The sequence below is a fragment of the Micromonospora chokoriensis genome, assembly GCF_900091505.1.
GTDB classification, from domain to species: Bacteria; Actinomycetota; Actinomycetes; order Mycobacteriales; family Micromonosporaceae; genus Micromonospora; species Micromonospora chokoriensis.
Map to the genome: position 1 here is coordinate 3,691,012 of NZ_LT607409.1, position 461,373 is coordinate 4,152,384.

Annotated in this window: 370 protein-coding genes, 4 pseudogenes and 1 riboswitch (2 of these 375 cut by a window edge); of the genes and pseudogenes, 220 read left to right on the plus strand and 154 right to left on the minus strand. The window is 71.1% G+C overall.

Annotated features, from left to right (window positions below; genetic code table 11):
* A protein-coding gene (locus tag GA0070612_RS17320; RefSeq protein ID WP_088988839.1) for an FtsK/SpoIIIE domain-containing protein crosses the window boundary here: on the plus strand, positions 1-2,103 show its 3' end. Its footprint begins 2,274 nt before the window's first position; the window shows 2,103 of its 4,377 coding nt (coding positions 2,275-4,377); the start codon falls outside the window, past its left edge; its stop codon occupies positions 2,101-2,103.
* Positions 2,104-2,236: 133 nt separating this feature from the next.
* Here GA0070612_RS17320 and GA0070612_RS17325 read toward each other — a convergent pair whose 3' ends face one another.
* Positions 2,237-2,899, minus strand: coding sequence for a hypothetical protein (locus GA0070612_RS17325; RefSeq protein ID WP_088988840.1), 663 nt, complete (start codon positions 2,897-2,899; stop codon positions 2,237-2,239).
* Positions 2,896-3,195, minus strand: a complete 300-nt coding sequence (locus GA0070612_RS17330; RefSeq protein ID WP_088988841.1) for a hypothetical protein — start codon at positions 3,193-3,195, stop codon at positions 2,896-2,898. The genes GA0070612_RS17325 and GA0070612_RS17330 overlap by 4 nt, the downstream gene beginning before the upstream one ends.
* A gap of 201 nt (positions 3,196-3,396) precedes the next feature.
* Between GA0070612_RS17330 and GA0070612_RS17335 the strand changes: the two genes are divergently transcribed.
* The 6 genes from GA0070612_RS17335 (at position 3,397) to GA0070612_RS17360 (ending at position 9,122) form a co-directional block, all read left to right on the plus strand.
* Entirely contained in the window at positions 3,397-5,256 is a 1,860-nt protein-coding gene (locus tag GA0070612_RS17335; RefSeq protein WP_088988842.1) for a hypothetical protein, read from the plus strand.
* Positions 5,256-5,786 (plus strand): type VII secretion system-associated protein, encoded by a 531-nt coding sequence (locus GA0070612_RS17340; RefSeq protein WP_088988843.1) that lies wholly within the window; start codon positions 5,256-5,258, stop codon positions 5,784-5,786. Before GA0070612_RS17335 ends, GA0070612_RS17340 begins: the two co-directional genes overlap by 1 nt.
* A gap of 1 nt (position 5,787) precedes the next feature.
* Positions 5,788-7,101 (plus strand): hypothetical protein, encoded by a 1,314-nt coding sequence (locus tag GA0070612_RS17345; protein ID WP_088988844.1) that lies wholly within the window; start codon positions 5,788-5,790, stop codon positions 7,099-7,101.
* A 37-nt stretch (positions 7,102-7,138) separates the two neighbouring features.
* On the plus strand, positions 7,139-7,738 hold the full coding sequence (locus GA0070612_RS17350; protein ID WP_088988845.1) for a hypothetical protein: 600 nt from the start codon (positions 7,139-7,141) through the stop codon (positions 7,736-7,738).
* A gap of 162 nt (positions 7,739-7,900) precedes the next feature.
* Positions 7,901-8,374, plus strand: coding sequence for a sigma-70 family RNA polymerase sigma factor (locus GA0070612_RS17355; RefSeq protein ID WP_231924651.1), 474 nt, complete (start codon positions 7,901-7,903; stop codon positions 8,372-8,374).
* A gap of 22 nt (positions 8,375-8,396) precedes the next feature.
* Positions 8,397-9,122: an anti-sigma factor family protein gene (locus tag GA0070612_RS17360; protein WP_088988847.1), complete on the plus strand. Its 726-nt coding sequence runs from the start codon at positions 8,397-8,399 to the stop codon at positions 9,120-9,122.
* 289 nt (positions 9,123-9,411) lie between these two features.
* On the opposite strand, the gene GA0070612_RS17365 is transcribed toward GA0070612_RS17360, so the two are convergent.
* Complete coding sequence (locus tag GA0070612_RS17365; RefSeq protein ID WP_231924218.1) at positions 9,412-10,311, minus strand: hypothetical protein; 900 nt, start codon at positions 10,309-10,311, stop codon at positions 9,412-9,414.
* Positions 10,312-10,733: 422 nt separating this feature from the next.
* On the opposite strand from GA0070612_RS17365, the gene GA0070612_RS17370 reads away from it, so the two are divergent.
* Positions 10,734-12,311 carry an aspartate aminotransferase family protein gene (locus tag GA0070612_RS17370; protein ID WP_088988849.1) on the plus strand — a complete coding sequence of 526 codons (1,578 nt, stop codon included), beginning with the start codon at positions 10,734-10,736 and terminating at the stop codon, positions 12,309-12,311.
* A 126-nt stretch (positions 12,312-12,437) separates the two neighbouring features.
* Positions 12,438-12,758 carry a winged helix-turn-helix transcriptional regulator gene (locus GA0070612_RS17375; protein WP_088988850.1) on the plus strand — a complete coding sequence of 107 codons (321 nt, stop codon included), beginning with the start codon at positions 12,438-12,440 and terminating at the stop codon, positions 12,756-12,758.
* Positions 12,759-12,978: 220 nt separating this feature from the next.
* Here GA0070612_RS17375 and GA0070612_RS17380 read toward each other — a convergent pair.
* Positions 12,979-19,458, minus strand: a pseudogene (locus GA0070612_RS17380) (thioester reductase domain-containing protein); the annotation flags it as partial.
* A gap of 271 nt (positions 19,459-19,729) precedes the next feature.
* On the opposite strand from GA0070612_RS17380, the gene GA0070612_RS17385 reads away from it, so the two are divergent.
* Positions 19,730-20,128 carry a YybH family protein gene (locus GA0070612_RS17385; protein ID WP_088988852.1) on the plus strand — a complete coding sequence of 133 codons (399 nt, stop codon included), beginning with the start codon at positions 19,730-19,732 and terminating at the stop codon, positions 20,126-20,128.
* A gap of 61 nt (positions 20,129-20,189) precedes the next feature.
* Here the strand turns inward: GA0070612_RS17385 and GA0070612_RS17390 are convergent, their stop codons facing one another.
* The 6 genes from GA0070612_RS17390 to GA0070612_RS17415 all read right to left on the minus strand — a co-directional run bounded on the left by GA0070612_RS17390 (position 20,190) and on the right by GA0070612_RS17415 (position 29,654).
* Positions 20,190-20,615 (minus strand): YybH family protein, encoded by a 426-nt coding sequence (locus tag GA0070612_RS17390; protein ID WP_088988853.1) that lies wholly within the window; start codon positions 20,613-20,615, stop codon positions 20,190-20,192.
* Positions 20,612-21,877: a cytochrome P450 family protein gene (locus GA0070612_RS17395; protein WP_231924219.1), complete on the minus strand. Its 1,266-nt coding sequence runs from the start codon at positions 21,875-21,877 to the stop codon at positions 20,612-20,614. The genes GA0070612_RS17390 and GA0070612_RS17395 overlap by 4 nt, the downstream gene beginning before the upstream one ends.
* A complete protein-coding gene (locus GA0070612_RS17400) occupies positions 21,874-23,436 on the minus strand; it encodes an aspartate aminotransferase family protein (RefSeq protein WP_231924220.1) in 1,563 nt (520 codons plus the stop codon). Before GA0070612_RS17400 ends, GA0070612_RS17395 begins: the two co-directional genes overlap by 4 nt.
* A 189-nt stretch (positions 23,437-23,625) precedes the next feature.
* A complete protein-coding gene (locus GA0070612_RS17405; RefSeq protein ID WP_088988854.1) occupies positions 23,626-25,011 on the minus strand; it encodes a flavin monoamine oxidase family protein in 1,386 nt (461 codons plus the stop codon).
* A gap of 114 nt (positions 25,012-25,125) precedes the next feature.
* A complete protein-coding gene (locus GA0070612_RS17410; protein WP_088988855.1) occupies positions 25,126-26,304 on the minus strand; it encodes an acyl-CoA dehydrogenase family protein in 1,179 nt (392 codons plus the stop codon).
* Between the two features lie 65 nt (positions 26,305-26,369).
* Positions 26,370-29,654 (minus strand): BTAD domain-containing putative transcriptional regulator, encoded by a 3,285-nt coding sequence (locus GA0070612_RS17415; RefSeq protein ID WP_088988856.1) that lies wholly within the window; start codon positions 29,652-29,654, stop codon positions 26,370-26,372.
* 169 nt (positions 29,655-29,823) lie between these two features.
* On the opposite strand from GA0070612_RS17415, the gene GA0070612_RS17420 reads away from it, so the two are divergent.
* The 12 genes and pseudogenes from GA0070612_RS17420 to GA0070612_RS17470 all read left to right on the plus strand — a co-directional run bounded on the left by GA0070612_RS17420 (position 29,824) and on the right by GA0070612_RS17470 (position 65,537).
* Positions 29,824-31,464, plus strand: coding sequence for an MFS transporter (locus GA0070612_RS17420; protein ID WP_088988857.1), 1,641 nt, complete (start codon positions 29,824-29,826; stop codon positions 31,462-31,464).
* Complete coding sequence (locus tag GA0070612_RS17425) at positions 31,461-31,925, plus strand: winged helix-turn-helix transcriptional regulator (RefSeq protein ID WP_088988858.1); 465 nt, start codon at positions 31,461-31,463, stop codon at positions 31,923-31,925. The genes GA0070612_RS17420 and GA0070612_RS17425 overlap by 4 nt, the downstream gene beginning before the upstream one ends.
* Positions 31,926-32,139: 214 nt before the next feature.
* The gene (locus GA0070612_RS17430) at positions 32,140-32,901 is read left to right on the plus strand and encodes an SDR family oxidoreductase (protein WP_088988859.1); all 762 of its coding nucleotides are present in this window, start codon (positions 32,140-32,142) and stop codon (positions 32,899-32,901) included.
* 88 nt (positions 32,902-32,989) lie between these two features.
* Complete coding sequence (locus GA0070612_RS17435; protein ID WP_088991569.1) at positions 32,990-34,561, plus strand: GMC family oxidoreductase; 1,572 nt, start codon at positions 32,990-32,992, stop codon at positions 34,559-34,561.
* 748 nt (positions 34,562-35,309) lie between these two features.
* A complete protein-coding gene (locus GA0070612_RS17440) occupies positions 35,310-37,649 on the plus strand; it encodes a BTAD domain-containing putative transcriptional regulator (RefSeq protein ID WP_167393642.1) in 2,340 nt (779 codons plus the stop codon).
* A gap of 602 nt (positions 37,650-38,251) precedes the next feature.
* Positions 38,252-38,728, plus strand: coding sequence for a flavin reductase family protein (locus tag GA0070612_RS17445; protein ID WP_197699165.1), 477 nt, complete (start codon positions 38,252-38,254; stop codon positions 38,726-38,728).
* 181 nt (positions 38,729-38,909) lie between these two features.
* Positions 38,910-52,700, plus strand: coding sequence for a type I polyketide synthase (locus tag GA0070612_RS17450; protein WP_088988862.1), 13,791 nt, complete (start codon positions 38,910-38,912; stop codon positions 52,698-52,700).
* An 80-nt stretch (positions 52,701-52,780) separates the two neighbouring features.
* A pseudogene (locus tag GA0070612_RS32125) lies at positions 52,781-61,051 on the plus strand (SDR family NAD(P)-dependent oxidoreductase); the annotation flags it as partial.
* Positions 61,052-61,696: 645 nt separating this feature from the next.
* Positions 61,697-62,092, plus strand: a pseudogene (locus GA0070612_RS33125) (phosphopantetheine-binding protein); the annotation flags it as partial.
* A gap of 163 nt (positions 62,093-62,255) precedes the next feature.
* Positions 62,256-63,020 carry a thioesterase II family protein gene (locus GA0070612_RS17460; RefSeq protein ID WP_088988864.1) on the plus strand — a complete coding sequence of 255 codons (765 nt, stop codon included), beginning with the start codon at positions 62,256-62,258 and terminating at the stop codon, positions 63,018-63,020.
* Positions 63,021-63,186: 166 nt separating this feature from the next.
* Entirely contained in the window at positions 63,187-64,377 is a 1,191-nt protein-coding gene (locus tag GA0070612_RS17465; protein WP_088988865.1) for a cellulose binding domain-containing protein, read from the plus strand.
* Between the two features lie 74 nt (positions 64,378-64,451).
* Positions 64,452-65,537: a glycoside hydrolase family 53 protein gene (locus GA0070612_RS17470; RefSeq protein ID WP_088991570.1), complete on the plus strand. Its 1,086-nt coding sequence runs from the start codon at positions 64,452-64,454 to the stop codon at positions 65,535-65,537.
* A gap of 67 nt (positions 65,538-65,604) precedes the next feature.
* Here the strand turns inward: GA0070612_RS17470 and GA0070612_RS17475 are convergent, their stop codons facing one another.
* Positions 65,605-66,906, minus strand: a complete 1,302-nt coding sequence (locus GA0070612_RS17475) for a ricin-type beta-trefoil lectin domain protein (RefSeq protein ID WP_088988866.1) — start codon at positions 66,904-66,906, stop codon at positions 65,605-65,607.
* A 71-nt stretch (positions 66,907-66,977) separates the two neighbouring features.
* Complete coding sequence (locus GA0070612_RS17480) at positions 66,978-68,336, minus strand: ricin-type beta-trefoil lectin domain protein (protein WP_088988867.1); 1,359 nt, start codon at positions 68,334-68,336, stop codon at positions 66,978-66,980.
* Positions 68,337-68,870: 534 nt separating this feature from the next.
* On the opposite strand from GA0070612_RS17480, the gene GA0070612_RS17485 reads away from it, so the two are divergent.
* From GA0070612_RS17485 to GA0070612_RS17505, 5 genes are all read left to right on the plus strand, one after another.
* Positions 68,871-70,331 (plus strand): family 43 glycosylhydrolase, encoded by a 1,461-nt coding sequence (locus tag GA0070612_RS17485; protein ID WP_157742525.1) that lies wholly within the window; start codon positions 68,871-68,873, stop codon positions 70,329-70,331.
* A gap of 36 nt (positions 70,332-70,367) precedes the next feature.
* Positions 70,368-71,807 (plus strand): glycoside hydrolase family 43 protein, encoded by a 1,440-nt coding sequence (locus tag GA0070612_RS17490; RefSeq protein ID WP_088988869.1) that lies wholly within the window; start codon positions 70,368-70,370, stop codon positions 71,805-71,807.
* A gap of 29 nt (positions 71,808-71,836) precedes the next feature.
* Entirely contained in the window at positions 71,837-73,336 is a 1,500-nt protein-coding gene (locus GA0070612_RS17495; protein ID WP_088988870.1) for an RICIN domain-containing protein, read from the plus strand.
* Between the two features lie 159 nt (positions 73,337-73,495).
* Positions 73,496-74,206, plus strand: coding sequence for a ThuA domain-containing protein (locus GA0070612_RS17500; protein WP_088988871.1), 711 nt, complete (start codon positions 73,496-73,498; stop codon positions 74,204-74,206).
* The gene (locus tag GA0070612_RS17505) at positions 74,176-75,294 is read left to right on the plus strand and encodes a Gfo/Idh/MocA family protein (RefSeq protein WP_088988872.1); all 1,119 of its coding nucleotides are present in this window, start codon (positions 74,176-74,178) and stop codon (positions 75,292-75,294) included. Before GA0070612_RS17500 ends, GA0070612_RS17505 begins: the two co-directional genes overlap by 31 nt.
* Before the next feature lie 12 nt (positions 75,295-75,306).
* On the opposite strand, the gene GA0070612_RS17510 is transcribed toward GA0070612_RS17505, so the two are convergent.
* From GA0070612_RS17510 to GA0070612_RS17540, 7 genes are all read right to left on the minus strand, one after another.
* Entirely contained in the window at positions 75,307-75,903 is a 597-nt protein-coding gene (locus GA0070612_RS17510) for a DM13 domain-containing protein (RefSeq protein WP_088991571.1), read from the minus strand.
* Positions 75,904-75,982: 79 nt separating this feature from the next.
* On the minus strand, positions 75,983-76,828 hold the full coding sequence (locus GA0070612_RS17515) for an S-methyl-5'-thioadenosine phosphorylase (RefSeq protein ID WP_088988873.1): 846 nt from the start codon (positions 76,826-76,828) through the stop codon (positions 75,983-75,985).
* Positions 76,821-77,279 carry a hypothetical protein gene (locus GA0070612_RS17520; RefSeq protein WP_088988874.1) on the minus strand — a complete coding sequence of 153 codons (459 nt, stop codon included), beginning with the start codon at positions 77,277-77,279 and terminating at the stop codon, positions 76,821-76,823. Before GA0070612_RS17520 ends, GA0070612_RS17515 begins: the two co-directional genes overlap by 8 nt.
* A complete protein-coding gene (locus GA0070612_RS17525; protein ID WP_088988875.1) occupies positions 77,276-78,409 on the minus strand; it encodes a molybdopterin-dependent oxidoreductase in 1,134 nt (377 codons plus the stop codon). Before GA0070612_RS17525 ends, GA0070612_RS17520 begins: the two co-directional genes overlap by 4 nt.
* Positions 78,406-79,101 carry a methyltransferase domain-containing protein gene (locus GA0070612_RS17530; RefSeq protein ID WP_231924222.1) on the minus strand — a complete coding sequence of 232 codons (696 nt, stop codon included), beginning with the start codon at positions 79,099-79,101 and terminating at the stop codon, positions 78,406-78,408. Before GA0070612_RS17530 ends, GA0070612_RS17525 begins: the two co-directional genes overlap by 4 nt.
* A complete protein-coding gene (locus GA0070612_RS17535; protein WP_088988876.1) occupies positions 79,098-79,778 on the minus strand; it encodes a TIGR04282 family arsenosugar biosynthesis glycosyltransferase in 681 nt (226 codons plus the stop codon). The genes GA0070612_RS17530 and GA0070612_RS17535 overlap by 4 nt, the downstream gene beginning before the upstream one ends.
* On the minus strand, positions 79,775-80,452 hold the full coding sequence (locus tag GA0070612_RS17540) for a glycosyltransferase family 2 protein (RefSeq protein WP_088988877.1): 678 nt from the start codon (positions 80,450-80,452) through the stop codon (positions 79,775-79,777). Before GA0070612_RS17540 ends, GA0070612_RS17535 begins: the two co-directional genes overlap by 4 nt.
* A gap of 156 nt (positions 80,453-80,608) precedes the next feature.
* On the opposite strand from GA0070612_RS17540, the gene GA0070612_RS17545 reads away from it, so the two are divergent.
* On the plus strand, positions 80,609-81,964 hold the full coding sequence (locus tag GA0070612_RS17545) for a hypothetical protein (protein ID WP_231924223.1): 1,356 nt from the start codon (positions 80,609-80,611) through the stop codon (positions 81,962-81,964).
* On the opposite strand, the gene GA0070612_RS17550 is transcribed toward GA0070612_RS17545, so the two are convergent.
* Positions 81,936-83,015: an NAD-dependent epimerase/dehydratase family protein gene (locus GA0070612_RS17550; protein ID WP_088988879.1), complete on the minus strand. Its 1,080-nt coding sequence runs from the start codon at positions 83,013-83,015 to the stop codon at positions 81,936-81,938. The two genes, GA0070612_RS17545 and GA0070612_RS17550, sit on opposite strands and share 29 nt — an antisense overlap.
* Before the next feature lie 135 nt (positions 83,016-83,150).
* Here GA0070612_RS17550 and GA0070612_RS17555 point away from each other — a divergent pair, with 135 nt between their 5' ends.
* The 9 genes from GA0070612_RS17555 (at position 83,151) to GA0070612_RS32130 (ending at position 99,484) form a co-directional block, all read left to right on the plus strand.
* The gene (locus GA0070612_RS17555; RefSeq protein WP_197699166.1) at positions 83,151-83,852 is read left to right on the plus strand and encodes a response regulator transcription factor; all 702 of its coding nucleotides are present in this window, start codon (positions 83,151-83,153) and stop codon (positions 83,850-83,852) included.
* Positions 83,845-84,861, plus strand: coding sequence for a sensor histidine kinase (locus GA0070612_RS17560; protein ID WP_088988881.1), 1,017 nt, complete (start codon positions 83,845-83,847; stop codon positions 84,859-84,861). Before GA0070612_RS17555 ends, GA0070612_RS17560 begins: the two co-directional genes overlap by 8 nt.
* Before the next feature lie 577 nt (positions 84,862-85,438).
* Entirely contained in the window at positions 85,439-88,324 is a 2,886-nt protein-coding gene (locus GA0070612_RS32820) for a helix-turn-helix transcriptional regulator (protein WP_088988882.1), read from the plus strand.
* A gap of 151 nt (positions 88,325-88,475) precedes the next feature.
* Entirely contained in the window at positions 88,476-89,492 is a 1,017-nt protein-coding gene (locus tag GA0070612_RS17570; RefSeq protein WP_157742526.1) for a hypothetical protein, read from the plus strand.
* A 153-nt stretch (positions 89,493-89,645) separates the two neighbouring features.
* Complete coding sequence (locus GA0070612_RS17575; protein ID WP_167393643.1) at positions 89,646-91,922, plus strand: TOMM precursor leader peptide-binding protein; 2,277 nt, start codon at positions 89,646-89,648, stop codon at positions 91,920-91,922.
* A 52-nt stretch (positions 91,923-91,974) separates the two neighbouring features.
* Complete coding sequence (locus GA0070612_RS17580) at positions 91,975-93,438, plus strand: SagB/ThcOx family dehydrogenase (RefSeq protein ID WP_088988885.1); 1,464 nt, start codon at positions 91,975-91,977, stop codon at positions 93,436-93,438.
* Positions 93,435-94,244: an HlyD family efflux transporter periplasmic adaptor subunit gene (locus GA0070612_RS17585; RefSeq protein ID WP_088988886.1), complete on the plus strand. Its 810-nt coding sequence runs from the start codon at positions 93,435-93,437 to the stop codon at positions 94,242-94,244. The genes GA0070612_RS17580 and GA0070612_RS17585 overlap by 4 nt, the downstream gene beginning before the upstream one ends.
* An 83-nt stretch (positions 94,245-94,327) precedes the next feature.
* Positions 94,328-96,427, plus strand: a complete 2,100-nt coding sequence (locus GA0070612_RS17590) for an NHLP family bacteriocin export ABC transporter peptidase/permease/ATPase subunit (protein ID WP_197699167.1) — start codon at positions 94,328-94,330, stop codon at positions 96,425-96,427.
* A gap of 24 nt (positions 96,428-96,451) precedes the next feature.
* Positions 96,452-99,484, plus strand: coding sequence for an ATP-binding cassette domain-containing protein (locus tag GA0070612_RS32130; RefSeq protein ID WP_197699168.1), 3,033 nt, complete (start codon positions 96,452-96,454; stop codon positions 99,482-99,484).
* A gap of 9 nt (positions 99,485-99,493) precedes the next feature.
* Here the strand turns inward: GA0070612_RS32130 and GA0070612_RS17600 are convergent, their stop codons facing one another.
* The gene (locus tag GA0070612_RS17600; RefSeq protein ID WP_088988888.1) at positions 99,494-100,273 is read right to left on the minus strand and encodes a MerR family transcriptional regulator; all 780 of its coding nucleotides are present in this window, start codon (positions 100,271-100,273) and stop codon (positions 99,494-99,496) included.
* A 329-nt stretch (positions 100,274-100,602) separates the two neighbouring features.
* On the opposite strand from GA0070612_RS17600, the gene GA0070612_RS17605 reads away from it, so the two are divergent.
* The 5 genes from GA0070612_RS17605 to GA0070612_RS17625 all read left to right on the plus strand — a co-directional run bounded on the left by GA0070612_RS17605 (position 100,603) and on the right by GA0070612_RS17625 (position 106,208).
* Positions 100,603-100,965, plus strand: coding sequence for a hypothetical protein (locus tag GA0070612_RS17605; RefSeq protein ID WP_088988889.1), 363 nt, complete (start codon positions 100,603-100,605; stop codon positions 100,963-100,965).
* Positions 100,966-101,112: 147 nt separating this feature from the next.
* Positions 101,113-101,487: a class IIb bacteriocin, lactobin A/cerein 7B family gene (locus GA0070612_RS17610; protein WP_088988890.1), complete on the plus strand. Its 375-nt coding sequence runs from the start codon at positions 101,113-101,115 to the stop codon at positions 101,485-101,487.
* Between the two features lie 27 nt (positions 101,488-101,514).
* Positions 101,515-102,681: a YcaO-like family protein gene (locus tag GA0070612_RS17615; RefSeq protein WP_088988891.1), complete on the plus strand. Its 1,167-nt coding sequence runs from the start codon at positions 101,515-101,517 to the stop codon at positions 102,679-102,681.
* Positions 102,674-104,071: a TfuA-like protein gene (locus GA0070612_RS17620; protein WP_088988892.1), complete on the plus strand. Its 1,398-nt coding sequence runs from the start codon at positions 102,674-102,676 to the stop codon at positions 104,069-104,071. Before GA0070612_RS17615 ends, GA0070612_RS17620 begins: the two co-directional genes overlap by 8 nt.
* 10 nt (positions 104,072-104,081) lie before the next feature.
* A complete protein-coding gene (locus GA0070612_RS17625; RefSeq protein WP_088988893.1) occupies positions 104,082-106,208 on the plus strand; it encodes a B12-binding domain-containing radical SAM protein in 2,127 nt (708 codons plus the stop codon).
* 207 nt (positions 106,209-106,415) lie between these two features.
* Here GA0070612_RS17625 and GA0070612_RS17630 read toward each other — a convergent pair whose 3' ends face one another.
* The gene (locus tag GA0070612_RS17630) at positions 106,416-107,327 is read right to left on the minus strand and encodes a GNAT family N-acetyltransferase (RefSeq protein ID WP_231924224.1); all 912 of its coding nucleotides are present in this window, start codon (positions 107,325-107,327) and stop codon (positions 106,416-106,418) included.
* A 142-nt stretch (positions 107,328-107,469) separates the two neighbouring features.
* On the opposite strand from GA0070612_RS17630, the gene GA0070612_RS17635 reads away from it, so the two are divergent.
* Both GA0070612_RS17635 and GA0070612_RS17640 read left to right on the plus strand, forming a co-directional pair.
* On the plus strand, positions 107,470-108,231 hold the full coding sequence (locus tag GA0070612_RS17635) for a cyclase family protein (protein WP_088988895.1): 762 nt from the start codon (positions 107,470-107,472) through the stop codon (positions 108,229-108,231).
* A 13-nt stretch (positions 108,232-108,244) separates the two neighbouring features.
* Positions 108,245-109,870 carry a thiamine pyrophosphate-binding protein gene (locus GA0070612_RS17640; RefSeq protein ID WP_088988896.1) on the plus strand — a complete coding sequence of 542 codons (1,626 nt, stop codon included), beginning with the start codon at positions 108,245-108,247 and terminating at the stop codon, positions 109,868-109,870.
* 142 nt (positions 109,871-110,012) lie between these two features.
* Here the strand turns inward: GA0070612_RS17640 and GA0070612_RS17645 are convergent, their stop codons facing one another.
* The 3 genes from GA0070612_RS17645 to GA0070612_RS17655 all read right to left on the minus strand — a co-directional run bounded on the left by GA0070612_RS17645 (position 110,013) and on the right by GA0070612_RS17655 (position 112,750).
* Complete coding sequence (locus GA0070612_RS17645) at positions 110,013-110,816, minus strand: SGNH/GDSL hydrolase family protein (RefSeq protein ID WP_088988897.1); 804 nt, start codon at positions 110,814-110,816, stop codon at positions 110,013-110,015.
* A 110-nt stretch (positions 110,817-110,926) separates the two neighbouring features.
* On the minus strand, positions 110,927-112,159 hold the full coding sequence (locus GA0070612_RS17650; protein ID WP_088988898.1) for an MFS transporter: 1,233 nt from the start codon (positions 112,157-112,159) through the stop codon (positions 110,927-110,929).
* Positions 112,160-112,204: 45 nt separating this feature from the next.
* Positions 112,205-112,750 (minus strand): hypothetical protein, encoded by a 546-nt coding sequence (locus GA0070612_RS17655; protein ID WP_088988899.1) that lies wholly within the window; start codon positions 112,748-112,750, stop codon positions 112,205-112,207.
* Between the two features lie 139 nt (positions 112,751-112,889).
* Here GA0070612_RS17655 and GA0070612_RS17660 point away from each other — a divergent pair, with 139 nt between their 5' ends.
* Entirely contained in the window at positions 112,890-114,080 is a 1,191-nt protein-coding gene (locus tag GA0070612_RS17660) for an RNA polymerase sigma factor (RefSeq protein WP_088991574.1), read from the plus strand.
* Positions 114,081-114,331: 251 nt separating this feature from the next.
* On the opposite strand, the gene GA0070612_RS17665 is transcribed toward GA0070612_RS17660, so the two are convergent.
* Positions 114,332-114,589: a discoidin domain-containing protein gene (locus GA0070612_RS17665; RefSeq protein ID WP_231924225.1), complete on the minus strand. Its 258-nt coding sequence runs from the start codon at positions 114,587-114,589 to the stop codon at positions 114,332-114,334.
* Positions 114,590-114,684: 95 nt separating this feature from the next.
* Between GA0070612_RS17665 and GA0070612_RS17670 the strand changes: the two genes are divergently transcribed.
* The 11 genes from GA0070612_RS17670 to GA0070612_RS17720 all read left to right on the plus strand — a co-directional run bounded on the left by GA0070612_RS17670 (position 114,685) and on the right by GA0070612_RS17720 (position 125,905).
* Positions 114,685-115,689 carry an ABC transporter substrate-binding protein gene (locus tag GA0070612_RS17670; protein WP_088991575.1) on the plus strand — a complete coding sequence of 335 codons (1,005 nt, stop codon included), beginning with the start codon at positions 114,685-114,687 and terminating at the stop codon, positions 115,687-115,689.
* Positions 115,686-116,474, plus strand: coding sequence for a class I SAM-dependent methyltransferase (locus GA0070612_RS17675; RefSeq protein ID WP_088988901.1), 789 nt, complete (start codon positions 115,686-115,688; stop codon positions 116,472-116,474). Before GA0070612_RS17670 ends, GA0070612_RS17675 begins: the two co-directional genes overlap by 4 nt.
* Positions 116,475-116,554: 80 nt before the next feature.
* Positions 116,555-117,574, plus strand: coding sequence for a FecCD family ABC transporter permease (locus GA0070612_RS17680; protein WP_231924226.1), 1,020 nt, complete (start codon positions 116,555-116,557; stop codon positions 117,572-117,574).
* A gap of 26 nt (positions 117,575-117,600) precedes the next feature.
* The gene (locus GA0070612_RS17685; RefSeq protein WP_231924227.1) at positions 117,601-118,449 is read left to right on the plus strand and encodes an ABC transporter ATP-binding protein; all 849 of its coding nucleotides are present in this window, start codon (positions 117,601-117,603) and stop codon (positions 118,447-118,449) included.
* 53 nt (positions 118,450-118,502) lie between these two features.
* Positions 118,503-119,144, plus strand: a complete 642-nt coding sequence (locus GA0070612_RS17690; RefSeq protein ID WP_088988904.1) for a GNAT family N-acetyltransferase — start codon at positions 118,503-118,505, stop codon at positions 119,142-119,144.
* A 130-nt stretch (positions 119,145-119,274) separates the two neighbouring features.
* Positions 119,275-119,421, plus strand: a complete 147-nt coding sequence (locus GA0070612_RS31895; RefSeq protein WP_167393644.1) for a hypothetical protein — start codon at positions 119,275-119,277, stop codon at positions 119,419-119,421.
* 124 nt (positions 119,422-119,545) lie between these two features.
* Entirely contained in the window at positions 119,546-121,585 is a 2,040-nt protein-coding gene (locus GA0070612_RS17695; protein WP_231924228.1) for a hypothetical protein, read from the plus strand.
* A gap of 353 nt (positions 121,586-121,938) precedes the next feature.
* The gene (locus GA0070612_RS17705) at positions 121,939-122,994 is read left to right on the plus strand and encodes an NBR1-Ig-like domain-containing protein (protein ID WP_167393645.1); all 1,056 of its coding nucleotides are present in this window, start codon (positions 121,939-121,941) and stop codon (positions 122,992-122,994) included.
* A 198-nt stretch (positions 122,995-123,192) separates the two neighbouring features.
* Positions 123,193-124,056, plus strand: coding sequence for a peptidoglycan-binding domain-containing protein (locus GA0070612_RS17710; RefSeq protein WP_088988907.1), 864 nt, complete (start codon positions 123,193-123,195; stop codon positions 124,054-124,056).
* A 34-nt stretch (positions 124,057-124,090) separates the two neighbouring features.
* Positions 124,091-124,975 (plus strand): peptidase inhibitor family I36 protein, encoded by an 885-nt coding sequence (locus tag GA0070612_RS17715; protein WP_088988908.1) that lies wholly within the window; start codon positions 124,091-124,093, stop codon positions 124,973-124,975.
* A 6-nt stretch (positions 124,976-124,981) separates the two neighbouring features.
* Complete coding sequence (locus GA0070612_RS17720) at positions 124,982-125,905, plus strand: SpoIID/LytB domain-containing protein (RefSeq protein WP_197699169.1); 924 nt, start codon at positions 124,982-124,984, stop codon at positions 125,903-125,905.
* 61 nt (positions 125,906-125,966) lie between these two features.
* Here GA0070612_RS17720 and GA0070612_RS17725 read toward each other — a convergent pair whose 3' ends face one another.
* The 4 genes from GA0070612_RS17725 to GA0070612_RS17740 all read right to left on the minus strand — a co-directional run bounded on the left by GA0070612_RS17725 (position 125,967) and on the right by GA0070612_RS17740 (position 131,599).
* Positions 125,967-127,622: an RICIN domain-containing protein gene (locus GA0070612_RS17725; RefSeq protein ID WP_088988909.1), complete on the minus strand. Its 1,656-nt coding sequence runs from the start codon at positions 127,620-127,622 to the stop codon at positions 125,967-125,969.
* 29 nt (positions 127,623-127,651) lie between these two features.
* Positions 127,652-129,070, minus strand: a complete 1,419-nt coding sequence (locus GA0070612_RS17730) for a family 43 glycosylhydrolase (protein ID WP_231924229.1) — start codon at positions 129,068-129,070, stop codon at positions 127,652-127,654.
* A 505-nt stretch (positions 129,071-129,575) separates the two neighbouring features.
* Complete coding sequence (locus GA0070612_RS17735; RefSeq protein WP_197699170.1) at positions 129,576-130,361, minus strand: AfsR/SARP family transcriptional regulator; 786 nt, start codon at positions 130,359-130,361, stop codon at positions 129,576-129,578.
* 716 nt (positions 130,362-131,077) lie between these two features.
* A complete protein-coding gene (locus GA0070612_RS17740; protein WP_269458261.1) occupies positions 131,078-131,599 on the minus strand; it encodes a flavin reductase family protein in 522 nt (173 codons plus the stop codon).
* 185 nt (positions 131,600-131,784) lie between these two features.
* On the opposite strand from GA0070612_RS17740, the gene GA0070612_RS17750 reads away from it, so the two are divergent.
* The 20 genes from GA0070612_RS17750 to GA0070612_RS17845 all read left to right on the plus strand — a co-directional run bounded on the left by GA0070612_RS17750 (position 131,785) and on the right by GA0070612_RS17845 (position 150,452).
* Entirely contained in the window at positions 131,785-133,494 is a 1,710-nt protein-coding gene (locus GA0070612_RS17750) for an acetyl-CoA carboxylase carboxyltransferase subunit alpha (protein WP_088988913.1), read from the plus strand.
* Complete coding sequence (locus GA0070612_RS17755) at positions 133,491-134,843, plus strand: acetyl-CoA carboxylase biotin carboxylase subunit (protein ID WP_088988914.1); 1,353 nt, start codon at positions 133,491-133,493, stop codon at positions 134,841-134,843. Before GA0070612_RS17750 ends, GA0070612_RS17755 begins: the two co-directional genes overlap by 4 nt.
* Positions 134,844-134,951: 108 nt before the next feature.
* A complete protein-coding gene (locus GA0070612_RS17760) occupies positions 134,952-135,734 on the plus strand; it encodes an SDR family NAD(P)-dependent oxidoreductase (RefSeq protein WP_088988915.1) in 783 nt (260 codons plus the stop codon).
* Positions 135,735-135,743: 9 nt separating this feature from the next.
* On the plus strand, positions 135,744-136,235 hold the full coding sequence (locus GA0070612_RS17765) for an acetyl-CoA carboxylase biotin carboxyl carrier protein (protein WP_231924230.1): 492 nt from the start codon (positions 135,744-135,746) through the stop codon (positions 136,233-136,235).
* A gap of 27 nt (positions 136,236-136,262) precedes the next feature.
* Positions 136,263-136,697, plus strand: coding sequence for an SgcJ/EcaC family oxidoreductase (locus GA0070612_RS17770; RefSeq protein WP_088988916.1), 435 nt, complete (start codon positions 136,263-136,265; stop codon positions 136,695-136,697).
* Position 136,698: 1 nt separating this feature from the next.
* Positions 136,699-137,625 (plus strand): 3-hydroxyacyl-CoA dehydrogenase NAD-binding domain-containing protein, encoded by a 927-nt coding sequence (locus GA0070612_RS17775; protein WP_088988917.1) that lies wholly within the window; start codon positions 136,699-136,701, stop codon positions 137,623-137,625.
* 24 nt (positions 137,626-137,649) lie between these two features.
* Positions 137,650-138,636 carry a quinone oxidoreductase family protein gene (locus GA0070612_RS17780; protein ID WP_197699171.1) on the plus strand — a complete coding sequence of 329 codons (987 nt, stop codon included), beginning with the start codon at positions 137,650-137,652 and terminating at the stop codon, positions 138,634-138,636.
* Between the two features lie 73 nt (positions 138,637-138,709).
* Positions 138,710-139,378: a hypothetical protein gene (locus tag GA0070612_RS17785; RefSeq protein ID WP_088988919.1), complete on the plus strand. Its 669-nt coding sequence runs from the start codon at positions 138,710-138,712 to the stop codon at positions 139,376-139,378.
* A gap of 87 nt (positions 139,379-139,465) precedes the next feature.
* Positions 139,466-140,383 carry an NADP-dependent oxidoreductase gene (locus GA0070612_RS17790; protein ID WP_088988920.1) on the plus strand — a complete coding sequence of 306 codons (918 nt, stop codon included), beginning with the start codon at positions 139,466-139,468 and terminating at the stop codon, positions 140,381-140,383.
* 21 nt (positions 140,384-140,404) lie between these two features.
* Positions 140,405-141,994: an MFS transporter gene (locus GA0070612_RS17795; protein ID WP_231924231.1), complete on the plus strand. Its 1,590-nt coding sequence runs from the start codon at positions 140,405-140,407 to the stop codon at positions 141,992-141,994.
* 9 nt (positions 141,995-142,003) lie between these two features.
* Positions 142,004-142,402, plus strand: coding sequence for a PPOX class F420-dependent oxidoreductase (locus GA0070612_RS17800; protein WP_088988921.1), 399 nt, complete (start codon positions 142,004-142,006; stop codon positions 142,400-142,402).
* Between the two features lie 91 nt (positions 142,403-142,493).
* The gene (locus GA0070612_RS17805) at positions 142,494-143,312 is read left to right on the plus strand and encodes a DUF6081 family protein (RefSeq protein WP_088988922.1); all 819 of its coding nucleotides are present in this window, start codon (positions 142,494-142,496) and stop codon (positions 143,310-143,312) included.
* Between the two features lie 43 nt (positions 143,313-143,355).
* Positions 143,356-144,249, plus strand: coding sequence for an NmrA/HSCARG family protein (locus tag GA0070612_RS17810; RefSeq protein WP_088988923.1), 894 nt, complete (start codon positions 143,356-143,358; stop codon positions 144,247-144,249).
* A gap of 75 nt (positions 144,250-144,324) precedes the next feature.
* Positions 144,325-145,440, plus strand: coding sequence for an acyl-CoA dehydrogenase family protein (locus GA0070612_RS17815; RefSeq protein WP_088988924.1), 1,116 nt, complete (start codon positions 144,325-144,327; stop codon positions 145,438-145,440).
* A gap of 26 nt (positions 145,441-145,466) precedes the next feature.
* Positions 145,467-145,826: an antibiotic biosynthesis monooxygenase gene (locus tag GA0070612_RS32535; RefSeq protein WP_088988925.1), complete on the plus strand. Its 360-nt coding sequence runs from the start codon at positions 145,467-145,469 to the stop codon at positions 145,824-145,826.
* Entirely contained in the window at positions 145,823-147,088 is a 1,266-nt protein-coding gene (locus tag GA0070612_RS17825) for a beta-ketoacyl-[acyl-carrier-protein] synthase family protein (RefSeq protein WP_088988926.1), read from the plus strand. Before GA0070612_RS32535 ends, GA0070612_RS17825 begins: the two co-directional genes overlap by 4 nt.
* Positions 147,085-148,314, plus strand: coding sequence for a ketosynthase chain-length factor (locus GA0070612_RS17830; RefSeq protein WP_088988927.1), 1,230 nt, complete (start codon positions 147,085-147,087; stop codon positions 148,312-148,314). The genes GA0070612_RS17825 and GA0070612_RS17830 overlap by 4 nt, the downstream gene beginning before the upstream one ends.
* A gap of 15 nt (positions 148,315-148,329) precedes the next feature.
* Positions 148,330-148,587, plus strand: coding sequence for an acyl carrier protein (locus GA0070612_RS17835; protein WP_088988928.1), 258 nt, complete (start codon positions 148,330-148,332; stop codon positions 148,585-148,587).
* Positions 148,588-148,590: 3 nt separating this feature from the next.
* Positions 148,591-149,523 carry an aromatase/cyclase gene (locus GA0070612_RS17840; RefSeq protein WP_088988929.1) on the plus strand — a complete coding sequence of 311 codons (933 nt, stop codon included), beginning with the start codon at positions 148,591-148,593 and terminating at the stop codon, positions 149,521-149,523.
* Entirely contained in the window at positions 149,520-150,452 is a 933-nt protein-coding gene (locus tag GA0070612_RS17845) for an MBL fold metallo-hydrolase (RefSeq protein ID WP_088988930.1), read from the plus strand. Before GA0070612_RS17840 ends, GA0070612_RS17845 begins: the two co-directional genes overlap by 4 nt.
* 42 nt (positions 150,453-150,494) lie before the next feature.
* Here the strand turns inward: GA0070612_RS17845 and GA0070612_RS17850 are convergent, their stop codons facing one another.
* Entirely contained in the window at positions 150,495-151,208 is a 714-nt protein-coding gene (locus tag GA0070612_RS17850) for a TetR/AcrR family transcriptional regulator (RefSeq protein WP_088988931.1), read from the minus strand.
* 109 nt (positions 151,209-151,317) lie between these two features.
* Here GA0070612_RS17850 and GA0070612_RS17855 point away from each other — a divergent pair, with 109 nt between their 5' ends.
* From GA0070612_RS17855 to GA0070612_RS17865, 3 genes are all read left to right on the plus strand, one after another.
* A complete protein-coding gene (locus GA0070612_RS17855) occupies positions 151,318-152,805 on the plus strand; it encodes an MFS transporter (protein WP_088988932.1) in 1,488 nt (495 codons plus the stop codon).
* A 71-nt stretch (positions 152,806-152,876) separates the two neighbouring features.
* On the plus strand, positions 152,877-153,749 hold the full coding sequence (locus GA0070612_RS17860) for an NmrA/HSCARG family protein (RefSeq protein WP_088988933.1): 873 nt from the start codon (positions 152,877-152,879) through the stop codon (positions 153,747-153,749).
* Between the two features lie 127 nt (positions 153,750-153,876).
* Positions 153,877-154,269, plus strand: coding sequence for a nuclear transport factor 2 family protein (locus GA0070612_RS17865; protein WP_088991581.1), 393 nt, complete (start codon positions 153,877-153,879; stop codon positions 154,267-154,269).
* Between the two features lie 25 nt (positions 154,270-154,294).
* Here GA0070612_RS17865 and GA0070612_RS17870 read toward each other — a convergent pair whose 3' ends face one another.
* The 6 genes from GA0070612_RS17870 to GA0070612_RS17900 form a co-directional block, all read right to left on the minus strand.
* A complete protein-coding gene (locus GA0070612_RS17870; protein WP_088988934.1) occupies positions 154,295-155,533 on the minus strand; it encodes an MFS transporter in 1,239 nt (412 codons plus the stop codon).
* A gap of 100 nt (positions 155,534-155,633) precedes the next feature.
* A complete protein-coding gene (locus tag GA0070612_RS17875; protein ID WP_088988935.1) occupies positions 155,634-156,380 on the minus strand; it encodes a phosphotransferase family protein in 747 nt (248 codons plus the stop codon).
* A 126-nt stretch (positions 156,381-156,506) separates the two neighbouring features.
* Complete coding sequence (locus GA0070612_RS17880) at positions 156,507-156,791, minus strand: hypothetical protein (RefSeq protein WP_088988936.1); 285 nt, start codon at positions 156,789-156,791, stop codon at positions 156,507-156,509.
* A 12-nt stretch (positions 156,792-156,803) separates the two neighbouring features.
* A complete protein-coding gene (locus GA0070612_RS31505) occupies positions 156,804-157,736 on the minus strand; it encodes a hypothetical protein (RefSeq protein ID WP_157742527.1) in 933 nt (310 codons plus the stop codon).
* Between the two features lie 225 nt (positions 157,737-157,961).
* A complete protein-coding gene (locus GA0070612_RS17895) occupies positions 157,962-158,975 on the minus strand; it encodes a hypothetical protein (RefSeq protein WP_197699173.1) in 1,014 nt (337 codons plus the stop codon).
* Between the two features lie 84 nt (positions 158,976-159,059).
* Complete coding sequence (locus tag GA0070612_RS17900) at positions 159,060-159,869, minus strand: IclR family transcriptional regulator (protein ID WP_157742528.1); 810 nt, start codon at positions 159,867-159,869, stop codon at positions 159,060-159,062.
* 218 nt (positions 159,870-160,087) lie between these two features.
* On the opposite strand from GA0070612_RS17900, the gene GA0070612_RS17905 reads away from it, so the two are divergent.
* From GA0070612_RS17905 to GA0070612_RS17935, 7 genes are all read left to right on the plus strand, one after another.
* A complete protein-coding gene (locus tag GA0070612_RS17905; protein ID WP_157742529.1) occupies positions 160,088-161,281 on the plus strand; it encodes an ABC transporter substrate-binding protein in 1,194 nt (397 codons plus the stop codon).
* 76 nt (positions 161,282-161,357) lie between these two features.
* Positions 161,358-162,311: a carbohydrate ABC transporter permease gene (locus GA0070612_RS17910; RefSeq protein ID WP_088988942.1), complete on the plus strand. Its 954-nt coding sequence runs from the start codon at positions 161,358-161,360 to the stop codon at positions 162,309-162,311.
* The gene (locus GA0070612_RS17915) at positions 162,308-163,138 is read left to right on the plus strand and encodes a carbohydrate ABC transporter permease (protein ID WP_088988943.1); all 831 of its coding nucleotides are present in this window, start codon (positions 162,308-162,310) and stop codon (positions 163,136-163,138) included. The genes GA0070612_RS17910 and GA0070612_RS17915 overlap by 4 nt, the downstream gene beginning before the upstream one ends.
* An 8-nt stretch (positions 163,139-163,146) precedes the next feature.
* Complete coding sequence (locus GA0070612_RS17920; RefSeq protein ID WP_088988944.1) at positions 163,147-164,328, plus strand: mandelate racemase/muconate lactonizing enzyme family protein; 1,182 nt, start codon at positions 163,147-163,149, stop codon at positions 164,326-164,328.
* Entirely contained in the window at positions 164,325-165,536 is a 1,212-nt protein-coding gene (locus tag GA0070612_RS17925) for a fumarylacetoacetate hydrolase family protein (RefSeq protein WP_088988945.1), read from the plus strand. The genes GA0070612_RS17920 and GA0070612_RS17925 overlap by 4 nt, the downstream gene beginning before the upstream one ends.
* Positions 165,533-167,050, plus strand: coding sequence for an aldehyde dehydrogenase (NADP(+)) (locus GA0070612_RS17930; RefSeq protein ID WP_088988946.1), 1,518 nt, complete (start codon positions 165,533-165,535; stop codon positions 167,048-167,050). The genes GA0070612_RS17925 and GA0070612_RS17930 overlap by 4 nt, the downstream gene beginning before the upstream one ends.
* A gap of 315 nt (positions 167,051-167,365) precedes the next feature.
* The gene (locus tag GA0070612_RS17935; RefSeq protein WP_167393646.1) at positions 167,366-168,940 is read left to right on the plus strand and encodes an alpha/beta hydrolase-fold protein; all 1,575 of its coding nucleotides are present in this window, start codon (positions 167,366-167,368) and stop codon (positions 168,938-168,940) included.
* Between the two features lie 98 nt (positions 168,941-169,038).
* Here the strand turns inward: GA0070612_RS17935 and arfA are convergent, their stop codons facing one another.
* Positions 169,039-170,547, minus strand: coding sequence for an arabinosylfuranosidase ArfA (gene arfA / locus GA0070612_RS17940; protein ID WP_088988948.1), 1,509 nt, complete (start codon positions 170,545-170,547; stop codon positions 169,039-169,041).
* 694 nt (positions 170,548-171,241) lie between these two features.
* Between arfA and GA0070612_RS17945 the strand changes: the two genes are divergently transcribed.
* From GA0070612_RS17945 to GA0070612_RS17970, 6 genes are all read left to right on the plus strand, one after another.
* The gene (locus GA0070612_RS17945) at positions 171,242-172,186 is read left to right on the plus strand and encodes a LacI family DNA-binding transcriptional regulator (protein ID WP_231924232.1); all 945 of its coding nucleotides are present in this window, start codon (positions 171,242-171,244) and stop codon (positions 172,184-172,186) included.
* 183 nt (positions 172,187-172,369) lie between these two features.
* Complete coding sequence (locus tag GA0070612_RS17950) at positions 172,370-174,547, plus strand: alpha/beta hydrolase (RefSeq protein WP_088988950.1); 2,178 nt, start codon at positions 172,370-172,372, stop codon at positions 174,545-174,547.
* 101 nt (positions 174,548-174,648) lie between these two features.
* On the plus strand, positions 174,649-175,989 hold the full coding sequence (locus GA0070612_RS17955; protein ID WP_088988951.1) for an ABC transporter substrate-binding protein: 1,341 nt from the start codon (positions 174,649-174,651) through the stop codon (positions 175,987-175,989).
* Positions 175,990-176,066: 77 nt separating this feature from the next.
* The gene (locus GA0070612_RS17960) at positions 176,067-177,008 is read left to right on the plus strand and encodes a carbohydrate ABC transporter permease (RefSeq protein WP_088991582.1); all 942 of its coding nucleotides are present in this window, start codon (positions 176,067-176,069) and stop codon (positions 177,006-177,008) included.
* The gene (locus tag GA0070612_RS17965) at positions 177,009-177,893 is read left to right on the plus strand and encodes a carbohydrate ABC transporter permease (protein WP_088988952.1); all 885 of its coding nucleotides are present in this window, start codon (positions 177,009-177,011) and stop codon (positions 177,891-177,893) included.
* A gap of 89 nt (positions 177,894-177,982) precedes the next feature.
* Entirely contained in the window at positions 177,983-179,710 is a 1,728-nt protein-coding gene (locus tag GA0070612_RS17970) for an IlvD/Edd family dehydratase (RefSeq protein WP_088988953.1), read from the plus strand.
* 132 nt (positions 179,711-179,842) lie between these two features.
* Here GA0070612_RS17970 and GA0070612_RS17975 read toward each other — a convergent pair whose 3' ends face one another.
* Both GA0070612_RS17975 and GA0070612_RS17980 read right to left on the minus strand, forming a co-directional pair.
* Positions 179,843-180,622, minus strand: coding sequence for an ABC transporter permease (locus GA0070612_RS17975; RefSeq protein ID WP_088988954.1), 780 nt, complete (start codon positions 180,620-180,622; stop codon positions 179,843-179,845).
* Complete coding sequence (locus GA0070612_RS17980; RefSeq protein ID WP_088988955.1) at positions 180,619-181,635, minus strand: ABC transporter substrate-binding protein; 1,017 nt, start codon at positions 181,633-181,635, stop codon at positions 180,619-180,621. Before GA0070612_RS17980 ends, GA0070612_RS17975 begins: the two co-directional genes overlap by 4 nt.
* A gap of 292 nt (positions 181,636-181,927) precedes the next feature.
* Between GA0070612_RS17980 and GA0070612_RS17985 the strand changes: the two genes are divergently transcribed.
* The 3 genes from GA0070612_RS17985 to GA0070612_RS17995 are packed head-to-tail and all read left to right on the plus strand — an operon-like array spanning position 181,928 to position 184,232.
* On the plus strand, positions 181,928-182,863 hold the full coding sequence (locus GA0070612_RS17985) for a DUF6282 family protein (protein WP_088988956.1): 936 nt from the start codon (positions 181,928-181,930) through the stop codon (positions 182,861-182,863).
* On the plus strand, positions 182,860-183,576 hold the full coding sequence (locus GA0070612_RS17990) for a PIG-L deacetylase family protein (protein ID WP_088988957.1): 717 nt from the start codon (positions 182,860-182,862) through the stop codon (positions 183,574-183,576). Before GA0070612_RS17985 ends, GA0070612_RS17990 begins: the two co-directional genes overlap by 4 nt.
* Complete coding sequence (locus GA0070612_RS17995) at positions 183,573-184,232, plus strand: RraA family protein (RefSeq protein ID WP_197699174.1); 660 nt, start codon at positions 183,573-183,575, stop codon at positions 184,230-184,232. Before GA0070612_RS17990 ends, GA0070612_RS17995 begins: the two co-directional genes overlap by 4 nt.
* Positions 184,233-184,269: 37 nt before the next feature.
* Here GA0070612_RS17995 and GA0070612_RS18000 read toward each other — a convergent pair whose 3' ends face one another.
* Positions 184,270-185,724 (minus strand): alkaline phosphatase PhoX, encoded by a 1,455-nt coding sequence (locus tag GA0070612_RS18000; protein WP_088988958.1) that lies wholly within the window; start codon positions 185,722-185,724, stop codon positions 184,270-184,272.
* 208 nt (positions 185,725-185,932) lie between these two features.
* Between GA0070612_RS18000 and GA0070612_RS18005 the strand changes: the two genes are divergently transcribed.
* Both GA0070612_RS18005 and GA0070612_RS18010 read left to right on the plus strand, forming a co-directional pair.
* The gene (locus tag GA0070612_RS18005) at positions 185,933-186,661 is read left to right on the plus strand and encodes an alpha/beta fold hydrolase (protein WP_088988959.1); all 729 of its coding nucleotides are present in this window, start codon (positions 185,933-185,935) and stop codon (positions 186,659-186,661) included.
* 96 nt (positions 186,662-186,757) lie between these two features.
* Complete coding sequence (locus tag GA0070612_RS18010) at positions 186,758-187,192, plus strand: hypothetical protein (RefSeq protein WP_088988960.1); 435 nt, start codon at positions 186,758-186,760, stop codon at positions 187,190-187,192.
* 63 nt (positions 187,193-187,255) lie between these two features.
* On the opposite strand, the gene GA0070612_RS18015 is transcribed toward GA0070612_RS18010, so the two are convergent.
* From GA0070612_RS18015 to GA0070612_RS18025, 3 genes are all read right to left on the minus strand, one after another.
* Entirely contained in the window at positions 187,256-188,959 is a 1,704-nt protein-coding gene (locus GA0070612_RS18015) for a cellulose binding domain-containing protein (protein WP_088988961.1), read from the minus strand.
* A 399-nt stretch (positions 188,960-189,358) separates the two neighbouring features.
* Entirely contained in the window at positions 189,359-189,811 is a 453-nt protein-coding gene (locus GA0070612_RS33065; RefSeq protein WP_088988962.1) for a DivIVA domain-containing protein, read from the minus strand.
* A 150-nt stretch (positions 189,812-189,961) separates the two neighbouring features.
* A complete protein-coding gene (locus GA0070612_RS18025) occupies positions 189,962-190,315 on the minus strand; it encodes a MarR family winged helix-turn-helix transcriptional regulator (protein WP_231924233.1) in 354 nt (117 codons plus the stop codon).
* 134 nt (positions 190,316-190,449) lie between these two features.
* Here GA0070612_RS18025 and GA0070612_RS18030 point away from each other — a divergent pair, with 134 nt between their 5' ends.
* Positions 190,450-192,720 (plus strand): LLM class flavin-dependent oxidoreductase, encoded by a 2,271-nt coding sequence (locus GA0070612_RS18030; RefSeq protein WP_088988964.1) that lies wholly within the window; start codon positions 190,450-190,452, stop codon positions 192,718-192,720.
* On the opposite strand, the gene GA0070612_RS18035 is transcribed toward GA0070612_RS18030, so the two are convergent.
* On the minus strand, positions 192,717-193,136 hold the full coding sequence (locus tag GA0070612_RS18035) for a DNA alkylation repair protein (RefSeq protein ID WP_231924234.1): 420 nt from the start codon (positions 193,134-193,136) through the stop codon (positions 192,717-192,719). The genes GA0070612_RS18030 and GA0070612_RS18035 overlap by 4 nt on opposite strands.
* Positions 193,137-193,280: 144 nt before the next feature.
* On the opposite strand from GA0070612_RS18035, the gene GA0070612_RS18040 reads away from it, so the two are divergent.
* On the plus strand, positions 193,281-193,979 hold the full coding sequence (locus GA0070612_RS18040) for a GAF and ANTAR domain-containing protein (protein ID WP_197699175.1): 699 nt from the start codon (positions 193,281-193,283) through the stop codon (positions 193,977-193,979).
* A 69-nt stretch (positions 193,980-194,048) separates the two neighbouring features.
* On the opposite strand, the gene GA0070612_RS18045 is transcribed toward GA0070612_RS18040, so the two are convergent.
* Genes GA0070612_RS18045 through GA0070612_RS18055 form a run of 4 tightly spaced genes read right to left on the minus strand, consistent with a single transcriptional unit; the run spans position 194,049 to position 196,188 of the window.
* Positions 194,049-194,630, minus strand: coding sequence for a hemerythrin domain-containing protein (locus tag GA0070612_RS18045; protein ID WP_088988966.1), 582 nt, complete (start codon positions 194,628-194,630; stop codon positions 194,049-194,051).
* Positions 194,623-195,252, minus strand: a complete 630-nt coding sequence (locus tag GA0070612_RS32540) for a hypothetical protein (RefSeq protein WP_231924235.1) — start codon at positions 195,250-195,252, stop codon at positions 194,623-194,625. The genes GA0070612_RS18045 and GA0070612_RS32540 overlap by 8 nt, the downstream gene beginning before the upstream one ends.
* Positions 195,249-195,836: a hypothetical protein gene (locus GA0070612_RS32545; protein ID WP_231924236.1), complete on the minus strand. Its 588-nt coding sequence runs from the start codon at positions 195,834-195,836 to the stop codon at positions 195,249-195,251. The genes GA0070612_RS32540 and GA0070612_RS32545 overlap by 4 nt, the downstream gene beginning before the upstream one ends.
* Positions 195,775-196,188: an STAS domain-containing protein gene (locus tag GA0070612_RS18055; protein WP_157742530.1), complete on the minus strand. Its 414-nt coding sequence runs from the start codon at positions 196,186-196,188 to the stop codon at positions 195,775-195,777. Before GA0070612_RS18055 ends, GA0070612_RS32545 begins: the two co-directional genes overlap by 62 nt.
* Before the next feature lie 248 nt (positions 196,189-196,436).
* Between GA0070612_RS18055 and GA0070612_RS18060 the strand changes: the two genes are divergently transcribed.
* A complete protein-coding gene (locus GA0070612_RS18060) occupies positions 196,437-196,991 on the plus strand; it encodes a hypothetical protein (protein WP_088988968.1) in 555 nt (184 codons plus the stop codon).
* Positions 196,992-197,059: 68 nt separating this feature from the next.
* On the opposite strand, the gene GA0070612_RS18065 is transcribed toward GA0070612_RS18060, so the two are convergent.
* A complete protein-coding gene (locus GA0070612_RS18065) occupies positions 197,060-197,905 on the minus strand; it encodes an SDR family oxidoreductase (RefSeq protein ID WP_088988969.1) in 846 nt (281 codons plus the stop codon).
* Between the two features lie 101 nt (positions 197,906-198,006).
* On the opposite strand from GA0070612_RS18065, the gene GA0070612_RS18070 reads away from it, so the two are divergent.
* From GA0070612_RS18070 to GA0070612_RS18080, 3 genes are all read left to right on the plus strand, one after another.
* Positions 198,007-198,474: a MarR family winged helix-turn-helix transcriptional regulator gene (locus GA0070612_RS18070; RefSeq protein ID WP_088988970.1), complete on the plus strand. Its 468-nt coding sequence runs from the start codon at positions 198,007-198,009 to the stop codon at positions 198,472-198,474.
* A gap of 114 nt (positions 198,475-198,588) precedes the next feature.
* Entirely contained in the window at positions 198,589-199,806 is a 1,218-nt protein-coding gene (locus GA0070612_RS18075; protein ID WP_088988971.1) for an MFS transporter, read from the plus strand.
* Entirely contained in the window at positions 199,803-200,420 is a 618-nt protein-coding gene (locus GA0070612_RS18080) for a VOC family protein (RefSeq protein WP_088988972.1), read from the plus strand. Before GA0070612_RS18075 ends, GA0070612_RS18080 begins: the two co-directional genes overlap by 4 nt.
* 23 nt (positions 200,421-200,443) lie before the next feature.
* Here GA0070612_RS18080 and GA0070612_RS18085 read toward each other — a convergent pair whose 3' ends face one another.
* The gene (locus tag GA0070612_RS18085) at positions 200,444-201,052 is read right to left on the minus strand and encodes a TetR/AcrR family transcriptional regulator (protein WP_231924237.1); all 609 of its coding nucleotides are present in this window, start codon (positions 201,050-201,052) and stop codon (positions 200,444-200,446) included.
* 91 nt (positions 201,053-201,143) lie between these two features.
* Here GA0070612_RS18085 and GA0070612_RS18090 point away from each other — a divergent pair, with 91 nt between their 5' ends.
* Complete coding sequence (locus tag GA0070612_RS18090; RefSeq protein WP_088988973.1) at positions 201,144-202,154, plus strand: aldo/keto reductase; 1,011 nt, start codon at positions 201,144-201,146, stop codon at positions 202,152-202,154.
* 57 nt (positions 202,155-202,211) lie between these two features.
* On the opposite strand, the gene GA0070612_RS18095 is transcribed toward GA0070612_RS18090, so the two are convergent.
* Positions 202,212-203,789, minus strand: a complete 1,578-nt coding sequence (locus tag GA0070612_RS18095) for a helix-turn-helix transcriptional regulator (RefSeq protein ID WP_088988974.1) — start codon at positions 203,787-203,789, stop codon at positions 202,212-202,214.
* Between the two features lie 199 nt (positions 203,790-203,988).
* Here GA0070612_RS18095 and GA0070612_RS18100 point away from each other — a divergent pair, with 199 nt between their 5' ends.
* The gene (locus GA0070612_RS18100; RefSeq protein ID WP_088988975.1) at positions 203,989-204,249 is read left to right on the plus strand and encodes a hypothetical protein; all 261 of its coding nucleotides are present in this window, start codon (positions 203,989-203,991) and stop codon (positions 204,247-204,249) included.
* A gap of 13 nt (positions 204,250-204,262) precedes the next feature.
* Positions 204,263-205,396, plus strand: coding sequence for an oxalate decarboxylase family bicupin (locus GA0070612_RS18105; protein WP_088988976.1), 1,134 nt, complete (start codon positions 204,263-204,265; stop codon positions 205,394-205,396).
* 114 nt (positions 205,397-205,510) lie between these two features.
* On the opposite strand, the gene GA0070612_RS18110 is transcribed toward GA0070612_RS18105, so the two are convergent.
* From GA0070612_RS18110 to GA0070612_RS18130, 5 genes are all read right to left on the minus strand, one after another.
* A complete protein-coding gene (locus GA0070612_RS18110) occupies positions 205,511-206,983 on the minus strand; it encodes a PepSY-associated TM helix domain-containing protein (protein ID WP_088988977.1) in 1,473 nt (490 codons plus the stop codon).
* Between the two features lie 156 nt (positions 206,984-207,139).
* Entirely contained in the window at positions 207,140-207,673 is a 534-nt protein-coding gene (locus tag GA0070612_RS18115; RefSeq protein WP_088988978.1) for a copper resistance CopC family protein, read from the minus strand.
* Positions 207,670-208,878 (minus strand): Dyp-type peroxidase, encoded by a 1,209-nt coding sequence (locus GA0070612_RS18120; RefSeq protein ID WP_408630504.1) that lies wholly within the window; start codon positions 208,876-208,878, stop codon positions 207,670-207,672. The genes GA0070612_RS18115 and GA0070612_RS18120 overlap by 4 nt, the downstream gene beginning before the upstream one ends.
* Before the next feature lie 23 nt (positions 208,879-208,901).
* On the minus strand, positions 208,902-209,504 hold the full coding sequence (locus GA0070612_RS18125; RefSeq protein WP_088988980.1) for a copper chaperone PCu(A)C: 603 nt from the start codon (positions 209,502-209,504) through the stop codon (positions 208,902-208,904).
* Between the two features lie 65 nt (positions 209,505-209,569).
* On the minus strand, positions 209,570-211,702 hold the full coding sequence (locus GA0070612_RS18130) for a copper resistance CopC family protein (protein ID WP_088988981.1): 2,133 nt from the start codon (positions 211,700-211,702) through the stop codon (positions 209,570-209,572).
* Positions 211,703-211,831: 129 nt separating this feature from the next.
* Positions 211,832-212,045, plus strand: a riboswitch (cobalamin riboswitch).
* 185 nt (positions 212,046-212,230) lie between these two features.
* Here GA0070612_RS18130 and GA0070612_RS18135 point away from each other — a divergent pair.
* From GA0070612_RS18135 to GA0070612_RS18150, 4 genes are all read left to right on the plus strand, one after another.
* Positions 212,231-212,677: an acyl-CoA thioesterase gene (locus GA0070612_RS18135; RefSeq protein ID WP_393247801.1), complete on the plus strand. Its 447-nt coding sequence runs from the start codon at positions 212,231-212,233 to the stop codon at positions 212,675-212,677.
* Between the two features lie 363 nt (positions 212,678-213,040).
* Positions 213,041-213,649 carry a superoxide dismutase gene (locus GA0070612_RS18140; protein WP_231924238.1) on the plus strand — a complete coding sequence of 203 codons (609 nt, stop codon included), beginning with the start codon at positions 213,041-213,043 and terminating at the stop codon, positions 213,647-213,649.
* Positions 213,650-213,654: 5 nt separating this feature from the next.
* Positions 213,655-213,915 (plus strand): superoxide dismutase, encoded by a 261-nt coding sequence (locus GA0070612_RS18145; RefSeq protein WP_088988984.1) that lies wholly within the window; start codon positions 213,655-213,657, stop codon positions 213,913-213,915.
* Positions 213,916-214,091: 176 nt separating this feature from the next.
* Positions 214,092-215,078, plus strand: coding sequence for a zinc-dependent alcohol dehydrogenase family protein (locus GA0070612_RS18150; RefSeq protein WP_088988985.1), 987 nt, complete (start codon positions 214,092-214,094; stop codon positions 215,076-215,078).
* A 22-nt stretch (positions 215,079-215,100) separates the two neighbouring features.
* Here the strand turns inward: GA0070612_RS18150 and GA0070612_RS18155 are convergent, their stop codons facing one another.
* Entirely contained in the window at positions 215,101-215,619 is a 519-nt protein-coding gene (locus GA0070612_RS18155; RefSeq protein ID WP_088988986.1) for a hypothetical protein, read from the minus strand.
* A 181-nt stretch (positions 215,620-215,800) separates the two neighbouring features.
* Between GA0070612_RS18155 and GA0070612_RS18160 the strand changes: the two genes are divergently transcribed.
* Entirely contained in the window at positions 215,801-216,061 is a 261-nt protein-coding gene (locus GA0070612_RS18160) for a hypothetical protein (protein WP_157742531.1), read from the plus strand.
* A gap of 250 nt (positions 216,062-216,311) precedes the next feature.
* Here GA0070612_RS18160 and GA0070612_RS31510 read toward each other — a convergent pair whose 3' ends face one another.
* The 7 genes from GA0070612_RS31510 to GA0070612_RS18190 all read right to left on the minus strand — a co-directional run bounded on the left by GA0070612_RS31510 (position 216,312) and on the right by GA0070612_RS18190 (position 223,341).
* Positions 216,312-216,503 carry a hypothetical protein gene (locus GA0070612_RS31510; RefSeq protein ID WP_157742532.1) on the minus strand — a complete coding sequence of 64 codons (192 nt, stop codon included), beginning with the start codon at positions 216,501-216,503 and terminating at the stop codon, positions 216,312-216,314.
* 144 nt (positions 216,504-216,647) lie between these two features.
* The gene (locus GA0070612_RS18165; RefSeq protein WP_231924239.1) at positions 216,648-217,328 is read right to left on the minus strand and encodes an ABC transporter ATP-binding protein; all 681 of its coding nucleotides are present in this window, start codon (positions 217,326-217,328) and stop codon (positions 216,648-216,650) included.
* Positions 217,325-218,329, minus strand: a complete 1,005-nt coding sequence (locus tag GA0070612_RS18170) for an ABC transporter ATP-binding protein (protein WP_197699176.1) — start codon at positions 218,327-218,329, stop codon at positions 217,325-217,327. The genes GA0070612_RS18165 and GA0070612_RS18170 overlap by 4 nt, the downstream gene beginning before the upstream one ends.
* A complete protein-coding gene (locus GA0070612_RS18175; protein ID WP_088988988.1) occupies positions 218,326-219,210 on the minus strand; it encodes an ABC transporter permease in 885 nt (294 codons plus the stop codon). Before GA0070612_RS18175 ends, GA0070612_RS18170 begins: the two co-directional genes overlap by 4 nt.
* Positions 219,203-220,222, minus strand: coding sequence for an ABC transporter permease (locus GA0070612_RS18180; RefSeq protein WP_231924240.1), 1,020 nt, complete (start codon positions 220,220-220,222; stop codon positions 219,203-219,205). Before GA0070612_RS18180 ends, GA0070612_RS18175 begins: the two co-directional genes overlap by 8 nt.
* Positions 220,192-221,790 carry an ABC transporter substrate-binding protein gene (locus GA0070612_RS32550; protein ID WP_231924241.1) on the minus strand — a complete coding sequence of 533 codons (1,599 nt, stop codon included), beginning with the start codon at positions 221,788-221,790 and terminating at the stop codon, positions 220,192-220,194. The genes GA0070612_RS18180 and GA0070612_RS32550 overlap by 31 nt, the downstream gene beginning before the upstream one ends.
* A gap of 87 nt (positions 221,791-221,877) precedes the next feature.
* Positions 221,878-223,341: an aminopeptidase P family protein gene (locus GA0070612_RS18190; RefSeq protein WP_231924242.1), complete on the minus strand. Its 1,464-nt coding sequence runs from the start codon at positions 223,339-223,341 to the stop codon at positions 221,878-221,880.
* 214 nt (positions 223,342-223,555) lie between these two features.
* On the opposite strand from GA0070612_RS18190, the gene lspA reads away from it, so the two are divergent.
* The gene (gene lspA / locus GA0070612_RS18195; protein WP_088988989.1) at positions 223,556-224,062 is read left to right on the plus strand and encodes a signal peptidase II; all 507 of its coding nucleotides are present in this window, start codon (positions 223,556-223,558) and stop codon (positions 224,060-224,062) included.
* A gap of 2 nt (positions 224,063-224,064) precedes the next feature.
* On the opposite strand, the gene GA0070612_RS18200 is transcribed toward lspA, so the two are convergent.
* The 4 genes from GA0070612_RS18200 to GA0070612_RS18215 are packed head-to-tail and all read right to left on the minus strand — an operon-like array spanning position 224,065 to position 227,553.
* Positions 224,065-224,655 carry a LutC/YkgG family protein gene (locus tag GA0070612_RS18200; RefSeq protein ID WP_231924243.1) on the minus strand — a complete coding sequence of 197 codons (591 nt, stop codon included), beginning with the start codon at positions 224,653-224,655 and terminating at the stop codon, positions 224,065-224,067.
* The gene (locus GA0070612_RS18205) at positions 224,652-226,097 is read right to left on the minus strand and encodes a LutB/LldF family L-lactate oxidation iron-sulfur protein (RefSeq protein ID WP_088988990.1); all 1,446 of its coding nucleotides are present in this window, start codon (positions 226,095-226,097) and stop codon (positions 224,652-224,654) included. The genes GA0070612_RS18200 and GA0070612_RS18205 overlap by 4 nt, the downstream gene beginning before the upstream one ends.
* Positions 226,094-226,804, minus strand: coding sequence for a (Fe-S)-binding protein (locus tag GA0070612_RS18210; protein ID WP_088988991.1), 711 nt, complete (start codon positions 226,802-226,804; stop codon positions 226,094-226,096). The genes GA0070612_RS18205 and GA0070612_RS18210 overlap by 4 nt, the downstream gene beginning before the upstream one ends.
* A 29-nt stretch (positions 226,805-226,833) precedes the next feature.
* Positions 226,834-227,553 (minus strand): GntR family transcriptional regulator, encoded by a 720-nt coding sequence (locus GA0070612_RS18215; RefSeq protein WP_088988992.1) that lies wholly within the window; start codon positions 227,551-227,553, stop codon positions 226,834-226,836.
* 102 nt (positions 227,554-227,655) lie between these two features.
* On the opposite strand from GA0070612_RS18215, the gene GA0070612_RS18220 reads away from it, so the two are divergent.
* The 4 genes from GA0070612_RS18220 to GA0070612_RS18235 all read left to right on the plus strand — a co-directional run bounded on the left by GA0070612_RS18220 (position 227,656) and on the right by GA0070612_RS18235 (position 230,585).
* Positions 227,656-228,495: a fumarylacetoacetate hydrolase family protein gene (locus GA0070612_RS18220; RefSeq protein WP_088988993.1), complete on the plus strand. Its 840-nt coding sequence runs from the start codon at positions 227,656-227,658 to the stop codon at positions 228,493-228,495.
* Positions 228,496-228,512: 17 nt separating this feature from the next.
* Positions 228,513-229,286 carry an SDR family NAD(P)-dependent oxidoreductase gene (locus GA0070612_RS18225; RefSeq protein WP_088988994.1) on the plus strand — a complete coding sequence of 258 codons (774 nt, stop codon included), beginning with the start codon at positions 228,513-228,515 and terminating at the stop codon, positions 229,284-229,286.
* A gap of 12 nt (positions 229,287-229,298) precedes the next feature.
* Positions 229,299-230,126 carry a hypothetical protein gene (locus GA0070612_RS18230; RefSeq protein WP_088988995.1) on the plus strand — a complete coding sequence of 276 codons (828 nt, stop codon included), beginning with the start codon at positions 229,299-229,301 and terminating at the stop codon, positions 230,124-230,126.
* A gap of 267 nt (positions 230,127-230,393) precedes the next feature.
* Positions 230,394-230,585, plus strand: coding sequence for a hypothetical protein (locus tag GA0070612_RS18235; protein ID WP_088988996.1), 192 nt, complete (start codon positions 230,394-230,396; stop codon positions 230,583-230,585).
* A 243-nt stretch (positions 230,586-230,828) separates the two neighbouring features.
* Here GA0070612_RS18235 and GA0070612_RS18240 read toward each other — a convergent pair whose 3' ends face one another.
* Together GA0070612_RS18240 and GA0070612_RS18245 are read right to left on the minus strand one after the other, a co-directional pair.
* Entirely contained in the window at positions 230,829-233,000 is a 2,172-nt protein-coding gene (locus GA0070612_RS18240) for a trypsin-like serine protease (RefSeq protein ID WP_088988997.1), read from the minus strand.
* Between the two features lie 827 nt (positions 233,001-233,827).
* Entirely contained in the window at positions 233,828-234,595 is a 768-nt protein-coding gene (locus GA0070612_RS18245; RefSeq protein ID WP_088988998.1) for a FadR/GntR family transcriptional regulator, read from the minus strand.
* 145 nt (positions 234,596-234,740) lie between these two features.
* On the opposite strand from GA0070612_RS18245, the gene manD reads away from it, so the two are divergent.
* The 5 genes from manD (at position 234,741) to GA0070612_RS18270 (ending at position 240,892) form a co-directional block, all read left to right on the plus strand.
* Positions 234,741-235,970 carry a D-mannonate dehydratase ManD gene (manD, locus tag GA0070612_RS18250; RefSeq protein WP_088988999.1) on the plus strand — a complete coding sequence of 410 codons (1,230 nt, stop codon included), beginning with the start codon at positions 234,741-234,743 and terminating at the stop codon, positions 235,968-235,970.
* Complete coding sequence (locus GA0070612_RS18255) at positions 235,960-236,502, plus strand: gluconokinase (RefSeq protein WP_088989000.1); 543 nt, start codon at positions 235,960-235,962, stop codon at positions 236,500-236,502. Before manD ends, GA0070612_RS18255 begins: the two co-directional genes overlap by 11 nt.
* 142 nt (positions 236,503-236,644) lie before the next feature.
* The gene (locus GA0070612_RS18260; RefSeq protein WP_088989001.1) at positions 236,645-238,351 is read left to right on the plus strand and encodes an ABC transporter transmembrane domain-containing protein; all 1,707 of its coding nucleotides are present in this window, start codon (positions 236,645-236,647) and stop codon (positions 238,349-238,351) included.
* Positions 238,348-240,246, plus strand: a complete 1,899-nt coding sequence (locus GA0070612_RS18265; RefSeq protein WP_088989002.1) for an ABC transporter ATP-binding protein — start codon at positions 238,348-238,350, stop codon at positions 240,244-240,246. The genes GA0070612_RS18260 and GA0070612_RS18265 overlap by 4 nt, the downstream gene beginning before the upstream one ends.
* 67 nt (positions 240,247-240,313) lie before the next feature.
* The gene (locus GA0070612_RS18270) at positions 240,314-240,892 is read left to right on the plus strand and encodes a sigma-70 family RNA polymerase sigma factor (protein ID WP_231924244.1); all 579 of its coding nucleotides are present in this window, start codon (positions 240,314-240,316) and stop codon (positions 240,890-240,892) included.
* A gap of 99 nt (positions 240,893-240,991) precedes the next feature.
* Here GA0070612_RS18270 and GA0070612_RS18275 read toward each other — a convergent pair whose 3' ends face one another.
* Complete coding sequence (locus tag GA0070612_RS18275; protein ID WP_088989004.1) at positions 240,992-246,472, minus strand: ATP-binding protein; 5,481 nt, start codon at positions 246,470-246,472, stop codon at positions 240,992-240,994.
* Positions 246,473-246,779: 307 nt separating this feature from the next.
* Between GA0070612_RS18275 and GA0070612_RS18280 the strand changes: the two genes are divergently transcribed.
* Together GA0070612_RS18280 and GA0070612_RS18285 are read left to right on the plus strand one after the other, a co-directional pair.
* A complete protein-coding gene (locus tag GA0070612_RS18280; RefSeq protein ID WP_088989005.1) occupies positions 246,780-247,877 on the plus strand; it encodes a winged helix DNA-binding domain-containing protein in 1,098 nt (365 codons plus the stop codon).
* 104 nt (positions 247,878-247,981) lie between these two features.
* Entirely contained in the window at positions 247,982-249,373 is a 1,392-nt protein-coding gene (locus GA0070612_RS18285) for a right-handed parallel beta-helix repeat-containing protein (protein WP_157742533.1), read from the plus strand.
* Here GA0070612_RS18285 and GA0070612_RS18290 read toward each other — a convergent pair.
* Positions 249,366-252,515, minus strand: coding sequence for a GH92 family glycosyl hydrolase (locus tag GA0070612_RS18290; protein ID WP_231924245.1), 3,150 nt, complete (start codon positions 252,513-252,515; stop codon positions 249,366-249,368). The genes GA0070612_RS18285 and GA0070612_RS18290 overlap by 8 nt on opposite strands.
* Positions 252,516-252,709: 194 nt before the next feature.
* Complete coding sequence (locus GA0070612_RS32555) at positions 252,710-252,994, minus strand: hypothetical protein (RefSeq protein WP_231924246.1); 285 nt, start codon at positions 252,992-252,994, stop codon at positions 252,710-252,712.
* Between the two features lie 10 nt (positions 252,995-253,004).
* Here GA0070612_RS32555 and GA0070612_RS18295 point away from each other — a divergent pair, with 10 nt between their 5' ends.
* Positions 253,005-253,562, plus strand: a complete 558-nt coding sequence (locus GA0070612_RS18295) for a cellulose binding domain-containing protein (protein WP_231924247.1) — start codon at positions 253,005-253,007, stop codon at positions 253,560-253,562.
* A gap of 54 nt (positions 253,563-253,616) precedes the next feature.
* Here the strand turns inward: GA0070612_RS18295 and GA0070612_RS18300 are convergent, their stop codons facing one another.
* The 4 genes from GA0070612_RS18300 to GA0070612_RS18315 form a co-directional block, all read right to left on the minus strand.
* Positions 253,617-254,414: an SAM-dependent methyltransferase gene (locus GA0070612_RS18300; RefSeq protein WP_088989009.1), complete on the minus strand. Its 798-nt coding sequence runs from the start codon at positions 254,412-254,414 to the stop codon at positions 253,617-253,619.
* Between the two features lie 93 nt (positions 254,415-254,507).
* Positions 254,508-255,152 carry a response regulator transcription factor gene (locus GA0070612_RS18305; RefSeq protein ID WP_231924657.1) on the minus strand — a complete coding sequence of 215 codons (645 nt, stop codon included), beginning with the start codon at positions 255,150-255,152 and terminating at the stop codon, positions 254,508-254,510.
* An 8-nt stretch (positions 255,153-255,160) separates the two neighbouring features.
* Positions 255,161-256,456, minus strand: a complete 1,296-nt coding sequence (locus GA0070612_RS18310; protein ID WP_088989011.1) for a sensor histidine kinase — start codon at positions 256,454-256,456, stop codon at positions 255,161-255,163.
* Between the two features lie 41 nt (positions 256,457-256,497).
* Positions 256,498-258,465 (minus strand): serine hydrolase domain-containing protein, encoded by a 1,968-nt coding sequence (locus GA0070612_RS18315; RefSeq protein ID WP_167393647.1) that lies wholly within the window; start codon positions 258,463-258,465, stop codon positions 256,498-256,500.
* Between the two features lie 295 nt (positions 258,466-258,760).
* Between GA0070612_RS18315 and GA0070612_RS18320 the strand changes: the two genes are divergently transcribed.
* Complete coding sequence (locus GA0070612_RS18320; RefSeq protein WP_157742535.1) at positions 258,761-259,465, plus strand: hypothetical protein; 705 nt, start codon at positions 258,761-258,763, stop codon at positions 259,463-259,465.
* Here the strand turns inward: GA0070612_RS18320 and GA0070612_RS18325 are convergent.
* Positions 259,462-260,817, minus strand: coding sequence for a serine/threonine-protein kinase (locus tag GA0070612_RS18325; protein ID WP_088989014.1), 1,356 nt, complete (start codon positions 260,815-260,817; stop codon positions 259,462-259,464). The genes GA0070612_RS18320 and GA0070612_RS18325 overlap by 4 nt on opposite strands.
* A 38-nt stretch (positions 260,818-260,855) precedes the next feature.
* Here GA0070612_RS18325 and GA0070612_RS18330 point away from each other — a divergent pair, with 38 nt between their 5' ends.
* Positions 260,856-261,422 carry an RNA polymerase sigma factor gene (locus GA0070612_RS18330; RefSeq protein WP_197699181.1) on the plus strand — a complete coding sequence of 189 codons (567 nt, stop codon included), beginning with the start codon at positions 260,856-260,858 and terminating at the stop codon, positions 261,420-261,422.
* 41 nt (positions 261,423-261,463) lie between these two features.
* Here GA0070612_RS18330 and GA0070612_RS18335 read toward each other — a convergent pair whose 3' ends face one another.
* The 5 genes from GA0070612_RS18335 to GA0070612_RS18355 form a co-directional block, all read right to left on the minus strand.
* Positions 261,464-262,231: a hypothetical protein gene (locus GA0070612_RS18335; protein ID WP_088989015.1), complete on the minus strand. Its 768-nt coding sequence runs from the start codon at positions 262,229-262,231 to the stop codon at positions 261,464-261,466.
* 90 nt (positions 262,232-262,321) lie between these two features.
* Positions 262,322-264,457 carry an RNA polymerase recycling motor ATPase HelR gene (helR, locus tag GA0070612_RS18340; protein WP_231924248.1) on the minus strand — a complete coding sequence of 712 codons (2,136 nt, stop codon included), beginning with the start codon at positions 264,455-264,457 and terminating at the stop codon, positions 262,322-262,324.
* Between the two features lie 189 nt (positions 264,458-264,646).
* Positions 264,647-265,027: a YccF domain-containing protein gene (locus GA0070612_RS18345; RefSeq protein ID WP_197699183.1), complete on the minus strand. Its 381-nt coding sequence runs from the start codon at positions 265,025-265,027 to the stop codon at positions 264,647-264,649.
* A gap of 55 nt (positions 265,028-265,082) precedes the next feature.
* Positions 265,083-265,673 (minus strand): STAS domain-containing protein, encoded by a 591-nt coding sequence (locus GA0070612_RS18350; protein WP_088989018.1) that lies wholly within the window; start codon positions 265,671-265,673, stop codon positions 265,083-265,085.
* 13 nt (positions 265,674-265,686) lie between these two features.
* Entirely contained in the window at positions 265,687-266,043 is a 357-nt protein-coding gene (locus GA0070612_RS18355; RefSeq protein WP_088989019.1) for an STAS domain-containing protein, read from the minus strand.
* Positions 266,044-266,193: 150 nt separating this feature from the next.
* Between GA0070612_RS18355 and GA0070612_RS18360 the strand changes: the two genes are divergently transcribed.
* From GA0070612_RS18360 to GA0070612_RS18395, 8 genes are all read left to right on the plus strand, one after another.
* Positions 266,194-266,883, plus strand: coding sequence for a response regulator transcription factor (locus GA0070612_RS18360; RefSeq protein WP_088989020.1), 690 nt, complete (start codon positions 266,194-266,196; stop codon positions 266,881-266,883).
* A complete protein-coding gene (locus tag GA0070612_RS18365) occupies positions 266,880-268,235 on the plus strand; it encodes a sensor histidine kinase (protein ID WP_088989021.1) in 1,356 nt (451 codons plus the stop codon). Before GA0070612_RS18360 ends, GA0070612_RS18365 begins: the two co-directional genes overlap by 4 nt.
* Positions 268,232-268,795, plus strand: coding sequence for a GerMN domain-containing protein (locus tag GA0070612_RS18370; protein ID WP_088989022.1), 564 nt, complete (start codon positions 268,232-268,234; stop codon positions 268,793-268,795). The genes GA0070612_RS18365 and GA0070612_RS18370 overlap by 4 nt, the downstream gene beginning before the upstream one ends.
* 117 nt (positions 268,796-268,912) lie before the next feature.
* Complete coding sequence (locus tag GA0070612_RS18375) at positions 268,913-269,233, plus strand: type VII secretion target (RefSeq protein WP_088989023.1); 321 nt, start codon at positions 268,913-268,915, stop codon at positions 269,231-269,233.
* Positions 269,234-269,243: 10 nt separating this feature from the next.
* Positions 269,244-269,945 (plus strand): WXG100 family type VII secretion target, encoded by a 702-nt coding sequence (locus tag GA0070612_RS18380; RefSeq protein WP_088989024.1) that lies wholly within the window; start codon positions 269,244-269,246, stop codon positions 269,943-269,945.
* A 7-nt stretch (positions 269,946-269,952) separates the two neighbouring features.
* Positions 269,953-270,717 (plus strand): EndoU domain-containing protein, encoded by a 765-nt coding sequence (locus GA0070612_RS18385; RefSeq protein ID WP_088989025.1) that lies wholly within the window; start codon positions 269,953-269,955, stop codon positions 270,715-270,717.
* 5 nt (positions 270,718-270,722) lie between these two features.
* Positions 270,723-271,316, plus strand: a complete 594-nt coding sequence (locus GA0070612_RS18390) for a hypothetical protein (protein WP_088991593.1) — start codon at positions 270,723-270,725, stop codon at positions 271,314-271,316.
* Positions 271,317-271,340: 24 nt separating this feature from the next.
* Complete coding sequence (locus tag GA0070612_RS18395) at positions 271,341-271,754, plus strand: hypothetical protein (protein WP_157742536.1); 414 nt, start codon at positions 271,341-271,343, stop codon at positions 271,752-271,754.
* A gap of 54 nt (positions 271,755-271,808) precedes the next feature.
* Here GA0070612_RS18395 and GA0070612_RS18400 read toward each other — a convergent pair whose 3' ends face one another.
* The 7 genes from GA0070612_RS18400 to GA0070612_RS18430 form a co-directional block, all read right to left on the minus strand.
* The gene (locus GA0070612_RS18400) at positions 271,809-273,725 is read right to left on the minus strand and encodes a glycerophosphodiester phosphodiesterase (protein WP_088989027.1); all 1,917 of its coding nucleotides are present in this window, start codon (positions 273,723-273,725) and stop codon (positions 271,809-271,811) included.
* A 103-nt stretch (positions 273,726-273,828) separates the two neighbouring features.
* Positions 273,829-274,569 carry a cellulose binding domain-containing protein gene (locus tag GA0070612_RS18405; protein WP_157742537.1) on the minus strand — a complete coding sequence of 247 codons (741 nt, stop codon included), beginning with the start codon at positions 274,567-274,569 and terminating at the stop codon, positions 273,829-273,831.
* Positions 274,570-274,641: 72 nt separating this feature from the next.
* Complete coding sequence (locus tag GA0070612_RS18410; protein ID WP_269458262.1) at positions 274,642-275,022, minus strand: DUF742 domain-containing protein; 381 nt, start codon at positions 275,020-275,022, stop codon at positions 274,642-274,644.
* Positions 275,000-275,449: a roadblock/LC7 domain-containing protein gene (locus tag GA0070612_RS18415; RefSeq protein WP_088989030.1), complete on the minus strand. Its 450-nt coding sequence runs from the start codon at positions 275,447-275,449 to the stop codon at positions 275,000-275,002. The genes GA0070612_RS18410 and GA0070612_RS18415 overlap by 23 nt, the downstream gene beginning before the upstream one ends.
* Positions 275,446-277,386 (minus strand): sensor histidine kinase, encoded by a 1,941-nt coding sequence (locus GA0070612_RS18420; RefSeq protein ID WP_157742538.1) that lies wholly within the window; start codon positions 277,384-277,386, stop codon positions 275,446-275,448. Before GA0070612_RS18420 ends, GA0070612_RS18415 begins: the two co-directional genes overlap by 4 nt.
* A 12-nt stretch (positions 277,387-277,398) precedes the next feature.
* The gene (locus GA0070612_RS18425) at positions 277,399-279,954 is read right to left on the minus strand and encodes a helix-turn-helix transcriptional regulator (RefSeq protein WP_197699184.1); all 2,556 of its coding nucleotides are present in this window, start codon (positions 279,952-279,954) and stop codon (positions 277,399-277,401) included.
* A gap of 5 nt (positions 279,955-279,959) precedes the next feature.
* The gene (locus tag GA0070612_RS18430) at positions 279,960-281,225 is read right to left on the minus strand and encodes an Hsp70 family protein (protein WP_088989032.1); all 1,266 of its coding nucleotides are present in this window, start codon (positions 281,223-281,225) and stop codon (positions 279,960-279,962) included.
* 296 nt (positions 281,226-281,521) lie between these two features.
* On the opposite strand from GA0070612_RS18430, the gene GA0070612_RS18435 reads away from it, so the two are divergent.
* From GA0070612_RS18435 to GA0070612_RS18445, 3 genes are all read left to right on the plus strand, one after another.
* Complete coding sequence (locus tag GA0070612_RS18435) at positions 281,522-282,409, plus strand: IniB N-terminal domain-containing protein (RefSeq protein WP_088989033.1); 888 nt, start codon at positions 281,522-281,524, stop codon at positions 282,407-282,409.
* Between the two features lie 115 nt (positions 282,410-282,524).
* Positions 282,525-284,372 (plus strand): dynamin family protein, encoded by a 1,848-nt coding sequence (locus tag GA0070612_RS18440; protein ID WP_088989034.1) that lies wholly within the window; start codon positions 282,525-282,527, stop codon positions 284,370-284,372.
* Positions 284,369-285,829, plus strand: coding sequence for a P-loop NTPase family protein (locus tag GA0070612_RS18445; protein ID WP_088989035.1), 1,461 nt, complete (start codon positions 284,369-284,371; stop codon positions 285,827-285,829). The genes GA0070612_RS18440 and GA0070612_RS18445 overlap by 4 nt, the downstream gene beginning before the upstream one ends.
* A gap of 47 nt (positions 285,830-285,876) precedes the next feature.
* On the opposite strand, the gene GA0070612_RS18450 is transcribed toward GA0070612_RS18445, so the two are convergent.
* The gene (locus GA0070612_RS18450; protein WP_088991595.1) at positions 285,877-286,167 is read right to left on the minus strand and encodes a DUF1540 domain-containing protein; all 291 of its coding nucleotides are present in this window, start codon (positions 286,165-286,167) and stop codon (positions 285,877-285,879) included.
* 411 nt (positions 286,168-286,578) lie between these two features.
* Between GA0070612_RS18450 and GA0070612_RS18455 the strand changes: the two genes are divergently transcribed.
* A complete protein-coding gene (locus GA0070612_RS18455; RefSeq protein ID WP_088989036.1) occupies positions 286,579-290,526 on the plus strand; it encodes a ThuA domain-containing protein in 3,948 nt (1,315 codons plus the stop codon).
* 54 nt (positions 290,527-290,580) lie between these two features.
* On the opposite strand, the gene GA0070612_RS18460 is transcribed toward GA0070612_RS18455, so the two are convergent.
* Both GA0070612_RS18460 and GA0070612_RS18465 read right to left on the minus strand, forming a co-directional pair.
* Entirely contained in the window at positions 290,581-291,000 is a 420-nt protein-coding gene (locus GA0070612_RS18460) for a hypothetical protein (protein ID WP_088989037.1), read from the minus strand.
* A 52-nt stretch (positions 291,001-291,052) separates the two neighbouring features.
* Positions 291,053-291,535, minus strand: a complete 483-nt coding sequence (locus GA0070612_RS18465; protein ID WP_088989038.1) for a septum formation initiator — start codon at positions 291,533-291,535, stop codon at positions 291,053-291,055.
* Between the two features lie 102 nt (positions 291,536-291,637).
* Here GA0070612_RS18465 and GA0070612_RS18470 point away from each other — a divergent pair, with 102 nt between their 5' ends.
* The 5 genes from GA0070612_RS18470 to GA0070612_RS18490 all read left to right on the plus strand — a co-directional run bounded on the left by GA0070612_RS18470 (position 291,638) and on the right by GA0070612_RS18490 (position 295,476).
* Positions 291,638-292,333, plus strand: a complete 696-nt coding sequence (locus tag GA0070612_RS18470; RefSeq protein ID WP_088989039.1) for a response regulator transcription factor — start codon at positions 291,638-291,640, stop codon at positions 292,331-292,333.
* Positions 292,330-293,679 (plus strand): sensor histidine kinase, encoded by a 1,350-nt coding sequence (locus tag GA0070612_RS18475; protein ID WP_088989040.1) that lies wholly within the window; start codon positions 292,330-292,332, stop codon positions 293,677-293,679. Before GA0070612_RS18470 ends, GA0070612_RS18475 begins: the two co-directional genes overlap by 4 nt.
* Before the next feature lie 28 nt (positions 293,680-293,707).
* Complete coding sequence (locus GA0070612_RS18480; RefSeq protein ID WP_088989041.1) at positions 293,708-294,262, plus strand: DUF5872 domain-containing protein; 555 nt, start codon at positions 293,708-293,710, stop codon at positions 294,260-294,262.
* Between the two features lie 77 nt (positions 294,263-294,339).
* Positions 294,340-294,819 (plus strand): GNAT family N-acetyltransferase, encoded by a 480-nt coding sequence (locus GA0070612_RS18485; protein ID WP_088989042.1) that lies wholly within the window; start codon positions 294,340-294,342, stop codon positions 294,817-294,819.
* A gap of 108 nt (positions 294,820-294,927) precedes the next feature.
* Positions 294,928-295,476, plus strand: coding sequence for a PepSY domain-containing protein (locus GA0070612_RS18490; RefSeq protein WP_088991596.1), 549 nt, complete (start codon positions 294,928-294,930; stop codon positions 295,474-295,476).
* A gap of 168 nt (positions 295,477-295,644) precedes the next feature.
* Here GA0070612_RS18490 and GA0070612_RS18495 read toward each other — a convergent pair whose 3' ends face one another.
* The 6 genes from GA0070612_RS18495 to GA0070612_RS18520 all read right to left on the minus strand — a co-directional run bounded on the left by GA0070612_RS18495 (position 295,645) and on the right by GA0070612_RS18520 (position 302,054).
* Positions 295,645-297,537 (minus strand): ABC transporter ATP-binding protein, encoded by a 1,893-nt coding sequence (locus GA0070612_RS18495; RefSeq protein ID WP_088989043.1) that lies wholly within the window; start codon positions 297,535-297,537, stop codon positions 295,645-295,647.
* A gap of 51 nt (positions 297,538-297,588) precedes the next feature.
* Complete coding sequence (locus tag GA0070612_RS18500) at positions 297,589-298,005, minus strand: hypothetical protein (protein WP_157742539.1); 417 nt, start codon at positions 298,003-298,005, stop codon at positions 297,589-297,591.
* A 384-nt stretch (positions 298,006-298,389) separates the two neighbouring features.
* Entirely contained in the window at positions 298,390-299,640 is a 1,251-nt protein-coding gene (locus GA0070612_RS18505) for an HNH endonuclease signature motif containing protein (protein WP_088989045.1), read from the minus strand.
* Positions 299,641-299,919: 279 nt separating this feature from the next.
* Complete coding sequence (trxA, locus tag GA0070612_RS18510) at positions 299,920-300,267, minus strand: thioredoxin (protein ID WP_088989046.1); 348 nt, start codon at positions 300,265-300,267, stop codon at positions 299,920-299,922.
* Positions 300,237-300,629, minus strand: a complete 393-nt coding sequence (locus GA0070612_RS18515; protein ID WP_088989047.1) for a MerR family transcriptional regulator — start codon at positions 300,627-300,629, stop codon at positions 300,237-300,239. Before GA0070612_RS18515 ends, trxA begins: the two co-directional genes overlap by 31 nt.
* A 219-nt stretch (positions 300,630-300,848) precedes the next feature.
* Complete coding sequence (locus GA0070612_RS18520) at positions 300,849-302,054, minus strand: chitosanase (RefSeq protein ID WP_197699185.1); 1,206 nt, start codon at positions 302,052-302,054, stop codon at positions 300,849-300,851.
* 280 nt (positions 302,055-302,334) lie between these two features.
* Here GA0070612_RS18520 and GA0070612_RS18525 point away from each other — a divergent pair, with 280 nt between their 5' ends.
* A complete protein-coding gene (locus GA0070612_RS18525) occupies positions 302,335-302,958 on the plus strand; it encodes a hypothetical protein (RefSeq protein ID WP_088989048.1) in 624 nt (207 codons plus the stop codon).
* A 42-nt stretch (positions 302,959-303,000) separates the two neighbouring features.
* Here the strand turns inward: GA0070612_RS18525 and GA0070612_RS18530 are convergent, their stop codons facing one another.
* On the minus strand, positions 303,001-304,626 hold the full coding sequence (locus GA0070612_RS18530; protein ID WP_088989049.1) for a glycoside hydrolase family 43 protein: 1,626 nt from the start codon (positions 304,624-304,626) through the stop codon (positions 303,001-303,003).
* Between the two features lie 256 nt (positions 304,627-304,882).
* On the opposite strand from GA0070612_RS18530, the gene GA0070612_RS18535 reads away from it, so the two are divergent.
* From GA0070612_RS18535 to GA0070612_RS18550, 4 genes are all read left to right on the plus strand, one after another.
* Entirely contained in the window at positions 304,883-306,178 is a 1,296-nt protein-coding gene (locus GA0070612_RS18535) for an extracellular solute-binding protein (RefSeq protein ID WP_088989050.1), read from the plus strand.
* A gap of 52 nt (positions 306,179-306,230) precedes the next feature.
* Positions 306,231-307,229, plus strand: a complete 999-nt coding sequence (locus tag GA0070612_RS18540) for a carbohydrate ABC transporter permease (protein ID WP_088989051.1) — start codon at positions 306,231-306,233, stop codon at positions 307,227-307,229.
* Positions 307,226-308,062 carry a carbohydrate ABC transporter permease gene (locus tag GA0070612_RS18545; protein WP_088989052.1) on the plus strand — a complete coding sequence of 279 codons (837 nt, stop codon included), beginning with the start codon at positions 307,226-307,228 and terminating at the stop codon, positions 308,060-308,062. Before GA0070612_RS18540 ends, GA0070612_RS18545 begins: the two co-directional genes overlap by 4 nt.
* Positions 308,063-308,150: 88 nt before the next feature.
* On the plus strand, positions 308,151-309,131 hold the full coding sequence (locus GA0070612_RS18550; protein WP_408630573.1) for a LacI family DNA-binding transcriptional regulator: 981 nt from the start codon (positions 308,151-308,153) through the stop codon (positions 309,129-309,131).
* 136 nt (positions 309,132-309,267) lie between these two features.
* Here GA0070612_RS18550 and GA0070612_RS18555 read toward each other — a convergent pair whose 3' ends face one another.
* A complete protein-coding gene (locus GA0070612_RS18555; RefSeq protein ID WP_088989054.1) occupies positions 309,268-310,602 on the minus strand; it encodes an extracellular catalytic domain type 1 short-chain-length polyhydroxyalkanoate depolymerase in 1,335 nt (444 codons plus the stop codon).
* Positions 310,603-311,078: 476 nt separating this feature from the next.
* On the opposite strand from GA0070612_RS18555, the gene GA0070612_RS18565 reads away from it, so the two are divergent.
* On the plus strand, positions 311,079-311,879 hold the full coding sequence (locus GA0070612_RS18565) for an SAM-dependent methyltransferase (protein ID WP_088989056.1): 801 nt from the start codon (positions 311,079-311,081) through the stop codon (positions 311,877-311,879).
* A gap of 437 nt (positions 311,880-312,316) precedes the next feature.
* A pseudogene (locus GA0070612_RS18570) lies at positions 312,317-312,562 on the plus strand (helix-turn-helix domain-containing protein); the annotation flags it as partial.
* Here the strand turns inward: GA0070612_RS18570 and GA0070612_RS32560 are convergent.
* Entirely contained in the window at positions 312,504-313,118 is a 615-nt protein-coding gene (locus GA0070612_RS32560; protein ID WP_331716415.1) for a M14 family zinc carboxypeptidase, read from the minus strand. The pseudogene GA0070612_RS18570 and the gene GA0070612_RS32560 sit on opposite strands and share 59 nt — an antisense overlap.
* Positions 313,119-313,625: 507 nt before the next feature.
* Here GA0070612_RS32560 and GA0070612_RS18580 point away from each other — a divergent pair.
* On the plus strand, positions 313,626-313,997 hold the full coding sequence (locus GA0070612_RS18580; protein ID WP_157742540.1) for an effector-associated constant component EACC1: 372 nt from the start codon (positions 313,626-313,628) through the stop codon (positions 313,995-313,997).
* A gap of 68 nt (positions 313,998-314,065) precedes the next feature.
* Here the strand turns inward: GA0070612_RS18580 and GA0070612_RS18585 are convergent, their stop codons facing one another.
* On the minus strand, positions 314,066-315,391 hold the full coding sequence (locus GA0070612_RS18585; protein WP_088989058.1) for a glycoside hydrolase family 18 protein: 1,326 nt from the start codon (positions 315,389-315,391) through the stop codon (positions 314,066-314,068).
* Between the two features lie 145 nt (positions 315,392-315,536).
* Here GA0070612_RS18585 and GA0070612_RS18590 point away from each other — a divergent pair, with 145 nt between their 5' ends.
* A complete protein-coding gene (locus GA0070612_RS18590; protein WP_088989059.1) occupies positions 315,537-316,421 on the plus strand; it encodes a bile acid:sodium symporter family protein in 885 nt (294 codons plus the stop codon).
* A gap of 48 nt (positions 316,422-316,469) precedes the next feature.
* Here GA0070612_RS18590 and GA0070612_RS18595 read toward each other — a convergent pair whose 3' ends face one another.
* From GA0070612_RS18595 to GA0070612_RS18610, 4 genes are all read right to left on the minus strand, one after another.
* Positions 316,470-316,889 carry a PPOX class F420-dependent oxidoreductase gene (locus tag GA0070612_RS18595; RefSeq protein ID WP_088989060.1) on the minus strand — a complete coding sequence of 140 codons (420 nt, stop codon included), beginning with the start codon at positions 316,887-316,889 and terminating at the stop codon, positions 316,470-316,472.
* Between the two features lie 88 nt (positions 316,890-316,977).
* Positions 316,978-317,433 (minus strand): pyridoxamine 5'-phosphate oxidase family protein, encoded by a 456-nt coding sequence (locus tag GA0070612_RS18600; protein WP_088989061.1) that lies wholly within the window; start codon positions 317,431-317,433, stop codon positions 316,978-316,980.
* Between the two features lie 11 nt (positions 317,434-317,444).
* Positions 317,445-318,071 carry a VOC family protein gene (locus tag GA0070612_RS18605; protein ID WP_088991598.1) on the minus strand — a complete coding sequence of 209 codons (627 nt, stop codon included), beginning with the start codon at positions 318,069-318,071 and terminating at the stop codon, positions 317,445-317,447.
* Positions 318,072-318,168: 97 nt separating this feature from the next.
* Positions 318,169-318,579: a VOC family protein gene (locus tag GA0070612_RS18610; RefSeq protein WP_088991599.1), complete on the minus strand. Its 411-nt coding sequence runs from the start codon at positions 318,577-318,579 to the stop codon at positions 318,169-318,171.
* 68 nt (positions 318,580-318,647) lie between these two features.
* Between GA0070612_RS18610 and GA0070612_RS18615 the strand changes: the two genes are divergently transcribed.
* Complete coding sequence (locus GA0070612_RS18615) at positions 318,648-319,532, plus strand: NAD-dependent epimerase/dehydratase family protein (protein WP_088989062.1); 885 nt, start codon at positions 318,648-318,650, stop codon at positions 319,530-319,532.
* A gap of 6 nt (positions 319,533-319,538) precedes the next feature.
* Here the strand turns inward: GA0070612_RS18615 and GA0070612_RS18620 are convergent, their stop codons facing one another.
* Positions 319,539-320,642, minus strand: a complete 1,104-nt coding sequence (locus GA0070612_RS18620) for a glycoside hydrolase family protein (protein ID WP_231924249.1) — start codon at positions 320,640-320,642, stop codon at positions 319,539-319,541.
* Between the two features lie 328 nt (positions 320,643-320,970).
* On the opposite strand from GA0070612_RS18620, the gene GA0070612_RS18625 reads away from it, so the two are divergent.
* The 3 genes from GA0070612_RS18625 to GA0070612_RS18635 all read left to right on the plus strand — a co-directional run bounded on the left by GA0070612_RS18625 (position 320,971) and on the right by GA0070612_RS18635 (position 324,261).
* Positions 320,971-322,167 (plus strand): low temperature requirement protein A, encoded by a 1,197-nt coding sequence (locus GA0070612_RS18625; RefSeq protein ID WP_088989064.1) that lies wholly within the window; start codon positions 320,971-320,973, stop codon positions 322,165-322,167.
* A 156-nt stretch (positions 322,168-322,323) separates the two neighbouring features.
* Positions 322,324-323,220, plus strand: a complete 897-nt coding sequence (locus GA0070612_RS18630; protein WP_088989065.1) for an acetyltransferase — start codon at positions 322,324-322,326, stop codon at positions 323,218-323,220.
* 75 nt (positions 323,221-323,295) lie between these two features.
* Complete coding sequence (locus GA0070612_RS18635; RefSeq protein ID WP_088989066.1) at positions 323,296-324,261, plus strand: alpha/beta hydrolase; 966 nt, start codon at positions 323,296-323,298, stop codon at positions 324,259-324,261.
* A gap of 52 nt (positions 324,262-324,313) precedes the next feature.
* Here GA0070612_RS18635 and GA0070612_RS18640 read toward each other — a convergent pair whose 3' ends face one another.
* Complete coding sequence (locus tag GA0070612_RS18640) at positions 324,314-325,417, minus strand: aldo/keto reductase (protein ID WP_088989067.1); 1,104 nt, start codon at positions 325,415-325,417, stop codon at positions 324,314-324,316.
* Positions 325,418-325,558: 141 nt separating this feature from the next.
* Between GA0070612_RS18640 and GA0070612_RS18645 the strand changes: the two genes are divergently transcribed.
* The 17 genes from GA0070612_RS18645 (at position 325,559) to GA0070612_RS18725 (ending at position 344,847) form a co-directional block, all read left to right on the plus strand.
* Entirely contained in the window at positions 325,559-326,161 is a 603-nt protein-coding gene (locus GA0070612_RS18645) for a TetR/AcrR family transcriptional regulator (protein WP_088989068.1), read from the plus strand.
* Positions 326,158-326,457 carry a hypothetical protein gene (locus GA0070612_RS18650; protein ID WP_157742541.1) on the plus strand — a complete coding sequence of 100 codons (300 nt, stop codon included), beginning with the start codon at positions 326,158-326,160 and terminating at the stop codon, positions 326,455-326,457. Before GA0070612_RS18645 ends, GA0070612_RS18650 begins: the two co-directional genes overlap by 4 nt.
* A gap of 215 nt (positions 326,458-326,672) precedes the next feature.
* The gene (locus GA0070612_RS18655; protein ID WP_088989070.1) at positions 326,673-328,370 is read left to right on the plus strand and encodes an ABC-F family ATP-binding cassette domain-containing protein; all 1,698 of its coding nucleotides are present in this window, start codon (positions 326,673-326,675) and stop codon (positions 328,368-328,370) included.
* A 203-nt stretch (positions 328,371-328,573) separates the two neighbouring features.
* Positions 328,574-329,674, plus strand: a complete 1,101-nt coding sequence (locus tag GA0070612_RS18660) for a LacI family DNA-binding transcriptional regulator (RefSeq protein ID WP_231924250.1) — start codon at positions 328,574-328,576, stop codon at positions 329,672-329,674.
* The gene (locus tag GA0070612_RS18665; RefSeq protein WP_088989071.1) at positions 329,671-330,606 is read left to right on the plus strand and encodes a carbohydrate ABC transporter permease; all 936 of its coding nucleotides are present in this window, start codon (positions 329,671-329,673) and stop codon (positions 330,604-330,606) included. The genes GA0070612_RS18660 and GA0070612_RS18665 overlap by 4 nt, the downstream gene beginning before the upstream one ends.
* Position 330,607: 1 nt before the next feature.
* Positions 330,608-331,447, plus strand: coding sequence for a carbohydrate ABC transporter permease (locus GA0070612_RS18670; protein ID WP_088989072.1), 840 nt, complete (start codon positions 330,608-330,610; stop codon positions 331,445-331,447).
* Between the two features lie 36 nt (positions 331,448-331,483).
* Positions 331,484-332,773, plus strand: a complete 1,290-nt coding sequence (locus GA0070612_RS18675; protein ID WP_088989073.1) for an ABC transporter substrate-binding protein — start codon at positions 331,484-331,486, stop codon at positions 332,771-332,773.
* Between the two features lie 4 nt (positions 332,774-332,777).
* Positions 332,778-333,926, plus strand: a complete 1,149-nt coding sequence (locus GA0070612_RS18680) for an ADP-ribosylglycohydrolase family protein (protein ID WP_088989074.1) — start codon at positions 332,778-332,780, stop codon at positions 333,924-333,926.
* A complete protein-coding gene (locus GA0070612_RS18685) occupies positions 333,923-335,287 on the plus strand; it encodes an ADP-ribosylglycohydrolase family protein (protein ID WP_088989075.1) in 1,365 nt (454 codons plus the stop codon). Before GA0070612_RS18680 ends, GA0070612_RS18685 begins: the two co-directional genes overlap by 4 nt.
* Positions 335,284-336,222, plus strand: coding sequence for a ribokinase (locus GA0070612_RS18690; RefSeq protein WP_088989076.1), 939 nt, complete (start codon positions 335,284-335,286; stop codon positions 336,220-336,222). The genes GA0070612_RS18685 and GA0070612_RS18690 overlap by 4 nt, the downstream gene beginning before the upstream one ends.
* Complete coding sequence (locus GA0070612_RS32565; protein ID WP_088989077.1) at positions 336,219-338,177, plus strand: SUMF1/EgtB/PvdO family nonheme iron enzyme; 1,959 nt, start codon at positions 336,219-336,221, stop codon at positions 338,175-338,177. The genes GA0070612_RS18690 and GA0070612_RS32565 overlap by 4 nt, the downstream gene beginning before the upstream one ends.
* Positions 338,174-339,361 carry a CaiB/BaiF CoA transferase family protein gene (locus GA0070612_RS18700; RefSeq protein WP_088989078.1) on the plus strand — a complete coding sequence of 396 codons (1,188 nt, stop codon included), beginning with the start codon at positions 338,174-338,176 and terminating at the stop codon, positions 339,359-339,361. Before GA0070612_RS32565 ends, GA0070612_RS18700 begins: the two co-directional genes overlap by 4 nt.
* Positions 339,361-340,182 carry an HpcH/HpaI aldolase/citrate lyase family protein gene (locus GA0070612_RS18705; RefSeq protein ID WP_088989079.1) on the plus strand — a complete coding sequence of 274 codons (822 nt, stop codon included), beginning with the start codon at positions 339,361-339,363 and terminating at the stop codon, positions 340,180-340,182. The genes GA0070612_RS18700 and GA0070612_RS18705 overlap by 1 nt, the downstream gene beginning before the upstream one ends.
* A gap of 157 nt (positions 340,183-340,339) precedes the next feature.
* Entirely contained in the window at positions 340,340-342,556 is a 2,217-nt protein-coding gene (locus tag GA0070612_RS18710) for a tetratricopeptide repeat protein (protein ID WP_088989080.1), read from the plus strand.
* Positions 342,546-343,406, plus strand: a complete 861-nt coding sequence (locus GA0070612_RS18715; protein ID WP_157742542.1) for a glycosyltransferase family 2 protein — start codon at positions 342,546-342,548, stop codon at positions 343,404-343,406. The genes GA0070612_RS18710 and GA0070612_RS18715 overlap by 11 nt, the downstream gene beginning before the upstream one ends.
* The gene (locus GA0070612_RS18720; RefSeq protein ID WP_088989082.1) at positions 343,403-344,194 is read left to right on the plus strand and encodes an alpha/beta fold hydrolase; all 792 of its coding nucleotides are present in this window, start codon (positions 343,403-343,405) and stop codon (positions 344,192-344,194) included. The genes GA0070612_RS18715 and GA0070612_RS18720 overlap by 4 nt, the downstream gene beginning before the upstream one ends.
* On the plus strand, positions 344,191-344,847 hold the full coding sequence (locus tag GA0070612_RS18725; protein WP_088989083.1) for a DapH/DapD/GlmU-related protein: 657 nt from the start codon (positions 344,191-344,193) through the stop codon (positions 344,845-344,847). Before GA0070612_RS18720 ends, GA0070612_RS18725 begins: the two co-directional genes overlap by 4 nt.
* Positions 344,848-344,887: 40 nt before the next feature.
* On the opposite strand, the gene GA0070612_RS18730 is transcribed toward GA0070612_RS18725, so the two are convergent.
* The 5 genes from GA0070612_RS18730 to GA0070612_RS18750 form a co-directional block, all read right to left on the minus strand.
* Positions 344,888-345,511 carry a DUF305 domain-containing protein gene (locus tag GA0070612_RS18730; RefSeq protein WP_088989084.1) on the minus strand — a complete coding sequence of 208 codons (624 nt, stop codon included), beginning with the start codon at positions 345,509-345,511 and terminating at the stop codon, positions 344,888-344,890.
* 69 nt (positions 345,512-345,580) lie between these two features.
* Complete coding sequence (locus GA0070612_RS18735; protein WP_088989085.1) at positions 345,581-346,555, minus strand: DUF1996 domain-containing protein; 975 nt, start codon at positions 346,553-346,555, stop codon at positions 345,581-345,583.
* A gap of 248 nt (positions 346,556-346,803) precedes the next feature.
* Positions 346,804-347,460, minus strand: coding sequence for a C39 family peptidase (locus tag GA0070612_RS18740; protein ID WP_088989086.1), 657 nt, complete (start codon positions 347,458-347,460; stop codon positions 346,804-346,806).
* A 796-nt stretch (positions 347,461-348,256) separates the two neighbouring features.
* Positions 348,257-350,128: a Xaa-Pro dipeptidyl-peptidase gene (locus tag GA0070612_RS18745; RefSeq protein WP_088989087.1), complete on the minus strand. Its 1,872-nt coding sequence runs from the start codon at positions 350,126-350,128 to the stop codon at positions 348,257-348,259.
* A gap of 126 nt (positions 350,129-350,254) precedes the next feature.
* Entirely contained in the window at positions 350,255-350,791 is a 537-nt protein-coding gene (locus GA0070612_RS18750) for a helix-turn-helix domain-containing protein (RefSeq protein ID WP_088989088.1), read from the minus strand.
* A gap of 283 nt (positions 350,792-351,074) precedes the next feature.
* On the opposite strand from GA0070612_RS18750, the gene GA0070612_RS18755 reads away from it, so the two are divergent.
* The 11 genes from GA0070612_RS18755 (at position 351,075) to GA0070612_RS18805 (ending at position 364,692) form a co-directional block, all read left to right on the plus strand.
* Positions 351,075-352,679: an ABC transporter substrate-binding protein gene (locus GA0070612_RS18755; protein WP_088989089.1), complete on the plus strand. Its 1,605-nt coding sequence runs from the start codon at positions 351,075-351,077 to the stop codon at positions 352,677-352,679.
* A gap of 10 nt (positions 352,680-352,689) precedes the next feature.
* Entirely contained in the window at positions 352,690-353,775 is a 1,086-nt protein-coding gene (locus GA0070612_RS18760) for an ABC transporter permease (protein WP_197699187.1), read from the plus strand.
* A complete protein-coding gene (locus tag GA0070612_RS18765) occupies positions 353,772-354,671 on the plus strand; it encodes an ABC transporter permease (protein WP_088989090.1) in 900 nt (299 codons plus the stop codon). The genes GA0070612_RS18760 and GA0070612_RS18765 overlap by 4 nt, the downstream gene beginning before the upstream one ends.
* Before the next feature lies 1 nt (position 354,672).
* Entirely contained in the window at positions 354,673-355,650 is a 978-nt protein-coding gene (locus GA0070612_RS18770) for an ABC transporter ATP-binding protein (RefSeq protein WP_088989091.1), read from the plus strand.
* Positions 355,647-356,624 (plus strand): ABC transporter ATP-binding protein, encoded by a 978-nt coding sequence (locus tag GA0070612_RS18775; protein ID WP_088989092.1) that lies wholly within the window; start codon positions 355,647-355,649, stop codon positions 356,622-356,624. The genes GA0070612_RS18770 and GA0070612_RS18775 overlap by 4 nt, the downstream gene beginning before the upstream one ends.
* Positions 356,625-356,633: 9 nt before the next feature.
* Positions 356,634-357,893 (plus strand): amidohydrolase family protein, encoded by a 1,260-nt coding sequence (locus GA0070612_RS18780; protein ID WP_088989093.1) that lies wholly within the window; start codon positions 356,634-356,636, stop codon positions 357,891-357,893.
* A complete protein-coding gene (locus GA0070612_RS18785) occupies positions 357,890-359,533 on the plus strand; it encodes a DUF885 domain-containing protein (RefSeq protein ID WP_088989094.1) in 1,644 nt (547 codons plus the stop codon). Before GA0070612_RS18780 ends, GA0070612_RS18785 begins: the two co-directional genes overlap by 4 nt.
* 34 nt (positions 359,534-359,567) lie before the next feature.
* Positions 359,568-359,942 carry a nuclear transport factor 2 family protein gene (locus tag GA0070612_RS18790; protein WP_088989095.1) on the plus strand — a complete coding sequence of 125 codons (375 nt, stop codon included), beginning with the start codon at positions 359,568-359,570 and terminating at the stop codon, positions 359,940-359,942.
* A complete protein-coding gene (locus tag GA0070612_RS18795; RefSeq protein ID WP_088989096.1) occupies positions 359,939-360,265 on the plus strand; it encodes a TIGR04076 family protein in 327 nt (108 codons plus the stop codon). Before GA0070612_RS18790 ends, GA0070612_RS18795 begins: the two co-directional genes overlap by 4 nt.
* On the plus strand, positions 360,262-361,254 hold the full coding sequence (locus GA0070612_RS18800; protein WP_088989097.1) for an LLM class flavin-dependent oxidoreductase: 993 nt from the start codon (positions 360,262-360,264) through the stop codon (positions 361,252-361,254). The genes GA0070612_RS18795 and GA0070612_RS18800 overlap by 4 nt, the downstream gene beginning before the upstream one ends.
* 102 nt (positions 361,255-361,356) lie before the next feature.
* Positions 361,357-364,692: a S8 family peptidase gene (locus GA0070612_RS18805; RefSeq protein ID WP_231924251.1), complete on the plus strand. Its 3,336-nt coding sequence runs from the start codon at positions 361,357-361,359 to the stop codon at positions 364,690-364,692.
* Positions 364,693-364,740: 48 nt separating this feature from the next.
* Here GA0070612_RS18805 and GA0070612_RS18810 read toward each other — a convergent pair whose 3' ends face one another.
* From GA0070612_RS18810 to GA0070612_RS18825, 4 genes are all read right to left on the minus strand, one after another.
* On the minus strand, positions 364,741-365,235 hold the full coding sequence (locus GA0070612_RS18810) for a DUF2231 domain-containing protein (RefSeq protein WP_088989099.1): 495 nt from the start codon (positions 365,233-365,235) through the stop codon (positions 364,741-364,743).
* A gap of 239 nt (positions 365,236-365,474) precedes the next feature.
* Entirely contained in the window at positions 365,475-366,500 is a 1,026-nt protein-coding gene (locus tag GA0070612_RS18815) for an SEC-C domain-containing protein (RefSeq protein ID WP_231924252.1), read from the minus strand.
* A gap of 88 nt (positions 366,501-366,588) precedes the next feature.
* Positions 366,589-366,822 (minus strand): Rossmann-fold NAD(P)-binding domain-containing protein, encoded by a 234-nt coding sequence (locus tag GA0070612_RS18820; protein WP_197699188.1) that lies wholly within the window; start codon positions 366,820-366,822, stop codon positions 366,589-366,591.
* 307 nt (positions 366,823-367,129) lie between these two features.
* Complete coding sequence (locus GA0070612_RS18825; RefSeq protein WP_088989101.1) at positions 367,130-367,717, minus strand: helix-turn-helix domain-containing protein; 588 nt, start codon at positions 367,715-367,717, stop codon at positions 367,130-367,132.
* A 115-nt stretch (positions 367,718-367,832) separates the two neighbouring features.
* Here GA0070612_RS18825 and GA0070612_RS18830 point away from each other — a divergent pair, with 115 nt between their 5' ends.
* Positions 367,833-369,419: an MFS transporter gene (locus GA0070612_RS18830; protein WP_088989102.1), complete on the plus strand. Its 1,587-nt coding sequence runs from the start codon at positions 367,833-367,835 to the stop codon at positions 369,417-369,419.
* A gap of 1,294 nt (positions 369,420-370,713) precedes the next feature.
* On the opposite strand, the gene GA0070612_RS18835 is transcribed toward GA0070612_RS18830, so the two are convergent.
* The 6 genes from GA0070612_RS18835 to GA0070612_RS18860 form a co-directional block, all read right to left on the minus strand.
* Positions 370,714-371,550, minus strand: a complete 837-nt coding sequence (locus GA0070612_RS18835; protein ID WP_088989103.1) for an aldo/keto reductase — start codon at positions 371,548-371,550, stop codon at positions 370,714-370,716.
* Positions 371,547-373,349 carry a glycoside hydrolase family 15 protein gene (locus tag GA0070612_RS18840; protein ID WP_197699189.1) on the minus strand — a complete coding sequence of 601 codons (1,803 nt, stop codon included), beginning with the start codon at positions 373,347-373,349 and terminating at the stop codon, positions 371,547-371,549. Before GA0070612_RS18840 ends, GA0070612_RS18835 begins: the two co-directional genes overlap by 4 nt.
* 3 nt (positions 373,350-373,352) lie before the next feature.
* The gene (locus GA0070612_RS18845; RefSeq protein ID WP_088989104.1) at positions 373,353-373,829 is read right to left on the minus strand and encodes a hypothetical protein; all 477 of its coding nucleotides are present in this window, start codon (positions 373,827-373,829) and stop codon (positions 373,353-373,355) included.
* Positions 373,830-373,978: 149 nt separating this feature from the next.
* Positions 373,979-374,413: a hypothetical protein gene (locus tag GA0070612_RS18850; protein ID WP_088989105.1), complete on the minus strand. Its 435-nt coding sequence runs from the start codon at positions 374,411-374,413 to the stop codon at positions 373,979-373,981.
* On the minus strand, positions 374,410-376,860 hold the full coding sequence (locus GA0070612_RS18855; RefSeq protein WP_088989106.1) for an AAA family ATPase: 2,451 nt from the start codon (positions 376,858-376,860) through the stop codon (positions 374,410-374,412). Before GA0070612_RS18855 ends, GA0070612_RS18850 begins: the two co-directional genes overlap by 4 nt.
* A 405-nt stretch (positions 376,861-377,265) precedes the next feature.
* Entirely contained in the window at positions 377,266-377,829 is a 564-nt protein-coding gene (locus GA0070612_RS18860) for a DUF4352 domain-containing protein (RefSeq protein ID WP_088989107.1), read from the minus strand.
* Between the two features lie 102 nt (positions 377,830-377,931).
* On the opposite strand from GA0070612_RS18860, the gene GA0070612_RS18865 reads away from it, so the two are divergent.
* The 7 genes from GA0070612_RS18865 to GA0070612_RS18890 all read left to right on the plus strand — a co-directional run bounded on the left by GA0070612_RS18865 (position 377,932) and on the right by GA0070612_RS18890 (position 390,589).
* Positions 377,932-379,836: an N-6 DNA methylase gene (locus GA0070612_RS18865; protein WP_088989108.1), complete on the plus strand. Its 1,905-nt coding sequence runs from the start codon at positions 377,932-377,934 to the stop codon at positions 379,834-379,836.
* A gap of 303 nt (positions 379,837-380,139) precedes the next feature.
* Entirely contained in the window at positions 380,140-382,098 is a 1,959-nt protein-coding gene (locus GA0070612_RS18870; protein WP_231924253.1) for a type I restriction-modification system subunit M, read from the plus strand.
* A 90-nt stretch (positions 382,099-382,188) separates the two neighbouring features.
* Positions 382,189-382,719 (plus strand): restriction endonuclease subunit S, encoded by a 531-nt coding sequence (locus tag GA0070612_RS31520; protein WP_157742543.1) that lies wholly within the window; start codon positions 382,189-382,191, stop codon positions 382,717-382,719.
* 63 nt (positions 382,720-382,782) lie between these two features.
* The gene (locus GA0070612_RS18875; RefSeq protein ID WP_231924663.1) at positions 382,783-384,933 is read left to right on the plus strand and encodes a GmrSD restriction endonuclease domain-containing protein; all 2,151 of its coding nucleotides are present in this window, start codon (positions 382,783-382,785) and stop codon (positions 384,931-384,933) included.
* Between the two features lie 171 nt (positions 384,934-385,104).
* Entirely contained in the window at positions 385,105-388,062 is a 2,958-nt protein-coding gene (locus tag GA0070612_RS18880; protein WP_088989111.1) for a type I restriction endonuclease subunit R, read from the plus strand.
* A gap of 102 nt (positions 388,063-388,164) precedes the next feature.
* Complete coding sequence (locus GA0070612_RS18885) at positions 388,165-389,754, plus strand: serine/threonine-protein kinase (RefSeq protein ID WP_088991603.1); 1,590 nt, start codon at positions 388,165-388,167, stop codon at positions 389,752-389,754.
* A gap of 52 nt (positions 389,755-389,806) precedes the next feature.
* Entirely contained in the window at positions 389,807-390,589 is a 783-nt protein-coding gene (locus GA0070612_RS18890) for a DUF4145 domain-containing protein (RefSeq protein WP_157742544.1), read from the plus strand.
* A 95-nt stretch (positions 390,590-390,684) separates the two neighbouring features.
* Here GA0070612_RS18890 and GA0070612_RS18895 read toward each other — a convergent pair whose 3' ends face one another.
* Both GA0070612_RS18895 and GA0070612_RS18900 read right to left on the minus strand, forming a co-directional pair.
* Positions 390,685-390,888, minus strand: a complete 204-nt coding sequence (locus GA0070612_RS18895) for a DUF397 domain-containing protein (RefSeq protein ID WP_088989113.1) — start codon at positions 390,886-390,888, stop codon at positions 390,685-390,687.
* Positions 390,881-391,768, minus strand: a complete 888-nt coding sequence (locus tag GA0070612_RS18900) for a helix-turn-helix domain-containing protein (RefSeq protein WP_088991604.1) — start codon at positions 391,766-391,768, stop codon at positions 390,881-390,883. Before GA0070612_RS18900 ends, GA0070612_RS18895 begins: the two co-directional genes overlap by 8 nt.
* 230 nt (positions 391,769-391,998) lie before the next feature.
* On the opposite strand from GA0070612_RS18900, the gene GA0070612_RS18905 reads away from it, so the two are divergent.
* Positions 391,999-392,301, plus strand: coding sequence for a DivIVA domain-containing protein (locus tag GA0070612_RS18905; protein WP_088989114.1), 303 nt, complete (start codon positions 391,999-392,001; stop codon positions 392,299-392,301).
* Positions 392,298-392,549, plus strand: a complete 252-nt coding sequence (locus GA0070612_RS18910; RefSeq protein ID WP_088989115.1) for a hypothetical protein — start codon at positions 392,298-392,300, stop codon at positions 392,547-392,549. The genes GA0070612_RS18905 and GA0070612_RS18910 overlap by 4 nt, the downstream gene beginning before the upstream one ends.
* Before the next feature lie 27 nt (positions 392,550-392,576).
* On the opposite strand, the gene GA0070612_RS18915 is transcribed toward GA0070612_RS18910, so the two are convergent.
* From GA0070612_RS18915 to GA0070612_RS18925, 3 genes are all read right to left on the minus strand, one after another.
* Positions 392,577-394,775 (minus strand): ATP-binding protein, encoded by a 2,199-nt coding sequence (locus tag GA0070612_RS18915; RefSeq protein ID WP_197699190.1) that lies wholly within the window; start codon positions 394,773-394,775, stop codon positions 392,577-392,579.
* Positions 394,776-394,965: 190 nt separating this feature from the next.
* Complete coding sequence (locus tag GA0070612_RS18920) at positions 394,966-395,577, minus strand: DUF6879 family protein (RefSeq protein WP_088989116.1); 612 nt, start codon at positions 395,575-395,577, stop codon at positions 394,966-394,968.
* Complete coding sequence (locus GA0070612_RS18925; protein WP_088989117.1) at positions 395,570-395,842, minus strand: hypothetical protein; 273 nt, start codon at positions 395,840-395,842, stop codon at positions 395,570-395,572. Before GA0070612_RS18925 ends, GA0070612_RS18920 begins: the two co-directional genes overlap by 8 nt.
* A 72-nt stretch (positions 395,843-395,914) precedes the next feature.
* Here GA0070612_RS18925 and GA0070612_RS18930 point away from each other — a divergent pair, with 72 nt between their 5' ends.
* Positions 395,915-396,355 carry a hypothetical protein gene (locus GA0070612_RS18930; protein ID WP_088989118.1) on the plus strand — a complete coding sequence of 147 codons (441 nt, stop codon included), beginning with the start codon at positions 395,915-395,917 and terminating at the stop codon, positions 396,353-396,355.
* A gap of 136 nt (positions 396,356-396,491) precedes the next feature.
* Here the strand turns inward: GA0070612_RS18930 and GA0070612_RS18935 are convergent, their stop codons facing one another.
* The gene (locus tag GA0070612_RS18935; RefSeq protein WP_088989119.1) at positions 396,492-399,587 is read right to left on the minus strand and encodes a class I SAM-dependent methyltransferase; all 3,096 of its coding nucleotides are present in this window, start codon (positions 399,585-399,587) and stop codon (positions 396,492-396,494) included.
* Positions 399,588-399,965: 378 nt separating this feature from the next.
* On the opposite strand from GA0070612_RS18935, the gene GA0070612_RS18940 reads away from it, so the two are divergent.
* From GA0070612_RS18940 to GA0070612_RS18950, 3 genes are all read left to right on the plus strand, one after another.
* Positions 399,966-405,854, plus strand: coding sequence for a DUF4011 domain-containing protein (locus GA0070612_RS18940; protein WP_088989120.1), 5,889 nt, complete (start codon positions 399,966-399,968; stop codon positions 405,852-405,854).
* A 128-nt stretch (positions 405,855-405,982) separates the two neighbouring features.
* Positions 405,983-406,495 (plus strand): RNA polymerase sigma factor, encoded by a 513-nt coding sequence (locus tag GA0070612_RS18945; RefSeq protein WP_088989121.1) that lies wholly within the window; start codon positions 405,983-405,985, stop codon positions 406,493-406,495.
* Complete coding sequence (locus GA0070612_RS18950; protein ID WP_088989122.1) at positions 406,482-407,249, plus strand: hypothetical protein; 768 nt, start codon at positions 406,482-406,484, stop codon at positions 407,247-407,249. Before GA0070612_RS18945 ends, GA0070612_RS18950 begins: the two co-directional genes overlap by 14 nt.
* Before the next feature lie 74 nt (positions 407,250-407,323).
* Here the strand turns inward: GA0070612_RS18950 and GA0070612_RS18955 are convergent, their stop codons facing one another.
* Entirely contained in the window at positions 407,324-408,559 is a 1,236-nt protein-coding gene (locus GA0070612_RS18955; protein WP_157742545.1) for a chymotrypsin family serine protease, read from the minus strand.
* Between the two features lie 197 nt (positions 408,560-408,756).
* On the opposite strand from GA0070612_RS18955, the gene GA0070612_RS18960 reads away from it, so the two are divergent.
* Entirely contained in the window at positions 408,757-409,992 is a 1,236-nt protein-coding gene (locus tag GA0070612_RS18960) for a low temperature requirement protein A (protein ID WP_088989124.1), read from the plus strand.
* A gap of 9 nt (positions 409,993-410,001) precedes the next feature.
* Here the strand turns inward: GA0070612_RS18960 and GA0070612_RS18965 are convergent, their stop codons facing one another.
* A complete protein-coding gene (locus GA0070612_RS18965) occupies positions 410,002-410,610 on the minus strand; it encodes a TetR/AcrR family transcriptional regulator (protein WP_088989125.1) in 609 nt (202 codons plus the stop codon).
* 64 nt (positions 410,611-410,674) lie between these two features.
* Between GA0070612_RS18965 and GA0070612_RS18970 the strand changes: the two genes are divergently transcribed.
* Positions 410,675-411,634, plus strand: a complete 960-nt coding sequence (locus GA0070612_RS18970) for a TAXI family TRAP transporter solute-binding subunit (RefSeq protein ID WP_197699191.1) — start codon at positions 410,675-410,677, stop codon at positions 411,632-411,634.
* Between the two features lie 21 nt (positions 411,635-411,655).
* Here the strand turns inward: GA0070612_RS18970 and GA0070612_RS18975 are convergent, their stop codons facing one another.
* Positions 411,656-413,107: a sensor histidine kinase gene (locus tag GA0070612_RS18975; RefSeq protein WP_088989126.1), complete on the minus strand. Its 1,452-nt coding sequence runs from the start codon at positions 413,105-413,107 to the stop codon at positions 411,656-411,658.
* Between the two features lie 6 nt (positions 413,108-413,113).
* Positions 413,114-413,797 (minus strand): response regulator transcription factor, encoded by a 684-nt coding sequence (locus tag GA0070612_RS18980; RefSeq protein ID WP_088989127.1) that lies wholly within the window; start codon positions 413,795-413,797, stop codon positions 413,114-413,116.
* 147 nt (positions 413,798-413,944) lie between these two features.
* On the opposite strand from GA0070612_RS18980, the gene GA0070612_RS18985 reads away from it, so the two are divergent.
* The 6 genes from GA0070612_RS18985 to GA0070612_RS19010 all read left to right on the plus strand — a co-directional run bounded on the left by GA0070612_RS18985 (position 413,945) and on the right by GA0070612_RS19010 (position 425,700).
* Positions 413,945-414,967: a tripartite tricarboxylate transporter substrate-binding protein gene (locus GA0070612_RS18985; protein ID WP_197699192.1), complete on the plus strand. Its 1,023-nt coding sequence runs from the start codon at positions 413,945-413,947 to the stop codon at positions 414,965-414,967.
* 1 nt (position 414,968) lies between these two features.
* The gene (locus tag GA0070612_RS18990) at positions 414,969-415,430 is read left to right on the plus strand and encodes a tripartite tricarboxylate transporter TctB family protein (RefSeq protein WP_088989129.1); all 462 of its coding nucleotides are present in this window, start codon (positions 414,969-414,971) and stop codon (positions 415,428-415,430) included.
* 20 nt (positions 415,431-415,450) lie between these two features.
* Positions 415,451-416,956: a tripartite tricarboxylate transporter permease gene (locus GA0070612_RS18995; protein WP_088989130.1), complete on the plus strand. Its 1,506-nt coding sequence runs from the start codon at positions 415,451-415,453 to the stop codon at positions 416,954-416,956.
* Between the two features lie 81 nt (positions 416,957-417,037).
* On the plus strand, positions 417,038-418,972 hold the full coding sequence (nhaA, locus tag GA0070612_RS19000) for a Na+/H+ antiporter NhaA (protein ID WP_408630505.1): 1,935 nt from the start codon (positions 417,038-417,040) through the stop codon (positions 418,970-418,972).
* A gap of 811 nt (positions 418,973-419,783) precedes the next feature.
* A complete protein-coding gene (locus tag GA0070612_RS19005; RefSeq protein ID WP_088989131.1) occupies positions 419,784-423,830 on the plus strand; it encodes a discoidin domain-containing protein in 4,047 nt (1,348 codons plus the stop codon).
* 79 nt (positions 423,831-423,909) lie between these two features.
* A complete protein-coding gene (locus GA0070612_RS19010; RefSeq protein WP_088989132.1) occupies positions 423,910-425,700 on the plus strand; it encodes a gamma-glutamyltransferase family protein in 1,791 nt (596 codons plus the stop codon).
* Between the two features lie 9 nt (positions 425,701-425,709).
* Here GA0070612_RS19010 and GA0070612_RS19015 read toward each other — a convergent pair whose 3' ends face one another.
* The 5 genes from GA0070612_RS19015 to GA0070612_RS19035 form a co-directional block, all read right to left on the minus strand.
* Positions 425,710-426,336, minus strand: a complete 627-nt coding sequence (locus GA0070612_RS19015) for a response regulator transcription factor (RefSeq protein ID WP_088989133.1) — start codon at positions 426,334-426,336, stop codon at positions 425,710-425,712.
* Positions 426,333-427,616: a sensor histidine kinase gene (locus GA0070612_RS19020; protein ID WP_088991608.1), complete on the minus strand. Its 1,284-nt coding sequence runs from the start codon at positions 427,614-427,616 to the stop codon at positions 426,333-426,335. Before GA0070612_RS19020 ends, GA0070612_RS19015 begins: the two co-directional genes overlap by 4 nt.
* Before the next feature lie 5 nt (positions 427,617-427,621).
* Entirely contained in the window at positions 427,622-428,074 is a 453-nt protein-coding gene (locus GA0070612_RS19025) for an ABA4-like family protein (protein WP_088989134.1), read from the minus strand.
* Entirely contained in the window at positions 428,071-428,997 is a 927-nt protein-coding gene (locus GA0070612_RS19030; protein ID WP_088989135.1) for a hypothetical protein, read from the minus strand. Before GA0070612_RS19030 ends, GA0070612_RS19025 begins: the two co-directional genes overlap by 4 nt.
* Positions 428,998-429,100: 103 nt before the next feature.
* Positions 429,101-429,496, minus strand: coding sequence for a hypothetical protein (locus GA0070612_RS19035; protein ID WP_157742546.1), 396 nt, complete (start codon positions 429,494-429,496; stop codon positions 429,101-429,103).
* 180 nt (positions 429,497-429,676) lie between these two features.
* On the opposite strand from GA0070612_RS19035, the gene GA0070612_RS19040 reads away from it, so the two are divergent.
* A complete protein-coding gene (locus GA0070612_RS19040) occupies positions 429,677-430,426 on the plus strand; it encodes a VOC family protein (RefSeq protein WP_088991609.1) in 750 nt (249 codons plus the stop codon).
* A gap of 174 nt (positions 430,427-430,600) precedes the next feature.
* Here the strand turns inward: GA0070612_RS19040 and GA0070612_RS19045 are convergent, their stop codons facing one another.
* The gene (locus GA0070612_RS19045) at positions 430,601-430,903 is read right to left on the minus strand and encodes a helix-turn-helix domain-containing protein (RefSeq protein ID WP_088989137.1); all 303 of its coding nucleotides are present in this window, start codon (positions 430,901-430,903) and stop codon (positions 430,601-430,603) included.
* Between the two features lie 62 nt (positions 430,904-430,965).
* Here GA0070612_RS19045 and map point away from each other — a divergent pair, with 62 nt between their 5' ends.
* The 5 genes from map (at position 430,966) to GA0070612_RS19070 (ending at position 436,617) form a co-directional block, all read left to right on the plus strand.
* Positions 430,966-431,739 (plus strand): type I methionyl aminopeptidase, encoded by a 774-nt coding sequence (map, locus tag GA0070612_RS19050; RefSeq protein WP_088989138.1) that lies wholly within the window; start codon positions 430,966-430,968, stop codon positions 431,737-431,739.
* A 406-nt stretch (positions 431,740-432,145) separates the two neighbouring features.
* Positions 432,146-432,964: a CDP-alcohol phosphatidyltransferase family protein gene (locus tag GA0070612_RS19055; protein ID WP_088991610.1), complete on the plus strand. Its 819-nt coding sequence runs from the start codon at positions 432,146-432,148 to the stop codon at positions 432,962-432,964.
* Positions 432,965-433,062: 98 nt separating this feature from the next.
* Positions 433,063-434,721 carry a sulfatase-like hydrolase/transferase gene (locus GA0070612_RS19060; protein WP_157742547.1) on the plus strand — a complete coding sequence of 553 codons (1,659 nt, stop codon included), beginning with the start codon at positions 433,063-433,065 and terminating at the stop codon, positions 434,719-434,721.
* 31 nt (positions 434,722-434,752) lie between these two features.
* Positions 434,753-435,547, plus strand: coding sequence for an FkbM family methyltransferase (locus GA0070612_RS19065; RefSeq protein ID WP_088989140.1), 795 nt, complete (start codon positions 434,753-434,755; stop codon positions 435,545-435,547).
* Between the two features lie 104 nt (positions 435,548-435,651).
* Entirely contained in the window at positions 435,652-436,617 is a 966-nt protein-coding gene (locus GA0070612_RS19070; RefSeq protein ID WP_231924254.1) for a LysR family transcriptional regulator, read from the plus strand.
* Here GA0070612_RS19070 and GA0070612_RS19075 read toward each other — a convergent pair.
* The 8 genes from GA0070612_RS19075 to GA0070612_RS19110 are packed head-to-tail and all read right to left on the minus strand — an operon-like array spanning position 436,542 to position 444,713.
* Positions 436,542-437,780 carry a vWA domain-containing protein gene (locus GA0070612_RS19075; RefSeq protein ID WP_088989141.1) on the minus strand — a complete coding sequence of 413 codons (1,239 nt, stop codon included), beginning with the start codon at positions 437,778-437,780 and terminating at the stop codon, positions 436,542-436,544. The two genes, GA0070612_RS19070 and GA0070612_RS19075, sit on opposite strands and share 76 nt — an antisense overlap.
* A complete protein-coding gene (locus GA0070612_RS19080) occupies positions 437,777-438,583 on the minus strand; it encodes an SRPBCC family protein (protein WP_088989142.1) in 807 nt (268 codons plus the stop codon). Before GA0070612_RS19080 ends, GA0070612_RS19075 begins: the two co-directional genes overlap by 4 nt.
* Positions 438,580-439,449 (minus strand): AAA family ATPase, encoded by an 870-nt coding sequence (locus tag GA0070612_RS19085; RefSeq protein ID WP_088989143.1) that lies wholly within the window; start codon positions 439,447-439,449, stop codon positions 438,580-438,582. Before GA0070612_RS19085 ends, GA0070612_RS19080 begins: the two co-directional genes overlap by 4 nt.
* Positions 439,446-440,021, minus strand: a complete 576-nt coding sequence (locus tag GA0070612_RS19090) for a nucleotidyltransferase family protein (RefSeq protein WP_088989144.1) — start codon at positions 440,019-440,021, stop codon at positions 439,446-439,448. Before GA0070612_RS19090 ends, GA0070612_RS19085 begins: the two co-directional genes overlap by 4 nt.
* 3 nt (positions 440,022-440,024) lie before the next feature.
* Positions 440,025-440,891, minus strand: coding sequence for an XdhC family protein (locus GA0070612_RS19095; RefSeq protein ID WP_088989145.1), 867 nt, complete (start codon positions 440,889-440,891; stop codon positions 440,025-440,027).
* Positions 440,892-440,902: 11 nt separating this feature from the next.
* Positions 440,903-443,293 (minus strand): aerobic carbon-monoxide dehydrogenase large subunit, encoded by a 2,391-nt coding sequence (locus GA0070612_RS19100; protein ID WP_088989146.1) that lies wholly within the window; start codon positions 443,291-443,293, stop codon positions 440,903-440,905.
* Positions 443,290-443,838 (minus strand): (2Fe-2S)-binding protein, encoded by a 549-nt coding sequence (locus tag GA0070612_RS19105; RefSeq protein WP_088989147.1) that lies wholly within the window; start codon positions 443,836-443,838, stop codon positions 443,290-443,292. The genes GA0070612_RS19100 and GA0070612_RS19105 overlap by 4 nt, the downstream gene beginning before the upstream one ends.
* Positions 443,839-443,840: 2 nt before the next feature.
* Complete coding sequence (locus GA0070612_RS19110; protein ID WP_088989148.1) at positions 443,841-444,713, minus strand: FAD binding domain-containing protein; 873 nt, start codon at positions 444,711-444,713, stop codon at positions 443,841-443,843.
* A 118-nt stretch (positions 444,714-444,831) separates the two neighbouring features.
* Here GA0070612_RS19110 and GA0070612_RS19115 point away from each other — a divergent pair, with 118 nt between their 5' ends.
* Entirely contained in the window at positions 444,832-445,905 is a 1,074-nt protein-coding gene (locus GA0070612_RS19115) for an XdhC family protein (protein ID WP_088989149.1), read from the plus strand.
* Positions 445,906-446,088: 183 nt separating this feature from the next.
* Here GA0070612_RS19115 and GA0070612_RS19120 read toward each other — a convergent pair whose 3' ends face one another.
* Entirely contained in the window at positions 446,089-446,487 is a 399-nt protein-coding gene (locus GA0070612_RS19120) for an NUDIX hydrolase (RefSeq protein WP_088989150.1), read from the minus strand.
* Positions 446,488-446,564: 77 nt separating this feature from the next.
* On the opposite strand from GA0070612_RS19120, the gene GA0070612_RS19125 reads away from it, so the two are divergent.
* Complete coding sequence (locus tag GA0070612_RS19125; RefSeq protein WP_088989151.1) at positions 446,565-446,984, plus strand: ASCH domain-containing protein; 420 nt, start codon at positions 446,565-446,567, stop codon at positions 446,982-446,984.
* Positions 446,985-447,323: 339 nt separating this feature from the next.
* Here the strand turns inward: GA0070612_RS19125 and GA0070612_RS19130 are convergent, their stop codons facing one another.
* Positions 447,324-448,310, minus strand: a complete 987-nt coding sequence (locus tag GA0070612_RS19130) for an alpha/beta hydrolase (RefSeq protein WP_088989152.1) — start codon at positions 448,308-448,310, stop codon at positions 447,324-447,326.
* A 74-nt stretch (positions 448,311-448,384) separates the two neighbouring features.
* Between GA0070612_RS19130 and GA0070612_RS19135 the strand changes: the two genes are divergently transcribed.
* From GA0070612_RS19135 to nrfD, 5 genes are all read left to right on the plus strand, one after another.
* The gene (locus GA0070612_RS19135) at positions 448,385-448,945 is read left to right on the plus strand and encodes a TetR/AcrR family transcriptional regulator (protein WP_088989153.1); all 561 of its coding nucleotides are present in this window, start codon (positions 448,385-448,387) and stop codon (positions 448,943-448,945) included.
* A 312-nt stretch (positions 448,946-449,257) separates the two neighbouring features.
* Complete coding sequence (locus tag GA0070612_RS19145; protein WP_088989154.1) at positions 449,258-450,055, plus strand: PrsW family intramembrane metalloprotease; 798 nt, start codon at positions 449,258-449,260, stop codon at positions 450,053-450,055.
* 143 nt (positions 450,056-450,198) lie between these two features.
* Entirely contained in the window at positions 450,199-453,474 is a 3,276-nt protein-coding gene (gene fdh / locus GA0070612_RS19155; protein ID WP_269458263.1) for a formate dehydrogenase, read from the plus strand.
* Positions 453,475-453,478: 4 nt separating this feature from the next.
* A complete protein-coding gene (locus GA0070612_RS19160) occupies positions 453,479-454,522 on the plus strand; it encodes a 4Fe-4S dicluster domain-containing protein (RefSeq protein WP_088989157.1) in 1,044 nt (347 codons plus the stop codon).
* A complete protein-coding gene (nrfD, locus tag GA0070612_RS19165) occupies positions 454,519-455,484 on the plus strand; it encodes an NrfD/PsrC family molybdoenzyme membrane anchor subunit (protein WP_088989158.1) in 966 nt (321 codons plus the stop codon). The genes GA0070612_RS19160 and nrfD overlap by 4 nt, the downstream gene beginning before the upstream one ends.
* A gap of 77 nt (positions 455,485-455,561) precedes the next feature.
* Here nrfD and GA0070612_RS19170 read toward each other — a convergent pair whose 3' ends face one another.
* From GA0070612_RS19170 to GA0070612_RS19180, 3 genes are all read right to left on the minus strand, one after another.
* The gene (locus GA0070612_RS19170; RefSeq protein WP_088989159.1) at positions 455,562-457,121 is read right to left on the minus strand and encodes an OFA family MFS transporter; all 1,560 of its coding nucleotides are present in this window, start codon (positions 457,119-457,121) and stop codon (positions 455,562-455,564) included.
* A gap of 268 nt (positions 457,122-457,389) precedes the next feature.
* Positions 457,390-457,896, minus strand: coding sequence for a VOC family protein (locus GA0070612_RS19175; protein WP_088989160.1), 507 nt, complete (start codon positions 457,894-457,896; stop codon positions 457,390-457,392).
* A 90-nt stretch (positions 457,897-457,986) separates the two neighbouring features.
* Entirely contained in the window at positions 457,987-458,556 is a 570-nt protein-coding gene (locus GA0070612_RS19180; RefSeq protein ID WP_088989161.1) for a winged helix-turn-helix domain-containing protein, read from the minus strand.
* Between the two features lie 237 nt (positions 458,557-458,793).
* On the opposite strand from GA0070612_RS19180, the gene GA0070612_RS19185 reads away from it, so the two are divergent.
* Positions 458,794-461,373: the 5' portion of a S8 family serine peptidase gene (locus GA0070612_RS19185; protein ID WP_231924255.1), read on the plus strand. The gene runs 1,803 nt beyond the window's last position; 2,580 of the gene's 4,383 nt are visible here — the first part of the coding sequence; its start codon is at positions 458,794-458,796; the stop codon falls past the right edge of the window.

The window sequence follows — 461,373 nt, forward strand, 5'->3', positions numbered from 1 at the left end:
GACCTGCCGGACTTCGTGACCGGTCTGGTGAACATCGCGCAGCGGGGACGGTCGCTCGGCATCCACCTGGTGCTGGCCACCCAACGTCCGGGCGGAGTGGTGTCACCCGAGATCCGGGCGAACACCAACCTGCGGATCGCCCTGCGGGTGACCGACACCAGCGAGAGCCAGGACGTGCTGAACGCCCCGGACGCCGCCTCGATCCTGAAGTCGACGCCGGGCCGGGCCTTCGTACGCCTCGCCCAGTCGTCGCTGGTGCCGTTCCAGGCCGGGCGGGTCGGTGGGTTCCGTCCGGGCGCCCGCACGGAGGCCCGGCAGGCGCCCTGGCTCGCGCCGGTCTCCTGGAAGGACCTGGGTCGGCCCAGGCCCAGCCGTCCGGGTGTGAAGGCCGCGCCATCGGCCGAACTCACCGACCTCGCCGTGTTGGTGGAGGCCGTCCGGGGCGCCAGTGAGCAGCTCGCCATCGAGCCGCCGCACAGCCCGTGGCTGCCGGCGCTGCCGGACACGCTGACCGTCGACGCTCTTCCCGCGCCGCGCGGCAGCGGCTACCACCTGCCCCCGGTGGCGTACGGCCTGGTTGACCTGCCGGCCGAGCAGGAGCAGGCGCCGCTGGAGCTGGACCTGGGGACGCTGGGGCACCTGCACGTCATCGGCTCGTCGCGCAGCGGCCGTTCGCAGGCGTTGCGGACGATCGCCGGCACCGTGGCCGGCGCGCACTCGACCGCCGACGTCCATCTCTACGGCGTGGACTGCGGCAACGGCGCCCTGCTCGCCCTCACCGAGCTGCCGCACTGCGGCGCCGTGGTGCAGCGGACCGAGGCCGAACGGCTCGGTCGCCTGTTCGCCCGCCTCGTCGCGGAGCTGGGGCGTCGCCAGCAGCTGCTCGCCTCCACCGGTTCGGCCGGGATGGTGGAGTACCGGGCCGGGGCGGCCGAGTCCGACCGTCCGCCGCACATCCTGGTGCTGCTCGACCGGTTCGAGGTCTTCGACAAGACGTTCGCCGACTACGACAACGGCAGTGTCATGGCGGCCCTGCTGACCCTGTTGCGCGAAGGCGCCGGGGCCGGAATCCACGTGGTGATGGCCGGTGACCGGAGTATGTTCACCACCCGGATCTCGTCGACGACCGACGACAAACTGGTGCTCCGGCTGACCGAACGCAGCGACTACAGCATGGTCGGCATCAATTACCGGCAGCTGCCGGACGAGATCGGCACGGGCCGGGCGATCCGGGCGGTCGACGGCGCGGAGGCCCAGATCGCCCTGCTCACGCGGGACAGCTCCGGGCAGGGTCAGGCCCGTGCGCTCGCCGTGATCGCCGAGGCGGCGCGACTGCGGGATGCCGCGGTCGGCACCGCCGGACGCCCGTTCCGGATCGACGTGCTGCCGGACGAGCTGACCCTGGCGCAGGCGAGCGCCCTGGCGCGGCCGACCGGTCCGCTGTGGACGATGCTCGGAGTCGGCGGGGACGAGCTCTCGGCCATCGGCCCGGACCTGGAGACCAACCCCTCGTTCATCCTGGCGGGACCGCCCCGATCCGGGCGGAGCACCGCCCTGCTGACGATGGTCGCCGGTCTGCTGGCGAAGGGGACACCCGTGGTGATCGCGGCACCCCGCCGATCACCGCTGCGGGAGTTGGCCGGGGTGCCCGGGGTGCTCGACCTGGTGACGAGCGAGAACTTCACCTCCGCCGGGCTCGCGGCTGCCCTCGCCGGGCGAACCGGGCCCGCCGTGGTCGTCCTGGACGACGCCGAGCAGCTGCTCAAGTGCGACGCCGGCAGCGACCTCGGTGAGATCGCCCGGGTCGGGGCGGAGAGGGGCCTCGGGCTGATCATGGGTGGTTCGATCGACGGTCTCTCCGGTGGCTTCGGCGGCTGGCACGTCGACGCCCGCCGCAACCGGCAGGGCGCGCTGCTCAGCCCGCAGGGCCTCGGCGACGGTGAGCTGATCGGCGTGAAGCTGTCCCGCAGCCAGCTCGGCGGCGGTCGGCCGGGCCGGGTGCACGCCCACTTCGGCGACGGCAAGCTGCACCTGGTGCAGGTGCCCCGCACCGAACCGGCCGGGCTGCGGGAGCTGCTGGCCGGGACCGGCGACGCCCGGTAGGCACGACCGCGACGACGGAGTCCGGCTCCCATTCGGGGCCGGACTCGACAATGCCCAGACCCCACCGGGTACGCAACGACGTTGGGGGGACACCCCCCAACGGTGTCCCCCCAACGCAGGTCGGCAGTTACCCCTAGCTGCCGACCTCCCCCGGGGAGGCCGCCGGCGGCGTGAGCGCGGAAGCCTCCCCCTTATACGAGAAGGTCAATGTCGCGGTGATCGTGGCGAAGAGCTCGAAGATCTCCTCCGCCTCCGCGAGATTCGGGCTCGAACCGGTGACCACCAGCACGTTCGTCGCCCCCGGCAGCGGTACGACCGTGTGCATCACGGCGCAGCGCATGGTGACGCCGTCCTGGCTGACGTTCTGGATGCCGTGCACCCGGCCGACGGTGCCGATCGCGGGGATCTGTGCGGTGCTCACCCGACGCCAGGTGCCGTCGGCGTGGGCGGGCTGCGCCACCGCGGTCAACGCCCCGATGATGTCGCCCGTCGCGGGCGGGGTGACCACGGAGACCAGCACCGTGGCGATGAGCGCGCCGTCCTCGTACACCTGGAACGTGCCGGCGGCGTGCACCGCGCCGGCGTTGCGGGCCTGCCGCACCGACCGGCGCAGCTGCTCGGCGTACTGTCCCGCCTGCTCCTCGGTGAACCCACCGTCGCGGGCCCGGGTCCACACGTCGTCGGCGACGCGGTTCTCGCTCGCCTCGTCGGCGACCGAGAAGTCGACCCAGTCGTGCGGCGTACGCAGCTCGAATCCGGTCGGGACAGCTACCGCCGTGCCTCCTGCGCTGGTCAACTCGTTGCTCCGTCCGACTCGAGTGAGGCTGCCGTCTGGTCGTCGGTCTCCCGGAACGCGTCGGCCACCGCCTTCGCGGCGTCGCGGACCCCTTCGAGGTCCTTGGCCACGACGTACCGGCCGTCGCCCCAGCGCTTCTCGAACTCGCGGGCGGCCCCTTCCAACTCGCGCTGCCCCAGCGTGTCGACGACCGGACCCATCGACCTGATCGGTGAGCTGTCCATCAGCTCCTTGGTGCGCTGCAACAGGTCGTGCACCCGCATCAGCTCCGTGCCGGGTACGTCGATCACGCTCATCGCGCCACCCCGGCGTCGAGCCTGCTCCGCTTGCCCATCCCCGCTCTCCTCCCCGGTCCGGTCAATGACTCCGCGCCGTACACGGACGGCCGGTCGGATCGGTTCAGTCCGGCTGAACCGTTTCCACGATCGCTACGTGTGCGAGTCGGCTCACGGCATTGGCCGGAGCGGGGAGCGGTCGGTGCGATGGGGAGGTTGGTCATGACGCGTCCGGGAGACGCCGAGTGGTCGGTGTTGCAGGTGGACTCCGACCCGGTACCCGGTGATCCGGAGTCCTTCGACGAGATCACGCGGGCCTACCAGGAGCTGTCCGCCACCACGCGGGAGGCGCACGACCTGCTCGCCTCCGGTGGCCAGGTCCAGCTTGGTCAGGGCAAGGCGATGGAGGCGTTCCGTGACCTGATCGGCAAGTTGCCCGGGCGACTGGATCGGATGGCGAACTCCTACGCCGCGGCGGCCGACGCGTACGTGCGGTACCTGCCGTCGCTGGAGGAGGCGCAGGCGATGTCGCTGCGGGCCCTCGACCAGGCCCGGCAGGCGTCCGGCGACCAGGCCGCCGCGCAGGCGGCCGTCGCCTCGGCGCAGGCGGCGATCACCGCGTTGGGCGGCGATCCGGCGGCGGACCAGGCCGCCAAGGACAAGGCCAGTGACGACGACGCCGCCGCACAGAACCGCGCGGCCGACGCCCAGCAGGCGCTCGACCAGGCGAAGGCGCTGCTGGGCCAGGCGACGGCGCTACGTGACCAGGCTGCCCGGACGGCGGCGCAGACGTTGCGGGGGTTGGCGAAGGACGCGCCGCAGCGCTCGCTCTGGGAGAAGATCGTCGAGGCGTTCCAGGCGTTCATCGACTTCCTCCGCAGCACCGTCATCCAGTGGATCACCCTGATCCTGGACGCGCTGTCGGTGATCGCCTCGTTCATCTTCCCGCCGCTGGGTCAGGCGATCGGCTTCCTCTCCGGTGCGATCGACCTCGCGGCGGCGGCGCTCACCGGTGATCCCGCCGCGATCGGGTTGGCCGCCGGGGGTCTGCTGCTCGGTCTGGTGCCGGGCGGGCGGCTCGTCAGTCGCATCGTCAAGATCGCCGGCAGCGCTGGCAACAAGCTGCCGGGCAGCGTCTCGGAGGGGATCAGGAACAGCATCAAGGGCCTCGGCGGCACGCCGGGAAGCACCCGGAGCGTGGGCAAGGCCGCCACGCCGGGGGCGGGGATCGACACCGCCGTCACCAGTGTCGGCCTCGGCAAGACCATCAAGGGCGTGTTCACGTCGATCGGCAACAAGATCGATGACATGCGCTTCGCACGCGACCTCAGGATCTCCAACGAGAGGCGCGCCGCCGACCCCAGCCTCCTGGCCGGGATGACCGACAAGGGCCGCCTGAAGACGTTCCGTGCCGAGGACGTCCAGTCCGTGCCCCTGCGCGACAGCGAGGGCAAGCAGATCGGCGTCATCTTCCCCAGCAGGTCGACCGACGTCGAGAACTTCACCGACTGGGGAGCGCAGAAGGCCAACCTCGCCACCGGTAAGAACCTGGGCGGCTCGATGGACATCGGGGGTGCGAAGGCCATCCGACAGTTGCCCGGCAGTGAGCCCACCCTCGCCGGCAACCAGTTCCTGCCGGCTCCATGGAGCAATCTGAGGAGCGACCCGATGTTCATCTTCGCCCACGGCAGCCCGGACAGCGCCGCCGTGACCCTGTCCAGCGGCAAGGTGGTGAGCGTCCCCGGGGCCAGCATGGCCAAGATCCTCAGCAACGATCCGAACTTCAAGGCGCTCGCCGAGGCCAACCCGAAGGCCGCGATCGCCATGATCTCCTGCAACTTCGCCAACAGCAAGGGCGAAGCCGGCCAGCAGTTCGCTGACGTCATGCGCGACCTCGGCAACCGGCGGCAGATCTTCGCGGCGAACAACACCGTGCACGCGGCCCGGGGCGTTGACGAAGTCGGCCTGCTCACCAATCCCGGCGAGACCATCGCGACCCTGGCCGTGGAGAGCACTGACGACCCGAAGGACGGCAAGGGCGAATTCCGAAAGATCACTCCGACGCCGAGGGGAAGGGCCTGATGAACGAGCACGACGAGACCGACGTGCAGCGCAACTGGATGCTGCTGCTGGACAGCGACGACGAGGAGCCGACCGAGGCTCCGCCGGTGGAGACCATCGTCGGCGGTTGGCTGGTCGAGGACGACGGCACCATCGGACGGTTCGAGGCGAACCCGCTGTACCAGCCTCGTACCGCCGACTCACCCACCAGCGCCGTGGACGCGGCGGCGAAGCTGGTCGCCACCGACCGGGCCGACGTCGGCCTGGTGCTGCGGACGCTGCGGGACAGCCTGGTCATGGTCGCGCTCGATGAGGCGGGCGACGTGGCCGTGACGTCCGCCCCGGACGGGGTGGCCTGCGTGGTGGTCGCCTCCGGCGCCCTCGACCAGGCGCGCGTCGACGCGCCACAGTGGCGGCAGGTCGGTCTGACCGAGCTGCTGGGGCTGCTCCCGGACGGGCTCGACGTGCTGGTCAACCCGGGCGGGCCACGGGCCATGCGCCTGCAGGCGAGCGCCCTGCGCGACTCGGTCGACGCCGACGGAGCCGAGTGAGATGTCCTCGACCAGGGCGTACGCCGGACTGGTCCTGGCGGTGCTGACCGCGTTCCTGCTGGCGACCCCGACCGGCGCGGACGCCGTCGAACCGTCGGTGCCGTACTGGGTGGTACCCGGGCAGCCGGGCGCGGAGAGCGAACTGACGCTGCCCGGGGTCGCCGACCGGGTGCTCGGCGACAGTCGGCGCTGGCCGGAGATCTTCGAGCTGAACCAGGGGCGTATCCAGCCGGACGGCGGAACGCTGACGGATCCGGCGCAGTCGATCCGCGCCGGCTGGGTCTTCGTCCTCCCCGAAGGCGCGACCTCCGGTGAGATCCGCGTCGGTCCACCGCCGTCGGCCACCTCGGACCTGGGCCGGCAACCGGAGGCTCCGCCGGTCGACCAACCGGAGCAAACCCCGGCAGCGGCGCCCCCGGCTCCTCCGGGCGGCGGCGGAACCGTCGGCCTCCGACCGGTAGCGGTGACGCTGCTGGGCATCGGCGCGGTGGTGCTGGCGGTCGTCGTACCGGTGCTGGTCCGGCTGGTCCGACGCCGCCGCGCGGCCGAACCGCCGCGACCCGCGCCGGGCTCACGCCAGGCGTTGGACCGCGCCCTGCGGCAGATCGCCGCACCGGCGTCCCACCCCCCGGTGTACGCGGCGATGGTCGGTGCGGACCGGGTGTCGCTCCGGCTGGCGCCGGCCCTGCCGGACCCGCCGCCCCCGTGGCGGGCACGGCAGCAGGGCGCGATCTGGGAGGCGCCGAGTTGGGACCTCGACCAGCAGGTGACCACCGACGGCGGCGGGCTGCCGATGCTCGCCACCGTCGGCACCGTCGGCGGTGAACTGACAGTCGTCAACCTGGGGCGAGCGCCCGGAATCGTCGCGCTCACCGGCGAGCCGGCAGCCGCGCACCGCCTGGCGGGCGCGTTCCTCGACGAGATCAGCCGCTACGCCGCGACGTCGGTGGCGATCAGTGTCGTCGGCCCACCACCTCCGCCCTGGCCGGTCCCGGAACGGGTTCGGGTCGTCGTCGATCTGCGTTCCGTCCTGCCGTTGCCCGGCGACGACGCCTTGGATGCCCATGGGTCCTCGGCGCTGCGCGACCACCTGGTGGTGGTGACCGCCCCGCTCCGACCCGAGGAGTGGGAACGTCTCGGCGCGGTGGCGGCGGCCTCCGACGGCACAGCGGCCGTGGTGGTCGTCGGCGACGCGCCGAACACCGTCTGGCGGTTCGACATCGACGCCGACGGGACCCTCGACGTCGGGGTGCTCGGCCTGCACCTCGACCGTCCCACCCCGCGCGGTCGGCTCATCCCGGTCCTCGGCCGCTGATCCTCCTGCCCGAACCTCGCAAACGATTGGTGTGCCGATGAAAGCGCCCGTTCCGCACCGACTGCTCGGCGCACTGACGCTGGCCGGAGCGCTGCTCGTCACCGGGTGCACCACAGTGGTGCGCGACCCCGTCGCGCTGCCCGCCCCCGACGCCCCCGCCGACACGCGAACGGGTGCCCCGCAGCGGCCGGGCGCCGCCGACCCGCAGAACGCCCTGGGGCAGCGCAGCCCGGACGGGGGCTACTGGCCCGCGTCGGTCCAGCTTGGAGAACACCCGGAACTCGGCCCGGTGGTGCTCGACGGGCAGGGCTTCACGCTCTATCGGTTCGACCAGGACAGCGCCGCACCCCCGCGGTCGAACTGCACGGAACAGTGTCTGACCGCGTGGCTGCCGGTCCTGGTGAACGAGAAGGTCTCGTTCAAGGACCTTGATCCCGCCCGACTTGGCGCGGTGCCCCGCTCCGACGGAACCCGCCAGGTGACAGTGGGTGGGCGGCCGGTCTACCGCTTCGTGGACGACCGGGTGCCCGGCCAGGCCGCCGGACAGGGGGCCGACGGGCTCTGGTTCGTGGTCGCTCCGGACGGAGACAAAGCCGCTGCTCCGGTCGGCCAAAAGCCCGAAAGTTCACCCAGGTGAGCCTACAAACACATTCGTTCCGCATTGCCGGTATTCGGCAGTGCCGCAGGCATCCTGGGTACCCGGATGCACCGGTGACGACCGCCGGGCCGGGGTCAACGGAGGACGGTACTCATGGCGGGTTTGCGGCCCGATCGTCGGCAGAACGTAGCGGACGAGGCCCTGATCCGATCCCTGTACGAGGAACACGGCCGCGCGATGCTCGCGTACGCGACGCAACTGACCCGCGACCGGGCCATCGCCGAGGACATCGTCCAGGAGGCCCTGGTACGCGCCTGGCGTCACCCGGACAGCCTGGTCAACGGCAAGGGATCGGTGCGGGGGTGGCTGCTCACCGTGGTACGTAACCTCATCACCGACACGGTGCGCGCCCGCATGGCGCGACCGCCCGAGGTGCCGGAGAGCCCGACGGACGTCGCCGTCGAGCGGGACCACGCCGACCAGGTGGTCAACTCGATGGTGGTGGTGGACGCCCTCAACCGCCTTTCGCAGGAGCACCGCGAGGTCCTTGAGCAGGTCTACCTACTCGGGAGTACAGTCGCGGAAGCCGCGAAAGCGCTGGGTATCCCGCCGGGAACGGTCAAGTCACGCTCCTACTACGCACTCCGGGCGCTACGCGACATCGCGGCGCACTGAACCGAGTGGAACGGTCTGCCTCATGAAATCGGACAGCTCGGTGCCGGCCGGTGAGCACGTGGACATCGGCGGCTATCTGATGGGCGAGCTCGACCAGGAGCAGCTTCGACGGGTGGAGGAGCACCTGGCGAGTTGTGCGGAGTGCCGCACCGAGGTCGAGTCACTCCAGGAGTGGAAGCACGCGCTCGAGGCCGTACCCGAGGCGATGATGCTCGACGGCCCACCGGAGGGCGGCGACCTGCTGTTGCAGCGCACCCTGCGCCAGGTCCGCAGCGAATCGTCCGGGCACCGCCAACGCCGTCGGGTGATCCTGAGCGCCGCCGCGGTGGTGGCTCTCACCGCCGCCGCCTCCGGCGGCGTCCTGCTGGGTCGCGCCACTGACGACGCACCCGACACACGCGCCCTGCCGATCCCGTCGAGCACGGTGACCGCCGCCGACCCCGCTACCCGCAACGCCAGCACGACCGACCCGGGCACCGGTGCCCGGCTCACCGTCGCGGTGACCCCGGCACCCGGCTGGGTGCGGGTCACCGCGGCGGTGTCCGGGATCCCCCGGGGGGAGCGCTGCCGTCTGCTGGTCGTCGGCACGGACGGCACCGCCGTTCTGAGTGGCAGTTGGCTGGTGTCCGAGGGCGGGGCGGCCGACGGCACCACACTGGACGGCAGCGCCCTGATCGACCCCGCTCAGATCGGCGAGGTCCGCGTGGAGAACACCGACGGCAAGGTGTACGTCACCGCGAAGCTGTAGACGAGGGGGTCCCAGCTGGGGCTGAGGGCGCTGCGGGTGGTGGGCGGTGACAGTCGGTCATCGCCATGGGGGCGGACGCTCAACAGCGGTGGCCAGCCGAGCGGCCGGCGGGCGTCCTCCGTGCCCCCGCAGCATGAGGCCGTCCTCGGCCAGGACGTCGCCGCACCGACGGTGAAGCCTCCGTCGACGCGTGGGGAACGTCGTGCCGATCCGCGCAGGACCATACGACAACGGGTGCGCCGGTCCGGCAGAAGCCGGACCGGCGCACCCGTCGGTCGGGGTCGGACGGTCAGCTGAAGCGGACCGAGACGACGGCGTTGTCGAAACCGATCGTCGCGAGGTCGGCCACGTCACCGTTGATGACCTGCACCCGGCCGGTGCAGTTCGGGCCCGCCCAGATCTTCAAGGAGCCGGGGGCCGCGACCGAGGAGGGGGCACCCGGGCGGGGCAGGTTCTGACATCCGCTGCCGGACACGCCCTGCGAGGCGCCGTTGTCACTGAAGTTGGCCTCGTCGAAGAAGACGGCACTGGTGGCGGGCGGAGCGGTCGCGTCACCGGCGTCCGGGTTGTCGTCCTGTCCGCCCTGCGGCGCGCCGGCCTTGCCGCCGGTCGGGGTCACACCGAACCACGTACCCCCGACGCCCTGGCCCAGGGTGTCGCCCCGCTTGGTGTCCTTGGCGAACCGGTACACCGGCCAGCCGCCGATGGTGACCTGGAGGGTGCCGTCGGCGCGCTTGACCGTGCCGACCGCCGACTTCCTGACCCCCGCGATGAAGACCTTGCCGCGCGGCGCGACGGTGACCGCCGGCCAGGTCTGCGCGCACTCGCCGTTGCAGGTCGAGGTAGGCGGATTGTTGCTGTCCTTGTCGAAGCGGTAGAGCGTCAACCCCGCGCCGTTCACCACCACGGGATCGAGGTCATCGGCCTTGCTCGCGGTCAACTGGACCCACCGCTGCGACGACTGACGGGCCGCCGCCGACGCGACGCCGCCGTTCGGCACCGCCCAGTCTCCGGTGTTGGGCTCCGACCTGTTCGACTTCGCGGTGCCCGAGAGCAGCGCGACGTCGCCGCCCGCCGCGCCGTCGGTGGGCGCGGTGGCCTCCCCACCGGCCGGGGCGGACGCCCTCGCCGGCGCCGGTGTCTCCGCTGTCGAACCGCACGCGGTCAACGCCATCGCGCCGGCAGTCATCAGTGCAACGAAGGGCACTACGTACTTGCGCATCATCTCGGGCCTCCCAGGTCCTATCCCGGCCCCCGCACGTCCGGCGGCCGTTCGGCATCCACACGGGTCCGCCCCGGAATCGGTTCAGCCGACGTCGGTCCCCCCGCCGGGGCGAGGTTCCCGGTGATCCGGAATGAACAGCGAGTGAGCAGGAGGTCGTTAGGGTGCAGACGCGCCGATCGACCTGTGGCCGGGTCGGCGCGATGAGAGGACGCGACCAGGTCCGACGGCAGGAGGCCGGCGCACGGGCTCCGCGTCCCGACCTGCCGCGCCGAGGCCACGGACGCCGACGGGCGGCAGGTGGGCGGTAACCCACCGTCCATCGCCCGCCGCTCGTGGCGCGCCTGCCCGAGGCGAACCCGATGCCCACGCTCGTGAAGGAGAGAAGGATGGGATCCGTAGCCGAACCGGAACTCGCTGAGGCACACATGCGTCAGCTGCTGGGCAGTCTCGGTCTGGACGTCAACTACGTCCGCGGGCAGGCCAACACCTTGTACTTCCTCGACAACGGCCAGGAGCACGCCGTGGTCGACTTCGTCGGCGGGTACGGCTCACTCATCTTCGGGCACAACCACCCGAAGCTCGTGGCGTACGCCAAGCAGCTACTCGACGCACAGGTACCCATCCACGCGCAGTTCTCCTACCACCCGTACGCCAACGAGCTGGCCACCGCCCTGAACCGGGTGCACCGCCGGGAGTTCGGCACCGCCGAGGACTACCGGGCGATCTTCGCCAACAGCGGGGCCGAGGCGGTGGAGACGGCGCTCAAACACGCCGAGATGGACCGCTCGATCCGGCTGGCGGCGCTCGGCGAGCAGATCCACAGTCACGTCGAGGAGGCTCGCGCGGCCGTCGCTGCCGGCGCCGCGGTGGTCGCCGACCAGGCGTACGACACGGTCGGGGTCACCGACCGGTCGGCGGACAGCTACGAACGCCTCGTCGAGGCGGTCCACCGGCACAACGAGCCGAAGTTCGCCCGGTCGCCGCTGTTCCTGACACTGGAGGGATCGTTCCACGGCAAGCTCGCCGGCAGCCTCCAGCTCACCCACAACTCGGCGTACCGCCTGCCCTTCCGGGCGTTGGCCGCGCAGGCCCGGTTCCTGCCCTTCGACCAGCCCGCCGCGATCGACAAGGCCCTGGACGAGGAGCGGACGTTCGTGTTCGACGTCGTGGTGCGCGACGGGGTGGTCGACGTCGTCGAGCGGGAACTACCCGTCATCGGGGGCTTCTTCGTCGAGCCCATCCAGGGCGAGGGGGGCATCCACGAGGTCGGCGTGGACATGGCGAGGGCGATCAGGGCCGCCGCCGACGCGGGTGGTTTCCCGGTCATCCTCGACGAGATCCAGAGTGGCGTCGGCCGGTCGGGAGCCTTCTTCGCCGGATCGCACATCGGGCTGACGGGCGACTACTACGTGCTGGCCAAGAGCCTCGGTGGTGGCCTGTCCAAACTGTCCGTGCTGCTGGTCCGGGACAGCCGTTACCAGCCGGACTTCGAGCTGCTGCACAGCTCCACGTTCGCCAAGGACGCGTTCTCGTGCCACATCGCCCGCGAGGTGGTGCAGATGCTGGAGGCCGACGACGGCGCGGCGTACCGGCGTGTGGTCGAACGCGGCGACCAGCTGCGGGCGATGCTCGAACGCATCCACTCCGCGTTCCCCGACGTGGTCAAGGACTGTCGTGGACGGGGCCTGATGCTGGGCCTCGAGTTCCAGGATCAGTCCACCTGCGACGACGAGATCATCGCGTCGAGCGCACGGGACGGTCTGATCGGCTACGTGCTGGCCGGATACCTGCTGCGGGAGCATCGCGTGCGCGTCTTTCCGACCGCGAGCGCGTCGCACACGTTGCGATTCGAGCCCTCCGTCGAGCTCACCGACGACGAGATCAGCCAGCTCGAGAGCGGGCTGGAGGCCGCCTGCCAGCTGTTGCACGAGCGCGCCGGGGCCAGGTTGGTCGGCGCGGCGTGAGACAGCGTGGGGTTTCCCGGGAACCGGATGGCTGAGGCGGTCCTTCGCGGGTCGATAGCGCCCGCAGGGATACGGACGCTGCCGGTGAGGCGGTTGGTGACTGCCGTCGAGTAAGGAGCTCTAGCAGTGAACACGAGGCGTTATGACTGTGGTGTAGACGCCGCGCTTGACGTCATCAACGGCAAATGGAAGACGCTGATCATCAGCGTGCTCGCCGAGGAGAGCCGCCGGTTCGGGGAGCTGAAGCGCCTCGTGCCCGGTATCAGCGACAAGGTGCTCACGCAGCACCTGCGTGATCTGGAAGCCAGATTCATCGTGCGCCGGGAGGTCCTGCACGACAGCCGGGTCAAGGTCAAGTACTCCCTGACGTCGGTCGGGACGTCGCTCAACGACGCGTTGGGCCCACTGTGCGAGTGGGGCGAACGGCTGGCCGACACCGACCAGTAGCGCGTAGTGCCCCGCCGACCGTGACCGCGCTGGTCCCCGCGGTCACGGTCGGCGGCTTGCCGCCGGAAGGGCCGCGCACACCGCCCGGTGCCCCGGCCCGGAGGTGGGGACGCGGTGGCGCCGAACGGGCGACCACCTCGGCATCGTCGCCGAGGTGATCGCCCGTTCGGCCGTTGTGGTGGCCCTGACCCTTCCCGGCCGGGCCGGGCGTGGACCCTGCTCAGGATCGTCGGGCGTCACCGGGCTCGTCCGCAGCCGCCCCGGGCGGCGGCGGGAAGTACCCGGTCTGCAGGAAGAAGTCCACGTACCTGTCGAAGAGTTCGTCGGTGACCGGCGGGCAGGTGATGCCACTGCCGGTCAGCATCCGGCTGGTCACCGTCGTGTCGATCGGCGGATAGAAGCTGTCGCTGTCGGCCGTCATCAACTGGAACGCGTCCAGCAGCGCCAGCATGGCGTTGTCCCGGTCGCGCTGCACCACGGCCAGCCAGTCGGCCGGGTCCCGAGGCTCCAGCCGGTAGCCGCGGGAGCGCAGCAGCTCCACGCACCGGGCCAGGCTGATCGACGACTCGTTGTAGAGGTGGTGGATGGCGCCCACACCGCTGTCGAGCGTGGCGAGGCGGCTGATGGCGGCGCTGACGTGGTCGACCGGGGTGAGGTGGAACTCGCCGGTGATCCGGCTCGGCACCGCGCCGGCCTGGATGAGCCCCTTGAGGCTGAGCCAGACGAAGTCACGGGTCTGACAGGCGCCCTGGAACCGGTCGCCGGCGACGAGGTCCACCCGGTACACGGTGACGGGCAGCCCGCGTTCGCCGGCGGCGGCGACCAGTTGCTCGGCCACCCACTTGCTCTGCAGATAGCCGCTGGGCAGCTCTGCCACCGGTCCGGTGGGGTCGTCGACCCGCAGCGGGCGACCGTCGGGCGCGGGGTGGGCGAACACGCCCGTGGTCGAGACGTAGTGCACCGGTACGGTGCGGTGCCGGGCGGCCAGCCGCAGAATCTCCACGGTGCCGTCCACGTTGGCCGCCCGCAGCGTCGAGTACGGGTGCAACCAGTTCACCGCCGCACCGGCGTGGTGGACGACGTCCACCCGGCGGGCCAGGTCGTCGAAGACGTCCGGGGCCAAGCCGAGCATGGGTAGGGCGAGGTCGCCCACCACGATCCGGACCCGACCCAGGTCGACCTCGTCCTGTAACCGGTACCACTCGAGGTTGGACCGCAGCCGCTTCACCGCGGCGTCGGCGTCGTCCGCGCGGACCAGGCAGTGCACCGTGGCGCGGGTGGTACGCAGCAGGTCGCGCAGCAGGAACGCGCCGACGAACCCGGTCGCCCCGGTGAGCAGGACCTCAGCCGGATCGGCGGCGACGGACACCACCTCGTCGGCGGGGCGGATGTCGTCGGGCAGAACGACCTCGACGGCGAAGTCCACCGCCGGCGCGGCCTGGACCCCGCTCTCGGCCAGGACCGCGAGCAGGTGATCGGTGAGCGCCGCGGGCGTGGGATGGTCGAACACGACGGTGGCGGGCAGCCGACCGCCGCTGAGCAGGTTGAGCCGGTTGCGCAGCTCCACCGAGGTGAGCGAGTCGAATCCCAGCTCGGGGAAGGCGCGTTCGGGATCGATGCCGCTCGGGTCGCCGAGGTTGAGCACGGCGGCCACCTCGGCCCGCAGCAGGTCCAGGGTGACCTCCCGGCGCCGGGCGGGCTCCAGGCCGGCGAGCTGGTCGGCGAGCGGCCTCCCGGCGTTCTCGTCGTTGCCCGCACGCCGCCGGTGCGACGTGCCGGCCAGCGTGGCCAGCAGCAGGGGTGCCTGGTCGGCGCGGGCGCGCAGGGCGGCCAGGTCGAGGGGGGTGGCCACGAGCGTGGGCCGCCCCGAGCCGAGGGCCAGGTCGAGGATCTCCGGACCGTCCGCCGAGGAGACCGGGCGGAAACCGGCCCGGGCGATCCGGGCGAGGTCGGCCTCGTCGAGCTGGCCGGTCATGCCGCTGGTCTGCGCCCACAGGCCCCAGGCGACCGAGGTGGCGGGAAGCCCCAGGGCCGCCCGTCGCAGCGCGAGGCCGTCGAGGAACGCGTTGGCGGCGGCGTAGTTGGCCTGCCCCGCGCCACCGATGACCCCGGCGAGCGAGGAGAACAACACGAACGCCCGCAGGTCCCGGTCACGGGTCAGTTCGTGCAGGTGCCAGGCGGCGTCGGCCTTGGGTCGCAGCACCGCCGCGATGCGTTGCGGCGTCATCGCCGCCAGAACCCCGTCGTCGAGGACGCCGGCGGCGTGTACCACCCCCCGCAGGGTGGGGATGTCCCGCAGGAGCGCCGCGAGTTCCGCCCGGTCGGCGACGTCGCAGCCGACCACCCGCGCCTCGGTGCCGGCCAGGGCCAGCTCGGCGACCAGGTCGGCGGCGCCCTCCGCCGCCATACCCCGGCGGCTGGTCAGGACGAGGCGCGGCACCCGGTGCGCGGTGGCGAGGTGCCGGGCGACCAGGGCGCCGAGCGAGCCGGTGCCGCCGGTGATGAGAACGGTGCCGTCCGTCGGCCACGGCGACGCGTCGGCGGTGGACGGGCCGGGATCGACGGGCCGCAGTCGTGGCACCGAGACCCGGCCGTCGCGCACGGCGGCCTGGGCCTCACCCGAGGCGACGACCCCTGCCACCGCGGCCCAGGACGCCGCGGTGCCGTCGACGTCGACCAGGACGAGACGCCCGGGCGACTCGGACTGCGCCGAGCGGACCAGACCCCAGACGGCCGCGGCCGCCGGGTCGGGCGCGGCGTCGGCGCCGACGGTGACGCCGCCACGGGTCACCACCACCAGTCGGCTGCCACTGAGCCGGTCGTCGGTCAACCACTGTTGGACGGTCTCGAGCACCCGGCACAGGCCGCCGAAGACCGCGCCCAGCATGTCCCCGTCCGCGGGGCTGACGCCCCACAGCGCCGCCGACGAGGCACCGGCGGCGGCCACCGACGCCACGTCGGGGTGGACCGGCAGGCCGGCGAGGGCATCCGGAAGGCTGCCGGTCCCGCCCAGGACGGACAGGTCGGCGAGGTGGACGTCCGGCACCTGGACCGGCGACCAGCCGACCTCGAAGAGGGCGTCCTGGCGGCGGTGGCGGACCCGGTCCAGTACGGCGGCGGGCAGGAGCCCGGTGGTGATCTGCCCGATGTCGGCGACCGGCCCGCCGCCCCGGTCGGTGAGCCGCGCCGAGAACGTGTCCGGGCCGGTCCTGGTGCAGACCACCCGGACCGCAGTGGCCCCGGTGGCATACGTCCGGATCCCACGCCAGTGCACGGCCACCCGAGCGCCGTCCCCCTCGGGTGCGGCGGCGACCAGCGTGGTGAGGTGCGCCACCGCGTCGAGCAGGACGGGGTGCAGCCCGTACCCGGACGCCTCCCGTTCCCAGCGCTCGGGCAGCCGGACCTCGGCGTGCACGGTGTCCCCGTCGGTCCAGGCCGCCGTCACCGCCCGCAGGGCCGGTGGGTACGCCAGTCCCTGCTGGGCGAGGGCGTCGTACCCGTCGGTGAGGTCGACCGGCACCGACCCGGTGGGGGGCCACGACGCGCGCTCCGCCTCCACGGGCAACGCCGGAGCGGCGCTCATGGTGCCGTGCGCGTACTCGGTCCAGGCGGTGTGGGCGGCGTCCGGGCGGGCGTGTGCCCGCAGCTCCCGACGACCGGCCGGATCCGGGGCGTCGACGACCACCTGGAGCTGCACCGCGCCGGTGAGGGGCAGGGGCGCCGCGGTGGTGAGGCGGTCCAGCACCGCGCAGCCGACCCGGTCCGCGGCGTGTGTAGCGAGTTCGACCAGGAGCGCGGCCGGAACGGTGCGGATGCCGTGCGTGGTGAGCTGGGCCAACCACGGGTGGGTGGCGGGGGAGACCCGGCCGGTGAAGAGGGTGGTGTCATCGCCGGCCACCGTGATCGCCGCGCCCAGCAGGGGGTGGCGGGACGGTTCGAGGCCGAGCCCGCCCGCGTCGACAGTGCCGCCACCGTCGAGCCAGTGCCGGTTGCCGGCGAACGGGTAGGTGGGCAGGTCCACCCCGCGCGCACCGGAACCGGCCAGCAGGCCCGCCCAGTCGACGGCGACGCCCTGCACGTACAGCTCGGCGGCGGAGGTCAGGAAACGGCTGAAACCGCCGTCGTCCCGGCGCAGTGTGCCGGTCACCACCCCGATGCCACCGATCCGCTGCTCCAGCACGGCCTGGATGCTCGTGGTGAGCACCGGGTGTGGGCTGATCTCGATGAACGTCCGTCGGCCCTGACCGGTCAGGGCCGTCACGACCTCCTCGAAGCGCACCACCTGCCGCAGGTTGCGGTACCAGTAGTCCGCGTCCAGGGTGGTCGGGTCGACCACGGTCCCGGTCACCGTCGAGTGCAGTGGCACGTCACCCGCGCGGGGCGTGACGTCGCGGAGGGCCGCCGACAACTCCTCCCGCACCGCCTCGACGTGCGGCGAGTGCGACGCGTAGTCGACGGGGACGCGGCGAGCCCGCACCTTGGCGTCGACCAGCTCGGCCTGGAACTCGTCCAGAGCCTCCGGGTCACCGGAGACGACAACCGACGTCGGCCCGTTGACCGCCGCCACCGACAACCGCCCCTGCCACGGGGCGAGCCGGGCCGTGACCTCGGCGGCGCCGAGTGCCACCGACATCATGCCGCCCTGTCCGGCGAGCGCCACGATGGCCCGGCTGCGCAGGGCGACCACCCGGGCCGCGTCGTCGAGGGAGAGCGCACCGGCGACGTACGCGGCGGCGATCTCCCCCTGCGAGTGGCCGACGACGGCCGCCGGGCGGACCCCCACCGACTGCCACACCCGCGCGAGGGACACCATCACCGCGAACAACACCGGTTGCACGACGTCGACGCGGTCGAGCCCGGGAGCGCCGTCCGCACCGCGCAGCACGTCGAGCAGGGACCAGTCGACGTGCGGCGCGAGGGCGGCGGCGCACTCGTCGATCCGCTCGGCGAACCCCGGATGGGTGTCCAGCAGGTCGACGGCCATGCCCACCCACTGGGAGCCCTGCCCGGGGAAGACGAAGACGACGTCGTTCGAGGGCTCGCCGGCGCGTCCCGTCACCACCTGCGCGTCGGCGGCCCCCTCGGAGAGCGCCTTCAGGCCACGGAGCAGAGCGTCCCGGTCGGTGCCGACGACGGCAGCCCGGTGCGGCAGGCCGGCCCGGGTGGCCAGGGAGTACGCCGTGTCGGTGGCGTCCAGTTCCGGGGTCGCCTCGAGGTGGGTGAGCAGTCGGTCGGCCAGCCGACGCAGCCCCTGCGGGTCGTGCGCGGACAGCGGCCACACCAGCGCGGCGGGGGCCACCGGCGTCGAGGTGCCCGGGTCGGTCTCCTCCGGGGCCTGCTCCAGGATCGCGTGCGCGTTCGTGCCGCTCACCCCGAACGACGAGACCGCCGCCCGGCGGGGCCGCTCGACGGCCGGCCAGGCGCGGGTGGTGGTGAGCAGTTCGACGGCCCCGGCGGACCAGTCGACCAGGGGGTTCGGGCGGTCGACGTGCAGGGTCTTCGGCAGCGTGGCGTGTCGCAGCGCCTGCACCATCTTGATGACACCGCCGACCCCGGCCGCGGCGACCGTGTGGCCGATGTTCGACTTCAGCGACCCGAGCCACAACGGCCGGTCGGCCGGTCGGCCCTGCCCGTACGTGGCCAGCAGGGCGTGCGCCTCGATCGGGTCACCCAGCCGGGTGCCGGTGCCGTGGGCCTCGACGGCGTCCACGTCGGAGGTGCCGAGGTGGGCCTCGGCGAGGGCCTGCCGGATCACCCGTTCCTGGGAGGGGCCGTTGGGTGCGGTGAGACCGTTGGACGCGCCGTCCTGGTTCACCGCCACGCTGCGCACCACGGCGAGAATCCGCCGTCCGTTCCGGCGGGCGTCGGAGAGCCGTTCCAGCAGCAACAGCCCCACCCCCTCCGACCAGCCGGTGCCGTCGGCGGACTCGGCGAAGGAGCGGCACCGGCCGTCGGCGGCGAGCCCGCGCTGGCGGGAGAAGTCGACGAAGCCACCCGGGTGCCCGTTGACGGTGCTGCCGCCGGCCAGCGCCAACGTCGACTCACCCGCCCGCAGCGACCGCACGGCCAGGTGCAGGGCGACCAACGACGACGAACACGCGGTGTCGAGGGTGATCGCCGGCCCCTCCAGCCCGTAGAAGTACGAGATCCGCCCGGAGGCGACGCTGTTGAGTCGCCCGGTGGTCAGGTAACCCTCCAACTCCTCCGGGCCGTCGAGGTCGAGGTAGGTCTGGCCCGCCGCGCCGACGAACACCCCGGTACGGCTGCCCTTCAGGCCAGTGGGGTCGATTCCGGCCCGTTCGAACAGTTCCCAGGAGGTCTCCAACAGCACCCGCTGCTGCGGGTCCATCGCGACGGCCTCGCGCGGTGAGATCCCGAAGAACGCCGCGTCGAAGCGGGTCGCGCCGTCGAGGAAACCGCCCTCGCGGGTGTACGACCGTCCCGGCTTGCCGGGTTCGGGGTCGTAGAGGGCATCGACGTCCCAGCCGCGATCGGTGGGCCACGGGGTGATGCCGTCTCGGCCCTCGGTGACCATTTCCCACAGATCCTCCGGCGAGCTGACGCCCCCCGGATACCGGCAGGCCATCCCGATGACCGCTATCGGTTCGGTGCGGTCCGCCTCAAGGTCGGCGAGCCGCTGACGGGTCTTCTGCAGGTCGGCCGTCGTCCATTTGAGGTAGTCCATGAGTTTCTGTTCGGTGGACATGGGATCGCGGTTCTCCTCGGTCTGCGGGCCGGCGTGGGGGTCGACCTCCGGCTCGCCGCCGGGTCAGGTCGGTCGGTTGTGTCTCCGGCACGGGTCGACGCGCATCAATGGTCGGTCGCGGCTGTCCAGCGTCGGGTCACGGGTCGGTAATCGAAACTCGCGCGGCAACCGATCGCGTCCGCGTTACTCACAAGTGAGTTGGTGGTGGAGCCGTCGGGGATAGCGTCCAGACGACCGACCCGCCGTGAGAAAGCGAGGCAGTTCGATGACGGCCATTTCCGGTGAATCCCTGTTGACCGACGACGCCAACAAACACGTCGAGCATTACGCCCAGGCGTTCAATTCCGGCGACCCGGAACTGCTCGACCGGATGTACACCGAGGACGCGGTCGCCGTCTGGGGACCGAACGAGCCGTTGACCGGGCAGGCCCGGCGGGAGTACGTGGCGGAGTTCCTCACCCGTCGCCCGGTGATGACCGCGAAGACCCGGCACGCGTACGTCACCGGCGACACCGCGCTGATGGTGGTGGACTGGAGCATCGACATGACCGGCGACGACGGCGAGCCCGAGCACCACGAGGGAGTCGGTCTGGACGTCCTGCGCCGCGGCGCGGACGGACTGTGGCGCCACGCGATCGACGACCCGTACGGCGACGTGTCCTGACCTGCGATACACCGATGGCCCCGCCGGTCGCACCGGCGGGGCCATCGTGGTGGGTGCCGGGTCAGCCGGGCATGCCGTCGGGCAGGGTGTCGGCGACGGGTCGGTCGATGGCCATCAGCCAGTTGCCGTCCGGTTGACGCCGCAGGACGTCGGTGCACGTGCCACGGACCGTGACCGGCTCACCGGACTCGTCGGTGTACCGCAGCTCGTAGTCGACGATGACCAGGGAGGTGTCGCCGGCCACGTAGTTGCGCAACACCCGGGCCTTCAGGTGCGGCCGGTTCGCGAGGATCTCGATGATCGCCGCCCGCCGCTGCTCACCCGTCAGCGGGCCACCGGACAGGTTGGAGATGGCGTCGTCGAGGTAGAGCCGGTCGAACGCGGCGCCGTCGCCGGAGTTGAAGGCCTGGATGAACGCCTCGTTCTGCTGCTCGACGTCGTCGGTGAGGACCAGTTGGTACACGTCGACGGGTTCGGTGGTGGTCATGCGGCACCTTCTCTCAGCAGGACGGGCAGCTCGCGGTGCCCGTTGGAGATGAACGACTCCAGCGGCAGCACGTGCGCCGCCGGCGTGGCCAGGGTGAGGTCGGGGAACCTGTCGAAGAGGGCGGGCAGGGCGATCGACGCCTCCAGCCGGGCCAGCGGCGCACCGAGGCAGTGGTGCACCCCGTAGCCGAAGGCGACGTGGTCACGACGGGTGTCCCGGGTGGCGTCGAAGGCGTCCGCGTCCGGCCCGTGTACCTCCGGGTCACGGCCGGCCGCGCCGAACGAGACCACGATCGGCTCACCGCGCCGGATGGTGACCGTGGGCAGCGCGATGTCCTCGACGGCGTACCGCATCGGCAGGTTGGCGAAGGGCGCCTCCAACCGTAGCGTCTCCTCGATCACGTCGGCCCAGGTCGCCGAGCCACCGCGGACGAGCGCCAACTGATCGGGCCGGGTGAGCAGGATGAAGATGGCGTGGTCCAGCAGGTTGACCGTGGTCTCGTGCCCGGCGGTGAACATCAGCAGGATCGTGTCGACCAGTTCGCGGTGGCTGAGACCGGGCCCGCCGTCGTCGTCGTGCACCGAGATCAGGGCGGTGGTGAGGTCGTCCGCGGGACTGGCCCGACGGTGCTCGACCAACTCGTCCAGGGCCGCGTACATGGCGTGCTCGTAGCTCTTGGCCTCCTCGGCGGTGGCGGCGGTGTTGAGCATGCCGCTGACCGCCACCAGCAGCCGGTCCCGCAGGTGGTCGGGCATTCCGAGCAGGTCGGAGATGACCCGCACCGGCAGCGGGTGGGCGAACTGCGCGCGCAGGTCGACGGGTCCGTCGTGTGGGTCTGCGTCGATCTGGTCGAGCAGGTCGGCGACGACGGACTCGATGCGGGGCTGCAGGGCGAGCGTCCGACGGGCGGTGAACGCGCGGGCGACCAGCCGCCGCAGCCGGGTGTGCTCGGCCCCGTACGCGGTGATCATGTTGCGGTCCGAGACCCACATGGCCAGCGGCCACGTGCGGGCCAGCTCACCCTCGCCGTTCTCCCAGGCCGGCCAGTGGCGGTAGGTGTCGCGCGACACCCGTGGGTCGGTGAGCAACTGCCGGGTCAGCTCATAACCGGTCACCCACCACGCCTGCACCCCGCCCGGCAACACCACGCGGGCGATGGGACCACGGGCCCGCAGCCGCTCGGCCTCGCCGTGGATGTCCGGGCCGGACGGGTCGATGGCGTACGGCTCGAGGTCGGCGGTCGGTTCCATCGCGGCCGTCACGACGTACCCATCAGGCGCTCGCCGTCGGCGGCGCGCAGCAGCGCGCAGATGTCGCGCAGGCCGCTGTCGATCTGGTCGATCTCGGCGTCGGAGAGGAAGATCGACGGCTCGAACCGGAACGTGTTCATCGCGCTGGCGGTCTGGAACAGGCGCAGCCGGTGGGTGCGCAGGGCGTACCCGGCGACGGCGAAGCCGAAGAAGCCCTCCTGCGCGGTCTGGGCGATCTGCGCGGAGGGCGACGAGGACTGGTCGCGGAACTCGAACCCCAGCATCAGGCCCTCGCCGCGCACGTCCAGCACCACGTCGTCGAAATCGCCGCGCACCTTCTCCAACCGGGACTTCAGCGCCGCGCCGCGCTCGGCAGCCATCCGGTACGCGGCGCCACCGTCAGCCTCCAGCAGCTCCACCACCTTCAGGGCGACGTGGCAGGAGAACGCGTCCTTGGCGAACGTCGACGAGTGCGCCAGCTCGAAGTCGCGCTGGTAACGCTCGCCGCGGACGAGCATCACCGACGACTTGGCGATGCCCCCGCCGAGGCTCTTGGCCAGCAGGTAGTAGTCCCCGCGCAGCCCGATCCGGGAGCTGGCCAGGAACGCCCCGGAGCGGCCCATCCCGCTCTGGATCTCGTCCATGATCAGCGGGGCGCCCGTCTCCTCGCACACCCGGGAGATCTCCGCGCCGAACTCCGCCGGCAACACCCGGATGCCCGCCTCACCCTGGATCGGCTCGACGAAGAAGCCACCGAACACCGGCAGCGCACGCTCGACGCCGGTGACGGCGTCGCCGTCGACGGTGAGGACGGTCAGGCTGCGGCTCTCCTGCTCGACGATCGCCCGGAGCCCTGCGACGTCACCGACCGCGACGAACCGGCAGCGCGCCGCCAGGCGAGTGAACGGGGTGCGGTAGCCCTCGTTGTGGGTCAACTGGATGCTGCCCACGAGCTTGCCGTGGAATCCGCCCTCCAGCGCGAGGAACACCGGCGCCCGGCCGGTCAGGTCGGCGGTGCGGGTGGTCACCGCGTCCGCGACGGCGTCGAAGCCCGCCGTCGCCGGCAGACCCAGGGCGGCGAACACCTCGGGGGCCACCGTCGCGCCCCGCCCGACGGCCGCGCGGGCGGCGGCGACCCCGGCCTCCACCTCGCTGACCAGCTCCGCCAGCCGGGCACCCCGCTCCATCTCGGCGTGCTTGATGGAGATCTCCACCGACTCCGCGCCGCTGTTGCCGAAGATCGCCCAGTACGGCTCGGAGGACCCCGTCTCCCGGGCGATGATCCGGTTCAGCACCGCGGCGAGGTCGTTGGCGTAGGAGTGCCGGGAGAACTGAGCGTGCACCGGCACCTGTGAATCCAGCAGCTCCTTCGCGCGCGCCACCACCTCCGGGTGGTGGTGGCCCAGGATCAGCGACCCGAAACCGCATGCCAGGTCCAGGACCGGCACCTCGTTGCCCGCCGCGTCCTGGTAGAACAGCGTGTTGCCGGACGCGCGGAGGTACTCCACGTCCAGCCCGACCGTCCCGAGCACCTCCCGCAGGTAGGGCTCCGCCAACTCCAGTTCTGCCACCGACGAACCCACCATGACCTCCATCACGAGCCGACAACCGGAAACAGCACCTAGCCTCGCAACCACCGGTAACCGGACGCCCATCAGCGCGTTGCGCGCCCCGGCGGGAGGCGGAGCCGGTCGTTACCGGCCGCAGATCACGCCGGTGGGCGGCCCGGAACCCCGGACCGCCCACCGTTCGTGATCGACTCAGCGGCGCATCTCGAGCACCTGACGCGCGGCGCGCAGCCCGGACTCGATCGCCCCGTCGACGAATCCGTTCCATGCTGTCGCGGTGTCACCGCTGGCGAACGCGATCCGCCCGTACGGCTGCTGGATCGCCGGTAGCTGTGCCAGCAGTTGCTTCGGGCGGCGCAGCGCCCACGCCCCGCGGGAGTACCGGTCGCGGCCCCAGTCCTGCGACCGCAGGTCCCACACCTCGATGCCGGGGACCATCTGGCGCAACACCGCCTGGATCTGGGCGCGGTTGGTGAAGTCCAGGGAACGGTCCTCGCTGAACCCGATGATGAGCTGGTGGCCGTCACCGAGATCGGTGTGCGTGAACAACGAGGAGATGGGGAAGCCCTCCGCGGCCTGCGCCGAGACACGCCCCCGGTCGGTGCGGGCGTGCACCCAGAACTTCACGCTGTCGGGCACCCCCACACCCTGCAGGCTGGCATCGGTGTGCACCTTCGGCAGACCCGGGCTGAACTGGATCGTGCGCCACACGTTGACGGGCACCGCCACGACGACGGCCGGTGCCGTCAAGGTTCCCCGCGAGGTGGTGACGTAGACGCAGCGACCGCTGACCGTCACCCCCCGCACCGGTGTGTTCAGCATCAGCTCACCGTCGGTGTCGTCGAGCATCGCCTGTAGCAGGCCGCCCATCCCGACGGCGGGACTGAAGCCCAGGAGGCCGTACCAGCCGTCGATGTTCCCACCGCCGAGACGCCACCACTGGGCCAACGCGGTCAGCCCGCCCAGCGCGCTCGAACCGCCGGAGTAGGACGCGGTGGTTCCGTTGATCCAGTTCTCGTCCGCCGGGGCCAGCGCGAGCTGGTCCAGGCGGTCCCGCAACGACAGGTGATCCACGCCCCGGATCAGGTCGGCGCGGTAGAGCGGATCGGTCGGCCGCTCCAGGTAACTCTCCGAGCCGGCGAAGAGGCGACCCAGCAACTCGGACTGCCGGGTGTACACCTCGGCCGGATCGACCTCGGCGAGCCCGTTGCCGGACGGGAATATGACGGTCTCGGCAGCCGGATCGGTCACCGTGGAGATGCCGTAGCGGGCGAGTTCACTGTGGAAGAGCTGCTGCCGGTCGGAGATCCACTGGCAGCCCAGTTCGATGCGTCGGCCCAGGAAGGTGTCGGTCCAGGTGCGTCCGCCGATCCGGTCGCGGGCCTCGACCAGCAACGGTCGCAGGCCGTTCGCGGACAGCTCCCGGGCGGCGGTGACTCCGGCGAAGCCCGCGCCGATGACGATGACGTCGGCTTCGGCGTTTCGGGGACGGGCCCCCGCCGCGGCGGCCGGGTGAAGCGCGGCCGACGTGGCCAGGGCGCTCAGACCGGTCGCCTTGAGCAGGGACCTGCGGTCCATTGTCATAGTGCTCCTTTTTATGGGTAGAGGGGAAAACGCACGGCACACGACAACGGCTGCGGAGTCCCACCCCCCGGGGGTGGGACTCCGCAGCAGCGTGTGACCGGACGCGACTCAGAGCAACGGGGTGTCCGGGTCCAGACCGAGCAGGACCCGCCCGTGCACCTCGAGATTCGTCGACAACAGCAGCAGGCCGTGCAGGGACAGACCCTGGATGTCACGGTGGAACCGCTGGATGGGAACGTCGCGTTGGATGGCGGTGGCGCCGCTGGCGGAGTAGAGGATCTCCACCGCCTCCTTGGCCAGTTGGATGGCGTAGGCGCTCTGCCCCCGAACGGTGGCCTTCTCCTCGTCCGTGGGCTGCTCGCCGGCGTCGGCGCGGGTCTGCAACTGCCGCAGCCAGCCGGCCTGCAACCCCTCGGCCGCGGAGATCTTGTTGGCCGCGGTGGCGACCTGGATCTGGGTCAACGGATGCTGTGACTGGTCGGTCCAGGACGTGTAGGTGATACCCCGCCCCTTGACCCGCTGCAGGAACAGCTCCAGCGCCCCCTTCGCGATCCCGATGCAGGTGGCCACCGCGGCGGCGGTGACGTAGGTGAACAGGCCGTAGCGGCGGCCCGGCGTCTCCGGCGCGGTACGCCCCGCCGTGGTGTTGAGCACGGCGTCCTCGTAGGAGACGACCCGGTGGGCGGGCACGAACACCCCCTTCGCCGTGGAGGTGCAGCTGCCGGTGCCGGCGGCGGCGGAGGTGTACCAGTCGTCGACGACGGTGAACTCCGCCATCGGCACGATGGCGACCACCTCGTCGCTGGTGCCGTCGGGCAGCTCCCGGATGGCCGAGGCGATGTTCCAGTCGGCGCCGCGGCACCCGGAGTTGAACCGCCAGCTTCCGTTGAGCACGTAGCCGCCGTCGGTGGCGGTGACCGTGCCGGTCGGGGTGAAACCGCCGGAGATCTTCACCGATCCGGAGGCGAAGACCTCGGACTGGGCCTCGTCCGGGTAGAGGGTTGCCAACCAGGCGCTGGACACCCACACCATCGACACCCAGCCGGTGGACGGGCAGCCCCGACCGATCTCGGTCAGCACCGCCACCTGGTCGGCCAACGAGACGTCCAGGCCGCCGAAGCGGCGGGGCACGGCGAGCCGGAACACGCCGGCCTTGTCGAGCAGCTCGACGTTCTCGTCCGGAATCCAGCGCCGGTCCTCCGTCTCCCGGCCGTTGTCCCGAAGCCTCGGCACGATGTCGCGTACGGCATCCATCACCGCGCTGAGCTCGGTGTCCGTCGTCGCCATTCCGCCTCCCCTACGCTGTCGGCGCCGTCGGCCGACGCGCCGAGCCGAACGTACCGATGGGGATGTCAGTGGCTGGGAATCGCACGGTAAGCCGGCGGTAACGCCGGCTGGTCCGTGACCAGTGCCATCGCCTCCTCGGGGCTCAGCCGGCGGCCGCGAGCCAGTGCGGTGGCACGCTCCTCGACGGTGAGCGCGGCGCTGATGGCGATGTCGATCCGGTCGACGTCGCCGCTCTCGGCCGGTGGCAGCGGCACGCCCGTCGACTCGCGGGCCGCGCTGGCCGCACCGAGCAACGTCGCCGCCGGCTCATATCGGCCGGCGAGGGCCTCGGCGCCGGCGAGGCCCTCCAGCGCCAGGGCCAGGGCCCGCGGATCACCGACGTGCTGGGCTGCGGCGAACCCGGCCAGGTGCAGCTCCCGCGCGGCCTCGGCGTCACCGCGCTGCTCGGCGACGAAGCCCAGCTCGGCAAGGATGAGGGTGTTGCCCGGCTCGAAGTCGACCTGCCGGTTCCACTCCAGCACCGTACGCAGTTGCTCCTCGGCGAGGTCGAGCTTGCCGGCCCGACGGGCACCCAGCGCAAGACCGATACGGGCGTATATCTCACCGGGCTTGAAGCTCTGGTCGGTGGACAGCCGCAACGCCCGCTCGTGCAGCTCCTCCGCCCGGTCGAGCGCCCCGGTCAACAGCGAGATGCGCCCCAGGCCGGACAGCCGGTCCGAGGCCTCCGTCCAGAGTCCGAGATCCTCGGCGATGGCCAGGCCGTCGCGGTGCAAGCGGGCCGCCCGGTCGTAGTCGCCGGTGATCTCGGCCAGCGCCGCCAGCGGATACACGGTCTGGAGCTGCCCCCACCGGTCGCCGAGCTCGGCGAAGAGTTCGGCGCTGCGGGCGCCGTCGCGACGCAGGGCAGCGAGGTCACCGCGGGCCAGCGCCTGCTTGACGCGTTCGCTGAGGGTGGCGGCCACCCCCCACCGGTCCCCGGTGGACCGGAACCCGGCGAGGGCCTGGTTGACCAGCTCCTCGCTGGTGACCAGGTCACCGGTGACGTAGAGGGCGAGACCGAGGAACCAGCGGGCGCGGGCGAGGCCGTGCGGGTCGTCGACGCCGTCGTAGGCGCGCAGGGCCGCGAGGCTGTGCCCGGCCCGATCGGCCACGTCGCCCGCGAGCAGGGTGATGCCGGCGTTCCAGGTGAGGGCGCGGGCCCGGTCGGCGGCGGGGGCGCTACCCCCGAGACTCAACGCGCCGGCCAGGACGCGGCCGGCCTCCTGTAGCCGGCCGCGCAGGAACCAGTACCAGGCCATCCCGTTGGCCAGCCGCAACGCCCGGTCGGCGGCGCCGTCGTGGACCGCCCGGTCGAACGCCCGGCGGATGTTCGTGCTCTCCAGGTCCAGTCGCTCCAGCCACTGTCGCTGGTCGCGCCCCCGCAACTGGCCGTCGGCCTGCTCGACGAGGTCGATGTAGTACAGCTGGTAGCGCTCGTGGACGCGGTCGTCCTCGTCGGCCTGGCGGAGCCGCTCGGCGCAGTACGCCGCCACCGACTCCAACAGCCGGTAGCGCACCCCGTCGGGGTTGTCGACGACGACCACCAGGGACCGGTCCACCAACCTGGCCAGCAGGTCGAGCACGTCCTCCCGGGGCACCGCGGCACCGGCGCAGACACGCTCGACAGCGGCGAGGGTGCCACTGTCGGCGAAGACCGCGAGGCGGCGCAGCAACGCCCGCTCGGCACCGGTCAGCAGCCCCCAACTCCAATCGATCATGGAGCGGAGGGTCTGTTGCCGCGGCGGAGCACCCCGGTGCCCGGTGGCGAGCAGCCGGAAGCGGTCGTCCAGGCGTGTGACGAGCTCGTGCACGCCGAGGGCGCGTACCCGGGTCGCCGCCAGCTCCAGGGCCAACGGGATGCCGTCGAGCCGCTTGCAGAGGACGGCGACGGCGCGCGCGTTCGCGGCGGTCAGGGTGAAGCCCGGTGCCGCCGCGGCCGCCCGGATGACGAACAGTTCGACGGCGCTGGACCGGCGAAGGGACTCGGTGTCCAGCCCGGCGGTCAGGTCCGGCAGCTCCAGCGGAGGCACCTTCCACACCACCTCGCCGAGCAGACCGATCGGCTCCTGACTGGTGGCCAGGACCCGCAGCCGCGGCACGGTGCGCAGCAACTGTTCGACGAGCCGGGCGACGTCGTCGACGATGTGTTCGCAGTTGTCGAGCACCAGCAGGATGTCGCGCGCGTGCAGCGCGCCGGTGAGCCGGGCCCCGACCTCGACGGGGCGGCCGGCCGGGACGAACCCGCCGGCCGCGTCCTCCCGGATGCTCAGCGCGGCCATCACGGCGCCGGCGAGAGCCGCCGTGCCGTCGGACTGCTCGGAGCGGCCCAGGGCAGCCAGCTCGACCAGCCAGGCCCCGTCGGCGAACCGGGTGGTGAGACGTGTGGCGATCTCCACGGCGAGTCGGGTCTTGCCCACGCCCCCCGAACCGACCAGGGTGACCAGTCGGTTGGCCCCCAGCAGCGCGGTGACCTCCTCGACCGCCGACTCCCGACCGACCAGCTCGGTGATGGCGGCGGGCAGGTTGGTACGCGCCCGCCCGGTCACCGCCTCGGTGTCGACCTGCAGGCTGTCGTCCTGGCGCAGGATCGCCTGGTGCAGACCGGCCAGCGTGGGCCCGGGGTCCACGCCGAGCTCGTCGTGCAGACGCAGGCGCAGATCGCTGGCGCTGGCCAGGGCCTCGCTCTGCCGGCCGGCGAGGTAGAGGGCCCGCATGTGCACCGCCCGCAGCCGTTCCCGCAGGGGATGCCGGGTGACGAGGTCACCCAGTTCCGCCGCGAGCGGGGTGTGCTCGCCCTGCATGAGTCGGGCCTCGGCGCTCTCCTCGATGGCGGCCAGTCGCAGCTCCTCGAGCCGGCCCACATCGGCCCGGGCGAACGGGGCGTCGGCGAAGTCGGCCACCGCCGGCCCGCGCCACAGGTCCAGCGCCTCGGTGAACAACGACAGACGGTCCGCCAGCTCCTCGGTGCTCCGGGCGCGCGCGGTCAGGGCGGTGAAGACACCGATGTCGACGGCCTGCGGGTCGACGTCGAGCCGGTAACCGGCGGGCTCGAACACGACCAGGGCGCGGGCGCCGGGCTCGGCGACGTCCAGGGCCCGACGAAGCCGGGACACCTTGGCCTGTAGGGCTCCGGTGGGATCGTTGGGCGGTCGGGCCTCCCACAGATCCTCCACGAGACGGTCGACCGACACCGGCCGCCCCTCGTGCAGCAGCAGGTTCACGAGCAGGGCACGCACCTTGACGCCCGGGATGGTGACCGGCTGATGGTCCTCCGTCCACACCCTCAGCGGACCGAGAACCTCGAATCGCATGATGGCAAAGATAACGCGTTGCAACGAGGTCAGTCGACACTGGTGACGGCGGAGCGGTCAGTGGACGGTCAGCGGATGGGCACCAGGCGGACAGCGGACCGGGCGACGATGGCTGCTGGTGCCCGGTCACCTCGGGCGCGACCGCACCCCACCGGAAGGGATGGGACAGATGGAGACGAGCTCACTGGCCGAATCGAGCCGGCGCGCCGGACCGCGGGAATGGATCGGTCTGGCCGTGCTCGCCCTGCCCACGATCCTGTTGTCCCTCGACGCCACGGTGCTGTATCTGGCCACCCCGCACCTGGGGGCGGACCTTCGCCCGGACGGCAACCAACTGCTCTGGATCGTCGACATCTACGGCTTCATGATCGCCGGTTTCCTTCTGACCATGGGTTCGCTGGGGGACCGCATGGGGCGGCGTCGGCTGCTCATGATCGGCGCCGCCGCGTTCGCGGCGGCCTCCGTCCTGGCGGCGTACGCGCCCACCCCGGAGGTGCTGATCGCCGCCCGGGCGCTGCTGGGCATCGCCGGGGCGACGTTGATGCCGTCCACCTTGGCGCTGATCAGCAACATGTTCCACCAGCCGCAACAGCGTGGCATGGCCATCGGGCTCTGGGTGGCCTGCTTCTCCGTCGGCATCGCGATCGGTCCGATCGCCGGTGGCCTGCTGTTGGAGTCGTTCTGGTGGGGGTCGGTGTTCCTGCTCGGCGTGCCGGTGATGGTGCTGCTGCTGGTGACCGCGCCGGCCCTGCTGCCCGAGTACCGCGACCCGCAGGCGGGCCGGTTGGACCTGGTGAGCGTCCTGCTGTCACTGGGTGCCGTCCTGCCGTTCGTGTACGCCGTCAAGGAGTTCGCCAAGGACGGCTTCGGCCTGCTTCCCCTCATCGCGCTGGCGATCGGGGTCGTCCTCGGCATCGTCTTCGCGCAGCGCCAGAACCGCCTGGCCGACCCGCTGCTGGACCTGCGCCTGTTCCGGGAGCGGTCCTTCAACGCGGCGCTGGCCATCCTGCTGCTCGGCCTCGGCATCATGGGCGGGGTCTACCTCTTCGTCACCCAGTACCTCCAGCTCATCGAGGGCCTGTCGCCGATGGTCGCCGGCCTGTGGCTGCTGCCCGCGGCGCTGGCCCTGATCGTGGCCTCGTCGGTGACCCCGCTGATCGCGCGGCGGGTCTCGCCCGGCTATGTGGTCGCCGGGGCGCTGGCGCTGTCCGGGCTCGGCTACCTGATGATCAGCCAGGTGGGCACCTCCTCCGGTCTGCCACTGCTCGTCGCCGGGTTCGTCCTGGTGTACGTGGGCACCAGCCCGACGATGGTGCTCGGCACCGACCTCGTCGTCGGCGCCGCCCCACCGGAGAAGGCCGGCTCGGCGGCGGCCATGTCGGAGAGCGCCATGGAGTTCGGCATCGCGTTCGGCGTGGCGGTGCTCGGCGTGGTCGGCACCACCGTCTATCGGAACGAGATGACCGGGCCCGCGCCCGCCGAGGTGCCGCCGGCGGCGTACGACGCGGCACGGGAGAGCGTGGTGGCGGCGCAGGGTGAGGCGGCCACGTTGGCGGAGGGCGCCGCCACGGCGTTGCTGCAACCGGCCCGGGAAGCCTTCGTGGCCGGCATGAACCTGGTCGGCTGGCTCAGCTTCGCCGCAGTCGCCGTGCTGGCGGTGATCGCGGTGGTGATGCTGCGGCATGTCCCACCGACCGGGGCGGACGGTGCCACGGCGGACGCCGCCGACGGGCCCACCGGTGCGACGGCGGCCGAGGCCGCCGGCACAGCCGTGGACCGGTCGCACGACGAGGGGCTGGCTCCGGCATGACCGAGCAGCCCTATCCCGCCGAGCTGACCGCGGCGCTCAACGTGATCGGTGGCAAGTGGAAGGTGCCGATCCTCTGCGAGCTGCGGCGCTCCAGCCGCCGCTTCGGTGAGCTGCGGCGTCTCATCCCCGGGGTCAGCGAGAAGGTCCTCATCCAGCAACTCCGCGAGATGGAGGCGGACGGGGTCGTCAGCCGGGAGATCTTCGACGAGGTGCCGCCACGGGTGGAGTACTCACTCACCGGGTACGGATCGAGCCTGAGCGAGGCTCTGCGTCCCCTCGCCGTGTGGGGAGCGGCGCACCAGCGCCGGGTGGCCTGGGCCCTGGAGGCGTCCGGGGTGGAGGCCCGGCAGCCCCGCCGGCACCGTCTCCCGGTGCCACCGGCGGTGCGGCGTACCCGCAAGGTGCGCCGGCCGGGCGCGGACCATCTCGGCTCGGCCGGCCTCGTGCCACGGATCGCCTGACCGGCTCCCGGCCGGCTGCGGGCTCCCGTCCCGGGCAGGGCGGAACCACCGGTAGGGGTACCAACCCAGGGGTAAGTGCGCACCTCGAAGTCAGTACTTGATCACTTTTGTCCCCCCACGGGATACTTCAGGGGGATGCCCGCACGACGTCTCGGACTCGTTTCCGGACCGGCAGTACATCGTCAGTGGTGCTCGGAAAGTTAGGAATGAACTCGTGAACAAATACGCAGGCAAGAAGGCCGTCATCACCGGCGGAACCATCGGCATGGGCCTCGCCATCGCCCGCGCGCTGCGCGACGGGGGCGCCGAGGTCCTGCTGACCGGTCGCAACGAGAAGAACCTCGCCGAGGCTCGGGCCGATCTCGGTGACGGCGTGCACGTGGTGCAGTCGGACACCTCCGTCCTCGCCGACATCACGGCGCTCGCCGAGACCGTCAGCGAGAAGCTCGGCGAGATCGACTACCTCTTCGTCAACGCCGGGATCTCCGAGCTGGCCCCGTTCGACCACGTGACCGAGGAGTCCTACGACCGGCAGTTCGCGGTGAACGCCAAGGGGGCGTTCTTCACCGTGCAGCGGCTGGCGCCGGTCATCCGCCAGGGCGGGGCCGTGGTGTTCACCACCTCGATCGCCAACGTGATGGGCACCCCGAGCATGACTGTCTACTCGGCGACCAAGGCCGCCCTACGGTCGATGTCGCAGGGCTTCGCCGCCGAACTGCTTCCCAAGGGCATCCGGGTCAACGCCATCAGCCCCGGCTTCGTCAAGACCCCCACCATGGGGTCGGCGGGCCTGTCGCCCGAGGAGTTGGCGGCCTTCGAGAAGGAGGGCAACGAGCTGACCCCGATGGGCCGCATCGGCACCCCGGAGGAGGTGGCCACCGCCGCGCTGTTCCTCGCCGCCGACGCCACCTTCACCACCGGTGTGGAACTCGCCGTCGACGGTGGACTCGCCCAGGGAATCACCGCCGAGCACTGACCGCTCGCCCCGCAATCCTGGCCCCAGCGCTCCCTCCCCCCGGGAGCGCTGGGGCCATCCCACCCCTGACGGCCGTATGGGAGCGACGATGGACGGACAGACCTTCGACTACGTCATCGTGGGTGCCGGGTCGGCCGGTTGCGTTCTCGCGGCCCGGCTCTCCGCCGACCCGTCGGTGCGGGTGGCCCTGGTGGAGGCGGGGCCGGCCGACACCGATCCGGAGATCCGGATCCCGATGTCCGCACTGCGGCTCCTCGGCTCGGACCACGACTGGGGATACAACACCGTCGGCCAGCCGCACCTCGGTGGTCGGCACATCTACTGGCCACGGGGCAAGACCCTCGGCGGCTCGTCGTCGGTCAACTTCCAGATGTGGGTCCCCGGGCACCGCGCCGACTACGACGGCTGGGCCGGGGCGACCGACCAGCGGTGGAGCTGGGAGGGTGTCCAGCCGTACTTCCGCCGGGCCGAGCGGTGGGGCGGCGCGCCCCAGCACGGGTCGACCTACGGCACCGACGGCCCGCTGTGGATCTCGCCACCGCGCGACCCGGACCCGACCACCACGCGGTTCCTGGCGGCCTGTGAGGAACTGGGCCTGCGGGAGCTGCCCGACGGCCTCGGCGGTCCCGACCACACCGGTTACGCGGTGACGCCACTCAACCAGCACGACGGTGCCCGGTGGAGCGCGGCCGACGGCTACCTGCGACCCGCGGAGGACCGGCCGAACCTCACCATCCTGACCGGACGGCTGGTGCATCGGGTCTGCTTCGCCGACGGGCGGGCGGTCGGCATCGAGTACGCCGGTGGACGCCTGCTCGCGCGGCGCGCGGTGGTCCTCAGCGCCGGCGCGATCGGCTCACCGCAGATCCTGATGCTGTCCGGCATCGGTCCGGCCGCGGATCTGCGCGAGCTGGGCATCACGCCGTACGTCGACAGTGCCGGTGTGGGAGCCAACCTGCACGACCACGTGGCCGTCGACGTGAGCCACCACGCAGCCGGGCCGGTGCGCCTGCTCGACGCGTACGCGGAGGAGAGCCTGCGCGCCTACCACGAGCGACGGTTGGGCCCGCTGACCTCCAACATGGCCGAGGCGGTGGCCTTCTTCGGCAGCCACGACGGATGTCCCGCTCCGGACCTGGAACTCATCTGGGTGCCGATGGCCTTCACCGACGACGGTGACGAGGCCGCCGGGCTGACGCTCTCGGTGGTCCTGCTGCAGCCGCAGAGCCGAGGGCGGGTCACCCTGGCCGACGCGGACCCCACGAGCCCGCCGCAGATCGACCCGGCCTACCTCTCCGCCGAGCCGGACGTGACCACGCTGGTCGCCGGCGTGCGCTTCGCCGACCGGGTGTTCGGCACCGCCGCGCTGCGGGGCCTGGTCTCCGGTCCGATGGGGCCGTGGCAGGGCGAGCTGAGCGACGAGGTGCTGACGGCGACGGTACGCGAGCGCGCGGCCACCATGTTCCATCCCGTCGGCACCTGCCGAATGGGTCGGTCCGATGATCCCACCGCGGTGGTCGGCCCCGACCTGAAGGTGCACGGCGTGGAGAGTCTGTACGTGGCCGACGGCTCGGTCATTCCGCAGATCCCCCGGGGTCACACGCACGCGACCGCCGTCATGATCGGAGAGCGCGCCGCGGACCTGCTCCGGCGGGCATGACCGACCGCGCGGGCTGACTCCTGCCCGCAGGGGCCGCGGCGGCACACCCCGGCCGCCCGGCCCTGCCGTCGCGTGCGCGTGCCCGCCGGTGACGGTAACGGCGGTCCGGCCCGCCCGTCACACGTCTCGCCGGCCCGGTGTCGGGCGCGAGGTCAGGTCCGGGTGCTGCGGTGGCCGGCGACGGTTCGGGCGCTGCCGAACGCCTCGCTCAGGACGACGATGACCCGGACGGCGATGACCCGGCGGGCCATGCCGGTGCCTCTTCCGTGCCCGACCCCGCCCTCCATCTGGCGTGGGGACCGGCGGTCGGCCGTCGGCCGCCACCTGCACTCTCACCTCCGGGTAATCACTTACCGTCATGTAAGTAGTTGATTGTGTCGTGATCGTGAGGCAGGCTTGCGTTGTACTGATCGAGGGAGGTTGATAGCCCGGTTTGTTGCGACGATCCGCCGGCGGCTGGAAAAGTGCGACAGCTGCCAGCAAATGCCCTCAAGGCGGCGCGCTGCGACAGACGGAGCGCCGTATTCGGGCAACAGTCGGCCGACTGGAGTCTGCTGAGCCGGACGACCTCCTGAGAATATCGGGCCGATCGCCTGACTCCCCGATTCTCGCCCGGCGTTCGTGGCCGGAGCGGTGCGACTCCTGAAGCCAGGGTGTGCGATATGAACGTCAGTTCAATGTGCCCGACCGTAACGGTTGGCGTCATCCAAGTCGGGGGGCGACAATGCATTTCCGAATGCTGGGTCCAATGGAGGTTTTCCGGGATGGCCAGTCCGTCGGGCTGGGCGGCATAAAGCAGCGCGCCACGCTGGGTTTCCTCTTACTCCAACCCAACCGGGTCGTCCCCACGAGTCAGTTGTTGAAGGCATTGTGGGCATGGGAGGAAGCTCCCGCCTCCGCTCGGAAGATCCTCCAGAACGCGGTGTGGGGGCTGCGCGGCATCCTCTGCCCCGACGGCACCGGCGGGGAGCAGGCGGCGCTGCTCACCCAGGCACCCGGTTACATGCTCCGCGTCGATGCCGAACGAATCGATGTGCACCGCTTCCACAGGCTGTCGAGCCAGGGGCGAGGCGAGTTGTCGGCCGGCCGGCCGGAGGCGGCGGCCGAGCTGCTCCGCGAGGCGCTGGCGCTGTGGCGGGGGCCGGCACTGGCCGATCTCGTCGAGGGCGGCATCGTCTGGTCGGAGGTCGTCGCCCTGCAGAACGCGCGCCTGGTAGCCCTCGAGGAGTTCTTCGAGGCGGAGCTGGCCTGCGGACGGCACCATGCCGTGCTGGGCGAGCTGGAGACGGCGGTCGCCGGGGAGCCCCTACGGGAACGGTTCTGTAGCCAGCTCATGCTGGCCCTCTACCGGTGCGGCCGACAGGCCGACGCGCTGAACCTCTACGCCCGGACCCGGACGGCGCTGGTGGACGGCCTCGGCCTGGAGCCGGGGCACAACCTCCGTGCCCTGCAACACGCCATCCTCACGCACGACCCGATGCTGACCGTGGTGGGATCACCCGGCGAGACCCTGGTCGTCGCGGCCGCCGTGGACCAGTCGCCGCCGCCGGCGTCGCCGCCGCCGGGCGACGTGCAGGGCGACTCCGGGTCGGTGGACCCGACGGGGGAGCAGGGCACCGGCCCGATCCTGATGGCCCAGTCGCGCAAACGCCAGTCCCGGGGACGGGTGGGGCGGGGTCCGGTGAGCGTGGTCATGGCGCGGATCCGACTGTCGGGCGAGCCGGAGACGGGCGAGCAGGCGCGGTTGGACGAGGCCCTGGAACGGGTCACGACAATCGTCCGCGAGGTGGTGGGCTCTTTCGGCGGGGTGGTCGCGGCCTCGTTGGGATCCGTCTCGCTCGTACTGTTCGACGGCTCGGACGTCAGGCGCCGCACCGCCGACGACGCCGTCTCGGCCGCGATGACGATCCACGAGCGGCTCGCCGCCGGTGTGGAACAGGGGGTCGGCGCCGTGGCCAGCCATCTGGCGGTGGTCAGCGGCGAGGCACTGGTCCGGTATCCGGCGTCAGCCGGTGCCGCCCCCACTGTCAACGGCGCCCTGGTCGACGAGTGCCACAAGCTGTTGTCCCACGTGCCGGACGGCAGCATCCACGTCTGCCCCGAGACGCACAGGCTGACCGAGGACGTGGTCGCCTACAGCGCTGTCGACGGGGTTTGCGCAGGCTGGCGTGTCGAGGGCGTTCACCAGGAGCACATCGGCTACCACACCGCGCCGATCGTCGACCGGGAGTGGGAGCTCGACCTTCTGCGTGGCCTGTTGGAACGGGTACGGCACCGCTCGGTGCCCCACCTGGCGACGGTGCTGGGCGAGCCGGGTTCCGGCAAGAGCCGGTTCGTCATGGAGTTCGAGTGCCGCATGGCGGTCTCACCGCAGAGCGTGTTGTTCCTGTCCGGCGCGGCTCCCGGCACGGCCGACCGGACAGACGCCACCGACCGTCTGTTGGCGCAGGTCATCGCTGCCCAGTGCGAGATCCTGACCGACGACGACCCGGTCGTCGCGGAGGCGAAGCTCGTCGACCTGACCGAACGTCTGGTGGGACCGCAGCACGTCGACTCCGTACGGTCCGGGCTCGCGCCGTTGCTGCGACCCGGGCGCACTGCCGAGACGAACCGCCGTGGCGCCCTGGACAGTTGGCGACGCCTGCTGCGGGCCAGCGCCGCGCAGCGGCCGATGGTGATGGTCCTGGACGGGGTGCACCGGGTCGACGACGACCTGTTGGACTTCATCGAGGATCTGCCCCGGTGGGCCTCGTCGGTGCCCTTGCTGGTGGTGGCGACGGCCCGGCCGGCGCTGCTGGAACGACGGCCGTCCTGGGGTGGTGGGCAACGCCACGCGGCGACGATCACCCTCGATCCGCTGTCGGAGCGGGCAATCAACCGGCTGCTGGACGTGCTCGCGGTGGGCACCAAGGGTCATGGCCAGCCGGCCGGCCGGTTCAGCGCCCTGCTGGGCGCCCGTCCCGCCGAACGGCGAGCGCACCCCCCGTCGATGGGCGGGCTCGCCGTCCGGTCCCTCGACCGTGACGGCGGCACCGAGAGCGCCTGGACCGTCGAGCCGCAGCGGTGGCACCGGGTCAGAGCGTCGTAGCGGCGCCCCGGACGACCTCGACCGCCTTTGCCGGGCGGGTTGCGGCGCGGTGGCTCTACGCGCCGCGACGGCGAACCGGTCCCATCCGGAGGGCGCCGACGCATCCGTCGGGAATGGTCATCGTCCCTGGAATGCTATTTCGCCTGACCGGCAGACGACGAGCCGGTTACCACCGTTTGAAGAAACCGTGTCGCCGTCGAGCCGGTAGTCCGGCTTTCGGGTCGTCGTTCACCAATCACGCGGCGGGTCGGGAAAAGCGCGGGTAATCGTCCACTAACTGATCATGCTTCGCCGTTGTTCCCCCTTGGTTACGTCGGAATGGGGGAGCGGGAGCCACTGTGGACTAACGTCGAAGTGGCCAGGGTGATTCGTCGATTCCGGCGCAGATTCGTCGGGCGTTGCAGGTGCGCCTACTCACCGAAGCCGGGCCGAAGAGCCGAAGCGTCACGTGTTGCCCGCGCGCGCCCTTGCCGCGGTGCACCACCGCACGGCGAGACATGAGTGGACGAGAGGACGCGATGTCTTTTTCCGGGAAATCAGCTGATGTCCTTGCCGGGCAGGATTCGTCGCCGCCGGAGCTGCCAGGCGCCACCGCCACCTCGATGCGCGACGTGATGGCCCAGTTCGCCACCGGAGTGGTCCTGCTCAGTGTGGGCGGTGAGCACGTGCACGGGATGACCGCCAACGCCTTCACCTCGGTCTCGTTGCGACCGCCGCAGGTCCTGTGCTGCGTCTCCCACACCGCGGTGATGCACGCCGCCATCACGGCCGCGGGTCTGTTCGGGGTCTCGGTGCTGGGTGCGGATCAGGCCGATCTGGCCCGCTACTTCGCCGACAAGAGCAGGCCGCTGGGTGCGGCGCAGTTCGAAGGGGTGAGCTGGCGTGCCGGTGAGCACAGCGGCGCGCCACTGCTGGCCGGCGCGTTGGCCTGGCTCGAGTGCGAGATCGTCCAGTCCTACGACGGCGGCGATCACTCGATCATCGTCGGCTCCGTGCTGGCTGCCGGCCGTGGCCCGGACCATCCCGGACTGCTGTTCTTCGACGGCGGGTTCCAGCCCGCCCCCCGGCGCGCGGGTTAGCACCCGGCGGGTGCCGCGGCCCGACGTGCCGGCCCCGCCCTGCAGCGAACGCGGAGACCTCCGGGCCCACCGCCCACCCACCTGCTCATCGACCAGCCGTTTCCGCACCCGTCCGGCCCCGGACGGCCGCCGGGCCGGAACCGATGACCCGAGGACACAGCCAGAAAGGCGATCGAACGCGATGACGAGTGAGTACGGTGCCACGCCCCCCGGGGTACCCAACGGTTCCGACGGGGCGATCGCGGTCGTCGGGATGTCCTGCCGGCTGCCGAAGGCACCACACCTCGAGGCGTTCTGGGACCTCCTCCACCACGGCGTCGACGCCGTGGCACCGATGCCCGCGCACCGTTGGGAAACCGCCTCCGACGCGACCCCCGACGCTCTCTTCGGCCCCACCTCGGGCGCCCGCCACGGCGGCTGCCTCGACGAGGTCGACACCTTCGACGCGGCGTTCTTCGGCATCTCGCCCCGCGAAGCCGTCACCATGGACCCACAGCAGCGCCTCGTGCTCGAGTTGACGTGGGAGGCACTGGAGGACGCCGGCATCGCCCCGGAACTGCTGCGCGGCACCCCCACCTCCGTCTTCGTGGGCAGTCTGCGCGACGACTACGCCACCCTTCTCTACCAGCGCGGCGACCGGGCCATCACCCAGCACACCGCCGTCGGCCTGCACCGGGGCATCATCGCCAACCGGGTGTCGTACGCCCTCGGCCTGCAGGGCGCCAGTCTGACCGTCGACACTGCGCAGTCGTCCTCGCTGGTGGCGGTGCACCTGGCCGGCGAGGCCCTGCGGTCGGGGCAGTCCACGGCTGCCATCGTCGCCGGGGTCAACCTCAACCTCCTCGCCGAGGGCGCCCTCAGCGCCGAGCGCTTCGGTGGACTGTCCCCGTCGGGCCGATGCTTCACCTTCGACGCCCGGGCCGACGGCTACGTCCGGGGTGAGGGCGGCGCCGTCGTCGTGCTGAAACCCCTTCAGCGGGCGATCGCCGACAACGACCGGATCCACGCGGTGATCCTGGGCAGCGCGGTCAACAACGACGGCACCACCGCCGGCCTCACCCAACCCAGTCAGCAGGCCCAGGAGCAGGTCCTGCGGCAGGCGTACCGGCGGGCCGGTGTCGACCCGGCGGACGTGCAGTACGTCGAGCTGCACGGAACGGGAACCCCGGTGGGCGATCCCGTCGAGGCCGCCGCGCTCGGTGCCGTCATCGGTTCCGCCCGCTCTGCCGGGCCACTGCCGGTCGGCTCGGTGAAGACCAACATCGGTCACCTCGAAGGGGCGGCCGGCCTGGTCGGCCTGGTGAAGGTCCTGTTGGCCATCGGGCGGCGTCAGCTTCCCCCCAGCCTCAACTTCGCCACCCCCAACCCGCGCATCCCGCTCGACCGGCTGAACCTCAGCGTGCAACGGGAGTTGACCGCCTGGCCGCAGCCGGACCGGCCGCTGCTCGCCGGGGTCAGCTCCTTCGGGATGGGCGGCACCAACTGCCACGTCGTACTCGCCGAGAGCCCGGTCACCGGCCACCGGCGGCACGCGCCGCAGTCGACGGCCCAACGGGCGGGCGCGCACAAGGTGGTGCCCTGGGTGCTCACCGCCCGGAACCCCGCCGCCCTGCGGGAGCAGGCACGCCGTCTGTCCGCCCGGCTCCGCACCGATCCGCTGCCCACCCCCGCCGACGTCGGGTGGTCGCTGCTGCACCGGTCGTCGTTCACCAACCGGGCGGTGGTGACCGGCCGCGACCGGTCCAGCCTGCTCACCGCCCTCGACGCCCTCGCCGACGGCCGCCCCGCCACCGGTTCGGTCACCGGCGCGGTCACCCTGCCGTCCGGCCGCAGCGCCTTCCTGTTCACCGGCCAGGGAGCCCAGCGGGCCGGCATGGGGCGGGAACTGCACCGGACGTACCCGGTCTTCGCCGAGGCCCTCGACGACGTGTGCCGGTTGGCCGATCCGCTGCTCGACCGGAGCCTGCGCCAGGTGCTCTTCGCCGACCCGGGCTCCACCGACGCGGCGCTGCTCGACCGCACCGACTACACCCAGATCGCCACCTTCGCGATCGAGGTCGCGCTGGTCCGGCTCCTCGACTCCTGGGGGGTACGGCCCGACGTGGTGGCCGGCCACTCGATCGGTGAGATCGCCGCGGCGTACGTGGCGGGCGTCTTCAGCCTCCCCGACGCCGTCCGGCTGGTGGTCGCTCGGGGAGCGTTGATGGCGGCCCTGCCGGCGGGCGGAGCGATGGCCGCCGTCCAGGCGACGGAACGCGACGTCGCGGGCCTGCTGGAGTCGGGCGGGGACACCGTCGCGCTGGCGGCGGTCAACTCCCCGACGTCGGTGGTGATCTCGGGTGCCGAGACCGGGGTCGACGCCGTGGTGGCCGCCTGCGAGTCGAAGGGCTGGAAGGTCCGTCGCCTGACCGTCTCGCACGCCTTCCACTCACCGTTGATGGAGCCGATGCTCGACCGGTTCGCCGAGGTGGTGGCAGGCCTGCGGCGCAACCCACCGACGCTGCCGATCGTCTCCAGCGTCACCGGCGCCCTGGTCGACGACGACCGCTGGACGTCAGCCGACTACTGGGTCGAGCAGGTACGCCGGCCGGTGCGGTTCGCCGACGCGGTGCGCACGCTCAGCGCGCAGGAGGTGTCCGGTTACGTCGAGGTGGGCCCGGCCGGGGTGCTGACGGGCCTGGTGCGGGAGACCCTGGCGGACCCGACGGCGGTAGCGGCGGCAGCCACGCTGCGCGCGGGCCGGCCGGAGGCCGAGTCGGTGCTGTCGGCGGTGGCATCGGTATTCGTCAGAGGTGTGCCCGTCGACTGGACCGCCCTGTACGCCGGCAGCGGTGCCCGGCACGTCGACCTGCCCACGTACCCCTTCCAGCGGGAGCGCTACTGGCTCCCGGACGCCACGCCCGCCCAGGCCCCGGCCACCAGCACCAACCCGGATCCCGCCCGCCAGCCGGCGGACGTCACCGGGAACGCGCAGGCGCCGAGCGGCAGCGTGCCCGCCGGCGGGGAGCTGGCCGCGCGCCTGACCGCACGGCCCGGGACGGACCGAGCCCACCTGGTCGCGGAGTTGGTCACCGAACACGTCGCCGCCGTCCTGGAGTACCCGCCGGACCGGCCGGTGGAGGTCGGCCTCCCGTTCCGGGAACTCGGCTTCGACTCCCTGATGCTCGTGGAGTTGCGCGAGCGGCTCAGTGCCGCCACCGGCCTGGTGCTGCCCAGCGGGCTGCTGTTCGACCATCCGACGCCGTCGGCTCTCGCCGCCCACCTGCACCGGCGGCTCGACGGCGGCGCGACGGCCGACCTCGTGGCCACCCCGCAGCCGGTCGGACCCGCCGACGAGCCGGTCGCCATCATCGGCATGGCCTGCCGGTATCCGGGCGGGGTCACCGACCCCGAGGACCTGTGGCGGCTGGTCGCCGAGGGCGTCGACGCCGTCACCCGGTTCCCCACCGACCGGGGCTGGCCGGAGGACCTGTACGACAGCGACCCGGCCCGCTCCGGGCACAGCTACGTACGCCACGGCGGTTTCCTGCACGACGCGGGCCGGTTCGACGCCGGCTTCTTCGGCATCTCGCCGCGTGAGGCACTGGGCATGGACCCACAGCAACGGCTGCTCTTGGAGACCGCCTGGGAGGCGGTGGAGCGGGCCGGGCTGCGGCCCGGCTCCCTGGCCGGCACCCGCACCGGCATCTTCGTCGGTGCCACCGGGCTGGACTACGGCCCCCGGATGCACGACGCGTCCGAGGCCGTCGAGGGTCACCTGCTCACCGGCGGGGCACCCAGCGTCATGTCCGGCCGGATCGCCTACCAGCTGGGCCTGATCGGCCCGGCCGTCACTGTGGACACCGCCTGCTCGTCGTCGTTGGTGGCCCTGCACCTGGCCGCCCGGTCCCTGCGCCAGGGCGAGACCACGTTGGCCATCGCCGGCGGGGTGACGGTGATGGCCACCCCCGGGATGTTCCTGGAGTTCTCCCGGCAGCGAGGGCTGGCTCCGGACGGTCGGTGCAAGCCCTTCGCCGCCACCGCCGACGGGACCGGCTGGTCCGAGGGGGTGGGCCTGCTGGTGCTGGAACGGCTGTCCGACGCCCGGCGTAACGGTCATCGGGTCCTGGCGGTGCTGCGCGGCTCCGCGACCAACCAGGACGGCGCCTCCAACGGGCTCACCGCACCCAACGGCCTGTCCCAACAACGGGTGATCCGACAGGCGCTGGCCGACGCCCGGATCGCGCCCTCCGACGTGGACGTGGTCGAGGCCCACGGCACCGGCACCACGCTGGGGGACCCGATCGAGGCCGAGGCGATCATCGCCACCTACGGACGTGACCGGGCGGACGCCGGGCCGGTCCTGCTCGGGTCGCTCAAGTCCAACATCGGCCACGCCCAGGCCGCCGCCGGCGTCGGCGGCGTCATCAAGATGGTGCAGGCGATGCGGTACGGGTTGGTGCCCCGGACCCTGCACGCCGAGCAGCCGTCACCCCGCGTGGACTGGTCGGCGGGAACCGTGTCGCTGGTCACCGAGCCGGTGCCGTGGCCCTCGCGGGAGGGGCCCCGCCGTGCCGCGGTCTCCTCCTTCGGCATCAGCGGCACCAACGCCCACGTCATCCTCGAACAGGCAGCCGAGGAACGGGTGGACGGCGCGGCCGAGCCGACCGACGTCGCCGCCGACCCGTCGCCCGACGTGCCGCCGCCCGCACCGGTTCCCTGGGTGCTCTCCGCCCGGGACGAGCAGGCGCTGCGGGCCCAGGCCGGTCGGCTGCTGGACCTGCTTGCCGACCGACCCGACCTGCGCCCGGCAGAGGTGGGCCGCTCGCTGGCCACCACCCGGGACCGGTTCGACCGTCGCGCCGTCGTCCTGGGTAGGCGGGGCACCGACCTCCGGGCCGGGCTGGAGGCGGTGGCCCACGGCACCGCGACCCCGCACGTCGTGTACGGCGACGCCGGCCGGGTCGGCCGTACCGCGGTGCTCTTCACCGGTCAGGGGGCACAACGTCCGGGCATGGGGCGGGAGTTGGCGGAGGCCTTCCCGGCGTTCGCCGCCGCCCTGGACGACGTCGTGGCCGCGCTCGACCCGCACCTGGACCGTCCGCTGCGTGATCTGCTGTTCGCCCCCGACGGCTCGGCGGAGGCAGCCCTGCTCGACGAGACCCGCTACACCCAGCCGGCGCTGTTCGCCGTCGAGGTGGCGCTGTTCCGGTTGGCCGAACGGTACGGGCTGACGCCGGACCTGGTGGCCGGGCACTCGGTCGGTGAGCTGTCCGCGGTGCACGTGGCCGGCGCGCTCGCCCTGCCCGACGCCGCCGCGTTGGTCGCCGCCCGGGGCCGTCTGATGCAGGCGGCACCCGCGGGCGGCGCGATGATCGCGATCCAGGCCACCGAGCGCGAGGTCGTCGACTCGCTGGACGGCTTCGGCGACCGCGTCGCCCTCGCCGCTGTCAACGGTCCCTCGTCGGTGGTCGTCTCCGGCGACGAGGACGCCGTCGAGCAGGTCGCCGCCGGTTGGCGGGACCGGGGACGGCGGATCCGCCGCCTGTCGGTCAGCCACGCCTTCCACTCCGCGCACATGGACCCGGTGTTGGAGGAGTTCCGGCAGGTCGCCGCAGGGCTGACCGTCCGACTGCCGCAGGTGCCGGTGGTGTCGACCCGCACCGGCGCGCCGGTCAGCGGCGAGGTCCTCGCCTCCGCTGACCACTGGGTTCGCCAGCTTCGGGGCACCGTACGGTTCCACGACGCGGTGCTGGCGCTGCGCGAGCAGGGCAGCACGGTCCTGATCGAGGTCGGTCCCGACACGGTTCTCACCGCCATGGCCCGCGACACGCTCGGCGACGACCCGGCGACGGTGATCGGCCTGCTGCGGGCCGGCCGGCCGGAGGCGGACACCTTCGTCACCGGGCTGGCGCAGGCCCACGCCTGCGGCGCCGCCGTCGACGTCGCCGCGTTCCTCCCCGACGCCCCGGTGGTGGACCTGCCCACCTACCCGTTCCAGCGCGAGCACTACTGGCTGGTGCCGCAGACCCGTGCGGACGCGCGCGGCCTCGGCCTCGACTCGGCCAGCCATCCGCTGCTCAGCACCGCCGTCGAGCTGGCCGACCGTGACGAGACGGTGCTCACCAGCCTGCTGTCCCCGCACACCCACCCGTGGCTCGCCGACCACGCCATCGACGGCGAGGTACTGCTCCCGGCAACGGCGATGCTCGAACTCGCGCTCGCCGCCGGAGACCGGGCCGGCTGCCCGCGGGTCGAGGAGTTGACCCTGGAGACGCCGCTGGTCCTGCCGGCCGACATGGCCGTTCGCCTCCAGATCCGCGTCGGCGCCGCCGACGCCGACGGCACCCGCCCGTTCGCCGTGCACTCCCGTCCCGACAGCGGCGACCAACCGCAGCCCTGGACCCGGCACGCCTCCGGGGCCCTGACGGCGGTGGCCGACCCGCCCGGGCAGGCACCGGTAGCACCGCAGTGGCCACCGGCCGGCGCCGAACCCGTCCCGCTCACCGACGTCTACCCCAGACTGGCCGCGTCGGGCTACGACTACGGGCCGGTGTTCCGCTGCCTCACCGCCGCCTGGCGCCTCGACGGTGACCTCCTGGTGCACGTCCGCCTGCCCGAGGAGCACCACGAGGCCGCCGGTCACTTCGGCCTCCATCCCGCCCTGCTGGACGCCGTGCTGCACCCGCTGGTGCTCGACCTGGTGGGGGACGCCGGTGACGACGAGATCCGGCTGCCCTTCGCCTGGTCCGCCGCCGAGGTGCACGCGGTGGGAGCCACCGAACTCCGGGCCAGGCTCGCCCCGGTCGGCACCGACGCGGTCTCGCTCACCCTGGCCGACGGCACCGGGACGCCGGTGGCCACCGTGGGATCCCTGTCGCTGCGTCCGGTGCGACGCGGCAGCACCGTACGCCCGGGAGGCGGGCGCAACGACCTGTTCACCGTCGACTGGCCACAGATCACCACACCGACTCCACCCGACCTGCGGTGGGTCGAGGTCACCGACGGCGAGCTGAGCGAGGCCGACGGAGCCGACGTCGCCGTGGTGCGCGCGTACACCGGCGTCGGCGACGTCCCCGCGGACGTGCACGCAGCCACCCGGCGGGCCCTGGACCTGGTCCAACGCTGGCTGGCGCAGGACCGGGGCGGCTGCCGCCTGGTGGTCGCCACCTGCGGTGCGGTGGCCGCCGACCCCACCGAGGGGGTACGCGACCTGGCCCACGCCGCGCTCTGGGGTCTGCTGCGGGTGGTGCAGTCCGAGCACCCCGACCGGTTGGTGCTCGTCGACCTGCCGGACGGAGCCGACGTCGACCTGCTGCCGGCCGTCGTCGCCAGCGGCGAGGCGCAGCTGGCGGTACGTGACGGACGCCTGCGCGTGCCCCGGCTGGCCCGCCGCGAACCGACGGCCGTCGACACGCGGAGCACTCTCGACCCCGACGGCACCGTGCTGGTCACCGGTGGCACCGGCGGCCTCGGCGCGCTGCTGGCCCGACACCTGGTGGCCCGCCACGGGGTACGACACGTGCTGCTCACCAGCCGGCGCGGCCCGGACAGCCCGGGTGTCGACGCCGTGGTGTCCGATCTCGAGGGGCGGGGCGCCCGGGTCACAGTGGCCGCGGCGGACACCGCGGACCGTGCCGGGTTGGCCGGCGTGCTGGCCCAGATCCCCGCCGAGCATCCGCTGACGGCCGTGGTGCACACCGCCGGGGTGCTCGACGACGCCACCGTCGAGGCACTGACCCCGGAGCAGCTCGGCAGGGTGCTGCGGCCGAAGGTCGACGGCGCGTGGCACCTGCACGAGCTGACCCGCGACCTGCCGCTCACCGCGTTCGTGCTGTTCTCGTCGATCTCCGGGATCCTCGGCACGGCGGGTCAGGGCAACTACGCCGCGGCGAACACCTTCCTGGACGCGCTGGCCGCGCACCGCCGCGCCGCGGGGCTGCCGGGCACGTCGCTGGCCTGGGGACTGTGGGACGGCAGCCATGGCATGGGTGCCACCCTGCCCGCAGCCGACCTGGCCCGCTGGGCGCGCGGTGGCGTCGTACCCCTGACCCCCGAGCACGGCCTGGCTCTGTTCGACACCGCTCTGGCCGACGCCACGCCGCTGCTGGTGCCGGCGGCGGTCGACCTGGCCCGACTGCGCGACGACGAATCGCCGCCGCCACCGATGCGCGGACTCGTCCGCCGCCGTGCCCGCCGCACGAGCCAGGCCGGCGCCTCGGGCGCGACAACGGACTGGGCCCGACAGATCACCGCGCTCCCCGCCGACCAACGACGTCAGGCCGTGCTCGACCTGGTGCGCACCCTGACGGCGACGGTGCTCGGTCACGCTTCGCCCACCGGCGTCGAGACCGACCGGGCCTTCCGCGACGCCGGCCTGGACTCGTTGGGGGCCGTGGAGTTGCGCAACCGCCTCAACGGGGCGACCGGCCTGCGACTGCCCGCCACCGCGGTGTTCGACCACTCGTCCCCGACGGCCATGACCGCCTACCTGCTCAGCCAGGTCGAGGGCACCGACGAGACCCGGCAACGACCCACCCGACGCACCGTCGCCGTCGACGAGCCGATCGCGATTGTGGGGATGGCGTGTCGGTTCCCGGGTGGGGTGTCGTCGCCGGAGGAGTTGTGGGAGTTGGTGGCGGGTGGTGTGGATGCGGTGAGTGGCTTTCCGACGAATCGGGGGTGGGATCTGGAGGGGTTGTACGACCCGGATCCGGAGCGGGTGGGGACGTCGTACACGCGGGAGGGCGGTTTCCTGCACGACGCCGACCAGTTCGACAGGCAGTTCTTCGGAATGTCACCGCGAGAGGCCACGGCCACCGACCCGCAGCAACGGCTACTGCTGGAGACCGCCTGGGAGACCTTCGAGAGCGCCGGGATCGACCCGGCGACCCTCCGCGGCAGCAACACCGGGGTCTTCGTGGGCGCGATGTACGACGACTACGCCGCACGACTGCCCCAGGTGCCCGACGAGTACGAAGGATTCCTGCTGGCCGGCAACACCTCCAGCGTCCTCTCCGGTCGGCTGGCCTACACCTACGGTCTGGAGGGGCCGGCGGTGACCGTGGACACCGCCTGCTCGTCGTCGTTGGTGGCGCTGCACCTGGCCGCGGGCGCCCTGCGCCGGGGCGAGAGCGACCTGGTGCTGGCCGGCGGGGTGACGGTCATGGCGGGACCCAGCACCTTCGTCGAGTTCTCCCGGCAACGGGGTCTGTCCGCTGATGGTCGGTGTCGGTCGTTCGCGGCCTCGGCGGGTGGGACTGGTTGGTCCGAGGGTGTGGGTCTGTTGCTGGTGCAGCGCCTGTCGGATGCGGTGCGCCAGGGGCGTCGGGTGTTGGCGGTGGTGCGAGGTTCGGCGGTCAACCAGGACGGTGCGTCCAACGGTCTCACCGCGCCCAGTGGACCGTCCCAGGAGCGGGTCATCCGCAGGGCTCTGGCAGAGGCGGGGATCGATCCCGCTGACGTCGACGCGGTGGAGGCGCATGGGACGGGGACTCGGTTGGGTGATCCGATTGAGGCGCAGGCGTTGTTGGCGACGTATGGGGTGGGTCGGTCGGTTGATCGTCCGTTGTGGTTGGGGTCGTTGAAGTCGAATATTGGTCATGCTCAGGCTGCTGCGGGTGTGGGTGGTGTGATCAAGATGGTGATGGCGTTGCGGCACGGATTGTTGCCGCGGACGTTGCATGTGGATGTGCCGACTCCGCATGTGGATTGGTCGTCGGGGGCGGTGCGGTTGTTGACGGAGGCTCAGCCGTGGTTGGAGACGGGTAGGCCTCGTCGGGTGGGGGTGTCGTCGTTTGGGATTAGTGGGACTAATGCGCATGTGATTGTGGAGCAGGCTCCGGTGGTGGGGTCTGTTTCGGGTGGTGGTGTGGGTTCGGGGTTTGTTTTTGGTTCGGGTGTGGTGGTGCCGTGGGTGGTGTCGGGTCGGTCGGTGGGGGGTTTGCGGGGGCAGGCGCGTCGGTTGGGTGAGTTTGTGGGGGCGCGGTCGGGGTTGGGTGTGGTGGAGGTGGCGTCGGCGCTGGTGGGGCGTGCGTCGTTGGAGGATCGGGCGGTGGTGTTGGGTTCGGGTCGGGAGGAGTTGTTGGCGGGGTTGGCGGCGTTGGCTCGGGGTGAGTCGTCGTCGTCGGTGGTGACTGCTGCTGGCGGCGGCGGTGGCGGTGGTGGTGGTGGTGGGTGTGCGTTGTTGTTTACGGGGCAGGGTAGTCAGCGGTTGGGTATGGGGCGGGAGTTGTACGAGCGGGTTCCGGTTTTCGCTCGGGCGTTGGATGAGGTTGTCAGGTTTTTGGATCCGTTGTTGGGTCGGTCGTTGGTGGGGATTGTGTTTTCGCCGGTGGGGTCGGCTGATTCGGTTTTGTTGGATCAGACGGGTTTTACACAGGCGGCGCTTTTTGCGGTTGAGGTGGCGTTGTGGCGGGTGTTTGAGAGTTGTGGTGTGGTGCCGGATGTGGTGTTGGGGCATTCGATTGGTGAGGTGACGGCGGCGTTTGTGGCGGGGGTGTGGGATCTGCCGGATGCGTGTCGGTTGGTGGCGGCGCGGGGTCGGTTGATGCAGGGGGCGCGTGAGGGTGGGGCGATGGTGGCGGTGCAGGCGGGGGAGCGGGAGGCGTTGGAGTCGTTGTCGGGTTGTGGTGGTCGGGTGGGTGTGGCGGCGGTGAACGGGCCGGGTTCGGTGGTGTTCTCCGGTGATGCGGATGTGGTGGAGCGGGTGGCGCGGGGGTGGCGGGAGCGGGGTCGTAAGGTTCGGCGGTTGTCGGTGAGTCATGCGTTCCACTCGGCGCATATGGACGAGATGCTGGATGAGTTCCGGGGTGTGTTGTCGGGGTTGACGTTTCGTGAGCCGCGGATCCCGGTGGTGTCGAATGTCAGTGGTGTCGCGGCGACGCGGGAGCAGTTGTGCTCCCCGGAGTACTGGGTGCGCCACGTGCGGGAGACCGTCCGCTTCCACGACGGGGTGCGCTACCTCGAAACCCAGGGCGTGACCGACTACCTGGAGATCGGCCCCGACGGAGTGCTGACCGCCCTGGCCCAGGAGTGCCTGACCACGGAAGCCGGGATGCTCACCTCCGCGTTGCGCACCGGGCATTCCGAGGTCACCACGGTGCTCACCGCGCTGGCCCGCCTGCACGTGCGCGGCGTTTCGGTCGACTGGACGGCCGTGCTGCCCGCCGGTCAGCCCGTCGAGCTGCCCAGCTACGCGTTCCAGCGGGACCGGTACTGGTTGGACGGACCGGCGGTCATCGGTGACGCGACGGGCCTGGGTCTGAGCGCCACCGCACACCCACTGCTCGCGGCGAAGGTGCGCCCGGCCGACCGGGACGAGTACCTCTTCTCCGGCCGGCTGTCCCGGCAGACCCACCCCTGGTTGCTCGACCACGTCGTCGCGGGCGCGGTGCTGGCACCGGGCACCCTGCTGCTCGAACTGGTCACCGCCGCAGGTCGGCAGATCAACTCCCCCGAGGTGGTCGAGCTGACCCTCGCCGCGCCGCTGCTGCTGCCCGAACGGGGCGGCGTGGCGGTTCAGGTCGTCGTCGGCGCGGCCGACGACTCGGACCACCGAACCGTGGAGGTGCTCTCCCGGCCGCAGGACAGCGCCGACGAAGCCGGTGCCTGGACCCGGCACGCGTCGGGTGTGGTGGGGGTGGTGGGTTCGGTGTCGGGTGTGGGGTGGGAGCAGTGGCCTCCGGTGGGTGCGGTGGAGGTGGATGTGGTGGGTGTGTATGAGCGGTTGGTGGGGGTGGGTTACGGGTATGGGCCGGCGTTTCGGGGGTTGCGTCGGTTGTGGCGGGTTGCGGGTGGGTGGTGTGCGGAGGTGGTGTTGCCGGAGGGGTTGCGGTCGTCGGCGCGGTCGTTCGGGGTGCATCCGGCGTTGTTGGATGCGGGGTTGCATGCGTTGTTGCCGGGTGTGGGGGAGGTGGTGGGGCGGTCGTGGTTGCCGTTTTCGTGGTCGGGGGTGTGGGTTGGTCGGTCGGGTGCGTCGTCGTTGAGGGTGCGGTTGGGGGTGGGTTCTGGTGATGGTGATTCGTTGTCGGTGTCGTTGTCGGTGGCGGATGAGTGGGATGTTCCGGTCGCGCAGGTCGACAACCTGCTCCTGCGACCACTGAATCGTGAGGCCCTGCTGACGGCCGGTGCCGCGGCACTCGACGGACTCTTCGCCGTCGAGTGGTCGGAGCTGCCTGCCGACGCCAGCACCGACGACATCGCCGCCTGGCCCGTCCTCGGCGAGGCGCCGTGGCCGGCAACCGCCCCCGCGTACCCGGATGTGGCCGCCCTGCTGCGGGGCATGGACGCCGGCGCGGCGGCCCCGGCCCAGGTCGTGGCGATGGCGGCCGTCGGCGACGACGGGCCGCTACCGGTACGGGCCCGGCGGGTCACCTCGCAGGTGCTCGACCACCTGCGGGCCTGGCTGGCCGACGAGCGGCTGAGCGGGTCGCGGCTGGTCGTGCTGACCCGGGGCGCGGTGGGTGCCGACCCGACGGACCTGGCCGGCGCCGGCGTCTGGGGCCTGGTGCGCTCGGCGCAGACCGAGCAGCCGGACCGCTTCGTCCTCGCCGACATCGACGACGATCCCCGCTCCGCCGCGGTGCTACCCGCCGCGCTCGCCACCGGCGAACCGCAACTGCTGGTACGCGCCGGTGCGGTGTCCGTGCCCCGCCTGAACCGGGCGGCGACGACCGCAACCGGTTCGTCCACCCCGGACTGGGGCGCGGGCACCGTCCTGATCACCGGTGCCACCGGTGCCCTGGGCGGCGTCCTGGCCCGCCACCTGGTCACCGAGCACGGGGTGTCGCGGCTGCTGCTGCTGAGCCGACGCGGCCCGGACGCCCCGGGCGCCGACGACCTCCGCGACGAACTCGTCGGGTTGGGGGCGGCCGTCGACATCGTGGCCTGCGACGTGGCCGACCGGGACGCCCTCGCCGCGGTCCTGGACGCGATCCCCGACGAGCAGCCCCTGTCGGCCGTGGTGCACACCGCCGGCCTCCTGGACGACGGTCTGGTCCCGAACCTGACGCCGCAGCGCCTCGACGCCGTGCTCCGTCCCAAGGTGGACGCGGCCTGGCACCTGCACGAGCTGACCCGGCGGTGGGACCTCTCGGCGTTCGTCGTCTACTCCTCGGTGGCCGGGTTGCTGGGGACGGCGGGCCAGGCCAACTACGCGGCAGGCAACACGTTCCTCGACGCCCTGATCCAGCACAGACGTGCCGAAGGGCTGCCGGGCACCTCGCTCGCGTGGGGTCTGTGGGAGCAGGCCAGCGGGCTCACCGACCACCTGGCCGACGTGGACCTGAAGCGAATGGCACGCTTCGGCCTGCTGCCGTTGTCGTCACCGGACGCGATGGCCCTCTTCGACGCCGCCCAGGCGGCGGCCGAGCCGACCCTGGCGGTGACGCGGCTGGATCTGGCCGGCCTACGGGCCCGGGGCGAGCAGCCGCCGCCACTGCTCCGTGCACTGGTGCAGATTCCCCGGCGGGCGGACGATCCGGCGGCGGACAGCGCGTCACTGGCGCGTCGGCTGGCCGCCGCACCGGCCGACCGGGACCGCATCCTGGCCGATCTGGTCCGCAGCAGCGTTGCGGCGGTGCTGGGGCATGCCGACCTCGGCGACGTGGAGGTGGAACGGACCTTCCAGGAGTTGGGTTTCGACTCACTGACCGCGGTGGAGTTGCGCAACCAGCTCAACAGGGCCACCGGGCTGCGGCTGCCCACCACCCTCGTCTTCGATCATCCGACCCCGGCGGCGCTGACCGCCCTGCTGCGCGAACAGCTCGCTGTCGACGAGCCGACCGAGGTTCCGGTCCTCGGCGATCTCGACCGGCTGGAGACGATGATCCGCTCCGGGGCGTGGGACGCGGCCACCCGGAGCGAGATCGACGGTCGCCTCCGTCGCCTGCTGGACCTCCACCACCAGCAGGCCCGCGCGTCGGCTGTGGAGGCGGACCTCGACTCCGCCAGCGACGAGGAGCTCTTCGCCCTCGTCGACAAGCTCGACTGAACCACCCGGGTCTCTTCGCGGCTGCGGCCGACATCGCCTGACCCATCTACACATTTCGTCATCCTGGGGAGCGGAAAACAATGGCAGACGGTGACAAGCTTCGCGAATACCTCAAGCGCGCCATCGCCGACGCGCACGACGCGCGCCGACGGCTGCGCGAGGTCGAGGAGAAGGAGCAGGAGCCCGTCGCGATTGTGGGGATGGCGTGTCGGTTCCCGGGTGGGGTGTCGTCGCCGGAGGAGTTGTGGGAGTTGGTGGCGGGTGGTGTGGATGCGGTGAGTGGTTTTCCGACGAATCGGGGGTGGGATCTGGAGGGGTTGTACGACCCGGATCCGGAGCGGGTGGGGACGTCGTACACGCGGGAGGGTGGCTTCCTGCATGATGCTGATGGTTTCGATGCGGAGTTCTTCGGGATGTCGCCGCGGGAGGCGTTGGCGACGGATCCGCAGCAGCGGTTGCTGTTGGAGACCGCGTGGGAGGCGCTGGAGGCCGCCGGGCTGGACGCCGCCACGCTGCGGGGCAGCCGCACCGGTGTCTTCACCGGCGTGATGTACAACGACTACGGATCACGCCCCCACCTGCCCGCCGAGGACTTCGAGGGTTACCTGTTCAGCGGCAGCGCCGGCAGTGTCGCCTCCGGGCGGGTCGCGTACACCCTGGGTCTGGAGGGGCCGGCGGTGACCGTGGACACCGCCTGTTCCTCGTCGCTCGTAGCGCTGCACCTGGCCGCGAACGCCCTGCGCCGGGGCGAGTGTGATCTCGCCCTGGCCGGTGGCGCCACAGTGATGGCCACCCCCATGGCGTTCCTGGAATTCTCCCGGCAGCGGGGCCTGGCCACCGATGGCCGGTGTCGGTCGTTCGCCGGGTCGGCGGCCGGGACGGGGTGGTCCGAGGGTGTGGGTCTGGTGCTGGTGCAGCGCCTGTCGGATGCGGTGCGCCAGGGACGTCGGGTGTTGGCGGTGGTGCGGGGCTCCGCGGTCAACCAGGACGGTGCGTCCAACGGTCTCACCGCGCCGAACGGGCCGTCGCAGCAGCGGGTCATCCGTCAGGCGTTGGCGGCGGCCGGACTGGAGCCGTCGAGTGTGGACGCGGTGGAGGCACACGGGACGGGGACCCGGTTGGGTGATCCGATCGAGGCGCAGGCGTTGTTGGCGACGTACGGGCAGGGTCGGTCGGTTGATCGTCCGCTGTGGTTGGGGTCGTTGAAGTCGAACATCGGGCATGCGCAGGCCGCCGCGGGTGTGGGCGGCGTGATCAAGACGGTGATGGCGATACGGCACGGCGTGTTGCCGCAGACGTTGCACGTCGACGAGCCGACACCACACGTCGACTGGTCCTCCGGGACGGTGCGGTTGTTGACGCAGGCCCAGCCGTGGTCCGACACGGACGGGCCCCGTCGGGCGGCGGTGTCCGCGTTCGGCATCAGCGGAACCAACGCCCACGTGATCCTCGAACAGGCACCCGAAGCCGAGCCGTCCCACCACGGCACCGAGTCGCACCACGACGACGCCGCGCCCGTACTGCCCTGGCTGGTGACCGGACACGACGAGACCGCCCTGCGGGCCCAGGCCGCCAGGCTGCACGACTTTCTCACCCGACGGGCCGACGTCGACCCGGCCGACGTCGCCCGGTCGCTGGCGACCGCCCGCGCGAAGCTGCCGTACCGCGCCGTCGTCGTCGGTGCGACCACCGACGAGCTGCTGGCCGGCCTGACCACACTGGCTACCGGGGACGGCCCGGACCCGGCCGTGCTCCGCGCCACCGTCACCCGCCCCGGCCGAACCGCCTTCCTGTTCACCGGGCAGGGCGCGCAGCGCATCGGCATGGGCCGGGAGCTGCACCTGTCGTACCCCGCCTTCGCCAGTGCGTTCGACGAGGTCTGCGCGCATCTCGACGCCGGTCTCGACCGGCCGCTACGAGAGATCGTCTTCGCCGACCCGGACACCGCCGACGCCGCGCTGCTGGACCAGACCGTCTACACCCAGGCCGCCCTGTTCGCGGTGGAGGTGGCGCTGTACCGCCTGGTCACCTCGTGGGGACTGCGGGCCGACCTGCTCACCGGCCACTCGGTCGGGGAGATCGCGGCAGCCCACGTGGCCGGCGTGCTGTCGTTGCCCGACGCGGCGACCCTGGTGACCGCCCGCGGACGACTGATGCAGGCGCTGCCCCCCACCGGCGTGATGATGGCGGCGCAGGCCACCGAGGCCGAGGTGCTCCCGCTGTTGGCCGAACACGCCGACGAGGTGGGCCTCGCCGCTGTCAACGGGCCCACCTCGGTGGTCATCTCCGGCACCGACGCCGCCGTGTCGGCGGTGGCGGACGCGCTGGCGGGGCGCGGTCACCGAATCCGCCGACTGGCGGTCAGCCACGCCTTCCACTCGCCGCTGATGGAACCGATGTTGGCGCGGTTCGCCGAGGTCGTCCGGGAGCTGAGCTTCGCCCCGGCCCAGCTGCCGATCGTCTCCACGGTCTCCGGTGCCCTCGAACCGGCCGAGGTGTGGGCCGACCCCGACTACTGGGTCAAGCAGGTACGCCGCCCCGTACGGTTCGCCGACGCCGTCCGGGTGCTCGCCGAGGACGGCGTCACGACCTTCCTCGAACTCGGACCCGACGCTGTCCTGACCGGCCTGGTCAACCAGGTGCTCGCCGAACGCGACGGGGACTTCGCCGCGGTCGCGGCGCTGCGCGCGGGCCGACCGGAGGCACGCACGCTCATGACCGGGGTCGGGACACTGGTCGCCCACGGCAGCGCCGTCGACTGGTCGACGCTGACCCCCGGTGCCCGACCGGTCGAGCTGCCCACGTACGCCTTCCAGCGGAGCCGGTACTGGTTGTCGCCCTCGGCCCGGCCCGCCGATGTCGAGTCGGCCGGACTGATGACGACCCGGCACCCCCTGCTCGGCGCGTCCGTCGAACTGGCCGCCGACGGCACGTTCGTCTACACCGGCCGGCTCTCCCGTACCGCGCCGGAGTGGCTGGCCGATCACCTGATCCTCGGGGCCACACTGCTGCCGGCCACCGCACTGGTGGAGATGGTGGCGCACGCCGGCACGCGGCTCGGCTGCGAGACCGTCGAGGAGCTGACGGTGTCGACCCCGATCGTCCTCCCCGAGCAGGGCAGTCTCACCGTGCAGCTCGTCGTCGCCACCCCCGACGACGCCGGCCGGCGCTCCTTCGACGTCTTCGCCCGCGCCAGCGACACCGATCCGTGGACCCGGCACGCGTCGGGTGTGGTGGGGGTGGTGGGTTCGGTGTCGGGTGTGGGGTGGGAGCAGTGGCCTCCGGTGGGTGCGGTGGAGGTGGATGTGGTGGGTGTGTATGAGCGGTTGGTGGGGGTGGGTTACGGGTATGGGCCGGCGTTTCGGGGGTTGCGTCGGTTGTGGCGGGTTGCGGGTGGGTGGTGTGCGGAGGTGGTGTTGCCGGAGGGGTTGCGGTCGTCGGCGCGGTCGTTCGGGGTGCATCCGGCGTTGTTGGATGCGGGGTTGCATGCGTTGTTGCCGGGTGTGGGGGAGGTGGTGGGGCGGTCGTGGTTGCCGTTTTCGTGGTCGGGGGTGTGGGTTGGTCGGTCGGGTGCGTCGTCGTTGAGGGTGCGGTTGGGGGTGGGTTCTGGTGATGGTGATTCGTTGTCGGTGTCGTTGTCGGTGGCGGATGAGTGGGATGTTCCGGTCGCGCAGGTCGACAACCTGCTCCTGCGACCACTCGCCGCGGACCTGCTGCGGCAGGCCGCCCCAGCCGGTGACGGCCTCGCCGAGCTGCGCTGGACCGACCTCCCGGTCGACGGCACCGAGCCGACGGACTGGGTGGTCCTGCCGTCGGCGTCGGCCCCGATCGAGGCCGTGGAGGCCCTGCTCGCCGGGGCACCCGCACCCGCGGCGGTGGTCGTCCCGCTCGACCGCGCCGACGACGCGATGGCCGACGTACCCACCGCCGTCCGGGAGACACTCACCGACGCCCTGCACCTGCTGAGGCACTGGCTCTCCGACGACCGGTTGTCCGACACTCGCCTCGTGCTGGCGACCCGACGCGCGATCGGCGTACCCACCGAGGACGTCCTGGACCTGGTCCACGCCGGCGTGTGGGGCCTGGTGCGGACGGCCCAGACCGAGCACCCCGAACGGTTCGTGCTGGTCGACGTGGACGAGTGGCCGGTCCCCCTGGCGGCGGTCGCCGCCGCGGTGACCGCGGGCGAGACCCAGGTGGCGGTACGGGCCGGTCGCGTGTCCGTACCCCGCCTGGCCAGGCCCGCGGCGATCGACGAGCCCGGGGCCGACCGGTGGGACGAGCAGGGCACGGTGTTGGTCACCGGTGGCACGGGTGCCCTGGGTGCGGCGCTCGCCCGACACCTGGTGACCGCTCACGGCGTGACCCGGCTCCTGCTGACCAGTCGGCGGGGCTCGGCCGCGCCCGGCGCGGCGGAGCTGCGGGCGGAGCTGGTCGGGCTCGGAGCCGAGGTCGACCTGGTGGCCTGCGACGTATCGGACCGGGACGCGCTGGCCGGCGTGCTGGCCCAGATCCCCGCCGAGCATCCGCTGACGGCCGTGGTGCACACCGCCGGGGTGCTCGACGACGCCACCGTCGAGGCACTGACCCCGGAGCAACTCGGCAGGGTGCTGCGGCCGAAGGTCGACGCCGCCTGGCACCTGCACGAGCTGACCCGCGACATGACGCTGTCGGCGTTCGTCGTCTACTCGTCGATCGCCGGGCTGCTCGGCGCCGCAGGCCAGGCCAACTACGCGGGCGCCAACGCCTTCCTGGACGCCCTGACGCACCACCGTCGGGCCGGCGGCCTACCGGCCGTGTCGCTGGCGTGGGGGCTGTGGGAACAGGCGACCGGCATCAGCGGACATCTCGACGAGACCGACCTGAAGCGGGTCGCCCGGTACGGCCTGCTGCCGCTGGCGACCCCCGACGCCCTGCGGCTCTTCGACGCCGCACTGGACACGGATGCGGCGCTGCTCGCCGTGACCCGGTGGGACCTGCCGGCCCTGCGCGCCCGGGAGGAGGCCCTGCCGCCCCTGGTGCGGGGACTGCTTCCGCCGAGGCAACAGACGGTGGCGGACGTGGGGGTCCCGCTGGCCCGACGGCTGGCCGGACTGTCGCCTGCCGAGCGCGACCAGCTGCTGCGTGAGCTGGTGTTCGGCCGGGTCGCCGCGGTCCTCGGGCACACCGGAGCCGATCGCATCGCGCCGGACCGGTCGTTCCAGGAACTCGGCTTCGACTCGCTGACCGCGGTGGAGTTGCGCAACCAGCTCAACAAGGCCACCGGGCTGCGGCTGCCCAGCACCCTCGTCTTCGACCACCCCACCCCGGCCGACCTGGTCGGTCACCTGGCGGCCGAACTGGCCGTCGACGGCGGTGAGCCCCGTCCCGCGCCCACACCGGTCGTTCCCGCCGTCGCCGTCGACGAGCCGATCGCGATTGTGGGGATGGCGTGTCGGTTCCCGGGTGGGGTGTCGTCGCCGGAGGAGTTGTGGGAGTTGGTGGCGGGTGGTGTGGATGCGGTGAGTGGTTTTCCGACGAATCGGGGGTGGGATCTGGAGGGGTTGTACGACCCGGATCCGGAGCGGGTGGGGACGTCGTACACGCGGGAGGGTGGCTTCCTGCATGATGCTGATGGTTTCGATGCGGAGTTCTTCGGGATGTCGCCGCGGGAGGCGTTGGCGACGGATCCGCAGCAGCGGTTGCTGTTGGAGACCGCGTGGGAGGCGTTCGAGGACGCCGGGCTGGACCCGACAGCGCTGCGGGGCAGTCGCACCGGTGTGTACGCCGGCGTCATGTACCACGACTACGGCAGCGGGCTCGCCCGGATCCCCGCCGAGTTGGAGGGCTACCTGGCCAGCGGCACGGCCGGCAGTGTCGCGTCCGGGCGGGTCGCGTACACCCTCGGTCTGGAGGGCCCGGCGGTGACCGTGGACACCGCCTGTTCCTCGTCGTTGGTGGCCCTGCACCTGGCGGTCAACGCCCTGCGGCAGGGCGAGTGTGACCTCGCCCTGGCGGGCGGGGCCACGGTGATGGCCACCCCGCAGACGTTCGTCGAGTTCTCTCGGCAGCGGGGTTTGGCCGCTGATGGTCGGTGTCGGTCGTTCGCTGCCTCGGCGGGTGGGACGGGTTGGTCCGAGGGTGTGGGTCTGTTGTTGGTGCAGCGTCTGTCGGATGCGGTGCGTCAGGGGCGTCGGGTGTTGGCGGTGGTGCGGGGTTCGGCGGTGAATCAGGACGGTGCGTCGAACGGTCTCACCGCGCCGAACGGGCCCTCGCAGCAGCGGGTGATCCGTCAGGCGTTGGCGGCGGCTGGTGTGGACGCGTCGAGTGTGGACGCGGTGGAGGCGCATGGGACGGGGACTCGGTTGGGTGATCCGATTGAGGCGCAGGCGTTGTTGGCGACGTATGGGGTGGGTCGGTCGGTTGATCGTCCGTTGTGGTTGGGGTCGTTGAAGTCGAATATTGGTCATGCTCAGGCTGCTGCGGGTGTGGGTGGTGTGATCAAGATGGTGATGGCGTTGCGGCACGGAATGTTGCCGCGGACGTTGCATGTGGATGTGCCGACTCCGCATGTGGATTGGTCGTCGGGGGCGGTGCGGTTGTTGACGGAGGCTCAGCCGTGGTTGGAGACGGGTAGGCCTCGTCGGGTGGGGGTGTCGTCGTTTGGGATTAGTGGGACTAATGCGCATGTGATTGTGGAGCAGGCTCCGGTGGTGGGGTCTGTTTCGGGTGGTGGTGTGGGTTCGGGGTTTGTTTTTGGTTCGGGTGTGGTGGTGCCGTGGGTGGTGTCGGGTCGGTCGGTGGGGGGTTTGCGGGGGCAGGCGCGTCGGTTGGGTGAGTTTGTGGGGGCGCGGTCGGGGTTGGGTGTGGTGGAGGTGGCGTCGTCGCTGGTGGGGCGTGCGTCGTTGGAGGATCGGGCGGTGGTGTTGGGGTCGGGTCGGGAGGAGTTGTTGGCGGGGTTGGCGGCGTTGGCGCGGGGTGAGTCGTCGTCGTCGGTGGTGACTGCTGCTGGTGGTGGCGGTGGTGGTGGTTGTGCGTTTTTGTTTACGGGGCAGGGTAGTCAGCGGTTGGGTATGGGGCGTGAGTTGTACGAGCGGGTTCCGGTTTTCGCTCGGGCGTTGGATGAGGTTGTTGGGTTTTTGGATCCGTTGTTGGGTCGGTCGTTAGTGGGGATTGTGTTTTCGCCGGTGGGGTCGGCTGATTCGGTGTTGTTGGATCAGACTGGTTTTACGCAGGCGGCGCTTTTTGCGGTTGAGGTGGCGTTGTGTCGGGTGTTTGAGAGTTGTGGTGTGGTGCCGGATGTGGTGTTGGGGCATTCGATTGGTGAGGTGACGGCGGCGTTTGTGGCGGGGGTGTGGGATCTGCCGGATGCGTGTCGGTTGGTGGCGGCGCGGGGTCGGTTGATGCAGGGTGCGCGTGAGGGTGGCGCGATGGTGGCGGTGCAGGCGGGGGAGCGGGAGGCGCTGGAGTCGTTGGCGGGGTGTTCGGGTCGGGTGGTGGTGGCGGCGGTGAACGGGCCGGGTTCGGTGGTGTTCTCCGGTGACGCGGACGTGGTGGAGCAGGTGGCGCGGGGGTGGCGGGAGCGGGGTCGTAAGGTCCGGCGGTTGCCGGTCAGTCACGCGTTTCACTCGGCGCATATGGACGAGATTCTGGATGAGTTCCGGGGTGTGGTGGCTGGGTTGACGTTCCACGAGCCGCGGATCCCGGTGGTGTCGAATGTCAGTGGTGTGGCGGCGACGCGGGAGCAGTTGTGCTCGCCGGAGTACTGGGTGCGTCATGTTCGTGAGACCGTCCGGTTCCACGACGGCGTGCGCTACCTCGAAACCCAGGGCGTGACCCGCTTCCTGGAGATCGGCCCCGACGGCGTGCTCAGCGCACTGGTGGGGGAGAGCCTCGAAGCGGATCCGCAGGTGGTGGTGCCGGCGCTGCGGTCGGGCCGCGCCGAGGTGCCGACGGTGCTGGCGGCGCTGGCCGCGCTGTACGTCCACGGCGAGTCCGTGCGGTGGGCGCCGCTGCTCTCCGGCGGGCCACAGGTGCCGCTGCCGACGTACGCGTTCCAGCGGGACCGGTACTGGCTGGACTCCAGCCGAGCGACTGTCCCCGCCGGCGCCGGGCATCCCCTGCTGGGCCCGCTGGTGCCGGTGGCCGGAGGCGACGAGGTGCTGTTCACCACCAGCCTGGTCGCGCGGTCGGCGGCCTGGCTGACCCCCGGCCCGCTCGCCGGCACGGCGGTGGTGCCGGCAGCCGCGCTGGTCGACGCGGTGCTCCGAGCGGGGCACGAGGTCGGCTGTCCGGTACTGCGGGACCTCACCCTCACCGCCCCCCTGGTCGTCGGCGAGGACACCCCGATGCTCGTCCAGGTCCGCCTCGGCGGCGCCGACGAGAACGGCACCCGCGAGGTGCACCTGCACGCCCGGCCGGACCGGCGCGGCGGCGCCTGGGCGCACTACGCGCAGGGGCGGCTGGTCGCCGACGACGCCGAACCGGCGGTCGCGTCCCCACCGTCCGGTCGCCCCGTGACTCTCGACCTGCCGGAACAGTTCCGCCAGGAGGCGGGGGACTTCGGGCTGCACCCGTTGCTGTGGGACACGGCCCTGCTGGACCAGGTGCCTCCGTCACCGGACACCGTCCGGGTGCCGGCCGTCTGGCGCGGGGTCCGCCTGCACGCGACGGGTGCCGTGAGCGTCGAGGCGCGGATGGACCTCCTCGACCGGGACACCGCCGCACTGGTGGTGTCCGACGGCACGGGGCGGCCGGTCGTGACCGTGGAGTCGATCGACTTCCACGCGGTGCCGACGGACCGCTTCGCCCAGCCGGACGTGGCGACCGTCGACGTGTCCCCGGACGCGCCCGTCCGGACGGCTACCAGTGCCGTGGTCCGCGACAGCGAACCGCCGTTGGCGGAACGCCTCGCCGACCTGTCCGGCGACGAGCGGCGCCAGGCGGTGCTGGACCTGGTGCGAAGCGGGGTGGGCGTCGTGCTCGGCCACCCGACGAACACCACCTTCGACGCCGATCGGTCCTTCCAGGAGCTGGGCTTCGACTCGATGACGGCGGTGGAGTTGCGGCACCGGCTGAGCGCGATGACCGGCGTCCGGTTGCCCACGACAGTGGTCTTCGACCACCCGACGCTCGCCGCCCTCACCGACCACCTGCTGTCCCGGTTGACCCCGACGGCGGCGCCGGAGTCACCGATGGCCGAGCTCGACCGGCTGGAGGCGGCCCTCGCCGCGCTCGGCTCCGACGACCGGGAACGCGCGGCGGTCGCCACCCGCCTGCGCGACATCGCCTCCCGCTGGTCGGACGGCCCCACGGTGACCGGCGACGCGGAACTCGGCAGCCGGATCGAGTCCGCCTCGGCGGCCGAGATCTTCGACCTGATCGACAACGAACTGGGGCGGATGACGCACTGACCGGCGTGGCGCCACCGACGGCAGGCGTACCGACCGGTGCGGGTCCGGACCACCCGGACCGGCACCGGTCGGTCCGGCAGGGCCTCGCCGCCGTGACACCATCGCCCGCCGTCCGGGCCCGGCCGGCGGCGGCTGCGTCCCTTCCCCGAGAGGAGTCCCGTCCATGACCTCATCCCCCGCCGACCCGGCGCGCTGGCTGCGCCGATTCCATCCCGCCGCCGAGGACGCGGTACGGCTGGTCTGCCTGCCGCACGCGGGTGGGTCGGCAAGCTTCTTCTTCCCGATGTCCCGGGCGCTGGCCCCGCACGTGCAGGTGCTCGCCGTGCAGTACCCGGGACGGCAGGACCGGCGGCGCGAGGAGCACGTCGCCGATCTGCACCAGCTGGCCGACCAGGTGTTCGGGGCGCTGGCCGCCGCTCCACAGCAGCCGACCGCGTTGTTCGGCCACAGCCTGGGTGCCGTCGTCGCCTACGAGGTCGCGCTGCGGATGCGCGACGCCGGCCTGCCCGATCCGGTGCGCCTCTTCGCCTCCGCCCGGCGGGCCCCGTCGCGCTACCGGGACGAACGGGTCCATCGACTCGGTGACGCCGAGATCATCGACGAGCTGCGCCGGCTCAGCGGCACCCATGCGGCCACCCTGGCCGATCCGGAGCTGATTCAGTTGATCCTGCCCGCCGTCCGCAGTGACTACCAGGCCATCGAGACGTACCGTCATCGGCCGGACGCGGTGCTGGACTGCCCGGTGACCGTCCTCACCGGGGCGGACGACCCGGTGGTGTCGGCCGCCGAAGCCGACGACTGGCGGCGGCACACCACCGGCGAGGTGGAGGTGCGGACCTTCACCGGCGGGCACTTCTTCCTGGTCGACCACGCGCCGGCGGTCATCGAGCTGTTGACCTGGTCGCTGACCACCAGGGTGGCGGGCTGAGCCGCCCCGCCCCGGGCCGGGTGACCGGCCGGCGTGCGCCGCCGCACCGCCGGCCGGCAGCCGGACGCGGAAGAAGACGGCACGCGGCTGTTCGCCGCCGCACCGGCAGCCGACCACGTGGTGAGATACGTTGGCGATCATCGATCTCTGGCGACATCGTCGTCGTATGACTGGCGTGCCCTCGTCCTCGCCGCTTCGCCGCCTCCGGCCGGGTCTGCCGGCCGCCGTCGCGCTGTCGACGGCGGTTCTCGCTGCCGCCCTGGGCATGGTGACGAACGCCGACGCCAGCACCGGGACGCCGGCCGCGTACCCGGCGGTCGCCCCGGGACCCGGTCGGGCCGCGCTGTCCGCCGCGGAGCCGACAGCGACCGGGCCGTCGACACCGACCACGGCCCCCGGCACGCCGGGCACCTCGCCCCTCCCGCCGAGTACGCCCACGAATCTGACCGCCAGCGAGGTCAAGGCCGGGTCGATCACCCTCACCTGGACCGCCGCCGCGCCCGGCTGCTGCGCCATCACCGGGTACGACATCACGTACTACCAGGTGTTCAACGACGTCTACTACAGCGCCAGCGTCGGAGCCGTCACCACCACCACGATCACCACGTACATTCAGCCGGGCCGGCAGTACTCGTTCCAGGTGGCCGCCCGGGACAGCGTCGGACACCGCTCCCGCTCGACGGATCCGCTGATGGTGGTCACTCCGGTGACGGACGCCGGCCCGGACACCACCCCGCCGAGCGCCCCACGGACTCTGACCGTCGGCGAGGTGACGGCCTCGACCGGCGCGCTGTCCTGGTCGCCGTCGACCGACAACGTCGGCGTCCTCGGATACAACGTCTACCGGTTCGACGGCTGGTACTCCTCGACCCTGATCGCCACCGTGCCGGGCACGACGTACACGGCGTCGCTGCCCCAGTCGGTGCCGCTGCGGAACCTGTACTACGTGCGGGCCCGCGACGCGGCGGGCAACGTGTCCATCGCGTCCAACACCGTCGAGCTGCCCACGACGTCGACCCCGCCGACCCCTCCGCCCTCGACGTGTCGGGTGACCTACCGCAACCAGTCCGAGTGGCGGGGTGGTTTCGTGGCCACGGTGACCGTCGAGAACGTGGGGACGGCGCCGGTCGACGGCTGGATCGTCAGCTTCACCTTCCCCGGAGACCAGCAGGTCACCTCGCACTGGAACGCCACGGTCGCTCAGACCGGTGCCACCGTGACCGCCCGTGACGCCGGCTGGAACCGGGTTCTCGCGCCGAACGGCTCGGCGAGCTTCGGCGTCCAGGGGCGGTGGAGCGCCAGCGACGCGCCACCCACCGCCTTCTCGCTGAACGGCGCTCCCTGCGACGTGGGCTGAGCGTCGCCCGTCGCGCTCCGGAAGGAGTCTTTGTGAGCATCCACTCGCCCACCCACCGTCGCCGCACCACGGCCCTGCTCGGGGGTGCCCTGGCCGGCATCCTCGCCGTCTTCGGCACACCCGCACCCGTCTCCGCCGCGAACACGCTCAGCATGCGTGGTGCCGACGTGTCCTCGTTGCAGCGCAGCCTGGACCTGGGTGCCAGATACTACGACGCCGGCGGCGTCGCCCGCGACCCACTGGACATCCTGAGGTCCGTCGGCGTCAACTACGTCCGGCTGCGCGTCTGGAACAACCCGGCCAGCGGCTACAACAACAAGAGCAGGGTGTTGGCCCAGGCGAGGGTGGCCAGGGCGAAGGGCCTGAAGGTGCTCATCGACTTCCACTACTCCGACACCTGGGCCGACCCCGGCAAGCAGTACAAGCCGGCGGCCTGGGTCGGCCACAGCCTGAGCCAGTTGCGTGCCGACGTGTACGCGTTCACCTACGACGTCTGCGCGAGCCTCCGGGGGCAGGGCACACCGCCGGACAGCGTGCAGATCGGCAACGAGATCAATGTGGGCATGCTCTGGAACGAGGGGAAGGTCGTCAACAACGACTTCGCCCCGCTGGCCGGCCTGCTGAAGCAGGGTTACCAGGCGACCAAGGACTGCGGCAGCGGCATCCCGGTGATGATCCACACCGCGAACGCCGACAGCAACGCCAACGCCCGTTGGTTCTACGACGGCATCCGTTCGCAGGGCGTGCAGTGGGACATCACGGCGCTGTCGTACTACTGCGTGTGGCACGGCACCCTGGCGAACCTCTACAACAACATCGTGGACCTACGCGGCCGCTACGGTAAGCCGGTGGTGATCGCGGAGACCGCGTACCCCTTCACCCGCGACAACGCCGACAGCGAGCCGAACGCCATCGGCGACGCGACCTGTGACGGCATCAGCGCGACCTGGTCCGGGCAGGCCCAGGAGTTCGACTGGGTGCAGAACACCGCCCGCAACGCGGGCGCGATCGGTGTCTTCTACTGGGAACCGACCTGGTACGCCGTCCGCGGCAACGGATGGGACCCGGCCGACATCAACGGCACCGGAAACCAGTGGGACAACATGGCCGTCTTCGACTGGTCCGGACGGGTGAACCCGAACGTGCGCTGGACGCCCTGACCCGACAAAGACGCGCCGCCCGGGACAGGACCCGGACGGCGCGTCTCCTGGCTCGGCGCGGGCCGGCCTAGGTGCGCGTGCTCCACTGCTGGTTGGCCCCGCCGTGGCAGGCCCAGAGGTGCAGCTGCGTGCCGTTGGCGGTGCCCGAGCCGACGGCGTCGAGGCACAGCCCGGACTGGGCTCCGGTGATGGTGCCGTTGGCGTTCAGGTTCCACTGCTGGTTGGCCTGGCCGTTGCAGTCCCAGATGATGACAGCGGTGCCGTTGCTGCTGCCACCTCCACTGGCGTCCAGGCACTTGTTGCCGTACACGGTCAGGGCGCGGTTGGTGGTGTGGGTGAAGCGCTGGTTGGTGCCGCCGTGACAGTCCCAGAGCTGGGGGCGGGCGCCGTTGGCCGTGCTGGAGTTGGGGATGTCGACGCATCGGCCGGACTGGCTACCCGCGATCAGCACGTTCTGCCGGCCGGGTGGCGGTGGCGTCGTCGTCGGCGGGGGAGTGGTGGGTGGCACGGTGGACCCGAACTGGCTGAAGAACCGCCACACCTCCTGCTTGACCCAGCTCCGCGCGCCGCTCTCGCAGCCGGCGCACCCGTCCACCGGGCCTTGCTGGTGGCCTCCGTCGAACGCGGCCCAGAGGACCGGATATCCGGGCTGGCACGAGTAGGCGGTGGTGATGTGGGTCCGGCTGCCCGCCGCCGGTTCGGGCGGGTTCTGCGCCGCACAACCGTTGTTGCGGACGAACCTGTCGCGCAGCGAACGCCCGCTGGGGATGTTGTCGTTGATGCCGTGGATCCCCAGGTATGCGACCGGCTGGGTGCCCCCGCTGCATCCGCTGATCGGCCCGGGGGCGGCGATGGCCGCGACCGCGCGGAACACCGTGGGCCGCGAGCAGGCCAACGAGTAGCTCATCGCCCCGCCGTAGCTGAACCCGACCGAGAACCGTTGCGTCGTGTCCACGCAGAGGGCGTTCTCGATCGTACGGATCATGTCGTCGGTGAAGGTCACGTCCTCACCGTTGGAGTTGCCCCAGCCGTTGTTGAGGCCCTGCGGGGCGACGAAGATGGTGGTGTTGTTGGACTGCGAGAGCATGCCGTAGTAGGCCCACGCGGCTCCGTCGGTGCCGCCCGACGCAACCTGGGTGGCGGTGCCGCCCAACCAGTGGAAGCCGAAGGCCAGCCGGTGGGCGTAGGTGTTGTTGTAGCTGTCGGGCAGCCGAAGGATGAAGCTGCGGCTCTTGCCGCCGCTCTGGATGGTGTGGGTGCCGCTGTTCAGTCCGGGTGCCTTGCCGCAGCCGGCAGTGGGGGCCGCGGCCGCCGAGGTGACGGTCGTGAGGACGTACGCCCCGACGGCGAACAGGACCAGGACCGCCATGGCCGCCCCGATCCAGGGGGTGGACAGTCTGCGAAGTCGCACGGTTGGGTCTCCTTCTGCCGTCGCCGAACTCAACTCCGGCTCCATCGTTGGCCGGCCGCGCCGTTGCAGTCCCGGATCTGGACCCGGGTGCCGTTGGCGGTGCCGTTGTTGACCACGTCCAGGCACCGGCCCGAACCGACTCCGGTGATCGAGCCGTCGGAGTTGAGCCGCCACTTCTGGTTGGACTGGCCGTTGCAGTCCCAGATGATCACCGAGCTGCCGTTCGCGGTGGCGGCGCCGTTCACGTCGAGACACTTGCCGCCGAAGACGCGCAGCTCCTGGGCCGAGGTCGACGTCCAGGTCTGGTTGCTCTGCCCGTGGCAGTCCCAGATGATCGCCGCCGAGCCGTTGGACTGCGATGCGCCGTTGACGTCCAGGCACCGTCCGGAGGACGCGTTGCGCAGCGGTGACGTGCTGCCCGGCGGCGGGGTGGTCGGCGGCGGCGTGGTCGGTGGGGTGGTCGGGTCGGTGCTGCCGAACTGGGTGAAGAACCGCCACACCTCGCCCTTGGTCCAGGTCCTGGCGCCGCTGTCACCGCCGCCGTCCACCGGGCCGGGCGTGTGCCCGCCGTCGAAGGCGGCCCACACCACCGGGTAGCCGGACCGGCAGCCGGAGTAGGTGGTGGTGATGTGCGTCAGGCTGCCGGCCCTCGGCTCGGGCGGGTTCTGGGCGGTGCAGCCGTTGTTGCGGACGAACCTGTCCCGCAGGGACCGTCCGGCGGAGATGTTGAGCACCGAGTCCCCGATGCCGTGGATGCCCATGTACGCGATCGGCTGGCTGCCGTCGCTGCAACCGCTGAGCTGCCCGCCGGCGTAGACCGCGACGGCGCGGAAGACACCCGCCCGGGAGCAGGCCAGCGAATAGCTCATGCCTCCGCCGTAGCTGAAGCCGAGCGCGAAGCGCTGCGTCGTGTCGACACAGAGGTCGGCCTCGATCAGGCTGATCATGTTGTCGACGAAGGTGACGTCCTGGCCGCCGGGGTTGGCCCAGCCGTTCCCGTTGCCCTGGGGGGCGACGAAGATGGTGCTGTTGTTCGCCTGCTGCCGCAGCCCGTAGTAGGACCAGGCCGCCCCGTCCGACCCACCGCCGTCGACGTCGCCGGCGGTGCCGCCGTTCCAGTGAAAACCGAAGATCAACCGGTACGGGTGGTTGCGGTCGTAGTTGTCCGGGATCCGCAGGATGAAACTGCGGTTCTGGCCGTTGCTCTGGATGGACCGTTGGCCGCTGGTCAACGTCGGGGCCTTACCGCAGCCGGCGGTCGCCGCGGCCGGCACGACGTCCGCGGCCGACGCCGTGGTGCTCAGGCCACCGGTCAGTGCCGCCGAGCCGGCGGCCACGACGACAGCCGCCGTCGCCAGCGAAGCGAGGATGGGTCTACGTCTTGTCATGAGGGGGCTCCTGCCACTCGGCACGAATTGATGCAGGTAGAAGAGGCCGTGGTGACCACACGCGTGGCTGCCGGCTGCACCCGCCGACCACCTGGCCGCACGCGGAACCTCGGGGGAGGCGCGATGTGCCACGACGCCCGGCCGGCTCATCGGCACACGATCCCGCCGGTGCCCTCGCGACCCGTGCGGGGGGCCACCGGTCGTCGAATCGATTCGACCCGACGCTAGATCAAGCAGTGAAGTATGTCAATGTTGTGTCCGGCGGGTTGCGGACCCGGTGCCCAGGGGTGGGTGGGCAGGGCTCGTCCAGGCGACAGGGTTGCGGACGTCTGGTTCCTTGACACTCATCGATGCTATCGCTAACACTGTCCGCAACGCGACGTTAACGAGTAGAAAATATCTCCACAGTCACCTGCGGCTAACATGCCCCGCCCGAAAATCTGCGCCCCTGGCGGCCCGGAAAGCCCACGCGCCACATGGGTTGATCTTGTTAACGCTAACATAGATGATCGTTCAGAACGGGGGATCTGGATCGTGTTCGCATGGCGAAGCCCGGCGTCGGCGGTCACCGGCGGGTCCTCGGACCGGATCAACGGCGTTGTGGGCCTCCGGATCCTCGTGCTCTCCGCCGTGGCCGCTGCCGCCTTCGTGGTGGCGGCCGGCGAACCGGCCCACGCGGCCACGCTGCCCACCGGCACCCGCTCACTGGAGGCGGTCAACCAGGCCGGACGGTACGTGCGGCACATGGACTATCTGGGCCGGCTCGACCCGGTGACCTCCAGCAGCGCCGACCAGGTCAAGCTGGATGCCACCTTCACCGTGGTCAACGGTCTGTCGTCACCGCACTGCTACTCGTTCCAGACCAGGTCCGGCCTGTTCCTCCGGCACCGCGACTACCGACTCCGGGTCGACCCCAACACCGGTGACGCGACGTTCCGGGCCGACGCGACCTTCTGCGCGGTGGACGGGTCGGTCGCCGGATCGGTGGCGCTCACCTCGTACAACTATCCGGACCGGCGAATCCGGCACCGCGACTTCGCCCTCTGGCTCGACGCCTACCAGGACACCGCCGCGTTCCGGGCGGACAGCTCGTTCCGCCTCGCCGCGCCGTGGGCGCCCAGGACGACCAGGGGGCCGGTGATCCCGGGCCTCTTCGCCGACCCACACCTCGCGGTGATCAATGGCCGCTACTACCTGTACCCGACCACCGACGGGTACGCGAGCTGGGCCGGCACCTACTACAAGGCGTTCTCCTCCGCCGACCTGGTCAACTGGACCGACCACGGTGTGGTCCTCGACCACGGCCCGGACGTCACCTGGGCGGACAACTCGGCCTGGGCACCGGCGGTCGCCAGTGCCAACGGCCGCTACTACCTCTACTTCAGCGGGGGCGCGGCCAGCGGCAACACCGCCAAACACCTCGGCGTGGCCGTCGCCGACAGTCCGGTCGGGCCGTTCCGCGACGCGCTCGGGAGGCCGCTGGTCCGCAGCGACCAGTTCGCCGGTGGGCAGGCGATCGACCCGATGGTCTTCACCGACGACGACGGGCGGTCCTACCTCTACTGGGGTCAGGGCGTCGCACGGGCGGTACGCCTCAACGCCGACATGGTCTCCTTCGACCCGGCCCAGGCGAGGGTCGTCACCCCGTCCGGCTACAACGAGGCCCCGTTCGTGTTCAAACGCAACGGCCTCTACTACTTCATGTGGTCGGAGAACGACACACGCAGCGAGGACTACCGCGTCGCGTACGCCACCGGCCCATCTGCTCTCGGGCCGTGGACCAGTCGGGGCGTGGTGCTGCGGAAGCGGCTCGACGCCGGCATCAAGGGCACCGGCCACCACTCGGTGGTCCGGGCACCCGACACCGACACCTGGCACATCGCCTACCACCGGTTCGCGGTGCCCGCCGGAAACGGCACCAACCGCGAGACCGCCGTCGACCGGATGGAGTTCAACGCCGACGGCACCATCCGCCCCGTCGTACCGACCCTCTAGCCGACCCGTACGCCCCTGCGCGAAGGAGACAGACCCATGTCGAGAGCCCTCTCCCGGCTCTGTGCGGTAGCGGTCGCCGCGTGCCTGCTGTTCACCACCTGGTCGGCGGCGACACCGAAGCCCGCGGCCGCGCTCGACCCGACCGTCGGATACCTGATGGCGCACTTCACCGGTGAGTCGTCGACCGACCAGCAGATCTACCTCGCGCACAGCACCGACGGCCTCCGCTGGAACGACCTCAACAACGGCGGTCTCGTCCTGCGTTCCACGGTCGGCACCCGCGGCGTCCGCGACCCCGCCCTGGTCCGCTCGCCCGCCGGGGACCGGTACTGGATCATCGCCACGGACCTGTGCATCGGCTGCGGCCAGGACTGGTCGACAGCCATCAACAACGGCAGTCGCAACCTCGTCGTGTGGGAGTCCACCGATCTGGTCAACTGGTCGGCGCCGTGGCTGCTGAACGTCGCCGGCGCGATCCCGGACGGCCGCAACGCCTGGGCGCCGGAGGCGATCTGGAACCCGGCAACCGGCGACTACGTCCTCTACTGGGCGACGAACGTCCCCCTCAACGGTGCCACCAAGCACCGCATCTACGCCGCGCGCACGTCGAACTTCCGCAGCATCACCACGCCCCAGACGTACATCAACCGGCCGGGCAGCCAGGAACTCATCGACACCCAGATCGTCGAGGTGCCGGCCGGCGTCGGCGCGTACCGCTACGTGCGGGCGTCCCGGGACGGTCAGATCACCGTCGAGGGCAGCAACTCCATCCTCGGCACCTGGACCACCCTCGGCAACCTGTCCGGCATCGGGTTGACCGGCGCGCAGGTCGAGGGCCCGATGTGGATGCCGTTCAACGGTCGCAACGAGTGGGTGCTCTACCTGGACCAGTACGCCAGCGGGCGTGGCTACCTGCCCGTGCTGACCACCAACCCGTCGAGCCCGGGCGCCTACCGGCTGCCGGCCTCCGGCTCGTACAGCATGGGTGGCACCAAGAAGCGGCACGGCTCGATCCTCAACCTGACCGCGGCCGAGCAGACGCGGGTGCTCAACCGCTGGCCCAACACCGCTGTCAACCGGATCCAGTCGTACAACTTCCAGGACCGGTACGTGCGGCACGCCGACTACGACGCCCGCATCGACCCGAACGTCAGCCCGGCCCAGGACGGGCAGTGGCGGCTCGTGCCCGGCCTGGCCGGCTCCGGAACGGTCTCCATCCAGTCGGTCAACTACCCGGGTCACTACCTGCGTCACTACGGGTTCGACTTCCGGCTGGAGGCCAACGACGGCTCCACCACCTTCGCCGCCGACGCCACCTTCCGCCAGGTGGCCGGGCTGGCCAACTCGTCGTGGACGTCGTTCCAGTCCTACAGCCACCCGGACCGCTACATCCGGCACTACAGCTACCTGCTCCGGCTCGATCCGGTGAGCGACGCCCAGAGCCGCGCCGACGCGACGTTCCGGGTGACCAGCTGAGCCCGACCTCCACCCCGATTGGACATCTCATGACCCGAAGCACGTCGTGGAGTACGCGGTCCCTGCGCCGGCCGCTGATCGCCCTGGTGGCCGCGCTGACAGCGATGGCCGGCGTCGTCGTCGTCACGTCGTCGCCGGCGACCGCCGCCACCAACCAGTTCCGAGGCATGAACTGGGCGGTGCTGGGTGACAACTTCAGCACCGGCCCGCTCGTCGTGCAGGGTCTGAGCTCGTCGGACAGCAACGCGACGGTGCGGGCCAAGGCCAACGCCCTCTACGACGACATGGCCGCCACCATGGGAGTCAACACCGTCCGGCTGCCCATCAACACCCACACCGTGGGGACGGCCTGGTGGGAGGCCTACCGGGGTGCCATCGACGCGGCCACCGCGCGGGGCTTCAAGGTGATCCTGGCGTACTGGGAGGACGGCGCCGCCTCCGGCGGCAGGATCACCAACCTCGCCGCCTGGAACGCGATGTGGTCCACAGTGACCAACACGTACGGCGGGAACGCCAACGTCTACTTCGAGCCGATGAACGAGCCGCACGGCTACAGCTCGGCGGAGTGGCGCACCGTGGCCGCGAACTGGCTCACCTACCACTACTCCGCGGTGCCCGGTCGGGTGCTCATCGGCGGCACCGGCTTCAGCCAGGACCTGCGGGACATCTGCAACGACAGCCGCTTCAACTCCACGCTGCTCTCGTTCCACCACTACGCCTTCTTCTACGGCGCGATGACCTACGACGCCTTCCGCAGCCACATCCAGACCCGGCTCGGCAACTGCGCCTCCCGGGCGGTCGCGACCGAGTTCGGCGCGCCCATGAACGACGGCCGCAACTACGCCGACGCGAACAGCACCGACAACTTCGTCCGCCACATCCGGGCCATGGCCCAGGTCATGCGCGACAACCAGATGGGCGGCACCTACTGGCCCGCCCTCGGCGGAAAGCCGGGCACCATCGGGTACGACTGGTACTCGATGTTCTCCCTCAGCGGCAGCGGCACCAGCCTCGACCTGACCATCCGCAACCCCACCGGCGCCGACCGGATCCGGTACGCGTGGGGCGACACCGTCGGCAACGACCCCACGACGCCTCCACCGGCGACGGGGACGTTCTACCGGATCACCGTGCGGCACAGCGGCAAGGCCATGGACGTCCAGCAACCGAACACCGACAACGGCGCGCGCGTCGGCCAGTACACGTACGCCGGCAACGCGTGGCAGCAGTGGCAGTTCCAGGACGCCGGCAGCGGCTGGTGGCGTATCGTCAGCCGGCACAGCGGCAGGTGCCTCGACGTGACGAGCGCGTCGACCGCCGACGGTGCCGACCTCATCCAGTACACCTGCGGTACCGGCACCAACCAGCAGTTCCAGATGGTCACCAACGGCGGCTACTTCCAGCTGCGCGCCCGACACAGCGGCAAGTGCGTGGACGTTCCGGCCGCGTCGACAGCCGACGGCGTGATCCTCAAGCAGTACCCGTGCAACACCGGTGCCAACCAGCAGTGGTCACGGACGGCCGTCTGACCGACCGCGATTTCCTCCACGTTCGCGGAGTCGACCGATGTCGACATCATCGACGACCGAGTACGGTTTCGGTGCCCGACACGTACGGGCGTCGACGGCACGTCTCCGGGGCGCGGGAACCGCCGGCCCGGTGGCGACGGACCGGAGGAGGGAACGAGGGTGGCGCAGCGCAGAGCATTGGTGGTTCGGGGCGGGTGGGAGGGACACCAGCCGGTCAAGGCGACGGAGTTGTTCATCCCCTTCCTCGAGGACAACGGCTATGCCGTACGGGTCGAGGAGTCGACGGAGGTCTACGCCGACGCCGCCGAGATGGCCGCCACCGACCTCGTCGTGCAGTGCATGACGATGTCGCAGATCACCGCGGCCGAGGTGGCGGGCCTGAGCGCTGCGGTCATCGCCGGCACGGGCTTCACCGGCTGGCACGGCGGCATCGTGGACTCGTTCCGCGCGTCGTCGGACTACCTGCACCTGGTGGGCGGTCAGTTCGCGACCCACCCGGGTAAGGAGCCGTGCGGGCGGCACGGTGAGCCGGAGGACAACTTCCTGCCGCACACCGTGCACGTCACGGACCTCGGCCGGGAGCACCCGATCACCACCGGGGTCGGGGACTTCGACCTGGTCACCGAGCAGTACTGGGTGCTGCACGACGACCTGATCGACGTACTGGCAGTGACCACCCACCCGACCCAGGAGTGGCACCCGTGGCACCGGCCGGTCACCTCGCCGGCGATCTGGACCCGACAGTGGGGTGCCGGGCGTGTCGTCGTGACGACCCCCGGGCACAGCCTCGACGTGCTGGAGCACCCGAGCGTTCGTACCGTGATCGAGAGGGGGATGGTGTGGGCGACTCGCACCGCGTCGGCGTCATAGGTCTCGGGGTCATCTCCCGCGCGTACCTGGACACCCTCGCGAACCACCCCGCGGTGAGCATCGTCGCGCTGGCCGACCTCGACGCCGCCCGGTCGGCCGAGGCCGCAGCCAAGATCCCCGGCGCGGAGGCGGTGAGCCCCGAGAGTCTGCTCGCCCGCCCGGACGTGCAGACGGTCCTCAACCTCACGATTCCCGCGGCCCACGCCGACATCTCGCTCGCCGCGATCGACGCGGGCAAGAACGTGTACGTGGAGAAGCCGCTCGCGGTGAGGCTCGCGGACGGTCGCTCGATCGTCGAACGGGCCGGGTCGGCCGGCGTCCTCGTCGGGTGCGCGCCGGACACCGTCCTGGGCACCGGTACGCAGACGGCACGGGCGGCGATCGACGGCGGCCTCATCGGGCGACCGATGTCCGCCTCGGCAGTCATGGTCACGGCGGGGCACGAGCGCTGGCACCCCCACCCCGACTTCTACTACGTCCCGGGCGGCGGCCCGTTGCTGGACATGGGGCCGTACTACATCTCGGCGCTCATCCACCTGCTCGGGCCGGTCCGCGCGGTGACCGGAGCCGCCAGCCGGCTGCGCGCCGAGCGTGTCATCGGTTCGGGTCCGCGTGCCGGCCAGCGGATCCCGGTCGAGGTGGACACCCATGTGACAGGCGTGCTCGAACACGTCGACGGGGCTCTCTCCACCATCACCACGAGCTTCGACGGCGTCACCACGACGGCCGCGCCGATCGAGGTCCACGGGGAGACCGGCACACTCGCGGTGCCCGACCCGAACTACTTCGACGGGGAGGTGCGACTCTTCGCGCTCGGCGGCAGCGAGTGGCGCGTCCTCGAACCGCAGGCCGGTTACGCCGACAGCTCGCGGGGCATCGGCCTGATCGACCTGGTCGGCGCCGACGGTCAGCGTCCGCCGCGCGCCGGTGGTGACCTCGCGCTGCACGTGCTCGAAACGATGACGACCCTGCTCCGTTCGGCGGCCGAGGGCCGGCGGATCGAGCTGACGACGACGGCGGAGCGGCCCGCGCCGGTCCCGCTCACCCCGGCCGAGGAGTGGCAGGCCCGGCACGCGTACGGACACTGACCGGGGCTCCGGTCAGGTGGTGGTGAGATCGGCCGCGCCGAAGGAGACCGAGAACCGCTTGCACCAGATGGAGACGCTGCGGAAGTCGGCCGGATCGGCCGACGCCGGCAGGTCGTACACCTGGTTGCCCTTGTTGCCCTTGAGCCGTGCCAGCTCGACCCACTTCCCGTCGTCGAACACCCTCCAGCCGGCCGTGCCGCGGATGACCGGCTGGTCGGTCAGCCACACCCTCAGGTCCGGACCGTTCGACGTGTCCAGGTCGCGGATGACGAGCTGGTGACGCCCGTTGGTGAGCCTGCGGATCTCGGCGCTGCCGGTGGTCTCGTGCTCGTGGGTGACGAAGTCGCCGGCGGCCAGGACCTGCTCCGCCGCCGGTGCGGTCGCCGAGGCCACCGGGCTCGCGGCCACCGGGCTCGCGGTGACCGACGGCGCAGTGGACGCGGGGGCGGAGGTGACCGGTGTCGGCCCGGCGGGGGGCAGCGCGTCGTCGACGTACGTGTCGGTGAACAGCTTCCACGGCTGGAACCAGTAGAGGGCCACGAGGGCCACGACGACAGCGGCGGCGACAGCGGCCCGCGCCAGCGGCGACCGGAGGATCCATTTTCCCACCAGCCGAGCGTACGGTTGCGACCGCCGTCGCACCGGTCGCGAACCCTTTCGGAACCCTTACGGCGCGGACCGGCGGGCGTCAGGGCAGCGTGAGGCCGCTCTCCGTGTCGGCCAGAGCATCTGCGCAGACGCAGCCTCCCTGGTCCGGCGGCAACGCCGTCACCGCGTCGGCGAGCAGGACGCGCAGGCGATCGAGGTTCTGGGCGAAGACGGTGAACACCTCCTGCTGGGTCACGCCGTGACCGATCTCGACACCCGAGTCGTGGTCGGTCACCAGTGACAGCGCGGTATAGCAGACCGCCAGTTCGCGTGCCAGCACCGCTTCGGGGTGGCCGGTCATGCCGACGGTCGACCAACCCGCCCGGGCGTACCACTGTGATTCGGCGCGGGTGGAGAACCGCGGCCCTTCGATGACGACCATGGTCCCGCCGTCGACCGGACGCCAGCCGTTGGTCCGGGCGGCGTCGAGGACCGTGGCCCGTCCGACCGGACAGTAGGGATCGGCGAACGGCACATGGACGACCCGGGGGACCCGCCCGTCCGGGCGCAGCCTCCCGTCGTAGTAGGTCTGCTCGCGACCGTTGGTCCGGTCGACCAGTTGGTCCGGCACGACGAGGGTGCCGGGGCCCAGCTCCGGTTGCAGGCCGCCCACGGCGCCCGGAGCGAGCACCTGGCGGACGCCGACCGTCCGCAGCGCCCACAGGTTGGCCCGGTAGTTGATGCGGTGCGGGGGGAGGGTGTGCCGACGCCCGTGCCGGGGCAGGAACGCCACCGTCCGCCCGGCGACGTGCCCGATGGAGAGTGCGTCGCTCGGCGGTCCGTACGGGGTGTCGATCCGGACCTCGGTGACGTCGTCGAGGAACTCGTAGAGACCCGACCCGCCGATGACCCCGACCGGCGGACGGTTGGATCGTCCTTCAGACATGGGGAGGTGTCCTCTCTGTGGGGTCCGCGGGTTGGTCGGTTCGCCGGGCCGGGTCGCGGTGACCGACGATGGCGTCGACGACCAGCACGATCGCGACGACAGCCCAGAGGACGGCCAGCCCGGTGGCCAGCCCGAGTGGGTAGTCACGGTCCGGCAGGCCCGGATTCGGCGGCGCCGAGGGCGGTCGCCACAGCAGTGGCACCGCGATCAGCAGCAACGTTGCGCTCCCCATCAGACCTGCGGTGATCCAGGCCAACCGCAGTCGGTTCGCCACCAGTCGGCCCAGCCCGAGCCCGACCAGTCCGACCAGCGGCGCCACCAGGAGGTCGTGCAGCACCGGACCGCCGATCAGCCACGGCACTGTGGTGTCGAGTTGAGGACGGAGCAGCCAACCGCCGTACGCCGCCGCCGCGACGCCGAGCACGAGCAGGAGCAGTCGGACGGCCCTCACCGCAGCACCTCCAGCCGGGCCAGCCACTTGGTCTGGAGGACGCCCGGTCGGCTCGGAGCGATGAGGCGGCAGGGGTAACCGTGGTCGGGGGACAGTTCCTCGCCGTTGATCCTGAGCGCGAGCAGGGTGAGCGGGTCACCGACGTGGGTCGCCGGAAGCGTGCTGACGGCGTACAGGCCGTCGGTCTCCAGCGAGGAGATCCGCACCGCCCGGTCGGTCGGCGCGCCGGCCAGCCGGAGCAGGTCGACGACGGGTACGCCCGTCCAGTCGGCGGAGGCGCTCCAGCCCTCGACGCAGGCGATCGGCAGATGCGCCGTGCGCTGGGGGAGGGCGGCCAGTTCGGCAAGGGAGAAGACCGCCCTGCCACCCGTCCAGACGATCTCCAGCCGCCAGTCCGGTGGAACGGTGATGTGCGCTGCTGCCGCCGTCCGGTTGATCGGGATGCCCTGCGGCCCGGTCGCGGAGCGCCACGCCAGCGGGGAGACCCGACGCAACCACGGCACGGTGACCCCGGCGGTGGCCAGCACCGCCACACCGGCGACGCCCGCCGAGGTACGCAGGAACAAGCGCCGTCCGGACGAGTCCGGGTCGTCTGGTCGCAGCGGCGTGCCCAGCGCCGCGCGGGCGATCGGGAGCTTCACCGCGATGTGCAGCAGCAGCCCGCCCACCAGCAGCCAGGCGACCGCGTGGTGGGCCGCCGGGAAGAAGAATCCCCACGGGTACGACTGGGCGACGTTGAACAGGCCGGTGACCAGTTCGAAGAACGCGGCGCAGACCAGGACCAGGACGGAGATCCGTTCGAGGGCGTGCGCGGACAGCCGGATCGGCTGGCGCACCGGCGGACGGACGAACAGCCGGGGGTAGACGCTCCACAGCTTGCCCAGTAGCAGCGGGATCGCGGCGATTCCGGAGAGCACGTGGGTGCCCTGGGTGATCCGGTAGAGGTTGACCGGTCGACTCGGCCAGGTGAACCAGCCTGGCGGGTGCTGGACGTAGTGGCTGAGGACACCGGTGACGAAGCACAACCCGAACGCCACCCCGAGCCAGAGACCGAGCCGGGCGGCGACCAGCGGCGAGTGCGACGGGGCGGTGAAGTCCTCGGGGACGGGGATGCGCGCTCGGCGGGTCATGCGGCCGCCAACTCGGCGAACCAGCGTGGCCCGAGTCGGATCGTGTCCACGACCCGCAGGCCGGCAGCGGCTGCGGCACCCGCCACCGCCTCCGCTCCGACGCGCGCCCAGCGGAACGTCGGCCCCGGTCGTGCCCCTTCGTCGGAGGTTCGGGACAGGACGTACGCCTGCCCCTGCCACAGCCCGGCGCCCGGGGGCTCGACCTCGACCACGAGCGTTCCGTCCGCCGCGATCAGCGTGCCGCACCGGCGCAGCAGCCGGACCGGGTCGCCGCCGATGCCGATGTTGCCGTCCACGAGCAGGGCGTGCGCCCACCGGCCCTCGCCGGGAAGTGGTTCGAAGACGTCGCGGCGCAGGGCGACCACACCTCGGCCCTGGGTCAGTCGTACCGCCTCCGCCGAGATGTCCACGCCCAGCGCGACGAGCCCTTGCTGGACGAGTGCCCTGGTCAGCCGACCGGGACCGCAACCGAGGTCGATCGTGGGGCCGGAGCAGCGCGCGGCGATGGACGTGATGGCCGGTTCGGGCGGGCCGTGCCAGCGCCGCACCGGCAACGGGTCCCGCCGCCCGTCGGTGTGCACGAGCCAGTGGTCGGCGTCGGCCGGCGGTGCGCAGGTGTCCTGGTCGGCGGACCGGCTGTCGCGCCCGCCCCACAGGAGATCGAAGCCGTCGAGGGCGATCGTCGAGGTCACCGGAGGCGTCCGCTCGACAGGTGGCCGCCCACCGACTCGACGGCGTCCGCGAACCGGGTGCCGGGCAGGTCGACGGCGACTGCCAGCGCGGCCGGCCAGTCGTCGACGTCCCGTTGCACGGGAAGGATCGCCGGGTCGGTGCCGTGGTCGCGGAGCGCGGCGAGAGTACGTCGACCGGTGTCGTCGGTCGACATGGGCACGTCGCGCAACACCCTCGCGCCCGCCGGGTCGCGTAGCCCGAGCGCCCACCAGCCGCCGTCGAGCGCCGGCCCGAACACCGCCTCGTGGTCGGCGAGCCGTGCCAGCGCGGTGGCGAGCAGGGCCGGGCGGATCTGCGGCGTGTCCATGCCGATCTGCAACACCGGGCGGCCGGGGAAGGTCGCGGCGGTGTCGGAGTGCGCGTTCGCGAGGCGGTCGGCGAGGGTGTCGCCGCGCTGTGCAAGGAGGTGCCAACCCGCCAGCGCGGCGGTCAGTTCCGCGCCGTACTCGGCGTCGGCGAACCGGCCGGTGTGGGCCAGCACGGGAATGGTCGACGGCGTGGCGCGCACCGCCGCGAGGGTGTCCAACAACGCCGCCGCCGCGATCCGGGCGGCCTGGGTGGGACTCGCCGGCGGGCAGAGCCGCGTCTTGGCCTGCCCCGGGACCGGTGCCTTGGCGACCACGAGCAGGACGTTCACCGGCCACCACCGGCGTCGGCGCGCAACACTCCGGCGAAGTCCCGGGCCGCCCGCACCGTGCCCCGGACCGACCCGGAGACCTTCGACCTGGTGCCGGCGGCTCGGGGCGCGTAGGCGACGTCCAGCTCGACGATCCGCCAGCCCGCCTGGGCCGCGCGGAGCAGCAGTTCCAACGGGTAGCCGAACGCGCGGTCGTCGACACCGAGCCCCAACAGCGCCGCCCGGCGGGCCACCCGGATCGGGCTGATGTCGTACACCGGTACGCCGCGGCGCCGCAGCAGTGCGGCGACCAGGGCGTTTCCCGTTCGGGCATGCCACGGCCAGGCGTCCGCCGAGACCGGCCGACGCCGGCCGACGGCGAGATCCGCCCGGCCGTCGAGCACCGTCGCGACCAGTCCGGGCAACTCGGCCGGGTCGAACGAGCCGTCCGCGTCGAGGACGCAGACCAGCTCGGCGTCCGCAGCCAGGAGGCCGGTGTGTACGGCCGCGCCGTAGCCGCGTCGTGGCTCGTGGACGACCAGAGCCCCGTGGTCGGCGGCGATCCTCGGCGAGCCGTCCGTGGACCCGTTGTCGACCACGACGGCGCGGTAGCCGGGCGGCAGCCCGCTCAGTACGGCAGGCAGTGCGGCCGCCTCGTCCAGACACGGCAGCACCACGTCGATCGTTGTGCGCATACCGGCGACGCTAGGCCCGCGACGGACCGTCCGGATCGTCGTGCCGCCTTACGAATCGCTTACGCGGCAACGGATCTTACAAGTCCCTGACGTCCCGCCGTTCGACTGTCGAAACCCTGGTCACTGGTCGTATCGTCGGCCGTCACCATGACCACGATGACCCGGCCGGGACGATCCCGGTACGCCGATCTGATCGTCCTCGGTGTCGAGGTGGCGGTGCTCGCGGCCGCCGTCGGCATCGGCGCGCTGCTCAACCACCGGGGCGTGCGGCTCTACGCCGACGCCGCCCCGCTCTATGCCACCTGGAAGCCCCACCTGGGCTTCGGCACCCCCGTCGCGCTCCTCGTCGGGGCGCTGTTCGCCTGGCGCGGTACGCGCTGGGGAGCCGACACACGCTGGCCGCGGCTGCTGGTCGTCGGCTATCTCGCCTCGGTGCTCTGGACGCTGTCCCTGGCGCTGGTGGACGGCTGGTCGGCCGGGTTGACCGAGCGGCTCACCGTGCAGGCCGAGTACCTGCACGAGGTGCCCCGGGTGGCGGACGTCGGCACGATGCTGTCCGGCTTCGCCGACCGCATCCTCGACTTCCAACCGAACTCGTGGTCGACCCACACCGCCGCTCATCCGCCGGGTGCGCTGCTGTTCTTCGTCGGGTTGGACCGGATCGGCCTGGGCGGCGGGGCCGCCGCCGGGCTCGCCTGTGTGCTGCTCGGGGCCACGGTGTCGGTGTCGGTCCCGGTGACGTTGCGGGCACTCGGCGCGGAGGACGCGGCTCGGGCGGTATGGCCGTTCCTGGTCCTCTTTCCGGGGGCGGTATGGGTGGGCGTGTCCGCGGACGGGATCTTCGCCGCGGTGGTCGCGGGCGGGCTGGCGTTGTTGGCGGTGGGCGGCCGGCCCGGGGCCGTACTCGGCGGGCTGCTGCTCGGGTTCGCGCTCTACCTGTCGTACGGCTTCGTGCTGGTCGGGCTGCTCGCGCTGACCGTGGTGCTGCTCCGGGCGCGGGACCGTCTCGTCGTCCTCGTGATCGCGGCGACGGCGGGCGCGGCAGTCGTCGTCGCGTTCACGGTGTCCGGTTTCTGGTGGCCGGACGGCTACCACCTGGTGACCCGTCGGTACTACCAGGGCTGGGCGGCGGATCGCCCGTACGGCTACTGGGTCTGGGCCAACCTGGCCGCCCTGCTGCTCTCGGCCGGCCCGGTGGTCGGTCCGGCGTTGCGGCGGGCGGTGGCCGCCGTGTCGCTGCGGCAACCACCAGCGCCGTCGGCGACGGTCGTCCGCCAGCGGATCACCGACGCCGGACCCACTGTGTGGTTGCCCGTCGCGGCGGCGGTGGCCGTGCTCGCGGCGGATCTCTCCGGGCTCAGCAAGGCCGAGGTGGAGCGGATCTGGCTGCCGTTCGCCGCTTGGCTGCTCGTCGCGACCGCCCACCTGCCCACCGGACACCGACGGTGGTGGCTGGCGGGACAGGCAGCCACGGCCCTCGCCGTCAACCACCTACTGTGGACGGTGTCCTGACCGCTGCCGGATCCCTCATCACCGCTGTGGTGAAGTCGGCGATGCCGGCGGTGAAGCCGATTCGGGCGGTGAATCCGAGCAGGCGGGTGGCGCGGGCCGGATCGGCCACGACGTGCCGTACGTCCGCCGCCCGCCCGCCCCCGACAGTGACGGGCGATGGTCCGTCCATCGCCACCGCCAGCTCGTGGGCCAACTCGCCGACGGTGTGCGGCTCACCGGAGCAGACATTGATCGGGGTCAGGGGATCCGGTGCCGGTGTCGTCAGGGCCAGCAGGTTGGCGGCGGCGATGTCCGTCACGTGCACGAAGTCGCGCCGTTGCCGTCCGTCCTCCAGGACCCGGGGCGGCCGCCCGACGGCCAGGGCCGACCGGAAGATCGACGCCACCCCGGCGTACGGGGTGTCGCGGGGCATCCGCGGTCCGTAGACGTTGTGGTAACGCAGCGCCCAGACCGACCCGCCGGTCTGCCGGGCCCAGGCACCGGCGAGATGCTCCTGAGCCACCTTCGTGGCGGCGTACGTGCTGTGCGGCTCCAACGGCGCGTCCTCCGGCACGAGGCCGGGGGAGAGCGTCCGGTCGCAGCGAGGGCAGGTCGGCTCGTACCGGCCCTCGGCCAGATCGGCGGTCCGACGGCCGGAGGGCCGGACGACTCCGTGTGTCGGGCAGTGGTAGCGGCCCTCGCCGTAGACGACCATCGAGCTGGCCAGCACGAGGCGTCGTACCCCGGTGGTGTGCATCGCCGCGAGGAGGGTGGCCGTGCCGAGGTCGTTGTACGCGGTGTACCGGGGAGCGTCGGCCGGGTCGATGCCGTGGCCGACCATGGCTGCCTGATGGCAGACCGCGTCCACCCCGGCCAGGAGCCGGGCCAGCAGGTCAGCGTCACGGACGTCGCCCACCACGAGGTGGTGCCGATCGGTCCAGGGCGGCGCCGTCGCGCCGTGCGCCTCCGGCAGGAGCGCGTCGAGAGCCACCACCTCGTGCCCGTGTTCGGTGAGCAGGTCGGCGATGTGTGAGCCGATGAATCCGGCCGCACCGGTGACGAGGATCCGCATTCCGGTCACGGTATGACCTGGCGTACCCCCGCGTGCGTGTGTGGGCCCCGGTCGTAAGAACCTCGCAAGGTTTGCGCGGTGGGAGCGCACCTCGGTGCGTGGCTACGCTGGCCGGATGGACCTGCGGGGGAAGAGGTGACGGGGACACAGCGGGTGCTGGTGGTCGACGACGATCAGACCGTGAGTGACGTCATCCGTCGTTACCTGGAGAACGACGGCTTCCAGGTGAGCCTGGCGGCCGACGGCGCGGAGGCGCTGGAGGCGGTGGAGCGGGAGAAGCCGCACCTGGTCGTCCTGGACCTGATGCTGCCCCGGATCAGCGGTCTCCAGGTGTGCCGGCAGCTGCGGGTACGGCCGGACGGCGTACCGATCGTCATGCTGACGGCGCGCGGGGACGAGGCCGACCGGATCCTCGGATTGCAGCTCGGCGCGGACGACTACCTGACCAAGCCCTTCTCCCCCCGGGAACTGGTGCTGCGGGTCCGTTCGGTGCTCCGTCGCGCCGCCGGCGGGCCGGCACCCGAGCGGCCGGAGGCGCTGACCGACGGTGGCCTGGTGGTGCACACCACCTCCCGAACCGCCCACCTCGCCGGCCGCGAGTTGGCGCTGACGCTGCGCGAATTCGACCTGCTCGTCCACCTCATGCGGCACCCGTCCAGGGTGTTCGGCAGAGCCGAACTCTTGGAGCAGGTCTGGGGATGGAACTTCGGGGACCACTCGACGGTGACTGTGCACGTTCGCAGGCTGCGCGAGAAGATCGAGGCCGACCCGGCCGATCCGCGGCGGATCGTGACCATCTGGGGCGTCGGCTACCGCTACGAGCCGACCCATGCGTGACCTGCTGCTGATCTTCGCGATCGCCCTCGGCGCGGCGCTGGGCATCGGACTCGCCGGCGCGATGCTGCTCCGTGCGCTTCGGCGCAGGTCGATCACCGTGCATCTCAGCGTTCTGCTCACCACCACGGTGGTCGCCGTCGCGGTCGGGGTGATGGCGGTCGCGGAGGCCATGTTCCTCTCTCCACACGACCTTGAGGTCGTCCTGATCACCGTCGCGGCGGCGGCGGTGGTCAGCCTCGCCGTCGGCGGGCACTTCGGCCGCCGGCTGGCACGCGCCGCGATCTGGCGCGACCAGGCCCGCGAGCGGGAACGACAACTGGAGAAGGGTCGGCGTGACCTGGTCGCCTGGGTCTCCCACGACCTGCGTACGCCGCTCGCCGGGCTCCGGGCCATGGCCGAGGCGCTGGAGGACCGGGTGGTCCGTGACCCGGAGACGGTCGACGACTACCACCGACGGATCCGGCTGGAGACCGACCGGATGACCCGTCTCGTCGACGACCTGTTCGAGCTGTCCCGGATCAACGCGGGCGCGCTGCGGTTGTCGTTGACGGCGGTGCCGCTCGGTGAGGTGGTGTCGGACGCGCTGGCCACCACGTTTCCGTTGGCCGACGCTCGCCGGATCACGCTCGTCGCCAGCGAGTCGGGGTGGCCGACCGTCGCCGCGAGCGAGCCGGAGCTGGCGCGGGTCGTCGCCAACCTGCTGCTCAACGCGGTCCGCTACACGCCGGAGGACGGCACGGTACGCATCGAAGCCGGCCGCGAGGAGGACCACGCCTGGCTGTCGATCACCGACACCTGCGGCGGCATTCCCCCGGCCGACCTTCCGCGGGTGTTTGACATCGCGTTCCGCGGTGAGCCGGCCCGCACCCCCGGCCCCGGCGACGGCGGGGCGTCCGGAGGGCTCGGCCTGGCCATCGTCCACGGTCTGGTGGAGGCGCACGGAGGTCGGGTCGAGGTGCGCAACACCTCGGACGGCTGCCAGTTCATGGTCCGGCTGGCCACGGTCTGACGGAACGGTGCGCCAGGATCGTCGTACGACCCGGCCGACAGCTTTCCCGGGATGACGTCGCGGTCGTTTCCCTGCGCGCTTTCCGGTCTTTGTCTCCCGGTTGCCGGTCGGGTTGTCGTGGTGCCGTGAAGGTCAGCCGAAGGCGGGCAGAAGGCGGCCTGGTTCGAGTCATTCGGTGGTTGACAAGAGTCTTGCGGGCAGGTCTTTGTAAATGACTGCGACCTCCCGGTCGAGGTCCGGTGTGGATCCGACGCCATCGCGTGCTTTGCATAGGCGTCCATGATTCTGTTGGTATTCGGATGGGTGTAGGCCGGGCGGGAGCGTGTCTGACCTGCGCGGGATTCCTATTTCGACCTCGACTTCGTCGGGTGTGTCCCGGCCGGGTGGGTGAGGGGTGATTTACTGGGTTTCAGGGATATTGTTCGGTCCATTTCTACGGGTTCTGCGGCACGCTCGAAAAGAACCTGCGCCGTGGTGTCGGATGATGGAATGGACGCAGGTATCTTCGACATTCGATGGCTTTCCGGTATAGTGACCATTCCCCTTTGAGTGTGCCGGAAAGCGTCTGATCTGCGTGATGACATCTGGGCTGGAAAATGCGTCAACAGGCCTGCGCTTCGTCGGCCGGCGACCACAGTTGGCGCGTATCGAGAGGGCCCAGGACGGTGCCCTGAGCCGGGGCCGCCAGATGGTGTGCGAGGTGGTCGGGGAGCCCGGCATCGGCAAGACCCGGTTCGTCCACGAGGCGCTGGAACGGTGCGTTCCCGTCTTCCCCCGAGCGGTCGGCACCTGCGCGCCGGACGAGCGAGGCGTTCCCTTCCACGTGTTCCGGCACGCCTTCACGGAGGGGCAGCCACTGCGCCGAGGGCTCCGTCTCGGGCGGTTCGCCGGGGAGACCTGGATGGAGTCCGCCGCGGCGGAGCCACCGGGTCCGGTGCGGCCGTCGGACGCCCGACGGTTTCGTACCTACCAACTGGCCCGTCGGTTGATCGGCCTGGCGGCCCGGGACGGTCTGGCGCTGGTCCTGGACGACCTGCACTGGGCGGACGCCTCCTCCGCCGGCCTGATCGCCCACCTCCTGCGCTATCCGGTGCCCGCCCCCCTCCTGCTCGTGCTCGTCTACCGCCCACGGCAGATGGCGACCCCGATGCCGTTCGGCCCGCCGGATCCCCGGGAACAGGCCGATGCGGCGCCGGCGGCACACGACCGGATCGAGTTGGACCCGCTCAGCCTCGCCGAGGTCGCGACGCTGCACCCGCACGTCGACCAGGCGGAACTGCGGGTCCGGTACGACATCACCGGCGGCAACCCCGGTTACCTGGCGGCGCTGCCCGGCGGCCCCGCATCGGACGGCGTCGACCCGATCCGGGAGGCGCAGGGCGCCTGGTTGTCCGACGCCGTGCTGGCCGTGCTGCGCCGCGAATGGGCGGACCTGCCGCCCGTCGAGCTGACCTGCCTGCGGGCCGGGTCGGTCGTCGACGCCCCCTTCGCCGCCGACCTGCTCGCCGCGATCGCGCAGGTGCCCACGGCACGGGCGGTCGAGGCCGGCTGGCGGTTGGCCCGGCTCGACCTGCTTCGCCCGGTGCCCGGCACCGGACGGTTCGCCTTCCGGCACCCGGTGCTGCGGATGGCTGTCGCGCAGGACACCGATCCGGCGTGGCGGTCGGAGGCCTGCGCGCGGGCGCTCACCGCGCTGGTCGAGCTGGGCGCGCCACCAACGGACCAGGCCCGTTACGCGGAGCGCCTGCTCGCCCTGCCGAACGGCCGCTGGGCCGAACGCTGCGTCGACGTGCTCTGCCAGGCGGCCCAGGAGATCCGCCGCGAGACACCCGAGCTGGCCATCCGCTGGCTGCGGCTGGCGCTGCGGGCGCTACGGCCCACGGCCGACTCGACGCAGCGCCGCCGGGACGTGGCGCTCGCGCTCGCGCAGATCACCGGGGAGGCGGGCAACCTGCTCGAGAGCAGGGCGCTGCTCCAGGAGATCGTGCCGCTGTTCCCCGCCGACCCGCAGGGACGACGGGCGCGGGCGGTCGCCCTCTGGGCGCGCGTGGAACGGCTGCTCGGCAACTACCCGGAGGCGGCGGCGATCAGCCGACGCGAGCTGGCCGCCCTGCCGGTCGGTGCCACACCCGGCGTCGGCTACCGACTCGCCACCGAGATCGACGTCGCCGGCATCCTGGCCGGCCGCCGTCGGGCCGCCGGTCCGCCCGACGCGCTCACCGGTGATCCCGGCGGGGGATCCGCCGTCGACCGAGCAGGCCTGCTGGCCGTACGCGGCCTGGCCGCCGTCCACGACGGTGCGCTCGACGACGCCCGGAGTCTGCTCGACGCGGGCGCCCGGATCGTCGACGCGCTGCCGGACCGGGACGTACGCGACCACCCCGACTGCCTCACCGCCCTCGGCCTGACCGAGTTGTACCTCGAACGGCAGGCCGACGCGGCGCGGCACCTCGACCGTGGGCTGACCCTCGTCCGCGCCTCGCACCGGGACGACGGGCTGTGCCAGTTGCTGCTCGGTCGCAGCCAGGTCGCCTACCACGGCGGTCACCTGCCCACGGCCATCGGCCTGGCCACCGAGGCGGGGATCGTCGCCCGGCGCATCGGCAGCCACCACCTGCTGAGCTTCGCCCTGGCGTTCGAGGCGGAGGCGACGGCCTGGCGTGGTGGCCCTCGCGACGACGACCGGGCGGTGGCGCTGGCCCGCAGCGCCGTCGGAATCGCCACCGACCTCGCCACCTGGTGCGGTCGTACCGCCGTGTTGGCGTTGGCGACCGCGGCACTGCTGTCCGGTGATCCCGCGACCTGCACCGAGCTGGTGCTCTCGGCCGGCGGCGACAGCCGGCTGAGCCGCCTGCAGACCACTCTCCGGCCGATGTGGTTCGAGCTGCTCAGCGCCGCCGCGCTCGCCGCCGGCGAGGTGACCGAGGCCGAGCGGCAGGCACGGCGGGCGATGGCCGAGGCCGACCAGATCGGTCTCGCCGGGCAGCGCGGCTTCGCCGAGTCGGCGTACGGCGAGGTGCTGCTCGCCCGTGGTGAGGTCCCGGCGGCGATGCTGCACCTGGAGGCCGCGGCCGACCTGTTCCGCGCCGGCGGGATGGCACTGCGGCGCAGTCTCGCGCTGGCTTCCCTGGCCCGTGCCGCCGAAGCCGAGGACCAGGCCGGCCGGGCGGCGCGGGCCCGCCGTCGGGCGCTGGAACTGGCCGGGTGGTGTGGCACCGAACGGGTCGGCCTCCGACTGGCCCGCCCGGTCGGTCCGGCCGAGGTGGCCGCCCTGACCGACCGGGAATGGCACATCGCCCGCCTGGCGGCGACCGGGGCCACCAGCCGCCTGATCGGGCGGCAGCTGAACATCAGCCCCCGCACCGTGGAGGCGCACCTGACCCGGATCTACCGCAAGGCGGGCGTCGCCTCCCGGTCGGGTCTGGTCGCCTGGGTCGCCCGGCTCGATGACACCGATCGGTGAACGTCAACCGGGCTCGATGACGTCGTTCGGTGCAACGGCGACGGGCCCGGCAACACGAGGCCGCGCCGCCCCCGGCATGGCCCGAGAGTCGCTCACATACTCGACTGCATCGGGCGCGATTCCCGTCGACCGGTGGTGGATGGAGGACGAGATGCTGGGCAGAAGATCCGTCAGGAGCCCGCGTACCCCCGCCGCGCCGGTGCCGCTCGCCGCCGCCGTGGTGGCGCTGCTCGTGCTGGCCGGCTGTGGTGGCGAGCCGGTGGACGCGGCCACCCCGTCGACCGACGGTTCGGCCACGTTCGGTCGCGAGCGGGCCGCGCTGGTGCTCACCGCCTTCGACCAGGCCGACTCGGCCGCCTCGGTGGCCGGTGACGTCGAGGCGCTGCGGACCCAGGAGGTCTCGCCCTCGCTGGACCTCAGCATCGCCGCGGTCCGCCGGGCCGCCTACAACCAGCGTCCGCAACCGGCGTTCCAGCACATCAACCCGGCGTTCGCCGTGCCGCCCGGCGACCCGGCCTGCTTCCTGGCCACGGCCACCCTCAAGTTGAGCGGCTCGGAACTGGCCCCCACCGACGTCAGCCAGTTCGTGCTCGGCGACGACGGCCAGTGGAAGCTCAGCCACAACGTCCAGGTCACCCAGCCCTCGCTGGTGGTCGCCCGGAGCATCGACGGCCGGCCCGCCACGCAGGGCGGCACGGCCCTGGACGAGACCAGCCGTCGGGCCCTCGCCGCCGAGGTCTTCGCCCGCAGCATCGGCTCCACGACGGGCAACCGTTCCCTCGTCGCGTCGAGTCCGCTGCTCGACGGCCAGTTCGCCGGCGGGTGGGAGGTCTACGGGCAGCAGCTCGCCGGTGTCGGAGCAGCGGTGCAGCGGACGATGGACCGGGCCGAATGGTCCGACTGCGCGGTAGCCGTACCGTCCGGCACGCTGGTCTTCCTGACGATCCACGCCACCGACACGCTGCGCCCGGCGCCCGGCGGCCCGGCCACCGTCACGATGGTGCCGCAGAGCCCGGATCTGATCGCCACCGGTCATCGCACGGCGGTCAGCGGCACGTCGATCCGGGTGACCCGGGTGGAGACCTTCCTGCTGCTCGTACCGGCACAGGCCACCGGCACCTCGGTGCTGGGTCTCAACGACACCGCGCTGACCGTCACCGCCGGCTGACCTCTCCGCCGACCGTTGCGGTCGCCGCCGACGGCAGAAACCGGTGGCATCACTCGGACCGGGCACCAGTGGACCGCGACGATGGCAGCAGCCGTGATCGCCGGCAGCGGGTCGGCGGGTGCCACGGTCCGGCCACCAGGCTCGGGAGGAACCATGTGGCGTCCGCGCTTCCGATCGGACTACGCGCAGGTGCGACTGCCCGACGGCCCACTGGTGGTGCTGGGGGAGACCCGCAGCCTGATCATCGACGACCCGGTCGCCGCGGAGCTGGCCGACCAGCTCGACGGCGTCGCGCCGTTGGCCGACGTGGTGAACCGGCTGGCCACCCGGTATCCGGTCACCGCCGTCGCCGCCGCCCTCGCCCGGCTACGCGATCACGGCCTGCTGGTGTCCGGTCCGGCGGGCACCGCACCGCCGGAGGCCGCCGGATGGGACGCCCGGGGTGTCCCGCCCGAAGCGGGGCACCGGTGGATGGCCGAGGGTTCGGTCACCATCGTGGACCTTGGGGCGCCCCGGGCGGCGGAGACCGCCGACGCGCTGCGCTCCCTCGGGCTCGCCGTCACTGTGGTCGGACCGGACGGCACCGACGACGTGCCGGTCACCGCCCAGGTGCTGGTGCTGCCGTCGTCGATGCTCGACCCCCGACTGGCGCTGGTCAACGACCGCCATCTGGCCGCCGGTCGGGCGTGGACCCTGGCTCGACCCCACGGCAACGTCGTCCTCCTCGGCCCGCACCTGGTGCCGGGTCGCACCGGCTGCTGGGCCTGCCTGCGGCAGCGGTGGCAGGAGAACGAGCAGGTGAACGCCTTCCTGAACGGGCAGGACCTGAGCGAACCCCTGCCACAGCCGGGCCGGGCGGTCCTGCCCGGGCTGGCCACAGCGGCCGCCGGGCTGCTCGCCACCGAACTCGCCGTGCTCGCCGTCCGGGGCTCGTCCCCCCGCCTCACCGGCCGGATGGTCGCCCTGGACACCCGGGACCTGAGCATGGAGAGCCACCAGCTCGTACGCCAGCCGCAGTGCCCCGCCTGCGGCGACCCGGACCTCGTCGGCAAGGCCGAGCCACGGATCGACCTGCCGCCGAGCGGCGCCCAGCCCAGCCGGGGCGACGACTCCCGCACCCGGGAACCGGCGGAGGTGTACGCCGCTCTGGCCCACCACGTCAGCCGGTACCTGGGCGTGGTGAGCCGACTGACCCCGTTGGAGGCGACCGACAACGGCGTCACCCACACCTACTCGGCCGGGCACAACTTCGCGCAGCCCCGCCAGCTCGCCGGGCTGCGGCGCAACCTGCGCGGGCAGAGTGGCGGCAAGGGCCGCACCGACCTCCAGGCGCGGATGAGCGCGATCGGCGAGGCGGTGGAGCGCTACTGCGGGGTGTGGCGCGGCGACCGCCCGGTGCACCGGGCGACGTACCGCCAGCTCGGTCCGGACCGAGCCGTGCACCTGCGGGAGCTGCTGCTGTTCTCGGAGCGCCAGTACGCCGAACGGGACCGGCTCAACGCCGGCCTCGGCCACCTGCACCGCGTACCCCGCGAGCTCGGTGACGAGGTGGAGCTGGACTGGACCACGGGCTGGTCGCTGACCCGGCGCACACCACGCGAGCTGCCCGCCGCGTACTGCTGGTACGGGCATCCGGAGCTGACCGGGCTCGGGGTGTGCTCGGCCGACTCCAACGGCTGCGCCGCCGGCGGCACCCTGTCCGAGGCGATCCTGCAGGGCTTCTGCGAGCTCGTGGAGCGGGACAGCGTCGCCCTGTGGTGGTACCACCGCTCGCGGATGCCCGGGGTGGACCTCGCCTCGTTCGCCGACCCGTGGATGACCGCCTGCGTCGACCACCACGCCACCGTCCTGGGCCGTGAGCTGTGGGCCCTCGACCTGACCGCCGACCTCGGCGTGCCCACGTTCGCCGCGGTGTCCCGGCGATCCGACGGCGGGCCGGAGGACGTCCTGGTCGGCTTCGGCGCGCACCTGGACGCCCGCGTCGCGCTGAACCGGGCGCTCACCGAGGTCAACCAGTTCCTGCCCGCCGTTCCCGGGCCCACCTCCGATCGCAACAGGTACGGCGTCGACGATCCGGACACCGCACTGTGGTTCGGCACCGTACGGGTGGCCGATCACCAGTGGCTCTCCCCGGACCCCACCAGAGCGCCCCGCACCGCCGCCGACCACCCGCGGTTGACCACCGGCGACGTCGGAGACGACGTGCGGGCCTGCGTACGCCGGGCGGAGCGGGCCGGCCTGGAGGTGATCGTCGTGGACCAGTCCCGTCCGGACGTCGATCTGGCGGTGGTGAAGGTCGTGGTGCCGGGTCTGCGGCACTTCTGGCGTCGGCTCGGTCCCGGTCGGCTGTGGGACGTGCCGGCCCACCTCGGCCGGGGCCCGCTGGCCGCCGACGAGACGACGGCCAACCCGCTGAACGTCTTCTTCTAGCGAGGGGTGCGCAGATGACCACCGTGGTGGGACCGGCCGGTCGGCGGTCGTCGTGAGCGGCGCCGTCGGCGGTCCGCCGATCCAGGAGGCGTACCGGCTGCGCCGCGACGCGCACCTGCGCCTCGACGAGGACGGCTCGCTGACCCTGCGGCAGACCCGCTTCCAGCTGACCCTGGAGCGACCGGGCATGGGCCGGCGGGCACTGCTGCTGCAACTCGCCACCGACTGGGTCAGCGACGTCGAGGTCGGCCGTCTGATCAGCGGCCTGGAGGGGGAGAGCCGGGTGCTGGCCGCCCAGCTGCTGCTGCGCCGGTTGCTCGCCCACTCCTGGCTGGAGCGCCGCCTCCAGGTCGACGACCGTGCGTTGCTCGACCTGGTGCCCACCGGACTGGGTCGGGGCAGCCTGCCGGAGAGCCGCCCGCACACACCCGGGGCGCGTCACCGGCTCTCCCGCTTCGCCACCCTCTCCCACGAACAGGGCCGGCTGGTGGCCGCCTCGCCGCTGAGCACCTTCGCCGTCGGCTGCGCCGACGTCGCCCTCGGCGCGGTGCTGGTCGCCGCCGTGCCCGGCGTCGGACCCGACACGGTGGCCCGCACGCTCGGTGTCCGACCGGCGGCCGCCGGCCGGGTGCTCGACGAGTTGGTCACCGCCCGGATCCTGGTCACCGATGCGGAGTTCGAGGCGGAGTGCGACGACGCGCCACTGGCCTACTGGTCACCTGAGGAGCTGCGGCTGCACCACCGCTCCCGGGCCGGCCGGCACGCGCTGCCGGTCGGGGGCACCTACCGGATGCGGGAACGCTTCGCCCCCCAACCGCTGCGCCGCCCGTACGACGGCGGTCGCGCGATCGACCTGCCGCTGCCGGACCTGGCGACGATCGCCAAGGTGGAACCCGCCTTCAGTCAGATCGTCGCGGAACGGCGCAGCGTGCGCGAACACGACGACTCCGCGCCGCTGCCGCTGGAGCGGCTGGCGGAGTTCCTGTACCGGTCTCAGCACACCAGTGCCGCCGGCGAGGCCGGCGGGCAGGAGGTCGGTCATCGGCCCTACCCGGGCGGCGGCGGCGTCTACGAGCTGGAGATCTACCCGCTGGTCGCCCGATGCGTCGGGCTCGATCCCGGGCTCTACCACTACGACGCGGTCGGGCACCGGCTGGAACCGGTCGCCGCCTGGGGGGCGGCCGCCGACCGGTTGCTCGCGTACGCCCGGGCGGCCGGCGCCATGCCCCGGCCGCCGCAGACGGTCCTGGTGGTCACCGCCCGGGTCCAGCGGCTGATGTGGAAGTACGAAGGGATGAGCTACGCCATGATTCTCAAGGACGCGGGGGTGCTGACCCAGCAGATGTACCTCGTCGCCACCGCCATGGAGTTGGCGCCGTGCGCTCTCGGCGCCGGGGACTCCCAGGCCTTCGCCGAGTTGTCCGGGCTCGATCCGCTGGTCGAGCCGAGCGTCGCCGACTTTCTGCTCGGCTCGCGCCGTGCCGCCGGCCCACCCGCGACGGGGGGCCGGTCATGAAGTTCCGGCGACAGGCGCTGCGTCAGCTGGAGGCCCCCGAGCAGTTGGACCGGGCGGTCCGGCTGACCACCGTGCCGCACTGGCTGGCCACCGCCGCGCTGGTCATCGTGGTGGTCGCCGCGGGCGTCTGGTCGGTACGCACCGTGGTGCCCCGCACCGTCGAGGCCGCCGGGGTGCTGATCCACTCCAACGGGATCTCCGCCCTCGACGCGATCGACAGCGGTCAGGTCACCAAGGTCTGGGCGTCCCCACACCAGCGGGTGGCCAAGGGCACTCCCCTCTACAGCCTGCGCACCATGGACGGCAAGGTGGTGGTGGAGAACGCGCCGGGTGACGCGTACGTCGTGGCCTGGCTGGTGTCGGAGGGGGAGATCGTCACCCCGGGCACGCACCTGGCGGATCTGGAGCGGCTCGACACCGCCGGGGACGCGTTGCAGGCGGTCGTGTACGCGCCGGCCGTCGCCGCCCCGCTGCTGCAACCCGGGGTACCCGTCGAAGTGGCCGCCGCGGCGGCACCGCGCAACGTGTTCGGCACCCTGGCCGGTCAGGTGGCCACCGTCGGCGCGTTCCCGGAGACCGAGGCGTCGCTGCGTGCCTTCCTGGGCACCGGGCCGGACGTGCGGCGGTTGCTGGCGCACGGCAGCGTGATCCGGGTGACCGTCGCCCTGGAGCCCGACCCGGCCGCGCCGGGCGGTCTGCGGTGGACGAAGACGCCGCCGCCGTTCCAGCTCAACTCGGCGAGCGAGGTCACCGCCTGGTTCACAGTGGACGAGGAGCACCCGATCGACTGGTTGCTGCGGCGATGAGCGCGCCGTCGACAGCGGTTCCGAACGCACCGGAGCTGCCCAGGATCCGGCGTCGGCGGGTCCGCACGCCCACCCTGATCCAGATGGAGGCGGTGGAGTGCGGCGCCGCCGCGCTCGGAATCCTGCTCGCCCACCATGGCCGGCACGTGCCGCTGGAGGAGTTGCGCCGGGTGTGCGGCGTGAGCCGGGACGGCTCGACCGCCGCCACGGTGCTCAAGGGCGCCCGCCGGTACGGGATGGTGGCCAAGGGTTTCCAGATGGACCTGGCCGGCCTGGCCACTGTGGCGTTGCCGGCGGTGCTGTTCTGGCGGTTCGAGCACTTCGTGGTGCTGGAAGGGCTCGGCCGCAACAAGGTCTTCATCAACGACCCGGCGACCGGCCCCCGGGCGGTGAGTTGGGAGGAGTTCGACGGGGCCTTCACCGGCATCGTGCTCACCATGGAACCCGGCCCGGAGTTCCGCCCGGGCGGCACCCGTTACCGGATGGTCCGAACGTTGGCGCAGCGGTGGCGCGGCCCGGGTTCGGCGATCGCGCAGATGCTGCTGCTCGGGTTGCTGATCGCCGTGGTCGGTCTGACCATCCCGGTGATGGCCCAGGTCTTCGTCGACCGGGTGCTGTTGCAGGAGGACCAGGCCGCGTTCGCCGGCCTGGTGGCGGCGGTGGCGGTGGCCACCGTGCTGACCTTCCTGGCCAGCCTGCTCCAGCAACGCCTGACCGTACGCGCGGAGACAGCGCTCGCCCTCGCCAGCGCCGCCCGGTTCTTCCGACATCTGCTGCGGCTGCCGCCGTCGTTCTTCGACCAGCGCCAGGCTGCCGACCTGGGTCAGCGCGTCCGCGGCAACGACGTGGTCGCCGAGGTGCTCACCCGTCGCGCGGCCACCACGGTGGTGGACACCGGCCTGGTGCTGGCGTACGGGGCGTTGCTCTGCCAGTACGACGTCCTCCTCGGGTTGTGCGCGGTGGTCCTCGCCGGGTTGAACGTCAGCGTGCTGCGCTACGTCGCCTCGACCAGGTCGATCGCCGTCGCCGGTCTCCAGGCGGATCGCAGCAAGCTGGTGACCACCGTGTACACCACGGTCCAGCTGATCGAGACGGTGAAGGCGGGGGGCGAGGAGGAACGGGCGGTGGCCCGGTTCGCGGCGCGGCAGGCCACCGTCGCCTCCCGGCAGCAGCGGCTGGGGGTGCCCACCGCTGTGCTCTCCGTCCTGCCCGCGTTCCTCGCCTCGGGGACCACCGCGGTGCTGCTCGGACTGGGCAGCCGACAGGTCGTGGCGGAGTCGATGACGGTCGGCGTGCTGGTCGCCATGCAGAGCCTGGCCGTCGCGATGAACCGGCCGTTGGGCAACCTCACCGCCCTGGGTTCCCGGTTGCAGGACATGAGCGCCGACCTCAACCGGCTGCGTGACGTGGAGCGTTACCCACTGCCGCCGGCCGAGGAGCAACCCGCCCGACCGCTGACGCCGATGGAGGGGCATCTGCGCATCGAGAACGTCACCTTCGGCTACAACCCGCTGGGCCGTCCCCTGCTGGAGGACTTCAGCCTGGACCTGCCGCCGGGGGCCCGGGTGGCGCTCGTCGGGCGGTCGGGCAGCGGCAAGTCGACGGTGGGCCGGCTGGTCGCCGGGCTCTACCGCCCGTGGACCGGTCGGGTCACTGTGGACGGTGTCGACCGCCCGGGCACCGACGACGGTCTCTGGGCGGCCACTGTCGCCATGGTGGACCAGGACCAGCGGCTGTTCGAGGGGACGGTCCGGGACAACGTCACCATGTGGGACCTCACCGTGGCCGACGAGGACGTCGTCACCGCGCTGACCGACGCGTGTTTCTACGACGAGGTCGCGGCCCGCCCGGGCGGTCTGTCCAGTCCGGTACGGGAGAACGCCCGCAACTTCTCCGGTGGCCAACGGCAGCGTCTGGAGATCGCCCGTGCGCTCGTCCGCAACCCGCGGGTGCTGGTGCTCGACGAGGCCACCAGCGCGCTGGACGCCGAGACCGAACGCCGGATCGACATGCATCTGCGCCGGCGGGGAGCGACCTGCCTCATCGTTGCCCACCGCCTGTCCACGGTCCGCGACTGCGACCTGATCGTCGTGCTGGACGGCGGTCGGGAGGTGGAGCGCGGCACCCACGAGCAACTGGTCGCCCGGGACGGCGCGTACGCGCGACTGGTCCGGGACCAGTGACCACGACGATCCGAGGAGATGCTGATGAGCGGCGCGGTGGAGGAGGACCCGGGCGGCGGCCTGATCGGCTACTGCGCCGACGGCGTACGCCAGGTCTGCCGCCTGGACGGCCCGGTGGCCGGCTGGTTGGTGACCGGCGGCGAGGCCGACCTGTTCGCGGTGCGCCGGGCCGGGATGAGCCCGTCGCGCCGCCACCATGTGGCCCGGCTGCCGGCGGGTGGCCTGGTGCCGACGTCCACCGCGCTCGGCGCGTGGCAGTTGATCCTGGTGCCGTTGCCCGGCGCGGAGTTGCGGGGGTTGCCCCAGCAGAACCTGGCCCTGCTGGAGCGGCACGCCCGTCTCGACCGGCCGGCGGACGAGGGACCGTCACTGCGGGCGCGGACCGCCGTGACGGAGATGGTCGCGGCGGTGGACCTGGTGTTGGTCACCGTCGCCGACGCGCTCCGTCGCGGGCAGGCGCCCCGGGAGGCGTCCACACTGAGCGGGCGCGAGATCGTCTCGCTGGCGCAGGGGAGCGCGCTCACCTGCACCGGGGGCGCCTGGTGGCTGCGGAGTGCCGGCGGCCAGCTGCGACGCAACGACGGCGGTCCGGTGGAGATGTCCGGGGAGCACGAGCTGCTGCTGATCGCCGAGCGGGACTGGGTGGTGGCCGAGTCGGCGTGCGCGGTGGAGAGCCACGGTAGCGGGGACCTGCTGGTCGCCGGCCAGCTCCGCTCGGCGGTCGACCAGCACATTGCCCGGCTCCTGCGCGTGGTGGAGAGCCGGATCGAGGAGGCCGACGCCGCCCTGCTGAGTGGGGTGCGGCGTCGCCGGCAGGTCGACGCCGCCGTCCTCGCCGCGGCGGCCCGCCGCTCGATCGGGGTGATCGGCGCGGGCGCAGCGGTTCCGGTGCCGGACACCGAGGCCGGTTTCGACAGGTACGGGCGGGCCGCCTCGGTGGTCCGGGTGGTCACCGAGGGCATGGGCAGCCCGGTCAACGAGCCGGCCGACCGCAGTGGCGCGGCGTTGGGCGACCGGGCCGCTGTGCACGCGGTGTCCCGAGCGTCCAGCCTGTTCCTGCGTGAGGTGCGACTACCGGAGCGGTGGTGGCGTCGGGACCTCGGGCCGCTGGTGGGTTGGCGGGTCGGCACCGACCCGGAGCAGGCCGTCGCGGTGCCGTTGGTGTTCCGGCGACGCCGCTACCACCAGGTCGACCCGGACACCCGCGCGCGCAGTCCGATCAGCGCGGCCGTCGCGGCGACGTTCGCCGTCGAGGCGACCCAGGTGCAGGCCCCACTGCCGCCGACCGCCCGGATGCGTCACCTGCTGCGGGCCGGGCTCGTCGGCGCGGGCCGCGACGTGCGTGGCCTGCTGTTCGCCGCCGCCTGCGTCGCGCTGCTCGGCCTGGGGGTGCCGCTGGCCACCGGCGAGGTGCTCGGTCAACTGGCCCGGCAGGGTGAGGTGGACGGCCTGGTCGGTTTCGTCGCCCTGATGCTCAGCGCCGCGGTGGTCGCCGGGCTGGTCGGTGTGGTGCAGAACCTCCGGCTGCTGCGGTTGGACGGCCGGTTGCAGTCCGGCGCGCAGCTGGCGATCTGGGACCGGCTCCTGCGCCTGCCGGCCCGGTTCTTCACCGGTCGCAGCAGCGGCGAGATCGCCAATTCGATGTTGGGAATCTCGTTCGTCGGTGAGGCGCTGAGCGCCTTGCTGCCACAGCTCGTCTCGGCGGCGGCGACCGTCGCGGTGACCCTCGGCATGCTCCTCGTGGTCGAACCCGTGCTCGGGCTGTGGGGGGCGGGGATCGTCGCCGTCACACTGCTGACCTTCGGCGGGTTCGCCGTGTTGATCGTCCTCCAGCAACGGTCCGCGCTGCCGGCGGAGCACCGGGCGGCGGCGATGACCAACCAGTTGCTCGGCGGCATTGTCAAGATCAAGGTGGCGGCTGCCGAAGCCCGGGCCCACGCCCGCTGGTCGGAGGTGGCCGCGACCGCCCGGGCGGCGCTGCAACGGGTCCGGCAGAGCCAGGCGGGTCTGGTCGCCTTCGCGACCGTGCTGCCGATCGCCGGACAACTGGTCCTCTTCGCCGTGCTGATGGGGCCGCTGGCCGGCCGGATCGCCCCCGCCGACTTCTTCATCCTCAACGTCGGCTTCGCGATGCTGCTCGGCGCGCTGCTGGTGCTGGTGTCGGCCGGGGTCGAGGTGATCGCCGCAGTGCCCCGGCTGCGCAGCCTGAACGACATCCTGCGCGCCGACCCCGAGGCACGGCCGGACAGGGTGGACCCGGGCGAGCTGCGCGGCGAGGTCGCGCTGCACCGGGTCACCTTCGCCTACCAGCCGGACGAGCCGCCGGTGCTCGTCGACATCGACCTGCACGTCCGCCCTGGTGAGTTCGTCGCCATCGTCGGGCCGAGCGGCTGCGGGAAGTCCACCCTGCTGCGGCTGCTGCTCGGCTTCGAGCGCCAGCAGCAGGGCGCGGTGCTCTACGACGGGCAGGACCTCTCCGAACTCGACGTGCACGCGGTCCGCCGACAGTGCGGGGTGGTCCTGCAGGACGGCCAACTCTTCGCCGGCTCGATCCGGGACAACATCTGCGGGGCCGGGAGTTTCCCCCTGGACCAGGTCTGGGAGGCGGCGCGCATGGCCGGCCTCGCCGACGATCTGGAGGCCCTCCCGATGGGGATGAGCACGATGGTGCCCTTCGGTGGTGGGACGCTCTCCGTCGGGCAGCGCCAGCGGGTGCTGATCGCCCGTGCGCTGGCTCCCCGGCCCCGGATCATCTTCCTCGACGAGGCGACCAGCGCCCTGGACAACCGCACCCAGGAGGTGGTGACCCAAAGCACCGCCACCCTGGCCGCGACCCGGGTGGTCATCGCCCACCGGCTGTCCACGGTCCGTGCCGCGGACACCATCGTGGTCCTCGACGAGGGGCGGATCGTCCAGCGGGGCAGCTACGACGAGCTGATGGACCAACCCGAGGGGCTGTTCCACCGGTTGGCGCGGCGACAGCTGTTGAGCGAGCCGGATCGGGCCGAGACCGTGGTGCGGGACCGGCAGCCGGACGGGCAGCCCGCGACGAGCTGACCGGCCGGGTCAGCCGTTGTCGATGACAGTGCCGTCCTCCAGGCACACGTCCGTGTCGAGGTGGTTCTCCAGCAGCTCCGCCACGTGCGTCTCGGCCTGGTTCTCCGCAGCGAGCCGGAACGCCTCGGTGAGCACGTTGACCACACCCTGGGTCAGTAACAGGGTCTCCCGGTCGAGGTCGGCCCAGGACGTCCCGGTGCCGCTGCGCACCAGCTCCGGCGCGAGGGCCAGCAGTCGAGCGGTGACGGCGGCGACCAGCTCGTCGGCGACCGGCCGGAGGCTGTCCAGCACCTCACTGAGGGTCTGCAGCGCCGGCACCGTACCCACCCGTACCCGGTGCAGGTCCAGCGCGGCGCGCAACGGTCGTGGTCGGACGGTGCGGACGCTGCCGTCGGTGGTCCGGCCGATCACACCGTGCCGGGTCAGCGCGTGGGCCAGCGCGGGACGGTCGGCGGTGAGCCGTTGCAGCATCGCGGTCAGACCGTCGGGCGCGTCGTCACTGGCCCGCACCCCGAGCATCGCCTCGATGGAGACCAGGTTGAAGCCCTGCCGTTGCAGGGCGAGGATCGCGTCCAGCCGGCGGACGTGGGAGTCGTCGTAGAAGGCGGCCCGGCCGTGCCGCACCGGCGGGGGCAGCAGCCGCCGGGCCTGGTGGGCGCGGATGTTGCGCGGCGACATCCCGACCTTGCGGGCGAGTTCCTCCACGCTGTACCCGGCCGGGCCGCCGGGCGTCGTCGTCACCTCGTTGATGGTCACGGTGGCCTCCGGCAGCACTCGGTGGCGGAACATGGCACCCCGTCGGAGCGCTGTCAGGACGGGCGATCCGTTGATCGCAGCCTAGGTGCGTACTCCGGGCCGTAACAGGCGAGGAATTACTACTTGTTCACAGTGATGACAGTCTCTAGAATCGCAATCCGTCGCACGCCGCTGATTCCCAATTACCCGGCTTTCGCCGCAGGGTGACCTATTCGCGGCCACATTCGATGAAATCCCCGCTCGCGGCGCAGCCCGGATCTGCCGGTGGCCCACGATGAAGCGAAACCGACGGCCCGGAAGTCCCGCGCCGCCGGGCGCCGGGGCGTCGCCGCCCGCGGCCGATCATCGAAGGGAGCAGGGGCGTGACACCTGTCGATCGTGCGGTCTTCGTGGCCGCGTACAGCCGGTTGGTCGCCGAGGTCTGGGCCGACCCGGTCAAGGAGCAGGCCCTCGACCGCGACCCTCGCGGGTTCCTCGCCGGCTACGGACTTGAGCTGCCCGAGGACGTGCAGGTCCGGGTGGTTCGGGACGTCGCCGACGCCGATCCCGACCTGGAGGTCCAGGTCGAGTCGTGGGAGTCGGCGGCCACCACCGGCACGTTTGTGCTCTTCGTGCCGTCGCTGCTGCCGGTGGCCCAGGCGGAGCTGGCGGAGGACGAGCTGGACAGCGTCGTCGCCGGCCTGGACTCCAGTTGCGCCTGCTGCTGCCCGTGCTGCTGCACCTGACACCGATGTCTGCCGCCCGGCGGCCCAAACGGCAGATTCTGATGGCAGTAACACGAAATGCTTGATTGCCGAACCTCGATCTTCTTAGCGTTCTCCACACAGAAATGACCGCTCGCCCCGCAGCGTTCCCCAGGAGAGGACCAAACGATGAGCAACGACGGACAGGAATACGGCGCGAGGTTCGTGACCAAGTATTCGGAGCTGGTGACCGCGGTGTGGCGCAGCGACGAGGAACTGCAACGCCTGCTCGCCGACCCGACCGGCTACGCCACGGCCGCCGGCCTGCCGGTCGAGCCCGGCTCCCGGGTCGAGGTCGACCGCGCCCAGCCCGCCACGCTCTACACCAAGGACCAGATCGTCTCCGACTGGGCGGGCACGCCCGGCGTGCACGTGCTGCACGTGCCCGAGGTGCCGCTGGTCGACCTCAACGAGCTGACCGAGGCCGAGTTGGAGACGGTCGCCGGCGGTGTCGCCCCGATCGCCGACAACAACGTCAACATCATCGCGGTCCTCATCCTCTGAGTTCCCCCACCACCGCCGGGAGCCTCGATGACTGACACGACCGAAACCATCGCGTTCCGATCCGGCACCTACCGGACGGCCAGCGTGGAGCAGACCTGGGAACGGGTCGGTGGGATGCTCGACCGATTCCGGATCACCCGGGTCGCCGACATCACCCGACTCGACGAGATCGGCCTACCGGTGCACGTCGCCTACCGGCCGGTCGGAGCCACCATGGCGGTGAGCGTCGGCACCGGCGCCACCGCGACGCAGTCCCGGGTCAGCGCGGTGATGGAGAGCATCGAGTCCTGGCATGCCGAGAACCTCCGGCCGGGGACCGTCGTGCGGTCCCCGGCCGCGGCGCTCGACCTGCCGTACGACGTGCGGTGGCTGCACCTGGCCGAGCGGTCGCCGGTGACCCCCGCCGTCGTGCTCGACTGGGTGGCCGGCCGTGGCCTGGTGACCGGCGCGCCCTGCCTGGTGCCACGCGCCACCATCGAACTCGACTTCACCATCCGACGGGGCTGGGACCGCGCGCTGTTCACCCCCAGCAGCAACGGCCTGGCCACCGGGAACACCTTCGCCGAGGCGAGCCTGCACGCCCTGCTGGAGGTCATCGAGCGGGACTGCATCGCCCCGTACTGCACCTCGTCGTTGGCCGAGCGCACCTACGCCGACCCGGGCACCGCCACCAACGCGATGACCCGCACCGTGCACGACGCGCTGGTGCAGGCGGGCTGCTGGGTGGAGGTCTGCGACATCACCAACGCGATCGGGGTGCCCTGCTACGCCGCGTCGATCTGGTCGGAGGACCTGCCGGTCACCTTCGGTGGCTTCGGCTGCCACGTGGACCCGCAGATCGCCGTCGGCCGGGCCATGTCGGAGGCCGCCCAGTCCCGGCTGGTCATGGTCTCCGGAGCCCGTGACGACATCGACGCCACCGCGTACCACGACGTGGGTGCCCCGCCGGTGCCGCCCCCGACCGTCGACCGCCCCGTGCAGCCGGTCCGCCGGGACCTCCCGCCCGCCGGCGACGTGACCGAGGTGCTGCGCGAGCTGGCATCCCGCGTCCAGCGGATCACCGGCGTCGAGCCGTTCAGCGTCGACCTGACGCACGACGACATCGGCATCGCGGTGAGCAAGGTGTTCGCCCCCGGCCTGCGGATGTTCGACGAGCGGGCCCTGAGTACCCGACCGGGAGTGCCCCGTGACTGACGTCGTCTTCATCGGTCCGAGCCTGCCGATCGACGAGGTCGGCCGGTTGCTGCCCGACGCGGTGGTGCTGCCGCCCGTCGCGCACGGCGACCTGCTCCGCCTGGACGTCGTCGCCGGCGACCGGGTGCTCGTCATCGACGGGTTCTTCCTGCAACACCCGCCGGTCCGCCACCGCGAGATCCTCGACCTGCTCGACAGTGGGGTGACAGTGGCCGGTGCCGCCAGCATGGGCGCGCTGCGCGCCGCCGAGCTCTGGCCGTTCGGCATGCGGGGCGTGGGCCAGGTGTTCCAGCTCTACCGCGACGGCGTCGTGACCGGCGACGACGAGGTGGCGGTGGTGCACGGGCCCGCCGAGGAAGGTCACCACACGCTCAGCGAGCCGCTGGTGAACATCCGGGTCCAACTACGCCGCGCCGTCGCCGCCAGAGTGCTCGACGACGCCGAGGCCGCACTGCTGCTGGACGCCGCCCGGGAGCTGCCCTTCCGGCGGCGGTCGTACCGCGCGATGGAGCGCTCCGCGCCACCTGAACTCGCGGCCCTGGTGGACCGCTTCGTGACCTGGCACCGGCAGGACCCCTGGGATGCCAAGGGCGCCGACGCACGGCTGCTGCTGTCCATGGCGGCGGACGACGCCCCTGAGCTGTGCCCCGCGCACGCCGGTGACCAACCGATCGACAACCTGCACACCCGCTTCCTCGACAGTTGGCGCGCCCGGTTCGCCGGGCAGTCGACCGGTGGGCACTGGGTCAGCGACCGTGAGGCCGCCGCGGTGCTGATGCTGCTGCACCCCGAGGAGCCGGCCTGGCACCGACGGGAGGTGCTGGCCGGGCTGGCCGGTGTCGACATCACCGACCCGACCGCCGAGGAACGGGCCTACGAGGTGGCCCGTGAGCGAGGACTGGCGACGGTGCTGCCGAGCGGGCACGACTGGCTGACCGACTCCGAACGCGACCTCGACGATCGCGAGGCGGTGCTGCGGGTGTTGGTGCGGGCGTTCGGCACCACGCCGCACCGGAGCCTGGCGCTGTGGATGGTCGCGGCGCCGCTGCGTACCCCCGCGCTGCTCGCCGCCGCGCGCCAGGTCGCCGCCACCGCCGCGTCGCTGAACGAGACGGTCGTCCCGCGGACGACCGGGAACCGTCGCCCGGGCGACCGGCTGCACTTCCGGACGGAGGTCGTCGACGCGTGCTTCGCCGCGCTGTGGGGCTGCGACACCGACGGGCTGGAAGCGGCGGCATGGGACCGGGGCTTCGTCGACCTGATGGCGTTCAGGTTTGCCGCCGAACCACTGGTGGCGTACGTCAAGGCGTTCGGCGCCCCACGGCTGCCGGAGGTGGCGCAGCCCGCGCCGGAGGACACCCTGGCCGCTTCAGCGGCCCGGGTCGGCTGAGGAGGAGTCGATGAGCGGCACCGTCAAGGCGGCACTGATCTACCCCCCACTGACCGATCCCACGTCGGGGTACCACTCCCTGAACTACCTCGACTCGTACGCCCGCGCGCAGGGGCACCGACCGGCGGAGATCATCGACGCCAACATCGAGGCGTTCCACCACTCGTACACCCCGGCGGCGTACGAGTGGTTGCAGCGGGAGTTGTCCCGGCTCTCCGTCGACGACCTCAGCGGCCCGGACGCGCTGATGGCCAGGGCGAACCTGCTCAACCTGCCCGAGCCCGACCCGGACCGGCTGCGCAGGTCGATCGGGGTGTTGCAGGACCCGACACTGTTCTACGACTACCGGCACTACCAGGACGCCGTCGAGGGCGTGATCTCCTGGATGGACACGCTCGGCGCGGTGGGGTTCCCCGGGCAGTTCCACGCCGGCTTCCGACTGCACCCACCGCCGATGATCTCGATCGGTTCGGTGGCGGCGCTGACCGACGAGGCGCTGCTCGGCCGGCTCAACCGACCCTTCCAGCCGTACTACGAGGACGTGCTGATCCCGCGCCTCACCGCCGGCGGTAACCAGGTGATCGGGATCAGCGCCACCTACCAGTGGCAACTGCCGTTCGCGCTCTGGATCGCCCGACTCGTCCGGCGGGCCTGCCCGGACGTCTTCCTCATCGCCGGCGGTACGGAGATCTCCGACGTGTGGAAGTGCGCCAGCAAGCCGGAGTACGTCTTCCAGGTGCTGGCCGACTTCGACGCGATAGTGGTCGGTGAGGGGGAGAGCGCGTACACGGAGATCCTGGACGCGGTCGCGACCGGCACCCTGCCGGCCGGGCACCCCAACGTCCGCCTGCACCCCAAGTACGGCCGGCAGCGTCAGCTGCCCCTGCGCTACGAACGCCTGGCGCAGGTGCCGGTCCCGGACTTCTCCGGCCTGCCCTGGGATCTCTACCTCAGCCCGGAGAAGTTCGTCTACTACTCGCCGACCCGAGGCTGCTACTGGAACAAGTGCACGTTCTGCGACTACGGCCTGAACACCGACGGACCCACCAGCCCGTGGCGGCAGGACACCGTGGACACGATGATCGCGGACGTCACCGAGCTGTCGAAGTTCGCCAAGTTCATCTACTTCTCGGTGGACGTGCTCGCTCCCGCGACCATCCTGCGTTTCGCCGAACGGGCCGTCGAGCAGGGGCTCGACTTCCGCTGGGGCGCCGAGATCCGGCTGGAGAAGTACTGGTCGGATGAGCGGTGCGAACTGTTGCGGCGCAGCGGCTGCGTGGCCATCTCGGTCGGCTTCGAGTCCGGCAACCAGCGCATCCTCGACCTGATCGACAAGGGCACCAAACCGGAGCAGGTACGCCGCACCATGACCGCGATGACCAAGGCCAACATCGGCGTACAGATGATGGGCTTCACCGGCTTTCCGACCGAGACCCGCGAGGAGGCGCTGGACAGCATCACGTTCCTGCGCGAGAACCCGGACCTGTGGACCCTCGGCGGGCTCGGCGACTTCATGCTGACCCCGGGCGCCATCGTCGCCAAGGAGCCGGACCGGTTCGGCATCACCAACGTGCGACCGGTGGAGGGCTCGGACATCGTCCGGATGCTGAAGTACGACGAGCCGGTGACCGAGGCGGCGCAGGAGGAGGTCGCGCAGGCCAAGGCCGGTCTCAACCCCGGGCACTTCCACCGTCCGTGGCTGGGCAGCACCGACACCCCGCACACGTTCTTCTACCACGACCGCTACGGCACCGCGGTACGCGGCGTGCTCGCCCACGACCGGGTCCGGCACGACACCGACGACCAGACCCAGTTCCTCGCCAACGGCACCTTCGTGGACCGCGACGACGAGCAGGTCTGGGAGGCGTACCGGCGGATCCGGTCCGACGACCAGGACGGCGTCCCGGGCGACCTGCCGGCGGACCGGCACCTGTTCCGGCGGGCCGACGGCCAGGTGTACGCGCTCAACCGCAGCAGCCGACTGTTCCTCGACCTCTTCACCGCGCCGCTCACCCTCGCCGACGCGCAACGTCGGCTCTGGATCGTCGAACCGACGGTCGCCGACCGGGTGTGGCGGACCTTCATCGGGCAGCGGCTGATCCGCCGCCACCAACTGCCGAGCGAGGCGACGCGGTGACCCGACCGCCGAAGATGTGGCACGCTTCTTGCAGAGCACGAAGGCGGCTGGTCCTCCGCTGTGCGGCGTGATCAAGTGATGAAAAGTAGGTCAGAAATGGCTCTGCGAACTATTTTTCATCACTTGATCATGTAAGTCCGTCGGTGCTCGGCTCAGGCGTGCAACCACGGCACGTCGCCGTGGGCGTGCTGCATGGCGACCGCGGTGTCAGCGGACGATGACGAGGTTGGCCATGTCGACGACCGGTCGGTAGCCGAGGGCAGCGTAGATCTTGTTCGAGGTCGGGTTGGCCTGGTCGGTGAACAGGCAGACCCGTGCGCCCTCCGCCTGGATCTGCCGGGAAACCTCGGCTACCGCGTTGCTGGCCCAACCACGGCCGCGCTGGCTCGGCGGCGTGTACACCGGGCCGACGCGTGCCACACCGAACGACGGTGGGTTGGCACCGGTGAGATGCACCGGCTGCCCGGTCTCGTCGACCCAGAACCACAGCCGTCCGGCTCGAAGGCGGCGCAGCAGCTCGTCGCGCTCAGGCGCGTCGTGCGTACTGGTGCCGCGCTGTCGACCCGCCTGTTCGTCGGCGTCGCCCGTGAACGCGGTGTACCACCGCGCGACCAGTTCCAGGTCGTCCTCGGTCGCGACCACCAGGCGGCCGGGCACCGGTGGCGGGCAGGTCAGCTCGCCGAGCTCGTGCAGCCGCATGTGCTGCGCGACCTGGGCTCGACCCCCGAGGAGTCGGGTCAGTTCGGTGGCGAACAGGTCGACGGTGGGCAGGGCCCCGTTGACAGCGAGCACCTCCTCGTCGCGCTCGTGCAACGCGTGGGCCAGCGCGACGGCCGCCTCGTCGGGCATGGGCAGCAGGTACGGCGGATAGGGGGCATAGGGCGTCGTACGCATTCCGGCGCCGACCACGGCGCCGGAGTCGTCGACGACCGCCAGCCACCAGTCGCGGTCCGACTGCGGAATCCCCGCGCTACGCTGCGACAACAGCCGGTGCGTGTGGGTGGTGACGATGGTGCAGCCGACCGGATCGGCACGTAGGTAATCGTCCGCTACCGCCAGGAACTCTCCAGGGTCGGTGAAGAACCGCAGCCGCAGGCCGGCCATCCGGGTAGCGCTCATCCGCGTACGTTAGCGACAGCGGTGCCACATCAACGCGGAATTTCGCGTGACCCAGGACCTGCCGATCCGACGCAGTCAGGAGCCGCCGACACACTGCGTTCGGAGGTCCATCGTGGAGTTAAGTGCGGTGTACCGTCGCCGCATGACGGTGCTGCAGGAGTTTGTCGCCGCTCTATCCAGCGGCCGGATTCAGGTTGTCGACCTCACCGCTCCACTCTCGGACCAGACCCCGATCCTGGGTCTGCCCGAGCAGTTCGGCCAGACCTGGCCGTTTCAGCTCAGCGAGATCAGCCGGTACGACGACAGTGGTCCGGCCTGGTACTGGAACAACTTCTCGACCGGTGAGCACACCGGCACCCACTTCGACGCCCCGGTGCACTGGGTCACCGGTCAACAGGGCGCGGACGTGTCGCAGGTGCCGGTGAGCCAGCTGATCGCCCCGGCTGTGGTGATCGACCACGCGGCCGACGCCGCCGCCGATCCTGACTTCCTGCTGGAGGTCGAGCACGTCAAGGCGTGGGAGGCGGAACACGGTGCCCTGCCCACCGGTGGCTGGTTGCTGTACCGCACCGGCTGGGACGCGTACGGCGACGACCCGCAGCGGTACGCGAACGGCGGTCGTACCCCGGGCATCTCTGTGGAGTGCGCGCGCTGGCTGGCCGAGGAGTCGCCGATCCAGGGCGTCGGGGTGGAGACGGTCGGGACCGACGCGGGCGCCGCGCACTCGTTCGACCCGCCGTTCCCGTGCCACTCGTTCCTGCTCGGCCAGGACAAGTACGGCCTGACCCAACTCCGTAACCTGGCGCAGTTGCCGGCGACCGGCGCGGTGGTGATCGCGGGACCACTGCCGATCGTCTCCGGGTCCGGCAGCCCGTGCCGGGTCCTCGCCCTCGTCGAACGGTAGGAGCGGGCCACCGATGCGGGTAGCCGAGGTGGTCGGGCGGGTTCTCTACGAACACGGCGCTCGGTGTGTCTTCGGGGTGGTCGGCAGCGGCAACTTCCACGTCACGAACGCGCTGGTGGCGGCCGGCGCCCGGTTCGTCGCAGCGGCTCACGAGGGTGGCGCGGCGAGCATGGCGGACGGGTACGCCCGCACCTCCGGGACGGTGGGCCTGCTCTCCGTGCACCAGGGCCCGGGTGTCACCAACGCGATGACCGGCCTCACCGAGGCCGCGAAGAGCCGTACCCCGATGGTGGTCCTGGCCCCGGAGGCGACCGCGCCCCGGTCGAACTTCTTCATCGACCTGCCGGGGCTCGCCGCCGCGGTCGGGGCCGAGTTCCATCGGGTACGCGCGGCGCACGCGGCGGAGGACGCGAGCGCGGCGTACCGGGCCGCCGCCCGGGGTGCGACAGTGGTGCTGGGCCTCCCGTTGGAGGTGCAGGGAGCGGCTGTCGAGCCGTGGTCCGGTCCACTCCCTGTGGCCGCGTCGGCCCCGGCCGTCGAGCCGCAGGTGGAGCCGTTGCTGGCCGCCCTGCGAGCCGCCCGCCGGCCGGTCTTCATCGCGGGTCGGGGTGCTCGGACCGCCCGGGAACCGCTGACCCGGCTCGCCGACGCCTGTGGCGCGCTGCTCGCGGTGTCGGCCGCGGCGAAGGGCCTGTTCGCCGGAAGCCCGTGGTATCTCGACGTGGCCGGCGGCTTCGCCACCCCGCTCGCCGCCGAACTGATCGGCACGGCGGACCTGGTCGTCGCGTGGGGCAGCACGCTGAACATGTGGACCACCCGGCACGGCGAACTGATCCCACCCACCGCGGTCGTCGTCCAGGTGGACCACGACCCGGCCGCGTTCGGGGTGAACCGCCCGGTCGACCTGAGCGTGGCCGGTGAGGTGACGGCCGTCGCCGAGGCGGTCCTCGGCCGGCTGGACGCCGACACCACGGGCATCGGCGGCTGGCGTACGCCGGCGTTGGCCCAGCGGATTCGCGACCACGGCCGGTGGCGGGCCGTGCCGTACCGGGACGAGAGTGACGAGTCGACGATCGACCCGAGGACGCTCTCGGTCGCCCTGGACGACCTGCTGCCGGCCGACCGGACGGTGGTGGTCGACTCCGGCAACTTCATGGGCTACCCGTCGATGTGGCTCGACGTCCCGGACGTGGCCGGGTTCTGCTTCACCCAGGCGTTCCAGTCGGTCGGGCTCGGCCTGGCCAGCGCGCTCGGCGCGGCGGTTGCCCGGCCGGACCGGCTCACCGTCGCCGCGGTCGGCGACGGCGGTTTCGTCATGTCCGCCACCGAGCTGGTGACCGCCGTCCGGTTGGCGTCACCGCTGCTCGTGGTGATCTACGACGACGCGGCGTACGGCGCCGAGGTGCACCACTTCGGCCCGGACGGTCACCCGTTGGCGACGGTCACCTTCCCCGACACCGACCTGGCCGCCGTCGCCCGTGGTTACGGCTGCGACGGGGTGACCGTCCGGACCGTCGACGACCTCGGGCCGGTGAGCGAGTGGCTCGCCGGTTCCCGTACCCGACCGCTGGTGGTCGACGCCAAGGTCCGCGCCGCGCGGGGGTCGTGGTGGCTGGAGGAGGCGTTCCGCGGCCACTGAGCCGTCACGTGCCTCAGTAGGGCTGTTCGAGCTGGTGATGTCGACCGGTCTCCAGGTGCGAGATGTCGCCCTCGGAGTCGAGGGCGGCGACGAGCTGTGGGGGTACGCGCGGCGTCGAGCCCCGCGTACCCCTGGTGTCGGCTCAGCCGGCGACGGAGCGGAAGACCGGGTAGTAGCCGCTGGTCTGACCGGCCGCGGTCGGGTGGTAGGAGACACCGATGTTCGTGATGTTGAGGGCGTGCAGCCACTTCTCGCCGTAGCTGCACAGTTGGTGTCCGACGAACTGCGAGCGGACGTCGGCGAAGGTGAAGCCGGCGGCCTGGGCAGAGTTCTTGATGATGTCGTCCACCAGGTTGATGCCCTCGTTGATCTTCGCGCGCGAGGTGGCGCTGAGCCCGAGGCACGTCGTGCCCAGTTGGTAGAAGACCGGATAGCCGACGACCACCACCCGGGCCGAGGGCGCGCGGGTGCGGATTCCGTTGTAGACGGTGGCCAGCAGGTTGCCGAGGTCGGCGCGGGCCTTGTTCTCGGCGGCCTGGACGGCGTTGACACACTCGGTGGTTCCGTACAGCACGCAGGTGGTCATGATGGTGGCGAACCCGACGTCGTTGCCGCCGACCGAGACGCTGACCAGGGTGGTGGTGGCACTGAGCGCGCTGAGTTGGGTGTTGACGACGCTCGTGGTGGTGGCGCCGGAGCAGGCGACCGAGCGGTACGACGCGGGTCGCACGTTGGCGTTGTACAGCGCCGGGTAGGCGTTGGTGCTGCGTTGACACGACCCGCTTTCGGCGGTGTAGCTGCCGGCGCCCACCCCTGAGGAGTAGGAGTCGCCGAGGGCGACGTAGTGGTCGGCGGGAGCGGCCTGGGCGGGCGCTGCCAGGGTGAGGGTGGTGCCCAGGGCCGTGGCCAGGCTCAGGGCGAGGGTTACCAGACGGGATTTCCGCACGTCGCGCTCCGATGGGGGTAGGAGGTTCGGTGTGGAATAGACAACACTAGATATTGCTGGTGAATAACCCCTAGTCAGGCCCCCTCACCCGCAGTGGCGCGTGGCGAGACTCAGTCGGAGCGCCGAGCCGTGTGCCCGACTGTCGCGGGGCTGGTGCCCAGATCGACCCCGGTCGGCGCTGGCGAGGCGTGGCCCCGCCGCGCGTCGACGGCGAGCAGGGCGAGAGCGGTCAGCGTCAACAGCCCGCCGACGAATGCCAGTGGGCGCGCCCCCGAGGTCGACAGGAGAGCACCGCCGAGCAGTGAACCACCGCAGATGCCGGCGTTGAACGCGGTACTGACACCGGCCGAGGCGATGTCGGTGCTACCCGGCGCGAGGTGCAGCATCCGGTTCTGCACGCCGGAGCCGAACGCCGCGTAGCCGAGACCGATTCCGGCGAGGAGAACCACCACGCCGGGTCGGAGCCCGCCGAGCGCGTACAGACCGAACAGCGAGGCGGTGCCGATGCTCAGCGGCGTCAGCATGGAGACGATCGGCCAGCGGTCCAGGGTCCGCGCCGCCGCCAGGGTGCCGACGACGCCGGCGGCGCCGGAGACGAACAGCAGCGGTGCCAGCATCGCGTCGCCGAAGCGGCTCACGTCCAGCAGGAACGGTGTGACGTACGTCTGCAGGGTCATGAAGCCGCCGATGCCGAGCGCCGTCGCGATCAACAACCGGAGGAAGCGTCGGCCGTCCGGTGCCGTGCCCCGGGCAGCGCCGCCGGCGGCCGGGGGATAGGAGGGAAGGAGGACGACCACCGCCGCGGCGGTGACCAGACCCACCCCGGCCAGCACCGCGAACGCCACCCGCCACCCGGCCTGCTGCCCGAGCCAGGTGCCCAGGGGCACGCCGAGCACCGGGGCGAGCGTCGCCCCGGCGGCGAACAGCGCCACCACCCGGCCGCGCACCGCGACGGGGAACGGCCCGGTCACCGTCGCCGTGGCGACGGACCAGAACAGCGCCTGGGCGAGGGCGGTCACGAGACGGGAGCCGGCGAGCACGTCGTAGGTCGGGGCGAGCGCGGCGGTGGCGTTGCCGGCGGCGAACAGGAGCATCGTGACACCGAGCAGGTGACGCCGGGGGATCCGCTGGGTCAGCCGGGCCAGCGGTACGGAGGCCAGCACGACCACGATGGCGTACCCGCTGACCAGCAGACCCACCTGGGACCGGGAGCGGTCGAGGTCGGGAGCGATGTGCGTCAGCAGGCCGACGGGCAGCAGCTCGGTGGTGATGAACGCGAACGCGCCGAGCGAGAGTGCGACGAGCACGGCTCTGGCCCGGCGCGGTGACACCTCCGGCGTCATGGGCACCCCGTTCCTGGTCACCGTCGTCGCGGGTCCACCCCGCCCTCAGCCGGTCGGGGAAGGATCGTCCGCCCGTCGGCGGAGTTCACGCAACACACCGTGCCGGCGCAGAGCCCACACGAGACGCCGGACGCTGCGGTGCCGCACGAACAACACCGCCGCCCGGTGGATCACGCCGACGCGGTTGTCCTCCATCTGGTCGTCGACAGCCTGCCAGATCAGCTGGCGCGCCCGCGCGCTGTCCAGCACCGCCCGCAGCTCACGCCGTACCGCCGGATCCTCGGCGGCCGAGGCGATGGCGGCAGCCTGACCCGGTCGGGCCGCGAGGGGTTCCGTCATCGCCCCGACGAGCGGCCGGCGCACGTCGTCCTCTTCGAGCAGCAGCAGCACCGCCTCCCGGATCTCGGTCGTGTCGAGACCGGACCGCAGCAGGCCCAACAGGCTGCGCTCGACCTCGCGGTCGTGATCCGGATCGGACAGTGCGGCGAGCAGCACCGCCACCTCGTCGAGGTCGACGAGGTGGCGCACGCCGTCGCGGAATTCCGGCAAGCCCCAGGCGATCCGCAGAGCCGTGACGAGATTGCGGTTCATGACCCATCGGCTACCCCCGCGTGGCGACCGGCGAAACCCGACGGGCCGTCCGCCCTCACGCCGCACACCGTCTGACCTCTGCGAGAGGATCAGCACTCTGCCTACTGGCTGCGAACCCGACGAGGAGGTGGGCGACGACATGGATCTGGAAGACATCTACCGCGCCGAGTACGGGCGCTGCGTCGCCACAGTGGTCCGCGTCCTGGGTGACATCGACCTCGCCGAGGAGGCGGTCCAGGACGCCTTCGCCATCGCGCTTGAGAAGTGGCAGGTCACACCGCCGAACCCGGGCGCCTGGATCGTGACGACAGCCCGCAACCGGGCGATCGACCGGTTGCGTCGGGAATCGACCCGCGAGGCCCGACACGCCCAGGCGCTGCTCCTGAGCCAACACGACGAGCCGCACGAGGTGGGGCCGGTGAAGGACGATCAGCTGCGGCTCATCTTCACCTGCTGCCACCCGGCGCTCGCCCCCGACGCGCGTACCGCTCTCACGCTCCGCCTGCTCGGCGGTCTCGACGTACCGGAGATTGCCCGGGCGTACCTGGTCCAGGAGACGACCGTCGCCCAGCGGATCGTGCGTGCCAAGCGGAAGATCCGCGACGCCGCCATCCCCTACCGGGTGCCGGCCGCACACGAGTTGCCGGACCGGTTGCCGCCCGTGCTCACGGTGCTCTATCTGATGTTCAACGAGGGCTACACGTCCACCGCCGGGCCGTTGATCAAGACCGATTTGTGCGCCGAGGCGATCCGACTCGCCCGCGAACTGGCCGCGCTGATGCCCGACCAGCCGGAGGTGGTGGGTCTGCTCGCCCTGCTGCTGCTGACCGAGGCACGCCGTGCGGCGCGGCTCAGCCCCACCGGCGACCTGGTGCTGTTGGCTGACCAGGACCGGTCACTGTGGGACCGGGGACTCGTCGCCGAGGGCCACGACCTGGTCCGCCGATGCCTGCGGCTCGACCGACCCGGGCCGTACCAGATCCAGGCCGCGATCAACGCTGTGCACACCGACGGCGCCGCCACCGACTGGCGGCAGGTCCTGGCACTGTACGACCAGCTTCTCGCGCTCACGCCGACCCCGGTCGTCGCGCTCAACCGGGCGGTCGCCGTCGCCGAGGTGTACGGGCCGACGGTGGCCCTGGCCGCGCTGGAGGAGGTGCACCTCCCGGGCTACCACCGGCTGCCCGCCACCCGCGCTGAGTTGCTGACCCGGCTCGGCCGCGACGCCGACGCCCGTGTCGCCTACGACGAGGCCCTGGCGCTGGTCACCAACGAGATCGAATGCGCCCACCTGCGGACGCGCCGCGCCGCGCTCGCACCCACAGGCTGACGTGCACCCTCGCAATCCGCGACAGGGCGCCGCGCCTCAGGCCCTAGGCGGCCACCGTGTTCCGTGAGCCAGGGCCTGTGTTCCACGTGTCGCCCCGCCGATGAGGTCCGGGCGGCAGCCGGTGCGGCCGGGGAACGCCGGCCGCACCGGCTGCCCGGTGGTGGTCCGCCGTCACGGAGGGGACGGTTCGACGGCGGACCGGAGGGGGGAACGGTGCCTCGGCGGGCGAGGCTGGGGACGGGAGCGCCGACTCAGCTGCCGTGGACCTCCAACTCCCACAGCGAGTAGCCGTACGCGGGCAGGGCCCGTTGGGTGCCGTGGACGCGCAGGTAGCGACCGGTGGCCGAAATGGCGATGTCGTCCACACCACCGTCGCCGGTGGTCGTGGTGTGGACCGTCGACCAGGTGGCGTTGTCCGGGGAGACCTGGATCTGGTACGTCCGTGCGTACGCCGCCTCCCAGGTCAGCCGGACCCGGTCCAGGGTGCGAGACGCGCCGAGGTCGTCCACCCGCCGGACCTCGATCTTGCGGCCGCGGGACTACCGGCGATCACCACCCACACCCGCCTGTACGCCGTCGAGACGCCGTTGGTATGTTCCCGCTCATGAAAACCGTTTTCGTTAAGGCGGGGCTGTGTCTGGTGCTGGCCAGCGCGGGATGCGCCGACGCTGGAACCGCCACACCGGCCGCGCAGAGCCACCTGGCCGCCCCGATCCACCTGACCAACTGCGGGCTACCCGTCAGCGTCACCGCGCCACCCCAGCGGGCGATCGCGCTGGAACAGAACGCCACCGAGATCATGCTCAGCCTCGGTCTCGCCGACCGGATGATCGGCACCAGCTACCAGACCGACCCGGTGCTTCCCGACCTGCGCCAGGCGTACGAGAAGGTGCCGGTGCTGGCGAAGCTCTATCCGTCGCGCGAGGCGGTCCGCGCGGCGAACCCGGATTTCGTCTACTCGACCTACACCTCCGCGTACGCCCCGGACGCCGCAGGTCCACGTGCCGACCTGGCCACCCTCGGTGTACCGGCGTACCTCTCCGAGTTCGCGTGCGAGAAACCGGCGGACGCGACCCAGACGGTCACCTTCGACGGGATCTTCGAGGAGATCCGCGACATCGCCAGCGTCTTCGGAGTTCCGGAGCGGGCCGAGAAGGTGATCCACGACCAGCAGAGTCGTCTGGACGAGGCCCGCGGCGCGGCGCCGACGGCCGCGCCGGGCGCCGGCCCGTCACTTCTCTGGTACTACTCCGGCACGAACACCCCGTACGTGGCCGGGCACGGCGGAGTTCCGGACGCGATCAGTTCGCTGCTGGGTGTCCGCAACGCGTTCACCGATGCCAGCCAGAAGTGGCCCGCCGGCAACTGGGAGGAGATCGCCAAACGAAATCCGGACGTGATCGTGCTGGCGGACCTGACCAGGGGCGGCGACGGCGACAGCGCCCAATCGAAGATCGATTTCCTGCGCCGCAACCCGGTGACGTCGAAGCTGGACGCGGTGGTCGCCGGACGTTTCGTCACGGTGCCCGGCTCGTCGATGGATCCGTCGGTCCGCAGCGTCCAGGCGGCGCAGCTGGTCGGCGCCAGCCTGCACGGGACGGCCCGATGACCCCGCCGACCGGCACCGACGTCGTCGCGCTGGACCAGTCGGCCGCCCGGCGTCTACTCGACCTCTGGAACGCGCAGCAGTCCGCCTATGTGGCCCACCGCGACCTGCGGTTCGATGCGATGGCCGACGTGGTGCGACTGCACTGCCCGGAGGATCTCACCATCCTGGATCTGGCCTGTGGTCCCGGTGCGATCAGCGACCGGATGCTGGCCGAGTTTCCACTGGCCACCTCCGTCGCGGTCGACTACGACCCGATCCTTCTGCAGGTGGCGCGGCATGCCGTGGGCCGGTACGCCGGGCGGGCCGAGGTCCACGACGTCGACCTGGTGGTCGACGGCTGGGAGGAGGCGCTGACCGGACGGCAGGTCGACGCCGTGCTCACCTCGACGGCACTGCACTGGCTCGCGCCGGAGCAACTGCTGCGCGTCTACACCACAGTGGCGCGGCTACTGCCCGCCGGTGGCGTGCTGCTCAACGCCGACCACCTCCGCTACGACGAATCGGCGCCCGCCCTGCGCGACATCGCCCACCGGCATGACGCGCAGGTGCAGCGGGAGACTTTCGCCGCCGGAGCGCTCACCTACTCCGCGTGGTACGCCGAGGCGGCCCGACATCCGGAACTGGCCGGGCTGACCGCCGAGCGGGATCGGCGGTTCGCCGACCGGCCGCCGCAGGCCCCGGCCTCACTGGAATTCCACCTCGCGGCCCTCCGCACGGCAGGCTTCGCCGAGGTCGGCACAGTCTGGCAGTACCTCGACGACTACGTGGTGTTCGCCCGTCGATGACGCCACGAGCCGCACGATCCGCCGTCTCGGCGAGCAACTCGCCCGCGTCGAGGCGACGGGACTCGTCACCCCCCGCCAGCGTGCCCAAACTCGGTCGGTACGTTCTGCCGCTGGCCTTTCTCCTGCTGCTGGTCACCATCGCGGCGGCGGTCAGCGTGGGCTCGGCCGATCTGCCCGTGGACAGCGTCCTGCGGGCGGTGGCCAGCCATGTGGGCCTGCCGGTCCAGCCCTTACCGGCGTTGCCGGACAGCATCGTGTGGGACCTCCGGCTGCCCCGGGTGCTGCTGGCCGCACTGGTCGGCGCCGGTCTGGCGGTGTGCGGCGCGGTGCTACAGGCGCTCACGCGTAATCCGCTGGCCGACCCTTTCCTGCTCGGTGTGTCGTCCGGCGCCTCAACCGGCGCGGTGGCGGTGCTGGTCCTCGGCATCCGGATCGGCGCCGGCCCGCTCGATCTGACCACCGGCGCGTTCGTCGGCAGCATGGCCGCGTTCGGCGCGGTCCTGCTGCTGGCCGGTCGGCGGGCCGGCGAGCCAACCCGGATCGTTCTCGCCGGGGTGGCCGTCTCGCAGCTCTTCAGCGCGGTGACCAGCTTGATCGTGATCTCGGACGCGCACACCCAGGACACTCGTAGCGTCACGTTCTGGCTGCTCGGGTCGCTGACGGCGGCGTCCTGGCAGGCGGTGGCGCTGAGCGCCGTGGTTGTCGGGCTCGGCGTGCTGGTCTGCTGGACCAGTGCGCCGGCGCTGGACGCGTTCGCGTTCGGCACCGATACCGCTCGTTCGCTCGGCTTTTCTCCCGGGCGTACCCGGCTGTTGCTGTTCAGCGTCACAGCCCTGATGGCGGCCGCGCTGGTCGCCGCGAGCGGTGCCATCGGCTTCGTCGGGCTGACCGTGCCGCACGCCGTCCGGTTCCTGCTCGGCACCCGGCATCGCACGTTGCTGCCCACCTGCGCGGTGATCGGCGCGATCTTCCTGATCTGGGCGGACACTGTGGCGAGGACGGTCTTCTCGCCACAGGAACTGCCGGTGGGCGTGCTCACCGCGCTGCTCGGGGTGCCAGTGTTCGCGCTGGTCATGCGACGTCGGACGGGCACACCATGATCGGGTCGGACGCTGCCGGCCGAAGCGTGGACAGCGATGGCCGGGCAGCCGGCGGTGCCGGAGAGGCCCGGCCAGGCGGTGACCAGTACCGGGCTGGAGCCTCGCCGGCGCGGCTGCACGCGGACGGGGTCGGGTGGGGTGTCGCCGGCGCACGCATCCTGGCCGGGGTGGCGCTCACCGCCGAGCCGGGCGTCACGGTCGGGCTGCTCGGGCCGAACGGCTCCGGCAAGTCGAGCCTGCTGCGGCTACTGGCCGGACTGGCCCGACCGGAGTCCGGGAGGGTGCTGCTCGACGATGTTGCGGTAGGGGCGATACCCCGACGTGCCCTCGCTCGGCGGATCGCGGTGGTCACCCAACAGGTCGCCACCGATGTGGAGATGTCCGCACTGGAGGTGGTTCTGCTGGGCCGGATCCCGTACCGGCCGCGCATTGCCGGGGTCGGCGCCGCAGACCTTGACCTGGCACGGCGCGCTCTCGCCGAGGCCGGTCTGGCCGGCTTCGAGCAGCGGCGCTGGTCCAGCCTGTCCGGCGGCGAGCGGCAGCGGGTGGACCTGGCCCGTGCCCTGGTGCAGGAACCGGATCTGCTGCTGCTCGACGAGCCGACGAACCATCTGGACATCCGGCACCAACTGGAGCTGCTGCGGTTCCTCGCCGAGTCGACCAGCACCGTCGTGGTGACCCTGCACGATCTCAATCTGGCCGCCCGGTACTGCGACCGGTTGGTGCTTTTGTGCGAGGGCCGGGTGGTCGCGGCGGGTACGCCCGTCGAGGTTCTCACCTCAAGCCGGATCGAGCAGGTCTATCGGGTACGAACGGACGTCGTCATCGCCCCTGACGGGCGGCCCCGAGTCTGGTACCGCAGGCCCTCGCCGTAGCGGCGGAGCGCGCCCCTCGGCGACGGCGCGGCGGGACGGGGGAGGATACGACAATGGAGCGTACGTTGGCGGACATCCTGGAGGCGGCGACACACGGGGACTTCCCGCCGTCGGACGGCGGGACCACAGTGGTCGCGCAACCGAGCCGCCGCGACGCCGGGGTCATCGCCTTCACCGGCCACTCGGTGGTGTTCACCGACGAGGACCCCCAATGGGTACGCCGTACGGTGGCCGCTGTCGAGTGCGACCCGTTGGCGGCCACGATGAATCCGCGCTTCCTGGGTGCTCTGCTCGACCGCACCCGGCGGTCCATGGACACCATCGACCTGCTGACCGTGGCGAGCTGCCTCAACGGGGCTCCGCCACTGCAGCTGACCGAGCTGACCGAGGCTGATCATCCGCGCGAGGTCAGGGCCCGTCGGCGTCGTGACGACGTGCGCGTCTGGGCCGCCGAGGGTGGGGTGATCGTTCTCGGCCGAGGGGTGGCCGGCCGCTGGGAGGTGGCGATCGAGGTCGACGACGAGCATCGCCACCGGGGCCTGGGGAGAGCGCTGGCGACAGCGGCCCGGCATCTGGTGCCGGACGGTCGACCGGTCTGGTCCCAGCAGGCCGTCGGCAACGCGCGCAGTGTGCGCGCCTTCCAGGCGGCCGGGTTCCGGCCGGTGGGTTCCGAAGCTCTGCTCCTCGCGGCGTAGGCACAGGGCACGCGTCGCGGACCACACTGTCGACGAACTCGTGCTCGGCCGGGACGTTTCCGCGATCACGCCCGGGGGCATCTCGGCGGGAGATTCACTCGCCAGTCACCCCTTGAACGAGGAGACCAATATGTCCGCCCAGGCGTTCCTGTACATCGTCGCCGTCATCCTGATCGTGCTCGCGGCCCTGCCACTGCCCACCCGGGGTGTCTCGCTCGCGCTGCTCGGCGCCGCCTGCGCCCTGCTCGCGTACGCCTGGCCGGTGATCACCGCCTGACCGGGGTCTGCCGTCCTCCTTCGACGCGGGACCGACGGATCGATGCTTGCCGAGCTTCTTTCACAAGCGTAGGAAGAACACCACCGTCGGTCCTTCATCGATCCGCCGTCCTGCGTCGAAGGAGATGCGTGTGACCACTTCCCGAGGGCTCCGTCTCGCCGTGTCCGTGCTGGTGACCGCGGGCGCCGTCCTGCTCGGCACGGCGGCCCCCGCGGCGCCGCCGACGACTGCCGGACCAACGGGACGTCCGTCCTGCGACCCGATCGACCCGACCGCCTGCCTGCTGCCGTTCCCGAACGACTACTTCACCGTGCCCGACCGGACCAGCCCCACCGGCAAGCGGGTGCGGATCGCCGCCTCCGCCATGCCGGCCAACGTGCAGGGGACCCCGATCGACCCGACGGAGTGGAACCGGCAGGACGGGTTCAGCCCCGGCTCACCCATCCTGGTGCGGGTTCCCGGCCTCGACGCGGCGGCGACCGGGATCGCGCCGGTCACCGACATCGGCCGCTCGCTGGCACCGGACGCGCCGATCGTCCTGCTCGACGCGCGGACCGGGAAGCGCACGCCGTACTGGGCCGAGCTGGACGCGCACGCGGTCGACCAGCCCGACCGGCAGGTGCTGATCATCCGGCCGGCGGTGGCGCTGACCGAGGGCACCCGCTACGTCGTCGGCCTGCGTGGCATGCGCGACGGCACCGGGGCGACGATCCCGGCGCCGGCGTCGTTCAGGTCGTACGTGACAGGTGTCGGCCTCGGCCATCGGGACAGTCGCGCCCCGCAGATGAGACGGATCGTCACCGACCTGACCAGGGCCGGCGTCACGCGGCACAGCCTCTACCTGGCCTGGGACTTCACCGTCGCCAGCCGGCAGGGCCTGACCGGGCGGATGCTGGCGATGCGGGACGGCGCGTTCGCCGCCCTCGGTCGGGCCGCGCCGTCGTTCACCGTCACCCAGGTGACCGACTACGCCCCGGAGCAGGAGCCGCTGATCGCCCGTCAGGTGACCGGCACCATCGGCGTACCGTCGTATCTGACCGGCGACGGCGGTCCCGGCTCCGGGCTGCACTACGGACCAGCCGGCGGCCCCGGGACGCCGCAGACGCCGAACGCCCTGCCCACTCCGTCCGGCGCGACACTGGCCGCCGACTTCGTCTGTACCATCCCGCGCAGCGCCACCGCCGCGAAGCCGGCTCACCTGTCGCTCTACGGCCACGGCCTGCTCGGCAGGCCGACCGAGGTCAACGCCGGCAACGTCAGGACGATGGCGAAGACCCACAACTTCACCTTCTGCGCCACCAGCTGGATCGGCATGGCCGCCGCCGACGTCCCCTACGTGGCCGGCGCCTTCACCGACCTCAGCGCCTTCCCCGCGGTGGCGGACCGGTTGCAGCAGAGCTTCCTGAACTTCCTCTTCCTGGGCCGCACGATGATCCACCCGGGCGGTCTCGCCGCCCATCCGGCCTTCCGCGACGCCACCGCTCGACCGCTGATCAACCTGGCGGGAGGGCTGCACTACGACGGCAACAGCCAGGGCGGCATCAACGGCGGGGCACTCACCGCCATCGCGCAGGACTGGACCCGTTCCGTGCTCGGCGTACCGGCGATGAACTACTCCACACTCCTGCAACGCAGCGTGGACTTCGCCCCGTTCCAGACCGTGCTGGACGGCTACTACCCGGACCGGGCCGACCAGCAGCTGATTCTCGCGCTGCTGCAGATGTTGTGGGACCGGTCCGAGGCCAATGGGTACGCGCAGCACATGACCGACCGGCCGCTGCCGCGTACCCCGGCACACCAGATGCTGATGCACGTGGCCTTCGGCGACCAGCAGGTGTCGCCCGCCGCGGCCGAGGTCCAGGCGCGCACCATCGGTGCCCGCCTGCACACTCCGGCTGTCGCCGACGGCTGGTCCTCGGACGTGCGCCCGTACTGGGGGATCGCGCCGATCCGCAGGTACCCGTACACCGGCTCGGCGATGGTGGTCTGGAACAGCGGCGCGGCGCAGGCGCCGCCGCCGACCAACCTCGCACCGGCCGGGCCGGAGTACGGCGACGACTCGCACGAGTTCCCGCGCGCCCAGGCCGGAGCCCAGAAACAGAAGGCGATCTTTCTGCTCACCGGCAAGGTGGTGGACGTCTGCGCGGGTGGGCCCTGCCCGTGAGGCGGTGACCGGGCGCGGCCCGGCGGGGGGACCGCCGGGCCGCGCGCGGCGGTCTGACCGCCCACGGTGACGTACGCGGTCTCGCCGATCTGCACCGAGTTCACGCAGCGCGGGTTGGTCTCGGCGTGGGCCGGTCCGGCGATCGCCAGCGTCGCGGGCACCGCCAGCCCGGCCGCCGCGAGGATGCGCACGCCACGTCGGGAGAGACTCTTCCTCGGTGACCTCCTTCGATGCACCGGGACCGTGCGGCCCGGTGTCGTCGACGCACCACATTGATCGCTGCCGTCGCCCGTTCGGTAGCCTCTGACACGCTCTGACAACGCCTGACGACGCCGTCTGACATGGGGGAGTGGATGAAGGACCAGCGCGCCGCAACGGATGGAGTTCCGGACCGATCGGCCGCCGGTGGGTTCGCCGAACAGTTGCGGGCACTGCGATCCGCGGCCGGTGACCCGTCCTTCCGCAAGATGGCCGGTCGGTCGGGCCGGATCTCGCACACGACGTTGCACGAGGCCGCCGCCGGGACCAGGTTCCCCTCCTGGGAGACCACCCGGGAGTTCGTCCGAGCCTGCGAGGCGGACGAGGCCCAGTGGCGACGGCGGTGGGAGGAGGCGCAGCGGCCGGCCTCGGCCGACGGCACCCCGGACGCCGACCCCGCGTCGGACGTCGCCGCGGCCGGGTCCGACGTCGCCGAGTCGGCGGACGCCGACACCGAGCCCGCCGCGACCGGCGCCGAGACCGCCGGCGACCCGGAACCGTCGACGAGGCACGCGCGGTCGGTGCCGGGTGACGCCCTGTCCTCGGCGGAGTATCGGAGCGACCTACGGGTCGCCGGGTACCCACCGGTCGAGGAGGACGCCGCAGCGCCCCGGAGCCGTTCGCCGTGGCTGGCCGCCGCAGCGGTGGTGATGGTGGTGGCGATCGTCGCCGTGCTGGGCGTGACCCTGCGGGACCTGTCGTCGCCGGACGACGGGGACACGCCCGCGGCACCGGCGTCGTCCGCCTCGCCGCCGTCACCGTCACCGTCGTCGTCGGCGTTCTCGGACTCGTTGATCGCCGGCGACTCGAGCACGTTCGTCGCGGACGTCACCATCCCCGACGGTACGCGGGTGAAGGTGAACAGCCAGTTCGTGAAGGTGTGGGCCCTCGCGAACGTGGGGAAGGTCGTGTGGCACAACCGTTATCTGGCGCGGACGAACCCGACCGCCGACGCGGACGGTTGCCAGGTGCCGGATCGGGTGGCGATCGGCGACACGCCGCCCGGCGAGCAGGTGATGATCAGCGTTCCGGTCACCGCGCCGAGCAGTCCCGGGAAGTGCTGGGTGAGTTGGAAGATGGTCGACGAGAACGGGCAGGAGTTCTTCCCCACCCGCCGACCGGTGTACTTCATGGTCACCGTCGTCGCCTGAGCGTGCCCGCGAGCGGCGTCAGGGTGCGACCGCCTCGCTGTCAGTTCCGGGCGCCCGCAAGCTGACAACACCGCATTCATCCAGGTCGGCGGCGGCCTGACGAATCTGACAGGACGACGGGGTACCGAACAGCAGGCGCCTCCTCGCATGGTGATGTCCGTTCCCAACGCGACTCACCCCCTACGAGGAGGATCGACAGTGCGCCGTCCCTGGTTGTCCGTCGGGCTCGCCGCGCTCTGTGTGGCAGCGAGCGTCCCGGTCCACGCATCGGCCGCGACACCCGACGCCACCGCCCAGCGCTCCGTCACCACCGCGGCGCTGCCGGTGGTGAACATGGAGGTCACCGTCCTGGCCGCCCAGATCGACCCGCGCCGTCCCGACAACACGCTCACCCCGGGCGCGAAGAGTTCCGTGCTCGCCGTCGAGCAGGCGCTCCAGGCCCGCAACCTGCTCGACGCGCAGTGGGTCGACGGCTACTTCGGCACCGTCACCATCTCGGCGTACGCGGCCTACCAGCGCTCGCTCGGATACACCGGCCTCGCCGCGAACGGGCTGCCCGGCACGACGTCGCTGACCAAGCTCGGGCAGAACCGGTACACCGTCGGCAACCCGATCGGCCCGGGCGCCAAGGTGCAGCGCGACGGGCAGGTCGTCAACGCCCGTACGCAAGCGATGCTGGCCGAGGCCCAACGTCTGCTCGGGTTCGCCCTGGTGCTCGAACAGGGCTCGTACAACCCGGGGGGTGACCCGACCTCGGCCGGCACCCATGACGGTGGTGGCGTGGTGGACACCGCGGTCACCGGCATGACCGCCGCCCGGCGCACCGCGGTGGCCCGAGCCCTCCGCCAGGTCGGCTTCGCCGCCTGGGTGCGTAACCCGAGCCAGGGTGACTGGCCGTGGCACATCCACGCCACGGCGATCAACGACACGGACCTGTCCAGCCAGGCGCAGCACCAGGTCGGGGACTACTACCTCGGCCTGAACGGCCTGGCCAACCAGGGCCCGGACGACGGCCCACGGATCCCGATCAGGACCTGGGAGCAGTACCAGCGCGGGCAGTGACCCGCAAACCCCCAACCGTTCTCGAAAGGACACCATGAACATCCGTAAGAGCCTCGCCGCCGCCGGCATCGCGCTGGCCGCGAGCACCTCGATCCTCAGCGGCGCATCGCCCGCCTCAGCGGCGGCCCGGGACGGGGTCTGCGACAGCGGCGAGTTCTGCTACTACTACAACAGCGGCAACGCCGGATCGATCTCGGACTTCACCGGATCGCTCGACGACTACGGCACCGAGCAGCCCTCGTGCTACGACTTCAAGGGCGCCGGCGCCGGCAAGGGCCTGTGCATCAAGAACGAGGCCGCCTCGGTCTGGAACCGCAGTACCAAGACCGTGCGCGTCTACTACAACAGCGGATACGCCGGTTCCTACCAGGACTTCGCGGCCGGCGCGAAGGGAAACCTCAACGCGACGCTGAAGAACAACAACGCCTCGCACCAGTTCTCGCCGTCGGCGCGCACGAACCTGTCGTACGCCCTGTACCAGGCCAGCGGCGGCACTGTCACGTGCGCCTTCGACGGGTACACCACGACGCCCGGCCGGCACGAGGGCATCGACATCGCCCGCAGCGTGGGCTCGGACGTGCGCGCCCTGGTTTCCGGAACGGTCACCTACGTCGCCCGGGGCACCACCGGCAGCGGCGGCCTGTCCACGATCTCCGTCTACAACTCCTCGCTCAACAAGACGGTGATCTACCTGCACACCGCGCCGAGGTCCGGGGTGGGCGTGGGCGACGCCATCAGCAAGGGCCAGATCATCGCCGACGAGTCGTGGCACGGGGTGTCCTCCAGTTCGGGCGCGCACACCCACGTCGAGGTCCGGGCCGGCCGGCAGACCCACGCGGCCGTCAGCGTCGGCGACCCCACCCTGGACAACGCCGACCCGACCGCGTTCTGGAACTCCCAGGGCTACAACGAGAAGTAGGACACCGTGAATATCCGCAAGGGCCTCGCCGCCGTCGGCGCCGTCCTCGCCATGTCCACCGCCCTCCTGAGTGTCGCCTCGCCGGCAGCGGCAGCCACCCGGGACGGCACCTGCGACAGCGGCGAGTTCTGCTACTACTACAACAGCAACCAGGCCGGTTCGGTCTCCGACTTCACCGACTCCCTGGACGACTACGGCACGACCCAACCGACCTGCTACGACTTCAAGGGCACGGGCAACGGCAAGGGCCTGTGCGTCAAGAACAACGCCGCGTCGGTGTGGAACCGGACCGGTAAGACCGTGCGGGTCTACTTCAACAGCAACTTCGCCGGTTCCTACCAGGACTTCGCGGCCGGGGCGATGGCGAACCTCAACGCCACGTTGAAGAACAACAACGCCTCGCACGAACTGCGCAGCGGAGCGACGGGGTGCAGCACCGACGGCACCAACAGCAAGCTGCCGAGCACCATCCTGGTCTACCGGGTCGGGCTCGGACGCGTCGACCGGGTCGACTTCAAGACGTACGTCAAGAACGTCCTCCCGAACGAGTGGATCACGAGCTGGCCGAACGCCTCGCTGGACGCCGGTGCCGTGGCCGTCAAGAGCTACGCCTGGTACTGGGCGTTGCACTCGACCCGCAAGACCCCCGGCGGGCAGTGCTACGACGTGCGTGACGACACCGGGGACCAGGTCTACCGGCCGTCGTCGGCGCAGGCCTCGACGTCCTCCGCGGTGGACCGCACCTGGTCGACCCGGCTGACCCGCAGCGGCAACATCCTGCGGGCGCACTACTGCGCGACGACGACCGCCTGTGGTGGCTGGGTCGACGGGGACTGGCTGTCCCAGTACGGCTCCCGTGACCTCGCCAACGAGGGCAGGACCTACCAGGCGATCCTGCGCTACTACTACCGCGACGTCGCCGTGTCCTGAGGGCGCCCGTCGACCGCGCCGCCCGCCGCAGAGCCGCGGCGGGCGGCGCGGTCGGTGGCCGTCAACACCAGGTCAGCGTCGAGTTGATCCGCGTGACGTTGCTGATGGTGTTGTTGGCCCCACCGCACGGGCTCTGGGTGATGTTGGTGCCGCTGACGGTCAGGTTCTGGAACCGGATGCCGGAGGAGATCGGGAACTCCGTCCGCGCCGCGATCCGCACCTCGCCGCCGCCCGTCACCGTTCCGGAAACCCCGGCGATGACGACGTTGTAGCAGTTCTCCACCAGGATCGAGTTGTTCCCCGTGTTCGAGATGGTCACCCGGTCGATGACCGCGCCACCGGACTCGGACACGCAGAAGATCCCCCGGCCACCACCGGACGCGATCACGGTCCCGACCCGGATGTTGGTCGGGTACGAGTTGCCCACCCGGCCGTTGCGGTTGGCCATCCGGAACGCCGCGTACCCGGTGCCCGCCCCGGCGTTCTGCGCGTCGACGGTGCCCACCGTGGCGTTGATCGTGTCGTTGAGCAGCAGACCGGAGTCGCGGGTGTTGCGGGCCGTCACCGTGCCGATGGTCAGGCCGTCCACGCCGTACGTCTCCACCCCGTGAGTGCCGGTCCCCGACACGTACACGGTGTCGATGCGGACGTTGCGCACCTTGACCGCCCGGTCCCCACCGTGGTTGTCGATGCGGATGCCCAGGCCGGAGGAGAGCCGCATGTCGATCTGCCCCAGCGTCAGGTTGTTCACGTTGCGCATGAAGATCCCGTACAGCGGCGACCCGGTCAGCGTGAGGTTCTGCACCTCGACGTCGGTGGTGCCGCGCGAGTACACCGGCGCCTGGTCGCCCGACCCCGACCCGGTCACGTTGATCGTGCCGCACACCGCCAGCGTCGTGTACGACGGCAGTGACAACCGCGAACCCGCGCTCACCGACCCGGAGCCGCGCACCACCACGCGCTGCTTGGACGTCCGACCCGGCGACAGCGAGGTGACCGCCGCCTGCATCGCCGACAGCATGTCCCCGCCCGTGTAGACGGTCGAGGAGCCGTTGCGGGCCGTCCAGGTGCCTCCGCTCAGCACGGCCTCGGCGTTCGTCGACCCGCTGCCGCAGCCGGTGCTCGGTGGGGTGCTGCCGCCGCCCACCGCTACCAGCTGCCACTGCTGGTTCGGGCCGTTGAGGTCCGTGTACTGACTGACCCGGCCGCCGTCGGCGGTGGACCGCTCCCAGACCTCGAGTGCCTTGGCGGAGTGGCGGTTGATGAGTCGGACGTAGCCGCTGTCCGAGTCGAGGACCTGGAACTGCTGGTTGGCGCCGTTGACATCCGGCCACTGGCGGTATTCGGCGCCGTCGGCCGTGTTCCACTCCCACAGGTCGACGACCTTGCCACTGTGCCGGGCCTTCAGGCGGTAGTAGCCACTCCCGGAGGACACGAACTGGAACTGTTGCCACGCGCCGTCGTTGCGGGACCACTGCTGGATCACCGCGCCGTCCGCCGTCGAGGTGTCCCGGACATCGAGGACCTTGCCGCTGTGCCGGTTGACCAGGACGTAGGAGGCGTTGGTGTCGATGGTCGCCGCGGCGGCCGGCGGTGCGCCGACCAGTACGGCACCGGCCGCGCCGACCAGCGTGGCGATCACGGCCAGCACCAGACCGGTACGCCCCGCGCGGCGGACCGGCTCGGCGCTGGACGGCCTTCTGATGGTGAACGGCATGGGTCCTCCTGTCTGGTGGTGGGCGGCGGCTATTCGCTGTGGAAGGTGGCGGAGCCGCGCTCGGCCGTCGAACTGACCGCCTCGATGTAGAGCAGCCCGTCGCGGTGGCGCACGTACCGCCCGGGGAAGTTCTGCGATTCCAGGGAGAGCCCGGCGCTGTCGGCCAGGCCGGCCCGGCGCTGGAAGCTGGCGTCGTTGCCGAAGAGGGCCGACCCGTCGTTCTTCTCGACGTACAGCGCATAGCCGCGGTGCCGCAGGAAGTAGCCGGGGAAGTTGGTCGACTCCAGCGACACCGATCCGCCGCCGGCGAGGCCGTTGACGATACGGAACTGGGAGTCGGCCAGGTTGGTCACGTTCGGCTCGATCCGGGCCCGGTAGTCGTAGTGCCGTATGTAGCTGCCACTCAGGTCATGTGCCCGCAGCCGGACCGGGGTGGCCCCGTCGGGCACCGGAATGCCGAAGTTCGGCGTGCCGTCGGCGTTCCAGTACAGCTTCTGGAGCCTGGTCCGCCGGTTCGGGTCGTTGAGCGGATCGCCGCTGATGTCGCGGTAGTTGCGGTCGTGGTAGACGAGGATGTCGCTCTGCCCGTCCTCGGAGACGGTGAAGGAGTTGTGGCCGGGGCCGTACTGGCCGGTGGCCGCGTTGCTGGCGAACACCGGTGTGGGGCTCTTGCTCCAGGAGGCGGCGTCGAGCAGGTTCGCGGTGGCGGAGGCGGTCAGCATTCCGAGGCAGTAGTTGGCGTCGGTGGCGCTGGCCGAGTAGGTCAGGAAGACGCGACCGTTGCGCTGGATCACCGCCGGTCCCTCCGCGACGCGGTAGCCGCGGGTCTCCCAGTCGTACGTGGGCACCACCAGGCGGGTCACCGTGCCCGTGATCTGCCAGGGGTTGGCGCCCATGCGGGCGAGGTAGACGTTGGAGTTGTTGGGCATGCTCGGTTCCTGCTGCGCCCAGGTCAGATAACGCACCCCGTTGACGACGAAGGTCGAGGCGTCGAGGCTGAAGGTGTCCCAGGGCGTCGTGATCCGGCCGCGTTCGGTCCACGAACCGTTGAGTGGGTTCGCGTTGGCGTTCTCCAGCACGTACATCCGGATCCGCCACACGTCATCGGTCCGGCCGGCGGCGAAGTAGACGTACCACCGGTTGTTGATGAAGTGGATCTCCGGTGCCCAGATGTGGGCGCCCATCTCGCCGCTGGTGTGTCGGTTCCAGATCGTCGTCTCCGCCGCCGTCGCCAGCCCTTGCAGGGTGGTCGCGCGTCGCAGCACGATCCGGTCGTACTGCGGCACGGTCGCGGTCATGTAGTAGTAGCCGTCGGTGTGCCGGACGATGTGCGGATCGGCTCGCTGGTTGACCAGGGGGTTGGTGTAGTTCACGGCTGGTGCGGCCTGCACCGGGCCGGCCGCCGGCAGCCCGGCCGACACGGCGAGCACCACCAACGCGGCTGCCACTGCCGACCGTAGACGTCGGGGGCGGCCGGGCCGCGCGGAACGCCCTGCTGGGCAGATGACCGGACCGGTGCGGGGGAGTGGCAGCGACATCTGTCCTCCGTGCGGTTGGTGAGCGTCCAGACGACGCCACCCAGGGACGGTCGACCGACGGCATCCCGCCAGGGGAGAAGCGTGAGCGGGCAGGGAGAACATGACGATGGCGTTACGTCGAGGTGGCGAACTCATGTTCGCGTTAACATCGATGCCTGTCAAGGTCTGACGGCCTGGCGGCGCCCCTTTGACGATCATGCTCGTCCGGCTGCGGAGCCGGTGCTCGGCGCGTCGGCCCCACAGCCGGACGCGGACGGGTGGACCTCATGGTCGACGAACAGCGGACCCGCCGGCGTCCCCGCCACGGCAGCATCGTCGCGGGGATCGTCGGCGGGTCGTCCGGCCGTGGTGTACGCGGGGCGGTTCGATCACGACGCCGGGCATGATCGCCGGCCGGTGCGCCCGGACGGGCGCGTCACCGAGGGCCGGCGCCCAGCTCCACCAGCCTGTCCTCCAGCCCGTACGCGATCCGCAGTTCGCGGAAGGTGTCGGCCGTGTTCGGCCCGCGCTGCCCGACCGGCTCCAGCATGATCCGGTGCAACCGTTGGATCTCGGCGGTCGGCTCGACGCCCAGCTCGTCGCGGACCACCCGACGGAGCCGCTGGTAGACCTCCAGAGCCTCGGCGCGTCGACCGCAGCGGTGCAGCGCCACCATGAGCTGACCGTAGAACCATTCGTTGAGTGGGCGGGCGATCACCAGCGACTGCAGCTCGGGAACCAGCTCGCGGTGGCGTCCCAACCGTGCCTGCGCCTCGATGCGCAGCTCGATCGCCCTGGTCCGCAACTCCTCGAGGTTCGCCGCGTGTGCCGCCAGGACCGCGCCCTGGTGCACGCTCGCGAACGCCGGGCCCCGGAACAGGGCCAGGGCGGCGTGCAGCCGGTCGCTGGCCTCGTCCCACCGTTCGGCCTGGAAGCTGTCCGAGCCTTGGCGCAGCAGCCGTTGGAACTGGCTGGCGTCCGTCTCGTCGACGCTGGCGTCGAGGAGATAGCCGGGTGGTCGGGTGAGCAGGACGTTGCGGTCCGGCACGGTGAGTTCGTTCTGCGCGAACATCCGGCGCGCGTGGTAGACGTACGTCTGGAGGGTGGTCAGGGCGCTCTTCGGCGGGCGATCCCCCCACAACTCCTCCACCAGCGTGTCGACGCTCACGACCTCGCCGGCCCGGGCGACGAGAAGGGCGAGGACCTGACTGATCTTGGACACTCCGAGCAGTATGCTCTTGCCGCCTTCGGTGATTATCTCCAGTGATCCGAGAACAAGGAATTCCATTCTTCCCCCCGATGAACTGTTGCTTGACCGTCGTGTCGGGATTCAACGTGCGTCAGCGCCGCTGATTTTCCGGCGGTCGGTCTTTCGACGTGCTGTCGTCGCTTGTCCTCTCGGTAGTCCGAGATCGCACTCGTCATTCGTGCCCCCGCCCCGTGGCGTGACGGAGATGCCTCCCGTGCTCGATCGTCGCTGATGGCCCCCCATCGACGTCGGCGCTCACCGTGCGTACACAATCACTACTACCTACCGCTGTCAATGGTCCTGCGGCTGCCTTCAATCGGACAGCGGGTAGTTGGTGATTGCTTTTCGAATGACCATCGCGGGATCGTTGTGAATCCCGACACATTTCGTTGCCGCTCAATGTCCGTTTAGGTGTGATGACCCTCTTTGTCGTCGGGCAACAGCTATTGCCGGCAATTATTGCGCCGGTAACCATATGGTGCGCGGTGGCGACGCGCGGGCTCGAAGCCGGCCCCGCGAGCGGCCGTGAACAGGGCGGCGACGGCCCCGACCCACCCCGGCTCGCCGGAGCGCGACGCCGTCGATCCGACAGCACGAGAGGTGCGCCCCGCCCGATCGGGTGCGGTAAACGCCTTGACGTCAGCCGTCGCTGGACCCGGTTCGACTCGATCGCCACTGTCGAGGATCGCCTAGGGGTTGACGAGGGTGCCGAAGGCTCGGTTGAAGTAGACGGCCGGCCTGCCGTCGTCCACCCGGGCCTGTCGTACCCGGCCCAGCAGGATGACGTGGTCCCCGGCCTCGTCGATGCGCTCGGTGGTGCATTCCAGCAGCGCGAGCGCCCCGTCCACCACCGTCACACCGCCCGCTCCGAGCACGAACCGCCCCTGGGCGAACTTGTCGGCGCCCTTACGGGCGAACCGCATCGCGAGGTCAGCCTGCTCGGCGCGCAGCACGCTCACGGCGAACCGGTCACACGTGGCGAAGGCGGGGAACGAGTTCGCCGAGCGGGCCAGGCAGACCAGGACCAGCGGTGGCTCCAGGGAGACCGAACAGAAGGAACTGGCCGTGAAGCCGTGCGCGACACCGGCCGGGTCGACGGTGGTCACGATGGTCACGCCCGAGGCGAACCGCGACATGGCCGCCGTGAAGGTCGACCGGTCGAGGTCGTGGCGCGTGGTCTCATCCAGGTCCGAGGAATGCACTGGCGTCACGGCACGGCCCTTCGTCGGCGAGTCAACACCGTCCACGGTGCCCCCACGTCCTCGAAGACCACTCGATGCCGCCTCGACCCCCACCGGGACGGCCCGACCCGAATCCGGTCGATGTTCGAGCGGCGGACCGCATCGTTGGTGACCAGCCGCGTCCGCACGGACGACGCGTCCGCCGAGGAGGACGGATGACCCTATCGACGACCCGAGGCGCCGAGGAGGCGCAGTGGGTGCTCTGCCAGGGCTGTACGACACCGTTGTACCGCAAGCGGTGGACGCGTGGCCGGAAGGTCTGCCCCGAGTGCGGGTACCACGCCCGGCTCACCGCGCCGGAACGGCTCGACCACCTCGTCGACCCGGGCACGCTCGAACCACTGCCGTTCCCCGCCGTAACCGAGGACATCCTCGGTTTCGTCGACACCGTCGCGTACCCCCGCCGGCTGGCCGACGCGCGGGCCCGGACCGGCCTGGACGAGGCCGTCGTGTGCGCCCGGGCCGCCATCGACGGCCACCCGGTCGTCGTCGCCGCGATGGACTTCCGATTCCTGGGCGGCAGCCTCGGCGTCGGTGTCGGTCAACTGATCGCGATGGCCGCGGAGACGGCGCTGGTCGAGCGGATTCCGCTGCTCATCGCCACCGCCTCGGGCGGCGCCCGGATGCAGGAGGGGACCTTGGCGCTGATGCAGATGGCCCGCACCAGCGCGGCGCTCGGGCAGCTCGACGACGCCGGCATCCTGACCATCTCACTGATCACCGACCCCACCTACGGCGGCGTCGCCGCCTCCTTCGCGACCCTGGCCGATGTCGTCATCGCCGAGCCGGGCGCCCGGCTCGGGTTCGCCGGTCGCCGGGTCATCGAGCAGACCATCCACCAGGTGCTCCCACAACGGTTCCAGGCGGCGGAGTTCCTGCTGGAGCGGGGCTTCGTGGACCTGGTCGTCCCGCGTGACCGCCTGCGTGCCGAGCTGTCCCGGCTGTTGGCGGCGGTCGCCGTACCCCCTGGTGGAGCCACTCACGACGGCCGGCCGGGGCCGATGGTCAGCGACCCCGGTCTGCTCCCCGAGTCAGACCCGTGGGAGCAGGTACGCCTCGCCCGCAAGCTGGACCGACCCACCACCCTGGACTACCTGGCGATGGCCTTCACCGACTTCCAGGAACTGCACGGCGACCGGTCGGGTGGTGACAGCCCCGCCGTGGTCGGCGGCACGGCCCGGCTGGCCGGCCGACCGGTGATGGTGATCGGCCACCAGAAGGGACACACCGCGGCCGAGCTGAACCAGCGCAACTTCGGCATGCCCGGCCCGGACGGCTACCGCAAGGCGGCCCGCCTGATGCGTCTGGCCGACAAACTGGGCCTGCCCGTGGTGACCCTTGTCGACACGCCGGGGGCCTATCCCGGCGCGGACGCCGAGGAGCGTGGCCAGGCGGTGGCCATCGCCGAGAACCTGCGGCTGATGGCCGGTCTGCGGGTGCCGGTCGTCACCGTGATCATCGGCGAGGGCGGGAGCGGTGGCGCCCTGGCGCTGGCGGTGGCGAACCGGGTGTTGATCTTCGGCAACGGCGTCTACTCCGTGATCAGCCCCGAGGGGTGCGCGGCGATCCTGTGGCAGGACCCGGCCGCCGCTCCCCGGGCCGCCGCGGCGCTCGGCGGCTCCGCCCGGGACCTGCTACGGCTCGGAATCGTCGACGGCGTCATCCCCGAGCCCGACGGTGGCACGGGCGAGGACCCCCTGCGTGCGGCCGACCGGTTGCGGGCCGCACTTGTTCCGCTCATCGGCGAACTGTCGAACATGACACCGCAGGCTCTCGTCGCCGACCGGCGGGAACGTTTCAACGCCTTCGGAACGGCGCTCACCGTCGAGACCGGGCTGCGGCCGCTGCGGGAGGAGGTCTCGTGACGGCCCGACTCTTCCACAAGGTCCTCATCGCCAACCGGGGCGAGATCGCGGTGCGGGTCGTCCGGGCGTGCCGGGAACTGGGCGTCGCCAGCGTCGCCGTGCACTCCACCGTCGATCGGGAGTCGCGGGTCGTCCGCCTGGCCGACGAGGCGGTGCAACTCGGTCCGGCACCGCCGAAGCTGAGCTACCTCAATGCCGCCGCCGTGCTGGAGGCGGCCCGGATGACCGGGGCCGACGCCATCCACCCCGGCTACGGATTCCTCTCCGAGGACCCCGACTTCGCCGACGCCTGCGCCGCCGAGGGCATCACGCTGATCGGCCCACCGGCTGCGGTGATGGCGCAGCTCGGCGACAAGGCGTCGGCCCGCACGCTGATGTCCGAGGCTGGTCTGCCGCTGCTGCCCGGCAGCCTGGACCCGCTCTCCGCCGAGGAGGCCCACCGGCTCGCCGACCGGATCGGCTACCCGGTGATCGTGAAGGCGACCGCCGGTGGCGGCGGTCGGGGCATGCAGGTCGTGTGCTCCTCGGCCGAGTTCCCGGACGCCTATCGGCGCACCCAGGCGACCGCCCGGATGCTCTTCGGCAACGGCGAGGTGTACGTGGAGCGGTACCTCGCCGACGCCCGGCACGTGGAGATCCAGGTGCTGTCCGACGGGCACGGGCACGCGGTCCACCTGGGGGAGCGGGACTGCAGCGTGCAACGCCGGCACCAGAAGCTGATCGAGGAGACCCCGGCGCCGAACCTGCCGGACGGTCTCGCGGAGCAGATGGGCAAGGCCGCCGTCGCCGGAGCGCTCGCGGCCGGGTACGTCGGCGCGGGCACCTTCGAGTTCCTGGTCGACCGTTCCGGCGGCTTCTACTTCATGGAGGTCAACTGCCGGATCCAGGTGGAGCATCCGGTCACCGAGATGGTGACCGGGGTGGACCTGGTGGCGGAGCAGATCCGGATCGCCGCCGGCCAGCCGTTACGCCTCACCCAGGAGGACGTGCGTCTCTCCGGGGTGGCGATCGAGTGCCGGATCAACGCCGAGGACCCACGGCGCGGCTTCGCGCCGACCCCCGGGCGGTTGACCGAGTTCACCCCGGCCGGTGGGCCCTTCGTCCGGGTGGACACCCACGCGTACCAGGGGTACCTCGTCCCGCCCAACTACGACTCCCTGCTGGCCAAGCTGGTGGTCTGGGCGCCGCAGCGGGACCAGGCGATCGCCCGGATGCTCCGCGCGCTGGGCGAGTTCCACGTCGCCGGCGAACGGGTCAGCACCACCACCGACTTCCTGGCCGACGTGCTCGCCACGGACGCGTTCCGCACCGCGACACACAGCACCGCCCTCGTCGACCAACTGCGCTGAGAGCCGCTCCAGGCGTACTCGACCGGGCTTCGAGCACCGGCCGACAGCCTGGACACCGTCGCCCGGCGCGTGCGGCCGTCCGGCACACCAACTCGCAACGGAGGAACAATGACGCAGGACAAACGGGTCGCGCTGGTCACCGGCGCGACGAGTGGCATCGGGCTGGCGATCGCCCGTCATCTCGCGCGCGACGGCGTGTCGGTCTACCTCTGCGGGCGCACCGAGCAGACCCTCGCGGAGACCGTCAAGTCCCTCGGCGACGAGGGGTTGCAGGTGGACGGGAGCACCTGTGACGTGACGTCGCCGGCAGAGGTGCGGGCGTTCGTCCGGGCCGCCGTCGAGCGGTTCGGGCCGATCGACATCCTGGTCAACAACGCCGGCCGCTCCGGTGGAGGTGTCACCGCCGAGATTCCGGACGAACTGTGGTTCGACGTGATCAACACGAACCTCAACAGTGTCTTCCTGGTCACCAAGGAGGTGTTGAACAACGGCGGCATCCTCGGCCGGGGATGGGGACGGATCATCAACATCGCCTCCACCGGCGGCAAACAGGGGGTGCTGCACGGGGCGCCGTACTCGGCGTCGAAACACGGCGTCGTCGGGCTGACCAAGGCCCTCGGCCTGGAACTGGCCAAGACCGGCGTCACCGTCAACGCGGTCTGCCCCGGGTTCGTGGAGACGCCGATGGCGCAGCGGGTCCGGGAGGTCTACTCCGGACTCTGGCAGGTGCCCGCCGACGAGGTGCTCGAACGGGTCAACGCCCGGGTGCCCATCGGCCGCTACGTCCAGCCCGACGAGGTGGCGGTGATGGTCGGCTACCTCGTCCACCCCGCCGCGGACGCGGTCACCGCGCAGGCGTTGAACGTCTGCGGCGGGCTCGGAAACTACTAGGGGTCGGCCGTGACGCAGGCAGAGACCAGAGACGACCAGCACCTGCTGGAAACCGTCGAGCACAGTGTGCTGCGGCTGCTCTCCGGCTTCCGTGACCCACCGGCCCGACTGGAGATCACCGCGGGAGCGGTCACGGTGACCGCCGAGTGGGCGGCCGGCGAGGGTGTCGGCGGCACCGTACCGGCGGCACCGGCGGCACCGGCGGCACCGGCGCGCGCGGCGACCGACGTGCCGGACACCCCGGCCGACGACCGGCTGCTCGTCCGGGCCCCGACCGTGGGGGTCTTCTACCGCGCCCCGCAACCGGGCAGCCCGCCGTTCGTGCAGGTCGGCGACCAGGTCGCCGCCGGTCAGCAGATCGGCATCGTCGAGGCGATGAAGCTCATGATCCCCGTCACCGTGGACGTGCCGGGAGCCGTCCTCGACGTCCTGGTCGCCGACGGCGCGGCGGTCGAGTACGACACACCGCTCGTCGTCCTGTCCGCGACCGAGGCGGACTGAACCGCCGCCCAGAATCGAGGAGGAATCATGATCACGACCGGTGTCTCGACCGACCTCTACGCCGAGGTGCTGCAGTTCTACGCCCGGCAGATGCAGGCGCTCGACGGCGGTGACTTCCAGGCGTACGCCGACAGCTTCACCGACGACGGCGAGTTCACCCACTCGCCCGGCCTGCCACCGGCCCGGACCCGTGCCGGCATCGCCGCCGAGCTGACCGAGTTCCACCGCCGGCGCTTCTCCGGTACGCCGGTGCAGCGGCGGCACTGGTTCAACCACGTCGTGTTGGACCACCGCCTGGACGGCGGGATCGACTCGACGAGCTACGCGCTGGTGCTCACCGTGCACCCGGGGCAGAAGCAGCCGGAGATCGGGCCGAGCTGCGTCGTACGTGACGTGCTGGTCCGGGTCGACGGCGATCTGCGGCTCGCGTCGCGTCGCGTCGACCACGACCAGGACCGTTGACGTGGGTGCGGTCGTCGTCATCGGCGTCGGCACCATCGGGACCGGCTGGATCGCGCTGTTCACCGCGCACGGGTTGCCGGTGCGGGTGGTCAGCCGCCGGCCGGACGCCGAGAAGGTGGTCCGGGCCGGGCTGGAGCTGTTCGCGCCCGCGCTGCCGGGGGCGCCGGATCCGGCGACGCTGCTGGACCGGATCGAGTTCGAGCCGGACCTGGCCCGCGCGGTCGCCGACGCCGAGGTCGTCTCCGAGAACGTGCCCGACGACCTGGAGCTGAAGCAGCAGCTGTTCGCCACCATCGAGCGGACCGGCACCGAGGCGCTGTTGCTGTCATCGACGTCGAAGCTGCTCCCCGACGACCTCGGGGCCCGGATGCGGGACCCCGCCCGGCTGGTCGTGGGTCATCCCTTCAACCCGCCGCACCTGGTGCCGCTGGTGGAGGTCGTCGCCGGCGACGCCACCGCACCGGCGGCCGTCGACCAGGCGATGGCGTTCCTGCGGTCGGTGGGTCGGCATCCGGTGCTGCTCCGCCGCGCCCTGCCGGCGTTCGCCGCCAACCGGCTCCAGTCGGCGGTGCTGCGCGAGTGCATCCACCTCGTCGTGGAGGGGGTGCTGACCGTGCCGGAACTCGACCACCTCGTCACCCACTCGATCGGCCTGCGCTGGTCGACCATGGGCCCGTTCCAGGCGTTCCACCTGGGCGGCGGGGAGGGTGGCCTGCGCGGGTGGCTGTCGCACCTGGGCGCCGGCCTGGAACGGGGCTGGGCTCAGCTGGGCACGCCGGCCCTGACCGACCAGACCCGGGAGCTGCTGGTCACACAGACCGAGCAGGCGTACGGCGACCGCACCTACGCCGAGCTGGCAGCCGACCGCGACCGGATGCACCTGGCGGTGCTCGAAGCCCTCGCCCGTGCCCGGGCCGAACCTTCCTGATGGGAGCGCGCACAGATGCGAGTGATGCAGTTCGACAGTTACGGCGGGCCGGAGGTGCTCGTCGCCGCCGACGTCTCCCGGCCGCAGCCCGGTCCGGGCGAGGTGCGGATCCGGGCCGAGGCGATCAGCGTGGGCCACGCGCAGACGCAGATGCGGCGCGACGTCTTCCCGGCGCCGATGTGGAGACCGGTCTTCCCGGTGGTGTTGGGCGGTGACGTGGTCGGGCGGATCACCGGGGTCGGCGGCGACGTGACAGGTGTCCGGGTCGGCGACCGGGTCGGCGCCTTCACCCTCTACGGCGCGTACGCCGAGGAGGTCGTGGTCGACGCCGCCACCCTCGTGCCGGTGCCGGAGTCGGTGGACGCGGCCGAGGCGGCGGTGCTGCCGGGCACCGGTCTGATCGCCGGTGGTGTGCTGCGCACCGCGTTGCTGCGCAAGGGGGACACCGTTCTGGTGCACGCCGCCGCCGGCGGCATCGGCCACCTGGCCGTACAACTGGCGAAGGCGGCAGGCGCGAGCCTGGTGGTGGCGACCGCCGGCTCGGCGTCGAAGCGCGACTTCGCCCTCTCGCTCGGCGCGGACGTGGCGGTCGACTACAGGCGGGCCGACTGGGCGGGCGAGGTGCGCTCCGCCACCGGTGGCCGTGGCGTCGACGTCGTCCTGGAGAGCATCGGTGGGGATGTCGTCGAGCAGGGCCTCGACCTGCTCGCGCCCGGCGGCCGCCTGGTCTTCTACGGCTCCTCGGCGGCGGAGCTGGCCGTGCCCACCGTGCCGCTGATGAAACTGATCGGTCTGCGCTACGTCGCCGGGTTCGCCCTGTCGGCGTGGCGGGGTGGTCGACCCGACGAGTACCGCGAGGTCCTCGACGACCTGACCTCCCGCCTGCTCGACGGGCGGCTCCGCTCGGCAGTGCACGCGCGACTGCCGTTGACCGACGCCGCGCGGGCCCACGAGCTGGTGGAGAGCCGGGCCCACCCCGGTCGGGTGGTGCTCATACCAGGGCTGGACTGAGCTTCGAGCCAGGCTCAGGTCACCGTCCGTACCGTCCATTGTGGTCAGTTTCGGTACCTCACAAGGAGATGAGATGGCAGGAAACAGGAGATGGATCGGCCGGTTGGGCATGGGTGCCGTGGCGCTCAGCGGGGTGCTCGCGTCGGTGGGTGTCGCGAACGTCAGTGCCGGCGCGGCCACGCCGCCGACGCCCGTGACCACCCACAGCACCGTCGCCTACGACTGCCGCACCACCGTGCAGCAGGGCTTCCACCCGGTCGTCTACAGCCGTGACTTCGACGTCACGGCACCGACCTCGGTCGCCGCCGGGGCCGAGTTCGACGTGACGCTCGACCCCACGCCGATCACCGCGTTCGCGGAGTACAACCAGACCGTGACCGACGTCCAGGTGGCCTACGCGATCCCGCGCGACGCCAAGGTCAAGAGCTACTCGCTGGTCGGCGGCTCCGGTCTGGGTGCGGCGTTCACCTGGGTCGAGGAGCGCGACGGCGCGCTGGTGGTGCGCAGCAGCGGCCCGTTCACGGGTGGCGTCGAGTTCGACCTGCCCTCGCTGGCGGTGCACCTGAAGGCGGGAAAGAAGGCCGGTGCCGTCGTGTTCGCCCCCGGTGGCCGCAGCTACGTGGAGCCGGGCTTCGGCTGGTTCCGCTACCAGCCGATCCTGAACGAGTGGGGTCCGTTCCAGTGCTTCCCCGACCCGGCCCTGCCGCCGGTGGAGCTGGCGCGGGTGACAGTCACCAGGTGACGGACGGGGCGGGCGTCGGGACACCGGGGCCCGCCCCTCTCCGCGACAATGGGACTCCACTGATCAAAAGCACTGAAAGGAACCCTCATGCCGCTCGCGATGGCGATCACTGAGTTCGGCGACGTTGACGTTCTGCGACCGTTGGAGGTGCCCGAGCCGTCCGCCGGGCCCGGCCAACTCCGCGTGCGCGTGCGGGCCGCCGGCGTCAACCTGATCGACTGTCGGATCCGGTCCGGGTTCATGCAGTCCATCTACCCGGCGACCTTCCCGCAGGTGCTCGGCAACGAGTTCGCCGGCGTGGTCGACCAGACCGGGCCGGACGTGACGGGCTTCGCCGTCGGCGACGAGGTGCTGGGCTTCGCCTTCATGCAGTCGTACACCGAGGTGCTCGTGGTCGGCGTCGACCAGGTCGTCACCAAGCCCGCCGACCTGTCGTGGGAGGCCGCCGGCTCGCTCTCCGCGGTGGGACAGACGGCGTACAACGCGCTGCGTGCCCTACGGGTCACCAGCGGGCAGACCGTGCTGGTGCACGCCGCCGCCGGTGGCGTCGGCACGGTCGCGGTGCAACTGGCCCGGGCCTTCGGCGCGACGACGGTCATCGGCACCGCCAGCCCCGGCAACCACGACTACCTGCGGTCCCTCGGCGCGGAGCCGGTCGCCTACGGCCCGGGCCTCGCCGACCGCGTCCGGGCGCTGGCCCCGGCGGGTGTGGACGTCGCGCTCGACGCCCACGGCGGCCAGGAGGCGCTGGACGTGTCGCTGGCGTTGGTGCCGGACCGCGCGAGCATCGGCACCATCGCCAACTTCCGCGCCGCCGGCCAGCACGGAATCACCATGCTGCGCGGCGAGCGGTCCGCGGAGACCCTGGCCACCCTGACCCAGCTGTACGACGAGGGCGGCCTGCGGCTGCACGTGCAGCGCACGTACCCGCTGCGGCAGGCCGCCGACGCCCACCGCGAGGCCGAGGCCGGGCACGTACGCGGGAAGCTCGCCCTCGTCGTCTGACGGCTCCACCTGGAGGACACCGTGCCGCCGCCCCCCGACTCCGGACACCCTCGACGCTGGCGGATCCTCGCGGTGCTGGTGTGCTGCCTACTGTCGATCATCCTGGACAACACGGTGCTGAACGTCGCGCTACGGACCCTCACCGATCCTCGGCACGGTCTCGGCGCGACGCACAGCCAGTTGGAGTGGATCCTCAGCTCGTACACGTTGGTCTTCGCGGCGTTGCTCTTCGCCTGCGGCGCGGCGGCCGACCGCTTCGGCCGACGCCGTCTGCTGCTGGTCGGGCTGGCGGTGTTCGGGCTGGCATCGCTGGCCTCGGCGTACGCCGACAACCCGCTGACCTTGATCATTACCCGGGCCGTGATGGGCGTCGGCGCCGCCGCGGTCATGCCGTCCACGCTGGCCGTGATCGCGGCGGTCTTCCCGATGCGCGAGCGACCCCGGGCGATCGGCGTCTGGGCCGGGGCGGTGGGCTTCGCCCTGGCCATCGGGCCGATCACCGGAGGGCTGCTGCTGTCCCGGTTCTGGTGGGGCTCGATCTTCCTGGTCAATGTGCCGCTGGTGCTCGGCTGCGTCGTCGCCGTGCTGCTGGTGGTGCCGGAGAGTCGGGGACACCCCGACCGGGGCCTGGACCTGCCGGGCGTGGGGCTGTCGGTCGCCGGTCTCGCCGCGCTGGTGTCCGGAGTGATCGCCGGAGGTCGACTGGGCACCCTGGCCGACGTGCGGGTGTGGGCGCCGATCCTGGTCGGCGTGGCCGCGCTGTGGCTGTTCGTCCGCCACGAGCGGCGGGCCGCGCAGCCCGCCTTCGAGCTGTCCTTCCTGCGCGATCCGGCCTTCTCCGCCGCGCTGGCGGCGGTCGGTTTCGTGTCCTTCGCGATGCTGGGTTTCCTGTTCTTCAGCGCGTTCTACCTGCAGAGTGTGCGCGGCTACAGCCCGCTGCGCGCGGGTTCCTTCACGCTGGCGCTGGCCGCCGCCAACGTCCTGGTCGGCCCGCTCAGCGCGGCGGCGGTCCGCCGACACGGGCCCAGGGCGGTCTGCGCCGCCGGGCTCCTGTCGGTGGGCGCCGCGCTGCTCGGGGTGGCCCTGGTTCGCCAGCACACGCCACCGTGGGCGCTGGTGCCGATGTTCGCCCTGCTGGGCGGCGGGATGGCCGCGGTGCTGCCGGCCGCGTCGATGTCCATCATGACCGCCGTCCCCCGGGAGAAGGCCGGGGTCAGTTCGGCGATGAACAACACCATCCGGCAGGTGGGCAACGTGCTCGGGGTGGCGGTGCTCGGTTCGGTGCTCGCGTCGACCTACCGCGCCGGCGTCTCCGACGAGTTGACGGTGCTGCCCGCCGCGGCACGGCACGACGCGGGCGAGTCGCTCGACGCGACGCTGGCCGCCGCGCACACGTGGGGCGGCGACACCGAAGCCCTGGTCGTGGCGGCCCGCGCGGCGTTCATCGACGCGATGCACCTCACCGCGGTGCTCGCTGCGCTGTTGGCGCTGGCCGGGGCGGTGGTCACAGTGCGCTGGCTGCCTCGGACGCTGCCGACCCAGGACCGACCCACCGCGCCCACGCCCGACCGGCCACAGCGCTACGCAGTCGAATCGTCACCGAAGCCCTAGGATGAACCGATGTCCTTCACCGATGTGGAGATCGAGTACCTGACCTCGCAGCGACTGGGCCGGTTGGCCTCGGTCGCGCCCAGCGGCGCCCCGCAGAACAACCCGGTCGCCTTCACCTACAACCCGACCACCGGCACGATCGACATCGGCGGTCACAACCTGACCTCCAGCCGTAAGTTCCGCAACATCAAGGCCGACCCGCGGGTGGCGTTCGTCGTCGACGACCTGGCCTCGACCAACCCGTGGAAGGCCCGGGGCATCGAGATCCGCGGCCACGCCGAGGCACTGGTGGACGTGGAACCGCCGCACCCCTACTTCGGATCGGCGATGATCCGGATCCGGCCGCGTCGCATCATCACCTGGGGGATCGACGACGCGCCGATGGCCGGCCGCGACGTCGAGCCGTGACCGACCGGCTGACATAGCGCTCCTCGAGTGGGCCGCGAGCCCGCCCTGACACCGTTGACCTGCAACCGCGGGACAGCCGGGAGGGGCGCAGATGACGGCACCGACAGCGCAGCAACTCTTCGAGGACGACTTCACCGACGGCGTACGCAGCGGAGCGGGGGCGCCCTGGCGGCTCCGCCCCGTCGACGCCCTGCCGACCGGTGACGGCGTCGTCCGTACCACCCCCGACGGCCTGGTGGTCGTACCGACCGGGGTCGACGCCCGTTCCGGCGCGCCGGCCTTCGCGCAGCCGGCGACACCGGTGCAGCACCTGCGGTGGGCGGCGTTCACCACGCACGTGTCCCCGTCCGGCCGCCCGGGTTTCGAGACCGTCGACGGGCACCTGCTGACAGTGTCGGCCGACGTGGCACTGCGCGGGTTCGGGCTGGACACCCACCCGTACGACGACGTCGCCGACGCCACCGTCGACATCCGGCTCGGCGCCGGAGGGCTCATCTCCGTCGACCTGGAATCCGGCATCGTGTTCGACTTCTTCCTCACGCACCACCGGCTCTACGCGGTGTACGAGCGGCTGGAGCTGCGTCCGGAGGCACGTTTCGCGGCGTTCACCTACGCGGTGCCGGTGGCGGACCGCCGGCCCGAGCAGGTGCACCGGTTGGAGGTCTCCTTCGAGCGGGCGACCGGCACCGCCCGGTGGCGGGTCGACGGGGCAGAGGTGCTGTCGGTCGACCGGGTCGGCACGCGCTGCCTCGACGCGGCGTACCTCAAGCGCGACAACGGCGGTGTCGAGGAGTCGGTGCTGCCCGGCCAGTTCAGCTACGGCCTCGGCCTGTTCGCCGACCGCATGTACGGCCAGGGCGTCGAGCTGTCCGCCGGCCGACTGCGGGTCACCGCCGTCCCACGTTCCTGACGCCACCCGCCACCTCTCCTTCCGTCACTTCTGGAGGTCAACCGTGTCTTCTCCCGACCGGACCGTGCTCGTGCTCGGCGCCACCGGCAAGCAGGGTGGATCGACCGCCCGTCACCTTCTGCGGCGCGGCTGGTCGGTCCGCGCGTTCGTCCGCGACCCGAACGCCGCGAAGGCCAGGGCGTTGGCCGACCTGGGCGCGAGCCTCGCGGTCGGCGACCTGGAGGACGCCGAGTCGGTACGGCAGGCGATGAAGGACGTCTACGGGGTGTTCAGCATCCAGACCCCGATGAGCGAGCACGGTGTGGAGGGTGAGGAGCGGCACGGCAAGACCTGCGCGGACGCGGCGAAGGAGTTCGGCGTCCAGCACTACGTGCACAGCTCCGTGGGCGGCGCCGAGCGGCCCGAGGGCATCAACTGGCGGCTGTCCAAGCTCGCCATCGAGCAGCGGATCGTCGAGAACGGCCTGCCGTTCACCTTCCTGCGCCCCTCGTACTTCATGGAGAACCTCAACCACGACATGTCACCGCTCGTCCTGGTCGACGGTGAGTTGGTGTTCCGGCGCGGGCTGGGCCCGACCAACACCCTCCAGATGATCAGCGGACCGGACATCGGCTACTTCGCGGCCGACGCCTTCGACAACCCGCAGCGGCACATCGGGGCGAAGATCGAACTCGCCGGTGACGAGGTGTCCGGCGACGAACTCGCCGCCGCGTTCGGCCGACACACCGGCCTCCCGGCCCGGTTCGAGTCGGTGCCGCTGGACCAGCTGCACGAGGAGGGTCTGGTCTGGCAGTCCATCTCCTACCGCTGGCTCAACGGCATCGGCTACCACGCCGACATTCCCGCACTGCGGGCCCAGTTCCCCGGGCTGCTCACCCTCGACCAGTGGCTGGCGAAGACCAACTGGCAGCCGCTGCCGCCCGCGCCGACCGAGTGACCGACCCACCGCGACACGAGTCGCGTACGAGCGCGCGACGCCATGGTGGAAACCGAATCGATAAGGGGGGCCGAGATGCCGGATCTGTTGGCGGCGACACGTGACGTCGTCGAGCTCGCGGCGAAGAACGCCGCCGACGCGGAGACCAACCGCAGGCTGGACCCGGAGGTGGTCCGGGGAGTCGTCGCGGCCGGGTTCGCCAGGCACTTCGTGCCGACCCGGTTCGGTGGCCGGGCCTCGACGTTCACCGGTCTGGTCGAGCCGGTGGCGGTGTTGGGCGAGGCGTGCGTGTCGACCGCCTGGTGCGCGTCGCTCACCGCGGCGCTGGGCCGGATGACCGCGTACCTGCCGGTCGAGGGTCAGGCCGAGGTCTGGTCGGACGGGCCGGACGCGCTGGTCGTCGGGGCGCTGATGCCCCTGGGCCGGGCCGAGCCCACCGAGGGAGGCTGGCGGCTGTCCGGCAGTTGGCCGTTCGTCAGCATCGTCGAGTACTCCGACTGGGCCCTGGTCTGCGCGATGACGCCCGGTGCGGACCGTCCGCAGCCGTGGTTCTTCGCGGTGCCCCGCGACACCTACCGGATCGCCGACACCTGGCACACCATGGGCATGCGGGGCACCGGCAGCAACACGTTGATCCTGGACGACGTCTTCGTCCCGAGCGAGCGCGGATGCAGCCGGGAGAGCATCGCCACCGGCGACGCGGTGGCCGCCGAGGCGATCTGCCACACCGTGCCGATGCGCGCCGTCAACGGCCTGGCCTTCGCCGTGCCGGTCCTGGGAGCGGCGCGAGGCGCGGCGGCGGCCTGGACCCCGTGGGTCGCCGAGAAGCTCGGCGGCGGCTCGAACGCGATCTCGGCCCTCGACCGGGGAGCGTACGAGCAGACCCTGGCGCGGGCGCACGGTGAGATCGACGCGGCGCAGCTCCTCCTGGAACGGGTGGCGCGGGTGGCGGACGCGGGCGGCGTGACCCCGCTGGCGGTGACCCGCGGCTCGCGCGACTGCGCCCTCGCCGCCGAGACGCTGGTCGCGGCGACGGACCGACTCTTCACCACGGCGGGCACCCGCGCCCAGACCGAGAACAACCCGCTGCAGCGGTTCTGGCGGGACGCGCACGCGGCGGCCAGCCACATCGGCCTGCAGTTCGGCACCGCGGCCAGCGCCTACGCCGGCCGGCTACTCGCCGGCCGCTGACGACACCACACTTCCGGAGGCAAACAGTGGATCCGACCAGGACGGACGCGGGCTTCGTCGCGATCGTCACCTTTCCCACCGACGGCCCGGAGACGGCACGCGAGCTGGTCGAGCTGGCGACCGGGGGAGTGCAGGAATGGATCCGGGCGGTGCCCGGCTTCCTCTCCGCCAACTACCACATCAGCTCCGACGGCACCCAGGTCGTCAACTACGCCCAGTGGAGCAGCGAGGCGGCCTACCGCGAGTCCTTCACGAACAATCCCCGGTCGGCCGAGGTGCGAGCGTCACTCAGCGCGCTGCCGGGCCTCACCGGCCCGCCGCGCTCGGTCTTCTGCACGCTCGCCGCCAGCATCCTGCCGGCACCGGTCGAGGAGACGTCCGCGTGAGCCGCCGGGTCGTGATCACCGGGATCGGCGTACGCACCCCGGGCGGCTCGGGCGCCGAGGAGTTCTGGGACCTGCTCACCGCAGGCCGCACGGCCACCCGCCGGATCAGCTTCTTCGACCCCGCGCCCTACCGTTCCCAGGTGGCCGGCGAGTGCGACTTCGACGCCGAGGCCGAGGGCTTCACCCCACGTGAGATCCGCCGGATGGACCGGGCCACCCAGTTCGCCGTGGTGTGCACCCGCGAGGCGGTGGCCGACAGCGGTCTCGACCTCGACGGCGTGGAACCGCACCGGATCGGGGTGAGCCTGGGCAGCGCGGTCGCCGCCGCGACCAGTTTGGAGAACGAGTACCTCGTCCTGTCCGACCGGGGGCGGGAGTGGGAGGTCGACCCGACGCACCTGTCGCCGTACATGTTCGACTACCTGACCCCGGGCGCGATGCCGGCGGACGTGGCCTGGACGGTGGGGGCGGAAGGGCCGGTGGCGCTGGTCTCCAACGGCTGCACCTCCGGGCTGGACGCGGTCGGGCAGGCCGCGCAGCTCATCCGGGAGGGCAGCGCCGACGTCATGATCACCGGTGCGACGGACACCCCGATCACCCCGATCGTCGTCGCCTGCTTCGACGCCATCAAGGCGACGACCCCACGCAACGACGAGCCGGCCCGCGCCTCCCGGCCCTTCGACGGCTCCCGCAACGGCTTCGTGCTGGCCGAGGGCGCGGCGATGTTCGTGCTGGAGACGCACGAGCGGGCGGTGGCACGCGGCGCGCACATCTACGCCGAGGTGAGCGGGTACGGGGCGCGCAGCAACGCGTACCACATGACCGGCCTGAAGACGGACGGTCGGGAGATGGCCGAGGCGATCCGGGCCGCGCTGGCCGAGTCGCGGCTCGACCGGGAGGCGATCGACTACATCAACGCGCACGGCTCGGGCACCAAGCAGAACGACCGTCACGAGACGGCGGCGTTCAAGCGGAGTCTGGGTGAGCACGCGTACCGGACGCCGGTCAGCTCGATCAAGTCGATGGTCGGGCACTCGCTGGGCGCGATCGGCTCCATCGAGATCGCCGCGTGCGCGTTGGCCATCAAGCACAACGTGGTGCCGCCCACCGCGAACCTGCACGACGCCGACCCGGAGTGCGACCTGGACTACGTGCCGGTCGTGGCGCGTGAGCGCCGGCTCGACGCCGTGCTGACGGTGGGCAGCGGATTCGGTGGTTTCCAGAGCGCGATGGTGCTCACCCGGGCGGGGGGAACGCGATGACGACGGTGGTCACCGGGGTTGGTGTCGTCGCCCCGAACGGGCTCGGGGTGGACTCGTACTGGAAGGCGACGCTGGACGGGGTCAGCGGCATCGCACCGCTGACCGGGTTCGACACGTCCCGGTATCCGGCCCGGCTCGCCGGGCAGATACGCGACTTCGACGCCCGCGACCACATCCCCGGCCGACTGCTGCCGCAGACCGACGTCTCCACCCGGTACGCGTTGGCGGCGGCGGACCTGGCGCTGGCCGACGCCCAGGTGCGCACCGACGCGCTGCCCGACTACGACATGGGAGTGGTGACGGCGAACGCCCTCGGCGGCTTCGCCTTCACCCACCGCGAGTTCCACAAACTCTGGTCGCAGGGGCCGGAGTACGTCAGCGTCTACGAGTCCTTCGCCTGGTTCTACGCGGTCAACACCGGCCAGATCTCCATCCGCAACGGTATGCGGGGGCCCAGCAGCGCCGTCGTCACCGAGCAGGCCGGAGGGCTCGACGCGATCGGGCACGCCCGGCGTTCGATCCGGCTGGGTACCCCACTGATGCTCACCGGTGGGGTCGACTCCGCCCTCGACCCGTGGGGCTGGGCGTCGCACCTGTCCAGCGGCCGGGTCAGCCTCGTCGACTCGGTCGACCGGGCGTACCGGCCGTTCGCCGCGGACGCCACCGGCTACGTGCCCGGCGAGGGCGGGGCCATCCTGGTGCTGGAGGACGAGGCCGCGGCGCGACGTCGCGGTGCCGGCCCCGGCTACGGCCGGGTCGTCGGGTACGCCGCGACCTTCGATCCCCCGCCTGGTTCACCGCGCCCGCCGGCGTTGCGCCGCGCGGCCGAGGCCGCCCTCGCCGATGCCGGCATCGGACCCGCCGACGTGGGTGTGGTCTTCGCCGACGCGGCCGGCGTCGCGGAGCTGGACCGGGCCGAGGCGGAGGCGCTGCGCGGGATCTTCGGCCCGCGCGGCGTGCCGGTCGCCGCGCCGAAGGCGCTGGTCGGGCGGCTCTTCGCCGGTGGGGGAGCGTTGGACGTCGTCACCGCCCTGTTGGCGATCCGGGACGGCGTCATTCCGCCGGTGCCGCGCGCCGTCGACGTTCCGGACGACTACGGCCTCGATCTCGTGTACGGCGAGGCCCGGCAGGCCCCCCTGTCGTACGCGCTCGTCCTGGCCCGTGGCAAGGGCGGTTTCAACTCCGCGGTCGTGGTCGGTCAGGCCACGACCGGACATCAGCACTGAGAGAGGACCAGGTAGATGACCGACATCACCCTCGACGACCTCCGGCGCGTCATGGCCGCCTGCGCGGGCGCGGACGAGAGCGTCGACCTCGACGGCGACATCATCGACGTGCCGTTCAAGGATCTGGGCTACGACTCGTTGGCCGTGATGGAGACGGCCGCGATCCTGGAACGCGACTACAGCGTGACGATCCCGGACGAGAAGATCGCCGGCCTGCCCACGCCACGGGCCATGCTCGACGAGATCCGGCACAGCCTGGCCGCGGCGAGCTGAGCCGTGTCGCATCGGACCGAACACACGCTGACCGTCGCGGCGCCACCCCGCGTGCTCTACGACCTGGCCGCGGACGTCACCCGCTGGCCGGCCATCTTCGCCCCGACGGTGTACGTGCACCACCTGGAGCGGTCGGAGTCCGCCGAGCGGTTCCAGCTCTGGGCGCTGGTCGGCGGCGAGGTGGCCACCTGGACGTCCCGCCGCAGCCTGGACGCGGCAGGGCTGCGGATCGGCTTCACCCAGGAACGCAGTCAGGCGCCGATCGCCTCGATGAGTGGTGAGTGGATCTTCCGCGCTGCCGCCGGTGGCGGGACCGAGATCGTGCTGGTGCACGAGTTCACCGCCGTCGGTGACGACCCCGGGTCGGTCCGCTGGATCACCGAGGCACTGGACCGGAACAGCCCGGTGGAGCTGGCTGCGCTGGCTCGCATCGGCACGATCGGGCACCCGGTCGAGGACGTCGTGTTCACCTTCGCCGACCGGGTGCCGGTGGACGGCGCGGCGGCCGACGCGTACGAGTTCGTGAACCGCGCCGATCAGTGGCCACAGCGGCTGCCGCACGTGGCCCGGGTGGTGCTGCGCGAGGTGAGCCCGGGAACGCAGGACATGGAGATGGACACCGTCACCGAGGACGGCGCGACGCACACCACCCGGTCGGTGCGAATCTGCACACCCGTCGAGCGGATCGTCTACAAGCAACTGGTCCCACCGCGCCTGCTGCTGGGCCACAGCGGACGGTGGCTCTTCACCGACGACGGTGGCGGGGCCACGGTCACCGCGGAGCACACGGTGGCCATCGACCCGGACCGGGTGCGGGAGGTGCTCGGAGCGGGCGCCACGCTCGCCGACGCACGTGACTTCGTCCGCTCCGCGCTGGGCGGCAACAGCCGTACGACGCTGGCACACGCCGGCTCGTACGCGGCGGCCCGACGATGACCGTGACGGGGCCGGCGCCGACGTCGGTGACGGCGGAGTTGACCGAGGTCGCCGACGGGGTGTTCGCGTACACCCAGCCCAACGGTGGCTGGTGCCTGAGCAACGCCGGCATCGTCACCGGGCCTGAAGGGGTCCTGCTGGTCGACACGGCGGCGACCGAGCGGCGGGCCCGCGCCCTCGCCGACCGGATCACCGGGCTGCGGGCCGGCCCGGTCCGCACCCTGGTCAACACGCATCATCACGGCGACCACACGTTCGGGAACGGGATCTTCACCCCCTCGGCGACCGTTATCGCCCACGAGCGGACCCGCCAGGAGATGGCCGAGACCGGGCTCGCGTTGACCGGGCTGTGGCCGGACGTGCGGTGGGGCGACATCCAGGTGGTGCTGCCCGACGTCACGTTCGCGCACGAGTTGACGGTGCATGTCGGGGAGCGCCGCGCCGAGCTGCTGCACGTCGGCCCGGCGCACTCCACCAACGACGTCGTGGTGTGGCTGCCGCGTGAGCGGGTGCTGTTCGCCGGGGACGTGCTGATGTCGGCGTGTACGCCGTTCCTGCTGTTCGGTTCGGTCACCGGGGCCCTCGACGCGGTGGCACGGTTGCGGGCGCTACGGCCTCGGACGGTGGTCTGCGGGCACGGTCCGGTGACCGGCCCGGAGATCCTCGACGCGACCGAGCGTTACCTGCGACGGATCGTCGAGGTGGCGGCCGACGCGTACCCGCAGGGACGTCCTCCGCTGGAGGCGGCCCGTGCGGCGGACTGGTCGGAGTTCGCGCACCTGCTCGACCCGGAGCGGGTGGTGGGGAACCTGCACCGGGCGTACGCCGAGCTGGCTGGCGTTCCGGCGGGGGCGCCGCTGCCGGTGGCCGCGGTGCTGGCCGAGATGATCGAGTACAACGGAGGTCGACCGCTGACCTGCCTGGCCTGACGGGCCGTCCCGCGCGTGTCGACCGGTCGCGCGCGGGACGGCTCAGGCCGGTTCGGCGTACGTCGACAGGCCTCGCACGATGATCTCCATGCCCAACTCGAAGCGCCGCTCCGAGTCCAGGGACGTGATCGGCCCCGCCATCTGCGTGAGGTGGGGGAACCGGTCCGGGGGCAGTGAGGTCAGGTAGTCGTGGATCTGCGCCACGTATGCCTGGACGGCGCTGGTGTCCACGCCGGCGCCCGGGAAGGCGTCGTCGAGTGTCTCGGTGGTGACGAAGGAGGTCACCAGGTCGCCGGCGTAGGCGGCGATGTCGTCGGGGAGGCCACCGGCGCGCAGCAGCGCCATGGTGCGTTCCATTCCGGCCACGCCGTTGGTGCCCAACGGGATCCGCGACAGTGACACGCGAGCCAGGTCGCGGTGCGACCGGAAGACCTGGCGCAGCGAGCGCAGCATCTCCTTGACCTGCTCGGCCCAGCGGGCCGGGTCGGGTTCGGGGATGTCGACCTCGGCGAGCACCCGGTCGTACACCAGATCCAGCAGTTCGTCCTTGTTGGCGACGTGGGCGTAGAGCGACGCCGGGCCGGTCTGGAGCTCCTGGGCGACGCGGCGCATGCTCAGGGCGTCCAGCCCTTCGGCGTCCAGGACCCGCAGTGCCGTGGTGACGATCAGCTCCTGGCTCAACGGCTGCCGGGGCGGGGGTTTCGGGGGCGTCTGCCATGGCGGCGTGGGGATCGCCTGGGTCACGCGGGCCTCCATGCTCGCTCGTCTCCGGTCGACACATCGTAGTTGACGCCATTCGGTGTTTGCTGTTAGAACGGTGTTCGTGCGTGGAACAGCGTACGCTGATCGCCGTGGAGAGGTCGAGATGAATCCCCTGACCGAGCAGGAAGCGCCCGAGGCGCCGGCCGACGAGACACCACAGCCGTACCGGCACCGGTGGATCGCCCTGGCGGCGATCCTCGGCGCGGAGGTCATGGACCTCTTGGACGGCACGATCATGAATGTCGCCGCGCCGACCATCCGGGACGATCTCGGCGGCGGCCTCACGGGAATCCAGTGGATGACCGCCGGCTACACGCTGCCCTTCGCGGTCCTGCTGATCGTCGGTGGCCGGTTGGGCGACATGTTCGGCCGCAAACGGATGTTCCTCGTCGGCGCGGCCGGCTTTGCCCTGGCATCGCTGCTCTGCGCCGTCGTGCAGGACCCGTGGCAGCTGATCGCGGCCCGCGCGCTGCAGGGCGGCCTCGGCGCGCTGATGATCCCGCAGGGCCTGGGGCTGATCAAGCAGATGTTCCCGCGCAGTGAGCAGGCCGCGGCCTTCGGGGCGTTCGGGCCGGTGATGGGGCTCTCGGCGGTCGGCGGACCGATCCTGGCGGGCTTCCTCATCGACAGCGACCTGCTCGGCACCGGCTGGCGGATGGTCTTCCTGATCAACCTGCCGATCGGCATCGTCACCCTCTACGCGGCGGCCAGGTTCCTGCCCGAGTCGCGGGTCACCACCCGCCCGAGGTTCGACCTGGGCGGCATCGCGCTGGTCACCACCGGTCTGCTCCTGCTCGTCCTGCCGCTGGTGCAGGGGCACGAACTCGACTGGCCGGCGTGGACGTTCGCGATGATGGCCGCGTCCGTCGTGGTCCTCGCCGCCTTCGCCTGGTACGAGTTGCGCCGCGAGCGCAGCGGCCGGGCCGCCGTGATCGAGCTGAGCCTGATGCGCAAACCCCGCTTCCTGGCGGGCCTGCTCGTGGCGCTGGTCTTCTTCGCCGGCACCGCCGGAATGTCCCTGACGCTCGGCGTCTACCTTCAGGCGGGTCTGGGCTGGAGTCCCACCCGGACGGCCGCGACGATGATGCCCTGGGCGATCTTCCTGGTCGTCGGCGCGATCCTGACCGGCGCCGTCCTCGGCGCCAAGCTCGGTCGGGCCGCGCTGCACCTCGGTCTGCTGGTGATGATCGTCGGCGTGCTGTTCATCCGGTTCACCATCGGGCGCCACGCCACCGACCTGACCAGCTGGGACCTCGTCCCGTCGATCGCGATCTCCGGTCTCGGGATGGGCATCATGATCGGCCTGCTGTTCGACATCTCGCTGGCCGACGTGGAACCGGAGGAGTCCGGCACCGGCGGCGGCGTGCTGACCGCCGTGCAGCAGCTCGGTTTCGGCATCGGCGTGGCCCTCATCGGCACGATCGTCTTCGGCGTCGTCGGCAGTCACGCCGCCTCGGCGCAGGCCTCCCGCGAGGCCTTCACCGACGGGATCCTGCGCGGCCTCACCGTGGTGATCGGGCTCCTCGCGCTCTCCTTCGTCCTCGCCTTCCTGTTGCCACGTCGGGCGCGGGACGAGTCGGAGACGCCCTGACCCGCCTGAACGGCCGCCGCCCTGACCCCGCCGCCCTGCCCCGTACCGTCAACGTAAGGAGACACGCAGCCATGACCAAGGTTCTCGTCATCGGTGCCACCGGCAACCAGGGAGGAGCGGTCAGCGACCTGCTCCTCGACCACGGCCACGAGGTCGTCGCGTACGTCCGCGCGCCCGAGTCGCCCGCCGCCCAGGCGCTCGCGGCACGTGGTGTGCAGCTCGCCCCCGGCAACCTCGCCGACGCCGAGGCGCTCGGCCGCGCCGCCGCCGGCGTCGACGCGGTATTCGGACTCTCGGTGCCCTTCGGTGAGGGTGGCAAGGAGGAGGAGATCGCCCAGGGCCGCCTGATCGTCGACACCGCGACCCGCGTCGGCGCCCACCTGGTGTACTCGTCGGTCCGTGGCGCGGACCGCCTGGAGGACAGCGACATCGACCATGCCGACAGCAAGCAGGTGGTCGAGACGTACCTGCGTGGGCAGGACGTGCGCGCCACGGTTCTCGGACCGGTCTATTTCATCGAGAACGTGCTCAACCTGAACTTCAGCCGCCTGGGCGACGGCGTCCTCTCCAACCCCCTGTCGCCGGGCAAGAAGCTGGACCAGGTCACCGTGCTCGACATCGCCGGCCTGGCGGTGTACGCCATCGAGCACCCGGACGAGCTGGTGGGTAAGCGGATCGACGTGGCCTCCGACAGTGTGACCGGCGAGGAGGCGGCCCGGATCCTCAGTGCGGCGATCGGCCGGGAGATCCCGTACCGGCAGATGCCCCTCGCCCAGGTCAGGCAGTGGGCGGGCGACGAGATCGCGGACATGTTCCAGCGTTTCGAGGACAACACCGACTTCGTCGACGTGGTCGCTCTGCGGGCGCAGTACCCGGGTGTGACCTGGCACAGCTACGCCGACTGGGCCAAGACGGTCGACTGGGACCGGGTGCTCAAGGGCTGACGACGGGGCGGCGCGGGGAGGTCCGGGCGCTCCCCGCGCCGCCGCCACACGACGGAGTCGGCCGGTGGTGACCTGCGGCTTGTCGGTTCCGGCTGCCCGCCGCCCGCCGAATGGCACAGTGATGTCCATGGACAGGAAGCACGTCAACGAATGGCTCGCCTCCTACGAGCGGGTGTGGCGGACGCCGGGCACCAACGACCTGGTCACCCTCTTCACCGAGGACGCGCGCTACCAGCAGGGGCCGTACTGGACGCCCGTCGTCGGCCTGCCGGCCATCGCGCAGATGTGGGAGAAGCAGCGCAAGGGTCCCGACGAGGTGTTCCAGATGACCAGCGACATCGTCGCGGTCGAGGGCGACACCGCGGTGTCGCGTCAGGAGGTCCGCTACGGCGACCCGGTCGAGCAGGAGTACCGCGATCTGTGGATCATGCGGTTCGCCGACGACGGGCGGTGCCGGTCGTTCGAGGAATGGCCGTTCTGGCCGGGCCAGCAGCCGGCCGACCCGCCGGACGGCTCGTGAGCAGTGTGTCGACGAACGGGGTCGCTCACACGGGGGCCTCGGCAGGTTTCGGCGCGGTGTCGAGCGGCAGGTCGCGCATCCGACGGATCGGGGTCGACAGGTAGATGATCGGGGACAGCACGGTGAGCGCCCCGAAGAGCAGCAGGGTGGTACGCGCGCCGAGCTGCCCGGCCAGGACGCCGGCCAGCAGACCGCCGAGCGGGATGGCACCCCAGGAGACGAACTTGACCGTGGCGATCACGCGGGACAGGAGCTCCGGCGGGCTGGCGAGCATCCGGTAGGTGCGGGTGGTCACGCTGAGCACCACCGAGGAGACGGCGAGGATGACGTTGCCGGCGGCGAAGGCGAGGTAGCCGACGGCACCGGTGCCGAGCGGAATGATGAGCGCGCCGGGCACGCTGGCGAAGGCCGCGATGATCAGGCCGCGTGCGGTGCCGAACCGATCGGTGAACCGGGTGGTGAGCGCGGCGCCGATGAGGGCGCCGAGGCCGTCGGCGGCGAGCAGCAGGCCGACCATGACCGGCGGCGCGTGCAGCTCCCGCACCAGGTAGAACGGGAAGAGCGCGAGCATCGCGCCGCTGACGAAGTTCGTCGCGGTGGCGTCCCACATGGCCGGTCCGATGATCGGATGTCGGAGCACGAAGTGCCAGCCTTCCCGGATCATGGTGACCATCGGCGGTCGTTCGGTCGGCCGCTGCACCGTGCGGGCCGGGAGGGTGCGCAGCAGCATGGCGGAGACCAGATAGCTGACGGCGTCCACGAACAGTGTCGGCACGGCCCCCAGCACCTGCACCGCGAGGCCGCCCAGGGAGGGCCCACCCAACTGGGTGGCGGCGTGGGTGCCGGAGTTGAGGCTGTTGCGCGCCTGCAACTGCGCGGCGGGCACGATCTCCGGCAGGAAGGTCTGGTTGGCCACGTCGAACAGCACGTTGGCGAAGCTCACGACCAGCGCGACCCCGACCAGTTGGGCCACCGTCAGGGCGTCGAACCACCAGGCCAGGGGGACGGACGCGATGGCCAGGGCCCGGATCAGGTCCAGGGTCACCTGCATGCCGCGCAGCGGCACCCGCTGCACGACCACCCCGGCCGGCAGGCTGATCAGGAGGTACGCGAGGTAGCCGGCTGCCGTGATCAGACCCATGTCGAAGGCTGACGCGTCGAGGACGGTCAGTGCGGTCAGTGGCAGGGCCACGCCGCCGACCGCCGAGCCGAGGTGACTCGTCGTGCTGGCACCCCACCAGCGCCAAAAGGCAGTAAGTCTCATAATGGAACTCACCATAGTGGTTGGCGCGGATCCAGGTGACCCCGCCAACGGAGCTGTGTGCGCGAGGTGGGCGGCCCTCGATGAGAACCGAGCGAAGCGCCTACGGTTCCCGCATCCGGGATCTGAGCACGTCGAACTCACACCCCGGCGCGTCCGGATCGAAGCCGTGCTCGATCAGCCAGCGCGACGCCACCAGGCTGCGCAGTGACCACCAGGCGCGGATCACGTCCCGGTCCACGTCGGTGCCGTACCCGGCAAGCAGGTCGTCCAGGCGCTCCTCGTGCCCCAGCGTCACAATGGCGAGGTCGAACATCGCGTCGCCCGGCGCCGCCTCGGACCAGTCGATGACGCCGGTGACCCTGTCGCCGTCGACGAACACGTGGGTGATCTGCAGGTCGCCGTGGATGAACACCGGTTTCCACGGCCGGAGCGCGGCACCGGCGATCTCGCGATTGCGGTGGATCACCTCGGCCGGCAGAACGGCGTTGGCGAGCAGCCACGCGCACTCGCCGTCGAGCTCCGCCGCCACGTCGTCGAGTCTGCGCCCCGGCCACGGCGGCAACGGCGCGTCGTGCAGCCTGCGGATGGCTGCGCCCGCCGCGGCCCACGCCTCCGGTGACGCGGCGGACGGTTCACCGAGGAGACCGAGAGCCCTGCCGGGCACGGCGGCGATCGCGAGCACGGGCGGCTCGTGCCAGAGGATCGCCGGGGTCGGTACCGGTGCCAGGGCCATGGCCCGTACCTCGACGTCGGCGTGCGCCGGATCTCCGTCGACCTTCAGGAACACGTCGCCCACGCGGAGCGTCGCGCGCTGCCGGTGGGCGACGACGACTTCGACCTCGTCCATACCGGCCATCCTGACGGGGATGGTCGCCGATGTCGCCGGACTTTGCGGGTGGTGGGACACCGCCGGTCCCCATCGGCCGCGCCGCACGAAGCGCCCCGTCCGTGGTGGACGGGGCGCGTGGTCGTGTCAGTCGGACTGCGTGTCGGAGGCCGATCCGTCCTCGCCGCTCGACGTCGCCGCAGCGTTCGCTACCTCGATGCGGGGCGACCGGTCCGGCGGAAGGTGGGCGAGGTCGGCGATCACGACCACGTCCACCTCACCATCGATCATTCTCTGCTCGACGGTCTCCCAGGGTGCCCGGACGATTCCCTTCAACCGGTAGTCGTGCTGCCGAAGGTGCGACAGGCACACCGCGACCGCAGGCTCCGACGGTTCGATGTCGGCGGGGATCCAGATGACAGCTATCTCCATGATCTCTCCTGATCAACGTCGTGGACGCGGCTGGGTGATCAGGAGGTGCTGTGGCGGTGGAGGGCCCCGCTCCACGGGCCTGCTGGTGGCCCGCATGTCGACGGCAGCCACGGTGAAACCCCGGGACAGCGGTGAGATCGGTGGCGGACGTTCGGCAGCCGAGGTCGGCGCGTCGACGCCGCTGGCGCCGAACCCGCTGGGTGCGGTGGCCAGCGCCAGCACGAACGCCGGCGGACCGGAGTCGGGGCGGAAGGGCGGGCCCGGAGTCGGCGCTGCCGCCGCGATCACCGCCGAGGGCGGCTGGTCCGCCGACCGGGTCCGGCTGCCGGCGGCACCGTGGAGGTCGCCACGGGACACCGTCACCGTCGCGGCCGACGGCGGCGAGGACGACGGTGGCGGCGAGGAGGCAGGGCGGGCAGCGGGGGAGGCGGCGGGTGACGCGACGCGGGCGGTGGATGACGGTGACGGGCGAGGCGTACGAGGCAGGTCAGGAAGGGCGGTGGGCGGTGCCGCCGACGTCGAGGGCAGGGGCAGTGCCGGCAGCGGAATGGACGACGGCAGCGGCAGGGGAACCTCGGTGGGCAGCGGCAGGGGGAGGCCGGACGGCAGCGGCAGGGGAACGGCCGACGGCAGCGGTAGGACGATTTCCAGGGGTGACTCGACCACGCGGGGCACCAACGCCTCGACGATGCTCAGCGAGGCAGGGTTCGACGAGGCAGGGTTCGACGAGGCTGGGTTCGACGGGGCTGGGTTCGGCGAGGCAGGGTTCGACGAGGCGGGGTTCGACGGGGCAGGGACGTGCGCCGGGCGTGGGCCGGTCGGCGACGGCAGTGGTGTCGGCTCGTGGGCGTGGGCGTGGGCGTGGGCGGGGTCGGCGCCGAGTGCCGCCGCGCCGAGTGCCGCCGCGCCGAGCGCCACGGCGGGCAGACTGTGCGTCAGGCGCATCGGGCGAGGGCCGCGGGACGTCGTGTCGCCAGTTCCGTTCGGGCCGGTCCTCCGGTCCGGTGTCGCTGACCGGGCAGTCGCCCCTCGCCTCCCGCCGTTCGTTTCATGCGCGGGTTCTTGCCCCCGGCAGACGCGGACTACACCTCCCGTCGACGGGTGACCCGCGTGTGATCGAGTAACGGATCCTCTGTGGTGGGTTGACGGTAAGGGCCGAGCAGGGCCAGATCACCAGGGCGCGGCGCCCGGCGGCGTCGGAGGTGGCTGCCGGAGGGCGTCGTCGATGATCTCCGGCATCCGTCGGGCCACCCCGGCGACGAGGTCCGCGACCTGGACGCGCGGGTCGTCGCGAGAGTCGACCATCACCAGCCCGGCGAGCGGTGACACACCCACCGGCAACGCCTCGGCCGGTCCGGTGCCCGCCGCCCGTCTGCTGCCGTCGGCCAGCACCCGCTGGAGGCGGGTCAACCGATCGGCCGTCAGGGCGCTCTGTTCGTCGTGGGTCACCAGCACCTGCCGCCGCCCACCGCTCCAGGACAGGACCGTCTCCGCGAGCGCCGGCAGCAGCGGTTCCAGCGGTGGGGGAATCGACCGGTCGTCGTCGTCCAGCCTGCCCAGGACGGCCCGTACGTGGTCCGGGCGGAGAGCGTCGAGGACCTCGTCGGCCGCTGGGCCGAGGCGGTGTCGGAGCAGCGCGTCGCGGGCCTCGAAGAACCGCTGCACCGTCTGGTGGACCGGCAGCCGCCGCTTCATCCGGACACAGTCGACGAACGCGGTCAGGAAGGCGTCCCAGTCGCTGCCGGCCGAGTGTCTGTCGGCGTGCAGGGCGACGGCGGCCGGAAGGTGCTGCCTCGCCAGGCGGGTGCCGGCCGCGTACGACGGCTCGACCAGCAGGAGGTCGACGATCCGGGTGACGAGGAAGAACTCCTTGTCGATCACGTGGACGTGCGTGCGCCCGGTCAGCTCCGTCCGGAGCCACCCCAGGGCCTCGTCCGCGCCCGAGCCGCGCAGGAACCGCCCCGACTTGAGTTCGTGTGGTGAGAACCGGAAGCCCGACCGCAGGGTGGTGATGAGCGCGACGGCCTCGTCGACGGTCAGGTCGACACTCGCGTGCGTGATCACCGGGGCGGTGGATCGCAGCAGGTTGGTGCCGGAGAATCCGGACTCGTCGCAGGCGATCTCCACGACGGCGCCGACCACCGCGTCCCTGAGCGGCATCCCGCCCTGAAGTGGTGATCTCACATCCGGGTTCCCGCCATGCCGACCATGGTCACCCGTGTGGACACTCGGAACAACCCGATTGCGGGGTAAGACGTGGGCAGCGGGTCAGCGGGGTGAGCTGAGCGCCCGGTCGCCGTCACCGGAGTCGTCCGCGTGCGCGGACGGCGTTGGTGTGTATCCCAACTCGGACGAGATCTGGTTCGCGGTCTCCAGCAGGAGCGGCAGTGCCTGCTTCAACGTGTCGAGGCTGGCGATGACCTCGATGGCCGTCATCGAGGCGGCGGCGATGACCTGGCCCCGCGAGTCCCTGACGGGTGCGGCGATACACCTGACGTAGGCGTCGTGTTCGCCGTTGTCGGTGGCCCAGCCGTGCTCGCGGATGCGGGCGAGTTCGGCTTCGAGGGATTCCTGGTCGGCGAAGGTGGTGTCGGTGAACCTCTCGAACACGACGTGGGAGAGAAGACGGTCGCGCTCTGCCGAGGGCAGGTAGGCAAGGATCGTCTTACCGACGGCGCTCGCGTAGATCGACACCGCGCGTCCCACCCGCGACGGCAGCTTGACGGCGTCGAACGCCGGACTGTCCACCTTGTCGATATAGATGATCTCGTCGCCGGTCAGTTGCGCCAGGTGCACGGTGTGGCTGGTCTCCCGTTGCAGTGCCCGCAGGTGCGCGGCGGCGAACTGGCGCAGGTCCATCGAGCCGAGCGCGAGTTCGGACAGTTCGATGACCCCGCTACCGAGCACGTAGGTGCCCGCGCCGGTGCGGCGTACGAAGCGGGCGGACTCCAGTGTCTGCAGAATGCGTAGGGCCGTGGACTTGTGCACGCCGAGCACGTCCGCCGCCTCGGTGAGCGACAGCGGGTGCTCCGCCGATCGACGGATGAGGTCGATCGCGCGGCGAATCGATTGCGCCAAGGCCCTGTCTCCCCTCGCTGCGCCGGTCTGGTGCCGCCGCTGCCATTGCGTATTACGCAATATAGTTCACGCGATGTGCAATCGCCACTTGACTTCGTTGCACATGACGCTACGATCGTTGCAAATTAATCGGCACGACGCTGACTCGTAACAGTGGAGTAACTATGGGTAATCGACGCGCTCGTTTCGGCATTGCCGGTGCGACATGTGCCCTCGGAATGGTTGCCGCTCTCCTGACCGGCTGCGGTTCCGACGGTGGCTCAAGTGACGGCGTCACCAAACTGACCTTCGCCGCTTCGACCTTCGGCGACCCGGGCCGCGGCCCCCAGCTGACGAAGTGGCTCGACGAGTTCAACGCCAGCCAGGACAAGGTCCAGGTCTCCGCCGCCGCGGTGCCCTACCCGACCTTCGGCCAGACGGTGCTGACCCAGATGGGCAGCGGCAAGGGGCCGGACCTGGTCCGTTTCGACATGCCCGAGTTCGAGGCCGCCTCGGACGCCGGTCTCGTCGCGCCGCTCGACAAGATGATCGACGCCGGCACGTACGACCTTCTCAAGCAGCCGGACCAGTTCATGGTCCACGACGGTGTCCGGCACGGTTACATCTTCGAGGCGTCGAACTACGCGATGTTCTACAACGCGGATCTGATCCCGACGCCGCCGACCACCTACGAGCAGTTCACCTCCACCGCGAAGTCGCTGACCAAGGGTGACGTCTACGGCCTGGCGTTCCGACAGACGGAGGCCGAAGAGGCCGGCGTGTGGCAGGACATCTTCAACTACGTCTACGGCTTCGGCGGCGCGTGGTCCGACGGTAAGAACCTGACGATCAACTCGGCGGAGAACCTCAAGGGCCTGCAGGCGTACAAGGACCTGTACGACGCCAACGTCATCCCGCGTGGCGCCGACGCCGCGACCTTCCGGCGGATGTTCGCCGAGGGCAAGGTCGGGATGGAACTCAACAACGGTGGATACGTCACCGCGACGCGTGGGCAGAACGCGAAGCTGAACTTCACCGTCGCGCCGATCCCGTTCCCGGTGCGCAAGCAGGGCGCGATCCTGGCGCCCATCGTGATCAACGAGGCGAGCGAGAACAAGGACGAGGCGGCCACCTTCATCAAGTGGGCCCTGGAGCCGCAGAACCAGGTGAAGCTGCAGGAGATCCTCGGCGCGAGCAGCGTCGCCACCACCACGCAGCGCAGCGCCGAATCGCTCAAGGCGACCCCGTTCCTCCCCGTCTTCGACGGTCTCACCGACACCAGCCTGCCGCAGATCGTCCTCGGGTTCGAAGCCAAGACGCCGGACATCCGCAAGGTGGTCGTGCAGAACGTGATCGCGGCGTTGCAGGGCAAGGCCGACCTCAAGTCGGCGCTGGACCGCGCCCAGCAACAGGCGACCGAGCTGGTCCGCTGACAGCTCCACAGAGGCGACGCTGCCGGCGCGAAGGGCCGTGCGCCGGCAGCGTCCTTTCCCAGAAGGATCGAATCCGATGACCGTGCTCGAGCAGACCGGAGCACCGAAGACATCCCCCCGACCCCGGGCGCGGCGTGGACCCAGCCCTCTCGGCAGCAAGTGGACGCCGTACCTGTTCCTGACCCCCGCCGCGCTGTTCATCTTCGTCTTCCAGGCGGTGCCCCTCGCCCAGGAGGTGTACCTCAGCTTCACCAGGACGAGGCTGCTCAACCCCACCCGCAGCGAGTGGGTCGGGCTGGAGAACTTCCACCGGATCTTCGGTGACCCCGACTTCCACCGCACCCTGCTGATCACCTTCGTCTACGTCGTCGCCTGCGTCGTCGGCGCGATCGGCGCCGGGCTCGGCGTCGCGCTCCTGCTCAACAGGAACTTCCGGGGCCGCGGTGTGGCCCGGGCACTGGTGACCGTTCCCTGGGCCGCTCCGGGCATCGCCGTCGCGCTCATCGCCACCTGGATGCTCAACGCGCAGTACGGCATCGTGAACCGCTTCCTCGACGCGGTGGGCCTCGGCGTGCCGGGTGGCGCCATCCTGGACAGCCCCCGCTACGCGCTCCCGGCGGTCCTCGCGACGACCATCTGGCAGCTGTTTCCGTTCACGTCAGTGGTGCTGCTCTCCGCACTGCAGTCCGTACCCCAGGAGCTCAACGAGGCCGCCAGTGTCGACGGCGCCGGGCGTTGGGCGACCTTCCGCGCCGTCACCTGGCAGGTCATCAAGCCGACCGTGGGCCTGCTCGCCCTGCTGATGACGATCTGGTCGCTGCGCCGGTTCGAACTCATCTGGCTGATGACCAAGGGTGGACCGGTCGGCGCCACCGAGACGCTCGTCATCGACCTCTACTCGCAGGCGTTCGACTCGAAGGAACTCGGATCGGCGGCGGCCATCGGGATGGTCGGCGTCGTCATCTCGCTCATCGTCATCATCGGCAGCCGACTGGTCGCGCGTGCTGTGGAGAAGGGGGACGTCCGATGAGGCGCTTCCGGTTCGGGATCACCGCGCGGATCGTGGCCGTACTCGTCGTGCTGGGCATCGCGGTGTTCCCGCTGTACTGGATGTTCGTCACCGCGCTGTCGAGCAACGGCGACCTCTTCGCCGACCGGCCCCGGCTCACGCCGGACCTCGGCCAGTTCGGGGTGTTCGTCGACGCGCTGGCCGAGGGCAAGGCGGCCGGGTGGTTGCTCAACAGCCTGGTGATCGCCCTGGGCACGATGGTCCTCTCCGTCGGCCTGGGCATCCCGCTCGGTTACGCGCTGTCCCGGTTCTCGTTCTGGGGCAAGGCCGTGCTGACCGTCGTGCTGCTGTTCACGCAGATGCTCCCCGAGGCGCTCATGGTCGTGCCGCTGTTCGCGCTGTTCCGCCGCTTCGACCTGCTCGACTCGCTGACCGGCCTCGTCCTGGTGAACTCGGCCTTCGTCCTGCCGATCGTCGCGTTGATCCTCAAGGGTGCGATCGACGGCATCCCGAGGGAACTGGAGGAGGCGGCACGTGCCGACGGCGCCCGACCCTTCACCACCCTGACCCGCATCAACGTTCCGTTGATCGCCCCGTCGATCGCGGCGACAGCGGTCATCGCCTTCTTCCACGCCTGGAACGAGTACGTGTTCGCGGTGACGTTCATCTTCAACCCGGACCTGCAACCGGCGTCCGTCGGCATCGCGAACTTCATCGGCGAACTGGGTACACCGATCCAGACGGTGATGGCCGTCGCCTTCCTGTTCACACTGCCGGCCGTCGCCTTCTACCTCCTGGTCCAGAAGTACGTGGTGTCCGGCATGACCGCCGGTGCGGTGAAGGGTTGAGCCGAAACATGAAGATCGTCTCCGTCGACACGGTGGTCGTCGACTTCTACCGCACGAATCTCGTCATCGTGCGCGTGCACACCGACGAGGGGATCGTCGGGCTCGGTGAGGCCACCCTGGAAGGCAAGGAACGGGCCGTCCAGGGCGCCGTCGCCGAGCTCGCCGAAGCGGTGGTGGGGCTGGACCCCACCAGCATCTCGAAGACCCTCTACGAGCTCGCCCGCAACTGGTACTGGCGCGGCGGACCGGTCGTCATGACCGCGCTGAGTTCGTTCGAGATGGCCCTGTGGGACATCTCGGCGCGGGACCTCGGCGTGCCGGTCTCCCGACTGCTCGGCGGCGCGACAAGGGATCGGGTGCGGGCGTACGCGAACGGTTGGTTCTCCGGCGCCGTCACGCCGGAGGACTACGCGGCGGCGGCGCGCAGGACCGTGGAGTCCGGTTTCCGCGGCCTCAAGTGGGATCCGTTCGAGAACTACGACCTCACCATCACCACCGGGCAACTGGACCGGGTGCTCGCCCAGCTCGACGCGGTCCGTGGCGCGGTGGGCCGTGACATCGAGCTGTTCGTCGAGGGGCACGGACGCTTCGACGTCCGGCACGCCGTCATGGTGGCGAAGGAGATCGCCCAGTTCGACCCGGTGTGGTTCGAGGAACCCTGCCCACCGGACAATCTCGACGCGCTCGTCGACATCCGCCGTTCGTCGCCCGTGCCGATCGCGGCGGGGGAGCGGTGGTACGGCCGGCAGGGCTTCGCGCCGGCGCTGGCCCGTCAGGCTGTCGACTTCGTCCAACCCGACGTGACGCACGCCGGGGGGATCGCCGAGCTGGCCTTCATCTCGACGCTCGCCGCGACCAGCTACGTCGGGTTCGCGCCGCACAACCCCAGCGGCCCGCTCAGCACGGCCGCGACGCTGCAACTCGGGGCGACACTGCCGAACTTCAGGTATCTGGAGATCATGGCGACGGACGTCCCCTGGCGTCCCGACATCACCAACGAGCGGCTGGTGCTGACCGCCGACGGAGACGTGTTGATCCCCACCGGGGTCGGGCTGGGCATCGAGCTGAACCTCGCGGCGATCGAGGAGCATCCGTTCACACCGCATCCGCTGCGGATGTTCGAGGACGCCGTCTACGACATCCGCCCTCGCGACGAGCGGTCCTTCTTCAACCTGGAGAGCGGCTCATGACGGTGCCACGGCCCCGGGGGGCCGCCCTGGACGCGAGGTGGTCCGGCACCGCCGTCGAGGCGCTGCCGGACGACGCCGACGCGAGTGTCCTCGTCGGCCGCGTCTGGGATCCGGCGGTCGAGGGTCCGACTCCGGTGACGGTCCGCGACGGCCTGGTCATCGACGTCAGCCGTCAGTTCCCGACCGTCCGGGACATCTGCGAACTGCCCGATCCCGCGGCGGTGGTCGCCGGGCTCGACGGGCCGACGGTCGGGGATTTCGCCGGGATCCTGGCCAACACGGAGGCCGCGACCCGGGACCGCACCCGGCCCTGGTTGCTGGCCCCGGTCGACCTCCAGGTACTCAAGGCCGCCGGGGTGACCTTCCCCATCTCGATGATCGAACGCGTCATCGAGGAACGGGCGCGCGGAGATCTGGCCCTCGCCGCGGACATCCGTCACCGGATGCTCGCCGACGTGGGCGTCGACCTGCACAGCCTGACTCCGGGTTCGCCGGAGGCGGACCGGCTCAAGAGCCTGCTGGTCGCCGAGGGCATGTGGAGTCAGTACCTGGAGGTGGGGATCGGCCCGGACGCCGAGATCTTCACCAAGGGGCAGGTCCTCTCCGCCGTCGGCACCGCCGTCCCGGTCGGGGTGCTCGCCGCGTCGACCTGGAACAACCCGGAACCCGAGGTCACCCTCATCGTCGCGTCCACCGGGCGGATCGTCGGCGCCACCCTCGGCAACGACGTGAACCTGCGGGACGTGGAGGGTCGTTCGGCGCTGCTGCTCCCGCTGGCGAAGGACAACAACGCCTCCTGCGCCCTCGGTCCCCTGATCCGGCTCTTCGACGAGCGGTTCGGGATGGCCCAGGTGCGCGAACTCGAGGTCAGCCTGGAGGTCAGCGGTGTGGACGGCTTCCTGCTGGAGGCGGTCTCGGAGATGACGCGGATGTCGCGTGACCCGGAGGAGCTGGTGCGGCAGTTGATCGGCCCGCACCACCACTATCCGGACGGCGCCGCCCTGATGCTCGGCACCATGTTCGCGCCGATCCAGGACCGGGACCGCCCCGGTGAGGGCTTCACCCACAAGGTCGACGACGTGGTACGGATCAGCTGCCCGGCGCTCGGCACACTGGTCAACCGGGTGTGGCACGCGGAGGAGTGCGAGCCCTGGCACTTCGGCGTCCGCGATCTGATGGGCAATCTGGTGAGGAGAGGACTGCTGTGAACGTGGTCATCACGGTCGACCCACGCGACGGCCGGCGGCGCTCGACGGATCTCAGCGAGACGGACGAGTCTCGGCTGGAGGCCGTCGCCGACCAGGCGTCCCGAGCCGCGCAGTGGCTGTCCGGGCTGGGCAGACTCGGCAGGGCGGACATGCTCGACCGCATCGCCGCGTCCCTGGAGTCCCGGCGGGCGGACCTGGTGGCGGTCGCCGAGGCCGAGACCGGGCTCAGCACGGCGCGGCTCAACCAGGAACTCACGCGGACGGCGCTCCAGTTCCGGATGTTCGGCGACGTGGTGCGCGACGGGGCGTACGTCGAGGCGGCCATCGACCACGCCGCCGACACCCCCATCGGGCCGGGCCCGGACGTGCGACGGATGCTCGTACCCCTCGGACCGGTGGCCGTGTTCGGGGCCAGTAACTTCCCGTTCGCCTTCTCGGTCGCCGGGGGCGACACCGCCGCCGCGCTCGCCGCGGGGTGTCCCACCGTCCTGAAGGCCCACCCGTCGCACCCGCTGACATCGCAGGCCTCCGCCGACGCGATCGAGTCGGCCGTCCGCGACCTGGGTGGCCCCGAGGGCGTGATCGGCATCGTGTACGGGGAGCAGGCGGGCCGGTCACTGGTGCGGCACCCGGCGATCCGCGCGGCCGCCCTGACGGGGTCCGTCGGGGCCGCCCGTGCCATTCAGGCTGCCATCGACGAACGACCCGATCCGATTCCCTTCTACGCCGAGCTGAGCAGTGTGAACCCGATCGTCGTCCTGCCCGGGGCGGTCGACGACCGGAGCGACCGGATCGCCGAGGGCCTGTTCACCTCCTTCACGGCGTCGGGCGGTCAGCTGTGCACCAAGCCCGGCCTGGCGTTCGTTCCGTCCGACCGGGCCGGTGACGAGTTGGTCGACGCGCTGCGGGAGCGGGTCACCTCGGCGGGAGGCGCGGTTCTGTTGAACGAGCGCATCCGGGACGCCTACGAGAAGCAGGCGGCGGCGTTCGAACGAGCCGGCGCCCGGGTCGCGGCGCGACCCCGGGTCGAGCCCGGCGAGGGCTTCACCGTCGCGCCGACACTGTTGGAGGTCGGCCTGCCGGAGCTGACGGCCGAGATCGCCGACGAGTGCTTCGGTCCGCTGCTGATCGTGGTCCGGTACGGCGACGTCACCGAACTCGACGCCGCCCTGGCGACCGTCCCACCGTCGCTGACCGGCTCCATCCACAGTGGGCCCGCCGACCAGGCCGCTGTGGTCCGTCGACTGGTCGACGTGTTCGCCGGCCGTGCCGGCCGCATCGTCTTCGACGGGTACCCCACCGGTGTCCGGGTCTCCTGGGCCCAGCACCACGGCGGACCCTGGCCGTCGACCAACGCCGTACACACCTCGGTGGGCGCCACGGCGATCCGGCGGTTCCTGCGCCCGCTGGCGTGGCAGGACGCCCCGGAGTGGGTCCTCCCCGAGGAGCTTCGAGACGAGTACACCGCCATTCCACGTCGAGTGGACGGGAGGCTGGAATCGAAGGGCGAATAGTCGTGAGGTAGGTCGTCGCCGCACGCCTGTTCGGTGGTGCCAGGTCGGCCGGCGAGCAGTTCTGCGAATTGATCCCGGATAGATTCGCGCCGGTCGTCCTGGTGCCGATGTTCGGTGCCCACAATTGCCGTGTTATCGCTCGGCAAAATGAGTCATTGACCGTCATCGTATTTCGTGGTTCTGTTCTGGACAGGGCCAGATGTTAGCGCTCGCACAGCGACATTGCCCGTTCCTGGTATCCGTTCACCTCACCATCGAATGGTTGGTCGACTGCTCGGTGCGGTCCGACCACACGCCGAAGAGGGAGCAGGAAACATGTCCGTCGCCACACCCCGTCCCCCGACGTCGTCGCCGAGCCGTCGGCTGGTGATCACACTGCTCGCCGCCGTCACCGTCGCGGCCGGTACGGTCGCGGTTCCCGCGGCGTCGGCCGCGCCGCCCGCCCCGCTGGGCCCGACCGTCACCCGCACCGACAAACCGCCGACCGGGTACGAGGTCACGTTCCGGTACCGGGCGCCCGACGACGTCCAGCAGGTCCACGTCTACGGCGACTGGTTCTTCTCCCGCCCGGAGAACATCCCTTGCCAGGACTGCGGAGACGCCCGGCCGCCCACCGAGTGGCAGCCCGGCGACGTGGCGGCCACCCCGTGGCACATCCTGCCCATGCGTAAGGGCCCCGACGGGGTGTGGACGTTCACCACGCCGCTGCCGGCGGGCACCTTCCGCTACGCGTTCACCCACGACTGCGCCAACGCCCTCGGCACCGGCTGCACCCTGCACGACGACCCGGCGAACCGGTGGCAGATCCAGCCGCAGTACCCGGGAGCGCCCGGCGCGGTACGCAGCACGATCTACGTGCCGACCAGCAGGACGTTTCCGACCTACGACACCGGTTACCAGGCGCCGGTCGCCCGGATCGGCAGGTTGGAGTCCCGGCGGTACCCGTCGCCGCTGTCCACCAACCCGGCCGGAGCGCACGACATCGTCGTCTACACGCCGCACGGCTACGACCCCGACCGGGCGGAGCCCTACCCGACCCTCTACCTGAGCCACGGCAGTGGTGACCACTCCACGGCCTGGACGATGCAGGGCGTCGCCCACCTCATCCTGGAGAACGCGATCAAGGATCGGGCGGCGCAGCCGATGGTGATCGTCTCCACCGACTTCAACGGGCTGCCCGGCGGCAACGAGGGCTACGTCGACGAGCTGCGGAACAACGTCTTCCCGTTCGTCGAGCAGAACTACCATGTGTCCACCCGCGCGCAGGACCGGGCATTCGGTGGCTTCTCGGCCGGTGGCAGTCGGGCGTACACCATCATGTACCAGCACACCGACCTGTTCGGTTACCACGCCGCCTGGAGCGCGGGTGGTCCGGCCGCCACCCCGGCGCAGATCGACAGCATGAAGGCGGTGGCCGGCGGCATCATGATCGGCACCGGGCTCCAGGACCGCCTGGGCAACATCGCCGAGAACTCGCAGCGTAACGCCGCCGCCCTGCGGGCCGCCGGTGTCGAGCTGGACGAGTACAACGTGCCCGGCGTGCACACCTGGCACGTATGGCGTCCGCTGCTGAACCACTACCTGCGTACCCTGGCGTTCCGCGCCACGACGACCGGTCTCGACGTCACCGCGGCACCCGTGGGCGGCTCGCGCCACACCAGTGTCACCGCCACCGCGACCGTCGACGCCGTCAGCACCGGCGCCGCCGCGCCCTCCGGCACCGTCGAGTTCTCCGCCGGCGACCGGCGTCTCGGGTCGGCCCGGGTGCACAACGGTGTCGCCCGGCTGAAGACGATCCTCCACGGTGACCTGGACGCCCCGGTGGTCGCCCGGTACCAGGGCGACAAGCTCTTCGACGGTTCCCACAGCTCCCCCGTCGACGCCCGGTAACCCCGGCTCGACGGCGAACTCCCTGTGGTGGGGAAGCCCCGGCCGCGTACCCCCTGGTGAACCCAGGGTGTACGCGGCCGGGGTGGTTCGTCAGCCGATCACGTGGTCACGTCGGTGGCCCGAAGCCGCAGCATGGTCCAGGACGCGGGCGGGAGGGTCAGCTGGACGCCGCCGTCGGCGCTGCGGGCCGCGCCGTTGGGACGCGGCTCGGCGTGGTCCGGGCCGTCGGCCGTGTTCTTGGCGTGCAGGTCGGCGCCGCCGACGGTGACGCACTCGATGATGCCGGCCAGCCGGGCGCCGGTGACATCCACCGTCACCTCGGCCGGGGTGGTGACCACGCGGTTGACGAGGAACACCGTCATCTCACCGGTCTCGTCGTCCCAGGTGGAGACCGCGTCGACAGCGGCGATCTCGCCGAAGCGGTCGGTGGACGTCGTGCTGCCGTCGCGCAGCACGTCGAGCACGGCTCCCCGGGCGTGCCGGGCGGTCCGGGCGAAGGGGTGGAAGATGGTCTGCCGCCAGGCCGCGCCGCCCGGCTCGGTCATGATCGGTGCGATCACGTTGACCAGTTGAGCCTGGCAGGCCGCCGTCACCCGGTCGCTGTGCCGCAGCAGGCTGATCAGCAGGCCGCCGACCACGACGGCGTCGGCCACGCTGTAGTGGTCCTCCAGCAGGGGCGGGGCGACCGGCCAGTCCTCGCCGCTCGGCGGGTTGGAGGGAGCGGCGGACTGGTACCAGACGTTCCACTCGTCGAAGGCGATCATGATCTTCTTGGTGGACCGGCGGATCGCCCCGACGGAGTCGGCGATGGCGGTGACCGCGTCGATGTATCGGTCCATGTCCTCGGCGGAGGCGAGGAAGCTGGCCAGGTCGTCGTCGACCGGCTGGTAGTAGGCGTGCAACGAGATCAGGTCGACGTCGTCGTACGCCTCGGTGAGCACGTCACGTTCCCAGGCGCCGAAGGTCGGCATGCCGAGGTGTGACGAGCCGCAGGCGACGAGTTCGAGGTCGGGATCGAAGCGGCGCATGGCCTTCGCGGTCTGCGACGCGAGTCGCCCGTACTCGGTGGCGCTTCGCTGACCCACCTGCCACGGGCCGTCCATCTCGTTGCCCAGGCACCACAGCCTGATTCCGTACGGATCGGTGGCGCCGTTGTCGCGCCGCTGGTCGGCGAGGTGACTGCCGCCGCGGTGGTTGGCGTACTCGAGCAGGTCGACGGCCTCGGCGGTGCCGCGGGTGCCGAGGTTGACCGCCATGATCGGGTCGACGTCCGCCTTGCCGACCCAGCGCATGAACTCGTCCAGCCCGAACTCGTTGGTCTCCAGGCTGTGCCAGGCGAGGTCCAGCCGGGCGGGCCGTTGGTCGACCGGGCCGACGCCGTCCTCCCATCGGTAGGAGGAGACGAAGTTGCCGCCGGGATATCGGACCGTGGTGACGCCCAGTTCCCGGACGAGGTCGAGGACGTCGCGCCGGAAGCCGTCCGCGTCGGCCGTCGGATGCCCCGGCTCGTAGAGGCCGGTGTAGACGCAGCGCCCGAGGTGCTCCACGAACGAGCCGAAGAGCCGGCGGGGCACCGGCGCGACGCGTCGGCGCGGGTCGAGGCTCAGACGGTAGGGGAGTGGACGGTCCGTGCCGGACGGTGGTTCCGGCGCCGCGTCGAGGTGGGTGTTCAGGGCTGGCTCCCTTCGGGCGGGGTCCCGCCGCGACGTGGACGCCGCGACGCGGACCCGGGGGTGGTGGGGTCAGTGCGAGCTCTGGACAACATCATGATCGCCGATTACGTTCTTGATCTATGTAAACGTTACCGATCACGTTTACGGTAGGGAATCCGATGCCCATGATCAACATTGGCGCCAGCGGTTCGCCGCACGCCGCCCCGGCCCGGCTCGGGCGCGCGGTGTCCCTGCGCGCCGGTCGATCGTCCGTGCCGCGGTCGCGTCGTGTCCGCCTCGCCGTCGCGGCGGAATGGTCCGGACGGGGAGGCGGCGTCTCGACGTCGAGCGCGTCGAACCATGGTGACCGACGACGCCGTCGGCGGTTGCTGGAGGCAATGGTTGTTAGCGTGCCCACGGTCTTTGCGAACGCGTGTTCATGACCGCGAAGTCGTCCTGTCAGGACGGTCGGCGCGAGAGTGAAGAGGCCTTGTGTTCGTAATACTTGTCCGTTACGTTGGCAACACCCTGGAAACGTAACCGATAACGATTGCAGTCCAGAGGGAGCGGCATGGCCGAGGTCAATGCGCCTGTGACAATGAGTGATGTCGCTCGGGTTGCCGGCGTTTCCACAGCGACTGTTTCGCGCGTGGTCAACGGCCATTACGGCGTCAGCGCCAACACGGTGGCGCATGTCCGCTCGACCATCGAGCAACTCGGTTACGAGTCGAGCCTGGTCGCCACCAGCCTCCGGCGCAGCCGCACCAACGTCCTCGGCCTCGTGACGCACAGCTTCCAGTCGTACACCGCCGAGGTGCTCAAGGGGGCGATGAAGGCGCTGAGCCGCTCGGGCTTCGACCTGATCGTCTACGCCAACAGCGACCTCTACGGGTCATACTCGGAGGGCTGGGAGCGGCGGCACCTGACCCGCCTGTCCGGCACCCTGACCGACGGGTGCATCGTGGTCACCCCCTGGGGCGAGGTGCAGAGCCGTACGCCGGTGGTGGCCATCGACCCGGCGAGGGGCACGACGGGGCCCTCGGTGATGGCCGACAACCTGGCGGGCGCCACCGCCGCCGTCGAGCACCTGCTCGCTCTGGGCCATCGGCGCATCGGCTTCATCGCCGGTCGGTCCAGCCTGGAGGCGGCCTGGTCCCGCGAGGAGGGCTACCGGGCCGCGCTGACCGCCGCCGGCCTCCCGCTCGACCCGACGTTGATCGGCCGAGGGGACTTCAACCCCGAGTCGGCGGTCCCGTTGGCGCGCGCCCTCCTGCAACAGGCGGAGCCGCCGACAGCGATCTTCGCGGCGAGCGACGGGATGGCCCTCCAGGCCCTGGAGGTCGCCAGGGAACTGGGGGTCTCCGTCCCCGCGGACCTGTCCGTCGTCGGGTTCGACAACATCCCGGAGTCGGCGTCGACGACACCCGGTCTGACCACTGTGGACCAATCGATGTACCAGCTGGGATACGAAGCCGCGCGCATGCTGAAGTCACTGGTCACCGGCGAGTGGGAGGGGCCGCACCGCATGGTGCTGCCGACCAGCCTCGTGGTCCGCGGCTCGACCGCGCCGCCGAAGAGCACGGGACGACAGTGATGCGCATCCGCCGACGAGACCGCCCAGCCATGGCGGAAGCCGTACCGCACCGAGCGATCACGTCGGGCGTGCCCTCGGCAGGACGGTGAAGGAGGTGTCAACGCAGAACCACGGCCAGATCCACCAGTGAATCGAGCCGGCCAGTCGGGTCGCATCCGCAGCCGGCGCAGAGAGGAGTGGAGCGTGACAACCGAACCGTACCATGGGCGCCTTCGCCGACTGGGTGGGCGCCGGCTCAAGGCGGCCTTCACCGCCGGAGTCATCGCCGTCGCAGCGGTAGTGCTCGCACCGCAACCGGCGGCGGCGGCCGACACCCCGTGGCTGACCGTCTCCCCGGATCGCTACGCGTCGTTCACCGTCCCGGCCGCCTACGTCCAGCAGCAGCTGGGCACGGTGTCGCAGGTCGTGGTGGAGGGCAACTTCGGTCCGTCCTCGACCACGGCGGAGTTCGGCCTGACCCGTCGCGGCGACGTGTGGTCCGGCGTTCTCGGCGCGCTCGAGCCCGGCCTGTACCACTACCAGCTCACCGCCGACGACACCAAGAGCATCAAGGACCCGACGAACGACACCCGTGTCGCGTCCGACCCGCTGCTGAGCACCTTCTTCGTCGCGGGCGACTCGGCACGCTGGTTGGTCGACGCGCCAGCCGGCAGCGGTGGTCAGGTCACGACGCTGACCTACCGGACCAGGGCCGGGCAGCGGTCGGCAGTGGTCTGGACACCACCCGGTTACGCGGCCAAGGGCCCGAAGGCCTACCCGGCGCTCTACCTGCAGTCGGGTGACGGCGTGGCCGCCACCGACTGGCTCGATCTCGGACGGACCAGGCAGATCCTCGACAACCTCTCGGCCGCGGGCACCATGCGGCCGATGGTGGTCGTGATCACCGACGGCTCCGGCGACAAGGACCTGAAGGACCTCCGCAAGGCGGTCGCCGGCACCTACCGGGTCCTGCGCGATCCGGCACACCAGGCGATTGCCGGAGTGTCCGACGGCGCGACGGCGGCGGTGCAGGCCGCGCTGGCCAAGCCGGCCCAGTTCGGCTACGTCGGTTGGTTCTCCGGTCGGTCGGTGCCGGACGTCGACCGCAAGGACGCCACAGCGATCAACCGCACCGTCAAGGTGCTGCGCCTCTACACCGGCAACGTGACCGACCCGGCGTACAACGCCACCTACCGGTTGGCGAAGGCGTTGGGCCGGGCCGAGGTCAGGTTCGAGTCCGACGGGGTCAACCCGGACGGTGGCGCGAACTGGGACACCTGGCAGGAGAACCTGGTCGACTTCGTGCCGAGGCTGTTCCAGCACGTGTCCGACCGTGGGCCGAGCCCCGGTCACGGTCAGCTGAGGGGCGAGTTCAACCCGCCGCCGGCGGGCACCACCCCGACGCCCTTCGTCACCGAGGACGGGTTCGTCACCTTCGAGACCACCACCGAGTTCGCCGGCGCCCAGCACGTCACCGTGTGGGCGAACATCGCTCCGGGCGGCAGTTGGCTGCGCGTGCCACTCGCCCGCGACGGCGACCGGTGGCGGGCGACGGTGGGCCCTCTGGATCCCTGGTTCTACTACTACCGGCTGATCGTCGACCGGGTCCCGTTCAAGGACACCTCGAACCCGACGAAGGTGACCACCGAACCGATGTGGAGCACCTTCCTCATTCCCGGTCCGGAGGCCCGCCTGCTGTCGGACGTCCCCGCCGGCCAGGGCGGAAAGGTCGAGAGCATGACCTACGCCAGCACGGTGGCCGGTCAGGACCGCACGGCACTGGTGTGGACCCCACCCGGGTACGACCCGGGCCGCGCCGAGCCGTACCCCGTCCTCTACCTTCAACACGGCGGTGGGCAGAACTACACGGACTGGGTCGAGATGGGCCGCGCCAAGCAGATCCTGGACAACCAGTTCCTCGACGGCGACCTGACGCCCATGGTGGTCGTGATGGGCAACGGCAACTCGTCCAACTTCAACCGCGAGTTGTTGGAGAACATCGTCCCCACGGCCCGGGCCCGCTACCACGTCTCCAGCGAGTCGTCGCAGCAGGCGCTCGCCGGCCTGTCGATGGGCGGCGGGCAGGCGTTCGGGGTGCTGCGGTCGTACCCCGGTGAGTTCGCCTACGTCGCGGCGTTCTCGGCCGGGTTCGGCAGCGGCACCGGGGTCGACGTGGAGGCGATCAACAGCGGCACCACGATGCTGCGCCTGTACGTGGGTGACCAGACCGACTTCGTGTATCCGAGCTTCATGACGTCGCTGACCACGTTGGACAACCTCGGTATCCGCTACGAGTTCGACGGGGTGACCCCCGGGCCGCACGGCTGGGACGTGTGGCAGAAGAACCTCATCGACCTGGCGCCGCGTCTGTTCAAGCGCTAGGAGCCGTTGCGGGCGACGCCACCGGGAGCAGGCTTCCTGCCCCGGTGGCGCCGCCGGCGCACGGATGCCACCGCACCGCCACCCCGAAGGGAACCACCTCAATGAAGAGAAGACGGATACTCGCCACGGTTGCCATGCTCGCGGTCGGGACCGGCCTCGTCGCCTGCTCCTCAGACGAGGGCGGAAGTGACGCGAGCAACTGCACGAACACCATCCCGAAGAAGGAACTGCCGGTCGTGACGATGTGGGGTTGGTACCCCAACACCCAGCTCGTCGTCGACAACTTCAACAAGCAGAACACCGAGGTGCAGGTCTGCTGGACCAACGTCGGGCAGGGCGGTGACGAGTACGACAAGTTCCAGACCGCCATCTCGGCGGGCACCGGAGCGCCCGACGTGATCATGGTCGAGGCGGACCGGATCCCGACCTTCCAGATCCAGGGCGCGCTCGTCGACATCAAGAAGTACGGCTACGACGCGGTCAAGGCCAACTACAGCGAGGGTGCCTGGAAGGACGTGTCGGTCGGCGACGCGGTCTACGGCGTCCCGGTCGACGGTGGGCCGATGGGCATGATCTACCGCAAGGACATCTTCGAGAAGTACAAGATCACCCCGCCGAAGACCTGGGCCGAGTACGAGCAGACCGCGCAGAAGGTCAAGGACGCCGGTGGCCCGCTGTTCGGCGACCTCGGCGCGAACGTCCCGGCGGTCCTGATGGCGCTCCAGATCCAGAAGGGCGCCACACCCTTCACCTTCGATCCGGCGCAGCCGAAGTCGATCGGTGTGAAGCTCAACGACCAGGCGTCCAAGGACGTGCTGGACTACTGGGGTGGCCTCGCCAAGAAGGGCCTGGTCGGGACGCAGGACCAGTTCACCCCGGAGTACATCTCCGGCGTGATCAACGGTAACTACGCGACGTACATCTCGGCGGCGTGGGCGCCCGGCTACCTGACCGGCGCGGGCGTCGGCAAGGGCCAGGACACCGGCAAGTTCGCGGTGGCGCCGCTGCCGCAGTGGGACGCGGCCAACCCGGTGCAGGTGAACTGGGGCGGGTCGGCGTTCTCGGTGACCAAGCAGTCCAAGAAGCCGGAGCTGGCGGCGAAGGCCGCCTACGGGCTCTACGCCGACAAGGAGTCGCTCACCGACGGCTGGACCAACCAGATCATCTTCCCGCTCAACCTCACGGCCCTCAAGGACCCCGCGTTCATCGACCTGAAGGTGCCGTTCTTCGACGGCCAGCAGGCGAACAAGGAGGTCTACGTTCCGGCCGCCGACGCCTACAAGGGCGTCGCGTACGCCCCCTTCGGCCAGTACTACCTCGACGCGATGACGAAGCAGGTCAGCGAGGTCATCAAGGGCTCCATCACCGGATCGCAGGCCGCGGACCGGATCCAGGAGGACGTGGCGAAGTACGCCAAGGAACAAGGCTTCACCGTTCAGTGACCGGACGGGTGGGCCGCACCGTCAGCGGACGGGCGGCCCACCCTCGACCCCTCGGCGTCCACGTCCCGGAGACCACAATGACACTCCTGACCGAGAAGCGCGCACCGGGTGCTCGCAACGAGGCACGCACGATCCGTGGCAAGGTACACCTCCGCGAGCACCTGATGGGCTGGCTCTTCGTCGGACCGTTCGGGATCGTCTTCCTGGCGTTCCTCATCGCGCCGCTCGCGTACGCGTTGTATCTCAGCCTCTTCCAGAAGAAGCTGATCGGCGGCACCAGCTTCGTCCTCTTCGACAACTACGTGAAGGCGTTCACCGACCCGAGCTTCCTGTCCGGGGCATGGTTCGTCATCCGCTTCTCGCTCGTCTCCATCCCGGTCCAGATCGTCCTCGCGCTCGCGATGGCGCTCATCCTGGACGCGGTGACCACGCTGTTCGCTCGCTTCTCCCGCCTGATGATCTTCCTGCCGTACGCGATTCCGACGGTCATCGGCGCCGTGATGTGGGGGTTCCTCTACAGCAAGGGCTTCGGCCCGCTCACCGACATCTTCGGGCTGTTCGGCGCCACCGCACCGGACTTTCTGAGCAGTGATCTGATCTTCTACGGCCTGCTCAACGTCGTCACCTGGCAGTGGGCCGGCTATTACATGATCATCCTGTACGCGGCGTTGCAGGGCGTCGATCCCACGCTCTACGAGGCCGCCCGGATGGACGGCGCCGGGCGGTGGCAGATCGCGACGCGGATCAAGATCCCGCTGATCGCGCCCGCACTGATCCTGATCCTGGTCTTCTCGCTCATCGGCACCCTGCAGTTCTTCAACGAACCGCAGATCCTGCGCTACCTCGCCGCGGGCACGATCGGGACCGACTTCACCCCCAACATGTACGCGTACCAGCAGGCGTTCTCGCTGGCCAACTTCAACTACGGGTCGGCGATCTCGTTCGCGCTCGGCGGCATCGTCTTCATCTGCGTGTACGCCTTCCTGTTCTTCACCCGCAAGCGGAGGAGTTTCCTGTAGATGGCCGCCCCCACGAGCGCCCGCGCCGGATCCCGCCGGCCGCAGCGCTACCTCCCCATGCAGATCCTCCTCGGCTTCCTGGTGATCTATTTCCTCGTGCCGTTCTGGTGGGTCATCGTCAACAGCTCCAAGGACGCGGCCGGCCTGTTCGGCGGCGACAACACCCTGTGGTTCACCGACCAGGTCGACTACCTCGGCAACCTGAAGCAGTTGTTCACCCACGACGGGGGCATCTACCTCAGGTGGATCCTCAACTCCACGCTGTACGCCATCGCGGGTGGCGTGGGCGCCACGGTCCTGGCGGTGATGGCGGGCTACGGGTTCGCCAAGTACCGTTTCGCCGCCCGGCGGTTCAGCTTCGCGGTCGTGCTCGGCGCGTTGATGGTCCCCGCCACCGCCCTGGTCATCCCGACCTTCATCATGTTCTCCCGGCTCGGCCTGACGAACACGGTCTGGGCGGTGATCCTCCCGTCGCTGCTCAACCCGTTCGGCGTCTACCTGATGCACGTGTACGCGCGCGACGCGGTGCCCGACGAACTCCTGGACGCGGCCCGGGTGGACGGTGCGGGGGAGGTGCGGACGTTCCTCCAGATCGCCCTTCCGATGATGCGGCCCGCGGTGGTCACCGTGCTGCTCCTGTCCGCGGTGGCGTCCTGGAACAACTACTTCCTGCCCCTGGCGATGCTCTCCGACAACCGGCTCTTCCCCGTCACCGTCGGTCTCGGCCTCTGGCAGGGCATCGCGTCGGCGAACAACGCGGGAGGCACCTCGCTGTGGAGCCTCATCATCCTGGGTTCGCTCGTGTCAGTGATTCCGCTGATCATCGCGTTCTTCAGCCTGCAACGACACTGGCGCGGCGGATTGTCCGTCGGGAGCCTCCGGTAGGCCGGACCGGTGTCACCAGCCACCGCACCACCCGCTCACGGATCGCCGCGAACCGCCGCGGCGCGCACTGATGACAGAGGAGTCTGCTGATGTCGACGACGAATCGGCCGCTGCGCAGCGCGCAGTGGTTCGGTGCGGAGGGCCGCAACGGTTTCATCCACCGGTCCTGGATGCGCAACCAGGGGTTCGCGGACGATGTCTTCGACGGTCGTCCGGTGATCGGCATCGCCACCACCTGGTCGGAGCTCACCCCCTGCAACGCCCACCTGCGGGACCTGGCCGAGTCGGTGAAGCGGGGGGTGTGGGAGAGCGGCGGTTTGCCGCTGGAGTTCCCGGCGATGAGCCTGGGTGAACCCCTCATGCGGCCCACCACCATGCTCTACCGCAACCTGTTGGCGATGGAGCTGGAGGAGTCGGTCCGGGCCAACCCGCTCGACGCGGTGGTCCTGCTCTCCGGCTGCGACAAGACCACCCCCGGCCTGTTGATGGGGGCGGCGAGCGTCGACCTGCCGACCCTGATGCTGACCGGTGGTCCGATGCTCAACGGCAAGTTCCGGGGTCAGGACATCGGCTCGGGCACCGTGGTATGGCGCTTCACCGAGGAGATGCGGGCGGGTCGGATGAGCGCGGCCGACTGCGCGGAGGCGGAGGTCGGCATGTCCCGCAGTCGAGGGCACTGCATGACCATGGGGACCGCCTCCACGATGGCCTGTGTGACGGAGGCGCTGGGCGTGCAGCTCCCGGGGGCCGCCGCCGTGCCGGCTGTCGACTCCCGGCGGTACGCCCTCGCCCACGCCGCCGGACGCCGGATCGTCGCCATGGTCGAGCAGGACCAGCGGTTGTCCACGGTGCTCACCAGGCAGGCGTTCGAGAACGCGGTCCGGGTCAACGCCGCGATCGGCGGTTCGACGAACGCTGTCGTCCACCTGCTCGCGGTTGCCGGACGCCTCGGTGTCCCGCTGTCGCTGGAGGACTTCGACGCCCTCACCGCCGACGTGCCCATGCTGGTCAACCTCATGCCCTCCGGGACGTACCTCATGGAGGACTTCGCCTACGCGGGCGGCGTCCCGGCGGTGATGGCGGAGATCGCCCCGCTGCTGCACATGGACCACGTCACCGTCAGCGGGAAGAGCGTGGCCGACAACGTCGACGGCGTGCAGTGCTGGAACCGGGACGTCATCGCCACCATGGCCGAGCCGTTCCAACCCGCCGGCTCCGGCACCGTCGTGCTGCGCGGGTCGCTCGCGCCGTCCGGGGCCGTGCTGAAGGTCTCCGCGGCCTCCGCCCACCTGCTCAGCCACACCGGGCCCGCGCTCGTCTTCGACCGGATCGAGGAGTACGTCGTCGCGGCCGACGACCCGGACCTCGACGTCACCCCCGACACGGTGATCGTGGTGCGCAACGCCGGGCCACGGGGATACCCCGGGTTCCCGGAGGTGGGCAACGTGCCGATGCCACGACGGCTGCTCGCCGACGGCATCACGGACATGGTGCGGATCTCCGACGCCCGGATGAGCGGCACCGGGTACGGCACCTGTGTCCTGCACGTGGCACCGGAGGCGTCGGTGGGCGGTCCGCTCGCGTTGGTGCGTACCGGCGACCTGATCCGTGTCGACGTGGCGACGCGATCCCTGGACCTGCTGGTCGACGACGCGGAGCTCGCCCAGCGCCGTGCCGCCTGGCAACCACCACCGCCGGTCGCCGACCGGGGTTGGGTACGGCTGTACAGCGAGCACGTCCTCCAGGCCGACCAGGGCGCCGACCTGGACTTCCTGGTCGGCGGCAGCGGCAGTGACGTGCCCCGGCACTCGCACTGACCACGCCGCGACGCACGAAAGCCTGTCTCATCAGGCCGGCTGGTTCTGCGGAAACAGGCCTTGGGCGGCGAGGAACCGATCGCGGGGAAGAGGGACGGCCCGCCGGGGGCGAGGTCCCCGCGATCGGGCTCTTCAGGAGGAGATCGCGCGCGCCCACGGCACGAGGAGGCGTTCGAGGCCGGCCATCAGATAGAACAGCAGCGCGCCCATGAGCGCGAGCAGGATCAGCGCCGCGAACGCGAGCGGAGTGTCCGCCGACTGGCCGGAACTGGCGATCACCGCGCCGAGCCCGGCCTGAGGGTTGATCACTTCGCCGATGATCGCGCCGATGATGGCGAGTGAGGTCGCCACCTTCAGACCGACGAAGATCTGCGGCAGGGCCCACGGAAGTCGAACCTTGAGGAAGGTCTGCCACCACGAGGCGGAGAGGGAGCGGGCCAGCTCACCGAGGTCGTTCGGTGTCGAGGTCAGGCCCGCCATGGTCGAGATCAGGATCGGGAAGAAGCAGAGCAGGACCACCATCACGATCTTGGCCTCGTAACCGAAGCCGATCCAGACCAGGAGCAGCGGCGCGAGCGCCACCTTCGGCACCGCGTTGATGCCGGCGATCATCGGTAGGACCATCCGCTCGACGGTCCGCGAGGCGGCGAGCAGGACGGCGAGCAGCAGCCCGCCCACCGCCGCGATCCCGAATCCGATGATCGTCTCCAGGAAGGTGATCCAGGTCTGCCGGGCCAGGTGACCGGGGAGCCGCAGGAACGCGTCGACCACGTCCGGGGGCGCCGGCAGGAAGAACGGTTCGATGTCGAAGGCCCAGGTGGACAACCACCAGAGCCCGGTCGCGGCCACCGCGCCCAGGGCCGGCAGCCCGACGGTGTGCCAGCGTCGTGATGACCGGGAGTCGTCGGTCACGACTTCTTGACGAAGGTCGGGTCCACGACGGCCGCCGGCGCCAGGCCCGACGGAATCAGGTTGGCGCGTTCGAGGACGGCGATGGTCTGGGCCACCCGCGACTCGTCCAGGAACCCGATCGGGGCTCCGTCGGCGGGACGGACGTGCGGGGTCATCGCCTCGATCTCGCCCTTGCCCGCAGCCACCGTGTAGGTGGGCTTCGCCTTGTTGAGGATCGTCGCCGCCTCGTCGGGGTGCTCGATGCTGTACGCCAGGCCCTTGAGCGCGGCCTTGGTGAACCGCTGCACGAGGTCGGGGTCCTTGCTGATGAGCGACGGGGTGGTGATGATCGCGTTGCCGAACAGGTCCGGCAGGTAGTCGCTGTACGGCAGGACCACGACGTCCTTGCGGGCGGCGGTCTGCAGGGCGCCCCGGCTGAGCAGGAACGTGCCCAGGGCGTCGACCCGCCGGCTCGCCATGAGGCCGTTGAGTGCGGTGGGTTGCACGCCCTCGATCTTCACCGTCGCCGGGTCGAGCCCGGCCAGCCGCGCGTACGCCGGGAAGAGCAACTCCGTCACGGAGCCGCTGCCGGTCGCGATCGTCTTGCCCCGGAGGTCCTTCGGGGTGGTGATGGTGGTGTCCTTCGTCGTCATCACCGAGATCAGCGTCTGCTGGTGCACGGCGGCGACCGCCCGCCAGTCGGTGAACTCGCCCTTGCCCGCCTGGATGACGGCACCGGTGAAGTCGAGAGCACCGAACTGCACCTGCCCCGACTTGAGCGCCGTCAGGTTCTGCTGGTTGCCGGCGCCCTCCTTGATGTCGACCTCGATGCCGACCTCGGCGAAGTAGCCCTTCTCCCTCGCCACCCAGGCGAAGGCGTCCCGGCCCACCGCACCGAACGCGGTGATGTAGGCGACCTTGTCGACCTCACCGCCGGGCGGGTCGCCGCCGCTGTCACCGGTGTCGCCGCAGCCACCGGCGGCGAGAGCCACGGCCAGCCAGGCCGCCACGATCGTGGGGATGCGCTTACCCATGCGGTGCCTCCAGCCTCCGGCTCGCGACGCTCGGCCCAACCCTGTCGGGGGGATCAGCGGAACGACGTGAGCTCGGCATCGATAGACGATTTTAGTTCAGGTGGGTAGTGTCCGTCTGTCCCGAGCCGGCAAGAGGTTGCCGGGCAATGATTCCTGGTCGTCCACAGTGGAAATAGATGGCATAGGCATGATCACCGATATGCTGGCGCTGGCCGGCTCCGCTTCGTGACCGCCGCGCGCTCGTCCGAGCGCACCCGTACGACCCCGCTCTCGGGGCTCACCGAGGAGCGCGATGCCTGACTCTCCGGTTCCCTCCGCCCGTGCCCGCGCCGTGGTCCGTGGCGCCTACGACACGCACGTGCACGTGGCCCCCGACGTGATGGCCCGACGCATCGACGACGTCGATCTGGCGCACCGCTGCGCCGAGATCGGGCTCGCCGGTTTCGTCCTCAAGTCCCACTACGTGCCGACCGCCGAGCGGGCAGCGGTGGTCCGCAAGGTGGTGCCCGGCGTCGACGTCCTCGGCGCCGTCACCCTCAACGGCGCGATGGGCGGCATCAACCCGGTCGCGGTCGAGGTCGCCGCGCGCCAGGGTGCCCGGATCGTCTGGATGCCGACCGTGGACTCCGGGAACCAGCGGCGTAGCACCGCCACCGACCTGCCGGGCGCCACCCCGGCGATGTGGGGCGCCTTCCAATCCGACCTGCGCAGCCAGGGCATCGTGCCGGATCCGGTCGAGGTCGTCGACGGCGAGGGGCGGGTCCTCGACCGCGTACGTCAGGTGCTGCGGGTGATCGCCCGGCACGACATCACGCTCGCCACCGGCCACCTGAGCGGCGCCGAGATCGCCGCCGTGGTCCGGGCCGCGACGCAGGAGGGGGTACGCCGGATCGTGGTCACCCATCCCGAGTTCACCTCGCAGCGACTGACGCCCGCGCGGCAGCGCGAGCTGGCCGAGGCGGGCGCCCTGTTGGAGCGCTGCTTCACGACCCCGCACTCGGGCAAGGTCGACTGGGCGGACCTGTTCGCGACCGTCCGGTCGGTGGGTGTGGCGCACTCCGTCCTCTCCAGCGACCTGGGGCAGCCGTTCAACCCGCCGGTGGAGGACGGTCTGGCGCTCTTCGCCGACCGCCTCTTCGACGCCGGCTTCTCCGACGAGGAGGTCCACGTCATGGCGGTGGTCAACTCGCGCCGTCTGGTGACGCCGGCCGGAACGACGCCGGCATGAGCGGGCGACGGATGCTGGTGGTGGGCGCCCACTCGGCCGACTTCGTCTGGCGGGCCGCCGGAACCATCGCCACGCACACCCGGGCCGGCGGCGAGGCCGTCGTGGTGGCGCTCTCCTACGGCGAGCGAGGCGAGTCCGGCGAGCTGTGGAAGGACCCGCAGCAGACGGTGGAGAACGTCAAACGACTGCGGCACGCCGAGGCGGAGCGGTCCGCCGCCGCGGTCGGCGCCCGGTTCGAGGCGTTCGACCTGGGCGACTACCCGCTGCGGATCCGGGACGAGGACATCGACCGGCTGGCGACGCTGATGCGCGAGTACGCGCCACACGTGGTGCTCACCCACCCCGAGCGCGACCCGTTCAACCCGGACCACCCGACGGCGCACGCCGCGGTGGCGACCGCCCGGCAGCTCACCGCGGGCGCCGGAGTGTCCAGCGGCTTCCGGACCGCCCCGCCCTCGGAGTTCCTGGCCTTCGAACCCCACCAGCCTGAACTCTGCGGCTTCGTCCCCACCGTGTTCGTCGACATCACCGAGGCGATGCCCGCCAAGCGGGAGGCGATGGCGGCGATGACGGCTCAGGGCTACCTGCGTGAGTACTACACCCAGCGTGCCGACCATCGGGGCAACCACGCCCGCCGGGTGACCGGTGACGCGGCCATCCGGCAGGCGGAGGCGTTCCAACGGTTGATCCCGAACGTCGTGGTGGCGCTGTGACCTCCGCTCACGACGCGGCGGACGTCGACCCCACGGTGATCGGGACACTGGCCGCTGCCGGGGTGGCGACCGTCTACGAGGCCGCCGGTCGGCGGGGCCTGATCGACGTGGACCTCGTGCAGGTGGTGCCGGGTTCCCGGGTCGCCGGCGTCGCCCGGACCGTCGTCTGCGGTCAGGGTGACAACCGGGCGGTGCACGAGGCCATGACGCTCGTCCGCCCCGGCGAGGTGCTCGTGCTCACCATGCCCGAGCCGGCCCCCGTCGCGCTGATCGGCGAGCTGCTGGCCACCCAGGCCAGGGTCGCCGGGGCGGCCGGCGTGCTGGTCGACGCCGCGGTGCGCGACGTGGACGACCTCCGGACGCTCGGCCTGCCGGTCTGGGCCCGCTGGTGTCGGGTACGCGGAGCCACCAAACGCGAGCGGGGTTCGCTCGACGTGCCGGTGTCGGTGGGCGGCGCGACGGTCGGGCCGGGGGACATCATGGTGCTCGACGCCGACGGGGCCGTGGTGGTGCGCCGGACGAGCGCCGACGCCGTGGCCGCCGCGACGAGGAGCCGGACGGCCAGGGAGACGGGACTGCGGGCCCGGCTGGAAGCCGGCGAGTTCAGTTACGACCTGCACGGGATGCGGACGGAGGACGAGCCCCGCGGGCGGTAGGACCGGGCGGACCGCCCGACCCCACCGCCCGACCTGGTCAGCCCAGGTACTTCTCCCACGGGCCGGTGATGGCCAGGGTGAGGCCCGGGTCCTGCATGTTGACGAAGAGCACCTGGCCGTCGGCGCTGAAGGTCGGCCCGCAGAACTCCGAGTCGTTGAGCATGTTGCGGGCGATCGCGTACGTCGGGCCGCCCGGGATCGTGCTGAGCACGTGCGAGGCACCCTTGCCGTCCTCGGCGAGGACCAGGCTTCCCCACGGCGTGACGGTCACGTTGTCCGGGCCGTCGAAGGTGATGTCGGTGTACTTGACCGGCGTCCCCTCCTCGGAGGAGGTCTGGTGCGGGAAGTACGTCACCAGCTGGATGGTCTGGTCCTTGAAGTTGTAGAACCAGACCATGCCGTCGTGCGGCGCCGCGTCGGACGGCAGGTCACCCTCGTCCCAGGCGAAGGAGTTGACCACGTACACGCCCTCGTCGGTGCTCCACACACCCTCGAACTTGCGTCCGCGGGTGACCTGGCCGTCGGTGAACTGCTCGCGTACCGACGTGTGCCGCGCGTCGCGGTCCGGCACCTCGATCCACCGGACCGGGAAGGGCCGGCCCAACTGGGCGGAGGTCAGGTAGGCGACGTCCGGCAGCACCGTACCGTCGTCCATGATGATCTGCATGGCGGCGAGGACGCCCGCGTTCGGCGCGAGGCGGGTCAGCACACCGGGGCCGACCTTGACGCCGCGCGGCGCCGACCAGCGGTAGAAGAGGCCGTTGGGCTCGTCGGCGTCCTCGGACAGGTAGATGTGGGTGCGGTCCTTGTCGATCGCCAGGGCCTCGTGGGAGTAGCGGCCCAGGCACTTGATCGGTCGCGGGTCCGCGCTGCCGTCGGCCCAGACCTCGAAGACGTAGCCGTGGTCCTTCTGGTACGTGCCGGTCCGGCCGCCCTCTTCCCACTGGTCGCCGGCGCGGTCCTCGGTCTCCTCGCAGGTCAGCCAGGTCCCCCAGGGGGTCGGTCCGCCGGCGCAGTTGGAGATGGTGCCGGAGAGGGCGACGAACTCACCCAGGTTACGGCCCGCCCGGTCCGTCTTGATCACGGTGCAACCGCCGGCGTCGACGGCGCCCGGGTCGTACACCGTCCCCTTGACGTGCGGCACGCCGAACTCGGCACCCGGGTCGATCTCGTGGTTCTGGATGAGGGTGTAACGGCCGTGGCCGGCGTCGTAGACGGCCATGCCGTCGTGGTCGGCCGGGGTCATGCCCTGGCCGCGGTCCAGCCGGGTGACGCCGGTCCGGGTGACCACCGTGTAGCTGAAGCCCTCGGGCAGGGCGAGGATTCCCTTCGGGTCGTCCACGAGCGGCGGGAACGGCACGTGGCCGGACTTCACCGGCGGGTGCGGGCGGCCCGGGCTGGCCTGCGCCAGCGACGGCAGACCGCCGGCGACGGCGAGGCCCACACCGGCGGCGGCACCACCGGCGAGGAAGGTACGACGAGAGGAAGGCACGTGATCAGCTCCTGGTCGGGACAAGTGCGACGAGTCGGAGCCAACCCGGGCGGACGAACAGCAACACGTCGTCGACGGAATCGGTCGGTGACATCGGGGTGAAGAAACAGGGCCGCCCGCGACCCGACGTTTCCCGTGCGCACGGTGGGTAATCAGCCGCGCCCACCCAGTCCGTACGGGGGTGCACACCCCTCACGCGAAGGAGCCGATGGCCGTGTCAGATCAGAACATCACTGTTGTCCTCGTGCACGGCGCGTTCGCCGAATCGGCGAGCTGGAACGGTGTGATCGAGCGGCTGGGCGCCGGCTACTCCGTGGTGTCCGCCGCCAACCCGCTGCGCAGCGTCGCCGGAGACGCCGCCTACGTCCGGGACGTGGTGCGGGGGGTCGGCGGACCGGTAGTGCTCGCCGGCCACTCGTACGGTGGCATGGTCATCACCGAGGCCGCAGCGGGCGAGCCGATGGTGCGTGGACTGGTCTACGTCAACGCGTTCGCCGCCGACACGGGTGAGTCGGCGATGACGCTGTCCGCCAAGTTCCCCGGCAGCACGCTCGCCGACACCCTGGTCTCCTACCCGGTGGCGACCGGTGGGAACGAGGTGGCCATCGCGCAGGACGCCTTCCACCAACAGTTCGTCGCGGACGTCTCCGAGGACACCGCGGCGTTGATGGCGCGGACCCAGCGGCCGATCACCGAGCAGGCGCTCGGCGGGGCGCTCCCGACCTCCGAGCCGCCGTGGAAGTCGTTGCCCAGCTGGTTCGTCTTCGGCGACGCGGACCGCAACATCCCGGTCGCCGCGCACCGCTTCATGGCCGAACGCGCCGGTGCCCGGGGCACCCGCGAGGTCGCCGGAGCCTCCCACGCGATGACGATGTCCCAGCCCGGCGAGGTCGCCGAGTCCATCATCGAGGCGGTACGGGGCGTCGGGGCCGGATAGCGGTGGTCGGCGGACCGGCCGCAGGAGTACCGGCTGATCGGGCAGCCCGGTTCCGCCGCGACGGCGATCACCGAAGACGGGTCCGTCATCGGCACGATGGACGATCTGCCCTACCGGTGGACACCGGAGGGCACCGGGATCGCGCTGGCGGTGCCCGACGGTCTCCCGTACGCCGCGGTGGAGGCGGCACGCGGTGCGTGGGCGGTCGGAAGGGCTCCCGGTGAGCGGCAGGGCTCGACCGTGCGGATGCTCCCGGTGCGGTGGAACGTCACCACAGGGGTGGTCAGCCTGCTGCCGTTCCCGAGTGTCAGCGCGGTCGCCGGCAACGGCGAGGTGCTGGTCGACGACGGCGCGCCGCTGCTCGTCGCCCCGGACGGCACGTCCCGCCGGCTGCCGGGCAGACCCGAGGTCCGGGCGACCCAGGCCGGCACCTACTCGGCCAGTGGGATCAGCGACGACGCGATGACCGTGGTGGGCGCCGTCTACGAGAACGAGAGGTACCGGCCCCTGGTGTGGCGCTGCCGCCGCTAGGTGCTCTGTGTCGGGTGGGGAAGGACGGTGCCCGCCGACCCACGGGTCGGCGGGCACCCCGGCTCAGAGGGTGAACACGAGCGTGGAGATGCTGCGCGCGCCCACGTTGATGGTGGCCTGTCCTCCGTTGACGCTTGTCGGTTGGCTGGCCGCGTTGGCGTTCTGCGAGGTGAGGTAGTGCTCGGCCCGCGTGACGTTCTGCGGGGCCTGGACGACGGCGTTGTTGACCGCGCTGTTCGAGCGGTTGAGGATGACCAGAGTGATCTTCCCGTCGCCCTGGTAGGCGGTGACCTCCAGCGGGGAGGCCTTGGAACTCTTCGTCAGGGCGACCCGCTGGTAGCCGGGGCGGACGTACTTGGAGTACTGGGAGAAGGCGTACCCGCGCTTGAGCGGTGCCCCCGCGACGGTGCCGTACGCGGACTCGCCGTCACCGATGAAGGAGTAGTAACGCTTGCCGTACCACCAGATGTAGGCGCTCCAGTTGGCCTCCATCGACTTGTGCACGGTGCGCATGATGTCGTCGAGGGTCTCGTTCCAGACCGCCGTGTTGGCCGGGTTGCCCCAGATGTTGGAGCCTCCGCCGTCGGCGGCGTGCAGGTTCCACTCGGTCATCCACACCGGCTTGTTGTGCTGCTGGGCGAGGTTGTAGGGCCGTAGCCGGCCGGCGTCCTCGGTGCCGTACAGGTGCCCGCCGATGTAGCCGATGTTGTTGCGGGCGGTCGAGTCGTTGAGGGTCGGGTCGGTGAAGTTGTAGTTCAGGTTCACCGCCTCGGCGACCATCAGCTTGGTGTTCTGCACCTTCGTGCCCTGGTCGCGGACGAACGTGCGCAGCTCGGTGCCGCTCCAGTCCATCGAGTCGTAGTCCGGGTGCCAGTCCGGCTCGTTCTGCACCGAGGTCACGTCGATGGTCACACCCTGGCCGCGCATGTACTGCACGTAGCTGTTCAGGTGGTTGGCGTAGTCGTCGTAGTAGTCGGTCCGCAGCTTCCCGCCGTTGACCCGGCTGTTGTTGGTCTTCCACGCCGCCGGTGCGGTCCACGGCGACGCGAGGATCTTCACGTTCGAACCAGCGGACTTCGCCGTCTTCAACGAGTTCACGTGCGTCGCCCACTCGCTCGACACCGGCGACAGACCGGTCCGCACGATGGACAGACCCAACTGGTTGGCACCCATTCCGACCAGGGTCTGCGTCTCGGCCGTCGACCACGCGCTGCCCCAGATGGACTGCGCGGCCCCGAACCCGTCGACGGTCTGGTACCGGGTCGCGCTGTTCACCGTGATGTCCGCCGGCCCGTTCGGCGGCGGTGTCGTCGGCGGGGGAGTCGTCGGCGGGGGTGTGGTCGGCGCCGTGTCGCCGGTGCAGGCCACCCCGTTCAACGCGAAGCTCGTCGGAGCGGGGTTGCTGCCGCTCCACGAGCCGTTGAAGCCGAACGAGACCGTCGCGTTGGTCGCGATGCCCCCGTTGTAGGCGACGTTCCTCGCGGTCACCGCAGCGCCGCTCTGGGTCACCGTCGCGTTCCATGCCTGGGTCACCGTCTGACCCGCACCGTAGGACCAGGTCAGCGTCCAGCTCGACACCGCGTCGCCGAGGTTGGTGATGGCCACGTTGGCCCCGAAGCCGTCCTGCCACTGCGACGACACACCGTAGTTCACCGAACAACCGGCGGCTGCCGCCCCGGCCGGCGGGGCCAGGGCGACCGCCGTCGATGCCAGCAGGACGGCGCCGGCCGACACCAGGACGGCATTGGTCCTTCTTGGTCTTCTCATGAAGCTCCTCCTGAACGGTGGTGGTGTCCACGCCTTCGGAGGGCTCGCCGTCCCGGCAAGATTCCATCGCTCATCGGACATATTGGGAGCGCTCCCAGCCTGGCGGTTGCCAGGAAGGTAGTTCATCCAATGATCATTGTCAATGCCTTGGCTCTCTGGGTGGGGCGCTCGGCTGCGCCGTCGCGCAGATCGCCGCCGACCGCCAGCCGGCGACGGTCCACGTGAGACGCACACCCCCGTATGCCACGGCCCAGCCGGGCACTGCGTACGTCAGGCCGTGGTCCGCCCGGCCGACGATCGGCATCGCTGTCGCGATGTCCCTGATCGTCGCGGCACGCAGGCGCGGTCGGCTCACGCGGGCAGGGGAGGGTGCTCCCTCGCGGGAGGGAGCGTCGGGTCTCAGACGAGCGGCCCCGAGTCCCGGCCCCGGTCGGTGCCGGTCGTCCCGGCGGCCCGGTCGTGGGCTCGACTCAGGATCGTCTCCGCCTCCCGGCGGGCGGCGGCCACGAGCTCCTCGGATTCGCGCTTCGCCTCGGCGCGGTGGTCGTCGGCCTGCTCCTCGGCGAGCCTGAGGATCTGCTCCACCCGGGGGGCCAGCCCGCTGAGGGTGGGCCGTTCGTAGAGCTCTCGCCGTGCGTCGCCCGAGGCGTCCGTGCTCGCGCGGTTCCCGTCGCGGTCCACCGTGCCCTGGGCGACCAGGTCGGGCGCGCTGTCGCCGATCAGGGAGAGGCCGACTCCGAGCGCGGCCACCGCGACCCCGGACCACAGCGCGGCCGTCCCCAGAGACGGCCCGACGGCCGCGCCGACGCCCAGTCCGACGATGAGGGCTGCTGTCTTGGCTGGTTTTCGCATGGGACGTCCTCAGGGTTGCCGAAGGCGGGGTTCTCGGGTCCAGCATGCGAAGCCGGGTCAACCCACTGTTGCACGACACGTCGGCGTCGACGCCCTCGGCGGGGTGGGCCGCAGGTGGTGGGGCCTCCGCGGTCGTGCGGCGGGTCCGAGTCACCCGGCTGGCTGCGCGGCCGGTGGCAGGACGCTGCGTACCGCGACGCAGGGGTCCGTCGCCGGCGCGGCGGCGTGGATCGCCTCGGCGGCGTGGGATGCGAAGTCGCGGAAGGCGTCGCGCTGATCCTCGGGCCGTCCACCCAGCACGTGGTCCTCGGCGTGGGTGACCCGCCGCTCGGCCTCGAAGAGCGCCACACGTCCGCGGTCGGTGGCCACGATCCGGCGGGCGCGCCGATCCTGGGGGTCACGCTTGCGTTCGATGAGACCGGCGTTCTCCAGGTCGTCGATGACGTACGTCAGGACGGTGCGGTCGATGGCCAGGCGGGTCGCCAGGGCGCCCTGCGTGGGCACGTGCTCGTGGAGGTGTCGGCCGAGCCGCGGTTCCGAGCCGCCTGGAATGCGTGGGCGGACACTTACGTTGTGAGGCATACGATCTGCTGGACAGATCATAGTCTACGCAACATGACCACGGAGATGCTGACGCGATGCCTGATTACGGTCACGAAATCCTGTTCGGGACGTTCCTGACCCCCAGTGCCCAGGACCCCGACCACGTGGTGGCGCTCGCCGAGCTGACCGAGGCGGCCGGCCTGGACCTCACCACCTTCCAGGACCACCCGTACAACGCCGACTACCTCGACACCTGGACCCTGCTGAGCTGGGTCGCCGCCCGGACGGAACGGTTGCGGATCTCGGGAAACGTTCTCAGCCTTCCGCTGCGCCCGCCGGCCGTCCTGGCCAGGGCCGCCGCGAGCCTGGACCGGTTGTCCCACGGCCGGTTCGAGCTGGGCCTCGGCGCGGGCGCGTTCTGGGACGGCGTCGAGGGCATGGGCGCTCGCCGGCTGACGGCCGGGCAGGGCGTCGAGGCGTTGCGCGAAGCGATCGACGTCCTGCGCGGGGTCTGGGACGACGCCGCACCCGGGCCGCTGCGCCACGAGGGGACGTACTACCCGATCCCCGGCATGCGGCGCGGCCCCGCGCCGGCCCACGACATCGACATCTGGCTCGGCGCGTACCAGCCGAAGATGCTGGCGTTGACCGGGCAGAAGGCGAACGGCTGGCTGCCGACGCTGGAGTACCTGCGGTCCCCGGACCGGGTGACGGCCAACCGACTCATCGACGAGGCGGCGGTCGCGGCGGGACGCGACCCGCGGCAGATCCGGCGGCTCCTCAACCTCTTCACCGTCGACGTCTCGGCACGCAGTCGCGGTTTCCTCCAGGGGCCACCGGAGCAGTGGGTCGAGCAACTCCTCCCGCTGGTCGTCGAGGAGGGATTCAGCACCTTCCTGGTCGGCCGCGACGACCCGCGACTGATCCAGACCCTCGGGCAGGAGATCGCTCCGGCGCTACGCGAGGCGGTCGCCAGGGAGCGCGCGGCGACCGTGCCGGACGCCGGCCGGCCCGCCGCGGTCGTCGCCCGGTCCGAGCGCCGTCCGGGACTGGACCGCCAGGCGCTGCCGGCGTCGCTGGCCGCCCGGACCGTCGAGCCGGGCGACCGGGAGTACGAGGGTGTCCGCCACACCTACAGCTACCAGGGGGCGCCGGCCCTGGTGATCCGTCCGCAGAGCGCCGCCGAGGTCGCCGAGGCCGTGTCGTACGCGCGGACGCAGGACGTGCCCCTGTCGGTGCGCAGTGGCGGGCACGGCATCAGCGGCAGGTCGACGAACGACGGCGGAATCGTCATCGACATGTCGAGGATGAACAGCGTCGAGGTGCTCGACCGGGCGAGTCGTCGGATCCGGTTGGAGCCGGGTGCCCGGTGGGGGCAGGTGGCGCAGGCGCTCGCCCCGTACGGCCTGGCGATGAGCTCGGGTGACTACGGTGACGTGGGTGTCGGTGGTCTCGCCACCACCGCGGGCGTCGGATACCTGGCGCGCAAGTACGGTCTGACCATCGACCACGTCGTCGCCGCCGAGATCGTCACCGCGGACGGTCGCCTGCTCCGCGTGGACGACGAGCATCACCCCGACCTGTTCTGGGCCATCCGTGGCGCCGGCGGCAACGTCGGAGTCGTCACCGCCCTCGAACTGGAGGCGTACGAGGTCGACAAGGTGGTCTTCGCTCAGCTCGTCGCCGACGCGACCGACACCGCGCAGCTGCTCCGCCGCTGGGGTCGACTCGTCGAGGACGCGCCCCGGGAGCTGACGAGCTTCCTGTCCCTCTTCCCGGGCCGTCGGGGCGATCCGCCGATGGCCCAGGTCACCCTGGTCTACGCCGGTGACGACGTCGAGGCGGCCCAGTCCGCCCTGAGCCCGTTCCTGGAGATCGGACCGATCCTCGATCAACAGGCGCAGCTCGTGCCGTACCCGGCGATCGTCGCCCCGCCGGGCAACCAACATCGAGGTCAGGGACTGCGCGACACCCGCAGCGGCCTGTCGCACCACATCACCCCGGAGGTGGCGGACCTGATGGCCCATATGATCAATTCCGGCGACGTGATGATCATGCAGGTCCGGTCCGTCGGCGCGGCGGTCAACGACGTGGCACGCGACGCGACCGCGTACCCGCACCGGGACCAGAACTTCTCGGTGCTCGCCGCCACTGTCGAGGACCGCAGGCCCCAGCTCGACAAGCTGTGGGCCGAGCTGTACCCGCACCTCGACGGCCTGTATCTCAGCTTCGAGTCCGACACCGACCCGGCGCGACTGCTGGACGCCTGGCCCGAGCCCACCCTGAGTCGACTGCGCGCCGTCAAGGCCACCTACGACCCGGACAACGTCTTCAACCGCAACTTCCCGATCCCCCCGGCCGGCTAGAGGATGCCCGACAGGTAGTCCCGACGTCGCTGCGGTGCGAACTTCTCGGTCGCGTACCGCAGCATGACCCGGGGCATGACGCGGTAGCGGCGGAGCAGGAACTCATCCTCCGCCGCCGCCCGGTCCCGGTTGCCCACCTCGCGCAACGACCTCAGCCGCTCCTCGTGCACCTCACCGTGCAACAGGTCCGTCGTCTCCACCAGCGAGAGGTCGCGCCAGTACCGGGCGGGAACCCGACGCTGGTCCGGCACGGCGACGCCGATGGCCCGGTCGCCCTGGCCGTAGCCGTCGGGGACCATCTGCAGGAATCGACTCGACGCCTCGGCGCGACGTGGGTCGGCGAGGCTGGCGAGATCTCGACGGACGTCGACGCTCGTGCCCATGACGTGCACGCTGCTGCGACCGGCGGTGGTCACGGTGCCGCTCCCGCGGCTCCCCGCCCTCGGTCGCCACGTCGGACAGCGCACCCCCAGCAGAGTGTCAACGGCCGGGTCGCGGGTAGGAGTCCGTGTCAGGCCGAGGCACAGCCAGAGGATTGGACTTCGACGATGCGGCCAACCATGAGTCCCGCCGAGGCGTTGGCCGAGTTGGGCCGGGTCAGACTGGACGAGGCGAGCCTCGACGACACGCTTCGTCACGTCGCCGAACTCGCCAAGCGCAGCATCAGCGGCGCTCGGGAGGTGTCGGTCACCCTGGTCCGGGGCGAGACGGGTTGGACCGCGGCCTCCACCGGAGACCTGGCCCGCGAACTGGACGAGTGGCAGTACACGCAGCACCGGGGCCCGTGCCTCGACGCCTCCGCCAGCGGTGACACCATCTCCCTGCCGGACCTGGCAGCCGAGCAGCGCTGGCCGGAATGGGCCGGTGTGGCCCGTGCCGCCGGAGTGGGGAGTTCGCTGTCGATCGGGCTGCCGATCCAGAGGTCGGTGGTCGGCGGGCTCAACGTCTACGGCGGCGCGGCGAACGCCTTCGTGCCGTCCTCGATCGCGGCGGCGGAGGACTTCGCCACCTACGCGGCGGTGGCCCTGGCCAACGCCCAGCTGTACGAGGACGCCGCAACCCTGGCAGAGCAGATGCGGGAGGCGATGCGCAGCCGGGCGGTGATCGAACAGGCCAAAGGGATCATCATGGGGGACCGGCGGTGCTCGCCGGAGGAGGCGTTCGCCCTGCTGTCGAAGGTCTCCCAGGACACCAACCGGAAGGTACGCGACGTCGCGGCGGCTCTCGTCGAGCAGGCGGTCCGGGGCGAGCGCCGGTGAGCAGGGGCCTGGTCGAGGACGCCGTGGGCCGCCCGCACGGTGCGGGCGGCCCTTCGACACGTCCCTGGGTCAGCTCGCCGAGGGCCTGCGCATCGCGTCGCGTACCCGGTCGATGACCGCCAGCGCGGGACCGGCGGCCAGGTTGGCCTTCGCCGACTGGGCGCTCGGGTGTGGGCGGGTCGGCGCGGACGCCTCCGCCGTCCGCACGGAAGGGGCGAGGCTGCGCAGCCGCTCCGCCGGAACGTGCTGACGGAGCTGGGGGAACTCGTAGCGCTCCTCGTGACGTGCGTGCGTCAACACGGCGTCGCGTAGCAGGATGATGCCGGTGTCGAAGCCGTCGGCGTCCACGCCGCCGGAGATCAGTGCCTGCAACGTCTCCTTCGCCTGCCGCTCCTCGTCGAGGCGGTCGTCCACCATCGCGTCGCCGCCCCCGCCGGGCAGTGTCCGGGCGAGGGGGTGGACGACCTCCTCCTCGGCGGTCTCGTGCGCGGCGAGGAGCTTGACCAACTCGTCGAACGAATCCCGACGGGTGTCGCCGGTGCCGCCGATGACCAGCAGGAAGAGCTGTTCGATCTGCGCGTGCTGGGCCAGCAGCAGGTCGACCACGTCCTCCTCGGCGCCCGGCGTGGTCGGGGCGTCGGTGTCAGGCATGGCTGCCGCCCGCGGACCGCAGCGCCTCGACCGGGTGCGGCCCCTCGGTCTCGATGCGGTACTCGTCGCCGAAGCGTTCCCGGTGCAGGTCGATGACCTGCTCGCTCGGCGGCTTCTGGCCGTCGTGCAGTTGTTGCTGCATCCACTCGAAGCGCTCGTGCGCCTCCCGGACATAGCCCTCGCCGAGCTTCGTCACGTCCATCTGGGTGCCGAGCAGGTGCCGCAGGTAGTCCTTGTTGGGTTCGAAGGTCAGCGGCTCCGGCAGACCGGCGCTGCCGACGACCTCCTCCGGTTCCCGGCCGTCGTGCTGGCGCAGCAGGTCGGCGGCCTGCTGGAGGTGAGCCAGCTCCATCTGCAGGTGCAGCTCCCAGATCGCCTTGATCCGGGGGTCGCTCTCCTGTTCAAGGAAGGAGTAGTAGAGCCAGCACTCGTTGTACTCGTGGGTGAGCAGCCGCTCCCACCAGTTCTCGCCCGGGTCCAGCAGGGACTCGTAGTGGGTGACGTGCTCCTGCTCGATCAGGCTGATCTCCTGGTAGAGCTGGCGCGCGATCGGTTCCATGTACTGCGGCCCGACGTTCATGTAGTAGAACATCACCTGCTGCTCGGCCGAGAGGATCGTCAACGCGTGCAGCTTGGAGCGCGGGTCCACCGAGTTGCGGTCGTACGGGGTGCGTACCTCGTCGAAGGGGTGCCGGTGCTCCTGGACGGTCGGACGGCCGGCATCACCTCGGTGAGACCGTCGACGATCTTCTCCGCCTTGCGTCGCTCGACCATCTCGTAGAGGTTGGCGTAGCGGTACAGGTGGTCGAAGTCCTCCAGCACGCCGAACTCGTACGCCTGCTTGAGGTAGGGGTCCGGTTCGTGTCGGGCCACCCAGGCGGTGAGGTCCACCGCCACCTGCTCGTAGCCGAGCGTCGTCTCCAGCACGCTGGCGACGCCGGGAAGCAGCCAGTTCACCACCCGCTGTTGCTGGCTCTCCACGTAGCGCACGTAGGCGAGTTGTCGGCGGACCTCCTGGTCCGGGCAGTTGCGGGCGAACTGGTGCTGGAAGTTGATCGCCTCGACCTCGATGCCGTTCATCGTGATGATCCGGCACCGGGTGTACGGGTCGACCGCCTCCGGGTCGATCGGTTCGACGTTCAGTTCACGCCAGTTGCGGATCTGGCTCTCGAGTGGGATTCCTTTGTGGTCCAGTGGATTGAACACGTCTCTCCTCTGACGGGGGGATGGGCCGTTCGCCGGCAGGGCTTGACGGGTCGTCCAGCGCGAGGTGCCGGATCACCCCGGCCACGCCGAGAACACGGCGAACGAACGGTGAAGGATCGTGAAGCGTCAGCCGGCCTCCGGCCCGCTCGGCCAGATGCCTGGCCCTGAGCAGGGCGCTGACGCCGTGGGCGCCGAAGAAGCGGACCGCCGACAGGTCGATCGCGATCAGGGGCGTGGGGGTGCGGCAGAGGAAATCCACCAGCTCGGTGAGCAGGTGGGCGTTGCTCATGTCGATGTCACCGACGACGCTGACCCTGCTCAGTGAGCCGTCGCGGTCCCACGTCAGGGACATGATCGGCCTGCTGGGATCGGCCTGGGGGCCGGATCGTGGCGGCCGCAGAAGAGGGCCCTGAGCTGTCATGCGCTGCCTCCGCCCTCGATGAGGGTGGCCTGCCCGCCTCGAATGCCGAGGCAGGTCGACCACTGGAGGGCGCATGTCTTGACCCGTTGCTCACCCTACCCGCCGCGGACCACCGCAAACCAGGTCGTTCGGCGACGGGCCCCGGGAATGGGCGCCGGCCCGAGGGGTACGGCCCCACCATGGTGAAGCGAGCGGTCTGTCAGGGGTTGGCGGCAGGGCTGGTGGGGGCGGCGGTGATGACGGCCGCGGAGAAGGTGGAGCAACGGGTGACCCGCCGGCCCGACTCGTACGTGCCGGCCGAGGTGCTGGCACGGCTGGCCGGCCTGCCGGAGTCCGCCGGGCGGCAGCCCCGCTGGCAGAATCTGGCGATGCACTACGGTCAGGGCGCGGTGGTCGGCGTGCTGCGCAGCGTCATGGCTCAGGCCGGGCTGCGGGGCGTCTGGGCCTCCAGCGTGTTCACGGCGTTGCGACTGGCCAACGACCAGATCCTGGAGAACGCCACGGGGGTGGGGGCGCCCCCTCTGACCTGGCCCCGCTCTGAACTCGCCATCGACGTGCTGCACAAGTCCATCTACGCGTTCGCCACCGGAGCGGTGGCCGACGCGCTCGCTGCCCGCGACGGTGCCGGGCCCGGGCAGCGGCACGCGGCGATGCGCCCCGGTCGCCGGTCGGACGTCGGGCCCCTCCCGTACGAGGGGCGGCGGAACGGCCGGGTTCCGGCCAGGCCGAGCTGAGGTCGGTGCGGGGTAGCGGGGTAGCCGGGGAAGGGCCCTGACGCTGGCCCTTCCCCGAACGCCGGCCGTCAGAGGTTGGCGAAGTGTTGGCGGTGGTCGGCGGCGAACTCGGCGAAGCTCCGCGGTGCCCGGCCGACGACCTGCTCGACGTGGTCGGTGGTGAAGTCGCCCCAACCGGAGCCGTAGGCCGCCCGGTACTCGGCGAGGACCTCCGCCGACCACTCGTCGAGGCCGGCCTGGAGCAGGCTGTCGCGTGCCTCGTCCGGGCTCTGCGGCACGTACCGCACCGGTTTGTGGGTCGCGTGGGCGATGTGCTCGGCGGCCTGGTGCAGGGTGATGCTCTCCGGCCCGGTGGGCGTGTAGATCCTGCCCTCGTGCCGCTGGGGCGCGGCGAGGATCGCCGCCCCGGTCGCGGCGATGTCCCGGGCGTCGATCAGGCCGCCCCGGGCCTCGCCGAAGAGCCCGTAGAGGTGTTCACCGGCCTTGGCGCCGAGCAGGTTCTGCATGAAGTGACTCGGGCGCAGGATCGTCCAGGGGATGCCGGACTCCCGCAGTTCGGCGTCGGAGAGCGCGTGCAGGCGGCCGTTACGGGTGGGCGCGTCGTGCGCGGCACCGATCGCCGAGAGCCGGACGATGTGCCGTACCCCGGCCTGCCGGGCGGCCCACACCGCGTTCATGCTCTGGCTCGGCGCTGTCGGGCCCATCGGGGTCAGCAGCCAGAGCGTCGTCACGCCCTCGAACGCCGGGGTGAGGGTACGGGGGCGGTCGAGGTCGCCGACGACGACGTCGATTCCGTCGAGCTGGGGAGCGCGGGCGGCGTCCCGCACGAGGGCGCGCACCGACTGCTTCCCGGCGAGTTCCCGCAGCACCTCCCTCGACACGGTGCCGTTGGCTCCGGTGATCAGAATGGTCATTGTTGTCCTCCGGTCGGGTGGACAGCGGTCGGGCTGGCCGCTGGTCGACGCCCGCCACGTTATAGTCCAAAACTTGTACCGTCCAATGATTGGACTAATTTATGAAGCGCAGCACACTCAAGGAGCAGCACCCGGATCTCGGCATCCTGGCCGTGCAGCTCTCCGCGCGCGTCCAGCGGGAGATCTTCCGGCGGTCGGCGGAGCACGGGTTCGACGACGTCCGGCCCCGCCACGGGGCGGTCCTCGCCTACCTGGACGTCGAGGGCACCCGCCCCGGCGAACTGGCCCGGCTGGCCGGACGCAACAAGCAGACGATGGGAGCGATCCTCGACGAACTGGAACGGCTGGGCTACGTCCGGCGTACACCCGACCCGGCCGACCGTCGGGCGAAGTTGATCGTGCCGACGGACCGGGGCCGCGAATTCATGGAACTCTCCGACGGCATCGTCGACCAGATCGAACAGAAACTCTCCGACACCCTCGGCGCCGAGCAGTACCAGACCTTCCGCGACGCACTGGGTCGTGGCGTGACGGCCCTCCCGGCGAGCGGTCACGACACCGAGGGCTGATTCGGGGCGGCCCACATCGCCGGCATGTGACGGCGCAGAGCGGGTACCCGGCCCTCGCTCACCAGCGGAACCTCTGGGTTCCACCGCCGTCAGCGCAGCCCGAGGAGCACCGACATGTCGATCGCCGGGAGGGCCCGACTCTCGCCGAGGGTCTCCCTGCTGCTGCTGGCGTCGATCCTCGTGTCGTTCCTGGCCGCGTCGGCCGCCCCGACCCCGCTCTACGGCACCTACCAGGAGCGTTGGCACTTCTCACCGGTCACGACCACCGTGGTGTTCGCCGTCTACGCGCTCGCCGTGCTGGCGTCGCTGCTCACGTTCGGCAAGCTGTCGGACCACGTGGGTCGCCGACCGGTCCTGGCCGTGGCGATCGCCGTGCAGATGCTCTCGCTCGTCGTCTTCATCGTCGCCAACGGCGTACCCACACTGGTGGTCGCCCGGCTGCTCCAGGGCCTCGCCGCCGGCGCTGCCACCGGCGCCGTCGCGGCCGGGATGCTCGACATCGACCGCGTCCGTGGCACGCTCGCGAACTCCATCGCCCCCGGCATCGGCACCGGGAGTGGCGCCCTGCTCTCGGCGTTGCTCATCGACTTCCTGCCCGCGCCGACGCGGCTGGTGTACGTCGTCCTCTTCGTGGTCCTCCTGATCCAACTCGTCGGCGTCGCGCTGATGCCGGAGACGGTCACGCCGATGGCGGGAGCGCGACGCAGCCTGCGACCCGAGATCACACTGCCCCGCGCCGTCCGCGAACCGTTGCTGGTCGTCGTCCCGGTGCTGTTCGCGGTCTGGGCGCTGGCCGGCTTCTTCGGCGCGCTCGGCCCGGCGCTGGTGCGCAGCCTCATGAACACGTCGATCGTGGTCGGCGGTCTGGTCCTGTTCGTCTTCGCCCTCTTCGGATCGATCGCCGTCCTGCTGATGCGCAACACCGCCGCCCGGATCGTGATCCTGGTCGGGATCGTCGCCCTCCTGGTGGGCATGGTCGTCACGTTGGTGTCGGTCATGGCGGAGTCCGTCCCGGGATTCTTCGTCGGCCTCGCGCTCGGCGGCATCGGCTTCGGCGGCGGCTTCCAGGGCAGCCTCAAGACGATCACGCCCCTGGTGGAGGCACACGAACGCTCCAGCGTGCTGTCACTGCTCTACATCGTCTGCTACGTCGGGTTCGGCCTCCCGACGGTGATCGCCGGCTTCCTCGTGGTCTACGCCGGCGGCCTGCCGCAGACCGCCGACGAGTACTCCGTCGCCGTCATCCTGCTCGCTCTGGTCGCCCTGTTCGGGGTGCGCAGGGCGACGAGGACCACTCAACCAGCAGCAGCGACCGGGAGGGGAACACGATGAGCCCGAAGAGCGCCCAGGGGAACGCCGGCATCGAGAACGTCGACGTCAAAGTCGAGGTGATCGTCATCCCGGTTTCGGGTGTCGACCGGGCGAAGGAGTTCTACCTGCGCCTCGGGTGGCGGCTCGACCAGACCCCGCCCGGCATCGTGCAGTTGACGCCACACGGCTCCGGATGCTCCGTCCAGTTCGGCCCGGGGCTCACCCCGGCGGCGCCCGGTTCGGCCATGGCGTACCTGGTCGTGTCCGACGTCGAGGCGGCCCGCAACGCACTGGTCGCCGCCGGTGTCGAGGTGGGCGGGCTCTTCCACGTCAGCCCGGACGGCCCGGTCGACGGGCTGGACCCGGAGCGGCGCAGCTACGTCTCGCGCGCCACGTTCCGCGACCCGGACGGCAACACCTGGCTCATGCAGGAGATCACGACCCGGCTGCCCGGGCGCATCGAGGGTGGACTGACGTCGTTCGGCTCGGCGAGCGACCTGGCGAGCGCCCTGCGGCGCGCGGCCGCCGCGCACGGCGAGCACGAGGAACGTACCGGCCAGCGGGACGAGAACTGGCCCGACTGGTACGCGACGTACATGGTCAGCGAGCAGTCGGGGGCCAAGCTGCCCGAGTGAGGATGACCGGTCCGCGGGCTGCGTCAGCGCAGCCCGCGGACGAGGTTGTCGACCAGGGTGCGCACGAAGTCCTCGGTGAGCGGAAGGTCGGCGATGAGCAGCCGGTGGTAGCAGGCGCCCCAGAGCTGGTCCACGACGGATTCCGGATCGATGTCGGCTCGTAGCTGCCCCCGGGTCACGGCCCGGGTGAGGGTTTCGACGGCCAGGGTCCGACGGGGGGTGGAGTAGCGCTCCCGGTAGGCGGCGGCCAGCTCCGGGTCGGTCTGCGCCTGCCCGATGAGTTGACTGATGACCCGCCCGGCGGAGGTGTCCCGGACGAGGTGGACGAAGGCGACGAGCTGGTCGGTCAGGTCGGTGACGATGTCGCCGGTGTCCGAGAACGCCAACGTGGGTGCGACGACGCTGGAGTAGCCGTCCAGGGCGAGTGCGCCCTTGGACGGCCACCACTTGTAGATCGTCATCCGGCTGGCCCCGGCGAGCGCCGCGACCTTCTCGATGGTGAAGCCGGCCATGCCCTCCTTGAGGAGGAGACCGCCCGCGGCCGTGAGGATCTCGGCCCGCACCTGGTCGGCGGGTCGACGGCCACGACCCCGCCGGGGTGACGTGGGAGGTTCCGGGGTGAGCTCGGCCACTGGTCCTCCAATTATATGGACAGCGTGTCTTCATGCTGGTTATATGGACACAGCGTACACAGAATGGCGACAACCAGAGGAGACGAGGGACATGGCGGGTCTACGACGGCGACAGTTGGGTGCCTCCGGACCGGAGGTGTCGATCATCGGGCTCGGCGCGATGGGCATGTCGGACCTGTACGGGCCGGCTGACGAGGCGGAGAGCGTCGCGACACTGCACGCGGCCATCGACGCCGGCGTGAACCTCATCGACACCGCGGACTTCTACGGTTCGGGTCACAACGAGATGCTGATCGGCCGGGTGCTGCGGGAACGTCGGCGTGACGAGGTGGTGCTCAGCGTGAAGTTCGGCGCCCGCCGAACACCGGACGGCGGTTTCCAGGCGGCACCGTACGACGTGTCGGCGGCGGCGGTGAAGGACCGCCTGGCGTACTCGCTGCGCCGGTTGGGCACCGACCACATCGACATCTACCGGCCGTCCCGGCTCAACCCGCAGGTGCCGATCGAGGAGACCGTGGGCGCGCTGCTCGAGATGCGGGAGGCCGGTTACATCCGGCACATCGGGCTCTCCGAGATGGGCGCGGACACCATCCGCCGAGCGGCGGCGGTGGCACCGATCAGCGACCTCCAGATCGAGTACTCGCTGCTGTCCCGTGGCCCCGAGGCCACGATCCTGCCGACGCTGCGCGAGCTGGGCATCGGGCTGACCGCCTACGGGGTGCTCTCCCGAGGCCTGCTCAGCGGGCACTGGTCGGCCGGGCGTGAGCTGACCGGCACGGACTTCCGGGCGAACAGCCCACGCTTCCAGGGTGAGCATCTCGCCGCGAACCTGCGTCTCGTGGACGCGCTGGGCCGGGTCGCGCAGCGACTGGGAGCCACCACCAGTCAGGTCGCGATCGCCTGGGTGGCGGCGCAGGGCGAGCAGATCGTGCCACTGGTCGGGGCGCGACGGCGTGACCGGCTCACCGAGTCGCTGGCCGCCGTCGACGTGGTGCTGGACCGGGACGCGGTGGACGAGATCGAGCGGGCCGTACCGGCCGGTGCGGCCTCCGGCACGCGCTACGCGACCCCGATGATGTCCCTTCTGGACAGCGAGAAGTGACGCCGACCGGCCGGCGGACCCCACCGGTCACGCCGGCCGGTCGACGTCCGTCGCAGGTCATCGTCTGGCGCTGTCCCAGGCTCGCACCAGCTGCATCCGGTTGTGGATCCCCAGTTTGTGGTAGATCGACCGGAGCTGGGTGTCGACGGTGTGGAAGGAGACGAAGAGGCTCCTGGCCGCCTCCTTCTTCGTGGCACCCGACGCGAGCATCTCGGCCACCCGTTCCTCGGCCGGGGTGAGCGCCTCGATGCCCGTGCGCGCCGGCCCGTCGCTCGCCGGCCGGCGGCGTGGTGTGCTAGCGAGCTCGGCGCACCGGCGGTCCGCGGTCGCCTGGTCACCCGGGGCCCCGATCCGGGCGTAGAGGGCGGCGGCCTCGTGTGCGGCGTCGCGTGCCTGCACGGGCCGCAGCGCCGGGCTGTTCGCCAGGTCGAGCAACGCGTCGGCGAGCGCGGGCCGGGCGGCGGTGGTGCGGAGACCGTCGACCGCCGACCGGAGCGCGTCCGGGTCGCGATCGCGTAGCCCTCTGGTCTGGTCGGCCAGCGCGCGCCACAGCGGAACCGGGGTGCGCGTGGCCACCGACTCGACCAGTTCGGTGACCCGGCGGGCGGCCGGGGTGTCACCGGCGGCCATCGCGGCGCGTACCAGCCGGGGGCCGAACTGTGGCACGGGCAGCAGCGGCCGCACCGATCGGTGCAGGTCGACGACGACCCGGGTGAGCAGGTTCGCGGGCACGCTGAGGGCCCGGTCGCGAACGGCGACGCAGAGGGCGGGCGTCCACAGCGTGCTGTCGGGCCAGCGAACCTCCGCGAGGTACGGGCGGAGGACCGCGCGTGCGTCGTCGTGGTCGCCACGGCGGTAGCGAACCTCGCCGAGCACCGCGACGAACACGGCACGCGCCTCCGGGCCGAGGTCCACCGGGCCGGAGGTGAGCGCGGTGACCGCGAGTGCGGCCGCCTCGGGCAGTTCGCCCACGGCGACCATCCGCAGGCAGTCCAGCGCTGTCGACGTGCTGCTGAACAGGGGATCGGATTCGTTCGAGGTCGGGCGGGCCGCGATCCGCGCGTCCTGGTGCTGGCCCAGACCGAGCTGCACGAGGATTCGTTCGGCCCGGATGGACGAGGCGTCGGCGCGTGCCGCCGGGGACGCCGGGTCCAGGGCCGCCAGCACGGCGTGAGCCCCCGGCAGGTCGCCGTGCGACAGCGAGCGGGCGGCCCGGCCGAGGGCGAGGTGACGGGCGGACGAATGGTCCCCAGACGCGGCGTGCGCGATGCCCGCGTCGCGGAGCAGGGCGTCGGTGTCCGGATGACCCACGCGGGCGGCGGTCCCGGCGACCAGCGCGAGCAGAGTGCTGCGGGTGCGGGCGTCCAGCCGCTGGTCGAGCGCCGTGCGGAGACCGGCGAGGGCGACAGTCGGCTGTTCCAGTGCCGCGATCCGCGTCAGGTGACCGAGCAGGTGCGTACGGTGGCGCTCGTCGTGCCGGTTCGCGGCGATCTCCGCCGCCAGGACGGCGAGTGCCGCCGTCCCCCGTCCGGAGGATCGCAGCTGGTCCGCCGTGGCGGACACCCGCTGGCGTCGTCGCTCGGCGTCGTCGTGGTCCGCCGGCAAGGTGTCGGCGTCGAAGGATGATCCGGACAATGGCCTTCTCCCCGGTTGTTACCCGGCGCGTCGAATTGCCGTCCTGCGACCGAGCCTAGCCACGATGGCAGGGGCGGGCGCCCAGATCGACGAAGCGGCGGGAGTGCGCCGATTCGCCCACGCCGCCCCGAATCAGCCGCGCCGCATTGGCGCGATCACGTGATGCGACGACGTCGTCCGGCCGCCGACCATCGAAGGCATGGCCCACTCGACCGAACTTCCCGGCCTGCACCGGCTCCGCGTCGTACTCCTGATCTTCGTGGTGGTCGCCGGCACCGGGGCCGGCGGTCATGCCCCGCTGTGGACGCGCCTGGTGCTGGTGGCGACCGCAGCGGCGGTTCCGGTCGCGATCGCGGTCCAGTACGGCTGGGCCGGGGTGCGCGCCCTGCTGGGGCTGTCGTCCCGGCTACGGCTGCGGGGTGGATCCGTTTCCGCGCCCCGTCCGATCCAACCCGAGTGAGGAGTCAGCGATCATGGCGAACAGCGATCCCCAGCCGCGCCGCGGCGACCAGGGCGCCCCTCCCTTCGCGGGCCGCAACGTCGAACTCGAACGCCAGAACCCCGACCTGTTGGTGCCACCGACCACCGACAGCCGGCTGGTGCCGAATCTGAAGTTCTCGTTCTCCCAGGCGCACACCCGGGTGGAGAAGGGCGGCTGGACCCGGGAGGTCACCAACCGCGACCTGCCGATCGCCAGCCAGCTGTCCGGGGTCCAGTTCGGTCTGGAACCGGGCGCGTACCGGGAGATCCACTGGCACCAGCAGTCGGAGTGGGCGTACGTGCTCAGCGGCAGTTGCCGCATCAGTGCCGTCGACCAGGAGGGACGTAACTTCATCGAGGACGTCAAGGAGGGTGACCTGTGGTTCTTTCCGCAGGGCATCCCGCACAACATCCAGGCGCTCGACGACGGCTGTCAGTTCCTGCTGGTCTTCGACGACGGCGCGTTCTCGGAGAACAACACGTTCCTGCTCAGTGACTTCTTCGCCCACACCCCCCGGCACGTCCTGGCGAAGAACTTCGGCTGGACGACGGAGCAGATGGAGAACCTGCCCGAGCGGGAGAAGTACATCTTCCAGGGTGACGTTCCGCCGCCGCTGAGCCAGGACCGGGTGGTCAGCCCCACCGGCGACATCCCGCGAAGCTTCAAGCACCGGATGCTCGCGCAGACCCCGCAACGCTTCCGGGGTGGGACGGTCCGGATCACCGACTCGACCAACTTCGCCGCGTCGGTGACCACCGCCGCCGCCCTGGTGGAGGTCGAGCCGGGTGGGATGCGCGAGTTGCACTGGCACCCCACCACCGACGAGTGGCAGTACTACATCTCCGGCACCGGACGGATGGGTGTCTTCGCGTCACAGGCCGCCGCCCGGACGTTCGACTTCCAGGCCGGCGACGTGGGTTACGTGCCCTTCGCGTACGGCCACTACATCGAGAACACCGGCGACGAGCCGCTGGTGTTCCTGGAGATGTTCCGGCACCCGCGCTTCGAGGACATCTCGGTGATGCAGTGGATGGCCAACACGCCCCACGAGGTCATCGCGGACACGATCAACGTGCCGAGGTCCATCGTCGACGCGCTGCCGACCACCAAACAAACGGTGATCTGACCCCGGTGACCGGCTCTCGCGTGGCCGTCACCGCGAGCGCCCGTCCGGCCCCGACGGCCTGGTCGGGTACGGCGTCCGGCCGCCCGTCGTCGGACGGGCGGCCGGACCGGTGGATCAGGAACCGGCGGGCGCCGGAGACGTGGGCGCCTCGGCAGGTCGTCGGCGTCGGGACACCGCGCCGACGACGACGTCGATGACGAGAAAGGCCAGCAGGGTGAGCCCGAACAGCGGCAGCGCCCAGCCGACCGCCGCCACCACGGGCACGCCGATCAGCAGTGCCCACAGCGGCAGAGCGCGGACACCACCACGGGCCGGTGGGGTGCCGGCGAGGGCGCGTCGGTCGGTGCGGGTGGGGCGGCGCTGCCACCACATGCGGTAGCCCCACACGATGACGCACAGCAGCCCGAGGGCGATCGCGGCGAGCAGGATCTGGTTGATCGGTCCGAAGAGGATCCCCATGTGCGCCTGGATGCCCAGGCCGCTGAGCTTGGCCAGCAGGGGCCAGTCGGCGAAGTCGCTGCGGGCGGTGACCGCACCGCCGGACGGGTCGACGGCGACCCGGTCCTTCGCGACCGGCCAGGTGTTGTCGACCTGCGTGACGGTCCACGCCGAGCCGGGCTCGGCGGCCGGGGCGATCTCGACCGGGCCGGAGAGACCGGCCCCACGGGCAGCCGTCGCCACCCGGTCGAAGGCCGCCGACTCGACCACCCCGCCTCCGCCCGACGAGCCGTGGTGGCCGCCGCCGGTCTCGTCGGGGACGACGGGATCGGCGAGGAGGCTGGTGGAGAGGACCGGGGTGCGGGCGTTGAGCGCGTCCAGGCCGGCGCTGAAGTTCGCCCCGGCGTAGCGGGACCAGGTCAGCCCGGTCGCGGAGAGGAAGAGCAGGCCGACGGTGAGCCAGATGCCGGTGGTCGCGTGCCATCCCCGGGTGCGGCGTACACCCTTGCCGGCGGACAGGTCCGGCACGAGCAGGTGGCGGGCGGTGGCGCGGGCGGCGCTGCGGCGACGCCACCAGAGGACGACCCCGCCGAGCGCGAGCACCCAGAGCCAACTCGCCGCCAGTTCGGAGTAGTGCTCGCCGACCGCCCCGAGGTGTAGGTGACGGTGCAGGTCGTCGAGCCAGGTGGTGGCGGGGGTCGAGCCGAACCAGGTGGTGAGCTGCCCCTGCGACTCGGCCGTGTACGGGTTGATGTAGACGGTGTGCTGGTTCTCGCCGAGTTCCGGCATGGAGAACGTCACGCGGGTGGTCTGGTCGCCCTCGCCGGGCTGCACGGCGGTGATGCTGCCCTCGGGGTGCGCGTTGCGGGCGGCTCCGACCTGCTGGGCCAGGGACACGGGACGGTCACCCACCTGTGCGACGGTCAACTGGTCGCCGTAGAGGAGCTGGTCGAGCTGCGGGGTGACGGTGAACGCCAGCCCGGTCAGCGCGGCGGTCACCAGGAACGGCGCGACGAGGATGCCGGCGTAGAAGTGCAGCCGCAGCAGCAACGCGCCGAACGGCGACGCACGCCGGACCGGTCGGCCCGGGGGTTCGGCGCTGGTGGCGGGTTCCGGCGTCGCCGCGCCGGACAACTCGGTGAGAGACATGGTGATCCGATCGGGATAGTCGGGATACCCCCGAGGGTGTCTCCCGTACTGACGTGGTCGCCCGGTGGTGGTGTCGCTTAGGTTCCGGCCCTGACGTGGTAGTCGGACAGCCGGACCGATTGGTTCCCACCGATGCTCGGTCGGCGGGCGGTCCGCTCAGCGGCGGGCCGCCCGCCGCCACCACAGCACCGCCGTTCCAGCGGCAAGGACCAGGAGCACCACACCCGCCACGAGGACGCCGACATCCGGGCCGCCGCCGTCGGGCCGCACCGCCGCGGCGGCGGACGGTGTGGTGGCCTCGACGACCGGCGCGGCGCTGGACGTGGGGTCGGCCACGGTGAACGGGTACGACCCCTGCACCGGGTGCCCGTCGGCGGAGACGACCCGGTAGGCGACCGTGTACGTGCCGTTCGGCAGGGTGTCGATCACCGGCACGGTGCTCTTCGCCCCGGCGACCGTCGGCTCGCCCGTGCCGACCTTCCGCCTCGCGGCGTCGGTGAGCACGATCGTGGTGAACGTGGGGTCGAGCCGTTGCATGAACTCGAGCACGATCTCCGTTGGTGCGCTGGTCACCGTCGACTGCTGCACCGGAGTGGCCGCCCGCAGCGAGTTGTGGGCCCAGGCCGGGCCGGTCGGAACGAGCAGCGCGACGAGGACGGCGAGCGCCGCCGCGCCGAGTCGCCGGTTCATCCGAGCACCTGCTCGCCGATCCACCCGCCCGGTCGACAGCCCGGTGGGATGGCGAAGACGGCGGAGCCGATCGGGGTGGTCCACTCGTTGAGCAGGTCCCGCTCGGCCAGTCGGCGTTGGATCGGCAGGAACTGCCGGGCGACGTCGGCCTGGTACGAGGTGAAGACCAACCCGCTGTCGGCGTGACCCTCGGCGGTCGGCACACCGTCGTAGTTGTAGGGCCGACGCAGGATCTTCAACCGGTCGTCGGTGACGTGCGCGCGGGTCAGGTGGGAGAAGTCGGGGATGACGGCGAGCCCGTGCTCGTCGGTGGCGGCGAAGTCGGGCTCGTCGTGCTCGGCGGTGCCGGTGAGCGGGGCGCCGGTGTCGAGCCGCCGGCCGACAGCGAGTTCCCGGTCGGTGCGTCCGAGCAGGTCCCAGGTCTCCATGTTCATGCTGATCCGGCGTACGACGAGAGTGGTGCTGTCGTGCAGCCACGCCGGCCCGTCCGACACCCAGACAGCGGAGTCCATCGGTACCCCCGCTCGGGGGTTGGCGGTGCCGTCGAGCTGACCGAACAGGTTGCGTTGGGTGTGGCCGCCCGGCTCGACGCCGGGGCTGCGCCGGAAACCCTGCTGCACCCACCGGACGGTGGCGAACGGCCGGCTGTCCTTGATCAGCACCCGTTGGGTGTGGGCGACGCTGATCGGGTCGTCGGCGCAGATCTGGAGCAGCAGGTCACCGCCGGTCCAGGCCGGCTGGAGCCGGTCGACGCGGAACGGCGGCAGGTCGGCGACCGAGGCCGGCCGCCGGTCGTCCACGCCCGCCGCCCGGTACAGGGCGGGCCCGAAGCCGAAGGTCACTGTCAGCCGGGCGGGCAGGAGCCCGAGTTCGGCCTCGGTGTCGGCCAGCGCCGGCTTGCCCTGGGTGAGGCGGGCGGCGTCGTCGGTGAGCAGCCGCAGCATCCGACCCAGCGCGGCCCGGTCGGTGCCGGCCCGTAACGTGAACGCCACGAATGCCGCGTGCGCCTGCGGTTCGGTGGTCACGCCGGCCTGTCGCGCGCCGTGGAACGGCTCGACCAGCGCGCCGACGCTCGCCACCGGCGTGGTGTCGGCAGCGGCTGGTGACTTCCCGGCGTCGGTACGGGTCGCGGCGATGGCCGCCCCGCCGGCGAGGGCGCCGCCGGCGGCCAGGGCCCCGCCGGTGAGCAGGCCGCGCCTGCTCACCGGCCGCGAGGGTGGCGTGTCGGTCACGATGCCGGGCTCATGCTCATCTCCGGCGTGGCGCTCGTGCCGGGCATGGGCTGGCCGTGCCCGGGGGCGTAGCTCTCCTGCGCGCCGGTGAACGGCTTGGCCACGGCCGTGAACTGCTGGCTCCTGCCGTCGGCGAACGTCAGGGTGAACGTCAACTCGTCGCCGGCCTGCACCGGCTCGGCGAGGTTCATCAGCATCAGGTGGTCACCGCCGGGCTCCAGCGCGTGCGTGCTCTTCGCCTTGATCACGACGCCGCCCTGCTTGGCCTGCATGACCATCGTGCCGTCCTTCATGGTCATCTCGTGCAGCTCCATCGGCGACACCGAGCTCGTGGCACCGGTCACCGTGACATCGCTGTCGCTGTCGTTGACCAGGGTCCCGAAGGCCGCCGTCATCCCCTTGTCGGCGGCCTTCACCCACGGGTCGCGAATGCCGAGCACCCCGGCGTCCGGGTTGGCCGAGGACGACGCGGACGGACCCGCCTGCCCGGTCGACGGAGAGTCGGACGATCCGCATCCGGCGGCACCCACCGCCAGGACGGCGGCGGCGATCATGGCGGCCGAGCGGCGGCGCGGACCGAGCGGGCTGGTGCTGGGCATGTGTTCTTCCTCCGATGGTTGCTGCTGGCTGGATGGTCGGCCGCAGCGGGGAGAAAGTTCCAGGCTCAGGGCACGTTGATCGTGTACTCGGCGGTGTGCACCTTTCCGTCCACCTGGAAGTCGAAGAAGGCCCGGTACCGGCCCGAGCTGGGCGCGGTCAGCCAGAACTGGACAGTGCCGTCGACCAGCTCCTGCTCCGGGTGGACGTGCACGTAGCCGAGATCGCCCTCGCGGACGACGACCAGGTGCCCGTACGCGCCCAGGTAACGCTCCAACTGCGCGGGCCCGGCCGCGTCGGTGCGCTGGACCTGGAACTGCATCGGCGCCGTCACCCCCACCGTCGGGGTGCCGCTCATCGACACCGCGTACGGCCCGGCCGTCGCCTGTGCCTGCGCCGGCGGCAGCGCGGCGGGGGTGTGCGCCCCCGGCACCGTGTGGTCCACGCCCAGCACGAGGGGCACCGGCGCGCCGTTGGCCGCGGTCACGGAGAAGTCGGCGTAGACGCGGTAACCGCCGGGTCGGGCCAGCGTCAGGGGGACGCTCCAGGTGCCGTCGGGGGCCATCGTCGGGTGTACGTGCTGGTAGCCGGTCAGGTCGCGGCCCACCACGATCATGTGCAGCGGCTTGTCGTGGACGACCGCGAAGCGGGTCGCCGGCTGCCGGTCGGTCCCGACGATCCGGAAGCGGTAGTCGGCGCGTACCCCGGCGGGTTGAGACCGCTCCAGCGGTTGCAGGGTGTAGCCACCGGCGCTGACCGTCGTCCCGGTCGCCAGTGTCTCGCCCGTCGCGCCGTCACCCCGGTGCGTGTGCGGACCGGTGCCCGCCGGATGCTGGTGCCCGTCGGTCGCGGACCCCGACTGCCCGGAGGCCGGCGGACCGCCGGCCGGCTGCCGGGCGGTGTTCGCCGGGCTCTGGTCGCCGGTGCCGATGCGGGCCAGCCCGAACCCGGCCAGCAGGGCGACCACCAGCCCGCCGACGAGCAGCGCCAGGTGGCCGTTGCTCAACCGGGACCCGGGTGCCGCCCCGGCGAGGTCCGTGTCCGGCCGGGAGCCCGCCTCGACCGTCGACTCGTCGTCGGTGCTGGCGAGGACCTTGGTCTGCTGATCGGTGCTGGCGGGGGCCTTCGCCTCCTGCTCAGTGGGCGTCGGGTCGACAGCGTCGGTGGCCGTCGGGTCGACAGCGACGCCCGTGCGGGCCGTGACGACCGCGTCGCCCGTACGCGCCGCCGGCACGGTGGCCGGTCGCCGCTTACCACCCGTGGGCTTCGTACCGACACCGCTCACCGCACCGGCCGTCCGGCCGGCGGAGGGCTTGGCGGCGGCCGTCTTTCCCGCGGCGGCCCTGCCTGGGCTGGTCTTGCCGGCGGAGCGCCGGTTCGTGGTACGGGCACCGCCGCCGCGTCGACCGGACGTCCCCGATGAGGTACGGCCCCGGCCGGAGGGTTTGCCGGTGGGCGCCGTCCGGCGACGCCAGACGACGAAGCCGGCCACCGCGACGACCGCCGCGATCGCCGCCGCCCAGCCGGCCCAGGCCGGCGCTCCCGAGCCGCTCTCCTCGGCCGACCCGGTCGGCGGGGCAGCCGCAGCCCCGGACGGCGGGGTCACCGGCTGGGCCGAGGCGGTCGGCACCGCCGACGCCTGCCCGGACGACCCGTGCTGCTCGGTGGCGGCCACCAGCGCCGGGTCCGGCTGCGTCGTCGGCGGGCTCCACCCCGTGGGTGCCGCCGTCACCGGCCCGTTGTAGCGGAACGTCAGCGTGCCCCGCACGGTGTCGCCGTCCGAGGCCACCGACAGGTAGCTCACCGAGTACTGGCCCTTGGCCGGCAGGTGGGTGACGGCCACCGTCGCGGGGAACCCGGTGGTGTACTCCCGTGGCTCGAACTGCCCGTTGACCAGGAAGTACTCCCGTACCGGCTGGTCCAGCGGCTTCGGCTCCCCGTACGACCAGCTGTTGTCGACCCGGATGCCGCCCGGAGCGGTGACAGTGAAGAACGCGTTGGGAGCGGCCTTCTCGGTGAAGAAGAGCTGCACCGCCGTCAACGGCTCGGTCACCGTGGCCCCACCCGCCGGCGTGGACATGGCGAGCGTCCCGTGCGCCGAGGTGGGTTGGGCGGACGCGAGCAGAGCGACCGCCGAGGCGAGGAGGAGCGCGAGGACGCCCGAGAGCACCCGCCCCGGAGTCTGAGGGAGACGACGCATCTGAATATCCTGACCGGAGTGAGGCTTTTTTCAAGAGCTGGCGATCTTTTTCCTCACATGGCAAAAGCCGACGAGGCCCCGGCGCTGCCTCCGCGCCGCGCCCCCGGTGCCGCGACTTGCCTGGCCAGCTATGCTGCGGGCGGCGCTGGTTCGCCCCGTCGTGACCGTCGGGGCGTCGTAAGAGGGAACCCGGTGGAAGTCCGGGACTGCCCCGCAGCGGTGAGTGGGAACGAACGCCGTCATCAGCACTGGGCCGTCGGCCTGGGAAGCGACGGCCGGTAGGAGACCGGCGCGACCGGTCCGGCCCGCGAGTCCGAAGACCTGCCTGCGCTGCGCACGCGACCGTGTGCGCCGCCGTCGGCCTCGCGGGTGGGCTGAGCGGGTGACGTGCCGTCCGTCGGCGCGTGCTCGTCAGGGTGTCCGCGTACCGGTGGTGTGGTTCCCGAGGGACGGACTACCGCTGTGCACGACACCGCCACGATCGCCGGCCGAGCGCCGTCGGCGTCGCACCTGACCCTGTCGCAGATCATGGACCAGCACCACACCAACCTGATGGGTACGGTGCACGGCGGCCGGATCCTCAACCTCATCGACTCCGTCGCCGGGGTGGTCGCCGCCCGGCACTCCGACGGGCCGGCGGTCACCGCCGCGATCGACGAGACCGCGTTCCTGCGCGCGGTGCGGGTCGGCGACGTCGTGCACGTCGACGCCCGGATCACCTGGGCCGGGCGCAGCTCGATGGAGGTCGCGGTCAAGGTCACCGCCGACCGGTGGGACCGGGCCGTGCCACCCACCGACGTGGCCACCGCCCACCTGGTCATGGTCGCGATCGACGACGACGGCCAGCCGAGGACGGTGCCGCCGTTGCTACCCGAGACCGACGGGGACCGGAGGCGCTACCGCGAGGCGGAGATCCGCCGCGAGCACCGGTTGGCCCTGCGGAGGGCGCTGCTCGACGGCGCCGAGGAGGGCTGAGGGGGCGCTCGGGCAGCCTGGGCTCGCCGGACCGGCGCAGTAGCGCGGGACGCCGAGGCGGTCGCCCGCGTCGCGCACTCGTCGCCAAGATCCGTGCAACATCAGGGTTGTTGGTGACTCCCACACGTCGGAGGCAGCAACATCCGGGAAGTTGCCCAGATCTCCGTGATGACGTGAGTGACCGCGGGCGATCCGCTCGGCATGGTCGGCGTGTCGAGCCGCCTGCTGTTGGCTGCGACATGGTCGGACGCTACCGCCGACGATCTGTGATCGAACCCGTCCGCTGACACGGTGCGGCCTCTTGTTGCAAGATATTGGCAACAGCCATATTGAGGCAGCATTGAGAGGACGTACTCCCTGGCCGTGTACAACCTGCCCGACCTGCCCTACGACTACGGCGCACTCGAGCCCGCCATGTCCGGCGAGATCCTGGAGCTGCACCACGACAAGCACCACGCCGCGTACGTCAAGGGCGCCAACGACGGGCTCGACCGGCTTGCCGAGGCCCGTGACAAGGGCGACTACTCGACGCTGGTCGGGCTGGAGAAGACGTTCGCGTTCAACCTGTCCGGGCACGTCCTGCACTCGATCTTCTGGAACAACCTGTCCCCGGACGGCGGTGACCGCCCCGACGGTGAGTTGGCGGCGGCGATCGACGAGCACTTCGGCTCCTTCGACGGCTTCGCCGGTCAGTTGTCGGCGGCGACCAAGGGTGTGCAGGGCTCCGGTTGGGGTGTCCTGGCCTGGGAGCCGCTGAGCCAGCGGTTGATCGTGGAGCAGGTCTACGACCACCACGGCAACGTCGGGCAGGGCTCCACCCCGATCCTGGTGTTCGACGCCTGGGAGCACGCCTACTACCTGCAGTACCGCAACGTCCGCCCGGACTACGTGGATCGGCTGTGGAACCTGGTCAACTGGACCGACGTCATCTCGCGTTTCGACGCCGCCCGCGCCGCCACCCCGAAGATCTGATCGGCGTGACCGGGTACACCCCCGAGGCCGCGGAGATCGTCCAACGCGCTGCCGGGGTCATCGCGGCCAAGCATCGCGGTGACCTCGCGGGCGCGGAAGCTCTCATGTCGGCGTTCGGCCCCGAGCAGGCCCGTACCCTCGGCTTCTATCTGCTCGCGGACCTCGCACTGGGCCTGGCCAGGGCACAGAGCGGCCAGTCCATGGACGATCTGGTCCGGGAACTGTCCCTGCTCCTGGCCGAGACCGCCCAGTCACCTCCGGCCTGACCGTCCGCTGGGTTCCGCCAACGGCGGGACCCAGCGGACGTCGCGGCGCCCGTGATCGAGGAGTTGGCCGAGTGCGCCCGCAACTCGATCACGTGGGTCGCCGCCGATGTCGCCCGGGCGGCGACCCGGTTGGATAGCGTCCAGGTGATGTCTCGATCACGGAGGGGCGGGCTGTCATGCGTGCAGCGGTGCTGCGGGAGTTCGACAGCCCGCTGACGGTCGAGGAGATCGATCAGCCCACCCCCGGGGTGGGGCAGGTGCTGGTGCGGATCGTCGCCAGCGGGGTCAACCCCCTCGACACGAAGATCCAGACCGGACAGGCCGCGCACGCGCGGGTCCAGCCGCCCGCGGTGCTGGGGCTGGACCTTGCCGGGGTCGTCGCGGCGGTCGGCGCGGAGGTGACGGGGTTCGCGCCGGGAGACGAGGTGTACGGGCTCTGCGGGGGAGTGGGTGGGCTACAGGGTTCGCTGGCCGAGTACGCCGCCGTGGACGCCCGGTTACTGGCTCGCAAGCCCGGCGGCCTCTCGATGCGCGAGGCCGCCGCGTTGCCACTGGCGGCGATCACCTCCTGGGAGGGGCTCGTCGACCGCGCCGGGGTCCGCGCCGGGCAGAAGGTGCTGGTGCACGGCGGTGCCGGCGGTGTCGGTCACGTGGGCCTGCAACTCGCTCAGGCAAAGGGTGCCGAGGTGTACGCCACCGGCGGGCCGGCGAGCGTACGGGTGATCGAGAGCCTGGGCGCCGTACCCATCGACTACACCTCGACCACCGTGGAGGAGTACGTCGAGAGGCACACCGGTGGCGAGGGGTTCGACATCGTGGTCGACAACGTCGGTGGCGCGACGCTCGACGCGTCGTTCGCGGCGGTACGCACCTATTACGGGCACGTGGTCAGCGCGCTCGGCTGGGGCACCCACTCGCTCGCCCCGCTGTCGTTCCGTGGCGCGACCTACTCCGGCGTGTTCACCCTGCTGCCGATGCTCACCGGTCGGGGCCGCGAACACCACGGCGACATCCTGCGGGAGATCGCGAGGCTGGCCGATGCCGGCGCGCTGCGCCCGCGACTGGACCGGCGTCGGTTCACGCTCGACACCATCATGGACGCCCACCGTCTGGTCGCCGACGGCATCGCCGAGGGCAAGGTCGTGGTGGACGTCGCCGACTGACCGGCCGGTAGTCAGGTAGGGCTTACGCGTTGCCGTGACCTGCCGCGTCGATGAGGCCGCCGAGACGGTAGCGCAGGACGCGGGCCTGGCCGATCGACATCGCTACCCGGTCAGACGCCAGGCTGCCGGTCGCGCTCAACACCACAGTGGTTTCGGCCGCCGCATGGGCAGTCTGGACCAACGCCACCGTGATGATCGACGCTTCGGGTCGGTTGGTGTCCACGTCCGAGACGTGCGACCGATGTTCCCCGCGCCGGTCGCACCCGTCGCGACGACACCACCGGGGATGTTGGTCGTCTGCCGCCAACGTCCCGGTGGCGAAGATGTGCACGAACCCGCACCGCCGCTCCACGTCCCGCGTCATCGGGGCCGTGGCGGTGGTGAACCCCGCCGCCGTGATGGCGTCACCCGCCGTGTTCGGGTGGACGGGGCAGACATAGACGACCCCGTCCAACGACTCCGCCGCGACGTGGCTGTAGACCTCGATTCGGAGGGTCGCCGGCTTCCCGCAGTTGTCGACGGCAATAGGTAGATTGATCATGGCTCGCCTCCCGGGAACGATCACGTCCCCCGGTTGGCGTTCGCAGCGCGAGCCGGGGGGCGCGTTCATCAGCACCAACTTCGCACGGTAGCTGTTTAGGCCAACTCTGTGAATACCTCTGCTTGGCCAACTGTAAACCCCGACGCGCTTGGCCTACGCTGCTGCCAGACAAGATGGCCAAGTGGATCTCGATGGGGCTATGCGCAGACTGAAGGTTGCCGAGGATGCGCTGCCCCAAGCGGAAGAACAGGCTGTGCTGGCCGCTCGGCAGATCAAGGCCGATGCCCGCGCCCGGGTCGAGCAGGCCCGCACCGAACTTCACCAGGCCATGGCGGCGGAATATCGCGCCGGGGCGCGGCAGGTGGATCTGGTCAGACGGACGGGCTACTCCCGCGAGCGGGTCAGGCAGATCTTGCGGGCTGCCGGCATCGAAGCCGAATAGCCCTCACGCCGCAAGATGTCCCTGACAGATCAGTCTCGGGCCTGGGTGACGTGCCGCCGAGCATGTTGTCGTGCACTCCTGGCCATTGGTGTCTGGCCAGTGCTAGCGGTGCTGGTCGGCCCACGAGAGGTCAGTGATCCGGGTTGTTGCAGCGCTGAGATGCCCTGCCGTGCCCGAGCGGCGGCTCGGCGCGCGTGGGCTCACTGGCGTGCCATGCCCCACCGGAGCCCACATCCGCTCCGGTCCGCAGTTAACCCGCTGATCCGAAGCGGTCGAAGACGGCCTGTGCGCCAAGCGATCGACCACCGAAGAGATGCTTGCCGTTCCACTCGATCGTCCGCTCGAATGCATCACCGACGCAGAAGTGCAGGCGACCGCCTAAGCGCATGTTGCCGGGACTCCACAGCCGAAGTGGAAGGTGGTCGACGAGCCAGGCGAGCACGGCGAGACTCTAGCTGACGCTGCGCCGAGCGCCCGTCGCCATGATCCGCGCAACATCAGGGTTGTTGCTGCTTCCCGCACGTCGGAGGCAGCAGTATCCGGGTAGTTGCGCGGATCATGACTGTCGCGAAGTCCGGCCGGTACGTCACGTCCGGGCCGGCGCCCTGCCGTCCAGGTCGACGATGCGGTCGGCCCAGCGGTCCAGCAGGGTCTGGTCGTGGCTGATGACCAGGACACCGGCCCGCTGGGTCCGCTGGTAGTCGCGGACGACGGCGGCGACGTGCGCCTGGGTCGAGGCGTCCAGCATCGCCGTGGCCTCGTCGCAGAGCAGGTAGTCCGGCCGGTGGACGAGCGCGCGAGCGAGGCAGGCGCGTTGTAGCTGCCCGTCGGACACCGCGTGCGGCCGTCGGCTGCGCAGGTCGGTGGTGAGGCCGACGAGGTCGGCGAGTTCGCCAACCCGCTCCCGCACCGTCGACTCGGGTGTTCGGACGGCGCGGAGCGGTTCGGCGATCAGGTCGTCCAGGCTCAGCCGGGGATCGGCGGCGGTGCGTGGGCTCTGGAACAGCACGGCGACGCGGGTCCGCAGGTCGACCGGCACGGCGTACCGCACTCCGTGCACCGGCGTGCCGTCGATGCTGACCTGACCGTGGTCCGGGCGGTGCAGGAGGGCCAGGACCCGGACCAGTGTCGACTTGCCACATCCGGACGGGCCGCGCAGCCCGACCGTCTCGTTCCGACCGACCCGCACCGTGACGCCGTCGAGCACGACCTGACGGCCGTACCCGACGGTGACCTCGTCGGCGAGCAGGTGCTGTGGGCTGGTCACGTGACGGCTCCGGTGCGGATCGGGTGGTGGCAGGCGACAGTGCCGCCGCCTGCGGTCGGCGTCGGCGGTGGCTGGCTCGCGCAGGTGTCGCTGCGGTGCGGGCAGCGGGGCGCGAACGCGCAGCCCGGAGGCAGCGCGGTGAGCATCGGCGGGTCGCCCGGCACCGGCCGGAAGGCGCGGTCCGGCAGGGCGTCGAGGAGCGCCGCGGCGTACGGGTGGGTGGGCGCGGCGAAGAGATGGTTCGCGTCGGTGTGTTCCACGATCCGGCTGGCGTACATCACGGCGACGGTGTCGGCGACCCGTTGCGCGGCGGCCAGGTCGTGCGTGATGAGGACGACGGCCGCGCCGGTGTCGCACCGACGGCGCAGCAGGTCGAGGGTGTGGTCCACCAGCGGCCGGTCGAGGCCGGTGGTGGGCTCGTCGGCGATGAGCAGCGACGGGTCCGGTGCCAGCGCGAGCGCGGTCACCAGCCGCTGGGCCATGCCTCCGGAGAGTTCGTGCGGGTAGCGGTCCAGGTCGGCCGGATCGAGCCCGACGTCGAGGGCGAGCCGCTCGGCGTCCGCCCGGGCCCGACCGTGTGCCCGGAGTGTCTCGGCGAGCAGTCGCCGTCCGGTGCGGACCGGGTTCAGCGCGGTGGCCGGGCTCTGCGGGACCAGCCCGACCCGACGGCCGCGTACCCGGCGGGCCAGGTCACGCTGACCGCAGGTGACCAGGTCGACCGGGTCGCTGTCCGGGTGGTGCAGGACGGCGTGCCCGGTGACCGTGGCGTTGCCCGGCAGCAGACCCAGCAGCGCGTGGGCCAGGACGGACTTGCCGCAGCCGGACTCGCCGACGACGGCGAGCAGTTCACCGGCCCGTACGGTCAGGTTGAGGTCGGTGACGGCGCGCACCGTCGTGTCGCGCAGCCGGAACTCGACGCCGAGGCCGTCCACGGCGAGCAGTGGCCGACCGACGGCCGTGCGGCGGGGTGCCTCAGCGGCGGTGTGTTCGGTGGTGGTCACAGGTGCAGCTCCGCTCGGACCCGGGGATCGAGGCGGTCACGCCAGCGGGCGGCGATGACCGCGATGGCGAGGGTGACGACGACGATGACCGCACCCGGTGCCAGGCTGGCCCACCAGGCGCCGGTCAGCAACGACCCCTGACCATCGTTGATCATGTTGCCCAGTGAGGCGAGGTGCGGCGGCAGGCCGAGACCGAGGAAGGACAGCGCCGTCTCGTGCCACACCGCGTGCGGGATCATCAGCGTGGTGGCCAGCGCCAACCGGGGCAGTACGTGGGGCAGCAGGTGTCGGGTCAGGACCCGACCCCGACCGGCCCCTCCGCTGATGGCGGCGTCGACGAACGGCCGGGTACGCAGGCTGAGCAACTCGGACCGGACGATGCGCGCCGTGGAGAGCCAGTGGGTGAGCCCGACGGAGGCGATCACCGCGCCGAGGCTGGGACGCAGCATGGCGACGATGAAGATGCCCAGCAACAGGTGCGGCATCGCGGCGATGGTGTCCACGATCCGCATCAGGACCCGGTCGACCCGGCCGCCGAGCGTGCCGGCGATACCGCCGATGACCCCACCGAGGACGGTGGCGACGAGCGCGGCGACCGCGCCGACGAGCAGCGACACCCGCAGCCCGTAGACGGCACGGTGCGCCACGTCCCGGCCGAGGTCGTCGGTGCCGGCGAGGTGTGTCCACGATGGCGCCAACCGGGTCTGGTCCAGGGCGACCGCGCTCTGGTCGAGTGGCCAGAAGAGCGGGGCCAGGAGTGAGCCGACGACGGCGACGACGAGGACCAGGCCGGCGACGACGACACCGGCCTGGCCGGGCCGCAGTCGCAGCCGGGACCGGGTCACGCGGAGCAACGGCGGTCGGGTAACAAGGTCAGCCATCGAGTCGCACCCTCGGGTCGGCGGCGGCGTACGCGAGGTCGGTCGTGAGGTTCGCGGCCAGCACCACAGCTGTGGTGACCAGCGTGATCGCCGCCAGCAGCGGGAAGTCGCCGCCCAGCGCCGCAGCCACCGTGACAGCGCCGAGACCCGGTAGTGAGAAGACCGTCTCGACCAGCACCGCACCGCCGACCAACTCCGGCAGGTGGGTGCCGACCAGGGTGAGGAACGGCAGCAGCGCGGTCCGCAGCGCGTGCCCGAACAGCACCGTCCGCCCCGGCAACCCGCGCGCCTTCGCGGCGAGCACGTGGTCGTCGCGCATGCTCTCCGCGACGGCGTCCCGCACGAACAGCACGAACCACGGGGCCTGCGACACGGCCAGCACTCCCACCGGGAGGATCAGGTGGTGCGCCACGTCGGCCCAGGACGTGCTGGTGGCGGTGACGTCGGTGAGCCCGCCGGCCGGCAACCACCCGAGCGCCAGCGCGAACACGGCGATCGCGGACAGACCCAGCCAGAACACCGGCATCGACTCGACCGTGTAGGCCGCGGCCCGCAGGCCCCTGTCGAACAACCCACCCCGGCGGTACGCGGCCAGCGCGCCCAGCAGCAGACTCGCGACCAGGACCAGGGCAAGGGTCACGCCGATCAGCAGCAGCGTCCAGCCGGCCCGGGCGGAGAGCACCGAGGCGACCGGCTCGTGTCGACTCGTCGACCAGCCCAGGTCGCCCTGGACCAGGTTGCCGATCCAGCGCAGGTACTGCACCGGCAGCGGATCGTCGACACCCCAGTTGGCGCGGATCTGCGCCAGGTTCTCCTCGGTGGCGGTGAAGGCCGCCGCGCCCGCGTACTGCTTGGCCGGGTCCACCGGCGAGGCGGCGCCGAGGGCGAACATTCCGATGCTGGTCGCCGCGAGCACCGGAACGGCGACCAGAAGCCGGCGTCGGACCACCGCCCCCGCACCGGCCAGTCGACCGGGGCGGGTCACGAGCGCTTCCAGGTGTTGATGTTCCACCAGATGCTGTTCGCCACCCCGTGCTCGTGCGCCTCGACCCGGGGGGTCACGCCCTGCACGGAGGACTTCACCACGTAGGTGTGCCGCAGGTAGGTGAGGAACAGCCACGGCACGTCGGCGGCGAGCTGCTTCTGGAACTGCGCGTACGCGGCCTTGCGGCGGGCCGGGTCGATCTGGTCGCGGCCCTCCTGCAACGCGCGGTCGGTCACCTCGGAGCGGTACGAGCCGGGGTTGAAGTAGCCCTGCCCCGCGAACCGGGAGCTGAACAGCTTGTAGGAGACGAAGTCCGGGTCGTACGGGGTGCCGTAGCCCATCAGCAGGGCGTCGGACGTCATCCGCGGGTCGATGGCGTCCCAGGTGAGCCCGGCCGGGGTGACCTCGATGCCGATCTTCTTCGCGTCGGCGGTGACCGCCAGGGCCAGGTCCTTGCGCAGGGTGTCGGTCGCCGGGTACATCAGCGTGAACCGGGCCGGTCGGCCGTCCTTGACGCGTACCCCGCCCGCGCCGGGCTTCCAGCCGGCCGCGTCGAGCAGCGCGCCCGCCGCCGTCGGGTCGGCGGTCGGCGAGCCGGCGATCGAGGGCTCGGCGAACTCGGAGGTCGGCGGGATCGGTCCGAACGCCGGCTCGCCCGCGCCGCCGAGGATGCCGGACACCATCGCGGCCCGGTCGACGGCGACGGTGAGCGCCCGGCGGACCGCCGGGTCGGCGAGGACCGGGTTGCCCATCGGCAGCATCACGCCCCGGTAGTCGGCGGTCGGCACCCGCTGCACCCGGTACGCGGTGTCGGTGTCGAACCCACCGGCGAGCTTCGGTGGCAGTTCGGCGGCGTCGAACTCGCCGGCCCGCATCCGCTGGGCGCGGACGTTGTCGTCGGCGACGAACGCCACCACGACCCGGTCGTTCGCCGGCCGGCCACCGAAGTAGCCCTCGTTGGCGGTGAGCACCAGCCGGTCACCCGGCGTCCAGGACTCGACCCGGTACGGCCCGGTCCCGATCGGCTTGCGGTTGAACCCGGTGGTGTTGATGTCCTGCCCGCTGAGCAGCTTCGACGGCACGATGCCGAGGGTGAGCCGCTGCAGGAACGGCGCGTACGGGTAGCGCAGCGTGAACACGACAGTGGACGCGTCGGGCGCGGTCACCGACTCCACCATGTCGAGGTCCGAGCGCAGCGTGGAGTCCACCTTCGGGTCCAGCACGGCCTGGTACGTGAAGACGACGTCCGCTGCGCTCAGGGTGCTGCCGTCGTGGAACTGCACGCCGTCGCGCAGCGTGGCGGTCACGGTGCGCCCGTCGGGCGACACGGTCGGCAGGGCTGCCGCAAGGCCGGGGACGAGGCGGTTGTCAGCGTCGCGGGCCACGAGCCCGTCGAAGATCAGCGCGGCGCCGTCGACGCCGAAGTTGAGCACCGGGTTCAGTGCGTCGGGCTCGTCGGAGGTGGCCACGACCAGCGTCGCGCCACCGGCTGGACTGTCCGGGTTGGTCGGGGCCGAACAGCCGGCGAGGACGAGCATCCCGGCCGCTGCGGTCGACGCCACGAGGCGCCGGAAGGTCGGACGGATCCGGGTCACGGAACGCTCCTGCGGTAGGTGTGGTGAATCTCGGTCAGGTGGGACAGCGCTGCGCACGGCAGGTCGGCCTCGTCGGTGTCGCTCATCTCAGGGCAGCCGGGGGCCGGCTTCGCGCTGGACGGCGAGCCAGGTCTCGACGTCGTCGGCCGAGCTGGGCAGGCCTGCCGACAGGTTCACCGCGCCGCCGGCGGTGACCAGGATGTCGTCCTCGATGCGGATGCCGAGACCACGCAGTTCGGCGGGGACCAGGTCGTCGTCGGGCTGGAAGTAGAGGCCTGGCTCCACGGTGAGCACGTAACCCTCGCCGAGCTCCCCGTCGCGGTATTTCTCCGGCCGCGCCGAGGCGCAGTCATGGACGTCGATGCCGAGCAGGTGGCCGAAGTCGTGCAGCGTCCATCGGCGGTGGATGGTGGAGTTGCTGTCCATGGCCTCGTCGACGCTCACCGGCAGCACGCCCAGCGCCGCCAGGCCCTCGGCAAGCGTCCGCATGCAGACCTCGGAGACCTCGGCGAACCTGACACCGGGCTTGATCAGGTCGATGCCGGCCCGCTGCGCGGCGTACACGATGTCGTACACCTGCCGCTGGAGCGGGGTGAACGTGCCGGAGACCGGAACGGTGCGGGTCACGTCGGCGGTGTAGAGGTGCCGGTTCTCCACCCCCATGTCCATCAGCAGCAGCTCGCCCGGCACTGTGGCACCGGTGTGGTGTTTCCAGCACAGGGTCGTGGCGTTGGCGCCGGCGCACACGATGGAGCCGTAGCCGACGTGGTTGCCGTCGTGCCGGGCGCGCAGGCCGAAGACGCCTTCGATCAGCCGTTCGGAGACGCCGCGGTCGGCCGGCAGAACCCGGGCGACGTCTTCGAACCCGCGGACGGTGGCGTCGACGGCGTCCTGGAGTTGGGCGATCTCCCACTCGTCCTTGACCAGCTTGGCCTCCGATATCACGGTGGCCAGTTCCCGGTCGCGTGCACCGGCCCGTTCCGGCTCGTACGGTCGCACGGCGTGGTCGACTCCCTGGTCCAGCCCGCGCAGCACCCGTGTGCGGCCAGGCGCGCAGGCGGCGAGTGCGGCGTCGAGGTCGGCGAGGTCGGCGGTCTCGATGCCCAGTTCGGTCGACTTCTCGGCGTGCGACTGCCGCCGGCCGACCCACAGCTCACCGTCGCGGCTGCGGAAGAACTCGTCGCTCTCGCGGGACGTACGCGCCCGGGTGTAGAGGACGGCGTCGTGCCCGCCGCCGCCCGGCCGCAGGACCAGCACACCGTCGGGGTCGTGGTCACCCGTCAGGTAGGCGAAGTCGCTGCCGGGGCGGAACGGAAACCACGTGTCGTTCGCCCGTACCTTCTGCGAACCGGTGGGGATCACCAGCGTCTCCCCGGGGAACGCCTCCGACAGTGCCGCCCGACGACGTGCGTGATGGCCGGCCTCCGGTCGGCGCTGCACGTCGAGCGGCTCGTCACGCCAGCCGGTCCGCATGAACGTCAGGAACGCCTCCGGAAATTCGGGATCGTGCGACTCGGTGCGCACTGCTGGCCGCTGGTCCCCTTGCGTCACGACTTGCTCCTTGCTCGGCACCACGCCATGATCACTAGCAAACCTTAGGCTATTGCAAAGTCTAGGCAATAACCAGACGTCGACTCGCCGGGCGGTTCGGTGGCGCGGGCCTCGTCACGGTCGTCGCGATCCACCTCGTCACCCTCGCCCGAGCGACGGCGGGCGGGTCATCTGCCGGTGGTGACGGTCGGGGTCGACCGGCTAGGGTTCCGCTGTGTTTCGCGCCGTCGTGTTGATCGCTGCTGTGGTGCTCGCCTCGGACCAGGCCACGAAGTACTGGGCCGAGTCCGCGTTGTCGGACGGGCAGACCATCTCCATCGTGGGTGACCTGCTGTCCCTGCGGCTCGTCTACAACCCGGGCGCCGCCTTCTCGATCGGGTCGTCGTACACCTGGATCTTCGCGGTCTTCGCGGCGGCGGCCGTGGTCGGCGTGACGGTCGCGGCGTGGCGGGTCACGTCGCGGCCGTGGGCCGTGGCGTTGGGGCTGGTGCTCGGCGGCGCGACGACGCACCTGCTGGACCGCCTCTTCCGCGAGCCGGGCTTCGCGCGCGGGCACGTGGTGGACTTCATCGACTACGCCGGGTTCTTCGTCGGCAACGTCGCCGACATCGCGCTGGTGGTCGGTGTGGCCATCGTGATGCTGCTCAACCTGCGGGGCGTCCCGCTGCGGGAGACGGCCCCGTCGGGCGAGGCGCACAGCGGCGAGCAGGTGTCCGCCTGAGCTCAGGCCAGGACGACCTCCAGCCGGCGCGGGCCGTGCACGCCCTCGACCCGGTCGAGTTCGATGTCGCTGGTCGCGGACGGGCCGGAGATCCAGGTCAGCGGTGAGCGCGCGTCCAGCCGGGCCAACGCCTCCGGCAGCAACCCGACGACCTGGTCGGCGCGGACGACGCAGATGTGCCGGTCGGGCACCAGGGTGAGCGCCCGCCGACCCTGCGTCGCGCCGGCGTCGAGGACGATGGTGCCCGTGTCGGCGATCGCCACGGCGCAACCGGTCAGGACCGCGTCCGTCGTGTCCAGCTCGGCAGGTGACAGCGGGGGAGCGTCCCGGCACACCTGCCCGGCGTAGCCGGCCAGCCAGCCGGCGGGGACGTCGGTGGGGACGGCGAGTCGGTCCACAGTTGCCAGCAGCCCGGGCAGGGCGTCGATGCCGTGGTGGACGGCCGCCCGGTAGTCCTCCAACCGGTCCACGAGGACGGCGACCAGGTCGCAGCGGTCGTCGGCGCGCCGGTAGCCGCGGGGCACCGGCACCGACGGCGGGTCGTCGGCCAGGGCCGTGCGTAGTCGCGCCAGGATCTCGTCGCGTGCGGTCACTGCTTGTTCCACCATTCACGGAAGGTCTGCGGGGCGGGCAGCGGCACGTCCCGTGACCGGGTCCAGGCCGAGGCGGGCCAGGGCAGTTTACGCAGCGTACGGGCGCCGGCGCGACGCTCGCGGTACGCGCCGAGCGGTCCCGCTCCGGCCCGGGCCAGATGCAGGGCGGCGGCCCAGCGGCGAGGGCTGCGCATCACCCAGGACAGGACGCGCATGGCGGCCCGTTCCGCGGGTGGGTGCGGTGCCTCCTGTCGGAGGTGGACCAGGATCTCCGGAATGTTGATCTTCACCGGGCACACGTCGTAGCAGGCGCCACAGAGCGTCGACGCGTACGGCAGGGAGGCGTTGTCCGCCACGCCGGTCAGCTGCGGCGACAGGATCGCGCCGATCGGCCCCGGGTACACCGAGCCGTACGCGTGCCCGCCGGCCCGCTCGTACACCGGGCACACGTTGAGGCAGGCGGAGCAGCGGATGCAGGACAACGCCGGCCGCCCGACCGGGTCGGCCAGCACCGCGGACCGACCATTGTCGACCAACACGACGTGCACGTCCTGCGGACCGTCGCCGGGCGTGACGCCGGTCCACATCGAGGTGTACGGGTTCATCCGCTCGCCGGTCGAGGAACGCGGCAGCAGTTGCAGGAAGACCTCCAGGTCACCGAAGGTCGGCAGCAGCTTCTCGACGCCGACGACGCTGATCAGTGTCTCCGGGAGGGTGAGGCACATCCGCCCGTTGCCCTCGGACTCCACCACGACGAGCGTGCCGGTGTCGGCGACGGCGAAGTTGGCGCCGGACACGGCGACCCGGGCCGAGAGGAAACGTCGCCGCAGGTGGACGCGGGCTGCCTCGGCCAGCGCGGACGGCTCGTCGGTCAGGTCGGCCGGGACGTCCGGCATCCGGCGCTGGAAGATCTCCCGGATCTGTGTCCGGTTGTAGTGGATCGCCGGCACCAGGATGTGCGAGGGGGTGTCGTCGCCGAGCTGCACGATCAGCTCCGCCAGGTCCGTCTCGTACGCGGCGATCCCGGCCGCCTCCAGAGCCTCGTTCAGCTCGATCTCCTGGGTCGCCATCGACTTGACCTTCACGACCTCGTCGGCACCGGCGGCCCGGGTCAGCTCGACCACGATCCGGCAGGCCTCGGCCGCGTCCCGGGCCCAGTGCACTGTGGCGCCGGCGGCGGTGGCGGACGCCTCGAACTGCTCCAGCAGCTCCGGTAGCCGGCGTTGGACGTCCGCCTTGATCGCGGAGCCGGCGTCGCGCAGGGCCGCCCAGTCGGGCACCTCGTCCACCACGCGGGCCCGCTTGGCGCGGATGGTACGGGTGGCCCGGTGCAGGTTGGCGCGCAGTTGGGTGTCGGCGACGGCCGGCCTGGCCGCGGTGGGGAAGGGCAGCGGCGTGCGGATGCGTCCGTCGCCGGTGGCCGGTGCGATCGGGGCGGTCACGAGGTCGCCCCGGTCGAGGCGAGGATCTCCGCGTAGTGCATGGCCCGTACGCCGGAGCGACGGCGGTCCAGGCCGCCTCCGATGTGGGCCAGGCAGGAGTTGTCGGCGGCGGCGAGCACCCGCGCGCCGGTTTCACCGACCCGCGCGCACTTGTCGCTGAGCATGGCGGTGGAGACGTCCGGGTTCTTCAGCGCGAACGTGCCGCCGAAACCGCAGCACTCCTCGGCGTCGCCCAGGTCCACGAGGTCGATCCCGCGGACCTGGCGCAGCAGTGTCAGCGGTCGGTCGCCCAACCGCAGCATGCGCAGGCCGTGGCAGGTGGGGTGGTAGGTGACGGTCTCCGGGAACTCCGCTCCGACGTCGGTGACGCCGAGGACGTCGACGAGCAGCTCGGACAGCTCGTAGGTGCGGGCGGCCACCGACGCGGCGGGCGGGTGCAGGCGCGGGTACTGGTCGCGGATCATCGCCGTGCACGACCCGGACGGCGCGACGACGGCGTCGTAGCCGTCGAACACGTCGACGTAGCTGCGCACCATCGGCATCGCCTCCGCCCGGTACCCGGTGTTGGCGTGCATCTGCCCGCAACAGGTCTGCCGTTCGGGGAACTCGACGGTGTGGCCGAGCCGTCGCAGGATGCGGGTGACCGCGATGCCGGTGGCCGGGTACGCGAGGTCGTTGACGCAGGTGATGAAGAGGGCTATGCGCACGGCGGCTCCTCGGACGGGTCGGGGGTGGTTCAGGCCGGCTCGCGCGGTGCTCCGGGTGCGGCACGCTCGTCGAAGGCGGGCAGGTGGCGCTCCCGGGCGGCGATCAGGTGGACGCGCATCGCCTCGGTGGCGGCGTCGGAGTCGCCGGCGGCGATGGCGGCGGCGATGCGCTGGTGCTCGGCGTTGGTGTCCGGTGCGCCGGTGACCGGGAAGTACAGCCGGTGCAGGTGCAGGTGGGAGTGCAGCCGCGTGATGCTGTCGCGCAGCAGCGGGCTGCCGGCGGCCCCGGCGATCAGGTCGTGGAACGTGGCGTCCAGCGCGGTGAACGCGGCGTGCCGGCGGTAACCGTCGCCAACCTCCACGTCGATGCTCGCCGCCGCCTCGGTGCTGATCCGGTGCCGCTCCTCGGTGGAGGCGTGGGCGGCGGCCCGGCCGGCGGTGGCGCCCTCGAACAGCAGCCGGACCTCGAACAGGTCGTCGAACTCGGCGCGGGTCAGCAGCGGAGTGGTGGAGTAGCCGGACAGCGGGCGTTTGCGGACCAGGCCGTCGGCTTCCAACCGGGCGAGCGCCTCGCGGACCGGGGTGGGGGAGACGTCCAGCTCCCGGGCGAGAGCGTCGATGTTGACCCGCTCACCCGGCGGCAGGATGTGGTCCATGACCAGGGTCTTGATCGACTCGTAGACGTCGTCGGCGAGGGTGAGTCGGCGGGCGGGGCGGAGTCGGCCCTCGCGGGTCTCCTGCTGGGCCATCTCGTCTCCCCAACAACCCCTTGACTGCGCTCGTGTGAGCCGGTACACCAGCACAGGCAGCATCCTATAGGAAATAGGCGCACCCGCTCTGGAGGTTGGTTCGTGAAGTTCATGCGCGTCGGGCCCGTCGGGCAGGAGCGTCCCGTGCTGTACGCCGACGGTCGGCACTTCGACCTCTCGTCGGTCACCGACGACATCGACGGGGAGTTCCTCGCCGGTGACGGCGTCCAACGGGTCCGTGCCGCCACCGACCTGCCGGAGATCGATGTGACCGGCCAGCGGGTCGGCGCGCCGCTCGCCCGCCCCGGGGTGGTGCTCTGCGTCGGGCAGAACTACGCCGCGCACGCCGCCGAGTCGGGCGCCCAGCCACCGACCGCGCCGATCATCTTCTACAAGGCACCCAACACTGTCGTCGGGCCGTACGACGAGGTCCTGATCCCGCGCGGTTCGACGAAGACCGACTGGGAGGTGGAGCTGGCGGTGGTGATCGGGCGTCGCGCCCGCTACCTCGCCTCACCGGCGGACGCCCTCGACCACATCGCCGGGTACGCGCTGTCCAACGACGTGTCCGAGCGCGACTTCCAACTCGCCGTCTCCGGCGGCCAGTGGTCGAAGGGCAAGTCCTGCGAGACGTTCCAACCGCTGGGGCCCTGGCTGGTCACCGCCGACGAGATCGCCGACCCGCAGGCGTTGCGCCTGCGCTCCTGGGTCAACGGCGAGCCCCGACAGGACTCCACCACCAAGGACATGATCTTCGACGTGGCGCACCTGGTCTGGCACCTGTCGCAGTACACCGTCCTGGACCCGGGCGACGTCATCAACACCGGCACCCCGGAGGGGGTCGCGCTGTCCGGCCGGTTCCCGTACCTCGCCGCCGGCGACGTGATGGAGGTCGAGATCGACGGCCTCGGCCGGCAGCGCAGCCCGCTCACGAACGCCTGATGGCAGGGGAGAGAGCCATGCGGTGTGACGGCCTGGTAGCAGTGGTGACCGGCGGTGGATCGGGCATCGGAAACGCCTGTGTACGAGCGTTCCTGGACGCCGGCGCGCGGGTGGGGGTGCTGGACCTGGACGTCGCGGCCCTGTCCGGGGACCCTCGGGTGCACGCGGTCGCGGCCGACGTGGCCGACCGGTCCTCGGTGAGCGCGGCCGTCGCCTCGGTGGCGGAGGCGTTCGGCGGCGTCGACATCCTGGTGAACAACGCTGCTGTCTCGGCGGTCGGCACCGTGGAGGAGGACGACGACGAGCAGTGGAGCAGGGTGCTCGACGTGAACGTCTCCGGCGTGGCCCGCACGAGCGCCGTCGTCCTGCCGTACCTGCGCCGGTCGTCGTCCGCCGCGATCGTCAACATCTCCTCGATCGCGGCGACCACAGGTCTGCCCAAACGCGCGTTGTACTCGGCGTCGAAGGGTGCCGTGCACGCCCTCACCCTCGCCATGGCCGCCGACCTGGTCACCGAGGGGGTCCGGGTCAACTGTGTCGCCCCCGGCACCGTCGACACCCCGTGGGTGGCCCGCCTGCTCGCCGGAGCGGCCGATCCGACGGCGGAGAAGCGGCACCTCGCCGCCCGCCAGCCGACCGGCCGCCTGGTGACCGCCGAGGAGGTCGCCGCCGCCGTCGTCTACCTCGCGTCGCCCGCCACCGGCTCGGTGACCGGGACGTCGCTGGCGGTGGACGGCGGCATGTCCGGCCTGCGGCTACCCGCGCCCGCCGGAGGCGGATCGGGTGCGTGACATGATGGCGCGATGGACGCTCGGCTCGCCCTCGCGCAGGACCCCACCACGCCGCAGATGACCCTGATCGATCTGGCGTCCGACCCGTCGGCGGTGGTCCGCAAGACGGTCGCCGCCCGGCCCGACGCCCCCGCGCAGGCCCTGCGTCCGCTGACCAGGGACCACGATCGTCAGGTCCGCGAGGCGGTGGCGAGGAACCCGTCCTGCTCGGTCGGCAACCTCATGCGCCTCGTCAAGGACGCCGACCGCTGGGTGCGCTGGGCGGTCGCCGGCAACCCGGCCTGCGACGAGTCGATCCGCCGGGTGATGTCGGAGGCGGCGGACAAGGAGCTACGCGGCCTCCTCGCCGAGAGCCGCGAGCTGGAGCCCGAGTTGGCCGCCCGGCTGATCGACGACCGCTCACCCGAGGTACGCGAGCGGCTCGCCACCCACACCCACGACCCCGACGTGATCACCGCCCTGTTGGCCGATCGCACCGCCCGCGTACGCAAGGGGCTCGCCCGCAACCCGCGGACCACCGCCGCCCAGCGCAGCGTGCTCGCCGCGGACCCGGTGGTCGACGTCCGGGCCGCGCTGGTCCGCGCCCTCAAGTTGGACGAGGCGGACCTGGACCGCCTGGTCGACGACCGCTCGACGCAGGTCCGACTGGCGATGGCGACCTCCGAGGTCGTCCCGCCACACGTCCGGGAGGCACTCACCCGCGACCCCGACGAGATGGTGGCCGCCGCCGCCCGGGACTTCCGGCCCGGCGCGGGCACCTCGTCGGCGGTACGGGCCCCCCGCATCGGCCACCGCCCCTCCGCCGCCGGCCCGGGTCGGCGTGGCACCTCCCGCCGTTAGGGTCTCCCCATGATCACGTGATGAGGAACAGCTCCCAGAGCAGTCTGAGAGCTACGTCTCGTCACGTGATCATCGGCTGGTCGGCGGCAGCGGTGTCGCATGAGGGTCCTGTGGACCTGATGCCGTAAACGAGTCACGGCCTACCGACCACTCCCGGCCGTCGGCGAGACCTGGGCGGGTCGCTGTCCATTCCAGCTGGGGCCGGTGGCCAGCGAGGCCGGGGCGCGCTGCTGTTGATCGGGGTGTTTGGGAAAGATCGCACCGAATGTGGGAGTTCTTCGCCACAACGGCACTGTCACCATCACCGAATCGAAGGTCACCGAGAACCAGTCCGCCCTGGCGCCGGGCGGGATCTTCAACCAGGGCGGTCTCACGGTGGACGAGAAGGCGGTGATCAGCGAGAACCGGCCCACCAACTGCACGCCCAGCGCGCCTCCGGTGGAGGACTGCTTCGGCTGACACCCGGACCGTAGGACACCTCTGGATCGACCCCATAGCGCCAGCGCGTGGTCTGCGCCGTCGGCACCGCCGAGAGTGGTTGGTTGCGGTAGTGCTGCTCGTCGGTGTTCCACTCTTTCCCGGCGGCGATGGACCAGCGCCGCGCGGCCGCGTCCAGGGCGGACTCGGTGCCCCGCATCGGTCGCCGACCCTCGGAAGACCGAAGAGGCCGCGCACTCCGCGCGGCCCCTTGGCTGAATGCGGTCAGGAGGCGCTGATCGGGCCGGTGGTGCTGGAATAGAGCACGCTGACCACCCCCGCTGCCGCCTCACCAGGCAATGCCTTGTTGGGCGCACCGATCACCGCGTCGGCCCGGCCGTCCTTGTTGAGGTCGGCCAGCACGGTTGCGGTGCCGAATGCGTCGCCCTCCTCACCGGGTCCGAGGATCTGGGCTTGGCCGATGTGCCGGGCGAAAGCCAGCGTGACCGGCTGAGAGGCGTTGCGGGACCGCCCCTTGAACAGCAACGTCGTCCCGGCCCCAGCGTCCTGGCCCGGCGCACCGACGAGCAGATCAGCGTATCCGTCAGCGTCGACGTCGCCGGTCGCCAGCCCCGTGGAGAACAGGGCGCCCTCGGTGTGCGGAAGGTCGGTCTCGCCGAAGGACAACCCGTAGGCGGTCATACCCGCCGCCGCCGAGGCACCGTGCACCACGGTGAGGCTGCCGGAGCGGGGGTGGTTGCCCGGCGACTCGCTCGGCACGCCGACGACAATGTCCTGGTATGAATCCTTGTCGAAGTTGCCCACCGCGAGCACCGCACCGAACTGGTCGCCCTCCTCGTCCGCCCCGACACCCATGCGGGTCTGTGCGAGACCGAAGCCACTGGCGAATCCGGTCCCGGAGCCACCCGGGTAGACGTAGATGCCGCCGCTTCGCGGGTTGGCGCCGGGCGCCTCACCGGGCGCGCCCACGATCAGGTCGGCGTGGGTGGAACCTACCACCTGTCCGGCCGCTACCGCGGTGCCGAACCTGTCCCCGGCCTCGTTGGCACCGTCGGCGTGGTCCTGGTTGACGCTCCAGCCGTAGACCAACCCGCTGGCCGAGCCCTTGAGAATCGCCACGTCACCGCTGGCGGTGGTGCCGATCGACTCACCGGGCACGCCGACCGCGAGGTCGGCGTAGCCGTCCCCGGTGAAGTCACCGGCCGCGAGTGAATACCCGAACTGGTCGTTCGTCTCGCCAATACGGTGCGTGCCGTCGCCCAGTCTGTTCTGAGTGATCGCGGTGGCGGTGCTCAGCCCAGCGGCAGCGCCATAGAAGATGGAGATCATCCCGGCCTTGGGCACGCTGAGGAAACGCTCGTTCGGAGTACCGACCGCCAGGTCGGAGTAGCCGTCGCGGTTGAAGTCAGCGGCCGCGAGCGACGCGCCGAACCGGTCACCGGCATCGTCGCCCAAGTTGGACGCCGACTGGATGAACCGGATGCCCGCGCCCAGGCCCCCACCGGCCGTGCCGTAGAAGGCGGTGACACTGCCGCTCGCCGCAGTACCCACCACGTCGGACGGCGCACCGACGATCAGGTCGATGTGACCGTCCCCGTTGAAGTCACCGGTCGTAGTGATCTCGCCGAACTCCGCACCCGCTGCCGGAGCGCCGGTGTCGGACGGGGTGAGGATCGTCTGACCGAACGGCGTGCCACCGAAGAGGGCGGCGAAGTCGTTCACGGCAGCCAGCGTGCCACCGCTTTCGGTGTCGGTCGCACCGAGGCAGCCCTTCTGCCGTGCACCGGTGCTGATGCCCACCAGCTCGACGGCGCCTCCTGGCAGCGTCCGGAGTGCCGGGGCGCCACCGTCACCACGGCACAGGGTGGAGTCACCGGCCGAGGCGGCGACCCTGATCACAGCCCCGTCCACACTCTGCACGTCGAAGGAGGCGGCGCTCGGCGCATTGGGGATCCAGTCGGAGGCGGTACGGCCCCACCCGCTGACCCGCAGCGTCTCATCGGTCGACGCTATCGTCGTGCCGATCGCCAGCGGTGAGATGCCGGCGGGAGCCTTGGTCAGCGCGCCGAGCGCCAGGCCCCGGGCGGGATCGTGCTTGATGGCGGTGACGCTGATCTTCTGGCCGGGAGTGGCCTCGCCGGGCGACGCGAACGTGACCGTCGTCGCCAAGGCCGGGTCAGTGCCGGCGCCGACCGGCAGACAGGCCGCGGCGGTCAGCACCCACCGGGGCGCGACCAGGACTCCGGAACACGCCACCGCACCGTCGGCGCCAGCGACACCGGCCTCGATCCGGGCGAGCCAGGTGTCCGTTCCGGCGGGGACAGCGGTGCCACCCGCGACGGCGTGAGCCGGCGCTCCCGCAAGCGCCCCGACGGCGAGTGACGTCGAAAGAGCAGCAGCGAGATAGGCCCCCGAGCGCTTGCGTCTGTCAGACAAGATGCTCCCCCTGTGTAGGTGCGACGGTTTGGTGTCCAGGCGGTGATCAAGGTCATCGATAGTGCACTGACATCGGTTCGATGAACCGTCTCGTTGTGCCCCGCTTCGATGAATTGGTGTACGTCCGCCGGGGAGTCAAACAGTGCCATCTCGGTAGCTCTCGCCACGTTCGTCCCACCGGACAGCAGCAAGAGTTGCGGTGGTCATGGCCGCGACAACTGACCGCCTGGGCCGCCGACCCGAGCCGCGATTTCCTGTTGGCAGGTGGGCATGGCCAACCGACATGGATCCCCCGTATTGAACGTGCGCCCCTACGCCGTCCCGGAAAAAGGCATTCATCGGGCGTCACTGACGACAGGCAGCGCAGAGTGTTGGATAGACCTGGATGGAGCAGGAAACTGCAGCTTAATCGCGAGGGTCGTTCTAGGTGCGGCGACGAACAGCATCTCCGCATGAAGTGCAAGTCGATAGACAGAAGCAAGTGGAGAAGAAGTCGCGACACCGCGAGACACTTCGGCGCATCGACGTCGGTAGACGTTACTAGTCTCGCTCGCCGGGCGCAAGGCCGTCACACCGCGACGACCATAAAGTCCATCATGGATGGCGCGACTCACCCTACTTCCGTCGTAAAGTTCCTTTCTGAGCGTCAGCGCCCTCTCGTCGTTGATGCTGGCGCAAGGAGATAGGCCCGAGTGTCAGGTGGTGGCACCAACGCGCCCGGAGGGCGTACCAGAACTGTACGTGCCCGACGTGATCCACTCGAAATGACAGATGTCGTGGCGCACGAGGCGGCAGTCCGACGCCGCAATTCCGAGCACCCGAGTCGATTATGGGTTCGGGTCGTGGCCCCGGCCGGGCATGCCGGTCTGCTCCCATAGTGACTTCATCTCGTCGAAGGCCTGCCCCATCAAGCGCACCATCGCCTGCCGGGCCCGATCGCCGTCGCGCCGCTGGATCGCCTGGGCGACGTCCGCGTGCATCTGGAGGGCCTGTCGGTGAGGGTGGTGCGGCATGAGGTGGTGCCGGTGTCGACCGGTCAGCACCTCCGCGACCAGATCCTGAAGCCGGACGAACATCTCGTTGCCGGAGGCGAGCAGCACCCGCCGGTGGAACTCGATGTCGAGGTGCAGGAAGCGTTCCTCGTCGCCGGCCTCACCGGCCGCCCACATCTTGGCAGCCAGCCCGACCAGATCGCTCGCCTCGTCGTGGCCGATCCGCGTCGCGGCCAGGAAGGCGGCGTGCGGCTCGACGGCGGTGCGTAGCTCGGTGATCGACCGGAGCTGAGCCACCCGGCCGGCGGACGCGAGACGCCAGCGGATCACCTGTGGGTCGAAGACGTTCCACGCGCTCGCCGGCAGGATCATCACGCCGACGCGGCGGCGCGCCTCGATGAAGCCGATGGAGGCCAGGACCCGCAGCACCTCGCGGACGACCGAGCGGGAGACGGCGTACCTGTCGACCAGCTCGTCGATGTTGAGGACCGCCCCGGGCGCCAGTTCGCCGCCGCAGATCGCGGTGCCGAGGTGGTCGAGGACGCGGGCGTGCAGCCCTGACTCGGCGGGGGCGACGGCACCCTCTCCTGAGGACGGTTCCACGCAAAGATCGTATCATTCGCTTCTAGCTCTTGATGTCATCAGCTTTGTCGGCCTAGCCTGGCGCAGCCCGACCTGGCGGCACCCCGACGGCTCCTACGCGCAGTGGTGAGACCACCCCCGGACCGCACCGACCGAAAGGCACCCCGTGAAGATCGTCGCCGCGGACGTCATCGTGTCCAGCCCCGACCGGAACTTCGTCACGCTGAAGATCACCACCGACGACGGCATCACCGGCCTGGGCGACGCCACGCTCAACGGTCGTGAGCTGTCCGTCGCCTCGTACCTGCGCGACCACGTCGCCCCGCTGCTGATGGGTCGCGACGCGCACCGGATCGAGGACACCTGGCAGTTCCTCTACCGCTCGGCGTACTGGCGGCGGGGGCCGGTCACCATGGCCGCCATCGCCGCCGTCGACGTCGCGCTCTGGGACATCAAGGCCAAGGCCGCCGGCATGCCGCTGTACCAACTGCTGGGCGGCGCGTCCCGCACCGGCATCATGGCGTACGGGCACGCGTCGGGGCGGGACATCCCCGAGCTGTTCGACTCGATCCGCCGCCACCTCGACGAGGGCTTCCGGTCGATCCGGGTGCAGACGTCGGTGCCGGGGATCAACGCCGTCTACGGCGTGGCCGCGCAACCCAGCGCCACCGGTCAGCGCTACGACTACGAGCCCGCGCAGCGCACCCCACTGCCGGCCGAGGAGGACTGGGACACCCGCGCGTACCTGCGGCACCTGCCCGCCGTGTTCGAGGCGGTCCGCGCCGAGTTCGGCCCGGAGCTGCCGCTGCTGCACGACGGTCACCACCGGATGACCCCGATCCAGGCCGCGAAGCTCGGCAAGTCCCTCGAACCGTACGACCTGTTCTGGCTGGAGGACTGCACGCCGGCCGAGAACCAGGAGGCGCTGCGGCTGGTCCGCCAGCACACCACCACCCCGCTGGCCATCGGCGAGGTCTTCAACACCGTCTGGGACTACCAGACCCTGATCCGCGAGCAGCTCATCGACTACGTCCGGTCCGCGGTCACCCACACCGGCGGCATCACCGCCATGCGCAAGCTGCTCGACTTCGCCGCCCAGTACCAGATCAAGTCCGGCATCCACGGACCCACCGACATCTCCCCGGTGGGCATGGCCGCGGCGCTGCACCTGGACCTGGCCATCCACAACTTCGGCATCCAGGAGTACATGAAACACACCCCGCTGGCCAACGAGGTGTTCCGGCAGTCGTTCACGTTCACCGACGGCTACCTGCACCCGGGCGACCAGCCGGGGCTCGGGGTGGAGCTGGACGAGGAGGCGGCGGCCCGGTTCCCGTACGAGCCGGCCTACCTGCCCTTCAACCGGCTCAAGGACGGCACCGTCCATGACTGGTGAGCCGGGTGGACGACACGTCGTGGTGATGGGCGTCTCCGGGTCCGGCAAGTCCACTGTGGCGCGGGGGATCAGCGCGGTGACCGGGCTGACGTTCGTCGAGGCCGACGAGTTCCACTCCCCGGAGAACGTGGCACTGATGCGCTCCGGCGTACCCCTGGACGACAGCAACCGCCGGCCCTGGCTGGCCGACATCGCCGGGTGGATCGGCGCTCGCGCGGCGGAGGGCCAGTCGACGGTGCTGGCCTGCTCGGCCCTGCGGCGGTCGTACCGGGACGTGCTCCGCCAGGGCGCGCCGCAGCTGGACTTCGTGCACCTGCACGGGCCGGCGGAGGTCATCCGGGAGCGGATGGCGCGACGAGAGGGGCACTACATGCCGGCGAGCCTGCTCGACTCCCAGCTCGCCACGCTGGAACCGGCCGAGCCGGACGAGTCGGTGCTCGTGCTGGACGTCTCGCTCCCGCCGCGCGCCCTGGTCGCGATAGCCGTGCGGAGACTCGGCCTGCCCGTCTGGACGCCGGTGGGGGAGCGGTAGCCCCGCCTCGACGCCGGCCGCCGCTCCTGATGTGGGGCGGCCGGCGTCGGCGTACTCCGAGCGCTACGGCTCCCCGACAGCATGTTAGGTTAGCCTGCCCTCACTACCTGGAGTTCGCCGCCATGCCCCCATCGATCCGAGCATGACAGTCGCCGAGGTCAGCGGGAGCGTGGTGCTGCGCCGCGCCCTGCGCCGACAGCGCCGCCGGGTGGTGCTCGGCATCGTGCTGCTCTGCGCCCACCAGGCCACCGAGGCCCTCGTACCGGTCGCCATCGGCGTGATCATCGACCGGGCGGTGGCCACCGGGGACGTCGCCGCGCTCCTGCTCTCCCTCGCCGGCCTCGCCGCCCTGTTCACCACCCTCGCCTTCGCCTACCGCACCGGCGCCCGGCTCGCCTACGCCGCCGTCGAACACGAGGCGCACACGACCCGCGTCGAGATCGTCCGGAGCGCCCTCGACCCGCGCGGACACCGCTCGGGTCTGCGCGACGGGGAACTGCTGTCCGTCACGGCCTCCGACGCCGAGTTGTCCGCGCTGGTCGTACGCGTCGCCGGGCTCACCGCCGCGGCGCTCACCGCGATCGTGGTGGCCGCCGTCGCGCTGCTCGTCGTCGACGTCCCCCTCGGGCTCGGGGTGCTCGTCGGCGTACCGCTGCTGGTCGTCGCCCTTCAGCGGATGGCGCCGCTGCTCACCCGGCGCAGCACGTCGCAGCAGGAGGCCCTCGCGGCCACCACCGCGCTCGCCGTCGACCTCGTCACCGGGCTGCGCGTGCTACGCGGCGTCGGCGCGCAGGACCACGCCGCCCGACGGTACGCGGGCGCCAGCCGGCACGCACTCGACGTGACCCTTCGCGCCGCCACCAGCAAGGGCCTGCACCTCGGCCTCACCACCACCGTCAACGGTCTCTTCCTCGCGACGGTCGCCGGCGTCGCGGGCTGGCTCGCGCTTGAGGGTCGGCTCACCATCGGCGAACTCGTCGCCGTCGTCGGGCTGGCCCAGTTCATCGCCGAGCCGGTGCAGACGCTCGGGTACTGCGTACAACTGTTCGCCATGGCCCGGGCCTCGGCGGCGCGGGTCGCGCGGGTCCTCGGCGCGGCACCGGTCCTCGCGCCGGGTGACGCCGGGCCGCCCGAGCCGAGCCCGTCCCGGCTCGCCCTCGACGCGGTCTCGCACGCGGGCCTCGACGCCGTCGACCTGCGCGTCCGTGCCGGTGAGATCCTTGGCGTGCTCGCCTACGACCCGAGCGAGGCCGAAGCGCTCGTCGCGCTGCTGGCCGGCCGGGTGCACCACGCGGACTACCGGGGGACGCTGTACGTCGACGGCGTACCCGTCGAGGACCTGCACATCGACGCCGCGCGCACAGTCGTCCTGGTGGAGCCACACGACGTGGCGCTGTTCGAGGGCACCCTGCGCGCGAACCTCAGCGCCGGTGCCCAGGTCGACGACACGGTCCTGCGGGCCGCCGTGCGGGCTGCCGCCGCCGAGGACGTGCTCACCGCACACCCGGACGGTCTCGACCGCCGGCTCACCGAGCGGGGAGCGAACCTGTCCGGCGGTCAACGGCAGCGGATCGGGCTCGCCCGTGCGCTCGTCGCCGACCCACCGGTGCTGGTGCTGCACAACCCCACCACGGCTGTCGACGCGGTGACCGAGGCACTGATCGCCGAAGGGCTGGCCTCGGTCCGCGCGGCGGACACCCGCGCCACGGTGCTGATCACCACCAGCCCGGCCCTGCTGCACGTCACGCACCGGGTCGTCGTGATCGACAAGGGTCGGGTCGTCGCCGAGGGGCCGCACGAGCGGTTGCTCGCCGGCGACACCCGCTACCGGGAGGAGGTCCTGCGATGACCGACCCGTCGACCGACAGCGGCGTCGAGCCCCGGCACCTGCTGCCGACGGCCACCGGCCGGCAGACCTGGGCCGCCCTCCGTGCCGAGTTGGCCCGCCTGCCGCTGCTCAGCGCCGTCGCCGGCACGTTGCTGGTCGCCGCGTCCGCGACCGGGCTCGTCGCGCCGTGGGTGCTCGGTCGCCTCGTCGACGACGTCATCGCCGGCACCGACACACAGCAGGTCGTGGCCTGGGCGGGCGTGATCGCGGGCGCGGCGGTGCTCGCGGGGCTCCTCACCGCGGCCGGAGCCGCGGTCGCCGCACGCCTCGGCGAGACGGTGCTGGCCCGGCTCCGGGAGCGGGTCCTCGACCGCGCCCTGCACCTGCCGTCGGCCACCCTGGAACGGGCCGGGACCGGTGACCTGGTGGCCCGGGCCGGCGACGACGTGGCGGTGGTGACGAACGTGATCGCCACCAGCGGCCCCGCCTTCCTCGGCGCGACGCTGTCCGTCGTGTTGACAGCGCTGGGGCTCTTCGCCCTCGACTGGCGGCTCGGCATCGCCGGGCTGGCCGCCGCACCGGCGTACGCGCTGGCGCTGCGCTGGTACCTCCGGCGGTCGGTGCCGTACTACGCCCGCGAGCGGGTCGCGACCGGCGAGCGTACGCAGGCGACCGCCGAGGCGCTGCGCGGCGCGGCGACGGTACGCGCCTACCGGATGGAGGACGCGCACGTCGCGCGGATCGCCGAACGCTCCGGCGTCGCCCGTGACCTGGCGCTGGAGATCTTCGGCCTGTTCACCCGGTTCGGGCTGCGCATCAACAGGTCCGAGTTCGTGGGGCTGGCCGCCGTGCTGCTCGCCGGCTTCCTGCTGGTCCGCGAGGACCTGTCCACAGTCGGTGCGGCGACCACCGCAGCCCTCTACTTCCACCGCCTCTTCAACCCCATCGGCCTGCTGCTGTTCGAGTCGGACTCGGTGCTCCAGGCCGGGGCGAGCCTCGCCCGGCTCGTCGGCGTGACCACACTGCCGGACACCGCATCGCCCGACAGTCGCCGCCCCGCACGTCCGGAGCGGCCCGAGCCGGCAGCGCTGGAGGTGACAGTCGCGCAGCACCGCTACGACGACGGACCTGTCGTGCTGCGGGACATCACCCTCCGTCTCGCGCCCGGTGAGCGCGTGGCGCTGGTGGGCGCGAGCGGTGCGGGCAAGAGCACGCTCGCCGGCATCATCGCCGGCATCATCGAGCCCAGCCAGGGCTCGGTCCGCCTGCGCGGCGTGCCGCTGGCCCAGCTCGGCGAACACCAGCTCCGGCGTGAGATCGCCCTGGTCAGCCAGGAGGTGCACGTGTTCGCCGGGCCGCTCGCCGAGGACCTGCGCCTGGCCGACCCGGACGCCACCGACGCCGAGTTGACCCGCGCCCTCGACCTCGTCGGCGCCACCGGGTGGCTGCGCACCCTGCCGGACGGGCTGGCGACCGCCGTGGGGGAGGGCGGACGGCAGCTCACCGCGGCGCAGGCCCAGCACCTCGCGCTGGCCCGCCTGGTCCTCGCCGATCCCGCCGTCGCGGTCCTCGACGAGGCCACCGCGGAGGCGGGCAGCGCGGGCGCGCGCGACCTCGACCGGGCCGCCGTGGCGGCCACCGAGGGCCGTACCACGTTGGTCGTCGCCCACCGGCTCAGTCAGGCGGCCACCGCGGACCGCATCGTCGTCCTGGACCAGGGTCGCGTCGCCGAGCACGGTACGCACGCCGAGCTGCTGGCGGCCGGTGGCGGCTACAGCAACCTGTGGCGTTCCTGGCGTACGCCCGACCCGGTGCCGTCCGCCCGGGACGGCACCGAGCGGATCCAGGACCCCACGAATGTGGGAGCCCCGGGAACTTTTCCGGACCGGTCGGCGACAACCAGAGTGCGCGGCTGACCGGCGGCGTCCCCCCGACGGCCTCCCGGCCGAGAAGGAGCGCCCGTGGCACACAGGACGGTGGTCAGTGCGGACCGACGGCGCTGACGACGCCCAGGTCACCCGGTGGGCGCAGGACGCGGGCCGGGGCGACCGGCAGGCCGCCACGGCGTTCATCCGGGCCCTTCAGGACCAGGTCTGGCGGTTCCTGTCGCATCTCGCCGGGCCGGGTGAGGCCGACGACCTGACTCAGGAGACCTTCCTGCGGGCATTCCGCAACCTCCCCGGCTTCGCCGGCCGCTCGTCGGCCCGCACGTGGGTGTTCACGATCGCCCGGCGGGTCGCCGTCGACCACGTCCGCACGGCGGTGTCCCGGCCGAGGCTGGCGTCCGTTCCGGACTGGCAGGCGGCGGCCGAGGCCGCCGGGGCGATCACCGCCGGGGCCGACGAGAGCGTGACGGTGCACCAGCTGATCGCCGGCCTGCCCCCGGAGCGCCGGGAGGCGTTCGTCGCCACCCAGGTGCTCGGCCTGTCGTACGCCGAGGCGGCGGAGATCTGCCAGTGCCCGGTCGGCACGATCCGGTCCCGGGTGGCCCGGGCACGCGAGGATCTCGCCACGGCCTGGCAGCTCGACAGCGCCCCGGGCCACGACCGGCGGACCGGCTGACAGCGTCCACGAGCTGCTCCGGTACGCCACCTGACCGGCCCCACCACGCGTCAGCGCCACCGGTCGACGACCGGTGGCGCTGACGTTGCGCGCGGGGTGTCACCCCAGGCGGGCCTCGATGGCCTCGATGATGCGTGGACGCAGTTCGGCGGCGCGGATGACCGCGTCCACCGAGCCGACCTCGACCGCGCGGTGGATGTTGTGCACCCGGTCGAACTCCGCGGCCACCTCGCCGAGCTTCTCCGCCCGCACCGACGAGCGCAGCTCGTCGAGTTCCGCGGTCAGCGCGGCGCGCTCGGTGCCGCCGGCGGCAGCGACGCGTGTCTCCAGGTCCCGCACGCGCGGGTCGGCCGCGGTGCGGGCGTTGACGTCGGCGGAGAACACCACGGCGGCGGCGGGTGCGCCACCGAGCACCGAGGCGAACGAGCCCTCCAACGCGAGCACCGTCATGTTCGGGTTCAGCGCCTTCGAGAACACCACGAACGCGCCGCCGTGGTAGCGCGAGATCACGCAGAAGACGATCGGCCCGTCGAAGTTCACGATCGCCCGACCGATCTCGGCCCCGTACTCCAGTTGCAGCTTGCGCATCGACTCCGGCGAGCCGTCGAAGCCGGACAGGTTCGCCAGGACGACGAGCGGTCGGTTGCCGCTGGCCGCGTTGATCGCCCGCGCCGCCTTCTTCGACGAGCGGGGGAACAGCGTGCCCGCCGTGTAGGTGTCCGGGCCGTCGGTGGGCGGGAAGCCGTGCCGGGGCACCGACCGGGACTCGATGCCGAGCAGGCAGACCGGGATGCCGCCGAGGTGGACGTCCTGCACGACGGCGGTGTCCGCGTCCGCCATGCCCGCCCACCGCTCCAGGACCGGGTGGTCCTGGTCGGCGAGGGCCCGCATCACCGTACGGATGTCGAACGGCTTCTTGCGGTCCGGGTTCGCCTCGACGGAGAAGATCTCGCCGACGGTGGCGAAAGCGCTGCCCGCCACGTCGTGCGGGAAGTCGGAGATGTCGCGGTCGGCGGGGTCGGAGGTGACCGCCCGCCGGGGCGCGTCCTCGCCGGGGGCGACGTACGCGTGGTCGTAGTGCGCCATCACCACGTCCCGGGCGGCCGTGAGGTTCGGCGCCCAGTACTGCGCCTGCCCGTTCGGGCCCATCACCCGGTCGTAGCCGCCGATGCCGAAGTTGTCCTCGGCGGACACGCCACCGGAGAAGTCGAGCGACTGCTTGCCGGTGAGCACCATCGCGGAGTCCGGGGTCATCACGAGGATGCCCTTGGTGTGCATCAGCATCGTCGCCTCGGCGTTCCAGTACGGCTGCGCGCCCACGTTGATGCCGGCCACCACGATGTTGATCTCGCCGCCGGCCTGGGTGAACTCGACGATCCGCTTGAGCGCGGCGGCCACCCAGTCCATGTTCTCGGTGCCCGAGGTCATCGAGATCCGGGCGCCGGCGGACAGCGCCCACCACTCCAACGGCACCCGCATCCGCTCGGCCAGGTCCAGGGCGGCGATCACCCGCCGGCACTCCGGCTCCGACAGCGCGCCCAGCGACTTGGTCGGGTCACCGAGCAGCACCACCCGGGTGACACCCTGCGGGTGCCGCTCGGTCGGCGTGCTGACCACCCCGGCGACGATCGCGGCGCTGTTGCGCCCCTTCGGCCGGTCCACCGGGACCAGCACGTGGTCGTCGTCGAGGTCGTGCTCGACGAAGTCACCGAGCCGGCCGGTCAGCTCGTACGGGTACACGGTGTTGCGGCTGCTCGCCCGCAGCACCTTGAGCCGGTACTCGTCGAGCGGCTCGATCGGCTCGACCGGCGGCTCGCCGACGGCCAGCTCCGCGCCGCCCGCGGCGTCGAACGAGATCCGTACGGCGATCTTGGTCAGTTCGCCGGTCCGGCGGTCGCGCTGCCGCGCGATGAACAGGATCTCCTCCAGCCCGGCGCCGGCCGTCGTCGGGCGCACGCGCCCGGCGATCATCTCCATCTCCTCGCGGGTCAGCTCGCTCGGCGGCCACACGTAGACCACGATGCGGTTGGTGGTGAAGCGCGTCTTCGACGGACGCAGCGACTGGGCGCGGCGGATCGAGTCGAGGCAGGCGGCGATCGCGTCCTCGGCGGTCGGCAGGGCGACCAGGCGGCCGTCCTGCTCACGAAGCTCGGTGAGGTCCCGCACCTGCGCGAACGCGACGAGACGCTCGTCGGCGCGGTTCTCCCGCGCCACGCACTGGAAGAGGTAGACCTCCTCGTCCGACGACGGCAGGCGGGTCAGGTCGAACTTGTGCAGCCGCTCCAACTGCATCCGCTGCGCGATGTACGGGTGCAGGCCACGGATCAGCCGGTCCTCGGTCAGCCCGGTGTCGGAGGGGCGGAAGGTGAAGTGGTGGTGCATCACCGCTCCGCCGCGACCCGCGACGGTGGTGGTCACCCGGCGGACCTGGGGCGGCAGCGGATGCGCGGCGACCACCTCGGCCAGCGCCGCCGCCATCGCGTCGAAGTCCTCCGGCTGGTTCTCCCAACCGAGGTAGATGTCGGCGTCGACGGACTCCCCGTCGCCGGCCAGTTCGGCCAGCCCGCGCAACGCGCTGCCCAGCGCGTCGAAGCTCACCGCGGCGGAGACCACGCTGGAATCGGCCCGCTCGGCGACCACGAACGTGCAGCCCGCGACGGCCTGACCACGCACGCTGGTGAGCGCCCTGTTGCCGTAGTACCGCCGGGTCAGCACCTCCAGCATCACCGTGTTGTCGAGGTGGTCGCGCACGAGCCGCTGCCCGAGCAGCCGGACCAGGGGCTCGGTGCTGCGGACCATCTCGGCGATGCGCTCGGCGCGGTCCGCCGCGTCCGGCTGCGCGTCCAGGTGCCGCAGGTGCCCACGGACCTCGGCGTACACCCGGGCCCGGTTGCGTCGCAGCAGCGGCTGGGCGAACCAGGCGAACACCACACCACGGGCGAGGTCGGCGACCACGGGGAAACGCACCTGCGTCGCGGCGATCAGCCGCTCCAGCGCGAGACCGGCGGGCTCGCGCAACGACTCATCCGGCGGGGTCTCCCGCAGCCAGGCGCGCAGCAGTGCCGCGATGACCTGCGCGTCCGCGGACGCGCGTTGCTGGGCGAGGAAGATCCGGAAGACGGCGGCTTCGAGGGCGGGGGTGCGGTCCAGGTCGGTGACGCCGTAGCGGCTGAGCGCCTTGCCGAGCCTGGTCTGGAAGGAGTCCGGCAGCCCAGCCCGCTCGACGTCGAGGCTCTGCAGGTAGGTGTGGAAGTATTCCCGGGCGCTGTGCACGTGGGCGCCGCCGACGTCCTCACCGGTCGGCCGGTTACGGCTCAACTCGGCGAGGTCGGCGAACACCTCGATGAGGTCGAGCTCGGCGGCGAGCGGCCGCTGACCGGCCGCGGAGCGCTGGCTCGCGTCGGTGGCCTGCCGCCGCGCGGTCAGGTAACCGTCGAGCACCCGACGGTCGTCGTGCGGGTCGACGTCGAAGCCGAGCAGCAGCCCTCGCAGGTCCTCCTGACCGCGCCGGACGCGCTCGTCCGTCGGGACGTCCTCGGTGGCGCTCGGCAGGTCCAGCTCCACGGTCTCGCCGGTCGGGCCGTCGGTGGCCTGCTCGGCGTCGTCCGCCAGTGGCTCCAGGCGCAGCAGCGGCGCGCCCGCCTCCACCTGACTGCCCACCGAGACGGCGCACTCCTTCAGCCGCGCCTTGAACGGCGCCCGCAGCACCGTCTCCATCTTCATCGCTTCCAGCACCAGCACCGGTGCGCCCGCCTCGACCTCGGCGCCGACCTCCAGGGGTGTGGCGACGACGAGCGCCGGCATCGGGGAGCGCAGGACGCCGCCCTCGTCGCGGCTGACCCGGTGCGTCACGCCGTCCACCTCGACCAGGTGGGTCGGCCCGTACGTGCCGGTGAGCAGGCGGTAGCGGATGCCGTTGACGACGATCTGACCGGTGTGCCGGTCGAACCGGTCCAGCTCGACGTCGGCGGTGCGGACGACGCCGCCCGCCTCGATCCCGACGCGGAAGCGGTGCGGGCCGACCCGGGCCACCCGGGTGCGGTAGCCGACGCCGCGCAGTTTGAGGTCGAGCGGTCGGCCGCTGGCGTGCTGCACCTGGGGGCGTCCGCCGGCCGCCGTCGACAGCAGCCGCTGCCGCTCGACGCGCTCCTCCTCCTCGTACGCCTCGATGGCGGCGGCGGCCAGGGCGACCGCGCTGTGGCGGTGCGTGACCAGTCGACCCTCGCCGCGGACGCGGTCGATCCAGCCGGTGTCCGCGCTGGCGTCGATCACCTCGGGCTGGTCGAGCAGGTCGAGCACGAAGCTCTTGTTCGTCGCGCCACCCTCGATGATCACCGTGGTGTTCGCCATGGCCCGCCGCAGCCTGCCGAGCGCCTCGTCGCGGTCGCGGCCGTACGCGATGATCTTCGCGATCATGGAGTCGAAGTCGGCGGGGATGGTGTCGCCCTCGCTGACGCCGGTGTCCACCCGGATGCCGGGGCCGGCGGGCAGGTCGAGTCGCGCGATCCGCCCCGGGGACGGCGCGAAGTCACGGTCGGGATCCTCGGCGTTGAGCCGGGCTTCGATGGCGTGGCCGCGCTCCACCGGCGGCGTGCCGTCGAGCCGGCCGCCGGAGGCGACGTGCAGTTGTGCCTTGACCAGGTCGAACCCGGTGGTCAACTCGGTGATCGGGTGCTCGACCTGAAGGCGGGTGTTGACCTCCAGGAACGCGAACAGCCGGTCCCCGGGGTGGTACAGGAACTCCACGGTCGCCGCGCCGCGGTAGCCGACCGCCACGGCCAGCCGCTCGGCCGACGCCTTGAGGTCGGCGGCCTGCGCCGGGTCGAGCACCGGCGACGCCGACTCCTCGATGACCTTCTGGTTGCGCCGCTGCACCGAACAGTCGCGGACGCCGAGCGCCCAGGCGGTGCCCTGCCCGTCGGCGATCACCTGGACCTCGACGTGCCGGGCGCCGGTGACCAGGCGTTCCAGGAACACGATGCCGCTGCCGAAGGCCCGCGCCGCCTCCTGGCTGGTCCGCTCGTACGCGTCGTCGAGCTCGGCCTCGTTCCGGATCACCCGGATGCCGCGCCCGCCGCCGCCCGCGGTCGCCTTGAGCATCAGCGGGTAGCCGATCTCGGCCGCCGCCGCCCGCGCCGCGGCCAGGGTCTCGACGGCGCCCCGGCTCCACGGGGCGACCGGTACGCCCACCTTCTCGGCGATCAGCTTGGAGCCGATCTTGTCACCGAGTTGGCGCATGGCGTCCGGGCTCGGTCCGATGAAGGTGACGCCGATCTTCTCGCACAGTTCCGCGAACGCGGGATCCTCGGCGACGAAGCCCCAGCCGACCCAGGCGGCGTCGGCCCCGGTCTCGGTCAGGGCGCGTTCCAGCACCTGGAGATTGAGGTACGGGCGGGCGGACGCCGGCCCGAGATCGTAGGCGATGTCCGCTTCGCGGACGAAGGTGGCGGTACGGTCGACGTCGGTGTAGAGCGCGACGGTTTCGAGCTGGATGCCGGTCTCCGCGGCCAACTCGCGGACCGCGTGGATGAGCCGCATGGCGGCTTCACCACGGTTGACGATGGCGACACGGTTGAACACCCGAATGACCCCTTAGCTAGACCGTGAACTGCAGTGATCACCTTTCCGGCTGGCGGCGGCCAGCGCTATGGCGCAACCACTGAACCAACAGTCGCTCAGTTGTAGGAAGTGCACAAAACTTTTTGGCACCCAGGCGCCGGCTCCTGCAGTTGACCACGTCGGCCCGGGCGGTTCACGTCGACCGCAGGCTGCGGTAACCGCCCGCAACAACCCGTCCGACGGTACGCAGCGCGCTGTCGCCGACGGTATCGGGATCGTCCCGGACCGCGTCGACGGAGACTGTCGCCCCGCTACGGAGAATGAGGGCGTGACCGTTCTCGATTCGCGCGCGCTCAACCGCGCGACGCTCGCCCGGCAGTTGCTCCTCGATCGCGCCGAGATGCCGGTCTCCGGCGCCGTCGCGCACCTCGGCGGTCTCCAGGCGCAGGAGCCGCAGGAGCCGTTCGTCGGGCTCTGGTCGCGGCTGCGTGCCTTCGACCCGGCGGTGCTCTCGCACCTGCTGACCGAGCGCCGGGTGGTGCGCACCCACCTGATGCGTCGCACCGTCCACCTGGTCGTCGCCGACGACGCCGTGGCCTGGCGGTCCCGTCATGACGCCATGCTGCGCCAACGGGTGCTCGGCGTCTACCGCGGCGAGTTGACCGGCGTCGACCTCGACGAGCTGGCCGTGGCGGCCCGCGCGGTGCTGGCCGACGGTGAGCCGCGCTCGATGCCGGAGATCGGGCGGGCGCTCGTCGAGCGCTGGCCGTCCGCGGGTGCGCGGGCGCTGGGCGAGATGGCCGTCGCGCTCCTCCCGTTGATTCAGCTGCCACCGCGCGGCCTGTGGCGGACGAAGGGGGGCGTGCGGCACGCCCTGCTCTCCGCGTGGCTGGGCCGCGACGTCGACCCGTCGACCCCGGACGGCACCGATCCCGTCGGGCAGGTGCTCGTCCGCCGCTATCTGACCGCGTTCGGGCCGGCCGCCACCGCCGACCTGCGTGCCTGGTGCGGCCTCGCCGGTCTGCCCACCGCCGTCGCCGCGATGCGCGACGAGCTGGTCACCTTCCGCGACGAGCGCGGCCGGAAGCTGATCGACCTGCCCGACGCGCCGCGCCCCGACCCGGAGACACCCGCCCCGGTGCGGTTCCTACCGGCGTTCGACAACGCGATCCTCGGCTACGACGACCGCAGCAGGATCATCGACGACGCGCACCGTCTCCTCTCGGTGGGCGGCGAACGCGTGGTGCTGGTCGACGGCCGGGTCGCCGCGACCTGGACCGTCGAGTCCGGCACGCTGACCGTCAACCCACTCACCAGCCTCACCCGAGCCGATCGCGCGGCCGTGGAGGAGCAGGGGCACGCCCTGGCGTTGTTCCTCTCCGACGACGAGAGCGACCGGGTCCGAGTGGTCCCGTCGTCCTCGTGAGGTGCCCTCACGGATCGAGCGTCCCCCATGGACGGTTCGCGCGGGATAGTGTGCGCGGCGATGGTGATTGGGCACGTTTCACGGGAGGCGATCACATGACATCGATGGGACGACGCGCGGCTCTACGCGCTGGCCTGGCGGCCACCGCCCTGGCGGGCGGGGCGACCCTGGCGGCCAAGCCGGCCGCGGCGGCGTTACCTGCCACGGGCGACGGCTGGGTCTCGGTGCTCGCGCACGGAGCGGTCGGCGACGGCGTCACCGACGACACCGCGGCCATTCAGGCGGCGTTCGACGCCGCGCGGACAGCCACGCCGAATCTGGGAGTGCTCTTCCCGGCCGGTCGGACATACCGCGTCAGCAACCGGGTGACCCTCTCCGGGCTGACCGACACCGCGCTGCGGGGGCACGGGGCCACCCTGGCGCTGATCGACGCCGCGCCGGTGACGGTGAAGGACCAGGTGCGCGGCGTGCTCCAGATCCAGGGCTGTCACCGGCTCAAGGTGCTCGGGCTCAACCTCGTCGACAACGCCGCCACGTACTGGTACAGCGGCCTGGTCATCACCGCGTCGACAGGCATCGTGGTCGACGGGGTGGTGTCCCGCGGATTCCGCCACACCGGCATCAGCGTCTGGGACAACACCCCCGGCACGTCCAACGACATCCTCATCACGAACTGCACCACCGAGGACGTCCGGTTGGGCATCGCCACGAACGGGCACGACGTGCGGATCACCAACAACCACGTGGCGATGGACTGGCTGTCGTCGCAGGAAGCCGAGGACTGGGGCGGCGTCTGGCGCGCGGAGTCCAAGTACTACGACGGCATCAACGTGTGGTTCGGCGCCGACCGCACCGTCGTCTCCGGCAACACCATCACCGAGTGCGGCCAGGCCGGCGTCTACACGCAGCAGGTGACGAACCTGGTGGTCGCCGACAACACCGTGTCCGGCTGCCAACTGCGGGGCATCGAGGTCGACGGCAGCGCGCGTGGCTCCCTGCCCCGGTCGGGGCAGGCCGTCGGCGTCTCCATCACCGGCAACGCGGTGACCGACTGCGTCGGCCACCTCAACGTCCTGGCCGCCCGGGACGTCACAGTGGTCGGCAACCGGGTGGAGAATCCAGACGCGAGCCGGGCCGTGAGCTGCGTCGCCGTGCACCAGGGCTCCACCAAGGCCGTCGTGGTGGGCAACCACCTGCGCCAGGCGCACCCGTCGCATCCCGCCGTCTTCGTGGACACTGCCTCGGTCGACGTCACCCTGGCGTGGAACGCGGTCGAGGCGGCCGTTCCCTACCAGGCGCCCGCGGACACGGTCGTCATCCGCCGCAGTGGCCCCGGGCAGATCCGCACCGACGGCAAGCTCATCGCCGTCGGCGGGATCGGAGTCGGCAACAGCGTCGCCGCCACCACGCCGGGGTCGGTGGTCCGCAAGATCGAGGTGTTCTCCTCCACCGGGCAGAGCCTGGGCTGGGTTCCGGTCTACAACTCGATCACCTGATGCCGTAGACCTCCAGCTCGAAGATGCGCGCGGCGGCGTCGTTGTTCTGGGCTGGCACCAGCACATCGAGCCGGACGTACCGCCCGCTGACCGCGATGTCGTGCCGAGTCACGCTCGCTGTGTTGCCGCGCACCTGGGCGAGGGTTGTCCAGGTGTCGCCGTCCTCGGACACCCGCAGGTCGTAGTCGCGGGTGTTCCAGGCCGGCGTCTCGGCACCGGCAGCGGCGTGCCGCACGATGATCGCGGTCAGCGGGCTGGCCGCGCCCAGGTCCAGACTCAACCACTTGTCCGTGCCGGAGGAGCACCACTTGTCGGTGATGCCGCCATCGACCGTGCCGTTGATCGCCTTCGGCGGGCCTTCGTTGACGGTGCACGAGGGGGATGCGGTGGCCGTGCCACCGCCTGCCAGATTCGTCGGGCCGCCGACTCCGTAGACCTCGAACTCGGGGATGCGGGCGGCGGCCCCGCCGACGTTGTTGGCGCTGGTGATGGTGAGCCGTACGTGCCGTGCCGGGGTGGCGACGATCGGGTGGTACGTGCGGCTGTTGCGGAGCTGCTCGCTCTGCTGGACAGCGGTGGCCCAGCCGGCCCCGTCGGTCGAGGTCTCGATGCGGTACGTCTGGGTGTTCAGGTTCGTCGACTCGCCGCCCAGGGCGGCGTTCTTCAACACGAACCCGGTCACGTCCTGTGTCGAACCGAGGTCCACCTGGAGCACCTTCGAGTCGGTCGCCAGCGTGCACCACTTGGTGCCCAACTTCCCGTCGAAGGCCATCGCCGGCCCCTCCCCGGTCGAGCAGGGGGTCGATCCGGTCGCGAGGCCCCCGGCGGCGAGGTTCGGGCCGAGGTCAGGCGCGGGCGGAGGACTGAACCCGTCGTCGATCGACGGCGGCGCGTCGTCGGGATCCGTCCCCCAGGTCGACGGGTTCGGCCCCATCGTGTAACTCAGCGTCGCACCGGCGCCGATGTCCGCGTACCGCAGCCACGGGCGCGAGGTCACCGCCCCGTCGACCGACACACCCTGCACGTACGGACTGCCCGTCCCAGCGTTGGCCGCGTCGATCCTGATGTCACCGGTGGGCCGGTCGATGAGGATCGAGGGGAACGACGGACCGTGCAGGGCCAACGTGTCGCTGCCCGGGGTGGTCGGATACATGCCCAGCGCAGCCCACACCAACCACGCCGACGTGGCGCCGAGGTCGTCGTTGCCAGGAAGGCCGCCGGGGTCGTTGGTGAACGACTCGGTCATCACCCTCCGCACGACGGCGCTGGTCTTGGCGGGTACGCCGGCGAAGTGGTAGATCCACGGCACGCCGTGTTCGGGTTCGTTGCCGATGTAGAAGTACGGCCGGGAGAGGCCACCGTTGAGTTGGGTGAAGTGGTGGTCGAGTCGTTGGATGGCCGTCTGCCGGCCGCCCATCAGCTCGATCAGCGCACGGTAGTTGTACGGGACCATCCAGGTGTACTGGGTCGCGTTGCCCTCCGCGTACCCCGTCTGGCTGATCGGGTCGAGCGGCGCCGGCCAGGAGCCGTCCTCGGCCCGGTCCTGAAGGTAGCCGAACGCGGGGTGGTACAGGTTGCGCCACCACTGCGATCGCCGGATGTACGCGTTGTACCTCGCGGTGTCGCCGACCGCCCGGGCGAACTGCGCGACGGCGAAGTCGGAGGCGGAATACTCCAGCGAGTCCGCCGCGTTCTCGTGCACGTACTGCCGGGCGACGTAGCCCTCCTGCCGGGCGCGGAGCGGAATGCCCTGCATGGTGCCGCCGTACGAGCTGCGGTCCATGATGGTCAGCGCCGCAGCGGTGTCGAAGCCGCGCGCGCCGAACGCGTGCATGCTGGACACCACGATCGGCCCCGGATCGCCCATCATCACGGCGTGCTCGTTGTGGTTCTGCGACCACTTGGGCAGCAGGCCGCCCTGCTGGCCCGCGAGCACCATCGACTTGGCCATGTCGCTCGCCTCGTCGGGTGCGATCAGTGCGATGAGTGCCGCCCACGAGCGGTAGATGTCCCAGCCCGCGAAGTTCTGGTAAACCGGATGGCCGGCGCTGTGTATCTGGTTGTCGAACCCGCGGTAACGCCCGTCGACGTCGCTTGCCAGGTTGGGGTTGACCAGCACGTGATAGAGCGCCGTGTAGAACTTCCGCAGGTCGGCGCTTGTCCCTCCGGTCACCTGGATCCGGTTCAGAGACAGGTTCCACTCGCTCACGGCATTCGCGCGTACGGTGTCGAAGGCGAAGCCGGGCTGCTCCGCTGCGAGGTTCGCCTGTGCCCCGGCCAGGCTGACGAACGATATTCCGACCTTCACCTGGACGGTCCGGTTGGTGGTGGTGTCGAACGTGAGGTAGCCGCCGGAGCGGACGCCGTTGGCCGAGGCGGAGCCCGGCGAGACCGTTCCCTCGAGCCAGGTGCCGAAGGCCGTCGGGGTCCGGTCGAACTCCATCCGGTAGAAGATCTGGTGTGTCTTGGTGGAGTGGCAGAAACCGCCACCGGTGAAGGTGCCGGTGACCGTGCGACCGCTGATGGCGACCGAACCGCTGCGGCTCCCGGTGGCGTTGCGACTCGTGTTCAGGAGGATCTGCGCGGATCTGGTCGACGGATACGTCAGCCGCATCGCCGCGCTGCGCCGCGTCGAGGACAGTTCGACCTGAGTCGCGCCGTAGTTGTCCAGAACGGTCCGGTAGTACCCGGGCGACGCCGCCTCGTTGGCCTTGCTGTATTTCCCGGCGTACGACGTCCACGTCGTGCCGGGCGAGGTCGTCAGGTTTCCGGTGATCGGCAGAATGCCGATGTCCTCGTTGTTGGCGCACCCGGCGCCGTTGAAGTGGGTGAGGCTGAACTCCTCGACGGTGGTGTCGCTGTGGCGGTAGCCCGAGGGTGACGCGAGCGGCGTGTCCGGGCTGAACTGCACCATCCCGAACGGCATCACCGGCCCGGGCACGGTGGCTCCTCCGGCGCCGCCGGGCACCGGGTCCGGGGCGTTGCTCATGCCCGTGCCGATGAAGGGGTCGACGTGCTGGGTGAGCGGTATCGCCGCCGCCAGCGACGGCGCAGCGGTGACAGTCGCCGCCGGCGTGGCGATCAGACCGGCCGCGAGGAGCACGCCGACGACGATCGCGGCGGTGGTCGGCTGCTTGCGCACAGGGGGCATCCCATTCTTAAGCGACGGGCCGGATTGGATGAGCGCCTATTACATCACCGTGACGAGGCGCCGTGGTGCCGGCCGGATCGCGCCATATTGCATCGATGTTCGTCGACTGCCATGCTGTGGTTTCGGTCGTGCTCGGGAGCCAGCGCGCACCACACCTTCTCCGGTCCACGGGACGCACGCGGTGGTCAGGTCACCCGTGCCGGGCAGTCCTCGTCCGCGACCGGTAACCCGAGCGCGGCACCGGCTACCACCTCGGTCATCGGTGCCCGGTAACCACCGGAGGTTCCGATGCTTCGCATGTTCCTCGCCGCCACGACCGTGGCGCTCGCCGTCCTGGGTGGGGCGAACGCCGCCACAGGGGTCACGGAGACCACGGGGGCCACGCCCTTGACCACGCAGCCACCGGGGCCCACGCCGACGGTCGCGTGCCCGCCCGCGTTGCCGATCACGGCCAGGGTCGCCGGGGTCACCACGACGAGCGTGACCCTCTCCTACTCGATCCTCTCCCGTCCACCGTGCGGCTACGACCCGCCGATGACCGTCAACCTCTTCGCCGACCGCGAGGACGCCGAGATGTGGCGGGCGCCGGTCGCCTCGGCGGTCTCCGGCACGGCCGAGCGCAACGGCACTGTCACCGTCGACCGGCTGACACCCGACACGGAGTACTGGTACCGGTTCACCGACGCCGAGGGCCGACGGGACCCGTACATGTTCGGGTCGGCGCGGACCGCGCCGGTGGCCTCCTGCCGTGCGACGGCCACGTTCGACGCGCGCTGGGGCAGCGGCTTCGTCGCCACGGTCACGGTTCGCAACACCGGGAGTGAGCGACTGGACGGGTGGCGGGTGTCCTGGCGGTGGTCCGGTGACGAGCGCGTGCAGTCGGTCTGGGGCGGTGTGGCCGAGACCGTCGGCGTCGACGTCACGGTCCGCAACGCCGCCTACAACGGAACGCTGGCGGTGGACGGTGTGGCGACGTTCGGTCTGGTCGCGACGACCAGTTCGGTGCCCGACGGGTTGACGCTGAGCTGCGCCCGCTGAACGAGGCCGCCCCGCTCCCGCCGTCACGGCGGAGGCGGGGCGGCATCGCGTCGGTCAGGGCTTACGGGCCACCGCGCCGTACGCGTCGATGCCGACGGCGTCGGGCTCCTCCGCCCGCCACAGCGGGATGGGCACCAGGCCCGGCCCGACCTTGGTCAGCCCGGTGAAGCAGGTGTCGAGGTCCTCCGGGCTGCGCAGGATGTACGGGACTCCGCCGCTCTGCGCCAGCCGTTCGGCCCCGGAGACCACCTCGGGGCTGGTGTCGGTGCCGTCCCAGAGCACGAGGTAGCTGCCGGAGGGCATCGCGGCCATGGTCCGCTCGACGATCGAGCGCACCACCTCGAGGTTGGGCTCGTAGCCCAGTACGCCCATGAACATCACGGCGATGGGCTGGTCGAAGTCGAGCGTCTGCGCCGCCTCGGCGAGGATCTTCTCCGGGTCGTGGTAGTCGGCGGGCACGTAGGTGGTGACACCCTCGGTGGTCGTGTTGGCCAGCAGTGCCCGCGCGTGCACCAGCACCATCGGGTCGTTGTCGACGTAGACGATCCGGGAGTCCGGCGCGATGGACTGGGCCACGGCATGGGTGTTCTGCATGGTGGGCAGGCCGGTGCCGATGTCCAGGAACTGCCGGATGCCCGCCTCGGCGGCCAGGTAGCGCACGGCCCGCACCAGGAACACGCGGGACTGCTGCGCCATGACGACGATCTCCGGGTAGACCTCGGCCACGGCGTCGCCGGCCGCCCGGTCGGACTGGAAGTTGTCCTTCCCGCCCATCCAGTAGTTCCAGATACGTGCCGCGTGCGGCACGTCGGGCTGAAGCTTCGCGGCGAGTTCGGGGTCCGGACCGGCCATGCCAGGCTCCTATCGAGGGGTCGAGAGCTGGAGGTCACCACTGAGGTGTGAGCGGGATCGTACTCCGGCGGTGTCCATTGTCGACGGCGGCCGTCACCGTCGGACCACCCCGTTCTGGTACGCCCACACCACCGTCTGCAACCGGTCCCGTACGCCGATCTTCGCCATGGCGCGCCCCAGGTGCGACTTGACGGTGCTCGTCTCGATGAAGAGCCGGTCGGCGATCTCGACGTTGGACAGACCCTGCGCGAGCAGCTCCACGATCTCGGTCTCCCGGGCGGTGAGCTGGTGCGCCGCCGCGGCGTCCGAGGCCGGAGCGGGGGTGCGTCTCGCGAACTCCGAGATGACCCGGTGGGTGACGGCCTGGTCGACCAGCCCGTACCCGTTGGCGAGGCGACGGACCGCCTCGACGAGGTCCTCCGGTTCGCTGTCCTTGAGGATGAACCCGCTGGCACCGGACTCCAGCGCGCCGAAGACGTACTCGTCGAGGTCGAACGTCGTCACCACCAGCACCGCCGGCGGCGTGCCCGGCGCGTCGGCGAGGATCTGCCGGGTCGCGCTGAGCCCGTCGCCGTGGGGCATCCGGACGTCCATGCAGATGACGTCCGGTTGCAACCGGCGGGCCAGCTCGACGGCGGCGGACCCGCTCGACGCCTCCGCGACGACCTCGATGTCTCCCGCGTCCTCCAGGATCACCCGGAAGCCGGCGCGGACGATCGCCTGGTCGTCGACGAGCATCACCCTGATCAACTGGTGGCCTCTTCCCTCGGGTGGGACGCGACGGGACCGTTCGTCGGCAGCGTCGTGGTGACCGACCATCCGCCGGCCGGGGTCGGGCCGGCCGCGAACGACGCCCCGATCAGTTGCGCGCGTTCGCGCATGCCCACCAGCCCGACGCCGCCGGTCCGGGCGCTGGGCCCGGATCGTGGGGTGGCCGGTTCGTTCACCACCTCCAGCGTCACCGAGCGGGGCAGGAAGCGGAGTGCCACCCGTACCGGTGCCTCGGGCGCGTGCTGGCGGGCGTTGCTGAGCGACTCCTGCGCGATCCGGTAGAGCGCCACGTCGGCGATCGGCGACACCGCACGTGGCTGCCCCTCCCGGACGAGTTCGACCGGCCCGGAGAGGCTGCCCGCCGTGCCGACCAGTTCGTCGAGCGCGTCCAGCCCGGGCACCGGGGCGGCACCGTCGCCGTCCTCGTGCCCCGGACGCCCGCGCAGCACACCGACGACGAGCCGCAGATTGTCCAGGGTCTCTTTGCCCTGACTGCGGATCCAGGCCACCCCCGCCTTCGCGGCTGCCGGGTCACGGTCGATCAACCGCTCCACCGCCGCCGCCTGCACGACCACACCGGACAGGTGGTGGGCCGCCACGTCGTGCAGTTCCCGGGCCATCCGGGAGCGCTCCGCGCCGATGGCCGCCTGGACCTTCGCCTGCTGCTCGCGGATCGCCTCGTCGGCCCGCAGCCGGACCAGCTCGACGTAGCGCCGGTAGGTGGCCACGTAACCGCCGACGAACGTCGCGCCGGCGTAGGTCAGGGCGCTCGCCGAGACGTACGCGACGCCGGTCAGCAGGTCGGGGGTCACCACGACGGCGGCCCCGACCGACTCCGCCAGCACGGCCACGCCGACGGCCAGCAACGCGCGCCGCACCGGCAGCACGGACCCGACGGTGTACGCCACGACGAACGGCGCGACGCCCCGGATGGTCACCTCGGGCAGGGAGAGGCCGTTGATGGGCAGTTGAAGGCCGACGACGACCGCGAGGCAGAGCAGTGGCCGGACCCGACGCAGGCACAGCAGCGCCGTCTGTGCGCCGCAGACGGCGATGACCAGCCAGGCCCGCGTCGGGTCGAACGACACCCCGTCCTCCGGTGCCGCGAACCAGAACAGCGTCGCCAGCAGCACGAAGGTCAGGACGGTCAGGACCGCTGCCAGAAGGCCGTCCCGGGCGAACACGCCGGTCACTCCGAGCCGGGTCAGCCGTGCGTCGAGCCACCTCGTCAGTCGTGGTGTGCCGGGCTCGGCTCCGGTGTGGTCCCTCATGTGGTTCGCGTCCTTGCTCCGGATCGTTCCGGGTCGGGCGTTCAGTAGGAGATGCTAGGCGCGAGCAGCCGGAACTCCACGGCGAACCAGCCCGCTCCGACGAGAGCGAGCAGGATCAGGCCGCTGCCGACAATCCGTCGCCAACCGACGTGACGTCGGACGTCGTCGGCCAGCCGGACCCCGGCGGGCAGCACGCCGAGCAGACCGACCAGTTGCAGCGCCTGGATGCCGCGCAGGGCGGGCCCGGGTACGTCCCGCAGGCTCATGATGGTGCCGATGCTCAGCACCCAACCGGCGAACGCCAGCAGCGTGCCGGCGACGGCGACGCGGCTCAGGATCCGCGCGGTACGCCCGGCCCGCTCACGAGGTGCGCCGCCGAGCCGACGGCGGACGATCGCGCCGACCGGCCAGGCCAGGACGGTGAGGAGCAGCACGACGGTCGACAGGGCCAGCACCGGGACGGCGATCGCCGAGGCGCGGGCGGGCTCGACGGGCAGCAACGTGAACGCGGAGTCGAAACTGATCGCCTCGACCCGGTCGTCGGTGGCCCGCATGGCGATCGTGCGCTGCCCGCCGACCTCCTGCCAGACCCACGGCGCGACCTCCTCGTAGAGGGCGGGGGAGTCCGACAGCGGACCCGGCTCGAACCGCAGCCGGTCGCCGTCGGCGACGCTGACCGTCGTCCGGCCGACCAGACCGGCCACCGTCAGGAAATTGCTCCGCATCGCCCGCGAGGACTCGTACGTGCCGGCGGCCAGCTGGGCGTGCGTGGCGGTGGTCGCCGCGTCGACGCCCGTGCTCGGCTGCCCGGCGCGGGCGGGGAAGTAGCGGTCGGCGAAGCCGTGCACGACCGCCTCGCGAAGCTCGTGGCTGTCGAGGCCACCGGATCCGTTGCTGTTGAGGGAGAGGAAGATGCCCGCCCGGTCGTCCGGGTAGATCTGTAGGTGTGAGTGGAAGTACGTGGTGTCGCCGCCGTGGCCGAGGATCCGGTGGCCGTTGCGGTCCTCCTCGAAGAAGCCGAGAGTCATCCGGGGTCCGTCGGCCAGGGTGCCCAGCGACGTCGCGTCGAGCGCCGGACGCTGCATCAGCTCCCGGGTCGGCCGGTCCAGCAGAGGCGCGAAGCCCACCGGCTCGCCGAGCTGGGCGAGCATGAACCGCGCCATGTCCGTCGCCGGGGCGCTCATCGCGCCGGGTGGGGGCGTACCGATGATCTCGAAGGGCGCGGCGGGTGCGGAGGACGTGTCGTACCCCTTGGACATCCGGTCCCGCAGCGCCGCCGGTAGGGGCTGCTCGAAGGTCGACGACGGCATGCCCGCGCGGTCCAGGACGTTGCGCTGGACGTACTCCTCGAAGCGCGTCCCGCTGACGCGCTCGACGATGTAGCCCGCGAGCGCGTTGCTGTAGTTGGAGTACGCCGGGACCGTGCCCGGCTCGTAGATCTGCTCCGGCGGGTCGGTCACCAGGGCCTTGCGCAGGTCGACGGTGCTGCCCTCGGTGCCGATGAGGCCGGCGATCCGCTCCTCGAAGCCGGCGGTGTGGGTCAGCAGGTGCCGCAGGGTCACCGCCGGCTCGTAGCTGCGCGGAAGGTCGAAGTCGAGGTACGTCTCGACGTCGGCGTCGAGGTCGAGCTTCCCGTCCTGCACGAGTTGCAGGACGGCGGTGGCGGTGACGAGCTTCGACACCGATCCCATCCGGAAGAGGTGCCGGTCCGGGTCGACAGGTGTGGCCCCCGTGCCGCCGTTACCGGTGTCGGCGTACCCGTACCCCCGGGTTGTGACGATTGTGCCGTCGTGCACGACGGCGACAGTGGCCCCCGCGATGCCGGTCCGGTCGAGCGCGGCCGGCAGCAGGCCGTCGAGCCAGGCGTCGACGTCGGTGCCGGTCAGGGCGGGGTCGGCCCCGCCCGGTCCGGCGGGGGCTGCCGGGATGCCGGCGGCCGGGGCCGGGTGACCGGGCGACGCGCCGCAGCCCGCGGTGGTCACGGCGACGACCACCATGGCCGTCAGCATCGCCCCGAACCGGGCGACCATTGGTGCGGGGCGGTGTGAGCGGGATCGCGGAACAGTGCGAGAGCGCATGGTCTGCCAGTGCCTTCCCAGGCGGAACGGGTGTCCGGACCACGTCCGTGCGGGGTCACCCGGTGCCTGGTTCCAGCCTGTTCGAGCGATCGGCCCGAACCATCTGGCGCAGGACGGCAATGCGTTTACGACCTGAGGAGGAGGGCAGTGTGTCCATCCGCGTGAACCACTGCCCGTGCCGGTGCATCCAACCCTGTGACAGAGCCCGCAGAAGAAAGGACCAACCATGCGCGCCACGTTGCTTCCCGGTGTGCTGCTCACCCTCACGGTCGTCGCCGGGTGCACCCCGGGTGTCGAGCGGGTCGGCGGCGACGCGGCGCCCGCCGGGTCGCCGTCCGCCAGCGCGAGCCCGTCGGCGTCGAGCGCGCCGGCGACCCCCGACTCCACTGCGAGCGCCCCGGCCACCCGCACCTCAGCCCCGGGCGCTCCGGCCACCCGCACCTCCGGACCGGCCACGCCGGTGAGTGAGATGAGGCGGACCGACTGGCCCAACGCGGTGATCCGCAGCCTGGACTTCTGCGGTGAGTCCGACGAGTTCGTGAGGTTCCGCAACGGCTCCAACGGCCTGGACGTGCCGTGTCGGATCCTGCCGGGCGGCGCGCGGCCGGTGTACGCCGACTTCATCGGCGAAGAGCCGGCGGACGCGCCGGCGACCGAGGACGCCCTCGTCCTCGTCGAACTGGGCAACCCCGGGGCGGCCCGGCGGCAGGCGCTGGTGCCCGTCCAGCTCGCCTACGACGGCAAGGAGCGGTTCGCGCGGCCGGTCATCAAGGGGGACGACCCGAGCCCGTCCGGCGACCGGGTCATGACGTTCGTCTCGTACCGGATCGTGGATTTTCACGTGGAGGCCACCGTCCGAAAGCTTGACGGCGGCACCGAGACCCGCCGGTGGCGCATGATGGACTACGCCGGCAACTGGGAACGGTTCTAGCCTTGCGTGAGCAGCGAATCGTCCACCCGCAACGTGTCGAGGACCTCGTCGGTGCGGTCGGCTCCGTCGGTCTGTTTGACCTGGACGTACACGCCGACGGAGCCTCCCGCGCCGGCCAGGGTGACCTCACTGAAGGACCTCTCGGCGCCTCCGCAGCGGGCCCAGCGCCGCACCGCCCCGCTGAGCGCTCCGACGGTGACCGCCCGGCCGGAGGCCTCCGTGCATCCACTGTGGTCGGGCAGCGTCGGCCGCTCCGTGGCCGGCAGGGTGCGGCTCACACCGACGAAGACACCGGGTGTCGCGCCGTCGACGTCGGCCCACTCGGTGAGATCCGCCCCGACGAGCAGGCCCGGACGGCGCTCCTCGGTGAGACCGATCACGGCCGGGTTCCAACCCCTGTCGCGCAGGTGCCGCGCCCAGCCGTCCGGCACGGCCACCGAGATGGTGCCGGTCGCGTCGCCCACCCGCGTCCAGCCGTGTGGCGCTGTGGAGGGGACGGCGGACCCGGCCACGACCAGCGCGGCGGCCACGGTGCCGACGGCGGCGAGGGACCGGCGGACGCGGTGCGCGGGTGGTCGGACCGTGACCCGCCGCCTGGCGAGCAGACCCTCCAGCGCGGCGGCGTACGCGGCCGCCGTCGGCCAACGGCGGTCCGGGTCGCGGTGCATCGCCCGGCGGACGACCCGCTCGACGGCGGCGGACGCGCGCGGAGCCGCCGGTTGCCCCGGCGGCGACCCGGTGAGCATGTGGTGCGTCAGGGCGCCGATCGCGTACACGTCCGCGCGCACGTCGATCCCCCCGCCGGGAACGAGCTGCTCGGGGGCCATGTAGGCGGGAGTGCCGGCCACCACTGTGAACCCGGACGCGTGCGCGAGGGTCTTGGCCAACCCCAGGTCGGCGACCAGCACCCGATCGCCGGCCGTGCTGTCGAACAGGACGTTGGAGGGCTTGAGGTCGCGGTGCAGCACACCGTTGTCGTGCAGGACGGCCACCGCCCGCGCGATGTCGGCGGCGACGCGCAACGCCTCGCGCACTGGCATCGGCCCGTCGGCCAGCCGGTCGGCGAGACTGCCGCCCGCGGCGTACGTCATCACCAGGTATGGCCGGCCGTCGGGCAGCTCACCGACGTCCAGCACCCGGACCAGATGGTCGGAGTCGACCTGCCGCATGAACCGGGCCTCCTGGCGGAAGCGCCCCCGGATGTCGGCCCGCTGCGACCAGTTGTCGGCGAGCACCTTCACCGCCACCGGCGACCGCAGCTCGTCGTCGTACGCCAACCAGACGGTGGCGAACGCGCCGGCGCCGACCGGGTGCGCGATGCGGTAGCGACCGACCTGTGGCGGGATGGACACGACCGTATTATCCGACGACCGGGACACCGGTGACGCCCATGAGCGGGGGAGCGCGGGTGGTGATCGGATCCGACACCGAGGAGTTGGCCCGGCGGGCGGCGTCCGGCGACCGCGCCGCCCTCGACGAGCTGCTGGCCGCGATCGGTCCACGGGTCCTTGAGCAGTGTGGTCGCTTCCTGCCCTGCCGGCAGGACGCGGAGGAGGCGGCCCAGGACGCATTGGTGCAGGTCGCCAGGCACATCGAGCGGTTCGAGGGCCGGTCGTTGTTCACGACCTGGTTGCACACGGTGGTCGCCAACTGTGCCCGACAGACCTACCGGTCGTTGCGGCGTCGCGCCGCCGAGGTGCCGAGCGCGTTGCTGCCCGTCGACGTGGTCGACCCCCGTACGACGAGCGTCATCGCCGGGTCCCGTCTCGACCTCCTCGACGCGCTGGACCGGCTGGAGGCCCACCGGCCGGAGCTGGTGACGGCGCTCGTGCTCCGCGACGTGTGTCAGCTCGACTACCAGGAGATCGCCGGTCAACTGGGCATCCCGGTCGGCACGCTGAAGTCCCGGATCCATCACGCTCGCCGGCACGTGCGGGAGTCGTTGCAGGGCGGTTGAGCAGAGCGTCAGACCGGGTGCTGCCCGCCGTGCCGGGCCGGTCAGAGGACGAGACTCGGCATGAGTGGGTCGTCCCATCGGTCCGGCACGGCGACCCCGAGCAGACCGAGCCGGTGCACCAGTGTGGAGTCGGCACCGATCATCCGTAGTCGGTCCGGGGCGTGCCGGAGCAGCCACGCGGTGAGCTCCACGCGCAGGACCTCCTCCTCGTCGTCGGTCAACTCCCAGGTCCTCCACGGTGGGTCGTCGCAGAGCAGGTCGTACTGCCACTCATCGAACGCCTCGGCGAGCCGTCGACTCGCGACCGGACCGGTAGCCGTCGCCCAGGCGTCGAGCCACCGACCGAGCGCGCCGGAGGCCTCCACGAGCACTGCCAGCACCTCGTACGCGGGGACCTCGGCGTCCTCGTCGGTGAGCGTGACGACCCACCAGGCGTCGAGGAACTCCCGGACCGCCGTCGACTGCTCGGTGGGCCACTGCTGCCAGCGGCCGCGTGCGAAGGCCCGTCCCGCCTCATCCATGCCGCCCAGACGCACCACCTCGCCGCTGACCAGAGCGCTGGCGAGTGGAGGCAGGATCCGGCGCAGCATGGCGGCGGGAAACTCCCAGTCGCCGGCCCAGTACGCACGGCGCAACAGGTCCGGGCTCAGTTCGACGTCCGGGGTCTTGAGCAGGGCAAGCTCCTCGGCGCTGCCCCAGTGACACTCGCAGTTGTCGTCGTCGGGATGAGCGGCCATGCCACGGAAGGTGGTGGCGAGACGGGCCAGGGCGGCGTCGAGTCGACGCCGGGCCGGCGTGGGTTGCGTCATGGGGTGGGCCTTCGGGGACTCCGGCCGTGTTCCGCGGCCGAAGAGCACGACGATACACGCGGGCTGACCGAGGGCACCCGCTAATAAATGTCAGGCACTGGTCAGGATCACGAGTTGCTGGGTGGCCCGGGTCATCGCCACGTAGCGGTCGACAGCCCCTTCGACGCCGGTGCCGAACGTGTCCGGGTCGACGAGGACGACCAGGTCGAACTCCAGCCCCTTGGCCTGCTCGGGGCTCAGCGACCGGACGCGGGACGTCGGCGGGAACGTCGGGTCACCGATCACGCAGGCGATCCCGTCGGCGTGCGTGTCGAGCCAGGTGTCGAGCGTCGACCTCAACTCGGACACCGATCCCCGGACGACGGGCAGCCCGTTGCCACGGATCGACGTCGGCACGTTGGCGTCCGGCAGCACGGCCCGGATCACCGGCTCGGCCACCGCCATGACCTCCGCCGGCGTCCGGTAGTTGACGGTCAGCGAGGCCAGGTCGATCCGGTCCAGCCCGACCCGGTGCAGGCGTTCCGGCCACGACTCGGTGAACCCGTGCCGGGCCTGGGCGCGGTCGCCCACGATGGTGAAACTGCGCGACGGGCAGCGTGCCAGCAGCATCTGCCACTGGGCGTCGGTCAGTTCCTGCGCCTCGTCCACGACGATGTGCGCGAACGGGCCGGCGAGCAGGTCCGGATCGGCACCCGACAGCGCCGAGGTGTCGACCAGGACCTCGTGCAGGTCCGGTTGGCGCAGCATCGCCAGCAGACCCTCACCGTCGTCGTAGGCGTCGGCGGCGAGCAGCTCGTCGATGACCCGGGCCATGTGATCCTGTTCCACGGCGGCGGCCGGGTCGTGCCGACCCGTGCGGCCCGCACTTTCCGGGTCGCCGAGCCGTTGCCGTGCCGCGTCCAGGAACGGCAGGTCGGACACCGTCCAGGCCTGGGCGTCGTCGCGTTGCAGCGTGCGTACCTCCTGCGGGGTGAGCCACGGCGCGCACCTGCGCAGGTACGCGGGCACCGACCACAGGTCACCGACGACGTCGGCCGCGTCGAGCACGGGCCAGGCACCGTTGAAGGCTGCCCGCAGCGCCTGGTTGCGCAGCAGCGACGCCCGCAGCGCGTCGTCCGGCAGGTCACCGTCGTACCTGTCGACGAGGATCGTGAGCAACTCCTCCCAGATCTCGTCGCGGGCCTCGTTGTGCGGGGTGCCCGGCCCGGGCGCCTGGAACGCGTCGACCCAGTCGTCCGCGCTCAACCGGATGTCGGCGTCGTCGGTCGTGATCGTCATCGCTGTGCCCGGCGGGTCCTCGTAGAACCGGACCGCCGCGTCGATCACCTCGACCACTCGGGCGGAGGACTTCAGCCGGGCCACCTCCGGGTCGGTGTCGACGGTAGCCGTGGCGCCCTCGGCAACGAGGTCGGTCAGGGTGCAGGTCTGCACGTCCTCCTCGCCGAGGCTGGGCAGGACGTCGGCCACGTACGCCAGGTAGGGCTGGTGCGGCCCGACGAAGAGCACCCCACCCCGACGCTGACCGAGACGCGGGTCGGAATAGAGCAGGTAGGCGGTGCGGTGCAGGGCGACGACGGTCTTCCCGGTGCCCGGGCCGCCGTCCACGACGAGCGCGCCCGCCGACCCGGCCCGGATGATGGCGTCCTGGTCGGCCTGGATGGTGCTGAGCACGTCGCGCATCCGGCTCGACCGGGCGCTGCCCAGGCTGGCGATGAACGCGGACTGGTCGTCGAGCGCGGCGGCGTGGCCCACGAACCCGTCAGTGGTGAAGACCTCGTCCCAGTAGTCGCTGATCCGGCCGCGCGTCCACCGGTACCGGCGGCGGCTCGTCAGGCCCATCGGGTTGGCGTGGGTGGCGCCGAAGAACGGCTCGGCCGCGGGAGACCGCCAGTCGAGCAGCAACCGCCGGCCCTCGCTGTCGGTGAGACCGCGACGGCCGACGTACACCGGATCGGGGTTGCCGGCCTCGACCACGTGCCCGAGGCACAGGTCCAGTCCGTAGCGGCTGAGCGCCCGCAGGCGGGCGCTCAGCCGGCGGACCTCGTCATCCCGGTCCACCGCCTGCCGACCCTTACCGCCGGGTGCCCGGCGGGCGGCGTCGAGGCGTTCGGTCAGGTCGGCGGTCACCTGCGCGAGGCTCTCCGCCATGGCCGCGAAGTGCCGCTCGTCGCGGGCGATCAGCGCCGGGGCGGCCTTGGGGGAGAGGCGATCGGGGAGGTCGAACACGGAGGTAGGCAAGGAATGCAATTCACGACTTCCATTCGGCCGATTTTTGGCTTCGGCCGACGATTTTGCGTCATATATGGGGTCTTGCCGCAAGCCCCTCAGTGCGATATACGTTAGTAGTGGCGGGGGCGTTGGTCCCCCTTTTTCATTCCTGATCAAGGGTGCCGGTGTGGACCGACCGGCTGCGGGTCAGGGAACGTCGACGACCTCACGGCCGAGCGGCCAGAACGCGGCCGGCACGAGCTTGAAGTTGGCGATGCCGAACGGGATCCCGATGATCGTCACGCAGAGGGCGATGCCGGCGAGGATGTGGGACAGCGCGAGCCACCAGCCCGCCAGCACCACCCACAGCACGTTCGCCAACCCGGAGGCGACGCCCGCGCCGGGCTTGGGCACCACGGTGCGGCCGAAGGGCCACAGCGAGTAGACCGCGAGGCGTAGCGACGCGACGCCGAACGGGATGGTGACGACCAGCACGAAGCAGATGAGGGCGGCGACGCCGTACCCGACCGCGAGCACGATGCCGCCGCCGAAGACGAGCCACAACACGTTCAGTACGAAGCGAATCACCATTCCAGCATGAGCGATGCTCACCACCCGGTTGTCCGGCACCCGGTCGCCCTGCTCAACGCGCTGGTGCCGGGCTGCTCAGGCCGGACAACTGGACGAGGGCGTCGTCGAGGCTCTCGAAGATCGGGAACGCTCCGTCCAGGCGCATCGTGTGCAGGACGGTGCGGATGAAGCGCGACGGGGCCGCCAGGCAGAGCGTGACGCCGCGTTCCCGGGCGTCGCGGTGGGCGCGGACGAGCAGACCGAGCCCGGTCGAGTCGATGAGGTGCACCCGGGTCAGGTCGACGACGACGTGCCCGCCCACCTCGGCCCCGTGCCGCAGCGCGGTGCGCAGCGTGTCGCCGCTGTCGAGGTCGATGTCGCCGGTCGCGGCGATGACCGTCACGTCGTCCAGGTGGTCGATGCCGAGGATGCCGCCGGGGCCGTGGTCGTCGCACGACCCGTTCCCGCCACGCGGAGGTGGCAGGAAGCTGCACGGCGGGCAGCGGTGCGGGCCGGTGGCGAACGGGGAACCGCTCCAGCCGTGCTCGGCCACCAGGGTCCAGACGACCTCGGCGTCGGGGAGCACGCACGCGGTTCCGCGAATGGTCTCGCCGCAGGTGTCGCAGATCAGGGTCATCAGGTACTCGTCCGGGACGACGGTCATGCGGGGGTCCTTCCTACGTCCGGGTGCGGCCTGGTGCGGTCCGCGCCGCCACGCCCGGATCGGTGACGATCGACAGCACCTGGTCGAGGTGGGCGATGTGCAGGATGCGCCCGACCCGAGGGTTCGGGTTACGGACGGTGAGCACCGCGTCGGCCCGGGACATCCGTCGGTGCACGTCGAGGAGTAGTCCGATGGCGGCGGCGTCGAGATGCCGGCAGTCGGACAGGTCGACAACGACCTGCGCGGGGCACAGGGCCAGCACCCGGTCGAACATCGCACCGACCTCCGGCAGGCAGGACAGGTCGAGTTCGGCGACGCGTACCTCGACCAGCGGCAGCGTGTACCGCCTGGGCAGCACGGGCGTTGTCATGGCCGTACCCCTCTCCTCACCGCTCGGTCGACTACCACCGTGCGGGGCGGGGTTGGCGATCTCCGCAAGGGTCTATGACAGTTGTGTGACAAAACGGCTCGTCGCCCGACACGATTGGCCACCCGGCGAGCCGCCGAGGATGATTCCGACATGACGGCCGTACTGGTGATCGAGGACGACGACCGCATCCGGCTCGCGCTGCTGCTCGCACTGGAGGACGAGGGCTACGACGCCCTCGGCGCGGCCACGGCCGAGGAGGGCCTGCGCGCCCAGCGCCGCCACCCGGCCGACTACGTCCTCGTCGACCTGATGCTGCCCGGGCTCGACGGCTTCGAGTGCATCCGGCAGTTGCGCCGGGACGACGACGTGCCGATCGTCGTGGTCAGCGCCCGGGACGAGACCGACGACATCGTGGCCGCCCTCGAAGCCGGCGCCGACGACTACGTGGTCAAACCCGTGGCGATCCGGGAGCTGACCGCCCGACTGCGGGCCCTGCGTCGCCGCGCCCGACCGCCGGCGGCGGTGTCGACGCCGGACCCGGTGCCGGCGGTGGCCTTCGGAGAGTTGGAGATCAGCCCGGAGGCGGGGGAGGTGCGCCGCGCCGGCCGGCAGGTGACCGTCACCCGCACCGAGTTCCGGCTCCTCTGCGAGCTGGCCGAGCACGCCGGCCGGGTGCTGTCCCGGCAGCAGTTGCTGCAACGCGTCTGGGGGTACGACAGCGGCGACGAACGACTGGTGGACGTGCACGTCGGGCGACTGCGGCAGAAGATCGAGCCGGACCCGGCGAACCCTCGGCACCTGGTGACCCTGCGGGGTCTGGGCTACAAGCTCCAGCGATGAGACGGCTCGGCCTGCGGACCAGGGTGGCCGGGGCGTTCACCGTGGGCGCACTGCTGCTCTCGGCGTCGATGGCGTTGGTCTCGTACGAGTTGACCCGTCGGTCCCTGCTCGACGACCGGGAACGCATCGCCGTGCGCGCCGCGTACTTCGACGCGGCGGTGGTGCGGGCCGGGATCGACACGGACACCCCGGACGTGGTGGAGGTGCTCCGGTCGCTGGACACCGGCGGGAGCCGCCGACCCGTGCTCCACCTCAACGGCGAGTGGTACGCGCGCGCCGCCGACCCGGGCACCACCGCCGCCATCCCCGCCGAGCTGCGCCAGGTCGTCGCCGCCGGGGAGCCGGCGGTGCAGCGGGTACGCGTCGCCGGGCAACCCGCCCTGGTGGTCGGGGTGCCGCTGTCCTCCACGGCGACCTACTTCGAGGTCAACTCGCTGCGCGAGCTGGAACAGACGTTGCAGGTCCTGGCGCTGGCGCTGACGACCGTCGCGGTGCTGGTCGCCGGGTCCGGTGCGGCTCTCGGCTGGTACGCCACCCGGCACGGGCTACGACCGCTGACGGCGGTCGCCGACGCGGCCGAGAAGATCGCCGCCGGTGACGTCACGGCCCGGCTGGATCCGGCCACCGATCCCGACCTGACCCGTCTCTCCTCGTCGTTCAACCAGATGGTCGACCAACTCGCCCGCCGCATCGAACGGGACCGACGGTTCGCCGCCGACGTGAGTCACGAGCTGCGGTCACCGTTGCAGACCCTCGCCGCGGCGGCCAGCGTCCTGGCCCGTCGACGGGAACACCAGGACGAGCGGACGGCTGTCGCCGCCGGCCTCGTCGCCGACGAGATCGACCGGTTCCAGCGACTGGTCAACGACCTGATCGACCTGGCCCGCAGCGACCAGCCCGCCCACCGGGCCCCGGTGGACGTGGTCACGGTGGCCGGGGAGGCCTGCCACGCGTACGACCTGCCGGTCGGCCTCGTCCACCTGGCGCCGGACGTACCCCGGATCTGGCAGGTGGAGCGGCGGCGGGTCGCCCAGGTCCTGGCGAACCTGCTCGACAACGCGGTGACCTACGGCGCCGGTCCGGCGGCGGTCCGGCTGTGCCGCGACGGTGCCGCCGGGGTGATCGAGGTCGACGACGACGGCCCGGGCGTGCCGGTGGAGGATCGTGAGGCGATCTTCGACCGTTTCGTCCGGGGCAGAGTCGCCCACACGCGCGGCGCTGGTGACGGCACCGGGCTCGGGCTCGCGCTGGTGGCCCAGCACGCCGCCGCGCACGAGGGGTACGTCACCGTCGTCGACCGTCCCGGAGGCGGCGCGCGTTTCCGGGTCACGCTGCCGGGCAGTCTGCCGTGAACCGCCGTCGTCTCGCCCCGTTGGCGCTCACCGTGTTGCTGGCCGGTTGCGGCATCCCCACCGACGACGGTCCTCGGCCGGTGCAGCCCCCGCGTGGGCCGATGCAGAGCGCTGCCCCCGCCGACGCCACCGCGCCGGCCGGTCGCGCCGTCGAGACGCTCTGCCTGGTCCGCGACAACTGGATCGTCCCGGTGGTCCGGCGCGCCGACAGCCCACCCAGCGTCGCCGAGCACCTGCGGCATCTGCTCGCCGGGCCCACCGGGGCCGAGCGCGACAGCAGCCTGACCACCGCGTTGCCCGGTGCGGTCAACGCGGCTGGCGTGACAGTGACCGGCACGCAGGCCCTGGTGACGGTGGACGCGCCCGCCGACGACGCGGGCCGGAGCGACGAGGTTCTCGCCTTCGGGCAGATCGTGTGCACCCTGACCAGCCGTGGGGACGTGACGACGGTGGCCTTCCTGCGCGACGGCCGGGCCCTCGGTGTGCCCCGGGCCGACGGTTCCCTGTCCGTCGCCCCGCTCACCCGCGCCGACTACGCCCCGCTCATCATCGACAGGTGAGCCCGCTCGGCGGGGCCGGCGTGGGGTCACCTGGACGGACGGTGCTTGTTAGACTCCAGCACCGATGATCATGGTGCGGGGGCGCGGCGACGAGCACCGGAGCTGGCGGTGATTTCGATGGAGGACGGCTTCGCCGTCGACGCGGAGGAGATTCGCGCCCACGCGCGCAACATCGACGCGCTGGCCGCGCGCTTCGCGGCGGTGAAGGTGGCGAGCGCGCACATCGCGCAGGACGACTCGGCGTACGGGTTGCTGTGCGGGTGGATCGCCGGAGTCCTGGAGAGCAAGCACGTGCGGCAGGACGAGCTGTTCGCGGGCGTCGAGGAGAACCTGACGCTGGCCGCCACCGGGCTGCGCCACACCGCCGACGACTACGACGCGGTCGACGCCGACAACGCCAGCCTGATCACCGACGTCGGAAGCCGCATGACTCCGTGAGCGCCGCGCGATGACCGACATGTCGCTGGTCGCCGACGTCACGTCCACGCGCGAGGTCTGGACGGGCGCCTCCCTGGCCGACAGTGTCGAGGGGCTGGTCGACGCGATCAGGAGTGAGGGCTGGGTCGACGACCTGCTCGCTGGCGCCGCGTTCGGGCTGGACGCGGCGGTGACCGTACTGGACCCGTTCAGCGCGTTGCTGGCCAACGGTCTGGGCTGGGCGATGGAATACTTCGAGCCGTTGCGGGACATGCTCGACAAGCTCACCGGCATGCCCGACGTGGTGGCCTCGCACGCCGCCACCTGGAACAACATGGCCGCCGAGCTGCACAGCATGGCCAACGACCTGCGGTCGCACCTGGATGGTGACCTGCCCGAGTGGTATGGCCAGGCCGCGGTGGCGTACCACCATCTGATGGACCACAACGTCGAGGCCCTCGGCGGGCTCGGCGCGGTCTCGGCGGCGCTGGCGGCGGCCACCGAGGGAGCGGGCAACCTGGTGGCCTTTACCCGCGACATCGTGCGCGACCTCATCGCCGACCTGGTGGCACGCGTGGTCGTCTGGGCCGTCGAGGCCATCTTCGTCGTCACGATTCCGGTCATCGCCGCGCAGATCACGGCCGCCGTCGTCAAGTGGGCCGGGCGCATCCTGATGTACGTGGGCGCGCTGATCACCAGCCTGACCAACCTCACCCGCATCCTGAACGGATAAGGCGTCCATGGCGAAGCCCGGAAAACCCGGCGGCGGCAGCGGCGGCACGGGTGCCGGTGGCGGGGCGGGCAAACCCCCGAAGAGCTACGGCGGTATCAACGCCGCCAACGGCATCACCAGTGCCCAGCAGGCCACCGGGCAGGCGACGCAGCAGGGCCACCCACCCGGTGTCGGCGCGGGGTCGGGCTCCACCAAGCCCGCGAAGCCGACCCCGCCTCCCGCACCGACCACGCCGCCGCCGGCCGGAGGCATCCACCACAGTGACGCGTCCCGGAAGCACATCATGAAGGGCGACGGTGGTCGGCAGGGCGGTCACCTCGCGGGCACCGGCTTCTCCAACAAGACGGAGTTCCCGAAGAGCTGGGACGAGCCGAAGATCCTCGATGCCGCGTACCGGGTGACGCAGCAGGGGCCACCGAACAAGGGGCCGTACCCGACCAAGGACGCGGACGGCAACCCGGCGTGGGCCTACGACTACGTCGGTGTCGTGGACGGCGTGCAGGTCAAGACGACGGTGCTCGCCGACGGCGAGATCCGCACCGCCTACCCGCCGGACAGGACCAACCCGGGTGTGATCAGCAACCCGCCGGCGCCGAACCCCGCGCCGCAGGGAATCCCGATGGGCAACCCGCCTCGCTACAGTAATCCCGACGTCGGCGGCGACGGCAGTTGGACCTGGGAGGGCCCGAAGGGCAACAAGATCATCAGGGTGGTCCAGGACGACCAGGGCAACGTCACACGCACCGAGCTCGGCGACTACAAGAAGAAATGAACACCATGGACACGAAGACGTACGCGGCGGTCGCCGAGGTGTGCCGACGGCTCGCGGGCCGGCTCTCCGACGATGTTCTCGGCACCGTCCGGGAGCAGTACGCCGCAGGTGAGCTGGACCTGGCCGACGGCACCCTCCTGCTCAGCCTGGCGTACCAGGGCGTCGGCGTCACCGCCGAGGAACGCGACTTGATGCGCGCGTTCGTCGGCGACCCCGACGGTCCCGACCTGGCCGAGGTGCCCGTCGTGGCGCAGGTGCCGCCACTGTCGTACCGGTTCGTGCCCGACGGCCCGGCGGACGCCCCGGATCCGGCGCCGGCCGACGCCCTGCTCTCCGCCAACGCTCCGCGCCGGCACGGCCTCGCCCTGCACCGCGCCTGGCGGGTTCCGCTCGACGGCGCGCCCGACGCGGCGGCGTGGGCGTACGTGTTGCAGGTGGCCGAGGGCACGGACGAGCTGTCGACGTACTCGGGCGTGATGTCGAGGCTGTGGGTCGGACTGCAACAGAAGTGGCCGGTGGAGGTCATCGCCGGAGGCTCGCCGCGCACGCCCTACCAGGAGGCGGCGTTGGCCGGCTCCCAGACCGTCTGGCGGGCCTGAGCGAAGCCCGCCGGGGTCTGCTCGGTGGAAGACCTGAGACGGGATCCGGGGGACGGCAAGGATGTTCCCGGATTCGGGGCGGTGGTCGGCGGCCAGATGACGGCGGGCATGAAACGCGCTGCGCTCCTCCTGATCGCCGGACCGGTCGGTCTCGCCGCCTACCGTCTGGTCCGTCTCTGGGGTAGGTCCGACGGGGTCTACGGCCCGGGGTTCGACTGGCAGGCCGCGCACCTGGTCGCCCTGGCCGGCATGCTGGCGGCCCGGCGGCGGCTGCCGTGGTGGAGCGTTCCGCTGTTGCTCGGTGGCATCGTCCTGCCGGTGGTCACGCTCGACCTGCTCCCCATCGCCGGCCTGTGCATCCTGGCGGCGCTCGCGCCGGCCTTGCCGGCACTGCGACAGCCCGGCGAACGGGCCGGGTCGCCGGTGCCGGTCGGCTGAACCGCGCTGGTCCCCGCCGTCCGGGCCGACGGCGGGGACCAGCGTGCGGGGGTGCTACTTCAGCGCGAGGGTGCGGGCGTCGGCGGCGATGACGGCGGCGACCTCGGTCGGCACCAGCTTGCCGGCCTGCCGGTCGGCGTAGGTGGCCAGCTCGGCGTACTGGGCGTGGACCAGCTTGGTGGTCATCGCCGTGACGGCGCCCGGGTCGGCCCCGGACGTGAGGATCAGGTAACCGAGGCCGGCCTGGCTCACCGTCACGGTGAAGGTACTCGTCGCGGTGGCGGTGCCCTCCGGTCCGGTCACCGCGGCGGAGATCGTGTGCCGACCCGCTGTCAGCTTGGCCAGGTCGAGCTTGCGCCCGGCCGCGGACTTCTTGCCGTCGAGCGTGACGGTGACGGTGTCCGCGTTGGTGGTGGCCACGGCGATCACCGGAGACTGCGCCCGGTCCAGGCGCGCGCCGTCGGCCGGCGAGGTGATCTCCACGGTCGGGTCGGCGGAGGGCCGCTGGAGGAAGGCGGCGTTCCAGCCGACCAGCTCGGCCGCCCGGTTGGTGATGATCGCGTCCGCACCGACCCGCTCCAACCGCTGCCACAGGCCGGCCGAGTCCATCGTCCAGGCCATCACGGCGACCCCGGCCGCGTGCAGCGGGGCGACGACCTCCGGCTTGGCCAGCAACGCGTTGCCGTCCGGGTTGTACGCGGTCAAATGCAGCTCCTTCGCGAGCGCCACCGGGTCAGCGTCCAGGGAGCTGCGGAGCAGGCCGAGCGGCAGTTCGGGGGCGATCTCGTAGGTGTGGCGCAGCGCGTCGACCTCGAAACTCTGGACGAAGACCCGGCCCGTCATCTGCTCGTCCCGGATCACCTGGATGATGGTGGCGACCTCGTCGCGGGTGTGCTTGCCCTTGATCTCCAGAAGCAGGTTGCCGCCGCGGGTGCGCAGGTCCGCCAACTGCTCGGCGAGGGTGGGCACCCGCTCACCGACGTACTGCGGGCCGAACCAGGAACCGGCGTCGAGCGCCTTGATCTGCGCGGCGGTCAGGTCCCGGATGGTGCCGGTGCCGTCGGTGGTCCGGTCGACGGTGCCGTCGTGCAGGATGAACGGGACGCCGTCCCTGCTCGGCTGGACGTCGTTCTCGATCCAGTCGGCGCCGCCCTTACGGGCGATCTCCTGGGCGACGAGGGTGTTCTCCGGCGCGGCGGCGGACGCGCCCCGGTGGGCGATTACGGTGAACGGGCTGCCCTCGGGCCGCAGGTAGCCGTTAGCCGCCAGCTCGGTGACGGTGACGTCGTCGTACGACACCGTCGCGCCGTTGACGAAGAGCCCCTGCACACCGTCGGCGGAGCGCTGGAGACTGTTCGTCCGCATCGCCTCCCGCCCGTCGAAGATCCAACGCGCCTGGTTGCCGTGCACCTCGACGGCCACCCGGACGTCCCGACCGGTGCCTGCGGCGTACGGGGCGGAGGCGGTGTTGGTCACGACCCAGGCGTTGCCCGTGGTGCGCTGGGCGAACTCTAGGCCGTTGGCGGCGGTGGTGCCGCTGCGCATGGTGGCGATCCACCACGGGGTCGCGCCGTCGGCGGGGACGTCGATGCCGAGCGAGGCCCAGCGGGTCGCGGCGGAGACCGTCTCGAAGCGCATCGTCGCCTCGAGCCGGAAGTCGTTCAGGTGCCGGCCGAAGGTGATCTTGTTGTTCTCGCTGGAACTGGCGGAGGTGCCGTACAGCCGACCGTTCGCGACCTTCCAGGTGCCGTCGACCGCGTTCCAACCGGCGGGCAGCGACTCGGACGAGAAGCTCTCCGAGACGACGACGCCGCCCGGTCCGGCGGTGGCCGGCGACGAGGTTGCGACGGCGACCGCGCCGGCAGCGCCGGTGACGGCGAGCGCGGCGACGGTGGCGGCGACCCGGGTACGCAGGCCGCCGAACCTCGACCCGGTGCGATCGAGCGACGATGGTGCGGGTAGGACAGTCATGGCCGGAACGGTACGAAGCGGCCCCGAACTGATGATCAATCAGGCGTTACCGCCGACGGAACGCTCGGTGTACCGCTCCCGACCCGCGCCGGTCAGCCTCAGGTCAGTGTGTCAGGCCGGTGCAGGCGACCCCGTCGATGGCGCACGCCTCGGGGGCCGCGCCCGCCGGTGAGCCGTTGACCCGGAACGTCACCCGGACCGACGCGCTGCCCGGCACCTGGCCCGCGCTCCCGTCCGGCACGAACGTCCACACCGCACCGTCGCGGCTGGCCCGCGCGCCCTCGACGCCGCTGACCCGCAGCGACTCCCGGGGCAGGGTGACCGTCAGCGTCCACTGCGGCACCGACACCGACCCGGGGTTGGTGATCGTCACCGCCGCGCCGTAACTGAGCAACGCGGTGTCCGCGACGGCGAAGTCGGCCGTCAGGGCGGCCGGAGTGGGCGAGGCGGTAGCACCGCCGGGGGTGGGCCGGGTCGACGCCCCGACCGTCGGCGCTGAAGCGGTGGCCGACGCGACCGGTGGGGGAGCGGACGCCGTCGGACTGCTCGCCGCCGGCCGCGCCTGCGCCCGCGAGGTGTCCGGCGTGGGCGTGCCCACCTGGTCGGCGGACGGCGGCGCGTCGAGGGTCACCGGCGTCAGCTTCTCCGGCGTACGCAGCAGTCCGACGACGGCGACGGCCGTCACGACCAGCACCCCGAGCGCCGCGATCGCGGCCACCCAGGTGGCCCGCGAGACGTCGTCCCGACCGGTGAGCACCCGCCGTGTGGCCGTGGCGAGAGCCACGATCCGGTCCAGCAGGATGATCGCCACGGTACGGCGTGGTTGGGGTGGTGTTGCCGGCACTGCCTGTCTCCCCTTCGGTTCGTCGCCGGATGCGCCGGAGATCCGTGCGGATCACGGCTGCCATCGGCCGTGTCACAGACCGCGGAGCCCGACGAGGATCGCCTCGAGCAGATCCTCGGTCGGCAGCTCCGACAGCATCGGCGGGTCGTGCGTCTCGATCAGCCCGGCCGTGAGCAGGTCGCCGAGCAGCACCCGAACGGTCCCCAACGGAAGGTCCAGCTCGGCGCCGACCTCGGCCACCGACACCGGATGGTGGCACAGCTCGACGAGCCGCGCCTGTTCCGGGAAGAGCGGCGTGGGCGGCCTGACCCCGCGACGGGCGACGACCAGCGCGATCAGGTCGAACTGGCTGCCCGTGGGCGCGGTACGCCCGCCGGTCATTGTGTAGGGCCGGGCTACCGGTCCCGCCTCGTCGTCGTACCACGCCTCGTCAGCGGTGCCGGTGCTGCGCACCTGTGTCCCCGATCGTCGCCGAGGAGGCCGGCCCCAGACGGATGGGCAGGTGCCGCTCGGCCTGCCCCACGAACATCGCCACCTCATAGGCCATGTCGCCGACCTCGACGTCGTCACCGGCGATCCGCACGGTGAGGATGGTCCCGTTCGGGATGGTGGCGATGAAGAGGAACGCCCGCGACATCTGCACCACCACCTGACGAAGCGCGCCCCCCTCGCAGACGCGGGTGGCGGCCAGCCCCAGACCGATCAGCCCGGCGACCACACCGGAGATCTGCTCGACCAGCTCCGCCCCCACCTGCCGCGAGCCGCCGAGGGGCAGCCCGTCGGGGGAGAGCACCACGGCGAACTCCGCGCCGTGCACTCGGTCGACCAGGCGGTCCAGGGCACCGGTCAGGCCGTCGTTGGTGACCACTGCGGACGTCATGGATGTCTCCTTGCTGTTCTGGCGATCGGGATCTCGACCGTGTCGAGGCTGGTCCTGTCGTTTGCGAAGCCGGACGGCCCGGCGTGGCGAACCCGTGTCGGCAGCGCGCCGTCGCCGTTGGGGGCGGGCGGGTCGACAACGTCGCGGGTGGGCGGGTAGGTGGTGCCGGTTGCCGCGGTGGTCGCGCCGGGGCCGTCGCCGCGGGGCGTGACCAGTGCGGCCGGGAGGAGCACGATCGCCGCCGTCCCACCTCGCTGACTGGGACGCAGGGAGACGCGGGCACCGCACCTGTCGGCCAGCACGGCGGCGGCGTACAGACCTGCGAAACCCGGGGGAGGACCGTCCGGCGGCGGACTGTCGAACAGGTGGTTCGCCTCGGCCAGTGAGGACGCGTCCAGGCCGGACCCGTCGTCCACGACCAGGACTGCGCAGCCCTGCGGGTGGGGTTCGCCGGAGACGCGGACCGTGGTGTCCGACGCCGAGTGGGCGAGGGCGTTCTCGATCAGCTCCGACAGCAGGTGGACGACGTCCGTGACGGCGGGACCCGCCAGCGACCACGGCCAGTGCGGGGCGATCAGGACCCGGTGGTAGTCCGGCACCTCGGCGACCGCGCCGCGCGCCACGTCGAGCAGGGGCACCGGCCGCCGCCAGCGGCGGGCGGGCGTCGCGCCGGCGAGGGCGATGAGCTTCTCCACGTTACGCCGGACCCGGGTGGTGAGGTGGTCGAGCTGGAACAGCTCGCTGGTCTCCTCCGCCGAGCGCTCCCGGCGTTGCATCCCGTCCAGCAGGTTGAGCTGGTCGCGCAGCAGCGCCTGGTTGCGTCGGGTCAGTCTCAGGAACAGGTCGTGGTTGCCGCCGCCCGGTGTCGTGCCGCCGGCACCGGACGGTGCGGGGACCGGGGCCGGAGTGTCGTCGCCCGTCCTGGTCGGTGCGTCGGTCAGGCGGCGGACGGTGTTCACCCAGCTCAGCAGGAGCACGACCACGACGATGAGGCCGAGCCCCACCACTGCGCCGGTACGCGCGGTCACCACTGCCGCGCCCGGCGCCGCCCGATCGGCACTGCTGCGGGCGGTGGTCGCCACCAGTGTCTGCAACGCGCCGAGCGAGGCGTCCACGGCGGCCCGCCAGGCCTGCGCGGTGACCCCGGTCGGTGCGGTGCCGGCATTGCCGGAGAGCAGCAGGTCCTCCAGGGCGAGCAGGTTCGTGAAGTCGGGCCCGGCCACCAGACGCTGATACTCGCCCTGGTCGTCGGCGGGCAACCCGGCCGCCGCCTCGCCGCGTGCGTACCGCTGGCTGCTGACGAGCTCGGTCAGCCGGCGCCTCTCGTCGGCACCGAACCGACCGGTGGTCAGGGCCGCGCTGACCACTGTGTCCTCCCGGGCGAGCAGCTCCCGGGCGCGGGCCAGCGCGATCACCGCGCGGGTGTCGGCGGCCAGCGTGCTCTCGTACGCGCCCCACTCCGGGCCGTACACCCGGAAGGCGACGTCGATGACCTGGTCGTACCCGTCGACCGCCGTGGCCACGTCGAGACGCCCGGCGTCCACCCGGGAGCGGATCGTGCTCAGGCCGTCGAGTCGCCGGACCAACTCGCCGGCCCGGTCCCGGACGTCACCGGCGCTGAGCAGTCGAAGGTCGCGGCCGTCGGCGAACTCGCGGATCTCGGCGGTGGCCCGGTCGGTCCCCTGGCGCGCCTCGACCAGCGGTGCCGCCGCCGGCGCGGCTCTCGTGACCGTCTCGGCGGTCAGTCGGCGTTCGGTCTGCAAGCCCAGGATCAGGCGGTCGACGGGTTGGCCCAGGGTGTCCGCCAGGGCGCGCACCCGCAGCAGGTCCATGGCGTCCTGGCTGGCCACGTAGGCCGCGTACGACCAGAGTGAGACCAGCACGGCGGCCAGCACGACCAGCCTGAGCCGGATCAGCCGCACCTCGTTACGCGTCACGTTCCGCCCCGCTCACCGGACGGCCCGCTGGGGCCACGGCTGGCCTGCCGTGTCGCTGGCCCGGTCGGCCACGAGGGTGCGCAGCAGGGCCAGCAACTCGGTGCGGTTGGCGCAGTTCAGCCGGTTGCGCATCCGCGCCACGTGGTGTTCGACGGTCTTCGCCGAGATGAAGAGCCGGTCGCCGATCTCCCGGTAGGTCAGTCCGGCCAGGACGAGTTCGGCGACCTCGTACTCGCGGTCGCTGAGCCCCTGCTGGGTGGGGCCGGCGACCCGTGTCGTGCTGGCGCCGGTCGCCGGTGCCGGCCCGCCGGACGGCCGTCCCTGGAGTGCGCGGGCACATTCGAGCAGGGTGGTCATCGCCCGTCGGTCCGCGGTGCGGATGGCGGCCTGACCGGCGAGGCGTGCGCCGTCCCAGCACAGCCCGGTGTCGTGCAGCCCTCGGGCGGCGGCTTCCACCCGGATCGGGTCGACGTCGCCGCGCAGCACCTCTACCCAGCTCTGCGCCGCGGCGGCGACCACGGCGGCGTACCGGCTGTGGTCGGCGGCGGCGAGCAGCGCGGTGACGTGTTCGTCGGCGGTCGCCGGCTCGGCGGTCAGGATCGCCGCGTGCAGGCCACTCCAACGCAGCGGAACGCTCCACAGTGGTGGATCACCGAGCCGGCTCAGCAACGCACGCCCCTGGATCAGGTACGGCTCCAGCCGGGCCAGGTCGCCGAGCCGCGCGCCGGCGATGGCCAGTTCACCGAGCGGTAGCAGGGTGAACAGGTCGACGGGGTGCCGGACCACGGCCTCCAGCGCCTGGCCCCAACCCCGCTTGAGCGCGCCGAGGTCGCTGTTGCGTCGGCTGACTCCCATCCGGATCGCGGCGGCGAAGAGCAGGTCGCGGGACTCCAGTTGACGTCCGTCGAGGGTGACGGTGGCGAGGCGTTCGGTAGCGGCGTGCGTCTCGCCCCGGACCATCAGGATCCAGGCCTGCAACAGCCGGTGGCGGCGTGCCATCAGCGGGCCACCGACACCGCCGGCCAGGGCCCGGTGCAGCACCCGCTCGGCGATCTCCAGCTCACCGCAGTGCACGGCGGTCAACGCGGCCAGCGCGGCCGGGCTGTCCGGCAGGAGCGCCGCCCGTCCGTCCGGTTCCAGCAACGCGGCGGCCTGGACGAGGGCGGAGAGCGCGGCGGTCGGCGGGCCGGACACGCTGTCGCGTACGCCGGTGGCCGTCAGTCGGGCCGCGCTGGCGTGCATGGTCGAGGGCTCGCCGGTGGGGTCACCCGGCGGTGGCTCGGCCGTGACGCCCAGGTCTCCGGTGGCGATCGCGCCGACGGTGGCGAAGGACGTCGCCGACGCGGTGCCCGCCCACCGGTACAGCTCCACGCTGCGCCCGACGTGACCACGGTGCGCGAGGGCGGTCGCGGCCACCACTGCCGCCTCGCGACGGTCGGGTGGGGCGGCCGTGGCCAGCAGCCGGTCGGCCAGTCGAAGGGCGTCGTCGAGGTTGCCGGCGAGCGCGGCGGCGAGCGCCTGCTTCGCGCCGGCCGGGTGGCCGGCCGCCGTGGCGGCCGCGAACAGTTCGGCGGCGAAGGCCGGCTCGTCGGCCAGTGCCTCGTTGGCCGCGGCGGTCAGGGTCGTGACCGGACAGTCGCTGAGCGCACCGACCGCGAGCAGGGACCGGACCAGCGGCAGCACCACACCACCCCGGGCGAGTTGCAGTTCGGTGAGCCGACGACAGACCGCATTTCGTTCGGTGGTGGGGCTGAGCGTCGTGACGGCCCGCCGCACGATCGGCGTCAGCCGGCCGTCGGCGCCGAGCAGCCCGGCCGCCCTGGTCGTGGCGATCAGGTCGTCCACCGCCGCCGGCTCCCGGTCGACAAGCGCGCCGAGCATGCTCACCGGCAGCGTCCCGCCCGCCGCGACGGCGAGCAGCAACCGTTGGACGGCGGTGGGCTGGACGTCCAGGTCCGGTCCGAACTCCGCGACCACCGAGCGGGGTGGGTTGACCACCGCGCCGGTCCGGGTGTCCGTGCCGGCCAGGCCACGGGCCAGCCGTTCGACGTCCCGGGGTACGCCGCCGGTCTGGGTGTGGACGAAGTCGACCAGGTCGTCACGGCGGCCCAGCTCCGGTGTGCCGGCGAGGTAGGCGGCGGTCTGCTCCCGGGTGAACGGCGTGAGGAGCATGGCCTGCCCGTCGCGGCGCAGCGCGTCGACCAGTTCGCTGAGCGCCGCGGACCGGGGCCACGGGCGGTGGGCGACCACCAGGCGGTGTCGGCGGGTGGCGACCAGGCGCAGCAGCACCTCGACGCGTGCGTCGTCGAGCAGGTGCGCGTCGTCGACGAGCACCACTGTGTCGGGGTCGACCGCTTCGCCCGGCTGGGGGGCGATGGTGCGGACGGCGATCCCGGCCCGTTGGTGGACCCGCGCCAGCTCCGTCAGCAGCGCGGTCTTGCCGTGGCCGCCCGGGCCGGCGATGCCGACGCTGAGCGGCCCGGCCGGGTCCTGCCCGACGGCGTCCAGCAGAACCCGCGGCCCTCGATCCAGGGTCAAGCCGGATTCGGCGATGTCGTTCATGATCATTGGGGTCATCCTTCGCGTCCCCGGCTGCGGGCCAACGACAGACGGGACGGTTTCGGCAGGTCCAGTGGGAGGACCCGGACCGGGGGCCGCGGTGGCGGGTCACCCGGAGCGGTGGTGTCGTGGTGGGGGCGGCGAGGTGCCGGGAGGGTGGCCCGACCGGCGCCGCTGACCGGGGCCGCGTCGCGGACCGGTGGGTTTCGGCGGGCGCGCGGCGACACCACCTGGCAGGCGGCCATCGCCGCGCCGGTGGCGGCGGTCAACCGGGAGTCCGGTTCGACCTCGACGGGGACCGGGAGGGCCGCGCTGATCAGCTCGGTGACGAGCGGGACGCGGGTCGAACCGCCCGCCAGCAGGACACCGTCGAGGTGCCCCGGCGTCAGGTCGGCGCTGCGCACAGCCCGTAGGAGAAGGTCGACGGTGACCTGCACCGTCGGGCGGATCATCTCCTCGAACTGGGCCCGGGTCACCGGTATCCGGGCCGGGCCGTTCGGTAGGGCCAGCACCACGTCGGCCGTCAGGTCGACGGTCAGTACCCGCTTGACCCGGTCGCACTCCGCGCGCAGCCCGCGCAGGGCGGCCTGGGTGCCGCGGCGTGCGGTGGCGGCCAACTCCCGGGCCAGCGCGGTACGGGTGTGCTCGGCCAACGCCTCGTCGAAGTCGGCCCCGCCCAGCGAGTCGAGCCCCTGTGGAGTGCCGAACGTCTCGTAGGTGCCGCGCGGGGTGCGCCGCACCAACGCCGCCTCGAAGCTGTTGCCGCCCAACGCGTAGACGACGGCCGTGCTGCCGGCGAACCCACGTGCCGCGTGGCTCTCGGCCACCGTGACCGTGCGGGGCAGCAACGTCACGGCGCGCAGGCCGAAGCCGGACAGGGCCCGGTGCAGCACCTCCCGGCGGTACGGGCGCCACCCCGCCGGGTGGCTGAGGACGATCGCTGCGGCCGGGCCGCCCTCGAGGGCGTGGACCCTCTCCACCACCCAGGCCGCCAGCTCCGCGGTGAGCGTCTGCGGCGCGCAGGCCTCGCCGCCGAGCAGCAGGGGCACGTCGTCGCCGATGCGGTGGACGAAGTCGCGTGTGGTGCGGCTGCCGTCGTCGGTCGCGGGTTCGCCGACGTGCAGCGAGCCGTCCTCCGACAGGGACAGCACCGACGGTACGACTGTGGAGTCGACGTGCAGCGGGACGGCCTCGGGACGGGTCCAGGTGCTGCCGTGCAGCCGTGCGACGGCGGCGGCGGTGTTGGTGCTTCCGATGTCTATCCCCAGGACGTACGGCATCGCTTCTTCTCCCCCCGTGAGGTGGCCGCCGGTGGCGATGGCGTCGGTGCTGCCGACGACCCACCCCCGGCGAAACCCGCGGGCTCCTACGTTCGTACCAGAGATCAGACCCTGGTCGGGACCCTAATCTCGCCGGGACGGTTTCCCCCTGTCCCCCTAACGTACGAGGTGGCGGAGTCCCTAGTTCAACCGGCCCGGATGCGGGCTCAGCCCCGATGCCCGGGGGCGGGCCCGGCAATAGCGTCACTCTCGACGTACGACACGTCGCCGACGCCAGATCCGAGGAGAACCAGCACATGGACTCGCCCCAGACCCTCCACGACTTCGTACTCGACCTGCTGACGAACCCCGACGCACGGTCGGCCTTCGACCTCGACCCCGAGGGTGCGCTGCGCGGCGCCGGGCTCACCGACATCACCGCGGCGGATGTGCAGGACGTGGTGCCGCTGGTCGTCGACTACGCGCCGGGTCAGGGGCTCGGGCCGATCGCCCCGGCCGTCGGGCAGCTCGGGCTGGACCCGCTGGTCACCGACACCACCGACGTCGTCGGCCAGTTGCAGAGCGTGGCGCAGCAGATCAGCGTCACCAGTTCGCCCACCGGCGTGGACGTCAAGGCCGGCGTGCTCGGCGCCATCGCTGTCGACCCGTCGACCGCCGCCGCCGGGATCACCGTCCTGCCGGGGGTCGGCCTGGGCATCGGGCCGAACGGGCTCGACACCGACCTCGCCGGCGTCGGCGACGTGGCGTACACCCTCGACGCCGACGTCGTGCAGCCGGTGGACGCGATCGCCGACCCGGTCCTCGGCGACGTCACCGGCACCGTCGGCGACCAGGGCGGTCTGCTCGGTGTCACCGACTCGAACCTGATCGGCGGCGACCTGACCAGTGGTGTCCTGCCCGGCACCCACGGTCAGCTCGGCGGGGTCGTGGACTCCCTCGGTGTCAACGACACCCTGGGTGGGCTCGGCCTCGGGCACGGCGACGGTGTCGTCGGCGGTGTGGTCCCACCGCTCGACGTGCCGTCGGCGGTGGGCGGCGTGACGCACCAGGTGGACAGCCTCCTCCCCGGGGTCACCGGCACTGTCGGTGACGTGACCGGTGGTGTCACCGACGGTGTGCTCGGCGGCGACTCGCACGCCTCGTCCGATCACGGGCTGCTGGGTATCACCGGCGGCCTGCTCTGACCCGGACATCCGGTCGGAGCGGGGGACCGGATCGCCTCGGGCGGTCCGGTCCTCTCCGGTTCCCCATCCGGCTCCTCTTGATAATTGAGCCGAAATCCGCACACTTGGTGCGGTGATGGCCGGGATCTGGTTGGACGTGCTGGACGAGATCGCCCGCACGTGCAGCGCGCACGGTCGTGCTGACCTGCTCCAGACGGTGCGGCAGAAACGTGCCCAACTGCTGGACCCGACGCTGCGCGTCCTCGTCATCGGCGAACCGAACCAGGGCAAGAGTCAGCTGATCAACGCGATCATCAACGCGCCGGCCTGCCCGGTCGGCGACGGCCGCACGACAGTGCTGCCCACCGTCGTGCGGCACGCGGAGGCCCCGTCCGCGGTGGTGGCGCAGGCGTCGGCCCCGGGCCGTTCCGCCGCCGCCGAGGCGGTGACCGTCGAGCGAACGCCGGTCGCGCTCAACCAGGTCGCTGCGGGCGTGGCGGGAACCGTCGGTCGGCGTCCGGGCGGCGGCCCGGCGTACGTCGAGATCGGGGTTCCACGCGCCCTGCTCGGCGCCGGGCTGGTGCTGGTGGACACTCCCGGCACCGACGAGGTCGCCGGTGTCGGCGGTGCCGCCCCGGTCGCTGCTCCGGCCCGCGCGGACGTCGTGCTGCTGGTCTCCGACTCCACCCGGGAGCTGTCGGTCGCCGAGCTGAACATGGTGCTGCACATCATGCGGTCACACCCGAACGTGGTCGTGGTGCAGAGCAAGACCGACCTGGTGGCCGACTGGCGTACGGTCGCCGAACGCAACCGGCAACACCTGCTGGAGGCCGGCGTTCCGGCGACGCTGATCCCGGTCTCGGCGACCCTGCGACTGCGTGCCGCCGCAGCCGACGACCGTGGCCTCAACGCCGAGTCCGGATTTCCCGAGCTGATCGCCCGACTGCAACGTGACCTGGCCGGCAAGGCAGACCACCTGGCCCGCGCGTCGGTGCAGACGGTTGCCCGGACGGTCGTGGAGCAGTTGGCCGCTCCGCTGCGCGCCGAACTGGAGACCCAGGAGACCGAGGAGCAGTCCGGGCCGATCTCCCGGTTGCACGCGGCGCAGCGCGAGGTCGACGAGCTGCGCAGGTGTTCCACCCGCTGGCAGAACACGCTCAACGACGAGATCGGCGACCTGCTCTCCGACATCGAGTACGACCTTCGCGACCGGACGCGGGAGATCCTGCGTACGGTGGACGAGGCGTTCGACACGGCCGACCCTCTGGTGGCCTGGGAGACCTTTCAGGACTGGCTGGAGAGGAGCCTGGTCGACGCGGCCGAGGCGAACCGCGAGTGGCTGATCCAGCGTTGCGACTGGATCGCCCGCCGGGTGGCCGCCAACTTCACCAGGTACGGCTACGACGTGCTGCCGGCCTGGTCGATGTCCATGCCGGACGACATCGGTGAGCGGATGCCGGAGCTGCAACGGCCGACGATCGACAGGTTCACCACCGGCCAGAAGTTGTTCACCGGCATGAAGGGCTCGTACGGCGGCATGCTGATGTTCGGGCTGGCGACCACCCTGGCCGGAATGCCGATGATCAACCCGGTCTCGGTCGGCATCGGTGCGCTCTTCGGTGGCAAGAGCATCCGCGACGAGAGCAAGCAGTTGCTCCGCCGCCGGCAGGCGACCGTCAAGACCACCATCCAGCGCCACGTCGACGACGTCTTCGTCCGGATCAGCCGCGACTGCCGCGACGCCGTCCGCCAGGTGCAGCGGATGCTGCGCGACCACTTCACGGCGCTGACCGAGGAGTTGCAGGAGGCGATCGTCCAGTCGTTCCGCAGCGCGAAGCAGGAGGCTGACACCGACGCCTCCCTTCGTGAGCAGCGACAACGCGAGATCCGGGTGAAGATGACGCGACTGGCCGCGCTCTACGAGCAGGCGCAGCAGTTGACCGGCGTACGCTCCGCTCCGCTGCTGCTGGAACCGCAGACATGACGGTGGGGCTGCGCCTGGACGAGGCGGCGTGGGGCCTGCTGCACCAGGCCATCGAGCTCTACCAGGACAACCCACGGGTCGTGGCGCAGTTGCGCAACCAGGTGGCCCGGTTGGAGCAACCTCTGCGTATCGCGGTCGTGGGCCCGTGGCGATCCGGCAAGTCGACGGTGGTCAACGCGTTGATGGGTGAGGAGGTCGCACCTGTCGAGCGGGCCGACGGGGTCTTCACCTGGTACGAGGACGGCCCGGTGCCGCGCGCCACCGCGTACCCGTCGGGTCAGCCTCCGCAGGAGTTGGCGGTGGTGAAGTCGGCGACCGGCCTGCGGGTGGATCTCGGCTGGGACACCGGCGACCTGCGCGACATCGTCGTGCAGTGGCCGACGCGGGCGCTGCGGCAGATCACGCTCATCGACACGCCGGCGGTCAACGGTGACGTCGAGCAGGGCCTGGCGTCGGTGTTGGAGCGGGTGTTGCGGGAGTCGGACGCGGTGTTGTACCTGACCCGCGACGGGCGCGACAGCGATCTGCGGGTCTTGGAGGCGGCCCGGGACGGCGCCGTCGGGCAGGCCGCCCCGGTCAACGTGATCATGGTGCTGTCCCGGGCGGACGAGACCGGGGGAGGCCGGATCGACGGCCTGCTCACCGCCCGCCAACTCGCCCGGCGCCACTACCGTGATCCACGGGTGGGCGCGCTCAGTGTGAACGTGGTGGCGTGCAGTGGGATGCTCGGCCTGGCGGGCCGGATGCTCGGCGAGTCGGACTTCGCGGCGCTCGCGGCCCTGGCCCGCGTGCCCCGGGCGGAGCTGGACGCCCACCTGATCTCGGCCGATCGCATTCTCCGGGGCGAGTCGCCGGTCGGGCTGGACACCGAGGTGCGCGCCGCACTGCTGGACCGGTTCGGGATCTTCGGTGTCCGGCTGGCGGCCACCCTGGTCCGCAGCGGTTTCGACAGTCGGGTGACGCTCTCCGCCGAGCTGATCCGGCGCAGCGGTCTGACCGAGCTGCGCGAGTCGGTGACCCGCTGCTTCATCGACCGCCGGGACGCGTTGAAGGCCCGGTCCGCGCTGGCCGCGGTGGAGACGGTGCTGCGGGCCGAACCCACGCGGGGTTCGGACGAGGTGGTCGGCGCGGTCGAGCAGATCCTCGCGGGTGCGCACGAGTTCCGGGAGTTGCGCCTGCTGGTGGCGTTGCGCAACACCCGGCTCGGGTTCGACGCGGAGTTGGCCGACGAGGCGCAGCGGCTGGTCGGGGGCAACGGGGTGGGCCTCGCCGCCCGGCTCGGTGTCGAGCACGAGGCGACCGCGCAGCGGCTCTGGGAGGTCGCCGCCGAGGCGCAGTGGCGGTGGCGGGACCGGGCCGAGGACCCGCTGCTTCCGCTGGCGCAGCGGCGCGGTGCGCAGGTCGTCGTCCGCAGCTGCGAGGGAATGATCGCCGAGCTGGTCGCGGGCGGTCGCTGAGCGGGGACGCGGTTCGGGGGGCGGCCGTCACGACCGCCCCCGTCCGCTCAACGCGGTTGGTACGTCTGACAGTCGGCGATGTCCTGGCCCGGACCGACCCGGATGGACGGTGCGTGGCACTCCAACTCGGCGTTGTGCTGGCAGTCGCTGCGCTTGCAGGCCCCGACCTGGGCGATGACGCGGTCCAGTCCGCCCTTCGCCGAGGTGTCGATGAACGTGGCGCAGTTGGCGTTCTGCTGCCCGATGGTGATGGCGAAGGCGTGGCAGCCGTCGTGGTTGTAGCCGCAGTCGGTGACGGTGCACTCGTGTACCCGCGGCATCTCCAGCATGTCGGTCATGGCGTTCTCGCTTCCGTCGGTGGTGCGGGTCATCGCAGTACCCGGCACCGACGGGACAATTCGCGCTTTCGCGGGATATTTTGGATAGGGCAGCCTTGCCTAACCGGCGGCGCGGCGACGATCCACTCGACGTCGCCGACGTAGCGGTGTCGCAGCGCTCGGACACCGCCACGTCGGCGACGTGGAGCCGGTGCGTCGATGCGCGTCCCGACCGGCTCGTGGCCCGAAAACCGTTATTCGATCTTGTGTCGCACAGTCGTCCCTGACCTGCGGAGATAACGCTCTCACGGATGGTGGGAGAGTGCTTGACGCGCCCGTCACCGGAACGCAACGATGCATTCACATATCTCGTCCCACCACCGCCTGGCGTGATCGGCGCACGCCGTCCCCGCACCGCGAAAGGACCCCACTGTGCGCAGATCCCTGAGATCGTGGCTCGGCCTCGCGCTGAGCACGATCCTCGTGGCGGGCGGCATCGTCGCCGCGCCACCCACGGCCAGCGCCGCACCGTTCACCGTCCTGGTCTTCAGCAAGACCGCCGGATTCCGACACGGATCCATCACCCCCGGCATCGCCGCCATCCAGCAACTCGGCGCGGCCAACGGGTTCACCGTGGAGGCCACCGAGGACGCCGCCCAGTTCACCGACGCCAACCTGGACCGGTTCGCCGCGGTGATCTGGCTGTCCACCACCGGCGACGTGCTCAACGCCGCCCAGCAGGCCGCGTTCGAGCGCTACATCACCGGCGGCGGCGGGTACGTCGGCGTGCACTCCGCCTCCGACACCGAGTACGACTGGCCGTGGTACGGAGGGCTGGTCGGGGCGTACTTCGCCTCGCACCCGGCCGAGCAGACCGTCACCGTCAAGGTCGCCGACCAGGTGCACCCGTCCACTGCGGGGCTGCCGCAGCGGTGGAGCCGGTTCGACGAGCTGTACAACTACCGGACCAATCCCCGGGGCACCGTGCACGTGCTGGCCACGCTGGACGAGACCACGTACACCGGCGGCAGCATGGGGGCCGACCACCCGATCTCCTGGTGCCAGAACTACTCCGGCGGTCGGGCCTGGTACACCGGCCTGGGCCACACCGACGCGTCGTACAGCGAGGTGAGCTTCCGCCAGCACCTGCTCGGCGGCATCAGGACCGCGGCGGGGGAGGTCGACGCCGACTGCGGTGGCACCGTCACCAGCAGCTTCCAACAGGTCGAGCTGGCCAAGGGCGCGGCCGAGACCGGTGAGCCGATGAGCCTCACCGTCCTGCCCGACCGGGGCGTGCTGCACACCTCCCGCAACGGCGTGATCCGGCACACCGACGCCAACGGCAACACCAAGATCGCCGCCACCCTGCCGGTCTACACCGGCGACGAGGAGGGTCTGCAGGGCATCAAGGCCGACCCCAACTTCGCCACCAACCGCTGGGTGTACGCGTTCTACGCCCCACCACTGAGCACCCCCGGTGGTGGCGCGCCGGCCACCGGCACCCCGGCCGACTTCGCCGTCTGGGACGGCGTCAACCGACTCGCCCGGTTCACCGTCAACGCGGACAACACCATCAACCTGGCCAGCGAGACACTGATCCTCAACGTGCCGACCAGCCGGGGCATGTGCTGCCACGTCGGCGGTGACATGGACTTCGACGCGGCGGGCAACCTCTACCTGTCCACCGGCGACGACACCAACCCGTTCGACTCGGCCGGCTTCACCCCGATCGACGAGCGCGCCGGACGCAACCCGGCGTTCGACGCGCAGCGCACCTCGGCGAACAGCAACGACCTGCGCGGCAAGGTGCTCCGGATCAAGCCGAGCGCGGCTGGCGGCTACACCATCCCGGCCGGCAACATGTTCGCCCCGGGCACCGCGCGGACCCGTCCGGAGATCTACGCGATGGGCTTCCGCAACCCGTTCCGGATGAGCGTCGACAAGGCCACCGGCATCGTCTACCTCGGCGACTACGGTCCGGACGCGGGCACCGCCGACCCGAACCGGGGCCCGGCGGGCAACGTCGAGTTCGCCCGCATCGACCGTCCCGGCTTCTACGGCTGGCCCTACTGCACCGCCCGCAACGACGCGTACAACGACTACACCTTCCCGTCCGGACCGTCCGGGGCGAAGTTCAACTGCGCCGGTGGCCCGGTGAACAACTCGCCCAACAACACCGGCATCACCCAGCTCCCGCCGGCCATTCCGGCCTGGTTGCCGTACGGCGGCTCCGGTTCGCCGCCGGAGTTCACCGGTGGCGGCCTGTCGCCGATGGGTGGTCCGGTCTACCGGTACGACCGCACCAGCACCTCACCGGTCGCGTTCCCCGAGTACTACGACGGGACCTACTTCGCCGGTGAGTTCGGCCGCCGCTGGATCAAGAACATCAAGCTCGACTCGACCGGCCAACCACTGAAGATCAACCCGTTCCCGTGGACCGGCACCCAGGTCATGGACATGGAGTTCGGGCCGGACGGCGCGCTCTACGTCCTCGACTACGGCACCGGCTGGTTCAACGGCGACGCGAACTCGGCGCTCTACCGCATCGAGTACGCCCGCGAGGGCCGGGCACCCGTCGCTAAGGTGTCCGCCACCCCGACCAGTGGCACCGCGCCGCTGACCGTGGCCTTCTCCTCGGCCGGCACCCTCGACCCGGACGGCGACCCGTTCACCTACGCGTGGGACTTCGACAACAACGGCACCACCGACTCGACGGCGGCGAACCCCAGCTTCACGTACACCACCAACGGGACCCGTAGCCCGACCTTGACGGTCCGGGACACCACCGGCAAGACGGCGACCGCGAGCGTGGTGGTCACCGTCGGCAACAGCGCCCCGGTGGTCACCGTGAACACCCCGTTGAACGGGCAGACCTTCAATTTCGGGGACGCGGTCCCGTTCACCGTCACCGTCACCGACGCCCAGGACGGTGCGATCAACTGCGCCCGGGTCAAGGTGAACTACGTCCTCGGCCACGACTCGCACGGCCACCAGCTCGGCAGTGTGCAGGGCTGCTCCGGGGTCATCCAGACCTCGGCCGACGGCGAGCACGACACCGCGGCGAACATCTTCGGCATCATCGACGCCGAGTACACCGACCTGGGCGGCGGCGGTCAGCCCGCGCTGACCACGCACACCCAGGCCGTCCTGCAACCTCGGGTACGTCAGGCCGAGCACTTCGGTGACTCGTCCGGCGTCCAGATCGTGGCGGGTGCGGCCGGGCACGGCGGCGCGGCGGTCGGCTACATCGACAACAACGACTGGATCTCGTTCCGCCCGTACAACCTGACCGGCGTCCAGTCGTTCAGCGCCCGGGTCGGCGCGCCGGCCGGCGGCGGTGGCACGTTGGAGCTGCGGGTGGACTCGCCCACCGGCCCGCTGGTCGGCTCGGCCACCGTCACACCCACCGGCGGGTACGCCACCTTCGCCACCGTCACCGGGGGGATCACCGCCGTCACCGGCACCCGGACCCTGTTCCTGGTCTTCAAGGGCACCGGCCCGTACTTCGACATCGACGAGTTCACCCTCTCCACCAGCCCCGGTGGACCGGGGCCGGACCCGGACCCCGACCCGGATCCCGAGCCGGGCGCGAACCTGGCCCGGGGCAAGCCGGCGCGAGCCTCCAGCGTCGAGGGCGCGTACGGCGCGGCCAACGCGTTCGACGGCGCGGCCGCCACCCGCTGGGGCAGCGCGTTCAGTGACCCGCAGTGGATCGACGTGGACCTCGGTGCCACCTACGCGATCAACCGGGTCAAGCTGACCTGGGAGGCGGCGTACGGCAGCGGCTACCAGATCCAGACCTCCCCGGACGGCGTCACCTTCACCACGATCCGCACGGTGACCGGCGGCGACGGCGGGGTGGACGACCTGACCGGGCTCACCGGCTCCGGCCGGTACGTCCGACTCCTCGGCACCACCCGGGGCACCGCCTGGGGCTACTCGCTGTTCGAGTTCGAGGTGTACGGCGGCACCGGCGGCCCGACGGGACCGACCGGCAACCTGCTGTTGAACAAGCCGACGACGACGTCCAGCAACGAGGGAGCCGACGTGACCGGCGCCCAGGCGGTCGACGGCAGCCTCACCACCCGCTGGTCGAGCACCTTCTCCGACCCGCAGTGGATCCGCGTCGACCTCGGCAGCCCGACCGCGATCGGTCGGGTCAAGCTGAGCTGGGAGGCGGCGTACAGCAGCGCGTACCAGATCCAGACCTCGAACGACGGCACCACCTGGACCACTGTGAAGTCGGTGACCGGCGGCGATGGCGGGGTGGACGAACACACAGCGCTCAACGCCAACGGTCGCTACCTGCGGATCAACGGCACCGCCCGGGGCACCGGCTACGGCCACTCGCTCTGGGAGGTGGAGGCGTACACCAGCTGAACCACCACCGATGACGTGGCCGGCACGATCCTTCGTGCCGGCCACGTCCGTCCCTCACCGGCTGGGTGGTGGCGCGGGTTCCGGGTGGCCGTGCTGTTCGATGTTGCGCGCCCACTGCCGGGTGAGCGTCACGGCGGCGGCGCGGCCCGTCACCTGTTGCCGATACGGCCGGTCGCCGCGCTGGTCGTCCGTCGCGGCGAGAGACGAATCGATCGGGTAGGCGACGACCGGCCAACGCCCGGAGACCGCTCGATACGGCCAGACGACCACGGTGGCCAGCAGCGCGGCGAGCCAGGTGAGCAGGTAGCCAAGGCCAATCAGGACGAGGACGGGGAGGACGAGCAGCTCGAACGGTCCGCCGTCTCCGCCGGCGAGCCACTCCGGCTGAGGAAAGCGGGGCCGCCAGGCGAGACGGCGTCGGCCGACCCGCCAGGCGCGGAGGTGTCCAGACTCGTCCCGCCATAGCGCCACCATGACGACATGGTGGCCTACCGCGACAACCCCGCCCACAGCTGCCGGCGGCGGTTCAGTCGTCGGCGACGGACACCGGCTCCGAGCCGATGCAGCGCACCTTCAACTCGTACTCCCGGGTCGGCCCCTGGAACGTGACCTCGACGTCGTCGTCCGGGCCCCGGTCCACGTCCCGGACCCGGTAGCCCTGCGCGGGTGCCCAGGACACGAGGCGTACGCCGCCGGCGCCGCACTCGGCCACGGCCGTGCCACCGTCGGTGGCGAACCCCCGGCGGACCCCGGAGCTGGCGCTCGGCGCGGCGCTCGTTCCGCCCGGTGCTGCGCTCGTGCCCGGCGCGGTAGGAGCAGCGCCCGTCGTGCCGGTCGGCGTCGGTTCCGGTGCGGCGAGCGCCCGCTCGATCTCGGCCGCGCTGCGCACCCCGCCCGGGGTGCCGGTGATGCTCTCGCCCACCAACCGGATCGCGCCCAACCCGATCAGGGTTGCCGCGGCGGCGGTGGCCACCCACCCGGTGGCGACGAGGATCGAACGACGGCCCATGCTCCGACTATCCCCGATCAATCGTTGTCGTCGGCACATGCGGAGGCTAAGGCACGGTTAACGTGCGTCTCGCCGGCGGCGGAAGCGGTTAGCCTGCCACCTGTGGCCCGCCTGCTGCTCATCGAGGACGACCTGACCATCCGTACCCCGCTGATCCGTGCCCTCCGGGAACGCGGCCACGCGGTGGCCGCGGCCTCGACCGCGATGGCCGGGCTCCGCGACGCGCTGGAGGACCGGCCCGACCTCGTCGTGCTCGACCTGGGCCTGCCCGACCTGGACGGGCGTGAACTGCTGCGGATGCTGCGCGCGGTCAGCTCGGTGCCGGTCATCGTGGCCACCGCGCGCGACGACGAAACCGAGATCGTGCGGGTGCTCGACGCGGGCGCCGACGACTACGTGGTCAAGCCGTTCACCGCGGCGCAGCTCGATGCCCGCGCTCGGGCGGTGCTGCGCCGGGGCCCCTCCGGCGCCGACGCGCAGGAGGCGGCGCTCGTCGTCGGTGGGCTGCGCGTCGACCCCCGGGCCCGACAGGTCACCCTGGACGGGGTGACCGTCGAGCTGACCCCCCGCGAGTTCGACCTGCTGCACCACCTGGCCGGCCGGCCCGGCCAGGTGGTCACCAAACGTGAGCTGCTCACCGAGGTGTGGCAGATCCCGTACGGCGGCGCGGACAAGACCGTCGACGTGCACCTGTCCTGGTTGCGTCGCAAGTTGGGGGAGAACGCCCAGCAGCCCCGCTACCTGCACACCGTGCGCGGGGTCGGGGTCCGTCTCGAAGCGCCGGCGGCGCAACCGTGAGGGCACGTCTCGCGCTGCTGGTCGCCGCGGTCAGCGTGCTCACCCTCGTCGCGTTCCTGGTGCCGCTGGCGTTGCTGGTCCGTACCGTCGCGGAGGACCGGGCCACCGTCCGGGCCACCGCCGACGCGCAGAGCCTGGTGCCGGTGGTCGGCACCGCCGACGCGGCGACCATCCGGCTCACCGTGGAGCAGCTCGCGGCGGAGTCCGGACGGCCGGTGAGCGTCTTCCTGCCGGACGGGACGGTACTCGGCGCGCAGACCCCCCGTACCCCGGCGGTGGCCCTGGCCGCGCGCGGGCAGAGCCTCACCGGGGAGTCGGCGGACGGCCGGGAGGTGGTCATCGCCGTGCAGGGTCGGGCGGACGGCACCGGCGTGATCCGGATCGCGGTGCCGCAGCACGAGCTGACCGCCGGGGTCACCAGGGCGTGGCTGGTGCTGGCGCTGCTCGGCGTGATCCTCGTGCTGATCGGGCTGCTGGTCGCCGACCGGTTGGCGCGCACCCTGGTTCGCCCGATCAGCGACCTCTCCGCCGTCTCCCACCGCCTGGCCAACGCCGAGTTGGACGCCCGGGTCACCCCCGCCGGCCCGCCCGAGCTGCGCGAGGTGGCCGGCGCGCTCAACCATCTCGCCACCCGCATCCAGGTACTCCTGGTCCAGGAACGCGAACAGGTCGCCGACCTGTCACACCAGTTGCGTACCCCGCTGACGGCGTTGCGGCTGGAGGCGGAGTCGTTGCGCGACCCGGACGACGCAGCCCGGATCACGGCGGCGGCCGACGGTCTCGAACGCGCGGTCACCGGGCTGATCCGACAGGCCCGGTGGCGGCACTCACCGGCGGCCCAGCCGGCCGTGGCGGACGCGGCGGCGATCGTCGCCGACCGGGTCGCGTTCTGGTCGGTGCTGGCCGAGGACACCGGTCGGGCCGTCACCCTCGACCTGGCGCCCGGCCCCCTCCCGGTCGGTGTGGCCGCCGACCATCTGACGGCGGCCGTGGACGCGCTGCTCGGCAACGTCTTCGCGCACACCCCCGACGGCACGCCGTTCGCCGTCCGGCTCGCCGGCGACGCCGGGGAGGTCGTCCTCACCGTCGCCGACGAGGGCCCGGGCATGCCGGTCGGCGCGGTCCAGCGGGGCGCGAGCGCGGCCGGGTCGACGGGCCTCGGCCTGGACATCGCCCGCCGTGCCGCGCAGGCCGCCGGCGGTCGCCTGGACCTGCGTGCCGGTCCGGGCGGCGGGGCGCAGGTGCTGCTGCGGCTCGGGCCGCCGGCGTCGTTGCCGCCGGCGTCGTTGCCTCCGGCGTCGTTGCCTCCGGCGTCGTTGCCTCCGGCGTCGTTGCCGGAGGCATAGCCGCTGCGGTGCCGGGTAGCTGCCAGTCATGGCGCGGTATACGAAACCCGAGCTCAGAGAGCAGATCAAGGAAGAGATCAAGGCTTCCGACAAGGGCGGCAGGCCGGGGCAGTGGTCGGCGCGCAAGTCGCAACTGGTCACGCAGGAGTACAAGAGGCGCGGCGGGGGATTTCTGGGCCCGAAGGACGACCGGCAGAAGGCTCTGCAGCGCTGGGGCAACGAGAAATGGCAGACCAAGGAGGGCGACACCCGAGCCCGCCAGGGCGGCACGACGAGCCGCTACCTGCCCAAGAAGGCCTGGGACGAGATGTCGGAGAGCCAGAAGCGCGCTACCGACACCAAGAAGCGCGAAGCATCCCGGACCGGTAGGCAGTACGTGGCCAACACCGGGCCGGCCAAACGGGCGCGGCGGGACGCCACCACCGCCGGCCGGATGACGGAGATGTCGGTCGCCGAGGCGGCCAAGCTGGTCCGTGGCCTGGACACCCGACAGCTCAAGACCGCCCTGCGTAACGAACGAGCCAGCAAGGACCGCAAGACGCTCGTCCAGCGGCTCGAAGCGGAACTCAACCGGCGCGGCTAGCGCGCCGAGCAGGTCAGCGCGCCCGCGCGGGCTCAAAGCGGTGGACGTTCGAGTAGCGGCGACCGGAGAATCGGGCCATGAACCCGAGCACGCTGACCGTCACGTCCATGACGACCGCCGAGGAGGCGGAGGCCTTCCGGACGTTGAACGAAGAATGGATCTCCCACTTCTTCACCATCGAGGAGTCGGACCGCAGGACGCTCAACGACCCGTTCGCCGCCATCGTCGAACCGGGCGGCGACGTGCTGATCGTCCGCGACGGCGGGAAGATCATCGGCTGTGTCGCAGTGGTCCGCAGCTCGGACGACGTCTTCGAACTGTCGAAGATGGCGGTGACCCCGGCGGTACGCGGCAGGGGCCTCGGCCGCCGGCTCATCGAGGCGGCGATCACGCGCGCCCGCCAGCTCGGCGCGACCACCCTGTTCCTGGGCAGCAGCACCAAGCTTCCGAACGCCGTGCACCTCTACGAAACTGCCGGCTTCCAGCACGTCAGCCCCGAGCAGGTCCCGCTGCCGCCGTACGCCCGCGCCGACGTCTTCATGACGATGGCGCTCTGAGCCGTCCACGCCGCACGCTTTAACCCGGCCTTAGTGTTCGGACAGCGCGCTGCTATCCCGGTTCAGCCGATCCTCGAAGTCGACAACCGAGGAAAGGTGGACACCACGATGAAGCGCACCAATCTGCTTCTGGCGTCGGTCGGCGGTGCGGCGGTGCTGGCGGTGGCCGGGGTCGCGCTGGGCGTCAACGCCGCGAACGACTCGCGGTCGGGCGGCACGACCCTCGCCGCGGCGACCGTCGCCCCGACGCCCACGGACCCGGCCGGTGCGAGCGGTTCGCCGTCGGCCAGCGGTTCGCCGTCGACCGACACCCCATCGGGTACGCCGTCGAGCGGCGCTCCGTCGAGCGGTGCGCCGGCCGGTGGTGCGCCGGCGGGCAGCGCGGTCGACGAGACCCGCGCCGGTGAGATCGCGCTCGCCAAGGCCGGTGGCGGTCAGATCGTCGAGGTCGAGGCCGAGCAGGAGAACGGCCGACCGGTGTGGAGCGTCGAGATCGTCGCCGGCGACACCGAGCACGAGGTGGACGTCGACCGGGACAGCGGCTCGGTGGTCAAGGCCGAGCAGGAGCCGGTCGACGACGATGACGACGCCGCCGACGACGACGACAAGGACGACGACGCCGACGACGACGCGGGCGACAAGGACGACGACGACTGACCTGGTCGTCACCGAATCGCCGATGGAGCAGGGGCCGCTCCGGATCCCCTGCCTAAAGTCTGATGCCGTCGCCCGCCCTGGCCCACCCAGGGCGGGCGACTGGGTTGTTCGCCGTCCGCCCTGATGCTCGCTCGGGGTGGGCGGCGGCGGGGCTTCGGGCGGGCTGGCTCAGACGGCGACGCGTTGCTCCTGGACGGCCGGCTGGTCCTGGGCGAACTGGGTGCGGTACAGCTCCTGGTACCGGCCACCGGCGGCGAGCAGGTCGCTGTGCCGCCCGCGTTCGACGATCTGCCCGTCCTCGACGACGAGGATCTGATCTGCCGCCCGGATGGTGGAGAGCCGGTGCGCGATGACCACGCTCGTCCGGCCGGTCAGGGCTTCGGCGAGAGCGTCCTGGACCGCGGCCTCCGAGGTGGAGTCGAGATGCGCGGTCGCCTCGTCGAGGATGACCACGCGCGGCCGGGCCAGCAGCAGCCGCGCGATGGTGAGCCGTTGCCGCTCACCGCCCGACAGTCGGTAACCGCGTTCGCCGACGACCGTGTCGAGCCCGTCCGGAAGCGAGCGGATCAGCTCGTCGAGCCGGGCGCGCCGCAGCACGTCCCACATCTCGTCCTCGGTCGCGTCCGGCCGGGCGAAGACCAGGTTGGCGCGGATGCTCTCGTGGAAGAGGTGCCCGTCCTGGGTCACCACGCCCAACGCCGACCGGATCGACTCGGCCGACAGGTCGCGTACGTCGACGTCGGCGAGCTTCACCGCACCGTCCTCGACGTCGTACAGGCGTGGCACGAGCTGCGCGATGGTCGACTTGCCCGCCCCGGAGGAGCCGACGAGCGCGACCATCTGCCCCGCCTCGGCGCGGAACGACACACCGTGCAGCACTTCTTCGCCGCCGCGCGTGTCGAGCTTCGCCACGTCCTCCAGGGACGCGAGCGACACCTTGTCCGCCGACGGGTAGCCGAACCGTACGCCCTCGAACTCCACAGCGACCGGTCCCTCAGGGAGGGGCCGGGCGTCGGTCTTGTCGAGGATCAGCGGCTTGAGGTCCAGGACCTCGAACACCCGCTCGAAGCTCACCAGAGCGCTCATCACCTCGACCCGGGCGCTGGCCAGCGACGTCAACGGCGCGTACAGGCGCGACAGGAGCAGTGCGAGGGCGACCACGGTCCCGGCGTCGAGGCTGCCCCGTAGGGCGTAGAGGCCGCCCAGCCCGTACACCAGGGCCAGCGCCAGCGAGCCGACAACGGTGAGTGCGGTGATGAAGACCCACTGGAGCATTGCGGTACGCACGCCGATGTCGCGGACCCGCCGGGCCCGTGCCGCGAACTCGGCGGACTCCTCGGCCGGCCGCCCGTACAGCTTGACCAACGTGGCGCCGGGCGCGGAGAAACGTTCCGTCATGCGGGTGCTCATGGCCGCGTTGTGCTCGGCGGCCTCCCGCTGCAACCGGGCGAGCTTCGACCCCATGCGTCGGGCGGGAAGCACGAAGATGGGCAGCAGGACGAGCGCCAGCACCGTGATCTGCCACGAGAAGGTGAGCATCACGGCCAACGTCAGGACCAGCGTGACGGTGTTGCCGACCACGCTCGACAGGGTGTCGCTGAAGGCGCGCTGCGCCCCGATCACGTCGTTGTTCAGCCGGCTGACCAGCGCACCCGTGCGGGTCCGGGTGAAAAACGCCACCGGCATGCGCTGGACGTGGTCGAAGACCGCCGTCCGGAGCTGCACGATCAGCCCCTCACCGATGCTCGCGGACAGGAACCGCGTCACCAGACCCAGGCCGGCCTCGGCGAGCGCGATCACTGCGATCAGCACCGCCAGCCGGATCACGAGGCTGCTCTCGGCGCCGTCCACGATCGCGTCGACCACCCGGCCGGCGAGGATCGGCGCCGCGACCGTGAGGACTGCCGTCACCACGCTCAACAACAGGAACCTGACGATCATCCCACGGTGTGGTCGCGCGAACCGCGCGATGCGCTTCAACGTCGCACGGGACAGCGGACGCTCGTCCTGCGCGTTCATCGCGTGGTGCAGAGACATCCACGCGGTAACTTCCATGCTCATGCATTACCTCCGTTATCGGAGGCTAGGACCTCACCCGAGCTTGAGGTCAAGTCATTTCGCCGGTCGCTCCACTTCGGCGCGGATCTGGCCGAACACGGCATGCGAGTCATCCGTCTGCGCGAAGCCGACGAAGGTCACCATACCGAGTGTGTGGTGGTCGCTCCATGCGCAGATGTCGACACGGACGCCTGTCGTGGCTTGGCCGATGCCGCAACCAGCCGTCCCGCCCAGAGGGCCGGGCGGGACCGGGCGCACGTCGGTGATGTTCGGTATTCCGCCGAAGATCTTGCCCAGCGTCGCCGTGGGATCGGTGACCGTGCCCGACAATGCGCTGATCACGATCACCCGCTGGTCGTCGCCGGGGATGTGCAGCCCGCGCTCTCGGGACTGCACCTCCTTCGCCCGGACGTAGGCGGTGCCCATCAAGCTCGTGGGCTCGGTGTTCAACAGCTTCTTGAAGTTGCCCATGTTCTGCTCGGCCCGGTCGTGTAGACCTCGATCCACGGACTCGGGCCAGGTGCCCAGAAGCGTGGCCGGCCCGTGGACGCGCATCGCCACCGCAGGGGGCGATGACTGCGTTACGGCCGCCGGCGCGGGTGCGTCATCCTGCCTCGTACACCCGGTCGTGGATAGCAGGATCGCCGCCATCACTGTGCCGGCGACCGCTGAGCCTGACAGTCTTGTGCGCCTCATTGAGCCCCATCCCCGTCCTCGCGTCCAGCGCGCACGATATCGCAGGCCACCGACCGATGACGACGGGCCTACGTAGGTGCAGGAGCGCATTCCGCATCGAGCGGTAGCCGGCACGAGGGCTCCGCTCGTCGGGCCGCTCAGACCCTCGTGCTCGCCGCCCTATCTGCGTCGGTGGTAGTGGTTGCGGCGCGGAAGTTGGTCGGGGTCGAGCCAGGCGGGCGGCACGAACTCCGGCTTGCCGTCGTCGCCAAGCCGCACCGCCCACTCGCTGTGGTGGAGGTGTCGGTGGTGGTGGCCGCAGAGTAGGACGGCGTTGTCGAGGTTGGTGGGGCTGCCGTCGGCCCAGTGGCGGATGTGGTGGGCGGCGCACCAGCGTGGTGGTCGGTCGCAGCCGGGAAAGGCGCATCCGCCGTCACGCAGCACCAGCGCCCGCCGCAGTGGGCCGGTGACGAGTCGGCGTTGTCGACCGACGTCGAGGACCTGGCCCGGACCGCCGAGGACGGCGGGCAGGATGGTGGCGTCGCAGGCCAGTCGGCGCACCGTGCCAGGGGTGAGCCGCAGCCCGATGTCGAGCGCCCCGGAGCCCAGCTGCCGGGTCAACGCGTCGTAGTCGGTGGTGACGACGATCTGGGCCGGGTCGCCGCCGCTGTCGGGCAGCTCACCGGTGCGCAGGGCGAGCCGGCAGACGTCGGCGAGCGCGTCGTGGCGGCGTTGCCCGGGGGATCGCCCGTCGTCGGGGCCGGTGGGTGCGCTGAGTGGGTCGATGGCGGCGCGTAGCAGGGCGGCGGTTTCGGCGTCGAGGGTGCCGGTGAGTCGCAGTCGCCCTCCGGTCTGTTCGGAGATGGTGAGGTGTCGGTCGCGGGTGGCGCGGGCGTCCTCGGCGGCGAGGGCCGCGGCTGTGGCGGCGTCGGCGAGGTCGGGGGCGACGTGGTCGAGGATCCGGGTGCCCATGCGACGTAGCAGGGTGGGGTCGAACTGCCCGGCCCATTCCACGAGCACGCCGACGGCTTTGTCGGCCACCTCGACGCCCGCCGACGTCGTCACCGTGGCGGCCGTGTCGGCGATGACGCGGGCCTGGTCCAGGGTGACGGCGCCGCCGGCCAGCGCTTGCCGGATGCCAGGGTTGCCGGTGTCCAGGGTGCTGGCGAGGTCGACCAGGCGGCGGGCGGCGGGAACGGTCATCCGCAGGCGTTCGCGCAACCACACGGCGGTGCTGGACGCGCCGTGCGTGCGGGCGGTGCCGCGGCCGTCGATCTCACGGACCAGGGTCAGGGTGACGGCGGCGAGGCGTTGCTGAAGACGGTGCGCGGCGTCGAGCGCGGCGACCAGGTCGTGCTCCGGCAGGGACCAGACGGCGGCGTCGACGCAGGCGGCGACCGCGTCGTCCGCCTGCGCCAACTCCTCAACCATGGGCCAGAGACTAGAACAGGTGTACGACAACTTCAGTCGCCATGATCGATCGCTGCCGGGTGGAGCGGAGGTTCCTGGGTGCTGAAGAGCGTGGCCCAGGCGACGACGCGGTCGACGGAGGCGCGGGTGAGGCCGATCATCGGTCGCCTGAGTGGAGTGGGTACGCCTCGCCGCCCACACGTGATCTTGGGGTATGTGAAGGTCGTCAGGCCGGACAGGTGCCGCGTGGGTCGTCGCCGGGAACAAGCGGTGCTCGGTGTAGCCGAGCGGCGGTGACGGTCACAGGCCGGCGTGCATGGTTAGGCTCTGCCGCAGGTGGAGTTTCGGCCGGGACCCGACGACCGAGCCGACGACCTCGCCCCCACGGAACACCAGCAGCGTCGGCAGGGACATGACCGCGTAGCGCCGCGTGGCCTGCGGGTTGTCGTCGGTGTTGAGCTTGGCGATGACCATCCGGTCGCCGAACTCCTGTGCCAGCTCGACGAGACTTTTCTCGATCATCTTGCACGGCGGGCACCACTCCGCCCAGAAGTCGACGACGACGGGTCGGTCGCTGGTCAGCACCAGCTCGGCGAACGTGTCGTCGGTGACGGTGATCAGGGAGCTGACGCTCGTTTCCTGGGGCATATTTCCTCCCGGTGCGCGATGGCGTGGGTGAGCTGGGTGTGCAACTGCTGACGGACCGCTCCGAGCCGGTCGAGGTAGTCGTCGACCTCGGCGAGCTTGCGTCGCAGCACCAGCACGGAATCGGGACAGACGTCGCCGGACGCGTTGCCCGCCCGCAGGCAGGCGACGAAGGGGCGGACGTCGTCGAGGCCGAAACCGACGTCGAGCAGCGCCCGGATCTCCTGGACGACCCGTAGCTCCGCCTCGTCGTAGACGCGGTACCCGTTCGCCGAGCGCTGCGGGTGCACCAGGCCGTGGGCTTCGTAGTAGCGCAGCGTCCGGGTGCTCGTGCCGGCTCGTTCCGCCAGCTCGCCGATCAGCATCAGACCTCCTCGACCAGCCTGCCGCGACCAGGCTAAACCTTGTCGTCAGCGTCAAGGCAAGGCTGCTCCGGCCCACCCCGACCGGCCCACCCCGACCGGCCCACCCCGACCCGCCACAGCCCGGCCCGGGCGGACCCCGGGCACGACTCAGGGCGCCGGCTCGCCGGCGCCCTGAGCTGATGCGCGTTGAGGCCTGTTCCAGAAAGACTGGAACGAGCCCTAGCCGATGCGGAACTGGTCGCCGTAGACGGCGAACGTCAACGGCGTGTTCAGGTTGAAGTTGCCGTTGTTGAGGAACACCCGCTGGGCCGTGTCGACCCGGGACGTGTCGGAGTGGGCCTCTTCCTTCTTCATCTCGATGACCCGCTCGTCGAGGAAGGCGTTGAGCCAGGTCCGCTCGTCACCGCCCTGCGCGGGGGGCTTCGCCCGGGCGAGGGCGCGGTTGCGGATCTGACGCATGCCCTCGTACCCGTGCATGACCGCTGCGTCGTAGTAGGCGAACTGGCCGAGTGCCCGGACCTGGTCGTTCTTGCCGTCGCGTACCGACGGGTTGAAGTAGACGCGGTCCCGCTCGGCCTCCTGGGCGGCCCGGAAGACCGAGTCGTTGGCCGCCGTGCGCCAGTCGCGGGGGAAGTTCGGGTCGAGGCCCGAGTGCGAGGGGGTGCCGTTGACGGCGCGCAGCGCCGGCAGGTAGCCGGCCAGCACGTTGCCGGGCTTGCTGTTCGTGTACGCCTGGACCAGTTCGAGCATGTCGCCGGTGCCGGAGCAGAAGCCGATGATGCCGGCGGTGTAGCCGCGTCCGTCGCCGATGTCCTCGATGTAGGAGAACTGGGCACGCCAGTCGAGGGAGGAGTTCTCCGCAGCCGAGACGAGCTGCATGGCGACGTCCTTCTTCGTCGGGTCGTCGAGGTTGGTCCCGGCCGGGGTGGTGGGCGGAGGGGTGCTGCCGCCGCCGGGCAGGGTCCACTGCTGGTTGGTGGTGCCGCCGCAGGTCCAGATCTGCAACCGGGCGCCGTTGGCGGTGCTGCGGTCGGTGACGTCGAGGCACTTGCCGGAGGCGGAGTTGACGAGGGCGCCGTTGCTGGTGGTCCACTTCTGCGCGCCGGTGCCGTTGCAGTCGTACAGCTGGATCTTGGCGCCGTTGGTGGTCGACGCGGCGGTGACGTCGAGGCACTTGCCGAGCGCCCGGATCGAGTTGTCGGTGTTGCCGACGGTCCACGTCTGGGCCGCGCTGCCGTTGCAGTCGTAGAGCTGGACGGCCGTGCCGTTGGCCGGGTTGGCACCGGCCACGTCGACGCACTTGCCGGCGAGGCCGGTGATCGGGCCGGCGGTGGCGGCGCTCGCCGACGGCAGGCCGTAGCCGACGGCGGCGACGCCGATCAGCAGGGTGCCCGCGACGTAGGCGGCTGTTCTTCTGTGCACCATGGGGGTCCTTGGGGAAGGGGCGGCGCGCCGCCGGCCGGTCGATGGCCCGGCGTGGCGCATCGGCCCCCGGCGGGCACCGCGAGCATCAGGAAACTGTATTAACAGATATCAGTACGTCGGTGTGCCGTCAATCGATGTCAGCCGTCCGTGACGAGGCATGTTCACCTCGTTGACGGCTACCCGAGAGCTCGATGCCCGGACCGCGCAGTTAGATGTCGTCAGCAGTGCCGCGTCCTGAGCGAGCAGACCTGGGACGGCACCGAGACGCAAGGAGTGCTCCATGGCAGTCGACCCCCGCCGTACCCGGCCTCTCTGGGCCACGGCCGCCGCCGTGCTCGCCGTGGCGGCGCTGTCCGCCTGCGGCGGCACCGACGGCGCCGACCCGGTCGGCGCGCCCGCCACGAGCAGCGCCGCCACGCCGACCGCTGTCGCACCGACCGACGCGGCGCCGCCGCCGGCGCAGGGCAAGCTGCGCGGGTACGGCACGGTCCGGCAACTCAGTGAGACCGCGGACCTGGTGGTACGCGGTGAGGTCGAGCCGGCCGGCTTCCGGGTCGACGAGGTGCTGCGCGCGGCGAACGGGGCGTCCGTGAACGCCGGAACGCGGATCACGCTCGCCAGCCTGCCCGGAGGCGTGCCGGACATGGCCCACATGTCCACGCTCGAACCGGGCCAGGTCGCGGTGCTCTACCTCGCCAAGGACCCGGCCGCCCCGGCGTTCCGCACGCTCAGCGGAGACTTCGGCGTGTTCGACGTGACCGGGGACGGCGACGACGCGGTCGCGGCGTCCCGCTCGCAGGCCATGGCCGTCAGCGGCCTGGTCACCGAGGACCCGGCCGCGTCGGGCCACGGTTTCCGCACCACCCTCGGCCAGCTCCGCGCCGTCGCCGCCCAGGCCAGGTAGGGCTGGAACGCGGACGGCACCCGCCGGGTGCCGTCCGCGTGCTCACTGCTCCCGGTAGGTGGCCAGGTCGAAGTCGGCGTACGCGCCGTCGCCGCCGAGATCCTGTACCCACAGGCCGAGGAACGACCCGGTGAAGCCCCACGCCGCCGGCTCACCGTCGATGATCAGCGCGGCGTGCTCGTCGGACAGGATGGTCGCGTCCAGGTCGACGCCGGCCGGCTGCCAACCGGCGCCGAGGTCGTAGTCGAAACGCACCACCGGCCCGTCGAACACGGCCCGTAGACCGACCCGGGTGACGCCGCTGACGTCAACGGTCAGATCCGGGTACGGGGTGCGCCGTCCGTTGTCGGAGCTGAGCAGTTGCAACACCGTCCGCCCGTCGTCGTCACGGGTCAGGTAGAGGTGGTGCCAGTTCAGCGTGTTGTAGTAGGCGGTGATGCCGGCGAGCTGCCGGTGGTCGGCGGGGTCGAACTCGACGACGGTCTCCAGCGAGCAGTGCATCGCCCCGACACGTCGCGCGACCAGGCTCGGAGCCTGCCGCCCGACCGGCGACTGCCCGCCGTGGATCCGCAGGTACGACGGGCGGGCGTGCAGGTCGACCCAGTCGGTGCTGGCCGGTCGGCGCAGCGTCGACCAGCACAGGCCCAGCTCGGGGGCGTCGAAGTGGTCGGTCTCGGGCTCCGCCGGCCACGGGTGCGCGGGCAGGTCGGGTGCGACGACCTCGTCCGCCGGAACCCCTCCGGCGATCTTCGGCCACTCACCCGACGGCCACTCGACCCGTTGGATCGCGGTCTCCCGACCGAGCACACAACTGCCCAGCGGGGAGTAGGGGCGCCCCACCAGGTGGGCCAGGTACCACTCGTCGGTCTGGGTACGAACCAGGCTGCCGTGACCCGCCTTCTGCAACCGCAGGTCGGGGCGACCCACGGAGGTGAGCAGCGGCCCGTCCGGATCGACCTCGTACGGCCCGAACAGCTCCCGGGACCGCGCCACGGTGACCTGGTGCTCCCAACTGGTGCCGCCCTCGGCGGTGATCAGCCAGTACCACCCGTCGTGGCGGTAGATGTGCGGGCCCTCGGTGACGCCGACCGAGGTGCCGGTGAACAGCATGCGCGGGCTGCCGACCAGCCGACGCTCGACCCGGTCGTACTGCTGGATCTCGATGCCGCCGAAGCGGTCCCGGCCGGGTCGCCAGTCCGCGCTCATGCTCAGCAACCACGTGGTGCCGTCCTCGTCGTGGAACAGCGCCGCGTCGAAGCCGCGCCCGTGCAGCTTCACCGGGTCCGACCAGGGGCCGGCGATGTCCTCGGCGGTGACCAGGAAGTTCTGCGGATCCCAGTAGCCGCTGGCGAAGCTGGCCACGTCGCTGTAGACGAGGTAGAACAGACCGTCGTGGTACGTCAGGTCGGGTGCCCACACGCCGTTGGAGTCACCGCAGCCACGCAGGTCGAGCAGGCGGCGGTCGGTGATGACCCCGCTCAGGGTGCGCCAGTTCACGAGATCACGCGAATGGTGCACACGCACGCCCGGATACCACTCGAAGGTCGAGGTAGCCAGGTAGTAGTCGTCGTCGACCCGCAGAATCGAGGGATCCGGGTGGAACCCGGCGAGGACAGGGTTGCGGATCGACCGGGTAGCGGTCGCCACGTTAGCGATGTCGGTCGACACGTAGAGGCTCCTCTGGACGGGCTGTCTGGAACTTCCGGAAACTTGCGGTCCCGGATCGCTGAAAGTCCTGCCTACGCTAGCCGGTCTTTTCGCAATAGGACAGAGGGCTTGACCGTTGCGGAAACAGCTCGTAGCGTGCCCGCCATCGACCGGTAATACCGGCGAAGCTTTTTGAAAGTTCCGGAGATCCATAGGTTCCCACCACGCCGGCGCGGCCGGCAACCGAGCACCCCGTGAGTTCCCGAAGGGATGGATCATGACCTCGCACCTCTCCCGCCGAACGCTGCTCGGCCTCGCCGGTGCCGGCGCCGGCGCGTACCTGCTGAGCGCCTGTAGCGGTGACGACAAGTCGAGCGACCCGAACGCCCCGCAGACCGTCAACTGGTGGCACATCCAGAACACCGAGCCGATGCTCCCGGTCTGGCAGGCGATGGCCAACGAGTACAAGTCCGCGCACAGCAACGTCACGTTCACCATCCAGCCCTTGGAGAACGAGGCGTTCAAGGCCAAGCTCACCACCGCCACCCAGGCGGGCGACCCGCCGGACCTGTTCCAGTCCTGGGGCGGCGGCGTGCTGAAGCAGCAGGTGGACGCCGGCCTGGTCAAGGACCTCACCGACGACGTCAAGGACCTGGTCAAGGGCATCCTGCCCGCGGCCATGGAGCCGTACACGATCGACGGCAAGATCTACGGCATTCCGTTCGACATCGGCATGGTCGGGTTCTGGTACAACAAGGAGCTCTTCACCCGCGCCGGCATCACCGAGACCCCCACCACCTGGAACGGCGTGCTCGACGCGGTCCGCAAGCTCAAGGCCGCCGGCATCACCCCGGTCGCGCTGGCCGGCAAGGACAAGTGGCCGGCCCACTTCTACTGGTCCTACCTGGCGATGCGCATCGGTGGTGTCGACGCGCTGCAGAAGGCCGTCGACAGCAAGAACTTCGACACCCCCGACCTCGTCGCCGCCGGTGAGCGGCTCAAGGAGCTCGTCGATCTGCAGCCGTTCCAGAAGGGCTTCCTCGGCGCGGAGTTCGGTTCGCCCGACGGTCAGGCCGCGACCATGGGCAACGGCAACGCCGGCATGGAACTGATGGGGCAGTGGGCGCCGGCGGTGCAGGCGTCCAGTTCCACCAGCAAGAAGGGCCTCGGCGACAAGCTCGGCTTCTTCCCGTTCCCCTCAGTGGACGGCGGTAAGGGCGCCGCGACCGAGGTCTTCGGCGGTGGCAACGGCTTCGCCGTCGGCAAGGACGCGCCGGCCGCCACCATCGACTTCCTGAAGTTCCTGCTCAACGTCGAGAACCAGAAGCGCTCCGCGCAGACCGGCGCGGTGAACCCGACGGTCACCGAGGCCACCTCGGCGATCAGCGACCCCAACAACAAGGCCGTCGCAGAGGCCCTGTCCAAGAACACCGGCTTCCAGCTCTACCTCGACCAGGCGTACGCGCCCGCGCTCGGGCAGCAGATCAACGACAGCGTCGCGGAGATCATCGCCGGCAAGAAGTCCCCGGCGGCGATCGTCAAGGACATCACTCAGGTGGCAAAGACCGTCTGATCGTGACCCGTCACCCGTCCGTAGCCGGCCGAAGAACCCGAGTGGAGCAGGAATGACCAGGCCATCGACCGTGTCCGACCTGAGGCGCGGCGACACGGCGACCGATCCGCCGGCACCGGGGCCGGGCACCGCGCGCAAGCGTGGCCGCCAGCCCCGGCCGGGCCGGGGTGGCGTCCTCGCCGTGTTCCTGGCGCCTGCCCTGGCGCTGTTCGTGCTGCTGGTCCTCGCCCCCATCGTGGTGGCCGCCTACGCCAGCTTCTTCAAGTGGAACGGCTTCGGCCTGCCGGAGAACTTCATCGGGTTGGACAACTACACCCGTGCCTTCGGCGACCCGACGTTCCGCGGCGACCTGTGGCGTGGCCTGATTCTGGTGGTGCTGTCCCTGGTCGTGCAGCTGCCTGTTGCGCTGGCCCTGGCCATGCTCCTCAATCAGCCACTGCGCGGGCGGGCCGTCTATCGGCTGATCTTCTTCGCCCCGTACGTGCTCTCCGAGGTCACCACGGCCGTCCTGTTCACCCTGGTGTTCTCACCGAACCGAGGGCTGGGCGAGGGGGTGGCCCGGTGGCTGGGCGCCGACGCGGGCACCGTCTTCGCCGACCCGGACACCGTGCTGTACGCCGTCTTCCTGGTGGTGTCCTGGAAGTACTTCGGCCTCTACATGATGCTCTTCCTGGCGGCCCGGCAGGGCATCCCGAAGGAACTGCACGAGGCGGCGGTCACCGACGGCGCCACCGGCTGGCAGGCGTTCCGACACGTCACCCTGCCCCTGCTCGGCCCGACGATCCGCATCAGCATCTTTCTGTCGGTCATCGGCACCATCCAGCTGTTCGACATGGTGTGGGTGCTCACCGGCGGTGGGCCGATCCACTCCTCGGAGACCCTCGCGGTCACGATGTACCAGTTCGGCTTCCGTCGCTTCGAGGTCGGCTACGCGAGCGCCATCAGCATCGTGATGTTCCTGCTGAGCCTCGTCTTCGCCCTGTTCTACCAACGCATCGTCCTGCGTCGTGACACGGCGGGCGCGATCACCACCCAGGGAGGCCAGCGATGACCACCACGGCGAGTAGCGTCCAGCGGACGCGCAGCGTCGTGCTGCACCTCGTCTGCATCGCCGTCGGCGTTCTCATCGTCGTGCCGGTGTACTTCGGCGTGCTCGGCGGTTTCAAGGACAACGGCCAGCTGTCCACCAACCCGCTGGGCTGGCCCGACCCGTGGGTGCCGAACTACTTCGAGATCCTGGGCAACGGGGTGTTCTGGCGGCAACTCGGCAACAGTCTCCTCATCGCCGTGAGCAGCACCCTGATCGTCGTCGGCGCGGCGGCGATGGCCGCGTTCGTCTTCGCTCGCTACGCCTTCCGGGGCCGCGAGTTCCTGGTGACGTTGTTCGCGATCGGCCTGATGTTCCCGTTCGCGGTGGCCATCCTGCCGCTGTTCGTGCTGTTGCGCAGCGTCGGCCTGCTGGACAATCCGCTCGGCGTCATCCTGCCCCAGGCCGCCTTCGGGCTGCCGATCACCATCATCATCCTGCGCCAGTTCTTCCGGACCATTCCGGCCGAGGTCGAGGAGGCGGCCGTCCTCGACGGGTGCACCGCCTTCGGCTTCTTCTGGAAGGTCCTCCTGCCGATGGCACGGCCCGCCCTGGCCACCGTCTCGGTGCTGGCGATCGTCACCAGCTGGAACAACTTCATGCTCCCGCTGGTCGTCTTCAGCGACCAGAGTTGGTGGACCCTGCCGGTCGGGGTCCAGGCGTTCCAGGGCCAGTACGCCGACGACACCGCACGCGTGCTCGCCTACGTCGTGCTGTCCATGCTGCCGGCCCTGGGCTTCTACGCGGTCGCCGAACGTCAACTCATCGGCGGCCTGACCGGCAGCGTCAAGGGATGACATCGCAGCACCGCGAGCAGACCTGAAGCTTCCGGTACGACGAGGGGGGACCGTGGGCGCGGAGAACGGCCGAAACGTCACCATCGCCATGATCGCGCGGTTGGCGGGTGTCTCCGTACCCACGGTCTCCCGGGTCATCAACGGCCGCTCCGACGTCGCTCCCGACACTCGGGAGCGCGTCGAGGCGCTGCTCAACCGGCACGGGTACCGCCGCCGGTCACCGGCCCGGCGTACCGACGCGGCCCTCATCGACCTGGTCTTCAACGACCTGGACAGCCCGTGGGCAGTGGAGATCATCCGCGGGGTGGAGGACGTCGGTCAGACCAGTGGCGTCGGCACCGTCGTCTCGGCCATCCACTGGCGCATCTCCTCCGCCAAGCAGTGGCTCGACAACATGCGGACACGCTCCAGCGAGGGCGTCATCTTCGTGACGTCGATGGTGAACCCGCCGTTGCAGGCCGAGCTGCGGCGGCTCCACCTGCCGGTCGTCATCATCGACCCGGCCGGAGTGGACCCGCAGGAATCACCCACCATCGGCGCCACCAACTGGGCGGGCAGCCTCAGCGCCAACCAGTACCTGATCAGCCTGGGGCACCGGCGGATCGGCTTCATCGCCGGCCCACCGCACCTGATGTGCAGCCGGGCCCGGATGGACGGCTACCGGGCCGCGCTCGGCGCCGCCGACATCCCCGTCGACGACGCCCTCATCCGACCGGGCAACTTCTACCACGAGTCCGGTTTCAGCGCGGGTACGCAGCTGCTGGCCCTGCCCGACCCACCCACCGCCATCTTCGCCTCCAGTGACCAGATGGCACTGGGTGTCTACGAAGCGGTCCGCAAGCGCGGCCTACGGGTGCCCGACGACGTCAGCGTGGTCGGCTTCGACGACCTGCCGGAGGTCCGGTGGTGCTCCCCACCGCTGACCACCGTCCGTCAACCCCTCGCCGAGATGGGCATGCTGGCGGCCCGGACCGTCCTGCGCCTCGCCGGCGGCGAGAAGACCGAGAGCCCAAGGGTCGAACTCGCCACCGAGTTGATCGTCCGCGACAGCGCCGCGCCACCGCGCTGACCGCGCCGCGCGGCTCGTCGTGCTCGGCCGACCTCGCCGGTCAGGCGTCGCGGAGCGCGTCCTCGACGCCACACCGAAACGCCCCCGCGTGCCGGCGAGACCAATCGGGCGGCACGTGCCGCGATCGGTCAGCGCCTCAGTTTCGGGCCCACTTCTGGCTGTTGCCGCCGGTGCAGCCCGCCAGGACCATCGTGGTGCCGTTCGCGGTGCCGGCGCCGTTCGGCGAGAGGCACAGGCCGGACTGCACGCCGGTGACCGTGCCGTCGGTGTTGAGGTTCCACTGCTGGTTGGCACCGCTGCCGCAGGTCCAGATGATCACTCGGGTGCCGGGTGTGGTCGCGGCCCCCTCGGCGTCGAGGCACTTGGTGCCGTACACCTGGAGTTGTCTCGCGGTGGTCGGTGTCCACTGCTGGTTGGTGCCGCCGTTGCAGTCCCACAGCGTCAGTTGGGTGCCGTTCGTCTGTGACCTGGACGGCACGTCCAGGCAGCGGTTGGCGGCCACGTTGCGCAGCGGCGCCGCGGTGCCGCCCGGTGGTGGGGTGGTGGGGCTCGTGGTGTCGAAGCCCAGGAACCGGACGGCCTGGGCGGCGTCGAACGGAATGGAGTGGCCGTACCCCTGGAAGCTGATCGCTTCGACGGGCGCCGTGCCGCCGGTGCCGCCGTAGCGCGTGCGGGTGGCGCTGGTCTGCGGCGAGTCGGTGTAGCTGGGTGTCGGGGACACACCCAGGACGTTGGTCCACTGCTTGACCTGCTCGCCGAAGTTGACGTAGCTCAGTGTGGTGTCCGTGGTGCCGTGCCAGATCTGGACCCGGGGTCGGTTGCCGGCGTAGCCCGGGTACGCGGCGCGGACCAGGTCACCCCACTGCTGTCCGGTCCGGACGATCCGCCCGCCGGAGCACTCGCTGTTCCACTCCGCGCCGTTGGTGGTGGCGAAGCAGCCGAACGGGACACCCGAGGAGCTGAAGCCCGCGTGGAACACGTCGGGGTAGAGGCCGAGCATGACGTTGGTCATCATCGCACCGGAGGAGAAACCGCCCACGCCGATCCGTGCGGAGTCGACGGGGTAGCGGCTCCGGACGTGGTCGACCATGGACTTGAGCCCGACGGGGTCGCTGCCGCCGTCACGCCGGAGGGCCTGCGGCGAGGAGACGTCCCAGCACTTGCTGCTCCGCGTCACCGACGGGTAGATCACGATGAAGCCGTAGCGGTCGGCCAGGGTGCTGAGGCCGAAGCCGGTGTGTACCGCCGGACCGCTGCCGGTGCAGTAGTGCAACGCGAGGAGCAGGGCCGGCTGGGCCGCGACCCGGTCCGGCACGTACAGGTGCATCTGCAGGTTCGTCGGGTTGGCGCCGAAGTTGGTGACCTGGGTGAGCGTCGCTGCCGACGCGGGGGTGGCGACAGTTGCCACTGCCGTCATCGTCGCGAGGGTCGTGGTGAGTGCGGCGGCCAGCAGTGCGGTTCTGAATCTCATCGGCGATTCCTCTGGTCTCGGGTCGGCGGACCCGGTGGCAGCACGTCGTGACCGTCGGGTCCGACCAGCGGGGGCTCGCCCGGAGAGCCGCGGACGCTGATCGCATCGCATCGACTGTGAGCGATAACATCCCGGGCGTCAAGCCGTGCCGCGCGGGCCTTCCGCCGTGTGGGAAGGCGGTGTCACAATGGCGGTGGCGCTCACGTGGTCACCGTTGAGCCCGGGGGAGGGGCCGTCCGCAGGAAGCGGACGGTGGGCACTAACCCGGAGGCCGTTCATGGATCTTGCGCCAGACGTCAACGCCATCTCCAGCCTGGTCGACCTGCTGGGCGCCGTCCTCCAGTTGGCCGCCGCGCTCGTCACCCTGCTGGCCGCCGCCGCGGCCGTCGGCCGGCGTCGCAGCGGCCCCGCGGGGTCGGTGATCGATCATGGTGGACGTTATGCTGCGGGACCGGACGGGGGAGAGGTGGTCGATCATGACGCAGTCACAACCCGAGACCGGCCTGCAAACGGACAGGCCGAACGCGGCGAGGATGTTCGACTACTACCTCGGCGGCAAGGACAACTTCGCCGCCGACCGGGCGGCGGCCGAGATGGTGTTGCAGGTGGCGCCGTGGATGCCCGAGGCCGCCCGGCAGGGCCGCGAGCTGATCTCCCGGACGGTCCGGCACCTCGTCGAGGAGAAGGGCATCCGGCAGATCCTGGACCTCGGGTCCGGGCTGCCGACCCAGGACAACGTCCACGAGATCGCACACCGCATCGATCCGGACGTGCGGGTCGTCTACGTCGACAACGATCCGGTGGTCTGCACACACGGCCGCGCGCTGCTCGCCGACTCGAAGACGGTGTCGGTGGTCCGGGCCGACCTGACCGACCCGCAGCAGGTCCTCGGCCACCCGGCGATCGGTGACGTGATCGACCTCGACAGCCCGGTCGCGGTGTTGATGATGTTCGTGCTGCACCTGGTGCCCGACGAGCGGGATCCACAGCGGATCATGGCCACCTATCGCGACGCGCTCGCCCCCGGCAGCTACCTGGCGCTGTCGCACGCCGCCACCGACGTGCACCCCGACCTGATGGCCCGAATCTCGGCGATCTACGCCCGCGCGAACAGCCCGTTCGTTCCGCGGAGCCACGCGGACATCTCCCGCTTCTTCGGTGACTTCGTCCTCGAAGCGCCGGGGCTGGTCAACATGTGGCCGCACGCCGAGCCGCCGGCCACCGCCGACCCGCAGGTCGCCCGCACCGGCTACAGCGGCGTCGCCCGCAAACCGTGACGCACTTGAGAGGCGGAACGGCCGACGGCTGACGCCGGAGGAGTGGCAGGCCGGCCTCTGGCCGTTCTCCACGCTTTCGGCTCGCTTTGGAGCTGATAACACAGACGAGTCATCCGACGGCCGAACCGCCGGCGAGCCGAGCGGTACCGCTCTCGGGCCGCGCCCGGCGCGACGTACAGGGCTCCGCACCCGGTTTCGCGTCGGGCTCCGCATGCGGATTTCGCGAGATCTTGGACAGTTTCCGTTCGCGCGTAACGGAATCTGTCCAAGATCTCTGCGGATCGGCGGTGCGGTGCTGAGATCAGCCAGCCCCGCGCGCCCGTGATGACACTCCGCTGTGGAGATGAATACGCTCGGAAGGCGTTTCACCGACGCGAGCCGCGCTGGCGACGCAGTCCACGCCGGATGGCGGCGTGCGTGGCTCTTGGGAGCATTGAATGGCCGATCTGCCGCACCCGCTCACCGCGTTCATCGTGGGCGAGATCCGCCGCGCCCGAGGGCCCGCCGGAATGACCCAGGAGTCCTTCGGGCGGGGCGCCGGTTTCAGCGCCTCCCAGGTCAGCGCCGTGGAGAGCGAGACCCGGGCACTGACGATGGACGTCATCAAGGGCGCCGACCGAGCCTTCAAGAACGGCGGCCTGTTCGAACGCATGGTCGCGAAGCTGGGGGCACCATCCTGGTACTCGGTGGTGACGGTGTCGTCGCAGGCGCCGTTGAAGCCGAAGCCTGCCTTGTTGGCCTCGCCGATCCGGCTGATCCAGTCCACTGCCTCGCCGGCGATCTCGTGGTGGATCGGGTCGGCGTTCGGTGGGAAGAAGTACTGCCGGCCGCCCATCTCGTGCGCGTCGACGAACACCTGCGGCGGGTAGCGGCGCAGCAGTTCGAGCTTGCCGTCGGTCTCCTGCTGGGTGCGGGCGCACCAGTCCCGTTCAGGTCGAAGCCGAAGTCGTTCTGCCGCCGTGTCGCATCGCGGCCGTCCGGGTTCTGGGTGGGGACGATGATGGTAACCAGGTTGTCGTTGCGCCGTGCGACCTCGCAGGACAGGCCCGCCGCCAACTCGTACAGCGTCTTGAGCGCCGCGTCGGTGCCGCTCTTCACACCACCGTGCACGTTGGCGGTGACCCAGACGATGGCCGGGCTGTCCATCGCCGTACGGGCGGCCGTCCGCGCGGTGGTCCGGCGCGGGTCGCGCAGGTCCCGTACGTCGTCGGCGATCGTCCGCAGCGCGGCGGGCCGCATGTTGCGCTCGTTGGACACCACCGTGTACGGCAGTGGCTGGCCGAGGACGCACCCCGGTGACGACCCGGTTGGAGGCGCGGTCGACGGCCCCGAGGTACGTGCGGACCTCGTCGTTGGTGACGACCCGCTCCTGCCCCACGCCGAGGGGGAAGCCGAGCACCGCCTCCGGGCCCGGCACAGTGCCCAGCCGTGCGGTCGGGTCACTGCTGCACCGCGACGGCGGTGCGGCGCAAGCTGTCGACGTGCCGCTGACCAGGGGAGTCATGCCGAGCAGAAGCGCGACGGTGGCCGCACCCGCCAGCCGTTTCGGAGGGACCGTCCAGAACGGACCCGACGATGGGGGCATGTCTCGGGTTCCCTTCCGGGGAAGATCCTCGCGGTGGCCGGAGCCTATGAACGGTGGATTCGACGGTTCAGGCCTGATCGACTGCGACGACTGTCCGGGATGCCGGTGCGACGACGGGCTGGCAGGATGAGAGCGTTGTCGATGCCTGAAAGGTGGAGACGTTGACGGAGATCATCACGCTCTCGGTTTATCCAGATTCCTCCTCCGCCGACGCTCGGCGATCCCTGGCGTCCTGGCTGCGCGCCGACGCCCGGCTCCGCGAGGCGGTCACCACCACGCCCACGGACGGGACGTCGACCGACGACGCCGACGTGCTGCGGCTGGCGGTCGGCGGGGCGGGCGCCGCCATGGTGCTGGTGCAGGCGGTCGCCGACTGGCTGAGCAACCGTCGTGAGGACGTGACGGTCCAGCTCAGCCGTCCCGGCTGGTCGGCCGAGCTGGACGTGCACCAGGCTCGGGACATGGGCCAGGTGACCGCCCTCGTCGAGACGACGGTGCGCGCGGTCACCCCCGAGGAGGGAAGGCTCCCTTGATCACGTGAGGAGGGGGTCCGAAGACCTGATCCTCGTCCCGTGATCAAGGGAGCCCGGGAGAAGTGCGGCTACCAGGTGGTCAGGCCGAGGTCGATCGTCCTGGTCAGCGTGGCGTTGTCGTCGTCGCCGTCGAGCGACCAGACCATCGCGCCACCCAGGCCGGCCCGGCGGATGTAGAGCGTCTTCTGCAACACGACGGCCGGGTCGTCGTACGTCCACACTGTCGTACCGTCGAACAACCAGGCGTGCCCGGCGCGGAGGTCGCGGTGCACGGTGAACCCGTTGCCGGCCAGGGTCTTGAGCCTCTTGTAGTCCTCGTTGCCGGCCTCGAAGGTGGCCGGCGCGGGCCCGGTGGCCGGCTGGAAGAGGCCGTTGCCGCCACCGGTGATGCCGGTCCAGCCGCGACCGTAGTACGGAATGCCGAGCACCAGCTTGTCGCGGGGCGCGCCACGGGCGATCCACCCGTCGACGGCCACCTCGACAGAGAAGTCCGGGTTGTCCGGCGATCCGGTCGGCACGCGCAGCGCGGACTGCTGGTTGGCCCTGGCGTCCCAGCCGCCGTGGAAGTCGTACCCCTGCACGGTGGCGAAGTCCAGGTACTTGAAGATCTTGCGGCCCTCGTAGCCGGCGTCCATGAAGGCCGGGCTGGCCGGCAGGAAGGCGGTCAGCGGGTGGTGGGTGCGGGTCTTGCGCCCGAGGGCGTCGAGTTGCCGGCGGAACTCGGCGAGCAGCCTGGTGAAGTTCTCCCGGTCCTCCGGGCGGATCACGTTGCCGGGCTCACCCTCCGAGCCGGGCCACTCCCAGTCGAGGTCGATGCCGTCGAAGACACCGGCCCCGGCGCCCGGGCTGCCGGGAAGGTTGCCCTTGAGGTAGAGGTCGATGCAGGACGCGACGAACGCCTTGCGGGAGGCGTCGGTGCGGGCGGCGTTCGAGAAGTACGTCGACCAGCTCCAACCGCCCAGCGAGATCAGCACCTGGAGCTTCGGGTGCTTGGCCTTGAGCTTGGCGAGCTGGTTGAAGTTGCCGTTGAGGGCCTGACCGGGTGCGTCGGCGACGCCGTCCACGCTCTCCTCGGCGGGAACCGGTCGCTGGTAGTCGGCCCAGGCGTCGCCCTCGCCCGGCCCGCCGTCGACGTAGCAGCGGCCGTCCTCGCTGACGTTGCCGAACGCGTAGTTGATGTGGGTGAGACGGCTCGCCGCCCCGGAGGTGTCGAGCTTCTTCACCGGGAACGCCCGGCCGTAGATGCCCCACTGGGTGAAGTAGCCGACCCGGTGGTAGCCGGTGCGGTGCTGCTTGTTGTCGCCCGCGCTCGCGGCGGCGGGCGGGGCTGCGGTGATCAGCAGGGTCGCCAGTGTGACGACGGCGGTGAGACGGCGGTGGCGGAATGGTCGCATCGGCACACTCCCACGAGGTGTCAAGCAGAATAGTAAAGACACTTATCTGATTGATGAAGTTAAGCCGGTGACCGTCCACGGTCAAGAGCCGTCCAGCCACATGGGGGATTGTGACGGCGTTACCCGGTGGTAACGATGTTGTGCCATGGACTCCGCCCTGACTTTGATCGGACTGCCCATCGCCCTCGGCGTCATCATGCTCGGTCTGGGTCTCGGACTGACCATCGCCGACTTCCGCCGGGTGGCCCAGCACCCGCGAGCCGCCGTCATCGCCCTGGTGTGTCAGGTGCTGGTGCTGCCGGCGCTCTGCTTCTGCCTCGTCCTCGCCTTCGACCTGGCACCGGAGTTGGCCGTCGGCATGATGCTGCTGGCCGCCTCGCCGGGCGGCACGACGGCCAACCTCTACAGTCACCTGTTCGGCGGGCATGTGGCCCTGAACATCACCCTGACCGCCATCAACTCGGTGCTCGCCGTGTTCACACTGCCGGTCCTGGTAAACCTGTCGGCGGCGTACTTCCTGCCCGACGGGCGAAGCCTCGGCCTCCAGTTCGACAAGGTGGTGCAGGTCTTCGCCATCGTGCTCGTCCCGGTCGCGATCGGCATGCTGATCCGCGCCCGCATGCCACACGTCGCCGAGCGTCTGAACCGCCCGGTGCGCGTCCTCTCCGTCGTGGTGCTCGTCGCCGTCATCGCCGGCGCGGTGCTCGGCGAACGGGAGAACATCGCCGACTACTTCGTCGCGGTCGGCCTGGCGGTGCTCGCGTTCAACCTGCTGAGCCTCGCCATCGGCTACGGGGTGCCCCGACTCGCCGGAGTCGACCGGAGCGCCGCGACGGCCGCCGGATTCGAGATCGGCATCCACAACAGCACCCTGGCCATCACCATCGCGCTCAGCCCGGCGCTGCTCGACAGCACCCAGATGGCGATCCCCGGAGCCGTCTACGGCATCGTCATGTTCTTCACCGCAGCGGCCTTCGGCTACCTCGTGACCCGCGTCCGCACCCGGTCCGCCGCGACGTCGACACCCTGACGGGCGTGGTGCCGGCCCGGTCGCCGCACAGCCGACCGGGCCGGCCGCTCAGCCGACCTGGCTGTTGTCCTTCAGCGAGCCCCAGCCGTGCCAGCGGTCGATCTCGATCAGGGCACTGACCCGGCCACGATCACGCCGGGGGTACGCGTTGCCGGTGTAGTGCGTGGCCAACCGGTCGATGTCCGCGAAGTCCTCGTCGGCGCGCAGCTCGGCGACGTGCCCGATGATGCTCACGTGGGTGTACCAGCCGGCCTCGTCCAGGACGGTGAGCGACACCCGCGGGTCGTTGCGGACGTGCTCCAACCGACGACGGCTCTCGTCCATGTTCACCAGGATCCGACCGTCCTCCCACAGGTACCAGGTGGCGGCGGACACCGGCTGACCACCGTTGCGAAGCGTGGTCATGACAGCCGGGTTCGGCTTGCGCAGCATCTCGACCGCGGCCTCGGGGAGCGGTGGCTTGGACATGAGGTCTCCTCGTCGCGACAACGTTTACCCCCTGCACGTTACGCACCCGCAGACCCGATCACGGCGGTACGCGCGGGACCTCGCGCGGTCAGCCGAGCCAGCGGCCGTCCCGCATGAGGACGCGTCCCCGCAGCTCGTTCGCCTCCCGCCAGGCCTGGATGCGCTGCGGTCTGATCAGAAAGTACTGGTAGGGCTCGTCGAGGGCCTTCGGGTCGAAACCCGTCTTGGCCGCGAACGCGTCACCCGTCCGGGGCCCGAGGTCGGCGATGTCCACCGGCTCGGCGATGCCGTCGACGATGACGACGTCGCGCGTCGGCCCGAGGCTGAGTCGCACCCGGCCGTCCGCCACCAGGTTGCGGCCGGTGACCGAGGCACGCGGCGTCGAGATGAGGACGGCGGTCCCGTCCCAGAGGAACGACAGTGGGATGAGGTGTACGCCCCCTGGGGAACCCGCCGTCGCGACCCAGAGGTCGACGTCGTTCTCCAGTCTGGCGCGGGTGTCCCGAAGTCTCTGCTCAAGCCCGCGCGGCGCAACGTCCGTCATGCTTCCTCCGGTCACTTCGCGGTCGCCAGCGACGCGGCTTCCCAGGCGAACCCGTCCGGGTCGGTGAACTGTCCGGGGTCGCCGCCGATCGTGATTCGGTGCGACCCGGTGCCGTCGGGGGCGACGCCGACGTCCCGGGCGAGGGCGCGACGCCGGTACAGCGCGAGCTTCACGGGACTGGACCCAGCTACGAACTCGACGTACATGCGGCCGAAGCTCCTCGCCACGGCGAGGCCGCGCTCGACGTAGAACCGCTTGCTCGCCGCCACGTCCGCGACTCCGAGCAGAAGCACGAAATCGTCGATCTGCCGGGTAGCCGGGCCGCTGTTCTTCTTCGCCGAGGTCGCGATCTTCCAGATCGTCCCGTCCGGGGCTTGCACGACACCGCCGTAGCCCCAGAGCGACGTCGCGGCGGGCTTCAGCGCCGTGGCGCCGGCGTCCAGGGCGGTGCCGACGAGTCCGTCGACGGTGGCCGGTTGGGACACCGTGAGCGCCAGCGCGAACCCCCGGAAGCCGCTCGTCGGCGCGTCCGAGGCCCGCAGACGAATCTGTTTGTCCAGACCGAAGGCGGCACTGTAGAAGCGCTGGGCGGCCGTGGGGTCGGCCACGTCGAGGGTGACGGATGCGATGGATGTCATGGTGATCACGCTAGGTGCGGTCCGACGACCGGCGCTTCTTGATTCCTGACCGGTCTCGTCAGCTGTCCCGAACGGTGCACATCGAGGACCGGACGGCTCAGCGAAGCTCTTGGATGCGGACCAGGTTGCCGGCGGGGTCGCGGAAGGCGCAGTCGCGGATGCCGTACGGCTGCTCGGTCGGCTCCTGGACGACCTCGGCGTCGCCGGCCTGCACCTTCTCGAAGGTGGTGTCGAGGTCCCGAGTGGCCAGCAGGATCCAGCCGTAGGTGCCCTTGGCCATCATCTCGGTGATGGTGCGGCGCTCGTCCTCGGTGGCACCGGGGTCCGCGGCCGGCGGCGCCAGGAGGATGGACGTGCCGGGCTGGTCGGCGGGGCCGACAGTGATCCAACGCATCGCGCCCTGACCGACGTCGCTACGGACCTCGAAGCCGAGGGCGTCGCGGTAGAAGGCCAGGGAGGCGTCCGGGTCGGTGTGCGGCAGGGAGCAGGTGTGAATCGTGATGTTCATGTCGATCATGCTAGGGGGTCCGCACACCCGCGTGTGGGTTCGCGTCCGCTCCCGGTGAAGATGGGGTCATGAGCGAATCCGCACTGCCCAGGCGTGTCGTCGTCACCGGTGCCACCGGCAAGCTCGGTCGCGCCGTCGTCACCCACCTCCGCGCGGTCGGCGTCGACGTGCTGGCGGTGGACCGCGCCGGTGGTCGCGACCCCCGCGACGTGGACGGCGAGTTCCTGCTGGTCGACCTGACCGACTACGGGCAGGTGGTGGAGGCGTTCACCGGGGGCGCCGACGAACACGCGGGTGGCGTCGACGCGGTCGTGCACCTGGCGGCGGTCCCGGCCCCCGGGCTGATGTCGAACGCGACCACGTTCGCCAACAACTCGGCCGCCACGTACAACGTGTTCGCCGCCGCCCGGGCGGCCGGGATCAAGCGGGTCGTCTGGGCGTCCAGCGAGACGGTGCTCGGGCTGCCGTTCGACACCCCACCGCCGTACGCGCCGGTCGACGAGGAGTACGCGCCGCGCCCCGAGTCGACGTACTCGCTGAACAAGGCGCTGGAGGAGGAGATGGCCCGGCACTTCTGCCGCTGGGACCCGGAGCTGGTCATGGTGGGCCTGCGCTTCTCCAACGTGATGGACGTCGAGGACTACGCGCCGTTCCCCTCGTTCGACGCCGACCCGAGCCTGCGCCGGTGGAACCTGTGGGGCTACATCGACGCCCGCGACGGCGCGCAGGCGGTCGAGCGGGCACTCGCCCACGACCAGCCCGGCGCCGACGTGTTCATCATCGCCAACGCCGACACCGTGATGAGCAGGTCCAGCGCCAGCCTCATGGCCGAGGTCTACCCGGGTGTCGAGATCCGGAAGGACCTCGGCGAGCACGAGACCCTGCTCAGCATCGACAAGGCGCGACGGGTGCTCGGTTACGAGCCGCGGCACTCCTGGCGGGATCACGTGTAGGTCGGCTCAGCGGGCCGCCTGGTACGCGCGACCGACGGCGGTCGCCTCGCTGCCGGTGCGGAACAGCCCGGTCTGGTCCTTGTCCGTGGCGGGCAGGCCGAACCACGCGTACCGCTGGAGCCAGGACAGGCCACCGAGCATCTTCGTCGCCGCGGTGAGGAAAGCGGCCTGCTGAGCCTGGGTCGGGAAGCGGACGCCGTCGGAGAAGTCGATCAGGGCGAACTCGGTGAGCCAGATCGGCAGCCCGTAGCGGTCGTGCACGCCCTGGAGGTACGACCTGAGCTGGTTGACCGCGTTGGCCGTGGTGAAGTCGCCGCCGTACCAGTGCAGGGCGATGAAGTCGACGCGGTAGCCGCGCTGCTTCGCGCCGGTCATGAAACGGTCGAGCCACTCGCCGGGCCGGTCACCGCCCCAGGCCACCGCCGGGCTGCCCAGCGGAAGGCCCGTGGCCTGCAACCGCGGCCACAGGTCCAGCGCCTGCTCCACGGTCATCTCGGCCTGGCCCTTCAGGTCCGGCTCGTTGAACCCGAGCAGGTACCTGCCGTTCTGCTTTGCCTGCTGGAGGTTGGTGGCGGTGACGCTCTTCGCGCCCCAGATCATCGGGACGAACTCGGTGCCCTTCGGGCTGGTGACGCCCTGGTGCTTCACGTCCCAGGTGTAGTACCAACTCGCGCCGGAGTTCGCGAGCGCCTGGTTGACCCCGTCGAAGGTCCACACCCCGACGCCCTTGCGCTTCGAGGTCACCGTCGGCGCCGCCGGGGCGACCGGACGCCCGGTCGTCGGCTTCACCGACGGGGTCGCCGACGGGTTCACCGCCGTCGGGCTCGCCGTGGCGGCGGGCGTGGTCACGGTGGAAGCGCCGAGCTCCGGGTCGGTGGGCGGCGGCGCGTCGACCGCCTGCGTCGTGGCCGGGGCGGGCGTCGGCCCGGTCGGTTGCATCACGACGACCACACCACTGACCAGTACGGCGACCACGGCGGCCACGACGAGCGGCCACAGCAGACGCCGCGCACCTGTCGGGAGGCGGCCGAGCAGCCCGCGTCGGGGGTCCGCGTGGACACCTCGACCGCCCCTCGGGGCGTCCGCTTCTCCCGGGCCGGTTGCGCGCATCGTCTCGACTCCTTCGTGTGCTCGCATCGCTGTTCGATGCCGCGTCGGCGGGTGGATCCCGCCGACGCCCCACATCAGGAGACTCGCCAGCCGTACCCGGATAACAGTTTCACCGAAACCGCGGCGGCGCCCTGCCGGCGTGCCCGTTGGAGATCCGGTATAAGCCCCCGAAAAAAGCCCGAAAATGGATAATATCCTCATGGTGAACAGGCGGGACCGGTCGGCGAGGAGGCCCGGAGCTATGGCAGCGGGGCAGGTCGCCGAGCACCGTCAGCACGTCGGCGTGCCCGTGTCGGCGGCCCTGGCCGGCTGAGCGGTCCCGCCGTCCGTGTCGACGCGTGCCGTGTTCCGAGGGCTCGGGGACAGCAAGAGCCCGAACTCGGCGACCGTCCTGGAACTGCTGTTCGACATCGTCTACGTCTTCGCGCTCGCCCGCCTCGCCGGGCGGGTCGCGGACGACCTCACCATCGTCCGGCACACGTTGCTGTCCGAGGCGGGACAGACGGTCCTCTTCTTCGCGGCGATGTGGATGATCTGGTCGCTCAACGCGCTGCTGTCCAGCACCTACGACCCTCGCCGTCCCGAACTCCAGGCGTTCCTGCTGGTGACGATGTTCGGCACGCTGGTGCTGGCGGTCTCCCTGCCACAGGCCTTCGGACAACGCGGCGTCGTCTTCTCCGTCACCTACGTGATCATCCAGGTCGGTCGACCGCTCTTCCTGGCGTTCGCTCTTCGGGGTCACCCGGTGCAGGGGTTCTCGATCCGGATCCTGACCTGGCACCTGGCCTCGGGCGTGCTCTGGATCAGCGGTGGTATCAGCGGCGGCCTCGGTCGGGGCGTCTTCTGGACCATCGCGCTCGCCATCGAGCTGATCGGCGCCGCCATCACCTACCCCCTGCCCCGGGTGGGCGGGCGGCAGCTCAACTCGCTGGGCGTCACCGTCTCGCAGACGCACCTCGCCGAGCGCTACAACCAGTTCTTCATGATCGCGCTTGCCGAGGTGGTGCTCGAAGCCGGTGCCGCGGTCAGCTTCCCGGGCTTCTCCCGAGACGGGACCATCACCCTCGTCGCCTCGTTCGTGACTGTCGTCGCGTTCTGGCGGATCTACTTCTACCACGTCAGTTCCGGGCCCGCCTCGACCTCCAGCGGAGAGGGGATCAACCTGTCCCGGTGGGCGAGCTACAGCCTGCTGCTCATCGTCGGTGGCATCATCTGCACCGCCGTCGGCTTCGGGCAGATCATCGAGGACCCCCACCCGCCGATCGACTGGGCCCTCGTGGTCATCGTCTTCGGTGGACCGGCGCTGTTCCTGATCGGGCGCAGCTTCCTGGAGGTGGAGAGCCGGCTCGCGCCGCGCTGCCGGGCGTTGTATCTCGGCGTGGTGGCGCTGATCGTGGGGGCGCTGCCCATGGTGCTGCTCCCGCCGGTCGCCGTGGCGGTCACCGTGGCGGTGATCCTGGCCGGCATCACCATCCTCGACCAGCGCGCCCACCGGCGTCGGTCGGAAACCAACCCGACACTGTGACCCTCCCTTGCGGGCCGCCGACGTCCCCCGTAGGGTCGTCGGCACGCCGTCGAGCTGGGAGGAGGTCAGAACAATGTCCGATGTTCTGCGCCCCCTCCGCGCTCCGGCGTCCGCGCGGATCTGACCCGGGGCGTTCGCTTCCCGAAGGACCACGCCATGACAGATCTGGTCATCCGCCCGCTCGTCGCGGGCGAGGAACACGTGTTCGACTCCATGCCCGACCCGCTCCCACAACTCCGCCAGGTCGCCTACGCCGACGGAGTCGCCGGCGGCGGCTACCGTCCCGAGACCACCTGGGTCGCACTGCGCGACGATCGAGTGGTCGGCCGGGCCGCCTGGCTCCTCCCACCGGGCGCCATCGGCGCCCCCTGGCTGGACCGGTTCGATCTGGACGCCGAGCCGGAGGTGGGCGCCGCGCTGCTGCACGCCGCCCACGAGGCACTCGGAGGTCCCGGTCTGTACTACGCCGCCCTGCCGGCGCACTGGCGGCGTCGACCCGAGGTGCTGGCCGTGGTGCGGGCACCGATGGCCGCCGCCCAGCTCGCCGGGCTGGTCGAGCGGGAGGAACGGATCCGGTGCTCCTGGACCGGCACACCGCTGCCGGCATCCTCCGGGCGCTACGACTTCCGTACCCCCGCCGACGCGGCGGAGGTCAACGCCCTGGTCGCCCGGATCGCCGAGCCGGACGTGTTGACCGGCGTCGAGACCGCACGGGTGGTCAGCGGCATCGACCTGGCCACCGACCCCCTCGGTTGGTTGGGGGATGCGGTCCAGGGATGGCGGGTCGCGACGGAGGCTGGCCGGCCGGTGGGCCTGGCCGGCACCGCCGGGGACGCCTGCTTCCCGCTGCTCGCCTATCTCGGCCTGCTCGACGAGGCGGCCCGACCCGAACTACTGGCCGAGGCGGTTCGGGTGCTCGTCGCCGGAGGCGCCCGGGAGGTCGTCGCCGACGTCGAGGCGCACCGGGTGGCGGTGCTGGCGGAGCTGGAACGGACCGGGTTCCGGCAGTTGCGTACCCGGGTGACCTTCGCACCGCCCACCTCCTCGGAATAGCCGGGCGGGGTGCGCCCTGTCACCGGGGCGCACCCCTCAGCCGGCGACGACCGCCGTCAGTGCCACCATCTGCCCATGCCGGAGACCATCGCGTTCGTCGTCGGCGGACTGGCGCTGGTCGTGGCGGCCGTCGCCGGGCTCTGGCTCTGGCCGGTACGTCGTCCGGGCCGCCGCCTCGCGCCCGCGCAACCACTCGACTTCGACACCGCCGTCCGTACCGCCGAGGCCCACGTCGCGAACGAGACGACGGACCCGCACATCCGACCGGAGTCGCGCAGCCGTCTGCTCAGCCACGGCTCGCGTACCGACCGGGCCGTCCTGCTGCTGCACGGATACACCCTCGCGCCGGAGCAGTACGACGAACTGGCCCAGGAGTTCTTCGACAGGGGCTACAACGTCTGGGTGCCGCGGGCCCCGCAGCACGGGACCGTCGACCGGCGGGCCCACCACCGGGTCGAGGCCGAGGAGCTGACGGCGTACGCCGCAAAGGCCTGGACGATCGCGGCGGCCCTGGGCGACGAGGTGGGCGTCGTGGGGATCTCCGGCGGTGCCGTGCTCGCCACCTGGCTGGCCCAGATGCCTGGCGCCGCCGTACGCCGCCTGCTGGTGCTGTCGCCGTTCTTCGGTCCGAATCCGCGACAGGCGCCGGCCTTCGCGGTCAGGCCCCTCATCCTGCTGTACGGGCGTCGTGTCCTCCGGGACCGGGTCACGTCGCGCGGGTACTCCCTCGCCGCCGTCACCCAGTACCTGTCGATCGCCCGTACGCTGCCGCGCCCGCCTCGACGCACCGGCCTGCGGAGCGTGGCGGTGGTGATCAGCCCGCTCGACGGCGTGGTGGACCTCGAAGCGGCAGTCGAAGTGCCGCGCCGCATCGCCGACGCCAACGCGGTGCCGCTGCGGGTCTGCACAGTGCCCGAGGCGTTGGGCGTCGCACACAACACCCTCACCCTCGGTGCCGACGGGGACGAGTGGCGGCGGCGGTACGTCGCGCTCTACGAAGGCGCGGCGGCTCCGGCGGCAGACGTGCCGCTCAGTCGGTGACGCCGTCGCCGCACGGCTGGCTCGGCCGGCGGCCCCGAGGTGGATGCGCACGTCACTCGGTGGGCTGGGCGGCGGCGTTGAGCACCGGCGGGGCGTAGCCGGCCGGCTTGTCGCCGATGCTCAGGCCGGGGCTGACCACCCAGGACTGGTACTGCGGGGTGAACATCATGTAGGGCAGGTCGAGCTTCGGTGCGCTGGCCTCGTCGAGCCGGCGGCGGGCGTCGGCCGGGATCTCGAAGTCGAGCGCCTCGAAGTTGCTGCTGACCTGTTCAGCGCTGCTCGCCCCGATGATCACCGAGGCGACGGCGGGCTGGGTGGCGACCCAGTTGATCGCGACCTGTGCCATGCTGCGGCCCAGCTCGGCGGACACGCTCTCCAGGGCGTCGATGACCTGCCAGTCGCTGGGGCTGATCTCCCGGCCCCCGGCGTTGGGAGTGGTCAACCGGCCGGTCCCGCTCAGGCCGTCGCCACTGCGTCGGTACTTGCCGGTGAGCAGGCCGCCGGCGATCGGGCTCCACGCGGTGAGCCCCATGCCCACGTTCTGCGCCATCGACACGAACTCCGCCTCGACGCCCCGGTTGACCAGGGAGTACGGCAGTTGCAGGTTGATCAGCGGGGCCAGTCCGTGCGCCTCGGCGTAGCTCTGCGCGCGGGCCGCGTACCACGCCGGTACGTCGGAGAGACCGGCGTAGCGGATCTTGCCGGAGCGGACCAGGTCGTCGAGGGTGTGCACGACCTCCTCGACCGGGGTGATCCGGTCCCAGGTGTGCAGCAGGTACAGGTCGATGTAGTCGGTGCCGAGCCGGCCCAGCGAGGCCTCCACGGCCCGCATGATGTGCTTGCGGCCGTTGCCGCTCGCGTTCGGGTCGCTCGGGTCGACGGTGTTGGTGAACTTGCTGGTCAGCACGAGCCGTTCGCGGACGCCGGCCCGGTCGATCAGCCGGCCGAGGATCTTCTCGCTCTCCCCGGCGGTGTAGAAGTCGGCCGTGTCGATGAAGTTCCCGCCCGACTCCAGGTACTGGCGGAAGATCGGCTCCGACTCCGCCTCGGTCTTGCCGTACGCGGCGTGGAAGCCGTCGACGCCGAAGTTCATGGTGCCCAGCGACAGCCGGCTCACCCGCAGACCGGACCGACCGAGCAGGTAGTAGTTGTTCATCGTTGCGTCCTTCCGATCATGTGTCGGCCCCCGATCGGACCGCTTGACAGACCTTTGCTCGCCAAAAATGGACCTGCAAGTCCAAACCTGCGGCTAGGGTTGGACCGGCAGTCGGGGGCGGATGCTGGTGACGGAGGTCTCATGACACGCGCGTTGACCCGCAAGGGTGAGGCGACCCGGGCGCGGATCGTCGCGGGCGCGGCCGCGGAGATCCGCGAACGCGGCGTCGACGAGGTACGCCTCGAGGACGTGATGGAGCGCACCGGCACCAGCAAGGGTCAACTCTTCCACTACTTCCCGGACGGAAAGGAGGAGTTGCTGCTCGCGGTGGCCCAGCACGAGGCCGACCAGGTGCTCACCGACCAGGAGCCGATGCTCAGCAACCTGACCTCCTGGCCGAACTGGATGGCGTGGCGCGACCGGCTCATCGAGCGCTATCTCGCCCAGGGCGTCAAGTGCCCGCTCAACGGACTGCTCGGTCAGACCGGCCGGCGTGCGCCGGGAGCACAGGCGATCGTCACCGGGCTCATGTGGCGCTGGCAGGACAAGATCGCCGAAGGCGTGCGGCACATGCAGTCGACCGGGGACATCGCCCCCGAGGTGGACGCCGACCGCGCGGCGGCGGCACTCCTGGCCGGCATCCAGGGTGGCGTACTGCTGCTGCTCTCCACCGGGAAGATCGACCACCTGGAGGCAGCCCTCGACCTCACCATCGACTCGCTGAGGGGCAGGCCGCTGACATGACCATGACCCGGGATTTCGACGACGATCGGCCACCGCTGGTCCTGCTGCACGGCTACTGGGGTGAGATCCTGCACGGGTCCGACGAGGCCATCGCCGCCCAGCGGTCCCGTGATCTGCTGTCGATCGGCGAGCGGAACATCGCGTACCGCTGGGTGACCTCGTCCGAGCCGCCGGCCCGCTACCTGGCCTGGCTGACCGAAGCCCTGCCGGAGATCGAGGTGACAGTGCTGCCCGGCAGCCACTTCCCGCACCTGGCGGAACCGGCGACGATCGCCCGACTGCTGGTGACCGGCTGAGCGCGAGCGGCACCGGGCACGGGCGCTATCCTTGCGGCCGAATTGCGGAGATCGGAGCAGGCGTGGCAGGTGACGACGACATCTCCGGGTGAGCACCCGGACCGGCCGCCGACGGGCGCGTGATCGCGCGCAGTCCCCGCGGCCTCCGTCGTCATGCCCTGCTCCCGCCGGGGGCCACCCGTGTGCGCCCGGATCTCCCCATTTCCGAGGTTTCCATGTCTGTTCGACCAGCCCTCGTCGCCCATGACCTGGTGCGCGTCCGCGGCACCCGTCGAGTGCTCGACGGTGTCTCCCTGACCGCCGCGCCCGGCCGCCGGATCGGCCTGATCGGTGAGAACGGCACCGGCAAGACGACCCTGCTGCGGATCCTCGCCGGCGTCGACGACCCCGACGCCGGCACCGTCACCCGCCCGCCGGATGTCGGTTTCCTGCACCAGGAGATGCCCTTCACCCCGTCCGCGACCATCGCCACGGTCCTCGACGACGCACTGCGCGAAGCCCGCGCCGACCTCGCCGAGCTGGACCGGATCGGCACCGCCCTCGCCGCCGTCGCGGAGGGCGCCGAGGACCACGACCGGCTGCTGGCCGCGTACGGCGAGGTTCTGCAACGGGCGCAGGACCGCGACGCCTGGGACGCCGACCGGCGTGCCCGGAGCGTGCTCGACGGCCTCGGCCTCGGCGCGATACCCCACGGCCGGACGCTCGCCGCGCTCTCCGGTGGGCAACGTGGCCGCCTCGCCCTCGCGGCGATGCTGATCCGCCGGCCGGGCGCGCTGCTGCTCGACGAGCCCACCAACCACCTCGACGACGCGGCGGCCGCGTTCTGCGAGGACCAGCTCCGGGCCATGCCCGGGGTGGTCGTCCTGGCCAGTCACGACCGCGCGTTCCTGGACGCGGTCTGCACCGACGTCGTCGACCTCGACCCGGCGGTCGACGGGCCGGTCCGGCACGGCGGCGGCTACACCGCCTACCTGACCGCCAAGCGGGCCGAGGCGCAGCGCTGGCGTCGACGCTACGACGAGGAACAGGCGCAGCTCGCCGAACTGCGCGAGGCCACCGCCGTGACCGGGCGCCACGTCGCCCACGGGCGGGCACCCCGCGACAGCGAGAAGATGGGGTACGGGCACACCGCCGGCCGGGTGCAGAACCAGATCTCCCGCCGGGTCCGGGACGCCTCCCGTCGCCTGGAGGTGTTGCAGCGGCGCCAGGTCGCCGCGCCACCGGAGCCGTTGCGCTTCCGTCCGCCGGCAGCCGCGGCCGTGCCCGGCTCCGCGTCCGCCGCCGGTGTCGGCGACGAGCCGATCGTCACGGTACGGATGGTGGAGGTCCCCGGTCGGCTGCGGGTGGACCACCTCGTCGTGACGGCCGACGACAGACTGGTGGTCAGCGGTCCGAACGGTGCGGGAAAGTCGACTCTGCTCGCCGTCCTCGCCGGCCGGCTGCACGGCAGCGGCACCGTTCACCGACGGCCGGGCCTGCGCGTCGGGCTGCTCACCCAGGACACCGTCTTCGACGACCCACAACGGACGGCCCGGAGCGTCTACGCCGCCGCCGTCGGAGCGGAACGGGTCGAGGTGGTGCCGCTGTCGTCACTCGGGCTGCTCGCGTCGGCGGACCTCGATCGGCCGGTCGCCGACCTGTCGGTGGGCCAGCGTCGCCGGCTCGCCCTCGCCGTGCTCGTGGCCGACCCGCCGGACCTGCTTCTGCTGGACGAGCCCACCAACCATCTCTCGCCGACGCTCTGTGACGAGTTGGAGGAGGCCCTGAACACCGGCCCGGGCGCGGTCGTCGTGGCGAGCCACGACCGACGCCTCCGCGCCCGCTGGCCCGGCCGAGAGCTACCCCTGACCCCACCCCCGCCCACCCCGGCCCACGCCCGTCCGCCTCGGCCCACCTCCCGTCCGCCTCGGTGATCAAGAGGTTTGCGTCACCCCGCCCGGCGTGGCGTGACGCAAACCTCTTGATCACCGGGCGCTGAGGGGGCGGGGGCGGGGTTGGGGCAGGTTTGCTGGTCGGGAGGGTTGGAAACGTTTTCGTAACGGGGGGTTGACCTCTCCGCCATGTGCGGAGCAGACTCCCCGGAAACGTTTACAGCAATCGGGTGGAGGTGCCGGACGTGGGTCGTAAACGTTTACAGGAACCGGCTGACGGCCGGCCCACGGTGCACACCGTTGCCGCCCGCGCCGGCGTGTCCATCGCGTCCGCCTCGCGGGTGCTCAACGGCGTCGGCGGCAGCCCCGAGACGATCCGCAAGGTCCGCGAGGCGGCGGCCGAGGTGGGCTACGTGCCCAACGCGATCGCCCGCTCGTTGCAGTCCCAGCGCACCGGCCTGATCGCGCTCGCCGTCGAGGACATCGGCAACCCGGTGTACGTGGAGATGATGCGCGCCATCGAGGCCGTGGTCGCGTCCTCCGGGCGGCAGTTGCTGGTGCACGCCACCGGCGGGCGGATCGACAACGAGACCGCCCTGCTGCGGCGGCTGGCCAACCGCTACGTGGACGGGATGATCGTCTCGCCGATCCGGGTCACCGACGACCACCTGACCGCGCTGGTGGACAGCCCGGTGCCGGTGGTGGTCGTCGGACAGCTCGGCGCGGACGCCGCCGTGGACAACGTGCGTACCGACTCACGGCAGGGTGTGGCCCTGGCCGTGGACCATCTCGTCGCCACCGGCCTGCGTCGCATCGGTTTCGTCAACGGTCCGCTCGACACCGTCCCGGGCGCCGCGCGCGACGCCGGATTCCGGGCCGCGGTGGCCCGACACGGCATCGCGCTCGACGAGGACTTGGTCGAGGTCGGCGACTTCCAGTACGTGGCCGGCCGGTCGGCCACCGAGCGGCTTCTCGCCCGCACCCACCCGGACGCGCTGGTGTGTGCCAACGACCTGATCGCGGTCGGTGCGCTGCACGCCCTGCTGGCCGCCGGTCGTCGGGTGCCGCAGGACGTCGCGGTGGTCGGCATGGACGACACCGAACTGGCCCGGATGATGTTCCCCCAGCTCTCCAGCGTCTCGCTCGGTTCGGCCGAGCGAGGTCGCCGTGCCGCCGAACTCCTCCTGCAACGCATCGCCGACGCGACCCTGCCGCCGCGCCGTGAGCAGGTGCCGCCGAGCCTCACCGTCCGCGCGTCCAGCGCGGCGACGCTGCCGGCACCCCGGTCCGCCGAACCGGGCTCCCCACCGACCACCCACCCGTTTAGCGAAGGGGTGACCGCATGACCACCCTGACCGAACGGCCGGACGCCGAGCGGGCCGAACCGGCCCGCCGGCCGAACCGGTTCCGGTCCGACCGCACCACCATCTACCTCCTTCTCCTGCCGTCGCTGCTGCCGATCCTGGTGCTGTCGGTGTTTCCGCTGCTGCGCGGCATCTACCTGGGCTTCACCGACGCCCGCGCCGGGCGCAACGTCGAGGTCAGTTTCACCGGCCTGGCCAACTACCGGGAACTCCTGGGCGACGAACTGTTCTGGAACTCGTTCAAGATCGGCCTGCTCTGGGCGGTCGGGGTGACGGTCCTGCAGTTCCTGCTCGCCCTCGGGCTGGCCCTGCTGCTCAACCAGCAGCTGCGGTTCCGCGGTGTGGCGCGGGTGCTGGCCGTGGTGCCGTGGGCGATGCCTCCGGTCGTGGTCGGCATCCTCTGGAAGCTCGTCTACCACCCCGATGCCGGGCTGATCAACGAGTTCTTCCACCGCGTCGGCGCGGACGGGCTGCGCACCAACTGGCTCGGCGACTTCAGCACCGCCCTCCCTGCGGTGATCATCGTCGGGGTCTGGGCGGGCATGCCGCAGACCACCGTCGTCCTGCTCGCCGGTCTGCAGGGCGTGGGTCGTGAGCTGCACGAGGCGGCGGCGGTGGACGGAGCCAGCACCTGGCACCGGTTCCGGCACGTCACGCTGCCCGCCCTGGCGCCGGTGATCGTGGCCATCACCTCGCTGGACTTCATCTGGAACTTCAACTCGTTCGGTCTGGTCTACGTGCTGACCGCCGGCGGGCCGGGCGGCAAGACGATGCTGCCGATGCTCTTCGCGTACGAGGAGGCGTTCCGCTACGGCAACTACGGCTACGCCGCCGCGCTCGGCAACGTCATGGTCGTGATCATCATCGCGCTGCTCGCCGTCTATCTCCGTCGTCGGCTCAGGGAGGCGAACTGACATGTTCGGAAAACCGAGCCGCACCAGCCGGACGTTGCAGTACCTGGCCCTCGCCGGCTACCTGATCTTCCTCGGGTTCCCGCTGGTATGGCTGCTCTCCACGGCGTTCAAGCCGCCACGTGAGCTGGTCCGCCTGCACCCGACGTTGATCCCGGACAACCCGACACTGCAGAACTTCGTCCAGGCCTTCACCGAGCAGGAGTTGGGCCGTGCGGCGCTCAACAGCCTCCAGGTCTCGCTCGCCTCGGCGGTGCTGACCGTGCTGGTCGCCATGCCGGCGTCGTACGCGCTGGCCCGGTTCCGCTCCAAGCTCGGCACCGCCGCCCTGGGCTGGGTGCTGCTGTCCCAGCTCTTCCCGTTCGTGCTGCTGATCATCCCGATCTTCCTGGTGCTGCGGCAGGTCGGCCTGGCCAACACGCACGCCGGCCTGGTGCTGATCTACGTGGTCTGGGCGCTGCCGTTCGCGCTGTGGATGTTGCAGGGCTTCGTCCGCAACATTCCGCGTGAACTGGAGGAGGCCGCCTCGGTCGACGGGGCGAGCCGGGTGCAGGTCCTGCGGCGGGTGGTCTTCCCGCTGCTCGCCCCGGGCCTGGTCGCGACCGCGTTGTTCTCCTTCATCTCGGCCTGGAACGAGTTCTTCTTCGCGTTGGTGCTGATCAAGACCCCGGAGCTGGCCACCCTGCCGGTGGCGTTGGCCCGGTTCGTCGGCATCGAGGGCACCGCCCGACTGGGGCCACTGGCCGCCGGTTCACTGCTCGCCACACTGCCCAGCCTGATCTTCTTCGCGTTCATGCAGCGCCGGCTCTCGTCCGGGTCGCTCGCGGGCGCGGTCAAGGGCTGAGGCGTCCCCCCAACCACCACCAAGGAGGTAACCCCCATGCTCCGTACCCGATTCCGTCGGCTCGCCGCGGCCGCCGCGGTCGCGGTCGTCGGCCTCGGCGCGCTCAGCGCGTGCGGTGACGGCGGCGACGAGGCCGCGTCCGGCCCGGTCAAGCTGCGCTTCCTCAGCCTCGCCTGGCAGAAGGAGTCGCTCCAGGTCAACAAGGACCTCGTCGCGAAGTGGAACGCCGAACACCCGGACATCCAGGTCGAGTACGTCCAGGGTGACTGGAACTCCGTGCACGACCAGCTCCTCACGTCGTTCGAGGGGGGCGATGCGCCGGACATCGTGCACTACGAGGCGTCCTCGATCGGTGAGTTCAGCAAGCAGGGCTACCTGTCCGACCTGTCCGACCTGGTCTCCGACGACCTGAAGGGCCAGATCGACAAGGGCATCTGGGACACCGCCACCGTCGACGGCAAGATCACCGGCGTGCCGTTCCTGCTGGAGTCGCAGGTCGTCATCGCCAACAAGAAGCTGCTCGACGCCGCCGGTGTCGCGGTGCCGCCGGCCGACAGCGGATGGACCTGGGACGAGTTCCAGACCAACGCGCAGAAGCTCACCAAGCCCGGCCAGTACGGCGCGGCCTGGGCGCTGAAGTCGCCGACCAACCGGGTGCTCAACCTGGCGCTCAACTACGACGGCACATTCTTCTACGGTGACGGCCGGCGTGCCGAGGTCAAGGTCGGTGACGGCGAGAAGGAGATCCCGAAGCGGATCCACGACATGCTCTACACCGCCAAGTCGGCCTCCCCGGAGGCGCTCGGCATGAGCGGCGCGGACACCCTGCCCGGTTTCTTCGGCGGCAAGTACGCGATGCTGCCCGGCTCGGTGTCGCTGCGTCAGCAGATGGTCGAGCAGGCGCCGGCCGGCTTCGAGTGGGTCACGCTGCCGCCGCTCAAGGGACTCTCCGCCAAGCAGGCCGCCAACCCGCAGACGCTGTCGGTCGCGGCGGACAGCAAGCACAAGAAGCAGGCCGCGCAGTTCCTCGAGTACTTCCTGAACCCGACCAACATGGCCGCGCTGGCCAAGGGTGACTGGCTGGTGCCGACCGGCAAGCAGGCCAACGAGGAACTAGTCAAGCTGACCGCCGGCAAGCAGGGCTGGGACGTCGCGGCGGCCAGCGCCAAGGATCTGACCGTCGCCCCGTTCCAGCAGGCCGACGGCTATCCGGAGTGGAAGACCAAGTACGCCACCCCGGCTCTTCAGCAGTACTTCGCCAACAAGATCACCATCGATCAGCTCGGTACGCAGTTGGTCGACGGTGGCAAGCAGGTTTCGAGGTAACGACATGTCACTCTTGCTCGACACATCGGTCGGTTGCCTGGTCGGCGCCGCTGTCGGAGACGCCCTGGGTGGGGCCACCGAGACGGCGCTGCCGGAGCAGATCCGCGCGCGCTTCGGCGGCTGGGTCGAGGGCATCGTGCCCCCGTACCACGCCGACTGGGCCACCGCGCGACCGCTCGCGCCGTACCACAAGGGCGACGGGCACCTCACCGACGACACGTTGATGACCCACGCCCTGGTCCGCGCGTACGCGGCCAAACGGGACCACCTCGACGCGTACGACGTGGTGGAGCTGTTGGTTCCCGACCTGATCGAGCGGGTGGTGTACATCCCCGACCTGGAGCGCGACGGGGTGACCTTCCACCGGCTCGCCGCTGCCGAGCGGTGGCTGGTCACCCGTCTGCACCACGCCCACGCCGATCCGCGGGAGGCCGGGGTCGGCAACATCGTGAACTGTGGCGCGGCCATGTACATGGCGCCGGTCGGCATCGTCAACGCGGGCGACCCGGCCGGGGCGTACGCCGAGGCGGTGGAGATCGCCGGTGCGCACCAGCACAGCTACGGGCGGGAGGCCGCCGCCGTCTTCGCGGCTTCGGTCGCGGCGGCGGCGACCCCCGGCGCGGGCGTCGAGGACGTCGTCGCCGCAGCCCTGGACCTGGCCCGCGACGGCACCCGCGCGGCCATCGACGCGGTGGTCAAGGAGGCCCGCGGCCACAGCGACTGGAAGCAGGCCATTCCGGCGCTGCGGGCCGCGGTCGCCCCCTACGACACGGTGGGGGAGGAGTACCGCAGTCCCGGGCTGGGCGCGCGGCGGCCCAGCCGTCTGCACGCCATCGAGGAGCTGCCGGTGGCCCTCGGCATGCTCGTGGTGGCCGACGGTGACTTCCGGGCGGCGGTGCTCGGGTCGGTCAACTACGGCCGGGACGCCGACTCGACAGCCACCATGGCCGCCGCCATCGCCGGGGCGCTGGGCGGCGCGGACGCGGTGCCGGCGGAGTGGTCCGAGGTGGTCGCCACCGCGTCGAAGACCGACCTGGTGGAGCCCGCCCGGGTCCTCGCGGCGGTGGCCGGCGAGGTCTTCGAGCGCGACCAGGCCCGGTTCGCCCGGCGGGCCGACCGCTTCGCCGCGCTGGCGCAGGAGTCGACCCGGTGAGGATCACCTGGGTGCAGCCGGAGGACCTGCTGCCGCACGAGTTGGCGGCCAGCCGGGACGAGGGACGCGACGTCGCCGCGCTCGCCGCGCGCTGGACGGCGGCCGGCGGGGACCTCACCCCGCCGGTCAGCGGGGCGTCGCCGACCCCGGCGGCGCCGGACCTGCGGGCGCTCGCGGTGGAGCTGCTGGACGCCGCCGACGCGCTGCCCACCGTCGACGCCGCCGACGAGCCGGACGACCTGGCCACGCTGCAAGCCGGCTGGCCGGCCGGCTGGTCGCTGCCGACCGAGGTGGCGTACGACCGACTGCACGGCGGGTGGCTGGGCCGCGCGGCCGGCTGCCTGCTCGGCAAGCCGGTGGAGAAGATCCCCCGCGAGGGCATCCGGGAGATCCTGGTCGCGACCGACAGGTGGCCGCTGCGCGACTGGTTCACCGCGAAGGGACTCCCGGCCGACGTCGCCGCCCGCTGGCCCTGGAACCGGCGCAGCGCGCCGACCAGCCTCGCCGAGAACATCGACGGGATGCCCGAGGACGACGACCTGAACTACCCGCTGCTGGCCCTGCGGGTGCTGGAGACGCGGGGGCGGAGTTTCACCAGCGCCGACGTGGCGCAGGCGTGGCTGGACTGGCTCCCCGGTGGACGGGTCTTCACCGCCGAGCGGGTCGCGTACCGCAACCTGCTCCTCGGGTACGCGCCGCCGCGCAGCGCCCGCCGGCACAACCCGTTCCGGGAGTGGATCGGCGCGCAGATCCGCACCGACGTGTACGGCTGGGTCAACCCCGGCCGGCCGGACCGCGCCGCCGAGCTGGCGTTGCGCGACGCCGCCGTCAGTCACGTCCGGGGCGGGGTGCACGGGGCGATCTGGGCGGCGGCCCTCTCCGCCGCCGCGCCGGTCGCGGCCACGATCGACGAGGTGCTGGACGCCGCCGAGGCGGTGCTGCCGCCGGGCAGCCGGTTCGCGGCCACGGTCCGCGAGGCCCGCGCCCTCGGCGCGGGGACCGACGACTGGGAGGCGGTCGTCGACGAGTTGTACGCCCGGCACGGCCACCTGCACTGGGTGCACGTGCGTAACAACGCGGCGCTGGTGGCCGCCGCCCTGGCGTACGGCCGGGGGGAGCTGGAGCGGTCCATCACCGCGGTGGTCAGCGGCGGCTGGGACACCGACTCCACCGGCGCGACAGTCGGCGCGGTGACCGGCGCGCTCACCGGTGCGTCCGGGCTGCCGGAGCGCTGGGTGGTGCCGCTGCGCAACCGGCTGGCCAGCAGCATCGGCGGCTTCGACGGGATCGGTTTCGACGAGTTGGCCCGGCGGACCCTCGCCCTGGCGGAACAGGGTGCGACGGAAGGGAGCGCGGCATGAGCGCACGCGTGGCGGTGGTGGGCAGCAGCAACCTGGACCTGGTGGTCACGACATCGCGGCTGCCCCGCCCCGGCGAGACGGTGCTCGGCGGGAACTTCCGGACCGTGCCCGGCGGCAAGGGCGCCAACCAGGCGGTCGCCGCCGCACGGGCCGGCGCGGCCTGCGACTTCGTTGGCGCGGTCGGCGACGACGAGTTCGGTTCGCAGCTGCGGACGAGTCTCGCCGGGGCGGGCGTGGACGTGCGGGGTCTGCGGACCGTCGCCGGCCCCTCCGGTGTGGCGTTGATCGGCGTCGACCGGGAGGCGGAGAACTTCATCGTGGTCGCGCCCGGGGCCAACGGCACGTTGACCGAGTTGGACGCCGACGACCGGGCCACGATTGCGGCAGCGGACGTGCTGCTGCTCCAACTGGAGGTGCCGCTGACCGCGGTGACCCAGGCGGCCGACTGGGCCCGGGCCGACGGCACCACTGTGGTGCTGAACGCCGCCCCCGCCGCGACGCTGCCCACCGCACTGCTCGACCTGGTCGACGTGCTGGTGGTCAACGAACACGAGGCCGCCGTCGTGGCCGGGATCTCCTCCGACGACCCGCCGGTGCTGCTCGACGCGCTGCTGGAGCTGGTGCCCCGGGTGGTGCTCACCCTCGGCGCGCGCGGCGCCGCGTACGCCGACCGGCGCGGCCTGCGTGTCGCGGTCCCGGCGCCGCAGATCGACGCGGTCGACACCACCGCCTCGGGTGACGCGTTCACCGGCGCGCTCGCCGTGGGCTGGGCCGAGCGCGGCGGCGCCGTCAGCGAGGACACCGTCACGGCGAGCCTGCGCTGGGCCTGTGCCGCCGGCGCGGCCTGCGCCCAGCGGCCCGGGGCGTCCACCGCCCTGCCCGACCGGCCGGCCATCGACGCCCTCTACGACGCGACCTACCGAGGTGCCCAGTGAGCTTCAACCCGTACGTCCCGCGCCCGATCGACCGGCCCACCGAGGTGCCGTTGGGCGGGCACGCCGACCTGAGCACGCTCGACGAGGCGAAGATCTTCGCCGCGCCGGGCGACCCGGCGGACTGGTCGGCCTGGCGGGAGCAGATCACCCGGTGGCGGGCCGACGCCCGGGAGCGGATCGGCTACGTCGGCGAGCACTACGACGAGATCACCGGCGACTGTTTCAGCGTCTGCCTGGCCTGGCTCTGGGACGAGACGCTCTACGACCACGAGCGCGGTGTCTTCACCGTCGACGGGTTCCTCGACGCGGCCGGCCGGGACTTCGGGGGCTTCGACGGGGTGGTGCTGTGGCACGCGTACCCGGTGATCGGCCTGGACGACCGTAACCAGTTCGACTGGTACCGGGACGTGCCGGAGCTGGCCGACGTGGTGCGCGCGTTCCAGGAACGCGGGGTGCGGGTCTTCGTCGACTACAACCCGTGGGACACCGGCACCCGGCGCGAGGCGGGCACCGACGCCGAGGAGGTCGCCGCGCTGGCCGGCAAGCTCGGCGTCGACGGGGTCTTCCTGGACACCCTCAAGGAGGGCGCCGGGGAGCTGCGCGCCGCGCTGGACGCGGTCCGCCCCGGCATGATCCTGGAGGGCGAGAGCCGGGTGCCGTTGGCCCGCATCGCCGACCACGCGATGTCCTGGGCGCAGTGGTTCGCCGACTCCGAGGTGCCCGGTGTGCTGCGGGCCAAGTGGTTCGAGCGGCGGCACGTGCTGCACCACACCCGGCGCTGGCACCGCGACCACCTCGACGAGCTGCACTCCGCCTGGCTCAACGGCGTCGGCGTGCTGGTCTGGGAGAGCGTCTTCGGCGTCTGGGTCGGCTGGAACGAGCGGGACCGGGCGGTGCTGCGGGCGATGCGCCGGGTGCAGAGCAGCCACGCCGCGTGGTTGCGCGCCGAGGACTGGGTGCCGCTCGCCGACCACCCCGGCCACTGCCAGGTGTACGCGTCCCGCTGGACGCACGACGACCAACCCCTGTGGACGGTGGTGAACCGGGGCGCGGACCACGACGGCCCGTGGCTGGTCGTCGACCCGAGCGCCGGGCGACACTTCGTCGACCTGGTCACCGGTGTCGAGCTGACCGTCACCGAGACCGCCGACGGTCGGCTCGCGGTGGGCGGCCCACTCCCGGCCGGGGCGATCGCGGCCGTCGCGCCCGGTGTCGCCGCCGCCTACCAGCACGAGCCGCCGACCGGCGACCCGGCCTTCCCGGCCCGTGAGGCGGTACGCGTGCGCACCCCGTGGGCGCCCCGGTTGGAGGTGCCGTCGGGCATGGTCGCCGTCGAGGGCGGCCGACGGGACCTCGTCGTCCGGCACCGGGTGCGGGAGACCGGGCTGTACGGCGAGGCGCCCTACGTCGACGAGTGGAAGCCGCTGCCGCCCCGACTGCACCACCCCGGCACCATGCGACGCAGCGTGAAACTCGGCCGGTTCGCCATCGCCGTGCGCGAGGTCACCCACGCCGAGTACGCCGAGTTCCTGCGCGCCAGCGGCTACCGCCCGGTGCGCCCCGAACGGTTCACGGCGGGCAGCGGACCGGCCGACGAGCCGGTGACCGGTGTGGAGTTGTCCGACGCGCGCGCGTACGCCGAGTGGGCCGGACTGCGACTGCCCACCGAGGACGAGTGGCAGGTCGCCGCCGAGGCGGGGCTGCTCGTCCGGCGCGAACCGCTGGTGTGGAACCTGACCGACAGCGAGCACTCCGACGGCCGAACCCGTTTCGCCATCCTCAAGGGTGGTGCCGCCTACCGGGCGGAGGGCTCCGACTGGTACCTCGACGGCGGCCCGCAACCGGCGGACGTCTCGGTGAAGCTGCTGCTCACCGGCGCCGGTCTCACCCGCTCCGACCAGGTCGGTTTCCGCTGCGCGGCCGACCTTCCCGAGACGACGGAGGTGATCCGGTGACCGCACCGCTGGACGGTGTCAAGGTCGTCGACCTGGCCACCCTGTTCGCCGGCCCACTCGCGGCGGCGTTCCTCGGTGACTTCGGCGCCGACGTGATCAAGGTGGAGCATCCGGTCAAGCCGGACCCGTCGCGGGGACACGGCCCGGCCCGCGACGGCGTGGGGCTCTGGTGGAAGGTCCTCGGCCGCAACAAGCGCACCGTGACCCTCAACCTGTCCGACCCGGACGGCGCCGCGTTGCTGCGCCGGCTGCTCGCCGACGCCGATGTGCTGGTGGAGAATTTCCGCCCCGGCACCCTGGAGCGGTGGGGGCTCGGCCCGGCCGAGCTGCACGCCGTCAACCCCCGGCTGGTGATCACCCGGATCAGCGGCTTCGGGCAGGTCGGCCCGTACGCTCGCCGGCCCGGGTTCGGCACGCTCGCCGAGGCGATGAGCGGTTTCGCGGCGGCCACCGGCGAACCGGACGGCCCGCCCACCCTGCCACCGTTCGGGCTGGCCGACTCGGTCACCGCGCTCGCCGCCGCGTACGCCGTGATGCTGGCCCTGCGGGCCCGGGACGTCACCGGCACCGGGCAGGTCGTGGACCTCGCCATCATCGAGCCGATCATGGCGATGCTCGGGCCGCAGATCACCTGGTACGACCAGATCGGCTACGTCCAGCCCCGGCTGGGGAACCGCTCCAACAACAACGCCCCACGCAACACCTACCGGTGCGCGGACGGCCGTTGGGTGGCGGTCTCCACCAGCGCGCAGAGCATCGCCGAGCGGGTGCTGCGGCTGGTGGGCCGACCCGAGCTCGTCGACGAGCCGTGGTTCGCCACCGGCAGCGGCCGGGCCGCGCACGCCGACGAGTTGGACTCCGCGGTGGGCGCCTGGGTCGCCCAACGGGACCGCGACGAGGTGGTGGCCGCGTTCGAGGAGGCGCAGGCGGCCGTCGCGCCCGTCTACGACGTACGGGACATCCTCGCCGACCCGCAGTACGCGGCGCTCGGCACCGTACGCACCGTGCCGGACGAGGAGTTGGGCGAGGTGCGGATGCAGAACGTGCCGTTCCGGCTCACCGAGACGCCGGGCGAGATCCGGCACGCCGGACGGCGACACGGTCAGGACACCGACGCGGTGTTCGGGGCGCTCGGCCTGACCGACGAGGAGTTGGCGGCGCTGCGCGAACGGGGCGTGCTCTGATGCTGCTGAGCTGGCTCTACGTGCCCGGTGACCGCCCGGACCGGTTCGCCAAGGCGGTCGCCTCGGGTGCCGACGCGGTCATCCTCGACCTGGAGGACGCCGTGGTCGCCGGGCGCAAGGCGTACGCCCGGGACGCCGTCGCCGAGTTCCTCGCCGACAGGCACCCCGTGCCCGTGCAGGTCCGGGTCAACGAGCTGACCGGCCCGGACGTCGACGCCGACCTGACGGCGGTGGCCGGCCGGCCCGGGTTGACCGGCCTACGACTGCCGAAGGTCGAGTCGGCCGCGACGGTGACGGCCCTCGGGGAGCGCATCGACGTACCCCTGCACCTGTTGATCGAGTCGGCGGTCGGGCTGGAGTCCGCGTACCCTATCGCCGCAGCCCACCCCGCGGTGGCCTCGATCGGCCTCGGTGAGGCCGACCTGCGCTCCGACCTGGGGGTGAGTGACGACGACGGGCTGCTCTGGGCGCGCGGCCGGGTGGTGGTCGCGGCCCGCGCGGCCGGCCTGACCCCACCGGCCATGGCGGTGTACGCCGACGTGGTGGACCTCGACGGTCTGTCCGCGTCGTGCGCGGTCGGGCGGCGGCTCGGGTTCCTCGGCCGCACGGCGATCCACCCGCGCCAGCTCCCGGTGATCGTCGAGGCCTTCCGTCCGGCCGAGCAGGAGGTGGCCCGCGCCGCCGAACTGCTGGCCGCGGTGGCGGACGCGGAGCTGCGGGACTCGGGGACGGTGGTCCTGCCCGACGGACGGTTCGCGGACCGGGCGATGGTGGCCGCCGCCCAGCGTGTCGTCGACCTGGCCGCGCGCTACGCCGCCTGACCCGTCGTGTCGACGGCTCGTCGTGTCGTCACGGAGCACAGTCGCGGTCTTACTTTGCGCTCACCCGGATGTTAGTTTGACCCCTACCATCCGGAGGGCCCAGCTGCCCGGCTGACGACGGAGGCGAAGAGGTGCTCGTACCGGCCCGGGCAGGCTGATGGAGAGCATCCTGCAGTCGTGGCCGGAGTGGGGGAGTTGGGTTCTGCTGACTCTCGGCGCCGCAGTGCTCGGAGCGGCCGGCACCCGGGTCAGCGACGCCGCGGTGAGCGGTATCGGGCAACTGTTCGGTCGTGCGCGGGTCGAGGTCTATTACATACCACTGCCGGTCCGCAACATTCTGATCGCGGAGAAGCGCCAGGTGGCGACGATTCGGCGGACCGTGCGGCGCTGTGCCGGGCTCTGCATCCTCACCGGAATGCCCGGCATCGGCAAGAGTCAGGCAGCTGTCCAGTACGCCCACCGACACCGGCGGCGCTATCAGATCGTATGGTGGATCAACGCCAGCAGCGCCGAGGACGTCGTATCCGGGTTCGGCCAACTCGCCGGAGCGGCCCGCCTCGTGCAACCGGACGACCCTCGCACACCCGTCGCGCTGGCCAACGACGTCAAGACCTGGCTGGAGGGTCGCCGGCGCTGGCTACTGATCTTCGACAACGCCCGGCACACCGACGTCCTGCTCTCGCTCATGCCCCGCCGGGTCCGCACCGGACACATCATCATCACCTCGAACAATCCTGTCTGGGACGACCACCAGAAGAGCGTGGTCGAGGCCGCGGTCCCGTCACTACAGGAGGGCTCGGCCTACCTCGTCGACCGCACGAAGAACCGCGACCTGGACGGGGCGAGGATGGTCGCCTCCGAGCTCGGCTGCCTGCCGTTGGCCCTCGACCAGGCGGCAAGTTACATCCGCGTCACGCACATCCCCTACCGGGACTATCTGGAGCATCTTCAGCAGTCAGCGCGGCACCTGATGGAGCGCTCGGCGATTCTCTCCGCCAGCCACTACAGCGTCATCCACTCATTGGACGCGGCAATCCAGGGTGCTGCCGCGATATCCCGCGACGCGCCAGCCGTCCTCGGGACCGCCTCCTACCTGGACAACTCCGCGGTTCCGCTCCAACTCCTCCGGGAAGCGACCAACCTGGACGCTCTTCGCTTCAGTGAGGCCGTCGCTGCCCTCAACCGATACTCGCTTATCTCGATGGCCCGTGGAGAGGATGTCATCTCGGTCCACTACCTCATCCAGACCCTCACCCGCGAAAGTCAACCCGAGGAGCGGGGACAGCAGTTGTTGGCCGCACTGCTCGGCGTCCTTGTGCGGCGATTCCCGGAGCGACCCTGGGATGTCACGGTCTGGCCGCGGGCGGCACCGATCTTCTCGCACATGCTCGCCGCCAGTCAGCACGGACGTCGTCTCGGCATGCGCAGCGAGGAGATGGGCGATGCTGCCCACGCGTGCGGGCGGTTCGCCTGGAGCATTGGCGAGCTGCCGGTAGCCGACGAGCTCTTCGTCGCCGCGTCGGACATCTACCTCGACGCGTCCGGCCGAGATCTGGGGCGCAAGGCTGCGGCAGCACTCAACGACCAGGCTGTTGTTCTCAGTGACTACGGTCGACCGCGCGAGGCTCTCCGGCTACACGCGCGGGCGCGGGCGATCTCGCGACAACTGGACGGCCCGGAGTCGGCTGTGTACGCCTGGGCGACGACCGGCGCGGCGTGCGCTCTACGGGATCTCGGGCACCCGCAACTGGCAATCGACCTGTTCGACGAGAGCACTGCGATCTACACCGCGATGTCACCGCCTCATCCCGACCTGTGGTGGGCCCGGTCGGGTCGGGCCGGTGCCCGTGCTGACCTTGAGGACTACCCCGCGGCTGTCGCCGAGCATTCGGCGGTGCTCGCCGATCGGCGGGCCGCGCTGGGCGAGCAACATCCGGAGGTCGCCCGCTCACACCATTCCGTAGCCTGGGCGTACTACGGTGATGGTCGATACCACGACTCCAGGGAGGCGTTCGTGTCCGCAGTACGGGCACGCGAGATGTCGCTCGGTCATGGTCACCTGCACACTGCCCGCAGTTGGACGGGCCTGGCGATCGCCGAGCAGGCGCTCGGGGACAGCGCAGCCGCGGTGCCGCTGCTGGAGAGTGCCGTGGCGCTGCAGACCCGCATGCTCGACGACCACCACCTAGACCTCGCCTGGACCCGTCTCGGGCTGGCGAGGCTGGCGATGTCGCGGGAGGAGCGGGATTCGGCCCGGGCGCTACTGCACGCCGCCAGCAGGACGGCCGCCGCAGCGCCTGGGCGCACGGCTCTCCTGCGGAGGGACATCGCCGCAGCCATGGGCGCGCTCGAGGGCGGGCAGCTTGAACACTAGCGTCATCGTCACCACCCATCACCTCGCCACCGACTGGGTCGAGACGGCACTTGCGAGCTTGTCGGCACAGACGGGCTGCCCGGCGTACGAGGTCATCGTCGTACGGGAGGACAGCCGTCGAGAACTGGACGGTGTGATCGCCGCGGTGTGCCCGGGTCTCGACGTCAGCATCATCAGGGCTCCGGACCGCACACCCGTCGGCGCGGCACGCAACATGGCTGCCGAGGCGGCGGCCGGCGAGGTGCTCTGCTTCCTCGACGGTGACGACGCCTATGAGCCCGACTGTGTGGCCACGGTCTCCGCCGGGTTCGCCGCGGCACCGGAGTACGACATCGTCTACGGCAACTCGCGTCGGTACGACCGATCGTTGCGCCACGTGCTGCGCGACATCGACAGCTCCGCCTACCACCGGCTCTACGAGCGCCATCACCTGGCGCCGTCGAACCCGCTGTTCCACTCGGTGTTCATCGGTCACCCGTTCGCGGTCCGTGCCTCCGCCTTCAAACGGATCGAGGGTTTCGACGAGACGAAGCCGTGCGCGGAGTTGACCGACTTCATGCTCAAGTCCCACGTGTCGGGAGCGGCCATAGGTCACGTCGATGCGTTTCTCTGCCGATACCGCGACAGCCCCAACGGGCTCTCCAAGCACGTCGCCCTGCACCGGGAGCGTTCGGAGTCGCTCCGTCGTTGGGCGGAGCGGGCGTTGCTCATGGAGATCAGGTCTGTCACCTGGCTTGGTCGGGTAGCTCCGTATCGCCACGCCCATTACCAGGTGACGACGGAGGATGGAGACCTCCTGCTCCCGTATCTGGATTACGACCGCATGACGCTACGAGAGGAAGTCCAATGACTGAGGAGCGCGTCGCCGCGAAGGACGGGCACGAGGTGCCGCTCGTCGTCGAAGAGGCCGAAGGGGCTGTCGGCGACGTCATTCTCTGTCACGGTCTGACGGCCGACAGGGACGAATACAGCGGCCTTTACGTCCGTGCGTCCGCCGCACTGCGGGCCGCTTCCTTCAACACGTTCCGGTTCGACTATCGAGGCCACGGTCGGAGTGACCTGCCGGCCGAACAGATGACCATCGCCGGTGAGACGGCGGATCTGAGTGCTGTCATGGATCTGGCCTGGAAACGCAACGCGCTGCCGCAGTACCTGCTCGCCACCAGCTTCGGCGCCGTGTCAGCCGTGCAACGCCTCACGTCCAGTGCCGATCACGTGCGAGGGCTTGTGCTGTGGAACCCGGTCATCGACGTCAGGTCGACCTTCGTCGACCCCGGTACGCCGTGGGCCCGGACGGCGATCAACGAGGCGTCGCGGCGGGAGTTGACGGCCGGTACCCGAGAACACGTGCCGCTGGATGGGTTTCTCCTCGGCTTCGAACTGGTGCGGGAGATGGAGCAGACCGACGTCACCGAAGATCTGCGTAACCTTCGGCTTCCCGTGCTTGCCGCACACGGCACCGCCGACCAGCTTGTGCCGTACAGATACACCCAGGTGGCGTTGGCCGACCGGCCGGGGGTGCGTCTGATCAGTCTGCCCGACGCCGGTCACGGCTTCCTCGACCACCAGAGCGACGTCCTGCGGGAGACGGTCGAGTTTCTCAGCGAGTTGGCACGAGACGAGCGAGGCGGGCAGTGACCGGTGAAAGCGTCGTCTATCCCAATGTCGAGTTGAGTGACGACGTCCGCGTCGGTAGCTGGAGCCTCCTGGGGGCGGCGCACCGGCGACTCTCGGTCGACCACAAGCACCACGACCCGGGGATCGATCAGCTCGAAAGGGTGACGATCGGAAGCAGGACGGTCATCGGCCATCACGTGACCGTCTACGAAGGTGTCGTCGTGGGGAACGACTGCTTCATCGACGACTACGTACGCGTCGGCAGCCGCACCACGATCGGCTCCGGAACCATGCTGCTGTACGGCGTCAAGATCTATGACCTGGTGGAAATCGGGTCGGACTGTCGCATCGCCGGCTTCGTTCCGACGCGGGTCCGGATGGGCGATCGCGTGACCATGATGGGCTCCATCGCCCACAAGTACAACCGTCCTCTGGACTGGTCGAGAGACGAGCCTTCGGCTGTCCTCGAGGATGACGTGATCGTCGGTATCGGCGCCACCATCGTCGGTGGCATCACCGTGGGGCGCGGATCGTACGTGGCAGCCGGAGCGATCCTGACCAAGTCGATTCCGCCCGGCTCGGTGGTCCTCAACACCAACGAGATCATGACCGAGGTGCAGTTTGAGGAGCGCAAGCGCATTCAGGCGGAAGTCGTCCAAGCGCCGCTGCGGTAGGCCCCCGCACCGGTAGGTCCGAGCGGTGTCGACCGCACCGTCAGCCGGGGTCGAGCCGGTCGAGCCGTGCGAGGTGGGCGTTGCCGTCCCGGACCACCGCCCCGGCCATCGCCGTGGTCGCCGGATGGGCACCGGCGTGCTGTTCCGCGCCGGCGATCCGAGCCGCCTGTGTGAGGTGCGCACGTAGGTGCCCGGCGAGCAGCCGGTGGAACGGCGACCCGGTGGCCGCCCGTAGCGCGGTCACCTGCTCGGCGGTGACCATGCCCGGCATGTCGTGACCCTCGTGCGGATTGGTCGTCGGCCCGCCGGCGACCGCCAGCAGCCGCCGGGCCCGGTCCAGGTCGGCGCGCTCGGTGGCCTCGACCTGGGCGACCAGACGTCGCCAGGCCGGGTCCGTGGTCCGCGCCGGCACGAGTTCGAGTACGGGCAGCAGGCGTTCGGCCATCGCCACCGTCAACTGGAGCCAGGCGATGTCGGTGGGGCTGAACGACCCCGGCGTACCCCTCGGTGCCGGCGCGACCGTCGGTGGCCGGGTCGGTGCCAGGTCGACCGCCGGCGGTTCGGTCGCGGCGGTGCTGGTCGGGTCGCGTGGTGGCTGCCCGGCACCGCAGCCGGCGACGAGCAGGACGGCGACGAGCGCTGTGGCTGCTGCTGATCGGCGCATCCGTCCTCCTTCCCGCCAGGGCGGCGGGCTCGGGTGACCGGGTCCGCCGCCCTGGTGTGCAACTGTCGCTCAGATCGGTCGGCCGTCGTGACCGCACTTGATGACGGGGCGGATGCAGTCCTGCACCCGGCGGGCCATCTCCGCCACCGGCCAGGCGTTGAAGAAGTCGCCGTGCATCGTGTAGCCCGGCCCGGACGCCAGCCGGAACCGCGACGGGTCGCCGGTGACCGGATACCGCAGGACCTGCCGCAACTTCGGCACGTGCACCGGGTGGGTGCTCGGGCAGGCCTGGTTGACCGGGTACGCGAGGTGGCTCTTGTGGTCCGGCGAGTCCAGGTCCCGGCCGTTCCAACACTGCGGGAAGTCCAGGTACGACTCCAGCATCGTGCCGGACGGGCAGTTCACGAAGTCCTTCGACGGCGGCACGTGACCGGCGTGCAGGCACGACCAACGGGCGATGCTGTCGTTCGGCCCGCTGGCCTTCGCGTTGCCGGCGACCAGCCGCAGGCCGAGGGGGAACGGCTGGGTGTTCGCGACGACGTCGGAGCGTACGCCCTCACCCAGGTAGTAGAACGTGGCGATCGCCGGCTCCACCGGCACATTGTCCCGGTACAGCGTCGGCACCCAGTAGGACGAGACGTCCACCCGCGGGTTGCACGTGGTGGGGGAGTTGACCAGGTCGGGGAGCGTGGTGCGGGCGTTCGTCACCGTACTGCCGAAGAAGCTGTGCATGTGCGAGGCCCCGGGCAGCCCGGGGAAGATGATCGGATCGTCCGGCAGTCGGTGACTGTAGGTGCAGTCGGCGGGGAACTCGGCGACCCGGATGACGTTGGTGCCGAAGTCGCCACCGGCCCGGTCGGGTGCGGCGTCGGCCCGGTCGGCTCTGGCCGAGGCGGCGTCGGCCCGGTCGGCTCTGCTCGGCGTGGCGTCGGCCTGGTCGGTGGCGGACACCAGGTACGTGCCGAGTAGCACCAGCAGGGCGCCGATAGCCGTGACGATGCGCAGTCGGCGGTGGGTGCCGGATAGGGGTGCGGCCCTGTCCATCTCGTGACTCCTGTCGGGAGGACGGGTCAGGGTCGGCTCCGACGCCGCCGCCGAAGACGTCGGGGATAGCCCTGGCCAGTTGTGGTGGCGGCCGGTTACGGCCGATGCGAGAGAGCGCTCTCAGCACTCACAAGCCTCACCGCAATGTCGAAACTTGTCAATACGTTGCGCAGTTGGTGGAAAACGACGACGAAGGGCCGGGCCCCGTGGTGGGGTCCGGCCCTTCGTCGTTGGTGTGCTGGTGGTGCTTAGCTGGTGGCGTAGCCGCGGGTGGCGATCCAGTCGGCGAGGTGCTCGACGCTCACCTGGTAGGAGGCCTGGTTCGGGTCGGCGGAGTCGGCGATGGTGACGGTGGTGCCGTTGTCGCGGTAGCCGACGACGCTGATGTAGTGCCCACCCTCGTAGGAGTGGCTCACCCCGTCGGTGTCGGTGCTGGTGCCGGCGATGTTGGCGACCACGGCCCGGCCGTCGTCGACGGTGCGCACGATGTCGGCGCGCAGGGTGTCGGTCTGCTTGGCGTCGGCGTCCGGGTGGGAGATCTCCACCGACCGGTAGGCGTTCGTGCCGGTCTCCTTGTTCAGCACCGGGGTGATGTCGTTGATGGAGTTCGTGCCGGCCTCGGTGGTGCCCATCTCCTTGGCCATGGCGTCCACGTTGATGTCCTTACCCTGCACGGACAGGGCGTTGCGGGTCGCGGCGGGCCCGCAGTAGTAGAAGTTCGGCTGGGCTTCGTAGCGCACACCCAACTCCCGCTCACCGCTCTTGCGGTCGGTCTGGGTCTGCGTCGCGGGCTTGCTGGTGTTCGGGGCGGCGAAGGCGGTGGTGACGGGTCCGGCGATGGCGCCGCCGGTGAAGGCGAGGCCGGCGGCGGTCAGGGCGGTCTTCCGAATCAGATCGGTACGCATGATGGCGTGCTCCTCTGCTTCATCGGGGGATACCGCACGACACGCGGGGGACGGCCGTGCGGGGAAAGCTCACCTGCCCGGCGGCCCTACGGGGCCGGCGTCGGGACAGATCACAACGGTTCGGGGCGGCGGATCATTCCGCCGGGCTCCTCGGCCCGTGCTGCTCAGCTGTGCGGCGGATGTAACAGGGTGCGGCGGCGGGTCATCATCCCGCCGAGCCGGAGGACGTAACCGAGTCCGGCAGCAAACTCATTCCGCCGGGCTCCCGGCCCGTTGTGCTCTGGGGGTGCAACCGGGGCGGCCTGCCGGGTGTTCCCGGCGGCTGCCGCTCACCACGACCAAACTCGCGGCCGTGCCAGGTATAACGACTCCGGGCCGGTCCGGATTCCGCCGCCCGGGTGACCGCAACCACCGGACAAACCTCGCATGGCGGTCGAACATCCCGGCTGGCGACGGTGCACCCGCCTTGATCCACTCGGGTTCGGCGAAATCGCGGTATCCCAGTGCCGGGGATACCCCAGCTTCGCCGAAACGGAGTGGATCAAGCTGGTAGGCGCGGTATCGCACGATCTGCGCCCACCATCAGGCGGAATCACCGCCACCGCGACGGGACGCGGGCGCATGCGACCGCGTGCTCGACGATCTCGTACTATCCCCGGAACTGCTGCCTCGTGGCGCCGTGAGGCAGCACCTTCCCGAATCCTGGCCGGGCGCAAACCCCGGGGCGGCCCCTGACGTGCTGGTGGGGCAGTCCGAGCGTCCCGGACTGCCCCACCAGGGTACGAACGCGACAGGCTCAGAAGCCGAGGACGCTCCGCCCACCGACCACCGGAAGACGCAGTTCGCTGTCGTTCGGCGCGACCCGCAGTTCGGTGCCGCCCAACGGCAGCAGCGTGTACTCCTGGTCGCTGGAGAAGACGATCACGCCGATCCGGTGCCCCGCCGGGAAGACGTAGTCCTTCGGTTCCATGGTCCACCGGTAGTCGTACATCTTGCCCTGCTTCACCGGGGTGGTCCGGGCGTCGCTGGTGCGGTTCTGCGGGTCCATCCAGCCCCGGGTCACCACTGTCGCCCCGGCCGGGCCGTAGTCGACCAGGTACGCGGTGAGGTTCGCGTCCGGCTTGTTGTCGATCGCCATCCGCAGTCGCATCTCGGGACGTCCGGAGATGCGGACGTGCTGCGTCAACTCGGGGGAGCGGTACGCGAGCCGGTTGGCGCTCGCGGTGTCCGGGTTGGACACCAGGGTGCCCGGGTGGATGGTCCGGCCCTCGTCGACGAAGCTCTGCTCGACCTTGCCCTTCGGCGGCTTGCCGGTGGTGAGGGTGCCCGGGGCGGTGGCGTCCGTGGCGGCGAACCGCAGCCCCACCTCACGGGCGGTGGGGTCGGGCCAGTTGGCGTACGTGGTGTAGGCCCGGTCCTCGCGCTGGAGCACGGCGGTCGGCTCGTCCATGATGCCGTTGCGCACGTTCCACAGCCAGAAGTCGAACCAGCGGTTCTCGGTCTGCTTGTACGTCCAGGTCTGCCCGCTGGGCAGGGTCACCGAGGCGCTGCTTCCCGGGCCGCCGTGGCCGCCCTGGTGCAGCCAGATCTTGCGGGGTACGTCGCGCTTGGCGAGCTGGTCCCACCAGCCGGCGAAGTGCTCGGTCTTCACGTTCCAGTCGTTGAGGCCGTGCACGACGAAGACGCTGGCCTCGACGTTGCGGGCGTCGAGGTAGTCGCGGTCGCGCCAGAACGGCGAGTAGTCGCCGGTGACCCGGTCCTGCTCCTCGGTGATTTTCGCGAGCTCGTCGGCGCACTGCCCTTCGGCACGGGCCTGCCCGGCGGTGTACTGGGCCAGGATGTCGAGGTCCTCGCCCTGGAACGTGCCGGGCGCGACCACCAGACCGTTGGCCCGGTAGTAGTCGTACCAGCTGCTGATCGCGGAGACCGGGACGATGGTCTTGAGTCCCTTGACACCGGTGGTGGCCACCTGGTTGGGCAGGGTGCCGTTGTAGGAGACGCCGGTCATGCCGACCGCGCCGGTGGTCCAGTCGGCGGTGACCGGGGCGCCGTTGGCGTCGTACCCCTTGGCCCGGCCGTTGAGCCAGTCGATGACCGCCTTGGTGCCCAGCGTCTCGGCCTGGTCGCCGCTGGTCGGGCAGCCGTCCGAGTCGCCGGTGCCGACGCTCTGGCCGAGCACCACCGCGTACCCGCGGGGCACGTAGTAGTCGTCCAGCGAACCGGGCAGGTTGGCCTTGGCCTGGGCCCGCTGCGCGCCGATGTCGAGCGCGCGGCGGCCGGAGCGGTCGGTCAGACCGTTCTGCGGCAGCTCGTCGACGAGCACGCTCGGGTACGGCACGTCACCCCAGGTGCCCTTGCGGTACGGGCTGTGCTCGAAGATGACCGGCACCGTGAAGCCGGTGGTGGCGGTCTCGCGCGGTCGGGAGATGTCGATCGCGACCCGGTCGAGCCGACCGTCGTGGTCGGTGTCCACGGGGGTCTGGACGAACACCCGCTCCTCGATGGCGTCGGCGAGCGAGAACACCGGTTGGGTCATGCCGTCGCTGACCACGATGCCGGTGGGCGTGGTGTCGGCGGGCGGTGCAGCCGTTGCGGTGGGGGCTGCGCTGAGCACCAGGGCGCCGGACACGCCGACGCTCAGGAGTGCTAGATGACGGGGTCGACGCACACGCGTCTCCCTTCGGTTGGGCCGGTCGCCGGGGGTCGGCACCGACCGATCTCGAAGATCCATTCGTCGACATGCTAGGACCGCGCCGACGTTCCGTCGATCCCCCCGGTCGTCCACCGTGGCCGGTCAGGGGGTCGGTGGCGTCACCGCGATGATCAGGTGGGCGTGTTCTCCGCTGGCGTTGCGGTAGAGGTGCGCCAGGCGCGAGTCGAAGGTGACCGACTCACCGGCGGTGAGGGTGTACGACTCGGCGCCGATCTGCGCGACGACCTCGCCGGTGACGACGATCGCGCACTCGGTGGACGGGTGTGCCCAGGGTTCCGCCGAGCTGGCGTCGCCGGGTGCGAGGTGGGCCTGGAGGACCTCCAGGTCGCCCCGGCCGGGGGTGAGTCGTTCGTAGGTGATCTGGCCGGGCGGCGCGGCCAGCCGGGTCCGGCTGCCGACGCGGCTGATGTGCACGGGTGGCGCCTCGGGCTCGGAGAACAGCTCCGCGATCGAGGTGTCGAAGACCTGGGCGAGCTTTCGCAGGGTCGCCAGGCTGGGGTCGGTCGCGCCGTTCTCGATCTGGCTGAGCAGGGCGGGGGACACGTCGGCGGCGGTGGCGAGCTGGCGCAGCGTGAGGGAGTGCTGCTGACGCAGGTCGCGGAGTCGGTCACCGAGCATGTGTCCTCGTTCCAAAAACAGTGTGGCTGAATCTTGATTGACCCGACTATACGGGTCTGTTTAGTATCGCTGAACAACAGGCGGCGACGTTCGACACCACTAGACAAGGCCGCGTCGAGACGAACCGGACGACGTCCCCGTCCGGCCTACATCCAACCCGAGACGACGCTTCCCGAGAACCCCGCGACCATCTCCCGCCGCTTCCGCCGGTGGTCGGGTCGCCGAGGCGTCGACGCCCCGCGGTTCCCGCACGGCGGGCCGCGCGATAGAAGGTAGGAACAGCATGTCGGTGTCCCCCCGCCGGCTCCTCGCCGGAGCGTCCGCTCTGGCGACGCTGGCCGCCCTGTCCGTCAGCGCCTGTAGCGCCGGCGGCAGCGGTGGAAACGCGAACGGTGCGGCCAAGACGCTTACCGTGAACACCTCGTTCGTGCTCAAGACCCTCGACCCGGGCCGGGTCTACGAGGCGACCGGCCTGACCGCCGTGCACGCCCTCTACGACACCCTGCTCACGTTCAAGGGCTCGGACGTGAGCAAGCCCGTCCCCGCGCTGGCCGAGTCGTACCAGGCGTCACCGGACGCGAAGACGTTCACCTTCAAGCTGCGGCAGGGTGTGACCTTCGCCGACGGCAGCCCGCTCACCGCCGACGACGTCGTCTTCTCGCTGAACCGCCTGAAGAACATCAAGGCCAGCCCGGCGGTCACCGTCAGCGGCCTGACCGTGACGAAGACCGACGACAGCACCGTCGTGGTCGCCTCGGCCACACCCGACCCGAACATCCCGGTCGTGCTGTCGATGCCGTCGACCGCGGTGCTCAACTCCAAGGCCGCGAAGGAGCACGGTGCCCGCGACGGCGCCGACGCCGCGCAGGGCGACACCGCGCAGCAGTACCTGGACACCAACTCCCTCGGCAGCGGCCCGTACGTGCTGAAGTCGTACGACCCGTCGGCGCAGGTGGTGCTGGAGGCCAACCCGACGTACTGGGGCACCAAGCCGCAGTTCTCCCGGGTGGTGCTGCGCAACATGGACGCGCAGACCCAGAAGCTGACCATGCAGCGCGCCGAGGCCGCCGAGATCTCCCTGGACATCTCCGGCAAGCTCCTCGACGGCCTGCCCGGCAGCCTGCAGACCTCCGGCGTGCAGGACACCGTCTACTTCCTCTTCCTCAACGCCGACCCGGGCGTCTCGGCGGTCACCGCGAACCCGAAGTTCAACCAGGCCCTGCGCGCCGCCATCGACTACCAGGGCATCGCGGCCCTGTACGGCAAGGGCGCGGCACCCGGCGCCGGGCTGGTCGCGCCGGCCTTCCCGGGCGCGCTGCCGACCGGCGAGGAGTCCAAGCGGGACGTGGCCAAGGCCAAGGCGCTGCTGGCCGAAGGCGGCCTGACCAACCCCACCGTGAAGTTCACCTACCCGGCCATCACCTACAAGGGTGTGGACCTCGGCACGGTGGCCACCAAGGTGCAGGGTGACGCCGCCGAGGCGGGCATCAAGCTGGAGTTGAACCCGCAGCCGCTGACCACGTTCCTCGACGAGATGCGCGGCGGGAAGTCACCCCTCGGATTCACCCCGCAGAGCCTGAACTACCCGGTCGCCGACTCGCTCATCAACAACATGGCACCCGGGCAGGCGACCGCGCTGCGCTCCGGCTGGACGGTCGAGCGGGCCGACCCGGCCGTGGTGGCCGCCGGCAGGAAGGTCACCGAGACCCTCGACCTGGCCGGCCGGGCCGCCGCCATGCAGGAGTGGCAGCGGCTGATGAACGCCTCCTCGCCGTACGTGGTGCTGGCCAGCAACTCCTCCATCGTCGTGGCGACCAAGGACCTGACCGGCGCGGACTACACCGCCGCCGGTTGGCAGGTGGACGTCGCCGCGGTCGGCCGTCAGTAGTCGCGGCGACATGACGACAGTCCACGACGGTGAGCCGGGCGCGGTCGCCACGACCGCGTCCCGGCCCCGGGGTGCCCACCCGCTGCTGACGTTCCTGGCCAAGCGGGTGGCGATCACCGCCGGCCTGCTGCTCGGCGTCACGGTGGTGACGTTCGGCCTGGTCAACGTGGTCCCCGGTGACCCGGTGACCGCCAACCTCTCCGACCAGGCCCTCAACGACCCCGCCGCGGTGGCCGCCTTCCGCGAGAAGTGGGGTCTGGACCAGCCGCTCTGGGCCCAGTACGTGCACTACCTGGGCAACCTGCTGCACGGCGACCTGGGCGTGTCCCAGCAGACCGGGCGGGCCGTCCTGGACGACCTGCTGCACTACGTGCCGGCGACCCTGGAGCTGGCCATCCCGAGCATGGTGCTGGCGCTGCTCATCGGCACCGGGATCGGCATGCTCGCGGCGGTCCGCAACGGTCGGCTCACCGACCAGCTCGTCCGGATCGGCGCCCTGCTCGGGCTGTCCACCCCGCCGTTCTGGCTGTCGCTCGTCGTGCTCTACGTCTTCTTCTACCAGCTCGGCCTGGCGCCCAGCGGCGGACGACTCTCCACGGACTTCAGTCCACCGCCCACCGTCACCGGCATGTACACGGTCGACGCGGCGCTCGCCGGGCAGTGGGACGTCGCGTGGGACGCCGCCCAGCACCTGTCCCTGCCGGTGCTCGTGCTGACCTCGCTGACGGTGGCGATGCTGGTCCGGTTCGTCCGCTCGGCGATGCTGGAGGTGCTCCAGCAGGACTACATCCGCGCCGCGTACGCCAAGGGTCTGCCGACCCGTGTGGTGCTGCGCCGGCACCTGCTGCGCGCCGGTCTCGTCCCGGTGGTCACCGTCTCCGGGTTGGCCTTCGCCTCGCTGCTGTCCGGGACGGTGCTGGTGGAGAGCATCTTCGGCTGGCCCGGCGTCGGCCAGTACGCGTACCGCAGCGCCACGGCACTGGACCTGCCCTCGATCCTCGGCGTCAGCCTGTTCGTGGCGCTCGTCTACACGGTGGTCAACCTGACCGTCGACCTGCTCTACGGTCTCATCGACCCGAGGATCCGGCTCTCATGACGACACTCGCGGACCCGAAGGCGCAGCGGGCCCTCAGCCGGCGTCGCCGGCTCGGCCGACTACGCGGCAGCACGACCAGCCGGCCGGTCTGTCGTCAGCCGATCACGATGGTCGCACTGACCGTCCTCGGTGGATGGTTGCTGGTGGCACTACTCGCCGACGTCCTCGCCCCGTACGGCCCACTGGCGCAGAGCCCCGACGCGTACGCGCCGCCCTCCGGGGCGCACTGGTTCGGCACCGACTCGCTCGGCCGGGACATCCTCAGCCGGGTCATCCACGGCGCCCGCCTGTCCATCCCGCTGGCCCTGGCCATCGTCTCGTTGGCCCTGCTGCTCGGCGGGCTGCTCGGGTTGGTCGCCGGGTACGTCGGTCGGTTCGTCGACGAGGCGCTGATGCGCCTGACCGACCTGGTGTTCGCGTTCCCGCAGATCATTCTGGCCATGGCGGTGACCGCGGCGTTCGGCCCGAACACCCGTAACGCGGTGCTGGCGCTGGTCATCGTCTCCTGGCCGGTCTACGCCCGGGTCATCCGCAGCGCCGTGTTGGGCATGCGCGGCGACGACTACCTCAACGCGGCTCGGCTGCTCGGCGTCGGGCCGATCCGCGCGCTGCGCCGCGACGTGCTGCCCAACAGCGTCGGCCCGGCGATCGTGCTGGCCACGCTGGAGCTGGGCAACGCGGTGCTGCTGCTCGCCGCGTTGTCGTTCCTCGGCCTGGGCCCCCGCCCGCCGGCGGCCGAGTGGGGCTCGATGGTGGCCCTCGGCGCGCAGGACCTGTCGATGTGGTGGGTCAGCGTGTTTCCCGGCCTGGCCATTCTGACCGTGGTGATGGCGTTCAACGTGCTCGGCGACGCGCTGCGCGACCGGCTCGACCCCCGCTACTCGAAGGGACGCTGAGGTGGCACCGCTGCTCGACGTCGACTCCCTGGCCGTCACCCTGCCCTCGTCGCGTGGCCCGCTGCCGATCCTGCACGACGTGTCGTTGACAGTCGACGAGGGTGAACTGGTCGGCATCGCGGGGGAGAGCGGCTGCGGCAAGAGCCTCACCGCGCAGACCCTGCTCGGGTTGCTGCCCCCGGGGGCGGCGGTCACCGGCTCGGCCAGGTACGCCGGCACCGAGCTGCTGGGCCTGGACGACAAGGGCTGGCAGCGGGTGCGCGGGGCCGGCATCGCCATGGTGTTCCAGGACCCGAGCGCCGCGCTGCACCCGATGCTCACCGTCGGCCGGCAGCTCACCGAACACATGCGGGTGCACCTGCGGATGGACCGCCGAGCCGCCGACCGGCGCGCGGTGGAACTGCTCGACCAGGTCCGCATCCCGGACCCGGAGCGGGCCCTGCGAGCCTACCCGCACCAGTTCTCCGGCGGGATGCGGCAGCGGGTGGCCATCGCCATCGCCCTGGCGGCCCGCCCCCGACTGCTGATCGCCGACGAACCGACGACCGCCCTGGACGTCACCGTGCAGGCCGGCATCCTGGCCCTGCTGGACCGGCTGCGCGCCGAGACCGGGCTGGCCGTCGCGTTCATCACCCACGACCTCGGGGTGCTCAGCGCCCTCACCACCCGCGGCTACATCTTCTACGCCGGGCGGGTGGTCGAGACCGGCCCGACCGGCGCTCTGCTCACCGCGCCCACGCACCCGTACACGGCCGCGCTGCTCGGCGCCCGCCCGCACGGCACCCGGACCGGCGGGACGCTGCGACCCATCCCGGGCGCGCCGCCGGCACCCGGCGAGGCGCCACCGGGATGTCCGTTCGAACCCCGTTGCGGGTACGCCGAACCGTCCTGCGGCACGGCACCGCCCCCGCTCGCCCCCGTCGACGCGGACCGGTCGGTGGCCTGCGTGGTCCGTCCGAACCTGGAGGTGGCCGCATGACGACCCCCGCGCCCGCGCGACTGTCCTTCACCGACGTCGAGGTCGAGTACCGATCCCGAGGCGGGGGGCGGGTACGGGCCGTCGCCGGGGTCGACCTGGAGGTGCTGCCCGGCCAGATCGTCGGCCTCGTCGGCGAGTCCGGCTGCGGCAAGTCCTCGCTGGCCCGCGTGGCGGTCGGGTTGAGCGCGCCGAGCGCCGGCACCGTCCGGTACGCCGACCGACCGGTCACCCCGCTGGGCTGGCGACCCCGGTCGGACGCCGAGGTCGGCCTCCAGATGGTCTTCCAGAACCCGTACGCCTCGCTGAACCCCCGGCGCACCATCGGCTCCCAACTGCTCGACGGCGTGCCGGCGACGGTCACCGGGGCGGCCCGCCGGGCCCGGGTGCACGAACTGCTCGACCGGGTGGCCATGCCGGCCGGCGCCGCCGACCGCTACCCGCACCAGTTCTCCGGCGGCCAGCGGCAGCGCCTGGCGATCGCCCGCGCGCTCGCACCCGAGCCCCGCATGATCATCGCCGACGAGCCGGTGACGGCCCTGGACGCCTCGTCCCAGGCGCAGGTGGTCAACCTGCTCGTCGGGCTGGTCCGCGACCTCGACATGGGCATGCTGTTCATCTCCCACGACCTGTCGCTGGTGCACGAGATCGCCGACGTGACCGCCGTGATGTACCTGGGCCGCATCGTCGAGACCGCACCCACCCGCGAGCTGTGGCGCGCGCCGCGACACCCGTACACCCGGGCGTTGATCGACGCGGTGCCGCAGATCGGGCCCACCCCGCGCCTGCCCGCCATCCTCGCCGGGGAGGTGCCCGACCCGGCCAACGCCCCCACCGGTTGCCGGTTCCGGCCCCGGTGCCCGCACGCGTTCGACAGGTGCGTCGAGCAGCCACCCACCGTCGACCTGGGCGACCGCAGCGTCGCCTGTTGGCTCACCGACTCCGCCGCGGCACCGACCGCCGCGCGCCCACTCTGAGGACGTCCCATGCGCATGCCCACCGAACAGGTCCTGGTCAACCTCGCCCTCTACGACGGAGTCCAGGACGCCCTGCAACCGGACCGGGGCATCTGGATCGGCGCCGACGGGATGATCCGCGCCGTCGGCCCGGTCGACGACGTCCTCGGCGAGGCCGGCGACGCCCGGGTGGTCGACCTCGGCGGCGACCACGTCATGCCCGGTCTGACCAACATGCACGTCCACCTGTCGCTGGGGCTGCCCGGCCACCTGGCCGACACGGTCCACAACTCCAACCTGGCCGAGCTGGTGCTGCTGATGGCCGACTCCGCCCGGCGCACCCTGCACTCGGGTGTCACCACGGCCCGCCTCGTCGGCGAGAGCCGGTACGCGGACTTCGCCCTGCGCCGGGGCATCGAGGCCGGCGCTGTCGACGGCCCGCGCATCTTCACCGCCGGCCACGCGCTCTGCTGCACGGGGGGTCACGGCTGGGACGCCGACGCCCTGGAGGCCGACGGCGCGGACGGGTTCCGGCGGGCCACCCGCGAGCAGCTCCGCGCCGGCGCCGACCTGATCAAGGTGTGCATCTCCGGCGGCATCGCCGGACAGCACGAGGCCATCGACACCCCGCAACTGCTCGACGACGAGATGGCCGCCGTCATCCGCGTCGCCCACGACTGGGGGCGCAAGGTCACCGCGCACGCCGGCCCGGCCGACTCGGTCCACCGCGCCGTGGAACTGGGCCTCGACTGCGTGGAGCACGGGTACGAGCTGACCGACGATGTCACGCGGCTGATGGCCGAGCGGGGCGTCTGGTACGTGCCGACGATCGTGGTGAGTCGCTGCGAGCAGTTCTTCCGCGACTCCGGGGTGCCCGGCTGGCTGATGGACCGGGCCCTCGCGGCCGGCCCCCGACACTGGGAGAGCCTCCAGCACGCCATCCGCAACGGCGTACCGATCGCGTTGGGCAGCGACATGCCGCCGCACGCCGGCTACGACGAGACCACCGCGACAGTGCGCGAACTGGAATTCATGGTGGACGCGGGGATGCCCGTCGCGGACGCGCTCAAGGCCGCCACCGTCCGCCCCGCCGAGTGGCTGGGCCGCGCCGACACCCTGGGCAGCATCGAGGTCGGCCGGCACGCCGACCTGCTGGTGCTGCGCGACGACCCGACCCGCTCGGTGTCGGCGCTGCGCACCCTGCACGCCGTGGTGAAGGGCGGCGTCGCGTACCGCGACGACAGGGGCCGGTTCGGCGTCGCGCACGGCCGGCTCGGCGTACCGCGATGAGCAGCGTCACCGACGTCGCCGACGGGTACCTCGACGCCCTCGCCGAGCTGGACCCGCAGGCGGCCGAGGCGGCGGGGCGTACCCCGGTGTCGCAGGTCCCGGACCTGTCGCCGGACGGCTTCGACGCCCGCGCGGAGCTGGCCCGACGCACCGCGACGGCCGCCGCCTCGGCGAGCGCGCACGGCCCCGGCGAACCGGCCCTGGCCGACGCCCTGCGCGACCGCCTGGCCAGCGAGGTCGACCTGTACGACGCGGGCTTCACCACCCGGCTGCTCGCGCCGCTGGCCACCCCGGTGCACCTGCTCCGGCAGATCTTCGACAACCTGCCCCGGGACACCGCCGACGACTGGGCGGTGGTGGCCGCGCACCTGCGCCAGGTGCCCGAGGCCCTCGCCCGGTACGCCAGCACGCTGCGCCGGTCGGCGCAGCGGGGACACCTGGTCGCCCGCCGACAGGTCGTCGTGGTCGCCAACCAGTGCACGGCCTGGACCGTCGCCGACGTCTACGGGCGGCTGGTGGAGGGCTACCCCGGTGGTCCGCTCGCCGCGCAGCTGCAGCTGGGCGCACGGCTGGCCACCGCAGCCACCTCGGGCTTCGCCGCGTTCCTCCGGGCCGACCTGGCACCCGTCGCGTCCGAGGTGGACGGTGTCGGGAAAGACCTCTACACGGTCACCGCGCGCAGTTTCCTCGGCGCGACGATCGACCTCGACGAGGTGTACGCGTACGGCTGGGCGGAGTTGGACCGCACCGCCGCCGAGCTGCGGACCGTGGCCCGCGAGCTGGGTCACCGGCACGTCGCGGCCGCGCGGGCGGCGTTGGACGCCGACCCGGCCCGCCGGGTGCCGGCCGGTCCCGCCCTGGAGGAGTGGCTGCGGCAGCGCACCGAGCAGCTGACCGACGCGCTCGACGGCACCCACTTCGACATTCCGGCCGCCACCCGGCCGGTGGTGTGCCGGATCAGCCCCGCCACGTCCGGGGTCATGTACTACACGCCGCCCGACCCGTCGTTGACCCGGCCCGGCGGGATCTGGTGGTCGGTGCCCTCCGGCGAGTCGACGGTGCCGGTGTGGCGGCACGTCGGGACGCTCTGCCACGAGGGTCTGCCCGGCCACCACCTCCAGCACGCGATCACCCTCACCACCGCCGACCTGCACCCCTGGCAGCGCCATCTCTGCCAGGTGCACGGGTACGCCGAGGGCTGGGCGCACTACGCCGAGCGACTGGCCGACGAGATCGGCCTGTACGCGGACCCGGCCGAGCGCCTCGGCATGCTCGACGGCCAGATGTGGCGGGCCGCCCGCGTGGTCATCGATCTGGGCCTGCACCTCGGGCTGCCGATCCCGGCCGGCAACGGGTTCACCGAGGAGCGGCGGTGGACGCCGGCGCTCGCTGTCGACGTCCTGACCCGCGTCGCCGGACTGGACGCCGAGACGGCTCGCTTCGAGGTGGACCGGTACCTCGGCTGGCCGGCGCAGGCCCTCGCCTTCAAGGTCGGCGCGCGGCTGTGGCAGCGGGCCCGCCGGGAGGCCGAACAGCGCGAGGGGACCGCGTTCGACCGCAAACGCTTCCACCACCGCGCGTTGGCGCTCGGACCCATGGGACTGGACCCACTGCGCGCCCACCTGGCGACCCTGCCCTGACCTGTCGTACCCCTGCGAGCGGAAGTGACAGCCGATGAGCGCTGATCAGCTCACCACCACCATCACCGACCTGTACCGGTCGCTCGGCGACCGGCAGGCGTTCGACGCGCACCTGCACCCGGACCTGACGTTCTGGGAGTCCGACGCCGACGGCCTGCTGTCCGGGCTGGGCGCGCTGGACGACCTGCGGGACCGGCGGGCCACCCGGACCGCCGGCTCGCCGCCGATCGCGGTGGTGCCGGAGCACCTGCACGCCGACGCCTGGGGTGACATCGGCCTGGTGCGCTACGTGCTGCGGGCCCGCTTCGCCGACGCCCGGCCGGACGAGTGTTTCCGGGTGACCGACGTCCTGCGCCGCGAGGCCGGCACCTGGCGGATCGTGCACCACCACGCGGAGGCCGTGCGATGAGCGCCGAGGAACCCACCACCGACCTGTACGACCTGCGGGTCGTGGTGGAGCGGATCGAGGGCCGCTCGGTGTGCGGTCTGAAGCCGGGCGACCACGTCGACGTGACCGAGTCGAACCGGCTGAGCATCCCGGCCGGCAAGCACTTCTGCCTGTACGCGCTCGCCGCGTGCCTGCCCCTGATCCCCGCCAAGCAGCGGGAGTTGGCCGAGGGGGACTGGCTGGCCCAGGACAGCCACGTCGCCTGCCCGGACCCGGAGGAGCGCCTGATCATGCGGATCGAGCGGACCGGCCGCCGGCAGATCCCCACCGGGGAGCTGACGTGAGCGAGGGGCTGGTCGGGATCGGCCTGCAGTCCGACAAGTCCGCCGACGAGTACGCCGAGCTGGCCGAGCTGACCGAGCGGCACGGGTTCGACGTGCTGTCGGTCTTCGGTGACCTGATGTACCAACCGCCGATCTTCCCGCTGCTGGTGGCGGCCCGGCACACCAGCCGGATCCGCCTGGGCGTGGCGTGCCTCAACCCGTTCACCATGCACCCGGTGGAGGTCGCCGGCCAGGTGGCCGCGCTGGATCTCGCCTCGCACGGCCGGGCCTATCTCGGGCTGGCCCGGGGCACCTGGCTCGACGAGATCGGCGTGCCGCAGGTGCGGCCCATCCGGCGTATCGCCGAGACGGTCGCTGTCGTCCGGCTGCTGCTCGCCGGTGACGACAGCGGTTTCCAGGGCAGCGAGTTCACCGTGGCGCCCGGCACGTCGTTGCGGTACACCCCGGCCCGTGCCGACGTACCGGTCCTGGTCGGCACGTGGGGGCGGCAGACCGCGCGGTCGGCGGCCGGCTTCGCCGGCGAGGTCAAGGTCGGTGGGTCGGCGAACCCGGCGATGGCCCGGCTGATGCGGAGCTGGTTGGACGACGCGACCACGCCGGACCGCGACCGCACCGGTGTGGTGCTCGGGGCGGTGACGGTGGTCGACGAGGACGGTGTGGTGGCCCGGCGGGTGGCCCGCCGGGAGGTGGCCATGTACCTGGCGGTGGTCGCCGCCCACGACCCGACGATCGAGGTGGACCCGGACCTGCTGGCCCGGATCCAGCAGCATGTCGGTCGTCGCGAGGACGACCTCGCCGGGGCGCTGATCGGCGACGACCTGCTCGACCTGTTCGCCTTCTCCGGCACACCCGAGCACGTGGCCTCGCAGGCCGCGGCGGTGTTCGACGCCGGGGCGAGCCGGGTGGAGTTCGGCACGCCGCACGGGTTGACGCCGCACGGCGGGATCGACCTGCTCGGCCGGCGGGTGCTCCCTTTGTTACGGCGGTGAAAACCCCTCGTCGCGGGCCTTAAAAGATCGTGTATCGGTGCTTATGATCTTGCGGGAAGTCGCCCGATGAGGCACTTTCGTCCACATTAGACGAGGAGCACCATGCTCAGGAGAACGCGGTGGCTGATGGCGGTTGCCGTCACGGCCACGACGCTGACCGCCCTACCGGGCGGCTCGGCCACAGCCGGCGGCATCGACCGACCCGGCGCACCCGCCGCCTCGACCGACGGCAGGACGCACACCGTCACCCTGCTGACCGGCGACGTGGTGACCGTCCGCAGCAACGGCTCGGGCTGCCCGCAGGCCACGATCCGGCCGGTCGACGAGAACGCGGTGATCAACCAGAGCTGCGGCCCGGACGGTCACCTGCACGTCGTCCCCGCCCGCGTCGCGTCCCAGGTCGGCCCGGTCCTCGACCCCGACCTGTTCGACGTCACCACGCTGATCGCCGACGGGTACGACGACGACAACTCCGCCGAGCTGCCGCTCATCGTGCAGCCCGCCACCGCGTCCGCCCGGGTCGCCGCGCTCGGTGACGTGCTGCCGCTGCCCAGCATCGGCGCGGTCGCCGGCCGCGTACCCAAGAAGAGCCCGGCCACCGCGAAGCTGGCGACCACCTCGCTGCTCGCCGGCGCGAAGAAGATCTGGCTCGACCGCAAGGTCCGCGCCACCGCGCTGACCGGCGGCGGACAGCACGCCGACCTGGACCGCAACCTGGGCCAGATCGCCGCGCCGGACGCCTGGAAGGCCGGCTACACCGGCAAGGGGACCACCGTCGCGGTGCTCGACACCGGCGCCGACTTCACCCACCCGGACCTGGTCGGGCGGGTCGCCGACCGGGCCGACTTCACCACCGAGGGCGGCGACGCCGTCGACCACAACGGCCACGGTACGCACGTCGCCTCGACCATCGCCGGCACCGGCGCCGCCGCACACGGCCAGCGTCGCGGTGTCGCGCCCGACGCCACGCTGCTGATCGGCAAGGTCCTCGACGACCACGGCTACGGCGACGACTCCGGCATCATCGCGGCCATGGAGTGGGCCGCCCCCCGCGCCGACGTCATCAACATGAGCCTTGGCGGCAGCGACGCCGACGACGGCAACGACCCGCTCTCGCTCGCCGTCGACGGCCTGAGCAGGTCCACCGGCACGCTGTTCGTCATCGCCGCCGGCAACAACGGCGCGCAGATCTCCTCGCCCGGGTCGGCCGCCAGCGCGCTCACCGTCGGCGCCGTCGACCGTGACGACAAGCTCGCCGACTTCTCCAGCCGCGGACCGCTGGTGAACAGCCACGCGGCCAAGCCGGAGCTGGTCGCGCCCGGCGTCGACATCGTCGCCGCACGGGCCGCCGGCACCAACCTGCAGGACCCCATCGACAAGCACTACGAGGCGATCAGCGGCACCTCGATGGCCAGCCCGCACGCGGCGGGCGCCGCCGCGCTGCTCGCCCAGCGCCACCCGGACTGGACCGGCCAGCAGCTCAAGGCCGCACTCGTCGGCGCGGCCGACCCGCTGACCGGCGTCGACGCGTACGCCGTCGGAGCCGGCCGGCTCAACGCGGCCCGGGCCCTCGGCGGCCCGACCAGCGACCAGCCGGTGGTCAACGTCGGCACGTTCGCGTACCCGCAGTCGGGGACCGGTGAGGCGAAGCTGACCTGGACCGGTGATTCGACGGCCGTCCTCGACCTCGACGTGACGGTGGTCAACCACGACGGCCAGCCGGTGCCCCGCGGCGCGGCGTCGCTGTCGACGAGCCGGGTCACCCTCAAGCGCGGCGCGACCGCCGGTGCGACGGTGCGGATCAACCGCGCGGCGCTGGCCGCCCGGCCCGGGTTCTACCTGGCCACCGTCACCGCCCGCACCGGCCGCAAACTGGTCGCCACCACACCGGTGAGCTTCTACGTCGAGCCACCCAGCTACGACCTGACGATCCGCACCAAGCCGATGCCCGGCCTCCGGGACGGCGCGGACACCTGGATCAACGTCATGGTCGCCAACCTCACCGATCCCCTGCTGTTCTACGGCGGGGGCGGCGGCACACCCGGGGAGACGCTCACCCTGCGGGTGCCGGCGGGCCGGTACTCGGTGCTCGGTGCGTCGGTCGCCTACTACGTCGACAGCGACGTGCAGGAGAGCACCCTCACCGCGGCGGGTGACCTGGACGTGCACGCCGCGCGGAGCGTGACCCTCGACCCGGCGCGGGCCCGGCCGGTCACGGCGACCGTCGACGGGGCGGCCACCACGACCACCCGGACCGACCTCACCACCTTCCAGACCGCGGTGAACGGCCTGCCGTGGTGGCACCAGATCAGCGGTTTCGGTGTGGCGACGGCGATCCGCAGCGTGGCGGTCCCGAAGCCCACCATCGGATCGCGGCGCACCTGGGCGGCGGTCAACATGGATTCGCCGGCCGGCACCGCGAAGCCGTACCGCTACAACATCGTGCGCGAGTACGCCGACGGTGTGCCGGCCGACCCGTCGTTCCGGGTGACCAGGGCGGAGCAGGCCCGGCTGGCCCGCATCGACGAGCGGTTCCACCAGGCCGACTCGCCAGAGATGTACACCACGTTCGTCCGCTTCGGCGAGACTCCCGACGGGGTGCCGGTGACCCAGACCTTCGAGGGCGTCATGCCGCCGAGCCGGACGTCGTACCTCTCACCGGAGATCGTCTGGGCCGACCAGGGTGTCTACGGTGGACTGGCGGCCATGGAGGCGCCGCGCCAGTACCGGCCGGGCAGCCGGCAGTCCAAGGTCTGGGCACGGCAGCCGCTGCACTCCGACTGGTACGACGACCTGGCCGGTGCCGAGTCCAGTTGCGCCACCGCGCCGTCGCGGACCCGGGGCAACCTGCACCTGGACATGGTGACGCTCACCGACCAGCACCAGCGCGCCGACTGCCTGCAGGGCGAGGCGATCGGCGTGAAGCGCACGCTGTCGCTGTACCGCAACGGCAAGCTGGTCGAGCAGAGCGACCGGCCGGTCGCCGACTTCACGGTGCCGCAGGCGATGGCCGACTACCGGCTGACCTTCGACGTCGACACCAGTCTGATCCTGCCGATCTCGACCAAGGTCAACACCTCGTGGACGTTCCGGTCCGCCGGCCCCGACGGGACCGGGAGCGTGCCGCTGCCGCTGCTCGCCGTCGACTACGCCCTGCCGATGGACCACGACAACCACCCGGTCGACGGAACGGCCGAGCTGGCCGTCCGGCAGGCGCACGGTGTGAAGACGCAGAAGGTGACGTCCTTCCAGGTCTGGACCTCGACCGACGACGGCGGCACCTGGACGTCGGCCCGGGTCACCGGGAGCGGCGACAGCTACCGGGTCGCGCTGCCGAAGGCCACCACCGGGCAGGCCGTCTCGCTGCGGGTGAAGGCCACCGCCAACGGCGGTAGCGGGATCGACCAGACCATCATCAGGGCGTACCGCGCCGGCTGACGGTCGACACGGTGTCGGCCCGGCTCCGGCCGGGCCGACACCGCACCGTCACTGACCCTCCCAGACCGCCTTCGCGCCGGAGTCGCCGGTGCGGATCACGTAGTACACGGCGATGCCGGCGGCGATCACCGACAGCACCTGCAACGCGAGGGTCAGCGGTCGGGAGGGCCGTCCGTCGGCGCCCGCCTCGGCGGCCCTCGGCGCGACGAACCAGACCAGCGCCAGTGCCACGATCCCCAACAGGATCGTGGCCCAGAGCGTGATGTCGCCGAACTCCTGGTGCGTCTCCAGCGTCGGCAGGAACTCGGGGGTCACCCGGTTGGCGGCGCGCATGCGCTCGAAGAAGGCGTCGCCGGTGAGCTTCGCCAGCAGGGCCGCGATCGGCGCACCCACCGCGAGCAGCCCCAGCACCCAACGGGTGTGCGGCCGGATCAGCGGGACGAGCGCGTAGCCGATCGTCAGGAGCGCCAGCAGCGGCACGAACACGACAGCGGCGTGCAGCACAAGCGGATGGGCGGGGATGCCCATGAACTCCTCGAACATCGGCGTCTCCTCACATCGGTCGGACGTCGATCGTCCGGCAATGGACGCTATCGGTACCACCCGGACGTGTCACTCCCCAAGATTGCCGCCGGCGTCCGTCCCGGCCGCCGCGCCGCACCGGGCCGCGACGGTCACCGCGGACTCAGGTCGTCGCCGCACGGACGCCGAGGCCGACCAGGATCATCCCGGTCAGCCGATCCAGCATTCGTCGGCCGCCGCAGGGGCGATCGCTGTGCTGGTCAGCTCCGGGAGCGCGGCAGGCAGTCTTTCTTGTACTTCAGGCCGGAGCCGCACCAACAGGCGTCGTTGCGCTCGGGTGGCCACGGGATGCGCGCACTGGGCCGCGCCGACACCTCGGCCGCGTACCCCGCCCGGACGCCCGCGTCGGTCGGGTCGCCGTCCCGTCGACCGGCGAACGCGGTCAGCCCGGCCACCGTCGCGCCGAACACGCCCAGCCCGGCCTGACCGGCGCTCCTGAGCCGGACCAGCTCCTTCTCCAACCGGCCCCGGTGCGCGTCCCAGTCCGGGCCGTACACCTCGGCGAGGGCGGGATGCTCGGAGATCAACGTGTCGAACTCGGCCCGGGGCCAGAAGAGCAGGTCCGACTCGGCGTCCCGGCGCTCACCGGCCCGGCGGACGAGTTGGGTCTCCAGTCGGTCCGCCAGGTCGTCCTGCCGGTCGTGCGGCAGGTTGAGGTTTCGGCGTACCCGATGCCGTTGTTGCAGGAGGAAGAAGGTCACACCGGGCGCGTCCGGCGGACCGAGGTCGACGGCGGCGTCGGTGGCCGTGCCGGTCGCACGCTCGCCGAGCACGGAGTCGACAGCCTCGCTCAGCCACGTCTCGGCGATCGCCGAACGACCAGCGGCGTCCAGTGCCGCGCTGACGTAGGCGGGGGCGTCGGGCTGCGTGAGCAGCAACGGGCGCAGGGCGGTCAACTCCGCCATCGCCTCGTCGTCCTGACCGCCGGCCCGGAACAGCGCGCGGGCCCGCAGCGCCCGGGCGAACCCGGCTCGCGGGTCGTCGCCGGACGGGTACGCCGCCACGGCCTGCTCCGCGTAGCGCAGGGCCGCCTCGGGCCGCGCCCGGATCTCGGCGATCTCGGCGGCCAGGGTCAGGGCGTCCCCGGCGTCGTCCGGGTCCTCCAGCCGGCCCTGCTCAGCCGCCTCCGCGAGGTCGGCGGCGACACCGAGCGGGTTGGCCGTCCCGAGCGCCGAGCGGCGCAGTTCAGCGAGGTCAGCCTTGGTGAGTACGTCTCTCGTCGCCACGATCTCACGGTACGTCGGGGTGCGCGCGGTATGCGGGCAGATCACCCGTTACGCCGCTTCCGCACCTCCGGAGCCGTGACCAGGCTGACTACGACCACGCGCCGGCCGCCGCCGCCCGGACGGCGTAGCTGTCGAAGTCGAGCGCGTCCCGGCCGAGCACCCGACGTACACCGTCGGCGGGTTCGGCGAGATGGCCGGTGCGCATCCCGGCGAAGAGGAGGTTGAGCGCCGAGGCCGTCTCCTCCGGACAACCCTCGGCGAGCAGTTCCGCGTGGTACTCCTCCGGGGTCACCTCGACGTAGCTGATCGAACGACCGGTCACCCGGGCGATCGTCGCCACCGCCGCGGCGGTGGCGACGATCGCCCGGGCGCGACGGCGACTACCACTCCCGCCCCGTCACGCTGTCGCTGCGGCCGGGACACCCGCAGCGCGCGCGCTGGCAGCTCTCCCGCACCCACGGCTGGTACGACCTGACCGTCGCCGCCGGCGATCCCGACTTCGCCCACCGCGGGCCACGTCGAGAACGGCAGGGACAGCATCAGCGACCTGTCACTCGGCGGGCTCGTCTGAGCAACGCCGTGCCACCCGGATCGTTCCTGGTCCGGGTGGCACGGTACGGGTTCCTGCGTCATGACAGCGTGCGGCTGGCGCGTACGTGTGCGCGTTCGCCCTGTCTGCCGACGAGGCTGAGGAATTCGACGGGCCCGGAGCTGGTGGCGCCGAACCAGTGGGGGGTGCGGGTGTCGAACTCGGCGGCCTCCCCGGGTTGCAGGGTGAGGTCGTCGTCACCGAGGACCAGACGCAGGGTGCCGTTGAGGACGTAGACCCAGTCGAAGCCCTCATGGGTGCGCAGGTCGGGAACGCGATTGTCGTCGCCGGTGGGCAGGACGAACTTGTAGGCCTGGATGCCGCCGGGCCTGCGCGTCAGCGGCAGGATGGTGGAGCCGTCGCCGGCGGCGATGGGGCGCAGGTTGATGCGGGGATCGCCGGTCAGTGGGGCGTCGACGAGTTCGTCGATGGTGACATTGTGGGCGCGGGCGAGCGGGAGCAGTTGTTCGAGCGTGGGGCGCCGTAGGCCGGCTTCGAGTCGGGAGAGCGTGCTGGTGGAGATGCCGGTCTCCTCGGCCAGGTCGGTGAGGGTGATGTTGCGGCGCTGCCGTAGCTGCTTCAGCCGCGGGCCGACAGCGTCGAGGGTGCGGTCAAAGTTCTCGTCCATGCCGTGATTTTGCCATTCGGCAAGAAATTTTGCGCATCGTCGCCGGCCTGCTCAGGATCGAGTCGATCCACCCCGGCGCCGTACCCCATCGCGGCCCTCTGGAAGGAACCTGCGCATGACTGCCCCCACCAGATCCCCGAGCGTCAGCGTCCCCGGCGCGACGATTCACGACCCGCGCCGGCGCCGCGCGATCCTGATCGCGGTGTGCATCGCCCTGATGGCGGTCATCGCCTCGGTCTCCGGGCTCAACGTCGCCCAGCCGCAGGTCGCCGTCGCGTTCGACGCCTCGCAGGGCACCGTCCTCTGGATGATCAACATCTACACCCTCAGCCTGGCCGCGCTGCTGCTCCCGCTCGGCGCCCTCGGCGACCGGGTAGGCCGCAAACCGATCCTGCTTGCAGGCCTGACCGTGTTCGGCGTAGCGAGCGCGGCGGCCGGCCTGGCCACCTCAGCCGAGATGATGATCGCCGCCCGGCTGCTCTCCGGCGTCGGCGCTGCCATGATCATGCCGGTCACCCTGGCCGTCATCACCTCGACGTTCCCCGACGAGGAACGCTCCAAGGCCATCGGTGTCTGGACCGGCGTCGCCGGCGGGGGCGGCATCCTCGGCATGTACCTGTCGGCGGTGCTCGTCGACTGGGCGAACTGGCGGTGGCTGTTCCTGCTGCCGGTCGTGCTCGTGGCCGCGGCCATCGCCATGGCCCTGCGCGCCGTCCCGAACTCCCGCGAGGAGTCACCGCACCGCTTCGACCTGGCGGGCTCACTGACGTCGGTGGTCGCCGTCGTCGCGTTCATCTACGTCCTGCACGAAGGCCCGGTCAACGGCTGGACCTCACCCGTCACCCTGGCCAGCCTGCTTATCGGCGTCGTCGCCGCCATCGGGTTCGTGGCCTGGGAACTGCGCCGGACGGCACCCCTGCTCGACGTGCGTCTGTTCCGCGACCGACGCCTCGCGAGCGGCTCGCTGGCACTGCTGACACTGTTCGGTGTCCAGGCCGGAATCTTCGTCGTGCTGTTCCCCTACTTCCAGGCCGTCCTCGGCTGGTCCGGTCTGCGCTCCACCCTCGCGCTCATGCCCATGGCGGCGATGATGATGCTCGCCTCCGGACTCGCTCCCCGGGTGGCCGCCCGTGCCGGAGCCCGCGCCACGATGGCGACCGGGATCCTGCTCGGCGGCGTCGGCCTGGCGTTGATGGCGACCCTCGTCTCCGTCGACGGCGGCTACCAGGCGATCCTGCCCGGCATGCTCGCCATGGGACTCGGCATGGGCCTGACCCAGACTCCCTCCACCGAGGCCATCACCTCCGCTCTGCCCCGCGAACGTCAAGGCGTCGCGTCCGCCCTCAACGACGTCACCCGGGAATTCGGCACCGCCCTCGGTGTCGCTCTGCTCGGGGCCGTCCTGACCGCCGGCTACCGCACCGCCATCGACGCCCGCCTCGACACCGTCCCCACCGACACCGTCCCCACCGACACCGCCGACACCGCCCGCGACGGCATCGCCACCGCCATCGCCACCGCCGACGCTGCCGGCAGTCGGGCGCCCGCCCTCGTTCGCGCCGCTCAGGAGTCATTCGTCGACGGCTGGCACCACGCCATGTGGGCGGGGGTCGCCCTCATGACCATCCTCTTCGTCTACGTCGTGGCGCGTGGACCCCGACGGACCGTGCCCACCACACCGGCCACCGCTGCTCGTCGGTGAGGTCTCGCCCCCCTGTTCCGCACGGGCCAGGTAGGCGCGCATGTCATCGTGGGCCCCCGGAAGGCCGTAGCCGCCGACCAGTTCGGTGACGTTGCCGAACTGCCGACCGCCGAGCAGCCAGGGCGCGGTCGAGCGGCCCAGGGCCTCGGCGAGCCGACGTTGTCGGGGCGTGAGGGCGTCGACAGGTGTTCCCGCCGTCGCCGGGCCGTCCGGGAACGCGAGCGGCAGCGCCACCCCCAACAACGTCAACGACCGCTCGCCGCTGACGGTCGGCAACCGTTCGAGCAGCGCGTCGAACGCACGGTCGGCGTGCTGCGGACCGAGCTGCCGCAGGGCGAGCGCCGCGTACCCGCCCAGGTCGCCATCCAGGAACGGCACCCACTCACCGTCCACCGGCTCGGCCGGGGCCTCGCCGGAAGCCGCCGACGCCCAGCCCACCACCTCGGCGACGGTCGCCGGGTCGGCCGCCGCGCCGAGCACCCGCGCCCGACCGACGGCGGCGGCCCAACGGACCAGCGGGCGCGCATCGGTCAACCACCGGACGTCCGGTGCGGCACCGAGCAGCCCCATGGACACCAGGATGGTGGCCACCTCGCCGGGCGGCGCCGCGACGCCGGTGGCGGCGTCCACCGCGCCGGCCAGCGCGGACACGCTGCCGTCGGCCTCCTCCGGAAACCAGGCCAGGAGGTACGCGGCGAACAGGCGCACATCAGGATCGGCGTGACCCAGTAGGGCGCGGATCACGGGAACCCCGGCCCGCACCGCGTCATAGGTCGCCAACGCCACGTACGCCCACAGCCGGCCCTGATCCGCCTCGGACAGCGACTCGACGTAGAGGTACTCGACGTACTCCTTCTTCGACTCGTCCTCGCCGGTCCACGGCGGCGGCTTGGCCGCGAGCAGCTCACAGCCACCCTCGGCGGCCCGGCGGTACTCGGCCACCGGGAAACCCTCCGGCAGGACACCCTCGTCGTACCCGACGGCCAGGGCGCTCAACAGCCCGAGCACCGCCGCCGGATCCGGGGTGGCCGCATCGCCGAGCATCTCCAGCAGGAACGGCACCGCGTACGCGCTCGCCTCGAACCGGGTGCCCTGGTGGAACACGTTGGTGTAGAGGTCGCCCAGGGCCTCGTCCCGGGTGGCCTGATCGGGGGAGAGCAGGGCGCGCAGTTGGCCGGGCACGTCGTCGGCCGCCCCGTAGGCGTGGCCCAGCCGCGCCCAGTCGATGTCGTCAAGTCCGTCGAGCACGCCCCATGCTCTCCCGACCCCCTGACCATTCGGTGCGGTGGGTCGGTCAGAACTCCTCGTACACCGCGGGGTCCTGATCGGAGAGCCGACCGTCCGGGCGGCCCAGCGCGGTGATGGCCTCGACCTGCGCGTCGGTGAGCGTGATGCCGAAGACGTCGAGGTTCTCGACCTGCCGCTGCGGCGACGCGGCCTTGGGCAGCGGGATCACCTGGCGGGCCACGTGCCAGGCCAGGATGGTCTGCGCCGGGCTGACGCCGTGGGCGTTCGCGATCTCCACGATGACGGGGTGCCGCTTCAGGTCGTTGCCGTGGCCGAGCGGGCTCCAACCCTGCACCAGGATCCCCTGCTCCCGGTGGTAGTCGAGCGCCTCCTGCTGCGGGAAGTACGGGTGCACCTCGATCTGGTTGACCACCGGGGCCACCCCGGTCTCGGCCACCAGCCGCTCGATATGCTCCGGCAGGAAGTTGGAGAGCCCGATGTGCCGCACCAGACCGCGCTCGCGCGCCTCGATCAGCGCCCGCCACGCCTGCACGTACAGGTCTTCCTTGGGGTTCGGCCAGTGGATCAGGTACAGGTCGACGTGGTCGAGGCCGGTGCGGAAGACACTCTCCTCGATGGTGGTCAGCGCCTCGTCGTAGCGGTGGTGCCGCCCCGGCAGCTTCGAGGTGACGATCACCTCGTCCCGCACGTCACCCGCCGAACGGGCGGCCCGACCGACCGCGCCCTCGTTCTCGTAGTTCACCGCCGAGTCGAGCAACCGGTAACCCGCCCGGATGGCGTGTCCGATCGCGTCGACGCCCGCCGACCCGTTCAGCTGGTACGTGCCGAGCCCGATCGCCGGCAGGGCGGTGCCGTCGGCAGCCGTCAGATGGGGAATCGTCATGATCGGAACCCTACCCGCGTGGGGGCGTCCCGGATGGCGAGCGCGGCCTGGATCAACGCGGCGTGCGTCAGCGTCTGGGGGTAGTTGCCGAGGTGGGCACCCGTCGTCGGATCCACCTCCTCGGCGTAGAGACCGAGTGGGCTGGCGTAATCGACAACGGCCTGGAACAGCTCGACGGCCTCGCGGCGACGCCCGGTGCTGGCCAGCCCCTGCGCGAGCCAGAACGAGCAGGGCAGGAAAGCGCCCTCGGTGCCGGGGAGCCCGTCCCGTCCAGGCGGGTAGCGGTAGAGCAGCGGGCCGCCGGCGGACAGTCGCTCCCGGATGGCGTCGATGGTGCCGCGTACCCGGGGCGAATCGGTCGGGTCCACACCGAGCAGCGGCAGGACGAGCAGCGCCGCGTCGAGATCCGGGGACCCGTAGGTGCGGACGTAGCTAGCCACCGTCGGGTCGAAGCCGCGCGTGCGGACCTCACCGGCGATGGCATCCCGGGCCTCCTGCCAGCGTCGACGTTGCCGCTCCCGCAGGGGGTGCGTGTCCGCGATGGCCAGGGCGCGGTCCAGGGCGAGCCAGCCCATGAGCTTGGAGTGGACGTGTTGGGCGGGCTCCCGGGCCTCCCAGATACCGGCGTCGGGCTCCCGCCAACAGCGGGCGACCACGTCGGCGAAGCCGCGTACCGCCCGCCACGTCTCGGCGTAGAGGCGGTGTCCGGACTGGGCGAACGCCCAGGCGGCGTCGATCACCCAGCCGTACCCGTCGAGCTGGTGTTGGCGGGCGGCGTCGTTGCCCGAGCGCACCGGAAGACTGTCGAGGTAGCCCGGCCAACCGGGCAGTTCCCGTTCCGTCGGCACATGCCGGCCGTGCACTGTGAGCAGCGCCGGCAGGCGTGGCCGCTGCAACCGGCTGGCGTGCAGCAGCCACGAGAGGAAGAGACGTGCCTCGTCGGACTTGCCGACGCTGAGGAAGGCGCTGACGCCGATGCTGGCGTCACGGGGCCAGACGTAGCGGTAGTCCCAGTTCCGTACCCCACCTGGCTCCTCGGGCAACGACGTGGTCGGCGCGGCCACCGGCGCTCCGGAGGGCGAGTAGGTCAGCAACCGCAAGGTGAGCAGGCTTCGCACGACGTGGTCCCGGAACGGCAGCCGCTCGTCGATCTCCGCGACCCAGGCCCGCCACCGCGCCTCGTCCTCGGCGAGCAGGTCCCACGCGGCCGTCGGCTCGACGTGGATCACCGGTTCGCGGTGGGCCACGGCCAGGACGAGAGTGACCGGACGGTCCGGCGTGACCACGATCGCGAGGGGTCGACCCGGTTCGACTCTGAACGCGGGAGTGCTGTTCAGCGCGACCGCGAGCGCCCCCCACTCGCAGACGAGGCCGTGGCGTCGGTGTTGCGCCCGAGGCCGACGGTGCCGTACGCCAAGACGGGGATCGAATTCCACGACCGCGTCGACGGTCGCCTGCTCCGCCGTCAGCCGTCGCACGATCAGCGTCGTGGGCAGCAGCCGACCGCTGACTTCGGCCACCATCGCCTCCGTGAGGCGCAGCCGGCCGCCGCCCACCGCCCAGGTGGTCTCCAGGGTGGCGGTGTGCTGCCGGTACCGCCGTTCGACGACGGTGGCCGGCCCGGCCGGGCCGACCCGGAACGTTCCGGCGTCCGGGCCCCCGACCAGTCGGCCGAACAGGGGATCGCCGTCGAAGCGCGGTACGCAGAGCCAGTCCATAGCGCCGTCACTCGCCACCAGGGCGGCCGTACGCGTGTCGCCCAGCAGACCGTAGTCGCTGATCTTCGGCCGGTCAGTCACGAGTCACCTGGGTTGCAGGAGCAGCCCGAGACAGACCCCGTAGACGAGGTGGACGACAGCCGTGACCAGCGGGGTCTGGATGCCGTAGTTGAGCGCGAACAGCCCGGGCGGCTCCAACACCGCCGTGCTGGTCGGCCCCGCCCGCTGCGAGGCCATGCGCGGGTGGACACCAGGCAGCAGCGGCAGAATCACCGTCAACGCGATCCCGACGTGCACGATCCCGAGCAGCGCCCCGATCCACCAGTCCGCGCGGTGCAACAGCGCGAACGTGGCCGCGTACCCCAGGGCGAAACCCTGACCGGTGCCGAGGTGGAGGAAGAACCCGACGACCCGGGCCCGGTCGGGATCTCCGGTGAGGAAGGCCCCGAGCACCAGAGGAAGGTCGAGCCGGGTGAGACCGGCCAGCTGGGCGGTGATCATCGCCGCGGTGAGCGCCGCGGTGGCGACCAACCCGAACAACGCCCATCCGGCCCAGTCCATCTCAGCAGTCGTCGACGTCGCGGGCGTTATCGATCATCGGTCCACCCCTCGACTGAACAGCGGGCAATCCACGGCCCGGCCGCCCACCGGGCGTCCGGTTTATCACCATAAGCCACTGGCCCTGTTCGGCTGACCTGCTCGCCCAGACATCAGGTGACGAGTTGGCGGCGGGGCGGGGTCAGCGGTCCGGTCTTTGCAGGCGGCTCAAGTCGCGCGAGCAGGGTGCTCACCTCGGTGTGCAGCCGCCGCAGCTCCGCCGCCGTGGGGGCCAGGTCGTAGCAGTGGTGGTGGGTGGCGGCGGAGAGGCTCGCCCAGGCGAACGCCGCCCGGCGGGCGGTCTCGGTGCCCGGGCCGAGCCGACCGCGCAGCATCAACTGCTTCGCACGGCCCTGCCGGCACGCCGCCACCGTCGGCTTCACCCGCCGCCAGTAGGCGTCGATGCCGCCTTCGAGGGCGAGCCGGATCAGGCAGGCGCAGGCCCGGGGCCACCAACCGGCGCTCACCGCCACGGCACCGAGCACACCGGACCCGCGCAACAACTGGTCGGCCGCAGCCAGGCAGCGCTGCGGCGTCGGCGCGGTCACGACAACGCCGCCGCGAGGAGGCGGACGTCCGCGACGAGTCCGGGCAGGTCCGCCAGGTACGCCCCGTGTACGCCCTCCCGACACGCCTGGTAGGCGTTCACCGCCCGTCGTCCGTGCCGGCGGCCGAGCCAGCCGAGCACGTCGCCGCCCTTCTCGGCGTCGTCGAACGCCGCCAGAGCGACGGTGGTGGCGACCCGCCGGGATGCGTCCTCGATGGCCGCCTCGATGTCGGCGTGCGGGACGCCCCGCGCCACCCGGGTCCGCCACACCGCCCGGTGGCAGGCCGCCTCCAGAGCGGAGCGGCACAGCTCGGCGACCACCGGCCCGCGTACCTCGGCGGGGATCTCGTCGTTGCGCGCCAACGCGTGCGCGTCGTCCAGGTAGCGCGTCACCGGGTCGGAGCCGGGCCGCAACGTCACCACCGACTGCTCCGCCCGGGTCACCTCGATGATTCGGGCGTCGCCGAGGCCGAGCCGGGTGACCGCGTCGGGCAGGCGGGTGTCGTGGGTGAACACCACCACCTGCCGGTCCTCGGCCAACTCGGCGAGCACCCGGGCGAGACCGTCCACCTTCGACGGGTCCATGCTCTGCACCGGGTCGTCGACGACGATGAACCGGAACGGGCTCTCCGGAGCGCAGCTGCGCGGCAGGAACGTGGCCAGCCCGAGCGCCTGCATCTCACCCTGACTCATCACACCCAGCGCGGTGCCGTTGTCGGCGCCGTCCACGCTGACCGGGAACACGACCCGCCGCCGGGTGTTCACCCCTTCCAGGGTCATCGCACCCAGCTCGACGTTGCTCTCCTGCCGCAGCTGCGCCCAGATCCGCTGCGAGTGCCCGGCGAACGGCGCCACCCGCTCGTTGCGGATCTCCGCACCGACGCCCTTCAGCCACGCGCGCGCGGCCTTCAACCGGGCCACTGTCGCCTCCCGCGCCGCAAGCCCGTCGGCGGCGGCCACCCACTCGCGCACGTCGGCCGCCGCGGCCCGCCAACCGGTGTCGCGCTGCCGCAGGAACCCCTCGGCGTACGCGCGGGCCGCGTCCGCCGCCGCCACCACCGCCGGGTACCGCGCGGCGAGGTGGTCAGCCAGGTCAGCAGGCTTTCCGGGTACGCGCCGAAGCGCGGCAACGGCGTCGTGCAGCGCGTCGACCGACGTCTCCGACCCCGGGCTCTCGGGCACCGCGAGGTCCTCGATCAGGTGGTGCGCCTGCCGCAGCAGAGCGGTGAGCCGAGTTGTCGCCGTCTGGGCGGCGACGCTGCGCTGCCGCAGCTCGGTGAGCGACTGAGCGGCGGCGGCACGCCACCCACCGTCGAGGGTGCCGGTAGCGCAAACCGGACACGACCCGTCGCCCTCGTCCTCGTGGTGTTCGAGGGCGAGGCGGAGCAGTTCGGCGCTGCGCAACGCGGCCCGGGACCGGTCACCGTCGTACCGCAGGGCTTCGCCCGCAGCCTCCCGCAGCTGACCGGCCAGCCGGGTCACCTCGTCGACCGGCGGCGGGGCGACGTCGGCGAGTTCCCGGCAGAGCAGCACCTCCCGGTCGGTGGTCGCCTCGTCCGGCTCGTCGAGGATCGCCGTCACCGCGCCGAGGTCGACGGCGCCCCGCCCGCGCAGCAGCGCGGCGGTCCGTCGGGCCCGGTCGTCGGCGATGTCGCTGAGCGCGTTGGCCAGGGCGGCACGCTGTCCGCGTACCTCCTTGATGGTCGTGTCGTGCGGCCGGGCGGCGCGCAGCAGACGCTGGTCGGCGTCGGTGAGCGCGTCCAGCCCGAGGATCGCGAAGAGCGCGTCGAAGAGCTGGCTCTGCGTGCCGGCGGCGAGCTTGCCCAGCTCGGCGGCGGTGAGGAACGGCCGGTACAGCTCCAAAGGGCGGGCGAGACCCAACTCGGACAGGCCGGTGTGCCGCCCCCGGGCGCTGGTGACCGTCACTTCGGCATCGGCCAGCTCGGCCCCGACCGGCCAGGCCCGGTGCACCCGGGTCGGCGTGGCCACCCCGTCGACGCGCAGCTCCACGTCGACCCAGCACGGGTCCGGGTTGTGCAGGTTGCGCCACCCCGTACGCCAGACGCTCGTCTTGTCCGCCCACCGGGCGCTGTCACCGGTCAGGGCGAGCTCGACGGCCTCGGCGAAGCTGGACTTGCCGGAGCCGTTGCGGCCCACGACCAGTGTGAGGCCCGGACCGGGGTCGACCTGGAGGGTCCGCTCCGGGCCGACGCCACGGAACCCGGCGACGGTCACCGACTTCAACCAGATGCGCTCCGCCGGACCGTCGTCGGTGGGGGAGCGCGGGTCGAGCCGGGTGGGAGTGCCGGCGAGCGCCGCGGTCAGGTCGTCGTCGCTGGTCAGCGCGGCGAGGACGAGCTCGGCGGTCTCGGTCGGGACATCGTCGTTGGCGAGCCGGTCGAAGATCAGGTCGATCAGGGGTGTGGTGGGCTGCGGAGGCTCGGTCATTGTCGTCTCCAGGCGTGTGGTGTCCGCGGGACGACGGCTGGTCGGCCCGCCCGGGGGAGCGGTGGATGTCGGTGCTTCGGTTCAACGGGCGGGGCGCCACTCGCCGCGTGGTGGGGCGGCCGTCGTCAACGCAGCCCGCGAGTGCCGTGGCCAGCAGGGCAGTGGTGAGGAGCGCGCCGGAGGAGCGGACCGTGGGGCGCAGGTGGATGGTCCGGGTGATGGTGCCGTACGGCAGGGAGGTCCGCGGCCCAGGGCCAGTCGGACGCGTGGTGGGAGTCAGACGCTGTGGAGCTGATGACGCAGACGAGTCAGCCAGAGGCGGTCAAGACGATCTACGGGGCTGACTGTCCTGTGTGAACAGCCGGGACGGATCGTCCAGACCCGCCCCGGGCTACGGGGGAGAGGTCAGCTGAGGGTGACGTCGACGCCGCCGGAGAACGGCGAGTCGTGCAGCTCGAGCTTGGTGAGCTTGACGTTCTTCGGAATGTCGAAGACGACGACGCCCGTCACCTGGTTGCCGGGGTTGACGTCGTTGAGGAACGTCTCGGCGTTCTTGTTGGCGTAGATCGCCGCGCCGGTGTCGGCGGAGTACTCGGTGCCGTCGGCCGCGTACGCCTTCTGGCTGCTGCCGTCGAACATCTGCGCTTCCTTGCCGATGTTCTTCACGTTGACCGTGACCAGGCAGAACTGGCCCTGCGCCTTCTGGTCGAGCGGGGAGCTGCCGACCTTGGCGACGCCGCACTTGGACGACTTGACCGTGAACTCGAACTTCCCGTCCCGGGCCGGCTGCCCGATCTTGGCGGTCGCCGGCTTCTCCTCGGTCTTGGCGTCGCCCTTGTCGTCGGTGGAGCTGCCCGCCTTGACGCCGCCCTCGTCACCGCTGGAGTTCGCCTTGTCGGCGGCACCGGAGCCGCAGCCCAGGGCGATGAGGCCGGTGGCGAGCAGAGCGAGAGTGGTGGTCTTGCGCATCGTTGTCCTCCTGTTGTGAGCGTTGCGGGGTCAATAAGAGCATCGTCCGACAACTGTGTCAACAGACAATCTCGTGCTTGACAGATGTGCGAAGCTTTCGGCGTGCAGGAGAACCCGACCATCACGGCAGCGGAGATCGCCCGGCTCGCCGGCGTCGGTCGCGCCGCGGTCAGCAACTGGCGTAAACGGCACCCCGACTTCCCTGCCCCGGTGGGCGGGACGACGGCGAGCCCGGAGTTCGACCTGATCCAGGTCGAGCAGTGGCTACGCGCCCAGGGCAAGCTCCCCGAGCTGGCCACCGCCGACCGGCTCTGGCGACACCTCGCCGCGGCCAGCGAGACCCCGGCCGCCGGCCTCGCCGCCGTCGGCGCTTTCCTCCTGGCCCGACAGCGCGGATCTCGAACCGGCCAGCCCGACGCCCACCTCGCGCCCCTGATGACCGACATCGTCGAACTCGCCGACGAGTTGGGCCCGCAGGGCGCGTTCGACGAGCTGTGGCAGCGGTTCTCCGCACCAGGCCCCGGCCGCCCCTTCGCCACACCCGACGACCTCGCCGACCTGATGATCGGGCTCGCCAACGTCGGCGGCGGCTCAGTGCTCGACCCAGCCGCCGGCTCCGGCGCCATCCTGCGGGCCGCCGTCCGCGCCGGCAGCACCTCGGTCTACGGGCAGGAGCTCGACGACGGCCTGGCCCGGCTCGCCGGGCTGTGGCTGGCCCTGCACGACGTACCCGGGGAGGTCAGCACCGGGGACTCGCTGCGCGCCGACGCCTTCGCCGGCCGCGCCGTCGACGCCGTCGTCTGCCACCCACCGTTCGGCGCCACCAACTGGGGCGACGACGAACTCGGCCACGACCCCCGCTGGATCGTCGGCACCACACCCCGCACCGAACCAGAGCTGGCCTGGGTGCAGCACGCCCTGGCCCACCTGCGCGTCGGCGGGCACGCCGTCCTGCTGATGCCACCCACCGTCGCCAGCCGCCGCGCCGGCAAACGCATCCGCGGCGAACTGCTCCGCCGAGGTCATTTGCGCGCTGTCATCGCGCTCCCACCGGGAGTGGCGGCACCGCACGGCGTACCCCTGCACCTGTGGGTGCTGCGACGCGCCGCGACGGACGCACCGCCACCGGCGCGGGCGCTACTGATCGACGCCGCCGGCGGCGACCTGACCGACACCGGGCCCCGCGTGCTGGCCGCGTGGCGGGACTTCGCCGACGCGCCCGACGGCGACGTCGAGGAGGCCGGCTTCGCCCGTGCGGTCCCGGTCATCGAGCTGCTCGACGAGGACGTCGACCTCACCCCCGCACGCCGGCAACCCGCCGTCGTGGGCGAGGCATCGGGCGAGCATCTGGCACGCACCAGAGAACGACTCGCCGCCATCGTCGGCGAGCTGCCGGGACTGCTGCCGCAGGTCACAACCGCGCCCGACGGACCGGACGGTCTCTTCCTCACAGTGGGGGAGTTAGCGAAGACCGGCGCTCTCCAACTGATCGGCCCGGTCCGTGCCGGCACGTCCACACCAGCACCCCACGGGCCGCCTGTGCTCACCGTTCAGGACGTGCTCGCCGGACTAGACGCGTCCGGGCGCGTCGATGATCGGTTCGGGCAGGAGATTCCCCTGGCTGTCGGGGACGTGGTGGTGCCGATGATCGCGCGGCAGCTCACCGCGCGGGTGGTGACCGCTGAAGGGGCGCTTCTGGGGCGCAATCTCTATCTCCTGCGGCCGAACGCTGCGGCACTGGATCCGTGGTTCCTGGCTGGTCAGCTGCGGACGTCGGCCAATGAGAAACAGTCGTCGAGCCTGTCGGGGACGATGCGGTTCGACATCCGACGGGCGCAGGTGCGGCGCCTGTCGCTGGACGAGCAGCGAGTTCATGGCGACGCCTTCCGACGCCTCGACGCCTTCGAGTCGGCGATCCGGCAGGCTGCCACGCTCGGGGCGGAGCTGGCGCAGCTGACCGCCGACGGGTTGGCGCGTGGATCGATCCGGCCGGACGCGACGAGATGACCCGGGACCGCCTTGCCCACTCGCCTGCAGTCTGGCCGGAATGTCGTCGGATATCCGACGGCGGCGCAGTGTTTCAGTGACATAGGCGGAAACCTGGCGGGCCGGAGCTCATCCAGCCGCGCGCCACGTCATCAGGGACAGAGATGGTCACACGCCGACTCATGCTCGCGAACCTAGCGAGACGCAAACCCTCCGCCAGCGACGACCCGCTGACACTCGGTTGATCATCTCCACCGAGTGGGGGACCCCGACGACGCGGACCAGCGGCAATACTCCTGACTTAAGGCAATCGAAAGGAAACTGGTGAGTACCAAGCACCAAGAGCTCGCGAACTTCATCTGGTCGGTCGCCGACCTGCTCCGCGGCGACTACAAGCAGTCCGAGTACGGCCGGGTGATCCTTCCCCTGACCGTGCTGCGTCGGCTGGACTGCGTGCTGGAACCGACGAAGGATGCGGTGCTCGCGCGGCACAAGCAGCTCAAGGACATGGGCGTGCAGAACATGGACCCGGTGCTGCGAAAGACGGCCGGGCTGCCCTTCTACAACACCAGCAAGCGGTCTTTCAAGACGTCCTTTGGAGACCAGGAGCACGTCGCACTCAACCTGCGTGCCTACATCGGCGGCTTCTCGCCGGGCGCGGTCGACGTGCTGGAGAAGTACGGCTTTGACACTCAGATCAGCCGACTCGCAGAGGCTGGGCTGCTCTATCAGGTGGTTGCGAAGTTCGGCGACGTCGACCTGCACCCGGAGGTGGTCTCCAACCACCAGATGGGCTACGTCTTCGAGGACTTGATCCGCCGCTTCTCTGAAATCAGCAATGAAACCGCGGGTGAGCACTTCACCCCGCGCGAGGTCATCAAGCTGATGGTCAACCTGCTCCTCGCGCCCGACGAGGATGAACTCATCACCCCGGGCATCGTTCGGAAGGTCTACGACCCGGCCTGTGGCACTGGCGGCATGCTCAGCGAGGCCCAAGACCACATCCAGGCGCACAACCCGCACGCCACCGTCGAGGTGTACGGCCAGGAGCTAAACGGCGAGACGTACGCGATCTGCCGCTCCGACATGATGCTCAAGGGCGGCGACCCGACGAAGATCGCCTACGGCAACTCCTTCAGCCAGGACGGCCACGAGGACGAGCGCTTCGACTACATGCTGGCCAACCCGCCGTTCGGTGTCGAGTGGAAGAAGGTCGAGCCCGTCATCAAGGCTGAGGCGGCTCGAGGCCACGCTGGCCGGTTCGGTGCCGGCTTGCCCCGGATCAACGACGGCTCGCTGCTCTTCCTCCAGCACATGATCTCGAAGATGAAGCGCCCCGAGGACGGCGGCAGCCGGCTCGCGATCGTCTTCAACGGCTCGCCGCTCTTCACCGGCGCGGCCGGGTCGGGGGAGTCGGAAATCCGCCGCTGGATCCTGGAGAAGGATCTCCTGGAGGGCGTCGTGGCGCTGCCCGACCAGCTCTTCTACAACACCGGCATCTCCACGTACTTCTGGATCCTCACCAACCGCAAGAACCCGGCCCAAGCACGCAAGGTTGTGCTGCTCGACGGCCGCGACTACTGGACCAAAATGCGCAAGAGCCTAGGCGACAAGCGCAAGATGCTCACGGATGACCACATCGCAGAGCTGACCCAGGCATACGTGAACGCGCTGGCCATCGCCGAAGAACCGGAACACCCGCAGCACGCCAAGGTCAAGGTTTTCGCCACCACCGACTTCGGCTACCAGCGGATCACCGTCGAGCGCCCGCTACGCCTGCGCTTCGAGGTCACCGAGGAGACGGTCGCACGGGTTTCCGAGGTGAAGGCCGTTCTGAAGTACGGGGAGCAGGAATCGCTGCTTGCGGCGGCGAAGTCGCTGATCGGAACGTCGTCCAGAAGTCGGGCCGAGTTCGCGATGAAGCTCAACGGGCTGGGGAAGCTGCCGGCAGCAGTGGAGAAGGCGGTTTGGGAGGCGTTCTCGGTCAGCGACCCGGCTGGGGAGGTGCAGACCGACCGGAAGGGCAATCCGCTGCCGGATACGGGTCTGCGCGACTATGAGAACGTCCCGCTGGTCGAGGATATTCGGGACTACCTGATTCGTGACGTGCTGCCGCATGATCCCGACGCTTGGATTGATCACAGCAAGACAAAAGTTGGGTATGAAATACTTATGACCCGCTACTTTTATTCGTACAAGCCTCCCCGGTCAGTAAAGGAGATAGATGCCGAGATTGCGAAGGTGGAATCGGAGATCAAGGTGCTTTTGGGTGGGGTTGGCTAAACTATGGCATGGCAGTTGACAGCGCTTCGAGCGGTTGCGGAAGTCAGTCTGGGGCGGCAGCGATCGCCTCAGCATGCAGCAGGTCCCCACATGACCGCCTACCTCAGGGCGGCGAATGTAAAAGACGGCGCGCTCGATCTATCGGACGTACTTGAGATGAACTTCGATCCTGGCGAACAGGTGGTGTTCAGGCTGTTGCCTGGTGACGTATTAATGACGGAGGGTAGTGGCAGCCGCTCTGTTGTTGGCTCCTCTGCTGTTTGGCAGGGTGAAATCCCTGGAACGGTCTGCTTCCAGAATACGCTTCTGCGTCTCCGCCCAAGATCTGACGTAGTTGATGGTCGATACTTGGCGTGGTGGGCGCGCGGAGCGCATTCTTCGGGCCTCCTAGCCTCGATTGCCGGCGGAGCGAATATCTTTCACCTGGGTGCGGACCGGGTGCGTCAGTTGCCCTTTCAGTTACCTCCGCTTGACGAGCAGAAACGTATCGTCGCTGAACTTGACGAGCAAATTCGCGAAATCGATGCACATGCGGCCCTCCGTCGTCGGCAAGTCGAGCTTCTTGCGGAGAAGCGACGTTCCGTAATCGCCGCCGCCACAGGTATGTCTGATTCCGACTAGGCGGAGCGCGTCTCGATGGCCTGGCTGCATTGGTGAAGAATGACGGGGAACGTAGTGACCGAGATGAACGTGGTTGGTATTGACGGGCGCGGATACAGCGTTCGAGAGCTGTTTGGTAAAAGGTACGGGCTTGAGCATTATCAACGTGAGTATTCGTGGGAACGTAGTCACACGCAAGAGCTATTGTCCGATCTCTCAAGGCGGTTTCTTGCTGAGTGGCGTCCCAATCACGATCGATCTGCTATTCTTGGATACCGCCCCTACTTCTTGGGATCTTTCGTATGTTATCCCTCCGGAGCTGTAAGGAACCTTGTAGATGGCCAGCAGCGATTCACCACTCTGCATCTTCTCCTGATCCTCATGCAGCGCCTATTGGTTGACCAGGGGGAGGCCGACACAGCAACTATGGTCGGTCAGCTCGTAAGCACTTATGCCGTCGGTCGTCGAGAGTATACGATCGACGTGCCGGAGCGGCATGCATGTTTGGAGGCGCTCCGGAACGGGCAATCCTTTGAAGCAACCGCAGGAACGCCAGTTTCGGTGCGAAATTTGTGGGACCGGGCTCAGGACCTCACAGAAGACTTTCCCAACGACCTTCGCGACGACGCCCTGCCATTTTTCGCCGACTGGTTGCTCGATCGGGTCTTCATGGTGGAGATCTCAGCCTATGACCGCGACCACGGCTGGGAGATCTTTGAGACCATGAATGACCGAGGCGCGCGGCTGACGCCTTTGGATCTCCTTAAGAGCTTCCTCCTATCGAACGCTCAAGAGGGCCAAGCCGATTTGAATTCGGAATGGCGGGACATGCTGACGCGATTGAGCGTGTTCGGCGCGCAGGTGCCGAACGACTTTTTCAAGGTTCTGCTGCGTTCAAGGTACGCAGAGGTGGATTCGGGCGATGCAGATCACATTGATCAAGCTTTTCACGAATGGGTGCGCGAGAACCGCGAGCGCATCGGGCTGAGGCGGGGTGAAGACTTTCGGGCGTTCGTCAACCAGGTAGTGGCACCACTTGCGCGGCGCCACGAAGAGTTGCTGATGGCCTCGGCTCGTTACACGCCCGATTTGGGCGCGGTCTTCTTCAACGCCATGAATGGCGTATCTGCCCAACTGCCGCTCATCATGGCGGCCATCCATCCTAGCGATACAAACGAACTCTTCCTCGCCAAAGCATCGCTAATATCTAGCTACCTAGATTTGTTGTACATCCGCAGAGCCGTAAATAACATGTCAGTCCAAGCCCAAGACTTCTTTGATGAAGCAGACCGGTTGCTGCCGGCTGTCCGAAGATCTTCGACCGTAGGCGAGCTTCGGGAGCTCTTGGGCCGGGAAGCCGCCGCAATAGAGCCAGATTTCTCTGCTATTCCCTCTTTTGCTCTCCAGGATAATCGGCGTCAAGTTCGATACCTCCTTGCGAGGCTGACGTCCTATGTTGAGTCGAGTAGCGGCAGGCCTAACGAGGTGGCTCGATACCTTGGCTCCGTTGACGGCGTGCCTTGGGAGGTGGAACATATTTGGGCGAACAAGTTTGAACGGCATCAGAGCGCAGACGTACCCAATGAGCGGCAGTTTCAAAGATGGAGGAACAACATCGGTGGGCTGCTACTGCTTTCTAAGTCGGACAATGCCAGCTTCGGAGCCGATAAATACGATGTAAAGCTAGAGTTTTATCGGCAGCGTAACCTGCTTGCTGCCTCGCTTCACGCCCTCTGCTATCGACGCAATCCTTCCTTCGTTCAGTTCCTCAAGACTGCGGGACTAGAGTCACAGTTCGTCTCGTATGCCACTGGTTTTGATGTATCTGCTATCAAGCAGCGCGCACATTTGTACCGCGCTCTATGTGAGCGTGTGTGGGATATCGAAAAGCTCGGCTTCCGGCCGCCGTCAGTCGTGATCCCGCCTCAGCGACGTCGCAGTCGTGCAAGCTATAAGGTAACCTTGGCGCAGCTTATTCAGCATGGTTTCGTTTCTAGAGGTTCAAGGATCGTCGGAACCAGCAAGGGTTCCAGGTACGAAGCGCAGATTGTAAGAGATGGCCGCATCGCGTTGGAAGATGGACGTGTTTTCGACTCGCTATCGAATGCTGGTAGCTCTGTTCTCGGTCGTCAATCTTGTAATGGCTGGACGTTTTGGTATATCGAAGCGAGTGGTGGCTGGGTACCGCTCGCGCAGATCCGGCGCGTAGCGATGGAAAAGGGAATCCTCGAGTGATTCACTTCGTGAGCGCTGCGGAATACTCTCCGGGCGCGGGATCCGAGCAGGGATACGGAGGTGGCTTTGGTGGTTGCGGCCGATCGCGAGCGCGCCTTTGAGGCCGGTATAGAGCGTGCAGTTTCCGATTCTGGGTGGTCGCTCGGGACCGCCAGCAACTATGTTCGTCAGATGGGGCTAGATACCGCTGAGCTACTCGCATTCATTGGGGCGACTCAGTCGGACCAGTGGGCCAAGTTGCTGGCCTACCACGGGAACAACCCCGACGAGGCGCAGCGGCACTTCGCCCAGCACCTTGCCAAGCAGATCGACGAGCGCGGCCCCCTGGACGTCCTCCGCCGTGGCGTCAAGGACAAGGGCGTCCTCATCCGGCTCGCCTACTTCAAGCCCGCCCACGCCATCACAGACGACGCACTGAAGCTCTACCGCGCCAACCGCCTCACCGTCACCCGCCAGCTCGCCTACTCGACCAGCAACAACAACACCCTCGACCTGGTCCTCTTCGTCAACGGCATCCCGCTCGCCACGGCCGAGCTGAAGAACCCGCTCACCGGCCAGACCGTCGAGGATGCCAAGAAGCAGTACCGCGAGACCCGCGACCCGAAGGAACTGCTCTTCGCTCGGCGTACCCTCGTGCACTTCGCCGTGGATCCCGACCTGGTCTTCGTCACGACGAAGCTGGCGGGGAAGAAGACCTGGTTCCTGCCCTTCAACACCGGGTCGGACGGGCCGGGCGTCTCCGGCGGTGCCGGCAACCCGCCGGCTGGCGCATCCGGTTACCGAAGCTCCTACCTCTGGGAGCAGATCTGGCAACCGGACACGTGGATGGACCTAATCCGGCGGTTCCTGCACACCGACAAGGAATCCAAGGCGCTAATCTTCCCGCGCTACCACCAGTGGCATGCGGTCACACAGCTCACCGATCACGCTGCCCGCAACGGATCAGGCCACAACTACCTGGTGATGCACTCGGCCGGGTCGGGCAAGTCGAACACCATCGCCTGGCTGGCACACCGGCTCTCCAGCCTGCACACCGCGCCCGCGCTAGATGATGACGCTCGGGCCAAGGGGTTGCGCCTCAACGAGCCGGTCTTCGATAAGGTCATCATCATCACCGACCGGGTGGTGCTGGACCGGCAGTTGCAGGACACCGTCTTCCAGTTCGAGCATGTGCCGGGCGTGGTGCAGCGGATCGACAAGGACTCCGCACAACTCGCCGCCGCCCTCCAGGGCGAGACGGCCAAAGTCGTCATCACCACCATGCAGAAATTCCCCTACATCCTCAACCAGGTGCAGGGGCTTCGCGGGAAGCGGTTCGCGGTCATCGTCGACGAGGCGCACTCGTCGCAGTCCGGTGACTCGGCCGCGGCGTTGAAGAAGGTGCTGCTCAAGCTCGGCAGTGACGACGTGGACGAGTCGGGTGACCTGCTCACCGCGTCGGCGCTGGCCCGGGGCCGGCACGAGACGCTGTCGTACTTCGCATTCACCGCCACGCCGAAGCCGAAGACCCTTGAGCTCTTCGGCACGCCGCACCCGGTCACCGGCAACCCGCAGCCGTTCCACACGTACTCGATGCGGCAAGCCATCGACGAGGGCTTCATCCTCGACGTGCTGCGCAATTACCTGACCTACAAGTCGTACTGGAAGCTGGCCAACGCTAACCCCGACGACCCCGAGGTCGATCCGAAAAAGGCCGGTGCCCAGCTCGCCCGCTTCGCCAGTCTGCACCCCACGATGCAGGCACAGAAGGCCGAGATCATCGTCGAGCACTTTCGGAAGCACACCGCGCCGCGCCTGGGCAACCGCGCCAAGGCCATGGTCGTCACCAGCACCCGCGAGGCCGCCGTCCGCCTACACGCCGCCATCAAGAAGTACGTCGAGATGCAGGGCTACGTCGGCTGCGACTCCCTGGTCGCCTTCTCCGGCGACCTTGAGGTTGACGGCGTCGAGCACACCGAAGCGCGGAGCAACGGGTTCAGCGAGGGCGAGCTGCCCGAGCGGTTCGCCTACACCTCCGCCGACGACAAGCATGCCGGCACGCCCAAGGCCAAGCAGGACGTCGAGTACAAGATCCTGGTCGTCGCCGAGAAGTACCAGACTGGCTTCGACCAGCCGCTGCTCACCACGATGTACGTGGACAAGCTGCTCAAGAACGTAGCCGCGGTGCAGACCCTCTCCCGGCTCAATCGGACCCACCCGCTCAAGGCGCAGGGTGACGTCTTCGTCCTCGACTTCGTCAACGAGGCCGGCGACATCGCCGAGCAGTTCAAGCCGTACTTCGAGACCGCCGCCACCACCCCCACGGACCCCAACCTGCTCTACACCGCCCAAAACGGGGTGACGGCCTACCCGGTCCTGGTCAACTCGGAGATGCAGGCGTACGTCGAAGCTCTGCTCGCCACCGAGCAGAAGGCAACCAGCGACACCGCACTTCAGCGGGCACACGGCGCCCTCTACCGCTTCACGGAGCCGGCCGTGCAGCGCTTCAACGCCCTGGCCGCCGACGACGCCGAGGCCGCGGACACCTTCCGGGCCGCGCTGCGCGACTACACCCGGATGTACGCGTTCCTCAGTCAGGTCGTGCCGTACCACGACGAGGACCTGGAGCGGCTCTATCTGTACGGGCGGGCACTGCTAAACCGGCTACCCCGCCGGCAGGATCCAAGCGTCGACATCGGTGAGGTGCAGCTGACCCACTTGCGGGTCAGCAAGACCGGCGAACATGACGCGTCGCTGTCGCCCGAGGGCGAGCAGATGCTGCCGGGTTTCCTCGGCGGGGCAGCGGGCGGGCAGCGCGACCTGGAGAAGGTCGTGTTGTCCGAGCTGATCGATGCGTTCAACGACCGGTTCGGCATCGGTCTGGGCGAGTCGGACAAGGTCTGGGTCGAGCAGCAGATCGTCGCGCTCGCCGAGGACGGCACCCTCGAAGCCGCCGCGATGGTCAACGACGAGAGCAACTTCGGTGTTGTCTGCGACAAGCGCATCGAGGACGTAATCCTGTCCCGCCACGACGACAACGGCAAGCTGATGCAGCGCTATCTGGACGATGACAGCCTGCGCTCGCAACTGAACCAGTTCGCCCGCCGGCAGGCATACCAGATGATCCGCCGCCGCAAGGGCATCGCCTGAGCGCTCAGGCTCGACGCCTATCGCGAGCTGAATGACTTGTACGGTGGCAGGCACTAGCAGCATCGACAGTGGCAATTGGCCGCGACGCGCAGTGGGGGTTTGATGCGGGCGCAGGAGCGCGTCGCCGACCGGTACGAGTTGACGTACCCGCTCGGCCACGGCGGCATGGGGGAGGTGTGGGGTGGCTTCGACGAAAAGCTCGACCGGCCAGTCGCCATCAAGTTCCTCCGCAAGCTCACCATCCCGGAGATCGAGCGAAACAACGCGGTCGAACGGTTCATGCGGGAGGCACGGGTCACCGCCCGGCTGGACCATCCGGGTGTGCCGAGCGTCCACGATGTCGGCCACCACGGTGACGACGTCTACATCGTCATGCAGCTCGTGCCGGGCTTGCTCCTTTCCGACCTGATCGCCGAGCGTGGCCGGCTCGCCGTGCCGTGGGCAGCCGCCATCGGCGCGCAGATCTGCTCGGTGCTCGCCGTCGCGCACGCCGCCTCCCTGGTGCACCGCGACCTCAAGCCGCAGAACCTGATGGTCACGCCGACCGGATCTGTCAAGGTCCTCGACTTCGGGGTGGCCGCGCTGCTGGGCCCGGACGTTCCCCGACTGACTGCGACCGCCCACACACTGGGCACGCCGACCTACATGGCACCGGAGCAAGCACTCAACAGTGCGGTGGGGCCGCGCGCGGACCTGTACGCGCTGGGCTGCGTGCTGTTTGAGCTGCTGACCGGCGAGCCGCCGTACCGCGCGGACAGCGCGCTCGGCCTGCTGCACCGGCACATGAACGACCCGATTCCGTCAGTCAGCGACCATCGCGCTGGTATGCCCGACGGTCTTGTGCGGCTCGTCGGCCGGCTGCTCGCCAAGGACCCGCAGGACCGGCCCGGTTCCGCCGCCGAGGTGTACGAGGCCTTGGCGCCGCTAGGAGTGGTCGAGGCCGGGTTGGCCGACGATCTGGCGGTGACGGTTGCCGACGGCCAATCCGTCGATCCGACCATGCCCCAGCGTTATCCGTTCGGTCCGCTGCCGCCGCGGACGCCGCCCGCACCGACCAGGGTGGACATCGTCCGGCCACGTTTGGCGCCGGAGGTCGTCGAGCCGCTGTCCCTCGACGAGTTGACCGAGGTAGAGGAGCGCGTCTGGGAACTGGCCGAAGAGGAGCGGTTCACCCAGGCCGCCGCATTACTGGAATCGGCACTACGGCCGGTACTCAAGGGTCACGCGGTGAAGCAGCCGCGGATCCTCGAACTGCGGCTCCACTTGGCGAACCTGTACGTGCTGGCGGGTGCGTTCCGGCAGGCGCTACCAGCATTTCAGCGGCTCATCCCAGACCTAAAGGAGCGGCCGGTCCCCGATCGCGAGCTGATCTGGCAGTGCCGGCAGCAGGCCGCCATGTGCCAGATCGAGGTGGGCGAGGCGCCGGCCGCGCTGTTCGCGTTGCGCGCTTTGCTTGACGACGAGCAGCAGGCAGTGGCGCCCGACTCGCCGGAGCTCTTCGCCCTGCGCCACCAGATCGCCATGCTGACCGGTGGCATCGGCGACGTGACAGGCGCTCAGCGTCAGCTCGAAGGCCTGATCGTCGACATGCGAGCCCGGTGGGGCCCGGACGCGGTGGCGATCGAGGAGATCCGGCAGCTGCTGGACCGCTTGGGCCAGACTGCGGAACCGGCAGAAGAACCCGACGAGTGAGGTATGCCGTCTGCCGCCCAGCGACGTCCAACCTACGGAATTGGAGCGATCTTTGAATCCGACGACGTTTGCCGACCTGCGGGCGCTCGCCAGCGCCTTTGCTGCTGATGACTGGCCTCACCTCCTTTGTCCGATCTGTGGCCGGGGCAGCCTGAAGGCGGGGAAGGTGAACTCGGTGGAGACCGCCCGGTCGAGGGAGATGCACGACCACGAGGCCTGGGAGCCTGACTTCATTCGTGGTTTCTTTCAGGTCGTGCTCGTCTGTGGAGGGGCGGAATGCGGTGAGGTGGTGCTGGCGTCCGGCGAGATGACGGTTGGACCAGTCGTCAGCTCGAGCCACGACTGGACCTACTCCGAGTTCTACCTGATGCGCCACCTCATGCCGGCCCTGGTGCCGATCGCCTTCCCTGAGCGCACGCCCAATCCTGTCAAGGATCGTGTGCTGGAGGCGTCCAGGCTGCTTTACTTCGACGCAAGCGCGGCAGGGAACAGGATTCGCACTGCCGTGGAGGAGTTGCTGACTCATCAGAAGGTGCCGCGAACCACCTCGTCCAGCGGCAAGCGGCGTCGGCTGACCGCGCATCACCGGATCGATCGGTTCCGGGCGAAGAATTCAGAGGCAGCTAACCTCCTGGAAGCGGTCAAGTGGATCGGGAACGACGCCAGCCACGAGGTCGCCCTGTCTCCGCTTGAGGTGATCGACGGCCTAGAATTGTTGGAGGGCGCCCTCCAGCTCATCTACAACGACAAGACGCAGCGCCTGACCAATCTTGCCAAGAGGATCAACCTGCGGAAGACCAGCGTCAAGCCGAAGCCGCGCAGCGGTAGGCCCTAACCGAGGGCCTGCGTTTCCTCTAGGCGCCAGCGCATACGAGATGTCCCGCCCACCCGTGGGACTACTCCGCCGGTTCGCGGTCGGGCCGGTGTCGATCACACCCGGGACGGGTTGTCCTTGATGGAGGAGACGAAGGCTGACCAGGCCTTCGGCGGAAACATCAGCCCGGGTCCCCGCAGGTCCTTCGAGTCGCGTACAGCGACAACGCCGGCGAGGTTGTCGGCGACCTCGACGCAGGCGCCGCCGTTGTCGCCGCTGCGGGTGCTCTTGCGCCAGATAGCGCCGGTCAGGTCAGCCATTTCGCATCTCCCCGGAGATCCTCTTGATCATGTCTTTCGATTCTGCCTCGCCGAGGGCCATCGCATCCAGCCCTCCCCAGACGCGTTCGTACGCGGCTAACTCGTCAGGCTTGTCGAGGTAGAGCGCCCCGGTCAGCGACTCGCTGTAGACGACTGACGGTTCCGGGGCTGCTCTGCCGCCCTTGGTGGGCGGGAAGTCGAGGATCATGACGGTACCGGCGACCGCGCCGGGGTGTGGTCCCGCAGCCAGTGGTAGCACTCGGACGGACACATTCGGTAGCTCTGACACCCTAAGTAGGTGGTCGAGTTGCGCGGTCATGACGTTGGAGCCGCCGACCGTGCGTCGAAGCACTGCCTCTGACAACACCGACTCCAGCCGTGGCGCCGGAGGAAGCCGCCGGACGAGTAGCGCCTGCCGCTGAAGCCTTACTTGGACGGCGCGCTCCCTCTCCTCGTCGCTGAGGATCCTGCCGCGCCGGATCAGCGCGTCGGCGTAGCCCTTGGTCTGCAGGATGCCGGGGATCAGAGACTCGTCGAAGCCTCTGAGCCGCGAAGCGGCGGACTCCAGGCCGACGTAGAGCTCGAACCAGTTCGGCACCGCATCGCCGTACGCGTGCCACCAGCCCTTCGACTTCGTCTCCACGGCCAGCCCGCGCATCGCCTCGGTCATCTCCGGCGACACCCCGTACAGCTCGCACATCGCCTTGACGTCGAGCACCCGAACCGAGCCCTGGCCGCATTCGAGGCGCCAAATCTTCTGCCGGCTGTACTCGAGGGCTTCGGCGGCGGCGTCGAGCGTCACCCCGGCCTCGTTGCGGAACTGCCGCAGCAGCCGGCCGAGCTGCCGACGCGGCACTGTCGATCCGATGTCGTCGGGCATCCGCACACTCCCTGGTTCCAGCACGCAACACTGCGTGACCTGCTCCTGCAACTCCTACGGGTTCCAGCAAAGAAAGTCAATGCACAACGGGGAAATTGCGGTTTAGAACGTTGCGTTTCCACTCCGGACTGTCGCAGGCTGATCACAGCGCGGCGGCCGTCCGGTCCCCCCGAACGGCCGCCGTGTTTCCCCGAACCCCTCGCCACTCCGTGTCCGGAAGGCAGGCAGACATGAACGCCAGAAACCAGCGACCAGACCAGTCGAGCCGCGGTGCGACCTACCGCTCCGCCGCGTACACCAGTCTGCTGCCGTGGCAGGTGCGTGAGCGTCGCTTCCCGCCGGTCGGGCTCGGGCGTCGCGGTCTGAACCCCGACGACGTGTACGCCTTCCTCGACCGGGTCGCCGGCGACATGGCCGCCGTCTACGCCGCTCTCGCCGAGAGTCGCCGTGAGACGGCCCGGATCAAGGCCGGGCTGCGTCGCTGGCAGACCGATCAGGCCCGTGCCCGCAACGACCGGGGCCAGGCGCGATGAGCCAGCGGTACGTCATCCACCTGCCCGTCGTCGCCACCGACCTGCCTGCGGCGCAGCGTCTCGCGCGAGTCATCGGCCGGTGGATGCTGGTGCTGCCAATGACGGACCCGGGGGAGACCACCGTCTCCGAGGAGGACCAGCAGTTCCTCCGCCACCGGGTCTTCTGCGACCTGCGGCTGCCCGGCGGCCGGCGCTGCCTCCTGCGCGACGACCACGATGGCGACTGCTCCCGCCGCGTGCGCCGATGAAGGGTGCGAAGCCGGAGATTGGCAGAGCTAAAACAACCCCGCGATGCGTTCGCGAAGCGCAGCAGCACGCGCGTCGTCGAACCTGGCGAGCAGGGTCTGAGCCTCCCGCCAGTGCTGTCCGGCCTCCTCGCGGCGGCCCGCATCCGCAAGCGCGGCAGCCAGATGATCCAGCGTCACTGCAAGTAGCCAATCGTCCCCGAGTTGCCGGTGCACCACCACCGCGCGCAGGTGAAAGGCGATCGCCTCGTCCGCCTGCCCCAGCTCCCGGTACGCCTCACCGGCGCCGTCGAGGGCCATCGCCTCGCGGCTGCGGTCACCGAGCCGACGTTGAATCGTGGCCGCCCGGTGCACGGCCTCCAGTGCCTCAGCGGGTCGGCCGAGGGCGCGTAGCACCCGTGCGTACTCGACCAGCCAGTGCCCCAGCCAGACCTGACTCGCGCCCTCGGCGATGGCCACGGCCGACTCGATCGCGGCAAGAGCCTCTTCGATACGGCCGAGTTCCCGCAGGGTCATGCTCAGGAAGAAGAGCGAGTTGCCCTCTTGCCCGCGGTCGTCAATCTCCCGCTGCACCGTAAGTGCCTGCTCCAAAAGCGCCGCCGCCTCGGTCAGCTCACCCAGCTCGTAGCGGGTCTCGGCCAGGTTGCTCAGCAGCAAGGCCTGCCACCGCTGGTTGCCGAGTCGTTCAAAGATCGTCAGGCTCTCGCCGAAATGGCTGAGCGCCTCGGTGAGGTGACGGTGGCGCAGGCTCAGCAACCCGAGCGCGTTGATCGACACGGCTGTGCCGTACTCATCGCCGATCTCCCGCCGAATGACCAGTGCGGCCTGATGGTGTTCGGCGGCCTCGGTGAGCTGGCGGGCTTGGAAGTGGGCCTTGCCGAGGCTTTCCAGCGACTCCGCCTCGCCGTGCCGGTCGCCCAGCGTGCGGGCTGCCGCCAGCCCGATCCGGGCGGTGGTGAACCAGCCTTCGAAGGCGTTCTGATGCATGAAGACGCTGCGCAGCAGCGCTGCCAGTTGCCAGGCGATCCGCGGCAGGCCGGCCTCGGCGGCTACGCGGGTTGCCGCTACCAGGCTGTCCCGTTCGGCGTCGAACCAGGCGTCCGCCTCGGCGTTCGTCGCGAAGGTGAGTGGCGTGACGTCGGTCGGCGGATCCAACGGTACGGTCCGATAGAAGGGCAGCGTGCGGGTCAGCGCGGCGTCGGCGGTGTGCAGGTACCAGTCCACCTCACGGCGCAGCGCGGCCTGCCGATCCTCCGGGCTCTCCAGGTGCCGGACCTGGTCGACCGCGTAGGCGCGCAGGAGGTCGTGAAGTTGGTAGCGCCCCGGAGAGCTCTGTTCCAACAGGTGCGCGCTGACCAGCGCGTCGAGCGGCTGCCGCACCTGGGGCAGCGGCACACCGGTCAGCGCCGCGGCGACCGGGGCGCTGAAGTCCGGCCCGGGGTGTAGCCCGAGTAGCCGGAACAGCCGCGCGGACATCGGGTTCAGGGCGCGGTAGGACCAGGCGAAGACCGCCCGCACGGCATCGGACTCCTCGTCCTCCTCGGCGGTGAGGGCATCCCACAGGGCCGATTCGTCGCGCAGATCCTGAATGAGCTCGCCGAGCGGCATGAACGGCCGGCTCGCCGCCCGCTCGGCTGCGATGCGCAGCGCCAGCGGCAGCCGGGCACAGAGCTGCGCCAGCTCGGTCAGCTCAGCGGGGTCGTCGCCGCTTCGGTAAGGCGAGGTGATGTCGCGTAGCAGGGTGACGGCGTCGTCTTCGGTCAAGATGCGCAGCGTCAGCCGTCGGCCGCCGTCGCGGGTGGTCAGCCCGGCGAGCATGGTCCGACTGGTGACCACGACCAGGCAGCGGTCCGTGCCCGGCAGCAGCGGCCGCACCTGCCGGGCCGATGCGGCGTTGTCCAACAGCACGAGTACGCGCCGGCCGGCCAGGCGCGAGCGGTACAGCGCCGCCCGATCATCCAGATCCGCTGGCACCGCCGAGGGCGGAACACCGAGAGCCCGTAGGAAGCGGTCGAGGATCTGATCCGGCTGCGCCGGCTCGCCCGGATCGTAACCGCGCAGATTGGCGTAGAGCTGCCCGTCCGGGAACCTGCTCCGGACGCTGTGCGCCCAGCGCAGGGCGACTGAGGTCTTACCGACACCAGCCGTCCCGGTGATCACCGACAGGCTGACCTCGACGCTCTGATCGCCGTCGGTCAGCAGCCGGTTGAGCGTTCGTAGCTCCTCCACCCGATTGACGAAACCGCGGACGTCACCGGGGAGTTGTTGTGGTCGCTCTGGCGGAGTCGCCTCGCCGTGGAAGTGCACACCGCCGTACACGTCGCGGGCCTGGACCAGCTCCGCCGGGCCGGACAGCTCAGACCGGTTCACCTGAGCCGGCCGCTGCCCGGGGTCGTCCGAACCGACGCCGTCCACCTCGTCACCCCGTGTGGGGAGGCCCCATCGGTGCCACCACACGGCCGAAGTACTCGTCCAAGGGTTCACCGCGGTGGTAGAGGGACTCGATGAAGGACTGGCAGCTTGCCACCAACTCGGGGTCGCGCCAGCGGCGGGCAGCCGCCAACACGCCGTCGGCGTTGTAGACAGCCTCGTACATCACCTCGGCACCGAGGGTGTAGATCTCCGGCAGATGTCCGCTCGTCTCGGCCGCCGCGACCGCGTCCGCGCCGACCACCCGGGTCAGGCCGCCATATTCGTGCCGCAGCCGCAGCACGTGCAACTCCCACTGCAGGTACGGCGTGAGTGGCTCTTGGACGACCCGTACCCGGCGGGTGGCGAACCCGTTCTCCGCGATGCGCCGGTAGTAGCTCTGGAACTCAAGGCGGCGCGTGTCGAGGATCCGCAGTGAATCCTCCCATCGGCCGTCGGCGAACGCCTGCCATCCCTCGTCGCCGGGCTCCTTGAAAGTCTGCTGTCGTTCCAGTTTCCAGAAGCCCGGAGCGCCGGTCCGCCAGAACCGATCGTCGAAGTCCGCCCAGTAGTCCTCCAGCCGGAGCCGTTCGCCAGGATCCCCGCGGAACAGGTCATGCATCAGGTATGTCCACCTTCGCCGCGATCAGTGTCGACCGGGGAATGATGATAAGTCGCTCGCCAGGATCCACCGAGACGTCGGCGGGAAGCCGTCCCTGGTATGCCTCAGTGAGGTCCTGCCCGATCACCGCGATGTCGCCGTTGCTCAACTCCCAGACGTCGGGGCAGCTGCCATCACCGGAGGTGTTGCCCAGCTCGTGGGAGGACTTACCCCAGCGGCGGGTGAGTTCGGCGGCAGGGTCCGCTTCCCAACGCTGTTCGCTCATGGCGCCCTCCGAGGTCAGGTGTCCGCGCGGGCACTCAAGGTAACATCGAGGCTCCTTGATTATCGGCACCCGATGTTCGCCTCGACGAGCCGGGCGATGGCGGGAGGCGGAGTGGTGACCGACCCGATCATGGTGACCGCAGCGACGACGCTCGTTGCATGGGCGACCACCGAGCTGGCCCAAAGTGGCCGGGAGGCGGTGTCCTCCCTGATCGGCTTTCTGCGCAGCCGGTTTCAGCACGAGCCCGCGTCCCGTGCCGCCATCGAGGACGCCCTGCAACATCCTTCGGCAGAGGCGGTGGGCCGCCTCGCCGAGCTGCTCGAACGGGAGTCGCGCCGCGACGTGGCCTTCGGCGCCGAGCTGCGATCTCGGTGGTCGCAGGTCGAGGCCACCGTTGCCGAAGGTGCTGGCGGGGTGGCCAACTCGGTCTCCGGTGACGTGCACGGGTCAGTGGTGCAGGCACGTGACGTCCACGGCGGTATCCATTTCGGCGACCGCCCCGACCGGCACTGACGCAAGGATCAGCGGCACGTATCGAGGAGCGAGCAGCACGATCTGCTCCACCGCGAGCCCACCAAATCAAGATCGACGGCACCAGCCTGAACGCGAATCGGACGGCCGGCCGAATCGATCAGCACTGAGCCTTTCGTCATCCCAGCATCGCTCTGATGGCTGCCTCGATCTCCGAGGTCGCCGGGTGCTGACCCAGTACGGCGCGGATCCGTCGACGCATCGTCACGAAGTTCATGCCCTCGGCGAAGTCCAGGCCGGCGACGATCTGAAATTGATTACGGCCGTAATCCGCGAGCCGCTGGTGCGTCGGGTCTGTGTCGTCGTACCGGGGTATGGATAGATTCCACAGGTGTTTGTCGATGTCTCGCTCGTCCTTGCCGTAGGACATCATCGGTCGCACAAGCTCGGTGAGCACGGGGCTGTTCAGGATCGCGGAAAGGAAGTGGCCCTCCTCCCAGCTATCGATCGGGGCCCAGTAGAGCTTGTGCTCGACGACCGCGGTCGGGTCGTCGATGATGGCGGCGGCGACGTGCATCCCGGAGGCGGTGTAGGCCAGCCGCAGCGGCGGTGCCGGAAACTGCGCGGTCAGCTTGTGTCGAAAGTCGAGTTGCTCGGCCAGGGTGAAACGAGCGCTGCTGCGGTGTGTCTCCCAAATAGCCTCGGCTCGTCGCCACCACTCCGCAAGGCCGAAGTAGTAATCGAGTCGCGATCCGGGACCTGTCATCAGCGCCTCGCCGTCAAGCGGGAGGACCGCTTCCTTCGCCGACAGGATCCGATAGGGCACCAGGCTCTCGCCGAGCAGCACGCGCCGGATGAACTTGCTCTCCACCACGCCTTCGAGAGCTGGTTGGTCTTTCCACGGGGCCTTTTCGAGGTTGCTGCGTGCGGAGCGTACGAAGCGACGGCCGGAACCGAGGCCGAGTCGCCCGCCGGTATCCGTCTCGACGAAGAACAGAACTTTGGGAAAGATCGTTGCGCCGTTCCGCACGTGTGGCTTGTACGGCGACTCGACAAGGGATGCCCGGCCCAGGGGCAGGTGTTCACGATGGATGGACGGCGCGGTCTGCTCCCAGCTCCGGGCATCGACGACGAGGCGTCCTGTCCACCGCTCAGTGATCGATGGAAGGCTGCGTGGGCTGTCTGTTGTTGGTGCCCGCCTGCCGAAGACGACGGCTGCGCCGCGCGGAAAGGGATGGGGACGCAGGCGACGCAGATCCCATGAGCCGGTGAAGGCAACCGTCGTCGGCTCGCCTTCGTCCTTGTACCATCCGCTGCGGAAGCCCTCGTAGTGCTCGCCGTCGAGTGCGGCGTTGGGTAGGACAAAGGCGAACATGCCGCCGTCGCGCAGATACTGCTGAACGGCCCTGGCCACAAAGAGGCCGGAGAGGTCCTGCTGTGTCGCGAATTGACCACCACGCCACAGCCCGCGGTCCTGGCAGAGCTTTTTGAACATCGCCTGCATGCCCGAAGGCATGTGGCGGTAGGCAAGCCACGGCGGGTTGCCGATCAGGACGTCCACCCGGTTGTCGTGCAGCGCGATCCAGACGGGCCGGGCCAGGTTGCGCAGGTAGTAGCTCCAGATGTGGTCGCGACCCTCGTCATGCAGGCGGCACATCGCCTCGAAGGTGCCCCGGATCATGGGTTGGTCATCCGGTTCGACCTTCATGTGGTGGAAGAACGCCGCCAGCGACGGAGGGTTGTCGGGATCTCGTGGTTTTGCCGCGATGCCGGCCAGGCCCGCGACGATCTGGTCGAAGCGGCTCGGCTCCTTGAGTAGGCCCTTCGGGAAACGGAGCCATTCCTCGACCTCGTTCGCGTTGTAGCCGGCGCTGATCCGTACGTGCTCCTCGCTGAACAGGTCGCGTCGTTCCCGCCACTGCATGCTGTCGCCGAGGTAGACCGGGATCGTGATGGCGTCACGCTGATCGGTCAGCCGCTCGTGGCCGATGGCGAGCAGGTAGGTCACCCGTGCGAGCGCCACGGCGACCGGGTGTAGGTCGACACCGACCACATGCTTGGTGAGCTGCGTCAATGCGGCATCGAGCGGGATTGCCGCTGCATCGGCGGCGGCGAGATAGCGGCGTACGGCGTGGAAGAGGAAGGTGCCGGAGCCACAGGCGGGGTCGAGCACCCGTTGCCGCAGGGGCTCGGTGACGACGGTGTCGACGAGATGTTCGGCGAGCCAGTCTGGCGTGTAGTACTCGCCCATCCGTTTGCGAGTCTCGGTTCCGATCATTGACTCGTAGAGCACCTTCAGGATGTCGTGGTCGGCGCGCAGCCAGTCGAACCGGGCCAGCCGGCGGGTGAGCCCTTGGATGAATTCGCGGCCGCCGGGCACCTCCGTGGTCCAGCCGAAGAAGTCGTGTTCGACCACCCCGAGGATGCGGGCTTGATCGAACCGTTGCCCGGTGATCAGATCCTGCGGCTGCAACTCCAGGGCATCAATGCCGACGACCAGGTGCGCGATGATGTGCGCGCTGTTCATCAGCAGGGTGTGCTCGACGAAGAGATCCGGGTCGTCGACGAACTGCGTGCCGAGCGCGCTGTCGAGAAGCTCTGCCCACAACTTTCGCTTCAACTGCACAGTCGGCAGCTCCGCGTGCTCGTCGTACAGTGCGGCGAGCGCGGCGCGATCCAACTTGTGGGAGGTGCTCGCCGCGCCGAGGCGGCGGGCCACCTCGGCAGGCTCCGGCCGGACCCGTTGGCTCGTCGCCAGCACACCCTCAAGCCAGTAGAAGAGGGCCAACCCGTCAGGGCGGGCAGCAGCCAGCGTGTGGCTGTCGATGAGGGCCAGCGAATTGCCAGTCAGCTGGTATGCACGCCAGGTTGCCCCGTCGGTGAGAATGCCGACGTACCGTTGGCCGCTCTCCTGGCTCCGTGACCGGACATAGCCGCCGAGTTGCCGCTCGGCCTCGCGCAGCACACGTCCGTTCTGGAGCCGGCGCTTGACCTCGATGACGGTGTAGCCGACTTCGATGTCTATACGCCCATTGCCCGCCGGCGCTTCGAGATTGATGTCGAGGTGCGAGTCAGCGAGGCTGAAGTCGCCAGCCAGAAGGAGCTGTCGTATGTCGGCCTGTAGAGTCGCCTCGCTGCGGGTAACCGGGCGATCGGCGATCCGAGCCAACAACGGCTGCAATGAAGCGGGGAAGCCGTCGGGCGCATGCACCTGCGGTTGAGGTGAAGTCTGGCGGCTACGGCTTGCATGTGGCGTACCGTCCGAGCGGGCCATGCATCAGTGTGGATCTAAATCCAAGCGGATCGTGAGTCGCTGTCGGATTATGGACAGCTACCGATGGTGACGTCGTCAGCCAGGCTTCCGACTCGGAGTTCGCCGTCGCACGTCGTTTGGGGCAAGGGTCTGTCGTCGGTGCTAGCGCGGGGGCCGTGCCTGTTCGCCGCGGAAGCCAGCCCGCGCAAACCCCTCGCCTCTCCGACCACAAAGCAGGCGGGCATGAACGAATCCAGCGATAGTAGCCGCCGCACGGTGTTGAGACCTACCGCTCCGCCGCGTACGACTTCCAAGGTCCTCTTAGGGTCGGGGCCCGCTCCGCCGGTCGGTTGACCGCTAGGCTGGCCCCCCACGGTCTCCCCACCTGGAGAAACGCCCATGTCCGACAGCGTCTTCGCGCAGTTCACCGCCGTCGACGACCAGCTCGAAGTCGGGTTGCTCGTGCAGCCGGCGATCAACGCCGCCCTGGTGCACAACCGGGTGCCGCTGGTCCGTCACCTCACCCTCGTGAACCGGGGCGCGGTGCCGTTGACCGACGTGACGCTGGCGCTGGAGCTGCGCGGCCCGGACGGCGCGTTGACCGAGCCGTGGACGCGTACCCTCGCTGCGTCGTTGCGCGCCGGGGCGAGCACGAGCTGGGACGACTTCCGCGACTTCACGCCCGACCGCACGCTGCTGTACCGCACCGACGAGGCGTTCCCGGTCGACTACACCCTCCTGGTGCGGGCGGGGGAGCAGACACTGCGGCTGGTCGCCCCGTCCCGAGTGTTGGCGCACAACGAATGGTTCAACAGCCCTGCCCTCTACGACAGCCTCGCCGCCTTCGTACAGCCGAACACCCGGGCGGTGGAGGCGGTCCTGCGGGCGGCCGCGCAGCTCCTGCTGGCGCGGACCGGCTCCGGCTCGTTGCAGGGCTATCAGGAGGGTTCGGAGCGGGCGGCGCTGATCGCCGGCGCGGTGTACGAGGCGCTGCGCCACCTGGAGATCACCTACCAGTCGCTGCCGGCGTCGTTCGAGAACACCGGCCAGAAGGTACGCACCACGGCAGCGGTCCTCGACGGGCGACTCGGTAACTGCCTCGACCTGTCCGTCACGTACGCCGCGTGTCTGGAGGCGGCGGGCCTGCACCCGCTCGTTTTCGTCAGCGCGGGGCACGCCTTCGGTGGCTTCCTGCTGGCGGAGGAGCGGCTGGGCTCGGCCGCGGTGACCGAGACCAACCTGCTGATCTCGATGGTGGACTCCGGTCGGGCCGTACCGGTCGAGCTGACCCGCATCGGGCCGGGCGCGCAGTCGGCGACCTTCACCGAGGCGGTACGCGTCGGGCTCGGTCACTTCCGCGGCGACGGTGAGCGCATGCGGGGGGTGGTCGACGTGCACCTGGCGCACCGCTCGGGCATTCAGCCCCTGCCGTCAGCCGATGAGCTGGTCACCGCGCCACTGCTCAAGGAAGCGACCGCCGATGCAGAAGCATCCCTCGACCTCCCGCCCGGCGTGGCCGCCGCGAAGCTGCGTCAGCTCGCCGACGACGGCGACGAGGTGGCGCAGCAGTCCGACGGGTCGCCGGCCCGGGTCCAGCAGTGGAAGAAGTCGCTGCTCGACCTGAGCCTGCGCAACCCGCTGCTCAACCTGCCCAAGCGTGGCCGTGGCCTGGACCTGCACGTGCCGGCGGGTGCGTTGGCCCTGCTGGACGACCTCATCCACGACGGTCGTCAGGTGCAGGTCATCCCGCAGGACGACATCAGCCACGTCCACGAGCTGGCCGGGGCGCGTCGGGCGCAGGACCTCGACGCCGAGATCCTCACCCGGGAGCTGCGCACCGACCGCCGGGTCTACGGCGCGGTTACCGACGCCCGGTACAAGACGGCGATGCGGGCGTTGCAGCGCGAGGCGCGCACGATGGAACAGGAGACCGGTAGCAACTACCTCTACCTGACCATCGGCACGCTGGTGCACACCAAGACGACCGGGGGAGAGGCGTACGCGCCGCTGTTCCTCCTGCCGGTACGCATCGAGGGGGGCAGCGGCCGTCGCCCGTACGCGATGGTCATCGACGGCGCCGAGGCCGCCAGCCCGAACCACTGCCTGATCGAGTGGTTGCGGGTCAAGCACAGCGTGCGGATCCCGGAGTTGGAAGCGCCGGTCCTCGACGAGCACGGCATCGACATCGCCAAGACCCTGGCCGCGATCAACACGGGGTTGCTCGACAACCGGCTCAACTACCGCATCGACGAGACCGCCAGCCTCCGGCTGCTGCAGTTCTCCACCTTCCAGATGTGGCGGGACCTCACCGACCACTGGCCCCGGTTCATGGAGAACCCGGTCGTCCGGCACCTGGTCGAGTCCTCCGGTGCCACGTTCGACGACCCGGCCCGCCCCGACGACGCCGAGATCATGGTCGACGAGGCGGACCTGCACCTGCCGATCCCCGCCGACGGCTCGCAGATGCAGGCGATCGTGCGCGCCGAGCGCGGCCACTCCTTCGTCCTGGAGGGCCCGCCCGGCACCGGCAAGTCCCAGACCATCACCAACATGATCGCCCGGGCGGTCGGCACCGGCCGGTCGGTGCTCTTCGTCGCCGAGAAGCAGGCCGCGCTGGAGGTGGTGAAGCGCCGCCTCAAGCAGATCGGCCTCGGACCGTTCGCGCTGGACCTGCACGGGCGTAAGCAGTCCCTCAACGCGATCCGCCAGCAGCTGCGCGACGCCCTCGACCAGTACGACCAGGGCGGCGACGGCACGTGGACGGCCGTCGAGACGGCCTACCGGACGCGGCTCGCCCCGCTGACCGACTACCCGGCCCAGGTGCACACCACCAACCCCGTCGGGATGTCGCTCTGGTCGGCCTACGAGCAGACCTTGGCGTACGGGGACGGCCCGGTCGCCCCGATCCCGGTGGCCTATCTGCACGCACCGGCCGAGGCACGCGCGCAGGTCGAGACGACACTGCGGGAGTTCCCGGCCGCCGCCCGGTCGGCCCGACTCCGGGCGGCGCACCCGTGGGCGCTCAGCGGTTGCCGCACCCTCGACGGGCTGCACGGCGCGGCGGTCACCGAGATCGCCGGTGAGCTGGAACGTCTGCGCGCCGACCTCGGCGCGTACCCCGGTCTGGTCGAGGTGCTGCGGACCCTGCCCGCACCGGAGACCGTCAGTGAATTGCAGGCGGGCGCCTGGCTCGCCGTACGCGGGCTGCTGCCGGACCGGGCGACCACGGTGCACGCGAGCGATCGGCGCTGGGACGAGGCGATGGCCCGGCTCCAGGCGGACCTGGCGGCCTTCCGGCAGGGCTTCGCCGGTGAGCTGGCGACCTTCCGGCCGGACGTGTTCGCCCGTCCGGAGCTGACCGCGTGGGACGATGCGGCCCAGGAGGCGGCGAAACGGTTGTTCGGCAAGCGCAAGCGCCGACAGGCCGTCGCGGACCGGTTGGCGGTGCACCTGGTCGCCGGCGCCACGCTCGACGTGGATCAGATCGAGGTGCTCACCGGCCGGCTGGTGGCTGCCCAGGCGCAGGCCGCCGCACTGCACCGACACCTGCTGGGGCTCGGTGGGCTGCTGCTGCCGCAGTGGCTGCCCACGGACCCGCACGCGTCGGAGCGGCTGACGGAGGCCGTCGAGGCGACCCGGGTCAGCCGGACGTTGCTGAGCCGGCACCCGCAGGCCTGGGAGCTGTTCCAGAGTGGGTTCACCGATGTCGGCGCGGCAGTGCTCGACAGGTTCGCCTCGCGGTGGCGGGCCTGGCGCGGGGTGCTGCGCTCCGGTGGGCCGGAGCTGACGCTGTGGGCCGCCGGCTCGCACTGGATGGACGCCTGGCAGCGCGACGGCGCGGTCTGGTTACAGGAGCTGCGGGCCGAGGAGTTGTTCCCGCTGCGCCGGTGGGCGACCGTCCTCACCCATGCCGACGTGCTGGCCTCGGCCGGCCTCACCGACTACCGGGACCAACTGCTGCGTGCCGAGGTGCCCGCGCGGGTCGCCGAGGAGGTCTACCGGCGGGGAGTCGCCACCGCGTCGCTCGCCGAGCGGGTACGCGCCGGCGGCCTGGAGTACTTCGACAGCGAGCTGCACGACGACCAGATCAACCAGTTCGAGGCCGCCGCCGGTGAGCTACGGTCCGCGCTGCCGACGCAGCTGCCGTCGGTGCTGGTGCGTCGCCGCCCGTTCAGCCCGACCGACCGGCGTGGCCGTTTCGCCGACTTCGCGGCGGAGCTTCGCCGCAAGCGGGGCGGGCGGTCCTTCCGGGAGCTGTTCGAGCAGTACCCGGACGCCGTGCTGGCGTTGACCCCGTGCGTGCTGGTCAGCCCGGCGTCGGCGGCGAACTTCCTGGCACCGGGGAGCCAACGCTTCGACCTGGTCATCTTCGACGAGGCCTCCCAGATCCGCGTGGCGGAGGCGATCGGCGCGATGGGTAGGGGCAGCGCCGTGGTGGTGGTCGGCGACTCCCGGCAGATGCCGCCGAGCACCATCATGCAGGCCAGCCACACCGTCGACGAGATCGACGACGGCAACGGCCCGGTGCCGGAGGACCTGGAGAGCATCCTCAGCGAGGCCGTCGAGTCGGGGTTGCCGCAGCGGTGGCTGTCCTGGCACTACCGCAGTCACGACGAGTCCCTGATCGCCTTCTCGAACCGCTACTACTACGACAACAAGCTCTCCAGCCTCCCGTCACCGGGCCCCTCCAGCGCGGCGGGCATCAGCTGGCGACGTGTCGACGGCCAGTACGACCGGGGCGGATCCCGCACCAACGAGGTCGAGGCGCGGGCGATCCTCGCCGACATCACCCGGCGGCTGCACGACCCGGCCACCGCCAACCACTCCGTCGGCGTGGTCACCTTCAACATCCAGCAGCGCGACCTCATCCTCAACCTGCTGGAGGAGAGCGCCGATCCGATCATCCGTGAGCACCTCTCCGGTGCGGTCGCGGAACCGATCTTCGTCAAGAACCTGGAGAACGTGCAGGGTGACGAGCGGGACGTCGTCCTGTTCTCGCTGGCCTTCTCCACCAACCCGGAGACCGGCCAGCTTCCGCTGAACTTCGGTCCGCTCAGCCAGGCCGGCGGGGAGCGGCGGCTCAACGTGGCCATCACCCGCGCCCGCCGCCAGGTCGTCCTCTACTCGTCCTTCGACCCGTCCGACATCGACCTCGCCCGGACGTCCGCGCTGGGCACACAGCACCTGCGGGCGTACTGCGAGATGGCCGTCGCGGGCGCGGACCGTCTGGGTGACCTGGCCACCGACCGCGCCGAGCGGCGTAGCCGGATCCGCGACGAGGTGGCCGCGGCGCTGCGCGACCGTGGCCACGAGGTCCGCACCTCGCACGGGCTGTCCGACTTCACGGTGGACCTCGCCGTCCGCAGCCCGGGCTCCGCGCGCTGGCAGGTGGCGGTCATGCTCGACGGCCCGGACTGGGGCGCACGCCCGACGGTGGCCGACCGGGACTCGGCGCCCGCGCTGCTCTGCTCGATCATGGGTTGGCCGGAGGTGGTGCGGTTCTGGCTGCCGGCGTGGATCCACGACCGGTCGGCCATGCTCGACCGCGTCGACGAAGCGGTCAACCGCGCCGAGGCCCTCGCGACCGTCGCACCGGAGCCCGAGTCGTCGGCAGTCGAGGTGCCGCAGCCGCGCCACGCGGTGGAGGAAGAAGCCCTCCCGGGTGGTTCGTCGGCCCCCGTGACCGCACTGGCCGCCGCGACGGCGACGACGGCGGACACCGTCACGGCAAGCCCGTTCGCGCCGTACGTCCCGACCCCGCTCGGCGACCAGGCCGACCTCGACCTGCTGGCGACCGACCGGCGCGTACGCGATCTCATGCGCAACGGGCTCCGCGAGATCATCGAGAGTGAGGGGCCGATCGAGCAGCACCGGCTCGCACGGCTCGCCCTCGCCCGGTTCGGCTTCCTCCGCACACGTGAGGACCGGCGTGCCGCGGTGCTCGCGCTCGTGGACTCCCGCCGCCTGCACACACACCCGACGCTGGGCCGCTACGCCTGGCCCGACGGTGTCGACCCGCAGACGTACCGGGCGTACCGGGTCACCCAGGCGAGCAACGACCGGGCGTTCGAGGAGGTGCCACCCGAGGAGGTCGCCAACGCCTTCGTGCACGTCCTGCAGGGCGCGTCGAGCATGGACGAGGAGCGGCTGCTGCGCGCCGGACTGGAGCGGCTGGGCTACCGCCGACGCACCGAGAAGATCGACAAGCTGCTCCGGTACGGGCTGCACGTCGCCGTGACCAGCGGTCGCCTCCGCCTCGACCCGGAGGGCCGACTCACCCGCGGCTGACCATCGATCTCCGTGTCGCTGCTGGGGTCGCGGCGACTCTGCCGGCTGAGTGAAAGCCACTCAGCGCCCAACCGGGGTCGCCTCTGGTTCGTCCAAGATACTGGAGACACCACCGAGGGGATTCTGTCGTGGCCAGCTGGGAGCGAGTGTTGACGGATCTCGTCAACACCAGGGGGGTGGCGTTGAAACGCTACGCCTACCTGCTGTGCGGTGACGACAGCGATGCCGAAGACCTGGTGCAGGACGCCTTGGTGCGGGCGTTCACCCTGCACCGCCGCGACGAGATCGAGAACCCCGAGCAGTATGTCCGCAGGACCGTGCTCAATCTCTACCTCGACCGGGTCCGGAGGCGTGGCGTGTGGCGGCGGGTGATGCCGCTCGCGGTCGCGCCGGACCGGACGGACGACGACTCGGGTGCCGTCGACGCTCGTTACGACCTTCGGACGGCGCTCCTGGCGCTGGCCCCCCAACAACGAGCCTGCGTCGTCCTCTACTACCACGTCGACCTACCCATCCCAGAAATCGCCGCACAACTCGGCTGCGCGGTCGGCACGGTGAAACGACACCTGCACGACGCTCGACGCCGCCTGGCCAGGCTGTTGCACGACGACACCAGAAAGGACGACCGTGCCGTCCGATGATCGTCTTCTGCGGGAGCGCCTGGAAACCCTGGCGGACGGGGCCACTCCGCCGTCGTTCGCCGGCGACCGGGTGGTCGCACGGGTGCGGCGACGGCGTGGTCTCCTGGTGGCGGGGACCGCTGCTGCCTCGATCATGGCGGTCTCGCTGGCGACGGTTGCCATCGCCGGGATGGTCGGCGGTGGCGGTCCGAGCACCGATTCCGGTGCCACGCCGGGTCCGTCGCTTCCGACCGGTCCCACCGCCAGCATTCAAGAACCTGCGGGGTACGTCTGCGGCGACCGATACGACCAGCCCGCCACCCCGCCGGTGGGGGTCCTGTCGGCGCAGCTGTCGTCGGTCGCCAAGGTCGACGCCGACTCTGGTCCGGCACTCACTGTGACGTTCGCGGCCACGCGCGCGGTGCACGTGGCCGCCAGCCCGCCGTCGTACCTCCAGGTGCTCTACCTGAGAAACGACGTCATCGTCGGCGGAGGGCCGATGGTCAACAGGGCAGGCGGCACCGAGGCCCAGGCGGTCGACGCGGTCCGGGACGGGTTCGATGTCGCTCCGGGTAAGCCGCACACCCAGGGCCTCGGGCCGCGGGAGACGTTGTGCCCACCTGTGACCTGGCCCGATGTCTGGGCCGCGCCCGATCGTTACGAGGTCGCGCTCGTGCTCGGCCCGATCGAGGATCACGGGGAGGAGGTTGCTCTCGGGGTGCCGCTCCCGCCCGCAGCCGCCTCGCTGGTGGTGAGAGCGCCACTGACGGGTTGAAAGGACGCGGTTTGAGCGTCGCAGACCGGCGCGGTACGCGACGAACGCGCCCCGATCGTGGCCCGCCTGTCGAGTCAGGGCGCGAGCGACATTCCGAGTGTGCTGAAGATGGCCGGCGCTTCCGTCCATCGCGCATTCGAGCCGCCACACTGGCTGATGATCCCGCGAGCCTGGCGAACGTTGGATCGGATGGTGAACACGAGCCCTCCGCTGTCGCCGGGCAGGCATGCCGCGAGACCGTCGCGCTGCACCGCCTCGACCCCACCGTGCGTGACACCGTTGGACCCCACCCAGGTGAGCCAGCCACTGGTCACCTGGATGCCGCAGACGACACCGGATTTGTAGCCGGTCTGGCAGGCCCAGTCTCCGGCGTAGGAGAGAGCAGACCCGGTCACGTCGTTGACCGTGAAATTGGGTGACTTGCCGTCCCACGTCCGGCTCGCCGTCGTTCCGGTGGACGAGGTGTCGATCGCCACCGCGTCGTAGTAGTCCGATCGCGCGGTGGTGACGCCTATCCTGTTGCGCCCGCCGTTCTCCCACCCGGTGTAGACCGTCGCGTTGTTGCCGTAGCAGTGCGCTGCGGTGATCAGGAATGACCTCCCGTCGGAGTTCCGACGGGCGGGCAGGCCGGATGAGCAGTTGAAGCCGGCGCTCTGCGTCGTCCCCGACGCGCTCAGGGCCGCCCCGGAGATCCATTGCGGGCTGTCCCGCCGGCGTGACGCGTCGGCCATCGCGGGAGCCGCCTCGACGACCGTCGGGACACCGACGAGCTCGGCGACCGGTCGCCGAGCGAGAGCGGACGGTGTCAACGCCTCCGCGGCGCGCGGGATATCCCGGGCTCGGACCCGCAGACCGCTGCCGTCCGCGGGGACCGCCACACTCTCGATCGAGAGGTCCGCACGCTGCTGCTCGTTGATGAGACGTGCACTCGCAGACTTCAACTCGCTGAGGGTGTGACCACCCTGCCTCAGCTCGATCCGGTCGGCGTCGACCGTCGGGTCGGTCCTGCGCACGGCGGCGCGGAAGCCCTTCGCCGTGCCGAGGTCGGTCACATAGACCTTGACCGTGCCCGCCGGTGCGTCAAGCTCGAGACCGGAGAACACGTCGCTGTGCGAGGTGGCTCCCACCGCGGCGGCCGCATCCGCGATCTCCCGCAGCGGCTGGAGCAGGAGGCCCTGCTCCGCAGGTGACATGGCCGCTATCTGCTGGTTCGTCAGATGAGGTGGATCGGCCGCCGCCGGACTGCTCGATATCGCTGTCGTCGCCACCACAGTCACCGCGATGACGGCAGCCTCCCGCTTCCTGGACATCCGAGCCCTCCTCGATCGAGTTGAGAGGCCCAGAGCCTATTGATCCACGATGGATCGCGATGTCCCGATCCGGCTGACGGGTACAAAAGACGAACTGCATGAATTGCTCGTCCTGGCGCGCGTTGTCCTGCTGCTCTGACGCAACCCCTCGCAGGTCGATTCGTTGGTGCGACGAGGGGGGCGGACCGAGGAGGGCGATGACGGCGGGACCTGGTGCCAGGCTGCTGCGCCCGCCGACGAGTTCGGGCCGAGCCACGTTCCTGGAGCTGTTCTTCGACCTGGCCTTCGTGGCGGCCCTCACCCAGGTCTCGCGACGGTTCGCCGAGCTGGGTGACGAAACCGGCTGGGCGCTCGTGAGCGGGTTCGGTCGTACCCTGTTGCTCTTCCTGGCGCTCTGGCTGATCTGGTCGCACACGGCGTGGATCACCAGCCGCTACGAGCCGGAGCGGTCCATCATCCAGGCCGTCGTGGTCGGCACCATGTTCGCCGGCCTGGTCATGGCGGTCACGCTGCCCCGTGGGATGGAGGAGCGGGCGCTGCCGTTCGCGGTCGCGTACCTGTCGGTCATGGTGGTGCGGCCGTTGGTGATCGCCGTCGCGCTGCGTGGCCATCCGCGACGGCTGGTGCCCTTCCGGCTCGCCGTCTGGGCGGCGGCGAGCGCACCGCTGTGGCTGGCCGGCGCCCTGGGCCCGGACCGGCTTCTCCCGGCGCTGTGGGCTGTCGCTCTCGGCGTCGACTATCTCGCCTGGATTCTGGGCTGGCCTCTTCCGAGGCTCGGCGCCTCGGCGGTGGGCCGTTGGCGGATCGCCGGGATGCATCTCGCCGACCGCTACCAGCAGATGATCCTCATCGCCCTCGGTGAGTCGATCCTGCTCATCGCCATCGTCTTCGGCGGCGCTGACTACTCCGTCGAGCGGGCGGCGGCCTTCGTCGTCGCGTTCGTCACCAGCGCGCTGCTCTGGCGGATCTACTTCTACCATGCCGGTCTGCTGCTGACCGATGCGTTGGGCCGCGCGGGTATGCCCGGCCGACTGGGCACGGCGTCGGAGCGCACGCATCTGCTGATCGTGCTCAGCGTGCTCGTCACGGCTGTCGGTTACGAGCTGGTGATCGACCATCCGTACGGTTCGCCGCGGCCGGGTTGGCTGCTGTTCGTGGTGGGCGGTCCGGCGCTCTTCCTCGTGGCCCGCATGCGGCTGGAGTACGAGATCTTCGGCCGGGTCTCCCGAACGCTGGTGATCGGCCTGGCGGCTCTGTCGGTGCTCACGCCGGCGCTGTCGCGCTGGACGTCGATGGCCGCGCTGTCCGTGGTGGCTGGTGTGTTGGCAGTGGTCGCGCTGCTCGAGGCGCTGCGACGTCGGGGCCGTCCGGCGCAGGTGCCCGCCCCAGCGGTCGGACGGGAGCCGTCCGACCGGGACGACTCCGAGGCCTGACCAGGCGGCTCAGCTGTCGGTTCCGGCGGACTGGCGCTCGGTGTTGATCCGGAGGAGACCCTCCACCCCACGCAGGAAGGTCTCGGACACCAGGGCGGGGTTGAACAGGCATCCGGCGGCCATCGCGCCGTCGCGGAGCATGACGAAGTGCCGCGCGGCGGGGTCGGCCGTCTCCTCGTGGACCTGCGCCATCAGCGTGGTGAGCGTGTCCAGGAACCACTGCCGGTGGGCGATGATCTCCTGGTGCACCGGATGGCCGGTGTCGGGATACTCCGCTGCGGCGTTCAGGAAGGCGCATCCGCGGAACGCGGGGGACTGGATGTTCTGGGCGATGGCGCCGGCGATGCCGAGGAGTGAGTCGACCGGCGCGGGGTTGGCGGTGATCGCCGCGTCGACCAGTCCACGCTCCAGGGCGTGGACCTCCCGCAGGTAGGCCAGGATGAGGTCGTCCTTGCTCGGGAAGTGCCGGTAGAACGTGGCCCGGGTCACCTGTGCCTCGGCGATGATCCGGTCGACGCCGACGGAGTGGATCCCCTCGGCGTAGAAGAGCCGCATCGCCGTGGTGAGGAGCCGGAGTCGCGCGGCAGAGGGCCGGGTGTCGGGTTCGGTGCGCGCCATACCCACCATCCTAGCGGACAGAACGGTCGGTACCACTGCTCCACGCGGTCCGTATCATGTCGCCATGGCGCTGGACTCGGGGATGCGGTTCAGCCGTCGGGCGGCGCTGCTGGCCGCCGGAGGGCTGCTCGTCGGTTGCTCACGACAGCCCGAGGTGAGCGAGGTCCACCTGCGACTGGCGACCGGACCGGCGGGAGCGGTCTACCGACGCATCGGTGGCGCGTTGGCCGACCACATCTCCGAGCAGGTGCCGGGCGCGACAGTGACCACGGTGCCGAGCGGGGCGTCCACCGACAACATCCGGATGCTGCGGGCCGGCGACGTGCACCTCGGGCTGACGAGCCTGGACGCGTTGATCGAGGCCGACGGCAGCGCGCCCCGGGGGCTGTCGGCGATCTGCCGGCTCTACGACAGTCACCTGCATCTCGTGGTGATGGCCGGTTCGACGATCGACGAGTTCCAGGACCTCGGGGGCAGGCGTCTGTCCCTCGGTGCGCACGACTCGGGCACGGAGTTCACATCGCTGCGCGTCCTGCGGCTCGGCCCGGTGACCGTCGACCGCAGACATCTCAGCCAGGCCGAATCGGCGGCGGCGTTGCGCGACGGTTCGATCGACGCGATGTTCTCGCTGACCGGTGTCCCGACACCCGCCATCACCGAGCTGGCGCAGCAGCATCCCATCCGGCTGATCCCGTTGGACGCGCAGGCGGGCGGGCTGTTCACGGCGTACCCGGGTCCGTACGCCCCGGCGATGATCCACGCGACCGCCTACGCCGGTGTCCCGGCCACCCGCACCGTCGCCGTACCGAACGTGCTGCTCGCGCGCGACGACCTGCCCGACGACCTGGTCTACGCCATCACCGACACGGTGTTCACGCACACCGGCGCGATCACCTCCGCCGGCCGCGACGACGCCGAAACCCTTCCCGAGGCGTGGCAGATCAACGTGCGTACCGGAATATCGACGGCGTCGGTGCCGCTGCACCCGGGCGCGGCGGCCTGGTTCCGCGACCGGAAGCGCTGACCCGGGCCCACGACCGGGCCGTCAGCCGGGCACCGACGCCGCAGCGTCGGCCGGCGACACCACCTGGGGTACGACCGGCAGCACCACCACCGCGGCGAGGCCGTGCCCGGAGCCGTCCGGACGGGGCAGGCCGTCCTCCAGACGCAACGTGCCCCCGGCCGACCCGACCAGGTCGGCGCAGATCGCCAGCCCCAGGCCGGTACCGGACACGTTCTGGTGTCGTGGCGCCCGCCAGAACCGTCGTAGCGCCTGGGCCCGCTCGGACACGTCGATGCCCTGACCGTCGTCGCGGACGACGATCGTGACCACGGCGCCGACGTGACCGGGGACGACCTGTGCGGCCACCTCCACGGCCCGTGCGCCGGACAGCCGCAGCGCGTTGCTGACCAGCTCGTCCAGGATGCTGCCCAGGCCGCCCGGCGGCTCCAGCAACCGCAACCCCTGTGGTACGTCGACAGTCAGTGCCTGCCCGGCCGTGGCCGTCAGTGCCCGCCACCTGTCGACCCGGGTCGCCAGCACCTCGTCGAGGTCCACCGGCGACGCGGTCCGCATGCTCTCCATCCGCGCGCTGGCCTGCAACGAGTTCAGCATCCGCTGCATCGCCTTCAGCTCGTCGACGGCGACGTCGTACACCTGCCGGCCGTCACCCTCCGGCCGCAGGTGCGGCGCGAGGCTCTCCACCGCGAGCCGGAGGCTGGTCAACGGGTTGCGCAACTGGTGCGACGCGTCGGACACGAACGCGCGCTGGCGCTGCGCGGCGTTCTCGACGGCGTCCATCATGGTGTTGAACGACTGCGCCAGCCGCCGCAGCTCGATCGGCCCGGCCTCGGCGTCGGCGCGGATCGTCAGGTCGCCCTCGGAGATGCGCGAGGTCGCCGCGTCCAGTTTCCGCACCGGCCGCAGCACCCACGCCGACACCGGCCAGGCGACGGCCGCCAGCGCGACCAACGGCAGCAGCCCGAGCCCGGCCAGCCAGGCCCAGCGGACGAGGATGAGCTCGCGCGTCCTGGACAGGTCGGAGATCGTCACGACGGCGCCGACGACCTCGCTGTCCCGGCCCACCGGCTCCGCCACGACGAGGGCGGAGTCGTTCCACGGCGCCCATTCCCAGGACGGCTCGGACCGGGCGCCGGCCAGTGCGGCGGTGACGATCCGGGGCAACGCCGGTTCGGTGCGGGCCGCCGTCTCGTAGGCGTCGACGGGCCCGAGGAGCACAGTGCCCGACGTGTCGATCAACGCGACCGGGATGCCGTAGAGATCGTGGTACCGCGTCAGTTCCTGCTGCAACGCCTCGGTTCGGCCGGTGGACAGCGCCGCCTCGGCCAGCGACGCGAACCGGCCGACGTCGCCCAACCGGTTGACGTAGGTCTCCTGCATCTCCCGTTCGGCCACGGTGACGCTGAGCGGCACCCCGAGCGCCGCGACGAGAAGCACCGCGAGGGGGACCAGGACGACCAGCAGGCGGCGGTGCACGGCGCGTCAGCCGATCAACTCCGGCTGGTCGGCGAGGAGCCGATAGCCGACGCCGTGGACCGTCCGGATGACCACTCCCGACCCGAGCTTGTGCCGCAGCGCCGCGATGTGGGTGTCCAGGGTGCGGCTCGACGACTCCCAGGTCGCGCCCCAGATCTGGTCGAGGATGACGTCGCGGCTGACCACGTTGGGCGCACGCCGTGCCAGGAGCAGGAGCAACTCGAACTCCTTGCGGGTCAGCGGCACGGGGGTGCCGTCGACGGTGACCTCGCGGGTGCCGACGCAGATCCGCACCGGCCCGAGGACGAGCGGCGCGTCCGGCCGGCCGTGCGCGCGGGCGGCCCGGGTGCGCCGCAGCACGGCATCGATGCGGGCGAGCAGTTCCGGAATGCCGAACGGCTTGACGATGTAGTCGTCGGCGCCGGCGCGCAGGCCACGGACCCGCTCGTGCTCCTCGGACCGCGCGGTCACCGCGATGACGGCGGTCTGCGGGTGGTCCCGCAGCCTGCGGATCACGTCGAGCCCGTCGCCGTCGGGAAGACCGAGGTCGACGAGGACCACGTCGGACGGCGCGGCGCGCACCGCCTCCGCGGCGGTGGCGACCCGGTGGACCTCGAAGCCCGCCTGGGTCAGCACGGTCACCAGGCCCCGGGCCACGCGGTCGTCATCCTCGATGACGGTTATCCGCATACCAGCGGATTGTACGGCCCGGAGCGGTGCTCGTGCGGTCCGCGAGTTCTTGGGATTTCTCTGACACCATCCGTGCCCCGACCAGCAGAGACTGGGGTTCTCGCCGCCACCGAGGAATGTCCATGTGCTGATGGGGAGGGCCGCCGTATGGGAACGACCAGCAGGTACCGGGCCGCCGGACGGATGACCGCCGCGATCAGCGTCGTCGCGCTCGCCGCGGCCTGCTCCGGTAACGGAGGCGCCACCGGCGGAGGCGACGCCGCAGGTTACCCGGACCAGAACATCACCATCGTCGTGCCGTTCAGCGCCGGCGGGCCGACGGACACGGTCACCCGCATGATCGCCGAGCCGATGGCAAAGAAGCTCGGCGGCAAGATCGTCGTCCAGAACGTCGAGGGTGCCGGCGGCACCGTCGGCGCCGGCGACGTCGCGCGGGCCAGGCCGGACGGTTACACGGTGCTCATGCACCACATCGGCATGTCGACGGCGCCCGCCCTGTACAAGAGCCTCGGCTACAAGCCCCTGGAGGACTTCGAGACGGTCGGTCTGGTCACCGAGGTGCCGATGACCATCGTCGCCCGGAAGGACTTCGCGCCCGCGACGCTTCCCGACCTCGTCGCCCACGTGAAGGCGAACGCCAGCACTGTCACGCTGGCCAACGCGGGTATCGGGGCCGCCTCCCACCTGTGCGGCCTGCTGTTCCAGACCACCACGGGCGTCGAGCTGCAGGAGGTCCCGTACCAGGGCACCGGTCCCGCGCTGACCGACCTCGTCGGCGGTCAGGTCGACGTCATGTGCGACCAGACGACGAACACCAGCGGTCAGATCGCCGCGGGGAAGGTGAAGGCGTACGCGGTCACCACGCCCGAGCGGGTGAAGAGCCTCCCCGACCTGCCCACCACCACCGAGGCCGGCTTGCCCCAGCTGAAGGTCAGCGTGTGGCACGGTCTCTACGTCCCGGCCGACACACCGCCGGAGATCGTCCAGAAGCTGTCCGAGGCGTTGAAGGTGGCGCTGGCCGACCAGGGGGTCATCGACCAGATGGCCAAACTCGGCACCGCGCCGGTCCCGGCCCAGGACGCGACACCGGACGCGCACCGGGCGAAGCTCGACGAGCAACTCGGCACCTGGGCGAAGATCATCGCCGACGCCGGGGTCAAGGTGTCCTGAGGTGCACCGCCATCGGTCGTTCCCGGACGTCCTCGCCGGGGGCATGTTCATCCTGATCGGTGGCGCGTTCGTGGTGGGGGCGCTCGGCTACGAGCTGGGCACCCCGACCCGGATGGGCCCGGGCGCCTTCCCGTTGCTGGTGGGCGCGGCAGTGGTCGCACTGGGCCTGGCGATCGTCGGGAAGGGCCTCGTCGCCGGTGAGGTGATCTCGTTCGGGCCGGTCCCGTGGCGGGCCGTCGCCGTCATCGTGCTCGCGGTCCTGTTCTTCGGATTCACCGTCCGGCGCCTCGGATTCGTCCCGACGACGGCGGTGACCGCCCTGCTCACCACGCTGGCCAGCAGACGCGTACGGCCGCTCACGGCGGTGGCCGTGGCCGCCGGGTTGACGGTGGCCAGCACGCTCATCTTCGTCGTCGGACTTCAGCTGCGGATCCCCCTGTGGGGCCCGTGGTTGGTGTTCTGACGCGGCATCTGGATTGAGGCATGGAACTCCTCGACAACCTCGCGCTGGGCTTCTCGACGGCCCTCCTGGTCCAGAACGTCCTCTACTGCTTCGTGGGAGTGCTGCTCGGCACCGCGGTGGGCGTCCTGCCCGGGATCGGACCGACCGCGACGGTCGCGATGCTGCTGCCGATCACGTTCAGCTTCGAGCCGGTGACGGCGCTGATCATGCTGGCCGGTATCTACTACGGCGCACAGTACGGCGGTTCGACGACCGCCATCCTGATCAACCTGCCCGGTGAGTCGTCCGCCGCGGTCACCGCGCTGGACGGGCACGAGATGGCCCGCCAGGGCCGGGCCGGACCGGCCCTGGCAGCCGCGGCGATCGGGTCCTTCATCGCGGGTACGGTCGCCACCGTGGCGCTCGCCGCCGCTGCTCCACCGCTGGCCGGCGTCGCGTTGAAGTTCGGCCCGGCCGACTACTTCTCGCTCGTGCTGTTCGGCCTGATCGTCTCGATCGCACTGGCCCGGGGCACGGCCCTCAAGGCGCTGGCGATGATCGCGCTCGGCGTGCTGCTCGGCACCGTCGGCCAGGACATCTACACCGGGACGCCCCGGTTCGTGTTCGAGCAGCGGGAGTTGTACGGGGGCATCGACTTCGTGTCGGTCGCCGTGGGCCTGTTCGGGGTGGCCGAGATCCTGCGCAACCTGGAGAACGAGCAGACCCGTACGGCGCTCGTCAACCGGGTGACCAACCTCTGGCCGACCCGCGAGGACCGACGTCGGATCGTCGCCCCGATCGCGCGGGGCACCGGTCTCGGCGCCGCGCTCGGTGTCCTGCCCGGAGGCGGGCACGTGCTCGCCTCGTTCACCTCGTACGCCGTCGAGAAGCGGATCTCGGAGCGGCCGCAGGAGTTCGGGCACGGTGCGATCGAGGGTGTCGCCGGCCCCGAGTCGGCGAACAACGCCGCCGCACAGACGTCGTTCATCCCACTGCTCACCCTGGGTCTGCCGGCCCACCCGGTGATGGCACTGATGATCGGCGCGTTCATCGTGCACGGCATCACACCCGGCCCGAACGTCATCAACGACGAACCGGCGTTGTTCTGGGGTCTGATCGCGTCGATGTGGATCGGCAACGTGCTCCTGCTGCTGCTCAACCTGCCGCTGATCGGCCTCTGGGTGCGCATGCTGCGCATCCCGTACCAGGTGCTGTTCCCGATGATCATCCTGTTCGCCGCGATCGGCACCTACTCGCTGAACTTCAACGCGTACGACGTCTACGCGATCGCGTTCTTCGGGATCCTGGGCTACCTGCTGATCAAGTGTGGTTGCGAGCCGGCGCCACTGCTGCTCGGCTTCGTCCTCGGCCCGTTGCTGGAGGAGAACCTGCGACGCGCGCTCATCATCTCCCGTGGCGACCCGTCGGTCTTCGTGACCCGACCGATCTCGGCGGTGCTCCTGGCTCTGGCGGTCGCCGCGCTCGTCGTCGCCGTCCTCCCGGCGATCCGCAGGCGCCGTGCGGCAGTGTTCGCCGAGGAGGAGTAGCGCTTTCCCGCCCGACCGGGGCCGGTCGGTGATGTGCCTCAATTCGGACCGCGTGACGGTCGGGTCAACGAAGATTGTTCCGTGACGAGCAACAACCCGCGTCGGGTGATGATCACCCGGACCGCCTGGGAGGGGCGGTTCAACGCTCCGCTGCGCGCGTTCCTGCGCACCGAGACCGGCGGCGCGCGGGTGGTGGTGGTCGCCGCGGCGGTGGCCCTCGTGTGGGCGAACCTGCACTCGTCGTCGTACGAGTCGGTCTGGAGCACCACCTTCTCGGTCCGGCTCGGCGACTGGCCGGTGTCGCACGACCTGCGGACCTGGGTCAACAGCGGGTTGATGACGGTCTTCTTCCTGGTCGCGGGGTTGGAGTTGCGTCGCGAGTTCGACATCGGCGAGCTGCGGGAGCGGCGGCGACTGGCGTTGCCGATGCTGGCCGGGTTCGGCGGCATGCTCGTGCCGATCGCGATCTACCTCGCGTTCAACGCGGGGCAGACCACCGCCGCCGGCTGGGGTGCGGTGATGGCGACCGACACGGCGCTCGCGCTCGGCGCCCTTGCCGTCTTCGGGCCGCGCTTCTCGGACCGGCTGCGCAGCTTCCTGCTGACCGTCTCCGTCGTCGACGACCTGGTCGCGATCGCGGTGCTGGCCATCGCGTACCCGGATCACCCCTCGCCCCCGGCGTTGCTCGTCGCGGTGGTGATCTTCGGTCTCGTGCTGCTCGTCCGGGCGTGGGGAGTGCGGTTCGGGCCGGTCTACGCGCTGTTGGGGGTGGCGGCCTGGGTCGCGGTCTCGGAGTCCGGTGTCGACCCGGTCGTGGTGGGCCTGATCATGGGCCTGCTGACCTATGCGTACGCCCCCGGGCGGGACGAGCTGCAGTACGCGAGCGACCAGTTCCGCCTCTTCCGGGAGCAGCCCACCCCGCAGCTCGCCCGGATGGCCCAGGCCGGTCTCACCTCGGCGCTGTCGCCGAACGAGCGGCTGCAGACCCTCTACCACCCGTGGGCGAGCTACGTTGTCGTGCCGCTGTTCGCCCTGGCGAACGTCGGGATCGTCCTCGACGGCGAGCTGCTGTCCAGGGCCGTGACGTCGCCGGTGACGCTCGGCGTCGTGGCGGCGTACGTCGTCGGCAAGCCGGCCGGGATCGTGGCCACCTCGTGGCTGGTGGCCCGGCTGAGCGGGAACCGGTTCCGGCCACCCGTCGGTTGGGTGGCCGTGGCGGGCGTCGGCACCGTGTCCGGCATCGGGTTCACCGTCGCCCTCCTGATCGCCACCCACGCCCTGCACGGCCCGGCGCTGGACGAGGCCAAGTTCGGCATCCTGGTCGCGACGGTTGGTGCGTCCGTCGTGACCTGGTTGGTGTTCCGTGCTGTCGCCCGGCTCTCGCCGTCGCGACGTGCACGCGCTCTGCTCGGCGTCACCGAGGCCATCGTCGACCTGAAACTTCCGGTCGAGTCGGGGCGTGACCACATGCGGGGAGCCCTGGACGCGCCGGTGACGGTCGTGGAGTACGGCGACTTCGAGTGCCCCTACTGCGGGCAGGCCGAGCCGGTGGTGCGGGAGATGCTGGCCGACTTCGCCAATGTCCGGTACGTGTGGCGACACCTGCCGCTCACCGACGTCCACCCGCACGCCCAACTCGCCGCCGAGGCCGCCGAAGCGGCGGGAGAGCAGGGCTCGTTCTGGGAGATGCACGATCTGCTCCTCACCCACCAGGACGCGCTCAGTCCCAGCGACCTGCTGGGCTACGCCGAGCGCCTCGGCCTGGATCTGGACATGTTCCGGGAGCACATGGTCAAACGTCTGGGCGTGGACCGGGTGGCCGAGGACGTCGAGTCCGCCGATCTCAGCGGCGTCACCGGCACCCCGACCTTCTTCATCAACGGCCGACGCCACCACGGCGCGTACGACATCGTCGCGCTCTCGGCAGCGGTGAAGGGGGCGTTCGCCGCCGCGAAGCTCCGCCCGGAGTACCACCCTCGCGACCGTCAGCACCGCGACGACCGGCGGACGAGCTGACCGCCGGTCATCCAGCCCGGTGGCCGCCGGATCCCGCGGTCGCCGCGTGTCGCGTGGCCGCCGGATCCCACGGTCGCTTCGAGTCGCGTGGCCGGCCGCCGGAGTCCGCAGTTGGTGCCTTTCGCGTGGCCGCCAAGTTCCGCGGTTGCTGCCTTTCGGGTGGCCCGAGGGTGTTGGTCGCTGCCTTTGGAGCTGAATCGTTTGCGACATCACGGTCGAGGCGTGGGGCGTGGGGCGTGGGGCATGGGGCGTGGGCGTGCGGCGTGGGGCGTGCGGCGTCGGGATGTGCAGGTGCAAGCTCGAATTTCGCCCGTCGGCGGCTGAGGGTGACGGTTCAGGGATTGACGGGGGAGGGCTGCGACCCACCGATCTGAATCGTCTGCGACATCAGCTCCAAAGGCAGCGTGCCAACCGCCCCCGCCCGAGCCGTTGGTAGTTCGATCGCATCCGGGACGGCGAATACCTGCACTACCCCCTGCTGCCCTCGAACCACTCTGGCAGCACCTACAGCAACGAGGCATCGAACCTCGCCGCCTCGAACGCATCGCTACGCTAACGGATCGTGGTTTCTGGCCGAATCCGATCACCGGTAGCGGTGGCAGGACGGCCGGAAGAGCCCCGCGAAGCCGAGGCGACTGCCGATCGGGCTTCGAGAGGACTGGAGAGCGCCGTCCGACATGGATCAAACTGCGCACCGCGTTCGCGGGATCACGATCGACTCGGACTCTTGACTCCGGCGAAACATGCGGCCACGATCTGACAACGTTGTCGCAGGCCCTCGTCTGACAACGTTGTCCCGTCTGGAGGCGCAATGTCCGAGCAATCGCCCCTGTCGCGGCGTACCTTCCTCTCCGCCGGAGCCACGCTGCTGGCGTCGGTCGGGGTGGCCGCGGTCCTACCGGACGCCGTCGCGGCCGCCGCTCCGGCGACGCCGCCCGCCACCCCGCAGGCCACCGACCTCGCCCGGTACCGTCCGGTCGCGGTCTCCTCGACCGACTACGCGCCGACGCCCGCGACCTTCGCGGTGGACGGCCTGCCGCAGGTCGGCGTCCGGGGGAGTGGGTGGCGGGCCGCCGGCAACGCCGATCCACAATGGATCTCCGTGGACCTGCAGGCGCCCTGCCGGGTCGAGGCGATCACCCTGGTCTTCGAGGCCACGCTCGCCGACGGGCCGTTCGACGGCAACTACACCGAGACCGACGGCGACGAGATTCTCTCCAGCGCCGCCACGTCGTACCGGATCGAGGTCTCCACCGACGGCCGGACCTGGACGTCGGTGTACGAGACGACCGAGGGTCAGGGCGGTGTGCAGGCGATCAAGCTGCCCGCGCCGGTCACCGCCCGGTGGATCCGCATGACGGCCACGAAGCGTGCGAACAGCAACCCGGTGGGCCTCAACGGGTTCCAGGTCTACGGCGTACCCCTGGCCGGACGGCCGAAGGCCGAGGGCTGGACCAGTTGGGAGGACGGCAACACCGGCCCGGCTCCCGCGCTGAGTGTCGCCGCCGACGGCACCGTGCCGCTGGAGTCCGGCTGGTCGCTGACGATGGACGACTTCGCGGGCACCGCCGACGGCGCCGAACTCTCCCGAGCGGGCGTCGACGTCCGGTCCTGGCTGCCGGCGACGGTGCCCGGCACCGTGCTGGGCACCCTGGTCGAGCAGGGGCACCTGCCCGACCCGGTGTCCGGCTTCAACAACATGCGCATCCCCGAGGCGCTGTCCCGGCACACCTGGTGGTACCGGCGCACCCTGCGGTTGCCACGCGAGCTGGACACGTCGGCCGGTCGGCGGATCTGGCTGGAGTTCGACGGCATCAACCACGAGGCGACCGCCTGGGTCAACGGCGTGCAGGTCGGCAGCGTCAAGCACCCCTTCGCGCGGGCGGCCTTCGACATCACCGACGCCCTCGCCGGTCACCGCGGCGAGCACGTCCTCGCCGTCCGGGTCACCCCGATGCCACACCAGGGCACCCCCGGCGACAAGGGCCCCGACGGCCGTACCTTCCTCCAGTCGGCCCACCACTACCTCGACGCGCCGACCTACCTGGCGGTGTCCGGCTGGGACTGGATGCCCGCCGTCCGCGACCGGGTCACCGGCCTGTGGGACCACGTCCGGCTGCGCAGCACCGGCGCCGTGGTCGTCGGCGACCCGCACGTGCAGACCACGCTGCCGGACCTGCCCCGCACCGACACCGCCGAGGTCACCATCCGGGTGCCGGTCCGCAACGCGACGGCCACCGCCACCACCGTCACCGTCCGCGCCGAGTTCGACAGGGTACGCGTCGAGTCCACTGTCACCGTCCCCGCCGACGGCAGCACCACCGTCACCTTCGCCCCGGAGCACCACCCCGCGTTGCGCCTGCGCAAGCCCCGGCTGTGGTGGCCCAACGGCTACGGCGACCCCCACCTGTACGACCTCACGCTCACCGCCACCGTCAAGCGCGCGGTCAGCGACCGGCGTGAGCTGCGCTTCGGTGTCCGACAGTTCGCCTACGACTGGCACCAGCCGATCGTGATCTCGCCGCCCGGCAAGCCCGCCCTGGAGTTCGTCGACGGGGCGGCCACGCAGACCGTCACGTTCGACCGGCAGCACGCCCGACACGTCCGCATCCAGGCCGGCCAACGCGCGACCGGCTGGGGCATCTCGATGTTCGCGCTGTCGGTGGCCGACGGCACCGGGCCGGACCTCGCCCTGCGTCGCGACGCGACCGCCTCGTCCGCCGAGAACGACACCAACGTGGCCGCCAAGGCCGTCGACGGCGACGCGGCGACCCGCTGGGCCTCGAAGGCCGAGGACGACCAGTGGATCCAGGTCGACCTCGGGTCGGCCGTCGACTTCGACCGGGTCACCATCGTCTGGGAGCAGGCGTACGCGCTGGACTACCGCGTCCAGGTCTCCGCCGACGGCGACGCCTGGACCGACGTGAAGGCGGTCAGCAACGACACCCCGCTGGGCAGCCGCGCCGACCAGGTCGAGACGTTCCCCAGTCAGACCGCCCGGCACCTGCGCATCCAGACCGGTGCGCGGGCCACCTCGTGGGGGGTGTCCATGTGGGCGCTCTCGGTGCGGCGGCAGGCCGAGCCGGACGTGGACCTGGCCCTGGGCAAGGCCGCCAGCGCCTCGTCGTCGGACGGCGATTCCAACGGCCCGGACCGGGCCGTCGACGGCAACCCCCGGACCCGCTGGTCGTCGAGGTTCGAGGACAACCAGTACATCCAGGTCGACCTCGGCGCACCGGTCACGTTCGACCAGGTCACCATCGTCTGGGAGCAGGCGTACGCCCGCGACTTCGTCATCCAGGTCTCAAACGACGGGCAGTCGTGGACCGACGTGAAGGCGGTCAGCAACAAGATCACCGAGCTGAAGATCAGTGTCAACGGTGTGCCGGTGTTCGCCCGGGGCGGCAACTGGGGCTGGGACGAGCTGTTGCGGCGGGTGCTGCCCGACCGGCTGGCCGACACCGTCGAGATGCACCGCGACATGAACTTCACGATGATCCGCAACTGGCTCGGCAGCAGCAACCGCGAGGAGCTGTACCGGGCCTGCGACGAGCAGGGCATCCTGGTCTGGAACGACTTCTGGCAGGCCGGCGGGTTCCTGCCCAACCCGCCGGGCTACGTCGACATCGCCGCCGACACGATCCGGCGGTTCCGGCACCACCCGAGCATCGTGGTGTGGTGCGGCGCCAACGAGGGTGACCCGCCGCCGATCGTCGACGCCGGCCTCAAGCAGGCCGTGAGCACCGAGCACCCGGAGATCCTCTACATCCCCAACTCCGCCAGCGGCATCGTGAGCGGGCGCGGGCCGTACCACTGGGTCGACCCGAGCACCTACACCGACGTGACGATGTACGAGGCCGACTCCTTCGGCTTCCACACCGAGATCGGCATGCCGGTCGTGTCGGTGACGGAGAGCATGCGCAACCTCGTCGGCGACGCGAAGGAGTGGCCGATCAGCGAGGTGTGGAACTACCACGACTGGTCGACAGTCGGTAACCAGCGCGTCGGGACGTACCAGGCGGCCATCGACGCGCGGCTCGGTGAGTCCGTCTCGCTCGACGAGTTCGCCACCCGGGCGCAGTTCGTCAACTACGAGAGCCACCGCGCCATGTTCGAGGCGTGGAACGCCAACCTCTGGCAGGACGCCACAGGTCTGCTGTTGTGGATGTCGCACCCGGCGTGGCACAGCACGGTCTGGCAGACCTACGACTACGACCTCGACGTGAACGGCGCCTACTACGGGGCCCGCAAGGGCTGCGAGCCGCTGCACGTGCAGGCCGACCCGGGCACCTGGCAGGTCCGCGTGGTCAACCACACCGCGACGGCGGTCACCGGTGTGACGGTCACCGCCCGGCGGTACGACCTGAGCGGCCGGTCGTTGGGTACGCCGCAGCGGCAGCGGGTGGACGTGGCGAGTTCGGCGACGACGGCGGTCTTCCCGCTCGCCGCGCCGGGCGGCGGCGGCCTGCACCTGGTCCGCCTGGAGCTGCGCGACAGCCGCGACCGGCTGCTCACCGAGAACACCTACTGGCGCTACGACAGGGCCGAGCAGATGCGGGCGCTCAACGACGTGCCGAACACCCGCCTGTCGACGTCGTCGGGCACCGTCCGTGTGGTGGACGGCCGGAACACCGTCACCACGACGGTCCGCAACCAGGGCCGTACGGTCGCCGCGTTGGTCCGGCTCGCCGTGCGCGACCAGCGTGGTGAGAGGGTTCTGCCGGCCCGCTTCGACGACAACTACTTCTGGCTCCTGCCGGGGGAGACCCGCGAGGTGCGGGTGTCCTGGCCCGCGCGGCCGGGCCTGGCCCGTCAGGTCCGGGTGACGGCGCAGGCGTACAACTCGGCGCCGGCCTGAGCGCCGGTAGCCTGCCATCTGGCCCAGCGGGACCTCACCCGGCTCGGCGTCCGGGCCGCAGACCCTGTGAGGTGTTGTCATGACGTTCACCACCCGACCCACGTTGCAGGGCACCGTCGGCATGGTGTCCTCGACGCACTGGCTCGCCAGCCAGGCGGCGATGGGCATCCTCGAACGCGGCGGCAACGCCTTCGACGCGGCGGTCACCGCCGGGTTCGTCCTGCACGTGGTCGAGCCGCACCTGAACGGGCCGGGCGGCGAGGTTCCGGCCATCGTGGCCACCGCGCAGGATCCCCGGCCGACGGTGCTGTGCGGGCAGGGGCCGGCGCCGGCCGGGGCGACCATCGCGCACTTCCGTTCCCTCGGGATGGACCTCGTCCCGGGGGCCGGGCCGCTCGCGGCGGCCGTACCCGGTGCCGTGGACGCCTGGCTCCTGCTGCTGCGCGCGCACGGCACGCTCACCCTCGCCGAGGTGCTGGACCCGGCGATCGGCTACGCCGCCGCCGGTCACCCGCTGGTGGGCCGCGTCGGTGACACCGTCGCCGCCGTGCGGTCGTTGTTCGAGGACCACTGGCCCACGTCCGCCGCGCTCTGGCTGCGCGGCGGACGGCCACCGCGCGCCGGGGAGATGGTCACCAACCCGGCGTACGCGGACACCCTGCGCCGACTGGTGCGGGCGGGGCAGGCGGCCGGCGCGGACCGGGAGGCGCAGATCGAGGCCGCGCGACGGGCCTGGGGCACCGGTTTCGTCGCCGAGGCGATCGACGCGTTCAGCCGGCGGCCGTTCCAGGACTCCAGCGGCCGACCGCACGCCGGCCTGGTCACCGGGGACGACCTGGCCGCGTACTCGGCGACCTGGGAGCAGCCCGCCACCCTCGACTGGCACGGCTACTCGGTGGCGAAGACCGGGTTCTGGGGTCAGGGCCCGGTGCTGCTGCAGGCGCTGGCCACCCTCGACGCGCTCGACGAGCCCGCCGCGTTCGACCCGGACACCGCGACCGGTGTGCACGCCCAGATCGAGGCGCTCACACTCGCCTTCGCCGACCGGGAAGCCTGGTACGGCGACGACGTGGACGTGCCCGCCACGGCGCTGCTGTCCCGGGAGTACGCGCGGGAGCGGGCGGCCCTGGTCGGTGACCGCGCGTCGGCGCGGTTGCGGCCGGGACGTCCCGACGGGGCACAGCCTCGCCTGCCGGCCCACGTCCGATCCGGCGTCGTTGGGCGGGCCGCCCCGACGGACCCGACGACGGGGGAGCCGACGGTGCGGCCGGACGGGGTGACCCGTGGCGACACCTGTCACGTCGACGTGGTCGACAGGTGGGGCAACATGATCTCCGCTACCCCGAGCGGTGGCTGGTTGCAGAGCTCGCCGACGATCCCGGAACTCGGCTTCCCGCTGGGCAGCAGGTTGCAGATGTTCTGGCTGGAGGAGGGCCTCGCGTCGTCGTTGGCGCCGGGGCGCCGACCGCGTACGACGTTGAGCCCGACGATGGTGCACCGCGACGGGGAGCCGGTGCTGGCGTGCGGGACACCCGGTGGCGACCAGCAGGACCAGTGGCAGTTGCCGTTCCTGCTTCGGCACCTCGTCGGCGGTCGGACCCTCCAGGAGGCGATCGACGCCCCGGCCTGGCACACGCTCGGCCTGCCCGGGTCATTCTACCCACGGGACTCCGAGCCCGGTGTCCTAGTGGTGGAGGACCGCTACGACGACAGCGTGCTGGCGGCCCTGCGCGCGTACGGGCACGAGGTGCGGGTGGTCGACGGGTGGAGCCTCGGTCGGCTCTGCGCCGTGACCCGTGACCCGGCGACGGGTGTGCTCGCCGCCGGTGCGAACCCCCGAGGGATGCAGGGCTACGCGTGCGGCCGTTAGGCCGGGGCGTCAGACGCCGCGCGCGAACAGGGCGAGGCGTACCCGGTTCGGGCTGTCCGTCTTGGTCATCAGACTGGTGATGTGGGTCTTGACCGTGGTGACACCGATGTGGAGCCGATCGCCGATCTCGGTGTTGGACAGGCCCTCGGCGACCAGGTTCAGCACGTCCTGTTCGCGGGCGGTCAACCCCTGCACCGGTCGTGGCGTCTCCGGGCGGGCGTGCACGGCGCGTTGCACGAGGCGTCGGAGCACCTCGGCGCTGAACGGGCTGTCACCGGCGGCGGCCCGGCGGATGCCGTCCAGCAACTCGGTCGGGGGCGCGTCCTTGAGCAGAAACCCGCAGGCGCCGGCGGTGAGGGCGGGATAGAGGTGGTCGTCGTCGCCGAACGTGGTCAACACCAGGATGCGGGTGGTGGGGCGTTCGGCGAGGATCCGGCTGGTCGCGGTGATCCCGTCGACGCCGGGCATGCGCAGGTCCATGACCACGACGTCGGGGAGCAGCCGCGCGGCGAGCGTGATCGCCTCGCGGCCGTTGTCGGCCTCCCCGACGACCTCGATGTCGGGTTGGGCGTCGCAGAGCATCCGCAGCCCGGCCCGGATGAGGTGCTGGTCGTCGACCAGCAGCACCCGGATCACGCCGGCTCCGGGGTGCGCGATCCCGCCGGGGCCGCATGGTCACCGGGCATCGACCCGCCCGGGGCCTCCCGCTCGGCGGGCAGGGGCGCGGCCGGGCGACGGTCCGACGCGGCGACCACCGCCGGGAGGACGGTGCGCACCCGCCAGCCGGTGCCGGTCGGGCCCGCCTCCAACCGGCCGCCGAGGACCTCGACGCGCTCGCGCATGCCGGTGATGCCGTGACCGCCGCCGGCCGGTAGACCCGCCGGGATCCCACCGTGCCCGGTGTCGGTGACCTCCCAGTGCACCGCGTCGTCGTGGACGGCGACGACGAGCCGCGCCACCGCTGAGGTTCCGGCGTGTTTGGCCACGTTGGTCAGTGCCTCCTGGGTCAGCCGCAGCACGGCCATGCCGCGTACCGCGTCGAGGGAACCGATCGCCGGATCCAGGTCGGCCTCCACTGTGACACCGGCCTGGCGTGCCCGGTCGACAGCGGCGCCGATCGCCGCCGGCAGCGCGGAGGGCTCGATCGCGGTCAGCGCCGCGTCACCGCGTACCCCGTCGGGGTCGCGCAGCACCGCGACCAGCCGGCGCAGCTCCGCCAGGGCCGCCGTGCCGGTGCCGTGCACGTCGTCGAACACCTCGCCCGCCCGGGGGTCCAGGTCGGTGAGCACGTGCCGGGCCACGCCGACGCGCAGCACCATCGACGCCACGTGGTGCGCGACGACGTCGTGCAGCTCGCGGGCGATGGTGGCGCGTTCGTCGGCGCGTGCCGCCCGGCTCTCCGACTCACGCTGGCGTTGCTCGGCGGCGGCCTGCTCCACGGCCTGCCGGGCGAGTTCCCGGTTGGTGCGGATGACCAGGCCGAGCAGGACCGGCACGCCGACCTCCACGGCGAGCCCGACGACCCCGGAGGCGAACCGGCGTGGCGGGTCGCCGATCGAGTCGGTCAGGTCGACCACCACCAGCAGCGCGGTGCCCAGCCAGATGGCCCGGGGGCCGCGCGCCCGCATGGTCGTCTCCAGCAACGCCCAACTGGCGCCGACCTGGTTGATCGTGAAGTCGTCGACCAGCTGGATCGCGACCGCCAGCAGAGCGGCCTGCGCCACCAGGTTGACCGCCGGTCGGCGGTGCGCCGCCAGCGCCACCGCGAACGCCGGCACCGCGAGGACCCACTGTGCCGTCGTGGGGGTGCTGGTGGAGTGCGGAACGACGAGCAGGTAGCACAACCCGGTGAGGTCGAGCAGCACCATCCGCACGAGTGTGTCCCGCAGGTCGAACAGCCGCCCCAGCCAGCTCACGACGGTCAGCCTAGGCGCTGCGGGCCGGTGGCGGCGGTCGCCGGCCGCCGCCACCCGGTCCGGACCGCGAGGTACGCGGCCAGGCCGAGCGGTCCGAGCAGGATGGTCAGCACCAGCACCGGAGCCATGACCAGCGCCGGCACCCCCCGTTCGCGGCTGTCCAACCACGCCCACCGCCCGACGAACAGATCGAACGCGATCATGTGCGCCCAGCCCGCCGCCGCGCCGTCGGAGGTGCCGAGCAGGTCCCGCACCCCGGCCAGCGTCGGCGAGGCCACGGCCGGCAGCACCTCGCCGAACGCCGGCAGCACCAGCAGCGCGTAGATCACCACGACCGGCAGCACGATCAGCGGGGAGGCGATGATCCGCGCGGTCCAGGACCACCGCGGCAGCAGGATCATCAGCGCCCAGAACGGCGCGGCCACCGCGAACGTCAGGGAGAACAGCGTCGCGGTCATGCCGCCAGCGCCAGGTCCGGTCGGCGGCGGCGCGCCAGCACGAGCCCGGCGGCGGTCGCGGTCGTGACCACCAGGGCCGCGACCGCCGTGAGGGTGACGGCGTCCGGCCGCAGCAGCGGCTGCCCGCGCAGCGCCTGCCAGGTCAACAACACGGTGAGTACGCCGTACGCCGCGCCCGCGACGACCAGGAGCCGGACGCGGGTGCGCTCGTCGAGTCGGGTGGCGAACCGGCTCAGCAGGATCGCCAGGATGGGCAGCGCCTGGAGGGCGTGCAGCCCGACGAAGTGCCCGATCCGCAGGTCACCGCCCGTGGTGCTCCAGCCGACAACCGGCAGGCCCGCCCCGCCGTCGACCACACCGACGCTGTGCGCCCCGGAGATCCCGTCGATCCCCGGCTCCTGCATGGGCAGCACCATCGGTATCGCCGCGAGCATGCCCAGCAGCGACAGGCCGAGACCCCACCCGACGGCCGTCGCGGCGGCCCGGTCCGGGATCCGCCGGATCAGCAGCACGATGCCGATCAGGAGGTGCGCGAGGAACAGCACCATGATCGCCGCGCCCATCGCCGCGAACAGCGCGGTGTTCAGCGCGGAGGTGTCGTTGAAGTGGCTGGTCTGCCCGCGTACCACCTGGACGACGATCAGCACCATCTCGATTACCGCCATCGCGACGACGACTGTCGCTGCCCACTCGGCGGTCCGGCTGCGCCGGGGCAACAGGGTGAGCATCCAGGCGAGCGTCGCGCCGTACAGCACGAAGGACACCGCGAACTTGAACGGCTTGAGCCAGATCGGAGCCCCGGTGAGGACGCGCTGGTCGACGAGGATGCCGACCGCGCAGACGACGGCGAGCACCGCCATCGCGGACACGAAGACCATCAGTGGGCGGTGCCAGCGTGCCGCCCGGCGCAGATCGATTGTCATGCCTGTAGATGCTCGCGATCGCCGCCGCCGATCACGTCCGACCGCAGGCCCCGGTTGCGGCCACCGGTCGGAGCGCGCCTCCTCCCTGGGTAGGAGGGGAAGGTCAGGGCCGCAGTCTGCCGTCGTCGCGCAGCACGGCTTCGGCCAGCCGCGCGGGGAACATGCGACGCACGCTCGCCGAGTATTCGCTTCCGTCGCCGGGTTGAGTGACGCGGTCGCCGTCCACCCGCACCGGCACCGAGACGCCGGAGGTGACCCCGGGCCCCGGGGTCGCTTCACAGTGCGCCCAGGCGAACGACGACGCGCCGTCCCGCCCGAGGAGTCGGACCTCGCAGGTGCCCGGTCCACCGAGCAGCTCGCCGGGTAAAAGACTCGCGAGACGCTCCTCCTCGGTTCGCACATCTGCCGCGTTCCGGTCCGGTAGCGGGTAGGGCGGCTCGGAGCAGCCGGAGAGCACCCCCACTGCCAGAGCGAGCCAGGCGACGTGTCGGCGAAACACCGGACGAGCATCCCATCCGACCGCTCCGAGCCGCCAGCACACCGGTGGTGACTCAGAAGCGCGCGGCTGCCGAAGAGGGAGACTCTAGACAATGAGGTCGCCGGCGTGGTCGCCGTGGGCGGACAGCCCACGGTCGGGTGGAGCCGGCGGACGCGCGACGGGACCTGACCGGGAGTGACCATGACGACCAATGCGGACCGTGTCCAGCCGAACGAGACCGCCGTGCCGCTGCTGCACTGTGCGGCCCCGGAGGAGACCCTGGCGTTCTGGCGGGCGCTCGGGTTCGAGGTGACCTACGAGCAGACCAGACCGTACGTGTACCTGGCCTTTCGGTGGAGTGGGTTCGATCTGCACTACGGGCCGGCACCGAAGGATCTCGACCCGGCCAAGGAGCAGTCCGGCGGCTGCCTGGTGCTGGTGGACGCCGTCGCGGCGTACCACGCGGTGTTCACCGAGGCGATGCGCAAGGCCTACGGCAAGGTCCTGGTCAAGGGCCTGCCTCGAATCACCCGCTATCGCGCCGGGGCGTCGCGGTTCAGCATCGTCGACCCGTCCGGCAACACCGTCGTCTTCATTCAGCGGGACGAGCCGAAGGACCTGGAGTACGGCGGGTCGAAGGAGCTGGAAGGGTTGGCCCGGGTGCTCGACAACGCGCGGATCCTGCGCGAGTTCAAGATGGACGACCGGGCGGCCTACCGTGCGCTCGACTCGGGGATGCGCCGCCGCGCCGAGGACGCTCCGGTCGTCGAGCAGGCGACGGCGTTGGCCGGCCTGATCGAGTTGGCGATGGCGTTGGGCAAGGCCGATCGGGTGCCCGAGTGGGGCGCGCGACTTCAAAAGCTGACGCTGACCCCGGAGCAGCGGACGCAGGTGGCCCGGTACGTCGCCGACCCGACCATCCTCGAACCGTGGTGGCCCGCCCCGCGCTGACCCCGGACCTGTCCGCGCGTCGGTCAAGATCCGCGCACCATCAGGGATGTAGGTGCCTCCGCAGCGGGCGAGGCAGCACTTTCCCGGATGGTGCGCGGACATCGGCGAGCGGGCGTGCCGGTTTCCGGCGGGGCCACGTGCCGGCGGTCAGGTGCCCGGCCGGCGTGGGACGCGCTACGAGGCCAGGCGCTCGGCCACTGGGTGGTCCCGCCGAATGAACTCGGCCTCGTCGTCCGATTTGTTGATCTCCGACCACACCGCGTCGAGGGAGAGGCCGAGGACGTCGGCGATCGCCGCGATGGTCGGGAAGGCCGGGGTGGCGATGCGACCGGACTCGATCTTTCGGAGCGTCTCCGGTGAGACACCCGCGTCCAGCGCGGTGAGGAGCATCGAACGGTCCCCCCGGGCGCGGCGCAGGAGGGCGCCGAGGCGCTGTCCGCGTTCGACCTCTGCGGGGGTGAGTGGCAACCTGACCATGGCCCGATTCTAGTACCGGGATAATATGGCCGGGATACTTATTGGTTCTAGGAAGGCGCGGCATGATCGAGATCCTGAGCCCCACCGACCTGCCCCGCGCCCGGGACACCGGTGCCCTGGTCGCCGGCATCCTGCAAGCGCTGAAGACTCGCAGCGTGGTCGGCACGAACCTCCTGGACATCGACGCGTGGGCCCAGAGCATGATCATGGAGGCCGGGGCGCAGTCCTGCTACGTCGACTACGAGCCCTCCTTCGGGCGCGGCCCGTTCGGCCACTACATCTGCACGTCGGTCAACGACGCGGTGCTGCACGGGCTGCCCCACGACTACCGGCTCGCCGACGGCGACCTGCTCTCGCTCGACCTCGCCGTCTCCCTGGGCGGGGTGGTCGCCGACTCCGCGATCAGCTTCATCGTGGGCGAGACGCAGCCCTCGGAGAGCATCGCGCTGATCGACGCCACCCAGCGCGCGTTGAGCGCCGGCATCGCCGCCGCCGGCCCCGGAGTCCCCATCGGCGACATCTCCCACGCCATCGGCTCGGTCCTCGGCGCGGCCGGCTACTCGGTCAACACCGAGTTCGGCGGCCACGGCGTCGGCTCGACGATGCACCAGGACCCGCACATCTCCAACACCGGACGGCCGGGCCGCGGCTACCGGTTGCGCCCCGGGGTGCTGCTGGCACTGGAGCCGTGGGTCATGGCGGACACCGCCACGCTCGTCACCGACCCCGACGGCTGGACCCTGCGCAGCGTGACGGGCTGCCGGACCGCGCACAGCGAGCACACGATCGCCATCACCGACGACGGCGTCGAGGTCCTCACCATGCCCAGACCCTGACGAAATGATCGCGAGCAGCGGCGCAGGCGCGGGATGACGTAGCTCGACCTGTCGCCCAGCCACCAGCTGACCGACCCGGAACTGGCCCCGCTGCGGGCAGCGACACGGCAGATCCCGTCACAGTCTCCGGGCTGGCCGTCGAGGCGTTCTTCCCGGCCGACCCGGTGACCACCGCCACGCTCCACGCCCTCGGCACGGCTGCGGCCGATGCGGCCTGACCCGAACACCCGTCGTCGCACTCGGGGGCGTCGTCGGCTGCGACGGGCTGCACTCACCGGCGACGACTAATCCGCATCCGCCGGGGCACGTCCCTCCGTATACATGTTGAGGCCCGTTCAGAATGAACCGATCGGTCATGTTTTCCGTGATGACGGTCAGGGTCACCCACCAGAGTCACGGAGGCACGATGTCAACGGTTCGAACCGGTCCGGTCATCGGACTGCTCGTGCAGATCGGCGTGCTGGCGGTGCTCGCGCAGACCGTCGGTCTCGGCCCGGCCGGGTGGGCGGCGGGGCTGGCGTACGGGGTGGCGCTGTGTGCCCTGCTCAGTCGGGGGATGTCCCGCTCGGGCGCGCATGACCTGAGCCCGGCCGACCAGGTGACCCTGAGCCGGGCCATCCTCGTCGGCGGCGTGACGGCCCTGGCCGCGGACTCGTTCTCCCGACCGGCACCTGTCACGTTGATGGTCGTCCTCACCAGTGTGGCGCTCGTGCTCGACGCCGTGGACGGTTACACGGCCCGACGCACCGGAACGTCCAGCGAGCTCGGCGCACGCTTCGACATGGAGATCGACTCCTTCCTCGTCCTGGTGCTCTGCCTGCACGTCGCCCCCTCGGTGGGCGGCTGGGTGCTCGCGATCGGCGCGATGCGCTACGTCTTCGTCGCCGCCAGTTGGGTGCTGGGGTGGATGCGCGGATCGTTGCCGCCGCGCTACTGGCGGAAGGTCGTCGCCGCGATCCAGGGCGTGGTGCTGACGGTGGCGATGGGCGGCGCACTGCCCGGGCCGCTGACGACAGTCGTGCTGGTGGCGTCGCTGGCGCTGCTGATCGAGTCGTTCGGGCGGGACGTCGTGTGGCTGTGGACGACGCGTCACGTCCGCCGAGCCCTCGCCCACGACGCTGCGGAGGACCGGCGCCCCGCGGTCGTTCACGGCACGGCGGACGGGCTGCCCTGGCCGGAGCAGCGGACGGTCGCCGTGGCCCGAAGCGGCATCGCCCGCGTCTGAGTCGCCCGGCTACCGCCCCCAACAAAGATCATGGAAGGATGCCCGGGTTGTCGCTCGTGACGCGCGTACGCCAGATGCCGAGCCAGGGACGGAAGGCGATGAGGGGCGAGCTTTCGGACGTCACCGCCACCGACGGCACCGAGGCCGAGGATCGGCCGAAGCGCTCCGTCGTGGCCCGACTGGTCACCCTCCTGGCCGTGCTGCTCGTGCTGCTCGTGCTCACCCTGCCGTACGACTTCGGGCGACTCAGCCCCGGGGCGTTCGTACGGATTCCCCTGGAGGCGCTGCTGACCGTCGCCCTCCTGCTCGCCCTACCCCCGCGGTGGAGCCGGTGGGTGGCGACGCTCGCCGGCGTGGCCCTCGGCCTGCTCGGCCTGCTGAAGCTGTTCGACCTGGGGTTCACCGCCGCGCTCAGCCGGGCCTTCGACCCGGTGCTCGACTGGGCGTTGCTCGACGAGGGGTTCGCCTTCGTCAGCGAGTCGTACGGCCGACCCGTCGCCATCGGCGTCGCGATCACCCTGGCGGTGGTGGCCGTCGGCCTGCCCACAGTGGTCACGCTGTCGATGCGACGACTGCGCCGGCTGGTGATCTGGCACCGCGCCGGGACCCGCCGGGTGGTGGCGGCGCTGGTGGTCGTCTGGGTGGTCTGTGCCGCGTTCAACGTGCGGGTGGTCGAGGGCGTGACGGTCGCCGACACGTCCGCGACCACCCTGACCAACGGCCACGGCTTCCAGGTACGCCTGCGTCTCGACGACCGGGAGAGGTTCGCCGCGCTCCTCCAGGACGACCGGTTCGCCGCGACGCCCGGCGACCAGCTGCTCACCGCGCTGCGTGGCAAGAACGTCGTCGTCGCCTTCGTGGAGAGCTACGGCCGGGACGCCGTCGAGGACCCGGAGTTCGCCCCGCAGGTCGGCGCCGTCCTCGACGGAGGGACCAGTTCACTCGGCGCGGCGGGGTTCGCCTCGCAGAGTGGATTCCTCACCTCGCCGACGTTCGGCGGCGGAAGTTGGCTCGCGCACGACACCCTGCTCTCCGGCCTCTGGGTCGACAACGACCAGCGGCACCGCACCCTGTTGGCGAGTGACCGGCTGACCCTCAACAAGGCGTTCCAGCGGGCGAGCTGGCAGACCGTCGGCGTGATGCCGGCGGTGAGCAAGCCGTGGCCGGAGGGCTCCTTCTTCGGCTACGACCGGTTCTACGACGCCCGGAAGCTCGCGTACCGGGGGCCGAAGTTCAGCTTCGGCACCATGCCCGACCAGTACACCCTCGCCAGTTGGCGGCGCCTGGAGCTGGGCAACAGCGGCGGCGACCCGACGATGACGGAGCTCGCGCTGGTGTCGAGCCACGCGCCGTGGACGCCCGTCCCGGCCCTGGTCGACTGGGCCGCCCTCGGCAACGGGGCGATCTTCAAGGGGACCGCCAAGGAGTCCGACGACAAGCGACGCAACACCGAGCAGATCCGCGCGGACTACCGGCGCTCCATCGAGTACACGTTGGGCGCGCTCATCTCCTACGTGCAGACCTACGGCGACGACGACCTCGTGTTCATCTTCCTCGGTGACCACCAGCCCGCCGCCGTGGTCACCGGCGACAACGCCAGCCGGGACGTCCCGATCTCCATCGTCACCCGGGACCGGGCCGTCCTGGACCGGATCTCCGGGTGGGGCTGGCAGGACGGGCTCAAGCCGGGACCGCAGGCACCGGTCTGGCGGATGGACACCTTCCGGGACCGGTTCCTGACCGCCTTCGGGCCGTGACCCGGCCCCCTCACGGACTGGACTCAGACAGATGACGGCTGACACCACCACCAGGATCGCCGCGCTCCGGACCGACCCGGCGATGTCCCTCCTGCACCGGTCGCTGGACGTCTACTACGGCGACGCCGAGCGGGACGCGCGGATGGACGCGTTCTACTCCCGGTTCGTCGCCGAGGGCGACCTCGTCTTCGACGTCGGCTCGCACGTGGGCGACCACATCGCCAGCTTCCGTCGCCTCGGGGCGAGGGTGGTGGCGGTGGAGCCGCAGCCGCTGTGCCTGCGCGCCCTGCGGGCGATCTACGCCGACGACGACCAGGTGACGCTGGTCGGAGCGGTCTGCGGCGCGGCACCCGGGAGCACCCGCTTCCACGTCAACTCCGCCAATCCCACCGTGTCGACGGCCTCGCCCGACTTCATGCGGGCGGCGGAGGGCGCCGGCGGGTGGGAGGGCCAGGTGTGGGACGCCGACATCGAGGTCCCGGTGGTCACCGTCGACACCCTCATCACCGAGTACGGCGAACCGACCTTCGCGAAGATCGACGTGGAGGGTTTCGAGGACGAGGTGCTGGCCGGCCTGACCCGCCCGCTGCCCGCGCTCTCGTTCGAGTTCACCACGATCGCGCGCCCGGTCGCCTCCCGGTGCCTCGACCGCCTGACCGTTCTCGGCTTCGACGGCTTCGACGTCGCGCTGGGCGACGACAAGTCGATGACGTTCCAGCGCTGGGTCTCCGCCACCGACATGGCGACGCACCTCGCCGCACTGCCGCACAGCGCGAACTCCGGCGACGTGTACTGCGTGCGCGACCGGCACCGGACGGGAACCTGACCGATGATCGGCTGATCGGGTGCTGGCGGCGGAACGGACCAGCAGGGGATGATCGTCGTTCGTCTCGACGCCGAGCCGAGCCACGCGATCAGGCGGGGGAGAGGGTGACGCCGTTGACCCCGACGCAGCTTCGCGCGTACGTCGCCGTGGTCCGGTTGGGCTCGGTCAAACAGGCCGCCGCGGAGCTCCAGGTCTCCGAGTCGGCCGTGTCGCTGCACATCGCCCAGCTGCGCAGGGAGTTCGGCGACAAACTCTTCTCCCGTACGGCGGGCGGCCTCGCGTTCACCCCCGGTGGGCTGCGGCTGGCCAGCCGCGCCTCGGAGCTGCTGGGCCTCCAGGACCGCACGATACGGGAGGTGAGCGCCGCGACGCGTGGCCGGCGTCTGTTGCGGGTCGCCGCGTCGAGCCTCTTCGCCGAGTTCGCCGCCCCCGGCCTGATCGACCTCTTCGCGAGGCGGGCCGCCGACCTCGACGTCGAGTTGAGCGTCCGTGGGCCGGGCTCCTTCGGGCCGCTGCTGCTGGCCCGCGCCGTGGACATCGCCATCGGCCCACAGCCGCCGGTCGCCGATGCCGCCATCACCTGCCGCCCGGTCATGAACTACCGCCTCGTCCTCGTCGTCGGTCCGCTGCACCCGCTCGCCGGGGTGACGGCGTCCCCCGGGCAGTTGCGGGAGCAGACCTGGCTGCTCGGGCCCTCGGCGACCACGGAGTTGGGCGGGGTGCCGTCGATGCTGCGTCGCCTAGCCGTGCCGGAGGACCGGCAGCAGGTCTTCCAGAGCCACGCGGCGGCGCTGGGGGAGGCCAAGCGCGGTAAGGGGGTGGCGCCGGCCCTCGCCTTCACCGTCGCGCCGGACGTCCGCCAACGGCACCTCGTGCAGGTGGCGGGTCCACACGCGACGGTGGAGGCGATGTGGCACTCGCAGGTGCTCGCCACCCCCGACGCGATGTCGGCCGCTGGTGAACTGTCGCGCTTCGCGTCGACACCGAGGGCGATTCAGGCGATGATGCGCGGCGCGGGCGTGAGCGTCGGCCACTTCCGACCGTCGGTGCACGTGACGCTCTGGAGCTGACGGGCCACGACCAGCAGGTCCTGGAAGGTGCCGGCCGGCAGCATCCGGTCGCAGTAGGGGAGTGCGGCGGCCATGCCGCCGACCCGGGGCGCGAAGCCGGGGGCGCCGGCGCGGGGATTCAACCAGACGATCCGGTACGCGCGGCGGCTCAGCCGGGCCATCACGGCGGCCAGGTCGTCGGGCGGATCGCTGTCCCAACCGTCCGACCCGATCACCACCACTGCCCCACGCACGGCCTCCGCGTGGTGCGAGGTGAGCAGGGCGCGCAGGTTCGTGGCGATCCGGGTGCCCCCGTACCGGTCGGTCACGGCCGCGCTGGCCTGCGCGACCGCCTCGCCCGCCGACGTGTGTCGCAGCAGCACAGTGAGCCGGGTCAACGTGGTCGCGAACGCGAAGACCTCCGCGTCGGCGACCACCGCGAACGCCCGCATCAGGTGCAGGTACGCGGTCGCCTGCGCCCGCATCGACTCGCTGACGTCGCAGAGCAGCACGATCCGGCGTGGCCGGCGTTTCGGCCGCTCGCGGACCACCTCGACGGGCTCCCAACCGGTGCGGCGGGCCCGGGCGATGGTCTGCCGCAGCGCGAGCCGCGCGCCGCCCGTGGCGATGGCGTGCCGCCGGGTACGCCGGGTCGGCCAGCCGACGACAGCCGCGCGGAGGGCGTCGCCCAGTTGCGTGACCTGCGCGGGATCGAGGTGGTCGAACGGGCGGTCGGCGAGCCCGGTGAGAGCGCTGGGCCGCCGCTCGGGCAGCCGCAGCGCGGTGTCGCGTTCCGGGCTCTCCGCGACGGCCGGCGGCAGGGTCGCCCAGGGCAGACCCCCACCCGAGCCCGAGGCGTCGCTGTCGCCCGGCACCCGGACGTACCGGTCATCGCGACCGTCGGTCGTGGACGTGGACCGCGACGCTCGGGGCAGCGGCGGGGGATCGGTGAAGATCGTCGCGAAGACCCGGTCGAACGCGGCGAGATCGGTGTGCCGCCGGACCAGACTGATCCGGGCGGCCCAGTAGAGCGACGACATCGAGTCGGGTGGGCTGGCGGCGAGCGCTCGGACGAAGTCGTCGACGTCGGTGAGCCCGGCGGCAACGCCGGCTCGTCGCAGCCGGCCGGCGAACGCCACCGCGAACGCGGCCCGGTCGACGCCGCGCAGCACGCCCGGACTCACCGGCGCGCGACCAGCCAGGCGATCACCGCGCCGACGGCGACGAGGCCGACGAGCGCGGGCACGAGGCGCTTGGTGACCGAATTGCCGGCGATGCTGAGCAGGTCGAGCGCCTCCGGCTCGGCGGCCGGCGTGGCCCGCGCGGTGTCAGTCGACGGTCGCACGACAGCCGGCGTGACGGGCGGCGGCGCGGCTGCCGACGAGGAGAGCGACGTCGGCTCGACGGGCGTCGGTGCGACGGCGGCGGTGCCGGGTGCGGTCACGATCGCGGTGGCGGACGCGGCCGGGGCGGACGGCGCGTCGACCGTCGGCGCGACGGCTTCGGGGTCCGCAGGAGGGACCGATGCCGCCGTCGTGGGCTGGTCGGCGGCCAGCTTGGCCTCCAGGTTGGCGACGAACTGGGCCAGCAACCTGCCGGACACTTCCTTGATCATGCCGCTGCCGAACTGGGCCAGCTTGCCGGAGATCTTCAGGTCGGTGTCCACGCTGACCAGCGTCCGGTCGCCGTCCGGGCGTAGCTGGGCGGTGACCAACGCGGACGCGTTCCCGGTCGACCGGGCGTCGCGGCCCTTCGCGTCGATCACCCCGCGGTACGCGGCCGCGTCCTTCTCGACGAACTGGGCGGTGCCCACGAACTCGGAGATCACCGGCCCGACCTTGACCCGCACCCGGCCCCGGTAGACGTCGCCGTCGACGCCGGTCAACTGGGCGCCCGGCAGGCACGGTGCGAGCCCTTCGAGGTCGGTGAGCACCGACCACGCCCGCTCGATCGGCACGGCGACCGCGAACTCGTTGCTGATCTTCACGGCTGGCTCTCCTGGTGGGCGTGGAGCGCGGCGGCGACCACCGCGCGGTCGTCGGGGGTCTTGGCGATGGTGCCGATGGTCCGCACGACGTCGTCGGCGACCAGGTCGGCGATGCCCAGCACGGACAGCGCGGCCACCCAGTCGATGGCCTCCGCCATGCCGGGCGGCTTCTCCAGATCCCGGTCGCGTACGCCGCCGACGAACTGGACGGCCGTGTGGATCAGGGGCTCGGTGGCACCCGGAACGGCCCGGCGGACGATCTCCACGGCCCGGGCCGGCGTGGGGAAGTCGATCCAGTGGTACAGGCACCGGCGGCGCAGCGCGTCGTGCAGTTCCCGACTGCGGTTGGAGGTGAGCACCACGACCGGCGGCGTACGGGCGGTGAACGTGCCGAGTTCGGGGACCGTGACGCCGGCCTCGCCGAGGAACTCGAACAGCAGCGCCTCGAACTCGTCGTCGGCCCGGTCGATCTCGTCGATCAGCAGCACCGGCGGCACCGGCCCCCGGTGGCGTACGGCCCGCAGGATCGGCCGTTCCTGGAGGAACTCGGCGCTGAACAGGTCCGCGTCGGTGAGCCGGGTGTCCTGTGCCTCGGCGAGCCGGATCGCCAGCAGTTGTCGCTGGTGGTTCCACTCGTAGAGCGCCTCGCCGGCGGTCAGCCCCTCGTAGCACTGCAACCGGATCAGCGGCGTTTCCAACGCCCGGGCCAACGCCTTCGCGGCGGCGGTCTTGCCGACGCCTGGTTCGCCCTCCAGCAGCAGCGGTCGACCGAGGCGCAACGCCAGGAACAGGGCCATCGCCAGGCCGTCGTCGACCAGGTAGTCGACGGCGTCGAGGCGGTCCCGCACGGCCCGGGCGTCCTTCATGCGTCGCCCGCCAGCAGGCGCTCGTAGTCGGCCCGGGTGTCGATGTCGATCGGCACCGGGCCGTCGGCGGGCACCTCGGTCACCGGGTGGCGGCCGGAGTGCAGCAGCTTCCAGACGGCCTTGTCGCCGTGCAGGTCGTACAACTCGGGAAGGACCGTCCGGTCGAAGCGGAACGGATGGCCCAGCCCGTCCGCGTACCGGCAGACGGCCAGCGGGGTGGTCGCCGCGGCGACCCGGCGGACGTCCGCCACGCGGACGCCGGGCTGGTCGCCGAGGAGCAGCACGAGCGCGTCGGCGCGCGGGTGCACCGCCCGCGCGGCCGTGCTGACCGACGAACCGCAGCCGGTGCTGAACGTTGGGTTCTCCACGACCTGGCAGCCGGTCAGGTCCACCTGGTCCCGGATGGCGCCCGCCGCGCCGCCGAGGGTGACGAGCAGTTGGTCGAAGCCGCACGAGCGAGCCAGGTCGAGGGTGGCGTCGAGCAGCGTCCGCCCCCGGTACGGCAGCAGTTGCTTCGCCTCGCCGAGCCGCGTCGACGTGCCCGCGGCGAGGACCAGGCCGGTCAGGAACACGGGCTACGCCGCCGTGTAACTCGCGAGGCAGCCGGCGCAGCAGAACCAGACGTCCTGCCCGTCGACCCGGGTGTGCGGGGTCGACGGGCCGACCAGCACGGTCATCCCGCACACCGGGTCGACGGCCTGCTGCGGTCGGGCGGTCGGCGTGCCGGACGCCGGGACCAACCCGTCCACCCGGATGGCCCGGACCACCTCACCCATGATCGACAGGGCGATCTCGGCCGGCGTACGCGCCCCGATGTCCAGACCGGCCGGTGAGTGGACGCGGGCACGTTCCTCGTCGGTCAACCCCAACGCGTCGAGCAGCGCGGCACCGCGCCGGTCGCTGGCGACGAGGGCGACGAATCCCACGCCGGCGTCGAGCGCCGCCCGGATCGCCTCCGCCTCACCCTTTCCCAGCCCGGCCACCACGACGGCGGTGCACCCGGTGTCGTCGTCGGTCGTGACGACGTCGAAGTCGAGGAACGCGGCGAGGGTCGCCACCGCGGCGCTGATCGGTGTGCCTCCGACCACGCGCAGTGCCGGCGCCGGCAGCATGGGCCGGAGAAAGACCTCGATCGCGCCGCCGGAATGGCAGGGGTTGACCACCACCCGCGCCCCCGGTGCCTCCGGGAACGGGGGCGCGCCGTCGGGCAGGACACGTAGCAGCAGGGCGGTCCCGTCGCGCATGGTGTCGAGGGCCGCCGCCCGTACCGAGCTCTCCGCGCAGACCCCACCCACGAAGCCCTCGATCGACCCGTCCGACCGGATCACCGCGGCGTCGCCCGGCCGGGCCGAGGTCGGGTCCTGTGCGCGGACCACTGTGGCGTGGACGAACGGTTCCCGGTTGTCGGTCAGTTCCCGGGCGCGTTCGGCGATGGTGGTCATCCTCGGCTCCCTCAGATCGGCGGCCGAGCCTGGCCGCGCATCGCGTCCCAGACCCGCGACGGCGTCAGCGGCATGTCGGCGTGTCGGACACCGAAGGGTTTCAGGGCGTCGATGACCGCGTTGACGATCGCCGGTGGCGATCCCACCGTCGCGGACTCGCCCACGCCCTTGGCACCGATCGGGTGGTGCGGCGACGGCGTCACGGTGAAGCCGGTCTCCCAGTCCGGCACCTCGAGGGACGTCGGGATCAGATAGTCCATCAGGGACGCGCCGAGGCAGTTGCCGTCCTCGTCGAACGCGATCATCTCCATCAGGGCCATGCCGACGCCGTCGGTGAGCCCGCCGTGCACCTGCCCCTCGATGATCATCGGGTTGATCCGGGTGCCGCAGTCGTCGACGGCGATGAACCGTCGCACCGTCACCTGCGCGGTGCCGGGGTCGATGTCCACCACGCAGATGTACGCGCCGTGCGGGTACGTCAGGTTCGACGGGTTGTAGCAGATCTGCGCCTCCAACCCGCCCTCGATGCCCTCGGGCAGGTCACCCGCGCCGTGCGCGCGCAGGGCGATGTCCTGGATCGTGACCGACCGGCCCGGGTCGCCGGCGACGTGGAACGCGCCCTTCTCCCACTCCAGGTCGGCCACCGACACCTCGAGCATGCCCGAGGCGATGATCCGGGCCTTGTCGCGGACCTTGCGGGCCACCAGGGCCGCCGCCGCGCCCGACACGGGCGTCGACCGACTGCCGTACGTGCCGAGGCCGAACGGTGTGTTGTCGGTGTCGCCGTGCAGCACCTCGATGTCCGCCGGTGGGATGCCGATCTCCTCGGCGACGATCTGCGCGAACGTGGTCTCGTGCCCCTGACCCTGGGACTGCACGCTGAGGCGTACCACTGCCTTGCCGGTCGGGTGGACGCGCAGCTCGCAGCCGTCGGCCATGCCCAACCCGAGAATGTCCATGTTCTTGCGCGGCCCGGCGCCGACGGCCTCGGTGAAGAACGCGATGCCGATGCCCATGAGCTCGCCCCGGGCCCGCTTCTCCGCCTGCTCGCGGCGCAACTCGTCGTAGCCGGCCATCTCCATCGCCAGCCGCATCGTCGGCTCGTAGTTGCCCGAGTCGTACACCCAGCCGGTCTTCGTCGTGTACGGGAACTGCTCCGGCTGGATGAAGTTCTTCAGCCGCAGCTCGGCCGGGTCCATGCCCAGCTCGTCGGCGAGGCAGTCGACGATCCGCTCGACCAGGTAGACCGCCTCGGTGATCCGGAACGAGCAGGCGTACGCGACGCCGCCGGGCGCCTTGTTGGTGTAGACCGCCGTCATCCTGCAGTACGCGGCCTCGATGTCGTAGCTGCCGGTGAACACCCCGAAGAAGCCGGCCGGGTACTTCACCGGGGCGGCGGTGCCGTTGAACGCGCCGTGGTCGGCGAGCACGTTGGTGCGGATGCCGAGGATCCGGCCGTCCCGGGTCGCGGCGATCTCCCCGCGCATGATGTAGTCGCGGGCGAAACCGGTGCTGATCAGGTTCTCCGACCGGTCTTCCATCCACTTCACCGGCTTGCCGGTGACGATCGACGCGACGATCGCGCAGACGTACCCGGGATAGATCGGCACCTTGTTGCCGAACCCGCCGCCGATGTCCGGCGAGATTACCTGGATCTTGTGTTCGGGCAGGCCCGCCACGATGGCGTAGAGGGTGCGGTGCGCGTGCGGCGCCTGCGTGGTCGACCACAGCCGCAGCTTGCCCTCGACGGCGTCGTAGTCGGCGACCGCCCCACACGTCTCCATCGGCGCCGGGTGCACCCGGGGGTAGACGAGGTCCTGGCTGACCACGACGTCGGCGCGGGCGAAGACCGCCTCGGTGGCCGCCTCGTCGCCGGTCTCCCAGTCGAAGCAGTGGTTGTTCGTCTTGCCGTCCAGGTCGTCGCGGATCAGCGGCGCGTCCGGCGCGAGCGCCCGGCGCGCGTCGATCACCGGGTCGAGGACGTCGTACTCGACGTCGATCAGCTCCAGCGCGTCGCGCGCCGCGTACCGGTCGTCGGCGACGACGAACGCGACCTCCTGACCCTGGAAACGCACCTTGTCGGTGGCGAGCACCGCCTGCACGTCGTTGGAGAGGGTCGGCATCCAGGCCAGGTTCTGCTCCGCGAGCATCGCCCCGGTCACCACCGCCCGCACCCCGGGCGACGCCTCGGCGGCGCTCGTGTCGATGCTGACGATGCGGGCGTGCGCCACCGGTGACCGGAGGATCGCCAGGTGCAGCATGCCGGGCAGTTGGACGTCGTCGACATACCGGCCGCGGCCCCGCAGGAACCGAGGGTCCTCCTTGCGGAGCATCCGGCCGTACCCGACGGGCTTCTGGTCGTTGTCGTGGAACGTGTCCACGCGCTCGTGCACAGTGGTCATGCGGTGGCCTCCGCGGGCTGGCCGGCGTTGTCGATCTCGCCGGCCTCGGGCGATTCGGTGGTCTCGGTGACCTGGGCGGCGGCCTGCGCCTCGGCCACGGCGGCCCAGCGCACCGAGCGCACGATCGTGGCGTAACCCGTGCACCGGCAGATCTGGCCCGAGATCGCCTCCCGGATCTCCGCCTCGCTCGGGTCGGGGTTGCGGTCGAGCAGCGCCCGCGCCGTCATCATCATCCCCGGCGTGCAGAAACCGCACTGCAGACCGTGGCACTGCATGAAGCCCTGCTGGACCGGGTCCAGCTCGGCGCCCTTGGCGAGGCCCTCGACGGTACGCACCTCGTGCCCGCCGGCCATGGCCGCGAGCACCGTGCACGACTTCACCGGCTCGCCGTCCAACCAGACCACGCAGGTGCCGCAGTTGCTGGTGTCGCAGCCCCAGTGGGTGCCGGTGAGCCCGAGGACGTCACGCAGGAAGTGCACCAGCAGCAGCCGCGCCTCGATGTCCCGGGTGACCTCGACGTCGTTGACGGTCATGGTGACCTGCATGCTCAGCTCCTCGCCCGTTCCACGGCCCGCCGCAGGGTCCGCCTGGTCAGCTCGGCGGCCAGATGCCGCTTGTAGTCCGCACTGCCGCGCTGGTCGGTCACCGGGTCGCAGCTGCCCGCCGCGATCTGCCCGGCCTGCTCGTAGAGCTCTTCCGTTGGCTCCCGCCCCCGCAGCGCCGCGGAGATCCCCGGGATGCCCGTCGTGTTGGGGCCGACCGCCGCCAGCCCGACCCGGGCGTCCGCGATCACGCCGCCGTCGAGCCACACCGCCGCGCCGGCCGACACCACGGCCCAGTCACCGGCCCGGCGTTCGACCTTGGCGTACGCGCTGCCGCACCCGGGTCGCACCGGCACCCGGATCTCGACCAGGATCTCGTCGTCCGCGACGGCCGTCTCGTACGGCCCGACGTGGAACTCCTCCATGGACACGACCCGCTCCGCGCCGCCCGGACCACGGATCACGCACCGTGCGTCCAGCGTGGTGCAGACCGCCGAGAGGTCCTCGGACGGGTCGGCCTGGCAGAGCGAGCCGCCCAGCGTGCCCCGGTTGCGCACCACCGGGTCGGCGATCACCCGCTCGGCGTCCGCGAAGATCGGGAACGCCGCCGCCAGCACCGGAGACTCGAGCAGCTCCCGGTGGCGGGTGAGCGCACCGATGCGCACCTCGTCCGGGCCCGCCTCGACGTAGCCCAGCTCGGCGTGCAGGTCGTTGATGTCGATCAGGTAGTCGACGTTGGCCAGCCGCAGCTTCATCATCGGCAGCAGGCTGTGCCCGCCGGCGATCAGGCGGGCGGTCCCGCCCAGCCGCTCCAGCAGGCTGATGGCATGGTCCACACTGGTGGCTCGCTCGTACTCGAACGGTGCCGGCACCTGCATGTCGCACCTCCGCAGTCCGGCCGAATCTTTGCCGGACGGTCCGTAAAGTCAACGCCGACCTAAGCAACTGCTTAGGTCGGCGTTGACGGTGCCGCCGGGGTTCGCGGATCGTGCGGCCATGCGGGAGATCGTCGACGGGCTGACGAGCTGGCGTACGGCCGGCGTCGCGTTCGCCGTCGCGACGGTCGTGCGGACCTGGCAGTCCGCGCCCCGTCCGGCCGGCGCGGCGATGGCCGTCTCCGCCGACGGCGAGGTGCTCGGCAGCGTCTCGGGCGGCTGCGTCGAAGGTGCCGTCCACGACCTCTGCCGGACCGCGCTGACAACCGGGACAGCCCACACCCAGACCTTCGGTGTCAGCGACGACGACGCGTTCGACGTCGGCCTGACCTGCGGTGGCACGATCCAGATCCTGGTGCAGCCGAGCGTCGCGCTGACGGAGATCGACGAGGTGCTCGCCGCGATCTCCGACGGCCGCCCGGTCGCCACCGCGTCGGTCGAGAACGCCCAACTGGTGATCTGGCCGGACCGGATCGCCGGCAGCGTCGGCGTGCCCGAGCTGGACGACGCGGTCGCCCGACAGGCGGTCGGGATGCTCGCCCTCGGCGTCACCGGCACGATCCACCTGGGTCGGCAGGGTCAACGTCGTGGCGACGACGTGGCCGTCTTCGTCCAGTCGTACGTCCCGCCACCCCGGATGATCGTCTTCGGCGCGATCGACTTCGCCGCCGCGATGGCCCGGATCGGCGCCTTCCTCGGCTATCACGTCACGGTCTGCGACGCCCGCCCGCTGTTCGCCACCCGCGCGCGTTTCCCGGACGTCGACGAACTCGTCGTCCAGTGGCCCCACAAATACCTGGAGTCGACGACCGTCGACGACCGCACCGTGCTGTGCGTGCTGACGCACGACCCCAAGTTCGACGTGCCGCTGCTCCAGGTCGCGCTGCACACACCCGCCCGCTACATCGGGGCGATGGGCAGCCGCCGCGCGCACGACGACCGGATGCGCCGGCTGCGCGAGGCCGGTGTGGGGGAGGCGGCGCTGGCCCGGCTCTGCTCGCCGATCGGGTTGGACCTGGGCGCGCGGACGCCGGAGGAGACGGCCGTGGCGATCGCCGCCGAGATTACCGCCCAGACCTGGGGCGGCACGGGCCGGCCCCTAACCGAGCTGAAAACCCCGATCCACCACGTCTGACCAGGACCGCCCCGCCCCCGCCCCGCCCCGCCCCCGCCCTCGCCCCCGCCCCGCCCCGCCCCCGCCCCGCTCTCGCCCCGCCCTCGCCCCGTCGATCATGGACTTGTGGTGCCAGAATTCGCCGGGTAGGCGCTACTTTGTCACCCACCACAACTCCATGATCGACCAGCCGGGGCAGCTCAGCTAGATCAGGCGCAGGGCCAGCGCGGCGGAGACCGCCAGCGCACGGTCGAACACCTGGTCGCGGGGGACGAACACCATGGCCTGCCCCTCACCGAGGATCACGTCCTCCTGCCGGGCCGTGGTCGCGCCCTGGAAGACGTGGACGGTCACGGTGTGCGGAAAGTCGGGTTCGTACGGCCGCGGGCCGCTCCACACCAGGTGCAGCTCGTCCGCTGTCAGGCCCGTCTCCTCCAGCAACTCCCGGTGGGCCGCCTCCTCCGGCGACTCGTCGGGCTCGACGTGGCCACCCGGCAGGCTCCACTGGCCGGGCGAGACCTCGATGTCCTCGTCGCGGTGCTGGAGCAACACCGCGCCGGACGGGTCGACAAGCAGGACGAGGGCAACGTCGTAGGTGGCCACATCGTGACGGTGTCATGCCGCCGGAAGGTTGTCGACGACGGTTCCTCGCGACGCGCCGGGTCGCGTACCCTCTGCGCATGGACCTTGATGATCTTCCGCTGGCCGAGTTCGCGTTCCCGGGGCCGCTGCGGGACGCGCTCGTGGGCGCGATCCTGTCCGGCGCGAAGACCTCGACGACGGGCCTGCTGGTCGGGTACGAGCGCGCGAACGAGCCACTGCCTGAGGTCGGTGAACTCTCCGCCGTGGTGGACTCCGCAGGCCGGCGGGTCGCGGTCATCGAACTGACCGAGGTACGGGTGATCCGTCTCGGGGACGTCGACCTGCGACACGCGCGGGACGAGGGGGAGGGCGACGAGTCCGTGGCGCAGTGGCGGGCGGGGCACGAGACGTTCTGGCACAGCGCGGAGCTCCGCGAGGAGTTGGGCGACCCCGACTTCACGGTGGACGACGACACGATGGTGGTGACCGAGCGCTTCCGGCTGGTGCACGTGGTCTGAGCGTTCCGGGCCGGGCTCACACTGGCGCGGTACAGCCTGTTGCCGGTCACGGCCATCGTGATCGGTGTGCAGGACCTGGCCGTTCGCTACCTGTGCTTCATCATCGGCGTCGGGATCTGGGGAGTCGTGGCTAGTGCTCCAGCGGGAAATCCGTTATGGCCTGGTGCGGCGGTGTGGTCCTGTCCGTGAGCATGGAGTAGACGCCCAGCGATGGCCTGGGCTGTTCGACGAGTTGGTGGAGGTGGTCGGGTGGCGTTTCAGCCGGCCGGAGCCCAGTCGGCGGTACCGGACTTCATGACCTGCACCGCTGCCGGCCAGAAACGGAATCTCCGCAGTCCGTCATCCGGGTAGGTGATCGCGGAGGAACTCGGCGATCACGGCCCGCGCGGCCTTGGCCTGCGGCACCACCCCTGGCATGCTGAGGAACGCGTGCGTCGCCCCGGGATGTTCGGTGAGCTGCGCGGGTGTTCCGGCCTGGCGCAGCCGTTCGGCGTACAAACGTCCGTGATCGGCCACCGGGTCGAGTGTCGGCACCACCACGAGTGCAGGGGCCAGCCCGTTCAGGTCGTCGGCCTGCAGCGGCGACACCGCCCGAGCATCTGTTCCCGGCGGAACGGCCAGTCGTTGGAACAGCCGCATCTGTGGGATGGTCAGGGTCGGGCTGTGGGCGTGCCGGGTCATCGAGGCGTGGTCGAACGCGGTCTCAGTCAGATCGAGAGCGGGGTTGACCAATACCTGTGCCCGCAGGAGCAGGCCGGATCCTCTGACCCGGATGGCGGCCAGTGCGGCAATCGTCGCGCCGGTGCTTTCGCCGACCACCGCGGTCCGCGCCGGGTCGACTCCCCAGTCCGCGGCGTGCCGCACCAGGTGCCGCAGCACGTCCCAGCCGTCGTCGACGGCCGCCGTCAGAGGAGTCCCCGGAGCGAGGAGCCGGTGTTCGACCGAGACGACGACCGCCGGTAGCCGTACGGCGAGGTGGCTGTTCAACCAGTCGCTCTGCACCGCTGTACCAACGAACCCGCCGCCGTGCACGTGCAGCACGAGCGGCAGGTCGGTGCGTCCGTTGACGTGTTTGGTCGACGGCCGGTACACGCGGACCCGGACCCGACGGTCCGGCAGCGTCACCTCCTGCCACTGGATCGTGGCACCGCGGTCTGGGAATCCGGTGATCACGCGGATGAGCCGGGACGCCCGCTTGCGATTCTCCGCGTCGCGGAAGGCGATCAACTCCTCGGTCGTCAGCGTCAACCAGTCCCGCTCCTTCGCCAGAGCGTGCAGCACGCGGACACCCAGTGGTGGCCGTTCAGCACCCGTGACGTCGTTCATGGCTCTCCTCGATCTCAGCGTTTCGATACTAGAGGTAGCGATACTGACAGTAGCATAATTGGTACCGTGTCGGCATGAGGCCAGCGACTCCCTCCGCCAAGCCACTCGGGCGCCCACGCATCGGCATCGACGCCGCGGTCTTCGCCGCAACGCTGAACACGGTTCACCAACTGGGCTACGCCGGCGCGACAATGGACCGCATCGCGGCAGCGGCAGGAGTTGCGAAGACGACGATCTACCGCCGCTGGGAGTCAAAGGGCGCGCTGATCGTGGACTGCCTCCTCGACGCGTTCGGTCCGCTGCCAATAGAGAGCGACGACCGCGTCGAGATCTTGACTTCGACCATCCGTTGGATCGCAGCGAAGATCGGCGAGCCGGGGGTCGCCGCGGCGTTCGCCGGCGTGTTCGTGGACGGCGTCAGCGATCGAGGCCTGCGCGAGGTCCTGTCCACTCGGTTCCAGGCCCCATACCTACGCACGCTTCAGGAAGCGTTGAACGAGCCCGAGAGTCGGGTCCTGCTCTTCATCGACACCGTGGTCGGCACCCTGCTCCACCGAATGGGCATGACCGGCGCGCCGATGATCGACGCCGACACCACCGCACTGACGGAGATGGTTCTACGCCACTTCGGCTGACGATGCTCACTCGCCCCGGAGTCCTGGCGTGCTGGAGAGCGACCGCCGCCCACGCGTTCCTCGCCGCAGCGACAACGGCCAGCGCTGAAACACCAGACGGCCTGATCGCGATCACAGTCAACGAACTCCGCCGCCTGTTCCACGCCCTGATCATCGACCCTGCACGACGCGTCGCCTGGTCTGTTCACCGGAGGCGGCATCGAGCCACCGCCAAAACCAGCCACTACGCGCGGCAAGCCCTCACTGAGCCCGACAACGGATCTCCTGCTGGAATACTAGTGTTCGTAACCTGGGTCCGACAGACTGCGCGCTATGGGTGATCGTTGGCGCCGGTGGGCGTGGGTTGCAGTCTTCGTCGTCGGGCTGGTCCTCTATCTGGCGGTGCTGCGGACCCTCGTCAGCACCAAGAATCCGAATTTCGTACCGGCGTTGATCCTGCTCGGGGCGACGCTGGTGCCCCTGACGTTCCTGACGTTCGCGCAGGCCCGCACCGGGCGGTGGCAGGTGCCGGCGTCGGTGTTGGTGACGTCGGCGTTCTTCGGTGGTGTGATCGGCACTGTCGTCGCCGGGACGCTGGAGTACGACACCCTGCGCGGCCTCGGCACGCTGCCCATGCTGTTCGTGGCGTTGATCGAGGAGTCGGCGAAGCTGATCGTGCCGGTGGTGCTGCTGTTCACGGTGGTGGCCCAGCATCGGCGTCGGGTTCCCTCGGACGGTCTGGTCATCGGTGTCGCCGCCGGCATGGGGTTCGCCGCGCTGGAGACGATGGGTTACGCGTTCAGCGCGCTGCTCAGTTCGCAGGGCAACATCGGTGCGGTGGAGCAGACGCTGTTCATCCGTGGGCTGACCGCGCCCGCCGGTCACACCGCCTGGACCGGGCTCACCGCGGGCGCGTTGTGGGCGTTGTTGGCCACGCCGAGCGCCCGGCGGTTGGTCGGGTTCATCGGCACGTTCGTGGGTGTCGTCGTCCTGCACACCCTGTGGGACACGTTCACCGGATCGCTGGTCTTCGTCGTGGTGGCGCTCGTCAGCATCGGCTGGCTGTTCTGGGAGCTGCACCGCTACCGGACCTTCAACGACCACCCCGTCGGTGAGCTTCAGCCGAACTGACCATCGTCGTACTCCATGCCTCTTCCGGCCCGCACGAAGGGTCGGGGGAGGCATGACTGTTCGTGATCCCGCTGCGACGCGGGCAGCACCTCGACTAATGTCAGGCTGTTCACATTTGGTGTGATTAGTCGGGAAGGTGCGCGATGGGGGTGCCTCGTTGGATCGCCGGCTGGCCGGTCTACCGGCAGCTCACCGGCACCGACCCGCTCGGCCGGGGAGCGGCGGCCAAGTCCGCCGGATCCCGCGCGCTGACCGCCCGCACCGACACCGCCGACTCGATGGCCCGGTCCGTCTGCCCGTACTGCGCCGTCGGTTGTGGCCAACGGGTGTACGTGAAGGACGGGCAGGTCAGTCAGATCGAGGGCGACCCGGACAGCCCGATCTCGCGCGGGCGACTCTGCCCGAAGGGCTCGGCCAGCAAGAGTCTGGTGACGAGCCCACTGCGGCAGACCACGGTCCGCTACCGACGCCCGTACGGCACCGAGTGGGAGGACCTCGACCTCGACACGGCGATGAACATGATCGCCGATCGGGTGCTCGCCGCCCGGGACGAGACCTGGGAGGACGTCGACGCCGAAGGTCGGCCGCTGAACCGGACGCTGGGCATTTCCAGCCTGGGCGGGGCGACGCTGGACAACGAGGAGAACTACCTCATCAAGAAGTTGTTCACCGCGATGGGGGCGCTCCAGATCGAGAACCAGGCCCGTATTTGACACTCCGCCACCGTCCCCGGTCTGGGGACCAGCTTCGGCCGTGGCGGCGCCACCCAGTTCCAGCAGGACCTGTCGAACTCCGACGTCATCGTCATCCAGGGTTCGAACATGGCCGAGGCACACCCGGTGGGCTTCCAGTGGGTGATGGAGGCCAAGCGTCGCGGCGCGAAGGTGTTCCACGTCGACCCACGGTTCACCCGCACCAGCGCGCTGGCCGACTCGTACCTGCCCATCCGGGCGGGCACCGACATCGCGCTGCTCGGCGGGGTGATCCGCTACATCCTGGACAACGAGCTGGACTTCCGGGAGTACGTGGTCTCCTACACCAACGCCGCGACGATCGTGACCGAGGAGTTCGCCGACACCGAGGACCTGCACGGGCTCTTCTCCGGCTTCCAGGAGGAGAACGCCTCGTACGACCAGACCAGTTGGCGCTACCAGGGCCACGGGCAGAACCAGACGACCCGGGACACCGAGACGCAGCGGGAGACCGGCGCCGGGCTGGAGCACGAGTCACACGGCGCCCCGGTCGGCGGCGAGACCGAGCGCGACGAGACGTTGCAGCACCCGCGCTGCGTCTACCAGATCCTGAAGCGGCACTACGCCCGCTACACCCCGGAGATGGTGGAACGCGTCTGCGGCATCCCGCAGGAGAAGTTCCTCGAACTGGCGCAGGCCTGGACGGAGAACTCCGGTCGGGAGCGCACCGGGATGCTCGTCTACTCGGTGGGGTGGACGCAGCACAGTGTGGGTGTGCAGTACATCCGCACGGGCGCGATCATCCAGTTGTTGTTGGGCAACATGGGTCGCCCGGGTGGTGGGGTGATGGCCCTGCGGGGGCATGCCAGCATCCAGGGTTCCACCGACATCCCGACGTTGTTCAACCTGTTGCCGGGTTACCTGCCGATGCCGCACCACGCCGAGCACCCGAGTTTCGACGAGTGGGTGGACAGCATCCGGCACCCGGGGCAGAAGGGTTTCTGGGGCAACGCGCGCACCTACGGCGTCAACCTGCTCAAGGCGTACTGGGGAGACGCCGCCACCGCCGACAACGACTTCTGCTACGGCTACCTGCCCCGGATGACCGGGGACCACGGCACCTACCAGCAGGTGCTCGACATGATCGACGGGAAGGTCAAGGGGTACTTCCTGTTGGGGCAGAACCCGGCGGTCGGTTCGGCGCACGGCCGGGCGCAGCGGCTCGGCATGGCCAACCTCGACTGGCTCGTGGTCCGGGACCTGTTCGAGATCGAGAGCGCCACGTTCTGGAAGAACGCGCCGGAGATCGAGACCGGCGAGATCGTCACGGAGGAGTGCCGTACCGAGGTGTTCTTCCTGCCCGCCGCCTCGCACGTGGAGAAGGAGGGCACGTTCACCCAGACGCAGCGGTTGTTGCAGTGGCGGGAGAAGGCCGTCGAGCCGCCGGGCGACGCCCGCTCCGAGCTGTGGTTCTTCTACCACCTCGGCCGGATCGTCAGGGAACGGCTGGCGACGTCGACGCTGCCGCGCGACCGGGCGTTGCTCGACCTCACCTGGGACTACCCGACGCACGGTCCGCACGCGGAGCCGAGCGCCGAGGCGGTGCTGCGGGAGATCAACGGGTACGACGTGGCCACCGGCCGGCCACTGGCGTCGTTCACCGAGATGAAGGACGACGGCTCCACCGTCGGCGGTTGCTGGATCTACACCGGGGTGTACGCGGACGGCGTCAACCAGGCGGCCCGCCGCAAGCCCGGCGCGGAGCAGTCCCTGGTGGCGCCCGAGTGGGGTTGGGCGTGGCCGGCGAACCGGCGCATCCTGTACAACCGTGCCTCGGCCGACCCGGACGGCAACCCGTGGTCCGAGCGCAAGCGTTACGTGTGGTGGGACGCGGACAAGGGCGAGTGGACCGGTTACGACGTGCCGGACTTCGAGAAGACCAAACCGCCGTCCTACCGGCCCGCGCACGACTCCTCGGGCGTGGCGGGAATCGCCGGCGACGACCCGTTCATCCTCCAGGGCGACGGCAAGGGCTGGCTGTACGCGCCGACCGGCGTGCTCGACGGGCCGATGCCCACCCACTACGAGCCGGTCGAGTCCCCGGTGCGCAACCCGCTCTACCGGCAGCAGGCCAACCCGACCCGCAAGGTCTACACCCACCCGATCAACACGCTGAACCCGAGCCCGCCGGAGCCGTACAGCCAGGTGTTCCCGTACGTGTTCACGGTCAGCCGGCTCACCGAGCACCACACCGCGGGCGCGATGAGCCGGATGGTGTCGCCGCTGGCCGAGTTGCAGCCGGAGATGTTCGTCGAGGTGTCCCCGGAGTTGGCTGTCGAACGTGGCCTCACCCACCTGGGCTGGGCTCACCTGATCACCGCGCGTGCGGCCATCGAGGCGAGGGTGCTGGTGACGGACCGGCTCACCCCGTTGCGGGTGGACGGCCGGGTCATCCATCAGGTGTGGTTGCCGTACCACTTCGGTTTCGAGGGTCTGGTGACCGGTGACTCGGCCAACGACCTGTTCGGCATCAGCCTGGATCCGAACGTGCTGATCCAGGAGAGCAAGGTCGGCACCTGCGACGTCCGGTCCGGGCGTCGCCCCAGAGGTGCGGAGCTGCTGGCGCTCCTCGTCGACTACCGGCGGCGCTCCGGTGACCTCAACCCGCACTATCCACCGATGGTCACGACCGACTCCGCGGACAGCGGCCCGGACCAGGAGGTCTGACCCCATGCCCCACACCAATGCCCTGTACGGTCCGCTGGACCCGGCGCCGGACGCGGGTTACGAGAACGCGCCGCCGCGGATGGGGTTCTTCACCGACACGAGTGTGTGTATCGGTTGCAAGGCGTGTGAGGTGGCCTGCAAGGAGTGGAACGGTGTGCCGGAGAGCGGCCTGGACCTGCTCGGCATGTCGTACGACAACACGGGTGCGTTGACCGCGAACTCGTGGCGGCACGTGGCGTTCGTCGAGCAGCCCCGTCGTGCCGGGTTGGCAACCCCGGCGTTCGCGGGGGACCCGGACGGGCCCCCGGTCAGCCCGGTCACGGCGGCGGCCGGCGCGTTGACCAGCGCCCACACCGGCACCGATCCGGGCCTGTCCGCCGGCTCGCCCGAGGCGGCGGCCCGGATGTCGGCCGGCCCGGAGTTCCTGGGGATGCCGGGTGCGCAGCCGCCGGGTCGGGGCACCGGTGTCGAGGGGCGGACGGATTTCCGCTGGTTGATGATGTCGGACGTGTGCAAGCACTGCACGCATGCGGCGTGTCTGGATGTGTGTCCGACGGGGTCGTTGTTCCGGACGGAGTTCGGGACGGTGGTGGTGCAGGAGGACATCTGCAACGGGTGTGGGTACTGCATTTCCGCCTGTCCGTACGGGGTGATCGATCAGCGTAGGGGTGATGGTCGGGCGTGGAAGTGCACGTTGTGTTACGACCGGTTGGGTGCGGGGATGACGCCGGCGTGTGCGCAGGCGTGTCCGACGGAGTCGATCCAGTACGGGCCCCTGGACGAGTTGCGGGAGCGGGCTGCGGCCCGGGTGAACACCCTGCACGAGCGGGGTGTGCCGGAGGCGCGGTTGTACGGGCACGACCCGAACGACGGCGTCGGCGGTGACGGGGCGTTCTTCCTGCTGCTCGACGAGCCCGAGGTGTACGGGTTGCCGCCGGACCCGGTCGTGACCACCCGGGACCTGCCGGCCATGTGGAAACACGCCGGGCTGGCCGCCCTGGCGATGACCGCCGCCACCGTTGTCGCGTTCCTGGGCAGGCGGTCATGACCCGCGGCGGCGAGCACCTGACAGTGCCGGCGGCCGACTTCACCTCCTACTACGGCCGCCCGATCCTCAAACCGCCGGTGTGGAAGCGCGACATCGCCGGTTACCTGTTCACCGGTGGGCTCGCCGCCGGGGGAGCGCTGATCGGCGCGGGCGCCCAACTGACCGGCCGGCCCGCTCTGCGTCAGGTGGGGCGGTGGACGGCGCTCGGCGGCGTCACCGCCAGCGCGTACCTGCTGGTGCACGACCTCGGTCGACCGGCCCGGTTCCACCACATGCTCCGGATCGCCAAGCTGACCTCGCCGATGTCGGTCGGCACCTGGATCCTCACCGCGTTCGGTCCGGCCGCCGGCGTGGCCGCGATCGCCGAGCTGGCGACCCGACTCCCCGACCACGGCGTGCTCGGTCTCGCCCGCCGCCTGGCCCCACCGGTCGGCGACATCGCCGGCCTGGCCGCCGCCGCCACCGCCCCGGCACTCGCCACGTACACCGGGGTGCTGCTCGCCGACACCGCCGTACCGGCGTGGCACGACGCGTACCCCTTCATGCCGTTCGTCTTCGGTGGCAGCGCGCTCGCCGCGGCCACCGGGGTCGGCCTCATCGCGGCGCCGGCTGCCCAGACCGCCCCGCTGCGGCGACTCGCGGTCGTCGCGGCGACCGTCAAGTACGCCGGCGGTCGCCGGATGGAGCGGTTGGGCCTGACCGGTGAGCCCTACCGGCAGGGACGCAGCGGTCGTCTGGTCCGGGCGGGTGACGTGCTGCTCGGCGTGGGCACCGTCGCCGCGCTGTTCAGCCGGCGCAGCCGGGTTCTGTCGGCGATCTCCGGCGCCGCCCTCGTGGCATCGTCGGTCGCCACCCGGTTCGGCATCTTCGAGGCCGGCCGGGTGTCGGCCCGCGATCCGAAGTACACGGTCGTGCCACAACGGGAGCGACTCGACGAGAAGCGGTCGACCACTGAGCACTGAACGGATCGGCGACACGAACGAAGGCACCCCCTTCCAGGGGTGCCTTCGTGTTCGTCGGGAGGTCCGAGCGCTACGCGTCAGCCGGTGAACAGCTTCGCGGCGGTGATGACGGTCTGGACGATGCCGTACCCGAGGAGCACCGCGACCAGCAGCCAGGACAACCAGAGTCGCCCGGTCTGATTGCCGACGCGGGGCGGTGCGGGCGGCCTGCTGTCCGGCCCGAGAGCGACCGGCTCGGTGACGGTTGCCTTCGCCACGGGCGAGGTCGGCCCACGGTTCGGCTCGTGGAACCTCTCGGGCACGGCACGGACCAGCAGGTTCGCGATGAACCCGATGGCGAGGATGCCGACCATGGTGAACAGGGCGGGCCGGTACGCCGCCGCGGTGAGGGTGCCGGGCTTGCCCTGCGTGTCGAGGATCCCGTTGACGATCAGCGGGCCGGCGACACCCGCGGCCGACCACGCGGTCAGGATCCGGCCGTGGATGGCCCCGACCTGGAAGGTGCCGAACAGGTCACGCAGGTAGGCGGGCATGGTGGCGAAGCCACCGCCGTAGAAGGAGATGATCGCGGCGGCGATCAGCACGAAGAGCGCGGTCGCGGAGTGGCCGGCGACGGCGAGCAGCAGGTACAGCACCATGCCGACACCGAGGTAGACCATGTAGATGGGCTTGCGGCCGATGAGGTCGGACGTCGTCGACCAGACGAACCGCCCCGCCATGTTGAACAGCGACAGCACTCCCACGAAACCGGCCGCCGCCGTCACCGAGACCGTGGTGGCGGTTCCGTTGTCCCGGAAGAAGTCCTGGATCATCGGGCTGGCCTGCTCCAGGATGCCGATGCCCGCGGTGACGTTGCAGAACAGCACGATCCACAGCAACCAGAACGACCGGGTACGCACGGCGTTCGACGCCGACACGCTCGCTGTCGTCACGAGAGGCCGGGTGGCGACGCTCGCGGGGTCGAACCCGGCGGGCCGCCAGTCCGGCGCCGGTACCCGGACGTTGAAGGGGCCGAACATCATGATCACGAAATATCCGATGCCGAACGTGACGAAGAGCGCCACGAGGGCGTGTCCCGAGGCCACCGCCGCGGGGTTGCTGGGGTTGTAGCCGGAGTCGTAGAGGGAGAGCAGTTGGCGTGCGAGCGGGCCGGCGACCAGGGCGCCGCCGCCGAACCCCATGATGGCCAGACCGGTGGCCAGGCCGGGCCGGTCCGGGAACCACTTGATCAGTGTGGAGACGGGCGAGATGTAGCCGATGCCGAGCCCGATGCCGCCGATGACGCCGTACCCGAGGTAGAGCAGCCAGAGCTGTTGGGTCGCGATGCCGAGCGCGCCGACCAGGAACCCCGTGGCCCAGAAGCACGCCGAGACGAACATCGCCCGGCGCGGTCCGTTCCGCTCCACCCAGCGGCCACCCACCGCCGCGGACGAACCCAGCATCACGATGGCGATACTGAAGATCGCCCCGATCGCCGTCTGACTGACGTCGAAGTGCGCGATGAGGGAGTTCTTGTAGACACTCGTCGCGTACACCTGGCCGATGCACACGTGCACGGCCAGTGCCGCGGTCGGGATGAGCCAGCGACTGTATCCCGGGGGAGCGACAGTGTGCCGGGGATCGAAGACCGACAGCATGGGCATCGTCCACACCTCCTGCGGCTGAGTAGGCCGGCGGCGGTGCAGGGCTGTCCGCCCCGGTCGTCGACCGAGCGGCACCGCCACGGTGGCGGCCCGGCGCACGCCTGTGTCAGCCGTCGTCCGGCGACACCTTCACGTTACGTGTCAGGATGTTCACATCCTGTGATTACCCGCAAAAGCGGTTACTGAGGGGGTCGGTCCTCCGGCGGGGGAGTGCGAAACGGGGGCGGACCGTCGGGCCCGCCCCCGTTCCGCCTGGGTCGGCTCACTCGCTGCGCGCGAAGCCGCCCTTCGGCGCGATGAGTTCGAGGTTCGTCCCGTCCGGGTCGTTGAAGTACGCGACCTCGGTGCCGAGGGCCTCCGGCGGGTTCACCTCGCCGGCCGCGAAGGTGTACGGCTCGCCGAGGAACTCGATCCCGGCGGCGCGCATCCGGTCGAAGACCGAGCGCACGTCGTCCACGTGGAAGCAGAGGTGCATCGAGCCGGGCCGGTTGGCGGCCACCTGGGCGACCTCGCCGACCGGCTCCTGGAACTGGATCAGGTCGATGCCCAGGTTGTCGAGGTTGAAGGTGGCGTACCGCAGCTTCGTCGTCGGCAGCCCCTGGGACTGCGCGAAACCGGCTCCGTGCATGCTCTCGTCCCGGACCACCGGTTCCTTGCCGAGCAGGGCCTGGTAGAACGCGACCGAACGGTCGAGGTCACTCACCGCGATCCCGACGTGCGCGGCCGACCTGAGGCCGATGGACACGTTCGAGAGGTTGGGGAATGCCATGGTGATTCTCCTTGCCGGCGTCTTCGTCGCCTGTCTCGCTGCTGATCCTCAGGTCGTACCCGACCCTTGATCAATTCATGCGTCGGCGGGTCAGGCGCGTTCGACCCGGGCCTGCTGGTGGTCGGCCAGCCGCAGGCCGACACCTCGAACGACGTCGATGGTGGCGCGGGTGCCGAGGTCGTGCAGCTTGCGGCGTAGTCGCTTCACCAGCGACTGCACGTCCGCCTTTCGTTCGCGCCCCTCGTCGCCCCAGACCGACCGGTGCAACTCCGCGTAGCTCCAGACCCGGACCGGCTCGCTGATCAGGCACGTCAGCAGGTCGTGTTCCAGGCGGGTGAGGTCGACCTCACGTTCGCCGCACCGAGCGCTCGACCGGGTCGAGTCGATGACCAGGGCGCTGGCCGGCTCGGATGCGGCTGCGGCCATCTGCTGCGGGGCGGCGATCAGCCGGCGTAGTTCGTCGAGATCGGACACGAGCAGGAGCGGTGCGATGCCGTCGAGTCGCTCCGCGAGCCGGATGCGCTCGGCCGGCGACGACGTCACCGCGATCAGTAGCGGGAACGGCTCGTCGGCCGGATCCTCGCTGTTCGACGTCGCATCGTCGTCCTCGGCCACAGCACCGCCCGGGATCGATGGGCATCCCTGCCCGGCTCTCGTCATGGTCCTGACAATGATTGGCAAGCGCGTCGCCGGCGCAGCAACTCTTAGCGACAAGTTGCTCACGGCAAGTTCTTGATCGTCCTTTCTTCTCGATCATAGTGTCCACTCGGGCAACCGGCGTGACCCGCGCGGTGCATGGGGAGGTCCACCCATGGCCCATCTTCACCCTGGGTCGTTCTGAGGGAGGCAGCACCGATGTTCAGACGTCCACAATGGCGGCGCGCAGCCAGATCACTGGTGAGCGCCGGTGCGGCGGCGGTCCTCGCCGCCACATGCTTGGCCACCATCGGCTCCGGCGCACAGGCAGCGCCGGGCGGCGGGATGCAGGCGGGCACCCCGACCGGTGACAAGATCCGACCCGAGCTCGCCAAGCAGCTCCAGGCCAAAAGTGAAGGTGACTTCTGGATCCGGTTCAAGGACCGGGCGGACCTCAGCAAGGCCAGCGCCATCAAGGACTGGTCGAAGCGCGGCACCGCGGTAGCGGAGGCCCTGCGCAGGACCGCCGCCGCGAGCCAGGGCAAGATCCGGGCCGACCTCGACAGCTCGGGCACCAGATACCAGACCTTCTGGGCCACCAACGCGATCAAGGTGAACAGCGGCTCCCTGGCGATGGCGCAGAAGTTCGCCGGCCACTCCGAGGTCGAGGGCCTCTACGCGCCGGTGGCGTACAAGGTGCCGGAGACCACCAAGGGCGCGGACGAGAAGACCGTGAACGCCCTCGAGTGGGGCATCGCCAACATCAACGCCGACGACGTGTGGGCCCAGTACGGCGTCAAGGGTGAGGGCATCACCATCGCGAACATCGACACCGGCGTGCAGTTCGACCACCCGGCGCTGGTGAACTCCTACCGGGGCAACAACGGTGACGGCACGTTCGACCACAACTACAACTGGTTCAACGCCGCCAACTCCACCGGCGCCTGCGCCACCGCCCCCTGTGACGACGACGGCCACGGCACGCACACGATGGGCACCATGGCCGGCTCCGACGGCGCGAACCAGATCGGTGTCGCGCCCGGGGTCACCTGGATCGCGGCGAACGGTTGCTGCCCCAGTGACGCCGCTCTGATCGAATCCGGTCAGTGGATGCTCGAACCGCTGGACCTCAACGGCCAGAACGCGGACGCGAGCAAGCGGCCGAACATCATCAACAACTCGTGGGGCACGCGGGACCCGTCCAACGAGCCGTTCATGGAGGACGTGACGGACGCCTGGGCGGCGTCCGGGATCTTCGCCACCTGGTCCAACGGCAACAGCGGGCCGGAGTGCCAGACGAGTGGTTCGCCGGGCAGCCTCGCCAGCAACTACTCGACCGGCGCGTACGACGTCAACAACAACGTCGCCGGCTTCTCCGCCCGGGGCGTCGGGCAGAACGGCGAGATCAAGCCCAACATCTCGGCGCCGGGCGTGAACGTCCGGTCGAGCATCCCGGGCAGCGCGTACGGCAGCATCAGCGGCACCTCGATGGCCGCACCGCACCTCGCGGGCACGATCGCGCTGCTCTACTCGGCGGCGCCCTCGCTGATCGGTGACGTCGACGCCACCCGTGCGCTGCTCAACGGCACGGCGATCGACAAGGCCGACGACCAGTGCGGCGGCACCGCCGCCGACAACAACGTCTACGGCGAGGGTCGCCTGGACGCCCTCGCGTTGCTCAACGCGGCCCCGACCGGCGACATCGGCACCCTGGCCGGCACGGTCACCGACGCGGCCAGCGGCGCCCCGATCGCCGGCGCGACCCTCACGCTCACCGGCCCGACCGCACGGGAGCTGACCACCGGCGCCGACGGCACATACTCGACCCGGCTGCCCACCGGTGACTACCAGGTCGCCGTGGCGGCCTTCGGTTACGCCGGCACCACGAAGACGGCGACCGTCGCCAAGGGCGCGACCACCACGCTCAACGTCGCGTTGACGCCGGTGCCCAGTGTCAACGTCACCGGAGCGGTCACCGACGGCTCCGGTCACGGCTGGCCGCTCTACGCGAAGGTGACAGTGGCCGGCGTGTCCGGCGTCTACGACTACACCACCCCGTCGAACGGCCGTTACAGCATCAAGCTGCCGGCCGGGCAGACCTACACCCTGACGTACGAGTCGCAGTACCCGGGCTACCAGACCGTCACCAAGCAGGTCGTGGTCGGCACGGGCAACGCCACCGCCAACGTCGCCGTCCCGGTGGACACCGACACCTGCACCACCGCCCCCGGCTACACGTTCGGCTCCGACGGCGAGTACGAGTCCTTCGACGCCGCGACCACCCCGGCCGGCTGGACCGTCGTGGACAACGCGGGCAGCGGCCAGGTCTGGAAGTTCACCGACGACGGCGACCGGGGCAACCTGACCGGCGGCAGCGGCGGCTTCGCGATGATCGACAGCGACGACTACGGCGCGGGCAGCAGCCAGGACACCTCCCTGGTCAGCCCGGTGATCGACCTGACCGGCGTCACCGCCCCGGTCATCCGGTTCAACCAGGACTTCAACCAGCTCAACGACGACACCGCCGACGTCGACCTGAGCATCGACGGTGGCGCCACCTGGACCAACGTGCTCCGGCAGGAGACCGACGTCCGGGGCCCGAAGGTGACCGAGATCCCGATCCCGCAGGCGGCCGGTCAGGCGCAGGTGCAGGTCCGGTTCCACTACTACGACGCCTCGTACGAGTGGTGGTGGGAGGTCGACAACGTCCTCATCGGCAGCCAGGTCATCTGCGAGCCGGTCGACGGCGGGCTGGTCGTCGGTAACGTCCGCGACAAGAACGACGACAGCTACGTCAACGGTGCGACGGTCACCAGCAAGGACCGGCCCGCCGAGAAGGCC

Bases quoted from the DNA above. Each gene is read 5' to 3' on its own strand.
- GA0070612_RS17330 (WP_088988841.1), bottom strand. From the start codon at position 3,195: ATGAGCGTGATCGACGTACCCGGCACGGAGCTGATGCGGGTGCACGAC.
- GA0070612_RS17335 (WP_088988842.1), top strand. From the start codon at position 3,397: ATGACGCGTCCGGGAGACGCCGAGTGGTCGGTGTTGCAGGTGGACTCC.
- GA0070612_RS17340 (WP_088988843.1), top strand. From the start codon at position 5,256: ATGAACGAGCACGACGAGACCGACGTGCAGCGCAACTGGATGCTGCTG.
- GA0070612_RS17345 (WP_088988844.1), top strand. From the start codon at position 5,788: ATGTCCTCGACCAGGGCGTACGCCGGACTGGTCCTGGCGGTGCTGACC.
- GA0070612_RS17350 (WP_088988845.1), top strand. From the start codon at position 7,139: ATGAAAGCGCCCGTTCCGCACCGACTGCTCGGCGCACTGACGCTGGCC.
- GA0070612_RS17360 (WP_088988847.1), top strand. From the start codon at position 8,397: ATGAAATCGGACAGCTCGGTGCCGGCCGGTGAGCACGTGGACATCGGC.
- GA0070612_RS17365 (WP_231924218.1), bottom strand. From the start codon at position 10,311: ATGACTGCCGGCGCGATGGCGTTGACCGCGTGCGGTTCGACAGCGGAG.
- GA0070612_RS17370 (WP_088988849.1), top strand. From the start codon at position 10,734: ATGGGATCCGTAGCCGAACCGGAACTCGCTGAGGCACACATGCGTCAG.
- GA0070612_RS17385 (WP_088988852.1), top strand. From the start codon at position 19,730: ATGACGGCCATTTCCGGTGAATCCCTGTTGACCGACGACGCCAACAAA.
- GA0070612_RS17390 (WP_088988853.1), bottom strand. From the start codon at position 20,615: ATGACCACCACCGAACCCGTCGACGTGTACCAACTGGTCCTCACCGAC.
- GA0070612_RS17405 (WP_088988854.1), bottom strand. From the start codon at position 25,011: ATGGACCGCAGGTCCCTGCTCAAGGCGACCGGTCTGAGCGCCCTGGCC.
- GA0070612_RS17410 (WP_088988855.1), bottom strand. From the start codon at position 26,304: ATGGCGACGACGGACACCGAGCTCAGCGCGGTGATGGATGCCGTACGC.
- GA0070612_RS17415 (WP_088988856.1), bottom strand. From the start codon at position 29,654: ATGCGATTCGAGGTTCTCGGTCCGCTGAGGGTGTGGACGGAGGACCAT.
- GA0070612_RS17420 (WP_088988857.1), top strand. From the start codon at position 29,824: ATGGAGACGAGCTCACTGGCCGAATCGAGCCGGCGCGCCGGACCGCGG.
- GA0070612_RS17425 (WP_088988858.1), top strand. From the start codon at position 31,461: ATGACCGAGCAGCCCTATCCCGCCGAGCTGACCGCGGCGCTCAACGTG.
- GA0070612_RS17435 (WP_088991569.1), top strand. From the start codon at position 32,990: ATGGACGGACAGACCTTCGACTACGTCATCGTGGGTGCCGGGTCGGCC.
- GA0070612_RS17440 (WP_167393642.1), top strand. From the start codon at position 35,310: ATGGAGGTTTTCCGGGATGGCCAGTCCGTCGGGCTGGGCGGCATAAAG.
- GA0070612_RS17445 (WP_197699165.1), top strand. From the start codon at position 38,252: ATGCGCGACGTGATGGCCCAGTTCGCCACCGGAGTGGTCCTGCTCAGT.
- GA0070612_RS17450 (WP_088988862.1), top strand. From the start codon at position 38,910: ATGACGAGTGAGTACGGTGCCACGCCCCCCGGGGTACCCAACGGTTCC.
- GA0070612_RS17460 (WP_088988864.1), top strand. From the start codon at position 62,256: ATGACCTCATCCCCCGCCGACCCGGCGCGCTGGCTGCGCCGATTCCAT.
- GA0070612_RS17465 (WP_088988865.1), top strand. From the start codon at position 63,187: ATGACTGGCGTGCCCTCGTCCTCGCCGCTTCGCCGCCTCCGGCCGGGT.
- GA0070612_RS17475 (WP_088988866.1), bottom strand. From the start codon at position 66,906: ATGGCGGTCCTGGTCCTGTTCGCCGTCGGGGCGTACGTCCTCACGACC.
- GA0070612_RS17480 (WP_088988867.1), bottom strand. From the start codon at position 68,336: ATGACAAGACGTAGACCCATCCTCGCTTCGCTGGCGACGGCGGCTGTC.
- GA0070612_RS17490 (WP_088988869.1), top strand. From the start codon at position 70,368: ATGTCGAGAGCCCTCTCCCGGCTCTGTGCGGTAGCGGTCGCCGCGTGC.
- GA0070612_RS17495 (WP_088988870.1), top strand. From the start codon at position 71,837: ATGACCCGAAGCACGTCGTGGAGTACGCGGTCCCTGCGCCGGCCGCTG.
- GA0070612_RS17515 (WP_088988873.1), bottom strand. From the start codon at position 76,828: ATGTCTGAAGGACGATCCAACCGTCCGCCGGTCGGGGTCATCGGCGGG.
- GA0070612_RS17525 (WP_088988875.1), bottom strand. From the start codon at position 78,409: ATGACCCGCCGAGCGCGCATCCCCGTCCCCGAGGACTTCACCGCCCCG.
- GA0070612_RS17540 (WP_088988877.1), bottom strand. From the start codon at position 80,452: ATGCGCACAACGATCGACGTGGTGCTGCCGTGTCTGGACGAGGCGGCC.
- GA0070612_RS17545 (WP_231924223.1), top strand. From the start codon at position 80,609: ATGACCCGGCCGGGACGATCCCGGTACGCCGATCTGATCGTCCTCGGT.
- GA0070612_RS17550 (WP_088988879.1), bottom strand. From the start codon at position 83,015: ATGCGGATCCTCGTCACCGGTGCGGCCGGATTCATCGGCTCACACATC.
- GA0070612_RS17560 (WP_088988881.1), top strand. From the start codon at position 83,845: ATGCGTGACCTGCTGCTGATCTTCGCGATCGCCCTCGGCGCGGCGCTG.
- GA0070612_RS32820 (WP_088988882.1), top strand. From the start codon at position 85,439: ATGACATCTGGGCTGGAAAATGCGTCAACAGGCCTGCGCTTCGTCGGC.
- GA0070612_RS17570 (WP_157742526.1), top strand. From the start codon at position 88,476: ATGCTGGGCAGAAGATCCGTCAGGAGCCCGCGTACCCCCGCCGCGCCG.
- GA0070612_RS17575 (WP_167393643.1), top strand. From the start codon at position 89,646: ATGTGGCGTCCGCGCTTCCGATCGGACTACGCGCAGGTGCGACTGCCC.
- GA0070612_RS17585 (WP_088988886.1), top strand. From the start codon at position 93,435: ATGAAGTTCCGGCGACAGGCGCTGCGTCAGCTGGAGGCCCCCGAGCAG.
- GA0070612_RS17590 (WP_197699167.1), top strand. From the start codon at position 94,328: ATGGAGGCGGTGGAGTGCGGCGCCGCCGCGCTCGGAATCCTGCTCGCC.
- GA0070612_RS32130 (WP_197699168.1), top strand. From the start codon at position 96,452: ATGAGCGGCGCGGTGGAGGAGGACCCGGGCGGCGGCCTGATCGGCTAC.
- GA0070612_RS17600 (WP_088988888.1), bottom strand. From the start codon at position 100,273: ATGTTCCGCCACCGAGTGCTGCCGGAGGCCACCGTGACCATCAACGAG.
- GA0070612_RS17610 (WP_088988890.1), top strand. From the start codon at position 101,113: ATGAGCAACGACGGACAGGAATACGGCGCGAGGTTCGTGACCAAGTAT.
- GA0070612_RS17615 (WP_088988891.1), top strand. From the start codon at position 101,515: ATGACTGACACGACCGAAACCATCGCGTTCCGATCCGGCACCTACCGG.
- GA0070612_RS17625 (WP_088988893.1), top strand. From the start codon at position 104,082: ATGAGCGGCACCGTCAAGGCGGCACTGATCTACCCCCCACTGACCGAT.
- GA0070612_RS17630 (WP_231924224.1), bottom strand. From the start codon at position 107,327: ATGAGCGCTACCCGGATGGCCGGCCTGCGGCTGCGGTTCTTCACCGAC.
- GA0070612_RS17635 (WP_088988895.1), top strand. From the start codon at position 107,470: ATGACGGTGCTGCAGGAGTTTGTCGCCGCTCTATCCAGCGGCCGGATT.
- GA0070612_RS17640 (WP_088988896.1), top strand. From the start codon at position 108,245: ATGCGGGTAGCCGAGGTGGTCGGGCGGGTTCTCTACGAACACGGCGCT.
- GA0070612_RS17650 (WP_088988898.1), bottom strand. From the start codon at position 112,159: ATGACGCCGGAGGTGTCACCGCGCCGGGCCAGAGCCGTGCTCGTCGCA.
- GA0070612_RS17655 (WP_088988899.1), bottom strand. From the start codon at position 112,750: ATGAACCGCAATCTCGTCACGGCTCTGCGGATCGCCTGGGGCTTGCCG.
- GA0070612_RS17660 (WP_088991574.1), top strand. From the start codon at position 112,890: ATGGATCTGGAAGACATCTACCGCGCCGAGTACGGGCGCTGCGTCGCC.
- GA0070612_RS17670 (WP_088991575.1), top strand. From the start codon at position 114,685: ATGAAAACCGTTTTCGTTAAGGCGGGGCTGTGTCTGGTGCTGGCCAGC.
- GA0070612_RS17675 (WP_088988901.1), top strand. From the start codon at position 115,686: ATGACCCCGCCGACCGGCACCGACGTCGTCGCGCTGGACCAGTCGGCC.
- GA0070612_RS17690 (WP_088988904.1), top strand. From the start codon at position 118,503: ATGGAGCGTACGTTGGCGGACATCCTGGAGGCGGCGACACACGGGGAC.
- GA0070612_RS31895 (WP_167393644.1), top strand. From the start codon at position 119,275: ATGTCCGCCCAGGCGTTCCTGTACATCGTCGCCGTCATCCTGATCGTG.
- GA0070612_RS17695 (WP_231924228.1), top strand. From the start codon at position 119,546: ATGCGTGTGACCACTTCCCGAGGGCTCCGTCTCGCCGTGTCCGTGCTG.
- GA0070612_RS17705 (WP_167393645.1), top strand. From the start codon at position 121,939: ATGAAGGACCAGCGCGCCGCAACGGATGGAGTTCCGGACCGATCGGCC.
- GA0070612_RS17715 (WP_088988908.1), top strand. From the start codon at position 124,091: ATGAACATCCGTAAGAGCCTCGCCGCCGCCGGCATCGCGCTGGCCGCG.
- GA0070612_RS17725 (WP_088988909.1), bottom strand. From the start codon at position 127,622: ATGCCGTTCACCATCAGAAGGCCGTCCAGCGCCGAGCCGGTCCGCCGC.
- GA0070612_RS17750 (WP_088988913.1), top strand. From the start codon at position 131,785: ATGACCCTATCGACGACCCGAGGCGCCGAGGAGGCGCAGTGGGTGCTC.
- GA0070612_RS17760 (WP_088988915.1), top strand. From the start codon at position 134,952: ATGACGCAGGACAAACGGGTCGCGCTGGTCACCGGCGCGACGAGTGGC.
- GA0070612_RS17770 (WP_088988916.1), top strand. From the start codon at position 136,263: ATGATCACGACCGGTGTCTCGACCGACCTCTACGCCGAGGTGCTGCAG.
- GA0070612_RS17780 (WP_197699171.1), top strand. From the start codon at position 137,650: ATGCAGTTCGACAGTTACGGCGGGCCGGAGGTGCTCGTCGCCGCCGAC.
- GA0070612_RS17785 (WP_088988919.1), top strand. From the start codon at position 138,710: ATGGCAGGAAACAGGAGATGGATCGGCCGGTTGGGCATGGGTGCCGTG.
- GA0070612_RS17790 (WP_088988920.1), top strand. From the start codon at position 139,466: ATGCCGCTCGCGATGGCGATCACTGAGTTCGGCGACGTTGACGTTCTG.
- GA0070612_RS17800 (WP_088988921.1), top strand. From the start codon at position 142,004: ATGTCCTTCACCGATGTGGAGATCGAGTACCTGACCTCGCAGCGACTG.
- GA0070612_RS17805 (WP_088988922.1), top strand. From the start codon at position 142,494: ATGACGGCACCGACAGCGCAGCAACTCTTCGAGGACGACTTCACCGAC.
- GA0070612_RS17815 (WP_088988924.1), top strand. From the start codon at position 144,325: ATGCCGGATCTGTTGGCGGCGACACGTGACGTCGTCGAGCTCGCGGCG.
- GA0070612_RS17830 (WP_088988927.1), top strand. From the start codon at position 147,085: ATGACGACGGTGGTCACCGGGGTTGGTGTCGTCGCCCCGAACGGGCTC.
- GA0070612_RS17835 (WP_088988928.1), top strand. From the start codon at position 148,330: ATGACCGACATCACCCTCGACGACCTCCGGCGCGTCATGGCCGCCTGC.
- GA0070612_RS17845 (WP_088988930.1), top strand. From the start codon at position 149,520: ATGACCGTGACGGGGCCGGCGCCGACGTCGGTGACGGCGGAGTTGACC.
- GA0070612_RS17850 (WP_088988931.1), bottom strand. From the start codon at position 151,208: ATGGAGGCCCGCGTGACCCAGGCGATCCCCACGCCGCCATGGCAGACG.
- GA0070612_RS17855 (WP_088988932.1), top strand. From the start codon at position 151,318: ATGAATCCCCTGACCGAGCAGGAAGCGCCCGAGGCGCCGGCCGACGAG.
- GA0070612_RS17860 (WP_088988933.1), top strand. From the start codon at position 152,877: ATGACCAAGGTTCTCGTCATCGGTGCCACCGGCAACCAGGGAGGAGCG.
- GA0070612_RS17865 (WP_088991581.1), top strand. From the start codon at position 153,877: ATGGACAGGAAGCACGTCAACGAATGGCTCGCCTCCTACGAGCGGGTG.
- GA0070612_RS17870 (WP_088988934.1), bottom strand. From the start codon at position 155,533: ATGAGACTTACTGCCTTTTGGCGCTGGTGGGGTGCCAGCACGACGAGT.
- GA0070612_RS17875 (WP_088988935.1), bottom strand. From the start codon at position 156,380: ATGGACGAGGTCGAAGTCGTCGTCGCCCACCGGCAGCGCGCGACGCTC.
- GA0070612_RS17880 (WP_088988936.1), bottom strand. From the start codon at position 156,791: ATGGAGATAGCTGTCATCTGGATCCCCGCCGACATCGAACCGTCGGAG.
- GA0070612_RS31505 (WP_157742527.1), bottom strand. From the start codon at position 157,736: ATGCGCCTGACGCACAGTCTGCCCGCCGTGGCGCTCGGCGCGGCGGCA.
- GA0070612_RS17905 (WP_157742529.1), top strand. From the start codon at position 160,088: ATGGTTGCCGCTCTCCTGACCGGCTGCGGTTCCGACGGTGGCTCAAGT.
- GA0070612_RS17910 (WP_088988942.1), top strand. From the start codon at position 161,358: ATGACCGTGCTCGAGCAGACCGGAGCACCGAAGACATCCCCCCGACCC.
- GA0070612_RS17915 (WP_088988943.1), top strand. From the start codon at position 162,308: ATGAGGCGCTTCCGGTTCGGGATCACCGCGCGGATCGTGGCCGTACTC.
- GA0070612_RS17920 (WP_088988944.1), top strand. From the start codon at position 163,147: ATGAAGATCGTCTCCGTCGACACGGTGGTCGTCGACTTCTACCGCACG.
- GA0070612_RS17925 (WP_088988945.1), top strand. From the start codon at position 164,325: ATGACGGTGCCACGGCCCCGGGGGGCCGCCCTGGACGCGAGGTGGTCC.
- GA0070612_RS17935 (WP_167393646.1), top strand. From the start codon at position 167,366: ATGTCCGTCGCCACACCCCGTCCCCCGACGTCGTCGCCGAGCCGTCGG.
- GA0070612_RS17955 (WP_088988951.1), top strand. From the start codon at position 174,649: ATGAAGAGAAGACGGATACTCGCCACGGTTGCCATGCTCGCGGTCGGG.
- GA0070612_RS17960 (WP_088991582.1), top strand. From the start codon at position 176,067: ATGACACTCCTGACCGAGAAGCGCGCACCGGGTGCTCGCAACGAGGCA.
- GA0070612_RS17965 (WP_088988952.1), top strand. From the start codon at position 177,009: ATGGCCGCCCCCACGAGCGCCCGCGCCGGATCCCGCCGGCCGCAGCGC.
- GA0070612_RS17970 (WP_088988953.1), top strand. From the start codon at position 177,983: ATGTCGACGACGAATCGGCCGCTGCGCAGCGCGCAGTGGTTCGGTGCG.
- GA0070612_RS17980 (WP_088988955.1), bottom strand. From the start codon at position 181,635: ATGGGTAAGCGCATCCCCACGATCGTGGCGGCCTGGCTGGCCGTGGCT.
- GA0070612_RS17985 (WP_088988956.1), top strand. From the start codon at position 181,928: ATGCCTGACTCTCCGGTTCCCTCCGCCCGTGCCCGCGCCGTGGTCCGT.
- GA0070612_RS17990 (WP_088988957.1), top strand. From the start codon at position 182,860: ATGAGCGGGCGACGGATGCTGGTGGTGGGCGCCCACTCGGCCGACTTC.
- GA0070612_RS18005 (WP_088988959.1), top strand. From the start codon at position 185,933: ATGGCCGTGTCAGATCAGAACATCACTGTTGTCCTCGTGCACGGCGCG.
- GA0070612_RS18010 (WP_088988960.1), top strand. From the start codon at position 186,758: ATGGACGATCTGCCCTACCGGTGGACACCGGAGGGCACCGGGATCGCG.
- GA0070612_RS18015 (WP_088988961.1), bottom strand. From the start codon at position 188,959: ATGAGAAGACCAAGAAGGACCAATGCCGTCCTGGTGTCGGCCGGCGCC.
- GA0070612_RS33065 (WP_088988962.1), bottom strand. From the start codon at position 189,811: ATGCGAAAACCAGCCAAGACAGCAGCCCTCATCGTCGGACTGGGCGTC.
- GA0070612_RS18030 (WP_088988964.1), top strand. From the start codon at position 190,450: ATGCCTGATTACGGTCACGAAATCCTGTTCGGGACGTTCCTGACCCCC.
- GA0070612_RS18040 (WP_197699175.1), top strand. From the start codon at position 193,281: ATGAGTCCCGCCGAGGCGTTGGCCGAGTTGGGCCGGGTCAGACTGGAC.
- GA0070612_RS18045 (WP_088988966.1), bottom strand. From the start codon at position 194,630: ATGCCTGACACCGACGCCCCGACCACGCCGGGCGCCGAGGAGGACGTG.
- GA0070612_RS18055 (WP_157742530.1), bottom strand. From the start codon at position 196,188: ATGTCCCTGACGTGGGACCGCGACGGCTCACTGAGCAGGGTCAGCGTC.
- GA0070612_RS18060 (WP_088988968.1), top strand. From the start codon at position 196,437: ATGGTGAAGCGAGCGGTCTGTCAGGGGTTGGCGGCAGGGCTGGTGGGG.
- GA0070612_RS18065 (WP_088988969.1), bottom strand. From the start codon at position 197,905: ATGACCATTCTGATCACCGGAGCCAACGGCACCGTGTCGAGGGAGGTG.
- GA0070612_RS18070 (WP_088988970.1), top strand. From the start codon at position 198,007: ATGAAGCGCAGCACACTCAAGGAGCAGCACCCGGATCTCGGCATCCTG.
- GA0070612_RS18075 (WP_088988971.1), top strand. From the start codon at position 198,589: ATGTCGATCGCCGGGAGGGCCCGACTCTCGCCGAGGGTCTCCCTGCTG.
- GA0070612_RS18080 (WP_088988972.1), top strand. From the start codon at position 199,803: ATGAGCCCGAAGAGCGCCCAGGGGAACGCCGGCATCGAGAACGTCGAC.
- GA0070612_RS18090 (WP_088988973.1), top strand. From the start codon at position 201,144: ATGGCGGGTCTACGACGGCGACAGTTGGGTGCCTCCGGACCGGAGGTG.
- GA0070612_RS18100 (WP_088988975.1), top strand. From the start codon at position 203,989: ATGGCCCACTCGACCGAACTTCCCGGCCTGCACCGGCTCCGCGTCGTA.
- GA0070612_RS18105 (WP_088988976.1), top strand. From the start codon at position 204,263: ATGGCGAACAGCGATCCCCAGCCGCGCCGCGGCGACCAGGGCGCCCCT.
- GA0070612_RS18110 (WP_088988977.1), bottom strand. From the start codon at position 206,983: ATGTCTCTCACCGAGTTGTCCGGCGCGGCGACGCCGGAACCCGCCACC.
- GA0070612_RS18115 (WP_088988978.1), bottom strand. From the start codon at position 207,673: ATGAACCGGCGACTCGGCGCGGCGGCGCTCGCCGTCCTCGTCGCGCTG.
- GA0070612_RS18125 (WP_088988980.1), bottom strand. From the start codon at position 209,504: ATGCCCAGCACCAGCCCGCTCGGTCCGCGCCGCCGCTCGGCCGCCATG.
- GA0070612_RS18130 (WP_088988981.1), bottom strand. From the start codon at position 211,702: ATGCGTCGTCTCCCTCAGACTCCGGGGCGGGTGCTCTCGGGCGTCCTC.
- GA0070612_RS18135 (WP_393247801.1), top strand. From the start codon at position 212,231: ATGGACCAGCACCACACCAACCTGATGGGTACGGTGCACGGCGGCCGG.
- GA0070612_RS18150 (WP_088988985.1), top strand. From the start codon at position 214,092: ATGCGTGCAGCGGTGCTGCGGGAGTTCGACAGCCCGCTGACGGTCGAG.
- GA0070612_RS18155 (WP_088988986.1), bottom strand. From the start codon at position 215,619: ATGATCAATCTACCTATTGCCGTCGACAACTGCGGGAAGCCGGCGACC.
- GA0070612_RS18175 (WP_088988988.1), bottom strand. From the start codon at position 219,210: ATGGCTGACCTTGTTACCCGACCGCCGTTGCTCCGCGTGACCCGGTCC.
- GA0070612_RS18215 (WP_088988992.1), bottom strand. From the start codon at position 227,553: ATGGCCCAGCAGGAGACCCGCGAGGGCCGACTCCGCCCCGCCCGCCGA.
- GA0070612_RS18225 (WP_088988994.1), top strand. From the start codon at position 228,513: ATGCGGTGTGACGGCCTGGTAGCAGTGGTGACCGGCGGTGGATCGGGC.
- GA0070612_RS18230 (WP_088988995.1), top strand. From the start codon at position 229,299: ATGGACGCTCGGCTCGCCCTCGCGCAGGACCCCACCACGCCGCAGATG.
- GA0070612_RS18255 (WP_088989000.1), top strand. From the start codon at position 235,960: ATGACTGGTGAGCCGGGTGGACGACACGTCGTGGTGATGGGCGTCTCC.
- GA0070612_RS18260 (WP_088989001.1), top strand. From the start codon at position 236,645: ATGACAGTCGCCGAGGTCAGCGGGAGCGTGGTGCTGCGCCGCGCCCTG.
- GA0070612_RS18265 (WP_088989002.1), top strand. From the start codon at position 238,348: ATGACCGACCCGTCGACCGACAGCGGCGTCGAGCCCCGGCACCTGCTG.
- GA0070612_RS18285 (WP_157742533.1), top strand. From the start codon at position 247,982: ATGGGACGACGCGCGGCTCTACGCGCTGGCCTGGCGGCCACCGCCCTG.
- GA0070612_RS18300 (WP_088989009.1), bottom strand. From the start codon at position 254,414: ATGGCCGGTCCGGACCCCGAACTCGCCGCGAAGCTTCAGCCCGACGTG.
- GA0070612_RS18305 (WP_231924657.1), bottom strand. From the start codon at position 255,152: ATGCTCGTCGACGACCAGGCGATCGTCCGCGCCGGCTTCCGGGTGATC.
- GA0070612_RS18310 (WP_088989011.1), bottom strand. From the start codon at position 256,456: ATGAGGGACCACACCGGAGCCGAGCCCGGCACACCACGACTGACGAGG.
- GA0070612_RS18315 (WP_167393647.1), bottom strand. From the start codon at position 258,465: ATGCTGACGGCCATGGTGGTCGTCGCCGTGACCACCGCGGGCTGCGGC.
- GA0070612_RS18320 (WP_157742535.1), top strand. From the start codon at position 258,761: ATGCGCGCCACGTTGCTTCCCGGTGTGCTGCTCACCCTCACGGTCGTC.
- GA0070612_RS18330 (WP_197699181.1), top strand. From the start codon at position 260,856: ATGAGCGGGGGAGCGCGGGTGGTGATCGGATCCGACACCGAGGAGTTG.
- GA0070612_RS18335 (WP_088989015.1), bottom strand. From the start codon at position 262,231: ATGACGCAACCCACGCCGGCCCGGCGTCGACTCGACGCCGCCCTGGCC.
- GA0070612_RS18350 (WP_088989018.1), bottom strand. From the start codon at position 265,673: ATGACCGTCGTCCCGGACGAGTACCTGATGACCCTGATCTGCGACACC.
- GA0070612_RS18355 (WP_088989019.1), bottom strand. From the start codon at position 266,043: ATGACAACGCCCGTGCTGCCCAGGCGGTACACGCTGCCGCTGGTCGAG.
- GA0070612_RS18360 (WP_088989020.1), top strand. From the start codon at position 266,194: ATGACGGCCGTACTGGTGATCGAGGACGACGACCGCATCCGGCTCGCG.
- GA0070612_RS18365 (WP_088989021.1), top strand. From the start codon at position 266,880: ATGAGACGGCTCGGCCTGCGGACCAGGGTGGCCGGGGCGTTCACCGTG.
- GA0070612_RS18375 (WP_088989023.1), top strand. From the start codon at position 268,913: ATGGAGGACGGCTTCGCCGTCGACGCGGAGGAGATTCGCGCCCACGCG.
- GA0070612_RS18380 (WP_088989024.1), top strand. From the start codon at position 269,244: ATGACCGACATGTCGCTGGTCGCCGACGTCACGTCCACGCGCGAGGTC.
- GA0070612_RS18385 (WP_088989025.1), top strand. From the start codon at position 269,953: ATGGCGAAGCCCGGAAAACCCGGCGGCGGCAGCGGCGGCACGGGTGCC.
- GA0070612_RS18390 (WP_088991593.1), top strand. From the start codon at position 270,723: ATGGACACGAAGACGTACGCGGCGGTCGCCGAGGTGTGCCGACGGCTC.
- GA0070612_RS18400 (WP_088989027.1), bottom strand. From the start codon at position 273,725: ATGACTGTCCTACCCGCACCATCGTCGCTCGATCGCACCGGGTCGAGG.
- GA0070612_RS18415 (WP_088989030.1), bottom strand. From the start codon at position 275,449: ATGACGTCCGCAGTGGTCACCAACGACGGCCTGACCGGTGCCCTGGAC.
- GA0070612_RS18425 (WP_197699184.1), bottom strand. From the start codon at position 279,954: ATGATCATGAACGACATCGCCGAATCCGGCTTGACCCTGGATCGAGGG.
- GA0070612_RS18430 (WP_088989032.1), bottom strand. From the start codon at position 281,225: ATGCCGTACGTCCTGGGGATAGACATCGGAAGCACCAACACCGCCGCC.
- GA0070612_RS18435 (WP_088989033.1), top strand. From the start codon at position 281,522: ATGGACTCGCCCCAGACCCTCCACGACTTCGTACTCGACCTGCTGACG.
- GA0070612_RS18440 (WP_088989034.1), top strand. From the start codon at position 282,525: ATGGCCGGGATCTGGTTGGACGTGCTGGACGAGATCGCCCGCACGTGC.
- GA0070612_RS18445 (WP_088989035.1), top strand. From the start codon at position 284,369: ATGACGGTGGGGCTGCGCCTGGACGAGGCGGCGTGGGGCCTGCTGCAC.
- GA0070612_RS18450 (WP_088991595.1), bottom strand. From the start codon at position 286,167: ATGACCGACATGCTGGAGATGCCGCGGGTACACGAGTGCACCGTCACC.
- GA0070612_RS18460 (WP_088989037.1), bottom strand. From the start codon at position 291,000: ATGGTGGCGCTATGGCGGGACGAGTCTGGACACCTCCGCGCCTGGCGG.
- GA0070612_RS18465 (WP_088989038.1), bottom strand. From the start codon at position 291,535: ATGGGCCGTCGTTCGATCCTCGTCGCCACCGGGTGGGTGGCCACCGCC.
- GA0070612_RS18480 (WP_088989041.1), top strand. From the start codon at position 293,708: ATGGCGCGGTATACGAAACCCGAGCTCAGAGAGCAGATCAAGGAAGAG.
- GA0070612_RS18485 (WP_088989042.1), top strand. From the start codon at position 294,340: ATGAACCCGAGCACGCTGACCGTCACGTCCATGACGACCGCCGAGGAG.
- GA0070612_RS18490 (WP_088991596.1), top strand. From the start codon at position 294,928: ATGAAGCGCACCAATCTGCTTCTGGCGTCGGTCGGCGGTGCGGCGGTG.
- GA0070612_RS18495 (WP_088989043.1), bottom strand. From the start codon at position 297,537: ATGAGCATGGAAGTTACCGCGTGGATGTCTCTGCACCACGCGATGAAC.
- GA0070612_RS18500 (WP_157742539.1), bottom strand. From the start codon at position 298,005: ATGGGCAACTTCAAGAAGCTGTTGAACACCGAGCCCACGAGCTTGATG.
- GA0070612_RS18505 (WP_088989045.1), bottom strand. From the start codon at position 299,640: ATGGTTGAGGAGTTGGCGCAGGCGGACGACGCGGTCGCCGCCTGCGTC.
- trxA (WP_088989046.1), bottom strand. From the start codon at position 300,267: ATGCCCCAGGAAACGAGCGTCAGCTCCCTGATCACCGTCACCGACGAC.
- GA0070612_RS18515 (WP_088989047.1), bottom strand. From the start codon at position 300,629: ATGCTGATCGGCGAGCTGGCGGAACGAGCCGGCACGAGCACCCGGACG.
- GA0070612_RS18520 (WP_197699185.1), bottom strand. From the start codon at position 302,054: ATGGTGCACAGAAGAACAGCCGCCTACGTCGCGGGCACCCTGCTGATC.
- GA0070612_RS18525 (WP_088989048.1), top strand. From the start codon at position 302,335: ATGGCAGTCGACCCCCGCCGTACCCGGCCTCTCTGGGCCACGGCCGCC.
- GA0070612_RS18535 (WP_088989050.1), top strand. From the start codon at position 304,883: ATGACCTCGCACCTCTCCCGCCGAACGCTGCTCGGCCTCGCCGGTGCC.
- GA0070612_RS18540 (WP_088989051.1), top strand. From the start codon at position 306,231: ATGACCAGGCCATCGACCGTGTCCGACCTGAGGCGCGGCGACACGGCG.
- GA0070612_RS18545 (WP_088989052.1), top strand. From the start codon at position 307,226: ATGACCACCACGGCGAGTAGCGTCCAGCGGACGCGCAGCGTCGTGCTG.
- GA0070612_RS18550 (WP_408630573.1), top strand. From the start codon at position 308,151: ATGATCGCGCGGTTGGCGGGTGTCTCCGTACCCACGGTCTCCCGGGTC.
- GA0070612_RS18555 (WP_088989054.1), bottom strand. From the start codon at position 310,602: ATGAGATTCAGAACCGCACTGCTGGCCGCCGCACTCACCACGACCCTC.
- GA0070612_RS18565 (WP_088989056.1), top strand. From the start codon at position 311,079: ATGACGCAGTCACAACCCGAGACCGGCCTGCAAACGGACAGGCCGAAC.
- GA0070612_RS32560 (WP_331716415.1), bottom strand. From the start codon at position 313,118: ATGCGGCCCGCCGCGCTGCGGACGATCGCCGACGACGTACGGGACCTG.
- GA0070612_RS18585 (WP_088989058.1), bottom strand. From the start codon at position 315,391: ATGCGACCATTCCGCCACCGCCGTCTCACCGCCGTCGTCACACTGGCG.
- GA0070612_RS18590 (WP_088989059.1), top strand. From the start codon at position 315,537: ATGGACTCCGCCCTGACTTTGATCGGACTGCCCATCGCCCTCGGCGTC.
- GA0070612_RS18595 (WP_088989060.1), bottom strand. From the start codon at position 316,889: ATGTCCAAGCCACCGCTCCCCGAGGCCGCGGTCGAGATGCTGCGCAAG.
- GA0070612_RS18600 (WP_088989061.1), bottom strand. From the start codon at position 317,433: ATGACGGACGTTGCGCCGCGCGGGCTTGAGCAGAGACTTCGGGACACC.
- GA0070612_RS18605 (WP_088991598.1), bottom strand. From the start codon at position 318,071: ATGACATCCATCGCATCCGTCACCCTCGACGTGGCCGACCCCACGGCC.
- GA0070612_RS18610 (WP_088991599.1), bottom strand. From the start codon at position 318,579: ATGAACATCACGATTCACACCTGCTCCCTGCCGCACACCGACCCGGAC.
- GA0070612_RS18615 (WP_088989062.1), top strand. From the start codon at position 318,648: ATGAGCGAATCCGCACTGCCCAGGCGTGTCGTCGTCACCGGTGCCACC.
- GA0070612_RS18620 (WP_231924249.1), bottom strand. From the start codon at position 320,642: ATGCGCGCAACCGGCCCGGGAGAAGCGGACGCCCCGAGGGGCGGTCGA.
- GA0070612_RS18630 (WP_088989065.1), top strand. From the start codon at position 322,324: ATGACAGATCTGGTCATCCGCCCGCTCGTCGCGGGCGAGGAACACGTG.
- GA0070612_RS18635 (WP_088989066.1), top strand. From the start codon at position 323,296: ATGCCGGAGACCATCGCGTTCGTCGTCGGCGGACTGGCGCTGGTCGTG.
- GA0070612_RS18640 (WP_088989067.1), bottom strand. From the start codon at position 325,417: ATGAACAACTACTACCTGCTCGGTCGGTCCGGTCTGCGGGTGAGCCGG.
- GA0070612_RS18645 (WP_088989068.1), top strand. From the start codon at position 325,559: ATGACACGCGCGTTGACCCGCAAGGGTGAGGCGACCCGGGCGCGGATC.
- GA0070612_RS18650 (WP_157742541.1), top strand. From the start codon at position 326,158: ATGACCATGACCCGGGATTTCGACGACGATCGGCCACCGCTGGTCCTG.
- GA0070612_RS18655 (WP_088989070.1), top strand. From the start codon at position 326,673: ATGTCTGTTCGACCAGCCCTCGTCGCCCATGACCTGGTGCGCGTCCGC.
- GA0070612_RS18665 (WP_088989071.1), top strand. From the start codon at position 329,671: ATGACCACCCTGACCGAACGGCCGGACGCCGAGCGGGCCGAACCGGCC.
- GA0070612_RS18670 (WP_088989072.1), top strand. From the start codon at position 330,608: ATGTTCGGAAAACCGAGCCGCACCAGCCGGACGTTGCAGTACCTGGCC.
- GA0070612_RS18675 (WP_088989073.1), top strand. From the start codon at position 331,484: ATGCTCCGTACCCGATTCCGTCGGCTCGCCGCGGCCGCCGCGGTCGCG.
- GA0070612_RS18680 (WP_088989074.1), top strand. From the start codon at position 332,778: ATGTCACTCTTGCTCGACACATCGGTCGGTTGCCTGGTCGGCGCCGCT.
- GA0070612_RS18690 (WP_088989076.1), top strand. From the start codon at position 335,284: ATGAGCGCACGCGTGGCGGTGGTGGGCAGCAGCAACCTGGACCTGGTG.
- GA0070612_RS18705 (WP_088989079.1), top strand. From the start codon at position 339,361: ATGCTGCTGAGCTGGCTCTACGTGCCCGGTGACCGCCCGGACCGGTTC.
- GA0070612_RS18710 (WP_088989080.1), top strand. From the start codon at position 340,340: ATGGAGAGCATCCTGCAGTCGTGGCCGGAGTGGGGGAGTTGGGTTCTG.
- GA0070612_RS18720 (WP_088989082.1), top strand. From the start codon at position 343,403: ATGACTGAGGAGCGCGTCGCCGCGAAGGACGGGCACGAGGTGCCGCTC.
- GA0070612_RS18730 (WP_088989084.1), bottom strand. From the start codon at position 345,511: ATGCGCCGATCAGCAGCAGCCACAGCGCTCGTCGCCGTCCTGCTCGTC.
- GA0070612_RS18735 (WP_088989085.1), bottom strand. From the start codon at position 346,555: ATGGACAGGGCCGCACCCCTATCCGGCACCCACCGCCGACTGCGCATC.
- GA0070612_RS18740 (WP_088989086.1), bottom strand. From the start codon at position 347,460: ATGCGTACCGATCTGATTCGGAAGACCGCCCTGACCGCCGCCGGCCTC.
- GA0070612_RS18750 (WP_088989088.1), bottom strand. From the start codon at position 350,791: ATGCTCGGTGACCGACTCCGCGACCTGCGTCAGCAGCACTCCCTCACG.
- GA0070612_RS18755 (WP_088989089.1), top strand. From the start codon at position 351,075: ATGTCGGTGTCCCCCCGCCGGCTCCTCGCCGGAGCGTCCGCTCTGGCG.
- GA0070612_RS18760 (WP_197699187.1), top strand. From the start codon at position 352,690: ATGACGACAGTCCACGACGGTGAGCCGGGCGCGGTCGCCACGACCGCG.
- GA0070612_RS18765 (WP_088989090.1), top strand. From the start codon at position 353,772: ATGACGACACTCGCGGACCCGAAGGCGCAGCGGGCCCTCAGCCGGCGT.
- GA0070612_RS18775 (WP_088989092.1), top strand. From the start codon at position 355,647: ATGACGACCCCCGCGCCCGCGCGACTGTCCTTCACCGACGTCGAGGTC.
- GA0070612_RS18780 (WP_088989093.1), top strand. From the start codon at position 356,634: ATGCGCATGCCCACCGAACAGGTCCTGGTCAACCTCGCCCTCTACGAC.
- GA0070612_RS18785 (WP_088989094.1), top strand. From the start codon at position 357,890: ATGAGCAGCGTCACCGACGTCGCCGACGGGTACCTCGACGCCCTCGCC.
- GA0070612_RS18790 (WP_088989095.1), top strand. From the start codon at position 359,568: ATGAGCGCTGATCAGCTCACCACCACCATCACCGACCTGTACCGGTCG.
- GA0070612_RS18795 (WP_088989096.1), top strand. From the start codon at position 359,939: ATGAGCGCCGAGGAACCCACCACCGACCTGTACGACCTGCGGGTCGTG.
- GA0070612_RS18805 (WP_231924251.1), top strand. From the start codon at position 361,357: ATGCTCAGGAGAACGCGGTGGCTGATGGCGGTTGCCGTCACGGCCACG.
- GA0070612_RS18810 (WP_088989099.1), bottom strand. From the start codon at position 365,235: ATGTTCGAGGAGTTCATGGGCATCCCCGCCCATCCGCTTGTGCTGCAC.
- GA0070612_RS18825 (WP_088989101.1), bottom strand. From the start codon at position 367,717: ATGGACGAGAACTTTGACCGCACCCTCGACGCTGTCGGCCCGCGGCTG.
- GA0070612_RS18830 (WP_088989102.1), top strand. From the start codon at position 367,833: ATGACTGCCCCCACCAGATCCCCGAGCGTCAGCGTCCCCGGCGCGACG.
- GA0070612_RS18835 (WP_088989103.1), bottom strand. From the start codon at position 371,550: ATGACGATTCCCCATCTGACGGCTGCCGACGGCACCGCCCTGCCGGCG.
- GA0070612_RS18845 (WP_088989104.1), bottom strand. From the start codon at position 373,829: ATGGACTGGGCCGGATGGGCGTTGTTCGGGTTGGTCGCCACCGCGGCG.
- GA0070612_RS18855 (WP_088989106.1), bottom strand. From the start codon at position 376,860: ATGACCGAGCCTCCGCAGCCCACCACACCCCTGATCGACCTGATCTTC.
- GA0070612_RS18860 (WP_088989107.1), bottom strand. From the start codon at position 377,829: ATGCGCAAGACCACCACTCTCGCTCTGCTCGCCACCGGCCTCATCGCC.
- GA0070612_RS31520 (WP_157742543.1), top strand. From the start codon at position 382,189: ATGACCGCCTACCTCAGGGCGGCGAATGTAAAAGACGGCGCGCTCGAT.
- GA0070612_RS18875 (WP_231924663.1), top strand. From the start codon at position 382,783: ATGAACGTGGTTGGTATTGACGGGCGCGGATACAGCGTTCGAGAGCTG.
- GA0070612_RS18880 (WP_088989111.1), top strand. From the start codon at position 385,105: ATGGGGCTAGATACCGCTGAGCTACTCGCATTCATTGGGGCGACTCAG.
- GA0070612_RS18885 (WP_088991603.1), top strand. From the start codon at position 388,165: ATGCGGGCGCAGGAGCGCGTCGCCGACCGGTACGAGTTGACGTACCCG.
- GA0070612_RS18895 (WP_088989113.1), bottom strand. From the start codon at position 390,888: ATGGCTGACCTGACCGGCGCTATCTGGCGCAAGAGCACCCGCAGCGGC.
- GA0070612_RS18900 (WP_088991604.1), bottom strand. From the start codon at position 391,768: ATGCCCGACGACATCGGATCGACAGTGCCGCGTCGGCAGCTCGGCCGG.
- GA0070612_RS18905 (WP_088989114.1), top strand. From the start codon at position 391,999: ATGAACGCCAGAAACCAGCGACCAGACCAGTCGAGCCGCGGTGCGACC.
- GA0070612_RS18910 (WP_088989115.1), top strand. From the start codon at position 392,298: ATGAGCCAGCGGTACGTCATCCACCTGCCCGTCGTCGCCACCGACCTG.
- GA0070612_RS18920 (WP_088989116.1), bottom strand. From the start codon at position 395,577: ATGCATGACCTGTTCCGCGGGGATCCTGGCGAACGGCTCCGGCTGGAG.
- GA0070612_RS18925 (WP_088989117.1), bottom strand. From the start codon at position 395,842: ATGAGCGAACAGCGTTGGGAAGCGGACCCTGCCGCCGAACTCACCCGC.
- GA0070612_RS18930 (WP_088989118.1), top strand. From the start codon at position 395,915: ATGTTCGCCTCGACGAGCCGGGCGATGGCGGGAGGCGGAGTGGTGACC.
- GA0070612_RS18935 (WP_088989119.1), bottom strand. From the start codon at position 399,587: ATGGCCCGCTCGGACGGTACGCCACATGCAAGCCGTAGCCGCCAGACT.
- GA0070612_RS18940 (WP_088989120.1), top strand. From the start codon at position 399,966: ATGTCCGACAGCGTCTTCGCGCAGTTCACCGCCGTCGACGACCAGCTC.
- GA0070612_RS18955 (WP_157742545.1), bottom strand. From the start codon at position 408,559: ATGTCCAGGAAGCGGGAGGCTGCCGTCATCGCGGTGACTGTGGTGGCG.
- GA0070612_RS18960 (WP_088989124.1), top strand. From the start codon at position 408,757: ATGACGGCGGGACCTGGTGCCAGGCTGCTGCGCCCGCCGACGAGTTCG.
- GA0070612_RS18965 (WP_088989125.1), bottom strand. From the start codon at position 410,610: ATGGCGCGCACCGAACCCGACACCCGGCCCTCTGCCGCGCGACTCCGG.
- GA0070612_RS18970 (WP_197699191.1), top strand. From the start codon at position 410,675: ATGGCGCTGGACTCGGGGATGCGGTTCAGCCGTCGGGCGGCGCTGCTG.
- GA0070612_RS18980 (WP_088989127.1), bottom strand. From the start codon at position 413,797: ATGCGGATAACCGTCATCGAGGATGACGACCGCGTGGCCCGGGGCCTG.
- GA0070612_RS18985 (WP_197699192.1), top strand. From the start codon at position 413,945: ATGGGAACGACCAGCAGGTACCGGGCCGCCGGACGGATGACCGCCGCG.
- GA0070612_RS18995 (WP_088989130.1), top strand. From the start codon at position 415,451: ATGGAACTCCTCGACAACCTCGCGCTGGGCTTCTCGACGGCCCTCCTG.
- GA0070612_RS19005 (WP_088989131.1), top strand. From the start codon at position 419,784: ATGTCCGAGCAATCGCCCCTGTCGCGGCGTACCTTCCTCTCCGCCGGA.
- GA0070612_RS19010 (WP_088989132.1), top strand. From the start codon at position 423,910: ATGACGTTCACCACCCGACCCACGTTGCAGGGCACCGTCGGCATGGTG.
- GA0070612_RS19025 (WP_088989134.1), bottom strand. From the start codon at position 428,074: ATGACCGCGACGCTGTTCTCCCTGACGTTCGCGGTGGCCGCGCCGTTC.
- GA0070612_RS19030 (WP_088989135.1), bottom strand. From the start codon at position 428,997: ATGACAATCGATCTGCGCCGGGCGGCACGCTGGCACCGCCCACTGATG.
- GA0070612_RS19040 (WP_088991609.1), top strand. From the start codon at position 429,677: ATGACGACCAATGCGGACCGTGTCCAGCCGAACGAGACCGCCGTGCCG.
- GA0070612_RS19045 (WP_088989137.1), bottom strand. From the start codon at position 430,903: ATGGTCAGGTTGCCACTCACCCCCGCAGAGGTCGAACGCGGACAGCGC.
- map (WP_088989138.1), top strand. From the start codon at position 430,966: ATGATCGAGATCCTGAGCCCCACCGACCTGCCCCGCGCCCGGGACACC.
- GA0070612_RS19055 (WP_088991610.1), top strand. From the start codon at position 432,146: ATGTCAACGGTTCGAACCGGTCCGGTCATCGGACTGCTCGTGCAGATC.
- GA0070612_RS19060 (WP_157742547.1), top strand. From the start codon at position 433,063: ATGAGGGGCGAGCTTTCGGACGTCACCGCCACCGACGGCACCGAGGCC.
- GA0070612_RS19065 (WP_088989140.1), top strand. From the start codon at position 434,753: ATGACGGCTGACACCACCACCAGGATCGCCGCGCTCCGGACCGACCCG.
- GA0070612_RS19085 (WP_088989143.1), bottom strand. From the start codon at position 439,449: ATGAAGGACGCCCGGGCCGTGCGGGACCGCCTCGACGCCGTCGACTAC.
- GA0070612_RS19095 (WP_088989145.1), bottom strand. From the start codon at position 440,891: ATGACCACCATCGCCGAACGCGCCCGGGAACTGACCGACAACCGGGAA.
- GA0070612_RS19100 (WP_088989146.1), bottom strand. From the start codon at position 443,293: ATGACCACTGTGCACGAGCGCGTGGACACGTTCCACGACAACGACCAG.
- GA0070612_RS19105 (WP_088989147.1), bottom strand. From the start codon at position 443,838: ATGCAGGTCACCATGACCGTCAACGACGTCGAGGTCACCCGGGACATC.
- GA0070612_RS19110 (WP_088989148.1), bottom strand. From the start codon at position 444,713: ATGCAGGTGCCGGCACCGTTCGAGTACGAGCGAGCCACCAGTGTGGAC.
- GA0070612_RS19115 (WP_088989149.1), top strand. From the start codon at position 444,832: ATGCGGGAGATCGTCGACGGGCTGACGAGCTGGCGTACGGCCGGCGTC.
- GA0070612_RS19125 (WP_088989151.1), top strand. From the start codon at position 446,565: ATGGACCTTGATGATCTTCCGCTGGCCGAGTTCGCGTTCCCGGGGCCG.
- GA0070612_RS19130 (WP_088989152.1), bottom strand. From the start codon at position 448,310: ATGAACGACGTCACGGGTGCTGAACGGCCACCACTGGGTGTCCGCGTG.
- GA0070612_RS19135 (WP_088989153.1), top strand. From the start codon at position 448,385: ATGAGGCCAGCGACTCCCTCCGCCAAGCCACTCGGGCGCCCACGCATC.
- GA0070612_RS19145 (WP_088989154.1), top strand. From the start codon at position 449,258: ATGGGTGATCGTTGGCGCCGGTGGGCGTGGGTTGCAGTCTTCGTCGTC.
- GA0070612_RS19160 (WP_088989157.1), top strand. From the start codon at position 453,479: ATGCCCCACACCAATGCCCTGTACGGTCCGCTGGACCCGGCGCCGGAC.
- nrfD (WP_088989158.1), top strand. From the start codon at position 454,519: ATGACCCGCGGCGGCGAGCACCTGACAGTGCCGGCGGCCGACTTCACC.
- GA0070612_RS19170 (WP_088989159.1), bottom strand. From the start codon at position 457,121: ATGCTGTCGGTCTTCGATCCCCGGCACACTGTCGCTCCCCCGGGATAC.
- GA0070612_RS19175 (WP_088989160.1), bottom strand. From the start codon at position 457,896: ATGGCATTCCCCAACCTCTCGAACGTGTCCATCGGCCTCAGGTCGGCC.
- GA0070612_RS19180 (WP_088989161.1), bottom strand. From the start codon at position 458,556: ATGACGAGAGCCGGGCAGGGATGCCCATCGATCCCGGGCGGTGCTGTG.